Annotated in this window: 296 protein-coding genes, 6 tRNA genes and 5 pseudogenes; 201 read left to right on the top strand and 106 right to left on the bottom strand. The window is 55.4% G+C overall.

Features of this window, described 5'->3' with window-relative positions; all coding sequences use genetic code 11:
- The 5 genes from MDG893_RS04040 to MDG893_RS21380 all read left to right on the top strand — a co-directional run.
- A partial coding sequence (locus MDG893_RS04040) for a branched-chain amino acid ABC transporter permease (protein ID WP_007152451.1) occupies window positions 1-645 on the top strand: 645 nt, incomplete at its 5' end.
- Window positions 646-647: 2 nt separating this feature from the next.
- On the top strand, window positions 648-1,424 hold the full coding sequence (locus MDG893_RS04035; RefSeq protein ID WP_007152450.1) for an ABC transporter ATP-binding protein: 777 nt from the start codon (window positions 648-650) through the stop codon (window positions 1,422-1,424).
- A complete protein-coding gene (locus tag MDG893_RS04030) occupies window positions 1,421-2,134 on the top strand; it encodes an ABC transporter ATP-binding protein (protein WP_007152449.1) in 714 nt (237 codons plus the stop codon). Before MDG893_RS04035 ends, MDG893_RS04030 begins: the two co-directional genes overlap by 4 nt.
- A gap of 96 nt (window positions 2,135-2,230) precedes the next feature.
- Window positions 2,231-3,232: a hypothetical protein gene (locus MDG893_RS04025; RefSeq protein ID WP_007152448.1), complete on the top strand. Its 1,002-nt coding sequence runs from the start codon at window positions 2,231-2,233 to the stop codon at window positions 3,230-3,232.
- Window positions 3,233-3,845: 613 nt separating this feature from the next.
- Window positions 3,846-4,478 (top strand): Tn7-like element transposition protein TnsE, encoded by a 633-nt coding sequence (locus MDG893_RS21380; protein WP_040474242.1) that lies wholly within the window; start codon window positions 3,846-3,848, stop codon window positions 4,476-4,478.
- Between the two features lie 340 nt (window positions 4,479-4,818).
- On the opposite strand, the gene MDG893_RS20880 is transcribed toward MDG893_RS21380, so the two are convergent.
- Window positions 4,819-4,974, bottom strand: a complete 156-nt coding sequence (locus MDG893_RS20880; protein WP_157132743.1) for a hypothetical protein — start codon at window positions 4,972-4,974, stop codon at window positions 4,819-4,821.
- A gap of 149 nt (window positions 4,975-5,123) precedes the next feature.
- On the opposite strand from MDG893_RS20880, the gene MDG893_RS04015 reads away from it, so the two are divergent.
- The 5 genes and pseudogenes from MDG893_RS04015 to MDG893_RS03990 all read left to right on the top strand — a co-directional run bounded on the left by MDG893_RS04015 (window position 5,124) and on the right by MDG893_RS03990 (window position 8,760).
- Window positions 5,124-5,567 carry a MarR family winged helix-turn-helix transcriptional regulator gene (locus tag MDG893_RS04015; RefSeq protein ID WP_007152446.1) on the top strand — a complete coding sequence of 148 codons (444 nt, stop codon included), beginning with the start codon at window positions 5,124-5,126 and terminating at the stop codon, window positions 5,565-5,567.
- Window positions 5,568-5,880: 313 nt separating this feature from the next.
- Window positions 5,881-6,813 carry a lipid A deacylase LpxR family protein gene (locus MDG893_RS04010; protein WP_244264383.1) on the top strand — a complete coding sequence of 311 codons (933 nt, stop codon included), beginning with the start codon at window positions 5,881-5,883 and terminating at the stop codon, window positions 6,811-6,813.
- 187 nt (window positions 6,814-7,000) lie between these two features.
- Window positions 7,001-7,462 (top strand): annotated as a pseudogene (locus MDG893_RS04005) (TolC family protein); the annotation flags it as partial.
- Window positions 7,463-7,703: 241 nt separating this feature from the next.
- A complete protein-coding gene (locus MDG893_RS21375; protein WP_040474240.1) occupies window positions 7,704-8,018 on the top strand; it encodes a hypothetical protein in 315 nt (104 codons plus the stop codon).
- A gap of 274 nt (window positions 8,019-8,292) precedes the next feature.
- Entirely contained in the window at window positions 8,293-8,760 is a 468-nt protein-coding gene (locus tag MDG893_RS03990; RefSeq protein WP_007152442.1) for a GbsR/MarR family transcriptional regulator, read from the top strand.
- A gap of 434 nt (window positions 8,761-9,194) precedes the next feature.
- On the opposite strand, the gene MDG893_RS03985 is transcribed toward MDG893_RS03990, so the two are convergent.
- Window positions 9,195-9,509 (bottom strand): hypothetical protein, encoded by a 315-nt coding sequence (locus MDG893_RS03985; protein WP_151981989.1) that lies wholly within the window; start codon window positions 9,507-9,509, stop codon window positions 9,195-9,197.
- Between the two features lie 74 nt (window positions 9,510-9,583).
- Window positions 9,584-9,820: a hypothetical protein gene (locus MDG893_RS03980; protein WP_007152440.1), complete on the bottom strand. Its 237-nt coding sequence runs from the start codon at window positions 9,818-9,820 to the stop codon at window positions 9,584-9,586.
- 382 nt (window positions 9,821-10,202) lie between these two features.
- Here MDG893_RS03980 and MDG893_RS03975 point away from each other — a divergent pair, with 382 nt between their 5' ends.
- On the top strand, window positions 10,203-10,709 hold the full coding sequence (locus MDG893_RS03975) for a helix-turn-helix domain-containing protein (protein ID WP_007152439.1): 507 nt from the start codon (window positions 10,203-10,205) through the stop codon (window positions 10,707-10,709).
- Between the two features lie 41 nt (window positions 10,710-10,750).
- Here MDG893_RS03975 and MDG893_RS03970 read toward each other — a convergent pair whose 3' ends face one another.
- The gene (locus tag MDG893_RS03970; protein ID WP_007152438.1) at window positions 10,751-11,365 is read right to left on the bottom strand and encodes a TetR/AcrR family transcriptional regulator; all 615 of its coding nucleotides are present in this window, start codon (window positions 11,363-11,365) and stop codon (window positions 10,751-10,753) included.
- 259 nt (window positions 11,366-11,624) lie between these two features.
- On the opposite strand from MDG893_RS03970, the gene MDG893_RS03965 reads away from it, so the two are divergent.
- The 5 genes and pseudogenes from MDG893_RS03965 to MDG893_RS03945 all read left to right on the top strand — a co-directional run bounded on the left by MDG893_RS03965 (window position 11,625) and on the right by MDG893_RS03945 (window position 17,614).
- Entirely contained in the window at window positions 11,625-12,110 is a 486-nt protein-coding gene (locus MDG893_RS03965; protein ID WP_007152437.1) for a PaaI family thioesterase, read from the top strand.
- Window positions 12,107-12,598: a PaaI family thioesterase gene (locus MDG893_RS03960; protein WP_007152436.1), complete on the top strand. Its 492-nt coding sequence runs from the start codon at window positions 12,107-12,109 to the stop codon at window positions 12,596-12,598. The genes MDG893_RS03965 and MDG893_RS03960 overlap by 4 nt, the downstream gene beginning before the upstream one ends.
- On the top strand, window positions 12,588-13,490 hold the full coding sequence (locus tag MDG893_RS03955; protein ID WP_007152435.1) for an alpha/beta fold hydrolase: 903 nt from the start codon (window positions 12,588-12,590) through the stop codon (window positions 13,488-13,490). Before MDG893_RS03960 ends, MDG893_RS03955 begins: the two co-directional genes overlap by 11 nt.
- Window positions 13,491-13,527: 37 nt before the next feature.
- Entirely contained in the window at window positions 13,528-14,580 is a 1,053-nt protein-coding gene (locus tag MDG893_RS03950) for an efflux RND transporter periplasmic adaptor subunit (protein ID WP_007152434.1), read from the top strand.
- Window positions 14,577-17,614: pseudogene (locus tag MDG893_RS03945) on the top strand (efflux RND transporter permease subunit). The gene MDG893_RS03950 and the pseudogene MDG893_RS03945 overlap by 4 nt, the downstream one beginning before the upstream one ends.
- A 314-nt stretch (window positions 17,615-17,928) precedes the next feature.
- Here MDG893_RS03945 and MDG893_RS03940 read toward each other — a convergent pair.
- The gene (locus tag MDG893_RS03940) at window positions 17,929-18,198 is read right to left on the bottom strand and encodes a transposase (protein ID WP_482805259.1); all 270 of its coding nucleotides are present in this window, start codon (window positions 18,196-18,198) and stop codon (window positions 17,929-17,931) included.
- Window positions 18,199-18,595: 397 nt separating this feature from the next.
- A pseudogene (locus tag MDG893_RS20610) lies at window positions 18,596-19,538 on the bottom strand (transposase family protein); the annotation flags it as partial.
- A 178-nt stretch (window positions 19,539-19,716) separates the two neighbouring features.
- Here MDG893_RS20610 and MDG893_RS03930 point away from each other — a divergent pair.
- The 16 genes and pseudogenes from MDG893_RS03930 to MDG893_RS03865 all read left to right on the top strand — a co-directional run bounded on the left by MDG893_RS03930 (window position 19,717) and on the right by MDG893_RS03865 (window position 32,631).
- Window positions 19,717-21,072, top strand: coding sequence for an SRPBCC family protein (locus MDG893_RS03930; RefSeq protein ID WP_007152427.1), 1,356 nt, complete (start codon window positions 19,717-19,719; stop codon window positions 21,070-21,072).
- Window positions 21,073-21,091: 19 nt separating this feature from the next.
- Window positions 21,092-21,586, top strand: a complete 495-nt coding sequence (locus tag MDG893_RS03925) for an aromatic-ring-hydroxylating dioxygenase subunit beta (RefSeq protein ID WP_007152426.1) — start codon at window positions 21,092-21,094, stop codon at window positions 21,584-21,586.
- A 77-nt stretch (window positions 21,587-21,663) separates the two neighbouring features.
- Entirely contained in the window at window positions 21,664-22,677 is a 1,014-nt protein-coding gene (gene benC / locus MDG893_RS03920) for a benzoate 1,2-dioxygenase electron transfer component BenC (protein WP_007152425.1), read from the top strand.
- A gap of 10 nt (window positions 22,678-22,687) precedes the next feature.
- Complete coding sequence (locus MDG893_RS03915) at window positions 22,688-23,473, top strand: 1,6-dihydroxycyclohexa-2,4-diene-1-carboxylate dehydrogenase (protein ID WP_007152424.1); 786 nt, start codon at window positions 22,688-22,690, stop codon at window positions 23,471-23,473.
- 182 nt (window positions 23,474-23,655) lie between these two features.
- Window positions 23,656-23,982 (top strand): 2Fe-2S iron-sulfur cluster-binding protein, encoded by a 327-nt coding sequence (locus MDG893_RS03910; RefSeq protein WP_007152423.1) that lies wholly within the window; start codon window positions 23,656-23,658, stop codon window positions 23,980-23,982.
- A 5-nt stretch (window positions 23,983-23,987) separates the two neighbouring features.
- On the top strand, window positions 23,988-24,911 hold the full coding sequence (locus MDG893_RS03905) for a catechol 2,3-dioxygenase (RefSeq protein WP_007152422.1): 924 nt from the start codon (window positions 23,988-23,990) through the stop codon (window positions 24,909-24,911).
- A gap of 31 nt (window positions 24,912-24,942) precedes the next feature.
- A complete protein-coding gene (locus tag MDG893_RS03900; protein WP_007152421.1) occupies window positions 24,943-26,403 on the top strand; it encodes a 2-hydroxymuconic semialdehyde dehydrogenase in 1,461 nt (486 codons plus the stop codon).
- Window positions 26,404-26,410: 7 nt separating this feature from the next.
- Complete coding sequence (locus MDG893_RS03895; protein ID WP_007152420.1) at window positions 26,411-27,283, top strand: alpha/beta fold hydrolase; 873 nt, start codon at window positions 26,411-26,413, stop codon at window positions 27,281-27,283.
- Window positions 27,283-28,068 (top strand): 2-oxopent-4-enoate hydratase, encoded by a 786-nt coding sequence (gene dmpE / locus MDG893_RS03890; RefSeq protein ID WP_007152419.1) that lies wholly within the window; start codon window positions 27,283-27,285, stop codon window positions 28,066-28,068. Before MDG893_RS03895 ends, dmpE begins: the two co-directional genes overlap by 1 nt.
- A gap of 23 nt (window positions 28,069-28,091) precedes the next feature.
- Window positions 28,092-29,027 carry an acetaldehyde dehydrogenase (acetylating) gene (locus tag MDG893_RS03885; RefSeq protein WP_007152418.1) on the top strand — a complete coding sequence of 312 codons (936 nt, stop codon included), beginning with the start codon at window positions 28,092-28,094 and terminating at the stop codon, window positions 29,025-29,027.
- A gap of 13 nt (window positions 29,028-29,040) precedes the next feature.
- On the top strand, window positions 29,041-30,078 hold the full coding sequence (gene dmpG / locus MDG893_RS03880; protein WP_007152417.1) for a 4-hydroxy-2-oxovalerate aldolase: 1,038 nt from the start codon (window positions 29,041-29,043) through the stop codon (window positions 30,076-30,078).
- Entirely contained in the window at window positions 30,075-30,869 is a 795-nt protein-coding gene (dmpH, locus tag MDG893_RS03875) for a 2-oxo-3-hexenedioate decarboxylase (protein WP_007152416.1), read from the top strand. The genes dmpG and dmpH overlap by 4 nt, the downstream gene beginning before the upstream one ends.
- 13 nt (window positions 30,870-30,882) lie before the next feature.
- Complete coding sequence (locus tag MDG893_RS03870) at window positions 30,883-31,074, top strand: 2-hydroxymuconate tautomerase (protein WP_007152415.1); 192 nt, start codon at window positions 30,883-30,885, stop codon at window positions 31,072-31,074.
- A 40-nt stretch (window positions 31,075-31,114) separates the two neighbouring features.
- The gene (locus tag MDG893_RS20875) at window positions 31,115-31,276 is read left to right on the top strand and encodes a hypothetical protein (protein ID WP_157132742.1); all 162 of its coding nucleotides are present in this window, start codon (window positions 31,115-31,117) and stop codon (window positions 31,274-31,276) included.
- A gap of 119 nt (window positions 31,277-31,395) precedes the next feature.
- Window positions 31,396-31,496: pseudogene (locus tag MDG893_RS21370) on the top strand (IS1595 family transposase); the annotation flags it as partial.
- A gap of 109 nt (window positions 31,497-31,605) precedes the next feature.
- Window positions 31,606-32,631 carry an AraC family transcriptional regulator gene (locus tag MDG893_RS03865; protein ID WP_007152414.1) on the top strand — a complete coding sequence of 342 codons (1,026 nt, stop codon included), beginning with the start codon at window positions 31,606-31,608 and terminating at the stop codon, window positions 32,629-32,631.
- A 79-nt stretch (window positions 32,632-32,710) separates the two neighbouring features.
- Here MDG893_RS03865 and MDG893_RS03860 read toward each other — a convergent pair.
- The 3 genes from MDG893_RS03860 to MDG893_RS03845 form a co-directional block, all read right to left on the bottom strand.
- A protein-coding gene (locus MDG893_RS03860) for an IS3 family transposase (RefSeq protein WP_425268448.1) occupies window positions 32,711-33,846 on the bottom strand; the annotation gives its coding sequence in 2 pieces (ribosomal slippage) (window positions 32,711-33,594 and window positions 33,594-33,846; 1,137 coding nt in all).
- A gap of 470 nt (window positions 33,847-34,316) precedes the next feature.
- Entirely contained in the window at window positions 34,317-35,006 is a 690-nt protein-coding gene (locus MDG893_RS03850; protein WP_007152411.1) for a TSCPD domain-containing protein, read from the bottom strand.
- 28 nt (window positions 35,007-35,034) lie between these two features.
- On the bottom strand, window positions 35,035-37,173 hold the full coding sequence (locus tag MDG893_RS03845; protein ID WP_040474238.1) for an adenosylcobalamin-dependent ribonucleoside-diphosphate reductase: 2,139 nt from the start codon (window positions 37,171-37,173) through the stop codon (window positions 35,035-35,037).
- 586 nt (window positions 37,174-37,759) lie between these two features.
- Here MDG893_RS03845 and MDG893_RS03840 point away from each other — a divergent pair.
- Entirely contained in the window at window positions 37,760-38,569 is an 810-nt protein-coding gene (locus MDG893_RS03840) for a DUF6160 family protein (RefSeq protein ID WP_007152409.1), read from the top strand.
- Window positions 38,570-38,630: 61 nt separating this feature from the next.
- On the opposite strand, the gene MDG893_RS03835 is transcribed toward MDG893_RS03840, so the two are convergent.
- The 3 genes from MDG893_RS03835 to MDG893_RS03825 form a co-directional block, all read right to left on the bottom strand.
- Window positions 38,631-39,425: an ABC transporter ATP-binding protein gene (locus MDG893_RS03835; protein WP_007152408.1), complete on the bottom strand. Its 795-nt coding sequence runs from the start codon at window positions 39,423-39,425 to the stop codon at window positions 38,631-38,633.
- A gap of 9 nt (window positions 39,426-39,434) precedes the next feature.
- Window positions 39,435-40,337 carry an ABC transporter permease gene (locus tag MDG893_RS03830; protein WP_007152407.1) on the bottom strand — a complete coding sequence of 301 codons (903 nt, stop codon included), beginning with the start codon at window positions 40,335-40,337 and terminating at the stop codon, window positions 39,435-39,437.
- Window positions 40,338-40,398: 61 nt separating this feature from the next.
- The gene (locus tag MDG893_RS03825) at window positions 40,399-41,385 is read right to left on the bottom strand and encodes an ABC transporter substrate-binding protein (protein WP_007152406.1); all 987 of its coding nucleotides are present in this window, start codon (window positions 41,383-41,385) and stop codon (window positions 40,399-40,401) included.
- 299 nt (window positions 41,386-41,684) lie between these two features.
- Between MDG893_RS03825 and MDG893_RS03820 the strand changes: the two genes are divergently transcribed.
- Entirely contained in the window at window positions 41,685-43,352 is a 1,668-nt protein-coding gene (locus MDG893_RS03820; protein ID WP_007152405.1) for an AMP-binding protein, read from the top strand.
- A 72-nt stretch (window positions 43,353-43,424) separates the two neighbouring features.
- Window positions 43,425-43,910 (top strand): thioesterase domain-containing protein, encoded by a 486-nt coding sequence (locus MDG893_RS03815; RefSeq protein ID WP_007152404.1) that lies wholly within the window; start codon window positions 43,425-43,427, stop codon window positions 43,908-43,910.
- A gap of 36 nt (window positions 43,911-43,946) precedes the next feature.
- Here the strand turns inward: MDG893_RS03815 and MDG893_RS03810 are convergent, their stop codons facing one another.
- On the bottom strand, window positions 43,947-45,629 hold the full coding sequence (locus MDG893_RS03810; RefSeq protein ID WP_007152403.1) for an ABC transporter permease: 1,683 nt from the start codon (window positions 45,627-45,629) through the stop codon (window positions 43,947-43,949).
- Between the two features lie 88 nt (window positions 45,630-45,717).
- Window positions 45,718-46,731 (bottom strand): Fe(3+) ABC transporter substrate-binding protein, encoded by a 1,014-nt coding sequence (locus MDG893_RS03805; protein ID WP_007152402.1) that lies wholly within the window; start codon window positions 46,729-46,731, stop codon window positions 45,718-45,720.
- A 196-nt stretch (window positions 46,732-46,927) separates the two neighbouring features.
- Between MDG893_RS03805 and MDG893_RS03800 the strand changes: the two genes are divergently transcribed.
- The 3 genes from MDG893_RS03800 (at window position 46,928) to MDG893_RS03790 (ending at window position 49,300) form a co-directional block, all read left to right on the top strand.
- On the top strand, window positions 46,928-47,200 hold the full coding sequence (locus tag MDG893_RS03800) for a PilZ domain-containing protein (protein ID WP_036208246.1): 273 nt from the start codon (window positions 46,928-46,930) through the stop codon (window positions 47,198-47,200).
- Window positions 47,201-47,215: 15 nt separating this feature from the next.
- Complete coding sequence (locus tag MDG893_RS03795) at window positions 47,216-47,812, top strand: hypothetical protein (RefSeq protein ID WP_007152400.1); 597 nt, start codon at window positions 47,216-47,218, stop codon at window positions 47,810-47,812.
- Between the two features lie 180 nt (window positions 47,813-47,992).
- The gene (locus MDG893_RS03790) at window positions 47,993-49,300 is read left to right on the top strand and encodes a cyclic di-GMP phosphodiesterase (protein WP_040474237.1); all 1,308 of its coding nucleotides are present in this window, start codon (window positions 47,993-47,995) and stop codon (window positions 49,298-49,300) included.
- Between the two features lie 22 nt (window positions 49,301-49,322).
- Here MDG893_RS03790 and MDG893_RS03785 read toward each other — a convergent pair whose 3' ends face one another.
- Window positions 49,323-50,459, bottom strand: coding sequence for a hypothetical protein (locus MDG893_RS03785; protein ID WP_040474236.1), 1,137 nt, complete (start codon window positions 50,457-50,459; stop codon window positions 49,323-49,325).
- Between the two features lie 257 nt (window positions 50,460-50,716).
- Between MDG893_RS03785 and MDG893_RS03780 the strand changes: the two genes are divergently transcribed.
- Genes MDG893_RS03780 through queF form a run of 3 tightly spaced genes read left to right on the top strand, consistent with a single transcriptional unit; the run spans window position 50,717 to window position 53,275 of the window.
- Window positions 50,717-51,664, top strand: a complete 948-nt coding sequence (locus tag MDG893_RS03780) for an ABC transporter ATP-binding protein (protein ID WP_007152397.1) — start codon at window positions 50,717-50,719, stop codon at window positions 51,662-51,664.
- Window positions 51,661-52,434, top strand: a complete 774-nt coding sequence (locus MDG893_RS03775; RefSeq protein WP_007152396.1) for an ABC transporter permease — start codon at window positions 51,661-51,663, stop codon at window positions 52,432-52,434. The genes MDG893_RS03780 and MDG893_RS03775 overlap by 4 nt, the downstream gene beginning before the upstream one ends.
- A gap of 22 nt (window positions 52,435-52,456) precedes the next feature.
- Entirely contained in the window at window positions 52,457-53,275 is an 819-nt protein-coding gene (gene queF, locus MDG893_RS03770; RefSeq protein WP_007152395.1) for an NADPH-dependent 7-cyano-7-deazaguanine reductase QueF, read from the top strand.
- Window positions 53,276-53,293: 18 nt separating this feature from the next.
- Here the strand turns inward: queF and MDG893_RS03765 are convergent, their stop codons facing one another.
- Both MDG893_RS03765 and MDG893_RS03760 read right to left on the bottom strand, forming a co-directional pair.
- On the bottom strand, window positions 53,294-54,730 hold the full coding sequence (locus tag MDG893_RS03765) for an adenylate/guanylate cyclase domain-containing protein (protein WP_007152394.1): 1,437 nt from the start codon (window positions 54,728-54,730) through the stop codon (window positions 53,294-53,296).
- The gene (locus MDG893_RS03760) at window positions 54,731-55,042 is read right to left on the bottom strand and encodes an Mpo1-like protein (RefSeq protein WP_007152393.1); all 312 of its coding nucleotides are present in this window, start codon (window positions 55,040-55,042) and stop codon (window positions 54,731-54,733) included.
- A gap of 158 nt (window positions 55,043-55,200) precedes the next feature.
- Here MDG893_RS03760 and MDG893_RS03755 point away from each other — a divergent pair, with 158 nt between their 5' ends.
- From MDG893_RS03755 to secF, 18 genes and pseudogenes are all read left to right on the top strand, one after another.
- Window positions 55,201-55,758, top strand: coding sequence for a nitroreductase family protein (locus MDG893_RS03755; RefSeq protein WP_040474235.1), 558 nt, complete (start codon window positions 55,201-55,203; stop codon window positions 55,756-55,758).
- 204 nt (window positions 55,759-55,962) lie between these two features.
- Entirely contained in the window at window positions 55,963-56,361 is a 399-nt protein-coding gene (gene flgB, locus MDG893_RS03750; RefSeq protein ID WP_007152391.1) for a flagellar basal body rod protein FlgB, read from the top strand.
- A 34-nt stretch (window positions 56,362-56,395) separates the two neighbouring features.
- Window positions 56,396-56,845, top strand: a complete 450-nt coding sequence (flgC, locus tag MDG893_RS03745) for a flagellar basal body rod protein FlgC (RefSeq protein ID WP_007152390.1) — start codon at window positions 56,396-56,398, stop codon at window positions 56,843-56,845.
- A gap of 18 nt (window positions 56,846-56,863) precedes the next feature.
- Window positions 56,864-57,538 carry a flagellar hook assembly protein FlgD gene (locus MDG893_RS03740; RefSeq protein WP_007152389.1) on the top strand — a complete coding sequence of 225 codons (675 nt, stop codon included), beginning with the start codon at window positions 56,864-56,866 and terminating at the stop codon, window positions 57,536-57,538.
- Between the two features lie 26 nt (window positions 57,539-57,564).
- Window positions 57,565-59,463, top strand: coding sequence for a flagellar hook protein FlgE (locus tag MDG893_RS03735; RefSeq protein ID WP_040474234.1), 1,899 nt, complete (start codon window positions 57,565-57,567; stop codon window positions 59,461-59,463).
- 82 nt (window positions 59,464-59,545) lie between these two features.
- On the top strand, window positions 59,546-60,298 hold the full coding sequence (locus tag MDG893_RS03730; protein ID WP_007152387.1) for a flagellar basal body rod protein FlgF: 753 nt from the start codon (window positions 59,546-59,548) through the stop codon (window positions 60,296-60,298).
- Between the two features lie 85 nt (window positions 60,299-60,383).
- Window positions 60,384-61,172: a flagellar basal-body rod protein FlgG gene (gene flgG / locus MDG893_RS03725; protein ID WP_007152386.1), complete on the top strand. Its 789-nt coding sequence runs from the start codon at window positions 60,384-60,386 to the stop codon at window positions 61,170-61,172.
- A gap of 29 nt (window positions 61,173-61,201) precedes the next feature.
- Window positions 61,202-61,909: a flagellar basal body L-ring protein FlgH gene (gene flgH / locus MDG893_RS03720; protein ID WP_007152385.1), complete on the top strand. Its 708-nt coding sequence runs from the start codon at window positions 61,202-61,204 to the stop codon at window positions 61,907-61,909.
- A 37-nt stretch (window positions 61,910-61,946) separates the two neighbouring features.
- Window positions 61,947-62,998: pseudogene (locus MDG893_RS03715) on the top strand (flagellar basal body P-ring protein FlgI).
- Between the two features lie 8 nt (window positions 62,999-63,006).
- The gene (gene flgJ, locus MDG893_RS03710) at window positions 63,007-63,996 is read left to right on the top strand and encodes a flagellar assembly peptidoglycan hydrolase FlgJ (RefSeq protein ID WP_007152382.1); all 990 of its coding nucleotides are present in this window, start codon (window positions 63,007-63,009) and stop codon (window positions 63,994-63,996) included.
- Between the two features lie 5 nt (window positions 63,997-64,001).
- Window positions 64,002-66,050, top strand: a complete 2,049-nt coding sequence (flgK, locus tag MDG893_RS03705; RefSeq protein WP_007152381.1) for a flagellar hook-associated protein FlgK — start codon at window positions 64,002-64,004, stop codon at window positions 66,048-66,050.
- Between the two features lie 19 nt (window positions 66,051-66,069).
- The gene (flgL, locus tag MDG893_RS03700; protein WP_007152380.1) at window positions 66,070-67,281 is read left to right on the top strand and encodes a flagellar hook-associated protein FlgL; all 1,212 of its coding nucleotides are present in this window, start codon (window positions 66,070-66,072) and stop codon (window positions 67,279-67,281) included.
- Window positions 67,282-67,362: 81 nt separating this feature from the next.
- Window positions 67,363-67,449: transfer RNA gene (locus MDG893_RS03695), tRNA-Leu, on the top strand.
- Between the two features lie 38 nt (window positions 67,450-67,487).
- Complete coding sequence (queA, locus tag MDG893_RS03690) at window positions 67,488-68,582, top strand: tRNA preQ1(34) S-adenosylmethionine ribosyltransferase-isomerase QueA (RefSeq protein ID WP_007152379.1); 1,095 nt, start codon at window positions 67,488-67,490, stop codon at window positions 68,580-68,582.
- Between the two features lie 10 nt (window positions 68,583-68,592).
- Entirely contained in the window at window positions 68,593-69,711 is a 1,119-nt protein-coding gene (gene tgt / locus MDG893_RS03685; RefSeq protein ID WP_040474276.1) for a tRNA guanosine(34) transglycosylase Tgt, read from the top strand.
- Window positions 69,712-69,771: 60 nt separating this feature from the next.
- Window positions 69,772-70,134, top strand: a complete 363-nt coding sequence (gene yajC / locus MDG893_RS03680) for a preprotein translocase subunit YajC (RefSeq protein ID WP_007152377.1) — start codon at window positions 69,772-69,774, stop codon at window positions 70,132-70,134.
- Between the two features lie 80 nt (window positions 70,135-70,214).
- Entirely contained in the window at window positions 70,215-72,089 is a 1,875-nt protein-coding gene (gene secD, locus MDG893_RS03675) for a protein translocase subunit SecD (protein ID WP_007152376.1), read from the top strand.
- Window positions 72,082-73,038: a protein translocase subunit SecF gene (secF, locus tag MDG893_RS03670; protein ID WP_007152375.1), complete on the top strand. Its 957-nt coding sequence runs from the start codon at window positions 72,082-72,084 to the stop codon at window positions 73,036-73,038. The genes secD and secF overlap by 8 nt, the downstream gene beginning before the upstream one ends.
- 76 nt (window positions 73,039-73,114) lie before the next feature.
- Here the strand turns inward: secF and MDG893_RS03665 are convergent, their stop codons facing one another.
- Window positions 73,115-73,912, bottom strand: a complete 798-nt coding sequence (locus MDG893_RS03665; RefSeq protein ID WP_007152374.1) for an inositol monophosphatase family protein — start codon at window positions 73,910-73,912, stop codon at window positions 73,115-73,117.
- A gap of 184 nt (window positions 73,913-74,096) precedes the next feature.
- Here MDG893_RS03665 and trmJ point away from each other — a divergent pair, with 184 nt between their 5' ends.
- From trmJ to der, 13 genes are all read left to right on the top strand, one after another.
- Window positions 74,097-74,951 carry a tRNA (cytosine(32)/uridine(32)-2'-O)-methyltransferase TrmJ gene (gene trmJ / locus MDG893_RS03660; protein WP_007152373.1) on the top strand — a complete coding sequence of 285 codons (855 nt, stop codon included), beginning with the start codon at window positions 74,097-74,099 and terminating at the stop codon, window positions 74,949-74,951.
- 4 nt (window positions 74,952-74,955) lie between these two features.
- Complete coding sequence (gene cysE, locus MDG893_RS03655) at window positions 74,956-75,732, top strand: serine O-acetyltransferase (protein WP_007152372.1); 777 nt, start codon at window positions 74,956-74,958, stop codon at window positions 75,730-75,732.
- Between the two features lie 77 nt (window positions 75,733-75,809).
- Window positions 75,810-76,307, top strand: coding sequence for a Fe-S cluster assembly transcriptional regulator IscR (gene iscR, locus MDG893_RS03650; protein WP_007152371.1), 498 nt, complete (start codon window positions 75,810-75,812; stop codon window positions 76,305-76,307).
- 20 nt (window positions 76,308-76,327) lie between these two features.
- Window positions 76,328-77,476 (top strand): IscS subfamily cysteine desulfurase, encoded by a 1,149-nt coding sequence (locus MDG893_RS03645; RefSeq protein ID WP_007152370.1) that lies wholly within the window; start codon window positions 76,328-76,330, stop codon window positions 77,474-77,476.
- A 67-nt stretch (window positions 77,477-77,543) separates the two neighbouring features.
- A complete protein-coding gene (gene ndk, locus MDG893_RS03640) occupies window positions 77,544-77,972 on the top strand; it encodes a nucleoside-diphosphate kinase (protein WP_007152369.1) in 429 nt (142 codons plus the stop codon).
- 62 nt (window positions 77,973-78,034) lie between these two features.
- On the top strand, window positions 78,035-79,147 hold the full coding sequence (gene rlmN / locus MDG893_RS03635) for a dual-specificity RNA methyltransferase RlmN (protein WP_007152368.1): 1,113 nt from the start codon (window positions 78,035-78,037) through the stop codon (window positions 79,145-79,147).
- 70 nt (window positions 79,148-79,217) lie between these two features.
- A complete protein-coding gene (pilW, locus tag MDG893_RS03630; RefSeq protein WP_007152367.1) occupies window positions 79,218-80,000 on the top strand; it encodes a type IV pilus biogenesis/stability protein PilW in 783 nt (260 codons plus the stop codon).
- On the top strand, window positions 79,990-81,039 hold the full coding sequence (locus tag MDG893_RS03625) for a RodZ domain-containing protein (RefSeq protein ID WP_007152366.1): 1,050 nt from the start codon (window positions 79,990-79,992) through the stop codon (window positions 81,037-81,039). Before pilW ends, MDG893_RS03625 begins: the two co-directional genes overlap by 11 nt.
- A gap of 35 nt (window positions 81,040-81,074) precedes the next feature.
- Entirely contained in the window at window positions 81,075-82,193 is a 1,119-nt protein-coding gene (gene ispG, locus MDG893_RS03620) for a flavodoxin-dependent (E)-4-hydroxy-3-methylbut-2-enyl-diphosphate synthase (protein ID WP_040474233.1), read from the top strand.
- 46 nt (window positions 82,194-82,239) lie between these two features.
- Window positions 82,240-83,520: a histidine--tRNA ligase gene (gene hisS, locus MDG893_RS03615; protein ID WP_083797657.1), complete on the top strand. Its 1,281-nt coding sequence runs from the start codon at window positions 82,240-82,242 to the stop codon at window positions 83,518-83,520.
- A 50-nt stretch (window positions 83,521-83,570) separates the two neighbouring features.
- On the top strand, window positions 83,571-84,227 hold the full coding sequence (locus tag MDG893_RS03610) for a YfgM family protein (protein WP_007152363.1): 657 nt from the start codon (window positions 83,571-83,573) through the stop codon (window positions 84,225-84,227).
- On the top strand, window positions 84,227-85,399 hold the full coding sequence (gene bamB / locus MDG893_RS03605) for an outer membrane protein assembly factor BamB (RefSeq protein ID WP_007152362.1): 1,173 nt from the start codon (window positions 84,227-84,229) through the stop codon (window positions 85,397-85,399). The genes MDG893_RS03610 and bamB overlap by 1 nt, the downstream gene beginning before the upstream one ends.
- Window positions 85,400-85,461: 62 nt before the next feature.
- Window positions 85,462-86,886, top strand: coding sequence for a ribosome biogenesis GTPase Der (der, locus tag MDG893_RS03600; RefSeq protein ID WP_040474232.1), 1,425 nt, complete (start codon window positions 85,462-85,464; stop codon window positions 86,884-86,886).
- Window positions 86,887-86,921: 35 nt separating this feature from the next.
- On the opposite strand, the gene MDG893_RS03595 is transcribed toward der, so the two are convergent.
- From MDG893_RS03595 to MDG893_RS03580, 4 genes are all read right to left on the bottom strand, one after another.
- Complete coding sequence (locus tag MDG893_RS03595; RefSeq protein ID WP_007152360.1) at window positions 86,922-89,336, bottom strand: bifunctional diguanylate cyclase/phosphodiesterase; 2,415 nt, start codon at window positions 89,334-89,336, stop codon at window positions 86,922-86,924.
- Window positions 89,337-89,582: 246 nt separating this feature from the next.
- A tRNA-Glu gene (locus MDG893_RS03590) sits at window positions 89,583-89,658 on the bottom strand.
- 92 nt (window positions 89,659-89,750) lie between these two features.
- On the bottom strand, window positions 89,751-90,656 hold the full coding sequence (locus tag MDG893_RS03585; RefSeq protein ID WP_007152359.1) for a TIGR01777 family oxidoreductase: 906 nt from the start codon (window positions 90,654-90,656) through the stop codon (window positions 89,751-89,753).
- A 55-nt stretch (window positions 90,657-90,711) separates the two neighbouring features.
- Window positions 90,712-91,098, bottom strand: a complete 387-nt coding sequence (locus MDG893_RS03580; RefSeq protein WP_007152358.1) for a sirohydrochlorin chelatase — start codon at window positions 91,096-91,098, stop codon at window positions 90,712-90,714.
- A gap of 96 nt (window positions 91,099-91,194) precedes the next feature.
- Here MDG893_RS03580 and MDG893_RS03575 point away from each other — a divergent pair, with 96 nt between their 5' ends.
- From MDG893_RS03575 to MDG893_RS03550, 6 genes are all read left to right on the top strand, one after another.
- Complete coding sequence (locus MDG893_RS03575) at window positions 91,195-91,797, top strand: DUF924 family protein (RefSeq protein WP_007152357.1); 603 nt, start codon at window positions 91,195-91,197, stop codon at window positions 91,795-91,797.
- Window positions 91,798-91,958: 161 nt separating this feature from the next.
- A complete protein-coding gene (locus MDG893_RS03570; protein ID WP_007152356.1) occupies window positions 91,959-92,702 on the top strand; it encodes a TetR/AcrR family transcriptional regulator in 744 nt (247 codons plus the stop codon).
- 77 nt (window positions 92,703-92,779) lie between these two features.
- Window positions 92,780-92,855: transfer RNA gene (locus MDG893_RS03565), tRNA-Gly, on the top strand.
- Window positions 92,856-92,995: 140 nt separating this feature from the next.
- Window positions 92,996-93,805 carry an MOSC domain-containing protein gene (locus MDG893_RS03560; protein ID WP_007152354.1) on the top strand — a complete coding sequence of 270 codons (810 nt, stop codon included), beginning with the start codon at window positions 92,996-92,998 and terminating at the stop codon, window positions 93,803-93,805.
- A gap of 1 nt (window position 93,806) precedes the next feature.
- On the top strand, window positions 93,807-95,735 hold the full coding sequence (locus MDG893_RS03555) for an ATP-binding cassette domain-containing protein (RefSeq protein ID WP_007152353.1): 1,929 nt from the start codon (window positions 93,807-93,809) through the stop codon (window positions 95,733-95,735).
- Window positions 95,732-96,403 carry a DUF6901 family protein gene (locus MDG893_RS03550; protein ID WP_007152352.1) on the top strand — a complete coding sequence of 224 codons (672 nt, stop codon included), beginning with the start codon at window positions 95,732-95,734 and terminating at the stop codon, window positions 96,401-96,403. Before MDG893_RS03555 ends, MDG893_RS03550 begins: the two co-directional genes overlap by 4 nt.
- Window positions 96,404-96,425: 22 nt before the next feature.
- Here MDG893_RS03550 and MDG893_RS03545 read toward each other — a convergent pair whose 3' ends face one another.
- On the bottom strand, window positions 96,426-96,857 hold the full coding sequence (locus MDG893_RS03545; protein WP_007152351.1) for a universal stress protein: 432 nt from the start codon (window positions 96,855-96,857) through the stop codon (window positions 96,426-96,428).
- Window positions 96,858-97,014: 157 nt separating this feature from the next.
- Complete coding sequence (locus MDG893_RS03540) at window positions 97,015-97,830, bottom strand: hypothetical protein (protein ID WP_007152350.1); 816 nt, start codon at window positions 97,828-97,830, stop codon at window positions 97,015-97,017.
- A gap of 447 nt (window positions 97,831-98,277) precedes the next feature.
- On the opposite strand from MDG893_RS03540, the gene fadB reads away from it, so the two are divergent.
- The 3 genes from fadB (at window position 98,278) to topA (ending at window position 104,518) form a co-directional block, all read left to right on the top strand.
- The gene (gene fadB, locus MDG893_RS03535) at window positions 98,278-100,425 is read left to right on the top strand and encodes a fatty acid oxidation complex subunit alpha FadB (RefSeq protein ID WP_007152349.1); all 2,148 of its coding nucleotides are present in this window, start codon (window positions 98,278-98,280) and stop codon (window positions 100,423-100,425) included.
- Between the two features lie 33 nt (window positions 100,426-100,458).
- Complete coding sequence (fadA, locus tag MDG893_RS03530; protein ID WP_007152348.1) at window positions 100,459-101,634, top strand: acetyl-CoA C-acyltransferase FadA; 1,176 nt, start codon at window positions 100,459-100,461, stop codon at window positions 101,632-101,634.
- A 247-nt stretch (window positions 101,635-101,881) separates the two neighbouring features.
- Window positions 101,882-104,518, top strand: coding sequence for a type I DNA topoisomerase (gene topA, locus MDG893_RS03525; protein ID WP_007152347.1), 2,637 nt, complete (start codon window positions 101,882-101,884; stop codon window positions 104,516-104,518).
- A 60-nt stretch (window positions 104,519-104,578) separates the two neighbouring features.
- On the opposite strand, the gene MDG893_RS03520 is transcribed toward topA, so the two are convergent.
- Together MDG893_RS03520 and gltA are read right to left on the bottom strand one after the other, a co-directional pair.
- Window positions 104,579-105,505 carry an NAD(P)-binding domain-containing protein gene (locus MDG893_RS03520; RefSeq protein WP_157132750.1) on the bottom strand — a complete coding sequence of 309 codons (927 nt, stop codon included), beginning with the start codon at window positions 105,503-105,505 and terminating at the stop codon, window positions 104,579-104,581.
- Window positions 105,506-105,572: 67 nt separating this feature from the next.
- A complete protein-coding gene (gene gltA / locus MDG893_RS03515; protein ID WP_007152345.1) occupies window positions 105,573-106,847 on the bottom strand; it encodes a citrate synthase in 1,275 nt (424 codons plus the stop codon).
- 458 nt (window positions 106,848-107,305) lie between these two features.
- Here gltA and sdhC point away from each other — a divergent pair, with 458 nt between their 5' ends.
- The 13 genes from sdhC to rluB all read left to right on the top strand — a co-directional run bounded on the left by sdhC (window position 107,306) and on the right by rluB (window position 122,548).
- Window positions 107,306-107,680 (top strand): succinate dehydrogenase, cytochrome b556 subunit, encoded by a 375-nt coding sequence (gene sdhC / locus MDG893_RS03510; RefSeq protein ID WP_040474231.1) that lies wholly within the window; start codon window positions 107,306-107,308, stop codon window positions 107,678-107,680.
- Window positions 107,674-108,018, top strand: coding sequence for a succinate dehydrogenase, hydrophobic membrane anchor protein (gene sdhD, locus MDG893_RS03505; protein ID WP_007152343.1), 345 nt, complete (start codon window positions 107,674-107,676; stop codon window positions 108,016-108,018). Before sdhC ends, sdhD begins: the two co-directional genes overlap by 7 nt.
- Window positions 108,019-108,021: 3 nt before the next feature.
- Window positions 108,022-109,794 carry a succinate dehydrogenase flavoprotein subunit gene (gene sdhA, locus MDG893_RS03500; protein WP_007152342.1) on the top strand — a complete coding sequence of 591 codons (1,773 nt, stop codon included), beginning with the start codon at window positions 108,022-108,024 and terminating at the stop codon, window positions 109,792-109,794.
- 13 nt (window positions 109,795-109,807) lie between these two features.
- On the top strand, window positions 109,808-110,512 hold the full coding sequence (locus tag MDG893_RS03495; protein WP_007152341.1) for a succinate dehydrogenase iron-sulfur subunit: 705 nt from the start codon (window positions 109,808-109,810) through the stop codon (window positions 110,510-110,512).
- A 307-nt stretch (window positions 110,513-110,819) separates the two neighbouring features.
- Complete coding sequence (locus MDG893_RS03490) at window positions 110,820-113,657, top strand: 2-oxoglutarate dehydrogenase E1 component (protein ID WP_007152340.1); 2,838 nt, start codon at window positions 110,820-110,822, stop codon at window positions 113,655-113,657.
- A gap of 25 nt (window positions 113,658-113,682) precedes the next feature.
- Entirely contained in the window at window positions 113,683-114,933 is a 1,251-nt protein-coding gene (gene odhB / locus MDG893_RS03485) for a 2-oxoglutarate dehydrogenase complex dihydrolipoyllysine-residue succinyltransferase (protein WP_007152339.1), read from the top strand.
- 35 nt (window positions 114,934-114,968) lie between these two features.
- Entirely contained in the window at window positions 114,969-116,408 is a 1,440-nt protein-coding gene (gene lpdA, locus MDG893_RS03480) for a dihydrolipoyl dehydrogenase (protein WP_007152338.1), read from the top strand.
- Window positions 116,409-116,583: 175 nt separating this feature from the next.
- Window positions 116,584-117,750, top strand: a complete 1,167-nt coding sequence (sucC, locus tag MDG893_RS03475) for an ADP-forming succinate--CoA ligase subunit beta (protein ID WP_007152337.1) — start codon at window positions 116,584-116,586, stop codon at window positions 117,748-117,750.
- Window positions 117,750-118,622: a succinate--CoA ligase subunit alpha gene (sucD, locus tag MDG893_RS03470; protein ID WP_007152336.1), complete on the top strand. Its 873-nt coding sequence runs from the start codon at window positions 117,750-117,752 to the stop codon at window positions 118,620-118,622. Before sucC ends, sucD begins: the two co-directional genes overlap by 1 nt.
- A 178-nt stretch (window positions 118,623-118,800) precedes the next feature.
- Window positions 118,801-120,015 carry a tryptophan--tRNA ligase gene (locus MDG893_RS03465; RefSeq protein WP_007152335.1) on the top strand — a complete coding sequence of 405 codons (1,215 nt, stop codon included), beginning with the start codon at window positions 118,801-118,803 and terminating at the stop codon, window positions 120,013-120,015.
- A 29-nt stretch (window positions 120,016-120,044) separates the two neighbouring features.
- Window positions 120,045-120,878: a segregation and condensation protein A gene (locus tag MDG893_RS03460; RefSeq protein ID WP_007152334.1), complete on the top strand. Its 834-nt coding sequence runs from the start codon at window positions 120,045-120,047 to the stop codon at window positions 120,876-120,878.
- Entirely contained in the window at window positions 120,875-121,537 is a 663-nt protein-coding gene (gene scpB / locus MDG893_RS03455) for an SMC-Scp complex subunit ScpB (RefSeq protein WP_007152333.1), read from the top strand. Before MDG893_RS03460 ends, scpB begins: the two co-directional genes overlap by 4 nt.
- Before the next feature lie 36 nt (window positions 121,538-121,573).
- Window positions 121,574-122,548, top strand: coding sequence for a 23S rRNA pseudouridine(2605) synthase RluB (gene rluB, locus MDG893_RS03450; protein ID WP_007152332.1), 975 nt, complete (start codon window positions 121,574-121,576; stop codon window positions 122,546-122,548).
- On the opposite strand, the gene MDG893_RS03445 is transcribed toward rluB, so the two are convergent.
- Window positions 122,549-123,478, bottom strand: a complete 930-nt coding sequence (locus MDG893_RS03445) for a GGDEF domain-containing protein (RefSeq protein WP_007152331.1) — start codon at window positions 123,476-123,478, stop codon at window positions 122,549-122,551.
- A 271-nt stretch (window positions 123,479-123,749) separates the two neighbouring features.
- On the opposite strand from MDG893_RS03445, the gene MDG893_RS03440 reads away from it, so the two are divergent.
- The 5 genes from MDG893_RS03440 to MDG893_RS03420 all read left to right on the top strand — a co-directional run bounded on the left by MDG893_RS03440 (window position 123,750) and on the right by MDG893_RS03420 (window position 134,005).
- Window positions 123,750-124,433, top strand: a complete 684-nt coding sequence (locus tag MDG893_RS03440) for a GntR family transcriptional regulator (protein ID WP_007152330.1) — start codon at window positions 123,750-123,752, stop codon at window positions 124,431-124,433.
- A 1-nt stretch (window position 124,434) separates the two neighbouring features.
- Window positions 124,435-127,929 carry a chromosome segregation protein SMC gene (gene smc / locus MDG893_RS03435; protein ID WP_007152329.1) on the top strand — a complete coding sequence of 1,165 codons (3,495 nt, stop codon included), beginning with the start codon at window positions 124,435-124,437 and terminating at the stop codon, window positions 127,927-127,929.
- A gap of 141 nt (window positions 127,930-128,070) precedes the next feature.
- Complete coding sequence (gene zipA / locus MDG893_RS03430; protein WP_007152328.1) at window positions 128,071-129,075, top strand: cell division protein ZipA; 1,005 nt, start codon at window positions 128,071-128,073, stop codon at window positions 129,073-129,075.
- The gene (gene ligA / locus MDG893_RS03425; RefSeq protein WP_007152327.1) at window positions 129,072-131,102 is read left to right on the top strand and encodes an NAD-dependent DNA ligase LigA; all 2,031 of its coding nucleotides are present in this window, start codon (window positions 129,072-129,074) and stop codon (window positions 131,100-131,102) included. Before zipA ends, ligA begins: the two co-directional genes overlap by 4 nt.
- A gap of 152 nt (window positions 131,103-131,254) precedes the next feature.
- The gene (locus tag MDG893_RS03420) at window positions 131,255-134,005 is read left to right on the top strand and encodes a hypothetical protein (RefSeq protein ID WP_007152326.1); all 2,751 of its coding nucleotides are present in this window, start codon (window positions 131,255-131,257) and stop codon (window positions 134,003-134,005) included.
- A 15-nt stretch (window positions 134,006-134,020) separates the two neighbouring features.
- On the opposite strand, the gene MDG893_RS03415 is transcribed toward MDG893_RS03420, so the two are convergent.
- The 3 genes from MDG893_RS03415 to MDG893_RS03405 are packed head-to-tail and all read right to left on the bottom strand — an operon-like array spanning window position 134,021 to window position 137,274.
- The gene (locus MDG893_RS03415) at window positions 134,021-134,653 is read right to left on the bottom strand and encodes a CBS domain-containing protein (protein WP_007152325.1); all 633 of its coding nucleotides are present in this window, start codon (window positions 134,651-134,653) and stop codon (window positions 134,021-134,023) included.
- 60 nt (window positions 134,654-134,713) lie between these two features.
- Complete coding sequence (gene mnmC / locus MDG893_RS03410) at window positions 134,714-136,627, bottom strand: bifunctional tRNA (5-methylaminomethyl-2-thiouridine)(34)-methyltransferase MnmC2/FAD-dependent 5-carboxymethylaminomethyl-2-thiouridine(34) oxidoreductase MnmC1 (RefSeq protein WP_208855169.1); 1,914 nt, start codon at window positions 136,625-136,627, stop codon at window positions 134,714-134,716.
- A gap of 29 nt (window positions 136,628-136,656) precedes the next feature.
- The gene (locus tag MDG893_RS03405) at window positions 136,657-137,274 is read right to left on the bottom strand and encodes a peptidylprolyl isomerase (protein WP_007152323.1); all 618 of its coding nucleotides are present in this window, start codon (window positions 137,272-137,274) and stop codon (window positions 136,657-136,659) included.
- Window positions 137,275-137,516: 242 nt separating this feature from the next.
- Between MDG893_RS03405 and MDG893_RS03400 the strand changes: the two genes are divergently transcribed.
- Window positions 137,517-138,254 (top strand): cyclic di-GMP-binding domain-containing protein, MshE-related, encoded by a 738-nt coding sequence (locus MDG893_RS03400; RefSeq protein WP_007152322.1) that lies wholly within the window; start codon window positions 137,517-137,519, stop codon window positions 138,252-138,254.
- 43 nt (window positions 138,255-138,297) lie between these two features.
- On the opposite strand, the gene MDG893_RS03395 is transcribed toward MDG893_RS03400, so the two are convergent.
- The 3 genes from MDG893_RS03395 to flgA all read right to left on the bottom strand — a co-directional run bounded on the left by MDG893_RS03395 (window position 138,298) and on the right by flgA (window position 139,985).
- Window positions 138,298-138,768, bottom strand: a complete 471-nt coding sequence (locus MDG893_RS03395; RefSeq protein ID WP_007152321.1) for a flagella synthesis protein FlgN — start codon at window positions 138,766-138,768, stop codon at window positions 138,298-138,300.
- A gap of 7 nt (window positions 138,769-138,775) precedes the next feature.
- Window positions 138,776-139,102, bottom strand: a complete 327-nt coding sequence (gene flgM, locus MDG893_RS03390) for a flagellar biosynthesis anti-sigma factor FlgM (protein ID WP_007152320.1) — start codon at window positions 139,100-139,102, stop codon at window positions 138,776-138,778.
- Window positions 139,103-139,280: 178 nt separating this feature from the next.
- The gene (gene flgA, locus MDG893_RS03385; RefSeq protein ID WP_007152319.1) at window positions 139,281-139,985 is read right to left on the bottom strand and encodes a flagellar basal body P-ring formation chaperone FlgA; all 705 of its coding nucleotides are present in this window, start codon (window positions 139,983-139,985) and stop codon (window positions 139,281-139,283) included.
- A 198-nt stretch (window positions 139,986-140,183) separates the two neighbouring features.
- Here flgA and MDG893_RS03380 point away from each other — a divergent pair, with 198 nt between their 5' ends.
- Genes MDG893_RS03380 through MDG893_RS03370 form a run of 3 tightly spaced genes read left to right on the top strand, consistent with a single transcriptional unit; the run spans window position 140,184 to window position 143,185 of the window.
- Window positions 140,184-141,116, top strand: coding sequence for a chemotaxis protein CheV (locus tag MDG893_RS03380; protein WP_007152318.1), 933 nt, complete (start codon window positions 140,184-140,186; stop codon window positions 141,114-141,116).
- 41 nt (window positions 141,117-141,157) lie between these two features.
- Window positions 141,158-141,985, top strand: a complete 828-nt coding sequence (locus tag MDG893_RS03375; protein WP_007152317.1) for a CheR family methyltransferase — start codon at window positions 141,158-141,160, stop codon at window positions 141,983-141,985.
- 9 nt (window positions 141,986-141,994) lie between these two features.
- Complete coding sequence (locus tag MDG893_RS03370) at window positions 141,995-143,185, top strand: MFS transporter (protein WP_007152316.1); 1,191 nt, start codon at window positions 141,995-141,997, stop codon at window positions 143,183-143,185.
- Window positions 143,186-143,189: 4 nt separating this feature from the next.
- On the opposite strand, the gene MDG893_RS03365 is transcribed toward MDG893_RS03370, so the two are convergent.
- The 3 genes from MDG893_RS03365 to MDG893_RS21155 form a co-directional block, all read right to left on the bottom strand.
- The gene (locus MDG893_RS03365) at window positions 143,190-144,596 is read right to left on the bottom strand and encodes a sodium-dependent transporter (RefSeq protein ID WP_007152315.1); all 1,407 of its coding nucleotides are present in this window, start codon (window positions 144,594-144,596) and stop codon (window positions 143,190-143,192) included.
- Between the two features lie 61 nt (window positions 144,597-144,657).
- Entirely contained in the window at window positions 144,658-145,719 is a 1,062-nt protein-coding gene (locus tag MDG893_RS03360) for a Glu/Leu/Phe/Val family dehydrogenase (protein WP_007152314.1), read from the bottom strand.
- A 608-nt stretch (window positions 145,720-146,327) separates the two neighbouring features.
- A complete protein-coding gene (locus tag MDG893_RS21155; RefSeq protein ID WP_007152313.1) occupies window positions 146,328-146,627 on the bottom strand; it encodes an isochorismatase family protein in 300 nt (99 codons plus the stop codon).
- Window positions 146,628-147,063: 436 nt separating this feature from the next.
- Between MDG893_RS21155 and MDG893_RS03350 the strand changes: the two genes are divergently transcribed.
- Window positions 147,064-147,154: transfer RNA gene (locus MDG893_RS03350), tRNA-Ser, on the top strand.
- A gap of 217 nt (window positions 147,155-147,371) precedes the next feature.
- On the opposite strand, the gene MDG893_RS03345 is transcribed toward MDG893_RS03350, so the two are convergent.
- From MDG893_RS03345 to MDG893_RS03335, 3 genes are read right to left on the bottom strand one after another with little or no spacing between them, the layout of a single operon-like run.
- Window positions 147,372-148,319: an AEC family transporter gene (locus tag MDG893_RS03345; protein WP_040474230.1), complete on the bottom strand. Its 948-nt coding sequence runs from the start codon at window positions 148,317-148,319 to the stop codon at window positions 147,372-147,374.
- 11 nt (window positions 148,320-148,330) lie between these two features.
- Window positions 148,331-148,606, bottom strand: coding sequence for an acylphosphatase (locus MDG893_RS03340; RefSeq protein WP_040474229.1), 276 nt, complete (start codon window positions 148,604-148,606; stop codon window positions 148,331-148,333).
- Window positions 148,607-148,637: 31 nt separating this feature from the next.
- On the bottom strand, window positions 148,638-149,237 hold the full coding sequence (locus MDG893_RS03335) for a DUF938 domain-containing protein (protein ID WP_007152309.1): 600 nt from the start codon (window positions 149,235-149,237) through the stop codon (window positions 148,638-148,640).
- A gap of 208 nt (window positions 149,238-149,445) precedes the next feature.
- Here MDG893_RS03335 and MDG893_RS03330 point away from each other — a divergent pair, with 208 nt between their 5' ends.
- The 5 genes from MDG893_RS03330 to pgsA all read left to right on the top strand — a co-directional run bounded on the left by MDG893_RS03330 (window position 149,446) and on the right by pgsA (window position 154,602).
- On the top strand, window positions 149,446-151,053 hold the full coding sequence (locus MDG893_RS03330; RefSeq protein WP_040474228.1) for a methyl-accepting chemotaxis protein: 1,608 nt from the start codon (window positions 149,446-149,448) through the stop codon (window positions 151,051-151,053).
- Window positions 151,054-151,151: 98 nt separating this feature from the next.
- A complete protein-coding gene (locus MDG893_RS03325; protein WP_007152307.1) occupies window positions 151,152-151,403 on the top strand; it encodes a hypothetical protein in 252 nt (83 codons plus the stop codon).
- A gap of 110 nt (window positions 151,404-151,513) precedes the next feature.
- Window positions 151,514-152,176, top strand: coding sequence for a UvrY/SirA/GacA family response regulator transcription factor (uvrY, locus tag MDG893_RS03320; protein WP_007152306.1), 663 nt, complete (start codon window positions 151,514-151,516; stop codon window positions 152,174-152,176).
- Window positions 152,160-154,037 (top strand): excinuclease ABC subunit UvrC, encoded by a 1,878-nt coding sequence (uvrC, locus tag MDG893_RS03315; RefSeq protein WP_007152305.1) that lies wholly within the window; start codon window positions 152,160-152,162, stop codon window positions 154,035-154,037. Before uvrY ends, uvrC begins: the two co-directional genes overlap by 17 nt.
- 7 nt (window positions 154,038-154,044) lie before the next feature.
- Window positions 154,045-154,602 carry a CDP-diacylglycerol--glycerol-3-phosphate 3-phosphatidyltransferase gene (pgsA, locus tag MDG893_RS03310; protein ID WP_007152304.1) on the top strand — a complete coding sequence of 186 codons (558 nt, stop codon included), beginning with the start codon at window positions 154,045-154,047 and terminating at the stop codon, window positions 154,600-154,602.
- Window positions 154,603-154,606: 4 nt separating this feature from the next.
- Here pgsA and MDG893_RS03305 read toward each other — a convergent pair whose 3' ends face one another.
- From MDG893_RS03305 to MDG893_RS03290, 4 genes are read right to left on the bottom strand one after another with little or no spacing between them, the layout of a single operon-like run.
- Window positions 154,607-155,218, bottom strand: coding sequence for an ABC-type transport auxiliary lipoprotein family protein (locus tag MDG893_RS03305; protein WP_007152303.1), 612 nt, complete (start codon window positions 155,216-155,218; stop codon window positions 154,607-154,609).
- The gene (locus MDG893_RS03300; protein ID WP_007152302.1) at window positions 155,215-156,153 is read right to left on the bottom strand and encodes an MlaD family protein; all 939 of its coding nucleotides are present in this window, start codon (window positions 156,151-156,153) and stop codon (window positions 155,215-155,217) included. Before MDG893_RS03300 ends, MDG893_RS03305 begins: the two co-directional genes overlap by 4 nt.
- A 1-nt stretch (window position 156,154) precedes the next feature.
- Window positions 156,155-156,946 carry an ABC transporter ATP-binding protein gene (locus tag MDG893_RS03295; protein ID WP_007152301.1) on the bottom strand — a complete coding sequence of 264 codons (792 nt, stop codon included), beginning with the start codon at window positions 156,944-156,946 and terminating at the stop codon, window positions 156,155-156,157.
- Window positions 156,943-158,067 (bottom strand): MlaE family ABC transporter permease, encoded by a 1,125-nt coding sequence (locus tag MDG893_RS03290; RefSeq protein WP_007152300.1) that lies wholly within the window; start codon window positions 158,065-158,067, stop codon window positions 156,943-156,945. The genes MDG893_RS03295 and MDG893_RS03290 overlap by 4 nt, the downstream gene beginning before the upstream one ends.
- A gap of 182 nt (window positions 158,068-158,249) precedes the next feature.
- On the opposite strand from MDG893_RS03290, the gene MDG893_RS03285 reads away from it, so the two are divergent.
- The 12 genes from MDG893_RS03285 to MDG893_RS03230 all read left to right on the top strand — a co-directional run bounded on the left by MDG893_RS03285 (window position 158,250) and on the right by MDG893_RS03230 (window position 175,202).
- A tRNA-Gly gene (locus tag MDG893_RS03285) sits at window positions 158,250-158,325 on the top strand.
- Between the two features lie 66 nt (window positions 158,326-158,391).
- A tRNA-Cys gene (locus MDG893_RS03280) sits at window positions 158,392-158,465 on the top strand.
- A gap of 266 nt (window positions 158,466-158,731) precedes the next feature.
- The gene (locus MDG893_RS03275; protein WP_007152299.1) at window positions 158,732-160,447 is read left to right on the top strand and encodes an NADH-ubiquinone oxidoreductase-F iron-sulfur binding region domain-containing protein; all 1,716 of its coding nucleotides are present in this window, start codon (window positions 158,732-158,734) and stop codon (window positions 160,445-160,447) included.
- A 10-nt stretch (window positions 160,448-160,457) separates the two neighbouring features.
- Window positions 160,458-163,328: a formate dehydrogenase subunit alpha gene (gene fdhF, locus MDG893_RS03270; protein ID WP_007152298.1), complete on the top strand. Its 2,871-nt coding sequence runs from the start codon at window positions 160,458-160,460 to the stop codon at window positions 163,326-163,328.
- A gap of 83 nt (window positions 163,329-163,411) precedes the next feature.
- Entirely contained in the window at window positions 163,412-163,972 is a 561-nt protein-coding gene (locus tag MDG893_RS03265; protein ID WP_007152297.1) for a hypothetical protein, read from the top strand.
- Window positions 163,969-164,232 carry a hypothetical protein gene (locus MDG893_RS21150; RefSeq protein WP_007152296.1) on the top strand — a complete coding sequence of 88 codons (264 nt, stop codon included), beginning with the start codon at window positions 163,969-163,971 and terminating at the stop codon, window positions 164,230-164,232. Before MDG893_RS03265 ends, MDG893_RS21150 begins: the two co-directional genes overlap by 4 nt.
- Window positions 164,225-164,425: a hypothetical protein gene (locus MDG893_RS21145; protein WP_007152295.1), complete on the top strand. Its 201-nt coding sequence runs from the start codon at window positions 164,225-164,227 to the stop codon at window positions 164,423-164,425. Before MDG893_RS21150 ends, MDG893_RS21145 begins: the two co-directional genes overlap by 8 nt.
- Window positions 164,426-164,601: 176 nt before the next feature.
- Window positions 164,602-165,729 (top strand): metallophosphoesterase family protein, encoded by a 1,128-nt coding sequence (locus tag MDG893_RS03250; protein WP_007152294.1) that lies wholly within the window; start codon window positions 164,602-164,604, stop codon window positions 165,727-165,729.
- On the top strand, window positions 165,726-168,365 hold the full coding sequence (locus MDG893_RS03245) for an AAA family ATPase (protein ID WP_007152293.1): 2,640 nt from the start codon (window positions 165,726-165,728) through the stop codon (window positions 168,363-168,365). Before MDG893_RS03250 ends, MDG893_RS03245 begins: the two co-directional genes overlap by 4 nt.
- Before the next feature lie 43 nt (window positions 168,366-168,408).
- Window positions 168,409-168,819: a nucleotide pyrophosphohydrolase gene (locus tag MDG893_RS03240; protein ID WP_007152292.1), complete on the top strand. Its 411-nt coding sequence runs from the start codon at window positions 168,409-168,411 to the stop codon at window positions 168,817-168,819.
- A gap of 9 nt (window positions 168,820-168,828) precedes the next feature.
- Complete coding sequence (locus tag MDG893_RS03235) at window positions 168,829-171,213, top strand: DNA/RNA helicase domain-containing protein (protein WP_007152291.1); 2,385 nt, start codon at window positions 168,829-168,831, stop codon at window positions 171,211-171,213.
- A gap of 140 nt (window positions 171,214-171,353) precedes the next feature.
- On the top strand, window positions 171,354-175,202 hold the full coding sequence (locus tag MDG893_RS03230; protein WP_007152290.1) for a DUF3427 domain-containing protein: 3,849 nt from the start codon (window positions 171,354-171,356) through the stop codon (window positions 175,200-175,202).
- 26 nt (window positions 175,203-175,228) lie between these two features.
- Here MDG893_RS03230 and MDG893_RS03225 read toward each other — a convergent pair whose 3' ends face one another.
- Window positions 175,229-176,047, bottom strand: coding sequence for an SDR family NAD(P)-dependent oxidoreductase (locus MDG893_RS03225; protein ID WP_007152289.1), 819 nt, complete (start codon window positions 176,045-176,047; stop codon window positions 175,229-175,231).
- Window positions 176,048-176,361: 314 nt separating this feature from the next.
- Between MDG893_RS03225 and rhuM the strand changes: the two genes are divergently transcribed.
- Window positions 176,362-176,838, top strand: a complete 477-nt coding sequence (gene rhuM / locus MDG893_RS03220; protein ID WP_244264381.1) for a RhuM family protein — start codon at window positions 176,362-176,364, stop codon at window positions 176,836-176,838.
- A gap of 29 nt (window positions 176,839-176,867) precedes the next feature.
- On the opposite strand, the gene MDG893_RS03215 is transcribed toward rhuM, so the two are convergent.
- On the bottom strand, window positions 176,868-177,092 hold the full coding sequence (locus MDG893_RS03215) for an addiction module protein (protein WP_007152287.1): 225 nt from the start codon (window positions 177,090-177,092) through the stop codon (window positions 176,868-176,870).
- Between the two features lie 250 nt (window positions 177,093-177,342).
- Here MDG893_RS03215 and MDG893_RS03210 point away from each other — a divergent pair, with 250 nt between their 5' ends.
- The 17 genes from MDG893_RS03210 (at window position 177,343) to MDG893_RS03130 (ending at window position 196,375) form a co-directional block, all read left to right on the top strand.
- Complete coding sequence (locus MDG893_RS03210; RefSeq protein ID WP_244264380.1) at window positions 177,343-177,987, top strand: hypothetical protein; 645 nt, start codon at window positions 177,343-177,345, stop codon at window positions 177,985-177,987.
- Window positions 177,980-180,919, top strand: coding sequence for a coiled-coil domain-containing protein (locus MDG893_RS03205; protein WP_007152285.1), 2,940 nt, complete (start codon window positions 177,980-177,982; stop codon window positions 180,917-180,919). The genes MDG893_RS03210 and MDG893_RS03205 overlap by 8 nt, the downstream gene beginning before the upstream one ends.
- Entirely contained in the window at window positions 180,912-182,312 is a 1,401-nt protein-coding gene (locus MDG893_RS03200; RefSeq protein WP_007152284.1) for a hypothetical protein, read from the top strand. The genes MDG893_RS03205 and MDG893_RS03200 overlap by 8 nt, the downstream gene beginning before the upstream one ends.
- Window positions 182,305-182,931, top strand: coding sequence for a condensin complex protein MksE (locus MDG893_RS03195; protein ID WP_007152283.1), 627 nt, complete (start codon window positions 182,305-182,307; stop codon window positions 182,929-182,931). The genes MDG893_RS03200 and MDG893_RS03195 overlap by 8 nt, the downstream gene beginning before the upstream one ends.
- Before the next feature lie 193 nt (window positions 182,932-183,124).
- Complete coding sequence (locus MDG893_RS03190) at window positions 183,125-183,925, top strand: SDR family NAD(P)-dependent oxidoreductase (protein WP_007152282.1); 801 nt, start codon at window positions 183,125-183,127, stop codon at window positions 183,923-183,925.
- Between the two features lie 10 nt (window positions 183,926-183,935).
- Window positions 183,936-185,141, top strand: coding sequence for an acyl-CoA dehydrogenase family protein (locus tag MDG893_RS03185; RefSeq protein WP_007152281.1), 1,206 nt, complete (start codon window positions 183,936-183,938; stop codon window positions 185,139-185,141).
- The gene (locus MDG893_RS03180; RefSeq protein WP_007152280.1) at window positions 185,141-186,178 is read left to right on the top strand and encodes a phosphotransferase family protein; all 1,038 of its coding nucleotides are present in this window, start codon (window positions 185,141-185,143) and stop codon (window positions 186,176-186,178) included. The genes MDG893_RS03185 and MDG893_RS03180 overlap by 1 nt, the downstream gene beginning before the upstream one ends.
- Entirely contained in the window at window positions 186,162-186,524 is a 363-nt protein-coding gene (locus MDG893_RS03175) for a DUF6285 domain-containing protein (RefSeq protein WP_040474269.1), read from the top strand. Before MDG893_RS03180 ends, MDG893_RS03175 begins: the two co-directional genes overlap by 17 nt.
- Before the next feature lie 36 nt (window positions 186,525-186,560).
- Window positions 186,561-188,171: an AMP-binding protein gene (locus MDG893_RS03170; protein WP_007152277.1), complete on the top strand. Its 1,611-nt coding sequence runs from the start codon at window positions 186,561-186,563 to the stop codon at window positions 188,169-188,171.
- A 133-nt stretch (window positions 188,172-188,304) separates the two neighbouring features.
- The gene (locus MDG893_RS03165) at window positions 188,305-189,528 is read left to right on the top strand and encodes an ABC transporter substrate-binding protein (RefSeq protein ID WP_007152276.1); all 1,224 of its coding nucleotides are present in this window, start codon (window positions 188,305-188,307) and stop codon (window positions 189,526-189,528) included.
- Between the two features lie 77 nt (window positions 189,529-189,605).
- Window positions 189,606-190,475, top strand: coding sequence for a branched-chain amino acid ABC transporter permease (locus tag MDG893_RS03160; RefSeq protein WP_007152275.1), 870 nt, complete (start codon window positions 189,606-189,608; stop codon window positions 190,473-190,475).
- Window positions 190,472-191,419 carry a branched-chain amino acid ABC transporter permease gene (locus MDG893_RS03155; RefSeq protein WP_007152274.1) on the top strand — a complete coding sequence of 316 codons (948 nt, stop codon included), beginning with the start codon at window positions 190,472-190,474 and terminating at the stop codon, window positions 191,417-191,419. Before MDG893_RS03160 ends, MDG893_RS03155 begins: the two co-directional genes overlap by 4 nt.
- Window positions 191,416-192,198, top strand: a complete 783-nt coding sequence (locus MDG893_RS03150; protein WP_007152273.1) for an ABC transporter ATP-binding protein — start codon at window positions 191,416-191,418, stop codon at window positions 192,196-192,198. Before MDG893_RS03155 ends, MDG893_RS03150 begins: the two co-directional genes overlap by 4 nt.
- Entirely contained in the window at window positions 192,195-192,899 is a 705-nt protein-coding gene (locus MDG893_RS03145; RefSeq protein WP_007152272.1) for an ABC transporter ATP-binding protein, read from the top strand. The genes MDG893_RS03150 and MDG893_RS03145 overlap by 4 nt, the downstream gene beginning before the upstream one ends.
- Before the next feature lie 30 nt (window positions 192,900-192,929).
- Window positions 192,930-193,637, top strand: coding sequence for a TetR/AcrR family transcriptional regulator (locus tag MDG893_RS03140; RefSeq protein ID WP_007152271.1), 708 nt, complete (start codon window positions 192,930-192,932; stop codon window positions 193,635-193,637).
- A 27-nt stretch (window positions 193,638-193,664) separates the two neighbouring features.
- Window positions 193,665-195,128, top strand: coding sequence for an NAD-dependent succinate-semialdehyde dehydrogenase (locus MDG893_RS03135; RefSeq protein ID WP_040474268.1), 1,464 nt, complete (start codon window positions 193,665-193,667; stop codon window positions 195,126-195,128).
- 23 nt (window positions 195,129-195,151) lie between these two features.
- Window positions 195,152-196,375 (top strand): CaiB/BaiF CoA transferase family protein, encoded by a 1,224-nt coding sequence (locus tag MDG893_RS03130; protein WP_007152269.1) that lies wholly within the window; start codon window positions 195,152-195,154, stop codon window positions 196,373-196,375.
- 10 nt (window positions 196,376-196,385) lie between these two features.
- Here MDG893_RS03130 and MDG893_RS03125 read toward each other — a convergent pair whose 3' ends face one another.
- The 7 genes from MDG893_RS03125 to MDG893_RS03095 form a co-directional block, all read right to left on the bottom strand.
- Entirely contained in the window at window positions 196,386-196,958 is a 573-nt protein-coding gene (locus MDG893_RS03125) for an SCO family protein (protein ID WP_007152268.1), read from the bottom strand.
- A 41-nt stretch (window positions 196,959-196,999) separates the two neighbouring features.
- On the bottom strand, window positions 197,000-197,842 hold the full coding sequence (locus tag MDG893_RS03120) for a cytochrome c oxidase assembly protein (RefSeq protein ID WP_007152267.1): 843 nt from the start codon (window positions 197,840-197,842) through the stop codon (window positions 197,000-197,002).
- A gap of 109 nt (window positions 197,843-197,951) precedes the next feature.
- Entirely contained in the window at window positions 197,952-199,514 is a 1,563-nt protein-coding gene (locus tag MDG893_RS03115) for an FGGY-family carbohydrate kinase (protein ID WP_007152266.1), read from the bottom strand.
- Window positions 199,511-201,139, bottom strand: a complete 1,629-nt coding sequence (locus MDG893_RS03110; protein ID WP_007152265.1) for a glycerol-3-phosphate dehydrogenase/oxidase — start codon at window positions 201,137-201,139, stop codon at window positions 199,511-199,513. Before MDG893_RS03110 ends, MDG893_RS03115 begins: the two co-directional genes overlap by 4 nt.
- Window positions 201,139-202,734, bottom strand: a complete 1,596-nt coding sequence (locus MDG893_RS03105; RefSeq protein ID WP_007152264.1) for an FAD-binding oxidoreductase — start codon at window positions 202,732-202,734, stop codon at window positions 201,139-201,141. The genes MDG893_RS03110 and MDG893_RS03105 overlap by 1 nt, the downstream gene beginning before the upstream one ends.
- A 128-nt stretch (window positions 202,735-202,862) precedes the next feature.
- On the bottom strand, window positions 202,863-203,525 hold the full coding sequence (locus MDG893_RS03100; RefSeq protein WP_007152263.1) for a transglutaminase-like cysteine peptidase: 663 nt from the start codon (window positions 203,523-203,525) through the stop codon (window positions 202,863-202,865).
- An 8-nt stretch (window positions 203,526-203,533) separates the two neighbouring features.
- Window positions 203,534-204,196, bottom strand: coding sequence for a type II secretion system protein N (locus MDG893_RS03095; RefSeq protein ID WP_007152262.1), 663 nt, complete (start codon window positions 204,194-204,196; stop codon window positions 203,534-203,536).
- 188 nt (window positions 204,197-204,384) lie between these two features.
- Between MDG893_RS03095 and gspE the strand changes: the two genes are divergently transcribed.
- From gspE to gorA, 11 genes are all read left to right on the top strand, one after another.
- Window positions 204,385-205,899: a type II secretion system ATPase GspE gene (gspE, locus tag MDG893_RS03090; RefSeq protein ID WP_007152261.1), complete on the top strand. Its 1,515-nt coding sequence runs from the start codon at window positions 204,385-204,387 to the stop codon at window positions 205,897-205,899.
- Between the two features lie 4 nt (window positions 205,900-205,903).
- The gene (gspF, locus tag MDG893_RS03085) at window positions 205,904-207,115 is read left to right on the top strand and encodes a type II secretion system inner membrane protein GspF (protein WP_007152260.1); all 1,212 of its coding nucleotides are present in this window, start codon (window positions 205,904-205,906) and stop codon (window positions 207,113-207,115) included.
- A gap of 64 nt (window positions 207,116-207,179) precedes the next feature.
- Window positions 207,180-207,617: a type II secretion system major pseudopilin GspG gene (gene gspG / locus MDG893_RS03080; RefSeq protein WP_279625873.1), complete on the top strand. Its 438-nt coding sequence runs from the start codon at window positions 207,180-207,182 to the stop codon at window positions 207,615-207,617.
- Window positions 207,614-208,153 carry a type II secretion system minor pseudopilin GspH gene (gene gspH, locus MDG893_RS03075; protein WP_425268450.1) on the top strand — a complete coding sequence of 180 codons (540 nt, stop codon included), beginning with the start codon at window positions 207,614-207,616 and terminating at the stop codon, window positions 208,151-208,153. The genes gspG and gspH overlap by 4 nt, the downstream gene beginning before the upstream one ends.
- Entirely contained in the window at window positions 208,150-208,524 is a 375-nt protein-coding gene (gspI, locus tag MDG893_RS03070; protein ID WP_007152257.1) for a type II secretion system minor pseudopilin GspI, read from the top strand. Before gspH ends, gspI begins: the two co-directional genes overlap by 4 nt.
- Complete coding sequence (gene gspJ / locus MDG893_RS03065) at window positions 208,524-209,318, top strand: type II secretion system minor pseudopilin GspJ (RefSeq protein ID WP_083797656.1); 795 nt, start codon at window positions 208,524-208,526, stop codon at window positions 209,316-209,318. Before gspI ends, gspJ begins: the two co-directional genes overlap by 1 nt.
- Complete coding sequence (gspK, locus tag MDG893_RS03060) at window positions 209,311-210,324, top strand: type II secretion system minor pseudopilin GspK (protein WP_007152255.1); 1,014 nt, start codon at window positions 209,311-209,313, stop codon at window positions 210,322-210,324. Before gspJ ends, gspK begins: the two co-directional genes overlap by 8 nt.
- A gap of 77 nt (window positions 210,325-210,401) precedes the next feature.
- Window positions 210,402-211,706, top strand: a complete 1,305-nt coding sequence (gspL, locus tag MDG893_RS03055; protein WP_007152254.1) for a type II secretion system protein GspL — start codon at window positions 210,402-210,404, stop codon at window positions 211,704-211,706.
- Between the two features lie 4 nt (window positions 211,707-211,710).
- Window positions 211,711-212,244, top strand: a complete 534-nt coding sequence (gspM, locus tag MDG893_RS03050) for a type II secretion system protein GspM (RefSeq protein ID WP_007152253.1) — start codon at window positions 211,711-211,713, stop codon at window positions 212,242-212,244.
- A 23-nt stretch (window positions 212,245-212,267) separates the two neighbouring features.
- The gene (locus MDG893_RS03045; protein ID WP_007152252.1) at window positions 212,268-212,933 is read left to right on the top strand and encodes a GNAT family N-acetyltransferase; all 666 of its coding nucleotides are present in this window, start codon (window positions 212,268-212,270) and stop codon (window positions 212,931-212,933) included.
- Window positions 212,934-212,951: 18 nt separating this feature from the next.
- Window positions 212,952-214,328: a glutathione-disulfide reductase gene (gene gorA / locus MDG893_RS03040; protein ID WP_007152251.1), complete on the top strand. Its 1,377-nt coding sequence runs from the start codon at window positions 212,952-212,954 to the stop codon at window positions 214,326-214,328.
- Window positions 214,329-214,347: 19 nt separating this feature from the next.
- Here the strand turns inward: gorA and MDG893_RS03035 are convergent, their stop codons facing one another.
- From MDG893_RS03035 to MDG893_RS03025, 3 genes are read right to left on the bottom strand one after another with little or no spacing between them, the layout of a single operon-like run.
- On the bottom strand, window positions 214,348-216,291 hold the full coding sequence (locus tag MDG893_RS03035) for an ATP-binding protein (protein ID WP_007152250.1): 1,944 nt from the start codon (window positions 216,289-216,291) through the stop codon (window positions 214,348-214,350).
- Window positions 216,284-217,270, bottom strand: a complete 987-nt coding sequence (locus tag MDG893_RS03030; protein ID WP_007152249.1) for an ABC transporter substrate-binding protein — start codon at window positions 217,268-217,270, stop codon at window positions 216,284-216,286. Before MDG893_RS03030 ends, MDG893_RS03035 begins: the two co-directional genes overlap by 8 nt.
- A gap of 35 nt (window positions 217,271-217,305) precedes the next feature.
- The gene (locus MDG893_RS03025) at window positions 217,306-219,498 is read right to left on the bottom strand and encodes a TonB-dependent receptor plug domain-containing protein (protein WP_007152248.1); all 2,193 of its coding nucleotides are present in this window, start codon (window positions 219,496-219,498) and stop codon (window positions 217,306-217,308) included.
- Between the two features lie 129 nt (window positions 219,499-219,627).
- On the opposite strand from MDG893_RS03025, the gene MDG893_RS03020 reads away from it, so the two are divergent.
- Complete coding sequence (locus MDG893_RS03020; protein WP_007152247.1) at window positions 219,628-220,299, top strand: hypothetical protein; 672 nt, start codon at window positions 219,628-219,630, stop codon at window positions 220,297-220,299.
- On the opposite strand, the gene MDG893_RS03015 is transcribed toward MDG893_RS03020, so the two are convergent.
- The 3 genes from MDG893_RS03015 to MDG893_RS03005 form a co-directional block, all read right to left on the bottom strand.
- Window positions 220,270-221,274, bottom strand: coding sequence for a bile acid:sodium symporter family protein (locus MDG893_RS03015; protein WP_007152246.1), 1,005 nt, complete (start codon window positions 221,272-221,274; stop codon window positions 220,270-220,272). The two genes, MDG893_RS03020 and MDG893_RS03015, sit on opposite strands and share 30 nt — an antisense overlap.
- The gene (locus tag MDG893_RS03010; RefSeq protein WP_007152245.1) at window positions 221,271-221,951 is read right to left on the bottom strand and encodes a FadR/GntR family transcriptional regulator; all 681 of its coding nucleotides are present in this window, start codon (window positions 221,949-221,951) and stop codon (window positions 221,271-221,273) included. The genes MDG893_RS03015 and MDG893_RS03010 overlap by 4 nt, the downstream gene beginning before the upstream one ends.
- Window positions 221,952-222,039: 88 nt before the next feature.
- Window positions 222,040-223,521: a flavin-containing monooxygenase gene (locus MDG893_RS03005; protein WP_007152244.1), complete on the bottom strand. Its 1,482-nt coding sequence runs from the start codon at window positions 223,519-223,521 to the stop codon at window positions 222,040-222,042.
- A 96-nt stretch (window positions 223,522-223,617) separates the two neighbouring features.
- Between MDG893_RS03005 and MDG893_RS03000 the strand changes: the two genes are divergently transcribed.
- Window positions 223,618-224,346 carry a class I SAM-dependent methyltransferase gene (locus MDG893_RS03000; RefSeq protein WP_007152243.1) on the top strand — a complete coding sequence of 243 codons (729 nt, stop codon included), beginning with the start codon at window positions 223,618-223,620 and terminating at the stop codon, window positions 224,344-224,346.
- Window positions 224,347-224,425: 79 nt separating this feature from the next.
- Here the strand turns inward: MDG893_RS03000 and MDG893_RS02995 are convergent, their stop codons facing one another.
- Window positions 224,426-225,394, bottom strand: a complete 969-nt coding sequence (locus MDG893_RS02995; protein ID WP_007152242.1) for a beta-ketoacyl-ACP synthase III — start codon at window positions 225,392-225,394, stop codon at window positions 224,426-224,428.
- A 186-nt stretch (window positions 225,395-225,580) separates the two neighbouring features.
- On the opposite strand from MDG893_RS02995, the gene MDG893_RS02990 reads away from it, so the two are divergent.
- The 3 genes from MDG893_RS02990 to MDG893_RS21030 all read left to right on the top strand — a co-directional run bounded on the left by MDG893_RS02990 (window position 225,581) and on the right by MDG893_RS21030 (window position 227,011).
- Entirely contained in the window at window positions 225,581-226,363 is a 783-nt protein-coding gene (locus MDG893_RS02990) for a hypothetical protein (RefSeq protein WP_007152241.1), read from the top strand.
- 91 nt (window positions 226,364-226,454) lie between these two features.
- Window positions 226,455-226,709, top strand: coding sequence for an HP1242/YdcH family protein (locus MDG893_RS02985; RefSeq protein WP_007152240.1), 255 nt, complete (start codon window positions 226,455-226,457; stop codon window positions 226,707-226,709).
- 149 nt (window positions 226,710-226,858) lie between these two features.
- Window positions 226,859-227,011 (top strand): hypothetical protein, encoded by a 153-nt coding sequence (locus MDG893_RS21030; RefSeq protein ID WP_167319384.1) that lies wholly within the window; start codon window positions 226,859-226,861, stop codon window positions 227,009-227,011.
- Window positions 227,012-227,030: 19 nt separating this feature from the next.
- On the opposite strand, the gene MDG893_RS02980 is transcribed toward MDG893_RS21030, so the two are convergent.
- The gene (locus tag MDG893_RS02980; RefSeq protein WP_007152238.1) at window positions 227,031-227,918 is read right to left on the bottom strand and encodes a LysR family transcriptional regulator; all 888 of its coding nucleotides are present in this window, start codon (window positions 227,916-227,918) and stop codon (window positions 227,031-227,033) included.
- A 247-nt stretch (window positions 227,919-228,165) separates the two neighbouring features.
- On the opposite strand from MDG893_RS02980, the gene MDG893_RS02975 reads away from it, so the two are divergent.
- Window positions 228,166-229,107, top strand: coding sequence for a DMT family transporter (locus MDG893_RS02975; RefSeq protein ID WP_007152237.1), 942 nt, complete (start codon window positions 228,166-228,168; stop codon window positions 229,105-229,107).
- Here the strand turns inward: MDG893_RS02975 and MDG893_RS02970 are convergent.
- From MDG893_RS02970 to MDG893_RS02950, 5 genes are all read right to left on the bottom strand, one after another.
- The gene (locus MDG893_RS02970) at window positions 229,091-230,314 is read right to left on the bottom strand and encodes an MFS transporter (RefSeq protein WP_050776455.1); all 1,224 of its coding nucleotides are present in this window, start codon (window positions 230,312-230,314) and stop codon (window positions 229,091-229,093) included. The two genes, MDG893_RS02975 and MDG893_RS02970, sit on opposite strands and share 17 nt — an antisense overlap.
- Window positions 230,315-230,406: 92 nt before the next feature.
- Window positions 230,407-231,309 (bottom strand): peptidoglycan-binding domain-containing protein, encoded by a 903-nt coding sequence (locus MDG893_RS20430; RefSeq protein WP_007152235.1) that lies wholly within the window; start codon window positions 231,307-231,309, stop codon window positions 230,407-230,409.
- Between the two features lie 106 nt (window positions 231,310-231,415).
- Window positions 231,416-233,419, bottom strand: a complete 2,004-nt coding sequence (locus MDG893_RS02960; RefSeq protein ID WP_007152234.1) for a methyl-accepting chemotaxis protein — start codon at window positions 233,417-233,419, stop codon at window positions 231,416-231,418.
- A gap of 75 nt (window positions 233,420-233,494) precedes the next feature.
- A complete protein-coding gene (locus MDG893_RS02955; RefSeq protein WP_244264379.1) occupies window positions 233,495-234,400 on the bottom strand; it encodes an ABC transporter substrate-binding protein in 906 nt (301 codons plus the stop codon).
- Between the two features lie 339 nt (window positions 234,401-234,739).
- Window positions 234,740-236,002 (bottom strand): MFS transporter, encoded by a 1,263-nt coding sequence (locus MDG893_RS02950; protein WP_007152232.1) that lies wholly within the window; start codon window positions 236,000-236,002, stop codon window positions 234,740-234,742.
- Between the two features lie 214 nt (window positions 236,003-236,216).
- Between MDG893_RS02950 and MDG893_RS02945 the strand changes: the two genes are divergently transcribed.
- Window positions 236,217-237,665, top strand: coding sequence for a malate:quinone oxidoreductase (locus tag MDG893_RS02945; protein ID WP_007152231.1), 1,449 nt, complete (start codon window positions 236,217-236,219; stop codon window positions 237,663-237,665).
- 83 nt (window positions 237,666-237,748) lie between these two features.
- Here MDG893_RS02945 and MDG893_RS02940 read toward each other — a convergent pair whose 3' ends face one another.
- A complete protein-coding gene (locus MDG893_RS02940; RefSeq protein ID WP_007152230.1) occupies window positions 237,749-239,056 on the bottom strand; it encodes an ATP-grasp domain-containing protein in 1,308 nt (435 codons plus the stop codon).
- 242 nt (window positions 239,057-239,298) lie between these two features.
- On the opposite strand from MDG893_RS02940, the gene MDG893_RS02935 reads away from it, so the two are divergent.
- The 14 genes from MDG893_RS02935 (at window position 239,299) to MDG893_RS02870 (ending at window position 255,231) form a co-directional block, all read left to right on the top strand.
- A complete protein-coding gene (locus tag MDG893_RS02935; RefSeq protein ID WP_007152229.1) occupies window positions 239,299-239,979 on the top strand; it encodes a glutathione S-transferase family protein in 681 nt (226 codons plus the stop codon).
- A 2-nt stretch (window positions 239,980-239,981) separates the two neighbouring features.
- Window positions 239,982-240,671 carry a glutathione binding-like protein gene (locus MDG893_RS02930; RefSeq protein WP_007152228.1) on the top strand — a complete coding sequence of 230 codons (690 nt, stop codon included), beginning with the start codon at window positions 239,982-239,984 and terminating at the stop codon, window positions 240,669-240,671.
- A gap of 84 nt (window positions 240,672-240,755) precedes the next feature.
- Window positions 240,756-241,652, top strand: a complete 897-nt coding sequence (locus MDG893_RS02925) for an AraC family transcriptional regulator (protein ID WP_007152227.1) — start codon at window positions 240,756-240,758, stop codon at window positions 241,650-241,652.
- Between the two features lie 389 nt (window positions 241,653-242,041).
- Window positions 242,042-243,334: an ABC transporter substrate-binding protein gene (locus tag MDG893_RS02920; protein ID WP_040474258.1), complete on the top strand. Its 1,293-nt coding sequence runs from the start codon at window positions 242,042-242,044 to the stop codon at window positions 243,332-243,334.
- 83 nt (window positions 243,335-243,417) lie between these two features.
- The gene (locus MDG893_RS02915; protein WP_007152225.1) at window positions 243,418-244,365 is read left to right on the top strand and encodes a carbohydrate ABC transporter permease; all 948 of its coding nucleotides are present in this window, start codon (window positions 243,418-243,420) and stop codon (window positions 244,363-244,365) included.
- Window positions 244,366-244,382: 17 nt separating this feature from the next.
- On the top strand, window positions 244,383-245,216 hold the full coding sequence (locus MDG893_RS02910) for a carbohydrate ABC transporter permease (RefSeq protein WP_007152224.1): 834 nt from the start codon (window positions 244,383-244,385) through the stop codon (window positions 245,214-245,216).
- A gap of 12 nt (window positions 245,217-245,228) precedes the next feature.
- Window positions 245,229-246,332: an ABC transporter ATP-binding protein gene (locus tag MDG893_RS02905; RefSeq protein ID WP_007152223.1), complete on the top strand. Its 1,104-nt coding sequence runs from the start codon at window positions 245,229-245,231 to the stop codon at window positions 246,330-246,332.
- A gap of 6 nt (window positions 246,333-246,338) precedes the next feature.
- A complete protein-coding gene (locus MDG893_RS02900; protein WP_007152222.1) occupies window positions 246,339-247,820 on the top strand; it encodes a mannitol dehydrogenase family protein in 1,482 nt (493 codons plus the stop codon).
- Between the two features lie 11 nt (window positions 247,821-247,831).
- Window positions 247,832-249,463, top strand: a complete 1,632-nt coding sequence (gene pgi / locus MDG893_RS02895) for a glucose-6-phosphate isomerase (RefSeq protein ID WP_007152221.1) — start codon at window positions 247,832-247,834, stop codon at window positions 249,461-249,463.
- Window positions 249,460-250,446, top strand: a complete 987-nt coding sequence (locus MDG893_RS02890) for a carbohydrate kinase family protein (RefSeq protein WP_007152220.1) — start codon at window positions 249,460-249,462, stop codon at window positions 250,444-250,446. Before pgi ends, MDG893_RS02890 begins: the two co-directional genes overlap by 4 nt.
- 139 nt (window positions 250,447-250,585) lie before the next feature.
- Window positions 250,586-251,377: a substrate-binding periplasmic protein gene (locus MDG893_RS02885; protein ID WP_083797655.1), complete on the top strand. Its 792-nt coding sequence runs from the start codon at window positions 250,586-250,588 to the stop codon at window positions 251,375-251,377.
- 67 nt (window positions 251,378-251,444) lie between these two features.
- Window positions 251,445-251,906, top strand: a complete 462-nt coding sequence (locus tag MDG893_RS02880) for a (2Fe-2S)-binding protein (protein WP_007152218.1) — start codon at window positions 251,445-251,447, stop codon at window positions 251,904-251,906.
- Entirely contained in the window at window positions 251,903-254,236 is a 2,334-nt protein-coding gene (locus tag MDG893_RS02875) for a xanthine dehydrogenase family protein molybdopterin-binding subunit (RefSeq protein ID WP_007152217.1), read from the top strand. The genes MDG893_RS02880 and MDG893_RS02875 overlap by 4 nt, the downstream gene beginning before the upstream one ends.
- 2 nt (window positions 254,237-254,238) lie before the next feature.
- Window positions 254,239-255,231 carry an XdhC family protein gene (locus MDG893_RS02870; protein WP_040474225.1) on the top strand — a complete coding sequence of 331 codons (993 nt, stop codon included), beginning with the start codon at window positions 254,239-254,241 and terminating at the stop codon, window positions 255,229-255,231.
- Window positions 255,232-255,251: 20 nt separating this feature from the next.
- Here the strand turns inward: MDG893_RS02870 and MDG893_RS02865 are convergent, their stop codons facing one another.
- The 4 genes from MDG893_RS02865 to ycaC form a co-directional block, all read right to left on the bottom strand.
- Entirely contained in the window at window positions 255,252-255,824 is a 573-nt protein-coding gene (locus tag MDG893_RS02865) for an NADPH-dependent FMN reductase (RefSeq protein WP_007152215.1), read from the bottom strand.
- 139 nt (window positions 255,825-255,963) lie between these two features.
- A complete protein-coding gene (locus MDG893_RS02860; protein ID WP_007152214.1) occupies window positions 255,964-256,548 on the bottom strand; it encodes an antibiotic biosynthesis monooxygenase in 585 nt (194 codons plus the stop codon).
- Between the two features lie 79 nt (window positions 256,549-256,627).
- Window positions 256,628-257,491, bottom strand: a complete 864-nt coding sequence (locus MDG893_RS02855; RefSeq protein ID WP_007152213.1) for a pirin family protein — start codon at window positions 257,489-257,491, stop codon at window positions 256,628-256,630.
- Between the two features lie 262 nt (window positions 257,492-257,753).
- A complete protein-coding gene (ycaC, locus tag MDG893_RS02850) occupies window positions 257,754-258,380 on the bottom strand; it encodes an isochorismate family cysteine hydrolase YcaC (protein WP_007152212.1) in 627 nt (208 codons plus the stop codon).
- A gap of 162 nt (window positions 258,381-258,542) precedes the next feature.
- Between ycaC and MDG893_RS02845 the strand changes: the two genes are divergently transcribed.
- A complete protein-coding gene (locus MDG893_RS02845; RefSeq protein WP_007152211.1) occupies window positions 258,543-259,463 on the top strand; it encodes a LysR substrate-binding domain-containing protein in 921 nt (306 codons plus the stop codon).
- A gap of 170 nt (window positions 259,464-259,633) precedes the next feature.
- Here MDG893_RS02845 and MDG893_RS02840 read toward each other — a convergent pair whose 3' ends face one another.
- Window positions 259,634-259,885, bottom strand: a complete 252-nt coding sequence (locus MDG893_RS02840) for a hypothetical protein (RefSeq protein ID WP_007152210.1) — start codon at window positions 259,883-259,885, stop codon at window positions 259,634-259,636.
- Between the two features lie 402 nt (window positions 259,886-260,287).
- Between MDG893_RS02840 and MDG893_RS02835 the strand changes: the two genes are divergently transcribed.
- From MDG893_RS02835 to MDG893_RS02825, 3 genes are all read left to right on the top strand, one after another.
- The gene (locus tag MDG893_RS02835) at window positions 260,288-261,313 is read left to right on the top strand and encodes a lipid A deacylase LpxR family protein (protein WP_007152209.1); all 1,026 of its coding nucleotides are present in this window, start codon (window positions 260,288-260,290) and stop codon (window positions 261,311-261,313) included.
- A 118-nt stretch (window positions 261,314-261,431) separates the two neighbouring features.
- On the top strand, window positions 261,432-261,755 hold the full coding sequence (gene trxA / locus MDG893_RS02830; protein WP_007152208.1) for a thioredoxin: 324 nt from the start codon (window positions 261,432-261,434) through the stop codon (window positions 261,753-261,755).
- A gap of 18 nt (window positions 261,756-261,773) precedes the next feature.
- Window positions 261,774-262,721, top strand: coding sequence for a LysR family transcriptional regulator (locus MDG893_RS02825; RefSeq protein WP_007152207.1), 948 nt, complete (start codon window positions 261,774-261,776; stop codon window positions 262,719-262,721).
- Here MDG893_RS02825 and MDG893_RS02820 read toward each other — a convergent pair.
- Window positions 262,718-263,647, bottom strand: a complete 930-nt coding sequence (locus tag MDG893_RS02820; RefSeq protein ID WP_007152206.1) for a LysR family transcriptional regulator — start codon at window positions 263,645-263,647, stop codon at window positions 262,718-262,720. The two genes, MDG893_RS02825 and MDG893_RS02820, sit on opposite strands and share 4 nt — an antisense overlap.
- Before the next feature lie 101 nt (window positions 263,648-263,748).
- On the opposite strand from MDG893_RS02820, the gene MDG893_RS02815 reads away from it, so the two are divergent.
- The 3 genes from MDG893_RS02815 (at window position 263,749) to yddG (ending at window position 266,602) form a co-directional block, all read left to right on the top strand.
- Window positions 263,749-264,789 carry a zinc-binding alcohol dehydrogenase family protein gene (locus tag MDG893_RS02815; RefSeq protein WP_007152205.1) on the top strand — a complete coding sequence of 347 codons (1,041 nt, stop codon included), beginning with the start codon at window positions 263,749-263,751 and terminating at the stop codon, window positions 264,787-264,789.
- A 50-nt stretch (window positions 264,790-264,839) separates the two neighbouring features.
- Complete coding sequence (locus MDG893_RS02810) at window positions 264,840-265,571, top strand: helix-turn-helix domain-containing protein (protein ID WP_007152204.1); 732 nt, start codon at window positions 264,840-264,842, stop codon at window positions 265,569-265,571.
- An 89-nt stretch (window positions 265,572-265,660) separates the two neighbouring features.
- Entirely contained in the window at window positions 265,661-266,602 is a 942-nt protein-coding gene (gene yddG, locus MDG893_RS02805) for an aromatic amino acid exporter YddG (protein WP_007152203.1), read from the top strand.
- Window positions 266,603-266,860: 258 nt separating this feature from the next.
- Here yddG and MDG893_RS21025 read toward each other — a convergent pair whose 3' ends face one another.
- Window positions 266,861-267,004 (bottom strand): hypothetical protein, encoded by a 144-nt coding sequence (locus MDG893_RS21025; RefSeq protein ID WP_007152202.1) that lies wholly within the window; start codon window positions 267,002-267,004, stop codon window positions 266,861-266,863.
- A 156-nt stretch (window positions 267,005-267,160) separates the two neighbouring features.
- Window positions 267,161-267,973, bottom strand: a complete 813-nt coding sequence (locus MDG893_RS02800) for an aminotransferase class IV family protein (RefSeq protein WP_007152201.1) — start codon at window positions 267,971-267,973, stop codon at window positions 267,161-267,163.
- Window positions 267,974-268,056: 83 nt separating this feature from the next.
- On the opposite strand from MDG893_RS02800, the gene MDG893_RS02795 reads away from it, so the two are divergent.
- A complete protein-coding gene (locus MDG893_RS02795; RefSeq protein ID WP_007152200.1) occupies window positions 268,057-268,422 on the top strand; it encodes a MerR family transcriptional regulator in 366 nt (121 codons plus the stop codon).
- Window positions 268,423-268,482: 60 nt separating this feature from the next.
- Here the strand turns inward: MDG893_RS02795 and MDG893_RS02790 are convergent, their stop codons facing one another.
- Complete coding sequence (locus MDG893_RS02790; protein ID WP_007152199.1) at window positions 268,483-269,517, bottom strand: aldo/keto reductase; 1,035 nt, start codon at window positions 269,515-269,517, stop codon at window positions 268,483-268,485.
- A 99-nt stretch (window positions 269,518-269,616) separates the two neighbouring features.
- Between MDG893_RS02790 and MDG893_RS02785 the strand changes: the two genes are divergently transcribed.
- Window positions 269,617-270,531, top strand: coding sequence for a LysR family transcriptional regulator (locus MDG893_RS02785; protein ID WP_007152198.1), 915 nt, complete (start codon window positions 269,617-269,619; stop codon window positions 270,529-270,531).
- Window positions 270,532-270,612: 81 nt separating this feature from the next.
- Here the strand turns inward: MDG893_RS02785 and MDG893_RS02780 are convergent, their stop codons facing one another.
- Both MDG893_RS02780 and MDG893_RS02775 read right to left on the bottom strand, forming a co-directional pair.
- On the bottom strand, window positions 270,613-270,939 hold the full coding sequence (locus MDG893_RS02780) for a rhodanese-like domain-containing protein (RefSeq protein ID WP_007152197.1): 327 nt from the start codon (window positions 270,937-270,939) through the stop codon (window positions 270,613-270,615).
- A gap of 75 nt (window positions 270,940-271,014) precedes the next feature.
- A complete protein-coding gene (locus tag MDG893_RS02775; RefSeq protein ID WP_007152196.1) occupies window positions 271,015-272,172 on the bottom strand; it encodes a hypothetical protein in 1,158 nt (385 codons plus the stop codon).
- 70 nt (window positions 272,173-272,242) lie between these two features.
- Between MDG893_RS02775 and MDG893_RS02770 the strand changes: the two genes are divergently transcribed.
- The gene (locus MDG893_RS02770) at window positions 272,243-273,958 is read left to right on the top strand and encodes a protein adenylyltransferase SelO (protein ID WP_007152195.1); all 1,716 of its coding nucleotides are present in this window, start codon (window positions 272,243-272,245) and stop codon (window positions 273,956-273,958) included.
- Between the two features lie 694 nt (window positions 273,959-274,652).
- Here the strand turns inward: MDG893_RS02770 and MDG893_RS02765 are convergent.
- Together MDG893_RS02765 and MDG893_RS20600 are read right to left on the bottom strand one after the other, a co-directional pair.
- Complete coding sequence (locus tag MDG893_RS02765; protein WP_007152193.1) at window positions 274,653-275,858, bottom strand: hypothetical protein; 1,206 nt, start codon at window positions 275,856-275,858, stop codon at window positions 274,653-274,655.
- A gap of 311 nt (window positions 275,859-276,169) precedes the next feature.
- Entirely contained in the window at window positions 276,170-276,703 is a 534-nt protein-coding gene (locus MDG893_RS20600; RefSeq protein WP_157132740.1) for a DUF2971 domain-containing protein, read from the bottom strand.
- A gap of 180 nt (window positions 276,704-276,883) precedes the next feature.
- Between MDG893_RS20600 and MDG893_RS02750 the strand changes: the two genes are divergently transcribed.
- A protein-coding gene (locus MDG893_RS02750; RefSeq protein ID WP_085985277.1) for an IS3 family transposase occupies window positions 276,884-278,016 on the top strand; the annotation gives its coding sequence in 2 pieces (ribosomal slippage) (window positions 276,884-277,142 and window positions 277,142-278,016; 1,134 coding nt in all).
- 342 nt (window positions 278,017-278,358) lie between these two features.
- Here MDG893_RS02750 and MDG893_RS02745 read toward each other — a convergent pair.
- Entirely contained in the window at window positions 278,359-278,628 is a 270-nt protein-coding gene (locus MDG893_RS02745; RefSeq protein ID WP_007152189.1) for a type II toxin-antitoxin system YafQ family toxin, read from the bottom strand.
- Entirely contained in the window at window positions 278,628-279,254 is a 627-nt protein-coding gene (locus MDG893_RS20425) for a type II toxin-antitoxin system RelB/DinJ family antitoxin (RefSeq protein WP_167319383.1), read from the bottom strand. The genes MDG893_RS02745 and MDG893_RS20425 overlap by 1 nt, the downstream gene beginning before the upstream one ends.
- Before the next feature lie 523 nt (window positions 279,255-279,777).
- Here MDG893_RS20425 and MDG893_RS02735 point away from each other — a divergent pair.
- Window positions 279,778-283,812 carry an NACHT domain-containing protein gene (locus MDG893_RS02735; RefSeq protein ID WP_007152187.1) on the top strand — a complete coding sequence of 1,345 codons (4,035 nt, stop codon included), beginning with the start codon at window positions 279,778-279,780 and terminating at the stop codon, window positions 283,810-283,812.
- Window positions 283,813-283,842: 30 nt separating this feature from the next.
- On the opposite strand, the gene MDG893_RS02730 is transcribed toward MDG893_RS02735, so the two are convergent.
- Both MDG893_RS02730 and MDG893_RS02725 read right to left on the bottom strand, forming a co-directional pair.
- Window positions 283,843-286,188 carry a pentapeptide repeat-containing protein gene (locus MDG893_RS02730; RefSeq protein WP_007152186.1) on the bottom strand — a complete coding sequence of 782 codons (2,346 nt, stop codon included), beginning with the start codon at window positions 286,186-286,188 and terminating at the stop codon, window positions 283,843-283,845.
- A 403-nt stretch (window positions 286,189-286,591) separates the two neighbouring features.
- The gene (locus MDG893_RS02725; protein ID WP_007152185.1) at window positions 286,592-287,251 is read right to left on the bottom strand and encodes a hypothetical protein; all 660 of its coding nucleotides are present in this window, start codon (window positions 287,249-287,251) and stop codon (window positions 286,592-286,594) included.
- 172 nt (window positions 287,252-287,423) lie between these two features.
- On the opposite strand from MDG893_RS02725, the gene MDG893_RS02715 reads away from it, so the two are divergent.
- A protein-coding gene (locus MDG893_RS02715; RefSeq protein ID WP_425268447.1) for an IS3 family transposase occupies window positions 287,424-288,559 on the top strand; the annotation gives its coding sequence in 2 pieces (ribosomal slippage) (window positions 287,424-287,676 and window positions 287,676-288,559; 1,137 coding nt in all).
- A gap of 116 nt (window positions 288,560-288,675) precedes the next feature.
- Here MDG893_RS02715 and MDG893_RS02710 read toward each other — a convergent pair.
- A complete protein-coding gene (locus MDG893_RS02710; RefSeq protein WP_040474255.1) occupies window positions 288,676-290,022 on the bottom strand; it encodes an esterase/lipase family protein in 1,347 nt (448 codons plus the stop codon).
- A gap of 223 nt (window positions 290,023-290,245) precedes the next feature.
- Here MDG893_RS02710 and MDG893_RS02705 point away from each other — a divergent pair, with 223 nt between their 5' ends.
- Window positions 290,246-290,986 (top strand): tyrosine-type recombinase/integrase, encoded by a 741-nt coding sequence (locus MDG893_RS02705; RefSeq protein ID WP_007152181.1) that lies wholly within the window; start codon window positions 290,246-290,248, stop codon window positions 290,984-290,986.
- Window positions 290,987-291,729: 743 nt separating this feature from the next.
- A complete protein-coding gene (locus MDG893_RS02700) occupies window positions 291,730-295,329 on the top strand; it encodes a YobI family P-loop NTPase (RefSeq protein ID WP_007152180.1) in 3,600 nt (1,199 codons plus the stop codon).
- 89 nt (window positions 295,330-295,418) lie between these two features.
- Here MDG893_RS02700 and MDG893_RS02695 read toward each other — a convergent pair whose 3' ends face one another.
- Window positions 295,419-296,237 carry a site-specific integrase gene (locus MDG893_RS02695; RefSeq protein ID WP_007152179.1) on the bottom strand — a complete coding sequence of 273 codons (819 nt, stop codon included), beginning with the start codon at window positions 296,235-296,237 and terminating at the stop codon, window positions 295,419-295,421.
- Window positions 296,238-297,194: 957 nt separating this feature from the next.
- On the opposite strand from MDG893_RS02695, the gene MDG893_RS02690 reads away from it, so the two are divergent.
- Window positions 297,195-297,557: a DUF3703 domain-containing protein gene (locus tag MDG893_RS02690; protein WP_007152178.1), complete on the top strand. Its 363-nt coding sequence runs from the start codon at window positions 297,195-297,197 to the stop codon at window positions 297,555-297,557.
- Between the two features lie 20 nt (window positions 297,558-297,577).
- On the opposite strand, the gene MDG893_RS02685 is transcribed toward MDG893_RS02690, so the two are convergent.
- Window positions 297,578-298,285 (bottom strand): DUF1223 domain-containing protein, encoded by a 708-nt coding sequence (locus MDG893_RS02685; protein ID WP_007152177.1) that lies wholly within the window; start codon window positions 298,283-298,285, stop codon window positions 297,578-297,580.
- Window positions 298,286-298,509: 224 nt separating this feature from the next.
- Between MDG893_RS02685 and MDG893_RS02680 the strand changes: the two genes are divergently transcribed.
- Window positions 298,510-299,367, top strand: a complete 858-nt coding sequence (locus tag MDG893_RS02680) for a substrate-binding periplasmic protein (RefSeq protein ID WP_244264378.1) — start codon at window positions 298,510-298,512, stop codon at window positions 299,365-299,367.
- A 222-nt stretch (window positions 299,368-299,589) separates the two neighbouring features.
- Window positions 299,590-301,719: a TonB-dependent receptor plug domain-containing protein gene (locus MDG893_RS02675; RefSeq protein ID WP_083797651.1), complete on the top strand. Its 2,130-nt coding sequence runs from the start codon at window positions 299,590-299,592 to the stop codon at window positions 301,717-301,719.
- Between the two features lie 15 nt (window positions 301,720-301,734).
- On the opposite strand, the gene MDG893_RS02670 is transcribed toward MDG893_RS02675, so the two are convergent.
- The 8 genes from MDG893_RS02670 to MDG893_RS02630 all read right to left on the bottom strand — a co-directional run bounded on the left by MDG893_RS02670 (window position 301,735) and on the right by MDG893_RS02630 (window position 309,948).
- A complete protein-coding gene (locus tag MDG893_RS02670; protein WP_007152174.1) occupies window positions 301,735-302,532 on the bottom strand; it encodes a citrate synthase family protein in 798 nt (265 codons plus the stop codon).
- Window positions 302,529-303,359, bottom strand: coding sequence for a citryl-CoA lyase (locus MDG893_RS02665; protein ID WP_007152173.1), 831 nt, complete (start codon window positions 303,357-303,359; stop codon window positions 302,529-302,531). Before MDG893_RS02665 ends, MDG893_RS02670 begins: the two co-directional genes overlap by 4 nt.
- A gap of 15 nt (window positions 303,360-303,374) precedes the next feature.
- Window positions 303,375-305,111 carry a thiamine pyrophosphate-binding protein gene (locus MDG893_RS02660; protein ID WP_007152172.1) on the bottom strand — a complete coding sequence of 579 codons (1,737 nt, stop codon included), beginning with the start codon at window positions 305,109-305,111 and terminating at the stop codon, window positions 303,375-303,377.
- 59 nt (window positions 305,112-305,170) lie between these two features.
- Window positions 305,171-306,862, bottom strand: coding sequence for an EAL domain-containing protein (locus tag MDG893_RS02655; RefSeq protein WP_198324855.1), 1,692 nt, complete (start codon window positions 306,860-306,862; stop codon window positions 305,171-305,173).
- 13 nt (window positions 306,863-306,875) lie between these two features.
- Entirely contained in the window at window positions 306,876-307,331 is a 456-nt protein-coding gene (locus MDG893_RS02650; protein WP_040474253.1) for a response regulator, read from the bottom strand.
- Window positions 307,332-307,385: 54 nt separating this feature from the next.
- Window positions 307,386-308,840 (bottom strand): ATP-binding protein, encoded by a 1,455-nt coding sequence (locus MDG893_RS20420; protein WP_007152169.1) that lies wholly within the window; start codon window positions 308,838-308,840, stop codon window positions 307,386-307,388.
- The gene (locus MDG893_RS20595; protein ID WP_157132739.1) at window positions 308,837-309,370 is read right to left on the bottom strand and encodes a YfiR family protein; all 534 of its coding nucleotides are present in this window, start codon (window positions 309,368-309,370) and stop codon (window positions 308,837-308,839) included. Before MDG893_RS20595 ends, MDG893_RS20420 begins: the two co-directional genes overlap by 4 nt.
- A gap of 410 nt (window positions 309,371-309,780) precedes the next feature.
- The gene (locus tag MDG893_RS02630; RefSeq protein WP_156105500.1) at window positions 309,781-309,948 is read right to left on the bottom strand and encodes a DUF1127 domain-containing protein; all 168 of its coding nucleotides are present in this window, start codon (window positions 309,946-309,948) and stop codon (window positions 309,781-309,783) included.
- 178 nt (window positions 309,949-310,126) lie between these two features.
- On the opposite strand from MDG893_RS02630, the gene MDG893_RS20415 reads away from it, so the two are divergent.
- On the top strand, window positions 310,127-311,011 hold the full coding sequence (locus MDG893_RS20415; protein ID WP_007152164.1) for a LysR family transcriptional regulator: 885 nt from the start codon (window positions 310,127-310,129) through the stop codon (window positions 311,009-311,011).
- Window positions 311,012-311,019: 8 nt separating this feature from the next.
- Here the strand turns inward: MDG893_RS20415 and MDG893_RS02620 are convergent, their stop codons facing one another.
- The 5 genes from MDG893_RS02620 to MDG893_RS02600 form a co-directional block, all read right to left on the bottom strand.
- A complete protein-coding gene (locus MDG893_RS02620) occupies window positions 311,020-311,715 on the bottom strand; it encodes an RES family NAD+ phosphorylase (RefSeq protein WP_425268449.1) in 696 nt (231 codons plus the stop codon).
- The gene (locus MDG893_RS02615; protein ID WP_007152162.1) at window positions 311,709-312,110 is read right to left on the bottom strand and encodes an antitoxin Xre-like helix-turn-helix domain-containing protein; all 402 of its coding nucleotides are present in this window, start codon (window positions 312,108-312,110) and stop codon (window positions 311,709-311,711) included. The genes MDG893_RS02620 and MDG893_RS02615 overlap by 7 nt, the downstream gene beginning before the upstream one ends.
- Window positions 312,111-312,209: 99 nt before the next feature.
- Window positions 312,210-312,806, bottom strand: a complete 597-nt coding sequence (locus MDG893_RS02610; protein WP_007152161.1) for an ATP-dependent zinc protease family protein — start codon at window positions 312,804-312,806, stop codon at window positions 312,210-312,212.
- Complete coding sequence (locus tag MDG893_RS02605) at window positions 312,800-313,381, bottom strand: acyl carrier protein phosphodiesterase (RefSeq protein ID WP_007152160.1); 582 nt, start codon at window positions 313,379-313,381, stop codon at window positions 312,800-312,802. The genes MDG893_RS02610 and MDG893_RS02605 overlap by 7 nt, the downstream gene beginning before the upstream one ends.
- Window positions 313,382-313,423: 42 nt before the next feature.
- The gene (locus MDG893_RS02600) at window positions 313,424-313,969 is read right to left on the bottom strand and encodes a porin family protein (protein WP_007152159.1); all 546 of its coding nucleotides are present in this window, start codon (window positions 313,967-313,969) and stop codon (window positions 313,424-313,426) included.
- 251 nt (window positions 313,970-314,220) lie between these two features.
- Here MDG893_RS02600 and MDG893_RS02595 point away from each other — a divergent pair, with 251 nt between their 5' ends.
- Entirely contained in the window at window positions 314,221-315,636 is a 1,416-nt protein-coding gene (locus tag MDG893_RS02595) for a TrkH family potassium uptake protein (RefSeq protein ID WP_040474220.1), read from the top strand.
- 51 nt (window positions 315,637-315,687) lie between these two features.
- On the opposite strand, the gene MDG893_RS02590 is transcribed toward MDG893_RS02595, so the two are convergent.
- Together MDG893_RS02590 and MDG893_RS02585 are read right to left on the bottom strand one after the other, a co-directional pair.
- Window positions 315,688-316,347: an alpha/beta hydrolase gene (locus MDG893_RS02590; RefSeq protein WP_007152156.1), complete on the bottom strand. Its 660-nt coding sequence runs from the start codon at window positions 316,345-316,347 to the stop codon at window positions 315,688-315,690.
- Window positions 316,348-316,362: 15 nt separating this feature from the next.
- Entirely contained in the window at window positions 316,363-317,574 is a 1,212-nt protein-coding gene (locus MDG893_RS02585) for a 1-acyl-sn-glycerol-3-phosphate acyltransferase (RefSeq protein WP_007152155.1), read from the bottom strand.
- Window positions 317,575-317,724: 150 nt separating this feature from the next.
- Here MDG893_RS02585 and recQ point away from each other — a divergent pair, with 150 nt between their 5' ends.
- On the top strand, window positions 317,725-319,581 hold the full coding sequence (recQ, locus tag MDG893_RS02580; protein ID WP_040474249.1) for a DNA helicase RecQ: 1,857 nt from the start codon (window positions 317,725-317,727) through the stop codon (window positions 319,579-319,581).
- Between the two features lie 12 nt (window positions 319,582-319,593).
- On the opposite strand, the gene MDG893_RS02575 is transcribed toward recQ, so the two are convergent.
- Window positions 319,594-320,145 carry a PaaI family thioesterase gene (locus MDG893_RS02575; protein WP_007152153.1) on the bottom strand — a complete coding sequence of 184 codons (552 nt, stop codon included), beginning with the start codon at window positions 320,143-320,145 and terminating at the stop codon, window positions 319,594-319,596.
- A gap of 175 nt (window positions 320,146-320,320) precedes the next feature.
- On the opposite strand from MDG893_RS02575, the gene MDG893_RS20410 reads away from it, so the two are divergent.
- On the top strand, window positions 320,321-321,271 hold the full coding sequence (locus tag MDG893_RS20410; protein WP_007152152.1) for a type 2 periplasmic-binding domain-containing protein: 951 nt from the start codon (window positions 320,321-320,323) through the stop codon (window positions 321,269-321,271).
- Here MDG893_RS20410 and MDG893_RS02565 read toward each other — a convergent pair.
- Entirely contained in the window at window positions 321,254-323,140 is a 1,887-nt protein-coding gene (locus MDG893_RS02565; RefSeq protein WP_007152151.1) for a methyl-accepting chemotaxis protein, read from the bottom strand. The two genes, MDG893_RS20410 and MDG893_RS02565, sit on opposite strands and share 18 nt — an antisense overlap.
- A 251-nt stretch (window positions 323,141-323,391) precedes the next feature.
- Here MDG893_RS02565 and MDG893_RS02560 point away from each other — a divergent pair, with 251 nt between their 5' ends.
- From MDG893_RS02560 to selD, 4 genes are all read left to right on the top strand, one after another.
- A complete protein-coding gene (locus MDG893_RS02560; protein ID WP_007152150.1) occupies window positions 323,392-324,939 on the top strand; it encodes a bifunctional GNAT family N-acetyltransferase/carbon-nitrogen hydrolase family protein in 1,548 nt (515 codons plus the stop codon).
- 145 nt (window positions 324,940-325,084) lie between these two features.
- Window positions 325,085-325,483, top strand: a complete 399-nt coding sequence (locus MDG893_RS02555; protein WP_007152149.1) for a hypothetical protein — start codon at window positions 325,085-325,087, stop codon at window positions 325,481-325,483.
- Between the two features lie 46 nt (window positions 325,484-325,529).
- The gene (locus MDG893_RS02550; RefSeq protein ID WP_007152148.1) at window positions 325,530-326,306 is read left to right on the top strand and encodes a helix-hairpin-helix domain-containing protein; all 777 of its coding nucleotides are present in this window, start codon (window positions 325,530-325,532) and stop codon (window positions 326,304-326,306) included.
- Entirely contained in the window at window positions 326,306-328,582 is a 2,277-nt protein-coding gene (gene selD / locus MDG893_RS02545) for a selenide, water dikinase SelD (protein WP_007152147.1), read from the top strand. Before MDG893_RS02550 ends, selD begins: the two co-directional genes overlap by 1 nt.
- Here the strand turns inward: selD and senB are convergent.
- Window positions 328,566-329,549, bottom strand: a complete 984-nt coding sequence (senB, locus tag MDG893_RS02540; RefSeq protein ID WP_007152146.1) for a selenoneine biosynthesis selenosugar synthase SenB — start codon at window positions 329,547-329,549, stop codon at window positions 328,566-328,568. The genes selD and senB overlap by 17 nt on opposite strands.
- Window positions 329,550-329,722: 173 nt before the next feature.
- Here senB and MDG893_RS02535 point away from each other — a divergent pair, with 173 nt between their 5' ends.
- The 4 genes from MDG893_RS02535 to MDG893_RS02520 all read left to right on the top strand — a co-directional run bounded on the left by MDG893_RS02535 (window position 329,723) and on the right by MDG893_RS02520 (window position 333,501).
- On the top strand, window positions 329,723-330,598 hold the full coding sequence (locus tag MDG893_RS02535; protein WP_007152145.1) for a putative selenate ABC transporter substrate-binding protein: 876 nt from the start codon (window positions 329,723-329,725) through the stop codon (window positions 330,596-330,598).
- A complete protein-coding gene (locus MDG893_RS02530; protein WP_007152144.1) occupies window positions 330,598-331,248 on the top strand; it encodes a phosphonate ABC transporter ATP-binding protein in 651 nt (216 codons plus the stop codon). Before MDG893_RS02535 ends, MDG893_RS02530 begins: the two co-directional genes overlap by 1 nt.
- 17 nt (window positions 331,249-331,265) lie before the next feature.
- Window positions 331,266-332,732 carry a PhnE/PtxC family ABC transporter permease gene (locus MDG893_RS02525; protein WP_007152143.1) on the top strand — a complete coding sequence of 489 codons (1,467 nt, stop codon included), beginning with the start codon at window positions 331,266-331,268 and terminating at the stop codon, window positions 332,730-332,732.
- A 163-nt stretch (window positions 332,733-332,895) separates the two neighbouring features.
- Window positions 332,896-333,501 carry a hypothetical protein gene (locus tag MDG893_RS02520; protein WP_007152142.1) on the top strand — a complete coding sequence of 202 codons (606 nt, stop codon included), beginning with the start codon at window positions 332,896-332,898 and terminating at the stop codon, window positions 333,499-333,501.
- Window positions 333,502-333,521: 20 nt separating this feature from the next.
- On the opposite strand, the gene MDG893_RS02515 is transcribed toward MDG893_RS02520, so the two are convergent.
- Both MDG893_RS02515 and MDG893_RS02510 read right to left on the bottom strand, forming a co-directional pair.
- Window positions 333,522-333,839, bottom strand: coding sequence for a hypothetical protein (locus MDG893_RS02515; RefSeq protein WP_007152141.1), 318 nt, complete (start codon window positions 333,837-333,839; stop codon window positions 333,522-333,524).
- A 77-nt stretch (window positions 333,840-333,916) separates the two neighbouring features.
- Complete coding sequence (locus MDG893_RS02510; RefSeq protein ID WP_244264377.1) at window positions 333,917-334,399, bottom strand: hypothetical protein; 483 nt, start codon at window positions 334,397-334,399, stop codon at window positions 333,917-333,919.
- Between the last annotated feature and the right edge of the window lie 15 nt (window positions 334,400-334,414).

Genomic DNA, 334,414 nt, shown 5'->3' with positions numbered 1-334,414 from the left:
GGCGCCGTGGTGCTCCGGACCACGGGTATTTACTTCATTATGATCACCCTGGCGATCTCCCAGATGATGTTCTATTACTTCTTCGACTCGCTGGACTTCGGCGGTGACGACGGTGTGTTCATCTTCATGAAGCCCGAGACCAGCATCTTTGGCCTCAGTTTCCTGAACCTGGATGACCCGCAGCACTTCTACTACTTGGCGCTGTTCTCCCTCTTCAACACCCTGGTGTTCTTCAAGGTGCTGCTGCGTTCGCGCTTCGGCCGAATCGTCGAGGCCACCAAGCAGAATCCGGACCGCACCGAAGCCCTGGGCTACAACATCTTCGCTTTCCGGATCACGTGCTATGTGATTGGCAGCACCCTGGGCGCTTACGCCGGCTTCCTGTTCGCCTTGCAGTATGGCTTCGTGAATCCGTCCTTCCTGGCCTGGGAGATGTCGGGCACGGCGCTGGTCATGTCCATCTTGGGCGGTCTGGGCACCATCTACGGCGCCATCCTCGGCACCTTCGCCTATGAGGGCTTGCAGTACTTCTTCGAGCACCTGACCGAGGAATGGCTGTTGTTCATGGGCTCCGCCATCATCCTGATGGTCATGCTGCTGCGCAAAGGCATTGCTGGCTACCTCGAAAAGCTTCTGGAGAAATAACCATGGCTAACGACATCGTTCTGGAAACCGAAGCCCTGAGCAAATACTGGGGCGGCATCAAGGCCCTCAACGACATCAGTTTGCAGTTCCGGGACCAGCAGCTGCACGGCGTGGTCGGCCCCAACGGCGCTGGCAAGAGTACTCTGCTGAACATGCTTTGCGGCACCCTGAAGCCCACCTCCGGCTGTATCTTCCACAAGGGCCAGCGCATCGATACCCTGAAGCCCTGGAAATTCGTCCGGCGTGGTATCGGCCGGAGCTTCCAGAAGACCAACATCTACCCGGAAGTGACCTGCCTGGAGAACTGCGCCATTTCGGCCCAGCGCCGCTTTGGCGGCAACTTCAACCTGTTTGTCTCCCGTCACGGCAACGAGCTAGTGCGCAAGGCAGCCGAGCAGGCCCTGGCGCAGGTGGGCCTCGAGGACCGGACCCACACTATTGCCGCCGAGACCTCATATGGCGAGCAGCGCCAGCTGGAAATCGCCATGGTGCTGGCGACCGAACCCTGCATCCTGTTGCTGGACGAACCCATGGCCGGAATGGGTCACGAGGAGTCCCAGCGCATCATCGAGTTGCTCAAGAAGCTCAAAAAAACCTACTGCATCGTACTGGTGGAGCACGACATGGATGCCATTTTCGAGCTCTCAGACCAACTCACAGTACTGGATAACGGCTGTCACCTGATAACCGGCACGGTAGATGAGGTAAGGGCCGACCCGCAAGTGAAAGAAGCGTATCTGGGAGCGGAAGAGGACGATGCAAAGGAGCGGGTAGCATGAGTACGGCACTGCTGGAAATCAAGAACATCAATACCCTGTATGGGCGCAGCCACATCCTGCACGACCTCTCGTTTCGGCTCGACAAGGGCCACTCATTGAGCCTGATGGGCCGCAACGGCATGGGCAAGACCACCACCCTTAAGTCCATTCTTGGCATCGTGCCGCCCCGTAGTGGCCACGTGTATTTCGATGGCGAAGACATCGGCAGGCTGCCTACCTGGAAACGCATGCGCCGGGACATCGCCTACGTGCCTGAGGGGCGGGGCATTTTCCACAACCTGACGGTGAAGGAACATCTGCAGATGGCGGCCCGTCCCGGCAGTAATGGCCAAGCCAGCTGGGACTACGATAGGGTGATGGAAACCTTTCCGCGCTTGCAGGAACGGTTGTCCAACCTGGGCACCGAACTGTCCGGGGGCGAACAGCAGATGCTGGCCATCGGCCGAGCCTTGGTCACCAACCCGCGCCTGATGATCTTGGACGAGGCCACTGAAGGTCTGGCACCACTTATTCGCCAGGATATCTGGAACGTCATTGCCACTATTCGGGAGTCCGATATCTCCACTCTGGTGGTGGACAAGAACATCACGGCGCTCAAAAAATTGTGTGACCGTCACGTGGTCCTGGTCAAGGGAAGAGTGCACTTCGACGGCAGCTCGGCAGAACTTGACCGGAACCTAGAAAAGGTTGAAAGGGCATTGAGTTTATAGATTTACAAGAAACGGATAAGAATAGTCATCTATCGGATAGTTAACATTGCTCAAATTGGCGATTCTTGGTTTTCAATAAAATGGAGAAATAAAACCATGAACTATCGAAATTCTTCGCTGACATTTATGATCGCGTCCAGCCTCGGAGCCGTACCTGCAACCTACGCGGTTGATCTCGGTACCTACAACGACACCTCCTTCAGCGTCGCGGGATTCCTCAAGGCGGAGGGCATCTTCGAGGATCCCGAAAATGGTGATAGCCGCATTTTTGGTCGCGCCAACCAAAGCCGATTCAACTTGAAAACCGTAACCCAAAAGCAGGGACACACCGTGATAGGCTTCATAGAGGGAGACTTCTATGGGGGCGTCTATCCGGGCGAGAACAGCGACTGGCGTTTGCGCCACGCTTTTATCAAGATTGATAACACCACTGTTGGTCAGACTTGGACCGGCCAGTTCTGGGCTGTGGCCTTCACCGACTACCTCGACTTCTTGGGTGGCCCACGTGGCACCCTGGCCGGTTTGAACTTTCGTACTACTCTAGCCAGTTACGAGTTCCAGGGCCTGCGAGTAACTGCTCAGGATCCGGTATACGCTGATGCTGATATTCCTGATCTCGCCATCAATTACAACCTCAATCTGGAGGGTGGTCACAGGATTATCCTGACCGCCAGTGGCCGGGAAGTAGACAACGGGGATTTCGTCGCCGGCGCTGCCGTCGGCACCAAAGTCATGCTGGGTCGCCATAGTCTGAACCTCAATGCCCACTATGGTGAAGGTCTGGGCGCCTTTACAGGCGTAGGCGTGAACGGTTCCCTGTCCGACGACGTCGAAAATGGAGATGCTGTGAGCCAAGCCGGCCTGAATGCTGGTTTTCGCTATGTCTTCAACGATCAGTGGCGCGCCAATGTGGCTTACACCAAAGTCGAGGTGGACGACCAGGCAGAGACCGATTACGAGGGCCAACGCGTGAACTTGATTCATAACATCATTCCAGAGTTGGAAGTCGGGGTTGAATGGCGGAAGTATAATCTGGCTTTTGGCCCGCTGGCTCCGGAAGGGCAGCAGGTCGAAGTCATGGCCAAGTACGCGTTCTGAATTGATCGTTCAGAATTAGCGTTTTTGCTGTATCGAACTGCATCGAGCAGGGAGCGGGGCGCCCCCTGTTCCTCTCGACTTGGCCGGGTTTATTTCTTCAGCTCATCCAGAGATGATCGCTGCTCAGTAATCAAAAATAGATTTCGGTGCTGTCAAATTAACTAACGTCGAACCAAGTTGTGACCTTCCCGCCTTTGTCATGCCGCAGCCACTTTCCAATCCGAGAACGCACCTACAGTGAGTTTCCAGTAGTGCCCTGCACCGATCAAGTGACGGTCGAGACTAAACAACGTGTAATATGCAGCCCTGCTCCTGTTGGGGCGATTTGAATCAACGCATCGGCCTCTCCCGCACACCGGGGGTGGCTGATGCGATAGCTCCGTTTTGTTACTAGCATACTGGGCGCTGTTATGAATGACCTCCGGCACCATATCTCGGTGTGCGACTCCATAGATCCTCGATTTATCGGACAGAAAGAAGGTAACGGTGGGAGCCTTCAAGGGGCATCAACTCCCATTGACCAGCCACTGACTAATGATGAGGAATCTCCGTCATTGGAGGCCGGAGCCACATCCTTGATGTCCCACCGGTCAAACTTCCGTTTTCCCGTCTAATGATGACGGTCCGTAAAGTCTATAATGGCCGTCGCAGTCCTGGAGCAAGAGGTTCGGAAACCGCTAGTGAGCCAGGTGAGGGCCAACCGGAAATCATAACCGACGAGCCGACTATTCAGGGTGACTTGCCGGCGGGCAGATTTGATGCCGTTGACGATCAAAGTAATGATTCGCATCTTTATACTCGTAACTTTGACGCGTTTCCCGCAATGATTGAGTTGCTCGAAAATAGAGGATGCCGATTGCTGTTTGGGGGTATCAGGAAGCTGCCGGTGTTGAAAGACTACTCAAAACGCCTGCTGGCGGTCGGAAACCCCCGGTGCTTGTCGTATCGAGTATTGAACTACGCAAGCCGAAATTACGCACTCTTGGAAGTGGATAAACCGGATATTAACAAAGGACTATCAATCCTCCTCTTAGAGCAGCCGAGGCCAGACTTTACCTGGCATGCAACTGTCGCGGAGTTGGAACAACGGCTCATCAAGAAGTCGTTGCGCTGGCCAACAACCTATCTGGACGAGACGTTTTCTGGTGCTCACAGGCGAATATCGCACCATGGAGTGCGAGCAAGAGAAACAATGGTTAGCAAAGTAGCGTATCAGGATGTAAAGGCCATTTGTTACTGGTCCTAGAAAATCTTAGCAGAGTTATTGTGAACTGACTGTCAGGCTACTTCGGGAACGTAATCGACCCTTCGGTCCGGTCATTATATGAGCGGTCCGAAAATAGAGTTACGGAGACTCTGAAAAAGTTGCGTTCAGCAACCTGATGATTGGATAAAAATAGATGCTGGTGCAAGGCCGTTCAGATTCTCGCCTAGCACTTAGCGGGCAACCGCTGGGCTGGTTGGGGAGAAAGCTCAATCTGTATCAAAACACGCAAGGCAAGCGTCTCATCATTTGTGGTCGACCGAAAAAATCGGTGTTGTAGACAGTAAGTCAGCATCCGGGAGCAAGTTCGTTGGCGTGCGCTTCAATCCAGCTTTGGCATAGAGCCCTTCGGTGAAATCGCGATCTCGATGTTGTAGACGGCGTGATCAGAATTGGCGCTCAGGTCTGCTACTGGGTCCCCTTGTGTCATCAGTGTCCGCTGAAGGCCTGCTGTCTCCGGAGGAGCGAGAAGTTCCATGTCTCACCGGAAGCTTATGAGCTGGCCCGGGAATCCGCGTGATGTTGCATATTGATCTGGCGGAAATCTGGTTAATGTGTAACTTACGTTTGCCCTAATGATTAGCTTACGATTTACTGTTACTGAATCATCGATAGCAGGGCAGTGACATGGATCAGAAAACCCCTCGAGATCAGTTTCTTTTCGCTAATGCCCGGGTAGCGAGGCGCTGGCGCAAGTTGTTGGATGAACGCCTGAATGACCTGGGGGTTACGCAGGCGCGCTGGTCCACCATGGTCTGCCTTCAGCGTAGTGGTGGATTGACCCAGCGGGAGTTAACCCACCTGATGGCCGTCGAGAATCCGACATTGGTCCGCCTGCTTGACAGCCTCGAGGAGCAGGGTCTCATTGAACGCCGGCCCAACATGCGTGATCGGCGGACCAAGCTGCTTTATCTCACCAATGCCGGCGAGCGTTTTATGAGCACATTAAATGAGCGGGCGAGTGTGTTGCGGCACGAGATGCTGAAAGACATTGAAAACACAGACCTGGAAGTTGCCCTGCGTGTTCTTGAACGGGTTATGGAGAATTCTGCCAACCTCAAAAATATTTGAGTCCGAGGCATTTTTCAGGTTCGAGCGAAAAAATTAGAGCCGGGGCGTTCCTCAAATTACAACGGTGCAGGACAATTCCACCACGGCTAGCTGTCAATAATTATCCGTGTTAGTTTTAGTTTGCACTGAACAATTTGAACGAGCAGCCGTCTCATCATTTTTGGCCGATCACCGAAAAGGTCAGTCAGCACCCGGGAGCAAGTTCTTTTGCAGCCGGTTTAACCCGACTTTGGCAGAGGGAACTTCCTTGAAATCTCGATGTTGCAGAAAATGTTATCGGAATTGGTGCTCAGGTCTGTTGCTGGGGTTCTTTGTGACATCAGCTTCCGCTGGAGGCCTGCTGTCCCTGAAAGTGGAAAACGATGCGTTTTCCGCCGGCGGCGATGGTCAATATACCAACGGCGCAGAGGTAATCTGGGCCTTCGAGCCGGCTGATCAACATTGGACCCGCCGTCTTGCGGATTTTATTCCGGGCTGGTCTGCCAGTGGTCTTGCCGGTGTAACTTACCGGTTTGGCCAACAGATCTATACGCCGGAAGACATAGAGGTGGAAGCGCTTATTGAAGATGACCGTCCCTATGCCGGCCTTTTGTTTGGCGGGATTTCGCTACTGAACGAAAGAAAGCTCGGCGGCTTGCGTTTGGCAGAAAGTTTGTATATCGACGTGGGCATGGTAGGACCGGCTTCTGGTGCCGAAATGGTCCAACGAAATACCCATGAACTTATTGCGTCAGCCAAGCCGAGGGGGTGGGACAACCAGGTTGATAACGAGCCAGTCATCAATTTCGGTTACGAACGTGCCTGGTTTGTTCAGCAGGATTTCGCTGAGCTGACCGTTGAATACGGACCGTCTGCCGGGTTTGCGCTCGGCAACCTGTATACCTACGCTTCCAGTGGCCTTGGATTTCGTTTGGGGGAGGGTCTTGATCGTAGTTTCGGCATTCCGTCAGTCGCCCCTGCACAAGGCGGACAATCTTCATTTCGGCCTAATCGGGGCTTTAGCTGGTACGTCTTCGCTGCCGTTGAAGGGCGCTATATGGCACACAACCTGTTTTTAGACGGCAACAGTTTCGAGGACAGCCACTCGGTTGATAGCCGCGAATGGGTTGGCGACGCTCAGGTAGGTGCGGCATTGACCTGGGATCGCTGGCAGATCGCCTACACCTACGTGTGGCGCAGCGAAGAATTCGAGGAAAAGGACGGCTTCGATCAGTTTGGATCGATCGTTCTGTCTACCTGGTTGTAAGTAAAGGCATGGATCGAACGGTCTTTGAGTCTTTTGTCCATTCAGAGGTTAGTTATATGCAGGCAGAGAAGAGTTTGATGGCGCGTCTATTTGTTGCAAATGCAATGGAGGTGCTGCTGGGCCGGGATCCGCGTTAGATGATGGAGGATGTCATTACCGCGACCAATAGGGTCAACAAAGTGCCACCGGCGGCGATCTGTTCCAGGGATCCGCATCTACCTGGCAACTGGGGGTGGCGTTGGTCGGGCTATTGCTGGACTTCGGGCGCGCCGAGGCATTAGTCAATCAGGCGGAGGCACGTCAGCGCCAGGCTCTGATTGCCTACCGTCAAGCCATTCAGACGGTATTTCAGGAGGTGCTCGACGCCCTAGTAGGGCTGCGCGGCTCCGACGAGTGCCTGCAAACGCGGGCTCGACAAGTAGCAGCCCTGCGCAACACTACTGAACGTGCCCGGCTGCGTTTTGAAGGCGGTGCTTCCAGCTACCCGGAGGTCCTGGACGCTGAGCGACGCTGGTTCACGACCGAGCTCGACCTTGTAGCAACGAAACGCGACCGTTTGCGTTCGATGGTTAATCTCTATCGTGCCATGGGCGGCGTCTTCGGGGTGCTATTAACCGCGCAAACTGAGGCCAAAGAAACGGTTGATTAAGCGGTCAATACACCAGAACATGGAGAGTTGTGATGAGCGGCAGGAATTGGTGGGGAAAGCACACAATCAAAACTCTCCTGAGGGCTGGGTGGGTGCGTGGCCTGACCGCTTTAGTTGTCGTTGGCTTGGCAGCGTGGGTCAGGTGGTCTAAGCAGCCGAAAGAGTCGAGGCGGTTGAGATTAACATTGCCACCAAAACAGTCGGCCGGGTCAGGGATTTTCTGGCCGGTGAAGGAGAGTTTTTGAGAGCCGGCGATGAACTGGCGAGAATGGTACAACTGTCCTGGAGGCACAGCGTAGCGAGGCTCAAGCGCGTTTGCAGCGTCCGGATGGGCACAGAGCCAGTGGCCCAGAGGGAAGCTGAGAAGCAGGCTGTCGAGGTGCTCATTGCCCAGAGGCGAGAACAGCTCGGCGCAGCGCATCGGCGCCTGGCGAGTAGCGAAGAACTTGCAGCCAAAGATGCCGTCCAGTGCATCATTCTTGCCTCGCCCAACACGCATTTCGTGGTGCTGGCCCAGGCGATCCTCTATCGTGGCGCGGGCTTCACCCCCGTCTGACCACAATTCCTGGCTATCGCCGTTGTCGGGGCCGCCCTTTTCGGATTTGCTCTCGCACGTTTCCGGCGGCCCCTTAACACCATGGCGTGATCAGTGCTTGGAAAAGCGCCAAGACGCGTTCAAGTGTACTGGCCCTTGGCAGGGCACGCCTGGCGAAGACCGTGCTCAATCAAGCCTGAGCTTGTAGGAATGCGACGCGACCGTTTAAAGTACGCGTTTAATCCGTATCGCATTTTGTTGGAGGACTGGCAGGGCCCGCACGGGCCCTCTGACTATGAAAATACTCACTGAATCAGACGCGCGCTTTATTGAACGCATGGGCCAGTTAGCCCAAGCAGAGGGGCTTTCCCGCATAGCAGGACAAATCTGGGCGGTCCTCATCGTGTCTGATGACCCGGTCAGTTCGTCAGAGTTGGTGGGTCTGTTGCGTGTCAGTAAGGCCAGCGTGAGTACAAATACCTGCTTTCTTGAACGGTTGGGCATTGTCGAACGTCGTTCAGCGTTAGGTGAACGGCAATATTTTTTCTCAATCCGTCCCAACCCTTATACTGCTTTCCTAGAAGGTCAGATTAAAAGATATGCGACCGCAAAATCGGTCGTCGCGGAAGCCAAGTCGACGATTACGAATGACCGCACTCGCGCCAAGCTTGCCGATCTGGAAAAGTTCTACGGCATGTATTACCAGAGCTTGAGCGATCTGTTGGAACATTTAAATGTTCAAGCCTCTGAGGATGAAAAATAGGGCATCGGGATGACCCTGTCAGTGCGGCCGCCCTTGACAGAGGCAGACTGCCGTTCTTCCCGTCAACGGCAACGCCGAACATAGGTTCGCGGAGATGGCAGGTACGGTAGTGTGTTCAGTATTGTACGCGGTTCTCCCGGATTTTTTAGGTTTCAAGTTACAATCCGATTATCAGGAAATGGCTGCGAGGCGAGAGAATGAATGGGCCACGTTATTTATCTGTTCAAAAAGTCCAGCCCTGAGGCCGGCCTTATATCGGGTTTAATCAGTTTTGTGTTTAAGGCGACACATACCTGAGGTGAAGTTCATTCGGAGCGATTTCTATTGTCAGTTCCGTGTTTATGTCGATCACTAAGTTTACTACTCCATTAACAACTCCGCCGAATAGGCGGCAAAGAAGTCCGGTTCCGAAACTAAAAATTGCGGACTCTTCTTCAAGCAAACCCACCCACAGTTGCTTCACCCAAGAGGCAGGTCAGAAGCAATATCGGTTCAACGTTTCGTTGGTCGATAACTAGTTGCCCATCATCAAGGAAACTCATCGGGCCGGAAAGCTTCAGTCCATCGATTGGAAAACTGCGGAGGTTGTCCTCAAGGCGGGTATTGGCTAAACCACTCAGTCTGGCATTCTGATACGGTGCATCAAGGTATACATCCGGCTCGGTCTCGAAAGTCAGCTCGCCATCTTTTTGAACAATTACGCCATTAATGAGATCGTCTCGGTTTTCGCCCTGGCAACGCATGCGCAAGACGAGAGGGCCTATGTCAAACTCTTGAGAGGCCTTTAAATCACTGGTTGCAAGTGCTGCCAGCAGTTGATTGCTCAGATCGACCCAGATGTTGCTGGGTGTGGTAAGCAGACCGAAGGACGCAACTTCACGCGTACTCGCATGCTGCCATCTTCGGCAACTGTTGGTTCACCCGCTATCTCAACATTCAGGTTTGCCGTCAGAAAGATAAATTTTTTGAACTCATCGCAAACTGAGGCACCTACTTTACAGCCAATCTGCCCGTTGTCCTCCAGAACCCCGCTACTGATCTCCGTGATGGTAAGCTTCATGGCATTTTCAGGGATTCCGCTAATCGCTTCAGGCTCTGCGGGATCCAGTTTCAGGTTAGTATTTACATCCCTGTCCGGGAGGTTTTTCAGCGGCAGAGGTACGGATGCTCTGGTTATATCTATGGCAATAAATCGGTTTTCAAGCGATTGCCCGTCTGACGAAAGATCCCCAAGGCTCCTTCCCGGGTCGGCATACTGGCTAAGAAGTCTGGTGCACAGGGGGCACCCTGTTGATTGGTAATACCATCGGTCGGCACGTAACGGTAGGTTGTGCCTGGTTCCCAACTTTCAAGCGGTATGGCTCTTAGTTCACGGCCGTGTTGGCCGCCCTTTGCACGAGGCCGAAGTGTGCTTCGCCCAACCGAAGCTCAAGTATCACGCAATGTATTCGGACTTTTTGTCCGGGCAGATTCACTTTGATTGCAACCAGTTCAAATTCAGCTTGCCGATGGAATTATGTCGGGAACCGAACTCCTCCGCCAACCATGAAAATTATCGTCTGGCCATGCGACAGCGTGAAACCATGCTTGCGCAACTTCAGTCCGATAAACTGAGCTACCAGACCCGCCTGACGAAGATGATGTTGTCCCGACCGCCCGGAACGCTCAGTGAAGACGAAGCGGCAGCCTCTTTATTCATGAGCAAACGCACCCTGGCACGCAAACTCAAGCGCGAAGGCCGCAGTTTCCGAAAAATTCGCGACGAGATTCTGTCCCAGCAGGCAGCGACCTACTTGCATGACAGCCAACTGTCAATCGAGGCCATTGCCGCGTTGATGAACTATCACGACAGTGCCAATTTCAGACGCGCCTTCAAGCGCTGGTGTGACCCGTCCCCTGAGCAATTCAGGCAAAATGTCAGATCACAAACAGTGCATCCGTATGATTAGTGATCATAAACAGAGGCTACTTGCGTTTGTGAAGCCAGAACCTATGCCTGAACCCCTTTATTGATCACACCGTCCATAGCGATTTGCCAAATCAAATCACCAATGGCGTCGAGTGAATGAGCCCCGTTCGGGTCGAACCAGGTTGCAACCCAGTTGAGCGCCCCAAGGCCGATCAGGCGGAGCAATCGGCCGTCAACATTCTTCCGGATCACGCCCTGTTCAATCATTGTTTCGAGGATCTCAGCCCACAGGGACTCGTATTGGTCACGCAGTTCGATGATTTCCTCGCGAGCCTCCGGGCCGAGCGCCCGCCATTCAAACAGCAGCACGTAAACCGCGTCCGAATCCACCAACAGGGTGCGCAGATGCGCGTTGATACAAAGACGCAAACGCTCAACCGGGTCGTCCGAGCTTGCGTAAGCCGACTCGACCTCTGCGGTCACCAGGTCCACTCCCCGGCGCATCAGCTCGACAAGGAGCGCTTCCTTGGTACTGTAACGATAATACAGACTTCCGGGTAGCATATTGCAGGCATCGGCAATCTCCTTGAGCGAGGTCCTTTCGAATCCGCTCTCACGAAAAAGCCGGGCTGCGTTAGACAAAATATTGCCCTGATCGCCCAGTTTGCTTGTAGGAGTAATCTTTCTGTCAACCATGGCTTAAACATCTCCTCAGCAAGCCAGTTTTTTATTCATCAGAGCGGCCGCCACCAGACTCGTTTCACTGATGGTACGCCATTACACCGGCGGCGAGCCATTTCCCTCAACAGATTCTTGACTTTTGGTTGGTTAACCAACCAAAATCCAGCAACGAATGTTATTCGGCAGAAAGTGACATGGCAATGACTTATGAAAATCAGCTGTTTCCCATCATTCCCGCCCCTGTGTGGAATGCAAACCGGAGTGCGCAGATCTGATGACGGATTCGAACAGAGTTCAGCATAGTGATGCTGTGTCGACGGCGTGGCAGTTCACCGAACAGGTTCCTCACGGCAGGGATCTGGGTATGCAGGTTGTCTCTGTGAACGGAAACCAGGTATGCATGCGCCTGACCCCTGAGTCTTGGATGTTCGCCGAAGATAGTAGCGAAGAGATCTGCACCAGCGTGCTCTACTCGCTGGCAGACTCGGCCAGTGGACTGGCGGTATTCGCAGAAGCCCGGGAGTTGTCGCCCACTGCCACGCTGGATTTGCGCATGGATTATTTGCGCCCTGCCATTGGCGACCGTGCCCTGTTAGCAGTGGCTATCTGTCGTCAATTAACAGACGAGGTCGCGTTCATCCATTGCGACATCCTCAGCGAGGGTGATAGTGCGCTGTTAGCGACGGCAAACGCCACCTTCATGCGTAACACCCAGGGCCAGCAGTTTCATGCAGGTGGACGAGCAAAGGAGGGTGCATGAAGACTATCGGCGATTCGGCACAACAAAGTTCAAGCCCTACGGAAAAGGAGAAAGAATGTTCCGACTGGGGAGCCCTGCTGGAGCGCATTCCCTACGCACGGCATCTTGAGCTTGAGGTTCAACGCTATGACGCAGGTCTTGTGGTTCATATGCCATGTCGTGAGGCCCTGATTGGCAACTTTATGCTCCCCGCCCTCCATGGCGGAGTTATTGGTGCACTGATCGAACTCATTGCGCGGGTCGCTGCGCAAAGCCAGGATACAGAGACACGTTGCCCACGCATTCTCGACAGCCACATCAATTACCTCCGCTCCGCGCAGGCCCGATCGACTTTCGCCAGCGCCGAGATCGTCCGGCAAGGCAGGCGGACCAGCCTGGTCCGGGTGACCTGCTGGCAGGGCGATAAGAGCAAACTGATCGCCAGCGGTCAGGTTCAGTTGTTGCTCCCGACAATGGCGGCCAAAGAAGCAGATCTTCATGAACAATAAGCACAACAACCCTGAACGCGACCAATTCCAGGCGCCGGATGGCGCGGAGATCGCACTTTGGCGCTGGCCGCAATCCAAAGCGCGCCCCACGGTGCACTGGGCGCATGCAACGGGTTTCCATGGCCGCCTGTACCGCCCCCTCCTTGATGAGCTTGCCACGGACGTCAATGTCCTGGCCTGGGACATGCGGGGGCACGGGGCCAGCGCCGGTGCGGCGAACTTTTCGACATTCCGGGGCTGGGAAACCTACTATCGCGACATGACCGCTCTGCTGGGTAGCCTGGACGAGCCGGTCTGGCTCGCCGGCCATTCCATCGGTGCCACCACCAGCATCATGGCCGCTGCCCGACGGCCAGACAAAGTGCTGGGCCTGATTCTGGCGGAACCGGTGATCATGGATCCGGGGCAGGGCCTGAAGTTGTGGCTGGCCAAGCTGCTACGCCAGTCACATCGGTTGTCACTGGCCGCCGGAGCCGCACGTCGGCGCCAGGTATTCGACTCGCACGCTGCTGCGCTGGACAACTATCGTGGCCGCGGTGGCTTCAAGACCTGGCCCGAAGCATGGCTGGAGGCCTACATCCAACACGCTTTCCTGCCGCAGGACGATCAAGTTCGCCTGGCGTGTGCGCCGGAGTGGGAGAGCACCACCTTTGCCCATACCGAACACAACCCCTGGCCCGGTATTCGTCAGTTGCGGTGCCCGGTTATCGCGCTGGCGGCGGAACGCGGGTCAACCTTCTCGCCGGCGGCGCGAAAACGCCTGCAGACCCTGCTGCCCAGGGCTGACGTCATGGTTCTTGAAGGTACGACCCACTTCCTGCCCATGGAGCAGAACGAAACCGTTCGCGATGCCATCTTGCAACTTGCTTTGTCCGGACACCGCGAGAACTGATACCCACACCTGAATTTTGCCAATCGGGACACCTGCCATGCGCTGTATGCTGACACTGTTTATCTCGCTGCTCCTTCTGTCTGGTTGTCAGCAGTCTTCGGAACCGCCCCCAGAGGCTCTCGCCTCTATCCCCTGGGTAAAAACAGTTGTTCTAAAGGCGGCAGACCCAGCAGCGCAGAGATTTTCAGGAACCCTGCGAGGCCGTCACGAAGTTCCTCAGGCCTTTCAGATCGCCGGCCGGATTCAACAGCGCTTCATCGATCCCGGTCAGCGCGTGGAAAAAGGCCGTTTACTGTTCAAGCTCGATACACGAGACCTTGTGGCAACGGCGGAGGGGGCCGCCGCGGATCTGAGGCGTGCAGAAGCGGCCCTGGCCATTGCCACCGATGAACTCCAGCGCCAGCAGCAACTGGTAGGACGTCAGTTTGTCAGCGAACAAACTCTGCAACGCCTTGAATTGGCAGAGCGTGAGGCGCGCAGCCAGGTGGAAACGGCTTCTGCACGCAATCAGCAGGCTCAGAATGCCTTGGGGTATGCGGAACTAAAAGCCGCTAATGCGGGCGTGGTCACTGAGGTCATCGTTGAACCCGGCCAGGTTGTGGGTGTGGGACAAACCCTTGCCGTTCTGGCTGAAGATCAATCGCTGGAAGTCGAGGTTTTTTTACCAGAGGGCAGTAATCCCCCTGAACGCGGTTATCTTCCTTTACCTAATGGCGAACAGCTTGCTGTGAGTCTGAAAGAGATTGCCGGGGCTGCCGACCCCCGAAGCCGGAGCTGGCGTGCCCGATACAGCCTGGAGGGCCCCTACCCCTCGTCTTTAACCCTGGGTTCGGTGGTGAGTGTGCGGTTATCACAGAAGCAAACCGCGTCCAGCCATCGCGTACCGCTGGGTGCCCTCGATGAGAGAGGGCAAGCGCCGCAGATCTGGTTGATCTCCGACGGCACGGTGAAGCCCCTTGCGGTCGAGGTTATTGATTTGGGCGAGGAGTATGCGCAGATCAAGGCCGATATCAACGTGGGAACGCTTATCGTCGCATTAGGGACACACCTGCTCACGCCTGGCATGGCGGTGCGGGAGCTGACTCAATGAGCTTACCGAATCTTTCCGCGCTGGCAGTGCGCGAGCGTTCGGTCACCCTCTTTTTTCTTTTGCTGTCCGTTGTTACCGGTTTCTACGCGTTCTCGTCCCTTGGCCGGGCGGAAGACCCTGCGTTCACCGTCCGGGCGATGGTGGTTTCTGTCGTCTGGCCAGGAGCAACCCCCGAGGTGCTGCAGAATCAGGTCGTGGATCGTCTGGAAAAGCGAATTCAGGAGGTGGCGTATTCCGATACCATTGAAACAACCATCCGGCCCGGGCAGGCCGCCATGCTTATCCGATTCCAGGATTCTACGCCCAGCAAAAAAGTGCCGGACCTCTTCTATCAAGTCCGCAAACGAATGCTCGATGAGAGGCCCAACCTGCCCCGGGGTGTGATCGGCCCCATCGTCAACGATGATTTCGCGGATGTGTATTTCTCCCTGCTGGCCCTGACGGCACCCGGGATGCCAATGCGTGAACTGACCCGAGAGGCAGAATCGATACGGGATCGCTTGCAACGGCTGCCCGGCTTGCAAAAAGCACAGCTCTTGGCGGAGCGTCCTGAGCGGGTGTATCTCGAATTTGATCAGGACCGGCTCAACAACCTTGGTTTGTCGGCAGAAGAGGTGTTGCAGGCGATAGAGGCCAACAACCGTCTTCAGCCTCTTGGCTTTGTTGATATTGCCGGCCCGCGGGTTTATGTCCGCAGCAACATCGACCTGTCTGACATTGAACGCCTCACCTCAGTACCTCTGCGTATCGGAGACCAGCATATCACCGTGTCTGATCTGGCCGAGGTGCGTTTAGGTTATGAAGATCCTTTGAACTACATCGTCCGCTCCAACGGTGAGGATGCGATCCTCCTGGGTGTGGTCATGCGTGCGGGTGAAAATGGCCTGGAATTTGGCGAGCGGCTGCGCGAGTTTGTCAGAGCTGAACAGGCCAGACTGCCCCTGGGAATGTCAATACAGACCCTGACCGATCAGGCGGAAGCGATTACTCAGGCGGTTGATCTTTTTCAGGTCAAGTTTCTGGTTGCGTTGGTCGTGGTGATGGGGGTCAGCATACTGGCGATCGGTCTGCGCGCGGGTTTGGTGGTGGGCATTGCGATTCCTGTGACCCTTGGCCTGACCTTTTTATTGATGAAAATGGCGGGCATTAACCTGGACCGCATCACCCTGGGTGCCTTGATTATCGCACTGGGCCTGTTAGTGGACGATGCGATCATCGCCATTGAAATGATGATTGTGAAGATGGAGAGCGGCTGGGACCGGGTGCGGGCAGCCAGTCATGCCTGGAGCGTAACAGCCGCGCCCATGCTCTTTGGCACGCTGGTGACGGTGGCCGGATTTGTCCCCATCGGATTTGCCCAGTCCGGGGTGGGAGAATACACCGGCAACATCTTCTGGGTGCTGGCTTTTTCGTTGTTAATTTCCTGGGTGGTGGCGGTAACCTTTACGCCTTATCTGGGCGTCAAACTCTTGCCCGATTACACCGGGCATACGGGCCAGGACCTCTACCAAAGCGCGTTTTATCAGCGGTTGCGCGGGGTGATCACAGCGTGTGTACAGTACCGGAAAACCGTCGTTTTTATCACAGTGGGTTTGCTGGCGATCAGTGCTTTCGGGATGGCAACCCAGGTGCAGAAGCAATTTTTTCCCAGTTCTGATCGCCCCGAAGTTCTGATCAGTGTCTACGCTCCGCAGGGGAGCGCTATCGCCACCACGGATCAGAGTGTCAGACGCCTGGAAGCGATTCTGATGGACATGCCGGAGGTGAAAAGCCTTTCTGCTTACATCGGTGCCGGTGCGCCCCGATTCTTCGTATCGGCCAACCCCGAGCAGCCGGACCCGGCATTTGCCAAGTTGATTGCCATTGGGCAGGACGTTGAAGGGCGCGATCGCATCATCTCGGCACTGGAAGCCAGAGTCGCGGCGGGTGAATTTCCGGAGGCACGAGTGCGTGTAACGCGTTTGCTGTACGGTCCCCCGGTGGTCTGGCCGGTCAGTTTTCGTGTGCTGGGTCCGGAAGCCGATCAGCTCAGAGAGATCGCGCACCAGATCCGGACTCTCATGACCGGGCATCCGAACATCGTCATGCCGCATCTCGAATGGGATGAGCGCGTACCCACGCTCTATCTTGATATGGACCCGGAAAATCTGGGTTGGATGGGCCTGACCCCGGCGGAAGTTGCCCGGCAACTGCAGTTCCAACTTCGCGGAGTGGCCGTCACCGAACTGCGCCAGGGCATAAGGAGCGTTCAACTGGTGGCCCGTAATGCCCGTGGCGAAGTGATCATGCCGGAAGATCTTGAGATCAAAACCCGCGACGGCCGCAAACTTTCCGTACAGCAACTGGGCAAGTGGCAGGTTCGTTACGAGGACCCCGTCATAAAGCGTTACAACCGTGACCCTTCCTGGCCGTTCAGGCCGATGTAGAAGGTGCCCAGCCACCGGATGTCACCAAGGAAATCTGGAGTGCGATGATCGCCCTGCGTGAACAGTTGCCGGAGGGTTACCGTATTGAAATCGGCGGTACGGTGGAACAATCAGCCAAAGCCAATGCGTCCATCCAGACATTACAACCGGTGATGTTGGCGTTGATGCTGATCTTAATCATGCTTCAGATGCGTTCATTTATCGGCACATTGACCGTTCTCGCCACCGCGCCACTGGGTCTGATTGGGGCTGTGCTGGCTTTGCTGCTGTTTAATCAACCCTTTGGCTTTACCGCGTTGCTGGGACTGATTGGCCTGGGCGGCATCCTGATGCGAAATACCATGATTCTGACCCAACAGGTGCAGGACAACTTCAAAGCAGGGCTGGTTGCCCGGGAAGCCGTGGTCGAGGCGGCAGTCCAACGCGCCCGCCCTGTGGTGCTCACTGCCCTGGCGGCCGTTCTGGCGTTTGTACCTCTGACCTTTGACCTGTTCTGGGGGCCGCTGGCTTATGTCCTTATCGGGGGCGTAGCGGTCGGCACTCTGATCACGCTATTGTTTGTGCCGGCGCTTTATGCCCTCTGGTTTCGGTTAAAGAGCGAAAACTGATGAAGGTCGGAATAGCGTCAAGTTTTGTTAGCAAGTACTTTTCAATTAGGTCTGCCAGGGAGGTGTTTGAATTCTGAGATAATCCTCGCATACGATCTGTCGTCACACTCCTTTTCTTAATATCTAGTCGCCCCGCCTGCCCATGTGGGGAGTTATACTGATGCCCAGCCAGCCAGCCAGCCAGCCAGCCAGCCAGCCAAGCGAGTAGGTCGAGGGGGATAATGAATAGACGGCGCTTCCGTAAACGCAGCATGCTCCCATAAAGGAGCATGCTTTGGAAGTTCGCTGCAGGCTTTCATAAAGTTACCAACTCTTTAATGATGCCACGCTGCCGCAAGAATTCGAAGCTCTGACAGAGCGTCTTCCATCGCCGGGTGGCTCAGGTTATAGAACAATTGCATGCAGTGGACTCGCTGCATCGCAGACAACGGATACGGAGGTCGTCCTTTCGGGCCTTTGGGGTAATAACGGGCTACCTTCTTCTCCAGCTGCTTCCAGTAAATCAATTTGCCCATTCGCTCCAGAAAGATTTCGCGGCGGGGTTTCCGCTTCTTGGTCTGGTACTCTGCTTTGGAGAAGGTGATCTGGTCGATGGTGGCAACGAATTCTGTGCAGTTGATGATGTCCGTATTATCGTTGATTTTGGGGACTAGTTCTGAGATTTCTTAACACGCTGATGCTGTTTGTGTTTTTCTGGTGTCAGACAATATCCCGATAACACTATTGGGATGTTAGGATACTTTGTTTGTCATAACTTGAATCAGTTACTCCACCTCCTCAATATACCCGGGCGGGCGCGCCCCAAGCCAATTTGTCCAGGAATATGGCCAAAGTTGAGCTATTGATTCCCCACCTGCCCAGGCAAAGCCGGTCGTTGAGTCGAATTGATCAATTTGTGGTTAGTTCATGAGATTCAGACAATAGACAGTGGTCCCGGTTAGGGCGCCGGGTGAGTTAAAGGTGACGGGATGTTCGAGTGACTTATCCGGAAGAGGCAAGACCTCGATAGAGGTCCCGATAAATGACAAAACCCGGAAAGTGTCGGCCAAATCGCAGCAGCCATTGTCGGCCGCTGTGAATTAGTCGGCGCGCCATGTAAATGAGTTCTTGCATCATCATCTTTAGGCGACGGCGTTCGGCTGGGTGGCGCATTCGGGCCGGTGAGTCTCTGGCCCATCCAGCGCAGCAGGTTGTATACCATTGTGGCGAAAGCTATTGCCAGGTTGTTGGTGTGGAGCTTGCCCGAAGGTAGACACTCCAGGTCCAGGTCGGTCTTGAATTCACTGTAGAACTGTTCACTGATGGCGTGGTAGCTACACAGTGCCATGACTTGCTGCTCGTTGGCGATGTCGGCTGGTAAGGACGCGATCCAGCCTTCGAGGCTAACGTCCGGTTCCAGATACAGCTGTCCACTGGCGTCGCTGATGTGCACGGTCTCCTTGAGGATTCGGCGGAACCCGAGCTCGTCCGAAACTTCTTCTGACAGTACCGCTTCCATCTTGTCGTCACGGTCTAGGTTCCAGGCGCAACAGAATGGGCTTGTCCGTGAGTGCCCGGGCCTGAGGCAGAATTCGCCGGAGCGTGTCTAGGAAACCGTTGTTGGCATGCTGGCTGCCAGGGCGCAGCTCGCAACCCTGGCACCAGCCCCCCGCCCCTGGGAAGCGGCTATCGGGAGATGGCCGTCATACCCCTTGTTGACGCCTTCCTTATGGGACTGCCTGTTGTCCTTGGGAAAGGCATCCACATTCAGCGCGACATGGCCCAGCCTCAAGGGCGATATCGGGGCTTCGACGGACTGAATAAACTCAACGATGGCCTCAACCAATACGGGCGTCAACGCCTGTGCATCCTCATCAAGTCGCTGTGGCAACTGCGGAGATGGTTGTGATTGCAGAAGCCGGACAATGAATGCAGTAATGGGATTTCGATCTCTGACTAATTTAGAGAATATTAACGCGAACCATCGTTGTTTATCTCCATGTTGGGTCTTTGTCCCTTGCCTTGGTGAGGGACCTTTTTAAGCGTCTCGACTCGGTAGTCTTATACGTTGATAACTACAAGTTTGGTTCATTCTCTATTAATTGAGAAGTCGTGAGGTATATATGTCAGACCGCATAAAAGAGAAAATCGAGTCAATGCTTGTCACGGATTCGGAGAAAGGAATTTATAAGCTACGGAGGGATGCCTTCACTGATGAGGAAATTTTTGAGCTAGAAATGAAGTATATTTTTGAAGGTAACTGGGTATATCTTGCCCACGAAAGCCAAATTCCAAAAAATAACGATTTCTTTACGACCTACATTGGTCGACAGCCGGTGATTATAACGCGAGACAAAGCCGGCAATCTTGATGCCTTCCTCAATGTTTGTACTCACAGAGGAGCGATGCTCTGTCGGACGAAGAAAGGTAACAAATCCGTTATGACATGCCCCTTTCATGGCTGGAGTTTTAATAATTCGGGGAAATTGCTCAAAGTGAAGGACGAAAAAGATTCGGGATATCCTGATTCATTCAACTGTGAAGGCGAACTGAACCTCAAAAAGGTTGCGAAGTTCGAGTCTTACCGTGGATTCCTTTTTGGAAGTCTGAATCCTGATGTGCAAGAGTTGAAAGATTATCTGGGTGAATCTACAAAAATAATCGATATGATCATCAACCAATCGGAAGATGGTATTGAAGTTCTACGAGGTGCTTCCACTTATACGTTCGATGGTAACTGGAAGATGCAGGCAGAAAATGGTGCAGATGGATATCATGTTTCGGCTGTCCACTGGAACTACGTTGCTGCAGTTGCAAGAAGAAAACAGGGTCTATCTAAAACTAATGCAAAGACTTTGGATCTTAGTACTTGGAATAAGCAAAAAGGAGGATTTTACGCCTTCGAGAATGGGCACATATTATTATGGATGCAAGTGCCGAATCCAGAAGATAGACCATTGGCTGAAAAAAGACAAGAGCTCTCCAGAAAGTATGGTGAGAATAAGGCGGATTGGATGATTTCCAATATGAGGAACTTAGGAATTTATCCAAATGTTTTCTTAATGGATCAAACGAGTACTCAAATTCGTCACTTTCGCCCAATCTCACCGACTAAAACTGAAGTGACGATATATTGCTTTGCGCCTAAGAACGAAAGTGAAGGTGCGCGTACTCTACGTATTCGGCAATACGAAGATTTCTTTAATGCTACTGGTATGGCAACACCGGATGATCTAGAGCAGTTTCGTTCCTGTCAGAACGGTTTTCAAGCTTCCGAGGTGCCTTGGAATGATCTTAGTCGAGGGGCTAAGCATTGGATTGATGGGCAAGATGAAGCGGCGAAAGATATTGATCTATTTCCGCTGCTAAGTGGTGCTAAAAGCGAGGATGAGGGGCTGTTTGTAGTTCAGCATGAACATTGGGCTAATACGTTAAAAAACATACCTGATGAGGAAGGGCGAATTATTTATAAAAGATGAAATTATCTGGAGAGATGTTATGACTTTTTATTACGAAAAAGTTTGTGGATTTTTATATTCCGAAGCCCGCTGTTTGGATGATAAAGATTTTGAATTCTGGATTCGGCATTATGATAAGAGTGTCGAGTTTTGGATGCCCTCTTGGGATGATGATGGTAATCTTACAAGTAACCCAAGAACCGAAATTTCACTGATGTACTATGATAGCCGTGACGGCCTCGAGGATCGAGTATTTCGTATCCAGACCGATCGGTCGGGAGCAAGCAGTGAGCCCGATCCCAGGACGCTTCATTCGATAAGCAATATAGAGATAACTGATGCTAGTAAAGAATCATGTAGTGTTCGGTATAACTGGGTTACAAAAAGTTTTAGATATAATAAAGTAGATACATATTTCGGTGTCACGTTCGTTGAGTTGATTGTTAATAGTGACGAGAATTATGCAATCTCAAGAAAGAAAGTAATATTGAAAAATGACTATATAGATCATGTGCTGGACATCTACCATGTGTGAGTTGTCTACAAATTTATGGTCTGAACTTCTCACGGTCGTCCTTCCTGGTTAACCGTTTGATGAAAAGGTAGTAAAGAATGTATAAGGTAGCGCTCAATTTTGAGGACGGCTTCACTCGATTTATTACAACCTTACCAATGGAAGCAGTGGCGGACGCGGCGTACCGATCCGGAATCAATATTCCGCTCGATTGCCGTGACGGGGCATGTGGCACCTGTAAATGCCACTGTGAGTCCGGCAGCTACGAGATGGGTGGGTATATCGAGGATGCGCTCTCTGATCAGGAGGCTAGGCGCGGATATGTTTTGACCTGCCAGATGATTCCGGAGTCGGATTGCGTCGTCACAGTACCGGCTTCCTCTGAGGTTTGTATAAGGAGTCAGCAGGCCGATTTACGCGCCAAGCTTTTTGACATCAATCGCTTGTCAGAATCAACTTTGTCATTCACCGTTGCCAGTGATGAGCTGCGTGCCATGCACTTTTTGCCGGGACAGTATGTCAAAGTGCTGGTGCCGGGAACTGATCAGTGGCGTGCCTACTCCTTCAGTTCCTTAATCAACCAAGCTGATGGGTCGGTGTCCTTTCTCATCCGTGTAGTACCCGAAGGTCTGATGAGTACCTATATGACAGAAAAGGCCAGGGTAGGTGACAACATCACGCTGTGCGGTCCGTTCGGCAGCTTCTACCTGCGTGACATCCAGCGCACCGTACTGATGCTGGCTGGTGGCACCGGCCTCGCACCCTTCCTGGCGATGCTGGAAAAGATCCAGCGGGATGGCTGTGCACACCCGATCCATCTGATTTACGGCGTCACTCACGATGCTGACTTGGTTGACATGGATAAGCTGGAATCCTTCGCAAACGCCATCGATAACTTCACATTCAGTTCCTGCGTTGCCTCTAAAAATAGCAGCTGGCCACAGAAGGGCTATGTCACCGACTATATAGAACCCGGACACCTGCATGATGGCGATGTGGACATCTACCTCTGTGGCCCGCCGCCGATGGTAGAAGCGGTGGACTGCTATATGCAGGAAAAAGGTATTCAGCCAGCCAGCTTCCACTATGAAAAATTTGCGGCAAGTAAATGAGGATAGCTAAATGAGAGTTGAACGTTTTGAAAACCGCGTCGTTGTGGTGACCGGTGCTGCCCAAGGTATTGGTCGTGCTGTTGCCCTTCAGATGGCTGCCGAAAAAGCTAGCCTGCTGCTGGTGGATCGCTCCGAGTTCGTCAAAGAGGTGGCCGAGGAGGCCCTGGACGCTGGCGCGGCAAGCGTCCAGATAAGCGTCGTTGATCTGGAACGGTACGCGGATGCCTGCAAGGCAGTCGATTTGGCGGTAAGTCATTTTGGCCGCATCGACATATTGATCAATAACGTTGGCGGTACGATCTGGGTCCAGCCCTATGAAGTCTACGAGGAAGTGCAGATCGAAGCCGAGATTCGTCGCTCCTTGTTTCCGACCCTTTGGTGTTCCCATGCAGTTTTGGCACAGATGCAAAAGCAGCAAAGTGGAGTGATCGTGAACGTGTCATCCCTTGCAACCCGAAGTACTAACCGTGTGCCCTATGCGGCGGCCAAGGGTGGCGTAAACGCTTTGACCGTGTGTATGGCGTTTGAAAATGCCAAATATGGAATCCGTGTCAATGCAGTAGCACCCGGTGGTACTGATGTTGGCCCGCGGCGGATTCCTCGTAATAGTGAAGCCATGAGCCAATTGGAGAAGGGGTGGTATCAGGCTATCGTTGATGAGGCTACCGAAACGAGCTTCATGAAGCGCTACAGCGTACCGGAAGAGCAGGCCAATGCCATACTTTTCCTGGCGTCTGACGAGGCTTCCTATATCACAGGTACGGTGCTGCCGGTGGGTGGCGGGTATCAGGGGTAACCTAACCCTTTGCTCCAATTAAGAAGTTCGCACTGATTACGCCGGTGGTTGAGTAGTGCGCCTTTGCCTCAAGTTAGGAAGATAGTTTCGAACTAACTATGGAGAAATGCTTGGGAGCGGCTGACGGCACGTTTGAAATGTAACGTTGGGCTCCTCAAGGAGATCTGATTTGAGGGTGAGCCATGGCCGGATTTCAGGTGTCTAATCGCACAACGGGAGACCGCTTTACCTGCCAGGAGGGCCAGAGTGTGCTCAAGGCTATGGAGCAGAGGGGTCTGAAGTGTGTTCCTGTGGGCTGTCGGGGTGGTGGTTGCGGATTTTGTAAGATCCAAGTTCTGGAAGGGCACTTCGAGTGCGGCAAGATGAGCAGGCGGCATGCCCCGCCCGAAGCCGTTGAAAAAGGCGAAGTTCTAGCCTGCCGGATCTATCCTCTGACGGATCTAATCATTGAGTGTATGCCTCTTCCTGAGAGGACACTTGCGAAGCAAACAACAAAACTGTTGAGGTGATTGCCATGAAAAAGGGTGTCATGCGTCCCGGCCACGTCCAGATCCGCGTTCTCGATATGGGCGAAGCCATTGAGCATTATACGGGCTTGATGGGTCTGATTCAAACCGATCGCGACGACCAGGGGCGGGTGTATCTGAAGGCCTGGTCTGAAGTGGACAAGTTCTCCGTGGTCCTGCGCGAAGCGGACGAGCCTGGCTGCGACTTCATGGGCTTCAAGGTGGTTGACGAAGAGGTCCTGGTCCAGCTGGAAAAAGACCTGGTGGATTACGGCGTTGACGTTGAGCAGGTACCGGCAGAGGAGTTGAAGGATTGCGGTCGTCGTGTTCGCTTCACGGTGCCTTCCGGCCACGCCTTCGAGCTGTATGCCGATAAGCTCTATACGGGTAAATGGGGTCTTTCCAGTGTTAATCCGGAGGCCTGGCCGCGTGGTCTGAGGGGCATGAAAGCCGTGCGCTTTGACCACTGTCTGTTTTACGGTCCTGAGCTGGCGGCGACTTACGATGTTTTTGTCAATGTCCTGGGCTTCGATCTGGTCGAGCAAGTATTGGATCCGGAAGGCACACGGGTGGCGCAGTTCCTGACCGTCTCCATGAAAGAGCACGACGTGGCGTTTATCCATCACGAGGAGAAGGGCAAGTTCCACCACGTCTCTTTCCACCTGGAAACCTGGGAAGACGTCCTGAGGGCGGCGGACCTGATCACCATGACCGATACGTCCATCGATATCGGTCCGACCCGTCACGGTCTGACCCACGGCAAGACCATCTATTTCTTCGACCCGTCCGGCAACCGCAACGAAGTGTTCTGTGGCGGTGATTACTTCTACCCGGATCACAAGCCGGTCACCTGGAAGACGGAAGAGCTTGGCAAAGCGATTTTCTACCACGACCGGGCACTGAACGAACGGTTCATGACGGTGCTGACCTAACCCAATACTGGCTTCACGGGAATGAGCAGCAATGAAAGACATAAAACACTACATCAACGGACAGTACGTTGGGTCGGCCAGCGGCAAGCTCTTCGACAACATCAATCCGACTAACGGCCTGTTGATCAGCAAGGTTCACGAAGCCGGCCGGGAGGAGGTGGATGCCGCCGTCAAGGCTGCGAAAGCGGCCTTGAATGGCCCTTGGGGCAAGATGACGCTGGAGCAACGGAGCGGCATCCTGCACAAGGTGGCCGACGGCATCAACGCGCGATTTGACGAGTTCCTCGAGGCAGAATGCCTCGACACCGGCAAGCCGAAGTCGATGGCTAGCCACATCGACATTCCCCGGGGCGCTGCGAATTTCAAGGTGTTCGCTGACATGGTCAAGAACGTGCCCACGGAATCCTTCGAGATGCCAACACCGGATGGCACCGGAGCCCTTAACTATGCCGTTCGTCGCCCCAAAGGTGTGATCGGCGTGATCAGCCCCTGGAACCTGCCATTGCTGCTGATGACTTGGAAAGTCGGGCCTGCTCTGGCCTGTGGCAACACCGTGGTGGTCAAGCCCTCCGAGGAAACCCCCACCACCACCGCCCTGCTGGGCGAAGTGATGAAAGACTCTGGCGTACCGGACGGGGTGTTCAACGTGGTTCACGGCTTCGGTGGGGATTCCGCCGGGGCTTTCCTCACCGAGCATCCGTTGGTGGATGGTTTCACCTTTACCGGCGAGACCGGCACCGGCGAAGTCATCATGAAGGCTGCCGCCAAGGGCATCCGGGATATCTCCCTGGAGCTGGGTGGCAAGAACGCCGGCCTGGTGTTCGCCGACTGCGATATGGACAAGGCCATCGAGGGCACCATGCGCTCAGCCTTCGCCAACTGTGGCCAGGTTTGCCTGGGCACCGAGCGGGTTTACGTCGAGCGTTCCATCTTCGACGAGTTCGTTGGCCGACTGAAAGAAGCCGCAGAAGGCATGAAGATTGGTCCGCCGGATGATGCCGAGGCGGATATGGGGCCACTGGTCAGCCTCAAACACCGGGAAAAGGTTCTGTCCTATTACCAGAAAGCCGTTGATGACGGTGCCATGGTAGTGACCGGTGGTGGCGTTCCCGATATGCCGGAGGAGCTGGTCGGTGGTGCCTGGGTTCAGCCCACCATCTGGACCGGTTTGCCGGAAAGTTCGACGGTGATTACCGATGAAATCTTCGGCCCCTGTGTCCACCTGTGCCCGTTCGACACCGAAGAGGAAGCTATCGAACTGGCCAACAGCCTTCCTTACGGACTGGCATCAGCAATCTGGAGCGAGAACATTACCCGCGCTCACCGAGTCGCAGGCCAGGTTGAGGCAGGCATTATCTGGGTCAACAGCTGGTTCCTGCGAGATTTGCGCACACCCTTCGGTGGCAGCAAGCAGTCCGGTATTGGCCGTGAGGGCGGTGTGCACTCCCTGGAGTTCTACACCGAAATGAAAAACATCTGCGTGAAACTGTGAGCCGATTATGACTGCACCTGAAAACAGCCCGGAAATCGGGCGTGAGATAACCGCTGCCGGCTACCGCACCAACGTGCATGACCATGGTGCCGCCAATGGCAACAGTGATGTTCCGGTCATGATGATTCACGGCTCCGGCCCCGGCGTGACCGCCTGGGCGAACTGGCGCCTGGTGATTCCGGAGCTGGCGAAGCACCGCCGTGTGGTGGCTCCGGACATGCTCGGCTTCGGGTACACCGAGCGCCCTGAAGACAACACCTATAATCGGGAACGCTGGGTGGCTCATGCTATTGGCGTTATGGATGCATTGGATCTGCAACAGGTGGATCTGGTGGGTAACTCCTTTGGCGGCGGCCTGGCCCTGGCCCTGGCTATTGAGCACCCGGAGCGGATTCGTCGTCTGGTGCTGATGGGTCCGGCAGGTGTTAGTTTTCCCATCACCGAAGGGTTGGATGAAGTCTGGGGTTACGAGCCTTCCCTCGAAAATATGCGCCGCCTGATGGATGTGTTTGCCTTTAACAAAGGCCTGCTCACCGACGAACTGGCGGAGATGCGCTATCAGGCCAGCATCCGCCCCGGTTTCCAGGAATCCTTTGCCGCCATGTTCCCGGCACCGCGTCAGCGTTGGGTCGACAATCTGGCCAGCGAGGAGAAGGACATTCGTGCGTTGCCCCACGAGACTCTGATTCTTCATGGCCGCGAAGATGAAGTGATTCCCCTGAAGGCATCACTCAGGCTGGCAGAACTGATTGACCGCGCCCAGCTTCACGTGTTTGGCCGTTGCGGCCACTGGACCCAGATTGAACATGCCAGCCGGTTTGCCCGGCTGGTGAACGACTTTCTGACCGAGGCCGATCAAGCGGCTTCAGGAGCAGAATAATGGAACAGACACGTATACAGGCGCTGGGTGACGAGCTTTACCAGGCCATGCTCAGCCGGGAAGCAGTTGCACCGCTGACCGGCCGTGGCGAAGACATCACCATTGACGATGCCTACCACATTTCCCTGCGCATGCTTGAACGCCGCCTGGCGGATGGCGCCTCGATTATCGGCAAGAAGATCGGCGTGACCAGCAAGGCGGTTCAGAACATGCTCAATGTTCACCAGCCGGATTTCGGCTATCTGACCGACGACATGGTGTTCAACAGTGGCGAAGTCGTGCCCATCAGCGACCGGCTGATCGCACCCCGCGCCGAGGGCGAAATTGCCTTCATCCTGAAGAAAGACCTGAGCGGCCCCGGGATTACCAATGCCGACGTACTCGCAGCCACAGAGTGTGTGATGCCCTGTTTCGAGATTGTCGATTCCCGCATCCAGGACTGGAAGATCGCCATCCAGGACACCGTGGCGGATAACGCGTCCTGTGGTCTGTTTGTGTTGGGCGATCAGGCGGTTTCTCCCCGCAAGGTGGACCTGGTGACCTGCGGCATGGTGGTGGAAAAGAACGGCAGCGTGCTGAGCGCCGGGGCCGGCGCTGCGGCCCTGGGTTCCCCGGTGAACTGCGTGACCTGGCTGGCTAACACGCTGGGCGAGTTTGGCATCACCCTGAAAGCCGGTGAGGTCATCCTGTCCGGCTCCCTGGTGCCGCTGGAACCGGTCAAGGCCGGTGATTACATGCGCGTGGATATCGGTGGTATCGGCAGCGCTTCCGTGCGCTTCGCCTGACCCGGATTGAAGAGGACAACATCATGAGCAACAAAATCAAAGCCGCCATCATCGGCTCGGGCAACATCGGTACCGACCTGATGATCAAGATCCTGCGCGCCGCCGAACACATCGAGATGGGGGTGATGGTGGGGATTGATCCCGAATCCGACGGCCTGGCCCGTGCCGCCCGCATGGGCGTGGCCACCACCGCCGAAGGTGTGGAAGGTCTGGTGAAAATGCCCGAGTTCGCCGATATCCAGGTGGTGTTCGACGCCACCTCCGCCGGCGCCCATGTTCACAATGACAAACTGCTGCGGGAACACAAGCCCGATATCCGTGTGGTGGACCTGACCCCGGCGGCCATCGGCCCCTACTGCGTGCCGGTGGTGAACCTGGAGGAACATCTGGCCGAGGGCAACGTCAACATGGTCACCTGTGGTGGCCAGGCCACCATTCCCATGGTGGCGGCGGTATCGCGAGTGGCCAAGGCCCACTACGCCGAAATCGTCGCCTCTATCTCTTCTAAGTCCGCCGGCCCCGGTACCCGCGCCAATATCGACGAGTTCACCGAAACCACCTCCAAAGCGATTGAAGTGGTCGGTGGTGCCGGCAAGGGCAAGGCCATCATCATCCTGAACCCTGCGGAGCCGCCATTGCTGATGCGAGATACCGTTTACGTGCTTTCGGATGCCGCAGACAAGGCCGAAGTGGAAGCCTCCGTTGAAGAGATGGTCAAGGCCGTCAATAGCTACGTGCCGGGCTACCGGCTCAAGCAGACCGTGCAGTTTGACGACATTCCTGAAGATCAGCCCATGAACGTCCCGGGCCTGGGCCGCTTCAGCGGCCTGAAGACCTCCATCTTCCTGGAAGTGGAGGGCGCCGCCCATTACCTGCCGGCCTACGCCGGCAACCTGGACATCATGACCTCCGCCGCCCTCGGCACCGCCGAGCGTATTGCTGAATCGTTGGTCAACTGAGGAGGGTATTCCCATGACATTCAATCCCGGCAAAAAACTCTACATCTCCGATGTGACCCTGCGCGACGGCAGCCACGCCATTCGCCACCAGTACTCCATCCAGAACGTGCAGGACATTGCCCGTGCCCTGGATAAGGCCAGGGTCGATTCCATCGAAGTGGCCCACGGTGACGGCCTGCAGGGCTCCAGCTTCAACTACGGCTTTGGTGCCCACACTGACCTGGAGTGGATTGAAGCAGTCTCTGATGTCATCGAACACGCCAAGATCGCCACCCTGTTATTGCCTGGTATCGGCACCGTCCACGACCTGGACAACGCCTACAACGCCGGCGCCCGCATTGTTCGTGTGGCCACCCACTGCACCGAAGCGGATGTGTCCAGGCAGCACATTGAGCACGCCCGCAAGCTGGGCATGGACACCGTCGGCTTCCTGATGATGAGCCACATGCAGACCCCACAGGGGTTGGCGGAGCAGGCCAAGCTGATGGAAGACTACGGCGCTACCTGCCTGTACGTGGTCGACTCCGGCGGCGCCATGAACATGAACGACATCCGTGATCGCTTCCGGGCGCTCAAGGACGTTCTCAAGCCGGAAACCGAAACCGGCATTCACGCCCACCACAACCTGGCTCTCGGTGTGGCCAACTCCATCGTGGCGGTGGAAGAAGGCTGTGACCGGGTTGATGCCTCCCTGGCCGGCATGGGTGCCGGTGCCGGCAACGCGCCGCTGGAAGTGTGCATTGCAGCCTTCGACAAGATGGGTTGGGAGCATGGCACTGATGTGTACGCCCTGATGGATGCGGCTGATGACATTGTCAGGCCGCTGCAGGACCGTCCCGTCAGAGTGGACCGTGAAACTCTGGCGCTGGGCTACGCCGGTGTGTATTCCAGCTTCCTGCGCCACTCCGAAGTGGCGGCGCAGAAGTACGGCCTGAAGACCGTGGATATTCTGGTGGAGCTGGGCAAACGCCGCATGGTGGGTGGCCAGGAAGACATGATTGTGGACGTGGCGCTGGATCTGCTGGCGGCACAGAAGGAGCAAAACGCATGAGCAAGACATTAAGCCGAGATCAGGTGCTGGCGCTGGCCGAGCACGTGGAAAACGCCGAACTGCAGGCACACGACATCACCAAGGTCACCAACGACTACCCGGACATGACCTTTGAGGATGCCTACGACGTGCAGTGGGAAATCCGTCGTCGCAAGGAAGCCCGCGGGAACAAGATCGTAGGCATGAAGATGGGACTCACCTCCTGGGCGAAGATGGCCCAGATGGGTGTTGAGACTCCGATCTACGGGTTCCTGGCGGATTATTTCAGCGTGCCCGATGGCGGCGTGGTCAACACCAAAGAGTTGATTCACCCCAAAATCGAAGCCGAGATTGCCTTCGTCACCAAGGCGCCCCTGAAAGGCCCCGGCTGCCATATCGGCCAAGTGCTGGCAGCAACGGACTTTGTGATCCCTGCCGTGGAAGTTATTGACTCCCGCTACGAGAACTTCAAGTTCGACCTGGTGAGCGTCGTGGCAGACAACGCTTCATCAACCCGGTTTATCACTGGCGGCCAGATGGCCGATGTGGCGGATGTGGATTTGAAAACCCTGGGTGTGGTGGTCGAGAAGAACGGTGAAGTTGTCGATGTAGGTGCGGGCGCTGCCGTGCTTGGTCATCCGGCGTCCAGCGTGGCGATGCTGGCCAACCTGCTGGCAGAACGGGGTGAACATATCCCAGCGGGCACCTTCATCATGACGGGCGGTATCACCGCAGCGATCGCCGTGGAGCCTGGTGACAATATCACCGTACGCTACCAGGGGCTGGGAACTGTTTCTGGCCGATTTGTATAAACAAGGAGGCTCTATGCCCATTGCCCAACTTTATATTATTGAAGGCAGAACCGACGAGCAAAAGGAAACTCTTATCCAGGAAGTGAGTGAGGCTATGGCCCGTTCCTTGGATGCGCCAATGGATCGTATCCGGGTGATGATCACGGAAATGCCCAAGCAGCATTTCGGCATTGGTGGCCAATCTGCAAAGAAACTGGAGCGTTAAGCCCCGGCAATTACTGCGAAATTTTCTTCGGAGAAGTAACGTGAACAAATCGCTACGTCAGCCTCATCAGCAAACTAATCCTCCAGAGATTGAGCGACAGGCAGATAAGATCTCACTCACCCTGCACTGTGTCGAGCCCCCGCAGACCGAGTTGACGGAAGCCCAGAACCAGTTTGATCTCGCTATTGATCGCCTTAACTAGGTGTTTACGTCGCATGAGCCAAGAGCATTGACTGGGCGATTGGATGTCCGGCGACATTGTATCGTGCAGTTCCCCGTCATTGCAGGCCTTGCGCGCCTACTTTCGACGGGTTGAAGTCACGGGTCAGGCTCAAGGCTATGATTCTACGCTTTCTTACGGTAGCCGCGAGAAAACCACTGACGCCATATCAGGCCCTGAAGATGATGAGCCTTATGTATAATCAGGACTCCTTTTGACCCCGTCATCACCTACTGCAATGGATTTTGGGCTCGAATAGGCTAAAATTTCCTAAAATCACAATGACAAAAATCAAAAATAGGATAAATAAGATGACTAAGTTGCTAGCTAATGTTTTAAGTCAGGCGACGGTTTTCGAATTCGCTCATCCGGAAGTGGTCTCGGAATTTGTAAACAAAAAAATTGGCCGTCACACAATTGAAGTAATGAATAGCCAAAAATCTCTATCACGTTTGAGTTTTACAGAAATTTCTGGGCTTGGGCTATCCTCTATTTCCTATGGTGGTGAGGTAAAAATCAAAAGTCCGGAGCTAGAAGATGCATTTCACTTGCAAATAATAACGGAAGGCGAGTGCAAGATCACTTTTAAGGACGAAAAAGTTCTTTTGAAGAAAGGTGACGCAATAATATTAAATCCGCATGAATTAATAATACTTGACTATTCTCATGACTGCGAAAAGCTAATCATTAATGTGCCTGAAAGCGAATTTCAGTCTGCTGTCATTGGTGATCTGGGGCATATTCCGAAATCAGGTATTCGTTTCAAACGACTTCCAGTAAGCCTTTTTTGTTTCCCGTCATTGGTGAAACTCTTTGAGTCTGTATTTCTGGAGGTTGAGAATTTTGACTCTGACCTTTTTTGTGTTTTTGATCCATACAAAGAAATTATGGTAAAGAAAATTTTGCGAACATTTCAAGGAAATTTTAATATATATGAGAAGTCTGTGAATGCTCATCCCTGCATGGAAAAAATTACTCAATATATAGATAATAATCTGAAGAATGATATTAGCTTAGATGAGTTATGTTTTATATCAAAGGTTAGCGTTCGTTCAATTTATAATATGTTCTCTGCCTCATTTTCAACAACTCCTAGAAGTTATATAAAAAACAGAAAGCTTCAGAAGGTTAGGGAGGAATTGCTAGGTGGCCGCGCGAAAAATGTTACTGAGGTTGCGTTCGATTACGGATTTATGCACTTAGGGAGACTGTCTTGTGATTATAAGAAGCTATTTGGTGAGTTGCCTTCTGAAACCCGAAGGGCGTTACTGCTAAACGATACAAAAGTAAGCGAACATTATGGTATTCCCCCCAACAAAATAGAGACGCCCCATTAGTTAGGGGTTCTACCCCGTTTCCACGGACGGGTTTAAAACGGCGGTGGACTTACCCCGATACGCATGACACACCCCAGCCTCAAACGGAGGCCATTTCAAAGGCCTCTGGGCTGACGCCTCCCAGGTGGGTATGACGCCGGACTCGGTTGTAAAACACTTCGATGTAGTCGAACACATCTGCTTTGGCCAGGTCACGGGTTTTGTAGATCCGTTTGCGGATCCGTTCCTTTTTCAGGCTGCTGAAGAAGGATTCCGCCACCGCATTATCCCAGCAATTACCCCGACGGCTCATGCTGGGATCCAGGTTATGGGCTAGACAGAAACGATGCCAGTCATCACTGCCGTATTGGCTGCCCTGATCCGAATGCACCAACACTTTTTCCTTCGGTCGCCGACGCCAAACGGCCATCAGCAGCGCATCCACCACCAAGCTACGGTGCAGGGTGGGTTTCATCGACCAGCCCACCACGCGGCGTGAGAACAGGTCGACCACCACCGCCAGATACAACCAGCCTTGCCAGGTGCGGAGATAGGTAATGTCGGTTACCCAGGCTTTGTCCGGGTGACTCACCGTGAATTCGCGCTGAAGCTTGTTCGGGGTAAGGATCGACGGCCTCCCGGCGATCACCCTGGGCGCTTTATAGCCTCGCAGTGCTTTGATTTTATGCTCTTTCATCAACCGGGCGACTCGGTTCTTGCCGCAGGTTTCGCCAGCCTCCCGAAGGTCCAGAAACACTCGTGGCGCGCCGTACACGCCAGAGCTGCCTTGATAAGATGCCAGGATCTGCGCTAGCAGCCGCTGGTCATCAATCGCTCGGTCAGACAAGGGCTTATGCAGCCAATGATAGAATCCGCTGCGAGCCACCTGGAGCACGCGACACATGGTCATGGTGTCGAATTGGTGTCGGTGATCGTTGATGAACCGGTACTTTACTCGGGCTCTCTGGCAAAGTACCGAGCGGCCTTTTTTAGGATATCCCGCTCTTCTTCAACCCGGCGCATCTGAGCACGCAGCCTGAGAGTCTCGCTCTTGGCTTCGACCAACTCGGCGGCTTGTTCATCAGACTTATCCGGTTTCACGGCCTTAACCCATTTGTAGAGGCTGTGAGCCGAGACTCCCAGTCGTTGCGACACTTCGGCGACGGTATAGCCCCGTTCCAGCACTTGTCGAACCGCTTCGTTCTTGAATTCCGGGGGGTAACGTTGGCTGCTCATGACAGTTCCTCCTATGCTCTAATCATAGGCTAGGAGTGTCTAGTGGACCGGGGTAAGTCCAATCATAGGCTAGGAGTGTCTACTGCACCGGGGTAAGTCCAGCCTCTTTTTAGGAATGTCCGCAGTAACGGGGTAGGAACCCCCCGTCTCACGGTCGACAATCATAAAGCGTTGTTCTCTAGGCGTAATGTGTGAGAACTGCACAACTTTTTTCGGGGCTTTTGGTCTAGATGACATTTGGATACTTGAAACCTAAAAGATAAAACTTGTTTTATAAAAAACAATAAAAACAAGGTTTTGAAGGATTATTCTTATGTATCCGCTAGTATAGTGCGTTTAACCCGTTCAGCAACTAAGATCTTACGAAGTGATGGGGAAGTGGAATAGTAATAAAAAGCCCCCGAAGAACAAGGTTTCGGGGGTCAAAGATTGTAAATCTGTTAAAGCTATCAAGTAACCAGTTTATATGGCTATGAACACTTACTATCGCCACAAGACAGGCAAGTCGCACACCCATCCATCACAATCACCGCCTTGGTGTTGCACTTGCCGCACATGGTGGCGTTGGGCGGGTAGTCGCCGGCTTTGTCGTCGTTCGTGGCCGTGGTGTGGCTGGCTTCGAATTCGGCGCGTTTTTCGGCGAGGATGCGTTTGGTGACTTCGCTCATTTCCTCGCTTTCAATCAGGCCGATGGCCTTGAGGTGCTTCTCGATTACGGCGCCGATTTCGGCGACGAGAGAGGGCATGAACACGCCGCCTTTCTTGAAGTAACCGCCGTTGGGGTCGTACACGCTGCGCAGTTCTTCCACCAGGAAGGTCACGTCGCCGCCTTTGCGGAACACGGCGGAGACAACGCGGGTGAGGGCGATAACCCACTGGAAGTGCTCCATCGACTTGGAGTTGATGAACACTTCGTACGGCTGCCGGCTTTCGTGGTCAGTGCCTTCGTTGAGCAGGATGTCATTAATGGTGATGTACATCGCGTGCTCGGCCACCGGCGGTTTGATCTTGTAGGTGGTGCCCAGCAGGAAGTCCGGCCGTTCGATGTATTCGTTCATCTCAACCGGTTTGTTTTCCGGCTGCGCGGCTGGCTGAGCTGCTTCTGGGTCGGCTTTCTTTACGCGGTAGCCGACGATTTTGTTGCTGATTTTAACGGTCATGTTCGTTGTCCTGTGTCGGTTCCCGGGATCAGTATTTGCCGTAGGTGCCTTCTTTAAGCGCATCAAACAGGTTGGCGGCGTTATGGAGCTCGCCGTCGTACTCCACCTGTTCGTTGCCCTTGAGGGTCACCTTGCTGCCGTCGTCCAGGGTGAATTCGTACAGTGTGTTTTCCAGGTCTTTCTCCTGAACCAGCACGCCCTGGAAGGCTTCCGGGTTAAAGCGGAAGGTGGTGCAACCCTTCAGGCCTTTGTCGTAGGCGTACATGTAGATGTCTTTGAAGTCCGGATACGCGAAGTCCTGGGGCACGTTGGCGGTCTTGGAGATGGACGAGTCCACCCACAGTTGGGCCGCGGCCTGGATGTCCACGTGCTGCGCCGGCGTCACGTCTTCAGACGTGGTGAAGTATTGGGGCAGGCGCTTGTCTTCTTCTTCGGAGAAGGGCATTGCACCGGGGTTAACCAGGTGGCGATAGGCCAGCAGCTCGAAGGAGAATACGTCGACTTTTTCCTTGGTCTTGCGCCCTTCGCGGATGATGTTGCGCGCGTAGTGGTGCGAGAAGCTCGGCTCGATGCCGTTACTGGCGTTGTTGGCCAATGACAGGCTGATGGTGCCGGTGGGCGCGATGGAGGTGTGGTGCGTGAAGCGGCCACCTTTCTCGGCCAGTTGCTCGATCAGCTCCGGCTCTACGCCGGCGATCTGCTGCATGTACTTGCTGTACTTGGCGTGCAGCACCTTGCCTTTGAGCTTGTCGCCCAGCTTGTAGCCGTCCTGGGACAGCTGCGGGCACTTGGTCAGCATCTTTGGAGTAACTTCAAACTCGTCATCCATGATCGGCGCCGGGCCTTTCTCTTCGGCCAGGGCCAGGGACTGGCGCCAGCCTTCCACGGCCATTTCACGTACGACTTCTTCGGTAAACTGCACGGACTCGGACGAGCCGTAAGGCATACGCAGCATAGCGAGGGTGGAACCCAGGCCGAGAATGCCCATGCCGTGGCGGCGCTTGTAGGTGATTTCGTGGCGCTGCTCTTCCAGCGGCAGGCCGTTGATTTCCACTACGTTGTCCAGCATGCGGGTGAAGATGCCCACGACTTTGCGGTACTTCTCATAGTTGAAGCTGGCCTTGTCGGTGAACGGGTAGTCCACGAACATGGTCAGGTTCACAGAGCCCAGCAGGCAGCTGCCGTACGGGGGCAGGGGCTGTTCGCCACAGGGATTGGTGGCGCGGATGTCTTCGCAGAACCAGTTGTTGTTCATCTGGTTGACCTTGTCGATCAGGATGAACCCTGGCTCGGCGTAGTCGTAGGTGCTGGTCATGATGGTGTCCCAGATAAACTGGGCTTTCAGGGTGCGGTAGATGCGGCACGCAACCTTGCCTTCGCCATTGACCACGTAACCTTTCTGGATCGGGAAGTCGCGGTACACGAACTGGGTGGTGTCGGACAGGTCCAGGCCTTCGTCTTCCACTTCTTTCTCGGTGACCGGGAACGACAGGTGCCAGTCGTCGCCGTTGCGCACGGCTTCGATGAAGTCTTCGGTGATCAGCAGGGACAGGTTGAACTGGCGCAGGCGACCGTCTTCACGCTTGGCCTGGATGAAGTCGATTACGTCCGGGTGGTGCACGTCGAAGGTGGCCATCTGCGCGCCACGGCGGCCACCGGCGGAAGACACGGTGAAGCACATGCGGTCGAAGATATCCATGAACGACAGCGGGCCGGAGGTGGTGGCACCAGCGCCGGCCACGTAGGCGCCGCGGGGGCGCAAGGTGGAGAATTCATAACCAATACCGCAACCGGCTTTGAGGGTGAGGCCGGCTTCGTGGTTTTTCTCCAGGATGTCGTTCATGGAGTCCTGAACGGAGCCAGACACGGTGCAGTTGATGGTGGACGTGGCTGGTTTGTGGGCTTCCGCGCCGGCGTTGGAGGTAATACGGCCAGCGGGGATGGCACCGTGGCGCAGAGCCCAGACGAATTCTTTCTTGTGCTTGGCGCGGTTGGCTTTGTTTTCCACTTCGGCAAGGGCAGTGGCAACACGCTCGTAGGTTGCTTCGATGTCCTTATCGACGGGTTCGCCGGTCTTGGTTTTCAGTTGGTACTTGCTGTTCCAGATGTCCAGCGAAGCTTCCTGCATCGGGATTGTCGTTACCACTGCCTGTGCTTTAGCGTTCATTGCCACCCTCGGATGTCCGGTATGTCTTTTGATGACCGCTGCAAACCGCAGCCGGCCATACCCCATGTGTCGTTAAGATGTCTCGGCCTGGAAGGCCGGTTGTGCTTCAGATCCGGTGAAACACTAGATCTGGTGTTTTTATTACCCGCTGCCAACTCCGGAAAGGGCGCAACAGCGGGTTTTCAGGAAAGATGGTCACCCGCGTGGTCCACTGGTGCGCCGCTTGTGGTTGGCTGGCCGTGTAAACCCTATATATGGGTGAATATAGAATGAGTATAACAGGATATAGTGGTCTGTGAATAAGAAGACAACTATAGATTGCGGCCCATCGCGAAAGAAAATCAATGGATGAATGCTTGAAAATCATGAAATGCCCGTAGAAACGCCGTCTTGAGGCGTTTTTCTGAAAACCACTAGATGTTGTGGTCAAAAACTGTGCAGAAAAAAATCTGAAAAAAGTTCAAAAGGTCAGTTAAATGTGACCGGTGCACGTACCCGTTTTATACCTGTCGCTAAAGTAGTGATGTGGCGTCGTAAGAGGTAGTGGCCCACAGGAAGTGAAAACTACTATAAAAGGAACATAATAATGAAAGGCCTGAAACGAACACTGCTTGCGCTGGGCGTCGCAGGGTTGCCTGCTGCCGCAATGGCAGACATTGTGATGCTGGAAGACAACGCAATGGGGAACATTACCGGCCAGGCCGGTGTGTCCATTGAGCTGGAAACCAAGATCAATATGGATCGCTTTATCTATACCGATGAAGGGTCACTGACTATCAGCGATATCAGCATCGGGGGCGCGGAACGGACAGACTTCTTTGGCTTCAATGGCCTGGGTGGACCGGATTCCAATGACCTGCTGGACAACATCCGTATCGATATTGACGTGCTTGCCGACGGCGATGCGGCCATCAATATCCGCCCGCAATACTTCAACGCCATTGATTTCCGTGTCACCTCCGGTGCGTGGGAATTGTGGGGGCAGGGCGGCCAGAACACGGCGCTGATGGACAACCTGTTCATTGAAGGTGTTTTGGGGCGTGGCTCTATTCACATTGATACAGACACCGACGTCATGAGGCTGCGTTCTGCGTTTGCGATTGAGGTGATGGATTTCGATGTGCCGTTTGCGGCCGTGGGCATTCGTGGCCTTTCATTGACCGGTGCGGACTACGACCAGACCTTCCCGAGCGTGTTGGACCTGTTCGCGGAAGTGGACCTGTACATCTACAACGGCCAGCGTGCAGACGGTGGTTCCTCCCTGGCGATCGATATGCCCAGCTTTGCGGCGGACATCGGAATGCAGGAGGTGATTGTGGGGCAGGCCTCGATCGGCCAGATCTTTATTGATGACCTGGCGATCACCAATACCCAGATGCGGGTGTACGGTCACTAGTGACCAAACTGTCTACGGGGCATGTAAGGTGCCCCGTAGACGAGTTTGCCGGCGAGCGTGATTAGCCCAACAACAAACTGTCGTCGTCCACTTCCAGCCCGCGCTGCTTCTCGAACAGTTCCAGCAGGTCTTTCACTTCCAGTCCTTCCCGGTCCTGGCCGGCGATGTCGAACACCACCTGGCCCTGATGCAGCATCACTGTGCGGTCGCCCACTTCCAGCGCCTGTTTCATGCTGTGGGTGACCATCAGCGCGGTGAGCTTCTGTTCTTCAATGATCTGTGTGGTCAGGTCCAGCACGAAGGAGGCGGTTTTCGGGTCCAGCGCGGCGGTGTGTTCGTCCAGCAACAGGATGGCGGAGGGTGTCAGGCTGGCCATCAACAGGCTTACGGCCTGGCGCTGGCCGCCGGAAAGCAGGCCCATCTTGTCGCCCAGCCGGTTTTCCAGGCCCAGGTTGAGGGAGGCCAGGCTGGATTTGAACTGGTCCATGTAGCGGGCTTTTACGGCTGCGCTCAGCCCACGGCGCTGGCCACGTTTGATGGCCAGGGCCAGGTTTTCCTCGATGGTCAGGCCTTCACAGGTGCCCGCCAGCGGGTCCTGGAATACGCGGGCTACCCGGCCGGCGCGTTTGTGGGTGGGCAGCTTTGTTACGTCCTGGTTGTCGACGATGATGTTGCCGCTGTCCACCATCACCTCACCGGCGAGGGCGTTGAGGAAGGTGGATTTGCCGGCGCCGTTGCTGCCAATCACGGTGACGAATTCGCCCTGGTTGACGGTCAGGCTCATGCCTCGAAGGGCCGGGTTTTCCAGCGGCGTGCCCTTGCCGAAGGTGAGGGTCAGGTCGGTTGCTGTAATCATGCTTCCTCCTCAGGCCTTTTTGCGGGTAAACCGCGCGGCAACGGACGTGCGAACACCGGGCAGCACAATGGCCAGGGTGACCAGCACGGCGGTGATCAGGTTCAGGTCCTGGGCCTGTAGCCCCAGGAAGTCAGCGTTCAGCGCCAGGGCAATGGCCAGGCGGTAGACGATGGCGCCGATCACACAGGCAATCAGGGCTCGGAGAACCGTAGACGGCGTAAGCACGGCTTCACCACCGATCAGTGAGGCCAGGCCGATCACGATCACGCCCACACCCATGGTCACATCTGCAGCGCCCTGGCTCTGGGCGAACAGGGCACCGGCGAGGCCTACCAAGCCGTTAGAGACGGCAACCCCCAGCACAATCATGGCACCGGTGGCGATACCTTGTGCACGGGCCATTCGCGGGTTGGCGCCGGTGGCGCGCATGGCCAGCCCGGTTTCGGATTTCATGAAACGCCACAGCAACAACAGGCTTACCATCACCACGATGATAAACAACAGTACCGGCACCTGATGGTAGGCAAGGCCAAGGTCGTACCAGGGTGTGAGCACGGTTTCCTCGGTGAGCAGGGCAATGTTGGGCCGGCCCATGATGCGCAAGTTCACAGAGTACAGCGCGATCATCGTGAGGATGGACGCCAGCAGGTTGAGAATGTTGAGTTTGACGTTCAGCAATGCGGTTACCGCACCGGCACCCATGCCGGCGATAACGGCGGCGCCGGTGGCCAGCCAGGGGTTAACGCCTTCAATGATAAGGACGGCTGCCACGGCGGCGCCCAGGGGAAAGCTGCCGTCCACGGTCAGGTCCGGGAAGTCCAGTACGCGAAACGAAAGGTAGATACCGAAGGCGACCAGCCCGTAGATCAGGCCGGTTTCGATGGCGCCATAAAAGGCAATGTTACTAAGCATGGGATAGGGTCACCGTAAATGAAAACGGGCAGCCCTTGTGAGGCCGCCCGCTAACAGTGGGTTACTTGTCGCTGTTTACGACTTTTTTCGCGTCGCTGATCAGGTCGTCGGACAGGGTAATGCCCATGCGCTCTGCGGCAGCGGGGTTCACGAACAGTTCCAGGGTGTCCACGGATTCCACATCCATGTCACCGGGGTTGGCACCTTCCAGAATGCGGGCCACCATGGCGCCGGTCTGGCGGCCGTGGTCGTAGTAGTCGAAGCCAAGGGCAGCAACGGCACCACGGCCGACGGTGGCGGTGTCAGCGGCGAAGACCGGAATGCTGGCACGCTCGCCCACGGAGATGACGGCTTCCACGGCGCTGATCACGGTGTTATCGGTGGTCAGGTAAATGGCGTCTGCTTTGCCAACCAGGGAGCGGGCAGCACCGAGCACTTCGGAGGTTTTGGTGGCGGCGGCTTTAACCAGTTCCATGCCACGGGCCTGCAGGCGCTCTTCGAGCAGTTCCACCAGTGCTACCGCGTTGGCTTCGCCGGGGTTGTACACCGTGCCGATGCGCTTGGCGTCCGGTACTACGCGTTCGAGCAGGTCAAGGTGGCGTTCGATGGGCAGCATGTCGGTCACGCCGGTGATGTTGGCTCCCGGAGCCTTCAGGCTTTTCACCAGTTTGGCGCCCACCGGATCGGTCACGGCGGAGAACACCACAGGTGTCTGGCGAGCGGCGGCGACCATGGTCTGTGCCGACGGTGTAGCGATGGCGACGATCACGTCCGGGCCTTCACCCACGAATTTGCGGGCAATCTGTGACGCTATGGCGGCGTTGCCCTGGGCGCTTTCGTGCATGATACGAACCTGTTCGCCGTCGTTATATCCCTGTGCTTCCAGTTCGTCCCTGATGCCCTGGTAGACAGCATCCAGTGCCGGATGCTCCACAATCTGGGTGATGGCGACTACTCGCTGTTCGTCGCTCAGTGCAATGGCGGGTGCCATGGCCGCCATTGCCAGTAGGGCGGTGCCGATCAGCGTGCGCAGAATCTTGTTGGCCATAAACCGGTCTCCGGGTCTGTTCTGACTGTTTGGCGCGCCGGGAGATCGAACGCGCGTTTTATAATGGGGCGGGAGTTTATCACAGGCTATTGGATTGATGGGTAAGGGAAGGTACCTTTTACAGGGATTTGCGCGGCAGTATGCCGGCTGAAAGTACATGTGAAGTGGAATAGTTTTAGTTCCGTCACGTTTTGACGGTGACGGCTGTGGTGAAATAGGCTACTAAAGTCTAATGCAGTGCAGCCCTTACATACTAAAAACACCGATAACTCAAAAATAACACAACGCAAGGAAGGTCCATGGACACCACTGACAAACTCCCCCTGGATATGGTTTATCACTGGGAAAACGCCAAGGCGGATTCCCTGTACATGACTCAGCCCATTGGCGACGGCAAGGTTGTTGAATACACCTGGAAACGTGCGGTGGACGAAGCCCGCCGGATGGCCTCGTACCTGAAATCCCTGAACCTGCCGGAGAAGAGCCGGGTCGGCATCGTTTCCAAGAACTGCGCACAGTGGATCATGTCGGACTGGGCAATCTGGATGGCGGGCCATATCTCCGTGCCACTGTACCCGACCCTGAACGCGGACACGGTGAACTACATCCTTAACCACAGTGAATGCGAAGTTCTGTTTGTCGGTAAGCTGGACGACTGGGACCTGATGAAGTCCGGCGTGCCGGAGTCCGTGCGTTGTATTTCTTACCCACTGAGCCCGCCCAACGATTTTGAAACCTGGGACGACCTTGTGGGCAAGTACCCGCCACTGGAAGAGAACACCCAGCGGGATGCGGATGAGCTGGCCACCATTGTGTACACCTCTGGCAGCACCGGCCGGCCGAAGGGCGTTATGCTGAGTTTCCGCAACATGGCGTTTGCGGCCGCCGGTGGCACCCAGGTGCTGGGCGTTGGCGCGGAAGAGCGCATGCTGTCCTACCTGCCGCTGGCGCACGTTTTCGAGCGCACGTTTGTGGAGTTGGGCTCGCTGTACTCCGGTTTCCAGCTGTTCTTTGCCGAGTCGTTGGACACCTTTGTCCAGGATCTGCAGCGGGCACAGCCCACGCTGTTCCTGTCAGTGCCCCGTCTATGGGTGAAGTTCCAGCACGGCGTTCTGCAGAAGCTGCCCAAGGAGAAACTGGAAAAGCTGCTGAAGGTTCCGCTGCTGAACAAGCTGATCAAGAAGAAGGTGCTCAAAGGGCTGGGCCTGAACAAGGTCAAACTGGCGGGCAGTGGCTCCGCCCCCCTGTCCAACGATGTACTGGACTGGTACCGCAACCTGGGGCTGGAACTGCTGGAAGGCTACGGCATGTCCGAGAACTTTGCCTATTCCCACATGAACAAGCCTGGCCGTTCCCGCACCGGCTACGTAGGTGAAGCGCTACCCGGCGTGGAAATGAAGATCAGCGACGAGGGCGAAGTGCTGGTGAAGAGCCCGGCCACCATGATGGGGTATTACAAGGATGAAGAGAAAACCCGCGAGACGTTCTCGGAGGACGGTTTCCTGAAAACCGGCGATAAGGGCGAAATCGACGAGATGGGGCGCCTGAAGCTGACTGGCCGCATCAAGGAAATCTTCAAGACCAGCAAGGGTAAGTACATCGCCCCCGCGCCGATCGAGAACCGCCTGATGTCCCACGAGGCCATTGAGATGGTATGTGTCTCTGGCGCCAACCAGACACAACCCCACGCGCTGGTAATGCTGGGCGAGGAGATTCGTCCGAAGATGGCCGATGAAGCCTTCCGCAAGGACATTGAGGCCAGCTTCAAGAAGTTGATTGCGGACGTGAACAAGACCGTGGACCCCCACGAGCAACTGGCGTTCATTACCGTAGTCAGCGATGAATGGTCCATCGAGAACAGCTTCCTGACGCCCACCCTGAAACTGAAGCGCAATGTGGTGGAGGATGCGTACCAGGAAAATGTGGACACCTGGTACGCAAAACGTGAGCCGGTCATCTGGCAGTAGAGAAAACCGACGTAAGTCGCATAGGGAAAGCATTGAAACGGGCATAAACTGAAGACATATTCAGGAGGGAATATGACTCAGTTAGCCCGGTTTCAGAAACGCATTCATGACATGATTCCGCTCTCCGAAGCGTTGGGTGTGGAGCTGGTTTCCTATGACGGCCACGCGTTATTGGTCAGTGCTCCGCTGGCTCCCAACCACAACCATCAGGGGACTGGCTTCGGGGGGAGTGTTTACTCGGTTGCGGTGATTTCCGCCTGGGGATTGGTTGAACTGGTATTGACTGACCTTGGGCTGGCCGGAAACGTGGTGATCCAGGTCGGTGAGATCGAGCACATTGACCCTGTAGACACGAACTTCTTCGCCCTGTGCCGCCTCCCCGGCGGCGAAGTCCCTGACCGATTCCGAAAAAGCCTGGCCCGCCATGGCAAGGGCCGGCTTTCCCTGATTGCTGAAGTGTACTGCGGCGAACCCACCACGGAGCCCGTCAGAGAACCCGTTGCGGTTTTTCAGGGCCGCTTTGTGGTTCAGGGTGCGCATTCCCGTTCGGTGATCTAGGCGGAATTCCCGGCTGTCGGGTGAAGGCGGCGAACGTCAGCTAATGGCCCGGGTGTCGGAAATGGACTTGCTCATCAGGATGATCGGAATGATGCCGGCCAGCACGATGATCAGCGCCGGCAGTGCGCTGTGGGCCAGTTTTTCGTCTGAGGCAAACTGATAAACGTAGGTGGCCAGGGTTTCAAAGTTGAATGGCCGCAGGATTAACGTCGCCGGCAGTTCCTTCATGCAGTCCACGAATACCACCAGCGCGGCCGTAATCAAGGTGCCGCGCAGCATTGGCAAATGAACCTTCAACAGTGTGTTGCCCGGTGAATGCCCCAGGGAGCGTGAAGCCATGTCCATGCTGGGTGTAATTTTCTGCAGGGCACTTTCCACACTACCGGCGGAAACTGCCAGGAAGCGAACGGTATAGGCGAACACCAGGGCAAAGGCGGTACCACTCAGCAGCAGCCCACTGCTGACCCCGAAGTTGTCCCTCAGGATGCCATCCACCCAATTGTCGAAACCTGCCAGCGGCACAATCACCCCCACTGCGAGCACGGCGCCGGGCATAGCGTAGCCCAGGCTGGACAGCCGCATCATCACGCGCATGCCCCGGGTATCGTGCAGGCGGCGGCTGTAGGCGAGGGTGACCCCGATGATCAGCGTGGTCAGCGCGGCGGTTCCCGAGAGAAACAGGCTGTTCAGCGTGTTGCGGACGAAGTCCGGGTTCCAGCTCTCGTCGAAGTATTCCCAGGCATAGTGACCAAGGGTGGCAGCCGGCAACAGGAAGCCGAAGATCACCGGAACGAGGCAAACGGCTACACAGACAAATTGGCGCGGGCGTGACAGGGTGAAACGACGGATTGGCTCGCGGTTGTCCCGCGCCGCGAACTGTTGCTGTTTGCGCCGGGAATAGCGCTCCAGGGTAACCAGGATAACGACGAAGGCCAGCATGGTGGTGGCAATCTGCGCGGCGCCTCCCAGGTTCCCCAGGTTCATCCAGGTGTCGAACAGGCCGGCGGTCAGGGTTTGCACGGCGAAGAAATCCACCGTACCGAAGTCGTTCAGGGTTTCCATCAAGACCAGCGACAGGCCAACCGCAATGGCAGGCCGTGCAATCGGCAGCACCACCCGGAAGAAGGTGCTGATGGCAGAATGTCCCAGGCTGCGGCTGACCGCAAACAGGGAAGGGGATTGCTCCAGGAACGCAGCCCGTGCCAGTAGGTACACATAAGGGTAGAGCACCAGGCCGATCATCAGGGTGGCGCCTTCCAGGCTGCGAATTTCAGGGAACCAGTAGTCGGCGGCGTTGCGCCAGCCAAACCAGTCCCGCATGGCGGTCTGAACCGGTCCGGCGTAGTCCAGAAGGCTGGTATAGACATAAGCGATGACATAGGCCGGCACCGCAAAGGGCAGCAGCATGGCCCATTCAAAAAACTTTCGGCCGGGAAAGTCGCACATGGTGACCGCCCAGGCGCTGGCGAGGCCGATTACCAGCGTGATGAAAGCCACGCCGGCCATGAGTTGGAGTGTGGTGACCAGATAGCGGGGAAGCGTGGTGTTCAGCAGGTGAGGCCAGATGTTTTCTTCCGGAAACAACGCCAGGATAAGTACCGACAGTACCGGAAGCGCCACGATAGCGGTGGTCACTGCGGCGGTGATCAGCCAGCGTTTCGAGGTCCTTTTTGCCAGCAGGGGGTATCTCGCCCCGGTCTGTTCAATGGCCTCGGACATAGGTTTCCTTTGGGTGAATTGGGAATAGGGTGCGGATTGTACAAAAAAGCCGGGACCTGAGTCCCGGCTTTTTCAACACATGGCTGGTTTAGTTGTCGTAATCGACGCGATCAACCATCTTCACCGCTGCGCTGCGGTTCTCCGCGATTTCCTGGAGAGACAGGTCGTCCGGGTTGATCTCACCCCATTCGGCCACCATGCCGGAGGGTTTTACGCTGGGGTTGGCCGGATATTCGGTGTTGGCCTCGGCGTAAATCTGCTGTGCCTTCGGCTCTGACAGGAACTCCATCAGGCGAATGGCGTTGTCACGGTTAGGCGCACTTTTGGTCAGGGCGATACCGCTGATGTTGATGTGTGTGCCACGGCCATCTGCGTTCGGGAACACCAGGCGGACGGACTCGGCGGCCTCGCGCTGGTTCTCGTCGTTCAGCATGTTGCCGTAGTAATAACTGTTACCGATAGCAATGTCGCACTCGCCGGCATGGATGGCCTTGATCTGGTCGCGGTCACCGCCCTGGGGCTTGCGTGCCAGGTTGTCTTTCAGGCCTTCCAGCCACTCTTCAGTGGCTTCTTCGCCATGGTGAGCGATCATGGAGGAGAACAGGGCAATGTTGTAAGGGTGCTTGCCGCTGCGGGTACAGATGCGGTCATCCCACTTTTCATCCGCCAGTTGCTCGTAGGTAGTGATCTCGCCTTCTTCAACACGCTCCTTTGAGGCATAGATCAGCCGGCCGCGGGTGGTGAGGGCGAACCACTTGCCATCAGGATGACGCAGGTTTTGCGGGATATTGTTCTGGAGAGTGTCGTTCTCGATACCTTCAACGAGGTCGCGCTCGACCAGCTCGTTGATGCGGGAGATGTCCACCGTCATCACCAGGTCCGCAGGGCTGTTGCGTCCTTCACGCTCCAGTCGCTCGGCCAGGCCTTTCTTGGCGAAGACCACGTTGGTTTCGATACCGGTTTCTTCCTGGAACGCGTTCAGCAGCGGTTCCAGCAGGTAAGCCTGGCGGTAGGAGTAGATGTTGACCTCGCCGTCAGCGCTGGCCTGCAGGGGCAGCGCGCAGGCTGCTGCGATGGCAGTCGCCGCAAGTTTCATTTTCATGGTGGGACTTCCTTTTTGGTTTTGGGTAAGGGGTGATCTTTAAATGTGTAGTGAGACGTAATGGTAGTTAACAATGCCAACTATTCTTATTTGTGTTGCGCTGAGTGTCAATACACCGTTGCCAACTTATCGCGGAAATGGTGTTATGCTTCGGAAGACTATAAAAACTATGTAAAAAGTGGTGGGCCTACAGACTATGGTTGGGAATGATCGAAGAGTGCACGGTCGCACAGCAATGAGTGCGAAGGTTCGGGTTACCCATGAAGAACTTGGTGAATTCGTGTTCTCAACCAGGGACATTTCCGATGGCGGCGTTTTTATCGTCGTCGACACCGAACCCTTCGCACCGTCGATCGGTGACAGCGTTCAGGTTCAGGTGCAGGGCCTTCCGGTACCTGCACCCGTGCTGGATATGGTGGTGGTGCGTAAGACCAACGACGGTTTTGGCCTACAGTTTGCGGATCAATAGACGGTTTTCACCTGAATGACATTCAACAGATACTTCTTTTTCATGAGGCCTTTCGCCGCCGTTCTGCCACTTGTCCTGAGTGGGTGCGCATCCTACTACACACACTATGCGGTGTTTCCCGCAGAGAATTCTGCTGGCGAAGACCGCCAGGTGAAATTGACGTGGCAGACTGCCGAATACCCCGGCTGGTGGGTGGCGGATAACCAGTCCACACCCATTACCGTTGAAACCCAATGCAGTGCCCGTGAATGGCGTTTGGTGGATGACAGTCATGCTGCTGCTGATCAATCCTGCGGCGAGGGTATCCGGGCCTGCGGTAGCGAAGGGCTGGACCGTGTTGCCCGCACGGGCGCGTCGGCGGCTGGCAAGCGCTGCATGACGATTAGTGCCGGTGATCCGGCGGCACGCGTCACTGATATTGGTTCGTCACTGGATCTGCTGGTGTCCTGTGAGCCCGTCAAGACCGTTCGGGGTAGTGGCGATGATGCCGAGAACATCGACTATATCCGGGCTTCAGCGGTGCCTTACACTATCTATAGCCGCAAATCCCCCCGTGGATCACTTCACGCCCGGCCGCCTGAGCTGGATGATTCGGTTTGTGACGACGAATAGCCCGGCAACGACCTGTCAGTAATGTGAATGGTGTCACATTGCTACAATTTGTTTCCTGATGATAGTTTCAGTTACTCCCTGTCGCGTTCCGGTTACTTCACACTACATAAATGTAATGGACTCTTTCGGAGCGGGCGTCACAATAGTGATTATCGATTCGTGCACGTGTAGAGGTGCCCCGTGGGAGTCCGTCAAAAGAAAATTGCTGTACACGATCTGGAGATTGGCATGTTTGTGTCCGATCTCGATCGCCCGTGGCATCAGACGCCTTTCCCCATCCAGGGCTTTCACATCCGCTCCCAGAACGACGTGCGTTCGCTGGTCACTCATTGCAAGTGGGTGATTATCGATGAGGCCGAGGTTCGCGAGGCCATCGAACAGACCAAACCTGGAAAGCGTGTCTTCAGCCGCACGACCAAACGCTCAGGGCATGAGCGCGAATCGGTCCAGTTGCCGCCGCTCAACATCAAGGAGCCGGTCAAGTACGACACCGTAACGACCATGCGTAAAGAGCTGAAGGTGTCCAGGAAGCTGATGATGGATGCGGAGGCGTCGCTGAATCAGGTTTTTGAGGCTGTTCGTCAGCATGAAGCGCCAGACCTTAGAGGGGTGGCCATCGTCACCCAGAAAATGGTTTCCAGCGTTGTTCGCAACCCTGACGCCATGCTGTGGCTTAGCCGCACCCGTCACCATGACAACTATACCTATCGGCACTCCCTGAATACGGCTGTATGGGCACTGGTCTGTGGTCGTCAGTTGGGCCTGAACGAAGGCCTTCTCAATCACCTTGGGATGGGCTGCCTGCTGTCTCAGGTCGGCAAGCTGGACCTTCCTGCCCGCATTCTTGCCAATGAGGGCAAACTGGATTCCGAGGACTTCTCCGTGTACCGCACCTACGTGGAACGCGGCGTTACGAAGCTTGCAGACAGCGGCTTATCCCGCGCGGTTCTCAGTGTTGTTCAGGGCCACCGCGAACGGCATAACGGATCTGGTTTCCCGGAAGGTGTCCGGGGCGACCGGATTCCTCTGCTGGCCAAAGTGGCTGGGCTGTCGGAGTATTTCGAGACACTGATTGGCCCGCGGACTTCAGCGGAGCCCATGACGCCGGCCCGTGCGGTCACACTGTTGTATGAGATGCGCAACATAGAATTCCAGGAGGACCTGGTGGAGCAGTTTATCCAGGCCATTGGCATTTACCCCACCGGCAGCCTGGTTGAACTGAACGACGGCCAGCGCGGCATTGTGGTTTCTCATGCGCCTGAGCGTCGGTTGTGGCCGAAGGTGATGGTGATGACGGACTGCGACCGCCGGCCGTTGAAGTCCGCCCGGATCGTGGACCTTGCAAAATACAATGAAGGGCGTGGCGCACATGACACTCTGACAGTGGCCGAGTGCCTGCCCCATGGCACGGAAGGGTTGAACCCGGAGCACTACGACGTGACTGGCGCCGAATCCCGCTGGAACCTGTCACGCATTGTCGGCGCCTGATACGGCTCGGGTTATCGAGCAATTATTGAATAAGTACCCTGAGCTGTTTCTTCACCCATCGGTAGGTACCCTCGGGGCGGAAGTTCACCAACAGCTCGGATTCTCCTCCGGATTCACCCGCAACAAAATACTCCACAGACGCTGACTGCCAGTCGAAAGAGTGCACCACCACATCCTGATCGCGGGTGCTGATGGCTTCGATGGTATCCAGTTGCGGCTGATCGGCTATCTTGCGTACCCGCACGGTTTTGATGGCGGTATCCGAAGCGGGGAATTCCGCCACATAATCGTCCAGGTAATAACGATTGGCCAGTCGGGTGGTGATGGTATCCAGTTCGCGCGTGAGATAACCCTCAGCGTTCTCGACGTCGACATCCTCAAGGCTGCGGACGGCGTTGAGGATGCGGTCACGTTTGCTTTGCAGATCTTCCCGATACTCGACGTCTTCGTCACGATCCTCTTCTTCTTCCGGGCGGGGGTCCGCGTTGGCGATTTCCTCTTCCGTGGGTGGGTCTTCGCAGAGCTCATCGTCGGCTGGATAGAAGCAGATGCTTTGAAGCAACTGGTTGGCGGGAGACGGGGAGTTGCCGCCTTGTGCGAAATCACTTTCGGGAACGTTGAAGTCGATCGGCGCGTCCAGATCGGGTAGTGCGGCATTCAGTTGCGTAATAACCCGCTCCCGTATGTCGATGCCCTGGCCGCTGGAGAGGTTCAGGCTCCAGTTGAGCGCCAGTAGAAACCGCGTCATGTTGATCAGGGTAACCTCATCCTGGATCAGTTGCTGCTCTGTCAGTCGGTGGTTCTGCAGTCCTTCGTCGGTGGTGCCTGGTATCTCCAGCGCGGTCCGCACGTCCGGGAAGAATTCCAGAGGCGTGACAATGGACCGCGCGGGGACGCCATCCGCCAGTTGCAGGTTGCCAACGCGAAGGCTGAGCCGTTCACCGGGGTAGTAGTTGAAGCGTCCGTTGGCGTCGGTGGTGCCGTTGCGGCTGGCGGTGGAATAGGTGAGCCCGGAGATACCTGCCGGCATGAGCTGTCCGGTGCGTGAACCGTCATCTCCGCCGCTGCCGTCGCCACCGAAGCACCCGGCCAGCAGGACCGTTAATGCGAGGGGGCAAATCAGAGACGGTAATGCAGATGTGAAGTGAGCGGATCTCATGGTGGCGCGTACATTCCCTGGCGTTCGGTCGGTGGTGCAAGACCTTTTGTAAGTTGTTGTAACCGGCATTATAAGGACGGCACTGGTGCCATATCGGGAAACCTGTCGCAGTTTGGGGTTTTAGTCGGTGTAGTGGGATTGCGCCGAACTACTTGAATTTCACTTTCCGGGCCTCCAGTTATAGCTTTTGTTTTTACTACTCCACTATTGGCCGCGGCAGCAGCATTGTCAGTGGCCCCTGCAGCTCTGGATTCACTATGACCAACGCACTTGAAATCGAAGGTCTGGTCAAGACCTATGGCGACGGCTTCCAGGCCCTGAAAGGGATTGACCTGCATGTCGCCGAAGGTGACTTTTTTGCCTTGCTTGGCCCCAACGGGGCGGGGAAGTCCACCACCCTTGGCATTGTTTGTTCACTGGTGAATAAAAGCGCGGGCAAGGTTCGCGTATTCGGCTCTGACATCGATACCCATCTATCGGACGCCAAACTGAACCTGGGTGTTGTGCCCCAGGAGTTCAACTTTAACCAGTTTGAGAAGGTGTTCGACATCGTGACCACCCAGGCGGGCTATTACGGTATTCCTCTGAAGAAGGCATCGGAGTCCGCGGAAAAGTACCTTCGCCAGCTTGGGCTTTGGGACAAGCGCAATACGCCGGCCATGATGTTGTCTGGGGGCATGAAACGGCGGCTGATGATTGCCCGGGCGCTGGTGCACGAACCCAAGCTGTTGATCCTGGATGAGCCCACGGCCGGGGTGGATATCGAGTTGCGCCGCTCCATGTGGACGTTCCTGGAAGAGATGAACCGACAGGGCACCACTATCATTCTGACCACCCACTACCTGGAGGAAGCGGAAGCCCTGTGTCGCAACATTGCCATCATTGATCACGGCAAAATCCTGCGTCACACCAGCAAGCGAGCATTGCTGCAGCAGTTGAGCTCTGAAACCTTCGTGCTTGATACAGCGGAGCCGCTTGAGGAGGCGCCGGTGCTTGAAGGGTTCTTCAGTCACATGGATGACGAGGGTGCCCTGGTGGTGGATGTGGAAAAAGGTCAGAGCCTGAACGGCATGTTCGTCCAGTTGGAAGAGCAGGGCGTTCGCGTGGTCAGCATGCGCACGAAGGCAAATCGACTCGAGGAGCTGTTTATCCGCATGGTTGAGGACAACAACCCCCGTAACACCACACAGGGAGAAACCGCATGAGAACGGATGCGATGCTGACTGCCTATAAAACCATCGTCACCCGTGAAATCCGTCGCTTCATGCGGATATGGCCACAAACCCTGTTGCCACCGGCGGTCACCATGACGCTGTACTTTATTATTTTCGGCAACCTCATTGGCTCGCGCATTGGGGTGATGGGCGGCTTCGATTATATGGCGTTCATTGTTCCAGGGCTGATCATGATGTCGGTGATCACCAGTTCCTACGCCAACGTGGTGTCGTCGTTTTTCTCCATGAAGTTCCAGCGCAGCATTGAGGAGTTGTTGGTATCACCTGTACCAAACTGGGTGATCCTTGCCGGTTATGTGACCGGTGGGATGTCCCGGGGCTTGGGCATTGGATTGATCGTAACGCTGCTGTCCCTGGGCTTTACGCAGCTGTCGATCCATCATCTGCCAATGGTCATCCTGACGGTGTTCCTCACATCGGCGCTGTTTTCGTTGGGTGGCTTTATCAACGCCATGCTCGCGACCAAGTTTGATGATATTTCCATTGTGCCGACGTTTGTTCTGACACCGTTGACGTACCTGGGCGGGGTGTTCTACTCCATCGACCTGCTGCCGGGGTTCTGGCAAGGGGTGTCGATGATCAACCCGATACTCTACATGGTGAATGCCTTCCGCTACGGTATTCTGGGCGTGTCGGATGTTAATCCCTACGTTGCCCTTGGTATGATTTTGCTGTTTATTGCCATTCTGTCTGCCATTTCCCTGCGCATGTTGGCGCGCGGTAAAGGCATACGTCACTGATGAACGTTTCCCAGGATTGATCATGGCCCTTATTGACGCCCCGCTGGGCAAGTCCAGCGACTACCCGGATGCCTACGATCCGCAACTGCTGTTTCCCGTGGCACGGGAGGAAAACCGTCGCCGCATCGGGCTGGAGGATGGTCGCTGGCCGTGGTTCGGGGAAGACCTGTGGCAGGCCTGGGAGATTTCCTGGTTGCGCAGCGGTGGTGTGCCTGCAGTGGCCTGGGCGGAAATCCGGGTGCCTTCGGCGTCGCCGTCCATTATTGAGTCGAAGTCCCTCAAGCTGTATCTGAACTCCCTGAACCAGACAGTGTTTTCCTCTGCCGACCAGGTCCGGGACGTGATTGCCCGCGACCTGTCCAGCGCGAGCGGCGCCGCGGTGCAGGTAGATCTGCACAGTGTTGATCAGGGGGCGAGGGCGGTCGGTCGGCCGGAAGGCTTTGTGCTGATCGACGATGAGGACGTGGACTCCGTGGGTTACGACTATAACCCGGACAGCCTGCAGGCGGCTGGTGAGGTGGTGTCGGAAAAACTGTGTTCCCACCTGCTGAAGAGCAATTGCCCGGTGACCGGCCAGCCGGACTGGGCAACGGTGCTGATTGACTACACCGGTCCGGCGATGGACCGGGCAGGGCTACTGCAATACATAGTGAGTTTTCGCCAGAAGCAGGACTTTCATGAGCATTGTGTGGAAACGATGTTTACCGACCTGATGACCCGTTGTCAGCCGCAGAAGCTGTCGGTTTGCGCCCGTTATACTCGGCGGGGTGGCCTTGATATCAACCCCTGGCGCAGCACCGACCCGGAAGAGGCGGTGGGGCCACGGCTGATCAGGCAGTAGATGTCACGGCGGGAACGGTCAGGAATCTTCTTCCTGGCGTAGTCGCTCAGCGGCGTCCTCAAGCGCAGACAGGATGGATTCCCGCTCCCGTTCGGTGATTTTTTCCGAATCCAGGTACATGGCAAAGCCGCTGCGTTCGTGCTCAAGGAAACTGCGGTTGGGGCCCATGTCGCGGCGGAAATCCACCACTTCGTAGATGGACACCGGGCGGCCGAAGCCTTTCACGGTGATCTCGCCCTTGTCGCGGCACATGATGCGGTCCTTGATCAGCGAGAAGGTTTCGTAGGAGATCAGGATTTCACCGGGTTCAGCCAGGGATTCCAGGCGGCTGGCCAGGTTCACTTCCTTGCCGATGATGGTGTAGTCCATGCGGTTCTCGGCGCCGAAGTTGCCAACGGTGGTGTAGCCGGTGCTGATGCCCATGCGGATTTCCAGTGGTGTTTTGATGCCCTGGCTGCGCCATTTCTGCCGCATGATTTTCATGTGTTTGCGCATTTCCACCGCCATGGACACGCAGGCGAATGCGTCCTCCTTCTGTCCCCGGCTAGTGGGATCGCCGAAGAAAATCATGATGGAGTCGCCAACGAACTTATCGATGGTGCCGCCGTATTTGAGGGCCACTTCCGACATTTCGTTGAAGTAGTGGTTCAGCAGTTCCGTCAGAGCTTCCGGCTCCATTTCTTCGGAGAGTTCTGTAAAACCCTTGATATCGGAGAAGAAGACGGCCAGTTTCTTGCGTTGCGTTTCCAGCCGCACGTCCCTTTCACCGGTAAAGATGGACTGCCACACCTGCGGTGACAGGTACTTGGACAGTTTGTGGGACAGGGCGATGGACTGCTCCCGCTGATTCTGGATCTGGGTTTTTGCCATCATCAGCGCGCGGGCCTGCTGGTGGGAGTAGAACGCAGTCACGCAGATATAGAGGCCGGTGGCACTGATCGCGATAATGCTGGTGATCATCGGCGATTGCAGCGACTCGGCGGGGCCCACAATGGCAACGCCGATGGCGCCGCAAGCCGCCATGATCATGGTGCCAAACAGCCACTGGCGGATGCCGCCCACGATCAGGCAACTGAACATCAGCATCAGCGCGACGGCGACCGAGGGTATGGCAATCAATCCAATGCAGCCGACGAATCCGCCTCCGATGGCACAATCCGTTAACAGCATTTTCTGGCGAATACGGGATGAGTTACGGAGAAACGTCCGCCGGGTAAGTTGGTGGGCGATGTGCGGCCAGGTCAGTGCGCCTGAAAGCAACCACAGCATCCACAGGCCGAAGACATCCTGCAGCACGCCTGAGACAATAATGCCAGCCGTCGCCGTATACGCCAGTATCCTACCGTTGTAATCCGGCATGGGCGGGATGGCAATCGGATGGTTCTGCGAGTCAAGTACGGAGGCCTTGCTGGCACTGGTACTGGCGTTACGCAGGTCGATCGGTGCGCTCATCATTCAGAAACGGATCCGCCCGATGAGCATGTCCCTGAACATCACCCAATCGCCCATAAGGCTGTACAGTGGGTGTTTAAAGGTGGCGGGTCGGTTTTTCTCGAAACCGTAGTGGCCAATCCAGGCAAACCCGTAACCGATGAGGGGCAGGAGCAACAGATAGAGGAACTTGGCCGTTACAATGGCGTAGAGTGCAACGAGGATGACCAGTAGACTGCCGACGAAGTGAAGTCTGCGGCAGTTCACATCGCTATGTTCTTCGAGGTAGTACGGATAGAAGTCCGCGAAATCGCGGAATGTTTGCTGTTGGCTCATAGGGCGTCTACCGGCTCGCTTATCGTTTTTAAGGTAGATAGTACTCTCTGATAGTGGAAAGTACTTAGACTAAAGACTAACAGTAAACCATCCGTGCCACAATTCATACGGTCGTTTGGCCCGAACTGACGTATTGAAATCAATCACAGCGAGGCGATATGACAGCAGTAATGGAAGCCCTGGTAAAACGATCTTCAGAGCCACGCCTGGAGGCGCCAGCACCGGACCCGGCAACGCTTGAAAATGCCTTTGCCTGCGCCGCGAGGGCGCCGGACCATGCGTTGCTGAGGCCCTGGCGGTACCTGATTATTGAGGGAGACGAGGCATTGAACGCCCTGGGTGAATTGTTTGCCACCACCTGTGGCGACGGCGCCTCGGAAAAGGAGCGGGAAAAACGCTGCAAGAAGGCACTGCGGGCGCCTATGGTGATCGTGGGCATTGCGTCTTACCAGTCCCATCCCAAAGTGCCGGAGATCGAGCAGTCCATGTCGGCCGCGGTGGGGATGGGGTATTTGTTGCTGGCTCTTGAATCCGCCGGTTTTGGAGGCATGTGGCGTACCGGTGCCATGGCGCACGATCCAGCTATCAAGCGAGGCTTGGGGCTGCAGGACAATGAGATCATAACCGGGTTCCTGTATACCGGCAGTGTCAGTGCGAACAAGCCCAGCATACCCAGGCCTGAACCCAAAGAGTTTGTCAGGCGCTGGCCCCACTAGTTGCCGCCCCGTTGCCCCCGCCCCCGGCGCGGGGGAAATCCCTTGCCGCTTTCCGCCCTAAATTTACGATTCTGATAAGCCGATACCTGCCTCAGCCCGCACACCGCAACACCTCCTGAAAACTGGCATTGCGATTGCTTTTACCTCTGCAAGAACGCACAAACGGCAAAACGACCAACGCCGTGTGCAGGAATCGGAGGCACTATGGCAATTTCCCTGGACAAAGCATTAGGCATTCATCAGCACGCCCTGGAAGGCAGGATAAAGCGTGCGGAGGTGCTGGCCAACAATCTCGCCAACGCTGATACCCCGGGCTACAAAGCGCGGGATGTGGACTTTCAGGCGATGATGCAGAAGGCCCAGGACAGCATGAGTGGTTTCGGCATGACCCGTACCCACGAGTCTCACATGGACACCTCGTCCATGGGTGCCGACAGCGAATTACTCTATCGGGTACCTCACCAGCCCTCTGTGGACGGAAACACGGTGGATGCCCAGCAGGAGCAGACCCGCTTCATGCGCAACGCCATGGATTACCAGGCCAGTTTCCAGTTCCTGGACGGAAAGGTTTCAGGTATCAAAAAGGCACTCTCTGGCCAGTAAAACTGGGCGCAGCCACTAATTGAGGAGCACCATCATGTCTCTGGGTAATATTTTCGACATCGCCGGTTCCGGTATGACAGCCCAGTCGCTGCGGCTGAACACCACTGCGTCCAACATCGCGAATGCTGAGACCGCCAGTTCCAGTACGGACCAGACCTATCGCGCCCGTAAGCCTGTTTTTGCGGCAATACAGCAGTCCATGTTGAATCCGTCTCAGCAGAGCCTGGCGTTTGGAAGCGACACAGGCCCGGGTGCAGGCGTCCGGGTCGAAGGCATCGTCGAGAGCGACGCCGAGTTACAGATGCGCTACGAGCCCGATCACCCCGCCGCGAACGAAGATGGGTACGTGTTCTATCCCAACGTCAACGTGGTTGAGGAAATGGCGGACATGATGTCGTCGTCGCGCAGCTTCCAGATGAACGTGGACATTATGAACAGCGCCAAATCCATGATGCAGCGCATCCTGACCCTGGGTCAGCAGTAACCGAGCGAGGATTGAATCATGAGCGCAGTTAACCCGGCAGACGCCTCGGATGTGCTGAGCAAATTTCGGCTACAGCAGGAGCAGACGGCCAAGGGAAGCGAGCTTGGCAAGAACGAGTTCATGGAATTGATGATCGCGCAGCTCAAGAACCAGAACCCTCTTGAGCCGCAGGATAATGGCGAATTCATCTCCCAGCTGGCGCAGTTCAGCTCCCTGGAAGAAATGCAGAGCCTGTCCGGCAGTGTCGACGACATGGCCAGCCAGTTCCGGTCCACCCAGGCACTGCAGGCCTCCGCAATGGTCGGGCGTACGGTGTTGGCACCGTCATCTATTGGTGTGCTCGGTGCGGACGGTGAAATCTCCGGCAACGTGTCGGTTCCGGCCACCACGTCAGGGTTGAGGATATCCATTGAGAATGAGTCCGGTGAAAGGGTACGGCAAATCGATATGGGAGAGCAGCAGCCAGGCCAGACAGCGTTCAACTGGGACGGCAAGGATGGCAACGGCAACAGTTTGCCACCAGGACGCTACAAGGTGGTGGCAGAAGCTTCATACCCCGGCGGGCTTGAGCAACTGGGCACCATGGTCAGTGCCAATGTCGACAGTGTGTCGCTGGGGCAGGGTGGCAGCATTACTCTGAACCTGGCGGGGATGGGCTCGATCGCCCTGCAAGATGTTCAGCAGATTAATTGATACCGGTGAAATTCAAGAGGTGAAGTATGGCTTTTAATACAGGTCTTAGCGGCTTAAGGGCGTCATCGGTGGATCTGGATGTCACCGGTAACAACATTGCCAACGCGAGCACAGTTGGTTTCAAGAGCAGTCAGGCGCAGTTTGGCGATTTGTACGCCAGTGGCTTCCTGAGTGCCGGCACCAATCCGATTGGGGATGGTGTACGGGTACAGGATGTGAAACAGAACTTCGGGCAGGGCAATATCAGTTTTACTGACAACGGCCTGGACCTTGCCATCAACGGCGACGGCTTCTTTGTGCTTAACAACGGCGGTGAGGTGCGGTACTCCCGTGCCGGCCAGTTCGGTATCGACAAAGACGGCTTTGTCACCAACAACCAGAACATGCGCGTGCAGGGCTTCGTGGCCGATGATGACGGCAACCTCTCCGGTATTCGTGGTGACCTGCAGATTGAAACCGATAACCTGGCTCCTCGCCGCACCACGAATCTGCGCTCGGACCTGAACCTGGATTCCCGGGAAACCGTGTTGGAGCGCCGTGTTGCTGATATGGGCGACTATACGGCCCCCGCCGGAGCCACTGGCTTTCCCTCTGAAACCTTCGAAATCACCTACGCAGATGGCAGTGTAGTGAGCGTACCCATCAACGCTGCGGGAGCGACGGATTTCTCAGCGGCTGACGTTGTGGATGTGCTCAATGGGCAGGACGGTCTTTCTGCCTCCGCAACCACTACCTATGAGGGGATGTCCGAGGCGGATTTGAACGCCGCCATTGCGGCTGGCAACTTCAGTTTTGACCTTGCGGTAGGTGGCGTTACTGTGCCCGTGGATACGACGGGTGTGACCGATGCTGCTTCGCTGGTCAGTGCGATTAACAACGCCCAGGCGCCGACGATTTCGGCGTCACTCACAGGCGGTAACCTGAGGTTGATCGACAACCGCGGCAACAACGTCACCGCCGGTTTTACCAGCGACGGCCCGAACCAGGCGCCGGAGACAACCGTTGGCACGGTGAGGCCACAGGCCGATCGGGAGATTACCGATATTGCGTCAACCAGCGGTGCCACGAACCTTACGGATTCATGGAACGCGCGCAATATTGAGATCACCAACCAGTTCAATCCGCTGGATCAGCGTACCTACAACCACGCAACATCGACCACCGTTTACGACAGCCTTGGCAACTCTCACGAGATGACCCAGTTCTACGTGAAGCAACCCGCTCCTGGTAATGGTGTGGGTGTGAGTGAGTGGTCCGTCTACCTGCAGATCGACGGTGAATTCGTGGCCGGTACCGATCAGAACCCCTACCAGGCTCGCTTCGATCAGGACGGGGAGTTGCAGTCCGTGAACGGTGATCCCAATGGCGAGATTCTGATCAGCGACTGGACGCCGAAAGATGCCGACGGCACGCCGAACGGCGCAGATGGCCCTCCAGGACCGGGTGACAATATCACCACGCCCATTCCAGAGCCCCCGACCACTTCGGCGTTCGTGCTGGACCTCGGCAATACCACCCAGTACGGCAGCAACTTTGGGGTGAACGACCAGCGTCAGAACGGGTATGCCACCGGTAGGCTGTCGGGCCTCGATGTGTCGGATCAGGGTGTTCTGTTTGCCCGGTACACCAATGGTCAATCCCAGTCCCTGGGCCAGGTCGCGTTGGCTTCGTTCAACAATACCAACGGTCTTTCGCCGGTGGGCGAAACCACCTGGGTTGAAACCTTCGAGTCCGGCCAGCCGATTATTGGTGCGCCTGATACCGGAACTCTGGGGTCGATCAAGGCCAGCTCCATCGAGGAGTCCAACGTGGACCTGTCGGCGGAACTGGTAAACCTGATCATTGCCCAGCGTAACTACCAGGCCAACGCCAAGACGATCGAGACCTCCGACGCCGTTACCCAGACGGTGATCAACCTCCGCTAATCCTGAAATGTGAACATGGCACAACTCCTGCTAGAACATTGGAAAGACTGGAAACAGTCAATATTCCGGCAGGAGTTTTCCCATGGACAAAGCCCTCTATCTAGGAATGTCCGGCGCCAAGCAGAACATGCTGTCCCAGCGCGCCCACGCCAATAACCTGGCCAACGTCAGTACCACCGGTTTCAAGGCGGATTTCGCCCAGGCCCGCAGTATGCCCGTTTTTGGTGAGCACCATCCCACCCGTGCCTATGCCATGGCCGAGAGGCCTGGAACAGACCTGTCCGCCGGTGCATTGATGGACACTGGTCGCAAGCTGGACGTTGCCGTTGAGGGCGATGGCTGGCTGGCCGTGCAGAATCAGCAGGGCGAGGAAGTATTCACCCGTTCCGGCAGCATGCAGATCGACGTCAATGGCCTGATGCGTCTCTCCAGCGGAGAGATGGTCATGGGGAATGGCGGACCGGTGGCACTGCCGCCGTTCGATAACGTGCAGATTGGCGCGGATGGAACCATTTCCGTGGTTCCTGTTGGCGGTCCGCCGGATCAGCTGGTTGAAGTGGATCGACTGAAGCTGGTGAACCCTCCCCGGGACGCGCTGGAAAAAGGCGTAGACGGATTTATTCGTCGCAAGGCGGACCAGGCGCTGGATGGTCCGGAGCCGCCGGATGCCACGATGCGCGTCGCGTCAGGATTTCTGGAGAGCTCTAACGTGAACGCCGTGGAAGAGATGATCTCCAACCTGCAGTTGTCCCGTCAGTACGAAATGCAGGTGAAGATAATGACCACCGCCAACGAGAATGCCGAGGCTTCGGCACGACTGTTGCAGAACCTCTGATAAACCCTATGAACATCGTCCGGGTGAGCGTAGAAGCGGCAAAAATCCGCCGCATTGGAAACGTCCCCGGCAAGGAGTAGACGACATGCATCCAGCACTTTGGGTCAGCAAAACCGGGTTGAGCGCTCAGGACACCAATATGTCCACGATCTCCAACAACCTGGCCAACGTGAACACCACCGGTTTCAAACGCGACCGCGCGGTGTTTCAGGATCTGCTGTACCAGATCGACCGGCAACCCGGTGGTCTGAATACCCAGAACTCGGAGCTGCCGTCCGGTCTCCAGCTGGGTACCGGTGTTCGCATCGTCGGCACCGCCAAGCAGTTTTCCCAGGGCAACCTGGAAGTTACCGAGCAGCCTCTGGACATGGCGGTGAACGGCCGTGGTTTCATGCAGATCCTGCTTCCGGACGGCCAGATTGCCTATACCCGCGATGGTCAGTTCCAACTGAACTCCAACGGCGACATCGTCAACCCCGATGGTTACACCCTGGAGCCGAACATTAACGTTCCGGAGAACGCCACTAACATCACCATCGGCAAGGACGGTACAGTATCGGCGGTTACCGATGATCAGGCAGCCCCTGTGAACCTGGGCGAAATTACCCTGGTGGATTTCATTAACCCCCAAGGCCTGCAGGCGATCGGTAACAACCTGTTCAAAGCGACCAATGCCAGTGGTGATCCCGCCGAGGGCGAACCCGGTATTGGCGGCCTGGGTACCCTGGAGCAGGGCATGGTGGAAGCTTCCAACGTGGAAGTGGTGGAAGAGTTGGTGAACATGATCACCACCCAGCGCGCCTATGAGATGAACTCAAAGGTGGTCTCCGCAACCGACCAGATGCTGCAGTTCATAACCAACAACATTGGTTAAACGGTAACGGACGGCAGGAAGGGGGAATCATGACACCCATCATTACCAACAACAGAGCGACCAGACATCACGGCGGCACTTTTGCGCTGGTGGCAATCCTGGTTGTCCTTCAGGGGTGTACCGCCATGAGCCGGCCACGAGCAATTCCGGATGATCCTCAGTACGCACCGGTGCGTGCCGAAGCGATGATGCAGCGAGACCCTGAATCCGGCGCTATCTACCAGTCCTCGCGGAACTATAGCCTCTATGGCGACACCGTAGCGCTGAATGTCGGTGACATCCTTACGGTGACCCTCGAAGAGTCGACCCGTGCCAGCAAGAACGCTGAAAGCAGCATTACCAAAGATAATGAAGTTTCCATGCTGGACCCGCAAATTCTAGGCAAGGGCAACATTGGGCTGGCAACAGACTTCAACCTGGAGAGGGATTTCGAGGGCCAGGCAGAAGCGGACCAGAGCAACAGCTTGAACGGTAATATCACCGTAACCGTCACGGAAGTCCTGCCAAACGGCGTTCTCCATATCAGAGGCGAGAAATGGCTGTCGCTGACCAACGGCGATGAATACATCCGCCTGACCGGGCTTGTTCGCCCGGAGGATATCTCGCCGGACAACACCGTGGCATCCAATCGTATTGCTGATGCCCGTATTGCCTACGGCGGTACCGGTGATTTCGACCAGGCCAACCAGATGGGCTGGCTGGCGAGGTTCTTCAACAGTGAGTGGTTCCCGCTATGAAAATGCTGAGGTTTGGGATACTGATGATTGCGCTTTCGTGATCGCAGCGCCGGTGCTGGCGGACCGCCTGAAAGATCTGGCGCGCATCAAGGGTGTGCGTAACACCAGTTAGTCGGTACGGGCTGGTGGTTGGCCTGGATGGTACTGCGACAAAGCGCCGTCACCAACCAGACCTTTCGCAACATGATGACCCAGTTCGGCATTACCCTGCCGCCGGGCGTGAACCCCAATCTTGCCAACGTGGCTGCGGTGACCATTACTGCGAACCTGCCGCCCTTCGCCAAGCCGGGCCAGGAACTGGACATTACCGTGTCGTCCATCGGTAACGCCGACAGCCTGCGTGGCGGTACTCTGTTGATGTCGCCGTTAAAGGGGGCAGACGATCAGGTTTATGCCATGGCCCAGGGTAGTCTGGTGGTGGGTGGTTTTGGTGCCCAGGGTGCCGACGGTTCACGGATTACCGTAAACGTTCCCAGTGTTGGCCGGATTCCCAATGGCGCCACCATTGAGCGGGAAGTCATGTCGCCGTTTACCCGAGGCGATACCATCACGTTCAACCTGTTGCGGGCTGATTTCACAACGGCTCGCCGGGTAGTGGAAGCGATTAATGGCCACTTGGGGCCGGACATGGCGTATGCCCACGATGCCACCTCGGTTTCCGTGAAGGCGCCCAGGGATCCATCCCAGCGGGTGAGCTTCCTGTCGATTCTGGAAAACATTGAGGTTAATCCGGCAGAAGACGCCGCCAAGGTGGTGATCAACAGCCGTACCGGCACCATTGTAGTGGGCCAGAACGTCAAGGTCAGCCCGGCGGCGGTGACCCACGGCAACCTGACAGTCACTATCGAAGAGAACCCCGAAGCCAATCAGCCAAACCCGTTTACTGATGGTGAAACGGTGATCGAACCCAATACCCAGATTGCCATTACCGAAGACCCGGCCCGGATGTTCCAGTTTGGCCCGGCGGTCACCCTGAACGAGATCGTCCAGGCCGTGAACCAGGTAGGTGCGGCGCCCGGTGATGTAATGGCGGTGCTCGAAGCCCTCAAACAGGCCGGTGCCTTGCGCGCCGAGCTAATTGTGATTTAGGGGGCGTGATGCAGGATTCCAGTCTCCAGAAAGCCCAGGTATATACCGATTTCGGCGGTCTGAATGCGTTGAAGGCCCAAGCCAGGACCGACAAGGAAGCAGCGCTTGAGGAAGTGGCGAAGCAGTTTGAGGGCCTGTTTCTGTCGGAAATGGTCAAAGCCATGCGCAAGGCCGGTGACGTGTTTGCGGAGGGTAACTATCTCAACAGCCAGCAGTCGGAGTTCTATCGCGAGATGTTCGACAGCCAGTTGAGCCTGACGCTATCGCAAAAGCAAGGCACAGGTATTTCCGATGCTCTGGTACGCCAGCTAAGCCGGCAGATTCCTGGCATGGACGAGAAAGGTGAACCAATGGCAGCCCACAAGACTGCGCTGGCGGATTATGACCGTAGTTTGCCGGCACTGTCGCCACGCCTGCCTGAGCAGATGAACAAGGTGAATCAGGTGGCTGACACCGCCGGCCGAGAGCCGGCACCGGAAATCAGTACCGTCATGCCAGGCCGGTTCGAATCACCGGAACAGTTTGTCCGTGAACTCTTGCCCGTCGCGGAAAAGGTAGCGGCGCAAAGTGGCATCAACCCGAGGTTGATGATTGCACAGGCAGCACTGGAGACCGGTTGGGGCAGACACATGATTGAAGGCGACGGTGGTTCTCCCAGCTTTAACCTGTTCGGTATCAAGGCAGACACCCGCTGGCAGGGTGAATCAGTGAACATTGCCACCACGGAATTCCGCGAAGGCGTGCCGATGAACGAACGGGCCGCGTTCCGGGCCTACCCGGACTATGAGTCCAGCTTCCGGGATTATGTGTCTTTCCTCGAATCCAATCCCCGTTATAGGGATGTGCTGGCGGCAGCGGATGATCCCGAGTTGTTTGCAAACCGGCTTCAGGAAGCGGGCTATGCCACCGATCCAAACTACGGCGCCAAGATTCGCCGCATTATGAACAATGACTCCATGGCAACATTGTCCATGGGTACGCGCGGGGCTGAGGAGTAAGCATTATGGCAGGGCTTATTAATATTGGTCTGACCGGCATCCTCGGACACCAGGCGGCGCTGAACACCACCGGTAACAACATCACCAATGCCAATACGCCGGGTTACAGCCGTCAAGAGGTGCAATTTGAAACCCAGTCGGCGCAACGTACCGGCGCAGGTTCTGTCGGAACCGGTGTCAGCATCACCAATATCCGTCGCCTGGCGAACGAATACCTGACGCAACAGGTGCGAGAAGACAGCTCTTTGTTCGGTGAGCAGGAAGCACTGAACTCGGAGTTGTCGCGCCTGGACAACCTGCTTGGCGGCGAAACCACCGGCTTGAGTAATGCCCTGAACAATTTCTTTGCCAGCCTGCAGAATGCTGCAGAAGACCCGGCCTCGTTACCGCAACGCCAATTGGTGTTGAGCGAAGCGCAACAGGTGGTGAACCGCTTTGAAGCCCTGAATCAGGAATTCATTCAACAGCGGGAATCCGTTAAGACCCAGATGGAGCAGGGTGTCAAGGATGCCAATACGCTTTTGAAAAGCATTGCTGAGCTGAATCTGGCGATCTCCGAATCACCGGGCCTGGCCCAGGGCCGTGAACCCAATGAGTTGCTGGACAAACGCGACGAAAAACTGCGTGAGTTGTCTGAACTGGTCAACATCAGCGTGGTGCAAGCGCAAGGCAGCCAGGTGAACGTCTCGTTGCGCAATGGGCAGGCGTTGGTGGTTGGTGACAGGGCGGCACAACTGGGCACCCGCGATAACGCCGAAGACCCGACCCGATTGGAATTCACCCTGACAACGGGGGGCCGCACCCTGAACGTGGACAGCCAGGTCAACGGCGGCAAACTCGGCGGCTTGCGACGGTTCGAATCAGAGGCCCTGCAGCCTGCTTTCGCCGAACTTGGCCGGGTAGCAATTGCCTTGTCCGAAACCCTCAACCATCAACATGAAATCGGCATGGACCTTGAGGGCGACCTGGGTGGCCTGTTTTTCAGTGACATCAATTCCCAGGCGGCCCAGCGCGGCCGGGTAATCGCCAATACCAATAACGGAGCGCCGCGGGACGCGCAACTTGCGGTCGAGATTATCGACAGTTCCCAGCTTCCTGCAGGCAGTTGGTCGTTGCGGTTTGGCGGCGACGGTCGGAATTTCGAGTTAGTGGATCGTGCCACGGGTGAGGTGGTTAACCAAGGTCGCCTGCCAGACCCGGTTCAGTCCGAAATATCCATGCCGGGGTTCAATATCCGTATTGAGGGGGGCACCTTCAACGCGGGTGACAGTTTCCTGATTGAGCCGACTCGAAACGCGGCGGCCAATATCGGACTGGAAGTCAATCGCGAAGAGGATCTGGCCTTTGCGAGCCCGGTAAGGGCAGAAGGTTCCGCCAATAATACCGGTGATGCCACGATTAACCAGGGCAAGATGCTGGATGTCAGGGATCCGTTTACCAATTCTTTGCTGAGTAATTTCCGACAGGACGGGCAACTGGACCCGCCGCTGGACATTCAGTTCCGGGACGACGGCGGCCAGCTGGTCTATGACATTGTCGACGCCAACACAAATACGGTGCTGCAGGCCGGTGATGCCGCGGCAGTGCCTCCGGTCAATGTGTTCCAGACAGGACAGTCCAATAAGCTGTTCACTGAAGATCCGCGTTCGCCGGATTATTTCGGCTTTCAGTTCGAAATCTCCGGCAACCCAAGGCCCGGGGATTCGTTCAGCATCAATTACAACACCAACGGTGTGTCGGATAACCGCAATGCTGAGTTCCTGGCGGCGTTGGGAACCGAGAACACCCTTAACAACGGCAGTCAGAGCTTCGCTGAAGGCTACGCAGGGTTGGTGGAAGATATTGGTGTGAAAACCCGGCAGAGCCAGCTGGATAAAGACGCCGGAAGCACGCTGCTTGAGCAGTCGACCAATCAGCGGGAATCTGTATCAGGCGTCAACCTGGACGAAGAGGCCGGCAAGCTGATCCAGTACCAGGCGGCTTACAACGCGTCCGCCCAGGTGGTGAGCGTGGCCCAGGATTTGTTCAATACCCTGTTACAGAGTTTCCGGTAACAGTGCGAGGTGATGTGACATGATCAGAATTTCATCACAACAGATATTCTCCGGCGGCATAAACCGTCTGCAGGAACTGAATAGCAGCCTGAACCAGACCCAGGAGCAGATTTCGACCGGTAAGCGGGTCAACAAGCCGTCAGACGACCCGGTTGCGGCGGCGCGTATCCTGAAGCTTGATCAGGAGCTGTCGCGAATCGAGACCTACCAGCGCAACGCGGGGCTTGCAGAAAACCGGTTGCAGCAGGAGGAAAGCGCGTTGGCCAGTTCGGTGGATGTTATCCAGCGGATTCGGGAGCTGACCGTCCAGGCTGGTAACGGCTCGCTGTCACCGAGTGATCGCAAATCCATCTCCTCGGAAATGAAAGAACGCATCGGGCAGTTGGCCAACATTGCCAATACCCGTGATGCGTCCGGCGAGTACATTTTCAGTGGCTTTCAGGGTTCCACGGCTGCTTTTGGGAAAGATGCGTCCGGCAGTTGGGTGTATCAGGGCGATGAGGGCCAGCGCGTGCTGGAGATCGATGATGGCGTCACGGTGCCTATCAGTGATCATGGCAAAGGCATCTATTCATCGGTGCCCGCAGCGGTGTTTGCCGAGAGTGACCCCGGCAATGCGGCCGCTGCTCGAATCGATGGTATTCAGGTAGCTGATGATGGCGCCTTATCGGCGGTTTCACCGGACGATATTACGATTACCGTTGATACTGTGGCGGGAACGGTCAGTGCCGTGAATAGCCGTACCGGGGATCCCCTGACCGTGACTCCGGCGGCGTATACCAGTGGTGAGTCCTTCGAAGTCGCAGGCGTGCAGGCGACGATTACCGATGCGGGCAATGGCGACGAATTCACCCTTCGCACAGGGGAGAGGCAGTCGGTGTTTGCCACCATCGAAAACCTGATTGACGGTCTCGACAACATCGACAAGACTTCGCCGGCGGGGCAGGCGGCCTATGACGATCTGATCGCAGCGTCTTTGCAGAATCTGGACAATGCTCAGGAAAGCATCGTCCAGAAGCAAACGGAAATCGGCGGGCGCCTGAACGCAGTGGACTCCACCAAATCGTTCCTGGAAGACTCGTCGGTGTACAGTGAGGACATTCGTTCGCAATTGCGTGACGTGGACTACGCCGAGGCTATCAGTAACCTGAGCTTCCAGAGCTTTGTGCTGCAGGCTGCGCAGCAGTCATTTGCCCAGGTTTCCCAGCTGTCGTTGTTCGATCGCTTGTAAAAAGCCTGCCGGAACAAGGAAGTCCGGCACTTGTTATTGCTTTCAGATTCAACCTCAGTATAATCCCCAGCACTCTCCGATGGCGGCGTGGTGAAATTGGTAGACACGACGGATTCAAAATCCGTTGGGGTAAAACCCGTGGCGGTTCGAGTCCGCCCGCCGCTACCATTTACGATCCGCAAAGTGCGGTGTAAACAGTCCATCCAATGAACGTCTCCGATTTTCACTTTGATCTACCGGATGAGCTTATCGCCCGGTATCCCCTCAAAGAGCGCAGTGCGTCCCGGTTGCTCAGTCTTGATGGGCTGTCCGGTGACATCAGGCACCTACGGTTTACCGATCTTCCAAGCCTGCTTCAGCCGGGCGACCTACTGGTCTTCAACGACACGCGAGTAATTCCCGCGCGCCTTTTTGGCCGCAAGGAAACCGGTGGCCAGGTGGAAGTGCTGGTTGAGCGTGTACTTGGAGAGCACGACATTCTCGCTCACGTACGAGCCTCCAAAGCTCTAAAAGAAGGCCAGAAAGTGCTGCTTGAAGACGGCACACCGCTACGGATGAGCGGTCGGGATGATGCGTTGTTTCACCTGCATTGTGACAGCGACGAGCCGGTCCTTGATGTTCTTGAACGCATCGGTCATATGCCGCTGCCTCCCTATGTTGACCGCCCGGATGAATCCTCGGACCGCGAACGCTACCAGACGGTATACGCCCGGGAAGCGGGAGCCGTGGCGGCTCCGACCGCAGGTTTGCATTTTGATGACCGGATTCTGGCCGAGCTTGAATCCATGGGCGTTGAAACCGCGTTTGTGACTTTGCACGTAGGCGCTGGTACATTTCAGCCGGTGCGGGTGGAAGGCATTGAAGATCATGTGATGCACAGTGAAGTGGCCCATGTACCGCAAGCCACCGTTGATGCAGTGAATGCAGCCCGCGCCCGGGGCGGTCGTGTCGTCGCCGTTGGTACCACCTCGGTGCGATCCCTGGAATCCGCCAGTCGCGGCGGTGTGGTTCGGCCTTTTCAGGGCGAAACCGATATTTTCATTTACCCCGGCTATCGTTTCCAGACCGTGGACGCCATGGTGACGAATTTCCACCTGCCGGAGTCAACGCTGATTATGCTGGTCAGCGCGTTTGCCGGTTATCAGAACGTGATGTCGGCCTATCAAGCGGCTGTGGCCGAGTGTTACCGCTTTTTCAGTTACGGTGATGCGATGTTTATCTCAGCGCAGGAACCAAGCCTGGGCGCCCTTTCATCCTGTTCAGGGAAAGGCAGCCAGAATCCGGAGAACAACGATGAGTGACCAGTGTTATATGTCCTTTGAAAAGCTCGGGGAAGATGGCCGTGCGCGACGCGGACGCCTGACGTTTCCTCGCGGTACGGTGGAGACGCCTACTTTCATGCCGGTGGGCACCTACGGCACCGTCAAGGGCATGCTACCGAGAGACATCAAGGAAATTGGGGCCGAGATCATTCTTGGCAACACCTTTCATCTGATGTTGCGGCCGGGTACGGAAGTGGTGAAGGCCCATGGCGATTTGCACGATTTTACCCAATGGCAAGGCCCGATTCTCACAGACTCCGGCGGCTTTCAGGTGTTCAGTCTGGGCGAGATGCGGAAAATCACCGAAGCGGGCGTGACGTTCCGTTCGCCAATCGATGGTTCACCGGTAGAGCTGTCACCGGAAATCGCCATGCAGGTGCAGCGCGATCTCGGGTCGGACATTGTGATGATTTTTGACGAGTGTACGCCGTACCCGGCCACTGAGAAGCAGGCGAAAGAGTCGATGGAGCTGTCCCTGCGTTGGGCGGCGCGAAGCAAACAGGCACACGCTGGTAATCCGGCCGCGCTGTTCGGTATCGTTCAGGGTGGGATGTACGAATCGCTGCGGGACCGCTCACTGGAAGGGCTGACGGAGATCGGATTCGACGGCTACGCCATAGGTGGATTGTCGGTGGGTGAGCCCAAAGAGGATATGATCCGTATCCTGGACCATCTGCCACCCAGAATGCCGGAAGACCGCCCCCGTTACCTGATGGGCGTAGGGCGGCCCGAGGATCTTGTGGAAGCGGTGCGCCGCGGTGTAGACATGTTTGACTGCGTAATGCCCACGAGAAACGCCCGCAACGGCTACCTGTTTACCTCCACCGGTATCATCAAGATCCGCAACGCAAAGCACCGGCACGATACCGCGCCGCTGGACGATCAATGCGACTGCTACACCTGTGAGAATTTTTCGAGAAGTTATCTGCATCATCTCGATAAATGTGGAGAAATGCTCGGCTCGCAACTCAATACGATCCACAATCTGCGGTACTACCAGAACGTTATGGCTGGATTGCGTGGCGCAATTGAAGCAGGTACATTGTCGGACTTTATTAGCGACTTCTATGCCCGCCGCGGTGAAACCGTGCCTCCAATGGCGCAGTAGCTGCGGGATAAGCCGATTCTGAACCGCTACCTGAACTTTTCTTAAAAACGGAGATAGTCAATGAAATCAATCAAGTTACTTGTTGCTGCACTCTTTGCTGCGATGCCGGCACTGGCCATGGCACAGGACGCGGGTGCCCAGGGTATGGGAGTGATGGGGCAGGTGATCTTCTTTGCCGGCTTTATCCTGATTTTCTATTTCCTGATCTGGCGTCCGCAGTCCAAGCGCGCAAAAGAGCACAAGGCTCTGATGGCCGGCCTGAACAAAGGTGATGAAGTGGTTACCTCCGGCGGTGTGGCTGGCAAGATCACCAAGGTTTCCGATGACTTTATCGTGGTTGAAATCGCCGATAATGTTGAAGTCAAGGTTCAGAAAGTTGCTGTTGCAGCGGCACTTCCGAAAGGAACTCTGAAGGACATCTGATCGACCGGTTTTCGACTCAGGTCTGAATTTGCCAAGCTGAAACATCACAGCCGGCCGACTGGCCGGCTTAAAGGGACCCCATGCTGAACAAGTATCCGCTCTGGAAAAACCTGGTTATCGTCATCGCGCTGGTGATCGGGTTCGTCTATGCCTTGCCTAACGTCTTTCCTGACGACTTCGCCGTACAGATCACCGGTGCCCGGAGCAGTACCGAAGTCGATCAGCGGATTCTCGACAGGGCTGTTGATGCACTCGAAGCCAAGGGAATCGAGGTCAAGGAATCCGAGTTGCAGGAGCGCGACGCCCTGATCCGCCTGAACGATGCCGAATCCCAGCTTAGGGCCCGGCCGATTGTGCAGGAGGCGCTTGGCAGAGACTATCTGGTGGCACTGAATATGGCACCTTCCACGCCTGAATGGCTGGAAAGCGTGGGAGCGGGCCCGATGAAGCTCGGCCTCGACCTGCGGGGTGGTGTTCACTTCCTGCTGGAAGTGGATATGGAAACCGCCGTCGACCAGCGCCTCGAAGCCATGTCTGGTCAGATCAAGCGCGAATTGCGTGAAGAGCGTGTGCGCTATCGCGGTGGCGATGTGGAAGGCAATCGTTCCATTGTTCTGAGTTTCCGCGACGAAAGTTCCCGCAGCGAAGCGTTCGATCTGATCCGCGATCAGTACAACCAGTTCCTGCTCGACGAACAGACTGAGGAAGGTGAGTATCTTCTGGTGTTGTCGATGTCGGAAGCGGAAGTAAAGTCCATCCAGGATTACGCTCTGGAGCAGAACCTGACCACCATCCGCAACCGGGTGAACGAACTTGGCGTGGCGGAGCCTCTGGTGCAGCGCCAGGGAGCGGACCGCATTATTGTGGAATTGCCCGGTGTGCAGGATACCGCTGCGGCCAAACGGGTACTGGGTGCTACAGCCAACCTGGAATTCCGTCTTGAGGCCCGCCAGGATGCCTCATCAGCCGATATCGAGACGTTCCCGTTCCGTGACAACCCTAATCGCGAAGCCCGTCTCGAGCGGGAGGTGATCGTCACCGGTGACAATGTCTCTAACGCACAGCAGGCGTTCGACGAGAACGGCCAGCCACAGGTCAACATCACCATGGACTCGGTGGGCGGCGACTTGATGAATCGGGCAACCCGCAACGCCATTGGGCGTCGCATGGCGGTCCTCTTTATCGAATACCGGACAGAAACGGAAGAAGTGGTTGTGGATGGTGAAACCCGCACCGTCGACAACCGCGTTGTCGAGAAGGGTATCATCAGCCTGGCGACGATCCAGTCTGCGCTGGGAAGCAGTTTCCGGATTACCGGGCTTGATTCCATCCCGGAAGCGGCTGAGTTGGCGTTGCTGCTGCGGGCCGGTTCGCTGGCCGCGCCAATGTACTTTGTCCAGGAGCGGACGATTGGTCCCAGCCTGGGGCAGAAGAACATTGATGCCGGCATGATGTCGGTCCTGCTCGGCTTTGTGCTGGTCCTCTGCTACATGGTGGTGTACTACCGTGGCTTTGGTGTTATCGCCAACATTGCGCTGACGCTCAACCTGATGCTGCTGATTGCCTGTATGTCGATTCTCTCCGCAACCCTGACGTTGCCAGGCATTGCCGGTATCGTGCTGACGGTGGGTATGGCGGTTGACGCCAACGTGCTTATCTTCGAGCGCATAAAGGAAGAGTTGAAGTCGGGCATACCGCCGCAGTCGGCGATAAATGCGGGTTATTCCCGGGCCTTCGTTTCGATTTTCGATGCCAACATCACCACCCTGTTGGTGGCGGTTATCTTGTTCGCCATGGGCTCCGGCCCGGTGAAAGGGTTCGCGGTGACACTGTCGATCGGTATTCTTACGTCGATGTTTTCCGGGCTGATGGTCAGTCGCAGCATCGTAAATCTTGTGTACGGCGGTCGACAGGTTGAAAAGCTGTCGATTGGGGGGAAACTGGCCAATGTCTGAAGTAGAGAAGAAACCTATCGATTTTATGGGCTTTCGGAAGATTGCTTCCGTTGTGTCCATTGCGCTGGTTGTTGCTGCCATTGCGTTGCTGGCAGTGCGCGGCCTGAACCTCGGGCTGGATTTTACCGGTGGTACCTCCGTTGAGCTGGAATACCAGCAGGCGCCCGCCCTGGACAATGTTCGCCAAACGCTGGAGAGCGCGGGATACGAGCAGTTCGTGGTCCAGAACTTCGGTTCGGATACCACGGTGCTGGTGCGGATGGCGGAGTCCGAGAACGACCAGTTGGCCGCTGAAGTCACGGCTGCGCTGTCGGCTGGTGGTAACCAGCTTGAGCTGGTGAGCTCCGAGTTTGTCGGCTCCCAGGTTGGCGACGAGCTGAAGGAAGACAGTGGCCTGGGAATGCTCATCGCGCTGGCGGTTGTGCTGATTTACGTTGGCATGCGATTCCAGTTCAAATTTGGCATTGCCTCGGTTGTGCCCCTGGCCCACGACGTCATCATCGTGCTGGGTGTGTTTGCCCTGTTCCAGTGGACGTTTGATTTAAGTGTGCTGGCGGCGTTGCTGGCGGTTATCGGTTATTCCCTCAACGACACCATCGTGGTGGCAGACCGGATTCGCGAGAATTTCCGCAAGATGCGTGAAGGGGGCTCCGAGCACATCATCAACGAGTCCATTCACCAGACCATCAGCCGAACCATCAACACGTCCGGTACGACATTGGTGGTGCTGTTCGCCCTGTACTTCCTGGGGGGTGAAGCGATTAACAACTTTGCGCTTGCTCTGATCATCGGTGTGGTGGTGGGTACCTACTCATCCATCTATGTGTCAGCAAACCTGCTGGTTGCCCTGGGTGTGGCGCGGGAAGATCTGATCGTTCCGCCGAAGGAAGGCCTTGCAGGGCAGGAAGAGGAAGAAGAGCAGCCGCCCGAGTGGTTGAACCGGATGTAAGTCGGTCAGCCACAAAAAAGCCGCAACCCCATTTGGTGTTGCGGCTTTTTTTATGCCTGGTCGTTGGCCTTTATATCTAGCGAGGCAGCCGGCCCCGGAACGGGTGTAGTGTCTTGAGCACTTCCCGGAACAGCTTGGGGTTCGCGACGATTAACTGTTTTGCTTTCTCCGTTGAGGGGTTGCCGGAGAAGTCGCCGGTCAGGGCGCCGGACTCCAGTGCCAAGGTGACGCCGATGGCCAGGTCCGCCGGCTCAGGACGGAAAATAATAGCGGCGTCCAGGTGGCCGGAAGCAACCCGGGCAATATCAAGGGCAGCACAGCCAGCGGTTCGGAACATGCTGCTATCACGGGCAAGCATGGATGCCATCTCGCCCCACATCAGTGGGTCGTCAGAGGTGCGGGTCTGGTCGAGAAGATTGCTGACCACGGCTGCACGGTCGGCATGCTTGACGTCGCTGGTGCGCACTCGCCGGCTGTTGAGTGCGGCCCCATGGCCACGGCTGGCGGAGTATTCCTCACCGGTGACCGGATTGATCAGCAGCAGGTTCTCAGTGCGGTTGTTTTTCTTTTGCAGCAACGCAACGGCGAAGTCAGGAATACCGCGCAAAAAATTCTCACGCCCGAGTACCGGGAAAATATGCCAGCTCTTGTCGTTGCCGTCGGCGTCCGCCTCGTTCAAAGGAGCGATGGCGTGGTCCTTGTAGGCTTTATCGAGCTGTTCGGAAAAATTGTCGTAAATGGACTGTTCGACCCGCTCAAGTTGCTTGCGGCGGTCTTCGCTGTCGCCATTGGGTTCCTGGCGTTCGAAGTGTGCTTTCAGATAGTCGGACCCCTGACGCGCGACGCGCAGGGCCATTTTGATTGCTGGTTGCATCTGAGTGTTCATTATCCGGGTGTGTGAAGGCCGCATAGCATATCAAAAACTGACCCGCCTTGTATGTTTTTCCACTGGGCAATGTCACGGATGGCGCTGTATCAGGGCATATCCGGAGAGGCGGGGAAGGGGGTGGATCTGCTATCATGCGCACCTTTCCAGTTTTTACAGAGATTCTACCGCCATGCACAAGCCAGCTAAGCCCCTGGAGGGCCCTGACACCTACAATGACCAGATCCGGATAGTGCTGGTTGAGACGTCCCATTCCGGTAATATCGGTGCGGTTGCCAGGGCCATGAAAAACATGGGCCTGGGAAATTTGTGGCTGGTGAACCCTGTATCCTTTCCCGATGAGGCCTCCTACGCCCGTGCGGCGGGCGCCTCCGATATTCTTGACAAAGCCACGGTCGTTTCCACCCTGGATGAAGCCATTGCCGATTGTGTGTGCGTCATGGGTACCAGCGCGAGGGGGCGAAAGGTTCCGTGGCCGGTTATCGCTCCACCAGGCGCCGCGGCCAAGGCTTCGCAGCAGTCAGAAGCGGGGCAGGTGGCGTTGGTCTTTGGGCGTGAGAACCATGGGTTGAGCAATGAAGAGCTACAGCGTTGTCATTTCCACATTCATATCCCGTCAAATCCCGATTACAGTTCCCTGAATCTGGCCATGGCGGTTCAGGTAATGTGCTATGAATTGCGTATGCATTATCTGAAAGGCCTTGAAGGTGGCGACGGCAGCCCATATCTCAAGCCTATGATGGCGCCCGGGGATGAAGGCTGGGATGTGCCGCCCGCGCCCGTCCGCGATGTTGAGGGTTTTTTCAGTCATCTGGAGCAGGTGCTTGTGGATGTGGACTTTCACCGCCGGGACAATCCCCGTCAGTTGATGACGCGGCTGCGGCGGCTCTTCCAGCGTGCCGGGCTGGATCAGATGGAGATCAATATCCTTCGCGGAATACTGACTGCCGTACAGAAATCGGCTGGTGCTGCGGAAACCGCAAAAAATACGTCAAAGGCTGGTTCAACGGCCGGTGAACAGGAATAGGGTTATGTTTGAACGTCTAAGGGAAGATGTGAACAGTGTGTTTCATCGTGATCCCGCCGCTCGCAATACTTTCGAAGTGCTGACCAATTACCCGGGTTTGCACGCGCTCCTGTGCCACCGGTTCTCCCATTGGCTTTGGGGGCTTGGCCTGAAGTGGATTGCACGAACGTTTTCCTCGATCGCCCGTTGGCTGACCGGCATTGAAATTCATCCCGGCGCAACGATCGGGCGGCGTTTCTTTATCGATCACGGCATGGGTGTTGTGATTGGTGAGACCACGGTGATTGGTGATGATGTCACTCTGTATCAGGGCGTTACCCTGGGCGGTACCAGTTGGAACAAAGGTAAGCGCCATCCGACATTGGGTGACGGTGTTGTGGTAGGGGCCGGTGCCAAGATCCTTGGGCCGTTTACGGTAGGCGAAGGCGCCAAGATTGGTTCCAACTCCGTGGTGACCAAAGAGGTTCCACCTGGTGCGACGGTTGTCGGTATTCCCGGCCGGGTGGTGGTGAAGCGCAAAGGGGAAGAAGATGATGCCCGGCGCAAGGAAATGGAAGAGCGCATGGGCTTCGATGCCTATGGCGTGACCGAGGAAATGCCGGACCCGGTAGCCCGGGCCATGCGCAGCCTGCTGGATCATATGCACGCCGTAGATGATCGCATTGAGAATATGTGCAAAGCGCTTCGTAAAGTGAACAGTGAATACCAGAACGGCGAGTTGCCGCCGCTGCAGGAGGAGGATTTTGACTGCGTGCGGGACGACGAGCCGTCGCAACGGTGAATACTTGACTGTTTTGGTAGGTCAATTCATACTCGGCGTTGTTAAAGCCGAATCAATCCCTGACCGGGGCTGACGTTATGAGACTGACCACCAAAGGCCGCTATGCGGTGACGGCAATGCTGGATCTCGCCCTTCATGGGGATCAGGGGCCGGTGAGTCTGGCTGACATATCTGCCCGGCAGGAGATTTCCCTCTCGTATCTCGAGCAGTTATTTTCCCGCCTTCGCCGTCACAAACTGGTGACGAGTATCCGGGGCCCTGGCGGTGGTTATCGCCTGAGCCGTGAGGCAGACTCCGTCTTTATTGCGGAAGTTGTCGACGCGGTCAGCGAATCCCTGGATACCACTCGTTGCGGTAACAAGGGTGATTGCCAGAATGGCGAGAAATGCCTGACCCACCACCTGTGGTCTGATCTCAGTGATCAGATTCATCAGTTCCTCAGCGATATCAGTCTTGGGGACCTGATGCGAAAACGGGAGATTCAGGTGGTTGCCAGCCGGCAGAACAGGCGCCGTTCAGAGGGTGACTCACAGACGATTAACACCGAGCGCCTCACGGATCAGGCGCCGGCCTGAACGACTATCCTGAAACTTCTATGAAAAAGCCCGTCTATCTGGATTATGCGGCCACTACGCCCGTAGACCCTGCCGTTGCTGAAGAAATGCTCAAATACCTGACGACCGATGGTGTGTTTGGTAATCCTGCCTCGCGCTCCCATGGCTTCGGCTGGCAGGCCGAAGCCGCCGTTGAGGGTGCTCGCCGGCAGGTGGCGAGTCTGATTCATGCGGACCCGCGTGAGATTGTATGGACGTCCGGCGCTACCGAATCCGACAACCTCGCCATCAAGGGTGCTGTCGCAGGTAAGAGCAAGCCGCACGTTGTGACATCGATGATTGAACACAAGGCGGTACTTGATACCTGCACGTGGCTTGAAGGGCAGGGCGTTGAGGTGACCTGGCTGAAACCTGGCGCTGACGGACGGGTGTCCTGCCAGCAGGTCGAAGGTGCGCTTCGGGATAATACTGCTTTGGTCAGCCTGATGATGGTCAACAATGAACTGGGTAGCCAGACGGATATCGCTGCCATCGGTGCCATGCTTCGCGAACGCGGTGTGTTATTTCACGTGGACGCGGCGCAGGCGGCTGGGAAGACCGAGGTGGATGTGGGAGTCATGCCGGTGGATCTGTTGTCGTTGTCAGGCCACAAGGTTTATGGCCCCAAAGGTATCGGAGCCCTCTATGTCCGGCGTTCTCCGGACGTGAGAATTGAATCGCAGATTCATGGCGGTGGCCATGAGCGCGGCATGCGTTCCGGCACGCTGCCTACGCATCAAATCGTCGGCATGGGCAAGGCCTTTGATCTGGCCAGCGAAAAACTGGAACAGGAGAAGATGCGACTGGAATCCCTGAGGAAGCGTTTTCTTTCGGGCCTTGAGGGGCTTGAGGGTGTGACGCTCAACGGCAGTGCCGAACACCGGGTGCCGGGTATCATCAATCTCTCATTTGCAGGTGTCGATGCGGAATCCCTGATGCTGGGGTTGCGGGAATTGGCGGTTTCATCTGGATCGGCGTGCTCGTCGGCCACTATTGAGCCTTCCTTTGTGCTCAAGGGTATTGGTCTGGATGATGAGCAGGCGCACCGGGCACTCCGGTTTTCCTTTGGGCGCTTTTCAACGGAAGAGGAGATTGACTTCGCAGCAGCGCAAATCGTTGACGTTGTTACCCGTCTCCGTTCAGTGCGGTAGGCAGGTGCCCCCGGACTGCGTATAATCCGAACCCTGAAATTTTTCTGAACCTGAATGGAGATAGATCATGTCAAATGAGCGCACGCTCTCGATTATCAAGCCCGATGCAGTCGCAAAAAATGTGATCGGCGAAATCTACACGCGCTTCGAAAAAGCGGACCTGACCATTGTCGCCGCGAAAATGATGCATCTGACCCAGGAACAGGCCGAAGGGTTCTATGCCGAGCACAAGGAACGCCCGTTTTTCAATGATCTGGTTGCGTTCATGACCTCTGGCCCTGTTGTTGTTCAGGTTCTGGAAGGCAATGGTGCTATCCTGAAGAATCGTGACCTGATGGGGGCAACCAACCCCAAGGAAGCGGAAGCGGGCACTATCCGCGCCGACTTTGCATCTTCAATTGATGCCAACGCTGTTCATGGTTCAGATTCCGCTGCGTCAGCTGAGCGCGAAATTGCGTATTTTTTTAATGACAGTGAGATCTGCCCGCGCGGCTGATCGAGCTGTATCGGGCCGGGCATACGTCCGGCCCGTATTGGTTATTTGATTGAGGTTATGAAATGACAGCTGTTGCTGAGAAAACCAACCTTCTGGGAATGCCGAAGGCCAAGATGGAGGCCTTTTTTGAGTCCCTGGGGGAGAAACGTTTCCGCGCAACACAGGTGCTGCAATGGATTCACCAGCGCGGGGCCGATGACTTCGATCAAATGACCAATATGAGTAAGGTCCTGCGGGAAAAACTGAAGGCCGTTGCGGAAATTCGTGGGCCAGAGGTTGTTTACGACGAGTCCTCCAAAGACGGTACCCGTAAATGGGTCATGCGCATGGACAACGGCAACAGTGTCGAAACCGTGCTCATACCCGACGGCGAGCGCGGCACCTTGTGCGTATCGTCGCAGATTGGTTGCAGCCTTGATTGTACGTTCTGTTCGACGGGCAAGCGTGGATTTAACCGCAATCTTACCGCTGCCGAGATCATCGGGCAGGTCTGGGTTGCGCGCAAGGCGTTCATGCCTTTTGAGCCCGGTCCGGATCGCCCGATTACCAATGTGGTAATGATGGGTATGGGCGAGCCGTTGCTGAACTTCGACAACGTTGTGGATGCCATGAACCTGATGATGGAGGATCTGGCTTACGGTATTTCCAAGCGACGTGTCACCGTCAGTACCTCCGGTGTGGTTCCGGCACTGGACAAATTGGGTGAAGTTACCGATGTTTCACTGGCCATTTCGCTCCATGCCCCCAATGATGAGTTGCGTAACCAATTGGTGCCGTTGAATAAAAAGTACCCGATTGCGGAATTGCTTGCAGCAACGCGTCGTTACCTGGCACGTCTGCCGGACAAGCGAAAGGCAACCATCGAGTACACTGTAATTGAGGGCGTTAACGACCAGCCCGAGCACGCAAGGGAGCTGGCGGTGGTACTTCGCGGTCTTCCGTGCAAGATCAACCTGATTCCGTTCAATCCGTTCCCGGAGAGCGATTTCCGGCGTCCAAGTATGAACGCCACCCGCCGTTTCCAGTCCGTTCTGAATGAGGCCGGGTACATCGCCACGGTGAGAACCACCCGCGGTGACGATATCGACGCTGCCTGTGGCCAACTGGTAGGGATGGTGGAAGACCGCACCAAGAGAAGTCAGCGTTATATACAGGTTCAACAGGTCAGTCCGTAAACCCAGTGCTGATAGGCACCTTCCAATTCAAGAGGAATTACCGACTGTGACATTTAATTCGGTGAAAAGGATGCAGGCCGCGCTTGTAGTGGTATTGCTGGCGATGTTTGTCGCAGGGTGCGTGACCAATACCGATAGCCGTTTTGCCCGCGAGGCAGATCGCGACAAGGCCATCAGGAATTATGTCCAGTTGGGGACCGCCTATATTGGCCAGAATAATCTGGAAAGAGCCCGGCACCACCTCGAACGGGCGCTTGAATTGGACTCTGATGACCCCGGGGCATTGGCAGCCATGGGGCTGATCTATAATGCCGAGGGCGAGCCGGAACTGGCTGAGCGATCCTTCAAGGAGTCACTCGAAAGTGATCAGGGCTATACCCGTGGTCGCGTTTATTACGGGGCATTCCTGTACGGCGCTGGCCGGTTTGAGGATTCCCGCGAGCAGTTCCTGGCGGCCTCCAGGGATACGTCATACAACGACAGGGCCTCCGTGTTCTTCAATCTCGGATTGACCGAGGAAAGAATTGGCAACCTTGAGGGCGCCACGACGGCGTACCGGCGCGCTGTTGATTTATCCCGCGGTGACGCAAAGTCATTGCTTGCGTTGTCACGGACATTGGTTGAATCCGGAGAGCATCAGGCCGCCTCCCGCCACTACAGCCGACTGATGACTCTGATGCAACGGAACCAGAATCTCCGCCATTCTCCTGAAAGCCTCTATACGGGCATCCGCATTGCTCGGCATCTGGGCGACAGGAACCGGGAATCGAGTCTCGCGCTCCTGCTGAAGAACAATTTTCCAAACTCTGTCGAATACCAACAATACAGGGTGATGACATCCAATGGACAGTGATGACGCACAACAACCGTCGAGCCTGAATGAGCCTACGGGCCAGTTGCTCAAACGTGCGCGTGAGCAGAAGGGGCTCAGTGTTTCCGCCGTGGCCGATGCCCAACATCTTCGCCCGGCGGTGATTCAGGCGATAGAGGACGGGAAGTATGAACAGATCGACAGTGAACTGTTCCTTAAAGGCTATGTCAGAACCTACGCGCGACAGGTTGACCTTGATCCGGATGCGGTGATCGCAACGCTGGATGAAGAGCTGGAACCGCTTCGACAGCAAAAAGTTCAGGCAGAAGAAGCCAATCCGCTGATTGATATTGAGCGTCGCAGGCGGCGCAAGCGACGCGTCGCGAAGCTTTTGCTCCTCATGTTGGCCATAGCAGTAATCGCGTTTCTCGCACTGCGTTTTACGGGTGAATTGGACGGTATAACAGGCGACACGGCCGAGCCGACAGTTTCCTCGGAACCAAATGCTTCCGCGCAGCCTGAACCGACCGAAGAGATGGCCTCGGTGGATGGCACTGTCGATACCGAGTTATCTGAGCCGGGAACCGAAGCAGCGCTCTCCGAGCCGGTTGATGAAGCGTCAATCGTTGAGGACAATAACGAGTTGGCAGGACTACCCGAGCAGCCTCAGGTGAATGAGCCGGATTCCGGCTCTCCGGCCCCGGTGGTCGAAGAGGATTCCGCTCCTGCTGCGCAACCTGCTGCCGAAGAGGTTGATGTGAGCCGGGTTCCGGTGGTGACCAGTGAGCCGGAACCAGCGTTTCAGGAGAGTGCCCAGCCAACGGCAGCCGTTGGTAGCGCCCGCCTGGAAATGACATTTAGCGACGAGTGCTGGGTTCAGGTCACCGACTCGGCAGGCAATCGTCTGGTGGGCTCCCTGCAACGGGATGGCGACAGGATTAATGTATCAGGCAGGCTGCCCATCGACGTTGTTGTCGGCGCGGTCGATGCCATCGAATCCATAAGATTTGATGGTCAACCGATTGACCTTTCCGGTTATCGGGTGGTCAACAACCGAGCAGAGTTCACGCTGGATATCTGAACGTTTCGAACCCTCTTTTGCGGTTAGCAGGCTATATGAATCACGAATCTCCGATTAAAAGACGCAAATCACGCCAGATAATGGTAGGCGATGTTCCCGTGGGTGGGGATGCGCCCATTGCTGTTCAGAGCATGACCAACACCAACACCTGCGACGTGGATGCAACCGTTGGCCAGATCCGTGCTCTGCAGGAGGCTGGAGCGGACATTGTGCGGGTATCCGTGCCTACGATGGATGCTGCGGAAGCGTTCGGCAAGATTCGCTCAATGGTGTCGGTACCCTTGGTGGCCGACATCCACTTCGATCACCGGATCGCTTTGAGGGTGGCTGAACTGGGAGTTGATTGTCTTCGTATCAATCCGGGTAATATCGGCCGGGATGACCGTGTCAGCGCCGTGATCAGTGCCGCACGGGATCGCAATATCCCGATTCGTATTGGCGTTAACGCAGGCTCGCTGGAAAAGGCCCTGCAGCGCAAGTATGGCGAACCCACACCGGAGGCGTTGGTGGAATCCGCCATGCGCCATATCGATATTCTGGACAAACACGATTTTCAGAATTTCAAGGTTAGCCTCAAGGCATCGGAAGTTTTCATGACGGTGGCGGCCTATCGTCAGATCGCCGCACAGATTGAACAACCGCTGCATCTGGGTATCACCGAAGCAGGTGGTTTCCGTTCCGGCACGGTCAAATCCTCCATTGGTCTGGGAATGCTGCTGATGGACGGCATTGGGGACACCATCAGGGTGTCGCTCGCGGCAGACCCGGTGCAGGAAATCAAGGTCGGCTTCGATATTCTCAAAAGTTTGCGCCTGCGAAGCCGGGGTATCAATTTTGTCGCCTGCCCAAGCTGTTCACGCCAGAATTTCGATGTCATCCAGACCATGAATGACCTTGAGGCTCGCCTGGAGGACGTCAACGAGTCGCTGGATGTTGCCATCATTGGCTGTATCGTCAACGGACCGGGTGAGGCCAAGGTGGCAGATCTGGGCTTGACCGGCGGCAGTCCCAAGAACCTGTTCTACGCAGCGGGCAAGCCCAATCAGAAACTCGATAACGCCAATCTGACCGACGACCTGGAACGGCTGATCCGCGAGGAAGTGGCCCGTCGCAAGGAAAAGGAAGACGCGATCATTACCCGCTCGGCCGACTGAGAGCAGATCGTCCAATCACCAAAACAGATACAGATAAGGTAGTAACTTGGCTAAGATCCAGGCAATCCGCGGGATGAACGATATCCTGCCAGAGCAGACGCCGGTGTGGCAGTTTGTGGAGGACACGGTCCGGAAAGTGCTTTCCCAGTACGGTTATCAGGAAATCCGCATGCCTGTGGTTGAGCAGACGGACCTGTTCAAGCGTTCCATTGGCGAAGTAACGGATATTGTCGAGAAAGAAATGTACACCTTCGAGGATCGCAATGGCGACAGCCTGACCCTGCGTCCTGAAGGCACTGCCGGCTGTGTTCGTGCCGCGGAGGAGCATGGTCTGCTTTTCAACCAGACCCGTCGCCTGTGGTACACCGGCCCCATGTTCCGTCATGAGCGCCCCCAGAAAGGCCGTTATCGCCAGTTCCACCAGATTGGTGTGGAATGCTTTGGTATGGCCGGCCCCGATATCGATGCCGAACTCCTGGTACTGACCGCCAGGCTCTGGCGCGCACTTGGGCTATGTGAGCATACCCGCCTGGAAATCAATTCCATTGGTACGTCGGCCGCCCGAAAGGAATACCGGGAAGCCTTGGTGGCCTACCTCTCGGATTACCGGGACCAGTTGGATGATGACAGCCAGCGGCGGTTGGGCTCTAACCCGCTGCGCATTCTGGACAGCAAGAACCCGGAGACTCAGAGGCTTCTGGTGGACGCGCCTCGCCTGGATGATTACCTCGACGATGAGTCTCGGGAGCATTTCCGGCAGTTGCGCTCGTTGCTGGACGCAGCTGGCATCGAGTATACGGTGAATTCAAAGCTGGTTCGCGGGCTCGACTATTATGGCAAAACCGTGTTCGAGTGGATTACCGACAGTCTGGGTGCCCAGGGCACGATATGCGCCGGTGGTCGCTACGATGGCCTGGTGGAGCAACTGGGAGGCAAGTCAACGGTTGCGGTCGGTTTCGCCATGGGGCTCGAACGGCTGATTCTGCTGCTGGAAACGCTTAACCTTGTGCCAGACAGTGCCAATGGCAATGTCGATGTGTATGTTGCGGCTATGGGCGAATCCACCGTGGCACCCGCATTGGCGCTGGGGGAATCCCTTCGCGATGCCTTGCCGGGCGTGACGGTTATGGGCCACTGCGGCGGCGGTAGTTTCAAGAGTCAGATGAAAAAGGCGGATCGCAGTGGCGCCCGTTACGCGGTTATTCTGGGTGAGAATGAGGTTGCCAACGGGACAGCCGGCCTAAAGCCGTTACGGTCAGACGAGGCGCAACAGGACGTTGCCCAGGGCGACCTGGCCGCGACGCTTGAAGAACTGCTTGGCCGCTGATGGCGCGCCGACAAGTTACAGCATAATAATCATCTATTGCAGGAGTCATCATGGCTGAAATGCGTACTGAGGAAGAAACGGTCCAGGCAATCAAGGACTGGTGGAAGAAGAATGGCAGCTCGCTCCTGATTGGCGTCGGTGCGGCGCTGGCTATTGTTTTCGGGTGGCAGGCCTGGCAGAACCATCAAATGCAGCAGCGTACGGAAGCCGCTTCCCAGTTTGCCGAGCTGATCAATGCCTATAGCGATGAGACCGATGAAAATCGCGCTGATACTGTTGCCTACGTGGCTGAGAACCTGCGGGAAGAATACAGCGACAGCGCTTTCGCTATCTACGGCATGTTGATGCTTGCTCGTCAGCAGGTTATGGATCAGGGCGATCCGGAGGGAGCGATCGAGTCCCTGACCTGGGCGCAGGAAAAGGCCGGCGAAAGCGGAGCTTTGGCGATGGTTATTCGCAACCGCCTGGCCCGTGCTCAGTTCGCGGCGGAACAGTACGAAGATGCTTTGGCGACCATCGAGGGTACGGGCAATACCGGCAGTTTCGGCGCTATTTTTACCGAGCTTAAAGGCGATATTCTACTCGCCCAGGGCAATCGCGAAGGGGCTCGTGAAGCGTATCTGGCGGCCCGCGAAATGAATCAGCAAGGTCGTAGCGGCATTCTTGAGCTCAAGTTATCCGACCTTGGTGTTGAGGAGGGAGCCTGATGCCCTGGTTGGTTAATGGGCATACAAGACTCCTTTCGCTAGCAGGCATGCTGGCATTGGCTGTTCTGGCAGGATGTAGCACCAGTGACACCTTTGAGCAACCTGCACCGGTTCCGGAGATTTCATCCAGCGTCGAGCTTGAGCCTGTCTGGAGCATGAGCGTTGGGGACGGGCATGATGACAAGTTCCTGTACCTTGCCCCTCTAAACACTGGAGAGCGATTGTATGCCGCGTCGGCCGATGGTGAAGTCTATGCCGTCGCATCCGAAAACGGTGAGGTATTCTGGTTCCGGGATCTTGACGAGGAAATCAGTGCCGGCGTTGGTGGCGATCAGGATAACCTGTATCTGGTCTCCCGTGATGCTGAGCTGATGGCCCTCGCGCGCGAGGATGGCTCTGCGCTTTGGAGGCAGCCTTTGCCCAACGAGGTGTTGGCATCCCCCCAGTCCAACGGACGCCTGGTGGTGGCACAGACCATCGATGGCAAGGTGCTGGCATTCGATGCCGCCACCGGGGAGCAGGCATGGCAATACGATAGTGATGTCCCGGTCCTGTCGATACGTGCAGCGGCCTCGCCACTTGTAGGGGCAGATCTTGTACTGGCTTCGCTGGCCAACGGCAAGCTAATGGCAATCTCCACTGAGAACGGTCAGCCCATCTGGCAGTATGAAGTTGGCCAGCCGCAGGGCCGTACCGAACTTGAGCGTCTTGTTGATGTGGCCGGTGAGCCGCTGATTCTGGAGAGTGCAGCGATGATTGTGGGCTATCAGGGCAAGCTTGCGCTGGTGGACCTTCAAACCGGGCAGGAAATCTGGAGTCGTTCTGCCTCCAGCCTGCAGTCACCAATGATCGGCAACGGTAATATTTTTGTCTCCGGTGCCAACGGTGAGATCACCGCCTACCGCGGTTCCGACCGTCGCGAGTTGTGGGTTCAGGATCGTTTGTCCTGGCGCCAGCCGACGCAGCCGGTTGTCTATGAGGATCACCTATTGATTGGTGATTTCGAGGGATACATTCATATGCTGTCGCTGGAAGACGGCAGCCTGAAGGGGCAGCTTGAATTTGACGACGAGGGCCTACGGGTAGCTTTCCAGCGCCTGCAGAACGGTAACCTTCTTGTGTATGGCAATAGCGGTAAACTGTCGGTATTGAAACTCCGGACGCTCGACTGAGTGCTCCTTTCCGGCCCTATCGCTGTGAAGCGCGGGCCCTGTTTAATGTGTAGCGAAAGACTATGACCCCTGTAATTGCTCTTGTCGGACGTCCCAATGTGGGCAAATCGACACTGTTTAATCAAATGACACGGTCCCGGGATGCGCTTGTAGCGGATTTCCCCGGTTTAACCCGTGATCGTAAATACGGTGAGGGCAATTACGAGGGACAGCGCTTTATCGTGATTGATACCGGTGGCCTGACCGGGGGCGAGGAAGGCCTGGACGCTGAAATGGCTCGCCAGTCCATGCAGGCTGTCGAGGAAGCAGACATTGTCCTGTTTCTGGTCGATGGCAAGGCCGGCCTTAATGGCGGCGATGAGCTGATTGCTGCCCATCTGCGCAAGACCGGTAAGCGGGCGCATCTCGTGGTCAACAAAACTGACGGCCAGGATCCCGACATTGCCGCTTCTGACTTCTATGCTCTGGGCTTCGACTCCACCTACCTGATTGCCGCCTCTCACAACCGGGGCATTCGCTCCATGCTGGAAGAGTTGCTGCCGTCCGAGGAAGAGCGTGAAGCGCAGGACCGTGCTGATCGTTATCCAGGCATCCGCATTGGCATTGTCGGGCGGCCGAACGTAGGCAAGTCAACACTGGTCAATCGCATGCTCGGAGAAGACCGGGTGATTGTCTATGACATGCCCGGTACCACCCGGGACAGCGTTTACATTCCGTTTGAGCGCATGGATAACCAGTACACACTGATTGATACAGCTGGTGTGCGTCGTCGCAAGAACGTTAGTGAAGTGGTGGAGAAGTTTTCGATTATCAAGACCCTTCAGGCCATCGACGACGCCCATGTGGTCATCCTGGTTATCGACGCCCGAGAAGGTCTGGTAGACCAGGATCTGCATCTGATTGGCTTTGTTCTGGACGCCGGGCGCTCCCTGGTGGTTGCGGTCAACAAATGGGATGGTATGGACCCGGAAGACCGGGCCAAGGTAAAAGAGCAGGTTCAGCGCCGTCTGGACTTTCTTGACTACGCGGACAAGCATTATATATCTGCGCTTCACGGGTCCGGCGTGGGGGTTATGTACGATTCGGTTCATGCCTGCTATGAGTCAGCGATGGCCAAGTGGCCGACCAATCGCCTGACGGCCATCCTCCAGGACGCTACGGCTCAGCACCAGCCGCCACTTGTACAGGGGCGCCGAATAAAATTGCGATACGCCCACCAGGGTGGGTCCAACCCTCCGGTGATTGTGGTGCACGGAAACCAGACTGACGCATTGCCGGGGGCTTACAAGCGGTATCTGGAGAATACCTTCCGCAAGGTTTTGAAGGTCAATGGTTCCCCCATTCGTTTCGAGTTCCGTTCCAGTGAAAACCCGTTCGCTAACAAGGTTAGCCGGCTGACACCGCGTCAGAAGGTCAAGCAGGACAATGACCTGAAGAAAGGGCGGCCTGTGCGGAAAAAAGCGCGAATGAAGAGCAAGAAGCGATGAGCCGGTCCGTCAGGGCAGCGCCAGTCGGTGCTGGATCAAAGGGCGCGATGATTGGTTTTTAGCCACTGCTGAAACTCGTTTTCGGGCAGAGGTCTGCTGTAGAAATAGCCTTGTGAATAGTCGCAGCCTTCATGTTGCAGGAAGTGTGTCTGGGCTTCCTCTTCCACGCCTTCGGCAATCACACGCAAGCCAAGACTGTGAGCCATGTTAATGATGGCCTTCACCAGTGAGGCATCCTCCCGCTCTTTCATTACATCCTGTACAAAGGATTTGTCGATTTTCAGGGTATCGAAGGGGTAGCTCTTGAGGTAACTGAGAGCCGAATACCCGGTACCGAAGTCGTCGACCGACAGGCGAATGCCGGATTGATCGAGTTGCCGCAGGATATCGGCGGTTTCTATGGTGTTGTCCAGGATCAGTCGCTCAGTAATTTCCAGTTCCAGTTGCTGGGGAGGCAAGCCGCTGGCATCGAGCGCATTCATGACCGTGTCGACAAAGCCCGGGTCCCTGAACTGCCTGGGAGATACGTTGACGGAAATACCGATGTCGGTGCCAGTGGATGCTTTCCAGCGCATGGCCGCCAGGCAGGCTTCCTGCAACACCCATTCGCCGATGGGCGTTATCAGTCCGGTTTCTTCCGCCAGGGGTATAAACCGGTCGGGCATCACCATGCCCATACCGGGGTTGTTCCAGCGCAACAGGGCTTCGGCAGAGCACAGTTGGCCGGACTCCGTGCGAACAATGGGCTGGTAGTAGAGTTCAAACTCTTTTTGCTCCAGGGCCCGGCGCATCAACGATTCCATCTGCAGCCGCTCATGGGAAACTTCCGTCATTTCCGGGGCAAAGTGAGCGTAGGCACTTTTGCCCTTATGTTTGGCCTGGTACATGGCGGCATCGGCGTGTTGGAGCAGGGTGCCGCTGTTATCCGAGTCGTTCGGGAAAATGGAGATGCCAATACTGGTGGTGACGAACACTTCCTGGCCGTTCAGCAGGTAAGGAGGGGCAAACGTTTTGAGAATACGTTCCGCCACCTGGGACGTTGCCTCGGGGCCCGTCAGGCCCGGCAATATCACGAGGAACTCGTCGCCACCAAGCCTCGCGACGGTGCTTGTACCCCGCAGGCAGCTTGAAATCCGTCGTGCGGCCTCTATCAACAGGTTGTCGCCGGCGTCGTGCCCCAGGGTGTCGTTAATGTGCTTGAAGTTGTCCAGGTCGAGAAACATCACGCCAACCAGAGAACTTTCCCGTCTTGCTTGTGCCAGGGCCAGTTTCAGACGGTCCAAAGCGAGCATCCTGTTGGGAAGCCCGGTCAGGATGTCGTAATTGGCCTGTCGGAGAAGTTGTTGCTCGTAGCGCTTTCGAATACTGATATCTTCGCCAAGGATCAAGTAACCCGTGGCGTCGCCCTTGGAATTCTTGATGGGGGTTACGATCAATTGTTCCCAGAAGCGTTCACCGTTCTTGCGGACGCTGTTGATTTCACCCTGCCAGACACCCACTCGCTGCACCTGTAATCGAATGGACTGCCAAAGCTGACGGTTTTCCCGGTGGGCCTGGGCATCCTCCGACACCATGCCCGGGTGTTTGCCACAGATGACTGCGTTGTCATAACCGGTAAGTTGGCTGAACTTCTGGTTGGCATATTCAATACGCCATTGGCGATCACAGATAAGAACCGAGGACGGACTTTGTTCAATAGCCTTGGAGAACTTGCGGATCTCCTGGGCATCACGCTCCTGTCGTTCGAGGTCGTCGTTGAGACGTTCCCGCATCTGGTTGATAGCGACGGTGACCTGGGCCAGCTCGTCATTTCGGTTCAGTTGGGTGTCCGGTCGATCCAATTCAAGCGGATCTGACAGGTTGTTAAGGGAGAAATTGCGGGCATAGTTGGCCATGGTGGTCAGGTGGCGCGCGATAAAATACTGGAATATCCAGATGATCAGGATAGAAACGAAAAAAGTCTTCAGGAACTGGGTGGTTAGCACCAGCACAACTTTTCGGCGCATGTCCGAGAACACGCGTCTGAGATCGGCGGTAACGGTCAACTGACCAAGGCTGAACATCTCATCACCCTGATGGGTGAGCTTGAACGTGTGGCTTGTTGTCTGGGCATTGCGGGGGATTTCTCCCATGACCAGCTCTGAATCCGGTTCGATCTTGAGGCGCAGGTGGACGATGTCTGGCAGGCTGAGTATGCCTTCGAGCTGAGTTTGGAGGAGTTTCTGATCCAGCGCCCACAGGCTGCGGGCCAGGCTGGAGGTGTAACCGGTTTCGACCACCATCATGCGTCTGTCGATCTGTGACAGGTCCTTCCGGTAATCCGAGTATATCTGGATTGCCGAAGAGATGAGGGTGAATACCGAGCTGAACAACAGGATGTACGCGAGCAGCCTGAAGGACAGGGGAGACCCGGTTCGAAATCGTTGCAGGCGAGTCAACAGTTTTTGCATGTCCTATACTTCGGCCACCCTGGCAGGTTTCAAAGAGAACGGTCAAACAATGTTCTCAGGACTATAGCAGCAGTTTCTTGCGAATGCCTCGCAAATACAGGAAAAACCGAGAAAAACATGTCACTGTTTAGGAGTTGTAATCTTAAGGCAATGACTGGTGTGCGGGGAAGGTTGAGCGCCTGCGCATGCAGGGCAGAACAATTGCGGGTGCAGCGTAGAACTGCAAAAGAAAAGAAGCTGTTTAAATGGCGTCCCCTAGGGGGTTCGAACCCCTGTTGCCGCCGTGAAAGGGCGGAGTCCTAGGCCACTAGACGAAGGGGACGCATCGCTTCAAAACCTTGCCTCGTCGAGGTGGCGCGTATATTAAGTAAGGCGATGCGGGCTGTCAAACAGTTTTTGAAAAAAATCAAAGCCTCAGTACCTTACCGAATCCGCCAGGGCTGGGCTCAAATCACGGTATTTGAATTGGAACCCTTCAGCTTCGAGTTTTTCAGGTATGGCCATCTGCCCGGTCAGTAACAACCGGGACATTTCGCCCAGCGCCAACTTAAGGACCGGACCCGGTGCGGGGAAAATGGCTGGCCGCCCCAAAACGCCGGCAAGGCACCTTGTAAACTGCCGGTTGGTGACCGGGTTGGGGCTTACTACGTTGTAAGGGCCGTTGGCCTTCTCTGTCTCGAGCATCCAGATAAGCGCTGCAACCACGTCGTCCCGATGAACCCAGGGCATGAACTGTTCGCCATTGCCAAGTCGTCCACCGAGACCCAGACGAAAGGGTAGAAGCATACGTTGCAGGAAACCGCCACCCGGGCCAGCAACAACCCCCGTCCGTGACAGGCACACGCGAACGCCGTCAGCCTCCAGGTTAAGAGCCTCCTGTTCCCAGTCACGGCACATGCGATGAGTGAATTCGTCATGGGGTGGCGTCTGCTCAGTCACGCGTTCACGGCCCTGGTCGCCGTAGAAGCCAACCGCAGAGCCAGACACCAGTACACGCGGATGTGATTCCCAACTTCTTATCACGTTCGCCAGGAGGTTAGTCAGGCGGATACGGCTGTCCCGAAGTTCCTGTTTGCGGCTATCGGACCAGCGTTTATCTGCGACGCCTTCGCCCGCAAGATTTATGACAGCATCGAAACCCGGATGACGTCGCAGTTGCTCGAGATCTCCGACTACTTCCACGCGCCCACACAGAGCCTGAACGTTTGCCGTGGACTGTCTGCTGAAGACGGTTAGTGCGTAGCCTTTGCTGATCAGTTGTTGGCACAATAGTTGGCCGATGAAGCCTGTGCCACCGGTGATCAGAATCTGATTATCCATTGCTGGTCGCTCCTGGGCCGATTGTGGGTCGGCTATTGATAGTCGTCAGCGATTGTTATGCCGGCTGCTTGTGGCTGTCGAGTTCGTGGATCACAACATCACGAATGGCTTTCCCAAGTTCCGGATTCTCCCCGATGGGCGGGGCAAGCGTAATGCTGACATCGTACCGGGACTGCAGTTCTTCAATCATCGCGGGAACGTCTTTTCTGAGATGACGGCCCGCCGCCAGGAACAGCGGTACAACGGTATACTGTCGGGCGCCTTCACTTGATCCCTCGCTGATAACCGTGTCGAGGGAGGGCTCTGCCAACTCCATGTAGGCAATGCGGGAACCCGGCACAGACTCCAGTGTCGGGGTTGCAAGTGTTTCGAATGTCCGGCACCAGCGCTGATCACTGCTTCCATGGGCAAGTAGGATTATTCGGGGGGCTTCTCCGTTCATAGTGTCTCCTGGTATGAATAGATGCAGGGATCGTGATGTAAAGTGTAGCAGCCGAGGGCCTGCCACCGTGCTGTTTGATGACTATAGGATGGGTATATGTTCGATTGGAAAGAGATTCTGGATTTCTGGTTTGGTGAACTTGATGAATACGGTCTGCCGGACAGTTTTCACAGGAATCGTTGGTTCCGTTCCACACGCGCCTTTGACCAGGAAATCCGTCGACGTTTCCTCTCGATGGTACTTTTCGCGTCGGAGGACGGGTTGCGGCACTGGCGCAAGGAAGCCGGCGGGGCGCTTGCGGAGATTATCCTGCTGGATCAGTTCACGCGAAATATTCATCGGGGCGGAGCACTGGCGTTTTCCAATGACCGCCTGTCAGTAAAGCTTTGCAAGGCAGCAATGCGTAATGGCCAGGACATGGAATTACCCCCGGTAAAGCGGGGCTTCCTCTATATGCCGCTACAACATTCTGAGAAGCGCGAGGATCAGGAACTGTCCGTGGAGTGCTATTCGCAATTGGCCGCCGCCACCGATGGCATTGCCGGAGATTTCATGGAGAGCTTCCTGCAATCCGCCCGTGACCATCGGGATATTATCCACCAGTTTGGCCGTTTTCCACACCGCAATCAGGCATTGAAACGCTCTTCGAGCCCGGAAGAGCAAGCCTATCTAACCAACGGTAAGCGTTTCGGCCAATAAACGTCTTCAAATCCGTTCAGCAGGCCGGAACTGCCAAGCCCATCAAGGTTTCATGGCGCCTTATGCGGCAGAATTTACAAAAACTAACAAGAATCAGGCTTCGCTGCACGGGTCTCATGGCAAGTGCTGCTGGCCGGCGATCGAAACAAGGAAAACCAGCCATGGGGCAGTTACAGAACCCCGGACTCCAGGCGCACAGTGAGCTGCCGGAGAACCGATTACTTCGGCAGTCGATTCGTTACAGGGGGCGTAAAACCTTACGTGTAAAAAGCGAGCTGAGGCGTCTTAAAATCCTGGAAGCGACCCTTCGTATCGCCGCACGTGACGGTTTGCGAGGCATCAAGCATCGAGCTGTGGCGCGGGAGGCGAAAGTTCCTCTGGCGGCCACGACCTATTACTTTCGCGATATTCATGAATTGATCAGTGACTCATTCATGCTTTTCGCTGAAAAAGCCCGGGACAATCTTGATGGCTTTTATGACACCATCAATCTGGTGCTGGACACCATCCCCGCAGAAACGCTCCGGCGCCGTGGTCCCCAGCGGAGTGAGTTGGCGGCGCGGTTATCGGTCATATCGACGGCCTACCTCCATGAACAATTTACAAAGCGCAGGCAGCAGATGCTGGCTGAACAGGTGTTCCTGATGGAAGCGCTAAGGGATGACCGTCTTGCGGGCCTGGCTAGAAGCTATCGTGAAGCATGGACAGCAGGCCTGCGACAGATATTGGAGCGGCTGGATTCACCATCACCGGAGAGAGACGCAACGCTGTTGGTTAATGTCACCTTGGGTATGGGGTATGATTCTTTGCTCAACGATGAGCGCGTGGATTACAGCGCGCTGTCTGAGACCGTTGCGCGCGTGATCGGGTTGGCTCTGGGTGAACAGGAGGTCTTACCGGCCTGAATAGGCGGATGAAAAAGGTCCTGAAAAAAGAGTTGACGAACCAGGATGAATCCGTAGAATACGCGTCCGTTGATCAAGCGGGAATAGCTCAGTTGGTAGAGCACAACCTTGCCAAGGTTGGGGTCGCGAGTTCGAATCTCGTTTCCCGCTCCAGATTCCAAAAACCCGGTCTTTTCGAAAGGAAAGGCCGGGTTTTTCATTTTTAGCCAGCAAGCCACAGTCTTCACACCCTGTTCTCGGTTATACTGCCAGGCCATATTGAATGCCTTGTCGTCAGTGTTTCGGGAGCGCCCATGCAGGTACATTCGTTGTATGTCTATCCGGTCAAATCCCTGGCCGGAATCCAGGTTTCTTCGTTCCATCTGGACGGTTTCGGTCCGGCCGGTGACCGTCGCTGGATGATCGTGGATTCCGAGCGCGAGTTCGTCACTCAGCGGAACAATCCGGAACTCGCCATGATAAAAACCCGGTTGGATTCAGGTCGGGTTTTTGTAGATATACCGGGGGAAGGTGAGTTTCCGTTGTTGCCGGACGCCGAGGAGTGTCGCGTTAGAGTCTGGCAGGATTGGGCGAAAGCGGTATACGGAGAGGACAGGGCATCTGCAGCGTTATCCCGATACTGTGGTCAGACATTTCGCTTTGTCTATATGCCCGAGGAAACCTTTCGTCGCGTTGATGCGAGCCGGGTTACCGAGTATCGTCGGGTCAGCTTTGCCGATGGTTTTCCATTCCTGATTACCAATCTTGCATCCCTTGACGAGCTTAACTCGCGGCTAGATTCTGCCATCGATATGCGAAGGTTTCGGCCGAACATTGTTGTCGAGGGTGCGGGAGCCTGGGATGAAGACAACTGGGCATCAGCACGCATCGGTGACACCACATTCACGTTGGTAAAGCCCTGTTCCCGCTGCGTTTTGACCACCGTGGACCCGGACCAAGGCATAAAGTCCGCAGATCTGCAGCCCTTAAGGACGCTTGGAACCTATCGGCGAACTTCTGACGGCGTCATTTTCGGAATGAACGCTATTCACGAATCGGACGGGACCATACGCGTCGGCGATCCGATTACCCTGGAAACCACTGCCACAACGGAGAATCAGTAACGTGCCATTGTTAACGCTGGATGCCGTATCCCTTGCTTTTGGCATGCAGCCATTGCTCGATCAGGCCTCTATGACCATTGAGGCAGGTGAACGTGTGTGTCTTCTTGGCAGGAATGGCGAGGGAAAATCGACATTACTGAAGATTGTCAGCGGTGAGGTAACGGCGGACGGCGGCGTTGTCCGGCTGGACGACGGCGCGATCCTGTCGGTGTTGCCCCAGAATCTACCCGTCAATGACACTCGGACCGCCTATGAGGCAGTTTCCGGTGCCTTCCCGGAAACCGGGGAGTTGCTCGCGGAGTTTCACCGGTTGTCCCAGACGGCGGATGAAGCCAGTCTGGACCGGCTGATGAAAGTGCAGGAGCGCCTTGAGGCTTTGGATGGCTGGCGCCTGGACCAAAAAGTCGGCGCCATCCTCGAGCAATATGGCATCGACCCTGAGCAGTGCCTGAACACGCTATCCGGGGGTTGGCAGCGACGTGTCCTGTTGGCACGCGCCCTGGTAACCGAGCCGGATATCCTGTTGCTGGATGAGCCTACCAACCACCTGGATGTGCCTGCTATTGCCTGGCTGGAAGAGGCCCTTGGTCAGTTTCGTGGCGCGATTCTGTTTGTCAGTCACGACCGTGCATTCATTCGCCGTATGGCCACGCGGATCGTGGAACTGGACCGCGGACATCTGGTGAGTTTCGCTGCTACGTACGACCGTTATCTGGACCTCAAGGAAAAGGCTCTGGAGGAGGAGGATCGCCAGAATGCGTTGTTCGACAAGCGGCTAAAACAGGAAGAGGCGTGGATACGCCAGGGGATCAAGGCCCGAAGGACGCGCAATATGGGCCGGGTGAGGGCGCTAAAGGCCATGCGTGAAGAGCGCCAGCAACGTCGCGAACGAGGTGGAACCGCAAGCTTTTCGGTGGAAGACGCCGCCCGTTCCGGGAAGCTGGTTGTGGAAGCCAGTGACGCCGGATTTGCCTATCCTGATGGCACGGCGGTTATTCGCGACATGAACATGACCGTTCTCAGGGGCGACAAGATTGGTCTCGTTGGTGAAAATGGCACCGGGAAGACCACCCTGGTCCGGCTGATGCTGGGAGATCTGAAGCCCACGGACGGCCGGATTCGCCTCGGCACCAATTTGCAGATCGCTTACTTCGACCAACTCCGCGGTGAGCTCGACCTTGAACGCAATGCGCTGGATAACCTGTCCGAGGGGCGGGAGTTCATCGAGATCAACGGCCAGAGCAAACATGTTCTGGGTTATTTGCAGGAATTTCTGTTCAGTCCGGAACGGGCACGCTCGCCTGTGCGTGTTTTTTCCGGCGGTGAGCGTGCGCGCCTTCTTCTTGCCAAGCTCTTCAGTAAGCCGGCCAATATCCTGGTGCTGGATGAGCCGACCAACGATCTGGACGTGGAAACCCTGGAGTTACTCGAATCCCGGTTGGTGGAATTTGCCGGTACTGTGATCGTTATCAGCCACGACCGCGAGTTCCTCGATAACGTCGCCACTGACACGGTGTTCCTCGACGGCTCCGGTAAAGTAGCGGAATTTGTCGGTGGCTATACTGACTGGCGGAGGCAGGGGGGGCGGTTTCCTTCCGAGGGGGTAAGCCGGAAGGCCACCAAGCCGCCAAAGAACCAGAACCCGGTGCCGGAAAAAAAGCCGGAAGCGCCCACAGTGGCCGATACGAAAAAAACAAAACCCGTAAAACTCAGCTACAAACTCAAGCTTGAACTGGAAAAACTTCCGGGCCAGATTGAAGAGCTGGAGACGGAACTGGAAAAGCTTCGAGCCGAGATTTCTGATCCGGAGTTTTACTCCGGGCCCGCTGAGAGCGTCTCTTCGACCTTGGCGGAACTGGGGGACAAGGAAGCCCACCTGGAGAAGGTCATCGAGCGCTGGATGGAACTGGAAGAACAGGCGAATCAATGAATGTAACGTATCACTTCAAATTTGAAGACAAACGTTCCGAGATTTTTAAAGTAACGGACTGGCCGGCTGAATCGGCGGGCAACCTGCCGAGCTGGACAAAGTTGGAGCACTGCCAATGCGCCAACTGCCCTCTGAAAGCATCAGAGTCGCCACGATGTCCCGCCGCTGTCGAAATGCTTCCGGTTGTGAACGCTTTTCAGGCAGAGAATGCCTATCAGAAGGTCAATGTGGAGGTCACGGACGACCGTAGACGTTATTCCAAGGACACCACACTTGAGGAGTCCCTGAGGTCATTGCTGGGGCTGAAAATGGCGACAAGCGGGTGTCCGGTGTTGTCCGAACTGAAATCGATGGCCGTGCATCACCTACCGTTTGCCAGCAATGATGAGTTCATCATGCGGAGCGTGTCTCACTACCTGTTGCAGCAGTACCTGGCGAAACGTAATCATAAGGAGCCAGACTGGGAGCTGAAAGGACTGGTGGAGAGAAACCAGCGTCTGCAGCTGGTCAACCAGGCGCTATGGCAGCGAATCCATTCGGTATGTGAGGGGGACAGCAATCTGAAGGCATTGCTGAACTTCTTCTCAATGGCCTCCAGTGTCAGTTTTTCCCTGGAAAGTCAGCTTCGAAAACTGGAAGCAAAAATGAAAGGCGACGGCGCCGTCTAAGGCGCCGCGTGACCCGGTCGGGCTACTGGATGCGGATAGCAAGGACGTCACAGACGGTGCCGTGCAAAACACCGTTAGCGGTCGACCCCAGAAGCAGCTGGAACCCTTTGCGACCGTGGCTTCCGACAACGACCAAATCCACATCCTGCTCCTCGGACAGCCGATGGATTTCGGACTCAGGGCGTCCCACAGTTACTATCTGATTGTCTTTGCCAACGTTGTACTTCTCACCGTACCCGGCGAGCTGTTCCTTTGCCGCCTTGTCCAATTGATCCTGCAGTTCCGTCAGGTCCATGGGGATGTCGCCCCCATAGGCGTAGCCGACTGGCTCAACCACGTGCACAAGCATCAACTCGGCACCGTGGGCTTTGCTTATTTCGACGGCCTTATTGAGAACCTGGGGGGCCTCTTCGGTCAGATCGATTGCCACCAGTATCTTCTTGTAGATCGACATCGCATCGCTCCTTCGCGGATGGGGTCAAGCTCATGGTGTGCCAAACCAGTACCTTGTCTTATCAGTGTAAACCAACACTGACAGGTATCAATAACGGACTGGAAGAGTGACGAGGAGAGTTGACCGGGGCAATGAAACGCCCCGGCCGGTATGAGGATCAGGCGTTTTCGCGCAACAGGCCAATGGTTGTTTCCAGGCCCCTGAGAATGCCCTTGGAATAGCGGTCGATCACAAACGCAACGTTGTTGTCGTTGTAGTTGATGTAGGAGCCACGAATGAACTCCCACTTGGAGGTCAGGTCGTCCAGTGCGGCTTTTAGTGGGCCCTGGGCGCTGCCTTTGGTGATCTGTGACAGCAAGGCGTCAAACTGCTTTGCCTGCTCGTCAAGAGGGATGTCGTTGGAGGAGCCCTGGAAGGTTTGCGCCACTGACGAATGGGTGCGGGCGGAGTACTTGGCCATCATCTGTGCCATGGTCACTGCCGCCGAGCGTGCGGCTTCGACTCTCTGGGCGGTTGCGACCTCGGCGCTTTCCCGGGCAACCGCGTACATTTCTGAAGCCACCTGGTTCATCGATAACGCCTGGTTCGCCATATCGGACACAAGGCGCAGATCGGGATAGCCGGTGTTGCGCACGTCATTGATGTTGCTCCGCATCAGGTCCTTGAACTTGTCGAATTCCAAGTTGAGGCTTTCCACCTGTGCTCCGGACAATACGCCGGCAGTGCTGTCGGCGACCGAATTCATGGATTCGTTGGCGGCATTGATACTGGCGACAATCTCGTTCAGGGTTTCGGTATCGCCACTTGCGCTGAAGCGATAGTAGGCATCGAGTGCCATGTAGTTATTGACCCGGAAATTATGCAGGTCCGACAGAAAACCGTCGCCTTCCTGGGCGCGGACCGTAAAGGAGGTGATCAGTAACAGCACGAGCGCCGTTACCAGGGAACGTACCCGCAAGCGAGCGTCTTTCATCGGATGGGTCTCCGTTAAGGCTGTTTTATTATTGTGGACTAAAGTCTTAGGCTGAAGGTAAAGTAACTCCGCCGGCCAATCAAGTTGTTTTAAGGGGCGTTACAGGCGTAAATGTAAACAAATTTAAAATTTACATGATAAACCTGCCGTTTTGCATCAATACCTCGAACTACATACTTGATAAACAACAATTCCATTCGCCTCCTGATGCCGTTCGGCTGTTCATTTCGGGGCAGGTCGGGTTGATTCTTCCAGAAACAAATTGACAAACGAGCCGTTTTTTTTCATCGTGTCACACCACGATTCAAACGACTGTATGAATTTTTGGATCGCTTGATCGGGTAGTGATAGAAAATAGTGACCGAAATCTCGCTGCATCAGCGGTCGTCTTGCGAAGCGCTTGTGCGGCTGTTTCAGCAGTTCCAAACACAGACTGGAGATCAGTTGATGATTTACGAAGGTAAAGCCATCACGGTTAAAGAGATCGAAGGCGGGATCGCTCAGTTGAACTTTGACTTGCAGGGCGAGTCAGTGAACAAGTTCAACCGTCTCACGATTGAAGAGCTCCGCGCCGCGACTGACAAACTGGAAGCGCAGAAGGGCCTGAAAGGCCTTGTTGTGACCAGTTCCAAGGACAGCTTTATTGTTGGCGCCGACATTACGGAATTCACCGACCTGTTTGCCGGGCCGGAAGAAGACCTCGTTGCCAACAACCTCAAGGCCAATGAGGTATTCAGCGCGATTGAAGATCTGCCTTTCCCCACCGTAACGGCGATCAACGGTATGGCATTGGGTGGCGGCTTCGAAATGTGTCTTGCCACGGATTACCGGGTGATGGACAAGAAGGCCAAAGTCGGTCTTCCGGAAGTAAAGCTGGGCATTTTCCCGGGTTTTGGCGGCACTGTGCGTCTGTCCCGTCTGGTCGGTGTTGACTATGCGGTTGAATGGATCTGCGGCGGCACTGAGAACCGTGCCGATAAAGCTCTTAAAGTTGGTGCAGTTGATGCCGTGCTTGAGGGTGAGAAGCTGGTAGAAGCAGCCATTAGCATTATCAACCAGTGCAACGACGGCAAGCTGGATTACCAGGCGCGTCGTGATGAGAAGAAGGGCAAGATCAAGCTGAACGCCATGGAAAGCATGATGGCTTTCGAGATCTCCAAGGCGTTCGTTGCCGGCCAGGCTGGCAAGAACTATCCGGCCCCGGTCGAGGCGATCAAGGTCATGCAGAAGCATGCCGGCCTTACCCGTGACAAAGCGATCGAGGTTGAAGCCAAAGGCTTCGCCAAGATGGCCAAAACCAACGTGGCAGCCTGCCTGGTTGGTCTGTTCCTGAACGATCAGGAGCTGAAGAAAAAGGCCAAGGCCTGGGAAAAGGAAGCCAATGACGTGAAACTGGCGGCCGTTCTGGGCGCTGGTATCATGGGTGGCGGCGTGGCCTACCAGTCCGCGTTGAAGGGTACGCCCATCATCATGAAGGACATCGCCCAGGAAGGCATTGCTCTGGGTCTTAAAGAGGCCAAGAAGCTTCTTTCCAAGCGCGTTGACAAGGGTAAGATGGACGCCAGCAAGATGGCTGACGTTCTGAACAGCATCACACCGACACTGAACTACGGCGACTTCAAGAATGTCGATCTGGTTGTCGAGGCGGTTGTTGAGAACCCGAAGGTTAAAGATGCGGTTCTGCGTGAAACGGAAGATCACATTCGCGAAGACGCGATTCTGACGTCAAACACTTCAACCATCTCCATCGACCTGCTGGCCAAGAACCTGAAGCGCCCGGAAAACTTCTGCGGCATGCATTTCTTCAACCCGGTGCACATGATGCCTTTGGTTGAGGTTATACGCGGCGCGAAGACCAGCGACCGGGCGATTGCCACCACAGTTGCCTACGCCAAGGCTATGGGCAAGACACCGATCGTTGTTAAAGATTGCCCCGGCTTTCTGGTCAACCGGGTTCTGTTCCCGTACTTCGGTGGTTTTGTGAACCTGGTGCGTGACGGCGCTGACTTCCAGCACGTCGACAAAGTTATGGAAAAGTTTGGCTGGCCGATGGGCCCTGCCTATCTGCTTGACGTGGTTGGCATGGATACCGGCAAGCACGCTGGTGAAGTCATGGCTGACGGCTTCCCGGATCGCATGAAGCACGAGGGTACTACCGCCATTGACGTTATGTTCGATAACAACCGTTACGGACAGAAGAACGACAAGGGCTTTTATAAGTACGAACTGGACCGCAAGGGCAAGCAGAAGAAGGTTGTCGACGAAGAAACCTACAAGCTGCTTGAGCCAGTTGTTCAGGGTAAGAACGATTTCAGCGACGAGGACATCATCGCCCGTATGATGCTGCCTCTGTGTCTTGAAACCGTTCGCTGCCTGGAAGATGGCATTGTTGAAGACCCGGCAGACGCCGATATGGGTTTGATCTTCGGTATCGGCTTCCCGCCATTCCGTGGTGGTGCCCTGCGTTATATCGACGACATGGGTGTCGACAAGTTCGTCGAGCTGGCAGACAAGTTTGCAGATCTTGGTCCCCTGTACCATCCGACCGAGAAGCTGCGTGAAATGGCCAAGACTGGCGAAAAGTTCTTTGGCTAACCCTGAACGAGATTTCCGAACGGAGAAAGATCTATGAGCCTTAATCCGAGAGACGTTGTCGTCGTCGATTGCGTGCGGACTCCGATGGGGCGTGCCAAAAACGGCTGCTTCCGCAATGTACGTGCGGAGACCCTGTCGGCTGCGCTGATCGAAGCACTGTTTGAGCGCAACCCGAAGCTCGACCCGAAAGAAGTTGAAGATGTGATCTGGGGCTGTGTAAACCAGACCAAGGAGCAGGGCTTCAACGTAGCGCGTCAGATCTCACTGCTGACCCGCATTCCTCACGAGTCTGCTGCGCAGACCGTGAACCGTCTGTGTGGTTCTGCCATGAGCGCGATTCACACCGCTGCCCAGGCGATCCAGACTGGCAACGGCGATGTGTTCTTCGTGGGTGGTGTTGAGCACATGGGTCACATTCCCATGACCGACGGTTTTGACCACAACCCGGCTGCGTCCAAGTACTCTGCCAAAGCGTCCAATATGATGGGCCTGACCGCAGAAATGCTCGCCAAGATGCACGGCATTACCCGTGAGCAGCAGGACGAGTTTGGCGCACGTTCACACCGCCTGGCGCATGAAGCCACTCAGGAAGGTCGCTTCAAGAACGAAATCGTTCCGATTGAAGGCCATGACGAGAACGGCTTTAAGGTGCTGATCGAGGAAGACGAAACCATTCGTCCCGAAACCACCGTTGAATCGCTGGGTCAGTTGAAGCCAGCGTTCGATCCTAAAAACGGCACAGTGACTGCAGGTACGTCCTCGCAGCTGACTGATGGTGCAGCAGCCATGGTGCTGATGTCCGCAGAACGTGCCGAGGCGTTGGGCCTGAAGCCGGTTGCCAAGATCCGCAGCATGGCCGTTGCCGGCTGTGATCCCGCAATCATGGGTTACGGTCCGGTTCCGGCAACCAAGAAGGCGTTGAAGCGTGCGGGCCTGAAAGTCGAAGACATCGACTTCTGGGAACTGAACGAAGCCTTTGCGGGTCAGTCCCTGCCGGTCTTGAAAGACCTGAAGCTGCTGGGTGTGATGGAAGAGAAGGTGAACCTGAACGGTGGCGCGATTGCCCTTGGGCATCCGCTGGGTTGTTCCGGTGCACGTATCTCCACAACCCTGCTGAATGTCATGCAGGCCAAAGGCGGTAAGCTTGGTGTTTCCACCATGTGTATCGGCCTGGGGCAGGGCATTGCAACGGTTTGGGAGCGTCTCTGATTCATTAACCGGAATCAGTAACGCTGTCTCAGGAGGCCCGGCAAATGCCGGGCTTTCCTGTCTCTGACTGTAGAAAAAGGTGCCTGGAAATAAAAGAATGGGTTGTCTTGCTTTTCTTGACCCTGTAAAACAATGCACCTATACACTTGTGGCGGCTATGGACTGTTTTCTAGCCGACTGATTTTACAGCGAGTTTACGGTTTGCTGATTTTTTAACCGATTATCGCCAAGGACACAGATCTCCGATATGGGTAAAAGCCTCGTTATTGTCGAGTCGCCAGCGAAAGCGAAGACCATCAACAAATACCTGGGGTCCGACTTCATTGTGAAGTCCAGCGTCGGGCACATTCGCGACCTTCCAGTCAGCGGTAGCGGCTCAACGTCAGATCCGAAAGAACGCGCCAGGCAGGCGGCGTTGACCCGCAAGATGAGCCCTGAAGAAAAGGTGATTCACAAGAAGCGGAAATCCAGGGAGCAACTGGTTGCCCGTATGGGGGTAGACCCTGACCAGGACTGGAGCGCCCGGTACGAGATACTGCCCGGTAAGGAAAAGGTTGTCAGCGAACTCAAACGGCTCGCGAAATCCGCTGATCATATCTATCTCGCGACGGATTTGGACCGTGAAGGGGAGGCGATCGCCTGGCACCTCCAGCAATCCATTGGCGGTGAGCCGGAAAAATATCGTCGCGTCGTGTTCAATGAGATCACCAAACGTGCCATCCAGGAAGCCTTCAAGGACCCGGGAAATCTCGATAACAACCGTGTGAACGCTCAACAGGCACGCCGATTCCTCGACCGGGTTGTCGGTTACATGGTGTCGCCGTTGCTGTGGGCGAAGATTGCACGAGGCCTTTCGGCGGGTAGGGTTCAGTCGGTCGCGGTGCGACTTATCGTCGAACGTGAGCGGGAAATTCGCAAGTTCGTTCCTGAAGAATTCTGGCAGTTGCACGCAGATCTGGCGTCCAAGCAGGCCGAGCAACCCGTTCGTTTTGAAGTGACGCGGTACGACGATAAAGTCTATCGTCCGGTTAGTGAAAAGCAGAGTACCGATCATGTTGAGCGCCTGAAGGATGGCACGTTCAAGGTCGCCAAACGAGAGGACAAGCCGACACGCTCCCGTCCCTCTGCTCCCTTCATTACCTCCACGCTGCAGCAGGCTGCCAGCAACCGGATGGGGTTCAGCGTCAAGAAAACCATGATGTTGGCGCAGCGCCTCTATGAAGCTGGCTTCATTACTTACATGCGTACCGACTCGACCAATCTGAGTCAGGACGCCGTGAGCACTTGCCGCGAATTTGTCAAAAAGCAGTTCGGCGATAAATTCCTGCCGGAGAAACCAAGGGTATACGGCAGCAAAGAGGGCGCCCAGGAAGCTCACGAGGCCATCCGTCCGACCGATGTGAGTCGTAGGCCGGCCGATATAAGCGGCCTGGAGAAGGACGCTGAAAAACTCTACGATCTGATCTGGCGCCAGTTTATTGCCTGCCAGATGGCGGATGCTGAATTCCTGAGCACGTCCATTGTGGTTGCCAACGGTGATTATGAGCTTCGTACCCGGGGCCGGATCATCAAGTTTGAGGGTTTCCTCAAGGTGGCACCCCAGTCGGGCAAGAAAGACGAAGACATCGCGCTTCCTGACATCAAGGTCGACGAAACACTGGCGTTGAAGAAGCTCGAGCCCAGTCAGCATTTCACCAAGCCGTCGCCGCGCTACACTGAGGCGAGTCTGGTCAAGGAGCTGGAGAAGCAGGGGATCGGACGACCATCCACCTACGCATCGATTATCTCCACCATTCAGGATCGCGGCTACGTTCGTTTGCAGAATCGCCGTTTCTACGCCGAAAAGATGGGCGAGATCGTCACCGAGCGGTTGTCGGAATCCTTTCCGAACCTCATGGACTTTGACTTCACCGCCAAAATGGAAGATGAGCTGGATGACATTGCTGGCGGCGAAGTGGACTGGAAGAAAGTTCTAAATGACTTTTATGGCCGTTTTCGTTTACAACTCGAAACCGCCGAGAGCGGTGACGATGGAAGCATGCGGGCGAACACCCCCACTGAGACCGATATTCCATGCCCGACGTGCAGTCGACCAATGCAGATTCGCGTAGCCAGTACCGGCGTTTTCCTGGGATGTTCAGGTTACTCCCTGCCACCCAAAGAACGTTGTAAAACAACCATCAACCTGGTTTCCGGTGACGAAGTTGTCAGTGCTGACGAAGATGTGGACGGCGAAGGTGAGACCCGCCTGCTGCGCAAGAAGCGGCGTTGCGCGAAATGCGGAACTGCCATGGACAGTTACCTGGTGGACGAGGGCCGAAAGCTTCATGTGTGCGGTAACAACCCCGATTGTTCCGGCTATGAAGTGGAGAAGGGTACGTTCCGTATAAAGGGCTACGAAGGTCCGACCCTCGAATGCGATAAGTGCGGCTCCGAGATGCAGCTGAAAACGGGGCGTTTCGGTAAATATTTCGGTTGTACCAACACCGAATGCAAGAACACCCGCAAGCTCCTGAAAAGCGGCGAGCCTGCGCCTCCCAAGATGGATCCAGTGCCAATGCCCGAGCTGCAGTGCCAGAAGGTGGAAGACACTTATGTACTTCGTGATGGCGCTTCCGGGTTGTTCCTCGCGGCCAGCAAGTTTCCCAAGAACCGGGAGACGCGTCCGCCGCTGGTTATGGAGATCAAGCCTCATCGCAAGGAAATTGATCCCAAGTACGGTTACTTGATGGATGCTCCGGAGCGCGACCCGGAAGGTAATCCGACGGTCATCCGATACAGCCGGAAGAGCAAGGAGCAGTATGTGATGTCGGAAAAAGACGGCAAAGCGACTGGATGGTCTGCGTGGTTCGTGAACGGCAAATGGCAGCCGAAAGAGAAGTGACGAGTGGATGACTGGTAGGATGGGTTCGATGCTCATCCTACCAGTTGTCTGGAGCGAACCTCAGGGTTTCTTGCGTAGCCGTTGTATCAGCGATGAAGTATCCCAGCGGCTTCCCCCCATTTGCTGAACATCTCCATAGAACTGGTCAACGAGTGCGGCGACCGGAATCCTCGATCCATTTTTCCTCGCCTCTTCGAGGCAGATTGCCAGATCCTTGCGCATCCAGTCGACAGCGAAGCCGTGCTCGAATTCTCCATCGATCATCGTGCCTGAGCGATTTTCCATCTGCCACGATTGAGCTGCGCCTTTTGAGATCACGTCGACGACTTTTCGAACATCCAGTTCTGCCTGTTCAGCAAAGTGAAGGGCTTCAGAAAGACCCTGAACCAGGCCAGCGATGGCGATCTGATTCACCATCTTCGTTTTCTGGCCGCTGCCGATCGGCCCCATGTGGTTCAGGGCCTTGGCGTAATGTTCCATCAGTGGTTTCGCTTGCGAAAAAGGATCGGCCTCCCCACCGCACATAATGGTCAGTTGACCGTTTTCCGCACCTTGCTGGCCACCGGATACCGGGGCGTCAATAAATTCGAGGTTGCGGGCCCTGGCAAGCTGCCCAAGCTGCTCTGCAATGCCTGCGGAGGCAGTTGTGTGGTCAACCAGCACAGCGCCGGGCTTGGCGTTGGCAATGATGCCCTCGGGGCCTTCGTAGACTTTTTCCAGATCGATATCGGCGCCCACGCAGGTAAATACGAAGTCTGCTTCAGCAACGGCGGCGGCGATAGAGTCGCAGGCCTTGCCGTTATACTGGCTCGCCCAGCTCTCTGCTTTGGCGTGAGTGCGGTTCCATACCTGGACCGTAAGGCCGGCGTTTGCCAGGTGGCCCGCCATTGGGTAGCCCATTACGCCGAGACCGATAAATGCGGCAGTTACGTTCATCACTGTTTCTCCGGACGTGGTTGGTGTTTGCGCGAAGTAGGCATCAATCATTACAGAATGTGAGGGCACAAAAAAGGCCGCTGTTGCAGCGGCCTTTCGATCAACGGCTATCCGAAAGCTATTTCTTGGGGTAGCTCCTTGCTTCGGAGCCTGTATACAGCTGGCGCGGCCGGCCAATGCGATAGTCGCCGCTGACCATTTCGTTCCAGTGTGAGAACCAGCCAATGGTCCGCGAAAGTGCGAATATGACGGTAAACATGGACGTCGGAATGCCGATGGCCTTGAGAATAAGGCCGGAGTAGAAGTCTACGTTCGGGTAAAGTTTACGCTGGACGAAGTACTCGTCTTCAAGGGCAATCTTCTCGAGACGTTGTGCAATCTTGAGGAGAGGATCATTCTCCAGGCCGAGCTCGGTCAGGACTTCGTGCGCGGTTTCGGCCATCACTTTGGCGCGTGGATCGAAGTTTTTATAAACCCGGTGGCCAAAGCCCATCAGGCGGAAGGGGTCGTCCTTGTCTTTTGCCTTGGCGATGAACTTCTCGATGTTGGACTCGTCCCCGATTTCCGCGAGCATGTCCAGCACAGCTTCGTTGGCGCCGCCATGGGCAGGCCCCCAGAGAGCCGCGATGCCAGAAGCGATACACGCGTAGGGGTTGGCACCGGTAGAGCCGGCAAGGCGTACGGTTGAGGTCGACGCGTTCTGTTCGTGATCGGCATGCAGGATGAAAATCTTGTCCATCGCCTTGGCGAGGATCGGATTTGGTTTGTATTCCTCGCAGGGAACGCCAAACATCATCTGCAGGAAGTTCTCAGAGTAGGTCAGGTCGTTGCGGGGATACATGAACGGCTGGCCGATGCTGTACTTGTAGCACCAGGCTGCAATCGTTGGCATTTTCGCAACCAGGCGGTGAGCGGTGATTTCCCGCTGCTCAATGTTGGTGACGTCCATCTGATCGTGATAGAAGGCCGACAGAGCGCCGACGACACCGCACATGATGGCCATCGGATGCGCATCACGGCGGAAACCCTGGAAGAAGTTGCGCATCTGGTCGTGCAACATCGTGTGGTTTTTGATGGTGTCGTGGAAGCGCTTGTTCTCTTCCGCTGTCGGAAGCTCGCCGTTGAGCAGGAGGTAGCAGACTTCCAGGTAGTCGGAGTTTTCTGCCAATTCCTCGATTGGGTAGCCTCGGTGCAGGAGAACGCCCTTGGCGCCATCGATGTAGGTAATCTGGGATTCGCAGGCTGCGGTGGATACAAATCCAGGGTCGTACGTAAAGACGCCTTCCTGGACAAGGCTTCTCACGTCAATGACGTCAGGGCCGACGGTGCCTGAGTAAACCGGTAGCTCAATGGACTTGTCACCCACCGAAAGCGTGGCTTTCCTGTCGGTCATGGTGCTCTCCTATTTATCAGCATTTGGAAGCGCTAGAAGGCGCGTATTATCGCAAAACTGGCGGCAAAATATAGGGCGTTGGCTTTTTTTGTCAATGGAAGAGGCAATAAAACCCATTATTTGACAGTTTCTGTAAATCAGGGAAATCCAGAATACGGCCGCTTTCGAGGTTAAATTGATTTTGTCAATCCTCTTTATAGCGAGTCCCGGAGCCTGATTTAACGGGCTCTGGCAGAGTTGCGCGTTTGTAATTGAAAAGGGTACTCCTTATAATCCGTAGCCCGGAATCGGGGATATAACAGGCCGCAGCGTCAGATTTTAAAAGAGCGCATGCCGGTTTTTCTCCCTCCTGAGCACATCGTGTGCCGGATTCGTCCAGCATGCCGATCCTTACATACCAACCATCCGCATCCGGTCTTTTCCGGCCCCGCGGAACCAAGAGAGAGTGTGAGAGCGCTGTGAATAGCAAACGACCAGTAAATCTCGATCTCGGCAAGTTTCATTTTCCGCTGCCAGCCATCACGTCCATACTGCATCGCGTCAGTGGCATCATCATTTTCGTGGGTGTTGCTTTCATGTTGTATGGGCTTCAGCTTTCCCTTTCCGGGGAAGAAGGCTTCAGTCGGGTTAGTGACTTGCTGGACAGTTTCCTTGCGAAGCTGATTACCTGGGGCATTCTGTCTGCCTTGCTGTACCACCTGGTTGCGGGTATCAAGCACCTGCTGATGGATATGGGCATCGGCGAAGAGCTGGAAAGTGGCCGGCTCGCGGCGAAAGCCACAGTCGTAATCTCCGTTATTCTCATCCTTCTGGCAGGAGTCTGGGTATGGTAAACAGCGTAACGAATCTCGGACGCAGCGGTGTTTTCGATTGGATGATCCAGCGTGTTACCGCCTACGTACTTGCTCTGTATACAGTTTTTCTTTTCGGGTTCGTCCTGACCACTGATATTAATTACGACAGCTGGTCAGCGCTTTTCGACCAGACCTGGTTCCGCATCTTCACACTGCTTGCACTGCTCTCAATCGGCGCGCACGCCTGGGTTGGGCTTTGGACAGTGACAACGGATTACATCAAGGCGACCCTGCCGCGCTTCCTGGTACAGGCACTGTGCGGCCTGGCCATGTTCGTGTATTTGGTCTGGGGCATTCAGATTCTTTGGGGGCTTTAATTAATGGCTAATATCAAGACCATGTCTTATGACGCGATTGTTATCGGTGGCGGCGGTGCCGGTATGCGTGCCGCCCTTCAGTTGACAGAATCCGGCGTCAATACCGCATGTATCACCAAGGTATTTCCGACCCGTTCCCACACTGTATCCGCCCAGGGTGGTATTACCTGTGCCATTGCCAGTGCTGACCCCAATGATGACTGGCGCTGGCATATGTATGACACCGTCAAGGGTTCCGACTATATCGGTGACCAGGACGCGATTGAGTACATGTGTTCCGTGGGTCCCCAGGCTGTGTTCGAGCTCGAGCACATGGGGCTGCCGTTCTCGCGTACCGAGCAAGGGCGCATTTATCAACGCCCGTTTGGCGGCCAGTCCAAGGGCCCGGATAATCCCACTCAGGCCGCCCGTACCTGTGCTGCTGCCGACCGTACGGGGCATGCGCTGCTGCACACGCTTTACCAGGCAAACCTCAAGGGTGGCACCACCTTCCTGAATGAGTGGTACGCCGTTGATCTGGTCAAGAACAGTAAGAACGAAGTGGTCGGTGTTGTGGCCATTGAGATTGAAACCGGCGAGGTGGCTTACATCAAGTCCAAGGCCACGGTTCTGGCTACGGGCGGCGCCGGCCGTATCTATGCGTCCACTACCAACGCCCTGATCAACACTGGCGATGGTATCGGTATGGCGCTTCGCGCTGGCTTCCCGATGCAGGATATGGAAATGTGGCAATTCCACCCGACTGGCATCTACGGTGCGGGCACCCTGGTGACTGAGGGTTGTCGGGGTGAAGGTGGCTACCTCATCAACGCCGAGGGCGAGCGATTCATGGAGCGCTATGCGCCGAACGCGAAAGACCTTGCCGGCCGTGACGTTGTCGCGCGCTCCATGGTTATTGAGATCCTTGAGGGTCGTGGCTGTGGTCCGGACAAGGATCACGTGCTTCTGAAGCTGGATCACTTGGGTGAAGAAACCCTGAATCTGCGCTTGCCGGGCATCTGTGAACTGTCCCGTACCTTCGCTCACGTCGATCCTGTGAAAGAGCCGGTGCCGGTGGTACCAACCTGTCACTACATGATGGGGGGTATTCCCACCAACGTGGGTGGCCAGGCCCTGAGTCAGGATGAAAATGGCAACGACACGCCCATTCCCGGCTTGTTTGCCTGTGGTGAGGCAGCTTGTGTGTCTGTTCATGGTGCCAACCGTCTCGGCGGAAATTCATTGTTGGATCTGGTCGTCTTTGGTCGTGCTGCTGGCCTGCACATTGAAGAGCAGCTTCGCGGCGGCTTTGAAGTGGATGGCGCCAGCGAGGAAGATATCAAGAACGCCATGGCACGCCTTGATCGCCTGAACAGCGCCTCGGAAGGTGAGAGCGTTGCGGAAGTGCGTAAGGATCTGCAGAACTGCATGCAGCTTTACTTCGGTGTGTTCCGTGACGGTAAGAGCATGGAAGAAGGTCTTCAGAAGCTGGAAGACATTGGTAAGCGCGTTCGTAATACCAAGCTCGCGGACACCAGCAATGCGTTTAACACCGCACGTATCGAAGCCCTTGAGCTCGACAACCTGTATGAAGTTGCCCTTGCAACGGCCGTTTCAGCGTATGAGCGTAAGGAAAGCCGCGGTGCTCATGCCCGTAACGACTTTACCGAGCGTGATGATGAAAACTGGCTGAAGCATTCGCTGTACTTCCCGCTGGACAAGCGTGTTGGAAAGCGTGATGTAAACTTCGCTCCGAAAACGGTGGATACATTCCAGCCGAAGATCCGGACTTACTAAGGGGGATTGTGCAATGTTAGTAAGCCTGTACCGCTACAACCCGGAAACCGACAATGCGCCCTATATGCAGGACGTAGAGCTGGATATACCGGAAGGAAAGGACCTGATGGTTTTGGATGTCCTTAACCTGGTCAAGGAGCAAGACCCCTCAATGGCCTATCGCCGTTCCTGTCGGGAAGGCGTGTGTGGGTCCGACGGCATGAACATGAATGGCAAGAACGGTCTTGCCTGTATTACGCCGTTGTCGGAAGTGCTCAAGAACAACAAATTGGTATTGCGCCCGTTGCCGGGATTGCCGGTGATTCGTGATCTGGTCGTGGATATGAGCCTGTTCTACAAGCAGTACGAAAAGGTCATGCCGTATCTGGTCAACGACAACCCGGCGCCCGCCATTGAGCGGTACCAGTCACCGGAAGACCGGGAAAAGCTGGACGGCCTGTACGAGTGTATCCTCTGTGCCTGCTGTTCCACGTCCTGCCCGTCGTTCTGGTGGAATCCGGATAAGTTTGTTGGCCCAGCCGGGCTGCTGCAAGCCTACCGGTTCCTGGCAGATAGCCGGGATACCGCGCAGGAGGAGCGTCTTGCCAATCTGGATGATCCGTTTAGCGTATTCCGCTGTCGGGGCATCATGAACTGTGTCAGCGTTTGCCCAAAAGGCTTGAACCCAACTCGGGCGATTGGCCACATTCGGAACCTTCTGCTTCAGCGGGCTACGTAAGCAGAATCTGAAACAAACGCTATACTGTGCTGACAAGGCTCGCACCCGGAAGGGCTCGCAACGACGCGGGCCCTTCAACCAAAGGCTTATAGTCAAAAGTCTTAGCAGGGTGCACACTACGCAGGCCGTGACGGGAGCTTAAAAGGTTCCTAACGGTTTGCTGAGTATAATAACCACCGGGGAACGGAAAACATCCATGTTGGGTGTGGTGGCCACAGTCGATCCCGTAAAAACCCGTATTGACTCAGATATACCCCTGGCCGACCATAGCCAGCTCCCCGCACCAGCCCAAGGTGAGCTATTCAAAATGCACGAAAGCATAATGGAGCAGTTGTGGCAGACTTCCCACCTACAAGGGGGGAATCTCGCCTATGTTGAACAGCTTTTCGAAACCTACCTGACAGACCCCAATGCCGTTCCCGAAGAATGGCGCAGCTATTTCGATAAACTTCCCAGTGTGGATGGCTACAAAGGTCGCGATATAGACCATTCGTCCATCCGCCAGCAATTTGAGCACATCTCCCGTAACCAGCGCTTTCTTGCCAGCAGCGGCGTACCTGCCAGCGCTACGGTTGATGCGGACAAAAAGCAGATCCGTGTCCTCCAGTTGATCAACGCTTTCCGTTTTCGTGGCCATCAGGAAGCAAAGCTGGATCCGCTCGGTGTCTGGAACCGCCCGCAGGTTGAAGATCTCGATCCAGCCTTTCACGAGCTTTCGGAAGCAGACTACGACCTCGAGTTTCAGACCGGTTCGCTGAATTTCGGCTCCGAAACAATGAAGCTTCGGGATATCGTTGGCGGTCTTCGCCAGACGTACTGTGAAAGCATCGGTGCGGAATACATGCACGTTGTGGACACTCGGATCAAACGCTGGTTCCAGCAACGCATGGAGCCGGTTCGCTCGCGCCCCAACTACGAGTCTGCAACCCGTAAGCATTTGCTGGAGCGGTTGACCGCGGCGGAAGGTCTCGAAAAATACCTGGGTTCCCGCTATCCGGGCGTTAAGCGGTTTGGCCTTGAAGGCGGCGAGAGCCTGATCCCCTGTCTGGATGAGCTGATCCAGCGGGCTGGCAGCTACGGCGCAAAAGAAATTGTATTGGGCATGGCGCACCGGGGCAGGTTGAATGTTCTGGTTAATACGCTTGGCAAGAACCCGAAAGAACTGTTTGACGAGTTTGAAGGCAAGAAACTCGCCGATTCCGGTTCCGGTGACGTTAAATATCACCAGGGCTTTTCCTCCAATGTGATGACCGAAGGTGGCGAAATCCACCTTGCGCTGGCGTTTAACCCGTCGCACCTGGAAATTGTGTCTCCGGTGGTTGAGGGCTCAGTCCGTGCCCGCCAGACCCGTCGTAACGACCCCAACGGCACCCAATGTGTGCCCATCATCATGCACGGTGACGCTGCGTTTGCCGGGCAGGGTGTGGTTATGGAAACCTTCCAGATGTCCCAGACCCGGGGCTATGGCGTTGGCGGCACTATTCATATCGTCATCAATAACCAGGTTGGTTTTACCACCAGCAAGCAGGAAGATGCCCGGTCCACGGAATACTGCACCGATGTGGCCAAGATGATTCAGGCCCCGATCCTGCACGTGAATGCGGACGATCCCGAGGCGGTCATGTTCGTGACCCAGATGGCCATGGATTACCGCCACGAGTTCAAGAACGATGTGGTGATCGATCTGGTGTGCTATCGCCGCCGCGGACACAACGAAGCGGATGAGCCGGCCGCAACACAGCCGGTGATGTACGAAAAGATTCGCAAGCTGACAACCACCCGCAACCTCTATGCGGAAAAGCTGGTTGCTGATGGCGTGATCAGTGAAGACGAAGCCAAGCAGATTGAATTGGACTACCGGGACGAGCTGGACAAAGGTGACCACGTGGTCAAGTCCCTGGTCAAGGAGCCCAACAAGGATCTGTATGTCGACTGGACGCCTTATCTGGGCCACGAGTGGACGGCAAAGTGCAAATCCAGTGTTGCCCTCAAGACGATCCAGAAACTGGGCAAGAAACTGACTCACGTGCCGGAAGGCTTCAGTGTCCAGCGTCAGGTATCCAAGATTGTCAGTGACCGGGAAAAAATGACCGCCGGCGCGCTGCCGATTAACTGGGGCTACGGTGAAGTGATGGCCTACGCCACGCTTTTGAATGAAGGCCATCCCATCCGGATCACCGGCCAGGACGTTGGTCGTGGTACCTTCTCTCATCGCCACGCGGTGCTGCACAACCAGAAGGATGGTGCCCACCATATTGCTCTGGAGCACATTTCCGAGAACCAGCCGAAGTTTGAAATCTACGACTCACTGCTCTCAGAAGAGGCGGTGATGGCGTTCGAATATGGTTATTCCACCACGGCACCCAATGGTCTTGTGGTCTGGGAAGCCCAGTTTGGTGACTTCGCCAATGGCGCCCAAGTGGTGATCGATCAGTTCCTGACCAGCGGTGAGCACAAGTGGGGGCGGCTATGTGGCCTTACCCTTCTGTTGCCACATGGCTATGAAGGCCAGGGCCCGGAGCACAGTTCGGCAAGACTGGAGCGTTTCCTGCAGTTGTCCGCGGAGCACAATATTCAGGTGTGCGTGCCGACCACGCCATCCCAGGTATTCCATATGCTGCGTCGTCAGGTTAAGCGCCCACTGCGCAAACCTTTGGTTGCGATTACGCCAAAGAGCCTGTTGCGTCATAAGGAAGCCACCTCGGAACTGGACGACCTGACATCGGGTACCTTCAAGACGGTACTGCCGGAGAAGGAACCCTCCGACCCGAAAAAAGTCACTCGTCTGATTCTGTGCAGCGGCAAGGTCTATTTTGACCTGTTGGAGCGCAAAAAAGCGGACGAGCGGGATGACGTTGCTATTGTTCGTATCGAACAGCTATACCCATTCCCGGGAGACGATCTGGACGAGCTCCTGAGCCAGCACAGCAAGCTCAAGCACGTGGTCTGGTGCCAGGAAGAGCCCATGAACCAGGGGGCCTGGTATTGCAGCCAACATCATATGCGTAATGCGCTGCATCGTCACAATCCCAAGCTGTATCTTCAGTATGCCGGTCGTGACGCCTCAGCGGCTCCGGCTTGTGGCCATATGTCGGTTCACATTGAAGAGCAGAAAAAACTGGTTAACGACGCGTTTGAAATCTGACGAGCTACCGAACTAAGGATCCGAGATGTCAACTGAAATAAAAGCCCCCGTATTCCCAGAGTCGGTCGCAGAGGGGACAGTCGCGACCTGGCACAAGCAGCCTGGCGAAGCCTGTTCACGTGACGAACTGATTGTCGATATTGAAACCGACAAGGTCGTACTCGAGGTGGTAGCTCCGGCGGATGGTGTTATCGAGGAAGTACTCAAGGGCGAAGGCGACACCGTAGAAAGTGGTGAAGTCGTCGGTAAGTTCAAGGAAGGCGCGGCTGGTGACTCCAAGCCTGCAGCCAAGGATGACAGCAAGAAAGAGGAAAGTAAGCCCGAAGCGACTTCGGAAAAGTCCTCCGAAGCGCCTGCCAAATCCTCTGGCGAAGCCATCCTCAGCCCGGCAGCGCGGAAGCTGGCGGAAGAGAACGGCATTGATCCGGACGCCATTGAGGGTACCGGAAAAGACGGCCGCGTAACTAAAGAAGATGTTCAGAATCATATAGATACTGGAAAATCTTCAGGGGCTGCTTCAAATCCGGCATCGAAGCCGGCCGGCGATATGCCGCAGGTGGATGTTGGATCCGGCGAGCGTCCGGAGAAGCGCGTTCCCATGACTCGTCTGCGCGCCAGCATTGCGAAACGACTGGTCAATGCCCAGCAGACTGCGGCCATGCTCACCACGTTCAACGAAGTGAACATGGGGCCGGTCATGGAGCTGCGCAAGCAATACAAAGAAAGCTTCGAAAAGCGTCATGGCGTCAAGCTCGGTTTCATGTCCTTTTTCACCAAGGCAGCGACCGAAGCGCTGAAGCGCTTCCCGGCGGTCAACGCCTCCATCGACGGTAACGACATGGTTTACCATGGTTACCAGGATATTGGTATTGCAGTATCAAGTGACCGCGGCCTGGTTGTGCCTGTGGTTCGTGACACCGATGCGCTCGGCCTGGCCGACATTGAGAAGAAGATCGTCGAGTACGGAACCAAGGCCAAAGACGGCAAGCTCGGTATCGAGGATATGACCGGTGGCACCTTTACCATCACCAACGGTGGTATCTTCGGTTCACTGATCTCCACGCCGATCCTCAATCCGCCACAGACGGCCATCCTGGGTATGCACAAGATTCAGGAGCGTCCGATGGCTGTGAACGGCAAGGTCGAGATTCAGCCGATGATGTATCTGGCGCTCTCCTACGACCACCGCATGATCGATGGCAAGGAAGCAGTGCAGTTCCTGGTGGCTATCAAGGAAATGCTTGAAGACCCGGCGCGCATTCTGCTGGACGTCTGAGCTGACACTTAACGAATTGGATAACGGGATAAAACATGTCTGACAAGTACGACGTAATCGTCATTGGCGCTGGCCCGGGCGGCTATGTTGCCGCCATCAAAGCGGCTCAGCTAGGCCTGAAAACCGCGTGTATCGAGTCCTGGACCGATAAAGAAGGCAAGAACCGGCTAGGCGGTACCTGCCTGAATGTGGGCTGCATTCCTTCCAAGGCGTTGCTGGAGATTTCCCACAAGTATGAGGAAGCCAGCCACGATTTTGCCGAGCAGGGCATTATCGCCAAGGAAGTCGGATTCGACATCGCCAAGATGATGAAGCGCAAAGAAGGCATCGTGGACCAGCTGACCGGTGGCATCGGTGGCCTGTTCAAGTCCAACGGCGTTACACCGATCTACGGCCATGGGAAGCTGTTGGCCAACCGCAACGTGGAAGTGACCGATAAGGACGGCAAGAAAAAGACCTACGAGGCGGAGAATGTGATTATCGCCACGGGTTCACGTCCTATCCAGATTCCACCAGCGCCATTCGATGGTACGCACATTGTGGACTCTGAGGGCGCTCTGGAGTTCACTGAGGTTCCCAAGCGTCTCGGCGTTATCGGGGCCGGCGTTATCGGTCTGGAACTGGGCAGCGTGTGGGCTCGCCTGGGGGCAGAGGTAACGGTACTTGAAGCTGTTGATACCTTCCTGCCAGTTGTTGACCAGCAGGTTGCCAAGGATGCGTTGAAACAGTTCCAGAAGCAGGGTCTTAACATTGTCCTGGGCGCACGTATGACCGGTGCGGAAGTCAAGCGCAAACTGGTCAATGTGACCTATGAGGATTCGAAGGGTAAGCAGGAAGCCAAGTTTGACAAGCTGATCGTCGCCGTTGGCCGTCGCCCCTATACCGATAACCTGTTGTCTGAAGACTCCGGTGTAAAACTGGACGAACGCGGTTTCATCTTCGTGGATGACAACTGTAAAACCGAGGCGCCTGGCGTCTGGGCGGTTGGTGACGTGGTCCGTGGCCCGATGCTGGCCCACAAGGCATCCGAAGAAGGCGTTATGGTTGCTGAGCGTATTGCCGGGCACAAGCCTCAGGTTAACTACGATTGCATCCCGAACGTGATCTACACGTCGCCGGAAGTCGCCTGGGTTGGGAAGACCGAGCAGGAGATGAAAGCGGAAGGTGAAGAGTACAATGTGGGCACGTTCCCGTTTGCCGCCAATGGTCGTGCCATGGCAGCGAATGCGGCGTCCGGCATGGTCAAGATCATCGCCGACGCGAAAACCGACCGAATTGTCGGTTTCCACGTGGTGGGTCCCCAGGCCTCTGAAATCGTTGCTCAGGGCGTCATTGCCATGGAGTTCGGTTCCAGTGCTGAAGATCTCGCCTTGACCTGTTTTGCACATCCGACTCTGTCCGAGTCTGTGCATGAAGCGGCTCTGGGTGTTGCCGGCGGAGCGATTCACATCGCCAACCGTCGCAAAAAGAAGTAGCGCGAGCCAGGAAACAGGGGCGCCAATGACGGCGCCCCGCTGCTATTAAAACGGCTGGTTTTCGGTCGCGTTAAGGATGCGCTGAGGTGATCCCCGGCGCATCGAACCGAATTCGCATAGCGCGGGTTCAATTTCCGTATGTGGTTATCCTCCATCAGAAAGCGGGACATTAACTATGAATTTGCATGAATATCAGGGCAAACAGCTTTTCGCTGAATATGGCCTGCCAGTATCCCAGGGCGTTGCCTGCGATACCCCTCAGGAAGCCGTAGCGGCTGCCACCGAAATCGGTGGTGACGCATGGGTTGTAAAGGCACAGGTTCACGCTGGTGGCCGTGGTAAGGCCGGTGGTGTAAAGCTGGTCAAGAGCAAAGATGAAATCCGTGAGTTCGCTGAAAAGTGGCTGGGCAAGAACCTGGTAACTTACCAGACTGACGAGAATGGCCAGCCGGTGAGCAAGATTCTGGTTGAATCCCTGACCGACATCGACCAGGAACTGTACCTGGGCGCGGTTGTGGATCGTGGCACCCGTCGTATCGTGTTCATGGCCTCCACCGAAGGTGGTGTTGAGATCGAACAGGTTGCCGAAGAAACTCCGGAAAAGATTCTGAAAGCCGAAATCGACCCGCTGGTTGGCGCGCAGCCGTACCAGGGTCGCGAGCTGGCGTTCAAGCTGGGCCTTGAAGGCAAACAGATCGGTCAGTTCACCAAGATCTTCATGGGTCTGGCGAAACTGTTTGAAGACCGTGACCTGGCGCTGCTGGAGATTAACCCGCTGGTCATCACGCCAGCCGGTGACCTGCATTGCCTGGACGCCAAGATCGGTGTTGATGGCAACGCACTGTATCGCCAGAAAAAAATCCACGAGATGCACGATCCCTCCCAGGAAGATTCTCGTGAAGCCGAAGCAGCCAAGTGGGAACTGAACTACGTGGCGCTGGAAGGCAACATCGGCTGCATGGTTAACGGCGCAGGCCTTGCCATGGGTACTATGGACATCATCAAGCTGTCCGGTGGCCAGCCGGCCAACTTCCTGGACGTTGGCGGCGGCGCGACCAAAGAGCGCGTTTCTGAAGCGTTCAAGATCATTCTGTCTGACGATAGCGTAAAGGCCGTTCTGGTTAACATTTTCGGCGGTATCGTACGTTGTGACATGATTGCCGAAGGCATTATCGGTGCGGTTAAGGACGTGGGCGTCAAGGTTCCTGTGGTTGTCCGTCTGGAAGGCAACAACGCCGAGAAGGGCACTCAGGTACTCGCCGACAGTGGCCTGAACATCATTGCCGCCACCAGCCTGGCGGATGCTGCAGAGCAAGTCGTTAAAGCCGCAGGGGGTAAATAATGAGCATCCTGATCAACAAAGACACCAAGGTTATCTGCCAGGGCTTTACCGGCGCACAGGGCACGTTCCACTCTGAGCAAGCCATTGAGTACGGCACCAAAATGGTTGGTGGCGTAAGCCCCGGTAAGGGCGGCACCGAACACTTGGGCCTGCCGGTGTTCAACACCGTGCGTGAAGCGGTCGAAAAGACCGGCGCCGAAGCCACTGTTATCTACGTTCCAGCGCCGTTCTGTAAAGACGCCATCGTTGAAGCGGCTGACGCTGGTATTCAGCTGATTGTCTGCATCACCGAAGGCATCCCGACCATCGACATGCTTTACGCAAAAGAGTACGTCGATCGCAAGGGTGTTCGCATGATCGGCCCTAACTGCCCAGGCGTTATCACACCGGGTGAGTGCAAGATCGGCATCATGCCGGGCAACATCCACAAGCCGGGCAAAGTCGGTATCGTGTCCCGCTCAGGTACCCTGACGTACGAAGCGGTCAAGCAAACCACCGACTTTGGCTACGGCCAGTCCACCTGCGTCGGCATCGGTGGTGACCCGATTCCGGGCTCCAACTTCATCGATATCCTGCAGTTGCTGCAGGACGATCCGCAGACAGAAGCCATCGTGATGATCGGTGAGATCGGCGGAACCGCTGAAGAAGAAGCTGCTGCGTTCATCAAGGAAAACGTCAGCAAGCCGGTGGTGTCTTACATCGCGGGCGTGACGGCACCTCCTGGCAAGCGTATGGGCCACGCCGGTGCGATTATCTCCGGTGGTAAAGGCACGGCGGATGAGAAGTTCGCTGCACTGAACGACGCCGGTGTCAAAACCGTGCGCAGCCTGGCTGAAATCGGCAAGGCGCTCAAGGAAGTGACTGGCTGGTAAAATACCGCCGGTGAAGGAAAGCCCCCGGGTCTGCCATGCGGACTGCCGGGGGCTTTTTGTTTTCGGCTCCGGCGCAGGTTTTTCAATGCCTTCTTAACTCGGGCCACACATAAGACTATAATGCCCGGTCAGCCTGCAATATGATGGCTGTTCCCTATAAATAAAAGGAGTTCATGCTTTGAGTTCTGTCGATTCCCAGCAACGGATTTTGTCCGGCATGCGTCCCACCGGCAAGTTGCACCTCGGCCATTATCACGGTGTTCTGAAGAACTGGGTGAAACTCCAGCATGAATTCGAATGCTTCTTCTTCGTTGCCGACTGGCACGCGCTGACCACCAACTATGATGATCCCAGCGGCATTGAGGATAGCGTCTGGGATATGGTGATCGACTGGCTCGCAGCAGGCGTCAATCCCGGATCCTCAACAATGTTTATCCAGTCCAAAGTGCCGGAACACGCGGAGCTGCATCTGCTGTTATCGATGATTACCCCGTTGGGTTGGCTCGAGCGCGTACCCACCTACAAGGATCAGCAGGAAAAGCTTCGAGAGAAAGACCTGGCCACCTACGGCTTTCTCGGCTATCCGCTGCTGCAGAGCGCTGACATTCTGATGTATCGAGCTGGTCGGGTACCCGTAGGTGCAGACCAGGTGTCTCACGTGGAGATCACGCGTGAAGTCGCTCGCCGCTTCAATCACATCTACGGCCGTGAACCGGGATTTGAGGAGCAGGCTGAGGGGGCCATCGTCAAGATGGGCAAGAAGAACGCCAAGCTTTACCGCACCCTGAAGAAGCGTTACCAGGAAGAGGGCGATATGGAAGCCCTGGAAACGGCGCGGGCATTGCTCAAGGAGCAACAGAACATCTCCCTGGGCGACCGCGAGCGTCTGTACGGCTATATCGAAGGTGGTGGCAAGGTGATACTCCCGGAACCCCAGCCCCTGCTGACACCGGAATCGAAGATGCCGGGACTGGACGGCCAGAAAATGTCCAAGTCCTACAACAACTATATCGGTCTTCGCGAAGACCCTGACAACGTCTCCCAGAAAATCCGCACCATGCAAACCGATCCCCAGCGGGTTCGGCGGACCGATCCCGGCGAACCGGAGAAGTGTCCAGTCTGGGGGCTTCATCAGGTTTATTCTGATGAGGATACTCAGGAGTGGGTACAAACCGGCTGCCGATCGGCAGGCATTGGTTGCCTGGAGTGCAAGAAGCCGTTGATTGACTCGATTATTGAAGAACAGCGTCCCTTGCATGAACGTGCTCGCGAATATGAAGGCAATCCCGATCTGGTTCACGCCATTATTGAAGAGGGCTGCGAGCAGGCCAGGGATGCAGCGAGGGACACCCTTGAGGAAGTTCGGACAGCCATGGGCCTGAACTACCGCTGAGCCCCGACGCTGACAGTTCCGGAGAGATCATGACAGAGGAAACCACAGGCAATACGACGGCGGATGAGGGGGCTGATGCGCCCGTTGAGCAGGCGCCACTTGCCCGTGTTTCTGGTAAGCCGGTGGTTGATCTGCCTCGCGACCTGTATATACCCCCCGATGCCCTGGCGGTATTCCTTGAGGCTTTTGAGGGGCCATTGGATCTGTTGCTGTATCTGATCAGACGTCAAAACATGGACATCCTCGACATCGATGTCAGTGAGATCACCAAGCAGTATATGGACTACATCGGCGCCGTTGAAGCCATGCGGTTCGAGCTGGCGGCAGAGTATCTGGTTATGGCAGCGACCCTGGCGGAGATAAAATCCAGGATGTTGCTACCGCGACAGGAATCCGAGGACGAAGAGGACATTGATCCGCGAGCGGAGCTGATACGCAGGCTTCAGCAGTATGAGCGCTTCAAGCAGGCAGCCGAAGATATAGACGATTTACCACGGCTTGAACGGGACAATTTTGTTGCCTCGGCAGCGCTGCCCCGGATGCCTTCCAGTCAGCCACATCCCGACGTGGACCTGCGGGAAATACTGTTCGCCCTTCAGGGAGTGCTCAAGCGCGCAGACCTGTTTACCAGCCACCATGTGGAGAGGGAGCGCCTATCCACCCGTGAGCGTATGTCGGCTATCTTGTCGGTCCTGCGGGATGATCAGTTCGTGACGTTCGAAAGTCTGTTCACTCCAGAGGAGGGGCGTTTGGGGGTCGTGGTGAGTTTCCTGGCGACCCTGGAACTGGTCAAGGAGCAATTGATCGAAGTGGTCCAGGCGGAGGTGCTGGGCCCGATCCATGTCAGGGCGAGAGCGGTATGAACGAGGAAAATCTCCGGAAAATACAGGCCATAACCGAAGCTGCGTTGCTGGCAGCCGGTAAACCCTTATCAGTCGACCAGTTACGGGATCTTTTCGAAGAAGGCGAGCGCCCGGCCCGCCAGGTAATGGAGCATGTGCTGGTCTTGCTGGAACAGTCTTGCCAGGGGCGGGGATTCGAGCTGAAGAAAATCGCCAGTGGTTACCGTCTTCAGGTGCGGGAAGAATTTGCTCCGTGGGTGGGGCGCTTATTCGAGGAAAAGCCCCAGAGGTACTCCCGCGCTCTGCTGGAGACGTTGGCGCTGGTGGCGTATCGCCAGCCCATTACCCGTGGCGAAATAGAAGATATTCGGGGCGTCACCGTCAGCAGCAACATTGTTCGTACGCTGCTCGAGCGGGAATGGGTGAGGGTAGTAGGGCATCGCGACGTGCCCGGCAGGCCCGCCATGTATGCTACCACCCGTCAGTTTCTGGACTATTTCAACCTGGAAGGTCTGGATCAGATGCCGCCCTTGTCAGACATCCGGGATCTGGAAGAGATCGGTCGGGAAATCGAAAAAAACATGCAGGCCGAGATCGAATTTGAGTCTCCGGCCCGGAGCACTGGTGACGATGGGGATGACTCCAGTCCCGACAACGCCCCAGGACAAACACTTCACTGATGCCATCGGCGTCAGTCACTCTTTAAGGATAGATCCATGGCGGCCAATCGCCCCAAGAAACCTGAACAGCGGCAGCCGGATGAAACTACCGTCTCCGGCCCGGAGCGAATACAGAAGTTACTGGCGCGTGCCGGTGTGGGATCGCGTCGGGAAGTCGAGTCCTGGATCGAGGCCGGTCGCCTGAGTATCAATGGAAAGCCCGTTGAGCCAGGGCAGAAAGTTACGGTCAATGATCGCATTGACCTGGATGGCAAGCGCCTGGACATAGCGGCCGGGGCCGAGGTGGTCAGGCGGGTGCTCATTTACAACAAACCGGAAGGTGAGGTCACCACACGACGCGACCCGGAAGGACGGCCGACGGTATTTGATAGCCTTCCCCGGCTTCGTGATCACCGTTGGATTGCCATCGGACGACTGGACATCAATACCACCGGCCTGGTGCTGTTTACCACCGACGGGGAGCTTGCCAACCGTTTGATGCACCCGTCACGTCAGATTGACCGCGAATACGCGGTCAGGGTATTTGGCGAAGTGGATGAGGCGATGATTAAAAGATTGTCTGAGGGTGTGCTGCTCGACGACGGTATGGCGAAGTTTTCGGATATCAGCGAGGCCGGAGGCAAGGGGATCAACCAATGGTTCCATGTGACGCTTCTGGAAGGCCGTAATCGTGAAGTGCGTAGGCTTTGGGAGTCCCAGGGGGTGAGGGTCAGCCGGTTGAAGCGTGTGCGCTACGGGCCGATTTTCCTGCCAAGCCGCCTGAGCGTGGGTAAGTGGGAAGAGCTGGATCAGAAGGCGGTGGATTCGCTGAGCAAAGCCGTTGATTTGAAACCGGTGGAGATTCCGGCCAAAACGCCGTCTGAGCAGAAGACTCTTGATCGAAAGCGTCGCAAGCAGGCCGGGACGGGGCCGCGCAAATCGGGCGGCGCGCGATGGCAGGTCGACAGTGCTGGTCCGTCGACCGGCCGAAAATCATCAGGCAAGCCTCCGGCCAGGTCCGGAAAGCGCTGATTAGTTACTGATAGCGGCGAATACCCGTGTGCAATTGCGGCCATGGGCTTTCGCCCGGTACAACGCTTCATCGGCGCGGGCGAGCCACTGGTCGGCGGTCTCATCCGCCAGCCTCATGGCCACGCCGCAGCTGGCTGTGACCGTGACATTGGTATCCCCGCAGTCCACAACAATGGTGCTGATGAATTCGCGAATGCGATCGCCAACTTCGCGGGCATTCACCTCGTCAGTATGGGCCAGCAGAATAGCGAACTCTTCCCCACCAAAGCGGTACACGCTGTCGGAATTCCTGACGGCTTTTTCAAGTTCGGCCGCCGCCAGTTTCAGCATGTGATCCCCAACGACATGGCCGTACTGGTCGTTCACCTGTTTGAAATGATCCAGGTCGCACAGGATCAGTGAATATTCCTCTCCATGCCTGTCGCCAAGACAGCTGGCACGAGACAGCGCGTCGTCCAAAGCGCGCTTGTTGGGAACACCTGTCAGGCAATCCGTCAGAGACGCCTGTTCGATGGCAATAAACTGGCAGGCATTGCGAACAGGGCAGATGGCGGCCGCAAGCATTAGCTCTATGCCTTCGAGCTCCTGTTCGGTGAATTTCTGTCGACGGCTGAAAGACAGCGTGCCATAGAAGCTGCCTTCGAGGTTGAGCCGATAATCACAGCTATGGGGACCGCCCTTGCCGGTCACATAGACAAACTCCCTTGATGCTATGGTATGCCGGTACGTCAGGCAGTCGTAAGGAACCACGCTGGCGATCTCTTCAGCCAGAATCGCCAGTTGCGTTTCCAGGCTGAGTGTTGTGGATAGTCTTCGGGTCAGCCTTGTCAGCACATCCGGGGATTCATTCCAGTCGCGGTGCGCCTGTCGCAGGGCCGCGAGTTTCTGTGGCTGTGGTCCGGACTTGTTGATTGACGGAATCTGTTTCACTCAAAGCTGCCTGTTAGGGTGTTTTCTCTGATAAAGCACATTTAGGGCCAACAGTAAATTAATCAGAAATAACAGATGGATATGGGGGCTTCTAAAAAAATCTATGAAGTATTGAAGCAGCCTTGGTGGCGAGCACGTCAAATTTCCGGCACACGTTTGCCGGCATGACCGGATCGTTAAAATGTCCGACAAGGGGATTGGGCTCACGGGTGCCTGTGGTAAACTTCTGCGCTTATTCTTTGCTGCCAGTAGCGAGTGAGCGACCAACTTTATGAGGTTTCAGGCCCCCGAAAGTCTTTCCGAACAGATAGCCCAGCACCTGGGGCAGCGCATTGTGACCGGCGACCTGAGGCCGGGCGAGCGAATCCAGGAACTCAAGGTTGCCGGTGAGCTGAATGTCAGTCGCGGTTCCGTGCGCGAGGCGTTGTTGATTCTCCAGCGCCGCCATCTGGTGGATATCTTTCCTCGCCGGGGTGCCGTGGTTTCCCGTTTAACTCCGGAACTGGTCAACAGCCTCTATGATATCTACATTGATTTGCTGTGCATGCTGGGGCGCAAAGTGCTTGAGCGTTGGTCCGGCAGCGAACTGTCTGGTGTTATGGGCCAGGTGAGAGAGCTTCAGGCGGTCATTGATGCGCTCAATTCCTCTGGCGGAGATGCTGCCGAGCAGGTGATTGATGCCGGATTCGGGGTCATGCGCTACGCCTATGGGCTTGTTGAGAATCCGTTCCTCGAGGAAACCCTGGAAAACTTCCGACCTGCGATCAGCCGGACCTATTTCGTCGCGCTGGAGAACTTCCGCGATGAGCTGGCGGAAACCGGGCGCTTTTTCCGGCAACTTGCAGACGCAGCTGTGCGTGACGACTCCGCCGGCCTTGAAACCGCCATCTGTGAGTTTGGCGAACATCAGCGTGAACAGGTACTGAGTATTCTCAGGGAAGAGGTGAGCGCCTGATATGCGCCTGAAGTCCATCAAACTGTCCGGTTTCAAATCTTTCGTTGACCCGACCACGGTGCCGTTTCCGTCTAATATGACCGCGGTCGTGGGCCCTAACGGTTGTGGTAAGTCCAATATCATTGATGCGGTGCGCTGGGTGATGGGGGAAAGCTCGGCCAAGTATCTGCGTGGCGAGTCCATGTCGGACGTTATCTTCAACGGTTCCAGTGCGCGAAAACCGGTCGGCCAGGCCTCTATAGAACTGGTGTTCGACAACAGCGACGGCTCAGCGCCCGGCGAGTTCGTGCGTTTCAACGAAATTTCGGTACGCCGCCGTGTGTCCCGCGAGGGGCAGTCGGAGTATTTCCTGAATGGCTCCAAATGCCGACGTCGTGACATTACTGACCTCTTTCTCGGGACCGGGCTGGGTCCCCGCAGCTACGCCATTATCGAACAGGGAATGATCTCGCGGCTGATCGAGGCCAAGCCGGAAGAATTGCGGGTGTATATCGAGGAAGCGGCGGGTATCTCCAAATACAAGGAGCGTCGCAAGGAAACCGAAAGCCGCATCCGCCGGACCCAGGAGAACCTGGAGCGCCTGACGGATCTTCGGGACGAGCTTGGCAGGCAACTGCAACACCTTGAGCGTCAGGCTCAGTCGGCAGAAAAATACAAGGCCTACAAGCAGGAAGAACGCCAGAAAAAGGCCGAACTGACGGTGTTGCGCTGGCAGTCCCTGGACACCGATCTTCAAGCCTGGCGTACCCGCATCCGGGATACCGAGCTCGAGCTCGAGAAGCAGCTGTCTGAACGGGTCAGCCTCGAAACGGCTCTGGAATCCCTGCGGGACGGGCATCAGGAGCGTAACGAACATTTCAATCGGGCGCAGGCGCGTTACTACGAAGCCGGTGCTGACATTGCCCGCATTGAACAAAGTCTTGAGCACCAACGCGAGCGCAGCCGCCAGACGGCAGCGGAACTGGACCAGGCCATGGCCAACCAGCGCGAATTGGCTCGCGAACTGGAACAGGATGAAGAGAAACTGGCGGGCATCCAGGAAGAACTGGATATGTTGGAGCCGGAGCAGGAGGCGCTGGTCCTGAAATCGGAGGAATCCGGAGAGAAGCTCCAGAGTGCCGAGGATGCCATGAGCGAGTGGCAGCACAACTGGGAGGACTTCAGTTCCCGTTCGGCTGATGCGCGCCGACAGGCGGAACTGGCCCAGTCCAGTATCCGTTCCCAGGAAAATGCCATTGAGCAACTGCGCACCCGTCAACAACGGCTTCGAGAAGAGCAGGATTTGCTGGAAGGGCAGGTTGATCGGGCAGAACTGGACGACCTGCTGGAACAACAGGAAACCCTGGAGTTGCAGAGAGAGGAAGCTTCTGAGCGAATCAACATCGTCCAGGACGAACTCCAGGAAGCGCGTCACCACCAGCGCGACGCAGAGCAGGCTGCCACGGAGGCGCGACAGCAGGTCCAGAGTCTGCGGGCATCGCTGGAATCCCAGCAGGCTCTGTTGGACGAACAAATGGGCAGCCAGGACGACGCTTTGCAGGCGTGGCTCAATGAACACAGCCTCAGCGACTGTCCAAGAATGGCCACGCAGCTTCGGATAGACGATGGCTGGGAATTTGCGGTAGAGCAGGTCATTGGGCGTTTCAGTCAGGGGTTGAGCGTGCCCGGGTTGGGGGGCGTGCACTCCAACATGAACGATGCTCCCCGAGGTTTGGCATTGGTGAACAGTGACTCCAGCGCCAATCGTCCATCAGAGGGGCTTGCAAGCAAAGTATCCGGCGCCGGGGGCATGGCATCCGTACTGGCGCTTGTTGATACTGCGGAGTCCATGGAAGACGCGCTGGAGCGGCAGAAAGGTTTGGCGCCGGGCAGGAGTGTCATCACCCCAGAGGGCGCCTGGTTATCCGCTGACTGGATACTAATGCCAGATTCCGACGCGGCCCAGATTGGCGTTATAGAACGCCAGAAGAAAGTCACCGCACTGGCCGGAGAGTTGGAGCAGGCGGAAGCCTCGCTTGAAGTAGCCACCGACAACCTGGACCGGTTGCTGGAGCAATCAGAACGGGCGGAAGCCGCCAGGGACGATGCCCAGGGCCAGCTGGCGAATGCTGACCGGGAACTCGCCACCCTGTCGTCCAAGATCAGTGGCCTGAAAGCGCGTGCGGAACAGATTGATGCGAGGCTTCAACGCATTCGTGACGATCTTGCGGACGTGTCCATGAATCTCGAGGAGCAGCAGGGGCAACTGCTGGAAACTCGGGAAGAGTGGCAACAGGCACTGGCATCGACGGAGGACAGTGATGAAGAGAAAGAGCGACTGCTTGAGCGTCGGGACGTGCTGCGCGAAAACCTTGACAGGCTTCGTCAGGAGGCTCGGCACGATCGCGACCATGCCCACCAGTTGCAGCTCCAGCTTCAGTCTCTGAACAGCCAGCGTGATGGCTTGCGTCAGACCATTGACCGAATGCAACTGCAGAAAGAGCGCCTGGACGAGCGCCTCGACATTCTCCGTGAAAGCCGCGAAAACGCCGAAGAGCCTATCGAAGACTTACAAATGCAGTTGGAAGGCCTTCTGGACAGGCGTTTGGCTGAAGAGGAAAAGTTGGGTGCTGCCCGGGATGCGCTTGAAGAAATTGATCAGGAGGTGCGTGATCGGGAGCAAAGTCGCAGCCGCATAGAGCATACCATTCAAGACGTCCGCACCAGTCTCGAAAAGCTGAAAATGGAATCTCAGGCGCTGGAGATTCGCGCGAGCAATCACCTGGAGCAGCTTGAGGAACTGGATGTCCGGCTGCAGGAAGTGCTGTCCACCTTACCTGAAGATGCCAGCGAGAAAACCTGGGCCGAAGACCTCGAGAAAATCGGTTCCCGGATCCAACGCCTCGGTGCCATCAACCTTGCAGCGATTGAGGAGTATCAGGTCCAGAGTGAGCGTAAGACCTATCTGGACAGCCAGCATGAAGACCTGATGGAAGCGCTGGAAACCCTGGACAACGCCATACGCAAGATCGATCGTGAAACCCGGCAGCGCTTCAAGGAGACGTTCGACCAGGTCAATGGTGGGCTTCAGGCGTTGTTCCCGAAAGTGTTCGGTGGTGGCAATGCTTACCTTGAGCTGACGGGCGAGGACCTGCTGGAAACCGGCGTTGCCATCATGGCAAGGCCGCCGGGCAAGAAAAACAGCACCATTCATTTGCTTTCCGGCGGTGAGAAAGCGCTGACGGCCATTGCACTGGTGTTCTCTATCTTCCAGCTCAATCCGGCTCCGTTCTGTATGCTGGATGAGGTAGACGCTCCGTTGGACGACGCCAACGTGGGGCGGTATGCCAACATGGTCAAAGAAATGTCAAAACAGGTACAGTTTATCTACATTACCCACAACAAGATTGCCATGGAAATGGCCGACCAACTGATGGGCGTCACGATGCATGAGCCAGGATGCTCGCGGTTGGTTTCGGTGGATGTGGACGAGGCTGCCGCGCTGGCTGAAGCATGATGACATGTCGCTGGCGGACAGGCGGTCAAGGTTCGTGCAAAAATGACAAAACTGCCATCTGGCCTGTGTTTGCGTTGTATTCATTACAGGCTTTTCTTAGAGTAGCAACGATATCTGATCTGCAAACAGGACAGCACCACTATGTCTCTTAGGGAATGGTTAATTGCCATCGGTACCCTGGTTATACTCGGTATTGTGATTGATGGCCTGCGCCGGATGAGGCGAGCCCGCAAGGAATCAATCGCGATCTCCTCAGGAATGGGCGCGGATGATCTCGACGATTCCCCATTGGACCAGGACTATAACCCTGAGCTTCCCAATGGTGGGGCACGCACGATTTCACGGGACACGCTGGAAGAGCGTGGCTACGTCAAACCGGAAAAGAGCCGTTTCGCCAGGCCCGAGCCCAAACCGACCAGGCCGGTGGTAAGCAGTGCGAGCGTTACGGCGAAAGAGGACCCCGTAGAACCAACAGCAGAGAGTGAACCGGAGCCGGAAAACCTGGCTGCCAGTGAACCCAGTGACGTTGACTATGGTTCCGACACTGGTTGGGGGGCGGTTGACGAGGAACCGGAAACCGATATAGCGGATGCTGGCTCTGACGACGAAGGGGTTCCTCCCACTGTAACCACCGAAGTCGAGGAAGACACGGCAAGACGGGAAGCCACGGCACGGCAATCCGGTCAGCCTCTCGCCGGAGCCAACCGGCCGGAGGCCCGGGAAGTGGTCGTTATCAATGTGCTGGCGAAAAGCGAGCAGAATTTCGAGGGCACCAAACTCAAGGCGCTGTTCGAAGCCTGCGGCCTGGAGCATGGTGATATGGATATCTACCATCGTCATGAACAGTCAGACACAACCAGTCCGGTGCAGTTCAGTGTCGCCAGCGCCGTTGAGCCAGGTACCTTCAAGCCCGAGGATATGCCAGCCTTGTCCACGCCGGGTATCAGCTTCTTTATGAGCATGCCCGGGCCCACCAATTCCATGCAGGCCTTTGAGTTCATGCTGGAAACGGCACAGTGCGTGGTACGCAATCTCGGCGGTGAACTGAAGGACGAGCGCCGCAGCGTGATGACACCGCAAACCATTGAGCACTGCCGCCAACGCATCCGCGAATTCGAACGCAAACAACGATCCCCCAGACAATGACCAAAGCCTCTCCCGACGTTATCAGCCGGGCCGGAGAACTCCGGGACATCATCACTGAGCATAACTACCAATACTATGTTCTGGACGATCCCCGCGTACCGGATGCCGAATACGACCGCCTGTTCCGGGAATTACAGGACCTGGAAACGCAATACCCCGATATTGTGACGCCTGATACCCCCACCCGACGAGTGGGGGGATCGGTGGAAACCACCTTCGAGGAGGTGGTTCACCGTATTCCCATGCTTTCCCTGGACAATGCGTTCAGTGACGAGGAGCTGAGGGACTTTGATCGCCGGGTGAAAGACCGACTCAAGACCGGCGACGACATTGAGTATGTCTGCGAGCCCAAACTGGATGGTCTAGCCGTTAGCCTTCATTATGAATCCGGCGTGCTCACCCGTGCAGCCACCCGAGGCGATGGGTATACCGGTGAGGACATAACCGCGAACATTCGCACCATTCCATCGGTGCCGCTCAGGCTCCGCGGAGACAAGGTTCCTGAGCTGGTGGAAGTCCGGGGCGAAGTCTATATGCCCCGGGAAGGGTTCGAAGCGCTGAACAGACGCCTGGCGAACAAGGGCGAGAAGACGTTTGTTAACCCTCGCAATGCCGCCGCTGGCAGTCTGAGACAGAAAAAGCCCACCGTGACGGCTCGACGCCCACTCGAATTATGTGCCTACAGTGTTGCGCTTGAAGACGAAAGCCTGCTGCCCGCCACACATTGGGAGGGCCTGCAACAGGTCAGCGCCTGGGGTTTTCGGATTAACCCAGAGATGCGTCGGGCAACTGGCGCAGAGGACTGCCTGCAAGCTTACAATGAGCTGATGGGTAAACGGGCCAGCCTGCCGTATGAGATCGATGGCATTGTCTTCAAGGTAAACAGCCTGGCATTGCAGCAGCAGTTGGGGTTCGTTTCCCGTGCCCCTCGCTGGGCCATTGCCCAGAAATTCCCCGCCCAGGAAGAACTGACGGTCATTGAAGACGTCGAATTCCAGGTCGGCCGTACCGGCGCGATCACGCCAGTCGCCCGGCTCAAGCCAGTATTTGTGGGAGGCGTCACGGTTAGCAACGCCACCTTGCACAATATGGACGAGATACGCCGGCTGGACGCCCGCATTGGCGATACCGTGTTCGTTCGACGGGCCGGGGACGTGATTCCCCAAGTGGTCAAGGTTGTGGCAGAACGACGTCCCGCCAACGCCCGAGAGGTCGAACTGCCGGATGCCTGCCCGGTATGCCAGTCCGACATTGTGCAGATCGAGGGCGAAGTGGTAGCCCGCTGTTCTGGCGGGCTGTTCTGTCCGGCACAGCGCAAGGAAGCCATCCGACACTATGCGTCCCGCAAGGCCCTGGACATAGAAGGGTTGGGGGACAAGTGGATTGATATCCTGGTGGACAGAGAGCTGGTGAACACCGTTGCTGACCTGTACCTTCTGAAGAAAGCCGACCTTACCGGCCTTGAGCGTATGGGGGAAAAGTCGGCGGGTAACCTGATCGACGCCATCGATCGATCCCGTAAACCGGTCCTTTGGAAGTTCCTCTACGCTCTTGGTATCCGGGAAGTGGGTGAGGCGACGGCCAAAGGCCTGGCCAGTTACTTTGGAACCCTGGAATCCATCAGTGAGGCTGATGAGGATGCCCTCCAGTCAGTGCCGGACGTTGGGCCCATTGTCGCCGGCCACATTCGTAGCTTCTTCGACCAGACCCACAACCAGGAAACCATCCAGGCCCTGAAAGACGCAGGTGTTCAATGGCAGGCTGAAGAGATCACCGCCAGTCAAAAGCCACTGAAGGGAGAAACCTGGGTACTGACCGGGTCGCTGTCTGGCATGACGAGGGACGACGCCAAGTCAAAACTGGAGTCCCTGGGGGCCAAAGTGGCGGGAAGCGTCTCCGGCAAGACCTCCTGTGTCGTTGCTGGCGAAGCCGCCGGCTCGAAACTGACGAAGGCCGAAAATTTGGGTGTTCCCGTAATGGACGAGTCTGCCTTCGTCGATTTTCTCGCGACCCACGGTCTGGAATAAAACCTCAGGCCCCGGCGTACCCTGTGATCCGCCCGTGGCCAGAATCTGAGAACTCGCGCAGATCCTGCCTCCGTGAAATTGATTACCATGAGCTTGTTCTGTAACGGTGTGTAAAGCACCCATAAAAACAATGCTCTGAAACGGACTTTTTCATGCGCGCCGATTCGCTCTCTTGCCTCTCCTGTATTCTTCGCCGTTTTCCCCGCGGGGGCTGTATCGCCCTGCTGTCACTGATTCTGGTTGTCATTGGCGGTTGCAAGACCGAGCAGGACGCCGAAGACCCCTACATTCTTGGAACACCGCCGGACGATGCTTATCTGGGCGTTGAATACGCCTACAATTTTGGTGCTTTCGACAGCGACGACATTCTCGATTATTCGCTCACCAATGCGCCGTCCTGGCTGGCTTTGGAAGACACCAGCAACAAGGCGCGCCAGGGTGTTATCATGCGGGGCGTTCCGGGGCTGACCGGCGGCTCCAGAGGTCGTGATGACCTGGGCACGACGGAGAACATCACCCTGGTTGGCAATGACGGCCGTGCGGCCGGTACACAGCCATTTGACATTGAGGTCCAGGAAAACGTGCTTAGCCTGGCCATCGACGATTTTATCGAGGGAGAGGCGTTCGAGGCACCGGAGGAGAGGGATAATCGGTGCGAGGCTCCGGAGATCGGAGAAATCGGTCGCCAGACATATGAGGTAAACGAATACGACGATGATGGCGCCGTCGTTAAAACCGTTCAACGCACCAGCGACACCTATCCCGTTCTTGTGCGTGTCCTCCTTGATCAGCCCTCTGTCACCCGCGTGGAGGTGGCCTTTGAACTGGACTCCAGTTTTAATCCACAACGCTGTGACGAGGATATTGATCCCCCTCATCAGCGTTGTGAAAATGGCGCCGCCAACGACAACGAGGCGATCATCGGTAAGGACATTGTCGGTTTGGGCACGCAGAGTGAGCCGACCTTACCAGTGCCTTCCTATCTTCAGTATCAGCCGGACGATGACGGATTCCTATCCAAAGGGGTGATCACTCTGGAACCCGGAATCACTGAATGTTACATCCGCCTGGAAGTGATTGAGGACACCGAGGCCGAACCCCTGGAAACCCTTAACATCCGCCTGACCGAAGTGAGGTCTGGCCTTGCCGGGCTTGGCAGTTCCAATTCCGGTGTCAGGGAATTGCTGCGGATAGCGGACAATGAACCGACCGTGCGCCTGGAAACCTTGGCCGGCGGAACCCGCGATGCGCTTAACGTCGGCGCTGTTCGCGAATATGTTGCGTTGATCAGCGGCGAACGGGCCGGCGCCTACAGTGTGAAACTTGGTGAGGACGATGAATCCGATGTGATACTGGGCGAGGAGTTCCTTGTGGAAGTCCGGAATGCGGACGGCGACTGGGTGGAAGGGGATCTTCTCACCTTTGCCGAGGGCATTGAGGAAATGCGCTTTCGCATCCGTATTCCCGACGACTACACCAACGGCCAGCTGGAAAACGACCGCTTTATCCTGCTGGGCCTGGATGAGCGTTATCAGTCGGGACGGGAGAATTTTGCCGCCTCGGCGGATGCCGACAAGCTGCGGGTGAACATCAACGAACTGACCTCATCGCTTGAGGTGGGTAACAGTACATCGTTTATTCCCACTGACACGGCTTTTGGGCACAACGGCCGTCTATTCATTGCAGGCTACCGTGTCGATGATGGTGACCGTCCTTGGGTGCGCATCGTCACGCAGAAAGGGGAAGTGACGCAACAGCCATTGTCAGAGGCCGCTATTGCCCAGGGTGGGGAACCGGTTATCGGTTTTGTCGAACGTAACTTCAAGGAAGGAGATGACGACGTTACCCGCTATGAATTCGTTGTGTCGTTCGGCAGTGAACAGGCACCGGACGGTGCCCCTGGCGGTAACGGTGTGGATGTTCATACCCTGCTTTACTTCTTCGATACGGCACAGAATCCGGACAGTTATGTACCGGTCTGGAGCATAGTGACCGGCACACCCGGTGATGACATTCCCAGGTGGACCGGGATTGATGAAGACGGTGGTTATGTCGTGAACGCCGGGGAAAGCAATGGCCAGTGGCCGAACGAAACTGCCGCTGGAGGTGTGGACAGTTTTCTCCAGAGAATCGACACCACCGTTGACGGCAACTCGGTTGTACCGGTGGTTGCCTGGACACGACAGGTAGGATCGGCAGGCCATGATGAGTCGGTTGTAGGCGGCAGTACCTCCACCAGCAGCCCGCTACTGATCGGTGATTCCTCGGGCGCGGTGCGTGGCCAGTCCCAGCTCGGCGGAAAAGACGCGTTCTTTTTCCTCGCGTCCAGCGCAGACAGCACAATTAACGTCAGGCAGCGGGGAACCGCCGGCAACGAAAACCTGTCCGACGGCATCTACGGAACGAACAACGTCTGGCTGGTGGGCCAGAGTACCGGCAATTATAGCGTCGAGTCTGGCGACGGAAACCGCTCACTGAAGCGCCGTCAGATCAACAGCCAGGCCGGGTTTGCATTGTCCTATACGGCGTTGGGAGATGTCACTCGCGCCTTCACGTTCAATGACACGGACGATACATCCACTGAGTCGCTGCGTGCTGTGCGCACTTACGACCGGGACATTCTGGTTGCAGGAAGTACCAACGGTAATTTCAGCGAGAGCGAGGGAAATAGCCAGATTCATCCGATCCTGGCGAGAATTTCACTGGAAGAAAACAGCGATGATGGCACTGACAGCAGCCGGGAATGGAGAGCTCAGTTGTCATTGGATGGTGCAGAGGGTGAAATAGAGCGGCTGGAAAATTACCGCGATGACGAAATAACGGCCCTGGTCAAAATCGTAAGTGGAACGTCTGAGACCTGGGAGGTTCGGCTGTTTACCGGAGAGGGGCTACCACTGCATTAGTCGAGGGCGGTCGATCTATACGCTACCCTCGTGCCGGCTGGCGTTGGCGTACAACTTCAGGTAATCGGTGCTGGTGACGATGCCTGCTGACTGGCCCCTCTCGTCAACCACCAGAGCGGCATTCAGTTGGTGCGCAAGCATGAGCCTTGCCAACTGATGGGCGTCGGTCTCGGGCGAGGAGGTCAGGAAGGCCGGTAATTCAATATTGACGAAACTGGCGTTCATGGCGTTCGCTTCGGTTTCGTGGAGCCAGGCTAGTAACCAGCGTAAATCCACGAGCCCCGCTACGTTGCCATCTGCCGTAATCACGAGATGGTTAACGCCGTTTTCATCCATGGCGTCCATCGCGTCAGCAACGCTTGCGGTGGCTGGCAGAGAATGCAGGGCAGGGGTGCAGATCTGGGATACGGGCAGGTAGGCCCGTCGCTCTTTGGGTTCACCGGATGCTGCGGCACCGTATTCCTCGATGGCACGCTGCCGGCCGGAGCGGGCGGCAAGCTGGAATTCGGCGTCGGTTGCTTCGCTGTGCCGAACATCGATATCGTGGGATTCGCTCAGTTCTGTAACGTCACCTACGCGGCGGCCCCGGAATATCTCCGGCAGGCGTGTCCCAACGGGTCTGCCGGGTTCACTGACATGAATGGACATAATGATCTGCTCCGGTTACAACAGGGCCTTCTCCGGTTATCGGCAGGAAATTAGATTTCTTCAGGCGCTAATAGTTTCCTGCTCCGTTAACTCCACTCGGTGGCAACGGCCCGTCGCGACCCGTTTTGCGAGGGAGCCGGGGAGGCAGACAGGCTGCCCTGAGAGCAGGTCGGCAAGGTACTCTGCGAGCAGGGGGGCGTAACTCAGCCCTTTGCTACCCAAACCGGTAAACAGGTTGACTCCTTCCAGTGGTTGCCCATAGGCGTCCATTAGAGGGCCGGCGACCGGCTGATAATCGTGGGTAGTGCATCGAAACCCGACTTTGCCATCGAGTTTGGCCGGATCAACGTCGCCTGAATCCCTGTCTACCGCCCCTGGAACCATCGCATCAAGCATCGAAAGGTTGTCCCGATGGCTTTCGATGGACAGGGTCGGCGATGGATCATGAAGATCGAAGGTAGCACCGGCCAGGGTCATACCGCCGTGGGCGGGATTGAGATACCCTGATCCGCATACCACTACATCCGGGCATTTCACCCCCTTCGCAGGCAAGTGGGTTACTTGCCCTCGAATCGCGCGGAAACGGAAGCCACCCTTCAACGGAATAAGGTCGGGTGTCTGATGGCCGGCGCATATCACCACCCGATCGACTACAACATCCTGCTCGCCGTTACCTGCGATATGCCATTTGCCATTGCAGGGGGTAAGTCGGTGGACATCAAAACCAAAGCATTGAAAAATTCGCTCGTGATCTATCAATGCCCGGCAAAGGCCGCCGGGCTCAAGCCATCCACTGCGAGGAAACCATAGGCCTCCCCGAGTCAGGGGTATGCCGGCAAGCTCAGACGCCTGTTCCGCACTGATCTGCTGCAATACCGCGCTGGGGTAGTCGTTGCGGGCGATGAAACGGTTCTGACGGTCTTGTTCGCTATCACTGTGCGCCAGTTGAACAAGCCCGGAAGGGTGCCAGTGTTCTCCGCCGAACTGTTGATAGTAACGTTGACTGAACAGCAACGATGAGAGACCGAGCTTTGCCTGATCATTGAACTCAATGCCCAGTTTGACGTACAGCGCACCCTGGATATTGCCGGAAGCGGCTGTTCCAGCCTCTTGGGCCTGGTCAATCACCGTAACATGCAGTCCTCTCTCCGCCAGATTCCGGGCAAGCAGGCTGCCAGCGACCCCGGCGCCAATGATGGCAATGGACTCAACGTCGTTTGCGGCTGGCGGTGTTTCTGGGCTGGTGGCGTCGCCCAGCGTGCCGGTCAACATGTCCCATTTTGGGCCAAATCCAGGAGCTTTCCGCATGGTGAAGCCAGCCGCAATCAGCCGTCGCCGCACCTCGCCAACGGATGTAAAGGTGGCGAGGGTCGTGCCAGGCTTGCTGTGGCCCGGTATCGCGTCGATGACTTCACTTGTCCACATGCCAGGATTTTTCGCGGGCGCGAAACCGTCCAGGAACCACGCATCCGCCTGAAAATCCAGTTCACGCCAGGCATCGGCCACATCGCCGAAAAACAGTGTCAGCCTGACACGACCGCCAGCGAGCACCAGGCGATGGACGCCGGAGGTGGGGGCAGGATATTGTTCGAGCAGTTGGTCAGCGTAGGCCTTGAGCTCTGGCCACATCATGAGTGCCCGGGCAAGGTCGTCATGAGTCAACGGGTGACGCTCGGCGGAGACGAAATGCAGGCAACCGTTGCGTGGTGTGGCTGTTTCATCCCAGGCTTGCCAGGCTGCGAGGAAATTCAGGCCAGTGCCAAAACCTGTTTCTGCGATAACGAAGGGGGCGGCTGCGGGCAGTAAGGAGAAACGTTCGCGAAGCCGGTTCTGGCTGATAAACACATGTCGCGTTTCTTCAAGGCCATTCTCGCTGCAGAAGTAAACATCGCCAAAGCGGCGACAGCGGGGTGCGCCATTACTCCAATCAATGTCGGCGGTTTCAATGGAGGGAAGCCTTGGGTCAGTCACGATCATTGTATCCGGTCAGTAGGCTTAACGGGCTACTCTGCTGCGGTATCGGTTTGCCGGACCGAAACGCTACGAATAATGACGGGTTCCTGGGGCACGTCTGCCATCCCTCGGGATCTGACCGTTTTCTTGCTGGCGATCGCATCCACAACACCCATTCCCCCGGTCACCTTGCCAAATACCGCATAGCCCGGGCCCCGGACACCTGCGTTCAGGAAGTCGTTGTCGGTCAAGTTGATGAAAAACTGGGACGTGGCGGAATCCGGTGAGCTTGTGCGGGCCATGGCGATCGTACCACGAAGGTTCTTGGCGGTTGGCTTGGCTTCGTTACGGATGGGGCTACGGGTCTGTTTTTGCCGTAGATCCTGGTCAAAACCGCCACCCTGAATCATAAAACCCGAAATGACCCTGTGGAACAGTGTTCCTTCGTAGAATCCGTTTTTGGCGTAGGTGATGAAATTCTCAACGGTCTTGGGAGCGATGTCCGGTCGCAGGGTCACCTCAATAGCACCTTCGCTGGTTTCAATAATCACCTGGGGCAGGTCACTTTGTTGCCCCTCTGCTGCCAGGCAGTTGGCGAACCCCAGCATGAAGGTTACAGATAGAGCGATTTGCATCACATAACGAAACGGTTTTACGGAATTTGTCATTCTATAATGGCTCACATAGTTAGTATCAGGGGATAGTAGGTAGCTCCGGGAATGTTTGCTGCGATACTGTTCCCATGAATCCAGTCTGTTGCAGGATGTTAGCAGATAATACTTGTCAAGTCGGGCATATTCCCTGCGGAGTTCATGACTATAAGCTAACCTTTTATCGCATCGGTGACATTGATGCACTCTGACCGGGCCAGGTTGTACGGCAATTACTGTGAAGCTATTGGAGGCATACCTTGAAAATCCGTCAGGGCTTCGAAGAAAAATCCCGTCTCGGTCGGTTGCTGATAAATCGGGGATACCTTTCCGAAATTCAGTTGGAAGAGGGCTTGCGCCTACAGCATGAGACCGGTCAGCGGCTCGGCGAGGTGTTTATACAGTCCGGCTGGATTACCGAGCGTGAGCTCCATCGGGTGCTCAAGCACCAATCACGTTACCGCAACGCGGCTGCCCTGGTCACCATGGCGGTGTTGCCATTTCAGCCACTGGTCAGTTTTGCCGCCGGCAGCACCACGAATGATTCACGTGACGTCACCGACACCGGTCAACTGTACGAGCGATCCGGTTTGTCGCCGCTTAATGACGACGAGCTGGCCGGTGTGGCCGGGCAAGGTGATCAATCGTTACTGGAGCGTATTGCCAATGTGTCCGCCATGACTGGAAGTCATGATGGCTCAGGGCAGGTCGATCCGGATGTGATCGAAGGCCTCAAGCTGACAGCGAACATTTTTGTGCCGGTGCTGAACTTCCTGGATTCCGATCTGACGATATCCGGGGTGCATTATCGGGATGATGTTCCCCGTTATGCGGTCCGTGACGATGGCGGGCTCACTCTGGCTTTCCCGGAAAGGATCGAGCAGATCCGCATGGACAATATCCGAGTCAGCGGCAGCCAGGGACCTTCCATGGGGAACATCGCCCTCGACAATATCCGCTTCCATCCGGATTCCCAGATGACAATCTATACTCGCTGATGGGATGTGTTGGGCTCCGATTTTACGGAGCCCCGGAGCCTGGTCAGGCGCTCGCCAGAACGGTGCGGTGTGATACGGCTTTTTGTTCGCCCTGAGCGCCGTAGAGGGTCTGGTGCCCGGCAACACCGCGGAATATATCAGTCAGACGTGAAAGGCGCTTCTGCAGGTGACTGACAACCCGCCCGTTATTGCTATTCAACTGGTGACAGGTCTTAAGACGTTCGTCGGCGTCCCGCCATAAGTCGTAAACATCTGACAGGCCGGCGCTAAGAATAAACCGTGAGGGGGCTCCGTTTTCCGGTCGAAAGCCCATCGACACCAGTAGGCGGATTTTGAGCTTGGCTCGATCACGAATCTGTCCCAGCAAAGTGTTTTTCTCGCCAGTCAGGGCTTCGAGTTTACGGATATCAGACGTGGAAAGGCAGGCTTTTTCCTGCTGCAGGACGTCCGCCAGGGATTCGAGTTGGCGGATATCCTGAGACAAAAGGTCTTTCAATTCATCAATTGCGGCCATGATCTACTCACCCGAAAATGCTTTCATCCATCTCAAGCATTTTCTGGGCCAGTTTCTCTGCGTCAATCTTATAGGAGCCGCTTTCCAGGGCAGAGCGAATCTGCTCGATGCGATCATCGTCCATTTCCGGATAACTGCCGAGCTTCTGCTCGAGCTGTTTCAGGTTCTTCGCCTGGCTGCTCAAGTTGACGTTTTCGCCGCGGGCGCTTTGCGCCTGTGACTTTGCCTGCTCAGCTGTAGAGGGCTGAGTGCTTTGGGTAGCGGAAGATTTATCGGCCGTGGTTTTCTGGGTGTTGACCTGGCCTGGGCCTATTCCATTAAAGTCAACTGACATAACGTTACCTGCTCAACTGGTCGGCCGCGTTGGGCGGCTCCAAAAATTTCATACCTGTCTATCGGCATGGCTTGATGTTTCTTTAGCGATTTTTGCGAGCGTTGAATGACACTCTTGTCATCTTTCCAAAAAACGGCAACACATTGCCGTTTCCGGTGAATCAATGCCGGGAACCAGGCTACATGGGAATCTCGACATGGCCGGGTGCCGTCACACGGGCGCGCACGGTGCGGGAGGACGAGAGGTTCTCAACCAGAACCTGTTCTCCGATGCTGCCACTGGCCAGGGCCTTGCCCCTTGAGTTTACCGAAAAATTGCCGCTGCGGGCGCTGATGATAACATGGTCCCCCCGTTCGATCGCGGCGGGTGCCAACACCAGATCCGGCGTAAATACGGTTCCGGTGTTCACCCCGCGGCGCATTTCCATGCCCACAAGTTGCTCGATATTGGTTATTGCACCCCGTCGAATTGAGTTCACCACCACGTTATCTGACCGTATTGCCGCTTTCGTTAGTCGTTCGCCGCGGCCCAGAGGACGGGCGGCAACCATGGCGTCACCGGTTATTGTCACCGACACCGGAAGGAACATGCGCCAGGGGCGCTCGCCCTCGCAGGAAACCAGTAGTGAGGGTTGGGTGGTCTTCCAGGGGTCGCCGCTGAACGATACGCTGAGTGGGGTCTCGCAGGTTGCGAGCGAAAGGCGTGCGTCGAGTTGGCCGGTATCGTAGGAAACCGAATAGCCTTCGGTTGCCTGAGCGTCTGAAAAAGCCGCCAGAAATTGGTCTGCGCCACTGTGGATCTGCTCGGCCGTGGTTGTGGAAGCCATGGCGGGGCAGGCCGATACGGCGAATAGCAGTATGATGGTGAAATTGGTAATGCGCATACGCGGCAGTTTGTCCTATGCTGTCATTAACCGGGCAAGGCCCCGAGTTCAGGAATATCCTAATGATTTCCGGATTCGGCCGTTAAGCCTATCGAGTGAGTCAATAAACCGGCACATAGCCGGTCCCAAACGACTTTTTAGAATATCGCAGCAAGATGCATGCCGGCGGCAAGACGTTTCGAGCGGGAGATAAAGACGATGGCAGGGGTATTGGACAGTGTTAATCAGCGCACCCAGCTGGTGGGGCAAAATCGTCTGGAGCTTCTGTTATTTCGCCTTCGGGGCCGGCAGATGTACGGCATTAATGTCTTCAAGGTAAAGGAAGTGCTGCAGTGTCCCCGGTTGTCATCATTGCCGAATAGTCGCCCTATGGTTCGAGGTGTGGCCCATATTCGTGGCGAGACTATCCCTATCATTGATCTTGGCATGTCAATCCGGCTGCCTGGCATCCCCAAGGAAGAAATGGCCACCAGCTTCGTGATCATTACGGAATACAACCGCAAGACCCAGGGTTTCCTGGTGGCCGGTGTGGACCGCATCGTGAATATGAACTGGGAAGACATCCTGCCGCCACCGAAAGGTGCGGGCAAAGATGTTTACTTGACGGCGGTAACCCACTTTGAAGACAAGCTGATTGAGATTATCGATGTTGAAAAGATACTCTCCGAAGTCTCTCCGTTTGAGGAGGATGTCACCGAAGACGTTCGCAACCGCAGTTCAGAGAGGGTGCCCGGCCATCTGCCAGTGCTTGTCGTGGATGACTCCGCAGTGGCCCGACGTCAGATCGAACGTTGCCTCACAGCCATCGGTATGGAAGTGGTGACCAAAAATGACGGCAGGCAGGCCTTGGATTACCTGAAAGAAGTTACGGCAGATGGCTCTCGCGCAGTCGATCACCTGTGTTTGATTATATCCGATGTCGAAATGCCAGAAATGGACGGGTACACTCTGGTCACCAAGTGTAAAAATGAGCCTGCAATCAAGGATGTATTTATCATGTTGCACACGTCTCTGAGTGGCGTGTTTAACAAGGCGATGGTGCAGAAGGTAGGCGCTGACGATTTCATGGCTAAATTCAGCCCCGATGAGTTGGCTGAAAGGGTCATGGAAATTGTCGACCGCGAGCAGTGACGCTCTTCCGTTACTTCCGACTCACTCGATAATGAGATCCAATGAAAGCTGAAATAACGCCACAGGAATACGAGGCCTTTAAATCATTCCTGCAGGATGCGTGTGGCATTTTGCTCGGGGATAACAAGCAGTACCTGGTGAAGAGCCGTTTGCGGCGAATCATGGAAGAGAACAAGCTAAGTACCTTGGGGGATCTGCTTGATCGGGTAAAAAGAACCGGTCGGAGCAGCCTGAAAGAAGTCGTGATCGACGCAATGACGACGAACGAAACCCTCTGGTTTCGCGACAATCACCCGTTTCGCATCCTGCAGGAAAAGCTGTTGCCCGAATTCGGCGACAGAAAATCGACACAGTCACTCCGTATCTGGTCTGCCGCCTGTTCGACAGGTCAGGAACCCTATTCGGTCGCGATGATTCTTGAAGAATTTCGTCGCCAGCGGCCGGGTAGACTGAGGGATGTGAAGATCACCGCCACCGACATCTCGAAAAGCGTTCTTGAGGTTGCGCGCCGCGGCGAGTACGAGATGATCGCCATTGGTCGGGGCCTGTCTCCCGAACGGCAAAAGCAGTTTTTCACCCCCGCCATGAACGGCAGCTGGCAGATCCGACCGCAGATCAAGAGCATGGTGGAGTTCAGGGAACTGAACCTGCTTGAACGCTACATGCTCGGGAAGTTTGATATCGTTATGTGCCGGAACGTACTGATCTACTTCTCGGCTGAGCTTAAAAAGGACATCCTGACCCGTATCCACGCCACTCTCAATCCCGGTGGTTACCTGATACTGGGAGCATCGGAATCGCTGAACGGGCTGCCTCACCTCTACGAAATGGTGCAATGCCACCCAGGGATTATCTACCGCAAGAAATAGGCTCACCCAATGCCGATCAATGTATGGATACTGGTCGCCGCCCAGGCGCTTGCCATGTGTACAGCGCCTTTTATCGTCTTTATCGGAAGCATTCACGGACGTCTTCTGGCGCCATCACCCGAGTGGGCAACCCTGCCCGTGGGCCTTGTGGTTGTTGGAACAGTCCTGGCTATTAAACCCGCCACGTGGTTGATGGAGCGCCTTGGGCGAAAGCCGGTTATGTTGCTTGGCGCGCTGGCGGGTATGGTGTCCGGGTTGTTTGGTGCGCTGTCAGCCTGGAATGCGAGTTTCCCGTTCTTGTGCGCTGCGGCAGTTGTGGGTGGAACCGGGCTGGCGGTGGTTCACCAGTACCGCTTTGCGGCCATGGAGTCAGTCGAGCCCGAGATGGCTGGCTCCGCAGCAGCCAGGGTGCTTCTCGGCGGCCTTTTAGCGGCGTGGCTGGGGCCGGAAATTGCGCTTTTGGGCGGTGGACGTCAAGCCGAATACCCTTTCATGGGGGGATGGCTTGCACTGAGTGTCGTGCAGGTGCTGGCTATGGTCGTACTGGTTTTCGGGTACCGCGCCAGCGGCGAGCGAGTACGGGAAGCCTTGGGGGAGGGTGGTCGTCCAATGGCCGACATCCTGAGGCAACCGGTCATTTGGGCGGCGATCAGTTCCGCTGCCATCGGTTATGCCCTCATGAGCTTTATCATGACGGCAACACCGCTGAGTATGACGGAAGTGGCCGACCACCCGCTTGAAGATGCCAAGTGGGTTATTCAGATTCACATCATGGCCATGTATTTGCCGTCGCTAATCAGTGGTTGGTTCATTCGTGTGGTGGGTATTCCAAGGATGATGGGGCTGGGATTGCTGGCCTATCTGGGGTGTGTAGCCCTGGCGTTCAGCGGTATCAGTTTTCATCATTATCTGTTTGCACTCATCCTGTTGGGTGTTGGCTGGAACTTCCTGTTTGTCGGCGGAACCACGCTGTTGCCGCAGGGATATCGCGATGAGGAGCGGTTCCGTGTTCAGGGGCTCAACGACCTGATGGTATTCGGCTCGCAGGCGACTGCTGCACTGAGTGCTGGTGCGGTATTGGCGGCGTTTGACTGGAATGGACTGTTGTTGATTGCCGTGCCGTTCCTGGTGTTACACGGTGTCTTGATGGCCGTTTGGCTGATGAGCCGGCCCCACAACAGGGGCCGGCATCCCTCCTGATTGTTTATACCAGGTTGTAGACGAACACGACGGCCACAGCAACGGGTGTGAAGTAACGCAGCACGCGATACCAGATCGAGAATGTGCCCGGCGACATGTCCAGTTCGCTTTCCAGCGCTTTCCGAGACATTGTCCAGCCGACAAACACGGCGACCAGAAGTCCGCCCAGCGGCAGCAGGATATTTGCGGTCAGGAAGTCCAGAAGATCGAAGATGGTTTTGCCTTCGAACATCGTAAACATGCCCAGCGGTGTCACGTCCGACCACAGGTTTAGTGAAAGCACGGAGGCCACGCCCAGCAACCAGCAGACGATGCCTGCTCCGACGGTGCTCACCGTACGATTCATCCCCTTCTGTTCCTCAAGCCATTCAACAATGGGCTCCAGCAGCGAAATGCCGGATGTCCAGGCGGCGAAGATCAGCAACACGAAGAACAGCGTGCCGAAGAGGCTGCCCATGGGCATTTGTCCGAATGCCAGCGGCAGGGTCTGGAAAATCAGGCCGGGGCCGGCGCCTGGCTCAAGGCCATTGGCGAATACGATCGGGAAAATCGCCAGCCCGGCCAGCAGGGCCACGGCGGTATCCATGATCGAGACGGTCACGGAGGTTTTGGCGATGGAGATATTTTTCGGCAGGTAGGAGCCGTAGGCCATCATAACGCCCATGCCGAGACTGAGCGTGAAGAAAGCGTGGCCCAGTGCAACCAAAACGCCTGAGGTGGTGAGCTTCGAGAAGTCGGGCTGGAACAGGAAGGCGACGGCCTGGCCAAAGTGGCCAGTGGTCATCGCATAGCCCACGACAATCAGCAGGAGCACGAACAGGGCTGGCATCAGAATACTGACAGCGCGCTCAAGCCCGGAGCGTACACCCCGTGCGACCACGACCATCACCAACGCCATGAACAGGGTGTGCCACAGAAGCAGCTTCATCGGATCTCCCAACAGGCCGGAGAAGATGGCGCCTATGGACTCTGCCGACTGGCCTGCCAACTGGCCCGTAGCGGCGGTGCCCACATATGAAATCGCCCATCCGCCGATGACAGAATAGAACGACAGGATCAGGAACCCCGCCAGAACCCCGACGGCCGCCACCCAACGCCAGGCTGGCTTCAGGCCTTCCTGGCTGGCTATGGCCCGCATGCTGTTGACGGGGCTGTGACCGCCACGGCGACCGACCAATACCTCAGCCATCATAATGGGCAGGCCCACCGCCGCAATGCACAGCAGGTAAACCAGAACAAAGGCACCACCGCCGTTTTCACCAGTGATGTAGGGGAATTTCCAGATATTACCCAGACCCACCGCTGAGCCTGTTGCGGCAAGTATGAATGCCAGGCGCGAGGACCACAGCCCACGCTTGGCTGTTGCCTGGCCCATGGCACCGCCTTCAGCGGATGAAGAAGCATTACTCATTGTATTCTCCTGCTTACTGTTTTTGTTTTCGGGGGAGTTAGCGATGGCGGTTAGGCCACCATCAACGGGATTTATGCCGGAATCGCTCCTCTGCGAGTTGATCAGCGATCTGCCCGGTGGGCAGGCCATCGCGATCCGAGCGCTGGAAGATTTCCTCCAGGGTATTGGCTATGGAATCGACGTGTTTGCGAACGGCTTGGGGGTCGGGGCCCTTGCGCTCATAACACACGTCGATAATGCCACCAGCGTTGATTACAAAGTCCGGGGCATAGAGCACCCCGCGTTCGAACAGTGCCTGGTCATGAGCCGCGGTGGCTAACTGGTTGTTTGCGGCGCCGGCCACGATGGTGGCCTGTAGCTTACGAATGGAGTGGTCATTCAGGACAGCGCCCATGGCACAGGGCGCAACCACATCTACCGGCAGGTAAAGGATTTCGTCAGCGGTAGCCGGAGTGGCGCCCAACTCTGCCACTGCACGATCCATCTGATCCTGGTGCACGTCGTAGACCCAAAGCTTCGCGCCGGCTTCTTTCAGGTGTCTGGCCAGGCGGTAACCTACGTTGCCAATGCCCTGTACCGCCACATTCAAACCCTCCAGGTCGCTGCGGCCGAGCTTGTGCTTAACGGCAGCATTAATGCCCACGAAGGTGCCCCAGGCCGTGGCGGGTGAGGGGTCACCGTTGCTGGGTCTGCCATCAAAACCCGGGCGTTCACTGATACCGGCCACATTGGACGTTTTGCGGCCCATGACCCGAAGGTCGGCCACGCTGGTGCCCGAGTCCTCGGCAGCGATGTAAAGTCCGCTGAGCTGTTCCAGGAAACGACCCATGGATTCGAGCAGGGCTTCGGTTTTGTGCTTGCGTGGATCGCCGATGATGACGGATTTGCCGCCGCCGAGATCAAGGTTCGCCAGTGCCGACTTGTAAGTCATTCCCCGTGACAGGCGGAGAACGTCGGTCAGTGCCTCTTCGTCGCTGGCATACGGATACATGCGGCATCCACCCAGCGCGGGGCCACGGGAAGTATTGTGTACGGCGATAATGGCGCGCAGACCGGTCTCTGGATCGCAGCAAAACGTCAGATGTTCGTGGTGATCGAATTCAGGATGCGTAAATACAGTCATTGTTTGGATTCCTTTTGCTCCGGGTGGTTCTTGCACAGGGGGCCGCCCTGGTTACGGAGGCCGGCGGTAAATTGCGGGCGCTGCCGAAACTCAATCGCTGTCGGGGGTGGACGCGATTAACTGCCGGTCGGATTCAGTGATTGCACGCGCGTGGATCGTCGTGAAAGATCCGATCGGAGTGATAGAGATGCAAAAAACGTCAGAGACAGGGAAGGAGCTGTAGGGTCTTGCAGGCTGCGGGCACATGGGCCCGTGCTCAGGGACTGTTTTACCAGTGACATGCTGAAATCCTCTTCCACCAGGCCGGATCACGGCTTCCGTGGTCATATTGTTGTTGTGCCCCGGCAGATAGGCCGGTTGGCATGATTTCATGTGTCGATGCCCTTTTGGGGTGCGACGGGAGAAGACTAGATAGCTTTTACATCGTCGTCAATGGTTGAAATTCATGCATTTTTTGGCGATTTTGAAAATTCCAGCGGTAACAGCTAGATAGATCTACTTTACGTAAACGTAAATATTTTAGACGTTCCGATTCTTGTCCGGTTTCCTGGCGTTTGTCGCTGGAAGCTTACGTGATTCCAGCAACAAAAATGGTGATATTCGCTTCGTCATTTGATGAGTTTCTGAACTTCCCGGAAACGTGGGTGCTTGCTATCCCGCATCCATTCAAACGCCACCATCTCCAGCGTTACGATAACAGCCCCAGCTTGTTGCATTCGTTCCAGGGCGGCATCCCGGTCGTTGTCGTGGCGGGAACTGGTTGCATTTTCCACCACCCAGACACGAAAACCCGCAGCGAGGAGGGACAGGACGGTTTGCAACAGGCATACATGCGTTTCGCAACCACCGATAACCACCTGCTTCCGGTTGTCGGGAATGGCCTCCATCAGCCCCCCCACCGCAGGCATCAAAGTGGGTCTTGGTTAATGTCCGATCAGCGAGATCACTGATTTGTTCGTCATTGTGTCCAAGTTTTTCCGGGATCTGCTCCGTGGCAATCACAGGGACATAGAGCAGTTTGGCAATTTGTGCGAGCCTCACGCTTTCAGCGAGCATCAAATCTCCGTGACTGATGACTGGCATGAGTTTTTTCTGGAGATCAATCAGGACCAGCGTGGATTCGTCGGCTTTCATCATCATAACGGTCGCCCCCGGACGGTGTTTAGGGTATTGGGTATCTTTGCCAGTATCGCACAGACGGCCATTGGGTTTCTGTGGTTGCCGGAGTTGGTCGGAAACGGATTTGAAAATTGGAGTTGCCAAACTGGAACAAAACCATTAGAGTTTGCGCCCTCAAATGAGCGACGACATTGCTGATTTGGAACGGATTATTTAAAGAGTATTGGAGAGGTGGCCGAGTGGCTGAAGGCGCACGCCTGGAAAGTGTGTATACGTTAATAGCGTATCGAGGGTTCGAATCCCTCCCTCTCCGCCAATACAAAACCCCAGCAACAGCTGGGGTTTTTTATTGGCCGAATGGGAAGGTAAGCAGAACCCTCGCGGGTTCGACCGAAGCCAGCGCAGCTGGCTGAGGAACGTCGGAGCCATGCGACGACGACCCCGAAGGGGTGAGGGCCGCAGGCCCGAATAATCCCTCCCTCTCCGCCAATACAAAACCCCAGCAACAGCTGGGGTTTTGTATTGCATGTCGCTCAAGCCACCCCAGCAGTCCGCAACACAAACACCCCGGCCGTAACCGTCACACTGGCCATCAATGTGGTCAGCGCCACGATATTGGCCGCCAGGCGGTCGTTGCCACCCAGCGCCTTGACCATGACAAAGCTGGCGGCTGCTGTCGGGCTGGCGAAGAACAGGAACATAAGCCCGAGTTCCCGCCCTTCAAACCCGGCCAGCCAGGCAGCGAATGTACACAATACCGGTAGCGTCACCATCTTCATCACGCTGGCACTGATCGCGAGCTTGCGATCTGTGCGCATAGCACTCAAGGACAGCGTTCCGCCAATGCACATCAGCGCCAGGGGCAAGGTAAGTGAGGCGAAATAGTCCCCGCTGGTCATCAGCCAGTTCGGCAGCTGCCACCCGGACCAGGCAAAGGGAACGGCGATGACGACGGCCAGAATGAGCGGGTTACGCCCGATGTCCCCGAGGATGCGTCCCCAACTGGCCGCCTGACCCGGCTGGTAGGCCGTAAGAACAACCACAGAGAGTGCGTTGTAGGAAATGATGACGACGCCCAGCAAGAGCCCGCCGGCTGACAGGCCGAAATCGCCGTAGAGGCTGGCTGCCAGTGCAAGGCCCACGATGCCGCAATTCCCCCTGAAAGCGCCCTGGACATACACACCCCGGTCAGCCGGTGGTGCGGCACGCATGGCCCAAAGCCAGCAGAACAGAAAGCTGGCGAGAGTGGCGGCTACGAAGAATCCAAGCAGTGCAGGGTTGAGGGTGGTATCCAGATCTGCCCGCACAATACTCAGGAATACCAGGGTGGGCAGTGTAGCGCGGAAGACCAGCGCAGACGCTGTGTTGATGAAGCTGGTGTCTATCCAGCCCAGCCGCCTGAGGCCAAGGCCGATAAACACCATGGCGAATACCGGCAGTGTGGTCTCGAGGGTATGAAGAAATGTTCCGAGTAGTGTCATCCAGCCGGTGATTACCGAACTCCAAAGTTGTTGAACTCACCGGTTGCAGAGCCTTCGGTGGCGTTGATTTTGTCGACGATGGCCGAGGGAGGGCCGTCTCGACACCACTGTCTGAGTGAAACCAGTGACGCCGGTGAGCCCTCAGCAACAATTTCCACGCGGCCATCCGGCAGGTTTCTGGCGTAGCCGGTAACACCCAGGCTGTTGGCCATGTCGGCCGCGGAGGCGCGATAGCAAACGCCCTGGACCTTGCCGCTGATCAGCATTGTGAGTCTTTGGTGGCTCATTGCGTGATCCCTCCTGACATCGAGTGGCTTTTTACAGTTTGCGCCAAACCAGCAGTCGATTATTGGCAGGCATTTCGACATCGCGTTCAAGCCCGAACCGAACTCGCCCTGCCAGTTCCAGCATGTCATCCATGTTACGGATGCCCATATGCGGGGCCTGACTCCGAAGGTGATGATCGAACTGGCGATTACTGTCGCTGGTAAACTGCCCCTCATAGTTAAACGGACCATAGAGGCAGAACAGGCCGCCCGCAATGAGGCGTTTAGCCAGCCCCGCGAACATTGCCTCTACCTCTTCCCATGACATGATATGAGCCGTATTAGCGGAATAGGCGCCGTCGATGGTGTCTACCGGCCAGCTTCCCAGGGAAACGTCCAGTTCAAGAGGAGGGCGGATATTGGCAAGGTCGGCCTCCTTGATCCAGCCCAGGGAATGTTCAGCGCCTCCAGGCCGATCACTGGGTTGCCACGTCAGGTGGGGCAGCTCTGCCGCGAAATAAACGGCATGTTGCCCCGTTCCCGTGCCAATTTCCAATATGGTGGCCGGTTCGGTAAACACCGTTTTGATGCATTCCAGTATGGGTTGCCTGTTGTTTTCGCAGGCCTGTGAGAAGGGCTTATTGTCGACCATCGTTTACGCCTGTTCGGAATCAGTGCCAGTCCAAAGAATATCGTGCTGAACGCAATGGGTAAAAGAATGAACGTAGGGGATTTCCCGCGCAAGGAACATCCGATGATTGTCTACAGTGGCTTCGACTGAAAAATGGCGCCTTTAAAGACATAAAAGTGTCATAAAACAGGCATAAGCTCCATTGGACGATACCCCCAGTGGAGATACCATGCTCAGAACTGTCCGCAGCCGTATTCTGTTCTTTTCCTTTCTTTCAGTGTTTGCCTTGGCCGCATTGGCGGCGCTGTCATGGAGCATTATGACCCGTGCGGAGTCAGCTTCCGAGGCATTGGTCCGTGAAGATCTCTCGGAATCCTGGCTGCTGGAAGACCTTGAACAGGACCATCGCCGGCTGCAGGACCTTGCCTATAAGATCAAAGCTCAACTCATGCTCTGGGATGAGATTGATATGGAGTTTCAGGTTCTGACAGAGGCGTTGCCGGAGCACTGGCGCGTTATCGAGGACAATGCCGGGCTGAGCGAGTGGGCGACGGAAAATCGGGCGTTGTTCGAGAATGTATTGGCGCTCATTGAATCCATGAGGCCGGGTATTGAGGGCCGGAGCTACTATCGAGTAGGGCAAGTGGTCGATTTCGACCTGTTTCCGGCTCTAGGCCCCATGTTGGCGGCGATCAACAACCGTAAAGAAGCCAGCCGCAACATCATTGAAGTTCGGAGCCAGGACCTGCTGGCCTTTCTGGATGCTCAGAAAATCTGGCTGTTGGCGGGGTCGGCTGTTTTCCTGATGTCTGTGGTCTTGATGACTCTCTGGCTCCGGCGTTCGGTGATTGGCCGCCTGCAGTTGCTGGAATCGGGGCTCCGGGAAATGGACGAAACCTCGGATCTCTCCCGGCGTCCGATTATAACCGGAAATGATGAGGTCGCTGGTGTGACGCGCGCGTTGGTGGGGTTGGTCAGCCGTTTTGAACTCTTTATCGGAGAAGTAAGAACGGCTGCCCATAGCATCAATGACCGGTCCGCTTCACTGGACACCCAGGCCGAAGGCGTTCAGTCCTCCACCGATACCACCCGCCGGCAGATTCATGATGTCAGCCAGTCCATGGCGGCGATTGCCAACCAGGCGTCGGCCATTGATTTAGCCACCGAAAACTCGGCCACGACCGTTCGAGACGCCGTGGCGGCCAATGCGGTCGTTCAGGAAGGGCTCAGAAACAGTGAGCAGGCCGCTGAACACACCGTCGAGGTGATTGGACGGGTGTCCCGTTCCATACAGGCATTGAGCGAATCCTCCGGCAAGATTGAGAGCGTGATCGGCGTCATTGCTGATATTGCAGAGCAGACCAACTTGCTTGCCCTGAACGCAGCGATTGAAGCGGCCCGTGCCGGCGAACACGGTCGGGGATTTGCGGTGGTGGCGGACGAAGTTCGCACCCTGTCGCGGCGTACATCCGATTCAACCAGGGAAATTCGCCAGTGGGTGACCGACCTGGCAACCGGGGTTTCCGGTGTTGAGGGCCTTCTGGATGAGATGCGGGAGGCTGGTGGTATGAATCGTCGCAACCTTGATGCGCTGAAAGACCACCTCGAGCGTCTTGCGAACCAATTCACGGAGTTGGAGCATCGCAGCGCTGAAATTGGGGATGCGGTTGCCGTTCAGAGGGATGAAATTGATCGCGTTGGGCGACGGTCCAGGGCGCTTGATGACAGTTCGGGTTCCCTGATCACCAGTGTTGATAACACCCGCCAGATCAGTGAATACCTGCGGCAGGAATCCATCACCATGCGCGAGCTGATTTCGCGGTTTAAGGCAGCCTGATCCACCGGCCGATACTCAGTCGTGAAAAAAGCCCGGCAATCGGTCTTCTACAGCCCCGTCAAACCCATTACCATGGCTGCTTTAAGGTGGAGTTGAAAATGACCGACGAAGCAGGCCACGAGCCCCAGCCAGACCCACGTGAAGAAAAATTCGTAGTGGATGTTGGGCTGCTTTCAGAGGATCAGCTTGACGGGCTGGTCGACGAATACTGCACTCGGTACCACGGCTTGAACGACACCGAGAACCCCATGGCGGAGCGTGAGCGGGTTAAATCGGCGGTTCGGCAACGGGATCTGGTGGTCTGGTTCGACCCGGTGGAAAATACCGCAAGCCTGGGCGTGCCCCGCTGATGGTTGTTTCCTGACCAGTAGGTCACGGTATTGACGGATGCACCTACCGTCCGCAACCCTTAACCGGTACAATTCGTAAATTCCCATAAAAGCCGCGTGCGAGGTGAGTTTTGATCAGGGTATTGGTTGTAGACGACCATGAACTGGTCAGGTCCGGTATTACCCGGATGCTGGCGGACAACCCCGATATTGACGTCATCGGCGAAGCATCTTCAGGCGAGGATGCCATTGATTCTGTGCGTAAAGACAGCCCGGACATCGTGTTGATGGACATTCGCATGCCTGGTATCGGGGGGCTGGAAGCGACACGGCGCATCCTGCGCATTGACGACGCTGTGCGGGTGATAGTGGTGACTGCCTGTGCCGACGACCCCTACCCAACCAGGGTGATGCAGGCCGGTGCATCGGCTTATATCACCAAGGGCGCCGACATCCGGGAAATGGTGCGTGCCATTCGCATGGCGCATTCAGGGCAGCGTTACATCAGCCCGGAAATTGCCCAGAAAATGGCGCTCAAGCAGCTCGGTGGCGACGCCCGCGACGAAGATGGTGAGCTATCCCTGTTCGACCGTTTGTCCGAGCGGGAAATGCAGATCGCCATGATGGTGGTGGACTGCCAGAAAGTGCAGGACATTTCCGACAAGCTTTGCCTCAGTCCCAAAACCGTAAACAGTTACCGTTATCGCATTTTCGAGAAACTGGAAATTTCCAGTGACGTTGAGTTGGCGCTGATGGCGGTCAGGCTCGGGTTGCTCGATGCCGACAAGGTCTGATGCTCCGGCCGACGCCGCCGAGGCAGGGAACAGCAGGGAGTTCGATACCAAAAGCTTCCTGAAACAGTTGACCGAGCGGCCGGGTGTGTACCGAATGTACGACACCGCCGGCAACGTGCTGTATGTAGGCAAGGCCCGGAACCTCAAAAAGCGTGTTACCAGCTATTTCCGCAAGTCCGGCCTGGCGCCCAAGACCGAGGCCCTGGTCTCCAGAATCAATTCAATCGAAGTCACCATCACCGGCAGTGAGACAGAAGCGCTGCTGCTCGAACAGAATCTGATCAAATCACTGCGGCCGCCCTACAATATCCTGCTGCGGGATGATAAATCCTATCCCTATATCTACCTTTCCTCGCACGACGATTATCCCTCCCTGACGTTTCGAAGAGGGCGCACGAAGAAAGGCGGTGGTACCTGGCATGGACCGTTTCCGAGCTCTGGAGCGGTCAAGGAAAGTCTTAACATTTTACAAAAGATATTCCGTATAAGATCCTGTAGTGAAAGCTATTTCAGAAACAGGACCCGGCCTTGCTTGCAATACCAGATCAACCGTTGCACGGCACCCTGTGTCGGCTTTATCTCGCCGGAGGATTATCGGGAAGACATGCGCCACGCCACCATGTTCCTTGAAGGCAAGAACCCGGCGATCCTGCAGGATCTGATGGCGGCCATGGAGACTGCGGCGAAGAATCTGGAGTTCGAGAAAGCCGGTGTCTACCGCGACCAGATAAACCACCTGCGACACGTTCAGGAGCAGCAAAGCGTGGACGGCGAAGGAGGCGATGCCGATGTGGTTGCCATTTCTCAAGATGCGGGTGTTGTGTGCATCGTGGTGATCATCGTGCGCGGCGGGCGCGTGCTCGGTACCAAGGACTATTTTCCACGATACAGCATTGAACAGTCCGAGGCTGAGTTGTTAAGTGCTTTTCTGGGGCAGTATTATTTTGGCGGTAGCACCCGCCGGGAAATTCCACCGGATATCCTGGTGCCAGTGGATGTCGGCGGGCAGGAACTGCTGTCCCAGGCGCTGACAGAATCCGCCGGGCGTGACACGCGAGTACGCAAGAATGTACGCGGAGAACGCCGGCGCTGGCTTGACCTGGCCATGACCAACGCCAGGCAGACACTGCTGACCCACCTGGCCAGCAAGGAAACAGTCTATCGCCGCCTGCTGGCCCTGCGCGATTTGCTGGATCTGGCGGAAACCCCGTCGCGCATGGAATGTTTTGACATCAGCCACAGCCATGGTGAAAACACGGTCGCATCCTGCGTGGTTTTCGACGAGAATGGGCCGCTGAAAAGCGACTACCGGCTCTACAATATCGAAGGTGTCACTGGCGGCGATGACTACGGAGCCATGCGCCAAGTTCTGACGCGCCGGTATAAGCGCATGGTGGCGGGTGAGGGCAAGCGCCCGGACCTGGTGTTCATCGACGGTGGTAAGGGCCAGTTGAACATTGCCCGGGAAGTGTTTGATGAACTTGGCGTTACGGACATTCCGCTGATCGGTGTGGCCAAGGGTGTCACCCGGCGTGCGGGCATGGAACAGTTGATTGATGCCATGACCGGTGACCTCTATCGGGTTCCCGCGGACTCGCCGGCACTGCATCTGATCCAGCATATCCGTGACGAGTCGCACCGTTTCGCCATCACTGGCCATCGGGCCCGGCGTGACAAGAAGCGCCGGCAGTCCACCCTGGAAGGCATTGAAGGTGTAGGGCCCAAACGCCGCCGTGACCTGATTCGTTACTTTGGCGGAATCCAGGAACTACGCAAGGCCAGTATCGACGAAATGTCCAAGGTTCAGGGAATCAGCAGGAACCTGGCAGAAACCATCTACGCAGTACTGCATGACGAATAGGGATAGCATGAATTTACCGAACATTCTCACCCTTTCCCGGATTCTGATGATCCCGGTTTTCGTGATTATCTACTACCTGCCGGCGCAGTGGAGCTATCTCGTCAGTGCCGGTCTGTTTGCTCTGGCCGCGGCGACGGACTGGCTGGATGGCTATCTCGCGCGCAAACTGAACCAGAGCACGCCGTTTGGGGCGTTCCTGGACCCCGTCGCCGACAAACTCATGGTGGCGGTAGCGTTGACTGTATTGATTGAAGCCCACGCGAGTTTCATTCTGACGATTCCCGCCACCGTGATTATCGGTCGGGAAATCGTGATTTCAGCATTGCGGGAGTGGATGGCGGAAATTGGCAGCCGCGCAAGTGTGGCGGTTTCCTACATAGGCAAAATCAAGACAACGGCGCAGATGGTGGCCATTATCATGCTGCTGGCGTTTCCTCCCGGTGTCGTCTGGGCCCAGGCCGGCACGGTGCTGTTGTACGTGGCGGCAGTACTGACGTTCTGGTCGATGATTCTCTATCTCAAGGCCGCCTGGCCCGATCTTTTTCCGGAAAAGCACCAAAGTTGACGGGTTAGGGGCGCTGCTCAACCGTCCAGTGAATCACCTCGCGGGCCAGTGCGTTACTGGCCTCGCCAAATGCCTCCACGATTGCTTCCACTTGCTCCCCTGTCGCCGGATGCTGGTACTCAAAGCGTTTGTTGGCAAGGGTATTGCGGGTGCGTTCGTCGATGAGATGCAGGTCCAGCCGTATTAGCGCTACTGGCATACCGTCCTGATACTCACTCTGGAATGCACTGAGCTCACCGGCCATGGTCAGATCACTCCGGGCCGGGCTGGTTCCAGTAATAATGCCCGCGAAGCGGCCATCCCGGCGAAAGGCGTCAATCAGTTGGTCTCGAACCAGGATGGGGGACTTGTTACTCCAGCGCGCACCTTGGTAGGCCTTTATTTCGTTGCCCTCCGGTTTCACCAGGATTCGCGAGCTATCAACAGGGCCTTCGGCCAGGGGCGTCACGAACCGAAGGGTCGTGCTGAACGGTTTGTTGCCAGTGATTGATGTCTCAACCGTGGAAGCCGGCAACTGGAATAGTCGATTGGCCGGCCGATCCGGGAACAGGGTGCAAGCAGATAACATGGTTGCGACGGTTACACAGAGCAGTGCCCGTGATGCTATCAGTGTCATGGATTGAACTCCTGTATCGGTTCGCGGCCCAGAAGAAGGCCGGTCGGGTCGTCCTCCAGACGGTGGATCAGGCTGTCCAGGTTCTTCAGCGTTGATCTCAGTTCACGCATGGCTGGCGCCAGTTCACCGATACCCTGCATTCCCTGGTCCAGGGAGCCTTCGTTACGGGCGGTGAGAGCTTCCAGCCGCGCGGTAGCGGTTTCCAGTGAGTCCATGGCGCTCTGGGCAGTGGTCATCAACTGGCGGCCCTCCTTATCGAGCAGGTTGTTTGCTGTGTTGCCAAATCGACGGAAGGTTTCCAGCGTGGCCTCTGTCTGCACGCTGAGTTGATCAAAGCTCGTCACCAGATTGCTTAGTTCACTGCGTTGGTCCATCAAACCTGACGACACAGCCTCGATGTTTTTGAGGCTGCGGGTGAGGTTGCGGGAGTTTTCCTCAGACACCATGGCATTTGCGTTGGAGAGGAATTGATCGAGCTTGGCAAACAGCTCCTCACTGGAAGCCATCAGGGTGGTAAAGGCAGAAGGTTCAGCCTGAATGGTCGGTGGGGATTCGCGGCTTCCAGTCAGCTTCCGACTTCCGGGGGTGCCACCCTTCAGTTCGACGTTCATGCTGCCGGTAATGTTCGTCAACGCCAGGCCTGCCCGGGTGTCTTCCTTGATGGGCACATCGTCGTACACCCGAATGAGCGCCCTGACGTTGCGAGGGTCACTTGGGTCGAGGCTCAGTTCGGCCACATCGCCCACTTCAATGCCGCTGTATTTGACCGGGCTGCCTTCAGAGAGCCCGCTGACGCCCCGGTCGAAAATGATTTCGTACCAGGCATAATCGCGGTCGTTGCCAGCTTGGCCCAGCCACAAGGCGAACGCGAGGGCGCCGGCAAGCGCAACCAGTGTGAACAACCCAATCAGGACGTGATGTGCTCTGGGTTCCATATCAGCGTGCCTCTCCTCGCGTCGTTGCTGTCCGGCCCCGCGGCCCATGGAAGTAATCGCGAATCCAGGGGTCGTCGGTGGCCTCAACCACCGCCAGCCGGTCCGCCACCAATACGCTGCGCGAGGCTAACACGGCCACCCGGTCACAGGTGGAGTAAAGCGTGTCCAGATCGTGGGTCACCAGAAACACGCTGAAGCCAAGGGCGTCCCGAAGCGTAACAATCAAGCGGTCAAAGGCGGCCGCTCCGATGGGATCGAGCCCGGCGGTGGGCTCGTCCAGAAACAACACCTCCGGGTCCAGCGCCAGGGCCCTTGCGAGCGAGGCTCTTTTGACCATGCCACCTGACAGCTGGGCAGGGTATTTTTCGGCCGCATTGGCTGGCAGGCCGACCAGTGCGAGCTTCACCCGGGCCAAATGCTCCGCGTCAATACGGGACAGCTTGGCATGTTCAATCAGCGGCAGGGCAACGTTCTCCTGAAGTGTCAGGGAGCTGAACAGCGCACCGCTTTGAAACAGTACACCAAAGCGCCGCTCTATCCGGGAGCGTTGTTGTTGAGAGAGGGCCTGCAACTGTTCGCCAAAGACTTCAATGGTCCCTGAGTCCGGCGCGTGAAGCCCGACAATGCTTCGCAGCAGTACCGACTTGCCGGTTCCCGAACCGCCAACCACCCCCAGTATTTCCCGGTGATAAAGGTCGAGATTGAGGTCTGTGTGGACCTCATGACGGCCGAAGCGGTTGCACAGGCCTCTCACGCTGATCACGACATCCCGGTGTGCGGCCTTTTCCTTCACCAGCCCATCTCCATAAAGAATATCGCCGCTATCGAGTCCAACAGAATCACCATAAAGATCGACTGTACCACGGCGGAGGTGGTGTGCTCACCGACGGACTGGGCACTTCCGCTGGCCTTGAAGCCTTCAAGGCAACCGATCACGGCAATCACAAACGCAAAGACCGGGGCCTTTCCCAGCCCAACCAGAAGGTGGACAACCTTTACCTTGGTTTCGAGGATATTCAGGATTTGCGGCACGGAGATATCCAGCGCCAGGACGCACACTACCGAACCACCAATAATACCGCTGATCATGCCCACGAAGGTCAGTATCGGCAGTGAAATCACCATCGCCAGCACCCGTGGGATAACCAACAGTTCCACGGGGCTCAGGCCGAACGTGCGCAGGGCGTCGATCTCCTCGTTGGCTTTCATGGACCCGAGTTGCGCGGTAAAAGCGCTGGCAGTGCGGCCGGCCAGAAGGATGGCGGCCAGCAGAACACCGAATTCCCGCAGGAACGAGAAGGCCACCAGGTTAACGGTGTAAATGGTGGCGCCAAAGTCATCCAGAATGGTGGCGCCCAGAAACGCAACCACCGCGCCCACCAGAAACGTCAGCAACGCCACGATGGGAAGGGCGTTCAGCCCGGTCTGATGAACATGGGCCACCAATGACGTGATCCGCCAGCGCCAGGGCGTTGCGAGGATGCTCGCCAATGTCGCCAGTATCTGGCCGGTAAACCCAATCAACAGCCGTTGTTGATGCCAAAAGTCTTCGATGTTTTCGCCAATACCCGCCAGGAACTCAGTGATCGGGTTGGAGCAGAAGGCCTTTTCGCCTTCAGGGCTGGCCATCGCGTTGGCAACCAGGCGCAGCAGTTCCTGGCGTTCGCTGGATAGTTCGGGGGTCTGCTCGGTAAGCTCATGGAGTTCATGAGCACCCAGAAGGTCCACCAGAAGGGACGCGCCGGCCGTATCCAGTGCATTGATGGTTGCCAGATTGACGGAATGCCCGTCAGGCACCTCCTTTAAAACGGCGTTTTGGACATCCCGCTTCAAACTGCCGTAGTTCGGAAGCGTCCAGTCGCCCGATACGGTCAGTTGGCCGTTCTGGAATTCAAGTTTGCCAGGGGAGGGCATCTGGAAGTTCTGTCTCCATTCTTGAGAATTGGCGATGGGTGTACCGTGATACTAGCTCAAATTCCCTTGTTGGGGGTTGCTGCGTTCGAGTGCAATCGATCAGAATCTGAACTAAAACAGAAAGTTGAAAAAAGTGGTTGACGCAAACGGCCTAATCCGTAGAATACGCCCTCGTTGATCAAGCGGGAATAGCTCAGTTGGTAGAGCACAACCTTGCCAAGGTTGGGGTCGCGAGTTCGAATCTCGTTTCCCGCTCCAATCAACACAGTCTCTCAATGCCCACCTGAGAGCATAAAAGTATCGAATCCCCTTCGAACTTTTACCGGCGCGGTGGCAGAGTGGTTATGCAGCGGACTGCAACTCCGTGTACGCCGGTTCGATTCCGACCCGCGCCTCCATTATTTTCTTTACCCCTGATTAGTGTCCATAAAGTATTCTGCCGATGGCCGGTCGCGCCTCATGCCCGTTTCCAGTGGCGGCTTTGGGTCGTGGTGTAACGGTCTGAGCCTCGAGCCAAATAAACAGCCTAACTAAAAACGACGTTGTTCGGTGCAAGTCCGACAGGCTGCTGGCGGCAATCCTGCCGGGTATGCTTCAATGACTGTTACATAGTCAGGCCAGCCAACAAGGCTGTCTTCTGCTCCTCGGCGCCTGGTCAACAACAATGAGCACAGACGAAAAGATGGTCAAACGCCGGCGCTCCGCTCTTCGGGGCCGTCAACTGGAACCGACTTTATTGTCGGAGCTGCGGGACCTTATCGGTGACGAACGCGTTGATTCGTCATTGCGCCACCGCGATCGTCTGATCGAACATCTGCATGTTGTTCAGGATGCCTGCGGTTACCTTTCCATGCCCCACCTCCGGGCCCTGGCCTCGTTCATGAATCTGCCCATGGCCGCCATTTACGAAACGGCCACCTTCTACGCCCATTTCGACGTGATTCACGATGAACAAGCGCCGCCACCGGCAATAACTCTACGGGTATGTGATTCGCTTTCGTGCCAACTGGCCGGAGCAGAGGCGCTGCATCAGGCGCTCTCTGACGGCGCTGATCCCGCCACGGTGCGTGTGCGGCGTGCGCCCTGCATGGGGCGTTGCGACACAGCGCCAGTGGTGGAAGTCGGTCATCATCACGTTTGCCATGCCAATGCCCAGAATGTGGGTGCGGCGGTAGAACAGGGCCAGATTCACCCAGAAGAAATCAAGTGGCAACGTTTGGCGGGTTACTGTTCCACCGGCGGTTATGGACTGTTGACCGATTGTCATGAAGGCCGGGTGAGCGTCGAATCGCTTGCCAAGGAACTCGAGCACGCCGGCCTGCGGGGGCTCGGCGGTGCCGGATTTCCCACCTATCGCAAATGGCAGGCAGTGCGGGCTGAGCCCGGGCCCAGGTATGCGGTGATCAACGCCGACGAAGGCGAGCCGGGTACCTTCAAGGACCGTTATTTCCTGGAACGCGAACCCCACGTTTTCCTGGAGGGGGCTCTGGTCAGTGCCTGGGCCGTCGAGGCGCAGGCCCTCTACATCTATTTACGGGACGAATACCCCGGTCTGCACGGTGTTCTGAAAAATGCCGTTGCCGAGCTCGAGGCGGCCGGAATCGTCGAGCCGGGCTTTGTTATCCTGCGTCGTGGCGCGGGCGCCTACATCTGCGGTGAGGAATCCGCCCTCATCGAGTCCCTGGAGGGCAAACCCGGCAAGCCACGCCATCGACCGCCGTTCGTCGCCCAGAAAGGACTGTTTGGTCAGCCCACCCTCGTTAACAACGTCGAGACGGTCTATTGGATCCCGCGCATTCACGCCCAGGGCGCCGAATGGTTCGCCAGTCAGGGGCGGCACGGCCGCAAGGGATTACGCAGCTTTTCGGTCTCCGGGCGAGTGGCAACGCCCGGCGTTCACCTTGCTCCGGCGGGGATCACTCTCAGTGAGTTGATCGACGAATATTGCGGTGGCATGGCGGAAGGGCACCGCCTGCTGGCCTATCTGCCCGGCGGAGCCTCCGGCGGGATATTGCCCGCCAGCAAAGCAGACATCCCTCTGGACTTCGACACCCTGCAGGAGCATGGCTGTTTTATCGGCTCCGCCGCGGTGATCGTTTTGTCTGATCAGGACGATTTGCAAGCCGCAGCTTCCAACCTTCTGGGCTTTTTCGCCGATGAATCCTGCGGGCAGTGCACTCCCTGCCGTGTAGGCACCGAGAAAATGCTAACGTTGCTGGAACGCAGCACCTGGGATGAGGACACGCTCAAGCAACTGGCCGGGGTGATGGCCGATGCCTCCATCTGCGGCCTGGGCCAGGCTGCACCTAATCCGGTTCTGAGCCTGCTGCGAGACTTCCGCAGCGAACTTGCCAGCCAAAATCTGATCGCCAAAGGGTAGGGAGGCTGTCATGAGCAACACCAACACAAGCTTCACCCTGACCCTGGACGATGTCGAAGTTCAGGCCTACCCCGGCGAAACCCTCTGGCAGGTGGCCAGGCGCGCCGGCGAGACCATCCCGCACCTGTGCTTCAAAGACGCTCCCGGTTACCGCGCGGATGGCAATTGCCGCGCCTGCATGGTGGAAGTGGAGGGCGAGCGGGTACTCGCCGCCAGCTGCATCCGCGAGGCGATCCCCGGCATGGTAGTGCGTAGTGCCGGCTCAGGTCGGGTTCAGGCGGCCCGCAAAGCGGTGCTGGAATTGTTGATGGCGGATCAGCCCGCGCGCCCAGACAGTCCGGATCGCTCCAGCCACCTGTGGGATACGGCGGATCAACTGGCCATCGACGTCGGTTCTGTGCGCCAGCGAATCCCGGCCCGTTCAGATCGGAAAACGCCCACGGTTCATCACGTCGAACCCAGATCCAGTACGCTGCCCCACGCTAGGGGGCAGGACGCTACCCATTCGGCCATGAACGTCAACCTGGACGCCTGCATCACCTGCGGTTTGTGCGAGCGTGCCTGTCGGGAAGTTCAGGGCAATGACGTGATCGGCCTGGCGCACCGGGGCGCCGCGTCCAAAGTCATCTTCGACTTCGACGACCCTATGGGCGACAGCACCTGCGTTGCCTGTGGCGAATGCGTACAGGCCTGCCCGACAGGGGCGCTGATGCCCGCCACCCTGATCGATGCCGAAGGCCGTGGAGACTCCGCCATCGCCGATCGCACCGTGGACTCCGTCTGCCCCTACTGCGGCGTCGGCTGCCAGCTCACCTATCACGTCAAAGACGAGCCTTCTAGCGCCGAGAAAGGGGAGAGCGAACAACGAGGGCGTATCCTCTATGTTGAAGGCAGGGACGGCCCCTCCAACCAGGGCCGGCTTTGTGTCAAAGGCCGCTTTGGCTTCGATTATCCCTCGCACCCGGCAAGGCTCACCCGGCCACTGATCCGCAGGGAGGGCGCGCCCAAGGGCGTCGACCCCGACTTTGATCCGGCCAATCCCTTAACGCATTTTCGCGAGGCGAGTTGGGAAGAGGCACTAGAATTTGCCGCAACCGGGCTGACGGAACTCAAAGGCCAACATGGCCCGAGCGCACTCGCCGGCTTTGGCAGTGCCAAGTGCTCCAATGAAGAAGCCTGGCTGTTCCAGAAGCTGGTGCGCACCGGTTTCGGCTCCAATCACGTTGATCACTGCACACGGCTCTGCCACGCCAGTTCTGTGGCGGCGCTGATGGAATGCCTCGGCTCCGGCGCGGTGACCGCCTCCTTCATGCAGGCGCTTCAGGCCGATGTGGTCATCCTCACCGGCTGCAACCCGGCCGTGAACCACCCGGTGGCCGCCACCTACTTCAAACAGGCGGCCCGAAACGGCACCAAACTGATCATCATCGATCCCCGGGGCCAGGCCCTGGATGCCTATGCCTGGCGCAGCCTTCGTTTTTCGCCGGGCGGCGACGTGGCACTGTTCAACGCCATGCTCCACGTGGTCATCGACGAAGGGCTCTTCGACAAGGCCTACATTGATGCCCACACCGAGGGCTTCGAAGCACTGGCAGCCAGTGTCGTGGATATGACCCCGGAGGTCATGAGCCCGCTATGCGGCGTTGATCCTGAGACCATTCGTGAAGTAGCCAGAGCCTACGCAGGCGCCGAGAGCGCGATGATCTTCTGGGGCATGGGCATATCCCAGCACGTGCACGGCACCGACAACGCCCGCTGCCTGATCTCGATGGCGCTGACCTGCGGCCAAACGGGCCGGCCCGGCACCGGTCTGCACCCATTGCGAGGGCAAAACAACGTTCAGGGCGCCTCCGACGCCGGCCTGATCCCCATGGTACTGCCCGACTATCAACCGGTGGGAGACACCCAGCTGCGCGCCGCCTTCGAAGAACTCTGGAACACCGAGCTGGATCCTGAGCCCGGGCTTACGGTTGTAGAGATTATGGACGCCATCACGGCGGGCACCATCAAGGGCATGTACATCCTCGGCGAAAACCCCGCGATGTCTGACCCGGATCTGACCCACGCCCGGGCCGCACTTGGCGCGCTAGAACATCTGGTGGTGCAGGACCTGTTCGTCACGGAGACTGCCCAGTTTGCCGACGTCATCCTGCCTGCCGCTGCCTGGTCGGAAAAATCCGGCACCGTCACCAACACCAACCGGCAGGTGCAGATGGGCCGCGCCGCGTTGGAGCCGCCGGAGCAGGCCAAGCCCGACTGGTGGATCATTCAGGAAATGGCCCGGCGTTTCGGGCTGGGTTGGGACTACGCCGGCCCCGAGCAGGTGTTCGCCGAAATGAAGCACGGCATGCATTCGCTCGATCATATCTCCTGGTCGCGCCTGGAGCGCGAAGGTTCCGTGACCTACCCATGCCTGGCCGACGACGAGCCGGGGCAGGATGTTGTCTTCTCCGATGCCTTCCCCCGCGCCGGTGGCCGGGCCAAATTGTCGCCAACCCGGCCGCTTCCGCCAGACGAGCCGGTGGACGAAGCCTATCCCATCGTTTTAACCACCGGGCGATTGCTGGAACACTGGCACACCGGCGCCATGACCCGTCGCAGCCGGGTATTGGATGAGCGGGAGCCCGAAGCGGCTGCCTATCTGGCACCCGCAGAGTTGGCTCGTCTGGGCGTCGCACCGGGTGATGCCATCAAGGTTGCCACCCGTCGCAGCAGCATTACGCTCACAGCGCGGGCCGACCAGGCCATGCCCGAGGGCATGGTGTTCATACCCTTTGCCTTTGTCGAGGCAGCAGCCAACCTGCTAACCAACCCGGCCCTGGACCCCTACGGGAAGATTCCGGAGTTCAAGTATGCGGCGTGCAGTCTGAGCCCGGCGTAATGGAATATGTTGGTGAGGGCTTGCAATTAATCTGGATCTAAGCAACGCTTGTCCCGTGTCCAAAAACTAGGGACATCCAGCCTATGGATGGAATCAAGAGTCAAGATCTCGGCCTGTTGCTTAAGTTGGTTTCGCTGCGAAAGCAAGAAGCGACAGAAGGCGTTGTAGACACATCAGCTTACACAGTGCGAAATCTCGAGTTGGAAACAGGCATCGGGAAATCCCAGGTCAGCAACTCACTGCGCCGCTGTTTTGAGGTTGGCCTCGCTAAAAAGGATCGCAATTCCGGCATGCCTCGTGTCAACACAAAAAGCCTGTTTGAATTCATCGTCTACGGTGCCAAGTACGTGTTTCCTGCCAAACCCGGTCAGTTAGTGCGCGGTATTGGTACTGCATTCGCCGCACCCGTGCTGGAAAATCGAGTGTTCAGCGCAGGCGAACTTTTACCAGTATGGCCAGATGCGCGAGGCAAAAACAAAGGCTTGGAGATTGCCCCTTTATTTAAAACTCTAGGCCACGCGGTTCGCCGGGACCCGGAGCTTTACGCATTACTGGCGCTGGTAGACGCAATACGCATAGGCAGCCCGCGTGAGGCAAATCTGGCAAAAGACCTGTTAAAAAAACACATGGAAGTGAGTGAATGAGCATACCGACGTTACAAAAGTTGATGGTCGGCAAAGTTGCTGAGGCGCTTGGCCCAGACCTGCGAGAGCAGGTGGCCTTCGTAGGAGGTTGCACCACCAGCTTCTTATTAACCGATGAGTTCGTACTTGAGAAAGTTCGCCACACCGAGGATGTGGATCTGATTGTCCATGTAATGGGCTATCCGGGATTTCATACTTTACAGCAGGTAGGGCGACCCGCTCTCGAGCCACGACATCGAAGACTTGCTCACGTTGATTGATGGCCGTGAGTCATTGATCGATGAGGTCAAAACTGCGCCCGAAGAATTACGAAGTTACCTGGCAGAGAAGTTCAGCCAGTTATTGCAAGACACCAACTTTGAGTACGCCGTTAACAGCCAGGCGGGTGGCAATGCAGAGCGAGAGCAAATTTTGTTTGAGCGGATTGAAACTCTGACCCATTTGGGGCATTGATGCGAAGCGATATTGTTTTCCGAAGTTCAAGTACGCAGCGTGCCGGCTGAGCTCCGTGTAGCGTCCGAAGCAAACCATCTCCTCCAGAACGACGTTCATTGTCGCACCGCCTCTGTAAAGTCTTCGCGGGTAGTCTAGAATGTCGCGAAAATTCCCAGATCCCTCAGGAACCTGACATGCCAAAGTTTTTGCACACCGCAGACTGGCAGATGGGCCGGGCCTTTACGCGGTTTGAAACCGAAGACGGCGCCGCGCTGGTCGAAGCCCGTTTTGAAGCTATTGAGAAGCTGGCTCAACTGGCCAACGAACACCAGTGCGATGCGGTACTCGTGGCCGGCGATGTCTTTGACGCACAAACGGTGTCCGACCGCACTATCAGGAGGGTATTCAACGCCACAAAGGGGTTTACCGGCCCCTGGGTGATGCTGCCCGGCAACCACGATGCCGCCCTGGCAGAGAGCGTATGGACGCGAGCCCAGCGCCTCGGAGCGGTGCCCGGGAACGTACACCTGGCACTTCAGCCCGGCATCATCAATCTGGAACTCCAGGGCCTGAGCATCCTCTGCGCGCCCCTGACTCAGCGCCATACCTACGGCGATCTGACCGAACCCTTCAGCGGCTACGAGTCGCCTGAAGGCTTTCCAAGGATCGGTCTGGCCCACGGCAGTGTCCAGGGCCTGCTGCACGAAGAGATAGACTCCTCCAACCCCATCGCGCCAGACCGTGCCGACGCCAGCACGCTCGATTACCTGGCGCTGGGTGACTGGCACGGCACCAAGCAGATCAATGACCGTACCTGGTACAGCGGCACCCCCGAGCCGGAGCGGTTCCGGAACAACGAAGCAGGCAATGCCCTGATTGTTGAGGTGTCCGAACCAGGCGCAACACCCAAAGTCACCCAACTACCAACGGGGCGCTATCAATGGCACCAGTGGCGGGAAACCCTTGCCGTCCACTCCGATCTTGAGCAACTACTGGAGCGTTTGAATGCCTTGCCCGAATCCGCCGTGGTCGACCTGCGCCTTGAAGGCTCGGTGACCCTGGCCGGTGAGGAAACACTGTTGAAGGCACTGTCGGTTGCTGAAGCCAGGTTCCGCAGCCTTCGCTGCGAGCGAAGCGGCTTACAGTTTGCCCCTACCGATGAGGACATTGCCGCCCTGAAAGCCGATGGCTACGTGGGCGAAGTGATTGAGAGCCTGCGGCAAGGTCAAGGGCAGGAAGACACACAGGATGATGCCGCCCGGGATGCGCTGGCCATTCTGGCCGGAATGCTCCGAGAGCGGGAACAGGAGGCCAGCCAATGAAACTGCAGCGCATGCGCATTGAGCAGCTACGCCAGTTCCGCAAACCCTTTGTTCTGGACAACCTGCAACCCGGCCTCAACCTGATTCACGGCCCCAATGAGTCTGGCAAAAGCACCCTGGTGCGATCGATCCGGGCGGCCTTTTTCGAGCGCTATCGCTCAACCGCCGTGGACGACCTGCGCCCCTGGGGCGACTCCGCCGCAGCGCCCACCATCGAACTGGATTTCGAGCACGACAACCGAAACTGGCACCTCGCCAAAAGCTTCCTGCAGCGCAAACGCTGCGACCTGACCATCGGCACCGAAACCTACAGCGAAGACGACGCGGAAGAGAAACTGGCCGAATTGCTGGGCTACCAATACCCGAAAAGGGGCGCCAGCAAAGCCGAACACTGGGGCATACCGGGGCTGCTGTGGGTGGAGCAGGGCACCGGGCAGGACATCGAGCAGGCCATAGAGCATGCCGGGGATCACCTCAAATCCGCACTGAATTCCATGGTCGGGGAGGTGGCCAGTTCCGGCGGCGACGACCTGATTGAAACGGTCCGCAGCCAACGGGACACCCTGCTGACCGGCACCGGCAAGCCCCGTGGCGATTACCTGCAACTGGAAAAAGACCGTGCCCTGTATGAGCGTGACATCGAAGACCTGAAAGGCCGGGTGCAACACTACCAGGAACAGGTCGACCGGCTCGGCAAGCTCGCCCACGACCACGATCAGGCGGAGGCCGAACGCCCCTGGGAAGAGGCCCAGCGACAGCTGGAGGAAGCCCGCACCCGCTATCAGCAGGTCGAGCGCCTGGAGCAACAGCAAGTCCAGGAAAAGGCCACGCTTGCCCAGATACAGGAGAACCGTCGACTGTTGCAGCAGAGCAAGGAACACCTTGAAGGGCTGAGTCGCCAGTTGGAGGGCCGAAAGGCCGAACTGGAACGCGCCGAGCGCGACCTCAGGGTTGCGGAAGCACAGAGCCCGGCAATTGCAGGCCGATTGGCCGAAGCCAGAACCGCCTATGAGCAGGCGGAAAAGCAACGCAAGCTTGCGGGTTTGCTACAAACCCAGGAACGGCTGGAGCAGGACGTCCGCCGGCTTGAGCAGCACAAACAAGCGCAGACCCAGAATCTTGCCAAAGCGAAGGACTACCACCAGCAGTTGGAGCAAGCCAGGCAGCAGGTCAGAGAAAACCGAATTGATTCTGCTGCAGTCAAAAGCCTGAAAGCGACCGCGAACAAGCTGAACGAAGAATCCATCCGTTCACGCACCATCGCCACCCGATTGAGCTGGCAACTGGAAACCAGCGCGTCATTAGCGCTGAACAACGAGCAGCTGACCGGGCAAGGCGAGCAGCAGCTTCTGGAAGAATCCACTCTGGTCATCCCCGGCGTGGGTACCCTGGGCATAACGCCCGGTGGCGAAGAGCTGGCCAGCACCCGCCGCAAGCTCAAAACCCTCGAGGACAGCTTTGCAGAACAGCTGAAGACCTTGGGTGTGACATCGGTGGAACAGGCAGAGGACCGCCTTTCAACCTTTGAAAGTGCCGAAAGAACCCTGAAGCACGCCGAGGATTTGCTAAAATCCGTGGCACCGGCCGGCATTGAGCAACTTGTCTCTGAACAGAGCGAGGCGGAAAACGAACTGGAGAGAGCCAAAAGCCAATTGCAGGCCACGCCAGAACCGGACCAGAAAGAGAACGTACCCGCCCTGGAAGAGGCAGAGGCCGCTTTCGTTCAGGCCGGCACCACGCTGGATAAGGCCGAAGCTGATGACCGTGAGCACCAGGCGACGCTGTCGGCACTGAAACAGGCCTGGCACAACGCCAAAACCGAATGGCAGCGGCTGGCGGATGAAGAAAAGAGCCCGGAACGGCAGCAGCAACTTAGCCAGATAACCACCGACCTGGCGAACATCGAAAAACAACAGGCCGAACTGCAAGCCAGCCTCGAACGCCGCGAACGGGAAATTCGCGAAGCCCGACCGGAGTTCCTCAAACAGGACATCGAACGCTACCAGAACGCAGCCAATCACCTGCGCCAGACCCAGGAGAACCGCGGGCGTGAGCTCAGGGATATCAAAGTCAGGCTGGAGGCCTGGGGTGCCGAAGGGCTGGAAGAACAGCTCAACGAGAAAGAGGCGGAACTCGACCAGTGCAATCGCCGCTATCAGGAATTGCACCGTCGCGCCCAGGCATTGGACTTGCTGCTGACCCTGCTCACCGAAAAACGCCAGGCCCTCACACGCCGCCTGCAGGCACCGTTGCAAAAGCACCTCAACCATTACCTGTCGGTACTTTTCCCGGAAGCCTCTCTGGAAGTCGACGAACAGCTCCGGCCCGGCACCTTCAGCCGGGGCAGCGAACTCGGGCAGATCACCGAACTGAGTTTTGGTGCGCGGGAACAGATGGGCCTGATCAGCCGCCTGGCCTATGCCGATCTGCTGCGGGAAGCCGGAAGGCCAACGCTGGTGATACTGGACGACACCCTGGTGCACAGTGACAGCGAGCGCCTCGAAGATATGAAACGCATCCTGTTTGATGCGGCTAGTCGACATCAGATATTGCTGTTTACTTGTCATCCGGAGAAGTGGCAGGACTTGGGGGTGGCGCCTGTGGATATTCAGGCATCGAAGGAGCAGAGTTCTTAGCCTGCATGTTCGTCGTGGATTATGTGGACCGGTGTACTCGAGTATGGTTAATGTGCGAATAGATCGAGCAAATGATTATGGCATCAACAAAGGGGTTTTGATCAAAATGGATTCGCTGGAAGAGTTGCGCCTGAAATTGAAGCAATTCGCTGAAGAGCGGGATTGGCGTCAGTTTCACTCACCGAAAAACCTGACCATGGCGCTTTGTGGTGAAGCGGGTGAGTTATCGGAGCAGTTCCAATGGCTCAGCGAGGAAGATTCGAAAAACCTCAGTGAAAAGCGATTGGCAGCCGTTAAAGACGAAATCGCGGATATCCAGTTGTACCTTATCCTTCTGTCGGATTCTCTGGGTGTCGATATTGCTGAAGAATCTGCCCGAAAAATAGAGGCAAATGCTCTCAAATATCCTGTTGCCAAAGCCAAAGGCAGGTCCAATAAATATAACGAGTTGTAGGGGATATCTGTGATCGTCTATTCGGCTTCGAAGGCGGAATTCGTTGAACATGTGAAGTTCAATCAGATCGAGAAGGTTATCGAGGAAGAGGTCTGGAGAAGGCTCAAACGAAGAACCCCAAAATCCGAAATTGCTTCTTGGAAGAATTCACTTCAGTACATGTTTAACGCGTTGCTGGATCAGGGTATCCCACCGTCTGCAGGTGTAGCCATTGAGTATACGATTCCACTGACCAGTCGCCGTGTGGACTTTATTCTGACTGGCAAAGATGCGTCGCGCAATGACACAGCAATCATCGTTGAGCTGAAACAATGGTCTGAGGCAGAGGTTACGGACAAAGACGCAATTGTCCGAACATTTCTAAATGGATCCATTCGTGAAGTTAACCATCCTTCCTATCAGGCCTGGTCTTACTCAGCCCTAATTGAGGACTATAACGAAACGGTCCGAGAAGAACATATCAGTCTTCAGCCCTGCGCTTATCTGCATAATATGGACAGTGGAGTTGCGATTAACGACTCCCGTTATCATGAGCATACCGATAGGGCGCCGGTATTTATTTCAAGCGATGCTAAGAAATTGTCGGATTTCCTCAGGCAGAATATTCGATATGGCGATAGCGACAACATCATGTATCGAATTGAACATGGTGTGATCAAGCCGTCAAAAGGACTAGCTGACAGCCTCGCCTCGATGCTTCGGGGCAACAGGGAGTTCATTCTGCTCGATGAGCAGAAGCTAGTTTACGAGACCGCGCTGGAGCTAGCGGAAAAAGGGCGCGAAAATCGAAAGCAGACTTTCATCGTCAAGGGTGGACCAGGGACGGGGAAATCCGTTGTTGCAATCAACCTTATTGTTGAAGCAACCAATAGGGAGATGCTGACCCAGTTTGTCAGTAAGAATTCCGCGCCGCGGGAAGTTTTCAAAGCCCGTCTGACAGGAACCATGCGCAAAACCCACATCGATAACCTGTTTCGTGGTTCTGGTGGTTATACCGATACTGAGACAAACTTTTTTGATTTGCTGGTCGTTGACGAGGCCCACAGGCTAAACGAGAAGTCTGGCCTATATGGGAATCTCGGGGAGAACCAGATAAAAGAGCTGATCAATAGCGCCCGAACCTCAGTCTTTTTTATTGATGAAGACCAGCGTGTCACATTCTCAGATATCGGCACGGTGGATGAGATCCGGCATTTTGCGAGGCAAGCAGGTTCAGAAGTGACTGTTCTGGAGCTGAGCTCACAATTCCGTTGCAACGGTTCTGATGGCTATCTGGCGTGGATTGATCATGTCCTGCAAATTCGGGAAACAGCTAATACAACGCTGGATGGCGTCGACTATGATTTTCGGGTCTATGACGACCCGAACGAGCTGCGGAATGTTATTGAAGAGAAAAGTCGCCGGGCCAACAAGGCGCGGTTGGTGGCTGGGTATTGCTGGGATTGGACTAGCAGGAAGGATCCAGCAAAGTTCGATATTGAGCTCCCTGAGCATGATTTCAGAGCAAGATGGAATCTGGACAAGCACGGCCCAAAATGGCTGATCGCTGAGGATTCGATAAGTGAGATTGGCTGTATTCATACCTGCCAGGGGCTAGAGCTCGACTACGTAGGCGTGATTATCGGAGATGATTTTGTAATCCGGGACGGGATTGCGGTCACAAACGCTAGCGCGCGCTCAAAATCCGATCGGTCCGTACGCGGTTACAAGAAGAGGCTGAAAGAGGATCGGGAGAGTGCCCTTGCAGATGCTGATAGGATCATCAAGAACACCTACCGGACCCTTATGACGCGGGGCATGAAAGGGTGCTACATCTACTCTGCCGATGCGGAAACCAGACAACATTTCCGTAGCTTTGTAGAGACCCAGATAACGGAACAGAAGAATGATGTTTCCGCTCTGCAAGTCCCGTACGAAGTAGTTGATTTTGAATCAGCACTGCCTTATGAAGGCTTCGTGCCCCTCTACGACCTACAGGCAGCAGCAGGCGAATTCAGTGAACTCCAATCTCCCGATGAAGATTTTGAGTGGGTAAAATTACCCGAACATTTTGCCACCAGACCGGGCCAGTTTGTCGCTCAGGTTGTTGGTGAGTCCATGAACAAACGGATTCCTAATGGCGCATGGTGCCTCTTTAGTGCCAATCCGGGAGGAACGCGAAATGGCAAAATAGTTTTAGTGCAACATCGTGCTATTGAAGACCCTGACAACGGCAGTTGCCTTACCGTCAAACTGTATCGCAGTGAAAAAACGATGTCTGGCGATGAACTCGTTAACGAAAAAGTCATCTTGACTCCCGTCACTAGCGCTCATGGTTATCGGGATATCGTTATTGAGGACGATGATCTTCACGACTTGAGAGTCGTTGGAGAGTTTATTGCGGTATTGGCCTGAGGCCAGTTAAATTGAAAGCCGTCCTGCTCACTGAAATGAAGTTCAGAAGTAGATCCGAGGAGTTTGTTGGCGACGACTTATCCACCTGGTAGCCTGGTCCAGATCGACTCCAGGCTAATTAGTCGCAAGGGAACTACCTAATGCAGGATACGCTGAGCTATTACGACAGCCATGCCGATGAGTTTGTCGAGTCAACGTTTGAAGTCAGCATGGAAGAGCTATACGAGGTGTTCCTGCCGCTAGTTCTCGAAGGTGGACACATTCTAGATGCGGGCTGTGGCTCGGGCCGGGACGCGTTGATTTTCAGTCGAAAGGGATACCGTGTTTCTGCTTTTGATGGTTCAGGCGCCATTGCTTCTCTAGCCAGCGAAAAAACCGGTTTATCGGTTCGGCATCGCTATTTTTCGGATATCCATGAATCCAATACTTACGATGGTATATGGGCCTGTGCAAGCCTTCTGCATTTGCCTCTTGGCGATGTGCCAGAAGTCATTGGCCGGTTGTGGAATGCCCTGAAACCGGATGGCGTCTTCTACATGAGTTTCAAGGTTGGGAAGGGAGAGCGCCAACACAATGGCCGACGCTTTACTGATGCTGACGAGTCTATTGCAGAGCAGTGGATCCAGGGCCTGACAGAATTTGACGCTTGCCAGATGTGGCGCACTGATGATCAGCGTCCTGATAGGGATGAGCAGTGGTTGAACATTCTTCTGACCAAGGCGCCGGCTTCCCACAAAAAGCTGACGACGGGCGGAAAAGAACATCATTTCCTACCCAAGCTTTGCCAGGCAATTAAAGCTGCTGATCGAGTAGATATGGCGGTAGCGTTTGTTAAAACCACCGGTTTAAATCTCTTGTTCCCGGACTTGGTGAGCGCGCTGCAACGAACTCCTGATCCGACTCGCATCCGCATTCTTACCAGTGATTATTTGGACATTACCGACACGGAGGCTCTTCGGAAGCTTGTTCTGTTGCATGACCATGGCGCTCAGGTGCGTGTTTATCAGAGCAAAGGGAGTAGTTTTCATTTGAAAGCCTACCTGTTCGCTGGCCATCTTGAGAGTCAGCAAATGTGGGGCAGGGCGTTCATAGGTTCCAGCAATATCAGTCGACAAGCGCTTCAGGACGGGTTGGAGTGGAACTATCAGGTGGATTTTCCGCCCGACTCAGGGTATTTGGAAGCTGCCAGCAGGTTTGATGAGCTGTTTCAGCACCCAAATGTGGTACCGCTCACTGATAACTGGATCGATGAGTACGAGAAACGGAGAAAGCCGCCAGAACAGTCACTGGAACCGGGCAGTGATGAGAAACAGGAAGTTCCGACACCCAATGACGTGCAACAAGAAGCGCTAGAGGCACTGGACCTAACACGCATGGAAGGCTACCGAAGAGGTTTGGTCGTGTTAGCAACGGGGTTAGGTAAAACCTGGCTATCTGCGTTTGATGCCGCTCAAATGGGTGCGCGCCGGATTCTTTTTGTCGCCCACCGCGAAGAAATTCTTTATCAGGCGGCCGAAACCTACTTGCGGATCAAGCCGAATAGCCGCGTTGGCTTTTACATGGGAAAGCAGCGTGATCGGACAGTGGATATCCTTTGTGCTTCGGTACAGACGCTCGGCAAAGAAACCCATCTGGAACGATTCGACCCACGCCATTTCGATTACATCGTTGTCGATGAATTCCACCATGCCGCCGCGCCTGTCTATCATCGACTTCTGAATTATTTCGCACCCCAGTTTCTGCTGGGACTAACGGCGACGCCAGATCGCACGGACCGCTCCGATATTTTGTCGTTATGCGATGACAACCTGGTATTTGAGTATCCGTTGTTCGAGGGTGTTAAGAGACGATTCCTGGTGCCGTTTCACTACTACGGTATCTACGACGAGACTGTCGATTACACCGAGATCCCCTGGCGTAACGGAAAGTTCGATCCCAATCTGCTCGCGAATAAACTGGCTACATACGGACGTGCCAAACAGGTACACAGGGTATGGGGCGAGCAGAAGCAAAGCCGGACTTTGGCGTTTTGTGTTTCGCGGGTTCATGCCGATTTCATGGCAGACCAATTTTCTAGAAAGGGCGTAAGGTCTGCAGCCGTCCACGGTGAATCAGAGATGTCCCGTGGCGAGGCCTTGGAGAAGTTGGAGAACGGTCAGCTCGATGTGATTTTTTCCGTTGACCTGTTCAACGAGGGTGTCGATCTGCCCGCTATTGATACGGTGCTGCTCTTGCGCCCAACGGAATCCAAGATCCTTTTCCTCCAGCAGATCGGTCGGGGCTTGCGGAAAAGCTCGGCCACTGGCAAAGACAAGCTTGTGATTCTGGATTTTGTTGGTAACCACCGAAGTTTCCTGCACAAACCTCAGGCGCTTATTGGCCAGGCGATGAATCACCGACAGTTAGCGGAGTTTGCCCGTAAAGCTGAAAAGAACCAGCTGGACCTGCCAGACGGATGCTTTATCAATTACGATCTGGAGGTGATCGACTTCCTTAAAGGTCTTGATCATCAGGGCGCTGAAAAAGACTATCAGGCATTGAAAGATACGTTTGGTCGTCGCCCAACACTCACCGAGTACTATCACTTCGGTGCCAGTATCGCTAAAACCCGAAAACTACACGGAAGCTGGTTTGGGTTAGTGCGCGATATGGATGACCTCACTGATATTGAGACCGAACTTTTAACCAACTATGAATCGTTTTTGCTGGAAGTTGAAACAACGGCTATGAGCAAATCATTCAAAATGATATTGCTAGACGCGTTTCAGCAGTTAGGTGGGTGGCGGAATCCACCACTGCTCTCGAAACTTGCCCAAGCCTCATGGCAGACATTAAAGCGCAGGCCGAGGCTGTATCAAGAGATTGCCGATTCAGTAAAAAACGTTGATGGCTCCTCGGCGCAATGGCAGCAGTACTGGAAGAAGAATCCTGTTGATCATTGGACCAACAAGTCTCCAGCAGTTTTTGAGATTGAGGACGATCAATTTAAGCCAGTTATTGTGCTGGAAGGTGATCATATTCCGCCTTTCGAGGAGATGGTGCAGGAGTTAATCGATTATCGCCTGGCCTCCTATGAAGCGCGGCAGTCAACCAAACACGAGCAGTCGTCCTCTGAAAATGTTGTCCCGATTACTCCTTCTGGAACGGAGTTGCCTTACTTTCCATCGTTGAAGATCGCATGTGGCCACTTCAGAAGTAGTCAGGCCGAGGAGCCAGAGTACAGGTCTATCAGAGAGGGCCAGGGACGAATAGAGCCAAATCGCCATTTTATCGCTAGAGCATCCGGTAACTCTATGAATGGTGGCAAGCAGCCGATCCAAGATGGGGATTATCTTTTACTTGAGCAAATGAATCCTAATCAAGCCGGATCAATTACCAACAAGACGCTAGCTATTGAACGGCTCGATGAGACAGGTGACACCCAGTATCTTCTGCGGACAGTGCGCAAATCCCCGGTCGGTGAATATCTCCTTGAAGCTGCTAACCCTGAGTATGAAGATATTACTGTCACTCCTGAGCTGATTGAACAGTTTCGAACGTTCGCGCGCTTTTGCGAGATTATAGATCCGTTGGAAATGGCTGTCGGACAGGACATTCCGAGAGAGGAAATTCCGGAGTTATTCGGAGCAACTTTTAATCCTGGCAATTGGCAAAGTGGGCATATATTTCTAAAAGACGCTAATGCTCACATTTTGCTTGTGACGCTGAACAAACAGGGTAAAGGTGCTCAGCACCGCTACGTTGATCACTGGATTGATGAGAGCACTTTCCATTGGCAGAGTCAGAACTCAACCACGCCTCAAAGCAAGCGCGGAAGGGAACTGATCGACCACAAAAAGCTTGGACTCTCAGTGCACCTTTTTGTCCGTGAAAATAAGCTGCGCAATGGTAAAGCAGCGCCCTTCATTTATTTTGGCCCTGTTGAGTATCAGAGCCATGAGGGCAGCAGCCCTATGAGCGTGACATTTCGGCTTAGTTCGACGGGTTAAAGCACCATGACGATAACCTGAGGCCTCTACCTCAATATTCTCCGCTGAACCGAGAGGGGCATAACCCGGGTGACAAACGCAGCAATATAAGTCTGCGGTGTAACCAGATACCGAGGCTTGGGACGCGCCGCTTCTGCAGCCCTGACAATCTTATTGGCGACGTCCAACGCACTGGCGGTAAATGGCTTCATTCTGGCTCCTGGCGCGAGTGCTGCTTCCATTTCCTCGTACTTTTCCCGGTGCGCCGTGCTCGCCCGGCTGATCACGGGCTGCAACGCGGCCAGGGCATGTTCTCTGAATCGGGTCGCCACGGGGCCCGGAAGCACCATCGATACGCTTTCCAGGCTTTTACTGCTCTGTTCATCAAACCAAAAGTTGTCGTGGGCTGCGTTCATCGCGGACTTCGCGGCACAATAAGCGCCTTTCATTTTCTGGGGCGCGATGGATAAGACGGAGCTCACCGCGATGACCCGTAAGGGTACTCCATGTTGCTCGCAGAGCCTCAGGCAGACAGCAGCGAGCTTGATGGGGCCGAATACGTGGGTGCTGAATTGCTTTTGCCACATGGCTTCGGACAGGTCGCGAAGCGCGCCGAATTGCCCGTAACCGGAGTTGTTGACCAAAATAACCCGCTCGGCTGCCGCAATTTCTGGCTCCAGCGTGCCGGCAAGGCCTTCGATCTGCTCAAAGGATTCAAGATCCAGTGCCAGCTCCAGAACAGCGGACCCAACGCCACTCGGCTGTCGGGACAGGGCGATCACCCTATAGCCTTTCCGGGCAAAGAGGGCGCAGACTTCTAAGCCAATGCCGGCGCTGGCGCCGGTTATCAGTGCTAGTTTCGTCATCACAATATCCGCATCAGGTTTCTACTCACTCAACGTGCCTTATTGCCTGCTGCTACCATTAACGTCTTCACGACCTTAGAATCGTTGTTCAGTTTATTGCGGCATGGCCTTGCGCCAACGTCCCAGCAGTGGAATTCAATTGTAGCCCCTCAAGGATGGAGAAATAGCATGAGTGAAAAAACAGCAGCCCCATTGTTATCTATGAAGATGCCGCTCACGCGGTCTAAGTGCGCCTGGATGCCGGCCAGGAAACCCTGTGGTTAACTCAAGTACGAATGGGTATGTTGTTTTGCGTAAAGTCCCAGAACATCACAATGCACCTGAAGAACATCTATGCGGAAGGTGAGCTGGTGGAGGCCGCAAGTTGTAAGGATTTCTTACAAGTTGAACCAGAGGGCGGTCGGGAGGTCAAACGTCAGCGAAAGCATTGCAGTCTGGATGCAGTGATTTCCGTGGGTTATCGAATCAATTCTGCCCGCGCAACCCAGTTTAGAATATGGGCCACCCGTATTCTACGTGAGCACCTAACCCAGGGCTGGACACTGGACCGCCAGCGCTTCGAAGAAAACGCCCAGGAACTGGAAGCGGCTTTAACACTGGTTCGCAAGGCTGCCCAGAGTCCTTCGTTGGACACCGACAGCGGTCGGGGCCTGGTGGATATCGTCAGCCGCTATGCCCAGACCTTTCTTCTTCTGCAACGTTACGATGAGGGCCTGCTCACTGGAGAGAGAAGGCGGTTACCTCAAAGAAAACGGCGTAAAGTTAGAGGGCTGGTAACGCTCTCACCCTGAGGACGGGGCGGTAACTTCCGAGGAATCCATTATTTTTGCAGCCTGCTCCGAATCTTTCTGAAAACGTCATCGCCGGGCACTGGTTCTAGGCTGCCAGACTCCAGTTCCTCCAGGCGGATTTGTGCAATCTCTGCCCATTTTTCGTCGATACCGGCTTCGATTGGGTTTAGGCTTTTCAACAGTGATTCTACAACCAGCGCTCGTTCGTCGACGGGGAGAGCGCTAGCCTCGTCAATTAAATCCTGAAGGCGCATAGTGTTTGCTCCAAGAGTGGTGAGGGGCCATGTATGGTATCCATATTAAAGCTTTATGAGTTATTTTGCTCCCCAGCTCATACGCAACTCCAAGAATAACCGTGGTGCGCCCTTGAACGACTACCTTGAGAAAATCCTCCGTGGCCAGCCCATTAATTATGAAGCTTTCCTGAAGAAACTTCCGGAGTCGTTTCGTCGTCGCGCTCGAGATGTTTTTGCTACCGATAGAGTCCAAACCAATCGGTGGATAGTGACAGTTTTGGATGAAGCCGCTTTCGCCGAACTGCAAAATATAGCGCAAGCTCCGGCAAGCCGGGTAGACGCCGCAAAAAAGGGCAACTCCCACCGCCACGGCACTGAGGTCAGTTTTCTTCTCGTTTACCATCAGGTGCTGGCGTCCGGCAGGCCGGATGTGGCTGTTATCGGGACGGATTCCGTCGACATGGGGTTTCACCGGGCCCGGTCCGTGCTGGTGGTGGAGAACGAGCGTAATTTCTACCAGTATTTACAGATGCTCGACTTTGCCAGTGAGGCACTGGGAAGGCATGTGCGGCTAACGAACTGCGACGTGGTGTTGGGCGGTGGCAACCGGATTACCCGGGGCGTGGTTCTTGACTGGTTGGCCGGCTACGAAGACGTATTTTGCGCATTCGATTATGATGCGGGTGGTCTGCAAATGTTCTCGACGATGGCTGCCTATCTTGGTGACAAAGCAATCTTTGTTCAGCCGCGCGACTGGCAGCCATGGCTGGCCCGGTTCTGCAAGTTGCCGGACAGTACCGAACGGTTTACAAGGGCGGTATCGCTGGCAGAGGGTTTTGGCTTTATGGCCCTGGCAGAGGCATTTCGATCGACCGGCAAATTCATGGAACAGGAGATGATTCTGGATGAGTGACTCCGAGGGGAGCCCGAGCAATTTCACCTTTGGTGTACGTCGCCTGGTGCTGGTGGATTCCGCCGGCTTCTGTTACGTGGAAATCCCGGTGGATAACCATGGCCTGATTCTCGGCCCTGGGAACCTGGGCAAATCCAGCCTGTTGAATTCGCTGCGCCTGTTTCTGTTGCCGGAGAACAACTTCAAGAACAGCCGCAAGAAGTTCGCCTTCCGCAATGCCAGCGCCGGCAGCTTTTACACCAACGAGGAAAGCTACCAGCATTACTTCCCCAGCCAGTTCAGTTTCCTGATTATGGAGGCCGAGAACCCGGCCGGGGTGCATTGCCAGATTCTGTACCGGGACAGTGCCAGCCAGCTCAGCTATGGCCGCGCTTTCGTGCCGGTGGGTTATGACCAGCTGCGGCCTCTGTTCTGGAACGGTGATGATGAGGACGGTATCGGGCAGGCGGTGCCAGAATTGTCGTTCAGCCGGTTGTCAGAGAACCTGAAAAAGCTCTCCAAAGAAACCCGGCTGGTGAATGATCCGGCCAAATTCAAACAGATGCTCTACAGCAGCGAGCTGATGAACGCGGATGCAGTGCGCTATTCCGTGTTGCCCCTGGGCGAATCCGACGAGCGCCGGGTACAGTCGCTGCGCACGCTGATTCTGCTTTTGTTTGAGATGAAGGCGGACGATCAGGCCATGGCCAATGCGGTGGCCAGTATTATTGAGGCGGACAAGAAGTTTGCGGACGATGCCTTTGATTTCAATATCGATGACTTCCTCAATCGCCACGATCAGTTGAAGCAGCAACAAACCCAGCTGAACCAGATCGAGAAAGAGCGCTCACGGTTTGAAAAGCTGCAGAGGGATTACCAGGCCTACCAGACCCTGCTTCGAAGCCAGCACGACTTTGCCGCGTTTCGGGATGGTGTGACCAATGCCTTGCAGGATATTGGCACCCGGCGCAAAGCCGCCGTTGAGGCGTTCAATGAACAGAACGATACTCTGCGTCATGTCGTGCAGTCCTTGAGGAAACTAGAACAAAATGACCATGCTCTGAAGCAGCTTATAAAGTCAGCTAACCAGAGAATTAAGAGGGCCGAGCAGAACCAGAAAGACGGCGAACTGCTGCTTTCCCAATACGGTGACAATATCCTTCAGGAAATCGAGGAGATCCAGAAAGAGGAACTTGATAGCAAGAAAGGGCACCTGGCCGCATTGAAGAGTGCTGCCCAGGCGGAGATCCGGCTGGAGCAGATCCAGCGCAACAAGCAGGACCTGGAGCGAAAGCTCGACTCTCTGAAGGAAAAAGAAAGTAGGCAACAATGGCAATTGCAGAACCAGCTGGACGAGGCCACTGCTGCGCCTTTGCGGGCCGTGGATTCGAAGCTGGTAATGGCCAGTCCGGGCCAGGACCTGGATGCCGACAGTAAGGCCACCATTGAAGCCTTTGCGCGGCTACTTGTGCCCACTGATAAAGGCTTTGACTGGTTTGATACGGAGTTCCCGACTCAGCCGGCCCGGCAGACAGACTTTGCAGAGCAGCGCCGGCATCTTGAAGGCGAGCTACATGGCCTGGAAAAGGAGCGTTCCGAGCTGGCAGACACCGCCAACCAGGAACATGACCGGCCCCGGCTGATCGAGCGTACGGAAAAAGAAATCCGCTCCATCGAAAAAGACCTGGATACCCTGAGCCGTTACCCGGCGGCCGCCACAACCCTGCGGGACGCCACTGAGGAAAAGCAGGCGGCTGAAGAACAGCTCGCCAAGCTGGAAGAACAGGCCCGGCTGGAGCAGGAAAAGCAGGATGCGGTGCAGCAGAAGGCTGCCAAAGCCAAGGCCGAGAAGGAACGTGTCGAAGAGCGGGAACGGGAGCTAGCAGGCCTGAGCCGTAGCGTGGGCACCGTGGAGCACCGCTTCCCGCACCTGAAAACGGCGGAAGCGGAGCAGCCGCTGGATATCGAGCAGGTGTCTGTCGCCGCGTTTGACGACCTACAAACCCAACTGGACGACCTGGAAGAGCGCCGCCGCAGTATCCTCGACCACCTGCGTCAGTTCGTCTATCTGGGCATCCATGACGATGCCGAAGGTGAGTTACAGAAAGACGGCCCGGCTTCATCGGTTATCCGGGAGACGTTCAAAAGTCTGTCGGATCTTTTTGCCGGCATGGCCGAGCGCTGGAACGTGCTGGAACAGCAGGTTGGTATCCACAACGAGACTGTAGCGAGCTACCGCCAGGCCCTGAAATCCAACCACGAGCACATTGCCCGTTTTGAAGCGCAGCTGAACCGTGAACTGGATGGCGTGTGTATCAACGATTTGGTGGAGATTAGGGTGGATATCCACACCGACCCGAAATTCCGCAATCTGGTGGAAGAAGCCAACAACATCGACCCCTATGGCAACCAACTGCAGTCCGATGCCTTTTACGACCGCTTGCGGGTGTTTGTGGCGGACTTTTTCGGGGAGGGCGGCAGCAAGCGGCTGACCATGGACCGGGTGATCACCGGCATTTCCTACCGCACCCGCAAGGAAAACTCCGCCAACCTCGACAAGAAGGGCCAGTCCACCTCCACCACAGCGCTGATCAATCTGGAACTGGTATACCGGCTGCTGAAACGGGTGTTGTATCCCGGCGTGCAGTTGTCGTTTCCCATGGTGCTGGACGAGCTGGCCAGCGTGGACATCAGCCAGATGCCGTCGCTGCTGGATCGGTTGCGCAAACAGGGTTTCAACCTGTTCTCGGCGGCCACCCACAGCGCCAGCGCGGAAGTGATTTACCTGATTGGCCGACACCTGGAAGTGGGGCAGATGCGCACGGCGCGCCCTTACAGCCCGCAGCGTACCTTGGTGTTCTGGGGCGGTCCCGAGGGGTTCATCAACGGCGAATCCCTCAGCCACTGGGGTGACCAGACCCAGAACAGCCTGCTGGAGCCGGCGAATGAGTAAACGCTTCAGCACCCTGGACACTACCCGGCTGTTGTTCGAGCACCCGAAGATTCTGTTCCGGATGATCGAGAGGATGGACCGGAACGAGGCCCGGTACATTCGCGAGAGTGATCTGGTGGCCGAGGTGATGGACTATACCCGCACTCTGGGCAAGGCCGACAGGGAACGGGTGCGGCTGGCGCTGAACACCGATAATCTGTTCCGCAGTGGCCTGGTGATTGACATCATCAAGGCCGAGGGTGAGCGGCGATTGGTGTTCCAGGATGCCCTGATCAACCTGATGCGGGCCTGCAACGCCTCGCTGTACCAAGAACTGACCGATGCCAAGCTGAGAGGCCATCTGGTGACCTTGCGGGATGTGCGTAATCGTCTGGAAACCAGCAGCTTCAGCGACGCGGACCCGGATTACACCGAGTTGCGGGACGACCTGAACGAGCGGGTCAGCCAGCTTATTGGCCTGCTGCGCCAGAATGTGCTGCGCATGCAGACCATCAGCGCACAGCTTGCGGATCTGTCCGGGGATGCCAGCCGGGCGCCGGAGAAATACCTGGAGTTCCGCCAGAACCTGTTTGAGCAAATCGTTACCCTGTACGAGCGCCACATCAAACCGACCCTGGTGTTCCTGAACCCGGACACGCGGCTGCCCGACGGCAGCAACCTGTTCGAGACCCTGGAAGCCATCGTCCGGCTGCTGGAAACCCACGACGACCAGAGCCTGGCGGACCAGTTGTTCCGGTCCTCTCTCAGCCTGAATGCCCTGTACAAACCGATTTCAGCGGTGGCCCAGGAGGTGGAGCACTTCCTGCGCAAGACCCGCCAGGGCATGGTTCAGTACAACGCCATGGAGCATTTCTACGGCAAGCTGCAGGCACTCAAGGGCGAAACCGAGACCCTCAGCCTGAAACGAAAGTGGCTGGAAGGCGGGGACTTTGCCCGCAGCACCGGCTTCCTGATTGGCCTGCGGGCCCAGCAGCGTCCGAAGCATTACGCCTTCGGTGAATCGTCCAGCTATTACCAGCTATTGTTCAGCGAACTGGACCTGCGCCTGAACGATCTTCGTCGCCAAGCCGAGGTGCCGGTTCTGGAGGCCGTGGACGGAAGCAGTCGCCACACCCGGATTGACGTTCAGCGCATCAACCAGCTGTATCAGTGGCTGGAAACCCTGGAACTGCGGCCGACCACGGATCTGGTGCGGGAGCTGCACGGCCGCCTGGACGGTTTTATCCCCGGTTATCGCTTTCCGGATTTGTTGGCGGCCCTGAACCGTCTGGTGAACTCGCCGCCGGAGGGTCTGCAGGTGGTCACCACCAACCGATTCCGAATCCTCGACCAGTCATCCGACAGCGAGCAGTTTGTCTATCGCAAGCGCCGCCTGGAGCAACACCATGCCTGAATTCTCTGACGCGATGGAACCCACCGAATCCGTGGACCATTCACACAGTTTGAGCAGTTTCGAGCAGATCCTGCCGGCCCATAGCGCGGCCATCTACCGGGAGTTCCAGGCCGGCCGGGTGGTTGTGCGCGATGTGTGGGACGGCAACCGCTCCGAGCTGCGGGCGAACCCGCTCTACAACTTGCTGTACAACCAACTGTCCCATTTCCGGACCTTCTACGAACACCTTGGCAGCGAGCTGGTGTTCAATGAAACCGGTGCGTTTTTCTTTCTCAAGGAAAGCAGTGACGACGAGAGCGAAGAGCATGATGAGAACGCCTTCCGGGTGCAGGTGATACTGCTGCTGATCGGGCGTTACTTCGCGAGGAGTGGTCGTGACCTCGAATACCTTGGCCGGCCCGACGCCGGATTGAATGAGCAGGATCTTGCGGCGTTGGAAGGCGATGAGGAGTATCAGGAAATTCTGCGGGCGGCACGCTTTGAAAAAGGGGTGCCGGAAGCCCTGGACTATCTGGATAAACGCAATCTGCTGTTTCGCGCTGGGGCCGGGCGCTGCTTTCTGAGTTCCGCTGGCCTGTACTTTCTTCAGGAGCTGGTGCGGGAGTATGAGCAGGGGTAGACGTAGGATTTCGGTATCAAGGCGTGTCATCCGATTCCAGGTTTTGGTTCCTGGTGCTCCCAAAACCGGGCACCATAGAAAACATCTTCCCTGAATAACCCTTTCAACATTCGTATATTGCCTTTGAATTCTTTCTCTTTCTTACTTGAATAAATCGAGCGCTCGTTCTATTTTGTGTTCAGGAGGTCGAGATATGAACAATTCCGATAATACGAACCCCGACAACACGAACCGCGCCCTGAGCATGAAGGGTAAGACTGCGTTAGTCACCGGAGCTGCTGGTGGCTTGGGCCAGAATTTCACCCAGTGTCTGCTTGAAGCCGGTGCAACCGTCATCGTCAGTGGTCGCCGCCGCGAAGCGCTCGAATCACTCAGTGCCAGTTTTCCCGAATATGCTAGCCATATTCATGTCGTGACTATGGACGTCACCGACGAGGCAAGTGTTGCCGAGGCGTTCGATACCATGGCGGACGACGCTGGTATTCCGGATGTGGTGGTCTCCAATGCTGGCGTAGCCACTAGCAAAAAAGCGATGGACCTGACGGGGTCAGACTGGGACCGGGTGGTCGACACCAACCTCAAGGGCTCCTGGCTGGTGTGCACTGAAGCGGCACGCCGTCTCTCCGACCTGAATCGGGGCGGCAGCATCATCATGATTTCCTCCATCCTTGGCCATCGCGTGGCCGGCAACGTGGCTCCTTATGCCGCCGCCAAGGCTGGTGTTGAGCAACTGACCCGTGCCCTTGCGCTGGAATGGGCGCGTTACGGGATCCGTGTTAACGCATTGGCGCCGGGTTACATCGAAACCGATTTGAACCGTGATTTCTTTGCCAGTGAACCCGGCCAGAAAATGATTCGCCGCATTCCCCAGCGCCGCCTGGGACAGGCGGGCGATTTGAGCGGCCCATTATTGCTTTTGGCTTCAGAACTTTCGGACTACATGACTGGCAGCACCCTCGTGGTGGATGGCGGTCATATTCAATCTTCCCTTTAAGGAGCGGGCTGTGGATTTCAATCTGAACCCCAGGAACGAGTCGTACCGGAAACGCATCCGGGACTTTGTCGATCAGGAGCTGTTACCGCTGGAGCAGAACGCGGACGCCTACGATGAACACGAAAACATTGCGCCGGACTATCTCGAGAAGATGCGTGCCAAGGCAAAGCAGCAGGGCCTGTGGTGCTTACAGATTCCTGAGGATCTGGGAGGTCAGGGGCTCGATATCGTCGGTATGGCGGCGTGTTACGAGGAAATGAACCGCTCGATTTTCGGGCCGGTGGTCTTCAACGCGGCAGCCCCGGACGACGGCAACATGACGGTACTGGCGAAGGTGGCGACCAAAGCACAGCAGGAACGTTGGCTCAAACCCATGGTGGAGGGCAGGGTACGCTCCTCGTTTGTCATGACTGAGCCGGCTCCTGGCTGCGGATCTGATCCCGGGATGATGCAGACTACTGCCACGCGCAAAGGTGACCGGTGGGTGATCCAGGGTCACAAGCATTTTATTACCGGTGCCGCCGAAGCATCTCATTTTATTCTGATTGCACGGACGTCTGACGACACGCGCAAGGGCCTGAGCGCCTTTCTTTTCCACAAGGATGATCCGGGCTGGGAGATCGTTCGACGGATACCGATCATGGGGCCGGAAGAACATGGCGGCCATTGCGAACTGAAGTTCGATGGTTTGGAAATTCCGGATGAGAATCGCCTGATGGAAGTCGGCGATGGCCTAAAGCTGACACAAATTCGTTTGGGCACCGCGCGCCTAACTCACTGCATGCGCTGGCTAGGCCTGGCCCGTCGTTCTTTGGAAATTGCTACCGAGTATGTTGATAACCGGGAGTCCTTCGGTCAGCCGTTGGCCCAGCGAGAAGGTGTTCAATGGTTATTGGGCGAAGCTGCAATGGAGATACAGATTGGCCGTCTGCTGACCATGCATGCCGCGTGGAAACTGGATCAGGGTGATTTTGCACGCAAGGAGGTGTCCATGGCAAAGGTTGCTGTGGCCGATACGCTTCACAAGGCAGTGGATACTGCGATTCAGCTCTGTGGAGCCCGGGGCTATTCCAAAGATACCCCGCTGGAATGGATCTACCGCTATGCCCGCCAGGCGCGGCTAGTGGATGGTGCGTCTGAGGTGCACAAAATGGTGTTTTCGAAAACGTTGTTGGCTGAACGTACAGACTTCTGGCACTGGGGAGTCGAAGCCTGATGTCTGCACTTGAGGATACCTTTGCCACTTTCATATCGCGGCAGACCGGAGCCTCCGACGCAACGGTCGTCTCTTTCGACAAGCTTTCCGGAGGGGCGATCCAGGATAACTTCGGGCTGACGCTGGATTTGGATGGTGGCAACCGTCCCGGGCGACACGAATTTGTAGTGCGGCAGGACGCACCGTCCGGCGTGGCGGAGAGTTTGAGCAGGCCACAGGAATTCCGCGTGCTGCAGGCAGCCTTTGGTGCCGGAGTTACCACCCCTGAACCTCTCTGGCTGTGTGAGGATACGGCGGTCACAGGGCAGGTGTTCTACGTCATGAGCCGTGCCGCCGGGAGTGCGTCTCCACGCAAGCTGGTCAAGTCGGAGTTTACTGACGAGCAGCGCCGCGCCCTGGTTCGACGGTTCGGCGCTGAGCTCGCCAGGCTTCACAGCGTGCGGCCGCCGGACGATTCGCTGAACTTCCTGGCGAAGCCCAACCCGGACAATCCGGCCCTCAGTCGGGTGGCTCTTTATCGCCGCTATCTGGAAGAAATTGGTGAGCCACATCCGGTGCTGGAATGGGCATTGAACTGGCTTGAAGACAATGCACCGGAACCAGGCCCCACCGTTCTATGTCACTGCGATTTCCGAACCGGCAATTACATGGTAAGCGGCGACAGACTGACGGCCATTCTGGATTGGGAATTCGCCGCCTGGAGCGACCCTTGCGAGGATCTGGGGTGGCTCTGCAGCCGCAGTTGGCGCTTTGGTGCTGATGAGCGGGAAGTGGGCGGAATTGGAGATAAACAGGATCTTCTGGACGGCTACCGGGAGGTAACCGGAATCAGTATTAGTCCGGCAATCGTCAACTACTGGGAGGTCATGGCACTGGTGCGCTGGGCCGCCATTGCCCTGCAACAGGCGCGTCGTCACATGTCGGGTGAGCAACGCTCGCTCGAGCTGGCGTTGACCGGGCGCATGGTGGCTCAGATGGAATACGACCTGCTGAACCAGATTCAGGAACTGGAGGATGGCAATGATCAATCGACCTGAAACCCGTGATCTGCTTGCGGAGGCTCGCCAGGTGTTGCTCGATTCACTGGTTCCCGAGCTCGGTGGAGAGCGCAAATACGAGGCATTGATGATCGCCAATGCCATGGGTATGGCCATCCGGGAACAGGAGTTGCGGGAGGCGGGGGAGCCCGAAACAACTGACGTCATGCTTTCCCGTTTTCTGGCCGGTCACGCGTTGACGGAGGAATCAGGGCAAGGTGAACAGACCCTGGCCAGGGTGCTTCGTGAGCGCACTCTCGACGGCGGTGACCGTGAGTTGCGAACGGTTCTTCGCGCTATGACGGAGACAAGGCTGAAAGTAAACAATCCGGGCTACCTGAAATAACCCGGGCAATACCGGACGGTTTGATATGGGTGCGACATGAACAAGTACAAGAAACTGAACAAGACCACCGCAAACTATTCGCCACTCACTCCGCTCACGCTGCTGCAGCGGTCGGCTCGGGTGTACCCGGAAAAATTGGCGGTGATTGACGACGATATGAACCTGTCTTACAGGGGGCTTTACGCTCGCTGCCGCCAGATGGCGAGTGCCCTGAGCCGCCGCGGTATCGAGACGGGCGACACGGTAGCCATTTTGTGTCCGAACTCCCACGAAATGCTTGAGGCCCATTACTCCGTGCCTATGTCCGGAGGGGTACTTAACGCCATCAACATCCGTCTGGATGCCGGGGCTCTGTCGTTTATCCTGGCTCATGGTGAGGCCCGGGTTCTGTTCTACGACACCCAATGGGAAGAGCAGGTACGGGCCGCTGTAGCCGAGCTTGAGGTGAATCCCCTGTTGGTGGCCATCGATAGCAAGGCCGGGAAGAGCCAGGGGCTGGCGGATCTTGATTACGAAGCCTTGCTGCAGGAAGGCGATGCCGAGGCTGGCTGGCAGCATGCGGCAGACGAGTGGGACGCCATTTCCCTGAATTACACCTCTGGAACCACCGGCAATCCAAAAGGTGTGGTTTACCACCATCGCGGTGCCTATCTTGCGGCCATGACCAACGCCATGGCTTTCGACATGACGGCCGAGACCGTCTACCTGTGGACACTGCCGATGTTCCATTGCAATGGCTGGGCCTATACCTGGGCAATCACCGCCGTCGGGGGTACTCATGTGTGTCTTCGGGAGGTGGACAGTCAGGAGATCTACCGACGCATCGAAGACTACGGTGTCACCCACATGTGTGGGGCGCCGGTGGTGATGAACCTGCTGATACAGGATCTGGGACGGGCGAGCCTGACACTGTCCCGGCCCGCCCGATTTGCTCTCGGTGGCGCAGCGCCCCCCAGCAGTGTTATCCGCAAGGCAGAGGAGATTGGCTTCCAGATTACTCACCTGTATGGCCTGACCGAAACGTTCGGCCCTTCGACACTGTGTGTGCCCCAGCCGGAATGGCAGCAGTTGCCACTGGAGGATCGGGCGAAAAAAATGTCCCGCCAGGGCGTTCCCATGCACGGCCTGGATGAAGTCGCAGTGCTGGATATGGTCAGCGGAGAAGCAGTACCTGCTGACGGAAATGTCATGGGCGAGATCTGTATCCGCGGCAACACGGTGATGAAGGGGTACCTGAAGAATGAGGAAGCCACCGAAAAGTCGTTCAGCGACGGCTGGTTCCACACAGGAGACCTCGCCGTTATGCATCCGGATCACTATGTCGAAATCCGCGACCGGGCCAAGGACGTGATTATCTCCGGCGGCGAAAACATCTCCAGTCTGGAAGTGGAGGAGGTGCTGTACCGACACCCGAGAGTGTCTGAGGCGGCAGTGGTGGCCATGGCCGACGAAAAATGGGGGGAGGTCCCCTGCGCCTTTATCAATCCGATCGATGATGTAGAGGAACTCACGCACGAGGAGATCATCGCTTTTTGTCGAGAACAAATGGCGCACTTCAAGGCGCCCAGAAAGGTCGTGTTGGGTGAGTTGCCCAAGACAGCCACTGGCAAGATCCGAAAGAACATTCTAAGGGACACGTTGTCCTGATGACTGCGCTGACCATGGTCAGCAGGAGGTTGCGATAACGCGAACGACGAACTTACGACAATGAAATCCCGGCTTGATTCAACAGGCCTGGACGTTCCAGTGACAACAAAGACAAGAACACAGGAGCATTAACATGAAATCAATAAGCATCAAGAAACTCATGGTTGCGATGACCGCAACCGCTACGCTTGGTACTGCAGGTATCAGTTATGCCGATGACCCGATCCGGATCGGAGGCCTCTACATTCTCTCTGGCAGTGCTGCCACCTACGGAGAGTTTGCCCAGAAAGGCATCGACCTGGCGGTGGATGAAATCAACGGCTCCGGCGGCATTCTGGGTCGCCAGGTCGAAATGGTTTACGAGGACACCCAGGGGAAGGCGTCGGTAGCCATCCAGGCTGCCCGTAAACTGGTGTACTCGGAGGGTGTGGACGCGCTCGTGGGCCTGGACAGCTCCGGCGTGGCCCAGGGTATGGTTCCAACCATGCCGGAGTTGCAGAAACCCCTGATCATTACCCACGCCGCCACACCGGATGTCACCGGCAAATTGTGTAATTCGTTTACCTATCGCATCAGCGTCAACGTGGCCCAGAACATGAAAGCTGCTGCTCTGGTCGCAGCAGAAACCGATGCCACCAACTGGACTACCATTGGTCCGGACTATGCCTTTGGTCATCAGTCCTGGGAATTCTTCGGAAACTATCTCAAAGAGATCAATCCGGACGTCAACCTGATGTCGGAGACCAACTTCCCGCGCTTCGGCGCCGAGGATTTCACCCCGTTCATTGACAGGGTGATGGACTCTGACGCCGAGGGCGTTCTGATCTCTGTCTGGGGTGGTGACCTGGTCAATTTTGTCCGGCAGGCGAATACCCGTGGGTTCTTTGAAAAGGACCTGGAGGTGATGTTTACCGTTGGCGCCGCGACGGAAGTACTGACTGCGCTGGGTGAAGAAATGCCTGAGGGCGTGCACCTGTCTACACGATACTGGTACGAGGCCTACGATAACGACATCAACGACCGCTTCGTGAAAGCCTACCTTGACGCCTACGGCAATCCGCCGAGCTATAACGCCGAGGGTGCGTATGCCGCGATGTACGCTTACAAGCAGGCAATGGAAGCCGCCGGTAGCACCGAGGGCCCTGCAGTTGCCAAGGCGCTTAGCGGCATGAGCATGGAAGCCCCGAACGGAACGGTCACGTTCCGCAAGGGCGATAATCAGGCTATGGTCAGCCCGAACTGGGGTGTTTCTGGCCCCATGCATCCGGAACACGGTATCCGCACGCTGAACAACCTGCAGATATTTGACGGCGAAAAAGTAGCCCGCACCGTCGAAGAGACCGGTTGCAAGCTTTAATCTGACGGTTGTTCTTTTGCTTGCCGTGGCGTCCTTCGGGGCGCCACGAATCCGGCCCTAACGTAATGAGGTAATACATGTCTGGCATCGGAGCGGCGTTGCTGAATAGTCTCGATATCGGGCTGCTGCTGTTTATCATCGCAGTGGGCCTTAATATCGTGTTCGGTGTGCTGAACATCATCAACTTTGCCCACGGGGCACTTTACATGCTGGGGGCCTATCTGGCCTTCACACTGATCAATATAGCGGGCATGCCTTTCTGGGCGGCCCTGATCCTGGCGCCCATTGGCGTCGCTATCCTGGCCGTCATCATCGATCGGGTTCTGTTGCGCTTCATCTATTCCCGTGACGTAGCAGACAGTCTGCTTCTGACTTTCGCAATCCTGCTGATCATCAACGAAAGTGTGAGGATGATCTGGGGCAGTGGCATCCATGTGGTCCAGCCGCCGGATCTGCTTTCGGGTTCGGTGCAGCTGTTGGGCAGTTCGGTTGCCACCTACAGCCTGTTTGTGATCGTCATCGGTCTGCTATTGCTGGCCGGTCTCTGGTACCTCTTCAACCGCACCCGCGTCGGCCGCATCATGCGAGCCGCGGCACTGGATCGAGATATGGCCGAGGCGCTGTGCATCAACACCCGGCTGGTAGTGACCGGCGTGTTTGCCTTTGGGGCATGGCTGGCGGCCGTCGGAGGTGTGATGGCGGCACCCATGCGTGCGCTGGATCCTGGCATGGGGGACAAGATCATTATCGAGTCGTTCATTGTGGTGGTGATCGGGGGGCTGGGAAGCTTCCCGGGAGCCTTGCTCGGAGCCATCATTCTGGGCCTGATTCACGGCTTCGGTGGCCGCTACCTGCCGGAAGTGAACCTGCTGTTGCCATTCGTTGGTATGGCGCTGGTTCTGTTGTTCAAACCAAACGGCATGATGGGTAAGGGGGCAAACGCATGAAGACCAAGGTTCTTATGGCCATTCTGGCTGTGGTGATTGCCGGGCTGATTGCGGTGCCCTGGATTGCTTCCTATTTCTATGTGTTTATTTTTACCGAAATCCTGATCCTGGGTCTGTTCGCGGCCAGCTTCAACCTGATTTTCGGATATACCGGAATGCTGAGCTTCGGGCATGCGGCGTTCTTCGGTATTGGCGCTTACGCCACCGCCCTGGTGTTGATTCACCTGGAGTGGCCGTTCCTGGTCTGCCTGCTGGTTTCCATGGGGGCGTCCGCGCTACTGGCCTTGATGATCGGCTTCCTGAGCGTACGGCTCAACGAGGTTTACTTTGCCATGCTCACCCTGGCCTTTGGCATGATGGTCTTTGCCATTGCTTACCAGTGGCGATCGGTGACCAACGGCAGTGACGGCCTCGCCGGGTTTACACTGGGCTCTTTCGGGCTTGGGCTTGATCTGACCCTGGCCAATCCATCGGTCTATTATCATGTTGTGCTGGGTATTGTGGCCATTGCCGCAATCGTGCTGTATCTGATCTGCCGCAGTTCTTTCGGCATGATTCTCAAGGCGATCCGCCAGAATCCCGAGCGGGTATCCTTCGCCGGGCTGAACGTGCGTACGTATCGCCTGGTGGCTTTCGTCATCGCCGGAACCTTCGCGGGCCTGGCCGGTGGCCTGATCGCCCCGTTCCTGAGGGTGGCGAGCCCGGAACTTCTGCACTGGTCCATGTCCGCCGAACCAATCCTGATGGCAATCCTCGGTGGCACCGGGTTTTTCCTCGGCCCGTTTATCGGTTCTGCGGCGTTCGTATTGCTGGAAACCTGGATTACCACTTACACGGAGTCCTGGATGCTGGTTCTGGGGATCATCCTGGCGATGATGGTGATCTTCTTCCGCAAGGGGCTGTTGGGCACCGCCATTGACTGGTGGATGGAGGTGAAGAAATGAGTAACCCGGTCCTTACCATTACCAACCTGACCAAACGGTTTGGCGGAGTTACGGCGGTCTCCGATATCAGCCTGGACGTCATGCCCAAGGAAACCATCGCGATTATCGGTCCCAACGGTGCCGGCAAGACCACTTTCTACAACATGGTTTCCGGCCGGATGCAGCCGACGGAAGGCAAGATCATGCTGGAGGGCAGGGATATAACCGGCCTGCCTCCCCACAAGATCAGCCGACTGGGCGTATCCCGATCGTTCCAGATCAATAACATCTTTCCTGAGATGACGGTGCAGGAGAACGTGGAAGTGGTGTTGTCGGCCTATCATGGCCACAGCCGCAAGCTGTTCAATATTGCTTCCCGTAATACCTCTATCCAGCAGGAGGCGGTCGAGTTTCTGAAGCGTCTGGGCATCGACAGCCTGAAAGCACAACGTGCCGAAGTGATCAGCTACGGCGACAAGCGATTGCTGGAAATCGCCATGGTGCTGGCAACGCAGCCGAAGCTGGTGCTACTGGACGAGCCCACCGCCGGGATGACCCCGGATGAAACGAGGCGCACCACGCGGCTGATCAAAAAGCTTGCAGACAGCGGTGACTACACATTCATGATTACCGAGCACGATATGGATGTGGTCTTCAACCTGGCGGACCGGATTCTGGTCATGCACCGTGGCGAAAAGCTCTTTGCCGGTACCCCGGAGGAAGTCAAGAACCACCCGGAGGTTCGTGTCGCCTACCTGGGCGAAGAAGACGACGAGGCGGTCGAGGAGGCCAACCCATGATTCTTGATGTTCGCAATATTCAAACGTTCTATGGTGAGAGTCAGGCGCTCCAGGGTGTTACTCTTCAGCTCGAAGCCGGTGAGACGGTTTGCATTCTGGGCCGGAACGGTGCCGGAAAGAGCACCACCCTGAAAAGCATCATGGGTCTGACACCTCCGAGATCCGGAGAGGTCTTTTATGAAGGCAAGCCGATCCAGGGTAGGCCGGCACACCGGATTGCCCGCGCTGGCATCGGGTATGTACCGGAAGACCGCCGGATATTTCCCGGTCTGACAGTGCGGGATAACCTGGATGTGGCCGCCTATCAACGCAAGGGCAGTGCCGCGCGTTGGACAGTGGATGGCATTCTCAAGAAATACGAGATGCTGGGCGAACGGGCGGACCAGGACGGCGCTACCCTGTCTGGTGGCCAGCAACAGATGCTGGCGGTGGCAAGATCCCTGATGATTCAGCCACGACTGTTACTGCTGGATGAGCCCAACGAAGGACTGGCCCCGGTTATCGTGCAGCAGATCGGTGAATTGATTGACGATCTCAGCCAAACCACAACCATCCTGTTTACCGACCAAAGTGTGCGATTCGCGCTCAAGCACGCTCAAAGAGCCTACATTCTGGAAAAGGGCCAGGTTGTGCACGAAGCGAGCAGTCAGGAGCTGAAGACGGACCAGGCCACACAGGACCGATTCTTGTCCGTGGCATAGTGTGGCTTATAATCCCCGCCGCAGAGGCAAATGGACGTGGCAGTTATGATCGAAAATTACGAAGCATTCCGCGGTGAAGTCCGTCTGTCCAAGGAGGATGTGATCCGTGATGTGTTCCGCCAGAACAAGGAGCGCATCAGTATCAAAAAGGAGGCGACGGCGGTCAAGAATCTGACCCGAATCATCGACTCGACCCTGCGGCTGGCCAACTCCAAGGGGTTCCATGCGATGACGCTGAGGGACCTTTGTGGGGATTCCGGCATGAGCATGGGCGGACTTTATGCGTATATCCGCAACAAGGATGACCTGATTCACCTGATCCAGAGCCACGGATTCATCATCACGCGTCGGACCCTGCTTCACTACACTGATGAAGTTCAGGATGTACGTGGCCGACTGTTTGCCGCGATCAAGGCACATTTGTACCTGAGTGAGTTAATGCGGGCGTGGTTCTACTTTTCCTATATGGAAGCGAAGAGCCTGCCGGTCGAGGAAAAACGTGACGCTGTCGCCATTGAGCTGGAGATCGAGGAGATTTTTCTTCGGCTCATTGAGGATGGCATAGAGGCCAAGGTTTACTGCTCGAGAAACGCCCGCCTTGTGGCCTCCATGATCAAAGCCTTATTGCAGGACTGGTACCTGAAACGCAGGAAATACCGTGATCAGAATGTTGCTGTTGACGACTATGCCGCGTTTGTCAGGGATGTGATTGAAAGCTATCTGCTCGGAGAGCGTTGACTCTCTTCTGTGAGGAATGTGATGACTATCAGACTGACAAACCCGGCACTATTGCGCGAAAGCGCCTATATCAACGGCGAATGGGTCCAGGCCCGGTCGGGCAATCGGCTCTCGATAACCAACCCGGCCAATGGCGAGCATCTTGCTTCCGTGCCGGATATGGACGCCGAAGATACCCGGCAGGCCATTCGCGCGGCTGAGGCAGCGTGGCCGGAGTGGCGTGCCCGTCCAGCCAAGGAGCGAGCGGGTGTTCTGCGTCGTTGGTTCGATCTGGTGATGCAACATCAGGAGGACCTGGCCAGTTTGATGACGGCAGAGCAGGGCAAGCCGTTGGCCGAGGCACGTGGTGAGGTTGCCTACGGCGCCAGCTTTATCGAGTGGTTTGCCGAGGAAGCCAAGCGGGCCTATGGCGACGTGATTCCGGGCCACGGTCGTGACAAGAGGATTGTGGTTATCAAACAGCCGATCGGAGTCGTGGCGGCCATCACACCCTGGAATTTTCCGGTGGCCATGATCACCCGTAAGGTCGCCCCGGCACTGGCCGCCGGTTGTCCCGTAGTAGTTAAACCGGCGGAAGACACGCCGTTGTGTGCGCTCGCCCTGGCGGCGTTGGCTGAGGACGCCGGAGTTCCGCCAGGGATTCTCAACATCGTTACCTGCTCGAAAGACCGGGCGCCGCAGGTGGGTGAGGAAATGACCACCAGCCCTGTGGTTCGCAAGGTGTCGTTTACGGGGTCTACGCCCGTGGGCAAACTCCTCATGCGCCAGGCCAGTGGAACGGTCAAGAAAGTGAGCCTGGAATTGGGCGGCAATGCGCCGTTTATCGTGTTTGACGATGCCGATCTCGACGCCGCGGTAGCCGGATTAATGGCCTCCAAGTACCGTAATACCGGGCAAACGTGTGTGTGCGCAAACCGCATTTATGTGCAATCTGGCGTGTATGACGAGTTTGTTGACAAGCTTAAGACGGCGGTTGGCAAGCTGGTCGTGGGGCCAGGCCTGGAAGGCGAAACCCACCAAGGTCCACTGATCAATCAGGCTGCGTTGGACAAAGTCAGGCGGCACATCGCCGATGCTACAGAACGGGGCGCAAAAGTGGTGATGGGAGGCCAGGCACACGCTCTTGGCGGCACCTTCTTCGAGCCCACCATCCTCACGGACGTTACTCAAGACATGCTGGTGGCCAGTGAGGAGACCTTTGGCCCGGTGGCACCACTGTTCCGGTTTGAGACCGAAGAACAGGCAATCACCATGGCAAACGATTCGGAATTTGGCCTGGCGGCATATTTCTACAGCAATGACATCCGGCGCATCTGGCATGTGGCCGAGGCCCTCGAAACCGGCATGATCGGCATCAACGATGGCATCATTTCAACCGAGGCGGCTCCCTTTGGCGGGGTCAAGGAAAGTGGTTTGGGGCGTGAAGGGTCACGGTATGGCCTGGACGAGTTCATGGAACTCAAGTACCTCTGCCTCGGCGGTATGCGCTAAGCCCTGTGTTCAAGGAGAATTAAATGACTGGTGCCCTATCTCACTTGCGTGTCCTGGATCTCTCCAGGGTGCTGGCCGGCCCTTGGGCGGGCCAGATCCTGGGCGATCTCGGCGCGGAGGTGATCAAGATTGAGCGCCCAAAATCCGGGGACGATACTCGATCGTGGGGGCCTCCCTATCTTCAGGGGGCTGATGGCAATGCAGATCTATCCGCCTACTTCCTGACCGCCAATCGCAACAAGCAGTCCCTCGCAGTCGATATCGCCCATCCCGAAGGGCAGGAACTGATCCGAAAGCTGGTCGCAGAATCGGATGTCATTCTTGAAAACTTCAAAGTGGGTGGCCTCAAGCGCTATGGCCTGGATTATGAAAGCCTGAAGCGTATCAACCCCAAACTCATCTACTGTTCGATCACCGGGTTTGGCCAGGATGGCCCGTACGCGAATCGGCCCGGCTATGATTTTTTGATCCAGGCCATGGGCGGGCTTATGAGCATCACCGGGCAACCGGACGGGGAGCCCGGCGCCGGGCCGATGAAGGTCGGCGTAGCACTGACGGACATTATGACCGGGCTGTATGCCACGATCGGTGTGCTCGCCGCGCTCAGTCACCGTGACCGTACGGGAGAGGGGCAGTATGTGGAGGCCGCGCTGCTGGATGTGCAGGTAGCCTGTCTGGCGAATCAGGCCATGAATTACCTGACCACGGGCCAGGCGCCAGGGAGGATGGGTAACGCCCATCCCAATATTGTCCCATATCAGGATTTTCCGACGGCAGACGGCAACATGGTGCTGACAGTCGGTAACGATGAGCAGTTCGCGCGGTTGTGCGATGTGCTCGGGCATCCGGAGTGGGCAAGCGATGAGCGTTTTGCGACAAATCGGGCCAGAGTGGCGAATCGCAAGGAATTGATTCCAAGGCTGCGGCAGGCCACGGTGATGCGGTCAACACAGGAATGGGTGCAAGTTCTGGAGCGCTCCGGGGTGCCATGTGGACCGGTTAACACCCTGGATCAGGTCTTTGAGGATCCACAGGTTCTTGCGCGGGGAATGAAGCAGTCTGTTCAACACCCATTGCTGGGCGATGTCCCGACGGTTGGCAATCCAATCAGGCTGAAGCTGACTCCGGTAAGCTACAGGACGGCGCCTCCGCTGCTGGGGGAACAATCTAAACAAGTCCTGGAGAGGGTTGCCGGCCTTTCTCCCGGCGAAATAGCGAGCCTCAGGGAACGCGGCGTCATCTCGTGATCCGGTCGCGTTAGCTTTCTTCAGCCAACGCCACCAGATCTGTACGGATTTCCTCCACACTCAGCTCTGGACGGATCAACAGGCGGGCCTTTCCTTCGCGGTCGAACACATACACGGCGCCGCTGTGTGAGACGTTGTAGTTACCTTCCGCATCTGGCTCGTCGTAACCAAAGGTCGTGCGATAACGCTTACTGAGTTCCCTGAGCGCCGGTTCCTCGCCGGTCAGGCCGATGGCCCGGTCGCTGAAAAAGCTCACGTAGCTGTCGATGCGTTCTGGGGTGTCCCGTTGTGGGTCCACGCTGACAAAGACAATCTGCGTGTCCGTCCGCAACGCCTCCGGCAAATTTGTCACCGCCCTGGACAGTTTCTGAAGCGTGGCGGGGCAGATATCGGGGCAAGACGTGAAGCCGAAGAACAGCAGCCGGATATTGCCGTCGGTTTGCGAAGCCGTCACCGTTTCGCCCGAGGTGCCTGTCAGTTCGAAGGCCAATTCCGGCATAAGCCCACTGATGTCTTTGCCATTCCAGTTTTCATCGTCGCCAAAGCACCCACCAAGCATCACCAGGGACGCCAAAAGTGCCATGGCAGAGATCGTTCTATGACTGCAGGGTAGGAACCGACTTTTCATGAATGGCTGGCCTTCAGTTTTTCGTTATAGGGTGACACCTTGCCATCTTCACGCATGGCACGTCGAAGGATAATCAGTATGCCGAGAATGCTCATCATCGCCGGCGGAATCCAGGTCAACAACCCGCCGAGCAGCTGATCGGTCTCAGGCGGCATGGGCCAGGCCCGCCCGCATACCTCATAAACGTCGTACACCATACCTCGCGCAAACACGATATAAGCGCCAAGGATCATCTGAGGTATTGCAACCACCGCCAGAAGCAGGATGCGTTTACCATAACCGAGGGCGTCGCTCGTAACCGGGGAGCGAGGGTCGAAGATCAACCACCAGAACAACATGCCGTCCAGCAGCATGCTCCAGTTCATCACCCAATACAGATCCCGGCTGAGCATGGCGTCGAAGTGGATAGGGGGCCAGAGCCAGAAGTAGATAAGCCCCACAAACAGGAATGAGGCAATCGCCGGGTGCTGGAGAAAACGGTACACCCATCCCAGCGGTATTAATGCCCGCCGTACCCCGGGAGCGATCAGGCTATAGAGGAAACGCATTACCGGAAGGGGATTGGACAATGCAATCAGGATCGGCCCCAGGTGGTGCAGAATCAGGTGCTGGCCCCGGTGAACGAAGAACATGTACTGGGAGTAGTAATCAAAACGGGTTTGCATCACGCCGTAACAAAGCATGACGCCCACCACAATTACCAGTATCCGGCCGCTTCCAGGGCGATCTTCGGCAGGCATCCTGACCAGGCCGTACCCGTAGAACGCCAGAACGAGCACGAAACTCACTATGGTGAGCGGCGAGAAGTCATAGGGTACGAGGTAGTCTAAGGCCGACATCGGGCTTGCCTTTGTGCTCTGGGGGTGGAACCGGGTGATTGTTGTTGTGACTGATCCAGAGTTTTACCGGAGTGACGGCTAAATTCAAGAGATTGTTCGGTTTGTTGTGTTAATCCGGATAGCCGGTGATATCGCGGATCTTTCGGTACAGCGGCTGAAGCTGAGGGTACATTTTCAGGTATACCTCACGATACAGGCGCTCATAGAGTTTCTCGGTGTCGGCCTGCGGATGGAAGACATCACCAACTCGGGTCATCGCGCTCACCGCCGTTTCAAAATCCGGATGGAGCCCCAGGCCAACAGCGGCGTCGATGGCGGCACCAAGACCGGAGGTTTCGTAGGTATGGGGCCGTTCCGCGGGCAGGCCGAATACATCGGCGGTCAGTTGCATGGCAGCGTCGCTTTGAGAGCCGCCACCAGCGACTCTCAGCCTGCGGATGGGGACGCCGCTGCGTTTCTCGATCCGTTCCTTACCTTCACGCAGGGCGTAAGCCAGGCCTTCCAGTATGGCGCGGTAGATATGGGAGCGGGTATGCACGTCGCCAAAACCGATGATGGAACCCTTGGCTTCCGGCCCGGGCTGACGCACCCCGGGTGACCAGTAGGGTTGTAGCATTAATCCCATGGAACCGGCCGGAACGGCCCGAACCAGTTCATCGAACAGGACTTCCGGCTCCACGCCTTTCTGCTCCGCCAGTTTCTGTTCCCGCAGGCCGAATTCGCGCTTGAACCAACTCACCATCCAGAAACCCCGGTAGATCATCACCTCGGTGGAATAATGGCCGGGCAGGGCGGAGGGATAGGGCGGCATCATGCGAACCGGTTCCAGGTAACGTTTGCTGGTGGTGTTGATGGTAGCGGTAGTGCCGTAGCTCATGCAGCCGACATCTGGTGTCAGGCCACCGGAGCCGAGTATTTCGCAGGCCTTGTCAGACGCCGCTGCAATCACCGGAAGTGGCCCGGATAAGCCAAGTTGCCGGGCCGCGTCTTCGGTGAGGTTGCCGATCTTATCGCCGGGCTTAACCAGCTCCGGCAACATCTCACGGCGAACGGGCATGGTGAGCCACTTGAAATCACGTGGGCCGGCCCACTGGTGGCGTTTGTAGTCGAATGGGATATACCCCACCTGGCTGCCCACGGAGTCTCTGAACTGGCCGGTCAGGCGGTAGTTCAGATAGCCCGACAGCAACAGGAAATGCCGGGTGGCCGCCCATATCTCTGGCTGGTTCTGAGCAATCCAGTTGGCCTGGGTTTTTTCTCGGAAGCGGTCAACGGTAGGCTCAAGCCGAAGCAGCTTGAACAGCCAGCCCCAAGCGCCAGGCACTGGGCCTTCAACCCGGGCGTGTCGCTGGTCGAGCCAGATGATGGCTGGTCGAAGTGGCTTTCCGTGTTCGTCCAGATTAACGACGGTGCCCCGCTGGGCGGTCAGCGTTACCCCGGCCACTTGATCCGGCCTGGCTTCGGTGTTTTTCCAAAGCAGTTCGCACGCCTTACCGAGGTTATCCCAGAAGTACTCCGGATGTTGTTCCGCCCAGCCCGGCTGCTCGGAGAAGTAGGGCTCAATTTCCTGTTTGCCCTTGCCGACGAGATTGCCCTGAGTGTCGAATAGCAGGGCCCGTACGCTCTGTGTGCCGTTGTCGATGGCCAGGATGAGCGGTTCGGTCGTGTTCATCCAGTGGCCCCCGGTTTGGCCGGAGATGTGGCCGGTAGCGAATAGCTAGCGCGCCAGAGCTCCAGATAACGTGCCTCTTCCCGTTCCCAGGTGGTGTCGTCCCAGGCCAGGATGGGTTTGCACAGAGAACGTATTTCCGGGAGCAGATCTTCGCCGCCTTTTGGAAGGACCAGCCCGAGCCGGGTACGGCGCAACATCAGGTCATCCAGGTGGATTACGCCTGTATTGGCGGCCGCCCAGGCCAGCTCTGCCCATAGCATATCGGTGCCAGCAATGGTTTCATGGGTGCCGGCACGCAGAACCTCTGCCAGAGCAGGGCCGTAAAAGCCTTGTAAACGATGCCAGTTTTGATGGCTGATGGCGTCAGGACGTTCGAGGTTCGGGGGCGGTGTGAATACAGGCTGCGCATCGTTCCTGAGGCGAAACCCTGATATTTGCCCCCGTTCGAGTACTTCCCGGGCGATCAACCGGAAAGTGGTTAACTTGCCACCGGCGACACTGATCAGGCCGTTGTCGGACCAGATCACATGCTCCCGATTTTCCTTTGAGGGTTTTCGCGTTCCCTTTGATTGATTGACCACGGGTGATTGGGTGACGACGGGGCGCACTCCGGCCCAGGTTGCGATCACGTCACGTTCTGTTATGGCACTACTGGGGAACAGGCTTGAGGAGATCTGCAGCAGGTAGTCCAGTTCCTTCCGGTTGATGGCCGGCTCATGGGACAGCGACTCTATGTGATCGAGATCCGTGGTCCCGAGCACCGTGGCGCCTTGCCATGGGAAGGCAAATACCGGGCGATGGTCCTCCGGATGAAACAGGGAAACTGAACAGGACACCGGAAGCCGCGAATAGGGAACAACCAGGTGGCTTCCTCTCAGGGGACGTATTCGGGTGTCTGCACTATTGGTCTGCTTCAATTGGCCCGCCCAGGCACCCGTGGCGTTAATAACCAATGGAGTGTTGACGATCAATTCCTGTGTTTGGGCCTCTTTGCTGGTGTCCAGAAGCCGAACGCCTGTGACGGTGTTGGTCTCACTGTTTCGGAGAACGGTCTGCGCCTCCATGTAATTCAGACAAATGGCGCCATCGGCTTCGGCTTCTGCGAGCACGCGTTGCACCAGCCGTGAGTCGTCGGTGACAGCATCGGTGAAACCGCTGGCACCGGTAAGATGGCTGGTTGACAGGCCAGGCACCCACTGCAGAGTTTCTACCGGGCTGAGTCGCTGCCTGGATGGCTTGCCTGAAAGTCGGTCGTACAGGCGCAGAAGCATTTGGAACAGCTTCGGGCCGGGGAACTGCTTCTGGTAGTGAGGCATGATGAAACGAAGGGGATCAATCAGCCCCGGCGCCTCTGCCAACAGGCGCTCCCGTTCTCGAACCGCGTCCCGAGTCAGGCGAAAGTGCCCGCTGCCCAGGTAGCGCAGGCCACCATGGATCATCTTCGAGGAACGGCTGGAAGTGCCCCAGGAGAAGTCCCGTTGCTCCACCAGCAAGGTGCTCAAGCCGCTACCGGCAGCTTCGCGAGCAATGCCCGCGCCGGTAATGCCTCCGCCGATCACCACCACATCGAAGTCGGCGTCGCCACGGGCCAGTTGGTCAAGCTTCTGTTCGCGCGTCAGTGGCATTACTTCTGAACCAGTGTTTGTGGATTCATCAAGCCGGCCGGGTCGAATGCCTGGCAAAGAGATCCGATGGCCAGCATGCCCAGCTCGCCTTTTTCAACCGGCAGGAAGGGAGCGTGATCCTTGCCAACGCCATGTTGATGGCTAATGGTGCCCCGGTTGTTAACGATAATGTCCGATGTGCTGTTTTTCAGGGTTTTCCAGCGAGCCAGGGTTTCCTCGTAGCTGTCGGCCACGCGGAACACATAGGTGGTATACAGGCTGCAGCCCTGGGTATAGAAATGCGAAAGGTGCGTGAAAACGTGAACCAGCTCTTCCTTTTCATTCAGTTGGTTACGGAGATTTTCTTCAATCTGGTTTAAGAGTTTATCGACGTTGTCCCAGTCGGTGGCGGTTTCCAGGGTGTCGACGGCGTAACCGAGTTTCCAGAGCGCTTCCCGCAGGTAGGGCATGGTGAAGCGCTTGGCCGCCCATTTTTCGCCCAGTTTCTGACCAGTGTAGATGCCGCCAAATTCGCGGCAGATTTCGCGGGTTTCCTTGAGCGCATTCCGGCATTGGCGTTTGCTGCCTGTAAGGCCAAACGTCATCATGCATTTGCCGTATTTGGCGCCTCTCAGGCCCAGATAGGATTCCAGCAGGCCAATCATACCGGGGTGTCCCGCCAGGGCGAGCTGGGTTTCGGTCTCGATGGCGTTGCTCAGGCGAAGCATCGAGAGCTGGGTACGGTTCTGCACCAGTTTGCGACAGGCTGTCCGAGCCTCCTCCCACGAAGGGAAGAACATGACATGGAAGCTTTCATGGGCCGGCAAGGGCGTGACACGTACTTTAACTTCGGTGATCAGGCCGATCCTGCCCTCGGAGCCCAGGATCATCTCGCGGATGTCCGGGCCGGCGCTCGAAGCGGGAATCGTGGGAATGTTCAGTGTGCCTTTCAGGGTTTCGATGCGGCCCCCGGCAAACAGCTGCTCGATACGACCGTAGCGGAGTGACTGCTGTCCGCTGGAACGGCTGGCGACCCAGCCGCCAATGGTGGACAGTTCGAAAGACTGCGGAAAGTGCCCCAGGGTATAACCCAGCGCCCGCAACTGGGACTCCACCAACGGTCCCGGGGTGCCCGCCCCGAAAGTAGCGATCTGGCTTTCTCTGTCCAGGTCTATCAGGCGATTCATCCGCCCCATATCGACGGTCAGCACTGGTTGATCGCTGGCCACGGGGTTGATGTGGCCCGCCACGCTGGTGCCGCCGCCATAGGGGATAAGGGCAATACCGTTGTCGTCGACGTATTGAAGCAGGGCCTGGACATCCAGGGACGTCTCCGGATAGGCAACACCATCCGGAAAAACACCAAAGTCGCCGCTGCGCATGGCGAGCCAGTCTGCGAGGCTTTGCCCGCGGGCGTGACGCACCCGATCTTCGGCCGCGTCGATACAGGCTGGATTTGGCGGCAGCCTACTTTCCGGCACCTGGGCACAAACCTGTTCCAGGGATACATCCGCCAGTGGAGTGGCGCTTCCCACGCGCTTGTCCAGAAACCGCTGCCCCTCTTTGGGTAACTCAAGATTGAACTGGTCATCTCCCCAGCCGTTCCAGCGTCGCATGTTGGCCATTCCTCGTTGATATAATGTGTGTGCGTCTGATTATTCGTGGGGCAGATTGTACCGCCAGGTACTGTCAACGCAGTGTCGTCTGGCGACAAGTGTTGTGTCTTATGCCGACAGCGGTGAGTCTAGCGGAGGCTGTCCACCATGCGATCATTCAGGCTTTGCCAGTGCTCCAGTTTCCTTGCTTCCCCGATTCGTTCGGAGTCGCCACCGGAACGGTTCAACCACAGACCGTCACCGTTAAAACTGTAGACCGGTTCCAGATCCGGTCTCTGGGACGCGTGTTTGATCTCGTTGATAAGGTTGTCGAGGATCAATGGGTCGGCGTCAGGCTCGGGATACCACGCCAGCACCATATGCGCCTGGTTCAGCTCCAGAGCCTTGACGTAGACAATACGTAGTTGCTCGTCGGGAACGCCCATGGATTTAAGGGTGAGGTATTTTGCGATGGAGAAGTCCTCGCAATCGCCGCCGTTGGTGGTCAGCAACTCAACCGGCGTCGCCCAATAGTCTTCCTCACCCCAGTGGGCAATGTCGCTGACAAATCGGACGCGGTTGAAGAAGGAATTCACGAGCCGGAGCTGTCGGTCGATGGCTGCCCGGGAAGCCATGTCGTGAAGGTTTTGCCAGGTTTCCAGCCGGCCATGGGCCTCCTCGCCGAATTCCGAGCGCACGTAGGTCATGAGCCGTTCGCTGAGTTCGAAGGCGGCCACCGTTAACGTGATGACCATGAGTAGCATGGAAAGCAGGGAGCCGCTGCGGCGAGGATTCGATGCGGCCGTCTCCATGGCTGTCCTCAGTTGTTGGTTCTCAGGCGTTCGCGAAGTTGTTCAAGGCGCTGCCGAATTTCCTCGCGGCGTTGGTCGCTGGTGTCTGCGTTGGTGGATGAAGAGCGTCTGTCCACACCTGTTGGACGAATTTGCGTGTCCCTGGGTTCCTCCTGATCGTTGGAGGTTTGTGTGGAAGCCATGGACAGACCCGTTCTGTCTTCATCTTCGGGAAAATAGAGGTTCTCGAGTTTGCCGCCGCGCTCAATGATAATGCGATTCGGGCGAACAGACCGAAGGGTCGCATTGCCGGGCAGTTCATCACCCACCAGGTAGGCTTCGGTGTTGCGCTTGTCGTCTTCAATCAATGCGCTACCAGGAAAATCTCCGGAGGCGGCCAGCACACCGCGAAGAAAGAGCCGCAGATTGGTTTCTGGCAGGTTTTCAGTATCGGGTTCCGTTTGGGGCGCCTCTTTGCCGGGTTCTCCAAACAAAGCAAAAGAGGCCAGGTTCACCTCTGGAACTTTCCGGGTGTCGGTTTCCGCCTTTGTCATGTCAGCGGTGGAGGTGGTGTCGCCGGCACTGGTTTCATTCTGCCAGAAACGAACGCCCTGCCACGCTGTCACAGTAATCATGGCGATGCCTGCGACGGTGGTGAGTATCAGTGGTAACCTTGAACTGGTAAAAAGCATCGAATGTCCCGAAAAGAGCAGGTGTGGGCCGGCAAAAGGCCCACAGGTTATCAGACTGCAACGATTTATTGGCAGTATAGTGTATAGAGTTATTCAGCGGTTCCATATCCTATGGTAGCCTTTCTGAATTAATTGAATGGAAAGGGATTCTGGAACTTTTTTCTTCCCGCCCCGGCAACAAAACGAGGATGATCGTGGACACAGACACAGAACTTCAGCCGCAGGATGCTCCGCTGGGCCGTCTACCTTTCACGTTCGCCAAACGCAACGGTGTGATCCTGACCCGTGACGACGAAGGCGACCCTGTCATCCTGGTACGGCCCGGGGCGGGTCACTCAGCCCTGGCGGAAGCCAACCGCATCAGCGGAGGGCGTGCAAGGTTTTCTCCCATTGATCCGGCCCGATTCGACGCCGCGCTGAACGCGGCCTATCAGAATGATTCCGCCGAAGCCATGCAAATGGTGGAAGGTATTGGCGATGATATGGATCTGGCGTCGCTGGCGGATTCGGTGCCGGAGACTGAAGACCTGCTGGAGCAGGAAGACGACGCCCCGATCATCCGGCTCATCAACGCCATTCTCACCGAGGCGGTCAAAACCAGCGCTTCGGATGTGCATATCGAAACCTACGAAACACGACTAGTGGTGCGCTTCCGGGTGGATGGTGTACTACGGGAAGTGGTGCAGCCCAAGCGAGCACTGGCACCGTTGCTGGTGTCGCGCATCAAAGTCATGGCCAAGCTGGACATTGCGGAGAAGCGGATACCACAGGATGGGCGTATCGCCCTGCGGGTTGCAGGGCGTGAGGTCGACATTCGTGTGTCTACCATGCCGTCATCCAGCGGTGAACGGGTGGTATTGCGTCTTCTGGACAAACAGGCCGGGAGCATTCGCCTGGAATCCCTTGGTATGGCGGGCGGCGATCTGAAAATACTGCGCCGGCTGATCTATCGGCCCTATGGGATTATGCTGGTCACCGGCCCCACGGGTTCTGGTAAATCGACAACGTTGTATGCGTCGTTGCAGGAAATCAACGATCGCAGCCGGAACATACTGACGGTTGAAGACCCAATTGAGTACAACCTGCCCGGTATCGGCCAGACCCAGGTCAACACCAAGGTGGATATGACCTTCGCCAGGGGGCTGCGGGCCATTCTGCGTCAGGACCCGGATGTGGTCATGATTGGTGAAATCCGTGATCTGGAAACGGCGGAAATTGCCGTTCAAGCCAGTTTGACCGGTCACTTGGTGCTCTCGACTCTCCACACCAACACCGCCGTGGGTGCGATTACCCGCCTGATGGACATGGGCATTGAGCCGTTCCTGATTTCCTCCAGCCTGGTGGGCATCGTGGCCCAGCGATTGGTGCGTGTGCTCTGTAAAGACTGTTGTGAACCCTACACACCGAGCGAAGAGCATTGCGAATTCCTGCAACAGGACCCGGCCAATCCGCCGACGATTCACCGCGCCAAGGGCTGCGAACACTGCAACCAGTTGGGCTATAGGGGCCGTATTGGTATCTACGAAGTGGTTGAGGTCAACGAGGAGATCAGTTCATTGATCCATAAACGGGCAGGGGAGCTGGATCTTGAACACGAGGCCAGACTTCATGGGCCGAGTATCCATGCCGATGGCGTCCGGAAAATTCTGGATGGGGTGACCACGGTCGAAGAGGTCCTTCGCGTGACCCACCGGAGCAGGTAACCCCATGCCAGCATTCGATTACAAGGCGCTCGACAGTCGCGGCAAACAGAAGCAGGGCGTTGTCGAGGCCGATGCGCCAAGGGCGGTGCGCCAGCAATTGCGTGAACGGGGCCTGACGCCCCTGGCGGTGGAGCCTGCCTCGGAAAAGCAGGCCCGGAGCAATCCCCTCAGTAGCCGGGGCAGCCTGGCAACGGCGGACCTGGCCCTGGTGACCCGTCAGTTGGCGACGCTTATCCAATCCGGCATCCCCATTGAACAGGCACTTTCGGCAGCCGCCCAGCAGTCTTCCAAACCACGCATTCGCAGCATGCTCATTGCCATACGCGCGAAAGTCATGGAGGGTTACAGCCTGGCGGACAGCCTGGGTGAATTCCCGCGGGCCTTTCCGCGGCTCTATCGTTCCACCGTTGCGGCGGGTGAACATGCCGGGCATCTGGATTTGGTGCTCAACCGACTGGCGGACTATACCGAGGCCCGTCAGGAGGCCCGTCAGAAAATCCAGTTGGCGGCCATTTACCCCATCATTCTCAGCGTTGTGGCCATCGCCATTGTGGTGTTCCTGTTGACCTATGTGGTGCCGGACATCATTGAGGTGTTTGTGAAGCAGGGGCAGGAGCTTCCGGCGCTGACGGCTGCCATGCTGGCAGTCTCTGATTTCCTGGGCGACTACGGTATTTATCTGCTGATACTGATTGTTGTCGCACTGGTTGTTTTCCGGTGGTCGTTAAAGAAGCCCTCGTTCCGGCTCCGTTTCCATAAAAGCCTACTGAATATGCCGCTGTTTTCAGGCATGGTCCGCGGTGTCAACACAGCGCGCTATGCCAGTACACTGAGTATTCTGACGACCAGCGGTGTGCCGTTGGTGGAAGCCATGCGTATTGCCGGTGAGGTGCTCTCGAATGACCATCTGCGCCAGGAACTGCGGGATGCAGCCAGAAAGGTGAGTGAAGGCGGTTCCCTGCATCGCTCGCTGGATCAGACGGGGTACTTCCCGCCGATGATGCTGCACATGATCGCCAGCGGTGAAGCCAGCGGCGAATTGGACAGCATGCTGGAGCGGACCGCGACGATGCAGGAGAACACATTGCAGTCCAAGATTGCTGCCATCGTAGGCCTTTTTGAGCCGATGATGCTGCTGTTGATGGGCGTGGTTGTGTTGATTATCGTGCTGGCAATCATGCTTCCGATCCTCAATATGAGCAACCTGGTTGGCTAGGCCAGGACTGGCGGGCCAATTCCATTTCCAAACCCAGAGATAGGGACAGATGAAGAGCGAAACAATGAAACTTCAAATGGCACAACGGGGTTTTACCCTGATCGAAATCATGGTGGTCATGGTCATTCTGGGCCTGCTGGTAGCCATTGTGGCACCCAATATCATGGGGCGAAGTGACCAGGCACGGGTGACGGTGGCGGAAACGCAGATGAGTAACGTAGCGAATGCCCTGGACCTCTACCGTCTCGACAACAGCCATTACCCGTCCACTCAACAGGGCCTTGAGGCACTGGTGTCCAAGCCCAGTGGCAGCCCAGAGCCTCGAAACTGGAACCCCGAAGGCTATCTCAACAGCGTTCCCGAAGACCCCTGGGGTGCACCGTACCAGTACGTAAATCCAGGCCGGGAAGGCCCGTATGACCTGTATTCCTACGGTGCGGACGGCCGGGAAGGTGGTGACGGTGATAACGCCGACATCAGCGTGTGGAAGGTCAGGGACTGATTGTGCTCTCCAGGACGCGACAGTCGGGCTTCACACTGATCGAAATACTCGTTGTCCTGGTGGTGGTTGGACTGCTTGCAGCGCTTGCCGTTATGTCCATGGGCGGCAGTTCCCGTGATCGCGAGATGGAAAACGAAGTTCGCGAACTTTACCTGTTGATGCAGACAGCCTCAGAGCAGGCGATACTGAACAATACTGAACTGGGGCTGGTTCTTGAGGATGACGGCTTTCGGTTTGTCGCCTGGGAAGAGTTGAGTGGTGAATGGAAGCAGCCAGCCGAGCGGATGTTCCGGACACGGAGCTTTCCAGAATGGATCACGGTGACTGAATACATCGAAAGCGATACCCCACGCCTGGCGACTGACGAAGATGAACTGAGACCGGATGTGGTGTTCTTTTCCAGCGGTGAAACCACACCCTTTGAGATTGAATTTCTTGTTGGCCGCGACGATTCCCGGATGCACACCATTACGTCTGATGGCGTTTCTCCCCTGGAATGGCGCTATCCCGGGAGCCAGGAGGCCGAGGAAGAATGAAGGACCAACGCGGGTTTACACTGATTGAGGTCCTGGTGGCTTTGCTGGTGTTTGGCCTGATTGCGACCGCCGCTGCTGAGGTTGGCAGTCAGTATATTTCCAGTTATGAGCGAATTCGCGACAAAACCCTGGCTGGCTGGGTGGCGGACAATCGCATCAACGAAATCCGGCTTCAGGAAAACCTGCCCTCTATTTCAGAGAACTCGGACGACATCGAATACGGCTCGTATCGATGGCAGGTAACCACCGCCGTTCTTGCCACTGAAGATCCATCCATTCTTCGTGTTGAAGTGACCGTAGCCCAATATCGCGGCGACAGAACTGAACCCGCCCCGATTCACACGCTGTCTGCGTTTATTGGTGAGAACTGATGTCGACCTCCTTGATTGTTTGCCAACAAAGGTCGTGCGCTTCCGCTCAAGCTGGCTTTACCCTTATGGAAGTGCTGATTGCCGTGACCATTACCGCTGTTATCGGTCTCGGGGTATGGCAGGTGTTGGGCAATGTGGTCGCGTCCAGGGACCGGGTCAACGAAGTCGCGGAACAGTTTGATGACATCCAGCGCACCATGCTCTTGCTGGAGCGGGACATTACTCAGGTGGTGAACCGTTCCGCCCGCGACATTTACGGTGATTTTCGTCCCGCTTTGACCAGCCGTGAGGAAGAGTTTTCATTGATTCTCACCCGCCAAGGCTGGCGCAACCCTCTTGGCACCCGCCGCAGCAGTCTGCAGCGGGTGGGCTGGGAATACACCGGGGACGAACTGCGCCGCCGATACTGGGTCACCGTCGATAGGGGGCAGGAAGACAACAGCCAGGACCTTCTTCTGCTCTCCAACGTTACTGACTTCGCGGTTCGATTTCTCGATGACCAGCGAAACTGGCGGGATGAGTGGCCTGGCGAAGAGAGCATGGCGAATATGTCGCCGGGCACGCGTCCCGACATCCCTTTACCTCTGGGTATTGAGGTCACCATAGAGCATGAACGCTTTGGAGAGCTGGTCAGAACCTTCACGCTGCCTGATTTTGATAATGACGTTGCTCAGGGTGTGGTGAATAGCGTCAACGATGCCGCAGATGATGAGGGCGATGATCAACAACAGGATCAGGATCAAAACCCAAACCCGGGCCAGGACACATCCGGGACAGGAGTGACGGGTGGCTAAGCGTTTATTCAACGGTAGGCACGGTGAGCGCCAGAGTGGCGTTGCACTGATTATGGTTCTCCTCGCCATGGCGCTGGTGGTCATGTTGGCCACGGGCATGACGCAGCAGCAAAGCGTGCGGGTATTCCGCGCCAGCCACTACCTTGCCCAACAGCAGGGGCACAGCGTGGCCCTGGGAGCGGAAGCCTTTGCTCGCCAGATTCTGGTGCGCGACTTTGAGGAAGACAAGGAGGACAACCTCATGGTGGATAGCCTGGACGAGTTCTGGGCCAAGAATGCCGCCATTCTCCCACTGGACGACAATGGCGTCGCCGAGGTCCAGATCGATGATCTTGGTGGCAGGATCAATCTCAATGACCTGGTGAGTGCCAATGGGCAGGTCGACCCTATGGTTCGTGATCGAATCGCTCGTTTGCTCCAGGTGCTTGATATCACCACAGTCAATGTCGATGCACTGGTGGATTGGATCGATCCGGACGACCAGACGGTCAGCGCCTATGGGGCCGAAGACGGGCAGTACCTTTCGGCCGACCCGGCTTATCGGGCGGGCAACCAGCCGTTTGTCGATGTTTCCGAACTTCGCATGATTGATGGTATGACAGAGGAAGCCTATCGGGCTCTTAGGCCTCACGTAGCGGCGTTGCCGGTGACCGGTTTGGGTATCAACGTGAATACCGCGACAGCACCAGTGCTCAGGTCTCTCCATGAGGAACTGACACAGGCACAGGCAGACGCTATTCTTGAGAGACGTTTGGAAGAGCGCTTTGAGAATGTACAGGACTTCCTGGCAATAGATGAATTTGCAGGGAGGGGAATGAAACCGACGGGCCTCGGCCTGCAAACCCGTTTTTTTGAAGTAGTATCGCGGATTACCTACGATAACCGGGTTGCCAATCTGGTCAGCACGGTTTATCGAAGCCCGGAAGGCGAGATGCAGACGGTGTCCCGTGACACCGGGCAAAAGAATCGCATTACCAAGGAACCGTTCACGGTCTCCGAGCAATAGGGAAGTCCGGAGCCGGAAAATCGTCACAAAAAGAACCGATAACCTCGAAAAGGTTTCGAAAAAGGAAACTGTTCAGAATGTCATATCGCCTCTACGTCAGGCCGCGGCCACCGTTCGCAGACCCCGACGCCAACCCGGAAGCCCAGTTATACAATTGGGTGCTGGTGGATGCCAGCGGAGATGCCCAGGCCCGGGGAACCGCGGACCCGCGAGACGCCATTGAACAGACGCTGGCCCAGAACGACCTCGATAACGTGCTGTTGGTTGGTCTCATTCCCGGCGACGAGGCGCTCTTCTGTGTGGCTGATATTCCAGCGAAACAGACGAGATTTGTTCATCAGGCGCTCCCTTACGCGGTTGAAGAGCAGGTTGCCCAGGATATCGAAAGCGTTCATCTGGCTCTTGGCAACCGTACGGAAAAAGGTTTTCGGGTGGCGGCCATCGACCACGGGCAAATGGCAGAATGGGTGGTAATGTTCAGTGGTTGGGATCATCTCAAGCTGGATGCGATTTATCCGGATTCCAGCTTGCTGCCATTGACTGAAGGTGGTTGGTCGGTTTGCCTGGACGGGGATTCTGCCATGCTGTCCAGCGACCAGGGGGAGTGGCTCAGTGTTCATGCGCGGAACCTCGCGATGTTTGCGCAAACGCTCGCCTTGCCGCCCTCCGATGAAGTAGTCGCTGAGGTGCCGGTGACGGTTTATGGCACTGAGCAGGAATTCGAGCACCAGCAGGCGGATCTGGGTGAGCTGAAAGCATCGGGGCGCCTGGTGGTCCGCGAGGAAACGCTGGAATTGATGCCGCTGGAACTGCTGGCACACTCCCACCATCATCACCTTTGCCAGCCGATCAATTTGTGCCAGGGGGCCTACAGCATCCGCACGGGAAAATCGAGCGCGCTGGGGGCGTGGAAACCGCTGGTTGCCGTGGCATGCGTGTGGTTTGTGATCCAGATTGGCGTGGAAGTCGGCATGGGATTCTACTATCAGCAGCAAGCCGACGAGATTCGGGAACAGGCAATGGCGGTTTATCGTGACGCCTTCCCGGGGGATACCAGGACCCATTCCGGTAACGTGCGCCGTGTTGTTGAAGGGCAGTTGCGTCAGCTTCAGGCGGAGGGGCCAGACGCCGGATTCATTACGTTGATGAAGTACACGGGTGAACAGTATTCGAAGATTCCCGATGCGCGCGCTGTCACCTTCAATTCGGTGAACTACAGCAAGAACCGTGGGGAACTTGTGGTCGATGTGCGTGCAGACAGTTACGACAAACTCAGCACCTTGAGAAATGGCCTGACCAGTCGCGGACTGGAAGCGAAGATCGGTTCGGTGGTTAATGAATCCAATGGCGCCCGCGGTCGCCTGACGGTTTCCGGAGGGTAACGGCATGTTAAACAGGATCAAGGAGCAGCCAGCCGTCGGAAAGCTCATCGCCCAGTATGACCAGTTGCCTCGCAGGGACCAGCAGGCCCTGTCGGTTCTTGCGGTGGCCATTCTCCTGGGTATTCTCTACTTCGGAGTCTGGCGCCCTGCGACGGGATTCCATGACGAAGCCGTGGACGCGCGGGAGCGTGCCACCGAATTGCTGGCGTGGCTTGAGACAAATCGTAAATCATTGGAGCGTCTGTCCAGTGCCGGCACGTCTCAGGGTGGGGCTGCAGGCGGTGATACACCGGCAGATGGTCGTGCGCTTATGGCTCTGGTGACTCGCAGCGCCAGCGAGGCAGGCCTTTCCCTGCAGCGCTTCGAGCCCAGTGGTGAGGACGCCATTCGCGTCTGGCTCGAAGGTGCACCCTTTACCGAGGTGGCCAGTTGGTTGGAGCGGTTGAACACTGGCCACGGTGTGGAGATAGATCAGGCATCCATGGACCGCCAGAACGACCCGGGAATTGTATCCGTACGTCTGACATTGACGATTTGAGACAGGTAACTGGAGAGCCTTTGATGAACGACGGCACAGAAAACAAGAACAATCCGCAGCCGATCATCGTCCGCCTTGACGGGAGTGCCCGAAATGAGGCGATTTCCATATTGGTGCATGCCTACCGTGACGAACCTACGTTCGAGTATCTGTTTGATCACCGCCGCCCAGGCTACCAACAGCGGGTACGGGCAACAGTTCGGGAACTGATTGATCTTTATTTTGGTCTGAATCAGGACGCCGTGGGCGTGTTGGTGAACGATACGCTTGTGGCCGTTGCCTTCATCGGCGAACCGGAGCTCCGGCTGAATCTCGCGGAGCAGATCAGTTGGCGCATTCGTATGGTTTTGACAGCCGGGTTTGCCTGCACCCGTCGTTACCTGGATTATCACGAAAAAATCAGGGAAATGTTGCCGCAGCCCCTGGCTCATCAGTTGCCATTGATGGGCGTAAATCCGAACTACCAGAACAAGGGTTACGGGCGTTTACTGTTGTCTACGGTTGAAAAGCTATGCGCAGAAAACCCCCGTGGAAGCGGGCTTGTTCTCGATACCGGCAATAGCCGGTATCTCCCGTTCTACGAGTCCGAAGGATTCCGTAGCCTTGGCACTATCCGCCTGGGCAGTTTTGAAGATCACATCTTATTCCGCGAGGTCCGCCCCGGTGAAGCGGCGGTGGCTCCCGGTTGAGCGAAATGATTGCCGCAAATGACAGGAGACGTTGTGTCTGACAACCAGGACTTTGATCTGATAATCGTGGGCGCCGGTTCCGGCGGTGTGAGACTGGCACGTATGTCAGCTGCCAAGGGCGCTCGTGTGGCTGTAGTGGAATCGCGCTATCTGGGTGGCACGTGCGTCAACGTGGGCTGCGTACCCAAGAAACTGTTTGTCTATGGATCTCACGCCGGTGAAGACATAGAAGATGCTGCGGGCTATGGCTGGAACGTGCCAGGGGACCAGATCAGTTTTGACTGGACCCGGCTGGTTGCCAACAAAAACGCCGAAATCGAACGTCTTAACGGTATCTATGGGCGTATGCTTGCCAATGCCGGCGTTACGGTCATAGAAGGCACCGCGTCACTGGCCGATGCCCACACAGTGGTAGTGGGAGAGCGGTCCTATACAGCCAAGCATATCACTATCGCCACCGGCAGTTGGCCCGTGGTTCCGGATGTGCCCGGCAAGGAATGTGTTCTTACCTCGAACGAGATGTTTTATCTGCCGCAACTGCCAAGGCAGGCAGTGGTCTGGGGCGGTGGCTACATAGCGGTGGAGTTTGCCGGTATTCTTGCCGGGCTTGGTGTCGAGACAACACTTCTCTATCGCGGTGATCTGTTCCTTCGCGGTTTCGATGACGACGTTCGTGAGTTTACCGCTACGGAAATGCGCAAAAAGGGCGTGGACCTTCGCTTTGGCGTCAATATCGAGTCTATCGAGAGCGAAGACACTCACTACAACGTCGACCTGACCGATGGCTCCCGGCTGCATACTGGCCTGGTGATGGCAGCTACCGGGCGCCGTGCATTGGTGGATGGCCTGGGGCTTGAGGGTCTTGGCGTGCAGCTCAGTGCCTCCGGCCATGTGGTTGTGGACGATCACTTTCAGACCGTCGTACCCTCCATTACAGCCCTTGGCGATGTTATCGGCACCCCTCAACTGACGCCGGTAGCGCTTGCTCAGGGTATGGTGCTGTCCCGCCGACTGTTCGGAGACGGGCAGGGCGAGATGGACTATGCCTGCATTCCTACGGCGGTCTTCTGTCAGCCCAATATCGGAACGGTCGGCCTGACGGAAGCAGAGGCGAGAGAAGCCGGGCACAAGCTCCGTATCTACCGGTCAGAGTTCAAACCGATGAAACATACCTTGAGTGGGCGGGATGAGCGGTCACTGATGAAACTTGTGGTGGATGCAGACACAGACCGGGTGCTGGGTGCGCATATGGTTGGGCCCGATGCCGGGGAAATTACCCAGGGGATAGCGGTTGCCCTGAAAGCTGGCGCGACAAAAGCACAGTTCGACAGCACTATTGGTATTCATCCGACCTCCGCGGAAGAGTTTGTCACCATGCGCGAGCCCGTCGCATAATCTTACTAAAAGCCGCTGGTTACACCCGTATCCAGCGGCTGAGTACCGCTCTCAGGTTTTCTTTTCTCACGGGCTTGGCGAGGTAATCGTTCATGCCCGCCTCTCGGCAGCTGGTTTCGGTTCCCGGGAGAGCGTCTGCTGTCAGCGCAATAATTGGGGTTCCACCCTGACCGTTGCTCTTTTCCCATTCCCGGATGCAGCGGGTGGTTTCATAACCGTCCATCACCGGCATCTGGCAATCCATCAGGATAACGTCGTAGCCTGAGTGATTGGTTCGAACCAGTTCCAGTGCCTCCTCACCATCGGCCGCAGCGTCCGTCTCAAAGCCCAGCCGTCGGAGCAGAGCGGTGGCGACCCTCTGGTTCACCATGTTGTCCTCCACCACGAGAGCACGGGCTTGCTCGCTGCCGGTTTTGATAGGGCCCTGTTCCGAAGCTTCAACATGATCGACCCGGGTTGCCAGTTCAAAGGGCAGTTCGAAGCGGAACTGCGACCCTTTGCCAATGTCGGTCTCAACTTTAACGTGACCGCCCATCAGCTCAACCAGTCTCTGGACCAGCGAAAGCCCCATGCCGGTTCCGCCATAACTGCGTGAATCACCTGTATCGAGTTGCTCAAATGAGTTAAAGATGTCGTGAATCCGTTCGACAGGGATACCACAGCCGGAATCACTGACGGTGCAGTTGAGCACCAGGCAGTTCTCCTCAAGAGAGAAAAAGCCAGCCTGTACTTTGATGAAGCCGTCGCCCGTGAATTTGATGGCATTATCGATGAGGCCCGCCAGGATCTGGCGCAGGCGTGGAGCATCTCCCAGCACAAGCAGACGGTCCGGCCAGTCTCCTATGAACTTGGTGGACAACGCCAAACCCTGCTGTTCAGCGACATGACGGTAGCTGGCCGCGCAGTTGGTGATCAGTTCTTTCAGGTCAAACTCGCGGTTATCCAGCTCCAGCGTACCCCGGTCAATATGGGAATAGTCCAGGATGTCGTTGATGACCGTCAGCAAGTCCTCCGTGGACTGCCGCGCGGTCTGAAGATAGTCTTTTTGTCGAGCACTCAGGGCTTCATCGGTCACCAGTTCGATCATTCCCAGAACACCGTTAAGCGGCGTTCGTAACTCATGGCTCATGGTGGCAAGAAACTCGGATTTGGCTCGATTCGCCATTTCCGCACGTCCCCGGGCTTTTTCAGAGGAGGCCAGGGTTTCATCCCTGGATGCCTTCAGATTCCTGAGATGCCTGGAGAGAGCATTGAGGCTTTCCTCCAGTTCCCGGATTTCCCGGGTAGCGCCGGCAAGGCCGACCTCAACTTCCTCGTATTCCCGGTTGGTCAGTTTTGCAACCCGACGGGACAGGCCATGGATTGGTAAGACGATACTGTTCAACGAGTGATTAACGATTAACAGTGTAAACAGCAACAGCGAGAATCCAACCGCCAGTGATGTCCAGAGGATATCCTGCCGGCGCGCAGCGAGTTGGGCTTTGTTGACACCCACCTGAACAGTACCTACACGAAGCGCTCCTGACCCGAATCCGTAGTTAGGTTCGAACCATTCGGTCTGACGATCTTCACCCAGATCAAGCGGTTGTTGCAGTATTTCTGCTTCGAAGACATCGAAGGTCTCTTCAGCATTGATATTGCCGGGGTCGTCCGTGGAAACAAACCCAACCTCGTCACCCACCACGTTGGAGACTCGTATCCATTGGGCGCGGCTGCGCCGCAGCGATTGCGACAATATCTGTTCAAGGGACGCCGTATTCCCTGAAACGACTGCGTATTCAACCGCCGGCGCAAGGCTGTCAGCCAGCATCTGACTGCTTTCAGCCAGGTCCTTGCGGGCGTCATCGAGCCGAGCAGATGTAAAGAACACCATCAACACGATGAACATGACAATCGCCGGAGCCGCGCCCAGTAGCAGCAGCTTCCGTGTAAGGGAGACCGGCCTGCCCATACGCTTACTCATCAGACGCCTCCTCGGAACCGGCCAACCGCTCGCGAACAGAATTGATGATCTCCTGACGGTCGGGCAGGGGAATGTTCAGAGAGCGCGCAACCTGGTCGTTGAGCTCAATTCTGAAGACATCGGGATAGGCGGGCGGGGGAAACTGACCATCACGGCGGTATTGTTCTATGTAATTCGCTGCCAGTTTGGCGATTTCGGTTAAAGGGGTATAGGTAGACGCCAGCGATCCCGCTTTCACATAAGCCTGACTCGGGCCGATGACAATCCGATTACGACGATAGGCCGTCAGTAGAATGTGCTTGATGGTTCTGGGGTTGTATATACCGCTGTCTGGCGCGGCCAGAATAAAGTCGCCGTAGTTCAGTGCGTGAATGAGTGTTGGTATCAGGTCGTCGTCGGAACTGACGACAAAGACTCGCGCCTGGAGCCCGTAGGTGGGCAGTTTATCAACCAGCGGTTCGTAGAGCTCGACAGTTTCGGGGCGTGCAAGCATCGCCACCCGGGTGGCATGGGGCAGAATCTCCTGTCCGGTGATGGCCTGCCTGATTAAAGGGGGATTGTACAGTATGCCGGAAACCGACCCTTCAGAGCGCTCTGAATATCCACTGATAAATGACTGATCCACAAGTAAAGCCAGGATGGGCACATCACGATTCTCCTGCCGGACTCGAGTAAAGGCCTCAGGCCCGAGCGTGATGACCGGTGTGGTATTGTCGAGAGCCGTCTGTCCGCTATGGAAGGAGCGGATGTTGACGTCGCTGCCCAATGTTTCTTCAAGAAGCGAGAGCATGCGGCGGTTCAGAGCCGAGTTCCCGGAACCGGCCAGATACACCTGGGGACCCGAAGAGGATTGTGCGAAAACAGACTGATAGGGTACGGACAACACGAAAAACAGTAGCAGTACGGCACTGGCCAGGACGCGCCGACTGGCATGGCCGCCTGGTTTTCTCCCCACTTTGGTGTTGTACGTTGGTTTCATACCGTCCAGGGTCGGGTATCGTCCGTGTGGTGCCTTTAGAATCTTACGCCGACTTCAGCGAAGAACTGGTTGTGGTCCTTGATGACGTTGTCAGGGCTCAGATCCACATCTCGGTTCAGGTAGTGTTGCATGGTAACGGCAAATTCATAGCTATAGCCGGTTCTGAAAATGTGCCTTGCCAGTCTCAGATCCAGGCGCTCGAACTGCGACCGCCTGAACTCATCGGCAAAATAGAACGCCGCTGATGAGGTCAGGTTGAAAGGCAGATCCTGTATCCACGCAAAACTTCCTGAATGCCGGACCGACAACCGCCCCAACAGGTCAATGGCGTATTGTTTGTCACCGGCATCGCGATCATTGGCGCCGGTGTAGCGGCCATCCTGATCCAGATAAGCATAGCTCATCCTCAGCTTTGTACCGGGAAAGTCCAATGACGCCTCTACCTCAAAGCCTTTCTGATCGAGTGCGACATTGTTGTCGATGGTCCAGTCTTCTTCGTTGATGATGCCGCTGATCATGTCTCGAAGCTGATCGTTGAAATAACGAACTTCCAGTGACAAGGTGGAACTGTCCAGATAGTACTGGCCAAAATAGCTTATTTCCCGGGAGATTATGCGCTCTTCCTCAAGTGTTTTACCATACGTCGATGTGGCTGGGTCGACCAGGTTAGCGACCAGGAATCGTTGCCCTTCAAGAAAGGCGTATGGTGGCTGAACATTCCGGGGGCGGTAGGACCAGTCCGGATTCTGTTCGAACGCATCCGGTGTGCGTACTGCCTCGGAGTAGACAAATCGAAGCGTGTGGTTGTTGGCCAGGATGAAGTTAGCGGCCACCCTCGGCGAAAAATAGCCTTCGTCGGTTGTTGTCGTTTTTTCCCAATTACCGCCGGCGTTCAGGGTGAGCCAACGTAATGGCGAGTACTCGAGGTTCCCAAAAACCTGTGCCTGGTAGTTATTGCCGCGGCCGTTGAAGTAGGTCTCTGACCGATAGGTATCTTTACGGTAGCCAAGACCCGATACCAGCTTCAGGTCCCGGTTGAACAGCAAGGTATCCTGAATTTCGAACTCCAGGCGGGATTCCTCGATGTCTTCATTCAGGTATGCCCTGAAAGGGTCTACTTCGTTGGCTGAGCAGGGGTCGAGATCAGGGGTGTTTCCCATGAGAATATCGTTGAAGGTATCCCCGGGGATGCATATGCTCCAGCGCTGCCGGCGATCATAGTTCTGGAAGCTGGCCTGAACATGGTAGAAATGGTTTTCGGAGGTCGTCACGTTCAGGCGGGTTTGCAGATAGTAGTCGTCGACGACGATATCAGGGTGGTCATCAGCGCCAAGTTTTCCGTTCTTGATCTGGTCCTCTTCGTTAATGCCGTCCACTACACCGCCGCGCACGTCCAAACTGTACTGGCTGTTCAGGAACAAACTGCTGTCGTATGTAAAGGTATTGATGTCATAGCCATCATGAAAAGGGTAGTAGATGTCGTCATCTTCCTGCTCATCAAAGCCGTCCGATTTACGCTTCTCGTAGGCCAGGCGCCAGTTATAGTCACCAGAGGCATTGCCGGCAGAGCCAAAGACTCGCTTATAGCCTCTGGAGCCGGTAACGGCACGGGCCTCAACTCCGGCCGTATCCTCAGGCGCACGGGTGATGATATTAATGGTTCCGAGGAAGGCATTGATGCCATACGCGGCGCTGTTTGGCCCGCGGCTGACCTCGATTCGTTCTATCAACTCAAGAGGAACCGGCATGGTATTCCAGTCCATGTCCGACAGGTTAGGCCGGTATGATGTGCGGCCATCGACCTGAACCTGCAATCGACGCTGTTCATAATGTACAGTGCCGTGGTAACTGGTTACCGGGTTATTGCTCCCGACCTCGGCGACGGTCATCCCGGGGACCAGGCGAAACACCTCTACCAGGTTCATGATACCGAGATCCCGGATCATTTCGCCGGTGATGATGGTGGTCGTGCCGGGCACACGGGACTTCGGTTGCCTGAGACGGGTTGTGGTCAGTACCTCTGGAATTCTGGAATCCATTTCAAAGGCTTCCGGTGAATCACCAAGCGCTGCCAACTCGAAGGTCTGGTCGTCGCTTTCCTCCGCTGCCGCAGCTACCACCGGAAAAACGGCAATGAACGTGCCTGCAAACACCAAAGCCAGGCGGCTGCGATAAGTTTCAGGACGAACAAGCCCCGGAATTTTAGTGAGATAGGTCGTAACGGACATGAGTGTCGTTTTATACTTTGCCGAGTGTGGGATTTTTTATGGTGGACGCTTTTTTTCATATCCTAGGTGACCAGATTACATTTGTCTCTCAAAAATTTAATGAAAGTCTGATGAATGAGTTACAACTCTATGAATTGTTGGGAAGTATTGGGTATTGAGCCCACCGGAGATCATGCCCGTATCAGGGCGGCTTATGAGCAGCAGGAAAAGTTCGCTTCCGGTGAGGAACTTGAACAACTGCGGCAGGCATTCAAGGAAGCAACGGGCGGCGAGTCGCAAATGGCCAGCGATCCATCCGATGCCGATAATGAAGGGCAACCTCAGGTTGCTGAAACCCCTGCGGCAGTGAGACAGGAGGCTGAAGGGCTGGATGCATCGGAACGTCAGGTGGTACGCGAGGTGGTGATTCAGGTCCGAGCCCTGCTGAATGATTCCAGTCGCAGCAAGGACGCGCAGATTTGGAAAGCGATTCTCGGAGAACCGCCTGCGGATCAGCCTCATGTTCGCAAGGAAATTGCCGACACGCTGGAGCCTCAGGTTCGCCCGATGGCGGAAAACGGCAGCTTCCCGGCACCGGTTGTGCAGTTTCTGGCAGGGTGGTTTGACTGGTATAGCTTGCGGGACGCACATGCGCACGACGCTGACGAGGACGATACGGAGGCGGAAAAGTCAGCGGGGGATCAACAGCCGCAGGAAGAACTGCCGCCCCAGATGGTTAACTTCTGGCCGGCAGTCATTGGCTGGATCGTCGGCCTGGCTGTATTGGCAACCTTATTCAGTGGTATGGGGGGCGGCGGCTGACGCGGCCTCAATCTTGCGGCGATACGTCTGAGCCAGCATGGCCCCCACAATGACCTGAATCTGGTTGTAGCACATGATCGGCAGCACGATCATGCCAAATCCGGGATGGCCGGAGAACAGCACCTTGGCCATGGGCAGGCCGGACGCCAGACTCTTCTTTGAGCCGCAGAACACCACGGCGGCCTCGTCTTCCAGGCTGAATCCAAACCGGCGAACCACGAACATTGCCAGCACCATAAAAAACCCCAGTAACGCGAAGCACAGCAAAATGGCCAGCAGAATCGCCTTCAACGGCAGGTTCTGCCACAGGCCACTTGCGACCGAATGGGAAAAGGCGGAATACACGATCAGCCAGATCACACACTGGTCATAGCGGGAGGTGAGCGTTTCATTCCGAGCCAGGAAACCACCCAACAAGGGACGCAGGCCGTGGCCAACCGCAAACGGAAGAAGCAGTTGCAGCACGATGTCTTTGAGCGCCTCAGCTACCGAAAAACCGCCGTCGCCCGACGTGCTTACCAGCAGCAACAGCAGGAACGGTGTCAGCATCATGCCAAATACGTTGGAAGCGGCAGCGCTACAAATGGCGGCGGGCACGTTGCCCTTTGCCATGGCGGTATAGGCAATCGAGGAAGAAACGGCTGACGGCAGCACACCCAGATACAGGAATCCCAACCCCAGATCGGCCGGCATCCATTGAGGTGCAAAGCGGCTGATTTCATTGATGGGCAATGCCATCAGGGGAAAGAAAACGAAGGTGAAAGCGGTAATGATGATGTGCAGGCGCCAATGGGTGGCACCGGCCACGATCTGTTCACGTGAAAGCGCTGCTCCATGGAGGAAAAACAGAAGTGCCACGGCCACAGTGCCTGCGGTTGCCAGGGCGCTGGCCGCATCACCACGCACCGGCAGGAACGTGGCGAGGACAATCGCACCCAAAAGCAGTAGCGTGAAAGTATCGAGCCTGAATTTCATGGATGCGTCTTCCCCAAGGCTTGAAGGCTTGGCTGGAGCAAGGCTCTCGACAGCGTTTCCGCCTTCGCGGAGTCCTGTCGTCGGATTGCCGCCAGTAGCAGTTCATGGTCCTCCTGGGAAGGTTCAGGAAGTTCTGAATCGAGTTCAGTCAGTTCAATGGTTTGTGTTACCGCATGGGCGAAATAGTCGTACAGCTCCGACAGGGCGGGGTTGTGTGACGCTGCGACCAGGGCCGTATGAAAGGCATGATCGTGACGGATGCGACTTTCAACGTCGTCACCGGCTTTCGCCCGCTCATCCAGGGCGAGTGTCATTCTCTCCAGGTCCCGTGCGTCCCGACGTTCCGCAGCGAGCTTCGCAGCCTCGGTTTCCAGCATGATCCGTACTTCGAGCTTGTCTCTTAACTGGGCGCGGCTGATCCTTCGCAGGGTCTCTCCAGCGTCCTTTGTGGCTCGAACGTAGGTGCCATCGCCCTGGCGCGTCTCCAGCATGCCGGCATGCACCAGAACCCTGACTGCTTCACGAACAGTGTTACGGCTCACGCCAAGGGACTCCGATAGTTGCGCTTCAACGGGCAGTCGTTCGCCAATTGCCCAGTGACCATTTTCAATGGCCTGGCGCAGGCTTCCTATGGCGGTTTCGACGAGAGAGCCCTTGGAAATTCTGGCGAGGTGCATGTTTAAGATCCTGACAAGTGATGACCCAATCATCCTACGAATGTGCTCAAGCTGTCAAACCGACAGAACTCCATAGAGCAATCAGAGCCTAAACGGAAAGATGCAGGAACTCGTAGTCATCCGGATTCACCTCTCTCGTAGCCTTACGATAGGTGAAGGTAAAACCGGGCCAGTTCACGGTGTTCTTGCCGTTACTGTCCAGGTACCAGGAGTGGCAACCGGATTCCCAAACGCTGTCTTTAAGTCTGGCCTGAACGTCCTCAGAGAATGCTCGAAGCCGATCTGGTTTTACATCCATTGCCGTGCCGGGTGTTGCGTTCAATGTATTGATGCAGCCGAGCACGTACCGGACCTGAGACTCCAGCATGTACACAATGCTGTTGTGGGCGAGGTTTGTGTTGGGCCCGTAGAGCATGAAAAGGTTGGGAAATCCGGAAACCGCAATGCCTTTGTAGGCCTCTGACCCAGTGGCCCAGGCCTGATTAAGCGACACGCCCTCGCGGCCGGTGATCTCCATTGGCGACAGGAATTCCGAGGCTGCAAATCCGGTCCCCAGTATGATCGTGTCCAACCGGTGCAAGGAGCCGTCGGTAGTAATCACGCCTTCCTCCACGATACGCTCGATACCTGTGGTGACGAGCTCGACATGAGGCTGATCAACGGCCGAATACCAGTCGTTGGAAATCAGTATCCGTTTGCAGCCGATCTTATAGTCCGGAATCAGATGCCTGTACTTCCCGGGATCGCGAACCTGATGTTTGGCAAAGCGCTTTGCCTGCCAGGCAAAAAGCTCGAGCAAGCTGTTAAAGCGAGTGAAGGCCAGCGCGCGAATTTCATTCTTCCAATAGATCAGGGAGCGGTAGATGCGATCCCAGGCCGGAACCTTCTGGAACAGTGCCTGCTCCCATTTATAGAACGGTCGGTCAGGTTTAGGCAGTACCCAGGCAGCGGAACGCTGGAAAAGGCTGAGAGCTTTTACCTTTGGCACTATTTCCGGTACGAATTGAATGGCGCTGGCGCCGGTACCAATCACGCCAACGCTCTTACCGCTCAGGTCGTGGCCATGGTCCCAGCGGGCGGAATGAAACGTTTTGCCTGCAAAGGTATCAAGGCCGGGAATGTGCGGCCAGGCAGGCTGATTCAACTGGCCGGTAGCGGTGACAACGACATCGGCGGTCAGGGATTCTCCGTCGGTGGTGGTGACTGTCCAGGTGTTGGTGGCGTCGTTGAAAGCTGCGCTGGCGACTTCCTTGTTGAACCGGATATGCGCCGCGAAATCGTACTTCTCGACGCAGTGTTGCATATAGCCAAGAATTTCGGGCTGCAACCCGAACTTTCTTGACCAATCGTGTTTGGGCTCAAAGGAGAAGGAGTACAAGTGAGACTGAACGTCACAGGCGGCGCCAGGGTAGGTATTATCTCGCCAGGTGCCCCCAACCCCAGGCGCTTTTTCCAGCAGGGTAAAGGTCTTAATGCCGGCGTTCCGGAGCTGGATGGCCATGCACAGGCCGCCAAAGCCGGTACCAATGATGATGACAGACGGTGTGGTACTGAGGACACTCTCGTTCACGGAACCTTCCCTTTGACATTATTCTGGGAATTCGGATACCTGATAGATTACATCAGGACAACTCACGAAACGGTAAAATCGCTTTAGGAGTTCAACATGTCTCAGAATATCTACGATAATCAAGCTTTCTTTGACGGGTATGCCCAGCTGCCGCGCTCTCAGTTTGGTTTAGAGGCCGCCCCCGAGTGGGAGTCAGTTCAGGCCATGCTCCCGGATCTTGCCGGAAAACGGGTCATTGATCTCGGATGTGGGTACGGTTGGTTTTGTCGCAGTGCGCGAAATGCAGGCGCCACGGAGGTGCTTGGCATAGATTTGTCCGAAAAAATGCTGGCACGGGCGCGCGAGCTTACCGACGACAGCGGCATCAGCTATCAACGCGGCGACCTCGAACAGCTCGCACTGCCGAGCCAAGCGTTCGACCTGGTGTATAGCTCACTGACGCTACACTATCTCCCCGACCTCGCTCCGTTGCTCGGCGCTGTCTATCAGACACTACAGCCAGGAGGATGGTTGGTCTTTACCACTGAACACCCGATCCATACCTGCGCGGTTCAGCAAGGCTGGCTCATTGATAGCGAAGGCCAGCGGTCATGGGCGGTCAATAGTTATCAGAACGAAGGCCGACGAGTTAGCAACTGGCTGGCTGATGGCGTGATCAAATACCACCGAACTTTGGGCACCACGTTGAACGCGCTGATAGCTGCTGGTTTTGTGCTTCGCCACGTGGATGAATGGGGCCCGAGCGCTGAGCAGATCAGAGCGAACCCGGCGCTCGCTGAAGAAGCGGAACGGCCCATGATGGTGCTAATATCTGCGCAAAGATAAATGCGTCAGGTAATACGGACGCTTGAGCAATGAGCAGAGACGGTTGGGAGGTGGACAAACAGGTCGAATCCGATTGACGTCAGAATCGGATTAACGCAGAACCCCATGTAAACCCGCCGCCGAAGGCTTCCAGCAGCAGCACCTCATTTTTCTGGATGCGACCATCGCGAACGGCAACGTCCAGTGCCAGCGGAATCGACGCAGCAGAGGTATTCCCGTGCTTGTTGACGGTCACCACCACCTGGTCCATGGACATGTTCAGCTTGCGAGCCGTGGCCGCGATAATCCTCAAATTAGCCTGGTGCGGTACCAGCCAGTCCACATCGGACTTCTTCATCTGGTTGGCTTCCAGGGTTTCGTCCACAATTCTACCCAGGGTGTTCACGGCAATCTTGAACACTTCATTGCCTTTCATGTGAACATGGCCTTTGCCAGCCCGGACCTGGTCGAAACCATCGCCAATACCAAAGGGAACGTGGAGCAGGTCTTCGTATTTGCCGTCAGCATGGATGTGGGTCGAGAGAATGCCGGTTTCCTCGCTGGCCTCCAACACTACGGCGCCGGCACCGTCACCGAACAGCACACAGGTGCCTCGGTCTTCCCAATCCAGAATGCGGGAGAACAGCTCCGCGCCAACCACCAGAACCTTTTTGCTGCTGCCGGTTTTGATGAACTTGTCAGCAACCGATAACGCATAGACAAACCCGCTGCAAACGGCCTGGATATCGAACGCCGGGCAGCCATGGATATCGAGTCGCGCTTGTAGAATGCACGCTGAGCTGGGAAAGATTTTGTCCGGAGTGGATGTGGCGAACACAATCAGATCAATGTCGGCAGGCTGAAGACCGGCGGCTTCAATGGCCTTGCGAGATGCTTTCTCAGCAAGATCGACGGTGGTTTCACCTTCTACGGCGATGTGTCGCTGTTCAATGCCGGTACGCTCACGAATCCACTGGTCGCTGGTGTCGACGATTTTCTCCATGTCTTCGTTTGTCATGACATTCTCGGGCAGATAGGAGCCCGTGCCGACAATTCGCGCGTACGTCATGTGCTAGTTTCCTCAGGTGAACGGATCAATACTCAAATTCTTTCAATCATCCTATACCCTATTGATCGCTCCCAGCTATTAGCGTTTTGTCAAAGATGAGCAGGAGATACCCCGGAAAAGCTGGTACTCAGCCCTTAATCAGCTATACCTGTAGACAGGAACTCGTGTTGTGAAGGAGTGCTGCTGATGACAGACCTTCCCCTCGGTATGAAGTATTACCTGCTTATTTTCACCTCAAGCCTGATTGAAGACCTCAATGACTATGGCGTCAAATGGATAGCGAACGAACCGGGCATTGCGATTCGTGACGTTGAGAAGGCGTTTTTCTGTGCTCGGGCCCTCGAAACCAGGATGCCGGACGAACCTGGCCAGGCTGACCCACGCCTGTGGCCGGAGCTTATGAAGTCGATCCATACCATTCGGCGCGTCCTGGACGTGGTCGAGAAAACGACGTTCGATGCTGTGATCGCCGAGGCCATGGAAACCACATCCGATATAGCCCGAGCGGATATCAGGCACGTCTTCGAACAGAAACGGGAAGCAGGGGAGGTGGATTTCCGGCTTCACGGACTTCTCAACACCAAGCCGGACTCCGGCGAACCGGATCCCGCGGTGCGCGAGGCCTTCATGCTGAAACGGGCTCGTCGCTATCAGAGCTTTATGGCCTTCGACGGCGCCACGCTGAATGACGACGAAAAAGTGATACTGAATGACGCGCAATCGGTCGCCCGCCACATAATGGATGGCGACCGTGATAACCGTCGAATTGATGCGTTGCTCGTTATGGGCGCCGTGCTGATTGAAACGGCCAGCGTGAGACCGAAAGCCAGGATACCCCGACTGATCCGGGACAGCTTTGATCGCATGGCCACAAAGGCCGCAATGGCTCTCGGTGCCATTGTCTACCGGGACGAGTATCGCGAGTTTAAAGCTTCTCTCGGATTAGAACGGCTGGATTCGGATTTATAGGGAGCTGCTTTATAACGTTTTAACGGTTCACAACTCCCGATGATGAATGGCATCCTGACTAACCACTCTGCGAAAAGAAGGAGACGAGGTAATGGGCATTTCCAACCACGAACTTCATAACGAATTTCCCCAATTCGGCGAGTTGATCGACGAGCTCAGAAAGAACGACCCGACGTTTCAGCACCATTTCCGGCAGTACGCAGAGCTGGATCAGGAAATTGAAGGCCTGGAGCGCAGGGATGCCCCGATCGGGGATGATCAGTTGCACCAGATGAAACAACAGCGCCTGCAACTGAAAGATGACCTGTATAAGACGTTGGTAAAGAAGTCGAACGGGGCAACATAGGTACAAGTTGCTAGGCTCGCAGGCCCCGAAACCAGGCCTCGTAGTGGTTTCCAAGTATGGGGCCGGGCAGGGATCATCCATAAAATAGGTAACTACTTAAAACCGATTCCGGTTACCCCTTTTTTGTTACCGATAGATGGATGATTGAAATGAAAAGAGCCGCATCACTGTATAAAGGGTGGAGAATGAAGCGCAACTTCCTCCACCTGGTCATGACCATGGAACCCCGCCTTCTGAAGGACGTTGGTTACCCACCTGAGCTTGTTGCACAGCGTCTGGATACGCCATTCTGGAAGTTCTGATCTGTTATAAAACAGATAATTACAGAGATGTCCTAAGAAACTGGACAAATTCTCTGGCACGCCTTGGCAGGTACCGTCGGTCCGAATACATTGCGTAGATCGAGCGGGGTACCGGCTCCGCGCCAAGCTTTAATTGCTGAAGCGTGCCAGTTCTGAGTTCTTCAGCCACATAGGCGCGAGGCACCATGGCGATGCCCAGCCCCTCTTTTACTGCCTCGATTAACATCATGGAGTTGTCCGCCACCAGGGGCCCCGTGACGCTGACAGATTTTGTCTGGCCTGAACTTCTCGAAAGCAGGAACTCCCATCGCTTTGCATCTGAACTCATACTGTATACAAGGCATTGATGGGTTGACAGATCATCGACCGAGGCCGGCACACCGGCCTCGGCCAGATAACCCGGTGAGGCCACCAGAATACGATCGAGCGCTCCCAGCCGCATTGCCACAAGCGATGAGTCTTCCGGTGCTTCTATCCCCCGAATGGCCACATCAACGCCGCTTCCAACCAGATCGGTGAGTTGGTCGCTCATCTGTAGCCGAAGGGACAGAGACGGGTGTTCTTTCTTGAACTGGAGAATCAACGGGCTGAGAACCTTGATGGACAGAGAAACCGGGCTGGCAATAACCAACTCGCCCGACAGATCGCCGGTATCAGCAACGGAATCGAGCATTTCGCTGGTCTGCTCAATGATAGAAAGGCAATAGGTGTAGAATCGCTCGCCTTCGTCCGTGAAGCTGATCGTACGGGTATTACGGTTGATCAGCTTCGAGCCCGTCCAGGATTCGAGGAAGCGGACGTACTTGGAAATAACCGCGTTCGAGCACTGGAACTCGTCGGCAGCAGCCGTAAACGAGCCCAGTTCATAAATTCGCTTGAAATACTCCACACCCTTGAGGCGGTCCATGCCGGCGCTCCACATCAGACCTTGATTGATGAGGGAATTATACAGGCAAGCGCCAGAGTGTGGCTGAATTCTACCGGGTCTGCCGATCAGACCCTTTGAGTCGTCGGAACAGGGGCCTGCGCTGACAAAAACCGATGAATTTCGGGGAATCGATGCGCAAATCGACAAAGCAGTTTTCACGAAACGTGTGGTGATCCGCAACCGCCGCACCGGGATGATAGGGCTCGCCACTAACGGAGGAAACACCATGAAACAACGTGCGAATACCGCATCCCATCAACCCGATGTAACATCCATGCTTTTGTTATTGGGTGTTGGCTTGCTGATAGCCCTTATGCTGCCACTTTCCAGGGCCGCCATGGACATCGGCATGACACCGTTGGCGTATGCCTTCTGGCAGGCCTTGGGCGGAGGTATCCTACTGGTTATCTGCGGTCGCCGGGGTTCCCCGGTACGACTCAGCAGGGAGTTAGTCCGGTATTTTGGCATCAGCGGCCTGACCGCCATTGCCGTTCCCAATGCGCTGGCCTTCATTGTTGTTGCGAATATTGGGGCCGGACTGACAGCAACTCTCTATGCACTGCCATCCCTTGCCACCTATGGGATTGCTGTTATTCTGGGCATGGAAGCACTGAGCAGGAAAAAGTCCGTTGGACTCAGTCTGGGGGTTGCCGGGTGTGTCTGGATCCTGTCGCCTAACCCGGCGGGCATCAACCCGGACTCATTACCATGGCTGCTTCTGGGTATGTTGGTTCCGCTATCCCTCGCCGTTGGCAATGTGTATCGCACATCTCATTGGCCAAAAGGGGCTACCCCAGAGCAGTTGGCCCCCGGAATGCTACTGGCGGGCGCCGCACTGATTTTACTGGTGGTTGTGGTGTCAGGGAGTGCACATTCACTGCTTTTTAGCGGGATGGATCTCTGGACCATCGTGGCCGTTCAGTCTGTCCTGACTGCGATCAGTTATCGCGGATTCTTTCATTTACAGAAGCGCACATCGCCAACGTTTCTCAGCCAACTGGGGTTCGTGATTACGCCCGCCGGCTTGCTGTTCGGGATCATGTTTTTTGGTGAATCCTATGGATGGGCCGTATGGGGTGGCGTGGTTCTGCTCTTGATAGGCGTTGTACTGGCAAACGGTCCCACCCGTGAACGTAAAAACTGCAGCGCGGTTAGTGATCCTGGCTAAACGCAACGTCGTTGTCGACACGCTCTGCACCGGATTGCTGGCGCCATGCCAACAGAAATATGGCGAGCCCGGCAGCGGCCGTTGTGGCTCCGACATACCCCGTGGACTGCCACCCCACGCCGGCACTGATAGCCATACCGCCCAGCCAGGGACCAAGCGCATTGGCTACGTTAAACGCAGCGTGGTGAGAGGCGGCAGCCAGTGTCTGAGCACCGTGCGCCACATCCATCAGGTGAGTTTGCAGTGCTGGCCCAAGGCCAACCATCAAGGCGACCAGGAAGCACATCACCAGCATGGTCCAGATGTTTTCCGTGGCATAGGGATACAGGAGCAGCATGCTGATGCTCCAAAGCAACATCCAGCCAACGCTGCGAAACTGGAGGCGATCAAACAGCCAGCCTCCGAGGATGTTGCCAATGAATCCTCCAAGCCCGAAGACCGCGAGTGCGATCGGAATCCAGAAGGGATTGACCCCGGTGACTTCCAACAATGTTGGAGCCATATAGCTGAACACACAGAACATGCCGGCAAACCCGATGGAGCCGATGGCCAACGGATACCAGATTTCCGGGCGATTGAACGCCCGGATTTCCGAGAACGGGCTTTGCCGTTCCTCTTGTCGATTGAGAGGCAGGAAAAGAACAATCATCAAGCCGGTAAGGGCTGCAATAGCACCGACGAACCCGAAGGCGTACCGCCAATCCAGGTGTTGCCCGAGAATCGTTGCCAACGGGTTTCCGATCAACAGCGCGAGGGTAAGCCCCATCATGACCAGGCTCACTACCTTGGCGCGTTTGTTGAAAGGTACGAGTGAGGCGGCAACCAGGGCGGCAACGCCGAAATAGGCGCCATGGGGAAGGCCGGCGATGAACCGAAACACCAGAAGTGATCCATACCCGGGTGCCAGGGCACTGGCAATATTTCCCAGGGCGTAGAACGACATCAATAGGATCAGCAGGTGCCGGCGATAGAGCCTGGCTCCACCAATGGCCAGGATAGGGGCACCAACGACGACGCCCAGCGCGTACGCACTGATCAAGTGGCCAACTTGCGGCTCTGTCACGCCCAGATCCAGGGCAACGCCAGGCATAAGCCCCATGATGGCAAACTCTCCTGTGCCAATCCCGAACCCGCCCATGGCGAGTGAGAATATGATCAGTGTAATCCTGGCGGGAGAGTACGGAGCATCCTGCAATTGAGAGGGCATGGGGTGGTCGGCCTTGGCTGCAAGTCAGTAAATTTGAAAAAAGGCCAACCAGTTTGAGCTAATCCAAAGCTTTTCGGAATACGCGTATGTCCTCAGATCAGCCAGCCGAAGAGGAAGTCGAACAGCGAGCTGAAAAAACCGCCACTGCTCTTCGCCACGGTGGTGGATTCCGAAGTGTTATCTGAAGAGGGACTTGAAGCCTGCAATGATTCCGAAATCTCCGGATTGTCAGAAGCCATCGGTTCTTCCGGCAACTGATAATCAACATCCGTTGATGTCTCCTCGGTCGCCTCGGAAGGTACATTGAGAGCCACCGAAGGTTCTGCATCAACGGTTGATAGCTCTTCGACTGTTGACGTTTCCTCCACGACCGAGCGCTGTTCTGTGGTTGGAGGTTTCTCTGTAATTGAGGGTTTGTTCGCGGCCGCAGGCTTGTTCGTGGCTGAGGGCTTCTCCGTGGCTGAAGGCTCTTCAACAGCCGCAATTACAACAGGTTCGCTTTCCGGTTCCTTTAGTGTCTGAAGGGCAGAGGCAGGGGCAGGTGCAGCCTCTTCTTCCAAGGTTGGCGCTGCTGTAGATACCGACACTGGCTCTGGCTGAACCTCCGGTTCCGGCGCGACTGCAACGGGTCGTTCTGCATCGGGTGAACCGAAACGCTGCTTACTGACCCCTGCATCAGCCATCGCACCCTCACGGCTTGGCGCGGAGTTGCCAGTAACGGCGTCCTTGGCGGCGATTCCCAGGGCGGACAGCGTTTGTGGGTCCAGGTCTCCAGTGGCCTGCAACCCTTCGTGACCGGATTGATACTTGCGGATGGCCGAGCGCAGGGTGTCGTCCATCCACCCATCGGCCTTGCCAATGTCATATCCCGCACCATAGAGGGCATTTTCAGCAGCAAAGATAGTGTCGGCAGGATCGGCCTGAGCGACTGCACAAAAGGACGCCGTTAGCGCGGCAAAAAAGCCGGGCGTCCTGGTAAAGCGTGAATGGCTCATGGGTGAATCTCTCCCTGATACGCTGTATTGCTTTTGTTTGAGTATTGAAAGTATCAGTAATTGAACATGTCGCCTATGACGCAGTTAACACAAGTGGAAAAGGGCTCTAGCCCGATGTCTTGAAGCGACGCACCAGGCCGTTAAGGTCCTCCGCCATATCCGCCAGGGAGTTGCTGGACTGGTTTACGTGGGCAATATCGTCGGTGAGTTTGTCGATGGCGCTACTACTGGCCTCCACGTTCTGAGTCATCTCAGCAGCGGTCGCCCGCTGTTGCTCAGTGGCGCTTGCAACTTGTGTCGTCATGTCCACGATCCGGTTCACGGCGGCCATAATTTCCGACAGGGCAGCACCGGATTTGCCAGCTTCCTCACTGGCTTCCGAGGCCATCTGTTTGGCCTTGCTCATATCAACCACCGCGCCGGCGGCACCGCTTTGCAGATTCGAAACGATCCGCTCGATGTCGACCGTGGAATCCTGAACTCGCTTGGCGAGGCCACGAACCTCATCGGCAACTACCGAAAACCCGCGGCCCGCGTCTCCCGCACGTGCTGCTTCGATAGCGGCATTGAGGGCAAGGAGGTTGGTTTGTTCTGCGATGGCCTGGATAACGCCCAGTACGTTGCCGATCTCACCGGATTCATCTTCAAGTCGCTGGATCCGCTTTGACCCTGCTTCGACCTGTTCCGCCAGCCGGGTAACGGATTTGATCGCGGTCGACACCGTTTCCTGGCCGGTTCCTGCCAGCTCGGCGGCCTGGCGTGCTGATTCATCCGTGTCATTGGTGTTGGACGCGATCTCGTCGGAGGTGGAGACCATTTCCTGCATCGCCGCCGAAACCTGAGTCACTTGATCCCGTTGTTGCTCGGCGTTGGCAGTGGTGCTGTTTGTAATACCGGACAACGATTCGGATTCCGTACTGAGACGCCGGGACGACGTAACAATCCGGGAAATAATGTCTTCCAGCGTTTCCAGGAAAGCATTTACCGCAGAGATAAAGTCGCCGATTTCGTCCGGGCGGCCTTTGGTCAGCCGGGTAGAAACGTCGCCTTCGTTATTTCCGATGTTCTCCAGGTATCCCAGGATTTCTGAGCGGGCACGTTTGACGCTGTTGCCCATCATACGGCTCATCAGCAGCGCGACCACCAGCCCCAGAATGACAGACGCAACAAATGCGGCGAGTGTCAGCTTAAGCGCAGCCTCGGTCTCTGCTTCTGCATCATCGGCCACGGTTTCAAGAGAGGCAAAAACGGCTTCTTCAAGACTCTTCGCCATATCAGTGATCTGGGGGCCCACCACGTCAAGTTTGTCTTCTTTTGTCCGGATCATCGCTTTTTGCTGAACCAGCAATTTGTCGACCGAAGCCTGGTACTTCGTGAGTGCCTCTATCGCGGTATCAAAATACTGTCTGACGTAATCGGGGACTGAATCCATATCCAGAAACTCGAGCGCATCGGAAATATCCTCCATGGCGTAGCCCAGGGCGGTTTCAGAGGATTCGTCACCATCGGCAAAGAAGCGCTGAGAAGCCATTCGCATCATGAGAGTGTCGTGGATCAATTGTTCCAGAACGATTCGCAGCCGGCTGTCAGGCTCTCTATTAGTAACGCCATCCATGGCCCTGCGCAGGGCCTCTGAGGCAGTAGGGCCGTACTGGTCGAGTTCATTGGCGATGATATTTTTGACTTGCTGCTTAGCGGGTACCAGCTCGTTTTTGAAGACATTCGCATACTTCAATGTCGCCTCTTCGATCTCTGCTACCAGTCGCGCGCGGTCGGCACTTCTAATCGTCTCTTGCGCTGCTGATAGCTCACGGAAGAAATCCGTTTCCAGCTGCTCGAAGCGGGCCAGGGTATCTTCGTTACCCGAGGCATAGTAATCAAAAACTCTCAACCTCATGGTGTAAAGATTGATAAGCACGCCAGTCGCCACAGCCGTTTCCGGGGCCAGGTCCCTTGCCACCGAATCCATTCGAGCATCAAGGTTCTGAAACTCCCGGATGCTGTAAAAGGTGACGAGGGCAAACAAAAGCAAAATGAAAACAGGCGCTATCAGGAGTTTTCCGCTGACACCAAGCCGACGTTCAATGAATTCTAGTTTTTCTACAGCCACTGGTTTGCCCCTCTATGCGTGCGAGATCTCTTGGTTAACGGCGGGGCCAGGATAATCTGGAGCCGCTCAACCAATTTATTCAACGAAGTTTGCTTGAGTCGCAATCATGGGGGAAAGCTCCAGGTTCCAGTGAGCCATCCCGCTTCGGCTGTATATGTAGTGTCCGCTCAGGGAATTCATTTTCGGGATGCGGGAGGGCTTGACGCCGTTCAGGATAAGGGACGCCAAGCGGGCGGCAGTAATACCCTCCTGGTGAGCCGAAATGGTGAAGCCGCCAATGGCTTGCTGCTTGCCAATGTTAATATCCCAAAAAGAGAAGATGGGAACCCGGCTTTGATTAAATGCCCTGGTAATGAGCTCGTCCGGCGCTATGTAGGTGCCTTCTGCGTCTCGGATGGTGTGGTGGGTCCCGACAATGATTGCATCGTACAGTTCGTGGGCCCGAACAACCGCCTGCAACCAGGTGTCTTTGTCGTTGGTAAGGACGATGTCTAGTTTGGAGCCATATATTTCGGCACTTCTCTTGTCGCCGAAGTATTCATTGACAGCGTTTCGCATTGTGGGTGAGTCGTCCATCAATACCAGAAAGTGTTTATCCACTCTCAATACTTTCTGAAGATGACGGATGCTCTCCTCAAAAAATGGCCGTTCCAGCAAGCCGGCAACCAAATCGTGTTCCAGGGTAGGGTGCTGGACCGTTCCGCCATTGACGCCCAGAAATACAACCGGAATCTTCCGCTCAACCAAATGGTCGGCCATCAGCGAAAATGCGTTGTCATCTCCAAGAATGGCGATGTCAGGTTGGATTTCGGAAATGGATTGCTGGAGGCTGGCTACTTTTTGCGGCCATTCTGGTTTCGGCAATCGTTTGGTGTCGAGAGCAAGCACGTGAATATCGTGATCGTCACCCAGTACTGACTGTACCGCGGCGATATAATCGGCATCCCACTTGTAGCCTTGATGGTAGCTTTCGATGATCACGACGGTTTTGCTGAAACACAGGGGGCTTACCAGCAGGAGAGCCAGGAGGAGCGTACGCATTGGGTGTTCCTTTTTATTGTCCGAGTGAAGTCTGCACCCGTTCTTTCTTGTTGAAAGCGCTTGTTTTTATCGTTATCCCGTGACATGAAGCAGGAATCGCACCAAATACATAACCAACTGTTTTATAAACGTATTGTTTAAGGAGGCAGGCATGTGCGGCTTTGAGTGTCTGGGTATAAGGACATAATATTCAGAATAACGGGAAGGCTGTCCGCTTTATCGGACAGATCTGTCCTGAAGTCCGGACTCTGGTGGGTGGTTCGTCACGGCCGGTGTGTTTCAGGCGTTTGTTTCGAACTTCGAAGCTCGGCGGGACGCCCAGGCAAACCCAAGCAACCCGACAATCGGGCCAGGAACCAGCAGCCAGGCAGCATCCAGACCAATACGATCAAACAGCGCAGTAGTTGCAGCAATCGACACCACGGTAATCGCAAAGCCGATGGAGTTCTGAATCGCCAGTGCGGCACCGACCACTTCCTTCGGACAAGCCTGGGCGGCCAGGGCGGAGAACTGGGGGGAGTCCGCAATCACGGTTGCGCCCCAGGCAAGCAGGAGAATTCCCAGCCACATGGCGGGCAAATCACGCCAGAAAAGGGCAAACACCACCGCACAAACGCAAGAGGAGGCCAACGCACCGAGCGCGACCTTTGCACTCCCGATACGGCGTGACAGCCCCCCCCCAACGAGACACCCCAGAGCTCCAATACCAATGATACTGAACGCCATGCCTGATAATCCGACGGCCGAGTACTCACTGATCAGTGCGGTGTTGGCCACAAGCAGTGGTACCACCGTCCAGAACGCGTAAAGCTCCCACATATGCCCGAAATAGCCCAGAGCTGCGGCACGAAATCGATTGACCTTGAAGGCGTCGAAGACCGTCAACGGCCGCTCGGAGCGGCTGCCCGATACCTGCTTTTTTTGACCGGCTCCGGGTAGGTGGGGGCCGTCCCCAAGCAGATGGATCAGAACCGCGCCGAGCAGCGCAAGCATCGATGACGCCAGGATAACGTACTGCCAGGGCAGGTCTGTGCCAGCTTCCCGTAATGCATGGGGTAGTGCGGTGCCAAGCGTCAGCATAGCGACAAGCTGGGCGAGTGCCTGTCCGGTCCGTTCGGGAGCCCAACTGACGATCAACTTCATACCCACGGGGTAGATCCCCGCCAAACTCAGGCCGACCAGGAAGCGGAACACAATGCCACTGGCCAAACCTTCCGAAAACCAGGCGAAGCAGGCGTTAAACAACGCACCGCAGGCCGCACTCACCACGAAAATAAGACTGGCACGATACCGTTCTGCCAGGCCTCCCAAAGCCATGATCATTGTACCCAGGATGAAGCCGCCCTGAACGGCGTTGGTCAGCCAGCCAATATCAGCGGCACTGATCTGCCAGCTGGTCATCAGGGTGTCGGTGGCACTGTTGGCGCTGAACCACAGCGATGTTCCGAACAGTTGGGCGAGGGCGATTGTCGCAACGGGGCCAAGCCTGCGCAAAAACCTTGAAGGGATGGGGGTAGCCCCCTCAAATTGTCCAGACGTCATAAATGCGCTCCCTATCCGTCGCGGCCATCAGTGTAGACTGAGCGGCTGGCACAGTATACTGATGTACCACCCATCGTTTGGCGTAGAACCCTTGGCGCCCGATGGAATAGATAGGAGAGTGGCAGGTTTTCAGTGTTCTCTGGAAGCGTGGTACCTTCGGGCAAGAAGACTTTATCGATGGATATCAGAAAACGACAGCAGGTGGATAGACTCTATGGACGTAATGATCATCGGCGCGGGGATTATGGGGACCACATTTGCCACGCTGGCAAAAGAGCTGGCCCCTGAGTTGAATATCACCATCCTGGAGAGATTGGAGAGTGCCGGAGAGGGTAACTCGTGGGTGTTCAACAACGCCGGCACCGGACACGAGGCAAACTGTGAGCTGAACTACACACCGGTGGACGAAGAGGTTATCTCCGTCGAAAAAGCCTTGAAGATCCACGCGCAATTCAATGTGGCCAAGCAGTTTTGGGCGCACCTGATCAAAAAAGGCGCCATTACGGACCCCAAGACGTTCATCAACCGGACCAAGCACTGCACCATCGTGTCTGAATCCTCAATCGATGAATTACGACTGCGTTTCAATGAAATGTCTGCTCATCATTTTTTTGAGAGCATGCGTTTCTCGGAGGATTTCGACGAGATCAAGAGCTGGATTCCCTATCTGATGGAAGGGCGTCCTCGCCATGAGAAAATGGCGGCTACCGTTATCGAAACAGGTACGGATGTGAATTTTGGCGCCCTGACGCAACAAATGGCGAAACACGCATCCCAGGACCTCGGTGTGAAGATTGAGTATGGCACCCACGTGAAGCGCGTACACAAGAGCCCCGCAGGGAGTTGGCTTGTTGAAACTGAACGCCACGGTGCCCCCGTTCGCTACAAAGCCGACGTACTGTTTGTAGGTGCGGGTGGGGGCGCATTCCCGATTCTTAAAAAGAGCCACCTGCCATTTGCGAAACGGTTTACGGGCTTTCCAGTCGGCGGGCGTTTCCTGCAGGCTCCTATCAGCGCAGAGCAGGCCGACCAGTACCGGGCAAAAACCTATGGCAAAGCGAAAGTAGGCGCGCCCCCCATGTCGGTGCCACATCTGGATTTGCGAGTGGCCGATGGCCAGCACTATCTACTGTTCGGGCCTTTCGCCTCCTTCAAACCCATACTTGAGAAAGGTCGCGGGTTCATTGACTACCTTCGGGCGATGCGCCTGCATGATATCCCGGGGTTGCTGAACGTTACGCTGGAACACTTCCCATTAGTGAAATATCTGGTTTCAGAGACGTTCAAGGGTGAGAAGAGCATGTTCGAGGAGCTTGAAAGCTTCGCGCCCGGCCTGAGCAAAAAGTTTGACTGGAAACCGGTGCACGCCGGCCAACGAGTTCAGATTATCAAGGACGGCGATCTGCAGATGGGCACAGAAATTCTCGTGTCCAAAGACAAAACGTACGGAACGTTGTTGGGCGCATCGCCAGGCGCATCGGTGTCGCCCGAGGTTATGCTGCGGTGCCTGGAACAATTGCTACCGGCCATTTTCGCCAAAGAGCACGCCAGGAAAGCGAAGAAAGAGATTTTTCCTGAAGATGATCTGGATACACTAGCCACGAACCCTGATCGTTATCGGGAAATTCGTGATGCCGTGAATAAACAGTTGGGGATAATTTGAGAAAAGGCGTTCCATGATTGCAGCGCTACAGGCCTGCATCATGGAACGCCCTAGTAACAACGCCTGAGTAGGAGTTGACGGCCCTAGACGTAGAAGTCCAGATCCTCCTGGGCTTTCAACAGGTCCCGCATCTTGATGGGGTCATCGCCAAAGAAGAAGACCAGGCCCCAATGCGTGCCAAAGGCAGAACGATCAGGAACCGTTTCTTCCAACGGCGCTACGAGTTCGTGTGACTCGAAATAGGGATGATCAACACATTCCGGAGGCATTTCCAGTTTGCTGACCACACGCCGGCGCGGATAAACGCCGAAGCAACCAGCGTAACCCTTGGCATCGACCACTTCGCGTGGGAAGAACTTTTCCACTTCCTCTTTGGTGCTCTTGGGATCAAATACCAGCATTGACGCCTGGTACGCATTGAACCCATACGCACGCTCAATAAGCTCAAACGCCTTAAAGCCGGGTGGGCGGTAAGCAATCTCACCAAAGTACATCACGCCATCTGCAGTGACAAAGTATTCCGGATGAATCAAACCAAACTGAATATCGAACGTCTTGATCAACAGTTCAATCTGCTTGGTGATGGCTTCCCGCCAACTTTCGAGTTCAGCGGTTGCTGGAACAAATACGGAATAGCCCAGCGTCACATACTCTGAAATGTTGAGGAACTGAATCTTGCCATCGTGGATCCAGGCTTCAACGGCAAACTCCCAGCCGCTTAAGTGGCTTTCCATAAGCAGCGGATATTCTTCCGCTGGAATACTGTCAATTTCCTCTAGGGTGCGGATCATCCGATGGCCGAGACAACCGGCCTTGTCGAAGGCTTTAACGTGAATCGGGTCGTCCGGATCGCCATCCAGTTTAAGCAGGGTCTGGTTGACACGCTTCATGAAACGAACGATGTCGTCTTTCTCGTGGGCTTCCTCGAAAATCCCGACCCGAATGCCGCCAAGCTGGGCACGGCGCTTCATCAAAGCCTTGTCACGGAACAGAATTGACTGCCCGTACATACGAGGATTGTCCAGCAGTACGGAGTTGATCGCGCCAGACCACTCAACAGTCTCTTCAAACAACGGCACGGCAACATCAACGCCTTCCTCCTTCAGCCTTTGAGCAATCTCCATGGAGCGATCATTCAGGCGAATAAAATCCCATGGGATAAAGGGGATCTTGTTCGCGGTGCAGAAGTCCGCGGCCCAATCGGGAGCAACCACGATGTAGCGTCGGTCAAACTTCTGCGCGGCCTTGATGGCATTGACACTCCAGCCAAGCAGGGCGATATAGCCTTTGTTCGGGTCTTTTGGGGTTTCGGTCCCTTTAACAGAGTCCATCTCTGGATCAAGCCAGGCGGCCACTTCATCTGATAAGGGTGCTTCTTGTGCTATCGACATGTGTCGTCCTCCTTGCAACTCGCCAGATCGGAGCATGTAAGTGATTGAAATTACTGGCAGGCAAGTATCGTGAGTGAATGCATCCTCCTTACTAACATAGTCGCTATCCGTCAAAAATGAAAAGAACGCTGCGGAATCAGCCGTTCCGTCACACGCTTGTTTACTTCAAATAATGAAGTTGAATGAATGCTCAACAATGCATACAGTGTGAGTTCCTTGCACAGATCGCCGGAGGCACCGCAATGATCAGATTCTATTTCCACCCCAGACCCAACCCAATGAAAGTGGCCCTGTACCTTGAAGAGACGGGCACGCCTTATGAACTGGTTCCCGTCGATACGCTCAAGGGCGAGCAGCATAAGCCGGAGTATCGGGCTATAAACCCGAACGGCAAAACCCCAGCCATCGAGGATGATGGTGTGCGAGTATTTGATTCCAATGCTATTTTGCTCTATCTGTCGGAGAAGAGCGGTAGGCTGGGCGGAACGCCGGAAAACCGGGCTGAGCTGCTGTCCTGGATGATGTTTGTGGCCTCTGGCCTGGGGCCGTATTCCGGTCAGTCAGTGCATTTCCGGCATGCCGCACCGGAACAGATTCCTTATGCCGCCAACCGCTACCAGCGAGAAGCACAGCGTCACTATGAAGTGCTGGATACGCATCTGGCAGATCGCACGTATCTGGTGGGCGAAGAGTTCAGTATTGCGGACATTGCAGCCTGGGGCTGGGTCGATAAAGCCGGTGTCGTGCTCGGAGATGCTGAATTGGCCGGCTTCCCGAACCTTAAACGGTGGTTTGACAGCATCAACAGTCGTCCGGCAGTCGCGCGTGCAAGAGCCGTCGGCCAGGACGTTCGGTTTCAGACCGAAATGGATGACACAGCCCGCCGGGCTCTTTTCCCGCAAAACTACCCTGAGCAGGCGTGATCATGATTGATCTTCACTACTGGCCAACGCCCAATGGCCACAAGATTACGATCTTTCTCGAAGAGGCGGGGCTTGAGTACGATATCCACCCGGTGGATATCAGTGCCGGAGACCAATTCAAACCATCGTTTCTGGCCATTTCACCCAATAACCGGATGCCTGCGATCGTTGATCACGCGCCGGCTACCGGCGGAGCGTCCCTTTCCGTTTTCGAGTCGGGAGCCATTCTGCTGTACCTGGCAGAAAAAACTGGTCGCTTTCTGCCTGCGGATCCTCAAGCCCGTATTAATGTCATACAGTGGCTGATGTGGCAGATGGGTGGGCTTGGTCCGATGGCGGGACAGAACCACCACTTCGTAAAGTACGCGCCGGAGAAGGTCCCTTACGCCATTCAACGTTACGTGAATGAGACCAATCGGCTTTATGGCGTACTCAACAAGCAGTTGGGAGGACGCGACTGGGTGGTGGATGACTACTCCATTGCCGACATGGCGATCTATCCCTGGGTTGTGCCACACGAGACGCAACAGCAGAACCTTGATGATTTCCCGAATCTCAAGCGGTGGTTCAGTGCCATGCAGTCGCGACCGGCGGTGGTCAGAGCGTATGAAAAGGGAGCCCCGTGGTCCAGTCGGCCAGCCGTGACGGAAGAGGGTAAGAGTCTGCTGTTTGGTCAGACGGCCAATCGATAGACGTCAAGCACGACTGATCTCCCTACTTGCTGACTTATTGGTTACACTGGTTCTACGCATCAGGAGAAAGCCGAAGAGAACGCAATGGGCGCTGAGAAGCAACGTATCCAACCAGAGTTCGAGTGGGTAGATCAGCGGGGTGACGAGTCGATCCGGTACCTGGATCACGGTTACCCGAGCCCACTTGTGCGCTGGCATTATCACGAGGAGTATGAACTCCATCTGATCACCGAGACCTCTGGAAAGGTTTTCGTGGGTGATTATATTGGCAATTTTGCCCCCAATAGCCTGATCCTTGTGGGGCCCAACCTTCCTCACAACTGGATCAGTCAGCTAGAGAAGGGCGAGCAGGTTGAACTTCGTGACCGCGTCATCAATTTTTCCCACGATCTGATTACCGCCTCTGAATCGGTGTTTCCTGAAACGCGGGCCCTGGCTCCGTTCTGGCAACGTGCTCAATACGGCATTGAGTTCCGGAATCGCGAGGGAATTGATAAGGCGATAGGGTTGTTTGAAGAAGTCGCCACTTCGAATGGCTTTCGACGCTTGACGCGTTTTTGGGCAATGGTTGAGATTCTGGCGGCGATGGATGACTATCGCGTGCTGTCCTCGTCTACCTACCTTCCGATTACCGATGAAAAGATCCTCAACCGACTGAACCAGGCGTTAAACCATATTTTCGAGCATTATCGGTCAAGTATCTCCCTGGAAGACGTTGCTGCGCATGTGAACATGAGCCCAACCTATTTCTCCAAGTTCTTCAAGAAGGCCACCGGCCATCGATTCATTGAATTCGTTAACACCCTTCGGGTCAACAAAGCCTGTGAACGCCTGGCACATACGGATGATCCAATTACGGAGATCTGCTTTCAGGTTGGCTTCAACAACATCGCCAATTTCAATCGCCGGTTTTCCGATGTGAAGGGCATGACGCCGTCTGAATACCGGCGAACCTCCATGGACGCGTTGTATCAGCGGTAATCAGTACCTCATCTGTTTTATCCCTCTCTCTGCACATCCTCTTTTTCTCTCAGAATGATACTTTCTGGTGACGTTCATGGGTTCCATTCAACCTTACTTTGTCGCCAATAGCCCACACAGCCTGTACTTGTAGCCGCCTTTAGCTAAATGAGCGGGGGAGGCGCCTCCATTCGTGATGGCAAAAAAGTACAGAAAAATGACAGGGTATGTATTTGTTCAGTTCTGACATTAAGCGTGTAATAGCACCATTGATTCGCTTTCCTGACGAGAGGTGATCCGTCAGATCAAAGTACCCGGAATGCACCGGCCAATACGGACATTCTGAACGACCTACTCCAAAAACAAACAGAGGTTGGAACATGAACAACAAACGATATCTGTCCGCTGTTATGGCGGTTGGCATGACGGCCGTCGCGTCCTCCGCAATGGCTGCCACCAAAGTAACCATTGGCACTGTTAACAATGGCGACATGGTTCGCATGCAGGGCCTTTCCGACGAATTCGAAAAGCTTCATCCAGACATCGATCTGAATTGGGTAGTGCTTGAGGAAAATGTCCTGCGCCAGCGCCTGACTACCGATATTGCGACGGACGGCGGTCAATTCGATGTGATGACAATTGGAATGTACGAGGCACCGATCTGGGGTGGGAAGGAGTGGTTGACCCCGATGGGTGATCTGCCTTCGGATTACGATCTGGCCGATATTTTTCCATCAGTCCTCGGCGGCCTGTCCTCCGACGGTACGTTGTACGCGCTGCCGTTTTACGCCGAAAGTTCGATGACATTCTATCGCAAGGACCTTTTTGAAGCCAATGGGCTGAGCATGCCTGATCAGCCTTCCTGGGACCAGATGAAGTCCTTTGCTGAGCAGCTCCATAAGCCGCAAGAAGAGCAGTACGGTATCTGCCTGCGCGGTAAGGCAGGGTGGGGTGAAAATATGGCGCTGGTTACCACCATGGCTAACGCCTTTGGCGCACGATGGTTTGATGAAAACTGGAAGCCTGAATTCACTGGCGAAGAGTGGGGCAACGCCGTCAGTTTCTACGTCGACCTTCTCGGGAACTACGGACCTCCGGGCGCCTCATCCAATGGGTTTAACGAAAACCTGGCGCTGTTCAACAGTGGCAAATGTGCCATGTGGGTGGACGCGACTGTCGCCGGATCATTTCTTACCGATGAGTCTCAAAGCAGGGTAGCGGAACACGTCGGCTTTGCCTTGGCGCCAGAACAGGTAACGTCAAAAGGTTCGGGATGGTTGTGGTCCTGGGCCCTCGCCGTTCCGGTGAGCTCAGATGCCAAGGAAGCGGCCAAGACCTTTATCACGTGGGCGACCTCGCGGGCTTACAGCCAGTTGGTTGAGGAAACCTATGGTATTGCCAACGTGCCGCCCGGCACACGCACCTCCACCTACGACAACGTTGAATACCTGGAAGCTGCGCCGTTCGCGACCCGAACCCTGGAAGCAATCGGCAACGCCGACCCCAACGATTCCACGTTGAATCCTTCCCCTTATGTGGGCGTTCAGTTTGCGGCCATCCCTGAATTTCAGTCGATCGCAACCCAGGTCGGCAAGCTGATCTCGGGCGCCCTGGCAGGGTCGATGTCGGTTGATCATGCCCTGAAAGCGGCACAGTCGATCACCCTTCGCGAGATGACTCGCGCCCGCTATTACTCCAACTGAATACCCGGCCAAGACGAAACAACAATGACCTTATGCAGGGCCCGCTTCGGCGGAGCCTGCTTGGGGGTCACCGGAGAACCGATATGAAGACAACCACTCTGAATGCAGGTCCCGCGAGCTCCGCCGCGGAACCCAAACAGGACAGCCGCCAGGGAGGTAAGAGAAAGACATCCCGCATCAATCGTTTTATGGTGTCGCCGTCGGTGCTCGTCCTGGCGCTGTGGATGGTGATCCCGCTGTCCATGACCATCTACTTTTCAGTGATTCGCTATAACCTGCTGTACCCCGCCGATAACGAATTTGTGGGGCTGGAGAACTTCCAATTCTTCGTCACCGATTTCGGTTTTATGGCGGGAATGAGCAACACCCTGCTGCTGGTCGGTGCCGTGCTGTTAATTACAGTGGTTCTGGGTGTACTGATTTCGCTGCTTGTTAACCAGGCGTTCTGGGGGCGGGGCATCGTCCGGATACTCCTGATATCGCCGTTCTTTATCATGCCGACCGTGAACGCGCTGATCTGGAAAAACCTGCTACTGCATCCGGTATCCGGTGTTTTTGCGGCCATCTGGAAGTTCTTCGGCGCCACGCCGATCGATTGGTTCTCTGAGTTTCCGTTGTTCTCGATCATCATGATCGTGTCATGGCAGTGGCTGCCTTTTGCCATCCTGCTGCTGATGACCGCTTTGCAGTCGCTGGATCAGGAACAACAGGAAGCGGCACGCCTCGACGGCGCCGGTCCCTGGGCTCTGTTCTTCCATCTCACCTTGCCGCACTTGGCGCGCCCGATCGCGGTGGTGGTGATGATCGAAACCATCTTCCTGCTGTCGATCTTTGCCGAAATCTTCACCACCACGGGCGGTGGCCCGGGTTATGAGACCACCAACCTTGCGTACCTCATCTACAGCCAGGCGTTGCTGCAATTCGATGTCGGACTGGCCTCAGCCGGTGGCCTGATCGCCGTCGTGCTGGCCAATATTGCCGCCTTCTTCCTGGTGCGGCTGATCGGCAAAAGCCTGACAGAAAAACAATGATTCCCGGAGGTTACAACATGCTCAGCCTGAAACAACGACGTAGCCTGAATACCCTGCTTATGGGGGTGTTGGCATGGGGGGTGGCTTTGGCCATTTTCTTCCCGATTTTCTGGATGCTGCTGACCAGCTTCAAGACAGAAATCGATGCCTTTGCCACACCGCCGCAACTGTTCTTCTCGCCGACCCTCGAGAATTACACGCTGGTCAACGAACGCAGTGACTATCTCCACTTTGCCTGGAATTCGGTGGTGGTGTCTTTCGGATCCACGATCATCGGAATGATGCTCGCCGTACCCGCCGCCTATTCCATGGCCTTTTTTGAGACCAAGCGTACCAAAGGGACACTGCTGTGGATGCTATCCACCAAAATGCTGCCGCCGGTTGGCGTTCTGGTGCCGATTTACCTGATCTTCAAAGACACCGGTTTGCTCGATACCAAAACCGGACTGGTGATCATCTACACGCTGATCAATCTGCCGATCATGATCTGGATGGCCTACACCTACTTCAAAGAGATTCCGAAAGAAGTACTTGAGGCCGCTCGAATGGACGGCTCCACACTGTTTCAGGAGATTTGGCGAGTCCTGCTGCCTATGAGCAAGGGCGGTCTGGCGGCAACGGTGCTTCTGTCACTGATTCTGAGTTGGAACGAGGCGTTCTGGTCGCTCAACCTCACGGCGTCGGAGGCAGCCCCGCTGACGGCCCTGATCGCCTCTTATTCAAGCCCTGAAGGCTTGTTCTGGGCCAAGTTGTCAGCCGTATCGACCCTGGCCTGTGCCCCAATTCTTATCTTTGGCTGGATCAGCCAGAAACAGCTGGTTCGCGGCTTGTCCTTTGGCGCCGTCAAATAACGGAGATTTCCCATGGCTAACTTAACAATAAAGAACCTCAAGAAATCCTTCGGGGAGACAGAAATTCTCAAAGGCATCAATCTTGAAATTAAAGACAATGAATTTGTGGTGTTTGTCGGACCATCAGGGTGTGGCAAGTCGACCCTGCTGCGCTCCATCGCGGGCCTGGAAGAGGTAACCGGCGGCCACATCCTGCTGGATACGAAAGAGATCACCGATTTGGCCCCGGCCAAACGGGATCTGGCAATGGTGTTCCAGAGCTACGCCCTGTATCCCCATATGTCCGTACGCAAAAACATGTCGTTTGCACTGGAACTCGCTAAAGAGAAAAAAGAGGTTATCCATAACAAGGTAGCCGAAGCGGCCCGAATTCTGGAGCTGGACCCGTTGCTGGAACGCAAACCCAAGGAGCTGTCCGGTGGCCAGCGCCAGCGGGTTGCGATTGGTCGCGCAATCGTACGCCAGCCCAAAGTATTCCTGTTCGATGAGCCGCTCTCGAACCTGGACGCTGCGCTGAGGGTACAGATGAGGTTGGAGCTGGCAAGGCTTCACCATGACTTGAATGCGACCATGATCTACGTCACCCACGATCAGGTAGAGGCCATGACTCTGGCCGATAAAGTTGTCGTGTTGAATCAGGGCAGAATTGAGCAGGTGGGCACACCACTTGATCTGTACCGTAATCCGGCTAACCGATTTGTCGCAGGTTTCCTCGGGATGCCCAAGATGAGCTTCCTGCCGGGCACCGTAACCGCGCTCGATCATTCAAGCGTTACGGTTGAACTGACCTCCGGTACTTCTGTGACATTGCCCGCAGCCAGCGAACACTTGCGTCAGGGCAGTGCTGTCTCTGTTGGCGTTCGGCCGGAAAACATCGATGTGGTTGAACCCAGTGAGAGCTCACTGACCGGCTACATGGACATCACCGAAAGCTTGGGTAGCGATACCTATTGCTATGTAAAGACCGATGGTCAAGAGACGCTGACTGTCCGAATGCCCGGCAACTTTGCCTGTAACTATGGTGATCGCATCGGTTTACACCTGCATGTGGATGAGTGCCACTTGTTCGACGAGCAGGGCAATGCTGTTCAGAAACCCAGCCGATTGGCAGCGTGACATCTTATGAAACTGAATAACTCAACATTGGACCAACTGAGTCCAGAGGTGTCCGTGCCAGCTTATGAACGGAGTAACCTTAGACAAGGCATCGTTCATATTGGTGTTGGCGGATTCCACCGTGCCCATGAAGCAGTCTATACCCACCAACTGTTGCAGGCAGGTGGCAGCCCGGACTGGTCGATTTGTGGTGTTGGGCTGCGTGAAGGTGATCGAGCCATGCATCAGGTGTTGTCTGAGCAGGACCACCTCTACACCTTGATCGAGCTCGGCGCCGACCGCACCAATACCCTCAGCGTCATTGGCGCCATCACCGGTTTCATGTTCGCGCCTGAGGAGCAGGACGCCGTCATCGAGAAAATGGCGAGTTCCGAGGTGAAGATCGTCTCACTAACGATAACCGAGGGTGGTTACAACGTGGACGACAACACCGGAAGGTTCAATGAAAACCATCCGGACGTTCTTCAAGACCTGGAAAACCCGCAGCAACCGCGCACAGTCTTTGGCTATCTGACCGAAGCCCTATGCCGCCGACGCGAGCGTAATCTGCCGCCATTCACCGTCCTGTCGTGTGACAACCTGCCAGAAAACGGCCAGGTGGCCCGCGGTGCCCTGTTGACCTTTGCCCGACTGAGGGATGCCGAGCTTGCGGATTGGATCGGCGACAAGGTGAGTTTCCCCAGCAGCATGGTTGACCGCATTACACCGGGAACCAATGACAAACATCGCCAGTGGCTGAAAGAGAACTATGACCTGGAAGATGGCTGGCCAGTTATCTGCGAGCCTTTTTATCAGTGGGTGCTGGAGGATAATTTCTGCAACGGTCGTCCGGATTGGGAAACGGTGGGAGTCCAGTTCACGGACGACGTCGCCCCTTACGAGCGCATGAAAATCCGCCTGTTGAATGCCAGTCATTCCGCCATGGCCTACCTCGGGTATCTTTCCGGTTATCGATATACCCACGAGGTCATGGCGGATGATCGGTTCAGCCGTTTTATTCGCAGCTTCATGGATGAAGACGTGACACCGATACTGGGAGAAATTTCAGGCATCGATGTGCCCGCCTACAAGCAGACCCTGATCGAACGCTTCTCCAACCCTCAAATGGGCGATGAGTTGGCCCGGCTGTGTATGGACGGCTCCAGCAAGATACCGAAATTCCTGGTGCCGACGGTGCAGACACTGGTGAACGAAGGACGACCGTTGTCTCGTGTTGCCATGATCATTGCCGGCTGGGCGCTCTACCTCCGTGGCAAAGATGAGCAAGGACAACCGCACGAAATCAATGATCCCATGGCCCCCCGGCTGCAGACGGCCGTTAAAGACAGAGCCAATCTGACCCCGGAATTTCTTGGGATGACAGACCTTTTCGGGACCATGCTCGCCAACTCCAGCGACTTTGAAGAGGCCTTTGATAGGGCACTCGACAAGCTGGAAACAAAAGGGGTTTTTGCAGCCCTTGGCGAGTCCTGGCCTGACGAACACTAGGGAGCACAGATATGAATGCACTGGGCAAATCCGAGTCCTGGAGCAAGCTGGAACAACTTGCCAATGAGACTCGGAATGACCGGATCGCGGATTATTTCAAAGCAGATCCGGATCGTTTCGATAAGATGAGCCTCCGGTTAGGCGAGCTGTTTCTGGACTATTCCAAGAACAAGGTATCGCCGCAGGTGATGGGTGCGCTGTTAGAGATGGCCAAACAGTCGCCGTTGGAGTCGCGCCGGGAACAGATGTTTTCCGGGGAAACCATAAACGTCACCGAACAGCGTCCGGTTCTGCATACCGCCTTGCGCAACCTGGGTGAGGCACCGATTGTCGTGAATGGCCAGGACGTCATGCCAGAGGTTCGGGCCAGCCTGGAAAAACTCCGGGTGTTTACCGAGCAGGTCAGGAACGGACAATGGCTGGGCTACACCGGCAAGCGCATTCGCGACGTTGTAAATATCGGCATCGGCGGCTCAGACCTTGGACCCAGCATGGTGTGTCGCGCCTTGCTTGATTACCAGCATCCGGAGATGAACGTCCACTTCATTTCAAACGTAGACGGTCGGCACCTGAAGAAGGTGCTGAAAGGGCTGGACCCGGAAACCACGCTATTTGTTGTCTCTACCAAGACTTTCTCCACCCAGGAAACCCTCTTGAACGCCAACAGCGCCAAGCGCTGGTTCCAGACGCAGACACAAAGCACCACAGCCGAGATGGGCCAGCACTTTGTCGCGGTGTCCACCAACATCAAAGCAGCAACGGAATTTGGCATCCGCGAGGACAGCATCTTCGAGTTCTGGGATTGGGTGGGTGGGCGCTACTCGCTCTGGTCCAGCATTGGCTTGCCCATTGCCTTGAGCATCGGGTTCGATGCATTTGTCGAGCTGCTTGAGGGCGCTTCCATAATGGACCAGCACTTCCGGGAGGCCCCAATTGAGGCCAATATGCCGGTCGTGCTGGCTCTTATCGGCATCTGGAACATCAATTTCCTGAGCGCGGAAACCCAGGCGATTATTCCTTACGATCAGGCTCTGCACCAGTTACCAGCGTTTCTCCAGCAACTGGATATGGAGAGCAACGGTAAGTCAGTGGACATCGACGGCAACCCGGTCAGCCATGCCACCGGTCCCATTGTGTGGGGGCAAACCGGTTCCAACGGCCAGCATGCGTTCTTTCAGTTACTTCACCAGGGCACACGTTTCGTGCCCATCGACTTTATTGCGACGCTGAAACCTGAGGATGACACCAAAGACCACCATTTTGCCTTGCTGACTAACATGCTGGCTCAGGCCAATGCCTTTATGAATGGCGACCGTCAGAACGACCAATACGCCAGTTGCCCCGGCAATCGCCCCAGCAACGTGCTGTTGCTGGACGAACTGAGCCCCGGAAATCTGGGCGCCTTGATTGCTCTCTATGAACACAAGGTTTTCGTGCAGGGGGCTATCTGGAACATCAACTCCTTCGACCAGTGGGGCGTGCAGTTGGGAAAGCGGTTGGCCAACGATATCAGCCGTGATATTGAACAGCAGAGCGACACGTACGATCCATCAACCCAGGGGTTGATGGAGATCGTCAAACAGCACCTGCACACGGGCTCAGCAAATTTGGACCCAGCGGTGGAAGAGGGGAGCAGTCGATGATCAAAGTTATTTCATTCGGTGAAGCCCTGGTGGACATGCTCTCAAGCAGGGTTAGTGAAGATCAATCTGAAAACTCTGATTCGGTAAACGAGCGCTTCACAAAGTTTCCAGGTGGTGCACCTGCAAACGTAGCGGCTGCGATAGGTAAGCTCGGCGGAGACAGCTATTTCGCCGGCAAAGTGGGCGCTGACATGTTCGGTGATTTTCTCGTTAAATCGCTCGAATCCATGCATGTGCGGACAGACTATCTACTGCAAACCAGCGAAGCGAAAACTGCCTTGGCCTTTGTGTCATTGGATAAGACCGGAGAGCGAAGTTTTGAGTTCTACCGGGGACCATCCGCGGACCTGATATTCGCCCCACATGAATTCCAGCCAGAATGGTTCGACGACCAAGGCATTTTCCATTTCTGCTCCAACACGCTGACTGAACCGGGCATTCTGGAAGCAACCCAAGCGGGACTGGAAAAAGCGAGATCAGCCGGATGGCTGGTGAGTTTTGATATGAACCTCAGAAATAACCTCTGGCCCAAAGGCACAGATCCATTTGCTCCGGTGTGGGCCTGTGTGGAGCAAGCCGATCTTGTGAAGCTATCCGCAGAAGAGCTGGCCTTCCTGTGTAGACACCAGAACGAAACCGAGGTGTTGAAGCAAATCTTGAACGCGGGCGCTTCTTTGGTGTTGGTCACGGATGGCGAAAAACCATTGCGTTACCTCACCCCATCTCATTACGGTTCCATCGAGCCACGAAACGTCCAGATGGTTGATAGCACCGCCGCCGGCGATGCGTTCGTTGGTGGGCTGCTCTATCGGCTGTCGGACCTGAATATAACCGCAGCCAGTCTTAAGGCGTTGGGCGAAGACCCCGAGCAACTTGAAGACATGTTGACCTTTGCCAGTGCCTGTGGTGCACATGCAGTGACTCATCCAGGAGCCTTCACCTCTTTGCCAGGCCTTCAAGATGTAGCGTCACTTCGGACTTAAAGTTAAAGGATACGTTGTGGACCATGTGCTGCTGATTGTCGTTTTTGTTCGATGCCTGTCACAATTGTCTATACTTGTCAGACCATGACGGCGGTGACGCTCGCCGCTCCCGAACCAATAGCGCAGTGGGGCGCCTCTTATGCAGCGTGCAGTAACAGTTGTCGTTCCTTACAGTATTGTCGTGGCATTGCTGGTGTTATTGGGAACGATCAGCCACGCAGCTGCACCATCATCGACGATAAAAATCTGTTATGAGCCCTGGGACCCTTACATTTTCAGGGACGATCAAGGACAGATGCGTGGCATTGCAGTTGAACTGATGAATGCAGCGCTCAGTGATCTGGAGCTGGACGCCGCCTACGAGGAGTTGCCTTTCAAACGCTGCGTATCCGAGGTGCAGTCAGGAGCATCGGACATCGCCATGCCCGTCACGGAAGGACGAAACTATTTGTCGCACTCACGCACCGTGTTCGCTCACTGGACGTTGGCGGCGATTGTACCTCAGAGTTTAACCATCGAAGAGCCTGTCACTCTGCAAAAGCTTAACGACCTTAGCGTGCTCATTATCAGTGGGTATGTTTACCCGGACAACATCACGCGCTGGGCAGAGACCCACCAGGATATTACCGAGATCACCTATTCCGCTGATGGAGAAGGAATGGTGCCTTTCCGCATGCTCGAGTTCGGGCGGGCCGACGTGTTCATTGAGGACAACTTCTGGAGCGCCAATCTGATCCAGGATCACAACCTGGCGCTTCGCGTTATGGAACCAGCGCTTGGTTCAGATGTCAGTGTGGCTGGTTACCGCAATGAACTTACCGGCCTGCGCGATGACATTGACCGTGTACTGGAAGCAAAGGGGCAGGCTTTCAGAGACACCCTGTTTAAGAAGTACACCGGTTATACTGAGTCGTTTTTCTCCGGTCAGTGAGCTCAAGCTTCCCCAGTAACGTAAATCGGCCAACACAGTGCGTGCAACACAGTGAAGGGAGAGATCAATGATTAACCTGACCATAAACGGGCAGCAGCATGAGCTGGACGTTCCCGACAACATGCCATTGCTTTGGGCCATTCGTGACGTTGTTGGCATGAAAGGTACCAAGTTCGGATGCGGTATCGCCCAGTGTGGCGCCTGCACAGTTCATCTGGACGGAGTGGCCACCCGCTCATGCATAACGCCGGTCTCTGCAGCCCAGGGGGAGATTACAACCATAGAGGCTATGGCCGACGACCCGGTTGGCAGCAAAGTCCAACAGGCATGGCTGGATCTTGGCGTGGCTCAATGCGGCTATTGCCAGGGTGGCCAAATCATGAATGCCACGGCATTGCTTAAGAAAACACCGAAACCCGAAACCCAGGAAATCGTCGATGCCATGGCAGGCAACCTATGCCGGTGTGGCACCTATAATCGTATTCTGGCGGCCATCGAGCGAGCTGCGGACAAGGAGGTGAGTTCATGAGCCAATCTGACGACACACTGTTGCTTGCCAATGTCAGCCGTCGCGGTCTCCTAAAAGGATTGGCCGGTGCCTCTGCACTCCTGCTTGCAGCCCGATGGGATATTGGGCTGGCGAATGAACAGACGCAATTCGGCGCCGGGGCCATGCCGGGGGGCTGGGTAGATAACCCGAATGTATTCATCCATATCGACGCCAATGGCCTGGTCACCATCGTCAACAACCGCGCCGAAATGGGGCAGGGTATTCGTACAAGCCTTGTCATGGTGGCAGCGGATGAATTGGGCGCAGACTGGCATCAGGTTCGAGCGGAACAGGCAGACGGCGATCAGGATAAATTTGGCAACCAGAATACCGACGGCTCCCGCAGTATGCGTCACTGGTACGCCCCCATGCGCCGTGCGGCCGCTGCTGCCAGGCTGATGCTCGAGCAGGCCGCGGCCAATCAATGGGGTGTATCGGTCGACGAAGTAAGAGCGGATATTCATAAGGTTGTTCATCCTTCCACTGGACGGGAACTCAGCTTTGGCCAGCTCGCTGAAGCTGCTCGGGAACTGGATGTTCCTGGCCGGGACTCGCTGGTTCTTAAATCCGATAGTGAGCTGCGTTTCATTGGTAAGGAATCCGGCCTGATCAATGGCGAGCTGAAATCCACGCATCCCAAAGCCATTGATGGTGAAGACATTGTCACCGGCAAAGCAATTTTCGGCGCCGATGTGGATCTGGAGAACACTCTCTATGCGGTGGTGGCCAGGCCTCCGGTTTACGGCGCGACGGTGAAGAGCGTCGATGACAGCGAAGCCCTGAAGGTAACAGGCGTTAAGAAAATCGTACGCATCGATGGCACCGGCCAGCCTGCCGCATTCAACCCACTCGGTGGTGTTGCCGTAGTCGCCACCAACACCTGGGCGGCGATGGAAGGCCGCAGAGCTCTGAAGATTGAGTGGGACAATACGTCGGCCGGTGACAACGCCGTTTACACCTCCAAGGCTTACCGGGAGTCCCTGGAAAAAGCGGCACAATCACCGGGCAAGGTTATACGCCAGTCCGGTGATGTTGAAACCGCATTGAAAGAAGCCGACAAGCGGGTGTCCGCCACCTATTACATGCCCCATATGGCGCAGGCTCCGATGGAACCCCCCGTCGCCGTGGTTCGCGTAAGCGCGGGCAAAGCCGAGGCCTGGGCGCCAGTGCAGAACCCCAGGGCGACGCGAGAAGGCATAGCCGGGCTTCTGGAGATCGACCTGGAAAACGTGACCGTTCATCAAACCCTGCTGGGTGGCGGCTTTGGCCGTAAATCAAAGCCTGATTTCGTAATTGAAGCCGCTCAAGTAGCCAAGGCCTTTGAAGGGCAGCCCATCAAACTGCAGTGGTCCCGTGAGGACGACATTCAGCATGCCTACTTCCATGCGGTTTCCGTGGATCACCTGGAAGCGGGGCTCGACGCCAATGGAAAAGCGACCAGTTGGCGCCACCGTACTCTGTCTCCCAGCATCGCGTCGCTGTTTGCGCCGGATCCCAAACACAAGGCGGGCTTTGAGCTGGGCATGGGTTTCAACACCATGCCGTTCAGCATTCCCGCTATCCGGTTGGAGAACCCGCCGGCTCCGGCTCATGTCCGCATTGGGTGGTTCCGCTCGGTGTACAACCTCCCGCATGCGTGGGCCATCCAGAGCTTCGCCCACGAGATGGCAGTAGCCGCCGGCAAGGACCATCGCGATTACGTACTGGACCTGCTGGGGCCAGGGCGTGAGGTTCACAATCTCACGGTGGGCGACGGCTGGAACTACGGTGAAGATCCTGAGATGTATCCGATCGATGTGGGCCGCATGCGCCGGGTCATTGAGCGTGCCACCGAAGAAGCGGGCTGGGGAAAGGAAAGAGCCAAGGGGCGTGGTCTGGGGTTGGCCTTTCACCACAGCTTTGTTTCCTACACCGCCGTCGTTTTTGACGTTGAAGTGGATGATAGCGGGCAAGTGACCATTCACCGCGCCGACATTGCCTTTGATTGCGGGCCGCAGGCCAACCCGGAGCGAATCCGATCTCAGATGGAGGGCTCCTGCGTGATGGGAATTGGCATTGCCCTGCAAAACGAGATGACGTTCCAGGATGGAGTCGCTCAACAAAGCAACTTCGACAGATACCTGTTGCCGCGAATGCCAAACGCGCCGAAAGTGGTCCGGGTGCACCTGATTGATAACCCCGATGACGCCATGGGCGGTGTGGGCGAGCCGGGATTGCCACCGGTTGCGCCGGCACTGTGCAACGCCATCTACGCGGCCACTGGAAAACGCATTCGGCGCCTTCCTGTTGGTGATCAGTTGAGTGCATGACCATGCAAAGTCTGGATGCTCGGGTAGTGGAGCAGGCAATCGAATGGCTGGGAAATGGCCGGACGATCTGGTTGTGCACGGTGTTGTCCACCTTCGGATCATCGCCCAGGGAGCCGGGCTCACTGATGGTTGCCACCTCTGACGGGCATCATGTGGGCTCACTCTCGGGTGGTTGCGTCGAGGAAGACTTCCTCGAGCGCGTTGCCGCCGGAGAGTACGAACAACCTGCTGTTATTGTTCGTTATGGCGACCCGGGCAGCAACAGCCCGGAGAGCCCCCGTATTCGCTTGCCGTGCGGGGGCATTCTCGACGTCCTGGTGGAACGTATGGTTGCCACCGCAAAGACCCGGGATCACCTTGAGCGGATTCAGCAGGCACTGTCCGGCCAAAATGAAATCGCACGACATATCAGATTGACGGATGCCGAGTGCTGGCTGTCAGATGCAGAGCCAACGGGGCCACGGGTGGTGCGGAATGAAAGCAAAGAGACGGTGACGGTTCGTATCGGCCCCGTTGCCAAGCTGATTCTGGCCGGTTATTCAACGGTGTCAGAGGCTTGCGCACAATTCGCCCTGAGCCTTGGTTATGAAGTAGTGCTGTGTGACCCACGGGAAGAAGTCACCAATGGCATGAGCCTGCCGCCAGGTGTTGAGTTCCTGCCCCAACTGCCATCACTGTATATCGCTTCGCCGGGTGCTTGCACGCCCTCCGCAGCGGTAGTCGCTGCTACCCACGATCCCCGCATTGATGATCTGGCCATGATGGCCGCTGTCAAAACCTCAGCAAGCTACATCGGTGTGATGGGCTCTGTTCGTACTTCCCAGGCCCGATCCGAACGACTTCGTCGGACTGGTGGCCTGTCAAAGGAAGACGTTGAGCGGATCCACATGCCCATCGGACTCAACCTCGGCAGTAAAACCCCTTCTGAAATTGCACTGGCCATCGTTGCGGACATGGTGCGTGTGAGGCGAGGGCTCGAAGTTAGAGATTTATGAGTCAGGTGGCTAGCCACCTATTATCCTTTACCACGAATCGACTGTAAGGCCCGGGCCCACTTTTCCAACTCCTCGAGCATCGCTTTCCCGGAACCTTCGTGATGCTCGCTCGCCTGGAACACCTTATTCTCATCGAGGAGGTTCCAGGGCATCTGAACCATCACGCCCTCCATCATTGGCATCATTTTCAATGTCGTTACCAGCTGTTTCGCGAGTTGCGCTGAGCGCAGACCACCCGATACGCCACCGTAGCTCACAAACCCGCACGGCTTGTAGTTCCACTCGGTGTACACGTAATCCAGCGCGTTTGTGAAGGAGGGGGGAGGGCAATAGTTGTACTCAGGGATAACGTAAACGTACGCATCAGCTGCATCGACGCTTTTTGACCACGCCTTGGTATGATCATGTTCGTATTTCTGTAAACGCGGATGGTTTGGTTCGTTGTAGATCGGCAGCTCAAACTCTGCCAAGTCGACAAGCTCAGACTCAAATCGTCCGTCGGCATTGGCGAATTCGTTGAACCATTTAGCGATCGATGGACCAACCCTTCCAGGGCGCGTGCTGCAGATGATTGTTTGAAGTTTCAGCGTCATAGCAATTTCCCTCAGTGTTGTGTTCCCTAGTTTCCAAACAAGTGCAAAAAACCGCAGGTCTTTACCATATCTTCCCGCCGGTCGTACGGCAAAACTGCCATAGAAAATCGATCTGTACCTCTGCCCCTAGCACTGTCGACTAACGAAACAGCCAGTTTGCAACGAGTCGAACCACTCGGGGCATGATCAAATAGACCACTAGTGCGACGACAGTTGCTGCGACCAAGCCATGACGCACCCCCCATAACGCAAGCACTGGAAGTTGATTGAATATGGGCTGAAAGACCATTGGTACGATCAACGTGAGTGGCCAAATAACCGCTGTTGTAATGAGCCATTGTTTCCAGCGAGTAGGCTGTTTGGCTTTTGACGTGGGTGGAGTAAACCAATAATCGATGCCAGTCTGAATCTCCACCTGTTCTTCAGAGGCCAGCGCCGGAACGATGTCGGATACCAATTCCCGCCGAACATCGGAGTTCAGCCAAGTATCGGCTTCTTCGGGATGGGAAAAGCGCACCGCGATTTCAAAGGTGTCATGCCCTTCGGGCGGTCGTATCACATGAACGCCTTGGTGCCCGGAAAACTGGGCTGCGGCGGCAATAATCTGCCTGAGCCAGGTTTCATAGTGGTCACGGTGTCCGGTTTTCACAGTGTGCCGGATTATGATGGATCGACCAGAGTCATAGTGGATGCTTGGGGCGGCGTCTGCCTCTTGTTCGTTCATAGCGTGCTTCCCAATCTTTGATTGATTGGGGGCGACATCCTGTCAGCCCCTCAAAAGCAGTTCATGCTCTTTATCCTTGTTAGAGAGCGCCGAATTTTCCTGATTGAAAGTCGAGCATGGCCTTTTTAATTTCTCCCTCTGTATTCATCACAAAGGGTCCATAGCCTACGACCGGCTCATCAATGGGTTCGCCACTCAAAACAAGCAACCGAGCGTCGTTATTGGACTCCAGCACAATCTCTTGTCCTTCTCTGTCCAGGTTCGCAAGCTCTGCCTCACGCAACACATCAGTGTCATTGATCTGAACTGAACCGTTCAGCACTGCCACCAAGGTGGTGTAGCCTTCGGGTACCGGCAAATTCACACGGGCACCAGGCTCCAACCTAAGATCCCACACATTGATTGGCGTGAACGTGTTGGCAGGTCCTTTGTGCTCAAGATACTCACCAGCAATGACTCGCAGCGTTCCACCATCGTCTTCGAGGGATACACGAGGGATGTCCTCATTGAGCAACGTCTGATAAGCCGCCGGTGTGTCCTTTGCCGATGCAGGCAAGTTGACCCAGAGCTGCGCCATGTTCAGCAAACCACCTTGTTCAGTGAATTTCTGTGAATGAAACTCCTCGTGCACGATTCCCGCGCCAGCGGTCATCCATTGGACGTCTCCCTCGCCAATGAGCCCACCTGCACCCGAGGTATCCCGGTGTTCCAGCTCACCGCTGTAGACCACTGTCACGGTTTCAAAGCCTCGGTGTGGATGTTGACCAACCCCCCGGGGACGTTGAGCCGGAGGAAATTCCGATGGCCCGGCGTAATCCAGTAGCAGAAACGGCGAGATATTCGATGCGCCCATGCGATCGTAGGAGAAGAGCGAACGAACCGGAAAGCCATCACCCACCCAATGACCGCGAGGGGGACCGTACGTTGTCAGAATCTTTTTCACTTTGACCTCCTAAAGGGTTCATCGCCCCAACGTTTTTACGGCATCAATGTGACGATAAAACAGCGTGCGGGCCCTGAATAGATAACAATATTCGCACTTTGGGTTCTATTTCTAGAACGATCACCACCTAAAGTCCGAATCGATAATAACCGGGCGCTAGCCCCTAAAGTGCCTGGGAGGAAACACAACCGTATTCTCCTTATAAGATTCGATGGGTCGGGGAGGTATCCGCTGGGAGTCCACGAATACCCCCGCCATTGCGTTACTGTTTTTCAGGCAAAGTGTTGTAACTTGTAATCAAGTTCCGGTAATCGGGGATGTGATTGGAGAACAGGGTTCCGAGCCCCTCAATGTCGTTGCGCCAGTCCCGGTGCAGCTCACAAGCCAGTCCGAACCAGGTCATCAGTTGGGCGCCGGCCTGCGACATCCGATCCCAAGCAGAGTGGCGGGTCAGTTCGTTGAATGTGCCGGAGGCGTCCGTTACCACGAATACGTCATAGCCTTCGGCCAGCGCAGAGAGCGCCGGAAAAGCAACACACACTTCGGTCACAACACCAGCGATGATCAGTTGTTTCTTCCCCGTATCCTTAACGGCTTGCACAAAATCCTCATTATCCCAGGCGTTAATCTGGCCCGGGCGGGCGATGTAAGGGGCAGACGGAAACTGTTCTTTCAGTTCCGGAACCAATGGGCCGTTGGGACCGGTCTCAAAGCTGGTTGTCAGAATGGTCGGAAGCCCAAAATATTGAGCCAGGTCACCCATCGCCAACACATTGTTCTTGAACTTGTCCGGGTCAATATCGCGGACCAAAGAGAGTAGGCCTGTCTGATGATCTACCATCAGTACCGCAGCATCGTTTTTATCGAGTCGAACATAGGGTTTACTCATGACGTTCTCCTTACTGTGATAAGACGGCTTTGCGCACCGTCGTTGTTGGCTCCCTTTCCCTTGACATTGGAAAAGGGAATAAATTTAACGATAGTTCAGCCAGGGTGGCCTGAGTAGGCACCAATTCTTATACTCAGGGTTCTATATATAGGACGATTGCATATGCAGGATTTGAACGATCTTTATTACTTCGTAAAGGTGGTAGACCACGGCGGGTTTGCGCCGGCGGGCAGGGCACTTGGGTTACCCAAATCCAAGCTGAGCCGGCGAGTTGCAGAGCTCGAAAGCCGTCTTGATACCCGGCTTATTAATCGCTCACCGCGTGTCTTCACCGTTACGGAGTTGGGGAAAGAGTATTATCGCCACTGCTTGGCAATGCTGGTCGAGGCAGATGCGGCACAGGAAGTCATCGATCATTCCCGCTCCGAGCCAGTGGGTTCGATACGGGTGAGCTGCCCGCCGGGAATCATCTACTTTTTGGTGGCCCCGCTGATTGTCCGGTTTATGCAGCAGTACCCGAAAGTGAAAATCGAAATGGAGGCCACGAGCCGACGGATCGACGTTGTCAGGGAGGGGTTCGATGTTGCCTTGCGAGTGAGATACCCACCGCTCGAAGACAGTGACTTAACGATGAAAGTGCTGTCTAAAAACCCCCAGTGCTTGATGGCCGCGCCAGAGGTGGTTGCGCAGTACCCAAAACCAATAACACCCGATGACTTATCGAAACTTCCCAGTATCGATTTTGAACAATGGGATGGGCAGCATGTCTGGTGCCTGGATGGGCCCGCTGGTGCGTCCGTTAAAATCCATCACCAGCCACGCCTTGTTACCGATGATGTCTTTACATTGCTCAAGGCTGCCGTGGGTGGTTTGGGAGTGGTAAAAATGCCGCTTATCGTCGGTGGGCAGGATCTGATTGACGGCAATCTCGTCAGCATTTTACCGGACTGGCGACCTCGCGGAGGCATTTTCCACGCTGTCTTTCCGTCGCGCCGGGGACTGCTTCCGGCTGTAAGAGCGTTTCTGGATTTCCTGGCAGACTCACTTGAGGAAGTAGATTTCAGGCTGCCCGACGAGGACTGATTTGAAACGGTCATAAACACGTCAGTGGCTTACCTGCTAACGTAAAGGGCCTAGATCTCCACGGCTCAATCTGGCAGCCCAATCAGGTATTGGAGAACTTAATCGAACCACAGCGGTTTGACAAAAAACGCACCGTCCCTGGCGCCAAGACGCAAAGAAAGGCTTATCGCTCAGCCGTGGCTTTCGGACTGCACTTCACCTCGGATAACGATGTGACCGCTGTAGGGGGCCGGTTCTGCTGAGTGATCTGCTGCATCACGGTCCAGGATCTCACCACGAATGACGAGTTGGCCGCTGTACGGCGCCGGTTGAGCGTTCTCAAAACGAGTCTCGTCGGATTTTCGGTCAGCCAAGGTAGCATGTGCAGGTAGCGCCGCCGCGGCCAAGAGTGATGTAAGGGCAACCAGTACAGTTTTACGCATAACATGTTCTCCAGTTTTGATAGGCAAGCTGATCCCCGTTTCGCCAATCGGCGCGAGATCAGATGGAGTGAAGTATGGGCTCGGGGGGAGGTCCCGAATAATCAGGAGGCTGCATGAATCACATCACCAAAACTGATGAATAAGCACTGGTGTGATTTTTTTCGATGTTGACTGATTCCTAAGATATTATTATTAATTCATTTAATACAATTACATAAAGAGCAATCCTAACTCACTTTATAGAACGAACGTCACCCTTCAACATATAAACATCGCAGTACAAACACCTATTCATCAAAATATATGATGTTTTCAATACCGAGCCCTGATTAGTCGCGCAAGGCGTTCAGTTGAAAAATAGCAGCCAACTTGTTTCCGACCTATCGTCTTTCGGAGTTGGCCATGTCTCATCGTCTGCTTGTACTTTTTCTCACTGTTCTGGTTTTGTCTCCGATGGCTCATGCTGAGAACTCTGATTCTGTCATTGCGCTTTCTACGGACAATGATCTTTTTGCACCCACCCAAACCGATCGGGATTACACCGCAGGTGTGGCCATAACCTATTCCTCAAACTCGGAGGACTTCCTGGAAAATCCGGTTTCCGGAATCAGCCAAAACCTGGACAGGTTCGTGTTGTCGGGTATTGGCGCAGATATTAACGAGCCCGAAAGTGCAGCCCTGGAATTTGGCATCTACGGATTCACCCCTGAGGAAATCAAGGCGAGGGATATCGATCGGGATGATCGTCCCTACAGCAGCCTCGTTTATTTATCGTCAAGCCATAGTTACAGGACCCTGAGTGACGATTCCGGGTGGACCACCTCGATGACCGTCGGAGTGCTGGGCCTGGATGTTTTTAAATCGGGTCAGAATGCGGTTCACAAGGTGGTAGGAAGTGACCGTGCCAACGGCTGGGACCATCAGGTCTCCAATGGCGGGGAACCAACATTCCGATACTCCGCTGCCTATCACCAGTATCTGGATGAAAGCCGGCCGGACCAGCAATTCAAAGTCACGTATTTCGGGTCGGTGGGTTATTTGACTGAGTTTGGTGCCGCGCTTGTTTTTCGGGATGGGCTCATTTCCTCCCCGGACAATCGTTTCAACCCTGAGCTTATGGCCTACGGCGAACGAGCGCCGGGAGTCGCGGCCCCTGGCGGCCGGGAGCACTATTTCTGGGGCGGCGTGTCTGTTAAAGCTCGGGCCTACAATGCGTTCCTTCAAGGCCAATTCAGGCACTCCGACCACGAACTGGGTGCCAACGACCTTAACATGCTCCTGGCGGAAATCTGGGCGGGCTATACCCACAGTTTCGTCGCTGGCACCGAGTTGAGTTACGTGCTCCGGGTCCAGAGCTCCGAAATTAAGAGCGGGACCGGAAACCGCACGCTTGCGTGGGGTGGGCTGGTATTCAGTAAGCGCCTTTAACGGGCTCTATGCCAACCCATCATTGTGAGAAATGGGATCTATATGGCACTGAAATTAGTGCTATCAGCTTGGAGGACCCAGTATTGAAAGTGAGCAATTCCATTCAGGAGCAGATATTATGACGACCATTATTCATGTAACCGATGCGAATTTTGAAGAAGCGGTTGTTCAGAGCGACCGGACAGTTCTGGTTGACTTCTGGGCACCCTGGTGTGGCCCCTGCAAGACGGTAGCCCCGCTGCTTGAGGATATCGCCGATGAGTTCAGTGAGCAACTGACCGTTGCCAAGGTCAACGTGGATGATAGCCCGGAGATTACTGCAAAAATGCGTATCCGTGGCATTCCAACATTGGCCCTGTTTCAGGATGGCGATGTGATTGCCCAACATGCCGGGGCAGGGAGCCTCAGCCAGTTGAGAACGTTCGTTAAAGGGCACTTATAGTTACGCCGAGAACTTACTATGAAAACTCAAGAGCTCCAGTTGCTGTACATCTTCGATGCCATTATGACGGAGCGTTCAGTGACTCGTGCGGCGGATCGCCTGGCCATGACACAGCCTGCGGTATCAAATGCGATTTCCAGGATGCGCCAGATCTGGAATGATCCGCTCTTTGTGCGAAAGGGGCGCAACATCGAACCCACCTCCTATGCGCTCAGTCTATGGGATCAGGTGGGTGACCCTATGTTCGCGCTGACAAACGCCGTCAGCGCTACGCAGTTTGACCCGGCCTCCGCCCGGCGGACGTTTCGCATTGCAGTAACCGACGTCATCGTCGAGATGATCTGGCGTCAGCTTATTGACTTGCTTGAGCGTGAGGCGCCGGGCGTGGACGTACACGCCGTTCCCTATACACCTGAAGGGAGCTACGACGACCTGAGATCAGCTCACGTTGACCTCGCGATTGGCGTGCTTAACCAGCACGATTACAGTTTGCGGAGTACCTGGCTTCTTGATAGCGGATTTGTTCTCGCAATGCGGGCAGACCACCCGCTGGCAGGCCGGCAAATCACCATGGAAGAGTTTCTGGAAGCCCGCCATCTGTTGGTTACCATGTCGGGCGACGCCCACGGTTCTGTTGACAGTTATCTTGATCAAAAAGGGCAGAGCAGGCGTATCGCCGCAACAATGAACCATTTTGCGTCCGTTCCTCAAGTGTTAAGGGAGTCCAATCTCATCGCGGCCGTTCCTGAGTTGATCAGCCAGGACTGCGGGTTCGTCGATGGGTTATGGATGGGGGAGCTACCCTTCGATGTGGACCCAACCAGCCTCTACCTCATCTGGCACGCACGCCATGATAGAGAACCGGGGATTATCTGGATCAGGAATCATATCGAAAGACTGCTCCAGGCTCGCTGGCACGACATCATGACCAATTCGCCCTGTGGCCGGCACCTGAAGGCGGTCTAATCATGGCTAGGCAGTATGCCGCGTGTAGTCATCGCGTTTATAAGGCTTTGACACTGCTGTTTGAGGTGGTCCCTCAGCAGGCGCATGGCAGGTGTGATGGATTGTCGCGTCGGGCAGATCAGCCACAGCTCTGACACCGGTGGCGTATAGTCGGGCATGACGTTCATCACCCGGCCGGACAGCAGATCATCGGATATATCGAGGCAGGATTTGACCGCCATACCATGCCCGGCGATGCACCAGCGCCGAACGAGATCGCCGTCGTTGGACGCCCGATTGCCTTTCATTTTCACCCGGTATTCCTCACCATCCCGTTTGAAGGTCCACAAGTCGTAGGGAATGTCCTGCAACTGATAGAAAAGCCCGTTGTGGCCCGCCAGGTCGTGTGGATGAATGGGGGTACCCTGTTGGTTCAGGTAATCGGGTGTTGCGCAGAGCAGTCGGGGGACATCACAGATTTTGAACCCGTACAGGTTGGCGTCACTGGGTGAGCCATACCGTAGGGCCATATCAACCGAATCCCGAAAAAAGTCCACATTGCTGTCGGTGATCTGTACCCGCAAACTCAGCCCGGGGTGAGATGTCATCAATTGGTCGATCCAGGGCACGACGCGATTTCTACCCAGATCGGATGACACCGATAGCCGAATTTCTCCCGCCACTGTCTCTGTGCCAAAGCGAATATTCTGTCGGGCCTCATCCATCAGTGTCAGCGCCTGCCGGCATTGGGGCAGGTATTTCTCCCCGGCGGCCGAGAGCCGCAACTGACGGGTAGAGCGGACAAACAGCTCTACCCCTAACTCATGCTCCACACGTTTTACGGCGGCGCTCGCCGTCGCAGCGCGCATATCCAGGCTGGTGGCAGCCGCGGTGATGTTGCGGAATTCGGCCACTTTAAGCACAACGGTCAGATCGTCAAAGTTCATTTTCAAAAATTATTTGATTATGTTTATGGGATTAAGCTGTTTTTCTTAGTGTAAAGAGGGATCACACTGCTTGCCACTACCAACTCACACTGGAGAGAAACATGAAAGCGGTTGGATACACTGAATCTTTACCCATTGATGACCCTAAATCCCTTCAAGACGTGGAACTACCTCAGCCGGCGGCCGAGGGAAGGGACCTCTTGGTTCGCGTCAGAGCCATCGGCGTCAATCCTGTTGATTTCAAAGTACGTCAACGGGCTGCAGCGGAGCCTGGTGAGACCAAGGTGCTGGGCTGGGATGCCGTAGGGGAAGTCGTTGCAACGGGAGAGGCCGCATCATTGTTCGAGCCAGGCGACCAGGTTTACTACGCTGGCGATGTTACACGGCAGGGTAGCAATGCCGAGTATCAGATCGTGGACGAGCGCATTGTGGGCCGCAAACCCGCCAGCCTGAACGACGCAGAGGCGGCAGCACTGCCTCTGACCACTATAACCGCCTGGGAAATGCTCTTCGACCACCTGGGTCTTGAACAGCAGCCCCCAGAGGAAATCAGTCCAACCGACGACGTGATACTGGTGGTTGGTGCAGCCGGCGGTGTCGGCTCGATCCTGATTCAGTTGGCAAAAACGCTGACCGGTGCCACCGTGGTGGCCACCGCATCCCGGCCCGAGTCCCGGCAATGGGTCGAATCGCTAGGCGCGGATTCCGTCGTGAATCACCGCGAGCCACTGCTGCCTCAAATCGAACAACTGGTGTCCGAGGGCAAAATTGCCCCGATCACTCACGTGGCCAGCCTGAACGCCACCGACCAGTACTTCGATGATTATGTAGCAGCGCTGAGGCCGTTCGGCAGGATTGCTATGATTGACGACCCCGCGTCTCTGGAGGTGATGAAAATCAAACCGAAAAGCCTGTCCCTACACATCGAATTCATGTTCGCCCGGTCCATGCACAACGCCGATGACATGCAGGTGCAGCACGAACTTCTTGAGACGGTAGCGAGTCTTGTGGATCAGGGCCACATTCGTACCACCGCAGGCAAGAATCTCGGGGTAATCAACGCTGAAAACCTGCGTGCGGCGCATTCGGAGTTGGAGTCCGGTACGGCCGTGGGCAAGATAGTGCTGGAAGGGTTCGAGTAACCGGTATTCTGGTTATAATGGCCTGCTCTAGGGAGTGGGTCGTGAATAACATGTCGAACGCCAGACCAAACCTCAAGCTGAAGAGCTATAGTGACCATGGGCAGAAACATGCCCATGATCACCATCAACTGGTGTTGCCGCTCGTTGGGACGCTATCGCTGTCTGTCGACAGCAAAGCCGGGGAGGTGAGCAGTGGCAAAGCCGCGATCATCGCCGCCGGCCACGATCACGATTTTGCGGCTGCGGATGCCAACCGCTTCGTGGTTGCGGATATCCCGGCGGCGCTGGCGCCGATGTTGGAAAAATTGCCCTGTTTTGTGCACTTGGACGCTGGCCTCGAGCAGTACGTTACGTTTTTGCATTCCCAGTTGAAACAGGGCGGGGATTCCTCTCGAACCCAGCACCAGATGCTGTTGTTGCTGATTCAGTTACTGCAGGAACGTTTTGGCGACAAACTGAGACTGGACCGGCGGGTAGAAACCGCCAAGCGGTTTATTGATGAAAACTACGGCCGGAAAATCACCGTCAGCCAGTTGGCCTCTATTTCACACCTTAGCCCGCGGCAGCTAAACGAGCTGTTCCGGGAGCAGGTCGGTCTCACTCCTCACCATTACCTCACGGAACTCCGCATGCAGTCATCCTGGCAACTGCTCGAACAGGGTGAGCTGTCCATCCAGAGTATTGCCGATGCCGTCGGCTACAGTTCGCTGTCAGCCTTTAGTGATCGTTTTTCTCAGCACTTTGGGCACTCGCCCAGTTATTTCCGCAGATTCTCGAAATAACCCATCCGAATTCCGAAAGTCGGCACCGGGTACTGCCCCTTATGCTTCTTCTCTTTGAGTTCACTCATTCGTGATTGGGAGAGGAAACAATGACAACCGCAACAGCCACCTGGATTGGCTCAATATCGGTACTTCTGTGGGGCACGCTGGCTTTATTGACCAAACTGACTGGCGGCCACATTCCGGAGTTCCAGCTCATGGCAATGACGTTCACCATCGCGTTTCTCCTGATGTTGGCGCGCTGGTTGCGAGCAGGGCACACGGGAATCCGATTCGCACGCCAGTCGGCGTTTGCCTGGTGCATTGGCGTGATTGGCCTATTCGGGTATCACTTTGCCTATTTTAAAGCGATGACTCTGGCACCGGCTGTCGAAGTGAGCCTTTTGGCCTATCTTTGGCCCCTGTTCATAGTGCTGTTTTCTGCACTGTTACCCGGCGAATCCCTGCGCCCACAGCACATTGCGGGCGCGGTTATGGCCCTGGTCGGGTGTTGGTTGCTGATCGGCCGAAACATCAGCGGTTTCAGCGCGGAGAACCTGGACGGATACCTGGTCGCATTTGCCTGCGCGCTGATGTGGTCTTCCTATTCGGTGCTGAGTCGGCTGGTTAAATCCGTGCCCACAGATGCCGTTGGCTGGTTCTGCGGGGTGACTGCGGTGTTGGCGTGGGTTTGCCACCTGATGTGGGAGCCCACAGTCTGGCCAAGTAACGGGAGCCAGTGGGTAGGCGTGATAGGGCTGGGGCTTGGCCCGGTGGGCATCGCGTTCTTTACCTGGGATTACGGGGTAAAACACGGAAACATCCAACTGCTCGGAACCCTGGCCTACAGTGCGCCTTTGATTTCGGTGGTACTGCTAATCGCGGCCGGGTTCGGCGAGGCGACTGTTGCAGTGGTAGGAGCCAGCATTCTGATCGTGGTTGGTTCTTTAACTGCAGGCATGAATGAAAACCCAAGAGGCTCCGAGGCTGAGGAAATCAAAAACTCTAAAGGCGGCCTCTATTCAGTATTGAATAGTGACGACAAGACGTAACACTAGAGCCTAAATAGTTACTGGTAGTAAATGGGGAAACAGATTCATGAAAACCTCAGGAGCCCAACATGGCCCACACGCACGCAGTCGGAGGTGGACGCCTTTATTGAGTCAATGGGTAATCAAGGCTAAAACAGCGCTAGAGGGTTGACTGCAAGGGCTGGACCGGGAAATGCGGAAATTGTATCGAAGAAGGAGGGCTTTGTATCAAAAATTCATGGGCGGCCACCAGGACCGCCCATTGTCGTGTTGGGCGGCTTAGTTGCTAGTACCCAGTTCGACAGTTTCAACTGCAGGATTATTGCCGCGCTCGATATCTCCCTGGCTAACACCTTCGGCTTGCGCAAATGCAGAGAAAGCGAGTACAGAAAAAACGAGAAAGAACTTGTTGATTGCGTTCATGTGATATTCCACCTTTTAAGAGAATTAGATTAGACAACGTCACCTCATTGGCTTGATTGAAATTCTCTCTGTTTCCCAGCTGCAGAAAAAATTGCATTGGGATATACAGAACATCACACCCGATGATGGGTTCAGAGCCACCAAAGCCAGTAGGAACTAGATGAGTACCTCCGGCTCCATTTGGTAAGCTTGATGAAGCAAGTCACCGAATCTGTCTGAAACCGGTAAGGTTGTTTCACCAATCCCGCTGACGGGAATACCCGGGGTCCAGGAATTCATGACGACTCCACCTGATAACTCTTGAACCGCCTCCAATGTCAAATACTCCTCACGCTGAGGGGCTCCAAGTGCTTCCAATTGCCGCTTAACAATCTGCATAGTGATCCCATTAAGCAACTCAGCCTTGGGCCATACAACAGTGTGGCCGTCCCAGAAAGCCAGATTCCAGATGGTTGCTTCGCTGATATGGCCACGTTTGTCCACAAAAGCCGCATCATCAAACCCTTTCTCGACTGCCTTCCGGAGATAATAAGTTTTCGTCGCTTCGCCTACATGCTTGATTGATGGTAAAAGGCGCTCATGTGTAACAGCATCCAGCCGCAGAGGCCCGGTAGGGCCTTGGGCGGCCGGCGAGGTGCGAATAAGTATTCCAGGGTCGTTAAATGCACCTACTGGGGTGAACTCCCCACTTCGTGAGAAAACAGTTGCCGTCAGCGATAGATTTACAGGCCCGCACTCAATTGCAGAGCGAAAATATGCTCTTACCTCATCATCGGAATTTGCCTGCCCGTACATTTCCATTGAAGCCAAACGCAGACGTTGCAGGTGAAGATCAAGCCCTCGTATCGCCCCGTCACGAACCTGCATTGCGGTAAAATGTGCAAACCCTGAAAAGGCGAGGCTGGAGAGGTCTGACATTAGCGCTTCGTGTCCATCAATCATTGTTCTATAGGGTGTCGTCTTCGACATCTCTGTGCTCCTCATAGGTTACCTGGTGAACTTGGTAGATAGACCCTAAACTATGACAGCGATGTCAGGGTCAAGAGGTATTTATGAAGATTGGAGCGCTAGCGAAGGAAACGGGGGTCAGTGTCCGTATGCTACGGTATTATGAAGCTGAAGGGTTGCTGGCGCCGGCCAGGACAAGCGGCGGGTATCGGGACTATGGCTCGGCTGATCGAGACACAGTAGAGCGCATAAAAATGCTGGGCGCATCCGGAATGACGCTGCCCGTGATCCAAAAATTTCTGCCCTGTGCGCTTGATACGCGTGGGGAGTTTGAGCCCTGCGATGAATTGACAGACATCCTGAAAGAGCAGATGGCACTTGTAGCTGATAAAATCCTGCGCCTTCAGGAAAGTCATGCTTTGCTTTGTGAATTGCATGCGAAGGTCGATAACAGATCCCTTGATGGTTAAATCAGTCTCTCAACGATAAAGGTTTCGTGGTTATCGCATTCGCAGCAGGCTATTCAGAGGCTACACCAAAGGTGGATTCACACGGGCAAACCCCTCCTGCGTTCGATAAGGGTAATAGGGATAAGGCGGCGTCACCGAACTGACTTGGTCAAGCCGGGCCATCTGCTCCTGACTCAGATTCCATCCAACGGCTCCCAGATTCTGGCGAAGCTGAGACTCATTGCGTGCACCCATGACCACAGTGGCCACGGTGGGTCTTTGCAACAGCCAGTTTATGGCGATCTGTGGCACAGTCTTTTGGGTTTCCGCCGCGATGTCCTCCATCACTTCGACAACCCGGTACAGGTGTTCATCATCTACCGGGGGCGCAAACTGTGCCGTCTCATGCAAGCGGCTGTTCGCCGGCCACGGCTGCCCCCTGCGGACCTTTCCGGTCAGGCGTCCCCAGGCCAATGGGCTCCAGACAGCAGCGCCCAGCCCCTGATCCTGCCCCAGGGGCATGAGTTCCCATTCGTAATCCCGGCCTACAAGGGAATAATAGGTTTGGTTCGTAATGTAACGGGGGTAACCATATCGGTCAGCCACTGACAAAGATTTCATAACCTGCCAGCCGGAGAAATTGGAGACGCCCACATAGCGGACCTTCCCTTGTCTAACGAGCATATCGAGCGTGCTCAATACTTCTTCCACCGGGGTACGGGCATCAAATGCATGCAAATAATACAGGTCGATATGGTCCGTGTTCAGACGCCGTAGCGACGCTTCACATGAACGGATCAATCGCTCTCTTGACGAGCCGCCATCATGGGGACCATCTCCCATGGGTAAGGTCGTCTTGGTGGAGATCATCAGTTGCTGTCGTTTTCCCTGTATAGCTTTCCCGAGCACCTCTTCGGAGGCGCCGTCTGAGTAGACATCCGCAGTATCAAATAGGGTGACGCCAGCATCGAGGCAGATATCCACCATGCGGCGTGCCTCATTACTCTCGATCTTGCCCCAGGCGCTAAACAGAGGGCCCCGTCCACCAAACGTACCTGCTCCAAAGCTCAATGCGGGCACTTTCAAGCCAGAAGCGCCCAGTTGCCGATATTCCATAGAATCCTCCTCTCATCTCATCAGTAACTCGACGATACAGGCACTTATATTTATGATATAGACATCCTATCTTCATAATATTTGTGAATTGACTTCACCATGCCTCAATCCTCCACAAATCGCCTGGCCGCAATGGAAATCTTCAGCACTGTGGTAGAGCAGGGCAGTTTTTCGAAGGCCGCACGGGTCTGCCGACTGACTCCCTCGGCCGCCAGCAAAGCAATCACGCGCCTGGAGAAAAGGCTGGGAACCAAGCTGATTCATCGCTCCACTCGGCAAATGCAGTTGACGGCGGAGGGCCGATGGTTCTACGAACGTTGCCGCCACATTCTTAGTGACCTGGAGGAGGCGGAACAGGGAGCAAGCAGTTCGGTAGAGCCTACCGGGCACTTGAGGATTACCGCCAGTTTCCCTGTCGGCCACGGTTTCTTGATACCGATAGTGACGAAGTTTCTGGCACGGTACCCCGGTATTACACTGGAGCTATCGTTGACGGATCAGGTGGTCAACCTGCTGGCTGAGCATACTGATGTGGCTATCCGAAATGGTCCTCTCGGTAATTCCAACTTGGTAGCCCGTAAGCTGGGTGAAACCCGAATGGTGATAGTGGGAGCACCGGAATACCTTGAACGGCGTGGTGTTCCGGTCACTCTGGAAGAATTGCGGACCCACAATCGTCTGGGTTTCAATTTTTCCAGGCATACAGCAACCTGGCCCCTGACTTTCGATGGAGAGCAAACTGAACTCGCTCCACAGGGGAGTTTGCTAGTCAGCGATGGTGAAACCATGCGCAAAATGGCCATGGAGGGTGTAGGCCTCGCACGTTTGACCCGTTTCCTGGTTGATGAAGACATCCGCCAGGGAAGACTTGTTCCGGTTATGGAGGAGCACAACCCCGGAGACCGAGAAGAAGTCCACGCGGTTTTTCTGGGGCAGGGCCGTTTGATGCCGGGCCGGGTTCGGGTTTTCCTGGATTTTCTGTACGACAACATCCGAATCTCACCGTCGGATTAGGCCGAAGCATGTGCGTATGTCATAAAAAAGGCTGCCCCTGTTGAGCAGCCCTTGAGATTCATCCCTCACTACTGCAACCAGTCAAGCGGCACGTTTCCGGCTAAACCAGTCCTCGGTGCCGCCTTCATAGTCGTAGACTTCCGTAAAGCCGGCATCTTCGAGCTTCTTGGCTGCCTTGGGAGAAGCATCACAGTCGAAATTCGCGCAGTAAACGACGAGCTTCCGGTCCTTACTGCCGGCAACGGCCTCTACCTGCTCCAGAAAGGACGGTTCCTCCACAGGAACGTTGATGGATGTGCGGATATGCTCTCGGTTGAAGGCGTTCCTCGGCAGGACATTGATGAGCACAAAATCTTCATGCTCAGTCTCGTTCATTTGTTTGAGGTCGTCACGGCTAATGCTCTTCATAGCGTTTCTCCTTCGTTGAGGAAATGGCTACCTCAATACTCCACTGTGATGGTCTGAGACTCGATTTCAAGGTGGTTAGCGGCCATCCGTCCGATAAAATTCACGGCTTTTCTCATAAACGGTCGCCATATCGATGAGCACAAACCCCAACCCCGATTCATGCAACAAGAAGGTGTAACTCTCTCCTGAGGGAAGGCTCTGCCAATATTCTGGGATATTGCTTTCCCGTTGGTCGATCGCAGGGTAATGGGAATGTTCAAAGTAGCCAGTTTCAGTGCTGTCGTAGGCAACGGAATGTGGTTCGGACGACACCACCAACGTGTATCGCTGCAGGCCAGGATAGGTGGCCGCCATGGCGATGACACAGAGCAGGCCAGCAAGGCCGATGCGCTCTGCTTGGGGAGCACCGTTCCCCAGCCGGATACCCAAAACACCGGCCAGCAAGCCCGTCGAAACAAAGGGCCAAAGTGGCAGTTCACCAATAATGTTGTAGTTGGTGAGCATGACGTAATCAACAAGGGCATAGGTGCCGAGCGCGGCCAGCAGAACTAACTGCAGCACCATGCCTTTGTGTTTCAATAGGTTGAAGTGCTTTGCCAATGGCCCGGTTCGGTCAGTTGGGGTTGACGTAAAGTCCACATGGTCGATGACCCCGGACAGGGCACGGACAAGAGGCGCCTCATTAATGAGGGTTTCCACCTTCGACTTGGGTTTTCCAAACGCGCTACCGATGCCTATGCGGTGATCCGGGTGGCCCTCTCTTAAAAAATGGTACGGCTGCAACCGATAGGTCTGCCTATCAGTAACGAGGCTAAGTTTTGACTGCTGAAGCGCCTGCGCCATATTCCGGAACCCCGTAACCGGGGCCAACTCAATCTTCCGGATCGCGTTTAGCGGAATGCGGTGGTCTCCGGTGGTGAATCCCATGAGCCCGAGGCCGGTCAACCGCGGGATATGAATTGTGAGATTCTCGCCGTCCAATTCCAACCGAACCTGGCGATTAACATACGCCACCACGCAACCCAGCAGCAGACACAATGCCATTAGGTGCAGTTCGAAAGGCACGTTACCGTGTTCGTCCAGGTATAGTTGGCTGAAATCCAGTTCACCAACGTTAGGCAGTTCCAATAGCAGCAGACTTCCGAGCAAAATCGTCAGCAAGCCTCCGATGGTTGCAAACAAATGGCTGGTTTTGAGAATGCTGGCAGAGTAACGAAAACGCTGTTTACACATGGTTCAATGTCGTCCCTGAAACTGTATCCGTGAATTAGAAGTGTATGATAGACAAAGAGGAGTGCCTATTATGATAACGCGACATCATTTGGAAATGTCCACGACGGTCGCGACTCTCGACGATCTCGCACCGCTGGCAGACTATTCACTCATGGACACGCTCAACTGCGACCCTGAGGGGAAAGCAAACGGAGCTGACCACGCGCCACGGCAAGTCTTCTCGGGCCACTATGTTACGGTCAAGCCCACGTCTATCGAAAACCCAGAATACGTCGCGCACGGCAAAAACCTGTTTCACGAGCTGGGTTTCGACGACAGCTTGGCGCAGTCCAGCGACTTCGTCCGTATGTTCTCCGGCGATTTGTCCCAGGTTCCGGAGCCCCTGCGCCACGTGGGGTGGGCGTGTGGCTACGCACTTTCCATCTACGGCACCGAATTCTACCAACAATGCCCGTTCCAGACTGGCAATGGCTACGGCGACGGCCGCGCGATTTCCGTGCTCGAGGCTGTCATCAACAAGCAGCGCTGGGAAATGCAGTTAAAAGGGGCAGGACGCACGCCCTACTGCCGCGGCGCAGACGGCCGGGCAGTTCTGCGTTCCAGTGTGCGGGAGTTCCTGGCCCAAGAGCATATGCACGCGCTGGGCGTGCCCACGTCACGGTCTCTGAGTCTGTACGTGTCGACAACCGAGAAAGTCAGGCGCCCCTGGTATTCGGAGGGTTCACGCTCGGTAGATCCCGATATTCTCGTATCCGAGCCAGTGGCCATCTCGACACGTGTTGCACCTTCGTTCATTCGGGTAGGGCAGCTGGAGCTCTTTAGTCGTCGTGCCCGCAAGCAGGAACACCCGCAGGCGATGGAGGAGCTCGAGAGGATCGTGTTGCACCTGATTGATCGCGAGTACGATGACGTTATCGATCGGTCGCGGACCACAGCTGAAAAAGTGGTGTCGATCGCACATGAGTTCCGCAGACGACTGACCTCGCTTGTCGCCAACTGGATCCGTGTTGGCTACTGCCAGGGTAACTTCAACAGCGACAACTGTGCCGCGGGCGGCTTCACGCTCGACTATGGACCCTTCGGGTTCTGCGATGTGTTTGATCCGCAGTACCAGCCATGGACGGGCGGGGGAAATCACTTCGCGTTCCTCAACCAACCAGCAGCAGCCGAACGCAATTTCTACTCGTTCTGTTCGGCGGTTCGGCCTTTGTTGGCAGGGCATCCAGAGTGTCTACAGCAGCTGAAGGACATTCAAAGTGATTTCCCAAAGGTTATGCAGGCGCAAATGGAGACGATGTGGGCGGCCAAACTCGGACTCGACGCGTTTGACGCGGCTTTATTCCGCGAGCTGGCAACGCTGATGATGCAAACGTCTGTTGACTACACGATGTTCTTCCGGGAACTCTCCTCGTTGCCAGATGACATTGAGCCACTCAAGAAGAGCTTCTACAAAGGCCCGAGCTATGCTGCTGATCCCGAAGGGCTAGACAAGCGTTGGTCAGCGTGGCTCACAAATTGGCAATCGCTCATTCAGCCTGGCACGCGTGAGGAGCTTTCCAGTCAGATGAAGCTCGTTAACCCGAAGTACAGCTTGAGAGAGTGGTTCGTTGTGCCCGCCTATCAGCAAGCGGCAGAGGGTAATTACGCTTTGCTGCGAGAACTGCAGGACGTGATGACGCAGCCGTACGCCGAGCAATCAGAGGCCGTAGATAGAAAATACTATAGGCTGAAGCCGCTGGAGCTCTTTGGTGTTGGCGGGGCGTCGCACCTTAGCTGCTCATCGTGATCGCGCCCCTGATCCAGGCGCTTTCAGCGGCTCCTGAAATCAATGTCCCAGTACATCGGTTTCATTTTTCTTTGCGTTCTTCTCCTTTTTCTTTTCCTTGGGGGTTAAAAGCGGTTTCTTTTTAATGTCTTTTTTTCTGTCCTGACTCTTACTCATGGGATCTGTCCACCTTTAGTTGTGGGTGCATTGGCATTACGCCTTGCCTGATGCCAATGCTTTCAACGCCTAGTATGAACTCAATTTAGCGTAAGTGTGGACGACCAAGAAAAGTACTAAACTTCTGAAACCGCATTTCAGAGACTTACCCATGAGATTCCACGCAAAGTGCTAAACAAACTTAAAGTAAATTCTAGAATATCGAGTTGCTTTCAGTTTCCACACAAAGTACTAAATTTGTCGTCCGGCGCAGGTCACAGGAGCCGAATTTTACGGACATCGCAGTCAACGGGGCGAGTTCTATCCAATCACTGCCGACACTTCTAAAAGAAGGTACAATTGGGCGTGTCTAAGGAATTGGTGACAGTTTATAGGTGAACTTGATAAGTGACCCTGACCTCGTATCTAAGTCCACCCCCCCCGAGTTGGAAAAACCCAGTTCGAAGTGCTGTCTAGGGCTAGTTGACCACCACACGATACTCAGCGGCTAATTCTTGACGGATACTGAAAATCCGAGGAACCCATTAATGTTCAAGCTTTAATGGATTCGCTTAACATTGGCATCCAAGATCTCTTTGGAACTTTTCACGAAAAGCGCGGCCGCATTTAACGCCGAGCGCCTATCTACACCAAGAATGTTTGCTAGCTTTTCATCGACAGAATTCATTTGCCGTGCTTGCGAAAGCATGTTTAGAAGAAAACGTCGTGGCTTCACGAATCGGATATCCACGTTCGCCCAATGGACTGCCCGTTTTATTGAAGGAACAGGCAGCTGTGTACTGAGTGGTCCGGCAGTCACCGTAAGTTCCGATCCAGCACCCGTATCGATAGTGCGTCCCAGGCGCTCCAAGGTCATCCTCGCCGCCTGGAGGCGTTCGACATACGTCTTAGGGTCAGCAAGTGTCTCCATATTCTTGCACCAATTTCGGAAAGCCGCCGCCTCACTCGTATTGCTAATGTCGGCAGCTATCTTCACCGCATCGGGAAGACTCTTTGACTGGTTTATTATCGACATTAGTATCGCAGGTAGCCGTAGACAGTAGATGTTCGCATTTCGATGAAGATCCAAAGTCGCGCCTGCTCGGCTTTGATCGTACAACGTTGCGGTCTCATGGCGCATTTCGTCGACTAAACGTACAAGGTCCTCTTTCGCGGTATTTGCTCGTAACTCGTTAAGCAAAATTGGTACGGAAAGTACGGGATTCGGCGCGAATGGCAGCGATAACGCCTGTGATATCGAATACTCTGCTAGAGTAGCCCTGACACCTTGAAACAGAGGCAGAGCGTCAAAGGCCAAAGAAGACAGTCCCGGAGCATCCAATAGATCACTTATGAACATTCGGGTTGGTTCTGGTAATGGCCGCCCCGTAACTAACAGGTGTTCTGACTCGAATGCCACAGCACAGGTTCTTGTCCCAAACTCTTTAACAGGATCATTCCAGACTGCTGCACCTGCTGTAAGTGCCTCATCTGTTAAGGAAATATTCAGCACTCTGCAATGCTTCTTTAATAATGAGTACATCAAGGAACTTGGGGCCTCAGTCATGTTGTCCTCGTGGCCAATGACGAGGATACGTTCCGAGAGAACAACAGCGGTCAACAAATGGGATAAGCTCGCAAGCGCCATAATTAAACGATGCTCGGGAGGCCTAGAATCCATGAGAAGCGTTCCAGCGTAAGCGAGATCCCCGAGCGAAACCACTGTATCGGTGGGATTAATAAGAACTGCATTTTTGTTGGTCATACACTTCCTCCAATAAAACGCACATTCTCCACCAGTCTGGATTTCCAGTGTCTTGTAGCTTAGGAGGTACTAGTATGTGGGCGATGGACTTCCCCCGATACGCATGACGCTCCTAACCTATGATTAGAGCATAGGAGGAATCGTCATAAGCAGCCAACCCCGAGTGACAATAAACAAAAAATCAGGACGTCCGTTCATCGCCCCTGGAGGGATTCGTGACCTGTCCAATATGTCTCTGTTGATCCCGATAGCCTAGTCTTCACCGCTGAAAAAGTTGGGTCCTCGATGAACACCTTCTTCGATTCAGAAAATCATGCACAAGTTCTTTCTTTAAACTTGAGAAAAAAGGTCGACTCACTTAATTCCGCATCGTAGATCCTTGGATCAAAGATTCCACGTTCCACCAGGTCCAAAATTCGATCTTTGTCTTTATCCTGAGCACAGGCTCCGAAATAGATGCCTGTGAGACTTGATGGTGCCAGCTCGATGAATCGAATCCATTTGGATTCGTCCTCTGTAATGTCAGGGATGATGAAGCTACGATACTCGCTTTCATATTTCCAGTTCCGCGACTTAACCAAAGCCGGTTTTGCAGCGCGTTCATCGGCTGGTTGTGGAACATCAACATTCGGATAATAATCGTCGTATTTTACCTGTCGGGCATTTCGCATCGGGCCACCAGCTGAATCAAACTCAAGACACATGCCTTGGTGTGAGTCTCCATAGTGTGACCAGAACAAGAGGTTTTCTTTCGAAGTGGTGAAACTGCATAGTCGAGCTCGACCGTAGGTTGTTGCAGCTGCTCTCCTAAACATTTCGATCGTTCGATTCTGATCGGTCATCATCAATTTCGCCTGTTCCTTAGCTTGCTTCCAGGGCATGCCTTGGTGACTGCGGAGCTGTTTGGCGAGATATTTCCGAAGCTCCCTGGCCTCTGAGGCGGAGGAGGGCCGTACATGACCTGCACCCAACTTTCTAATCCATCCTGATCTTAGTAATGTTCATCACCAGAGAGGACGATGAACATGAAGAAGCGATTCACCGAAGAACAGATCATTCCCATTCTCAAGGAAGCCGAGGCCGGCCTTCCGGTCAAAGAGCTGTGCCGGAAGTACAACATCTCGGATGCCACCTTCTACACCTGGCGCAAGAAGTATGGCGGCCTGGAAGTCTCAGAAGCCCGTCGCCTGAAAGCCCTTGAGGAAGAGAACGCCCGGCTCAAGAAGTTGCTGGCCGAGTCCATGCTGGATACAGAAGCCCTGAAGGCCGCCCTCAACCGAAAGTACTAACCGTCGGGAACAAGCGCGAGGCTGTGCGCACCATGCTGTCGGAGACGACGATATCCGAGCGCAAAGCCTGTTCACTCGTCGGGTTATCCCGCGCAACGATGCGATATCAGTCTCAGCGCTCTCCAGAGGAGCGTGAGCTGACAGAGCGCATCAAAGCCATTGCGTTCGAGCGCCGCCGGTTCGGGTACCGGCGTGTTCACCAGTTGCTGCGTCGTGAGGGTGCTGAGGTGAATCACAAGAAGGTTTATCGACTTTACCGAGAGGCCGGCCTGGCCGTCCGCAAACGCAAGCGCCGTAAAGGTGTGATGGTCGAACGGCAGCCATTGGTGTTGCCTGGTGCGCCGAACCACACGTGGTCCATGGACTTTGTGATGGATTCCTTGGCCAACGGCCGCAGGATCAAATGCCTGACGATTGTGGATGACTTCACGAAGGAGTGCCTCGACATTCCCGTGGCCATGGGCATTTCAGGTGAACAGGTCGCCCGCACCTTGGATGGTATAGCGGCCTTCCGAGGCTACCCGAAGGCCGTTAGAACCGACCAGGGGCCGGAATTCACTGGCAGAGCGCTCGATCAATGGGCATACCGCCATGGCGTTGAACTGAAGCTGATTCAGCCCGGAAAGCCGATGCAGAATGGTTACGTCGAGAGCTTTAACGGAAAATTCCGGGATGAGTGCCTGAATGAACACTGGTTCCGGGACCTTGCTCATGCCCGGGAGAAAATCAGTAACTGGCGATTGGACTACAATGAGCAGCGTCCGCATTCATCCCTGGGGTATCAGACACCCCTGGAATTTGCCTCCGCTCTCCGACTTGGAAAAACAGATTCAAAAGTAACGGACATTACTAGGGAGCAGTTGGATTAAACACTGGGGGCAGGTCAGTTTGCACTCGAAAGGATCGTTTAATTGAGTGGGTAATGGATGATAAAGCTTTCCGTGGACAAAAAAATCTTCAAGGTGTGAATCCTCCGCTCCCTTGATGCTCTTGAATCGGTATAAATGCGGGATCTTATGTAGGTCCACACAGGGGTGACAAAGCTCGAATTCTTTAAGCGTTTCCATCGCTAGATATCAGCCTCCCTTTGACTCAATGCGTGCTTAGATCACCACTAAAACATCATCTGGCAAGATGCCGACTTCAACCATCGATTTGAACTTTACACGGACAAAAAAGGTAGCAGGGTGCAGAATGATGTTTTGATCTGGTTATCCGAACAGCTTCGCGTGTGATCCGGTTCGGGCAAGCTCGAGTTCGTCTCCCTCCACCCGATAGATCAACACCCAGTCGGGTGCAATATGGCAATCCCGCCAGCCATTCCAGTGCCCGGAAAGACCATGATCCCGATGTTTATCTTCTAGCGGCTCCCCTTTCTGGAGTGTCTCGATAACATCCTTGAGTTGTTGCAAGTCTAGCTCTTGCTTCCGACACGCCTTCATATCTTTTTTGAATCGACTCCCTTGCTTGAGCGCCAGCATCAATCCTCCAGATCGCTGAACAGAGCATCCACAGAATCGAACCTCTCGCCCTGCCCCTGATCCAGTTCGGCCATTGCACGCCGGGTTTCTTCATTGGGGGCGCGATAGTCAAAGGGGATATCTCGTTGCGCCGCGACCGTCCGTAAAAAGGCATTGACGATGACCGTTGGGTTAAACCCCATCGCCTGAAGCAACACCGTCACCTGGTGCTTGAGTGTTGCATCCACACGGATACGGACTGCTGTGGCCTGGCCCGCCTCAGCCAGTGCCGGTGAGCCATCAGCTTCTGTAAGCGGCTCCGGTATAAATGGGAGTCGTCGGGTGCTGATCAGCCGTGCCATCAGCAGGTTCACCGCGCCAGATAATGACAGACCAAGTTCCTCGAAGACCGCCTGGGCGCGATCCCGCACCTCAACCGTCGTGCGGACATTGAACGCTTCATCTTTGGTCACCGCCTGCACCAGCCTGCGATCACTCACCCCAAGGCTGCGTGACGACCAGGAACCGCCTGCCTGAAATCCCATTGACCCACCCTTTACCCGGGCGCCCCGGTGGCTCCGGTGAGTCGGGCTTGAGTGTCTTTTGTGTTGCCCGGTCTTGCCCTGCTTTTTGCTCTGGTTGCTCATGCGAGCCCCCTTAATCATGATCATCGTATGTTGGAAATTGCTGGCTTCTGTACCTACATTGTAATAACAAGGATACGCAGATTAGCGTTTCTTGTCACTGTAAACACCCTTGTTGTGATTGCACTGATGATTAGAATTTTCCACCTGTTGGGGTTGCAGGGATCCTTTCATCGAAGCTTTCTAGCGTGTACGGGCCCTGGTACTGCTTCAATGCCTCTATGGCCACTTCTGATCCCATATTAAAAATTCTTTGCAACGAATCAGGTGGGGTGGGGGGGCCATTGGCCTGGCTATTTCCAGATCTGGCTGAATCAAGAACGAGGGCAGGGTGGATACCATTCTGGATGGGACTGACTGGCTCAGCGATTGCCCATGCCATATTCGGCAGGAAGTTTACCCCAACTAAACGAGAAATCGCGTACTATCACCAACAGGATGGGGCAGTTGACGCTGCCTGACCTAGAAAAATTGTCTCCGGAGTATCTCCGATCTGGTGCGGTTCAACACATAATAATTTGCGCTTATGAGTTCGCCTTTCTACCTTCCACGCAGACTATCGAGCAATGACAAGATATACACGGAGGCAGAGCTGCTGGCTGCTTCGAATTACGTTGTCATTCTGGCTGAACCCGGCGGTGGGAAAACCGAACTCATGGGGAGCCTTGCCCAAAAGTTGGGCACAAAAGTCGTTACAGCGAGTAAATTCGGATACGTAGGAGCAGAATCAAAGTATACGCCCCTAGTGATAGACGCATTCGATGAGCTGGCAAAAGTGGACGCTTCCGGCATCTATAAACTTTTGACCCAGGTTGAGGCGGCCAACCCGACCCACGTTTATTTGTCGAGTCGTTCCAGTGAGTGGGACAACGCTACTACGAATGCATTCAAAGACTTTCTCGGGTGCCCACCTCTGGTCGTTAGACTATGCGAGTTTGATGAGGCGGAACAGCGGGCGATTTTTGAACATCACCTGGAAGGAGAGGACTTCGCAGTTTTCCAAACCGAAGTTTCTCGATTTGATTTAGACGCGCTTCTCCCAAACCCCCAGTTTCTGAAACTTTTTGCTGACGCTTATATCGAGAGCGAAAGACGTTTCACCGACAAACGATCAATCTTCGCACAAGCGGTCGAACGCCTAGCGAAGGAAGCGAACACCAATGTAGTCAGAACCAATCCGCCACTTTCGACCACTCAAAAAGTCGATCTCTCGTCGGAAGTTTTCGCCAAACTCTTGTTGTCCGGTTCTGAAGGCGTTGGTACGAGCGAAGCCACTGAAGACCGGATGTATCCTTTGCTGGTGTCACTGTTTAGCAGCGACACATTGGCTGATGGAATTCTGGCAACTCGACTTTTTAAGCCCGGCGACAGCGCGGATCAACATCGCCCGGTTCACAAAATCGTCGCCGAATACTGTGCAGCAGGCTATCTTACCAAGCGGATAGCAGACCCGGCGGACCCTCTAACTCTGCCTAAGTGCATGCCTATTATCGCCCCGAACTCCACAGTGCGAGATGAACTCCGGGGGCTGCTGGGCTGGATGGCATCGCTAGGCAATATGCCTGTAGAAAGAGCTGCAATCGAACTTGACCCATACGCAGTGCTTGCGAACGGCGACCCTTCCCAGCTTGAACGTTCGTCAAAGCGCCTACTTGTATATCGATTGAAAGAAATTGAGGCCAAAGACCCTCACTTCCGAAGAGGGGATTTCTGGCGCAGGTTCAGTGTTGCGGGCTTCTTCACCCAAGACGTTGTGGGCGAGATTAAACCTCTTCTCGTTACTGGCGGTGATGGACACTTGCGCAATCTGGTCCTTGAACTTTTGGCGGGGTCGCCAGCAATCAAGCAGTTAATAAAAGAGTTGCGTCAACTTACTTTAACGCCGGACGAAAGCGAGAACACTCGCTTGTTGGCAAGTAGGTGTTTGCTCGAAATAGTAGGCCATGACCATCACGCTGACTTGGCTGTTCTGATTTTTGAGGCAAGCCATACGTCGTTAAGGGTGGCTGCTGAGGCTATCGAAACCCTAGGCCCGGAAACATTCGGGCGGGCCTATCGAGCAGGCTTTTTCCGGGTCTGTGCAAACCTCTACCCGGGCCACAAAGAGCGTCGTGAGCGCACAATAGGTGCCCGCCACTTCGTGAAACGTTTGATCGCAGGTCAGGACTTGGCGACTATCGAGTGGCTCTTAGATGAACTGACCAAAGACCTAGCCTGCAAATGCGGAAAGAAGGCTTACGAGTGCGATTGCCTAAACGGCATAAGCAAGATCGTTGGGGCCATGCTGGATCGGTACTTCGCTCTGGCCAAGCCGCCATTTGATCCAATACGAGTTTGGCGATGGATCGGAAACCTGAACTTCCATGAAAACAAATCCGCTGACCAAAGCAAGACAGTCCAAGTGCTGCAAAAGGACGACGCACTACGCCAAGGAATTATTGGTCATGTATTCGGAAAGCTGACTGACCGTGACCAGATTTTTCAGACTAAGATAGATAAGTTCGACTGGCACTCGCACTCTGGCCTTTCTTTTCACACCGATGACTATCAATTCATAGTGGATCTTGCATTTGAGAGCGACAACCCGGACTTGTGGGCGAGCTTTTTAGCTCACCATAAGTTCCATCGAAACAAGGAAAGTCGAGGCCCAGATAGCCTGCGGCGCCATATGCGCGAGCAAGCACTCGAGAAACCCTTATTCATGCGAGAATGGGCAAGAGCCAACAGTGCTGAAGCGCAATTCCAGCGAGAACACGGAATAATGCGTTTCAGATATTCCCGAAGGGTGAAGCGCCGTCTCAGGAAAGAAGATAATATCCGTGCAGCAAATATCAAGTATGTCCAAAACAACCGGGAGCTTGTCGAAGAGGGGCGTCATTGGCATTGCTTAGTTCGTTTTGCAGAGCTTGTGCTCATGGAGCCAGACAAAATTGAGCACGAGTTTGGCGATGAAACGATTGTTCGGAACGCGCTACGAAACTGCCTCGACTTCATCGCTCCGCACGTTCCCGATTTACTCGGGCTCGCTAAACTACAGTGTGATTCGAAGTATCAGCACTCGGAGACGATCCTTTATGCGGCTTGCTTGGAGATCATGCGTTTTAAAGGCAACTTGGAAGACATCGATCTTCCGCTCCTGAAAGCGCTAAGAACCAACATTAGCATGGGCTACAGTGCCGTTTCCGAAGAAGACCGTGAACCGCTAAAGACCGAAATTGACCGTCTAATCTTTCCTGATACCGCGAGTGCAGAGGCTTTTCTCCGGCAGTACGTTGAGCCACAGCTGGCCCAGTCGGAATGTTCTCACCCTGAGGTTGGGCTTCTACGCTACGACGAGGCCTTCAGTCATTCGCGCGCCGCGCTATCTGTTGAATGGCTGAGGCGTTTCGATGAGCTTGCTCTTGGGCCAATAGATACGTTATTCGAGGTCGCTGCTCGGTATGGCAATCGCGAAGACCTTAAAAAGATCATCGCGGAGCGTTGCACAGAGTTCATGTCCAACTGGCCCAACCCGACTGGCAGTGAAGATATTGAACAGAAGAGAACATTCTGGCTCGTGCGCGCGTGGTACTTCCTTGACGACGCACCCGAAACATACTGGGACTGGCTCAAAGCCGATAAAAACACTGTGTTCCTTCTCCATGGGCGGTCTGGGCAAATCAACCTTAACGATTATTCCTATTGGCCCAGGCTCGCATCACGCAAGATTGAAGCCATTTTAGAGGCCCTCATTGGCCAATGGCCAAAGGTAGACCTGCCGAACCACTGGGGGACGGAAAGCCCCAAAGAGGAAAACGCATACCGCTTCTTGACCACAGTGATCTGGTCAATGAGCTCAGATGATCCGGATGATGCGATTCCGGTTCTCGACCGGCTTCTTGTCGATCTGCGTTTTTCAGACCTGCACAGGGACTTGAAGAGCATACATGCCGGTCAAGTCAGGAAGAAAGCACTGCGAGATTTCGAACCGCCTACGCCCCAGGAAATCGTAAATCGACTGGACCGCGACGAGGTAGTTACGGTGGAAGGTCTGCGTCAACTCGTGCTCCAAGAGCTCCAAGACTTCCAGAAAGCCATAGATGGTGGAGAATTCAACTCCGCAGATCGCTTTTATGCGAAAGGTGATCGACTAGACGAAGTGCGATCTACTGAGATAATTGCTGAACGACTCAATCTGAGACTTGAGCCGCAAAATATCTCTGTGACACCGGAACATCAGTTAAAGAACGCAAACCGGAGTGATTTCACGGTGTCCAAGTTGATTGGCGGTAAAAGACGACTACTGGTTACAGAGGTAAAAGGGCAGTGGCATAAAGAACTGTACACCGCCGCTTCCGCCCAACTTTACGAACGTTACTCTATCCACCCCGACGCAGAGCAACAGGGTATTTTCCTGGTCATCTGGTTTGGCGCGGAGGAAAAAGTTGCAGGTCGCAAAATACATCCTATTGAGAGCGCCTTGGAGCTCAAACACAACATCGGAGCAAAGTTGCCGCCGGAGCTCACGGGACTAATCGATGTGTTCGTTCTGGACGTTTCGCAGCCAAAACGGCTCAAATGACCTGCCCCAATCATTTAACCGGATACTTATCTACTGTTTCTGCGTTAATCCAGCTAAGCCAGCGACCAGAAACGATCCAAGAATCCAACCAAGAAGTTTTTGGAAGTAAAAGTAGAGTGCGACTCCCCCCGAAAGCGAAACCTCCTCACTATTTTTCAGGTCAACGACAGGAAGGAGTATGTCAAGACTGTATATAAAACTACCTGAAAAATCTTGTGCAAGGCCATTTTCGGCATGGTCAAAATGGCAAAGTAACAACGCGCCTATTGAAGCAAACATTATTACCCAGACCAAAACACGGAAATAGCGCGCTCCCAAGCCATATCCGATAGTAATATTGAGCAACATAGATCCGAACCACTTTAAATAGTGGCCTCTTTTCCAGGCCTCGATTCGCTCGCGCCGACGACTATCATAAAGAACTAAATTGGATTTCGTTGAATCTCCAGCCGCTTTGAAGGTTTCAGCAAGTTGGACGTAGGGCTTAGGGCTGTAGACAGGATCTCTTGAAAGCCACTCGAGATACCATTCAGTATCTCGAGTTAACATGTTAAAGTCTCCTTGCTCGCCTCCGCTGCCTTTGAATATCCACCCTTCCTCTCCATCTCCACCGCCGAGGCAATCGTAAACGAAGCCTTCTAGCTGAACGACCTCGGGCCAGCCGTCTTTCCTATCTTGTAACGCACCCACATGTGCGTTCCGGAGCTTGAAGATAGGGTTTTCGTCAGTGGTCCACAAATTTTGTGGTTTTACCTTTGCTCCTAAACAGAGTTCGCCCCGAATTTGAGCGCCGCTGAGATTGACTGAACCAAGATCATTGCCACAGAGAAAGAGATTCATCTCTATTCGAACGAATTTAGCGAGCAACGAGCCATTCAAAACGCTTTGTTCTATTCTCAGTTCGCTTCTGACGTTTGCGCCGCTAAGATCTAGGTCCTCCTCAATGATTGCGCCATAAAAACGTATATCCCGGCCAACATTAGCTAAAGCAAGAATCACTGAGCGAAATGAGCAATTATTATGAGCCAAAATTGAGTCCGCTACATCAATCGACTCCATGCTCAACGAACCTCGAAAAACCGATCCGGACAGCCGAATCTGCCTGCCAATATGCGCTCCCATCAGTTCTACCTGTCCGAAGCTGGCTCCTTCTTCCATAGTTAGGCTGCCCGTAACCTCCACGCTGTTCATGTTGAGAAAACCGGTAACCCTAGAGCCGGAAAAACTTAGTTGAGCTCGAATCTTAGTGGACGCCAAGTGTACATCGCTGAGGTTTGCTGCTTCGTCAAGAAAGAGACTACCTGCTATTTCGGCACTGTCGATTGAAAGACTCCCTGTCACATCGGCCCCGGAGAGGAAAACGTCTCCTCCAATTCTTATACTATTTAAGTTGATGCTTCGAAATTTGCTCTCTTCATCCATTCGCAAAGATCCGCCGATCTCCATGAAAGCCATGTAAATCTCGCCGCCAACCATTGCTTTGGATAGCCTAACTTTGCCTCTAATTTTGGCATTTATCAGGTCAACTACTTCCAGGCTGATGACGGAGTCCATGATTAGATTTCGAGCTTCAACGGATTGCATCAACAGTTCATCAGAAATTGTTGATTTTTCGAGGGATATATCGTTTCCAACCTTCGCACCTAGCAAATTAACCGACCTAAAGCTTGCTTCATCCATAAAGATACTATCTGTAACTTTTATGGACTCCATGAAGGTTGAACCCCTGACCTTTGCAGAACAGTCCAACAATAATGAACCAAAAATTTCGGTCGATTCGATATCTAAGTTTTCGTGAAAGGACCCGCCAGTTAACTTGAGGTTTTCTCCAAACTTGCAGTAATCCAAACTAACATCTTTGTTGCAGACAACGTCATTTAGAAACAAGGTTTTTGCAACTTCGACACCTCTCCCTTTGAGTTCCCCCCTAATTCTAATATTGCTAAGCGTGAGGATCTCGCCAATTTTTGCGTATGCTATATCTAGGCCTTTGTTAGGAATAGAGAAAAATGATCCTTCCAGGGATAGGCTACCTTCAATCCTTACGCCGTTTAAATTTGCAGAATCGTCAAATCGACAGAGGTCCAGCCATAGGTCGCAATTGAGACGGCCGGATTCAAGATCTACGCCGTCCTCAAACCAAGCCCCTATGACTCTTACTCCTTTGCGAGAAATACAAGAGTATAGAGATTCTGTAAAAAGGAGTTCACTAAAAAATCTTGAACTAAGCTTTCGATTGTCAGTCCAGCCAAACGTATCGATAGGTGCTAGAAGCGGCTCATTTCTCCCTTCACGGGCATTAAAATCTGCTTCTTTGCCCGCGCGGATTTGCTCCCAAACCCAGCATTCAGATTCTGTCCATTCCCTGCCACTCATAGGGTAGAGGTCCTTATTATTGGATTTTCAGGTCAGCAGCTCATTTTTAAAATGATGCATTAGTCACTACTATTAGCACTTCTCGGCCTTACTGTGGGACACCACAATTTGTTAAGCTGATAGCCTTGGCGGTCCTAGGTTAGTGTCTATACTATCCAGCGAGAGATCCTCCTAGGTGCTTTGATCTTTCTGGACTTACCCCGGTGCAGTAGAGTGGGGTAAGCTCACCACCGATTTAAAGCCATCCGTCGAAGCGGGATAGAACCCTCTATGAACCCAAGTAATACCTGCCTACGGCAGAAATTTCATATGGGGGCTGACGACTCTTATAACGTCCGGGGGGGGCATTGATTTCGAGCAGACGTAAATTCGAGCGAGCCTCTTCGAATTTGTCGATGCGTGGCTAAAAATCGGATCTAGCACTCTCCATACGCTGACTATCGTGGGTCAAAGTTTCATCGAGTTTCTTTTTATCCCAGTTTTCTTTTCTTGCTAGATAGTCATCACTGATAATTACAATTGCGATTGTATGGTCCTCTGTGCCAGCTTTTAGCTCATGAATCATAATTGTTGCTTCTCCCTTGGCCGCAGTAGCCGTCTTTCCTGGGACGCCGCTCTCTGCTCGATTATCCGTCACTTGGAACTGACCATAAACGTTCGAGTAGATACTGATTAGATCGTCAATGGAATACGCATGCGCGGTTTCGCCGAGGAGTTTTGAGAGTTTCGAACCCTTCACAATAACGGATGCCTCCAGCTTGAATAGACCATCGAAATTAGGTGGCTGATTCTTGAACTGTTCCGTGCAGTGTGCGGTCCAGCCATCAATACCACCGTATGTCCAGTCACTGCTGATTGCTGCAAGACATCCTAGACTAAGACCCATAGACTGAGCTTTCTTGCCATGTCTCGAAGGGCCACCTGTAACAGAAGTAATTTCCTCTGCATTCATGCCAAACTTTAAGCCTTTGAAAGTTATTTTTTCTTGTGCGTGTGATGTTGCTGAAAGGAAAAATAGCAGCGATAGAATGATCGAGAGATCAAGGTTTTTATTGTTAAGCATTGGAACCTCTTTGATTGCAAAAAAGGTCGCCGGGTTCTACCCCGTTTCCACGGACGGTTTGGAAGCGCCTATGGACTTACCCCGGTGCAGTGGACACGCCTAGCCTATGATTGGACTTACCCCGGTGCAGTGGACACGCCTAGCCTATGATTAGAGCATAGGAGGAATTGCCATGAGCAGCCAACGTTACCCCCCTGAATTCAAGGACGAAGCGGTCCGACAAGTGCTGGAGCGGGGCTATACCGTCGCCGAAGTGTCGCAACGACTGGGAGTATCGACTCACAGCCTCTACAAATGGGTTAAGGCCGTGAAACCGGATAAGTCTGACGAACAGGCTGCCGAATTGGTCGAAGCCAAGAGCGAGATTCTAAGGCTACGGGCCCAGATGCGCCGGATTGAAGAGGAGCGGGATATCCTAAAAAAGGCCGCTCGGTACTTTGCCAGAGAGCCCGAGTAAAGTATCGGTTCATCAACGATCACCGACACGAATTCAATACGAAGACCATGTGTCGCGTGCTCCAGGTGGCTCGCAGCGGGTTTTATCAATGGCTGCATAAGCCATTATCTGACCGAGCTATCGATAACCAGCGGCTGCTGGCGCAGATCCTGGCGTCGTATCAGGGAAGCTCTGGTGTCTACGGTGCTCCACGCGTGTTTCTGGACCTTCGGGAAGCCGGTGAAACCTGCGGCAAGAACCGGGTCGCCCGGTTGATGAAAGAGCATAAAATCAAAGCGCTGCGAGGCTATAAAGCGCCAAGGGTGATTGCCGGACGACCGTCAATCCTGACCCCGAACAAGCTTCAACGTGAGTTTACGGTGGACCGCCCGGACAAGTCCTGGGTCACCGATATCACCTATTTGCGAACCTGGCAGGGGTGGCTGTATCTGGCGGTGGTGGTCGATCTGTTCTCGCGTCGTGTGGTGGGCTGGTCCATGAAACCCACGCTGCACCGCAGCCTGGTGGTGGATGCACTGCTGATGGCGGTCTGGCGTCGACGCCCGAAAGCTACCGTGCTGGTGCATTCCGACCAAGGCTCCCAGTACGGCAGTGATGACTGGCACCGGTTCTGCCGTGCCCACAATCTAGACCCGAGCATGAGCCGTCGGGGCAATTGTTGGGATAATGCCGTCGCGGAATCCTTCTTCAGCAGCCTGAAAAAGGAGCGTATCCGGAAGCGGATCTACAAAACCCGTGACCTGGCCAAGGCGGATGTGTTCGACTACATCGAAGTGTTCTATAACCGAATTCGGCGTCATACCCATCTGGGTGGCGTCAGCCCAGAGGCCTTTGAAATGGCCTCCGTTTGAGGCTGGGGTGTGTCATGTGTATCGGGGTAAGTCCACTATGGACATGGTATTCGACCTATGTAACTACTCATGTATGCTCTAAATTAATTCGCAAATAATTAAAAACCCAGTATTTTCTAATTTATAGATTTAAACTGGAAAACGTTATCTTTCTGATAGCGTTTAATTTTCATCGTAATCAAAAGCGTTCGATTAGGTTTAAATAAATCCCTCAGTGCGTTTTGGTCTAAGCACAGAGTCGAGATGTCTTCATCGGTGTAAGTTCTGTACCCGACAGGCCTATTCATAATATCTGGTGAGGCAGTAATACTGATGTTTAGATCGTCTGATTCTTTGTCTAAAATCTTGGAAAGTTCAGTGCAATTGACAAGAAAGCTTCGGTATGAGGCATCGTCACACCAGGCGTGTACGTTGGCCACCACGTTTTCTTGGAGTAGTCTTGTTCTGTGGCGGTTACGTCGACCACTGTCATCGTTAACAAAAAACTCAATAACATAGTCTTGAACAGAGGAACCTTGATTATCAATAACTCTAATTACAGTGTTCTGGTAACTGTCATGGTGAGTGCCTCGTCGTCTTTCCGCCTTCTGAGTTACTTCTTGGTTGTGCTTTGTGAGCGTGTCTTGCCACTTGGAAAAATCGCTATCCTCAACTTTTAAAGCTTCCCGGATGAGTTTCCAGATCGATCTCCTATGGGGTCCTCCGTCCTTTGCCGCAATTGAGCTGTGGTCCTCTTGATCGGCAATCCCGAACGCAGTAGATCCGTGGTCCCGACGCCCAGTGATAGCGACCGACTCTTGAGCCAGAGTGAAATCGAGGTCGAGCTTCGTTGCGTTCAAATTTGCGGTGGAGACCCTTACAGTTCCGTCGGTTCCCGGTTTGTTGGCAAGCGCAGATATTCCATTGTATCCAATATTGCCGACCAAAACGGTACAGAGAATACGTCCAGGACCATAGTATTGTTCCTCGGCGAATATGTCCTTTTCTGCAAGACTCCAAGAGTACGGGCTTGCAATTTCAAGACCTTTCAAAATCTTGGTTCCGGTTTCGAATAGACGAGTACCTTTCCAGCCTTTAACTGCACGCCCAATCAAGCTTCTCCCGGTATGAGCGAGGGGAGAGCCAAAATTGGCCGGTGCCAACATCAACAGCCTTTTGATAGGTGAGGTCCTAGGTTTGAAATAGTTGGTCAGCCAGTGACGAACCACCAAGCCTCCAGTGCTGTGTATAATCACATCAACACTGCGAGGAGCTGTCGGAAGCTCCTCCTTTATCCAGGCTCTCTGCATAGCCTCAACTAGATCGTCATAACCAATCTCGTCGTCTAAAGATATGTAGTCGGCGAGCCTTAGATGGCGGATTTCCGATGAGTAGAGTCGATCCGGTCCAGGTGATGTCAGTTTTCGGGCGAGTGACTTGAACGATGAGGCCCCGTCGCTCCATCCATGGATAATGATCAACATGGTGCCTCCTAAACCGATGGTCATATCCGTTCCGTCTTGAATTTATTTAGCCCACTTTCAGTGATTGGTCAAAATACGATCAAGAATACAGTGATTAGTAGTTCGTCAACCGACTCCCGTTTATTGCGGTTTTCCCGTTGGTTGCCATACTTAGGAGACCGAAAGAGGGCGCTTGGCCGGGCCTTTAATTCCACTTCAAAATTGACAGAACCCCGGAGGGGAAATGTCAAAATCCATCACCAGCGCGCGGTCATTTCCGCGCCCGTCTCGAAACACCCGCTCGCTCGGCTTCCAGGAGCGTCCGCTGGTCTCGTTCCCGATCCAGGAAGTCACCATCGATTGGGACCGGCTCATCGACAAGCGGCCGCTCTTGCTGGAGACCCTCGACACCATGCCCAAGTACCTCCTCAAGCCCGAGGTGCTGACGCTGCTGGAGGCCGAGACCCACCCCATGCACCGGCTGATCCTGGATCTGATGTGGTGCACCGGCGCGCGGGTCTCCGAGGTGCTGGCGATCACGTCGGCGAGTTTCCACGACGACGGCTACGACTTCGGGGTGATCCTCAAGACGCTCAAACAAGGGGCAGGGCGGCCGAGCAAACGCAGCCTGCAACGCTCGCCCAAGCGGTTTATCCCAATTCTGGATAGAGACTTTCAGACCCGGATTCAGAGCTATCTGTGGATGGGGAAGTTTCGGAAGGACGAGCGGATCTTTCCGATCACGCGCCAGGCGGTCAGCGCAAATATCGACAGGCTGATTGAGCAGGTGGGGGGAGATCCGCCGTTCAAGATCGGGTGCCACACATTCCGGCACAGCTTCGCGGTGCATCTACTGCTGCACGGACGGCCGCTGAAGTTTGTGAGCCAACTCCTCGGGCATCGGAGCGTCGAATCCACAGAGGTGTACACGAATGTGCTAACGTTCGACGGGGCACATTTTTTGGAAGGCGTGGATTTTCACTGATCAATAGATCTGCTTTCGAGTTCCCGAAACTGTCTAGATCCTGGGCTGCCGGCTCCATTTTGTTGCGTTTCGCTCGGGAAGCGCATCCGGCCAAATTAGCCCTAATAAGTCAGCTCATATATTGAATATCGGCTACTGTCTTTTTCATTTGGAAAAGCTTTGAAAGCTCAAACTATTAGCTTATGCAACAGACATCATTCGATATGGTAGCTAAGATGATGACATCTTCGCTTTGGAGTAATGGGCGACGAGCAAGCCTATCAAAAGTCTTTAGGGGTGAATCGGAGGCAACCATCTAAAGACCGCAGCTGCCAAGCCCTTGAGACCTTATCTGTCAGGTCTCATTAATGGCCTACTTTAAACCACCCTAAGCCCGGTTTACAGCGAAGGTTTTGGGGAAAATGACAGCGGAAATTACGCTGCTTGAATGCATCAGCGACAAGGCCATTCAAGTAGAACTCTAAGGAGGGAGTATGATCAGCGAAATCAAAATCAATCCACCGATTGTGGCCTACTACACTCTAGCTGCACTCAGCGCTCTTCGACCAGAACCTCCATACCGGTATCCAAGGCTTCCTGAACATGGAGAAATTCTGAAGGGACTTGCGGATCTATTCAATAAATTGCCGAGGGTTCGGCTCCGGCATCCAGCTTTCAACGAGCAAAATTGCCAAGGAAACAGTATTTATATGCACGTCAGCTCTTCGTCTATTTTCGTATCTTGAAGATTAAGCTAGGACCGTATGATAGAAACAGTGATCTCCCTAACTCGCCAGCTTGCCGACGGCCTCTATGGAATAGTGTCTTGCCTGGAAAGCAAATACCGCTCCGCCGAGATGCAATCAAAGTTCGTTGACCTCGCGCCAACTGATAAGGCTGACGAGTCCGGCGTATATTCCGAGGCGATTCTGTTTGCGACGAACAATCCGAAGGTCTCCAACATTGCATTGACGGGGCCTTACGGATCGGGAAAGAGCAGTATCATCCAATCATTCTTGAGAAAGTATCCGCGGCCTGCGCTCCGTATTTCTCTCGCTGCGTTCGTTCCGGAAGCCGACTCGGGAAGCGACAAGGTGGGCCGCCAAGAGATTGAGAGAAGTATCCTGCAACAGATGTTGTATGGTGCTGATGCCAACAAGCTCCCACTATCGCGGTTCAAAAGAATTCAGTCGCCGGGTTTTTGGTCGTTTTTGAAATCGTTTTTCATAGTGCTGGGTGTGGTCGCTCTGTGGTACGTCTTTAATCAGCGGGAATATTTCGTCAGCGGCTCCTTTTTCAATGATCTCTCTATCACCAACTGGCCGTTTTCTTTCAGCAATTGGTTCAACCTGGGAAGCTTTCTATTCGCTTTCATATTCCTGTGGGTAACACTGCATCACTTTTATGTCGCGAGCTTAGGTTTGTCACTCAGGGGTATTTCGTTGAAGGACGTTGAGTTAAAGCCTGCACATGATGACCAAGCATCCATATTAAATCGTCACCTAGACGAAATAATCTACTTCTTCCAATCAACCAATTACGACCTGGTCGTTATAGAAGATATTGATCGATTCGAAGATGCCGAAATTTTCGTGACGCTGCGCGAAATTAATAGCCTCGTGAACGAGAATGCAGGCGTAAAACGTACCATTAGGTTTCTCTACGCTCTACGCGATGACATGTTTATCAACACTGATCGAACCAAATTCTTCGAATTTATCATCCCGGTCATACCAATCATAAATACATCGAATTCGATCGACATGGTATTGAAGCAGGGAAGGAGACTTGAGCTAGACCAGCGTCTCAATCAACAGTTTCTGAGAGAGGTCTCTCGATACCTTAACGATCTGAGATTAATTCAGAACATTTTTAATGAGTACGCCATTTATGTTGCTAATTTGGAAATAGATGGTGAAAACCTGCTCGACGCGAATAAGCTTCTTGCAATCTTGATTTACAAGAACGTTTATCCAAGGGATTTTGAACAACTGCACCGCGGCGCCGGTACTCTTGCTGAAATATTGAACCTTCAAGACGAGCTTATTAGGCATGGTGAAGCAACTTACAAGACAGAGATCGCGGAGCTTGAAAAGAAGCTTGAACTAGCCGAGCGCCAAACGCCATCGGATCTAAGAGAACTACAGCGAATTTACACTATGGCCCTTATTGAGCGGCTTCCAGCAAACATCACCAGCGTTCGCAGCGACGGACCATGGATACCGCTGAAAGAATTGGTTGGCCACGAAAGGTTTGATCAACTCATAGAGGCCCCCCATCTTTTATGCCGAGTCGTTAATAACCAACAAAACCCGGTAAATGTTTCTAATTTGCAAAGAGAGGTGAACTCTCAGAAAACCTATCACCAACGAAAGGAGGAGATTGAAGTCAAGGCGGCTGATAGTAAGGACAAGATCCTACGCGAAATTCGGGAACTAAGATCAAAGATCCCAGCGCTTCGCATGACTAAGCTTAATGAGCTTTTGCGTTTGAATGCTGATCGCGTGCAGGATCTTTTAGAAAGCTTCGGTGAGAACGGAGAGCTTGCCCGTTTTCTGATTCTGGAGGGCTATCTCGATGATACCTACTACCAATACACTTCACTGTTTCACTCAGGCCGGTTGTCGCCCAATGACAATAAGTTTCTTATCCAGATACGGGCATTCGTCCAACCTGATCCGGGATTTCCGATCGATAATCCAAAAGAAGTCATTGCAGCGATGCGAGACGAAGATTTCCGTCAAAACTTTGTTTTGAATGTCAACCTTGTCGATAGTCTGCTGAGTGACCATAGCCGGTATATCGGCCAAAAGAGGAAGCTTTTCGAGTATCTCTCAACAGACTTTGAGGCGGCCAAGGACTTTTTCGATGCCTATTATACTAGCGGCTGCTACGTGGAAGAGCTTCTTTCGGGACTGGCTGAATCTTGGAGACGCCTAATACCAGCTGTAATAGCGAGTCCTGAAAGTATCTCTCATGTCACTCAGTTGGTTTCGAAATTACCGGAAGAGTCGCTTAAGAAACTCGCAGGCGATTTTCACGAGTTACCAGAATTTGTTTCGGCTAACCTTCCTGAGATTTTGGCGAATTCACCGGAACTGGAACCGAAACGCCTTGCTTGCCTTGACCTTGAGATCAAAGACCTGGCTGCAATCAAAGATTACTCTGAGATCGTACGCTTCATGGTCGAGGAGGGACTCTTCAAACTCACAATCGCGAATCTTGAGTTTGTTTATCAAGCGATTCTGGGCGAAGACAACCTTGAGCCACTTCGTGAAAGGAACTTCACGACCATACGTTCGGTTAATAACGAAACCTTGTTAAAAAGAATCGAACGGGATTTCGACCGGTACCTACGTGATATTCTCGTAGAGCTCCCTGCGAATTCGAAGGAAGATGCCGCCGCTATTCTTGCAGTTGTGCGCCACAATGAAGTGGATCACGATGATCTCCGAAGTTTTCTTGGGCGGCAGACGACTCAGCTTCCTTCGTTGGCGGATGTACCTGAGGAATTGCATTCAATGTTGTTTAATGAAGCTGTGATCCAGCCAACTTGGGAAAACTGCCAAGCGTTCATGCAAGGTGAAGGATTCGAGGCGGAAAGTTTAATTGTTTATCTTAATCAAGAAAGAATCCGCGAAGCTATTCTGGAGCAACCCATACCTAGTGACTCGGATTCAGTCGATTTGCGTCTCTTTTTGTTCCAGACTGGTTCTCTCTCTGATGTAGCATACAAAGAGTATATTCGCGCTTTGCCAAGGGCAGTAAGGACACTCCCGGAAGGCCTGGATTCCTCAAAAATTAAAATTCTCATCGATGAGGGAAAAGTTTTATTTAACAGAGCAAACTTTGACGCTCTTGCTGACAAGGAAGAATTGCAGGTGCGATTCGTATCTACCAACATCGAGAAATACTTAGCCGATTCAGAGAGCTTTGCCCTCGATGATAACTTTCGAGAGGAGCTTCTTAGGACAGACATTGATGATGCATCTAAGCTAAAAACTATTGAATTGATGGACTTAGACGCGCTTGAGGGAGCTCCCGAACGTTCAGCTCTTATTGGCTCTATTATCAGCAAAAGTGACGCTAAATTATCCAACCTTACTGGTACTGCTGCGCAATCCCTAATAAAGCATTCCACACCAATTGCAACGCAAATCTCAATCTTCAATCACTACCACGCTCTGTTGACTGATGACGAAGTGCGTAACGTGCTAGCAGAGCTACCGAAACCATTTTCTGAAATAAAAACTGGGTATAATTCGCCGAGATTAGAAACCACCCCCGAAAACCAAGATTTGGTCCAGTGGCTTGATTCAAGAAAATTTATATCGTCATGGAGTAAGGGGGGGGTTCTTCACTGAATATATAAGGGTGAATCTATACAGGGGAAGATAAGCGCCCTCCCGACATTTTGAGGCGCCTTTGAGTATTTGCCCCATCGACTTGTACATTACCAGTCGCTCCTATTTTGTTCACCGGAATAGAGATAGCCAGCACCTTCAAGCGCTTCTTTAATTGATTCTTCCGGTGGCTCGTCATAGATGAGAGTTGTTGACGGAGATACGTGACCAGCTATCTTCTGAGCAATCTTAACCGATCTTTTCTGTTCGTGAATAATGCTGGTCATCAAAGTTCGTCGGCCACTGTGTGAGCTGGCCCGTTCAATATCAGCCCATTGCCTCTGCATTAAAGCTAGATGTTCTTGGAGAGTGTTAGGAGAGTAGGGGCCTCCTTTTTGAGTCAGGAATAAAGGATCCGTCTTTTTCGACGAAGGGTACGCCTCTAAGCGGATCGCAAGGTGATTCTCCATAGCCGTTCTCAGCGCAACGTCATTCATTGGAAGATCGCGCGATTTTCCACGATGTTTTTTGACCTCAGGATAAAAATCCTCAGGTTGGATCTCGGCGCCGACCTTGGCCAAGGTTTCGATTTGCTGAACAAGCTGGTGGAAATCGTGAACACTAAAACTGATTCGGCGCCGCTGGTAGGTAGATTTGGATCGCTTCAACGCATCGGCACCTTTAGTGTAAGCCGCAGGCAACGCCAGAATTTCTTTAAGTTTGAAAGAGCGCTGACGAGAACTTTCAGGACCGAGCTCGGCGACGTCCTTGATTTGGAGAAGTGCGATTTCCTGGACTCGCAGTCCGAGCTTGAAGCTGATCTGAACCAGCGCTGTGTTCTTTTCCGGGTAGCGATGTTCTTGAATAACCCTCAAAAGGTGGGCGAATTGATCGGGCGTGAGTACGCGTGCTTGGCCGGTTTTGCTCATCGATTAAGCTCCTGGTAAGCCGCTCGGATGCTAGGAGAGGGTAAAGATAAAATCCGTAATAATATTTTAACGGATTTATTGCTGTCATAGGGGAAATAGGCCATTTCATGATCAGTTTATCTACGCTATCGATAACGAGGCATTTACAGACAGCAAGATGTGGCCTTGATCGAAAGCGCTATTTTCCTTGTCGAGGTTCCCATATTTCAACTCAATAACATAACGTTGCAGCTGTTACCGACTTATTCAAAAGGACATTAGTAGCGTTTAGTAACTCGAAATACTAAATCGATTTTCTTGCTATTGAGTCGGAATCGATGCCAACCAGATAATCACTGCATACATCAGCGGACTGTATAGGTTAGCGCTAGAGCAATGCTCGTACGTGTGCTGCGTCTCTTTAACGTCATCCACGAACGGCGGCATGGGAGCTCGAGGACCAGTCTTGAATCCTGCTTCCAGGCTGAGATCGAAGTCACCTACGAATTGGCGAAGCGTTCCAAGCTATAGACTTTCACCATCATAGAAGTGGCTAAGGAGAGCCACTGCAAGGCAATTCAACTTACTGCATGCTTTGTGCAAACCCCAGATCATTTATTCTTAATCTTCGGCGGCAACCAAATGACGCAAACCTACGAGAAACAGGGGGTACGCAGTTTTAAGCACTTTGCGTGGAATATAAGTACTTTGTGTTGAAGTTTTAAGTACTTTGTGTGGACGTCTAAAGTGCTAAACCTCAAATCGAAACGACGATACCGTTTCAAAGTCACTACCACAACTGCGCATAATGTATATTATGTTAAATGGTGTATGTTGCTCTTTAAAGTTAGAAACAGCAGCCCCGGTCAAATTCCCCTCTCTTCCCATACGCCACCTTCTTCAAACCATTGACTCTGCAGCTACTACAGGGTTTTTGATACCCACTGACGGCGCAGATTTAATGGGAGCATTTCTGAAATGAAAACTGAACTGAAACAGGCTTATAACGTGGAACTCACCGCGGCGTGCGAAGCTGAAGAGTCGCGTAACTTTTCAAAGGCGTTCGCCCACCTTGAGCGAGCTCATATTCTGAGCCAGAAGTATGCTTGGGCGCACACAAGGACCCACATTCGCATGCTCAAACTCGGCTGGCGTACGCGTGACATGCGGGAAGTCGTTGGGCAGCTTACTCGAACGTTCGCCGCATTGTTGTTTTCTCGCATATGGGTTCCCCTTGGAAATACCGGGCGTGCGAACGTCAGTCCGTTTGCGCCAATGCCTTTGCCAGAAGATCTCGCTCGTGTGCTTTATAAAGAAAGCCATCACCAGGCTGAAAGATAAAAACCGACTACGGCTAGCCGTTAATCGACGTAACCACCCACTGCCTGCAGAATCGTCTGTGAATTGCTGGGTGTTACCCAGGCCGCGATGGCATTTCGTTTCTGCCCTTTTTCGGGGAACTCTGGAAGTGTAACGGTCCAGCTTTTCTCTCCAGGTACTGTTATTAACTTCAACACCACGAAATCGTGTGTGAGTTCCCGGCCGCGGTTTTCTCCAGCTTTCACGGATGTTGTTAACCCCATACCGAGTATGGCTATATGCAACTGGCCAGCCTTCTCGCCATCAAATTCCGCCTTAAAGCGGCGTTTGTCATTAACGCTAGCCTTGAGTACCCCAACCTGTTTGGTGTCGTCTGTCCAGGTTCGTTGCCCTCGAAACCATTGGCGCCATTCTTTGTTGTTGATAACGATTCCCGGAGTATAAGACTGGCTAACGTGCCCTTCACGCACATAATTCCGCTGGCGTTCGCTGTAAGCAGCTTTTGCAAACGGGTCTTTCCAGCCGATGTAATCCCAGTAGTCAACGTGGAACGCCATTGGAACGAATTCTTTGAACAGCTCAGGGCTGCTCTTCAAAGAGCTCAGCCAACGATCAGCGGGAGGACAGCTGCTGCATCCCTCTGAGGTAAACAGCTCAACAACGTCGGTTTTACTCGTTCCACTAGTCCACTCTGCGGCGCTGGCAAACGACGGCAGTAAGAAAAGCAACGCAATAAACCATTTTGTCATGGGAACCTCTCATCGGATTAGCCATCTGTATTAATGGATCAGAGCAAAAGGTGCCGGCTTTGGTTCCTCCCCAAACATAACGTTTCTATAACACTTGGTGACGGTTCTTCGCAGGTTGTCGTTTACATAATGTTGCGAGAAACATGGCTTTGTCATGTTTGCGAGGTTTGATGACGGTATAAAATGTGGATCCTCCAACGCAGGAATTTCGGGATTTTGGACAAATGAAAGGCCAAAAGAGATGCCGGTACTTTCAGTACCTACAGCACCTAATGATTCTGATATTTGTGTCGTTTAGTCCGACGTTGCTTGGAGCGAACACCATCAAAATCAGCACCGGGCACTGGCCGCCGTACCTGAGCGAAGATCTACCTGGTGGCGGTTTTGTCTCCCAGATTATTCGTGAATCCTTTGAAAGCGAAGGTGTCGACGTAGATTTTGCATTTCTTCCCTGGTCGCGGGCGCTGGCAATGACCAAATCGGGAAAATATCAGGCCTCGGCGATCTGGTCTTGCACCGAATCAAGAAGCCGTGACTTCCTGTTCTCTTCTCCTTTACTGCCCTATCAATACGTTTTCTATCACCGCGCTGCCGAGGCTTTTGACTGGGAAGCCCTTGTAGAGTTGAAAGGAAAGAAAGTTGGTCTGACACAGGATTACAGTTACGGCGAAACACTCAGTGATGTTATTGAGAGTGGTCTCGTCGACGCTGACGTCACCACTTCTGACGCGGCTAATTTCAAGAAGCTGCTCCTTGGTCGCATTGATTTGTTTCCCATGGACCCCGTTGTGGGTGAAGCGATGATAAGAAACCAGTTTGCTTCCCAGGCTTATCAACTGACGTTTCATCCCAAACCACTCCGGAAGGCGTTTTACCACGTGCTGTTTAACGCGGAGTCAGCCGGCCTCAGGCAGGCGTTCAATGATGGATTAGTGACGTTGCGCAACAACGGGAGGTACCAAGCCATCATTGAAAAAGCGGTCGCCGAGAACAGCACACCAGTAACTGCGCAGATACTGGAAGATAAACTGGTCAACTGGGACGCCAAGGCGGCGCCCTGCTCCCCTCCTCCTGCCAAATAATGCGGGTTTGATCGTATCGTTAGGTTCCATGCCGTTTAAGACTTGCTTATACGATGAATGCAGCTAAACTCCTATTCAGCTTGCATTTTTCATCGCTGTTTGGCTAAGAAATGTGCCATCCTTGGCAGTGTGACCGCCAGGTTTGTCAGTAGCAGGTCTCGGAGTGCAATCGTTGACTGAATCGTTTCAAATAATGCTAAGAGTAAAGTGCTGAGATTGCGCATGCAGGAACGTCTATCGCCCCTAAGCAGAGCTTTACGCCCCAAGGTGGTTTCGAGGGTGGTAGCCGCCGTTCTTTGCTATTCAACCTCTTCCATCGTTGTTGCCGCGGATGATTCCCTTTGGGACATTCCCCTGGAAGAGCTTGGTCAAATTCGTGTTGTCTCAATCGCCTCTGGAACCGAAACACCTCTCGATAAGGCCGCTGCAATCACTTCGGTCATTAATGCGGACGATATTGCAGCCATGGGCGCCACGGACTTGGACCAGGTACTTGAAACAGTGCCTGGGCTCCATGTGAATCACTCTGATCAGGCGTTCTCGCCCAAATATGTGTTTCGGGGCATTACTTCCAGCAATAACGCCCAAGCGCTTCTTCTTATCAACGGCATTCCTACAACGACCATGATGTATGGGAACCGTGGCAACGCCTGGGGCGGTATGCCCGTGAAGGCCATTGAGAGAATTGAAGTCATTCGGGGCCCAGGCTCGGCTCTTTATGGGGCCGATGCCTACTCCGGTGTCATTAATATCACTACAAAGAACCATCAATCGATCAACGGCCAAACCGTCGGTGGCAGAGTTGGCAGCTTTGATACACAGGGAGCCTGGTTGGAGTCGGGCCACCAATTCGGCGATATGGGGCTCAGCCTGGTACTGGAATATCAAACGACGGATGGTTGGGATGAAACCATAGAACGTGATGCGCAGACCAACTTCGACGAAACGTTTGGTACGTCAGCGTCGTTGGCCCCCGGCCCAGTCAATACAGGTGTCGACCAAGTAGATGCTCGATTCGAATTGAGCGGACAGCGATGGACTTTTCGGGCAGGCCTGCAGGACAGAGGAAATCTCGGCACCGGCCCAGGCGTTGCGCAGGCGTTGGATCCTGAAGGACAGTTCTCGTCTCGACGTGTGAATGCCGATTACAGTTATCGGTGGTCTGATCTGGCCGAAGGCCTTGATGTCGAGGCACGGGTCTCTTACTTCAATATAACGCAGGATCCGGAGAACGACATCGTTCTCTATCCACCAGGTGCGTTTAACGGAAACTTCCCTGAGGGCCTGATTGGAAGTCCCGGCTATAAAGAGAATCAGTTTAGGTTTGATCTGAACGCTATTTATCGGGGCCTCGAAAACCACCGCATACACACCGGGATTGGTACTTTGTGGGCGGATCTTTATGAAGTTACTGAACGCAAGAACTTCAACCCTGATTTCAGCCCCAAAGGCAGTGTAGTGGATGTGTCTGATGACCCAACGGAAGTCTGGATGCCTGAGGAAGACCGCACGAACTACTATGCGTTCATTCAAGATGAATGGCAGTTTGCACAAAACTGGCAATTGGTCAGCGGCATTCGTTTTGACGACTATTCTGACTTCGGCAGCACGTTAAACCCAAGAGCTGCCCTGATATGGGCAACTACCGATAACATCACGACCAAGCTGCTCTATGGTCGGGCGTTTCGGGCCCCATCACTGAACGAGCTATATGTCGCCAATAACCCGGTGTTCATGGGTAACGACGAGCTTGACGCAGAAACCATCGACACGTTCGAGATAGGCGTTTCTCATCAGATTACAGCCCAACTGCTCTACGGGGTTAACCTGTTCTACTATGAAATTGATGATCTTATTAACGCGGTCCCAATGTCAGGGCTCATTGCCACGCAATATAGAAATGCGGGCCAACGTACCGGGCACGGTGGCGAACTCGAGTTGACGTATCAGGTGTACGAAGACCTGTCATTGCAAGCGAACTACGCTTATCAAACGGCAAAAGACGAAGGCACCGGGCAATCGGTTGGCGAAGCCCCTAATCATCAGATTTACACCCGAGTTGACTGGACGGTATCACCACAATGGTTGCTGAGCTCACAGGTAAACTGGGTGGGCAAGCAAAAAAGGGCCGCTGGCGACCAAAGAGAGCCCGTATCGGACTACACCACCGTCGATATGACCCTTCGTACCCGGGGGCTATGGCAAGGGCTGGATCTTTCACTATCCGTTCGTAACGTTTTCGACGAGGACGTGAGAGACCCCAGCCCGTTTGCTGACCCTGCCCCACCCATTCCAAATGACTTCCCCATGCCGGGGCGCACTGTAGTCGGTGAACTCTCCTATAGCTTTTAGCCGGGCACTGACTGCCTAACCTTCCCAGTCCCTTTTTTCCCTGCCATGGTAAACGATACTTTCACAGCGGATCGGGAAGAAGCTACCTTCGCGGCGACTTTTGGTATCCCGGAAACACGGAGCCATTCCTGCTACGAAGCAAGGGGTTAGGATAAGTTGGTACTCCTCGCAACTAAACCCCATGTCAGCAGCTAACGCCGCGTGCACAGCTGCCACATTCATCGAGTATCCGTACGTCGTGTTCAAGTGTTCGTAGACCGAAAACGCCATCTTGAGGTAGCGTCCCTCAGAGAAGCCGTACTCTTTTGCTTTATCCAATGTGAACGCAATGCGTTCATCTGTTGTCGCGAGCGGACGCCCATAACCATAAAGAATTCGCCCTAAGGATTTTTCGTGGTCAACGAAGTCCGCCAACATTCCTCCCTCATCGCACCATTTACCTGCTCTGTAGAAGAAATCAAGGGCTCTAACCTCTGGCCGACGGCCGTATATAGAGGCTTCCGAAATACTTAATCCCGCCATGAGACCCAAAGACGGTGTTGTTCGAACGGAGCCTGCCAAAGCCGCAACGTGATTGGGCCAGATAGATGGATCCGGATAGCTGGTGCCAACCCAATAAGAGTTGAGCATCTTAGCGACATTTTCTCCTGGGTCTTTCCCAAGAATGCAGTACAGGTATAGATGCAGCCATTCCAGGTGATCCAGTTCATGGTGGAGATCCTTACCATGCATAACCACACGTTCTGTCAGAAAGGCTTTTCCGATACGGGTCAGCCAGTGACTTTCTGTTTCAAGTAGCTGCTCATGGTTCATCGTCCGCCCTCCTCGTCTCGCTGTTTAAACGGCCCTGGATCATCTTCCAGTTCAATGGCGGAGCTATAAAATGGGAATTTCTTCCATCCCATTTTACGTTGTTCCAACGCATGGACCGCTGCACCGGGCAGCCTAAGCATGAGATAAAGCATGCTACCCTGGTCGCGATCCAGACCAAGATCAACGAACGCCGCCGCCGCAACAGATGTTATGGATATCGGGCATCCGAAGAACTCCTCCAAGGCCCCGCGTTGTTTTTGCAGCCAGTGCAACGCTCCGTCTTTCGGCGCGAACTGCACCAAAAGTTCCAGCGACTGCAGGAGCGTGGTTGGAATCTGATCACCGTTAGGATCAAACCCTGGAGGATGTTCTATCGCGGGCCATATGTCGGCTCTTTCATCTTCCTCTGGGGCCTGCAGCCTTGATTTCCAGCGATCCACGTCCTGACCACATTCTTCCCATAAGCGGATACAGATCTCCAATTCCTGGGAACCGCCATACAGACCGGACCCAACAGCAAGTGCTGACATAAGTGCGGAGCTATGGTTAGTGGCAGCCACGCCGCCGTTCATAGCCGCACGAATGCTTGCTTCCTTGGGGCCTTGGTTGGCAAGAACCAGGGCAAGCTTCTCAAGTAGCACAGCTTCATCCGGCCGGGGCCGTTCACCCTTGAACATCAATAGTAAATACTCGAACCAACCAGCCTTGGCGATCACCTGGCCATACACATCATAGCCATGACAGTAGCTGGCCTTAGCGGCAAACGGGTTGGACTCTTCCGGCTCTTCAAACCAGAAATCAGAGTGATAGACGTAATCTGAGGGCACGCGATTTCCCCTAAGTTAATTGTCGTTGGGTATCGAGCCGGTTAACACCTTCATTCTCGATCCTAATGGAGGTACCTGATCACCATCGACGATGATATCCAGAAGGCAAGGGCCGGGACGTGACAGAATTTCGGGTATGTCCAGGTCTATCAACTGCTCCATGGTCTGTACTGTGTGAGACTCAACACCCAATGCTTTGGCCATCATGGCAAAATCCACACTTGGTAGTTGCGTGGCGACCCGTTCCCCTCCGCTCAATTTCTGTCCATGATTGACCATGCCTAATGAAGCATCGTTCAGAACGAGCATCAATACATTCAGGTTTTCCTGGAGCGCAATCGTCAATTCCTGACCTGACATCAGATAGCTGCCGTCTCCCGTAAAACAAACAACCGGCTTGTCCCGGTTGGCTGCGGCCATCCCGATAGAACTACCGATCGCCCAGCCCATTGCAGCAAACCCCAACCCGATATTGAACAGATTCCTTTCAGCTGGCATGCCTTTCGGGCGCCGAACATTCCAGTAATGAATCCCCCACAGGAAGCTGTTTCCGGTATCCATAAGGACTCGGGAATCCCGGGGGCATATCGTACTCATGAAATTCATCAGTGCCTGGGCTTTAATGCGCCCCGATCTTTCAAGACAAACCTCAGGTTCATCAAAACGGGTATTTTCCGGCAAGGGAGCATCGCTGGTAGCTGGCTGTCTGGACTCTCCAGTAGCGTCACCAATCAATTTATCCGCGATCGCTCCAAATACGAGTTTCGGGGAGCCCAGAACTACCAACCTCGCCATTGTTGAACGGCTGAGATGTGAAGGGTTGCTGGAAATATGAATCAGGCGGTCCGACAGTATGGTGGTCGGGTCCCATCCACACGTGGATACTTCATCGAGGGCTGTGCCGATGGCTACGACACGATCCGCATTCTCCACTTTTAACGCGTCGGTCGCGCTATTGTGGCCGGCGAAACCGAATACGCCCCTGTAGAGTGGATGAAAGCTATCTACGAGCCCTTTTCCTCGCGGCGTGGTAACGAGTAGCCAATTACGTGATTCCGCCAACGCTACCAATATATCATTTGCCCCCGTAGCGCCCTCACCCAACACCAGCGTGACCTTATCGGTGCACTCTAAATCGTCCAGCAGCGCCTGGAGGGACGCCTGATTGGGAGCAACTTCGTGGTTGAGAAAAGCATTGAGCGCCTGATCCTTTACGTTATCCGGAATCCGATGGCGCATTACATCCAGGGGGATCGCAAGGTGTGCCGGCCCGGGTTGATTACTCACAGCATGGCTTACAGCCTGAAGCAATTTGGTTTCAAGTTGCGCAGGATGCGATACCAGAGTGTTGTAACGCGTACATTTGGCAAACATCTCGACTGTATGAATTCCTGTGCAAGATGTTTCCTGCAACGAACCCTGGCCAAACTTGTCCAGCCCTGTTTGCGCCGTTATGACGAGAATGGGAATGCCGTCCGCATAGGCTGATGCGACACCGGTTAACAGGTTCGTGGCACCAGGACCTGCAGTTGAACAACAGACGCCTATTTTTCCAGTTTCGCGGGCATACCCTTCTGCCATGAAGGCCGCTCCGGATTCATGACGAGCAGTAATGGTCCGAATGCCTCCCCGGCGTTCACTTCTTGCCAACGCATCATAAAATGGTTCAATGCTCCCGCCAGGAACGCCAAACACATACTCGACACCCAAACGCTCCAGGTAGCGTAATATCAAGTCACCATTTTCGAGCATTGATAATCCTTTTGGAGGTTACGTCCATTATTGAAGTGTGAACAAAGGCGGAGAGGTATCTATTCCAGCGGTCGAGGCATGGAAATTCCATATCCCTGGGCGAAGTCGAGGCCCAGTTCAACCAGACGGGCTCTCACCTCGTCGTTCTCCACGAACTCGGCAACCGTTTTGAGTCCTGCGGAGTGGCCAATCCGGTTGCACGCATCGACTATCGACAAATCGATTGGGTCGTCCAGCAGGTTGCGGACGAAACCACCATCAATTTTCAGGTAGTCCACTGGCAGGGCTTTCAGATAGGAGAACGAACTCATGCCCGCGCCGAAATCATCAAGCGCGAATTTGAACCCTCTTCTTTTGGCGGAATTGATGAACCTCTGAGTCGCGTTCAGATTGGCAATGGCGGAAGTTTCAGTAATTTCAAAGCAGATACGCTCGGGAATCAGCTTGTACCGCTCCGCTAACTGGCTGATGTACAGAAACAGTTCCGGTTCGTTAAACGAGCTTCCAGACAGATTAATAAAGAACGTTCCTGTGCTCTCACGCCCGAGCCCAGTGCGATCAAGGTAGTCAAATGCCAGGTCGATGACCTTGCGATCAACTCGTGTCATCAAGTTGAAGCGTTCCGCCGCAGGAATGAAGGCTCCTGGAGGTACGATGTCATCCCCTTCGTTCAGGCGGACCAGAAATTCGGTGCGATAACCGTCGTTGGCTTCTGGCTGAAGGGCAACCATTTCCTGCTGCCATAGGCAGAAACTGTTATTTTGCAGAGCCTGCTGAATTCGGCTGGTCCAGTTCATATCCCGCTGACGTTGCTGCATATCACTGTCATCGGTTTCGTAAAGCTGGACGTTATTGCGTCCCCGATCCTTGGCGGCGTAGCAGGCCAGGTCGGCGTGGCTCAGAAGCTCACCGGCACTGTTGTAGTTTTCGTTGATCACAACCATACCGATGCTGAGCGACACCGAGAACGGCTTGTTCTGCCAAACAAAGCGGAACTCATGGACCACTTCACACAGCTTTTCAGCGACCTTGTGTGCATGAACCGCGTCGCAACCGCGCAGCAGTACTCCAAATTCGTCGCCGCCGAGGCGAGCCAGGGTATCATCAGAGCGAATTTGAAGTGACAGCAATGCGGCGACCTGCTTAAGCAAGTAATCCCCAGCCACATGACCACAGGTGTCGTTTATGATCTTGAACTGGTCAAGGTCAAGATAGAGCAGTACATGATGACGGCCGGTTTTATGGGTGTCTTCGAGCGCCTGCACCAGCCGCCGCTCGAATTCCCGGCGGTTCACAAGATCAGTCAGGCTGTCATGATAAGCCATATGCTCCAGGGCATTCTCGGCAACACGCTTGGCCTGGCGCATGAATCCTTCACGTACTTCCCGATCAATGGCAGGAATCAACCGGGACAGGTTGTCCTTCATGATGTAATCCTGCGCACCGGCTTTCATGGCGGTAACGGCAACGCCCTCGCCGATCGTTCCGGATACGATGATTACTGGCAGGTCCTTGCAGTACTTCTTGGTCAGCTCCAATACCCTGAACGAAGAGAAGCCGGGCATGTTGTGGTCGGTAATGACGATATCCCACTTACCCCGGCGAAGGGCATAGGACAGACGGTCTTCGCTGTCTACCAACTCATGATAGGGGGCTATGCCTCCTTTGCGCATCTCTCGCAGTAGAAGCAGCGCATCGTCTTCTGAATCTTCGACGATCAACATCCGTAGAGGGCTGGCTGTGTCTGTCAATGGCCTTACCTTTTTAAAACGAGCGAACCGCACCTGCCTTCGGCACTTTATTGACAAAAAGCCAATAGCGGGCAAGCAACTTCATTTGTTCCGTAAACTCCCGATAATTGATCGACTTGGTGATAAAGCTGTTGGCACCCAAACGGTATGCATTCAACAGGTCTGCCGGCTCATCAGAGGATGTAACCATAACGACTGGCAGCCAGTTGGTCAGTGGCGAGGACCGAATACCTTTCAGGACCTCCAGGCCACTGACCTTGGGAAGCTTCACATCAAGCAAAACAAGACCGAGCGAATCCAGATCTTTACACGGCTGCCTGGCATCGTTGCCAAACAGGAAGTCCAGGGCTTCCTGCCCGTCTTCTTTTACGATGACAGGGCTGTTTTCGCTCGCACTCTTGAGGGCTCGCACTGCCAGAACCTGATCATCCGGGTTGTCTTCAACCACAAGGATTGAATGGCCATCCATGATTTTATTTGCCCTTTCAATGAATTGCATTAATAGGTTGAATCTGACTACAGTCTAGCCCTGATCTCCCGAAACAGGCAACTTCACAACAAAACTTGCCCCCTCACCCAGTTGCGACGTAGCGGAAATATCGCCATGGTGCCGGCGAACCACGCGGTATACAGTCGCCAGGCCAATACCTGTGCCGCCGAACTCCGACGGCGTATGAAGTCGATTGAATGCCACAAACAGTTTGTCGATATACCTCATATCGAAGCCGACACCGTTATCACGAACCTCAATAGCAACCCAGCGCCCTTCTCTTCGAGACAACACTTCGACAATTCGTTTTTCTTCTTTGGCGCTGTATTTCCAGGCGTTCGCCATCAGGTTCTGGAAGGCAACACGCAGCATTCGGCTGTCGCCTACAACCCACATACCCGGCTGTATGAGAATTTCCGTTGGCACATCATCGCTGATGTCTTGCAGTTCTTCCGCAATTTCTTCCAACATCTGGCTCAAGTCTATTGTCTGATTTTCCATGGACTGTCGGCTGACGCGGGACAGAACAAGCAACCCATCGATCAGCCCCGCCATCCGTACACTGGCCGCGCGGATTCGCTTCAGGTAATCCTTACCGATCTCATTCAACTGATCGCCACAATCCTCTTCCAGGGCTTGCCCAAACCCTTCAACGGCTCTCAGGGGCTGCCTGAGGTCATGGGAGACCGAGTAACTGAACGCCTCCAGTTCACGGTTGGCCATGCTCAGCTCGGAGGTCCTGGCCTCGACGATGCGCTCCAGGCTGTCACGGCTTTCCAGGATCCGGCGGTTCTGTTGCTGGATGGTGCTGATCATCTCGTTGAAGGTGTTACCCAGGCGCCCGAGTTCGTCGGTGCCGGAAACCGGCGCACGAATGGAATAGTCGTGATCCTGGGCGATGCGCTCGGCCGTCTCCGAAAGCTTGAGAATGGGTTCGGATACGATTCTCTGTAACCTGAGCGCCAGGAATACCAGCGCGATGAGGATCACCGCCCCGATACCGGAGGCTACGGATACAAAGGTCCGGATATGGCCCCGCAAAACTTCAAGGTGTGATGAGAGGAAAAGCTGCCCGACCACTTCGTTGTCCAGTGTGACCGGCATCAGTAACTGATAGACGTCCCCGACGAACCCTACTTCCAACGACGAACCAACCGACGGGCATTGCCCCTGTGGCCGGCCTGAAAGAGACGTCATCACGTCCCCTTGCTGGTTGTAGACACAGGCCTGCCGAATAGTGTCGATACGCTTGAGGCTGGTGATAATACTGCTCAGCTGCTCGTTGTCCTCGAACACCAGGGCGGCAGCGGACTGCTCCGCCAGGATGCCGGCGATGACATGAAGCTCGGATTCAAGCTGTTTCCGGTAATTCTGGTTCTCAACAAAGATGAGGCTCGCGCAGACCAGGGTGATGCCAAGTGCGCTGGTGAACAACGTAAGGAATAGCAGTTTGGTTTTCAGTCGCCAGTATCGCCACCGCCCCATCATCTCAGGACCCTCACCGCCAGTTCCAGAAGCCTGGAGTTAATGGTCAGGCCCGCTTTCATTGCGGCTTTCAGGCTGATTTCGAAGCGAATAACATTACCCTGCTTCACGTAACCGACAATCCCGCCCTTGCGAATGAAGTCTGGCAAATCACTCACTGTCAGTATGCCTTCGTGGCTCTCGGCCATTTCGAGCAGTTCGTCGACATTTCTGGACTGGGACTGCCCTATATAAAGTACGTCGCATCCCGCGATATCGGCCGGAACGTTGGGGTATCGAAGCTGAAGCGCCCTGCCCTGGGATTTACGACCTTGCATGGGGTCAAGCAGGTTGCCGAAGGGGTCATCGCCGTAGATGCACACATCAAGAGGATCGGAAGCGGTTGCTCCATTTGACCAAGTAATAAAACGTGTGAAGTTGTAGAGGAACGCCGCTTTGACTTCATATTCCGAGCGTATGGAAGCATGCGCCGACGCCAGGCTGAGACACAGGCTGAGAACTAGGGAAATAGAATATTTCAGGTGATCCCTCACGAGTCGGCCACGAAACAAGTAGTCATGTTGAAAAATGAATTATATGGGAGCCCGGCACCTACGGAAGGTTAGCACCCGTTTCGCTGGCGTCAACTGTATCTTAAAACTGTACTCCCCCAATAGCACCCTTCTGTGTCTGTTCCGCCAACACCGGTCCAATAGAATTTTATCAAGCACCGGAGGTGGAATATGAACATCGACAAAGTCCTGTTTCGCACACTCAAACACTATATTGAGAACCAAAGAACCCGCACACGCCTAAGAAGACGCCTGCGGGGAATGCCCATGAGAGAGCTGGATCGTTTGGCATGGGACATCGGAACAACCAGAGCTCAGCTGCTACGAGAGGCACACAGCCCGTTCTGGAAGACGCATCGCTGAGCCCTGGTGAACAAGGCTCAGCGTGACGACTACTCCCGCCAGAATGGCTTGTGCGCTTCCTCTACCAGACTGCCGTGAGGCAACCCTATGTCTTTTTCGACCAGCCTGGTGTCCATTTCATACAGCGACTGCCTCAATTGGTACCGGCGACTCCAACGTCCCGCATAGCGTTTGATAGCAGCGATGGCTCGCCTCATGAAAGAGCTCTTTGAGGGAACACATGCAATCGATGGTGTTTGTCTGAGTGTTTGATTGACGAGGATGGCTTTCATTTTCATCTTCCTTTAAATATGAACGATGACTACAATGAAACCATTCTCGACCCGCCGTACCAGGTCGTCCATCGACATTATTTGAACCCGGTGTTCGAAAAATATGAACATAAAGCTGGACAGGCTCAAGTCTTTTCTTCTGGTGGCTGAAGAGGCCAATCTGACTCGCGCGGCCGCTCGTCGTCATTCGACACCGTCTGCGGTGAGCGAGCACCTTCGCCAGCTTGAGGAAGAGTTCGAGGTTCTGCTGTTCGAGCGCAGTAAACAGGGAATGTCCCTGACCGCGGCTGGCGAGCGCTTGCTCATGCCCGTTCGCCAGGTGTTTACCGCCGTGGAAGATGTACGTAACACTGCGCTTTCCTTGCGTTCGGTGCCCCACGCAACACTCCGCCTTGGACTGAACTCTCCGCCTGAATACCTTCGTGTAGACGAAGTGCTTCGCCGGAAGACGGACGCTCTCCCTCACCTCAACCTGGAAATGAAAACCCGGGCGTCAACCCAGATTGTCGAGCAAGTGCTTTCGGAAGAGCTGGATCTGGGGTATGTCTATGGCAACTGCGAGGACCCGAGGTTGAAGGTGGTGCCACTCACGCCAGTGCGTATTTCCGTTGTTGGCCCTGCGGATACGGAGCTCGACACCCTACCAGCCGACTTCGAGTCACGTCGGCGCCTGCCCTGGGTCTGGCCCAACCGGGACTGCCCGTTTTTTGATTTCATGAAGGACCTGCTTGGCCCTCAGGCAAGCCTCTCCGACGCGGCCACCAGTTCCGACGACGAGTATTCCACGGTGGTTATGGTCAAATCCGGCATGGGGTTTGGGCTTGTGGAGCGGGAGTTCGCGGAACAATCACAGAGCCGCGGAGGGGTGCGTATTTTTGATGATCCGGAGATGATCACCAACCTCAATCTGATATGCGGCGTGCGAAACTATGAACGTTCAGAATTGCGGGCACTGTTCGATTTGATCGTCAGTGAATGGAAACCGTAACGGTATTCTCACGCCTTGGTGAATTTGTTAACCGTGCTGATTTGCTCACCGTTCCAGATAAACTCGAAATGCGCCGTCTGGATAACACTGCGGACGTGCCTGGGAGTGAATAATCCCCAGCAGGTATCGCCGGGTTTTCGAACAGAGTGATACCGAAGCCCTTCCGAGCCTGCCCTGTAGAGCCTGCGACCATAACTCCGTGAAGCAGCGTAGCTGTCAGCATCGTAGATAGTGTCCCCAAAGGAGAGGGTCGTGGCGTCGTGCAGGGTCATCGTCCCTACCTTGCACTTTAGCCCCCGGAACACCAGCCGGTCGTAGTCCAAACCGTGAACGCCCTGCCAGTAGCGTGACTGGTGATAGGCCACCTCCGCTATTGCTGTATCGATGCTCTCCCCCATATACAGAACACCGTACTGGCCATCGCTGAAGCGGCTGCCTTCGGGGTTTACATGGGTAAACGGGCCGGTGGCGTAGGAGCAGCCAGGGATTCCGAACGGGATCTCCGCTTTGCGGATCAGGTTGAGATTACCCAACTCGGTCTGAAGACGGGGGTTGGTGAGCGTTTGAAGTTCGTAGAGCGCATCAAACTCATCTTCGTCCGCCACATCATCAAACAGGCTGATGGGCGGAAACCTCGAGTTGATCAGGCGAAACCCGGTAATGCTCTCGGGTGTGATCGTTGGCGGCAGTTCCTGACTCACCAGAGCCCCCCGCGCAATACATCGATACGCCTGAACGTTTCATACAAAGCAGCAAACTGGCCCGTACTGATAATCTCAAGGGGACTTTTGCCGTTGAAGTACGGATTGTCGTTTTTCAGGGCCATAAAGCCGTAAACGTTCTTCGGGTTCTCGAAGATCATCCGCAGGCAGCCATGGATGTTGACCAGATAACTGAGACGTTCAATCTGGTCATGGGTCAGGCTCGCCTGCTCCGGCGCTTTACGATACTTATAGTACGCCGGGCGGGAGATCTGAAGGATTTTCTGTACCTGCTCGGGAGTACAGCCCCAACGGTCCAGAATATTAAACACGGTTTTAAGGCCAACGCCGGAGACGTTGTTCTTTTGGACGGTTGCGAGTTTCTGCGCGTTACTCATAGCGGACACCACTGTTTTTCAGGCTCTCGCCCACTTAACACTTGGTATCATTGTAGACTTATAGCTACATTTTGTCTATACGCAGACTTTACAAACAACTCACCCAGCCTGCTCTTCAGCAACATCGGCCAGATTTTTGTACTCGCAGTCCTGCTTCGCGATGAAGGCGTCCGCCGAATCAATCAGGATATTGTCGTCGCGCATGAACCGTCGACCCAACAACGCCGGATAGGAAAACTTCCCACGGTCCGTGAGTGAGAACTCAGTTTTATGACTGGTACCGGCAATGCAGAAGTCCATAACCACCACAAACCGGCGCTGCGAGGGTGCGCCCTTGCGCTTGATCTTAACCGTACGCTCAACAGGCAGGCTGAACTCCAGAATCACCTCTTCCAGATTCTTGCCGTCGGCGTCGTCCTCATCCTGGTGGTCAGCCAGCGGCAACTGGAAACTGACCCATTCTTCATCACCTTTCATGAACGGCTCAACATTGACGGCATGCAGTGAAGAGGTTTTGGCCCCGGTGTCCAGCCGGGCCTTCATGCGTAGGCCCGTGCCCTCGAGCACAAGCCATTCAACAAAGCCAAGTCGCTCGGGCACAGCGTTTTCATTACTGCTGCTCTCAGCCATGGCGATGGAGGGGATCAGGAACGCGAAAAGCGCAGCGACAACGTATCTCTTGGAGTCCGTCAACATTCAAAATCCTTTGTGGCAAAGTGTTTGAGTTCAGGGAAAAAGCTGAGGAACCTGTGTTCGAGTTCCTGGTCGTGGGCTTTGATCTCCTCGATGATTCCGCTGAACGCATTCCTGAACCGTATGCGATTGGCGACCCGGTCCAGAGCATACCCAATGTTGTCAATGTCCTGGTATGAGCGGAACCAGTCGTGGAGAACGATCTGCCGAGTCACCCTCTGCATTTTGTCAGGCATCAACGACGCGTTTTCATCGAGTTCCCGATAGACCTGATCGACAAAGGTATCGGAATTCACATGACTAAAGCGTTGCCAGTTTCTTAACAGGTAGTGATCGTAGAGGATATCCAGCGCCACACCCGAGAAACGTCGGCGCTGAGGGGAGAACAACCGCTTGCTTGCAATGACTTGCGGATGCTGGTCGGTAAACGCATCCACCGCCCTGTGATGCTGCAGCCCCACCCTCACTTCCCGGGGCAGTTCGCCCGGCACAATGCCTCTCGCGAAGTCCCCCAGCAGGCTGCCCACACGAGCCTTGGGGGAATCCGGAGCGAGAAAAAGATGGGCAAGGTGGTTCAAATTGGCTCCCGATAGTCATGCGAAAGCTGTCGAGCGCTCCGATCAGAAGTTGAAGGTGACGCCCAGGCCCAGACCGTCTACGGTGGAGCCGTCTTTGTCATAGTAACGCATGTATTCCACGTTGCCAGACACTTCCGGTGCAAGCTCAACATTCACACCAGCGCCATAGGAAAAGTCCGACTCGTCCTCGGTGGTGGTACCCAGGAACGACTTCGCTTCCACTTCAACCCGGGTTACACCGAAAATAACGTAAGGCGTTGCGGGTGATTCGTTCGCCAGATTCAGCGTGGCGTAGCCGCCGAAGAAATTGTCCAGCGAATAATCGACGCCGCCAATGCGATCATCGTCCACGCCAAACCCAGCACGGGCTTCGAGCCCAAAGAAAGGCGACACCAGGCCACCCACCTTCGCGGACAGCGTACCAACGTCAACGTCGTCACTGCCGTTTTCGATATTGATAAAGCTGTAGTTCAGGCCCGCATAAAGGCTACCACCACCTGACTTGTAGACATCAGCGAAGGCGCTTTGGGAGACCGCCATCAGCGGCGCTGCAGAAAGACCAAGCATCAATGCAATCGACTTTTTCATTTGAATTCTCCTTCCGGTTTCAAACCGAACTCACAATTCGAAGTTGCATCAGGCTGACGACAAACACCAGCGTTCGGATCCTTATTTACGCGGAATTTACAGTGATTTAATGTACCTGTAAGACCCTGACACACTGCGGGTTCCACCTTGCGAAAGCCCCAAGCCGCATGTATTCTGACGCCGTCTCTCTGTTCAGCCGGCTAGAGCGTCCTTTGAGAAACCTGAACCCCGTAATCTTTATCATGAGCGTCATGTTTATACTTCTTAGTATTTTCATGACCTTACCTGTGCTTCTTCTCGTAACTTCTGAATCGCCGAATGCCATGGCGTTTGCGGAGTCTGCGGCTATCTGTTTTGGCACGGGGCTGCTGGGCATTCTCGCGACCTACCGCCAGGCACGAGACCTGAAGCCCCGCTACATGTTCGTGCTGACCGTCTCCAGCTGGTTTATTATCGCCCTGCTCTCCTCGCTCCCGTTCTATCTCAGTGATCTGGGGCTCACCCTCGGCGAGGCCTTTTTCGAAGGCACATCCGGCATCACCACCACCGGAGCCACGGTGCTTACCGGCCTGGACACCGTGGATCAGGACCTACTGCTCTGGCGCTCTGTACTGCAATGGATTGGTGGCATCGGGATCATCGGCATGTTCGTTGCCGTATTGCCCTTCCTCCGCGTGGGCGGCATGCGGCTTTTTGCAACGGAATCTTCAGAATGGACTGACAAGGCCCTGCCGCGAATGAAAACCCTCAGTCGTGGCCTGCTGTTGGTTTACGTGGCGTTTTCGGTGCTTGCGGTAACGACCTATTGGTTGTCCGGTATGAGCCTGTTTGACGCATTCAACCATGGCCTGACGAGTATTGCGACCGGCGGCTTCTCCACATCCGACTTGTCCATGGGCAAGTTCGACTCCAACCTGATTCTGTTGGAAGCCACCCTGTTCATGATGATCGGCAGCATGCCGTTCTTTCTTTTTGTCCGGGAAATGCATGGCCAGCACGGCGTGCTGTTCAGGGATCAGCAGGTGCGGCTGTTCGTGACCATCCTGCTGGTGGTACCTGCCTTACTGACTCTTTACCGCTGGTACGTTTCTCCAGTGGAGTTCGACCTCGTTAACGGCTACGTGTCGACGCTCTTCAATGTCACGTCTGTGGTCACGACAACCGGCTATGCCTCGGAAGATTACTCTGCGTGGGGCCCACTTGCGTTTGTGCTGTTTTTCTTTCTGATGTTTATCGGCGGGTGCTCCGGCTCAACAGCCGGGGGCATGAAAGTGTTCCGCTTCCAGCTCTCATTGATCGTACTGAGGGAGCAGCTGATGCGGCTGCTGCATCCCAGGGCCGTATTCACCCGCAACTATAATGGCCGCGCGGTCAGCGACGAAATTATCGCTTCAATGATTGCCTACACCTTTATCTTTCTGTTGTGCCTGCTGATCATAACGGTCGCGCTGGCAGCTCTGCAGTTGGACTTTATCACCAGCCTGTCCGGAGCACTCACCGTGCTGACCAACGTTGGCCCGGCGCTCGGCGACACAATTGGGCCAGCGGGCACCTTTGCACCGCTCCCGGAGCTTGCCAAATGGATTCTATCGGTGGGTATGCTGATGGGGCGTCTGGAAATACTGAGCGTGGTAATTGTGCTTTCACCAGCGTTCTGGCGAAGCTAAGCGAGGCAACCTGCCCTGCTTAGGCTTCGCCAATCGAACGTCAGGCGAGCTTTACAGTACGTTAACGCGAAGGAACTTGCCGATATCCACGATCTCTTCCATGCACACGCTGTGTTCCATCGGATAGGTCTCATACGTGGGTTCAAACCCCATGTCCTGCAGCTTTTCCACGCTTTGCCGGCCCAGGGCCTCCGGTACCATGGGGTCAAAGGTGCCATGATAGATCCGGATCGGGATATCACGATTCGCCTCTGAGCACTTAACAGTCTTCGCAGTGGCAAAGTATGTTGAAAGGGCAATAATGCCCGCCAGGCGCTTCGGATAGCTCAACCCAAGCTCGTAGGCCACGGCGCCCCCCTGGGAAAACCCGGCAATCACAATGTTCTCGCTCTTCACGCCACGCTCAATTTCCCGGTCCACCAGTTTTGCAACCGCGTCTGACGAGGCCATCAACTGATCGGTGTCGACCACCCGGTCAATATCCATTGCCTTGATGTCATACCAGGCTGGCATCGTCATTCCACCGTTAATGGTGACCGGCATGTTGGGGGCGTGAGGGAAAATGAACCGAACAGCGGCATTGTCGGGCAGCCCCAGCTCCGGCACTACCGGCTCGAAATCATGGCCACTGGCTCCAAGGCCATGCAGCCAGATAACGGCGGCAGTAGGATTGGGATTGGTTTCCAATTCGATATATTGAAGTTCTTGCACAAAATACCTCGGGTATCAGGGGTGTTCCGTTGGTGTATCCGTCGAGCCGTTGCCATTGTGAGCTTCAAGCGCCGTGACCACCGGGTTGGCGTACATATCCAGCAGATAGGGCCGAATCGCCGGGTCGCAGGCATCAAGTCGACGCTCCATCTCCGCCTCGGCGGCTTCTATTTCCGCCGCTGACCAGGCCTCTGCCGTCACCACCGCATCGCTTACAGAGTCTCTGCTGGCGTGTGAATCAGGATGAATGCCTCTTTGCTGATAGGCCACCAGGTTGGACGTGTGCAAGTGATAATTGGCATGCATCTCCCGATCGATCCGGGCAGCCAGTTCCTTAGGCGTGTTTTCGGCATCCGCGATGGGTGCTCCGAAATGCACGTGCACGTGGCCCTTGAACCCCGTGAGCCCGCGCATTATCTGGTTAGTATCCTCGCCTTCGGCCTTAATGTACTTGCCCGTGCGGGAGCGGGTTTCGAGCTCTCGGGCCTTGTCCATATCGCAGGGATCATACTCGTAGGCAATGGAGACCGGAACGATGTGCAGCCTGTTCATGGCTTCGCCGAAATCCAACCCACTTTTCTTCTGGCTCATGTAGAACATTTTGACGATAGCGGGATCGGTGAAATCCAGCCCGTCTTTGGCGCGCCCTTCACGCTGAGCAATCCAGATGCTCTCGTTGTTTTCGATACTGTGATTTATAAACGCTGAAAGCATGATGTAGGCGTCCCGCATTTCTCGGGGGCTGGTCATGCTGCGACGAACCACAAAGCTCTTGTTAAGCCGCATCATTTCCGCAAACACGCGGTTCGCCAGCAGGTTGTCGCCGATGGCAATACGCGTGGTGTTGAAACCATTCGCAAACAGCAGGTAGTTGACCACCATCGGGTCGAAGACGATGTCGCGATGGTTGGAAATGAACAGATAAGCGGTCTGCTTGTCCAGGTTATCCAGCCCGCTGTGGGTAACGCGGGTCGTTGTGTGATCGACCAGTTCGCCAACATACCCCGACAGTCGTGCCTGGAGGTCGTCGATGCGGGTAATCCCGCCAAAGTGGCTGGCCAGCCAGCGCTTTACCCATACCCGAAGCATCGCGGGTGCCCATTTGGCCAGTGTGGGCGATTTGAAGCGGCCAATCATGTCAAGAAATTCCGGATCCCGTACCAGATTGTTGATGGCGGTTCCGGTTTCCTCGTCCGAGTAGGGACGGATGGCGTCAAATTCCTGCATGGAGTTCCTGTTTGTTGGTGCAGAAAAAAGGCGCATTGTAGCGTTTATAAGGTTTGTTTGTCTCCGCCGATTCCGTGACCGGTTTCTGGTATCATGGCCCGCCTGTCAGAACGGCATCCTTTACCCTCAACCAACACCGCTGGCCAAGTCATGGATTTTGCACAACTCAGCACAGAGCGCCCCCGCGTTTCCGACCAGGACCCGGAAGAAGTCCTACATCGTGTTTTCGGTTACGAGACCTTCCGGCCCTTGCAGGGCGATATTATCCGCGAACTGGTTAACGGCGGTGATGCATTGGTGTTGATGCCCACCGGCGGTGGTAAGTCCCTCTGTTATCAGGTACCAGCACTGGTGCGCGCTGGAACAGCTATCGTCATATCACCACTGATTGCACTGATGCAGGACCAAGTGGCGGCGCTGAAAGAGCTGGGCGTCAAGGCCGCGTTCCTGAACTCCACCATGGACTTCGAACAGGCTCGGGATACTGAAAACGCCCTTATGACGGGCGAACTGGACTTGCTCTACTGCGCGCCTGAACGGTTAATCCAGCCTCGCACACTGGACTTGCTGCATCATGCGTCCATTTCGCTGTTTGCCATCGACGAAGCTCACTGTGTGTCCCAGTGGGGCCATGATTTCCGCTCCGACTACCTGGAGCTAAGCCGGTTGGCCCATGAATTCCCGGACGTCCCCCGTATCGCCCTCACGGCTACCGCTGACGAACGCACCCGGAAGGAAATTGCTGAACGGCTTTCCCTGACCGATGCGCGACATTTTATCAGTGGTTTCGACCGCCCGAATATCCAGTACAGAATTTCACCAAAAACCAATGCGAACAAACAATTACTGGATTTCATTAAAGCGGAGCATGATGGCGACTGTGGCATCGTTTACTGCCTTTCCCGCAATAAAGTCGACAACACAGCGAAGTTGCTCAGTGACAAAGGCTACACCGCTCTGCCCTATCATGCGGGCCTCAATGCCATTGATCGTGCGCGGCATCAGGAACGCTTCCTTCGCGAGGATGGCGTCATCATCGTGGCCACTATTGCTTTTGGCATGGGCATCGATAAACCCGATGTACGGTTTGTCGCCCACCTGGACCTTCCCAAAAGCCTGGAAGCCTACTATCAGGAAACCGGCCGAGCTGGTCGTGACGGCAAGCCCTCGACCGCCTGGATGGTCTACGGCCTTCAGGACGTGATCAAACTACGGCAGATGCTCGAAGGCTCCATGGGCAATGACCACTTCAAACGTGTTGAACGTCAGAAGCTGGACGCCATGCTGGGGCTGTGCGAAGTAACAAGTTGCCGGCGACAGGTGTTGCTGCGATATTTCGGCGACACCCTTGAACAACCCTGCGGGAACTGTGACACCTGCCTGAACCCGCCGGAAACCTGGGACGGCAAGGTTGCCGTTCAGAAGGCGCTCTCGTGCGTGTTCAGAACCGGCCAACGTTTCGGGGTGACGTATTTGATTGATGTGTTACGTGGTTCTGAAAACGAACGTATCCTGCAGTCCGGTCATCAGACTGTATCAACCTACGGCATCGGTACCGAGTTGTCTGCGAACGACTGGAAGTCCGTGTTCCGTCAGTTGGTGGCCAATGGTTACCTGAGGGCTGATCCGGAAGGCTATGGAGCGCTGCAACTCACGGAGCAATGCCGCCCGCTACTGAAGGGCGAAGTGGCTATCCAATTACGCAAGGATCCCGTTGTGAAGGCCTCCAGCGGCCGTGGATCATCAGGATCCGGCCGCCGCAGGATTGCGGACCAGATCACGGACAAACCTGGCTGGGAGGCGCTGCGCGCCTGCCGCAAGTCGCTGGCGGATGAGAAAGGCGTGCCGCCCTACGTGATTTTCCACGATGCCACGCTGTTTGAAATCCTGGACAAAAAGCCGAACAGCCTTTCCGAAATGGCTGAGATAAATGGCGTGGGTGCGGCAAAGCTCGAAAAATACGGGGAGACGTTCCTCGCCGCTCTGCGGGAACTGGACGGCGCTTGAACCAACCTGAGGTTATTGCGCCTGGAAGCCTTTCTTGCGAACACGATAGTGGGCCATCGAGGTAGCCACATGATTGCCTTCGCTGTCGTAAAGGGCACCTTCCAACTCAAACGCAGCCCTACCCGTTGCATCGGCCTCAGCCTTGATGGCTTCCACCGTGGCGGCGTCCAGTGAGAACTCAACAAACACGTCGGAGTTCGCCGGCTGCAGGAACTGAAGCGTCATTTCCTTGAGAATGGGCGTATAAGCCGGCCCCAGATCAAACAACGTCAACACGCCACCGGGAATCTCCGCCAACAGGAAATAGGCACCGGCGTAAAGGCTGCCAAAGTGGTTCTTATTGCCTTTCAGGCGTATTCTTGCCTTTACGAACCCTGGACGAATCTCCTCAACACTGAATCGATTTCGTGGTGCGAACGGTATCGACAGGCCAATAATCCGGTTAACGGCCGCGTAACCACTGGTTTTACGGAGCCATGCCATCGGTTGGGTGATTCGCGCTTCAGGATTCGATTCAGACACCCAATGGCCGGTTGCACCTATCAGATTGTCGATGAACGCCATGTTTTTTCCTTTTGGTGATTTAACATCCATGATTGCAGCCGTTTTAAAGGTATCGCAACTGTTTTTGCGATTTTTTACGGCATTTTCTTCTCGAACATGGAAATTCACCTAAACTGCTCTGATAACAAAACGGGCGACAACAAGAAATTCGAATGGACGCGGGAGTAGGTCTTCAATGAAAGTGAGGCGTGCGCCAGGCTGGCTAACGGCCCTGGCATTGTTTCTGGTTTGCCCGGGAACCAGTGTGTCTTCGGAATACGCATCTGGAGAAACACAGGCGACGGAGTATCGTCTGTGGTACCGCAATTATGACAGCCCACCTATACGAGCCTTGGTCGCCCTCGCCTTTGACAAAACACCGGAATACGGTTCCTATCGAATCACTCGCACCCTGGAGATGGCCCAAGGCCGGGTTGTCCGGGAACTTGAGCGCCAGCAATCAGGGTTGGTTGATATCGCCAACGTCGCGACATCAAACCAGAGAGAAGAAAGCCTGCGGGCGATTCCCATACCGATTGATGGCGGGCTTTTGGGGCTTCGGGTGTGCGTAGTGCTTAAAGATTCACTGCCCAGGTTCAAGGGTATCCGGAACCTGGGCAATCTTCAGGAGTCCGGAGTCCGCATCGGCCAGGGCGCCCACTGGCCAGACGCGTCGATTCTGCAGGCCAACGGAGTCAACGTGGTGACTCACTCGCGGTACGAAATCCTTTTCCGCATGCTGGAGAATCATCGTTTTGAGTGCTTTGCCCGCGGGGTCAGCGAGGTCCTTTTCGATCTGGAGCTTGAAAACAACGAAGATTTCGTCATCGAGCCCGATCTGTTATTGGCCTATCCGATGCCCTCTTATTTCTTCGTCAACCGCCACGACCATGAGACGGCTCATCGGCTCCAACTGGGCATGGAACGGGCCATTTTCGATGGCAGCTTCGGCGCCTACCTCAACCAGTATTACGGCCAGGCCATCGACGAGCTGAACCTGCACAGCCGGAACGTCCTTGTTCTGGATAATCCTTATCTGACGGACGAGTCCTGGGCCATTGGCAGCAGAACCCTTCTCGAACTCCGACGACGAATCCGGAAACTATCCGCCCCAAAAAAAGCGTCTCACTCAAACCCTAAATCGTGACACGTTCTCGCTGAGTGTGAGGCCAACCGATTCAATCTGACCGCTGTAAACATCGTTTTCGCTGGCAGCCTTGGCGGCTTCCTGGCCCTGGTCGGCAATCCGGGTGATGGAGGAGTTCAACTCCTCTGTCACGGAGGTCTGTTCTTCAGAGGCTGTTGCGATCTGCGAGGTCATCTGGCTGATCGACGTTATTGCGTCAGCGATACGGTTGAGCGACTCCATTGCATCCTGCGCTTTTTCCATGCTCACATTCGATACCGCTGTTGATGCCTTCATGACGTCCACAGCCTGGTTTGCACCACTTTGCAGGCGCTCAATCATGTTGTTGATTTCTTCTGTGCTGTCCTGAGTGCGGCGAGCCAGATTCCGCACTTCGTCAGCGACTACTGCAAAGCCGCGACCTGCGTCACCAGCCCTGGCGGCTTCAATTGCAGCGTTCAGTGCCAGTAGGTTGGTTTGTTCGGCAATACCCTGAATCACCTCGAGAACCGAAGTAATGTCGGTAACATCCTTGCCGAGTTTGTCGATGACTTCCGCAGCAGCGTTAATTTCTTTCGACAGTTTCTGTACCGCATCCCGGGACGCGGCAACGGTTTCAAGGGAAGCACGGCTGTCTGCGTCGGCGGTGTTGGAAGCGTCCGCTGTCTGCTGGGCATTCTGTGCAATTTCTCCCGCAGCGGCAGACATCTCATTGATGGCCGTGGCCACCATATCAATCTCGGCTTGCTGCTTTTCAACGCTGTCTCGGCTGGTGCTGGCGGTATCACGTAAGGAGGACACGTTTTCGCCAAGCTCGGCTGTACCCTGCTGGACGTCCCGGACCACATTCTGGATATTCTCCACAAATATGTTGAACTCCGCCGCGAGCTTGCCGAATTCGTCGTTGGCGCTATCATCCAGGCGCTTGGTGAGGTCCGCCTCGCCACTGGCGATTGACGCCATGGCGGCATTGAGCTTACGGACAGGAGCCATCAGCGCGCGGATACCAAAGTGCAGGATTACCAGTGACACCAACAGGCCAATCACCGCGATGATCAGTCCCGTCACGCGGGCTGCGTGAACCGGCGCATTGATCTTGTCCTCATTGATAAAGGTGCCAAGATACCACTCAACACCACGAGCGCCTTTGATGCGATGGAAACCCGCGGTCCAGCTGGCATCTCCGCTGTCGTATTCGTGGACTTCACCGCTGAGCCGGGGTGATTCTCCCAGAAGAGTGCTGATCTTCTTGCCAACCAGTTTCTGGTCCGGGTGAAACAGGACTGTGCCATCGTCACTGATCAGGGCAGCATAACCGGTGTTGGCCAGCGTAATGGTGGAGAGCGTCTGTTCTATGGTTTTCAACGCAATATCACCACCGACGACGCCCTGATAGGCCCCGCGCTTGACCGGAGCCAGCGTGGAGATGATAGTACCGCCGGTGCCAGCATCCACATAGGGTTCGGTGAACGAAGCTGAGCCCTTTTGTTTCGCCTGTTTGAACCAGGGCCGTGTGCGTGGGTCGAAATCCGCAGGCAGCGTGGCTTCGGAAGCGTCGTCCTTCATCAGCATATAGCCATCGTCACGGCCAACATAGACATCAATGAACCCACCACCGGATGTCGCGGCGGCCAGGATAACCCGCGCCTCGGCATCGGTTTCCACCGACTCCAGCGCTTTAGCGGTTGCTTCAGTCATGGCAAGGCGCGTGTTGAGCCAATCCGCGATGCTGGACGTACTCTGAGCCACCGTGTCTTCAATCAGCGCATCAACATAGGTATCCGTAGTGTCCTGTAACCGGAGGTTTCCGCTGAGTGTGAACGCCCCCATGACAAGTAAAAGCAAAACACCAAAGGCGACGAGTAACTTTTGGCCGAAACTCAGGTTCATTTTCCGGGTCCTTTTCGAGACATACAATTCGGGGGGTCAAGCAAACAGCGTATCGGCTGCCTATCATTCATAAACTGGTTTTCGGCGTTTGCTGCAAAGTCTTTAGCTTTATCTGGTAAGAAGTCTTTAACTCTATCTCGTAAGAAGTCTTTAACTCTATCTGGTAAGAAGTCTTTAACGCTCTCTGATAAAATACCCAGGCAATTAACAATTCTTGTCGTCATTTCCATACCCAACGGGAGCTGCCGTATATGGCCCACGAAGAACTGCACCTCAACCTTCGTAACCTGACCAATGATGACTACCCTCAGCTCCAGCGGCTGATGGACAGGGTCTACGACGATATTGGCGGTGCCTGGCCAGAGGACACGATTGAGGCTCTGGTGCAGCAATTCCCTGATGGCCAGATCTGTATCGAGGAATCCGGTGACCTGGTGGCCGTGGCACTCACGGTGTGCGTCAAGTATGAGCGGTTCAGTAACCCGCACACCTACGACGACCTGATCCTGCGCAATGAAAAAATCTGGCACAACGCCAAAGGCGACTCGCTTTACGGTCTCGATGTGTTTATCCACCCGGACTATCGCGGCTACCGTCTTGGCCGGCGGCTTTATGAGGCCCGAAAGGAACTCTGCCGCTCGATGAACCTGCGCGCCATCCTGGCAGGCGGCCGGATTCCGGGGTATCACAAGTATTCAGACCAGCACTCCCCGGAAGAATACATCCAGCGAGTGGATCGCAAGGATATTTACGATCCGATTCTGAGCTTTCAGCTGTCCAACGACTTCCAGGTCACCCGGCTGATGCACAAATACCTGCCGGAAGACGAAAAGTCCCTGGGCTACGCCACGCTGCTGGAATGGCGGAACATCCTCTATACCCCGCCATCTCCGGTCCTGAGCGTCAAGAAGACTCAAGTGCGCCTGGGCGCGGTCCAGTGGCAGATGCGTGAGTTTACCTCTGTGGAAGAAGTACTGGAGCAGGTGGAGTACTTCGTGGATGCGCTCTCGGACTACAAGAGCGATTTCGCGCTGTTTCCGGAGTTTTTCAACGCACCGCTGATGGGTCTGACGGACCAGGTGGACCAGACAAGGGCCATTCGCTTTTTGGCAGGCTTTACCGAGCAGTTCCGCAACCAGATGTCGGAAATGGCGGTCAGTTACAACATCAACATCATTACCGGTTCGATGCCCCTGCTCGAAAATGATCGGGTCTACAACGTGTCCTATCTGTGCCACCGCGATGGCCGCGTCGACGAGCAGCGCAAGATCCATATCACCCCCCACGAACGCCGTGACTGGGTCATCGAGGGCGGTGAAAAGTTCCAGGTGTTCGACACAGACGCCGGCCGCGTGGCCATCATGATCTGTTACGACATCGAGTTCCCGGAACTGGGGCGCCTGGCTGCCATTGAAGAGGTGGATATTATTCTGGTGCCCTTCTGGACAGACACCAAGAACGGCTACCTTCGGGTACGTCACTGTGCTCAGGCACGTGCGATTGAAAACGAGTGTTACGTCGTGATCACCGGTAGCGTGGGTAACCTTCCCAAGGTTGAGAACCTGGACGTCCAGTACGCCCAATCCTCCGTATTCTCGCCATCGGACTTCGCTTTCCCCCATGACGCGGTGATGGCGGAAACGACTCCGAATACGGAAATGATCATGTTTTCGGATATGGATCTGGAAAAGCTGAAGCTGGTTCGCAATGAAGGCTCCGTGACCAACCTGAAAGATCGGCGCACGGATATTTACGAGCTGAATACCCTACAAACAGGCCAAAATGACAAAAACAGTTGATGAACCGCCTGAGAGCTCTATCGTATGACACTGAACACGTTGCCAAACCAACAGAGTGTGGCTATTGTTTAACCATATACCTTCAGGAGCATGCCCTCGAGGTGTCGTCAGGACGCCCTCGGGGGGCAACAGAGATCATTTTTAGATGAACGAAGCACTACCGGATCTTGTCGCACATTTTCACATCAAGCGTGGCCTCTTTCGCCGAGAGCGTGTACAGGCCGCGTTGTTCGAGCTGGATCACTTCGGATGTGTGATGAAGACGGACAAGATATTCAACCCCGGTGATACGGTCATCCTGGATCTCGTGATGGAAATGCCGTTTGACGACATCAGGGCGGATGGCATTACCGGCCTGGTAACGGAACGCAGGAAACACTGTAGCAATTTCTTCTATTCCGTTGATTTCGTAGAACTCAATGACAACTCCTCGTCTGCCCTGAGCGAAAAACTCAAGCGCATTCGTGAGGTGGTGCTCAAGAAGCAGACACTGAAATCCAGACGTTCCTCAGGGCCCGCCTCCAGCATTCGGCAACTGGCCTGAACCACCCACGCCCCACATCAACTCGCACTTCAAGGAGAAAGTCCTCATGGCGAAGAAAGCCAACAAGCCAAGCGTTGATAAAGTCGTCAAGAAAGTGAACAAAGAGTTCGATAAGACATCATCACAGATCGAAAAACTGATCAACGACGCCCTCAAACAGTTCGACAGCCTGCAGAACCAGATCCAGGAACCCGTCCGCAAGCTGTTAAAGGAAGTGGAAGATCTCCGTGAACGTGAAATGAAACGGTTCAATGAAGAGTTTGAACGGCGCCTGGGTGAATTCCACGAGTTGCAGAACAACATCCTGGACCGTCTTGGTATCGCTAGCAAGGAAGCCAGTGAAGAAGCGAAAAAGGTTGCCGGCCAGGCCGCCAAGAAGGCGAGTCCCACTACCAAAGGCAAATCAGCTCCGAAAAAAGCCACCAGCAGTAAGGCAGCTGCTAAAAAACCTGCCGCCAAGAAGCCCGCCACAGCAAAAGCGGCAACTGCGAAGAAAGCCGCCAAGCCCAAGGCGAGCACAGCCACAACCGCCAAAAGCTCGACCGCAGCCACTAAAACCGCTCCCAAGAAAACCCCCACGGCCGCACGGAAGCCAGCAACAAAACCGGCTGCAGCAAAACGCGCTCCGAAGCCGAAGGACAAGGGCGACCTGACCCAGGTTAAAGGTATTGGGCCGGCTACCGCCCGCAAAATGAAGGAAGCCGGTATCACCTCGGTTGATCAGATCGCCAATCCGTCTGATGCGGACAAAGAAAAGCTACAGGCATTTTCCAGCGTGAAAGGCTTTAACACCTTCAGCGACGAAGCCAAGAAAGTTATTTAATGCAACAATCCGAACAGCCTGTTTTACGGGACATTGTCCTGATTGGCGGCGGACACAGCCACGTTGGCGTTCTCAAGCGCTTTGCCATGAACCCCGTGCCTGGTGTCCGCCTTACCCTCATCTGCAGGGATACCCACACCCCCTACTCCGGCATGCTGCCCGGCTACGTGGCTGGGCATTATTCCTACGACGAAGTCCATATCGACCTCAGTAAACTGGCCGAATTCGCGGGCGCGCGCTTCTATCGCGATGAAGCTATCGGCATAGACCGTGGTCGTAAGCGGGTAGTCTGCCGTTCCCGGCCGGATGTTCCCTACGACATTCTGTCGGTGAATATCGGCTCTGCTCCCAAGGTAGGTGACGTCAGCGGAGCTGCTGAGCATGCAGTGCCCGTCAAGCCTATCAACGGATTCAATAATCGCTGGTTGTCATTGCTATCGCGGCTGGAGAACCATGACGGCCCGATGACCGTTGCTGTGGTCGGTGCCGGTGCGGGTGGCGTTGAGCTCACCCTGGCCATGCAGTTCCGGCTAAGAAATGAGCTCGAAAAACGCGGCCACGACCCGGACCAATTGCATTTCCATCTGTTTGACGCTGACCAGCAGATCCTCCCCACCCACAACGCCAAGGTGCGTGCAGTATTCGCCGAAACGCTCGCAAGCCGTGGAGTGAAGATTCACCTGGGATCCGCAGTTTCAGAGGTTGCCGCCAATCGCTTGACCACGGAATCCGGCGACACCCTGTCGGTCAACGAAGTGCTCTGGGTCACCCGTGCCGGCGGTCCCGAATGGCTGCGGGACACTGGCCTGGCCCTGGACGACGGTGGCTTTATCCGGGTAACGGACACTCTGCAGACAGAAACCGACGGCGATATCTTTGCGGCGGGTGACATTGCCAACGTTGTGAATCATCCCCGGGAAAAAGCGGGCGTATTTGCCGTTCGTCAGGGCCGCCCACTGGCGGACAACCTCCGTCGCCATGCTCTCGGAAAGCCGGCGAAGCCGTTCCGGCCGCAGAAAAAATGGCTGGCGCTGATCAGTACCGGCGACAAATTCGCAGTAGCCTCCCGGGGTGACCTGTCTTTGGCTGGTTCTTGGGTCTGGCGCTGGAAAAACAGCATCGATCGACGTTTCATGGCGAAATTCAATGATCTTCCCGCCATGGAAGAGAATGCCGCCCTGCCCGACACTGGCGCCGCACAAAACCCTGAGGAAGCGTCCCAGGCCATCTCCGCAGTGGCCATGCGTTGCGGTGGCTGCGGCGCCAAAGTCGGCAGTACCGTGCTGTCGCGGGCGCTGGGAGAGCTACGACCCATAGAGCGTGACGACATACTGATTGGTTTACACGCACCGGACGACGCCGCCGTACTGACCGTGCCTCCCGGAAAGGCGGTGGTTCACACCGTCGATTTCTTCCGGGCCTTTATTGACGACCCCTATGTGTTTGGCCGGGTTGCCGCCAATCACGCGCTGGGCGACGTGTTTGCCATGGGCGCCGAAGCTCAGAGTGCCACCGCCGTTGCGACCGTGCCCTACGGCATAGAGTCCAAGGTGGAAGACGTGGTTTACCAGATGATGTCTGGCGCCGTGGAAGTGTTGAATGAAGCTGGCTGCGCGTTGGTGGGCGGCCACACGGGCGAAGGCCGTGAGCTGGCACTGGGCTTTGCGGTCAACGGGTTGATTGATCCTGATGACGTCATGAGTAAGGGAGGCCTGCGGGCCGGAGACGTTCTGCTACTGACCAAGCCGATCGGCACCGGGACGCTGTTCGCTGCCCACGCCAAGCTGGCGGCGAAAGGCCGCTGGGTTGATTCCGCCCTGGCCTCCATGATGCAGTCCAATAAGGACGCTGCACAGTGCCTGCGCCGATATGGGTCACGAGCCTGCACCGACGTAACCGGTTTCGGTTTGCTTGGCCATCTGGTTGAAATGACACGCCCCTCCGGCGTTGATGCGGAACTGGATCTCATGGCAATACCGATTTTGCCTGGCGCAGAGGAAACTGCGGCAGCAGGCATCCTCAGTTCGTTGCAGCCTGCCAATATTCGTCTGCGGCGTGGCATTCGTGACCAGGAAAGGTGGGTCAACCACCCCCGTTACCCGTTGATCTTCGATCCGCAGACGGCCGGTGGCCTTCTCGCCAGCATACCCGCAGACCAGGCCGACGCCTGTATCAGTGAGCTAAAAGCTCTGGGCTACCCGCACACCGCCATTATCGGACGGGTCTTGCCCCAGGACGAAAGCGGGCCTATTGAGCCAATCACGCTTCGCGACTGAGCCTTGCGCGCTCGGCCACGGCCCGATCCATGGCTGCCAATAAGGCAGCCTGTTCGGCCTCTGGGGTAAAATTGCTGGCGAGCTTAGCAACACGATCGGCCAATTCCTCGAGGAATTCGGGAAATTGTTCCGCCCACTGTAAAACCCTGGCGAGGTCGGTATCGTCACCCACACTGAAGTAGCCCGGATAGTCATCACCCAGAAGGCCGACATTGCCAGAGATATCCGACGCAATAACCGGGAGGCCAGCACGGCATGCTTCCGATACCACATTGGCGCCGCCTTCCATGATCGAGCTGATCACCATGGCCCGGGATCGCTGCATCAATTGTTGGATGGTTGGCTTATCGACTTCACCCAGCCATTGAAAACGAGGGTTGGCTGCCTGCTCGGCCAGCGCGCTATTCTCCCATTCTGGTGAATGCGCCCTGCCGGCGTTGATGATGTGAATCGCTGATGTCTCTGGCAAGCGTCTTGCGGCCAACGCCGCTCTGAGGGGGTCTTTCTCATCCCGCAGATGGCCAATAACGCAAATGCCAAATTTACGGTTATCAACAATGGCCCGGTCTTCTGGCTGTTCGGCCGACTGCAGCACAGTGACCAGTTTGGTGGCAAATCGCTCGGGAATATCGCGAACAACCCGGTGATGGAGCCCAATCAGGCAATCGGCCAGCGCCATGGAGTTGAAGGTTTGTTCGGGGTATCGGTATTGGTGGTCGTAGATGTCGGTACCTGTCAGCACTACCATCAATGGTGTATCTGGATGGTCGTCGCGAATACGCACTACCGCGTCGCTGCTTCTCCAGGCATGCAATGCAATAAACAGGTCGGCAGGCTGGCTACTGTACTCGGTGAGGATGAGAACCTGATGCCCGGCCTGCTCGAGCAAATGGCTCCACCGCTCCGCCGTGGCCCGGTTACCGGCCCTGGAGCCAACCGGTGCAGGCGTGATGATCGCTATTTTCATGGCGGCGGATTTCCGTAAAGTATTCAGTTTTGAGTCGGTATTCATAACCTGTTTGGATAACAGAATCGTATAGATGTTCAGAGTTAGCGTAAATCACGGTATTCTGATGGACCTTGAGCGTTTGTTCGTGATCTGCTCCTGCTAAATCCAATCCCAACTACAAGGAAATTCAAATGGCCTTGAATCTCATGCGGAAATTGATGGTTTCCAGCCTGTTCTGTTTCGGCGCAGCGTCTGCTTCGGCCGAGACATTCGTTTTCACAGCAATTCCCGACGAAGACGAGACGAAGCTGGTTGAGCGTTTTCGCGGTGTTGCCGATTACCTTTCAAGTGAATTGAACGTAGACGTGCGCTACATTCCTGTGAAGTCCTATGCCGCTGCCGTCTCCGCATTCCGTAACAACCAGGTTCAACTGGCGTGGTTTGGCGGGCTGTCCGGGGTTCAGGCCCGCCGTCTGGTTCCGGGCTCCGAGGCCATTGCCCAGGGTGTTGAGGATCAGGCCTTCGAGACCTATTTCATCGCCAACACCAGCACCGGAATTGAGCCAGCGGATGAGCTCGCCTCCCTGGAGGAAAGCCTGCAGGGTAAAACCTTTACCTTCGGCTCCAAAGGCTCCACATCGGGCCGCCTGATGCCGGAATTCTATATCCGCGAAACCTTCGGCGAGCAGCCGGACGAGTTTTTCTCACGTGTGGGCTTTAGCGGCAACCACACCCGTACACTGCGCCTGGTTGAAGCAGGCACCTATGAGGTCGGCGCCCTGAACTTCCAGGTTTGGGAGAAAGAGCTCGCAGACGGCAATATCGACACCGACGCCGTGCAGGTGATCTGGAAGACTCCGGCCTACCCGGACTACCAGTGGACCATTCGCGGCGATGTGAACGAACGCTTCGGTGAAGGCTTCAAGCAGCGTGTAACGGAAGCTCTACTCAACCTTGATGACCAGGCGCTTCTCGAAAGCTTCCCTCGTTCCGGCTTCATCCCGGCCTCCAACGATGATTACGAGCCTATCAGCAAGACCGCGGAAGAGATCGGAATCCTCGATTGATGGCGGGATTCGACTTATCAGGCCTCACAGCCTCGTTTGGAGGGGAGCGGGTAATCGGCCCGCTCTCCCTCAAAGTCAAGGAGGGTGAACAGGTTGCCCTGGTGGGCAAAAGCGGGGCGGGAAAATCCACCCTGATGCGTTTGATCCATCAGCATGTCAATCGCAATTCGTCCCTCGTGCCTCAGGAACTGGGCCTGGTGAATGCGTTACCGGTGTTCCACAACGTATTCATGGGGCGGCTCGATCAGCATGGCAACTGGTACAACACCGTTACCCTGATGAGGCCATTCTCGCGAGACAAGGACAAGGTAAGGGAGTTGCTGAAAGCGCTGGGCATGGCGGAAAAACTGTGGATACCCACAGCGTCACTGTCCGGTGGTCAGCGCCAGCGAGTGGCGATTGCCCGTGCGCTTTATCGAAGTGCCCCCCTGCTGCTGGCTGACGAACCAATTTCCGCCCTTGATGGACCGATGGCGCATCAAGTGATGCAGTTGCTGAAAGATCGCTTTTCAGCCAGCGTGTTTGCACTTCATGATGTTGAGATGGCGCTCGCCTACTGCAATCGCATCGTTGGCATTCAGGACGGCCAGATAGCACTCGACGAACCGGCAGAACGTCTGGTCGCGTCGGACATCATGTCTCTCTACTAGCGAAGCCGATCCGTTCCATGTTCCAGTCGCCAACCGTCCGAACGAGCTTTATTTTCCTGGCCATTGCGCTGGTTGGACTGCTGTTTGCCGACATTGCGATCACTGCCTCCAATCCCTGGCGGGATCTCGGTAATTTCTTTTTCGGTGTCGTAACGCCCAACTTCTTCAGCAACGAAGGCCTGATGACGGCCCTGCTGAGAACCGTATCGTTTGCCTTTGTGGGTGTTGCTCTCGGCAGTATCAGTGGATTTCTTCTGGCGCTTGTTTATCGCTGGCTGCCGGTTAGGATCCTGTGCGCGTTTGTGCGGGCGATACACGAGCTGTTCTGGGCGCTTATTTTCCTGCAGTTTTTCGGCTTCCATCCGCTGACAGGCGTTTTAGCCATCGCTATCCCCTACGCCGGTATCTTCGCCAAGGTCTATTCGGAAATCCTGGAAGAGGCCGACCCCGAGCCTGGTCGCCTATTGCCGCCCCGTACGGGCGTCATTTCTGCCTTTCTGTACACTAAAATACCGGATTGCTGGGTGCAGCTGCGAACTTACACCGCCTACCGGCTGGAATGCGGCCTGCGCTCCAGCGCCATTCTCGGCTTTGTTGGCTTGCCAACCCTGGGTTTCTACCTCGAATCGGCGTTTTCACAAGGCCACTATTCCGACGCCGGCGCCATGCTGATCCTGTTCTACGTGCTGATAGCCACCATGCCGCTCTGGGTCAAGCCGAAGCTGTTGCCCGTGTATATCCTCGGCGCCCCGTTTTTCCTTGGCGAAGGTCTCCCGATTGTCTGGAGCAACGTCGGCCGGTTTTTCACCCAGGACATCGTGCCGTCACCACTGCGCGGTGAAGAAGGCTGGGCCGGCATGGGTGCGTGGCTGGGGGACATGTTTGTCAATCAGGCCATGCCGGGCATCTGGAATACGGTGATCCTGACCCAAGTGGCCTTGGTTGCAACCGGGATCATTGCACTGCTGGCTTTCCCGTTGATATCCACTCACTTCGGTGGGCCGGTTCGCCGTACCTCGGGGCATGTCTTCCTGGTGATTATGCGGTCCACGCCGGAATACATCCTGGCGTATATCCTATTGCAGCTATGGGGTCCGTCCATGTTGCCTGCTGTCGTCGCGCTGGCATTGCATAACGGGGGCATCATCGGCCACCTGATTGGCCGGCAGTCCAGCTCCATCCGGTTACGCTCGGATGCACCGAGTGGCCTCAGTCGATATACCTACGAACTGGTGCCCAGGGTCTACCGTTCATTCCTGGCGTTCCTGTTCTACCGCTGGGAGATCATCATGCGGGAGACTGCCATCCTCGGCATACTGGGCATCTACACCCTGGGTTTCTACGTCGACAGCGCCATCCAGAACATCCAGTTTGATCGTGCGATGATGCTGATCCTGATCACCGCATCGCTGAATATTGGTGTCGATGTGCTGGGCCGCTTTATCCGCAGGAAGCTTGCCCTGCAGACCATGCCCACCTGCTAGCTGCCTACCGCGTCACAGTTCCACGGATTACCACCGCTTTTGGCCCGGCTTCCCTTCGTGCTCAGAATACATTTGGTTACACTTCAGATAACGGATGTAACAATCTCCACCAGAACACCGCTCGGCCGGGATTTGAACAGGGTTTGAGCAAGAGGGAACACCTATGATTAGCAGCTTTATTATGCTGTTCGAAGTCGGGCTGATTGCACTGCTGCTTTTACTGGTTTTTCGCATGCTGACGTTGGTCCGAAACGATCCGTTCGTGCCCGCCTCCGTGGTAACAATGGTGGCCGGCCCCCAACATTCGGCCCAGCCTTCACTACCAGAGGTTCAACAGAAACGCTCCGTTTCCGCTCCGCAACCAACCCGAACACCCCCTTCAAACACGTGTGGGTTGATCACCCAACTGCATATCCTGATTAGTCTTCAGGACCGGGATTGCCGGGAACACGGGCTGAGTCTGGAAAGTGCACCCCAGGCGGTTCAGGAATACGCTGTTGTCTGGTTGTACGGCGCTGCCTGTGCCCTGTGTGAAAAACCGCAGCGGCATTCAGATGCGCTGCTTACCCTGGTGAGCAAGCTGGCCAGCCGAAAAATCGGTATACGGCAACCAGAAGCCATCCAGGCGCTATCGACGATGACCGGTAGTTCGACCTTGCTGGCCTTTTTCAGAAGTGGTGTAAGCGGCGCAGAGCACTGGAGCGGGCATCGTTATGTTCCCCAGGAACACAGCCTCTACTCAGCGGTTACTTCAAACGCCTTTATCTAGCGCTTAACCGGAGCAACTGCTCAACTTCGGGCTTTTGAGTGGGTGCCGGGCTCCTCCAGCGACCAGTCAACGCCAAGGTTCACGGCATCTGCGGTATCCGGGGTGCCAGCAGGGCTCCCTGTCACCTCTGGCCTGGAAAAGCTCCCATCGTCAAGGCGCTCCATCGACTCCACATCCACGGAACGTACCACGTAGCTAGTGCCCTTGCTGGTGACCCTGGTGCGGTGGCTGAGCCCAAAGATGAAACGGCAATAATCCAGTTTGAGCTGAAGCAGATCCTGTTCCGCTTTCTGGATCTTTCTTAGCAGAACTTTCTGTACGCTATCGCCGTAATCCATATGCGCTTCCCTGGACATTGTGTGGTGGTTGGTGGTTCGCTGATTTTACACAATCCTGACATACTGTCATCCCATCGTCAGGCGCGGCCCTTGGCAACAAACGTCAGTTTTACCGGCATCGCGAAGGCCTGATCCATCCCGGCCTGAAGGTCGATCCGCCAGATCATGTCTGGGTCCGTGGTGCAGAAAGGTGCGGTAAACCGGGCTTCCCAGAGCTGACCTTCACCATCCGGCGACATCCCCGCCTTGGTCATCGGAACGGGATACTCCCCCAGATACATGGACTCGCCCCGCAGCACAGCCAGCATCCGGGGCTGATTCCCGTCGGTCTTTACCGTTAAGTGATATTCCGTGCCCTGGGCCTGAACACCGCTTTTTTGCAACCGCGCATGCCAGTTTTTGCCTTTTTGTGCCCAGTGGCACGTAGTATTGAGGAGATCGCACTCAACCGTGCCCTGATCAGCCTCGGCGACATCTTCAGACATCAACCAATGCGGGCCAAAAATGCCCAACGCGACAACGCCGGCAATGGCAAGCACAGCAACAAGCGCTCTCAACACATTCACTCCTCCACG

It is taken from the genome of Marinobacter algicola DG893, assembly GCF_000170835.1.
In the GTDB taxonomy this organism is placed as follows: Bacteria; Pseudomonadota; Gammaproteobacteria; order Pseudomonadales; family Oleiphilaceae; genus Marinobacter; species Marinobacter algicola.
The sequence above is the reverse complement of the archived record's forward strand: the minus strand, read 5'-3'. Positions and strand labels throughout refer to the sequence as shown.

Excerpts from the sequence above, each read along its gene's own strand:
- MDG893_RS04035 (WP_007152450.1), top strand. The coding sequence starts at position 648 with ATGGCTAACGACATCGTTCTGGAAACCGAAGCCCTGAGCAAATACTGG.
- MDG893_RS04030 (WP_007152449.1), top strand. The coding sequence starts at position 1,421 with ATGAGTACGGCACTGCTGGAAATCAAGAACATCAATACCCTGTATGGG.
- MDG893_RS04025 (WP_007152448.1), top strand. The coding sequence starts at position 2,231 with ATGAACTATCGAAATTCTTCGCTGACATTTATGATCGCGTCCAGCCTC.
- MDG893_RS21380 (WP_040474242.1), top strand. The coding sequence starts at position 3,846 with ATGATGACGGTCCGTAAAGTCTATAATGGCCGTCGCAGTCCTGGAGCA.
- MDG893_RS20880 (WP_157132743.1), bottom strand. The coding sequence starts at position 4,974 with ATGGAACTTCTCGCTCCTCCGGAGACAGCAGGCCTTCAGCGGACACTG.
- MDG893_RS04015 (WP_007152446.1), top strand. The coding sequence starts at position 5,124 with ATGGATCAGAAAACCCCTCGAGATCAGTTTCTTTTCGCTAATGCCCGG.
- MDG893_RS03990 (WP_007152442.1), top strand. The coding sequence starts at position 8,293 with ATGAAAATACTCACTGAATCAGACGCGCGCTTTATTGAACGCATGGGC.
- MDG893_RS03980 (WP_007152440.1), bottom strand. The coding sequence starts at position 9,820 with ATGAAGCTTACCATCACGGAGATCAGTAGCGGGGTTCTGGAGGACAAC.
- MDG893_RS03975 (WP_007152439.1), top strand. The coding sequence starts at position 10,203 with ATGTATTCGGACTTTTTGTCCGGGCAGATTCACTTTGATTGCAACCAG.
- MDG893_RS03970 (WP_007152438.1), bottom strand. The coding sequence starts at position 11,365 with ATGGTTGACAGAAAGATTACTCCTACAAGCAAACTGGGCGATCAGGGC.
- MDG893_RS03965 (WP_007152437.1), top strand. The coding sequence starts at position 11,625 with ATGACGGATTCGAACAGAGTTCAGCATAGTGATGCTGTGTCGACGGCG.
- MDG893_RS03960 (WP_007152436.1), top strand. The coding sequence starts at position 12,107 with ATGAAGACTATCGGCGATTCGGCACAACAAAGTTCAAGCCCTACGGAA.
- MDG893_RS03955 (WP_007152435.1), top strand. The coding sequence starts at position 12,588 with ATGAACAATAAGCACAACAACCCTGAACGCGACCAATTCCAGGCGCCG.
- MDG893_RS03950 (WP_007152434.1), top strand. The coding sequence starts at position 13,528 with ATGCGCTGTATGCTGACACTGTTTATCTCGCTGCTCCTTCTGTCTGGT.
- MDG893_RS03930 (WP_007152427.1), top strand. The coding sequence starts at position 19,717 with ATGTCAGACCGCATAAAAGAGAAAATCGAGTCAATGCTTGTCACGGAT.
- MDG893_RS03925 (WP_007152426.1), top strand. The coding sequence starts at position 21,092 with ATGACTTTTTATTACGAAAAAGTTTGTGGATTTTTATATTCCGAAGCC.
- benC (WP_007152425.1), top strand. The coding sequence starts at position 21,664 with ATGTATAAGGTAGCGCTCAATTTTGAGGACGGCTTCACTCGATTTATT.
- MDG893_RS03915 (WP_007152424.1), top strand. The coding sequence starts at position 22,688 with ATGAGAGTTGAACGTTTTGAAAACCGCGTCGTTGTGGTGACCGGTGCT.
- MDG893_RS03910 (WP_007152423.1), top strand. The coding sequence starts at position 23,656 with ATGGCCGGATTTCAGGTGTCTAATCGCACAACGGGAGACCGCTTTACC.
- MDG893_RS03905 (WP_007152422.1), top strand. The coding sequence starts at position 23,988 with ATGAAAAAGGGTGTCATGCGTCCCGGCCACGTCCAGATCCGCGTTCTC.
- MDG893_RS03900 (WP_007152421.1), top strand. The coding sequence starts at position 24,943 with ATGAAAGACATAAAACACTACATCAACGGACAGTACGTTGGGTCGGCC.
- MDG893_RS03895 (WP_007152420.1), top strand. The coding sequence starts at position 26,411 with ATGACTGCACCTGAAAACAGCCCGGAAATCGGGCGTGAGATAACCGCT.
- dmpE (WP_007152419.1), top strand. The coding sequence starts at position 27,283 with ATGGAACAGACACGTATACAGGCGCTGGGTGACGAGCTTTACCAGGCC.
- MDG893_RS03885 (WP_007152418.1), top strand. The coding sequence starts at position 28,092 with ATGAGCAACAAAATCAAAGCCGCCATCATCGGCTCGGGCAACATCGGT.
- dmpG (WP_007152417.1), top strand. The coding sequence starts at position 29,041 with ATGACATTCAATCCCGGCAAAAAACTCTACATCTCCGATGTGACCCTG.
- dmpH (WP_007152416.1), top strand. The coding sequence starts at position 30,075 with ATGAGCAAGACATTAAGCCGAGATCAGGTGCTGGCGCTGGCCGAGCAC.
- MDG893_RS03870 (WP_007152415.1), top strand. The coding sequence starts at position 30,883 with ATGCCCATTGCCCAACTTTATATTATTGAAGGCAGAACCGACGAGCAA.
- MDG893_RS03865 (WP_007152414.1), top strand. The coding sequence starts at position 31,606 with ATGACTAAGTTGCTAGCTAATGTTTTAAGTCAGGCGACGGTTTTCGAA.
- MDG893_RS03850 (WP_007152411.1), bottom strand. The coding sequence starts at position 35,006 with ATGACCGTTAAAATCAGCAACAAAATCGTCGGCTACCGCGTAAAGAAA.
- MDG893_RS03845 (WP_040474238.1), bottom strand. The coding sequence starts at position 37,173 with ATGAACGCTAAAGCACAGGCAGTGGTAACGACAATCCCGATGCAGGAA.
- MDG893_RS03840 (WP_007152409.1), top strand. The coding sequence starts at position 37,760 with ATGAAAGGCCTGAAACGAACACTGCTTGCGCTGGGCGTCGCAGGGTTG.
- MDG893_RS03835 (WP_007152408.1), bottom strand. The coding sequence starts at position 39,425 with ATGATTACAGCAACCGACCTGACCCTCACCTTCGGCAAGGGCACGCCG.
- MDG893_RS03830 (WP_007152407.1), bottom strand. The coding sequence starts at position 40,337 with ATGCTTAGTAACATTGCCTTTTATGGCGCCATCGAAACCGGCCTGATC.
- MDG893_RS03825 (WP_007152406.1), bottom strand. The coding sequence starts at position 41,385 with ATGGCCAACAAGATTCTGCGCACGCTGATCGGCACCGCCCTACTGGCA.
- MDG893_RS03820 (WP_007152405.1), top strand. The coding sequence starts at position 41,685 with ATGGACACCACTGACAAACTCCCCCTGGATATGGTTTATCACTGGGAA.
- MDG893_RS03815 (WP_007152404.1), top strand. The coding sequence starts at position 43,425 with ATGACTCAGTTAGCCCGGTTTCAGAAACGCATTCATGACATGATTCCG.
- MDG893_RS03810 (WP_007152403.1), bottom strand. The coding sequence starts at position 45,629 with ATGTCCGAGGCCATTGAACAGACCGGGGCGAGATACCCCCTGCTGGCA.
- MDG893_RS03805 (WP_007152402.1), bottom strand. The coding sequence starts at position 46,731 with ATGAAAATGAAACTTGCGGCGACTGCCATCGCAGCAGCCTGCGCGCTG.
- MDG893_RS03800 (WP_036208246.1), top strand. The coding sequence starts at position 46,928 with ATGGTTGGGAATGATCGAAGAGTGCACGGTCGCACAGCAATGAGTGCG.
- MDG893_RS03795 (WP_007152400.1), top strand. The coding sequence starts at position 47,216 with ATGACATTCAACAGATACTTCTTTTTCATGAGGCCTTTCGCCGCCGTT.
- MDG893_RS03785 (WP_040474236.1), bottom strand. The coding sequence starts at position 50,459 with ATGAGATCCGCTCACTTCACATCTGCATTACCGTCTCTGATTTGCCCC.
- MDG893_RS03780 (WP_007152397.1), top strand. The coding sequence starts at position 50,717 with ATGACCAACGCACTTGAAATCGAAGGTCTGGTCAAGACCTATGGCGAC.
- MDG893_RS03775 (WP_007152396.1), top strand. The coding sequence starts at position 51,661 with ATGAGAACGGATGCGATGCTGACTGCCTATAAAACCATCGTCACCCGT.
- queF (WP_007152395.1), top strand. The coding sequence starts at position 52,457 with ATGGCCCTTATTGACGCCCCGCTGGGCAAGTCCAGCGACTACCCGGAT.
- MDG893_RS03765 (WP_007152394.1), bottom strand. The coding sequence starts at position 54,730 with ATGATGAGCGCACCGATCGACCTGCGTAACGCCAGTACCAGTGCCAGC.
- MDG893_RS03760 (WP_007152393.1), bottom strand. The coding sequence starts at position 55,042 with ATGAGCCAACAGCAAACATTCCGCGATTTCGCGGACTTCTATCCGTAC.
- MDG893_RS03755 (WP_040474235.1), top strand. The coding sequence starts at position 55,201 with ATGACAGCAGTAATGGAAGCCCTGGTAAAACGATCTTCAGAGCCACGC.
- flgB (WP_007152391.1), top strand. The coding sequence starts at position 55,963 with ATGGCAATTTCCCTGGACAAAGCATTAGGCATTCATCAGCACGCCCTG.
- flgC (WP_007152390.1), top strand. The coding sequence starts at position 56,396 with ATGTCTCTGGGTAATATTTTCGACATCGCCGGTTCCGGTATGACAGCC.
- MDG893_RS03740 (WP_007152389.1), top strand. The coding sequence starts at position 56,864 with ATGAGCGCAGTTAACCCGGCAGACGCCTCGGATGTGCTGAGCAAATTT.
- MDG893_RS03735 (WP_040474234.1), top strand. The coding sequence starts at position 57,565 with ATGGCTTTTAATACAGGTCTTAGCGGCTTAAGGGCGTCATCGGTGGAT.
- MDG893_RS03730 (WP_007152387.1), top strand. The coding sequence starts at position 59,546 with ATGGACAAAGCCCTCTATCTAGGAATGTCCGGCGCCAAGCAGAACATG.
- flgG (WP_007152386.1), top strand. The coding sequence starts at position 60,384 with ATGCATCCAGCACTTTGGGTCAGCAAAACCGGGTTGAGCGCTCAGGAC.
- flgH (WP_007152385.1), top strand. The coding sequence starts at position 61,202 with ATGACACCCATCATTACCAACAACAGAGCGACCAGACATCACGGCGGC.
- flgJ (WP_007152382.1), top strand. The coding sequence starts at position 63,007 with ATGCAGGATTCCAGTCTCCAGAAAGCCCAGGTATATACCGATTTCGGC.
- flgK (WP_007152381.1), top strand. The coding sequence starts at position 64,002 with ATGGCAGGGCTTATTAATATTGGTCTGACCGGCATCCTCGGACACCAG.
- flgL (WP_007152380.1), top strand. The coding sequence starts at position 66,070 with ATGATCAGAATTTCATCACAACAGATATTCTCCGGCGGCATAAACCGT.
- queA (WP_007152379.1), top strand. The coding sequence starts at position 67,488 with ATGAACGTCTCCGATTTTCACTTTGATCTACCGGATGAGCTTATCGCC.
- tgt (WP_040474276.1), top strand. The coding sequence starts at position 68,593 with ATGTCCTTTGAAAAGCTCGGGGAAGATGGCCGTGCGCGACGCGGACGC.
- yajC (WP_007152377.1), top strand. The coding sequence starts at position 69,772 with ATGAAATCAATCAAGTTACTTGTTGCTGCACTCTTTGCTGCGATGCCG.
- secD (WP_007152376.1), top strand. The coding sequence starts at position 70,215 with ATGCTGAACAAGTATCCGCTCTGGAAAAACCTGGTTATCGTCATCGCG.
- secF (WP_007152375.1), top strand. The coding sequence starts at position 72,082 with ATGTCTGAAGTAGAGAAGAAACCTATCGATTTTATGGGCTTTCGGAAG.
- MDG893_RS03665 (WP_007152374.1), bottom strand. The coding sequence starts at position 73,912 with ATGCAACCAGCAATCAAAATGGCCCTGCGCGTCGCGCGTCAGGGGTCC.
- trmJ (WP_007152373.1), top strand. The coding sequence starts at position 74,097 with ATGCACAAGCCAGCTAAGCCCCTGGAGGGCCCTGACACCTACAATGAC.
- cysE (WP_007152372.1), top strand. The coding sequence starts at position 74,956 with ATGTTTGAACGTCTAAGGGAAGATGTGAACAGTGTGTTTCATCGTGAT.
- iscR (WP_007152371.1), top strand. The coding sequence starts at position 75,810 with ATGAGACTGACCACCAAAGGCCGCTATGCGGTGACGGCAATGCTGGAT.
- MDG893_RS03645 (WP_007152370.1), top strand. The coding sequence starts at position 76,328 with ATGAAAAAGCCCGTCTATCTGGATTATGCGGCCACTACGCCCGTAGAC.
- ndk (WP_007152369.1), top strand. The coding sequence starts at position 77,544 with ATGTCAAATGAGCGCACGCTCTCGATTATCAAGCCCGATGCAGTCGCA.
- rlmN (WP_007152368.1), top strand. The coding sequence starts at position 78,035 with ATGACAGCTGTTGCTGAGAAAACCAACCTTCTGGGAATGCCGAAGGCC.
- pilW (WP_007152367.1), top strand. The coding sequence starts at position 79,218 with ATGCAGGCCGCGCTTGTAGTGGTATTGCTGGCGATGTTTGTCGCAGGG.
- MDG893_RS03625 (WP_007152366.1), top strand. The coding sequence starts at position 79,990 with ATGGACAGTGATGACGCACAACAACCGTCGAGCCTGAATGAGCCTACG.
- ispG (WP_040474233.1), top strand. The coding sequence starts at position 81,075 with ATGAATCACGAATCTCCGATTAAAAGACGCAAATCACGCCAGATAATG.
- MDG893_RS03610 (WP_007152363.1), top strand. The coding sequence starts at position 83,571 with ATGGCTGAAATGCGTACTGAGGAAGAAACGGTCCAGGCAATCAAGGAC.
- bamB (WP_007152362.1), top strand. The coding sequence starts at position 84,227 with ATGCCCTGGTTGGTTAATGGGCATACAAGACTCCTTTCGCTAGCAGGC.
- der (WP_040474232.1), top strand. The coding sequence starts at position 85,462 with ATGACCCCTGTAATTGCTCTTGTCGGACGTCCCAATGTGGGCAAATCG.
- MDG893_RS03595 (WP_007152360.1), bottom strand. The coding sequence starts at position 89,336 with ATGCAAAAACTGTTGACTCGCCTGCAACGATTTCGAACCGGGTCTCCC.
- MDG893_RS03585 (WP_007152359.1), bottom strand. The coding sequence starts at position 90,656 with ATGGATAATCAGATTCTGATCACCGGTGGCACAGGCTTCATCGGCCAA.
- MDG893_RS03580 (WP_007152358.1), bottom strand. The coding sequence starts at position 91,098 with ATGAACGGAGAAGCCCCCCGAATAATCCTACTTGCCCATGGAAGCAGT.
- MDG893_RS03575 (WP_007152357.1), top strand. The coding sequence starts at position 91,195 with ATGTTCGATTGGAAAGAGATTCTGGATTTCTGGTTTGGTGAACTTGAT.
- MDG893_RS03570 (WP_007152356.1), top strand. The coding sequence starts at position 91,959 with ATGGGGCAGTTACAGAACCCCGGACTCCAGGCGCACAGTGAGCTGCCG.
- MDG893_RS03560 (WP_007152354.1), top strand. The coding sequence starts at position 92,996 with ATGCAGGTACATTCGTTGTATGTCTATCCGGTCAAATCCCTGGCCGGA.
- MDG893_RS03550 (WP_007152352.1), top strand. The coding sequence starts at position 95,732 with ATGAATGTAACGTATCACTTCAAATTTGAAGACAAACGTTCCGAGATT.
- MDG893_RS03545 (WP_007152351.1), bottom strand. The coding sequence starts at position 96,857 with ATGTCGATCTACAAGAAGATACTGGTGGCAATCGATCTGACCGAAGAG.
- MDG893_RS03540 (WP_007152350.1), bottom strand. The coding sequence starts at position 97,830 with ATGAAAGACGCTCGCTTGCGGGTACGTTCCCTGGTAACGGCGCTCGTG.
- fadB (WP_007152349.1), top strand. The coding sequence starts at position 98,278 with ATGATTTACGAAGGTAAAGCCATCACGGTTAAAGAGATCGAAGGCGGG.
- fadA (WP_007152348.1), top strand. The coding sequence starts at position 100,459 with ATGAGCCTTAATCCGAGAGACGTTGTCGTCGTCGATTGCGTGCGGACT.
- topA (WP_007152347.1), top strand. The coding sequence starts at position 101,882 with ATGGGTAAAAGCCTCGTTATTGTCGAGTCGCCAGCGAAAGCGAAGACC.
- MDG893_RS03520 (WP_157132750.1), bottom strand. The coding sequence starts at position 105,505 with ATGATTGATGCCTACTTCGCGCAAACACCAACCACGTCCGGAGAAACA.
- gltA (WP_007152345.1), bottom strand. The coding sequence starts at position 106,847 with ATGACCGACAGGAAAGCCACGCTTTCGGTGGGTGACAAGTCCATTGAG.
- sdhD (WP_007152343.1), top strand. The coding sequence starts at position 107,674 with ATGGTAAACAGCGTAACGAATCTCGGACGCAGCGGTGTTTTCGATTGG.
- sdhA (WP_007152342.1), top strand. The coding sequence starts at position 108,022 with ATGGCTAATATCAAGACCATGTCTTATGACGCGATTGTTATCGGTGGC.
- MDG893_RS03495 (WP_007152341.1), top strand. The coding sequence starts at position 109,808 with ATGTTAGTAAGCCTGTACCGCTACAACCCGGAAACCGACAATGCGCCC.
- MDG893_RS03490 (WP_007152340.1), top strand. The coding sequence starts at position 110,820 with ATGCACGAAAGCATAATGGAGCAGTTGTGGCAGACTTCCCACCTACAA.
- odhB (WP_007152339.1), top strand. The coding sequence starts at position 113,683 with ATGTCAACTGAAATAAAAGCCCCCGTATTCCCAGAGTCGGTCGCAGAG.
- lpdA (WP_007152338.1), top strand. The coding sequence starts at position 114,969 with ATGTCTGACAAGTACGACGTAATCGTCATTGGCGCTGGCCCGGGCGGC.
- sucC (WP_007152337.1), top strand. The coding sequence starts at position 116,584 with ATGAATTTGCATGAATATCAGGGCAAACAGCTTTTCGCTGAATATGGC.
- sucD (WP_007152336.1), top strand. The coding sequence starts at position 117,750 with ATGAGCATCCTGATCAACAAAGACACCAAGGTTATCTGCCAGGGCTTT.
- MDG893_RS03460 (WP_007152334.1), top strand. The coding sequence starts at position 120,045 with ATGACAGAGGAAACCACAGGCAATACGACGGCGGATGAGGGGGCTGAT.
- scpB (WP_007152333.1), top strand. The coding sequence starts at position 120,875 with ATGAACGAGGAAAATCTCCGGAAAATACAGGCCATAACCGAAGCTGCG.
- rluB (WP_007152332.1), top strand. The coding sequence starts at position 121,574 with ATGGCGGCCAATCGCCCCAAGAAACCTGAACAGCGGCAGCCGGATGAA.
- MDG893_RS03440 (WP_007152330.1), top strand. The coding sequence starts at position 123,750 with ATGAGGTTTCAGGCCCCCGAAAGTCTTTCCGAACAGATAGCCCAGCAC.
- smc (WP_007152329.1), top strand. The coding sequence starts at position 124,435 with ATGCGCCTGAAGTCCATCAAACTGTCCGGTTTCAAATCTTTCGTTGAC.
- zipA (WP_007152328.1), top strand. The coding sequence starts at position 128,071 with ATGTCTCTTAGGGAATGGTTAATTGCCATCGGTACCCTGGTTATACTC.
- ligA (WP_007152327.1), top strand. The coding sequence starts at position 129,072 with ATGACCAAAGCCTCTCCCGACGTTATCAGCCGGGCCGGAGAACTCCGG.
- MDG893_RS03420 (WP_007152326.1), top strand. The coding sequence starts at position 131,255 with ATGCGCGCCGATTCGCTCTCTTGCCTCTCCTGTATTCTTCGCCGTTTT.
- MDG893_RS03415 (WP_007152325.1), bottom strand. The coding sequence starts at position 134,653 with ATGTCCATTCATGTCAGTGAACCCGGCAGACCCGTTGGGACACGCCTG.
- MDG893_RS03405 (WP_007152323.1), bottom strand. The coding sequence starts at position 137,274 with ATGACAAATTCCGTAAAACCGTTTCGTTATGTGATGCAAATCGCTCTA.
- MDG893_RS03395 (WP_007152321.1), bottom strand. The coding sequence starts at position 138,768 with ATGGCCGCAATTGATGAATTGAAAGACCTTTTGTCTCAGGATATCCGC.
- flgM (WP_007152320.1), bottom strand. The coding sequence starts at position 139,102 with ATGTCAGTTGACTTTAATGGAATAGGCCCAGGCCAGGTCAACACCCAG.
- flgA (WP_007152319.1), bottom strand. The coding sequence starts at position 139,985 with ATGCGCATTACCAATTTCACCATCATACTGCTATTCGCCGTATCGGCC.
- MDG893_RS03380 (WP_007152318.1), top strand. The coding sequence starts at position 140,184 with ATGGCAGGGGTATTGGACAGTGTTAATCAGCGCACCCAGCTGGTGGGG.
- MDG893_RS03375 (WP_007152317.1), top strand. The coding sequence starts at position 141,158 with ATGAAAGCTGAAATAACGCCACAGGAATACGAGGCCTTTAAATCATTC.
- MDG893_RS03370 (WP_007152316.1), top strand. The coding sequence starts at position 141,995 with ATGCCGATCAATGTATGGATACTGGTCGCCGCCCAGGCGCTTGCCATG.
- MDG893_RS03365 (WP_007152315.1), bottom strand. The coding sequence starts at position 144,596 with ATGAGTAATGCTTCTTCATCCGCTGAAGGCGGTGCCATGGGCCAGGCA.
- MDG893_RS03360 (WP_007152314.1), bottom strand. The coding sequence starts at position 145,719 with ATGACTGTATTTACGCATCCTGAATTCGATCACCACGAACATCTGACG.
- MDG893_RS21155 (WP_007152313.1), bottom strand. The coding sequence starts at position 146,627 with ATGCCTGCGGTGGGGGGGCTGATGGAGGCCATTCCCGACAACCGGAAG.
- MDG893_RS03345 (WP_040474230.1), bottom strand. The coding sequence starts at position 148,319 with ATGACACTACTCGGAACATTTCTTCATACCCTCGAGACCACACTGCCG.
- MDG893_RS03340 (WP_040474229.1), bottom strand. The coding sequence starts at position 148,606 with ATGAGCCACCAAAGACTCACAATGCTGATCAGCGGCAAGGTCCAGGGC.
- MDG893_RS03335 (WP_007152309.1), bottom strand. The coding sequence starts at position 149,237 with ATGGTCGACAATAAGCCCTTCTCACAGGCCTGCGAAAACAACAGGCAA.
- MDG893_RS03330 (WP_040474228.1), top strand. The coding sequence starts at position 149,446 with ATGCTCAGAACTGTCCGCAGCCGTATTCTGTTCTTTTCCTTTCTTTCA.
- MDG893_RS03325 (WP_007152307.1), top strand. The coding sequence starts at position 151,152 with ATGACCGACGAAGCAGGCCACGAGCCCCAGCCAGACCCACGTGAAGAA.
- uvrC (WP_007152305.1), top strand. The coding sequence starts at position 152,160 with ATGCCGACAAGGTCTGATGCTCCGGCCGACGCCGCCGAGGCAGGGAAC.
- pgsA (WP_007152304.1), top strand. The coding sequence starts at position 154,045 with ATGAATTTACCGAACATTCTCACCCTTTCCCGGATTCTGATGATCCCG.
- MDG893_RS03305 (WP_007152303.1), bottom strand. The coding sequence starts at position 155,218 with ATGACACTGATAGCATCACGGGCACTGCTCTGTGTAACCGTCGCAACC.
- MDG893_RS03300 (WP_007152302.1), bottom strand. The coding sequence starts at position 156,153 with ATGGAACCCAGAGCACATCACGTCCTGATTGGGTTGTTCACACTGGTT.
- MDG893_RS03290 (WP_007152300.1), bottom strand. The coding sequence starts at position 158,067 with ATGCCCTCCCCTGGCAAACTTGAATTCCAGAACGGCCAACTGACCGTA.
- MDG893_RS03275 (WP_007152299.1), top strand. The coding sequence starts at position 158,732 with ATGAGCACAGACGAAAAGATGGTCAAACGCCGGCGCTCCGCTCTTCGG.
- fdhF (WP_007152298.1), top strand. The coding sequence starts at position 160,458 with ATGAGCAACACCAACACAAGCTTCACCCTGACCCTGGACGATGTCGAA.
- MDG893_RS03265 (WP_007152297.1), top strand. The coding sequence starts at position 163,412 with ATGGATGGAATCAAGAGTCAAGATCTCGGCCTGTTGCTTAAGTTGGTT.
- MDG893_RS21150 (WP_007152296.1), top strand. The coding sequence starts at position 163,969 with ATGAGCATACCGACGTTACAAAAGTTGATGGTCGGCAAAGTTGCTGAG.
- MDG893_RS03250 (WP_007152294.1), top strand. The coding sequence starts at position 164,602 with ATGCCAAAGTTTTTGCACACCGCAGACTGGCAGATGGGCCGGGCCTTT.
- MDG893_RS03245 (WP_007152293.1), top strand. The coding sequence starts at position 165,726 with ATGAAACTGCAGCGCATGCGCATTGAGCAGCTACGCCAGTTCCGCAAA.
- MDG893_RS03240 (WP_007152292.1), top strand. The coding sequence starts at position 168,409 with ATGGTTAATGTGCGAATAGATCGAGCAAATGATTATGGCATCAACAAA.
- MDG893_RS03230 (WP_007152290.1), top strand. The coding sequence starts at position 171,354 with ATGCAGGATACGCTGAGCTATTACGACAGCCATGCCGATGAGTTTGTC.
- MDG893_RS03225 (WP_007152289.1), bottom strand. The coding sequence starts at position 176,047 with ATGACGAAACTAGCACTGATAACCGGCGCCAGCGCCGGCATTGGCTTA.
- rhuM (WP_244264381.1), top strand. The coding sequence starts at position 176,362 with ATGCACCTGAAGAACATCTATGCGGAAGGTGAGCTGGTGGAGGCCGCA.
- MDG893_RS03215 (WP_007152287.1), bottom strand. The coding sequence starts at position 177,092 with ATGCGCCTTCAGGATTTAATTGACGAGGCTAGCGCTCTCCCCGTCGAC.
- MDG893_RS03205 (WP_007152285.1), top strand. The coding sequence starts at position 177,980 with ATGAGTGACTCCGAGGGGAGCCCGAGCAATTTCACCTTTGGTGTACGT.
- MDG893_RS03200 (WP_007152284.1), top strand. The coding sequence starts at position 180,912 with ATGAGTAAACGCTTCAGCACCCTGGACACTACCCGGCTGTTGTTCGAG.
- MDG893_RS03195 (WP_007152283.1), top strand. The coding sequence starts at position 182,305 with ATGCCTGAATTCTCTGACGCGATGGAACCCACCGAATCCGTGGACCAT.
- MDG893_RS03190 (WP_007152282.1), top strand. The coding sequence starts at position 183,125 with ATGAACAATTCCGATAATACGAACCCCGACAACACGAACCGCGCCCTG.
- MDG893_RS03180 (WP_007152280.1), top strand. The coding sequence starts at position 185,141 with ATGTCTGCACTTGAGGATACCTTTGCCACTTTCATATCGCGGCAGACC.
- MDG893_RS03175 (WP_040474269.1), top strand. The coding sequence starts at position 186,162 with ATGATCAATCGACCTGAAACCCGTGATCTGCTTGCGGAGGCTCGCCAG.
- MDG893_RS03170 (WP_007152277.1), top strand. The coding sequence starts at position 186,561 with ATGAACAAGTACAAGAAACTGAACAAGACCACCGCAAACTATTCGCCA.
- MDG893_RS03165 (WP_007152276.1), top strand. The coding sequence starts at position 188,305 with ATGAAATCAATAAGCATCAAGAAACTCATGGTTGCGATGACCGCAACC.
- MDG893_RS03160 (WP_007152275.1), top strand. The coding sequence starts at position 189,606 with ATGTCTGGCATCGGAGCGGCGTTGCTGAATAGTCTCGATATCGGGCTG.
- MDG893_RS03155 (WP_007152274.1), top strand. The coding sequence starts at position 190,472 with ATGAAGACCAAGGTTCTTATGGCCATTCTGGCTGTGGTGATTGCCGGG.
- MDG893_RS03150 (WP_007152273.1), top strand. The coding sequence starts at position 191,416 with ATGAGTAACCCGGTCCTTACCATTACCAACCTGACCAAACGGTTTGGC.
- MDG893_RS03145 (WP_007152272.1), top strand. The coding sequence starts at position 192,195 with ATGATTCTTGATGTTCGCAATATTCAAACGTTCTATGGTGAGAGTCAG.
- MDG893_RS03140 (WP_007152271.1), top strand. The coding sequence starts at position 192,930 with ATGGACGTGGCAGTTATGATCGAAAATTACGAAGCATTCCGCGGTGAA.
- MDG893_RS03130 (WP_007152269.1), top strand. The coding sequence starts at position 195,152 with ATGACTGGTGCCCTATCTCACTTGCGTGTCCTGGATCTCTCCAGGGTG.
- MDG893_RS03125 (WP_007152268.1), bottom strand. The coding sequence starts at position 196,958 with ATGGCACTTTTGGCGTCCCTGGTGATGCTTGGTGGGTGCTTTGGCGAC.
- MDG893_RS03120 (WP_007152267.1), bottom strand. The coding sequence starts at position 197,842 with ATGTCGGCCTTAGACTACCTCGTACCCTATGACTTCTCGCCGCTCACC.
- MDG893_RS03115 (WP_007152266.1), bottom strand. The coding sequence starts at position 199,514 with ATGAACACGACCGAACCGCTCATCCTGGCCATCGACAACGGCACACAG.
- MDG893_RS03110 (WP_007152265.1), bottom strand. The coding sequence starts at position 201,139 with ATGCCACTGACGCGCGAACAGAAGCTTGACCAACTGGCCCGTGGCGAC.
- MDG893_RS03105 (WP_007152264.1), bottom strand. The coding sequence starts at position 202,734 with ATGCGACGCTGGAACGGCTGGGGAGATGACCAGTTCAATCTTGAGTTA.
- MDG893_RS03100 (WP_007152263.1), bottom strand. The coding sequence starts at position 203,525 with ATGGAGACGGCCGCATCGAATCCTCGCCGCAGCGGCTCCCTGCTTTCC.
- MDG893_RS03095 (WP_007152262.1), bottom strand. The coding sequence starts at position 204,196 with ATGCTTTTTACCAGTTCAAGGTTACCACTGATACTCACCACCGTCGCA.
- gspE (WP_007152261.1), top strand. The coding sequence starts at position 204,385 with ATGATCGTGGACACAGACACAGAACTTCAGCCGCAGGATGCTCCGCTG.
- gspF (WP_007152260.1), top strand. The coding sequence starts at position 205,904 with ATGCCAGCATTCGATTACAAGGCGCTCGACAGTCGCGGCAAACAGAAG.
- gspG (WP_279625873.1), top strand. The coding sequence starts at position 207,180 with ATGAAACTTCAAATGGCACAACGGGGTTTTACCCTGATCGAAATCATG.
- gspI (WP_007152257.1), top strand. The coding sequence starts at position 208,150 with ATGAAGGACCAACGCGGGTTTACACTGATTGAGGTCCTGGTGGCTTTG.
- gspJ (WP_083797656.1), top strand. The coding sequence starts at position 208,524 with ATGTCGACCTCCTTGATTGTTTGCCAACAAAGGTCGTGCGCTTCCGCT.
- gspL (WP_007152254.1), top strand. The coding sequence starts at position 210,402 with ATGTCATATCGCCTCTACGTCAGGCCGCGGCCACCGTTCGCAGACCCC.
- gspM (WP_007152253.1), top strand. The coding sequence starts at position 211,711 with ATGTTAAACAGGATCAAGGAGCAGCCAGCCGTCGGAAAGCTCATCGCC.
- MDG893_RS03045 (WP_007152252.1), top strand. The coding sequence starts at position 212,268 with ATGAACGACGGCACAGAAAACAAGAACAATCCGCAGCCGATCATCGTC.
- gorA (WP_007152251.1), top strand. The coding sequence starts at position 212,952 with ATGACAGGAGACGTTGTGTCTGACAACCAGGACTTTGATCTGATAATC.
- MDG893_RS03035 (WP_007152250.1), bottom strand. The coding sequence starts at position 216,291 with ATGAGTAAGCGTATGGGCAGGCCGGTCTCCCTTACACGGAAGCTGCTG.
- MDG893_RS03030 (WP_007152249.1), bottom strand. The coding sequence starts at position 217,270 with ATGAAACCAACGTACAACACCAAAGTGGGGAGAAAACCAGGCGGCCAT.
- MDG893_RS03025 (WP_007152248.1), bottom strand. The coding sequence starts at position 219,498 with ATGTCCGTTACGACCTATCTCACTAAAATTCCGGGGCTTGTTCGTCCT.
- MDG893_RS03020 (WP_007152247.1), top strand. The coding sequence starts at position 219,628 with ATGAATTGTTGGGAAGTATTGGGTATTGAGCCCACCGGAGATCATGCC.
- MDG893_RS03015 (WP_007152246.1), bottom strand. The coding sequence starts at position 221,274 with ATGAAATTCAGGCTCGATACTTTCACGCTACTGCTTTTGGGTGCGATT.
- MDG893_RS03010 (WP_007152245.1), bottom strand. The coding sequence starts at position 221,951 with ATGCACCTCGCCAGAATTTCCAAGGGCTCTCTCGTCGAAACCGCCATA.
- MDG893_RS03000 (WP_007152243.1), top strand. The coding sequence starts at position 223,618 with ATGTCTCAGAATATCTACGATAATCAAGCTTTCTTTGACGGGTATGCC.
- MDG893_RS02995 (WP_007152242.1), bottom strand. The coding sequence starts at position 225,394 with ATGACGTACGCGCGAATTGTCGGCACGGGCTCCTATCTGCCCGAGAAT.
- MDG893_RS02990 (WP_007152241.1), top strand. The coding sequence starts at position 225,581 with ATGACAGACCTTCCCCTCGGTATGAAGTATTACCTGCTTATTTTCACC.
- MDG893_RS02985 (WP_007152240.1), top strand. The coding sequence starts at position 226,455 with ATGGGCATTTCCAACCACGAACTTCATAACGAATTTCCCCAATTCGGC.
- MDG893_RS21030 (WP_167319384.1), top strand. The coding sequence starts at position 226,859 with ATGAAAAGAGCCGCATCACTGTATAAAGGGTGGAGAATGAAGCGCAAC.
- MDG893_RS02980 (WP_007152238.1), bottom strand. The coding sequence starts at position 227,918 with ATGGACCGCCTCAAGGGTGTGGAGTATTTCAAGCGAATTTATGAACTG.
- MDG893_RS02975 (WP_007152237.1), top strand. The coding sequence starts at position 228,166 with ATGAAACAACGTGCGAATACCGCATCCCATCAACCCGATGTAACATCC.
- MDG893_RS02970 (WP_050776455.1), bottom strand. The coding sequence starts at position 230,314 with ATGCCCTCTCAATTGCAGGATGCTCCGTACTCTCCCGCCAGGATTACA.
- MDG893_RS20430 (WP_007152235.1), bottom strand. The coding sequence starts at position 231,309 with ATGAGCCATTCACGCTTTACCAGGACGCCCGGCTTTTTTGCCGCGCTA.
- MDG893_RS02950 (WP_007152232.1), bottom strand. The coding sequence starts at position 236,002 with ATGACGTCTGGACAATTTGAGGGGGCTACCCCCATCCCTTCAAGGTTT.
- MDG893_RS02945 (WP_007152231.1), top strand. The coding sequence starts at position 236,217 with ATGGACGTAATGATCATCGGCGCGGGGATTATGGGGACCACATTTGCC.
- MDG893_RS02940 (WP_007152230.1), bottom strand. The coding sequence starts at position 239,056 with ATGTCGATAGCACAAGAAGCACCCTTATCAGATGAAGTGGCCGCCTGG.
- MDG893_RS02935 (WP_007152229.1), top strand. The coding sequence starts at position 239,299 with ATGATCAGATTCTATTTCCACCCCAGACCCAACCCAATGAAAGTGGCC.
- MDG893_RS02930 (WP_007152228.1), top strand. The coding sequence starts at position 239,982 with ATGATTGATCTTCACTACTGGCCAACGCCCAATGGCCACAAGATTACG.
- MDG893_RS02925 (WP_007152227.1), top strand. The coding sequence starts at position 240,756 with ATGGGCGCTGAGAAGCAACGTATCCAACCAGAGTTCGAGTGGGTAGAT.
- MDG893_RS02920 (WP_040474258.1), top strand. The coding sequence starts at position 242,042 with ATGGCGGTTGGCATGACGGCCGTCGCGTCCTCCGCAATGGCTGCCACC.
- MDG893_RS02915 (WP_007152225.1), top strand. The coding sequence starts at position 243,418 with ATGAAGACAACCACTCTGAATGCAGGTCCCGCGAGCTCCGCCGCGGAA.
- MDG893_RS02910 (WP_007152224.1), top strand. The coding sequence starts at position 244,383 with ATGCTCAGCCTGAAACAACGACGTAGCCTGAATACCCTGCTTATGGGG.
- MDG893_RS02905 (WP_007152223.1), top strand. The coding sequence starts at position 245,229 with ATGGCTAACTTAACAATAAAGAACCTCAAGAAATCCTTCGGGGAGACA.
- MDG893_RS02900 (WP_007152222.1), top strand. The coding sequence starts at position 246,339 with ATGAAACTGAATAACTCAACATTGGACCAACTGAGTCCAGAGGTGTCC.
- pgi (WP_007152221.1), top strand. The coding sequence starts at position 247,832 with ATGAATGCACTGGGCAAATCCGAGTCCTGGAGCAAGCTGGAACAACTT.
- MDG893_RS02890 (WP_007152220.1), top strand. The coding sequence starts at position 249,460 with ATGATCAAAGTTATTTCATTCGGTGAAGCCCTGGTGGACATGCTCTCA.
- MDG893_RS02885 (WP_083797655.1), top strand. The coding sequence starts at position 250,586 with ATGCAGCGTGCAGTAACAGTTGTCGTTCCTTACAGTATTGTCGTGGCA.
- MDG893_RS02880 (WP_007152218.1), top strand. The coding sequence starts at position 251,445 with ATGATTAACCTGACCATAAACGGGCAGCAGCATGAGCTGGACGTTCCC.
- MDG893_RS02875 (WP_007152217.1), top strand. The coding sequence starts at position 251,903 with ATGAGCCAATCTGACGACACACTGTTGCTTGCCAATGTCAGCCGTCGC.
- MDG893_RS02870 (WP_040474225.1), top strand. The coding sequence starts at position 254,239 with ATGCAAAGTCTGGATGCTCGGGTAGTGGAGCAGGCAATCGAATGGCTG.
- MDG893_RS02865 (WP_007152215.1), bottom strand. The coding sequence starts at position 255,824 with ATGACGCTGAAACTTCAAACAATCATCTGCAGCACGCGCCCTGGAAGG.
- MDG893_RS02860 (WP_007152214.1), bottom strand. The coding sequence starts at position 256,548 with ATGAACGAACAAGAGGCAGACGCCGCCCCAAGCATCCACTATGACTCT.
- ycaC (WP_007152212.1), bottom strand. The coding sequence starts at position 258,380 with ATGAGTAAACCCTATGTTCGACTCGATAAAAACGATGCTGCGGTACTG.
- MDG893_RS02845 (WP_007152211.1), top strand. The coding sequence starts at position 258,543 with ATGCAGGATTTGAACGATCTTTATTACTTCGTAAAGGTGGTAGACCAC.
- MDG893_RS02840 (WP_007152210.1), bottom strand. The coding sequence starts at position 259,885 with ATGCGTAAAACTGTACTGGTTGCCCTTACATCACTCTTGGCCGCGGCG.
- MDG893_RS02835 (WP_007152209.1), top strand. The coding sequence starts at position 260,288 with ATGTCTCATCGTCTGCTTGTACTTTTTCTCACTGTTCTGGTTTTGTCT.
- trxA (WP_007152208.1), top strand. The coding sequence starts at position 261,432 with ATGACGACCATTATTCATGTAACCGATGCGAATTTTGAAGAAGCGGTT.
- MDG893_RS02825 (WP_007152207.1), top strand. The coding sequence starts at position 261,774 with ATGAAAACTCAAGAGCTCCAGTTGCTGTACATCTTCGATGCCATTATG.
- MDG893_RS02820 (WP_007152206.1), bottom strand. The coding sequence starts at position 263,647 with ATGAACTTTGACGATCTGACCGTTGTGCTTAAAGTGGCCGAATTCCGC.
- MDG893_RS02815 (WP_007152205.1), top strand. The coding sequence starts at position 263,749 with ATGAAAGCGGTTGGATACACTGAATCTTTACCCATTGATGACCCTAAA.
- MDG893_RS02810 (WP_007152204.1), top strand. The coding sequence starts at position 264,840 with ATGTCGAACGCCAGACCAAACCTCAAGCTGAAGAGCTATAGTGACCAT.
- yddG (WP_007152203.1), top strand. The coding sequence starts at position 265,661 with ATGACAACCGCAACAGCCACCTGGATTGGCTCAATATCGGTACTTCTG.
- MDG893_RS21025 (WP_007152202.1), bottom strand. The coding sequence starts at position 267,004 with ATGAACGCAATCAACAAGTTCTTTCTCGTTTTTTCTGTACTCGCTTTC.
- MDG893_RS02800 (WP_007152201.1), bottom strand. The coding sequence starts at position 267,973 with ATGTCGAAGACGACACCCTATAGAACAATGATTGATGGACACGAAGCG.
- MDG893_RS02795 (WP_007152200.1), top strand. The coding sequence starts at position 268,057 with ATGAAGATTGGAGCGCTAGCGAAGGAAACGGGGGTCAGTGTCCGTATG.
- MDG893_RS02790 (WP_007152199.1), bottom strand. The coding sequence starts at position 269,517 with ATGGAATATCGGCAACTGGGCGCTTCTGGCTTGAAAGTGCCCGCATTG.
- MDG893_RS02785 (WP_007152198.1), top strand. The coding sequence starts at position 269,617 with ATGCCTCAATCCTCCACAAATCGCCTGGCCGCAATGGAAATCTTCAGC.
- MDG893_RS02780 (WP_007152197.1), bottom strand. The coding sequence starts at position 270,939 with ATGAAGAGCATTAGCCGTGACGACCTCAAACAAATGAACGAGACTGAG.
- MDG893_RS02775 (WP_007152196.1), bottom strand. The coding sequence starts at position 272,172 with ATGTGTAAACAGCGTTTTCGTTACTCTGCCAGCATTCTCAAAACCAGC.
- MDG893_RS02770 (WP_007152195.1), top strand. The coding sequence starts at position 272,243 with ATGATAACGCGACATCATTTGGAAATGTCCACGACGGTCGCGACTCTC.
- MDG893_RS02765 (WP_007152193.1), bottom strand. The coding sequence starts at position 275,858 with ATGACCAACAAAAATGCAGTTCTTATTAATCCCACCGATACAGTGGTT.
- MDG893_RS20600 (WP_157132740.1), bottom strand. The coding sequence starts at position 276,703 with ATGATGACCGATCAGAATCGAACGATCGAAATGTTTAGGAGAGCAGCT.
- MDG893_RS02745 (WP_007152189.1), bottom strand. The coding sequence starts at position 278,628 with ATGCTGGCGCTCAAGCAAGGGAGTCGATTCAAAAAAGATATGAAGGCG.
- MDG893_RS20425 (WP_167319383.1), bottom strand. The coding sequence starts at position 279,254 with ATGAGCAACCAGAGCAAAAAGCAGGGCAAGACCGGGCAACACAAAAGA.
- MDG893_RS02735 (WP_007152187.1), top strand. The coding sequence starts at position 279,778 with ATGAGTTCGCCTTTCTACCTTCCACGCAGACTATCGAGCAATGACAAG.
- MDG893_RS02730 (WP_007152186.1), bottom strand. The coding sequence starts at position 286,188 with ATGAGTGGCAGGGAATGGACAGAATCTGAATGCTGGGTTTGGGAGCAA.
- MDG893_RS02725 (WP_007152185.1), bottom strand. The coding sequence starts at position 287,251 with ATGCTTAACAATAAAAACCTTGATCTCTCGATCATTCTATCGCTGCTA.
- MDG893_RS02710 (WP_040474255.1), bottom strand. The coding sequence starts at position 290,022 with ATGTTGATCATTATCCATGGATGGAGCGACGGGGCCTCATCGTTCAAG.
- MDG893_RS02705 (WP_007152181.1), top strand. The coding sequence starts at position 290,246 with ATGTCAAAATCCATCACCAGCGCGCGGTCATTTCCGCGCCCGTCTCGA.
- MDG893_RS02700 (WP_007152180.1), top strand. The coding sequence starts at position 291,730 with ATGATAGAAACAGTGATCTCCCTAACTCGCCAGCTTGCCGACGGCCTC.
- MDG893_RS02695 (WP_007152179.1), bottom strand. The coding sequence starts at position 296,237 with ATGAGCAAAACCGGCCAAGCACGCGTACTCACGCCCGATCAATTCGCC.
- MDG893_RS02690 (WP_007152178.1), top strand. The coding sequence starts at position 297,195 with ATGAAAACTGAACTGAAACAGGCTTATAACGTGGAACTCACCGCGGCG.
- MDG893_RS02685 (WP_007152177.1), bottom strand. The coding sequence starts at position 298,285 with ATGACAAAATGGTTTATTGCGTTGCTTTTCTTACTGCCGTCGTTTGCC.
- MDG893_RS02680 (WP_244264378.1), top strand. The coding sequence starts at position 298,510 with ATGAAAGGCCAAAAGAGATGCCGGTACTTTCAGTACCTACAGCACCTA.
- MDG893_RS02675 (WP_083797651.1), top strand. The coding sequence starts at position 299,590 with ATGCAGGAACGTCTATCGCCCCTAAGCAGAGCTTTACGCCCCAAGGTG.
- MDG893_RS02670 (WP_007152174.1), bottom strand. The coding sequence starts at position 302,532 with ATGAACCATGAGCAGCTACTTGAAACAGAAAGTCACTGGCTGACCCGT.
- MDG893_RS02660 (WP_007152172.1), bottom strand. The coding sequence starts at position 305,111 with ATGCTCGAAAATGGTGACTTGATATTACGCTACCTGGAGCGTTTGGGT.
- MDG893_RS02650 (WP_040474253.1), bottom strand. The coding sequence starts at position 307,331 with ATGGATGGCCATTCAATCCTTGTGGTTGAAGACAACCCGGATGATCAG.
- MDG893_RS20420 (WP_007152169.1), bottom strand. The coding sequence starts at position 308,840 with ATGATGGGGCGGTGGCGATACTGGCGACTGAAAACCAAACTGCTATTC.
- MDG893_RS02630 (WP_156105500.1), bottom strand. The coding sequence starts at position 309,948 with ATGAGGCGAGCCATCGCTGCTATCAAACGCTATGCGGGACGTTGGAGT.
- MDG893_RS20415 (WP_007152164.1), top strand. The coding sequence starts at position 310,127 with ATGAACATAAAGCTGGACAGGCTCAAGTCTTTTCTTCTGGTGGCTGAA.
- MDG893_RS02615 (WP_007152162.1), bottom strand. The coding sequence starts at position 312,110 with ATGAGTAACGCGCAGAAACTCGCAACCGTCCAAAAGAACAACGTCTCC.
- MDG893_RS02610 (WP_007152161.1), bottom strand. The coding sequence starts at position 312,806 with ATGTTGACGGACTCCAAGAGATACGTTGTCGCTGCGCTTTTCGCGTTC.
- MDG893_RS02600 (WP_007152159.1), bottom strand. The coding sequence starts at position 313,969 with ATGAAAAAGTCGATTGCATTGATGCTTGGTCTTTCTGCAGCGCCGCTG.
- MDG893_RS02595 (WP_040474220.1), top strand. The coding sequence starts at position 314,221 with ATGTTTATACTTCTTAGTATTTTCATGACCTTACCTGTGCTTCTTCTC.
- MDG893_RS02585 (WP_007152155.1), bottom strand. The coding sequence starts at position 317,574 with ATGCAGGAATTTGACGCCATCCGTCCCTACTCGGACGAGGAAACCGGA.
- recQ (WP_040474249.1), top strand. The coding sequence starts at position 317,725 with ATGGATTTTGCACAACTCAGCACAGAGCGCCCCCGCGTTTCCGACCAG.
- MDG893_RS02575 (WP_007152153.1), bottom strand. The coding sequence starts at position 320,145 with ATGGCGTTCATCGACAATCTGATAGGTGCAACCGGCCATTGGGTGTCT.
- MDG893_RS20410 (WP_007152152.1), top strand. The coding sequence starts at position 320,321 with ATGAAAGTGAGGCGTGCGCCAGGCTGGCTAACGGCCCTGGCATTGTTT.
- MDG893_RS02565 (WP_007152151.1), bottom strand. The coding sequence starts at position 323,140 with ATGAACCTGAGTTTCGGCCAAAAGTTACTCGTCGCCTTTGGTGTTTTG.
- MDG893_RS02560 (WP_007152150.1), top strand. The coding sequence starts at position 323,392 with ATGGCCCACGAAGAACTGCACCTCAACCTTCGTAACCTGACCAATGAT.
- MDG893_RS02555 (WP_007152149.1), top strand. The coding sequence starts at position 325,085 with ATGAACGAAGCACTACCGGATCTTGTCGCACATTTTCACATCAAGCGT.
- MDG893_RS02550 (WP_007152148.1), top strand. The coding sequence starts at position 325,530 with ATGGCGAAGAAAGCCAACAAGCCAAGCGTTGATAAAGTCGTCAAGAAA.
- selD (WP_007152147.1), top strand. The coding sequence starts at position 326,306 with ATGCAACAATCCGAACAGCCTGTTTTACGGGACATTGTCCTGATTGGC.
- senB (WP_007152146.1), bottom strand. The coding sequence starts at position 329,549 with ATGAAAATAGCGATCATCACGCCTGCACCGGTTGGCTCCAGGGCCGGT.
- MDG893_RS02535 (WP_007152145.1), top strand. The coding sequence starts at position 329,723 with ATGGCCTTGAATCTCATGCGGAAATTGATGGTTTCCAGCCTGTTCTGT.
- MDG893_RS02530 (WP_007152144.1), top strand. The coding sequence starts at position 330,598 with ATGGCGGGATTCGACTTATCAGGCCTCACAGCCTCGTTTGGAGGGGAG.
- MDG893_RS02525 (WP_007152143.1), top strand. The coding sequence starts at position 331,266 with ATGTTCCAGTCGCCAACCGTCCGAACGAGCTTTATTTTCCTGGCCATT.
- MDG893_RS02520 (WP_007152142.1), top strand. The coding sequence starts at position 332,896 with ATGATTAGCAGCTTTATTATGCTGTTCGAAGTCGGGCTGATTGCACTG.
- MDG893_RS02515 (WP_007152141.1), bottom strand. The coding sequence starts at position 333,839 with ATGGATTACGGCGATAGCGTACAGAAAGTTCTGCTAAGAAAGATCCAG.